Annotated in this window: 470 protein-coding genes, 3 tRNA genes, 1 other RNA gene, 9 pseudogenes, 1 riboswitch and 8 other annotated features (2 of these 492 only partly in view); of the genes and pseudogenes, 82 read left to right on the top strand and 401 right to left on the bottom strand. The window is 37.7% G+C overall.

Translation table 11 applies throughout. The features are described 5' to 3' along the window. Positions 1-299 carry the 3' portion of a YqhG family protein gene (locus NSQ14_RS11260; protein ID WP_034770996.1) on the top strand. Its footprint begins 505 nt before the window's first position, so the window shows 299 of its 804 coding nt (coding positions 506-804); the start codon falls outside the window, past its left edge; the stop codon is at positions 297-299. Positions 300-837: 538 nt separating this feature from the next. On the opposite strand, the gene NSQ14_RS11265 is transcribed toward NSQ14_RS11260, so the two are convergent. The 3 genes from NSQ14_RS11265 to NSQ14_RS11275 all read right to left on the bottom strand — a co-directional run bounded on the left by NSQ14_RS11265 (position 838) and on the right by NSQ14_RS11275 (position 2,161). Continuing rightward, positions 838-1,008: a DUF2759 domain-containing protein gene (locus NSQ14_RS11265; protein ID WP_034770998.1), complete on the bottom strand. Its 171-nt coding sequence runs from the start codon at positions 1,006-1,008 to the stop codon at positions 838-840. 70 nt (positions 1,009-1,078) lie between these two features. Next, positions 1,079-1,321 carry a DUF2626 domain-containing protein gene (locus NSQ14_RS11270; RefSeq protein WP_034771001.1) on the bottom strand — a complete coding sequence of 81 codons (243 nt, stop codon included), beginning with the start codon at positions 1,319-1,321 and terminating at the stop codon, positions 1,079-1,081. A gap of 138 nt (positions 1,322-1,459) precedes the next feature. Further along, on the bottom strand, positions 1,460-2,161 hold the full coding sequence (locus tag NSQ14_RS11275; RefSeq protein ID WP_034771004.1) for a helix-turn-helix transcriptional regulator: 702 nt from the start codon (positions 2,159-2,161) through the stop codon (positions 1,460-1,462). A 210-nt stretch (positions 2,162-2,371) separates the two neighbouring features. Here NSQ14_RS11275 and comGA point away from each other — a divergent pair, with 210 nt between their 5' ends. The 8 genes from comGA (at position 2,372) to NSQ14_RS11315 (ending at position 6,738) form a co-directional block, all read left to right on the top strand. Next, on the top strand, positions 2,372-3,457 hold the full coding sequence (gene comGA, locus NSQ14_RS11280) for a competence type IV pilus ATPase ComGA (RefSeq protein ID WP_034771006.1): 1,086 nt from the start codon (positions 2,372-2,374) through the stop codon (positions 3,455-3,457). Further along, on the top strand, positions 3,432-4,463 hold the full coding sequence (comGB, locus tag NSQ14_RS11285) for a competence type IV pilus assembly protein ComGB (protein ID WP_034771008.1): 1,032 nt from the start codon (positions 3,432-3,434) through the stop codon (positions 4,461-4,463). Before comGA ends, comGB begins: the two co-directional genes overlap by 26 nt. A 26-nt stretch (positions 4,464-4,489) precedes the next feature. Beyond that, positions 4,490-4,789: a competence type IV pilus major pilin ComGC gene (gene comGC / locus NSQ14_RS11290; protein WP_041903955.1), complete on the top strand. Its 300-nt coding sequence runs from the start codon at positions 4,490-4,492 to the stop codon at positions 4,787-4,789. Beyond that, positions 4,764-5,267 (top strand): competence type IV pilus minor pilin ComGD, encoded by a 504-nt coding sequence (comGD, locus tag NSQ14_RS11295; protein ID WP_346216340.1) that lies wholly within the window; start codon positions 4,764-4,766, stop codon positions 5,265-5,267. Before comGC ends, comGD begins: the two co-directional genes overlap by 26 nt. Then, positions 5,242-5,598 carry a hypothetical protein gene (locus tag NSQ14_RS11300; RefSeq protein ID WP_269919086.1) on the top strand — a complete coding sequence of 119 codons (357 nt, stop codon included), beginning with the start codon at positions 5,242-5,244 and terminating at the stop codon, positions 5,596-5,598. The genes comGD and NSQ14_RS11300 overlap by 26 nt, the downstream gene beginning before the upstream one ends. Next, positions 5,570-6,034: a competence type IV pilus minor pilin ComGF gene (comGF, locus tag NSQ14_RS11305; RefSeq protein ID WP_269919087.1), complete on the top strand. Its 465-nt coding sequence runs from the start codon at positions 5,570-5,572 to the stop codon at positions 6,032-6,034. The genes NSQ14_RS11300 and comGF overlap by 29 nt, the downstream gene beginning before the upstream one ends. Continuing rightward, positions 5,982-6,455, top strand: a complete 474-nt coding sequence (gene comGG / locus NSQ14_RS11310) for a competence type IV pilus minor pilin ComGG (RefSeq protein ID WP_269919088.1) — start codon at positions 5,982-5,984, stop codon at positions 6,453-6,455. Before comGF ends, comGG begins: the two co-directional genes overlap by 53 nt. 97 nt (positions 6,456-6,552) lie before the next feature. After that, positions 6,553-6,738 (top strand): YqzE family protein, encoded by a 186-nt coding sequence (locus NSQ14_RS11315; RefSeq protein WP_034771024.1) that lies wholly within the window; start codon positions 6,553-6,555, stop codon positions 6,736-6,738. A gap of 30 nt (positions 6,739-6,768) precedes the next feature. Here NSQ14_RS11315 and NSQ14_RS11320 read toward each other — a convergent pair whose 3' ends face one another. From NSQ14_RS11320 to NSQ14_RS11340, 5 genes are all read right to left on the bottom strand, one after another. Continuing rightward, on the bottom strand, positions 6,769-7,893 hold the full coding sequence (locus NSQ14_RS11320) for a hypothetical protein (protein WP_346216341.1): 1,125 nt from the start codon (positions 7,891-7,893) through the stop codon (positions 6,769-6,771). Between the two features lie 166 nt (positions 7,894-8,059). After that, positions 8,060-9,247 carry a M14 family metallopeptidase gene (locus NSQ14_RS11325; protein ID WP_346216342.1) on the bottom strand — a complete coding sequence of 396 codons (1,188 nt, stop codon included), beginning with the start codon at positions 9,245-9,247 and terminating at the stop codon, positions 8,060-8,062. A gap of 159 nt (positions 9,248-9,406) precedes the next feature. Next, positions 9,407-10,366, bottom strand: coding sequence for an ROK family glucokinase (locus NSQ14_RS11330; protein WP_346216343.1), 960 nt, complete (start codon positions 10,364-10,366; stop codon positions 9,407-9,409). 5 nt (positions 10,367-10,371) lie between these two features. After that, on the bottom strand, positions 10,372-10,581 hold the full coding sequence (locus NSQ14_RS11335; protein ID WP_034771045.1) for a YqgQ family protein: 210 nt from the start codon (positions 10,579-10,581) through the stop codon (positions 10,372-10,374). 110 nt (positions 10,582-10,691) lie between these two features. After that, positions 10,692-12,155, bottom strand: coding sequence for a spore germination protein (locus tag NSQ14_RS11340; protein WP_346216344.1), 1,464 nt, complete (start codon positions 12,153-12,155; stop codon positions 10,692-10,694). Between the two features lie 394 nt (positions 12,156-12,549). Here NSQ14_RS11340 and NSQ14_RS11345 point away from each other — a divergent pair, with 394 nt between their 5' ends. Further along, positions 12,550-13,425: a hypothetical protein gene (locus NSQ14_RS11345; RefSeq protein WP_251246311.1), complete on the top strand. Its 876-nt coding sequence runs from the start codon at positions 12,550-12,552 to the stop codon at positions 13,423-13,425. Here the strand turns inward: NSQ14_RS11345 and NSQ14_RS11350 are convergent. The 5 genes from NSQ14_RS11350 to NSQ14_RS11370 form a co-directional block, all read right to left on the bottom strand. Next, a complete protein-coding gene (locus tag NSQ14_RS11350; protein ID WP_176458881.1) occupies positions 13,422-14,594 on the bottom strand; it encodes a rhomboid family intramembrane serine protease in 1,173 nt (390 codons plus the stop codon). The genes NSQ14_RS11345 and NSQ14_RS11350 overlap by 4 nt on opposite strands. Before the next feature lie 221 nt (positions 14,595-14,815). After that, on the bottom strand, positions 14,816-15,010 hold the full coding sequence (locus tag NSQ14_RS11355) for a hypothetical protein (protein WP_346216345.1): 195 nt from the start codon (positions 15,008-15,010) through the stop codon (positions 14,816-14,818). Positions 15,011-15,084: 74 nt separating this feature from the next. After that, positions 15,085-15,654 (bottom strand): 5-formyltetrahydrofolate cyclo-ligase, encoded by a 570-nt coding sequence (locus tag NSQ14_RS11360; protein WP_346216346.1) that lies wholly within the window; start codon positions 15,652-15,654, stop codon positions 15,085-15,087. Positions 15,655-15,828: 174 nt separating this feature from the next. Next, positions 15,829-15,978 (bottom strand): 50S ribosomal protein L33, encoded by a 150-nt coding sequence (gene rpmG, locus NSQ14_RS11365; RefSeq protein ID WP_034771055.1) that lies wholly within the window; start codon positions 15,976-15,978, stop codon positions 15,829-15,831. 54 nt (positions 15,979-16,032) lie between these two features. Continuing rightward, positions 16,033-16,623: a hypothetical protein gene (locus NSQ14_RS11370; protein WP_244811704.1), complete on the bottom strand. Its 591-nt coding sequence runs from the start codon at positions 16,621-16,623 to the stop codon at positions 16,033-16,035. A gap of 276 nt (positions 16,624-16,899) precedes the next feature. Between NSQ14_RS11370 and NSQ14_RS11375 the strand changes: the two genes are divergently transcribed. Both NSQ14_RS11375 and NSQ14_RS11380 read left to right on the top strand, forming a co-directional pair. Further along, positions 16,900-17,256 carry a hypothetical protein gene (locus tag NSQ14_RS11375; RefSeq protein ID WP_041846273.1) on the top strand — a complete coding sequence of 119 codons (357 nt, stop codon included), beginning with the start codon at positions 16,900-16,902 and terminating at the stop codon, positions 17,254-17,256. Continuing rightward, positions 17,253-17,720, top strand: a complete 468-nt coding sequence (locus NSQ14_RS11380; RefSeq protein ID WP_041847531.1) for an endolytic transglycosylase MltG — start codon at positions 17,253-17,255, stop codon at positions 17,718-17,720. The genes NSQ14_RS11375 and NSQ14_RS11380 overlap by 4 nt, the downstream gene beginning before the upstream one ends. A gap of 49 nt (positions 17,721-17,769) precedes the next feature. On the opposite strand, the gene NSQ14_RS11385 is transcribed toward NSQ14_RS11380, so the two are convergent. The 4 genes from NSQ14_RS11385 to NSQ14_RS11400 all read right to left on the bottom strand — a co-directional run bounded on the left by NSQ14_RS11385 (position 17,770) and on the right by NSQ14_RS11400 (position 22,232). Then, positions 17,770-19,824: a peptidoglycan D,D-transpeptidase FtsI family protein gene (locus tag NSQ14_RS11385; protein WP_051989109.1), complete on the bottom strand. Its 2,055-nt coding sequence runs from the start codon at positions 19,822-19,824 to the stop codon at positions 17,770-17,772. Between the two features lie 192 nt (positions 19,825-20,016). After that, positions 20,017-21,246, bottom strand: coding sequence for an MFS transporter (locus NSQ14_RS11390; protein WP_034771065.1), 1,230 nt, complete (start codon positions 21,244-21,246; stop codon positions 20,017-20,019). Positions 21,247-21,339: 93 nt separating this feature from the next. Next, on the bottom strand, positions 21,340-21,945 hold the full coding sequence (gene sodA, locus NSQ14_RS11395) for a superoxide dismutase SodA (protein WP_034771067.1): 606 nt from the start codon (positions 21,943-21,945) through the stop codon (positions 21,340-21,342). Positions 21,946-22,100: 155 nt separating this feature from the next. Continuing rightward, positions 22,101-22,232 carry a DUF456 family protein gene (locus NSQ14_RS11400; protein WP_152641301.1) on the bottom strand — a complete coding sequence of 44 codons (132 nt, stop codon included), beginning with the start codon at positions 22,230-22,232 and terminating at the stop codon, positions 22,101-22,103. 218 nt (positions 22,233-22,450) lie between these two features. Here NSQ14_RS11400 and NSQ14_RS11405 point away from each other — a divergent pair, with 218 nt between their 5' ends. From NSQ14_RS11405 to ispG, 3 genes are all read left to right on the top strand, one after another. Further along, a complete protein-coding gene (locus NSQ14_RS11405) occupies positions 22,451-23,227 on the top strand; it encodes a DUF1189 domain-containing protein (protein ID WP_346216347.1) in 777 nt (258 codons plus the stop codon). Between the two features lie 212 nt (positions 23,228-23,439). Then, on the top strand, positions 23,440-23,760 hold the full coding sequence (locus NSQ14_RS11410) for a hypothetical protein (protein ID WP_034771072.1): 321 nt from the start codon (positions 23,440-23,442) through the stop codon (positions 23,758-23,760). Between the two features lie 277 nt (positions 23,761-24,037). Continuing rightward, a complete protein-coding gene (ispG, locus tag NSQ14_RS11415) occupies positions 24,038-25,129 on the top strand; it encodes a flavodoxin-dependent (E)-4-hydroxy-3-methylbut-2-enyl-diphosphate synthase (RefSeq protein WP_176458883.1) in 1,092 nt (363 codons plus the stop codon). 165 nt (positions 25,130-25,294) lie between these two features. Here ispG and NSQ14_RS11420 read toward each other — a convergent pair whose 3' ends face one another. From NSQ14_RS11420 to NSQ14_RS11435, 4 genes are all read right to left on the bottom strand, one after another. Then, the gene (locus NSQ14_RS11420) at positions 25,295-25,654 is read right to left on the bottom strand and encodes a hypothetical protein (protein WP_034771077.1); all 360 of its coding nucleotides are present in this window, start codon (positions 25,652-25,654) and stop codon (positions 25,295-25,297) included. A 315-nt stretch (positions 25,655-25,969) separates the two neighbouring features. Then, complete coding sequence (locus NSQ14_RS11425) at positions 25,970-26,383, bottom strand: Fur family transcriptional regulator (protein WP_034771079.1); 414 nt, start codon at positions 26,381-26,383, stop codon at positions 25,970-25,972. Between the two features lie 16 nt (positions 26,384-26,399). After that, positions 26,400-27,239, bottom strand: a complete 840-nt coding sequence (locus tag NSQ14_RS11430; protein WP_034771081.1) for a metal ABC transporter permease — start codon at positions 27,237-27,239, stop codon at positions 26,400-26,402. Between the two features lie 18 nt (positions 27,240-27,257). Beyond that, the gene (locus NSQ14_RS11435; protein WP_095141297.1) at positions 27,258-28,025 is read right to left on the bottom strand and encodes a metal ABC transporter ATP-binding protein; all 768 of its coding nucleotides are present in this window, start codon (positions 28,023-28,025) and stop codon (positions 27,258-27,260) included. Positions 28,026-28,196: 171 nt separating this feature from the next. Here NSQ14_RS11435 and NSQ14_RS11440 point away from each other — a divergent pair, with 171 nt between their 5' ends. Further along, on the top strand, positions 28,197-28,451 hold the full coding sequence (locus NSQ14_RS11440) for a DUF2624 domain-containing protein (protein ID WP_034771084.1): 255 nt from the start codon (positions 28,197-28,199) through the stop codon (positions 28,449-28,451). Between the two features lie 131 nt (positions 28,452-28,582). Here the strand turns inward: NSQ14_RS11440 and NSQ14_RS11445 are convergent, their stop codons facing one another. After that, positions 28,583-29,479, bottom strand: coding sequence for a deoxyribonuclease IV (locus tag NSQ14_RS11445; RefSeq protein WP_034771086.1), 897 nt, complete (start codon positions 29,477-29,479; stop codon positions 28,583-28,585). 134 nt (positions 29,480-29,613) lie between these two features. Further along, positions 29,614-30,933 carry a DEAD/DEAH box helicase gene (locus tag NSQ14_RS11450; protein WP_346216348.1) on the bottom strand — a complete coding sequence of 440 codons (1,320 nt, stop codon included), beginning with the start codon at positions 30,931-30,933 and terminating at the stop codon, positions 29,614-29,616. A 164-nt stretch (positions 30,934-31,097) separates the two neighbouring features. Here NSQ14_RS11450 and vrrA point away from each other — a divergent pair, with 164 nt between their 5' ends. Then, on the top strand, positions 31,098-31,823 hold the full coding sequence (gene vrrA / locus NSQ14_RS11455) for a VrrA/YqfQ family protein (RefSeq protein WP_051989103.1): 726 nt from the start codon (positions 31,098-31,100) through the stop codon (positions 31,821-31,823). Positions 31,824-32,125: 302 nt separating this feature from the next. Further along, positions 32,126-33,070 (top strand): 4-hydroxy-3-methylbut-2-enyl diphosphate reductase, encoded by a 945-nt coding sequence (locus NSQ14_RS11460; protein WP_034771091.1) that lies wholly within the window; start codon positions 32,126-32,128, stop codon positions 33,068-33,070. Between the two features lie 195 nt (positions 33,071-33,265). Here NSQ14_RS11460 and NSQ14_RS11465 read toward each other — a convergent pair whose 3' ends face one another. From NSQ14_RS11465 to rpsU, 24 genes are all read right to left on the bottom strand, one after another. Further along, entirely contained in the window at positions 33,266-34,384 is a 1,119-nt protein-coding gene (locus tag NSQ14_RS11465) for a Nif3-like dinuclear metal center hexameric protein (protein WP_034771094.1), read from the bottom strand. Further along, the gene (locus tag NSQ14_RS11470; protein ID WP_034771096.1) at positions 34,362-35,093 is read right to left on the bottom strand and encodes a tRNA (adenine(22)-N(1))-methyltransferase; all 732 of its coding nucleotides are present in this window, start codon (positions 35,091-35,093) and stop codon (positions 34,362-34,364) included. Before NSQ14_RS11470 ends, NSQ14_RS11465 begins: the two co-directional genes overlap by 23 nt. Positions 35,094-35,266: 173 nt before the next feature. Beyond that, positions 35,267-35,623: a cytochrome c550 gene (gene cccA, locus NSQ14_RS11475; RefSeq protein WP_034771099.1), complete on the bottom strand. Its 357-nt coding sequence runs from the start codon at positions 35,621-35,623 to the stop codon at positions 35,267-35,269. 611 nt (positions 35,624-36,234) lie between these two features. Continuing rightward, positions 36,235-37,359 carry an RNA polymerase sigma factor RpoD gene (gene rpoD, locus NSQ14_RS11480; protein ID WP_034771108.1) on the bottom strand — a complete coding sequence of 375 codons (1,125 nt, stop codon included), beginning with the start codon at positions 37,357-37,359 and terminating at the stop codon, positions 36,235-36,237. A gap of 21 nt (positions 37,360-37,380) precedes the next feature. Beyond that, positions 37,381-39,180 carry a DNA primase gene (gene dnaG / locus NSQ14_RS11485; RefSeq protein WP_034771111.1) on the bottom strand — a complete coding sequence of 600 codons (1,800 nt, stop codon included), beginning with the start codon at positions 39,178-39,180 and terminating at the stop codon, positions 37,381-37,383. 600 nt (positions 39,181-39,780) lie between these two features. Further along, a complete protein-coding gene (locus NSQ14_RS11490) occupies positions 39,781-40,596 on the bottom strand; it encodes a pyruvate, water dikinase regulatory protein (RefSeq protein WP_034771113.1) in 816 nt (271 codons plus the stop codon). A 19-nt stretch (positions 40,597-40,615) separates the two neighbouring features. Further along, the gene (locus tag NSQ14_RS11495) at positions 40,616-41,251 is read right to left on the bottom strand and encodes a helix-turn-helix transcriptional regulator (protein WP_034771115.1); all 636 of its coding nucleotides are present in this window, start codon (positions 41,249-41,251) and stop codon (positions 40,616-40,618) included. A 114-nt stretch (positions 41,252-41,365) separates the two neighbouring features. Further along, a complete protein-coding gene (gene glyS / locus NSQ14_RS11500; protein WP_034771117.1) occupies positions 41,366-43,429 on the bottom strand; it encodes a glycine--tRNA ligase subunit beta in 2,064 nt (687 codons plus the stop codon). After that, positions 43,422-44,312, bottom strand: coding sequence for a glycine--tRNA ligase subunit alpha (glyQ, locus tag NSQ14_RS11505; RefSeq protein WP_034771120.1), 891 nt, complete (start codon positions 44,310-44,312; stop codon positions 43,422-43,424). Before glyQ ends, glyS begins: the two co-directional genes overlap by 8 nt. Positions 44,313-44,442: 130 nt before the next feature. After that, positions 44,443-44,616 (bottom strand) — a binding site (T-box leader). Between the two features lie 96 nt (positions 44,617-44,712). Then, positions 44,713-45,456 (bottom strand): DNA repair protein RecO, encoded by a 744-nt coding sequence (gene recO / locus NSQ14_RS11510; protein WP_034771123.1) that lies wholly within the window; start codon positions 45,454-45,456, stop codon positions 44,713-44,715. 33 nt (positions 45,457-45,489) lie between these two features. Further along, the gene (locus tag NSQ14_RS11515; protein WP_072012691.1) at positions 45,490-45,630 is read right to left on the bottom strand and encodes a YqzL family protein; all 141 of its coding nucleotides are present in this window, start codon (positions 45,628-45,630) and stop codon (positions 45,490-45,492) included. Positions 45,631-45,759: 129 nt separating this feature from the next. Beyond that, the gene (gene era / locus NSQ14_RS11520; RefSeq protein ID WP_034771125.1) at positions 45,760-46,671 is read right to left on the bottom strand and encodes a GTPase Era; all 912 of its coding nucleotides are present in this window, start codon (positions 46,669-46,671) and stop codon (positions 45,760-45,762) included. Then, complete coding sequence (locus NSQ14_RS11525; RefSeq protein ID WP_034771128.1) at positions 46,664-47,062, bottom strand: cytidine deaminase; 399 nt, start codon at positions 47,060-47,062, stop codon at positions 46,664-46,666. Before NSQ14_RS11525 ends, era begins: the two co-directional genes overlap by 8 nt. A gap of 227 nt (positions 47,063-47,289) precedes the next feature. Then, positions 47,290-47,652: a diacylglycerol kinase family protein gene (locus NSQ14_RS11530; RefSeq protein WP_034771130.1), complete on the bottom strand. Its 363-nt coding sequence runs from the start codon at positions 47,650-47,652 to the stop codon at positions 47,290-47,292. Between the two features lie 13 nt (positions 47,653-47,665). Continuing rightward, entirely contained in the window at positions 47,666-48,136 is a 471-nt protein-coding gene (gene ybeY / locus NSQ14_RS11535) for an rRNA maturation RNase YbeY (RefSeq protein WP_034771132.1), read from the bottom strand. 5 nt (positions 48,137-48,141) lie between these two features. Beyond that, entirely contained in the window at positions 48,142-50,223 is a 2,082-nt protein-coding gene (locus NSQ14_RS11540; protein ID WP_235819453.1) for an HD family phosphohydrolase, read from the bottom strand. A gap of 417 nt (positions 50,224-50,640) precedes the next feature. Next, positions 50,641-51,594, bottom strand: coding sequence for a PhoH family protein (locus NSQ14_RS11545; protein ID WP_082026150.1), 954 nt, complete (start codon positions 51,592-51,594; stop codon positions 50,641-50,643). Between the two features lie 14 nt (positions 51,595-51,608). Further along, positions 51,609-52,814 carry a sporulation protein YqfD gene (gene yqfD / locus NSQ14_RS11550; RefSeq protein ID WP_095141287.1) on the bottom strand — a complete coding sequence of 402 codons (1,206 nt, stop codon included), beginning with the start codon at positions 52,812-52,814 and terminating at the stop codon, positions 51,609-51,611. A 226-nt stretch (positions 52,815-53,040) separates the two neighbouring features. Further along, positions 53,041-53,325, bottom strand: coding sequence for a sporulation protein YqfC (gene yqfC / locus NSQ14_RS11555; protein WP_034771140.1), 285 nt, complete (start codon positions 53,323-53,325; stop codon positions 53,041-53,043). Between the two features lie 93 nt (positions 53,326-53,418). Then, positions 53,419-53,919 carry a hypothetical protein gene (locus NSQ14_RS11560; RefSeq protein WP_034771142.1) on the bottom strand — a complete coding sequence of 167 codons (501 nt, stop codon included), beginning with the start codon at positions 53,917-53,919 and terminating at the stop codon, positions 53,419-53,421. Positions 53,920-53,942: 23 nt separating this feature from the next. Beyond that, positions 53,943-54,932 (bottom strand): flotillin-like protein FloA, encoded by a 990-nt coding sequence (gene floA, locus NSQ14_RS11565; RefSeq protein WP_051989104.1) that lies wholly within the window; start codon positions 54,930-54,932, stop codon positions 53,943-53,945. 31 nt (positions 54,933-54,963) lie between these two features. Beyond that, positions 54,964-56,280, bottom strand: coding sequence for an NfeD family protein (locus NSQ14_RS11570; RefSeq protein WP_034771145.1), 1,317 nt, complete (start codon positions 56,278-56,280; stop codon positions 54,964-54,966). 159 nt (positions 56,281-56,439) lie between these two features. Beyond that, on the bottom strand, positions 56,440-56,886 hold the full coding sequence (locus tag NSQ14_RS11575) for a GatB/YqeY domain-containing protein (protein ID WP_034771149.1): 447 nt from the start codon (positions 56,884-56,886) through the stop codon (positions 56,440-56,442). Positions 56,887-56,898: 12 nt separating this feature from the next. Next, complete coding sequence (rpsU, locus tag NSQ14_RS11580) at positions 56,899-57,072, bottom strand: 30S ribosomal protein S21 (RefSeq protein ID WP_033828375.1); 174 nt, start codon at positions 57,070-57,072, stop codon at positions 56,899-56,901. A 163-nt stretch (positions 57,073-57,235) separates the two neighbouring features. Between rpsU and NSQ14_RS11585 the strand changes: the two genes are divergently transcribed. After that, positions 57,236-58,162, top strand: coding sequence for a Na/Pi symporter (locus tag NSQ14_RS11585; protein ID WP_034771151.1), 927 nt, complete (start codon positions 57,236-57,238; stop codon positions 58,160-58,162). A gap of 122 nt (positions 58,163-58,284) precedes the next feature. Here NSQ14_RS11585 and deoC read toward each other — a convergent pair whose 3' ends face one another. From deoC to gpr, 12 genes are all read right to left on the bottom strand, one after another. After that, positions 58,285-58,935: a deoxyribose-phosphate aldolase gene (gene deoC, locus NSQ14_RS11590; protein WP_034771153.1), complete on the bottom strand. Its 651-nt coding sequence runs from the start codon at positions 58,933-58,935 to the stop codon at positions 58,285-58,287. A 36-nt stretch (positions 58,936-58,971) separates the two neighbouring features. Then, on the bottom strand, positions 58,972-60,330 hold the full coding sequence (mtaB, locus tag NSQ14_RS11595) for a tRNA (N(6)-L-threonylcarbamoyladenosine(37)-C(2))-methylthiotransferase MtaB (RefSeq protein WP_034771155.1): 1,359 nt from the start codon (positions 60,328-60,330) through the stop codon (positions 58,972-58,974). 5 nt (positions 60,331-60,335) lie between these two features. After that, a complete protein-coding gene (locus NSQ14_RS11600) occupies positions 60,336-61,088 on the bottom strand; it encodes a 16S rRNA (uracil(1498)-N(3))-methyltransferase (RefSeq protein WP_108898310.1) in 753 nt (250 codons plus the stop codon). Between the two features lie 26 nt (positions 61,089-61,114). Further along, positions 61,115-62,050 carry a 50S ribosomal protein L11 methyltransferase gene (gene prmA, locus NSQ14_RS11605; RefSeq protein ID WP_227090839.1) on the bottom strand — a complete coding sequence of 312 codons (936 nt, stop codon included), beginning with the start codon at positions 62,048-62,050 and terminating at the stop codon, positions 61,115-61,117. A gap of 114 nt (positions 62,051-62,164) precedes the next feature. Further along, positions 62,165-63,301 (bottom strand): molecular chaperone DnaJ, encoded by a 1,137-nt coding sequence (gene dnaJ / locus NSQ14_RS11610; RefSeq protein WP_346216349.1) that lies wholly within the window; start codon positions 63,299-63,301, stop codon positions 62,165-62,167. 229 nt (positions 63,302-63,530) lie between these two features. After that, positions 63,531-65,363: a molecular chaperone DnaK gene (gene dnaK, locus NSQ14_RS11615; protein WP_041846239.1), complete on the bottom strand. Its 1,833-nt coding sequence runs from the start codon at positions 65,361-65,363 to the stop codon at positions 63,531-63,533. Between the two features lie 30 nt (positions 65,364-65,393). Continuing rightward, entirely contained in the window at positions 65,394-66,032 is a 639-nt protein-coding gene (grpE, locus tag NSQ14_RS11620; protein ID WP_423191747.1) for a nucleotide exchange factor GrpE, read from the bottom strand. Positions 66,033-66,182: 150 nt separating this feature from the next. Continuing rightward, positions 66,183-67,208, bottom strand: a complete 1,026-nt coding sequence (gene hrcA / locus NSQ14_RS11625) for a heat-inducible transcriptional repressor HrcA (protein WP_034771169.1) — start codon at positions 67,206-67,208, stop codon at positions 66,183-66,185. Positions 67,209-67,335: 127 nt separating this feature from the next. Further along, positions 67,336-68,472, bottom strand: a complete 1,137-nt coding sequence (hemW, locus tag NSQ14_RS11630; protein WP_227090831.1) for a radical SAM family heme chaperone HemW — start codon at positions 68,470-68,472, stop codon at positions 67,336-67,338. Positions 68,473-68,545: 73 nt separating this feature from the next. Next, a complete protein-coding gene (gene lepA, locus NSQ14_RS11635; RefSeq protein ID WP_034771171.1) occupies positions 68,546-70,369 on the bottom strand; it encodes a translation elongation factor 4 in 1,824 nt (607 codons plus the stop codon). A gap of 229 nt (positions 70,370-70,598) precedes the next feature. Next, a complete protein-coding gene (locus NSQ14_RS11640; RefSeq protein WP_034771174.1) occupies positions 70,599-70,919 on the bottom strand; it encodes a DUF3679 domain-containing protein in 321 nt (106 codons plus the stop codon). 157 nt (positions 70,920-71,076) lie between these two features. Then, positions 71,077-72,180: a GPR endopeptidase gene (gene gpr, locus NSQ14_RS11645; RefSeq protein WP_034771176.1), complete on the bottom strand. Its 1,104-nt coding sequence runs from the start codon at positions 72,178-72,180 to the stop codon at positions 71,077-71,079. A gap of 326 nt (positions 72,181-72,506) precedes the next feature. On the opposite strand from gpr, the gene rpsT reads away from it, so the two are divergent. After that, a complete protein-coding gene (gene rpsT, locus NSQ14_RS11650; protein WP_034771180.1) occupies positions 72,507-72,773 on the top strand; it encodes a 30S ribosomal protein S20 in 267 nt (88 codons plus the stop codon). Between the two features lie 91 nt (positions 72,774-72,864). Here the strand turns inward: rpsT and holA are convergent, their stop codons facing one another. Continuing rightward, positions 72,865-73,878: a DNA polymerase III subunit delta gene (holA, locus tag NSQ14_RS11655; RefSeq protein ID WP_341288199.1), complete on the bottom strand. Its 1,014-nt coding sequence runs from the start codon at positions 73,876-73,878 to the stop codon at positions 72,865-72,867. Between the two features lie 193 nt (positions 73,879-74,071). On the opposite strand from holA, the gene NSQ14_RS11660 reads away from it, so the two are divergent. Beyond that, positions 74,072-74,206: a YqzM family protein gene (locus NSQ14_RS11660; RefSeq protein ID WP_034771185.1), complete on the top strand. Its 135-nt coding sequence runs from the start codon at positions 74,072-74,074 to the stop codon at positions 74,204-74,206. A gap of 162 nt (positions 74,207-74,368) precedes the next feature. Here the strand turns inward: NSQ14_RS11660 and NSQ14_RS11665 are convergent, their stop codons facing one another. The 3 genes from NSQ14_RS11665 to NSQ14_RS11675 form a co-directional block, all read right to left on the bottom strand. Further along, the gene (locus NSQ14_RS11665; RefSeq protein WP_341288200.1) at positions 74,369-76,687 is read right to left on the bottom strand and encodes a DNA internalization-related competence protein ComEC/Rec2; all 2,319 of its coding nucleotides are present in this window, start codon (positions 76,685-76,687) and stop codon (positions 74,369-74,371) included. A gap of 160 nt (positions 76,688-76,847) precedes the next feature. Continuing rightward, a complete protein-coding gene (locus NSQ14_RS11670) occupies positions 76,848-77,300 on the bottom strand; it encodes a ComE operon protein 2 (RefSeq protein ID WP_034771187.1) in 453 nt (150 codons plus the stop codon). A 202-nt stretch (positions 77,301-77,502) separates the two neighbouring features. Then, entirely contained in the window at positions 77,503-78,174 is a 672-nt protein-coding gene (locus NSQ14_RS11675; protein ID WP_346216350.1) for a helix-hairpin-helix domain-containing protein, read from the bottom strand. A 59-nt stretch (positions 78,175-78,233) separates the two neighbouring features. On the opposite strand from NSQ14_RS11675, the gene comER reads away from it, so the two are divergent. Then, a complete protein-coding gene (gene comER, locus NSQ14_RS11680) occupies positions 78,234-79,067 on the top strand; it encodes a late competence protein ComER (protein WP_328186453.1) in 834 nt (277 codons plus the stop codon). Positions 79,068-79,211: 144 nt separating this feature from the next. Here the strand turns inward: comER and NSQ14_RS11685 are convergent, their stop codons facing one another. The 7 genes from NSQ14_RS11685 to NSQ14_RS11715 are packed head-to-tail and all read right to left on the bottom strand — an operon-like array spanning position 79,212 to position 83,409. Then, positions 79,212-79,958, bottom strand: coding sequence for a class I SAM-dependent DNA methyltransferase (locus NSQ14_RS11685; RefSeq protein WP_346216351.1), 747 nt, complete (start codon positions 79,956-79,958; stop codon positions 79,212-79,214). Then, entirely contained in the window at positions 79,955-80,311 is a 357-nt protein-coding gene (gene rsfS, locus NSQ14_RS11690; RefSeq protein WP_034771205.1) for a ribosome silencing factor, read from the bottom strand. Before rsfS ends, NSQ14_RS11685 begins: the two co-directional genes overlap by 4 nt. After that, complete coding sequence (gene yqeK, locus NSQ14_RS11695; protein ID WP_034771207.1) at positions 80,298-80,885, bottom strand: bis(5'-nucleosyl)-tetraphosphatase (symmetrical) YqeK; 588 nt, start codon at positions 80,883-80,885, stop codon at positions 80,298-80,300. The genes rsfS and yqeK overlap by 14 nt, the downstream gene beginning before the upstream one ends. Further along, positions 80,872-81,447 (bottom strand): nicotinate-nucleotide adenylyltransferase, encoded by a 576-nt coding sequence (locus tag NSQ14_RS11700; protein ID WP_034771209.1) that lies wholly within the window; start codon positions 81,445-81,447, stop codon positions 80,872-80,874. The genes yqeK and NSQ14_RS11700 overlap by 14 nt, the downstream gene beginning before the upstream one ends. A 12-nt stretch (positions 81,448-81,459) precedes the next feature. Next, positions 81,460-81,753 carry a ribosome assembly RNA-binding protein YhbY gene (gene yhbY / locus NSQ14_RS11705; protein WP_034771222.1) on the bottom strand — a complete coding sequence of 98 codons (294 nt, stop codon included), beginning with the start codon at positions 81,751-81,753 and terminating at the stop codon, positions 81,460-81,462. Positions 81,754-81,785: 32 nt separating this feature from the next. Beyond that, positions 81,786-82,889 carry a ribosome biogenesis GTPase YqeH gene (gene yqeH / locus NSQ14_RS11710; protein WP_216407477.1) on the bottom strand — a complete coding sequence of 368 codons (1,104 nt, stop codon included), beginning with the start codon at positions 82,887-82,889 and terminating at the stop codon, positions 81,786-81,788. Beyond that, positions 82,879-83,409: a YqeG family HAD IIIA-type phosphatase gene (locus NSQ14_RS11715; protein ID WP_343157188.1), complete on the bottom strand. Its 531-nt coding sequence runs from the start codon at positions 83,407-83,409 to the stop codon at positions 82,879-82,881. Before NSQ14_RS11715 ends, yqeH begins: the two co-directional genes overlap by 11 nt. Before the next feature lie 586 nt (positions 83,410-83,995). Here NSQ14_RS11715 and NSQ14_RS11720 point away from each other — a divergent pair. Beyond that, entirely contained in the window at positions 83,996-84,160 is a 165-nt protein-coding gene (locus tag NSQ14_RS11720; RefSeq protein WP_034771264.1) for a sporulation histidine kinase inhibitor Sda, read from the top strand. A 77-nt stretch (positions 84,161-84,237) separates the two neighbouring features. Here NSQ14_RS11720 and NSQ14_RS11725 read toward each other — a convergent pair whose 3' ends face one another. Next, complete coding sequence (locus NSQ14_RS11725; protein WP_346216352.1) at positions 84,238-85,023, bottom strand: phosphatidylserine decarboxylase; 786 nt, start codon at positions 85,021-85,023, stop codon at positions 84,238-84,240. Positions 85,024-85,189: 166 nt separating this feature from the next. On the opposite strand from NSQ14_RS11725, the gene pssA reads away from it, so the two are divergent. Further along, positions 85,190-85,669: a CDP-diacylglycerol--serine O-phosphatidyltransferase gene (gene pssA, locus NSQ14_RS11730; protein WP_043988670.1), complete on the top strand. Its 480-nt coding sequence runs from the start codon at positions 85,190-85,192 to the stop codon at positions 85,667-85,669. Between the two features lie 281 nt (positions 85,670-85,950). On the opposite strand, the pseudogene NSQ14_RS11735 reads toward pssA, so the two are convergent. The 51 genes and pseudogenes from NSQ14_RS11735 to NSQ14_RS11985 all read right to left on the bottom strand — a co-directional run. Beyond that, positions 85,951-86,337 (bottom strand): annotated as a pseudogene (locus NSQ14_RS11735) (sigma-70 family RNA polymerase sigma factor); the annotation flags it as partial. A gap of 15 nt (positions 86,338-86,352) precedes the next feature. Then, positions 86,353-87,861, bottom strand: coding sequence for a recombinase family protein (locus NSQ14_RS11740; RefSeq protein WP_346216353.1), 1,509 nt, complete (start codon positions 87,859-87,861; stop codon positions 86,353-86,355). A 331-nt stretch (positions 87,862-88,192) separates the two neighbouring features. Then, positions 88,193-89,005, bottom strand: coding sequence for a M23 family metallopeptidase (locus NSQ14_RS11745; protein WP_343127998.1), 813 nt, complete (start codon positions 89,003-89,005; stop codon positions 88,193-88,195). A gap of 145 nt (positions 89,006-89,150) precedes the next feature. Beyond that, positions 89,151-90,401, bottom strand: coding sequence for a GH25 family lysozyme (locus tag NSQ14_RS11750; RefSeq protein WP_346216354.1), 1,251 nt, complete (start codon positions 90,399-90,401; stop codon positions 89,151-89,153). Beyond that, positions 90,385-90,801 carry a phage holin family protein gene (locus NSQ14_RS11755; RefSeq protein ID WP_346216355.1) on the bottom strand — a complete coding sequence of 139 codons (417 nt, stop codon included), beginning with the start codon at positions 90,799-90,801 and terminating at the stop codon, positions 90,385-90,387. Before NSQ14_RS11755 ends, NSQ14_RS11750 begins: the two co-directional genes overlap by 17 nt. 90 nt (positions 90,802-90,891) lie before the next feature. Beyond that, positions 90,892-92,343, bottom strand: coding sequence for a glycerophosphodiester phosphodiesterase (locus NSQ14_RS11760; protein ID WP_346216356.1), 1,452 nt, complete (start codon positions 92,341-92,343; stop codon positions 90,892-90,894). A 69-nt stretch (positions 92,344-92,412) separates the two neighbouring features. Next, a complete protein-coding gene (locus NSQ14_RS11765; protein ID WP_346216357.1) occupies positions 92,413-93,924 on the bottom strand; it encodes a phage tail spike protein in 1,512 nt (503 codons plus the stop codon). Then, positions 93,924-94,628: a phage tail domain-containing protein gene (locus tag NSQ14_RS11770; protein WP_346216358.1), complete on the bottom strand. Its 705-nt coding sequence runs from the start codon at positions 94,626-94,628 to the stop codon at positions 93,924-93,926. The genes NSQ14_RS11765 and NSQ14_RS11770 overlap by 1 nt, the downstream gene beginning before the upstream one ends. Continuing rightward, complete coding sequence (locus NSQ14_RS11775) at positions 94,628-96,856, bottom strand: phage tail protein (protein ID WP_346216359.1); 2,229 nt, start codon at positions 96,854-96,856, stop codon at positions 94,628-94,630. Before NSQ14_RS11775 ends, NSQ14_RS11770 begins: the two co-directional genes overlap by 1 nt. A gap of 144 nt (positions 96,857-97,000) precedes the next feature. Continuing rightward, positions 97,001-97,249, bottom strand: coding sequence for a hypothetical protein (locus NSQ14_RS11780; RefSeq protein ID WP_346216360.1), 249 nt, complete (start codon positions 97,247-97,249; stop codon positions 97,001-97,003). 116 nt (positions 97,250-97,365) lie between these two features. After that, positions 97,366-97,728 carry a tail assembly chaperone gene (locus tag NSQ14_RS11785; RefSeq protein WP_346216361.1) on the bottom strand — a complete coding sequence of 121 codons (363 nt, stop codon included), beginning with the start codon at positions 97,726-97,728 and terminating at the stop codon, positions 97,366-97,368. Between the two features lie 48 nt (positions 97,729-97,776). Beyond that, the gene (locus NSQ14_RS11790; RefSeq protein WP_346216362.1) at positions 97,777-98,319 is read right to left on the bottom strand and encodes a phage major tail protein, TP901-1 family; all 543 of its coding nucleotides are present in this window, start codon (positions 98,317-98,319) and stop codon (positions 97,777-97,779) included. 6 nt (positions 98,320-98,325) lie between these two features. Beyond that, positions 98,326-98,706 carry a hypothetical protein gene (locus NSQ14_RS11795; protein ID WP_342021237.1) on the bottom strand — a complete coding sequence of 127 codons (381 nt, stop codon included), beginning with the start codon at positions 98,704-98,706 and terminating at the stop codon, positions 98,326-98,328. Between the two features lie 9 nt (positions 98,707-98,715). Continuing rightward, entirely contained in the window at positions 98,716-99,057 is a 342-nt protein-coding gene (locus NSQ14_RS11800) for an HK97-gp10 family putative phage morphogenesis protein (protein ID WP_346216363.1), read from the bottom strand. Next, the gene (locus NSQ14_RS11805; RefSeq protein WP_346216365.1) at positions 99,044-99,355 is read right to left on the bottom strand and encodes a hypothetical protein; all 312 of its coding nucleotides are present in this window, start codon (positions 99,353-99,355) and stop codon (positions 99,044-99,046) included. The genes NSQ14_RS11800 and NSQ14_RS11805 overlap by 14 nt, the downstream gene beginning before the upstream one ends. Next, on the bottom strand, positions 99,355-99,678 hold the full coding sequence (locus NSQ14_RS11810) for a phage head-tail connector protein (RefSeq protein ID WP_346216366.1): 324 nt from the start codon (positions 99,676-99,678) through the stop codon (positions 99,355-99,357). The genes NSQ14_RS11805 and NSQ14_RS11810 overlap by 1 nt, the downstream gene beginning before the upstream one ends. 38 nt (positions 99,679-99,716) lie before the next feature. Then, the gene (locus NSQ14_RS11815; protein WP_346216367.1) at positions 99,717-100,715 is read right to left on the bottom strand and encodes a major capsid protein; all 999 of its coding nucleotides are present in this window, start codon (positions 100,713-100,715) and stop codon (positions 99,717-99,719) included. Between the two features lie 18 nt (positions 100,716-100,733). Further along, the gene (locus NSQ14_RS11820) at positions 100,734-101,375 is read right to left on the bottom strand and encodes a DUF4355 domain-containing protein (RefSeq protein WP_346216368.1); all 642 of its coding nucleotides are present in this window, start codon (positions 101,373-101,375) and stop codon (positions 100,734-100,736) included. A 242-nt stretch (positions 101,376-101,617) separates the two neighbouring features. Then, positions 101,618-101,824, bottom strand: a complete 207-nt coding sequence (locus NSQ14_RS11825; RefSeq protein ID WP_346206811.1) for a DUF7681 family protein — start codon at positions 101,822-101,824, stop codon at positions 101,618-101,620. 71 nt (positions 101,825-101,895) lie between these two features. Next, positions 101,896-102,093 carry a hypothetical protein gene (locus NSQ14_RS11830; RefSeq protein WP_346216369.1) on the bottom strand — a complete coding sequence of 66 codons (198 nt, stop codon included), beginning with the start codon at positions 102,091-102,093 and terminating at the stop codon, positions 101,896-101,898. Position 102,094: 1 nt separating this feature from the next. Continuing rightward, complete coding sequence (locus tag NSQ14_RS11835; protein WP_346216370.1) at positions 102,095-103,045, bottom strand: minor capsid protein; 951 nt, start codon at positions 103,043-103,045, stop codon at positions 102,095-102,097. Beyond that, complete coding sequence (locus NSQ14_RS11840; RefSeq protein WP_346216371.1) at positions 103,035-104,453, bottom strand: phage portal protein; 1,419 nt, start codon at positions 104,451-104,453, stop codon at positions 103,035-103,037. Before NSQ14_RS11840 ends, NSQ14_RS11835 begins: the two co-directional genes overlap by 11 nt. 11 nt (positions 104,454-104,464) lie before the next feature. Beyond that, the gene (locus NSQ14_RS11845) at positions 104,465-105,757 is read right to left on the bottom strand and encodes a PBSX family phage terminase large subunit (RefSeq protein WP_346216372.1); all 1,293 of its coding nucleotides are present in this window, start codon (positions 105,755-105,757) and stop codon (positions 104,465-104,467) included. Continuing rightward, positions 105,747-106,175: a terminase small subunit gene (locus tag NSQ14_RS11850; protein ID WP_346216373.1), complete on the bottom strand. Its 429-nt coding sequence runs from the start codon at positions 106,173-106,175 to the stop codon at positions 105,747-105,749. Before NSQ14_RS11850 ends, NSQ14_RS11845 begins: the two co-directional genes overlap by 11 nt. Positions 106,176-106,245: 70 nt before the next feature. Next, entirely contained in the window at positions 106,246-106,707 is a 462-nt protein-coding gene (locus tag NSQ14_RS11855; RefSeq protein ID WP_346216374.1) for a hypothetical protein, read from the bottom strand. Positions 106,708-106,771: 64 nt separating this feature from the next. Further along, positions 106,772-107,284, bottom strand: a complete 513-nt coding sequence (locus NSQ14_RS11860; RefSeq protein WP_346216375.1) for a sigma-70 family RNA polymerase sigma factor — start codon at positions 107,282-107,284, stop codon at positions 106,772-106,774. A 238-nt stretch (positions 107,285-107,522) separates the two neighbouring features. Further along, positions 107,523-107,705: a DUF3954 domain-containing protein gene (locus NSQ14_RS11865; protein WP_428831577.1), complete on the bottom strand. Its 183-nt coding sequence runs from the start codon at positions 107,703-107,705 to the stop codon at positions 107,523-107,525. Positions 107,706-107,779: 74 nt separating this feature from the next. Beyond that, positions 107,780-107,941, bottom strand: a complete 162-nt coding sequence (locus NSQ14_RS11870; RefSeq protein ID WP_346216376.1) for a hypothetical protein — start codon at positions 107,939-107,941, stop codon at positions 107,780-107,782. Beyond that, positions 107,938-108,204, bottom strand: coding sequence for a hypothetical protein (locus NSQ14_RS11875; RefSeq protein ID WP_346216377.1), 267 nt, complete (start codon positions 108,202-108,204; stop codon positions 107,938-107,940). Before NSQ14_RS11875 ends, NSQ14_RS11870 begins: the two co-directional genes overlap by 4 nt. Position 108,205: 1 nt before the next feature. Beyond that, the gene (locus tag NSQ14_RS11880) at positions 108,206-108,616 is read right to left on the bottom strand and encodes a DUF1064 domain-containing protein (protein WP_340499663.1); all 411 of its coding nucleotides are present in this window, start codon (positions 108,614-108,616) and stop codon (positions 108,206-108,208) included. A gap of 171 nt (positions 108,617-108,787) precedes the next feature. Then, complete coding sequence (locus tag NSQ14_RS11885) at positions 108,788-109,405, bottom strand: HNH endonuclease signature motif containing protein (protein WP_346216378.1); 618 nt, start codon at positions 109,403-109,405, stop codon at positions 108,788-108,790. 10 nt (positions 109,406-109,415) lie between these two features. Further along, positions 109,416-110,009, bottom strand: a complete 594-nt coding sequence (locus NSQ14_RS11890) for a dUTP diphosphatase (RefSeq protein ID WP_346216379.1) — start codon at positions 110,007-110,009, stop codon at positions 109,416-109,418. Further along, on the bottom strand, positions 110,006-110,338 hold the full coding sequence (locus NSQ14_RS11895; protein WP_346216380.1) for a hypothetical protein: 333 nt from the start codon (positions 110,336-110,338) through the stop codon (positions 110,006-110,008). The genes NSQ14_RS11890 and NSQ14_RS11895 overlap by 4 nt, the downstream gene beginning before the upstream one ends. After that, a complete protein-coding gene (locus tag NSQ14_RS11900; protein WP_346216381.1) occupies positions 110,331-110,507 on the bottom strand; it encodes a hypothetical protein in 177 nt (58 codons plus the stop codon). Before NSQ14_RS11900 ends, NSQ14_RS11895 begins: the two co-directional genes overlap by 8 nt. Beyond that, a complete protein-coding gene (locus NSQ14_RS11905) occupies positions 110,504-110,743 on the bottom strand; it encodes a hypothetical protein (protein ID WP_346216382.1) in 240 nt (79 codons plus the stop codon). The genes NSQ14_RS11900 and NSQ14_RS11905 overlap by 4 nt, the downstream gene beginning before the upstream one ends. Positions 110,744-110,749: 6 nt before the next feature. Next, on the bottom strand, positions 110,750-110,941 hold the full coding sequence (locus NSQ14_RS11910; protein ID WP_346216383.1) for a hypothetical protein: 192 nt from the start codon (positions 110,939-110,941) through the stop codon (positions 110,750-110,752). Further along, complete coding sequence (locus NSQ14_RS11915; RefSeq protein WP_346216384.1) at positions 110,938-111,174, bottom strand: hypothetical protein; 237 nt, start codon at positions 111,172-111,174, stop codon at positions 110,938-110,940. Before NSQ14_RS11915 ends, NSQ14_RS11910 begins: the two co-directional genes overlap by 4 nt. Next, positions 111,167-111,343: a hypothetical protein gene (locus tag NSQ14_RS11920; protein ID WP_346216385.1), complete on the bottom strand. Its 177-nt coding sequence runs from the start codon at positions 111,341-111,343 to the stop codon at positions 111,167-111,169. The genes NSQ14_RS11915 and NSQ14_RS11920 overlap by 8 nt, the downstream gene beginning before the upstream one ends. Next, entirely contained in the window at positions 111,340-111,717 is a 378-nt protein-coding gene (locus tag NSQ14_RS11925) for a YopX family protein (RefSeq protein WP_346216386.1), read from the bottom strand. Before NSQ14_RS11925 ends, NSQ14_RS11920 begins: the two co-directional genes overlap by 4 nt. Then, on the bottom strand, positions 111,710-111,892 hold the full coding sequence (locus NSQ14_RS11930; protein ID WP_341286877.1) for a hypothetical protein: 183 nt from the start codon (positions 111,890-111,892) through the stop codon (positions 111,710-111,712). The genes NSQ14_RS11925 and NSQ14_RS11930 overlap by 8 nt, the downstream gene beginning before the upstream one ends. Further along, entirely contained in the window at positions 111,876-112,109 is a 234-nt protein-coding gene (locus NSQ14_RS11935) for a hypothetical protein (protein WP_052522627.1), read from the bottom strand. Before NSQ14_RS11935 ends, NSQ14_RS11930 begins: the two co-directional genes overlap by 17 nt. Position 112,110: 1 nt before the next feature. Then, positions 112,111-112,899: an ATP-binding protein gene (locus NSQ14_RS11940; protein WP_235370371.1), complete on the bottom strand. Its 789-nt coding sequence runs from the start codon at positions 112,897-112,899 to the stop codon at positions 112,111-112,113. After that, positions 112,865-113,812: a hypothetical protein gene (locus tag NSQ14_RS11945; protein ID WP_041848444.1), complete on the bottom strand. Its 948-nt coding sequence runs from the start codon at positions 113,810-113,812 to the stop codon at positions 112,865-112,867. The genes NSQ14_RS11940 and NSQ14_RS11945 overlap by 35 nt, the downstream gene beginning before the upstream one ends. A gap of 15 nt (positions 113,813-113,827) precedes the next feature. After that, on the bottom strand, positions 113,828-114,529 hold the full coding sequence (locus tag NSQ14_RS11950; RefSeq protein ID WP_341286875.1) for an MBL fold metallo-hydrolase: 702 nt from the start codon (positions 114,527-114,529) through the stop codon (positions 113,828-113,830). Continuing rightward, positions 114,529-115,671, bottom strand: coding sequence for a hypothetical protein (locus NSQ14_RS11955; protein WP_346216387.1), 1,143 nt, complete (start codon positions 115,669-115,671; stop codon positions 114,529-114,531). The genes NSQ14_RS11950 and NSQ14_RS11955 overlap by 1 nt, the downstream gene beginning before the upstream one ends. A gap of 1 nt (position 115,672) precedes the next feature. Then, on the bottom strand, positions 115,673-117,658 hold the full coding sequence (locus NSQ14_RS11960) for an AAA family ATPase (RefSeq protein WP_346216388.1): 1,986 nt from the start codon (positions 117,656-117,658) through the stop codon (positions 115,673-115,675). A gap of 92 nt (positions 117,659-117,750) precedes the next feature. After that, positions 117,751-117,888 carry a hypothetical protein gene (locus tag NSQ14_RS11965; RefSeq protein WP_161792956.1) on the bottom strand — a complete coding sequence of 46 codons (138 nt, stop codon included), beginning with the start codon at positions 117,886-117,888 and terminating at the stop codon, positions 117,751-117,753. A 266-nt stretch (positions 117,889-118,154) separates the two neighbouring features. Further along, positions 118,155-118,255 (bottom strand) — tRNA-Leu (locus tag NSQ14_RS11970). 280 nt (positions 118,256-118,535) lie between these two features. Beyond that, entirely contained in the window at positions 118,536-118,811 is a 276-nt protein-coding gene (locus NSQ14_RS11975) for a hypothetical protein (RefSeq protein ID WP_346216390.1), read from the bottom strand. Then, a complete protein-coding gene (locus NSQ14_RS11980) occupies positions 118,811-119,335 on the bottom strand; it encodes an XRE family transcriptional regulator (protein ID WP_346216391.1) in 525 nt (174 codons plus the stop codon). The genes NSQ14_RS11975 and NSQ14_RS11980 overlap by 1 nt, the downstream gene beginning before the upstream one ends. A 72-nt stretch (positions 119,336-119,407) precedes the next feature. Then, positions 119,408-119,551, bottom strand: coding sequence for a hypothetical protein (locus NSQ14_RS11985; protein ID WP_346216392.1), 144 nt, complete (start codon positions 119,549-119,551; stop codon positions 119,408-119,410). A 69-nt stretch (positions 119,552-119,620) separates the two neighbouring features. On the opposite strand from NSQ14_RS11985, the gene NSQ14_RS11990 reads away from it, so the two are divergent. Next, positions 119,621-119,827, top strand: coding sequence for a hypothetical protein (locus tag NSQ14_RS11990; protein WP_343127988.1), 207 nt, complete (start codon positions 119,621-119,623; stop codon positions 119,825-119,827). A 43-nt stretch (positions 119,828-119,870) separates the two neighbouring features. Here the strand turns inward: NSQ14_RS11990 and NSQ14_RS11995 are convergent, their stop codons facing one another. Together NSQ14_RS11995 and NSQ14_RS12000 are read right to left on the bottom strand one after the other, a co-directional pair. Beyond that, positions 119,871-120,146, bottom strand: coding sequence for a hypothetical protein (locus tag NSQ14_RS11995; protein WP_343127989.1), 276 nt, complete (start codon positions 120,144-120,146; stop codon positions 119,871-119,873). Beyond that, positions 120,147-120,389 carry a helix-turn-helix transcriptional regulator gene (locus NSQ14_RS12000; RefSeq protein ID WP_343127990.1) on the bottom strand — a complete coding sequence of 81 codons (243 nt, stop codon included), beginning with the start codon at positions 120,387-120,389 and terminating at the stop codon, positions 120,147-120,149. A gap of 161 nt (positions 120,390-120,550) precedes the next feature. Between NSQ14_RS12000 and NSQ14_RS12005 the strand changes: the two genes are divergently transcribed. The 6 genes from NSQ14_RS12005 to NSQ14_RS12030 all read left to right on the top strand — a co-directional run bounded on the left by NSQ14_RS12005 (position 120,551) and on the right by NSQ14_RS12030 (position 123,734). Next, positions 120,551-120,982, top strand: coding sequence for a helix-turn-helix transcriptional regulator (locus NSQ14_RS12005; protein ID WP_343127991.1), 432 nt, complete (start codon positions 120,551-120,553; stop codon positions 120,980-120,982). After that, positions 120,975-121,268 (top strand): hypothetical protein, encoded by a 294-nt coding sequence (locus NSQ14_RS12010; RefSeq protein WP_343127992.1) that lies wholly within the window; start codon positions 120,975-120,977, stop codon positions 121,266-121,268. Before NSQ14_RS12005 ends, NSQ14_RS12010 begins: the two co-directional genes overlap by 8 nt. Positions 121,269-121,289: 21 nt before the next feature. Next, complete coding sequence (locus NSQ14_RS12015) at positions 121,290-121,712, top strand: ImmA/IrrE family metallo-endopeptidase (RefSeq protein WP_346216393.1); 423 nt, start codon at positions 121,290-121,292, stop codon at positions 121,710-121,712. A gap of 63 nt (positions 121,713-121,775) precedes the next feature. After that, positions 121,776-122,291, top strand: a complete 516-nt coding sequence (locus NSQ14_RS12020; RefSeq protein ID WP_343127995.1) for an ATP-binding protein — start codon at positions 121,776-121,778, stop codon at positions 122,289-122,291. 17 nt (positions 122,292-122,308) lie between these two features. After that, entirely contained in the window at positions 122,309-123,355 is a 1,047-nt protein-coding gene (locus tag NSQ14_RS12025; protein WP_343127996.1) for an N-acetyltransferase, read from the top strand. Further along, entirely contained in the window at positions 123,333-123,734 is a 402-nt protein-coding gene (locus NSQ14_RS12030; RefSeq protein WP_343127997.1) for an ASCH domain-containing protein, read from the top strand. Before NSQ14_RS12025 ends, NSQ14_RS12030 begins: the two co-directional genes overlap by 23 nt. Before the next feature lie 108 nt (positions 123,735-123,842). Here the strand turns inward: NSQ14_RS12030 and NSQ14_RS12035 are convergent. The 25 genes and pseudogenes from NSQ14_RS12035 to NSQ14_RS12155 form a co-directional block, all read right to left on the bottom strand. After that, positions 123,843-124,196 (bottom strand): annotated as a pseudogene (locus NSQ14_RS12035) (sigma-70 family RNA polymerase sigma factor); the annotation flags it as partial. A gap of 258 nt (positions 124,197-124,454) precedes the next feature. Continuing rightward, positions 124,455-124,691, bottom strand: coding sequence for a YrhC family protein (locus tag NSQ14_RS12040; RefSeq protein ID WP_034771233.1), 237 nt, complete (start codon positions 124,689-124,691; stop codon positions 124,455-124,457). Between the two features lie 318 nt (positions 124,692-125,009). Continuing rightward, a pseudogene (locus NSQ14_RS12045) lies at positions 125,010-125,381 on the bottom strand (ABC transporter permease); the annotation flags it as partial. Beyond that, positions 125,288-125,476 (bottom strand): hypothetical protein, encoded by a 189-nt coding sequence (locus tag NSQ14_RS12050; RefSeq protein WP_346217137.1) that lies wholly within the window; start codon positions 125,474-125,476, stop codon positions 125,288-125,290. The pseudogene NSQ14_RS12045 and the gene NSQ14_RS12050, both read right to left, overlap by 94 nt. Positions 125,477-125,505: 29 nt before the next feature. Continuing rightward, complete coding sequence (locus tag NSQ14_RS12055) at positions 125,506-126,180, bottom strand: response regulator transcription factor (RefSeq protein WP_346216394.1); 675 nt, start codon at positions 126,178-126,180, stop codon at positions 125,506-125,508. A 167-nt stretch (positions 126,181-126,347) separates the two neighbouring features. Continuing rightward, entirely contained in the window at positions 126,348-127,040 is a 693-nt protein-coding gene (gene mtnN / locus NSQ14_RS12060) for a 5'-methylthioadenosine/S-adenosylhomocysteine nucleosidase (RefSeq protein ID WP_034771237.1), read from the bottom strand. Between the two features lie 14 nt (positions 127,041-127,054). Then, positions 127,055-127,744, bottom strand: a complete 690-nt coding sequence (locus NSQ14_RS12065) for a YrrS family protein (protein ID WP_041846226.1) — start codon at positions 127,742-127,744, stop codon at positions 127,055-127,057. A gap of 311 nt (positions 127,745-128,055) precedes the next feature. Next, complete coding sequence (locus tag NSQ14_RS12070; protein ID WP_095141281.1) at positions 128,056-129,813, bottom strand: peptidoglycan D,D-transpeptidase FtsI family protein; 1,758 nt, start codon at positions 129,811-129,813, stop codon at positions 128,056-128,058. Between the two features lie 255 nt (positions 129,814-130,068). Next, positions 130,069-130,545 carry a transcription elongation factor GreA gene (gene greA, locus NSQ14_RS12075; protein WP_041846225.1) on the bottom strand — a complete coding sequence of 159 codons (477 nt, stop codon included), beginning with the start codon at positions 130,543-130,545 and terminating at the stop codon, positions 130,069-130,071. Between the two features lie 99 nt (positions 130,546-130,644). Next, positions 130,645-131,280 carry a uridine kinase gene (udk, locus tag NSQ14_RS12080; protein ID WP_041847519.1) on the bottom strand — a complete coding sequence of 212 codons (636 nt, stop codon included), beginning with the start codon at positions 131,278-131,280 and terminating at the stop codon, positions 130,645-130,647. Then, positions 131,270-132,550: a peptidase U32 family protein gene (locus tag NSQ14_RS12085; protein ID WP_041846224.1), complete on the bottom strand. Its 1,281-nt coding sequence runs from the start codon at positions 132,548-132,550 to the stop codon at positions 131,270-131,272. Before NSQ14_RS12085 ends, udk begins: the two co-directional genes overlap by 11 nt. Before the next feature lie 12 nt (positions 132,551-132,562). Further along, positions 132,563-133,489, bottom strand: a complete 927-nt coding sequence (locus NSQ14_RS12090) for a peptidase U32 family protein (protein ID WP_346216395.1) — start codon at positions 133,487-133,489, stop codon at positions 132,563-132,565. 62 nt (positions 133,490-133,551) lie between these two features. After that, positions 133,552-134,196: an O-methyltransferase gene (locus tag NSQ14_RS12095; protein WP_034771245.1), complete on the bottom strand. Its 645-nt coding sequence runs from the start codon at positions 134,194-134,196 to the stop codon at positions 133,552-133,554. A gap of 212 nt (positions 134,197-134,408) precedes the next feature. Continuing rightward, complete coding sequence (mltG, locus tag NSQ14_RS12100; protein ID WP_052514572.1) at positions 134,409-135,551, bottom strand: endolytic transglycosylase MltG; 1,143 nt, start codon at positions 135,549-135,551, stop codon at positions 134,409-134,411. A 188-nt stretch (positions 135,552-135,739) separates the two neighbouring features. Further along, positions 135,740-136,018 (bottom strand): DUF1292 domain-containing protein, encoded by a 279-nt coding sequence (locus NSQ14_RS12105; RefSeq protein WP_034771277.1) that lies wholly within the window; start codon positions 136,016-136,018, stop codon positions 135,740-135,742. Positions 136,019-136,065: 47 nt separating this feature from the next. Continuing rightward, positions 136,066-136,488 (bottom strand): Holliday junction resolvase RuvX, encoded by a 423-nt coding sequence (gene ruvX / locus NSQ14_RS12110; protein WP_034771278.1) that lies wholly within the window; start codon positions 136,486-136,488, stop codon positions 136,066-136,068. Further along, on the bottom strand, positions 136,488-136,757 hold the full coding sequence (locus NSQ14_RS12115) for an IreB family regulatory phosphoprotein (RefSeq protein ID WP_034771279.1): 270 nt from the start codon (positions 136,755-136,757) through the stop codon (positions 136,488-136,490). Before NSQ14_RS12115 ends, ruvX begins: the two co-directional genes overlap by 1 nt. Positions 136,758-136,980: 223 nt before the next feature. Then, the gene (gene alaS / locus NSQ14_RS12120; RefSeq protein ID WP_216407749.1) at positions 136,981-139,611 is read right to left on the bottom strand and encodes an alanine--tRNA ligase; all 2,631 of its coding nucleotides are present in this window, start codon (positions 139,609-139,611) and stop codon (positions 136,981-136,983) included. A 62-nt stretch (positions 139,612-139,673) separates the two neighbouring features. Beyond that, positions 139,674-139,888: a binding site (T-box leader), on the bottom strand. A gap of 96 nt (positions 139,889-139,984) precedes the next feature. Further along, entirely contained in the window at positions 139,985-141,052 is a 1,068-nt protein-coding gene (locus NSQ14_RS12125; protein WP_034771282.1) for an AI-2E family transporter, read from the bottom strand. Between the two features lie 45 nt (positions 141,053-141,097). Then, a complete protein-coding gene (locus tag NSQ14_RS12130) occupies positions 141,098-141,292 on the bottom strand; it encodes a hypothetical protein (protein ID WP_034771285.1) in 195 nt (64 codons plus the stop codon). 102 nt (positions 141,293-141,394) lie between these two features. Further along, the gene (recD2, locus tag NSQ14_RS12135) at positions 141,395-143,791 is read right to left on the bottom strand and encodes an SF1B family DNA helicase RecD2 (protein WP_034771286.1); all 2,397 of its coding nucleotides are present in this window, start codon (positions 143,789-143,791) and stop codon (positions 141,395-141,397) included. Between the two features lie 283 nt (positions 143,792-144,074). Beyond that, positions 144,075-145,199, bottom strand: a complete 1,125-nt coding sequence (gene mnmA, locus NSQ14_RS12140) for a tRNA 2-thiouridine(34) synthase MnmA (RefSeq protein ID WP_269147496.1) — start codon at positions 145,197-145,199, stop codon at positions 144,075-144,077. Between the two features lie 11 nt (positions 145,200-145,210). Next, positions 145,211-146,356, bottom strand: coding sequence for a cysteine desulfurase family protein (locus tag NSQ14_RS12145; protein ID WP_341288202.1), 1,146 nt, complete (start codon positions 146,354-146,356; stop codon positions 145,211-145,213). Positions 146,357-146,422: 66 nt separating this feature from the next. Next, complete coding sequence (cymR, locus tag NSQ14_RS12150) at positions 146,423-146,845, bottom strand: cysteine metabolism transcriptional regulator CymR (RefSeq protein WP_034771297.1); 423 nt, start codon at positions 146,843-146,845, stop codon at positions 146,423-146,425. Between the two features lie 138 nt (positions 146,846-146,983). Beyond that, on the bottom strand, positions 146,984-147,634 hold the full coding sequence (locus NSQ14_RS12155) for a YczE/YyaS/YitT family protein (RefSeq protein ID WP_108898335.1): 651 nt from the start codon (positions 147,632-147,634) through the stop codon (positions 146,984-146,986). Between the two features lie 222 nt (positions 147,635-147,856). Between NSQ14_RS12155 and NSQ14_RS12160 the strand changes: the two genes are divergently transcribed. Both NSQ14_RS12160 and NSQ14_RS12165 read left to right on the top strand, forming a co-directional pair. Then, the gene (locus NSQ14_RS12160; protein ID WP_346216396.1) at positions 147,857-149,131 is read left to right on the top strand and encodes a replication-associated recombination protein A; all 1,275 of its coding nucleotides are present in this window, start codon (positions 147,857-147,859) and stop codon (positions 149,129-149,131) included. A gap of 408 nt (positions 149,132-149,539) precedes the next feature. Next, complete coding sequence (locus NSQ14_RS12165) at positions 149,540-149,737, top strand: DUF4083 domain-containing protein (RefSeq protein WP_346216397.1); 198 nt, start codon at positions 149,540-149,542, stop codon at positions 149,735-149,737. A 124-nt stretch (positions 149,738-149,861) separates the two neighbouring features. Here NSQ14_RS12165 and NSQ14_RS12170 read toward each other — a convergent pair whose 3' ends face one another. From NSQ14_RS12170 to NSQ14_RS12220, 11 genes are all read right to left on the bottom strand, one after another. Then, on the bottom strand, positions 149,862-150,635 hold the full coding sequence (locus NSQ14_RS12170) for a tRNA threonylcarbamoyladenosine dehydratase (RefSeq protein WP_034771310.1): 774 nt from the start codon (positions 150,633-150,635) through the stop codon (positions 149,862-149,864). 215 nt (positions 150,636-150,850) lie between these two features. Continuing rightward, positions 150,851-151,035: non-coding RNA, 6S RNA (gene ssrS, locus NSQ14_RS12175), on the bottom strand. Between the two features lie 273 nt (positions 151,036-151,308). Beyond that, positions 151,309-153,084: an aspartate--tRNA ligase gene (gene aspS, locus NSQ14_RS12180; RefSeq protein WP_034771400.1), complete on the bottom strand. Its 1,776-nt coding sequence runs from the start codon at positions 153,082-153,084 to the stop codon at positions 151,309-151,311. Positions 153,085-153,104: 20 nt separating this feature from the next. Then, positions 153,105-154,376, bottom strand: a complete 1,272-nt coding sequence (hisS, locus tag NSQ14_RS12185; RefSeq protein ID WP_041903918.1) for a histidine--tRNA ligase — start codon at positions 154,374-154,376, stop codon at positions 153,105-153,107. 176 nt (positions 154,377-154,552) lie between these two features. Next, positions 154,553-154,802 (bottom strand) — a binding site (T-box leader). A 61-nt stretch (positions 154,803-154,863) separates the two neighbouring features. Further along, positions 154,864-155,040 carry a hypothetical protein gene (locus tag NSQ14_RS12190; protein WP_034771312.1) on the bottom strand — a complete coding sequence of 59 codons (177 nt, stop codon included), beginning with the start codon at positions 155,038-155,040 and terminating at the stop codon, positions 154,864-154,866. A 298-nt stretch (positions 155,041-155,338) separates the two neighbouring features. Further along, entirely contained in the window at positions 155,339-155,791 is a 453-nt protein-coding gene (dtd, locus tag NSQ14_RS12195; RefSeq protein WP_034771313.1) for a D-aminoacyl-tRNA deacylase, read from the bottom strand. 13 nt (positions 155,792-155,804) lie between these two features. Beyond that, positions 155,805-157,997: a RelA/SpoT family protein gene (locus tag NSQ14_RS12200; protein WP_034771314.1), complete on the bottom strand. Its 2,193-nt coding sequence runs from the start codon at positions 157,995-157,997 to the stop codon at positions 155,805-155,807. A gap of 484 nt (positions 157,998-158,481) precedes the next feature. Further along, positions 158,482-158,994: an adenine phosphoribosyltransferase gene (locus NSQ14_RS12205; protein WP_041846212.1), complete on the bottom strand. Its 513-nt coding sequence runs from the start codon at positions 158,992-158,994 to the stop codon at positions 158,482-158,484. Next, a complete protein-coding gene (gene recJ / locus NSQ14_RS12210) occupies positions 158,985-161,345 on the bottom strand; it encodes a single-stranded-DNA-specific exonuclease RecJ (RefSeq protein WP_346216398.1) in 2,361 nt (786 codons plus the stop codon). The genes NSQ14_RS12205 and recJ overlap by 10 nt, the downstream gene beginning before the upstream one ends. Before the next feature lie 108 nt (positions 161,346-161,453). Then, the gene (gene secDF / locus NSQ14_RS12215) at positions 161,454-163,715 is read right to left on the bottom strand and encodes a protein translocase subunit SecDF (protein ID WP_346216399.1); all 2,262 of its coding nucleotides are present in this window, start codon (positions 163,713-163,715) and stop codon (positions 161,454-161,456) included. Positions 163,716-163,841: 126 nt separating this feature from the next. Continuing rightward, positions 163,842-164,141, bottom strand: coding sequence for a post-transcriptional regulator (locus NSQ14_RS12220; RefSeq protein WP_041846209.1), 300 nt, complete (start codon positions 164,139-164,141; stop codon positions 163,842-163,844). Between the two features lie 132 nt (positions 164,142-164,273). Between NSQ14_RS12220 and spoVB the strand changes: the two genes are divergently transcribed. After that, a complete protein-coding gene (gene spoVB / locus NSQ14_RS12225; protein WP_328186479.1) occupies positions 164,274-165,824 on the top strand; it encodes a stage V sporulation protein B in 1,551 nt (516 codons plus the stop codon). Between the two features lie 76 nt (positions 165,825-165,900). Here the strand turns inward: spoVB and NSQ14_RS12230 are convergent, their stop codons facing one another. Continuing rightward, positions 165,901-166,539, bottom strand: coding sequence for a DUF421 domain-containing protein (locus tag NSQ14_RS12230; RefSeq protein WP_251246282.1), 639 nt, complete (start codon positions 166,537-166,539; stop codon positions 165,901-165,903). 164 nt (positions 166,540-166,703) lie between these two features. Between NSQ14_RS12230 and NSQ14_RS12235 the strand changes: the two genes are divergently transcribed. Beyond that, entirely contained in the window at positions 166,704-167,093 is a 390-nt protein-coding gene (locus NSQ14_RS12235) for a TIGR04086 family membrane protein (protein WP_346216400.1), read from the top strand. A 94-nt stretch (positions 167,094-167,187) separates the two neighbouring features. Here the strand turns inward: NSQ14_RS12235 and yajC are convergent, their stop codons facing one another. From yajC to NSQ14_RS12305, 14 genes and pseudogenes are all read right to left on the bottom strand, one after another. Continuing rightward, on the bottom strand, positions 167,188-167,436 hold the full coding sequence (gene yajC, locus NSQ14_RS12240) for a preprotein translocase subunit YajC (RefSeq protein ID WP_346217122.1): 249 nt from the start codon (positions 167,434-167,436) through the stop codon (positions 167,188-167,190). Between the two features lie 45 nt (positions 167,437-167,481). Continuing rightward, positions 167,482-168,621: a tRNA guanosine(34) transglycosylase Tgt gene (gene tgt, locus NSQ14_RS12245; RefSeq protein WP_346216401.1), complete on the bottom strand. Its 1,140-nt coding sequence runs from the start codon at positions 168,619-168,621 to the stop codon at positions 167,482-167,484. Positions 168,622-168,640: 19 nt separating this feature from the next. Next, on the bottom strand, positions 168,641-169,669 hold the full coding sequence (queA, locus tag NSQ14_RS12250) for a tRNA preQ1(34) S-adenosylmethionine ribosyltransferase-isomerase QueA (RefSeq protein WP_034771337.1): 1,029 nt from the start codon (positions 169,667-169,669) through the stop codon (positions 168,641-168,643). Positions 169,670-169,685: 16 nt separating this feature from the next. Beyond that, positions 169,686-169,892 carry a DUF2905 domain-containing protein gene (locus tag NSQ14_RS12255; RefSeq protein WP_034771339.1) on the bottom strand — a complete coding sequence of 69 codons (207 nt, stop codon included), beginning with the start codon at positions 169,890-169,892 and terminating at the stop codon, positions 169,686-169,688. Beyond that, entirely contained in the window at positions 169,889-170,890 is a 1,002-nt protein-coding gene (gene ruvB, locus NSQ14_RS12260) for a Holliday junction branch migration DNA helicase RuvB (RefSeq protein ID WP_034771341.1), read from the bottom strand. The genes NSQ14_RS12255 and ruvB overlap by 4 nt, the downstream gene beginning before the upstream one ends. 153 nt (positions 170,891-171,043) lie before the next feature. Next, the gene (gene ruvA, locus NSQ14_RS12265) at positions 171,044-171,646 is read right to left on the bottom strand and encodes a Holliday junction branch migration protein RuvA (protein WP_034771343.1); all 603 of its coding nucleotides are present in this window, start codon (positions 171,644-171,646) and stop codon (positions 171,044-171,046) included. Positions 171,647-171,770: 124 nt separating this feature from the next. Next, positions 171,771-174,377 carry a bifunctional acetaldehyde-CoA/alcohol dehydrogenase gene (gene adhE / locus NSQ14_RS12270; protein ID WP_328186484.1) on the bottom strand — a complete coding sequence of 869 codons (2,607 nt, stop codon included), beginning with the start codon at positions 174,375-174,377 and terminating at the stop codon, positions 171,771-171,773. Between the two features lie 902 nt (positions 174,378-175,279). Beyond that, positions 175,280-176,209 (bottom strand): HPr(Ser) kinase/phosphatase, encoded by a 930-nt coding sequence (hprK, locus tag NSQ14_RS12275; protein WP_328186486.1) that lies wholly within the window; start codon positions 176,207-176,209, stop codon positions 175,280-175,282. A gap of 204 nt (positions 176,210-176,413) precedes the next feature. Then, positions 176,414-176,731, bottom strand: a pseudogene (locus NSQ14_RS12280) (alcohol dehydrogenase); the annotation flags it as partial. A gap of 46 nt (positions 176,732-176,777) precedes the next feature. Then, complete coding sequence (locus tag NSQ14_RS12285) at positions 176,778-177,524, bottom strand: SDR family NAD(P)-dependent oxidoreductase (RefSeq protein ID WP_034771363.1); 747 nt, start codon at positions 177,522-177,524, stop codon at positions 176,778-176,780. Between the two features lie 177 nt (positions 177,525-177,701). Further along, positions 177,702-178,853: an iron-containing alcohol dehydrogenase gene (locus tag NSQ14_RS12290; RefSeq protein WP_346216402.1), complete on the bottom strand. Its 1,152-nt coding sequence runs from the start codon at positions 178,851-178,853 to the stop codon at positions 177,702-177,704. A 324-nt stretch (positions 178,854-179,177) separates the two neighbouring features. Continuing rightward, positions 179,178-179,690: a BofC C-terminal domain-containing protein gene (locus NSQ14_RS12295; protein ID WP_051989113.1), complete on the bottom strand. Its 513-nt coding sequence runs from the start codon at positions 179,688-179,690 to the stop codon at positions 179,178-179,180. A 161-nt stretch (positions 179,691-179,851) separates the two neighbouring features. Next, positions 179,852-180,592 carry an NAD(+) synthase gene (nadE, locus tag NSQ14_RS12300; RefSeq protein ID WP_251249907.1) on the bottom strand — a complete coding sequence of 247 codons (741 nt, stop codon included), beginning with the start codon at positions 180,590-180,592 and terminating at the stop codon, positions 179,852-179,854. Positions 180,593-181,186: 594 nt separating this feature from the next. Further along, on the bottom strand, positions 181,187-182,977 hold the full coding sequence (locus NSQ14_RS12305; RefSeq protein WP_346216403.1) for a S9 family peptidase: 1,791 nt from the start codon (positions 182,975-182,977) through the stop codon (positions 181,187-181,189). Positions 182,978-183,314: 337 nt separating this feature from the next. Here NSQ14_RS12305 and NSQ14_RS12310 point away from each other — a divergent pair, with 337 nt between their 5' ends. The 3 genes from NSQ14_RS12310 to NSQ14_RS12320 are packed head-to-tail and all read left to right on the top strand — an operon-like array spanning position 183,315 to position 183,816. Next, positions 183,315-183,506 carry a hypothetical protein gene (locus NSQ14_RS12310; RefSeq protein ID WP_346216404.1) on the top strand — a complete coding sequence of 64 codons (192 nt, stop codon included), beginning with the start codon at positions 183,315-183,317 and terminating at the stop codon, positions 183,504-183,506. After that, the gene (locus NSQ14_RS12315; RefSeq protein ID WP_346216405.1) at positions 183,503-183,685 is read left to right on the top strand and encodes a hypothetical protein; all 183 of its coding nucleotides are present in this window, start codon (positions 183,503-183,505) and stop codon (positions 183,683-183,685) included. The genes NSQ14_RS12310 and NSQ14_RS12315 overlap by 4 nt, the downstream gene beginning before the upstream one ends. Continuing rightward, on the top strand, positions 183,679-183,816 hold the full coding sequence (locus NSQ14_RS12320) for a hypothetical protein (protein WP_346216406.1): 138 nt from the start codon (positions 183,679-183,681) through the stop codon (positions 183,814-183,816). The genes NSQ14_RS12315 and NSQ14_RS12320 overlap by 7 nt, the downstream gene beginning before the upstream one ends. Positions 183,817-184,171: 355 nt before the next feature. Here the strand turns inward: NSQ14_RS12320 and safA are convergent, their stop codons facing one another. Continuing rightward, a complete protein-coding gene (gene safA, locus NSQ14_RS12325; protein WP_346216407.1) occupies positions 184,172-185,851 on the bottom strand; it encodes a SafA/ExsA family spore coat assembly protein in 1,680 nt (559 codons plus the stop codon). Positions 185,852-186,197: 346 nt separating this feature from the next. On the opposite strand from safA, the gene NSQ14_RS12330 reads away from it, so the two are divergent. Then, positions 186,198-186,728 (top strand): hypothetical protein, encoded by a 531-nt coding sequence (locus tag NSQ14_RS12330; RefSeq protein ID WP_346216408.1) that lies wholly within the window; start codon positions 186,198-186,200, stop codon positions 186,726-186,728. 211 nt (positions 186,729-186,939) lie between these two features. On the opposite strand, the gene obgE is transcribed toward NSQ14_RS12330, so the two are convergent. The 28 genes from obgE to NSQ14_RS12470 form a co-directional block, all read right to left on the bottom strand. After that, positions 186,940-188,229: a GTPase ObgE gene (gene obgE, locus NSQ14_RS12335; RefSeq protein ID WP_346216409.1), complete on the bottom strand. Its 1,290-nt coding sequence runs from the start codon at positions 188,227-188,229 to the stop codon at positions 186,940-186,942. 39 nt (positions 188,230-188,268) lie between these two features. Further along, positions 188,269-188,802 (bottom strand): Spo0B C-terminal domain-containing protein, encoded by a 534-nt coding sequence (locus tag NSQ14_RS12340; RefSeq protein ID WP_346216410.1) that lies wholly within the window; start codon positions 188,800-188,802, stop codon positions 188,269-188,271. 408 nt (positions 188,803-189,210) lie between these two features. Next, the gene (rpmA, locus tag NSQ14_RS12345; RefSeq protein ID WP_034771380.1) at positions 189,211-189,501 is read right to left on the bottom strand and encodes a 50S ribosomal protein L27; all 291 of its coding nucleotides are present in this window, start codon (positions 189,499-189,501) and stop codon (positions 189,211-189,213) included. A gap of 15 nt (positions 189,502-189,516) precedes the next feature. Next, positions 189,517-189,846: a ribosomal-processing cysteine protease Prp gene (locus NSQ14_RS12350; RefSeq protein WP_041844868.1), complete on the bottom strand. Its 330-nt coding sequence runs from the start codon at positions 189,844-189,846 to the stop codon at positions 189,517-189,519. 12 nt (positions 189,847-189,858) lie between these two features. Further along, a complete protein-coding gene (gene rplU / locus NSQ14_RS12355; RefSeq protein ID WP_034771382.1) occupies positions 189,859-190,167 on the bottom strand; it encodes a 50S ribosomal protein L21 in 309 nt (102 codons plus the stop codon). Positions 190,168-190,180: 13 nt separating this feature from the next. Then, positions 190,181-190,262: a sequence feature (ribosomal protein L21 leader region), on the bottom strand. Between the two features lie 198 nt (positions 190,263-190,460). Then, positions 190,461-191,885 carry a ribonuclease E/G gene (locus NSQ14_RS12360; protein ID WP_346216411.1) on the bottom strand — a complete coding sequence of 475 codons (1,425 nt, stop codon included), beginning with the start codon at positions 191,883-191,885 and terminating at the stop codon, positions 190,461-190,463. A 39-nt stretch (positions 191,886-191,924) separates the two neighbouring features. Beyond that, positions 191,925-192,785: a M50 family metallopeptidase gene (locus tag NSQ14_RS12365; RefSeq protein WP_346216412.1), complete on the bottom strand. Its 861-nt coding sequence runs from the start codon at positions 192,783-192,785 to the stop codon at positions 191,925-191,927. Further along, complete coding sequence (locus NSQ14_RS12370; RefSeq protein WP_346216413.1) at positions 192,778-193,557, bottom strand: M23 family metallopeptidase; 780 nt, start codon at positions 193,555-193,557, stop codon at positions 192,778-192,780. Before NSQ14_RS12370 ends, NSQ14_RS12365 begins: the two co-directional genes overlap by 8 nt. Before the next feature lie 513 nt (positions 193,558-194,070). Then, positions 194,071-194,874, bottom strand: coding sequence for a septum site-determining protein MinD (gene minD / locus NSQ14_RS12375; RefSeq protein WP_034771393.1), 804 nt, complete (start codon positions 194,872-194,874; stop codon positions 194,071-194,073). Further along, the gene (gene minC, locus NSQ14_RS12380) at positions 194,874-195,554 is read right to left on the bottom strand and encodes a septum site-determining protein MinC (RefSeq protein ID WP_251241238.1); all 681 of its coding nucleotides are present in this window, start codon (positions 195,552-195,554) and stop codon (positions 194,874-194,876) included. The genes minD and minC overlap by 1 nt, the downstream gene beginning before the upstream one ends. Positions 195,555-195,803: 249 nt before the next feature. After that, positions 195,804-196,343, bottom strand: a complete 540-nt coding sequence (mreD, locus tag NSQ14_RS12385) for a rod shape-determining protein MreD (RefSeq protein WP_034771424.1) — start codon at positions 196,341-196,343, stop codon at positions 195,804-195,806. A gap of 3 nt (positions 196,344-196,346) precedes the next feature. Beyond that, complete coding sequence (gene mreC / locus NSQ14_RS12390; protein WP_041844865.1) at positions 196,347-197,204, bottom strand: rod shape-determining protein MreC; 858 nt, start codon at positions 197,202-197,204, stop codon at positions 196,347-196,349. Positions 197,205-197,600: 396 nt separating this feature from the next. After that, entirely contained in the window at positions 197,601-198,617 is a 1,017-nt protein-coding gene (locus NSQ14_RS12395) for a rod shape-determining protein (RefSeq protein WP_034771430.1), read from the bottom strand. A 211-nt stretch (positions 198,618-198,828) separates the two neighbouring features. Continuing rightward, the gene (radC, locus tag NSQ14_RS12400; RefSeq protein WP_095141478.1) at positions 198,829-199,515 is read right to left on the bottom strand and encodes a RadC family protein; all 687 of its coding nucleotides are present in this window, start codon (positions 199,513-199,515) and stop codon (positions 198,829-198,831) included. 252 nt (positions 199,516-199,767) lie between these two features. Then, positions 199,768-200,334, bottom strand: coding sequence for a Maf family protein (locus tag NSQ14_RS12405; RefSeq protein ID WP_346216414.1), 567 nt, complete (start codon positions 200,332-200,334; stop codon positions 199,768-199,770). A gap of 542 nt (positions 200,335-200,876) precedes the next feature. Further along, positions 200,877-201,785, bottom strand: a complete 909-nt coding sequence (locus NSQ14_RS12410) for a hypothetical protein (RefSeq protein ID WP_328186506.1) — start codon at positions 201,783-201,785, stop codon at positions 200,877-200,879. A 293-nt stretch (positions 201,786-202,078) separates the two neighbouring features. Next, a complete protein-coding gene (locus NSQ14_RS12415) occupies positions 202,079-202,807 on the bottom strand; it encodes an amino acid ABC transporter ATP-binding protein (RefSeq protein WP_041844861.1) in 729 nt (242 codons plus the stop codon). After that, the gene (locus tag NSQ14_RS12420) at positions 202,794-204,242 is read right to left on the bottom strand and encodes an amino acid ABC transporter substrate-binding protein/permease (protein WP_052514475.1); all 1,449 of its coding nucleotides are present in this window, start codon (positions 204,240-204,242) and stop codon (positions 202,794-202,796) included. The genes NSQ14_RS12415 and NSQ14_RS12420 overlap by 14 nt, the downstream gene beginning before the upstream one ends. A gap of 451 nt (positions 204,243-204,693) precedes the next feature. Further along, a complete protein-coding gene (locus NSQ14_RS12425) occupies positions 204,694-205,449 on the bottom strand; it encodes a prepilin peptidase (RefSeq protein ID WP_346216415.1) in 756 nt (251 codons plus the stop codon). A 29-nt stretch (positions 205,450-205,478) separates the two neighbouring features. Beyond that, entirely contained in the window at positions 205,479-206,282 is an 804-nt protein-coding gene (locus tag NSQ14_RS12430; RefSeq protein ID WP_346216416.1) for a hypothetical protein, read from the bottom strand. Further along, positions 206,275-206,868 (bottom strand): PilN domain-containing protein, encoded by a 594-nt coding sequence (locus tag NSQ14_RS12435; RefSeq protein WP_346216417.1) that lies wholly within the window; start codon positions 206,866-206,868, stop codon positions 206,275-206,277. The genes NSQ14_RS12430 and NSQ14_RS12435 overlap by 8 nt, the downstream gene beginning before the upstream one ends. Further along, positions 206,865-207,866: a type IV pilus biogenesis protein PilM gene (pilM, locus tag NSQ14_RS12440; RefSeq protein WP_346216418.1), complete on the bottom strand. Its 1,002-nt coding sequence runs from the start codon at positions 207,864-207,866 to the stop codon at positions 206,865-206,867. The genes NSQ14_RS12435 and pilM overlap by 4 nt, the downstream gene beginning before the upstream one ends. Positions 207,867-207,922: 56 nt before the next feature. Continuing rightward, positions 207,923-208,387 carry a type II secretion system protein gene (locus NSQ14_RS12445; RefSeq protein WP_346216419.1) on the bottom strand — a complete coding sequence of 155 codons (465 nt, stop codon included), beginning with the start codon at positions 208,385-208,387 and terminating at the stop codon, positions 207,923-207,925. 133 nt (positions 208,388-208,520) lie between these two features. Beyond that, a complete protein-coding gene (locus tag NSQ14_RS12450) occupies positions 208,521-209,726 on the bottom strand; it encodes a type II secretion system F family protein (RefSeq protein WP_346216420.1) in 1,206 nt (401 codons plus the stop codon). Further along, positions 209,713-210,765: a type IV pilus twitching motility protein PilT gene (locus NSQ14_RS12455; RefSeq protein ID WP_269919793.1), complete on the bottom strand. Its 1,053-nt coding sequence runs from the start codon at positions 210,763-210,765 to the stop codon at positions 209,713-209,715. Before NSQ14_RS12455 ends, NSQ14_RS12450 begins: the two co-directional genes overlap by 14 nt. Before the next feature lie 11 nt (positions 210,766-210,776). Beyond that, positions 210,777-212,432, bottom strand: coding sequence for a GspE/PulE family protein (locus tag NSQ14_RS12460; RefSeq protein WP_346216421.1), 1,656 nt, complete (start codon positions 212,430-212,432; stop codon positions 210,777-210,779). A 136-nt stretch (positions 212,433-212,568) separates the two neighbouring features. Continuing rightward, the gene (locus NSQ14_RS12465; RefSeq protein WP_346216422.1) at positions 212,569-213,105 is read right to left on the bottom strand and encodes a G5 domain-containing protein; all 537 of its coding nucleotides are present in this window, start codon (positions 213,103-213,105) and stop codon (positions 212,569-212,571) included. After that, on the bottom strand, positions 213,072-213,929 hold the full coding sequence (locus NSQ14_RS12470; protein ID WP_346216423.1) for a hypothetical protein: 858 nt from the start codon (positions 213,927-213,929) through the stop codon (positions 213,072-213,074). Before NSQ14_RS12470 ends, NSQ14_RS12465 begins: the two co-directional genes overlap by 34 nt. Positions 213,930-214,419: 490 nt before the next feature. Here NSQ14_RS12470 and NSQ14_RS12475 point away from each other — a divergent pair, with 490 nt between their 5' ends. Genes NSQ14_RS12475 through NSQ14_RS12485 form a run of 3 tightly spaced genes read left to right on the top strand, consistent with a single transcriptional unit; the run spans position 214,420 to position 217,208 of the window. Further along, complete coding sequence (locus NSQ14_RS12475; RefSeq protein ID WP_346207437.1) at positions 214,420-214,860, top strand: prepilin-type N-terminal cleavage/methylation domain-containing protein; 441 nt, start codon at positions 214,420-214,422, stop codon at positions 214,858-214,860. Beyond that, entirely contained in the window at positions 214,850-215,374 is a 525-nt protein-coding gene (locus tag NSQ14_RS12480; RefSeq protein ID WP_216407259.1) for a PulJ/GspJ family protein, read from the top strand. Before NSQ14_RS12475 ends, NSQ14_RS12480 begins: the two co-directional genes overlap by 11 nt. Then, positions 215,358-217,208 carry a hypothetical protein gene (locus NSQ14_RS12485; protein WP_346207438.1) on the top strand — a complete coding sequence of 617 codons (1,851 nt, stop codon included), beginning with the start codon at positions 215,358-215,360 and terminating at the stop codon, positions 217,206-217,208. Before NSQ14_RS12480 ends, NSQ14_RS12485 begins: the two co-directional genes overlap by 17 nt. A 461-nt stretch (positions 217,209-217,669) precedes the next feature. On the opposite strand, the gene NSQ14_RS12490 is transcribed toward NSQ14_RS12485, so the two are convergent. The 3 genes from NSQ14_RS12490 to NSQ14_RS12500 form a co-directional block, all read right to left on the bottom strand. Next, entirely contained in the window at positions 217,670-218,653 is a 984-nt protein-coding gene (locus NSQ14_RS12490; protein ID WP_346216424.1) for a diguanylate cyclase, read from the bottom strand. 24 nt (positions 218,654-218,677) lie between these two features. Further along, the gene (locus NSQ14_RS12495; protein ID WP_346216425.1) at positions 218,678-219,388 is read right to left on the bottom strand and encodes a hypothetical protein; all 711 of its coding nucleotides are present in this window, start codon (positions 219,386-219,388) and stop codon (positions 218,678-218,680) included. A 342-nt stretch (positions 219,389-219,730) separates the two neighbouring features. Beyond that, positions 219,731-221,005 (bottom strand): folylpolyglutamate synthase/dihydrofolate synthase family protein, encoded by a 1,275-nt coding sequence (locus NSQ14_RS12500; protein WP_346216426.1) that lies wholly within the window; start codon positions 221,003-221,005, stop codon positions 219,731-219,733. A 352-nt stretch (positions 221,006-221,357) separates the two neighbouring features. On the opposite strand from NSQ14_RS12500, the gene NSQ14_RS12505 reads away from it, so the two are divergent. From NSQ14_RS12505 to NSQ14_RS12530, 6 genes are all read left to right on the top strand, one after another. After that, the gene (locus NSQ14_RS12505; protein ID WP_346216427.1) at positions 221,358-222,005 is read left to right on the top strand and encodes a pre-toxin TG domain-containing protein; all 648 of its coding nucleotides are present in this window, start codon (positions 221,358-221,360) and stop codon (positions 222,003-222,005) included. 18 nt (positions 222,006-222,023) lie between these two features. Then, the gene (locus NSQ14_RS12510; RefSeq protein ID WP_346216428.1) at positions 222,024-222,290 is read left to right on the top strand and encodes a ribonuclease domain-containing protein; all 267 of its coding nucleotides are present in this window, start codon (positions 222,024-222,026) and stop codon (positions 222,288-222,290) included. A 14-nt stretch (positions 222,291-222,304) separates the two neighbouring features. Next, complete coding sequence (locus NSQ14_RS12515) at positions 222,305-222,610, top strand: barstar family protein (protein ID WP_034771484.1); 306 nt, start codon at positions 222,305-222,307, stop codon at positions 222,608-222,610. Positions 222,611-222,815: 205 nt separating this feature from the next. Beyond that, on the top strand, positions 222,816-223,088 hold the full coding sequence (locus tag NSQ14_RS12520) for a pre-toxin TG domain-containing protein (RefSeq protein WP_346206423.1): 273 nt from the start codon (positions 222,816-222,818) through the stop codon (positions 223,086-223,088). Between the two features lie 14 nt (positions 223,089-223,102). Beyond that, the gene (locus tag NSQ14_RS12525; protein ID WP_244811750.1) at positions 223,103-223,267 is read left to right on the top strand and encodes a hypothetical protein; all 165 of its coding nucleotides are present in this window, start codon (positions 223,103-223,105) and stop codon (positions 223,265-223,267) included. Positions 223,268-223,332: 65 nt separating this feature from the next. Continuing rightward, on the top strand, positions 223,333-223,581 hold the full coding sequence (locus NSQ14_RS12530) for an Imm6 family immunity protein (RefSeq protein ID WP_034771487.1): 249 nt from the start codon (positions 223,333-223,335) through the stop codon (positions 223,579-223,581). A 198-nt stretch (positions 223,582-223,779) separates the two neighbouring features. Here the strand turns inward: NSQ14_RS12530 and NSQ14_RS12535 are convergent, their stop codons facing one another. Next, on the bottom strand, positions 223,780-226,428 hold the full coding sequence (locus tag NSQ14_RS12535; protein ID WP_346216429.1) for a valine--tRNA ligase: 2,649 nt from the start codon (positions 226,426-226,428) through the stop codon (positions 223,780-223,782). A gap of 62 nt (positions 226,429-226,490) precedes the next feature. Further along, positions 226,491-226,716 (bottom strand) — a binding site (T-box leader). A 389-nt stretch (positions 226,717-227,105) separates the two neighbouring features. Between NSQ14_RS12535 and NSQ14_RS12540 the strand changes: the two genes are divergently transcribed. Beyond that, the gene (locus NSQ14_RS12540; protein WP_034771497.1) at positions 227,106-227,297 is read left to right on the top strand and encodes a hypothetical protein; all 192 of its coding nucleotides are present in this window, start codon (positions 227,106-227,108) and stop codon (positions 227,295-227,297) included. A 369-nt stretch (positions 227,298-227,666) separates the two neighbouring features. On the opposite strand, the gene NSQ14_RS12545 is transcribed toward NSQ14_RS12540, so the two are convergent. The 10 genes from NSQ14_RS12545 to hemA all read right to left on the bottom strand — a co-directional run bounded on the left by NSQ14_RS12545 (position 227,667) and on the right by hemA (position 240,355). After that, complete coding sequence (locus tag NSQ14_RS12545) at positions 227,667-229,139, bottom strand: methyl-accepting chemotaxis protein (protein ID WP_269919802.1); 1,473 nt, start codon at positions 229,137-229,139, stop codon at positions 227,667-227,669. 486 nt (positions 229,140-229,625) lie between these two features. Next, positions 229,626-230,270 carry an NAD(P)-binding protein gene (locus NSQ14_RS12550; protein WP_034771501.1) on the bottom strand — a complete coding sequence of 215 codons (645 nt, stop codon included), beginning with the start codon at positions 230,268-230,270 and terminating at the stop codon, positions 229,626-229,628. Positions 230,271-230,473: 203 nt separating this feature from the next. Continuing rightward, entirely contained in the window at positions 230,474-231,457 is a 984-nt protein-coding gene (gene ysxE / locus NSQ14_RS12555) for a spore coat protein YsxE (RefSeq protein WP_346199893.1), read from the bottom strand. 133 nt (positions 231,458-231,590) lie between these two features. Beyond that, the gene (locus tag NSQ14_RS12560) at positions 231,591-233,240 is read right to left on the bottom strand and encodes a LysM peptidoglycan-binding domain-containing protein (protein ID WP_346216430.1); all 1,650 of its coding nucleotides are present in this window, start codon (positions 233,238-233,240) and stop codon (positions 231,591-231,593) included. 410 nt (positions 233,241-233,650) lie between these two features. After that, positions 233,651-234,946 carry a glutamate-1-semialdehyde 2,1-aminomutase gene (gene hemL / locus NSQ14_RS12565; protein WP_041848283.1) on the bottom strand — a complete coding sequence of 432 codons (1,296 nt, stop codon included), beginning with the start codon at positions 234,944-234,946 and terminating at the stop codon, positions 233,651-233,653. A gap of 54 nt (positions 234,947-235,000) precedes the next feature. Further along, positions 235,001-235,990, bottom strand: a complete 990-nt coding sequence (gene hemB, locus NSQ14_RS12570) for a porphobilinogen synthase (RefSeq protein WP_346216431.1) — start codon at positions 235,988-235,990, stop codon at positions 235,001-235,003. 207 nt (positions 235,991-236,197) lie between these two features. Further along, the gene (locus tag NSQ14_RS12575) at positions 236,198-236,977 is read right to left on the bottom strand and encodes a uroporphyrinogen-III synthase (protein ID WP_034771566.1); all 780 of its coding nucleotides are present in this window, start codon (positions 236,975-236,977) and stop codon (positions 236,198-236,200) included. A 152-nt stretch (positions 236,978-237,129) separates the two neighbouring features. Then, positions 237,130-238,059 carry a hydroxymethylbilane synthase gene (gene hemC / locus NSQ14_RS12580; protein ID WP_034771506.1) on the bottom strand — a complete coding sequence of 310 codons (930 nt, stop codon included), beginning with the start codon at positions 238,057-238,059 and terminating at the stop codon, positions 237,130-237,132. Positions 238,060-238,147: 88 nt separating this feature from the next. Continuing rightward, positions 238,148-238,981: a cytochrome c biogenesis protein CcsA gene (gene ccsA / locus NSQ14_RS12585; protein WP_346216432.1), complete on the bottom strand. Its 834-nt coding sequence runs from the start codon at positions 238,979-238,981 to the stop codon at positions 238,148-238,150. 24 nt (positions 238,982-239,005) lie between these two features. Beyond that, positions 239,006-240,355, bottom strand: a complete 1,350-nt coding sequence (gene hemA, locus NSQ14_RS12590) for a glutamyl-tRNA reductase (RefSeq protein ID WP_269919807.1) — start codon at positions 240,353-240,355, stop codon at positions 239,006-239,008. Between the two features lie 442 nt (positions 240,356-240,797). Between hemA and NSQ14_RS12595 the strand changes: the two genes are divergently transcribed. After that, a complete protein-coding gene (locus NSQ14_RS12595) occupies positions 240,798-241,280 on the top strand; it encodes a LiaI-LiaF-like domain-containing protein (RefSeq protein WP_034771513.1) in 483 nt (160 codons plus the stop codon). Positions 241,281-241,464: 184 nt separating this feature from the next. Here the strand turns inward: NSQ14_RS12595 and yihA are convergent, their stop codons facing one another. The 56 genes from yihA to NSQ14_RS12875 all read right to left on the bottom strand — a co-directional run bounded on the left by yihA (position 241,465) and on the right by NSQ14_RS12875 (position 284,495). Further along, positions 241,465-242,049, bottom strand: a complete 585-nt coding sequence (gene yihA, locus NSQ14_RS12600; RefSeq protein WP_041848279.1) for a ribosome biogenesis GTP-binding protein YihA/YsxC — start codon at positions 242,047-242,049, stop codon at positions 241,465-241,467. Next, positions 242,039-244,369 carry an endopeptidase La gene (gene lon, locus NSQ14_RS12605; RefSeq protein WP_041848278.1) on the bottom strand — a complete coding sequence of 777 codons (2,331 nt, stop codon included), beginning with the start codon at positions 244,367-244,369 and terminating at the stop codon, positions 242,039-242,041. Before lon ends, yihA begins: the two co-directional genes overlap by 11 nt. A 451-nt stretch (positions 244,370-244,820) precedes the next feature. Continuing rightward, positions 244,821-246,500, bottom strand: a complete 1,680-nt coding sequence (gene lonB, locus NSQ14_RS12610) for an ATP-dependent protease LonB (protein WP_041903872.1) — start codon at positions 246,498-246,500, stop codon at positions 244,821-244,823. 190 nt (positions 246,501-246,690) lie between these two features. Next, on the bottom strand, positions 246,691-247,956 hold the full coding sequence (gene clpX / locus NSQ14_RS12615; protein WP_041903870.1) for an ATP-dependent protease ATP-binding subunit ClpX: 1,266 nt from the start codon (positions 247,954-247,956) through the stop codon (positions 246,691-246,693). A 528-nt stretch (positions 247,957-248,484) separates the two neighbouring features. Further along, entirely contained in the window at positions 248,485-249,774 is a 1,290-nt protein-coding gene (gene tig, locus NSQ14_RS12620; RefSeq protein WP_041844830.1) for a trigger factor, read from the bottom strand. 240 nt (positions 249,775-250,014) lie between these two features. Further along, positions 250,015-251,010: a tetratricopeptide repeat protein gene (locus NSQ14_RS12625; RefSeq protein WP_095141506.1), complete on the bottom strand. Its 996-nt coding sequence runs from the start codon at positions 251,008-251,010 to the stop codon at positions 250,015-250,017. Between the two features lie 809 nt (positions 251,011-251,819). Continuing rightward, positions 251,820-252,785 (bottom strand): Abi family protein, encoded by a 966-nt coding sequence (locus NSQ14_RS12630; RefSeq protein WP_346216433.1) that lies wholly within the window; start codon positions 252,783-252,785, stop codon positions 251,820-251,822. A gap of 122 nt (positions 252,786-252,907) precedes the next feature. Further along, entirely contained in the window at positions 252,908-254,176 is a 1,269-nt protein-coding gene (locus NSQ14_RS12635; RefSeq protein ID WP_346216434.1) for a GH25 family lysozyme, read from the bottom strand. Beyond that, positions 254,124-254,351: a hypothetical protein gene (locus NSQ14_RS12640; protein ID WP_340499622.1), complete on the bottom strand. Its 228-nt coding sequence runs from the start codon at positions 254,349-254,351 to the stop codon at positions 254,124-254,126. Before NSQ14_RS12640 ends, NSQ14_RS12635 begins: the two co-directional genes overlap by 53 nt. Position 254,352: 1 nt before the next feature. Continuing rightward, entirely contained in the window at positions 254,353-254,547 is a 195-nt protein-coding gene (locus NSQ14_RS12645) for a hemolysin XhlA family protein (protein WP_346216435.1), read from the bottom strand. Between the two features lie 152 nt (positions 254,548-254,699). Beyond that, positions 254,700-255,404, bottom strand: coding sequence for a hypothetical protein (locus tag NSQ14_RS12650; RefSeq protein WP_346216436.1), 705 nt, complete (start codon positions 255,402-255,404; stop codon positions 254,700-254,702). Between the two features lie 230 nt (positions 255,405-255,634). After that, complete coding sequence (locus NSQ14_RS12655) at positions 255,635-256,000, bottom strand: DUF2513 domain-containing protein (protein WP_346216437.1); 366 nt, start codon at positions 255,998-256,000, stop codon at positions 255,635-255,637. A 93-nt stretch (positions 256,001-256,093) separates the two neighbouring features. Continuing rightward, a complete protein-coding gene (locus NSQ14_RS12660) occupies positions 256,094-256,201 on the bottom strand; it encodes a CD1375 family protein (protein ID WP_343127948.1) in 108 nt (35 codons plus the stop codon). A 1-nt stretch (position 256,202) separates the two neighbouring features. Continuing rightward, the gene (locus NSQ14_RS12665; RefSeq protein WP_346216438.1) at positions 256,203-256,355 is read right to left on the bottom strand and encodes a hypothetical protein; all 153 of its coding nucleotides are present in this window, start codon (positions 256,353-256,355) and stop codon (positions 256,203-256,205) included. Between the two features lie 2 nt (positions 256,356-256,357). Next, positions 256,358-256,630, bottom strand: coding sequence for a hypothetical protein (locus NSQ14_RS12670; RefSeq protein WP_346216439.1), 273 nt, complete (start codon positions 256,628-256,630; stop codon positions 256,358-256,360). Positions 256,631-256,643: 13 nt separating this feature from the next. Beyond that, positions 256,644-257,078 carry a hypothetical protein gene (locus tag NSQ14_RS12675; protein WP_346216440.1) on the bottom strand — a complete coding sequence of 145 codons (435 nt, stop codon included), beginning with the start codon at positions 257,076-257,078 and terminating at the stop codon, positions 256,644-256,646. A 15-nt stretch (positions 257,079-257,093) separates the two neighbouring features. Then, positions 257,094-257,432: a hypothetical protein gene (locus NSQ14_RS12680; RefSeq protein WP_346216441.1), complete on the bottom strand. Its 339-nt coding sequence runs from the start codon at positions 257,430-257,432 to the stop codon at positions 257,094-257,096. Positions 257,433-257,497: 65 nt separating this feature from the next. Further along, positions 257,498-259,012, bottom strand: coding sequence for a phage tail spike protein (locus tag NSQ14_RS12685; RefSeq protein WP_346216442.1), 1,515 nt, complete (start codon positions 259,010-259,012; stop codon positions 257,498-257,500). Then, positions 259,012-259,731 carry a phage tail protein gene (locus NSQ14_RS12690; RefSeq protein WP_346216443.1) on the bottom strand — a complete coding sequence of 240 codons (720 nt, stop codon included), beginning with the start codon at positions 259,729-259,731 and terminating at the stop codon, positions 259,012-259,014. The genes NSQ14_RS12685 and NSQ14_RS12690 overlap by 1 nt, the downstream gene beginning before the upstream one ends. Before the next feature lies 1 nt (position 259,732). Further along, positions 259,733-262,477, bottom strand: a complete 2,745-nt coding sequence (locus NSQ14_RS12695) for a phage tail protein (protein ID WP_346216444.1) — start codon at positions 262,475-262,477, stop codon at positions 259,733-259,735. Continuing rightward, positions 262,478-262,822, bottom strand: a complete 345-nt coding sequence (locus NSQ14_RS12700) for a phenylalanine racemase (protein ID WP_346216445.1) — start codon at positions 262,820-262,822, stop codon at positions 262,478-262,480. It abuts the gene before it with no gap. An 86-nt stretch (positions 262,823-262,908) separates the two neighbouring features. Then, positions 262,909-263,211 carry a hypothetical protein gene (locus NSQ14_RS12705; RefSeq protein WP_041848268.1) on the bottom strand — a complete coding sequence of 101 codons (303 nt, stop codon included), beginning with the start codon at positions 263,209-263,211 and terminating at the stop codon, positions 262,909-262,911. Positions 263,212-263,230: 19 nt separating this feature from the next. Next, a complete protein-coding gene (locus NSQ14_RS12710; RefSeq protein ID WP_346216446.1) occupies positions 263,231-263,740 on the bottom strand; it encodes a phage major tail protein, TP901-1 family in 510 nt (169 codons plus the stop codon). A gap of 12 nt (positions 263,741-263,752) precedes the next feature. Continuing rightward, complete coding sequence (gene gp17, locus NSQ14_RS12715; RefSeq protein ID WP_346216447.1) at positions 263,753-264,160, bottom strand: tail completion protein gp17; 408 nt, start codon at positions 264,158-264,160, stop codon at positions 263,753-263,755. Between the two features lie 4 nt (positions 264,161-264,164). Next, positions 264,165-264,524 (bottom strand): hypothetical protein, encoded by a 360-nt coding sequence (locus NSQ14_RS12720; protein WP_346216448.1) that lies wholly within the window; start codon positions 264,522-264,524, stop codon positions 264,165-264,167. Further along, positions 264,521-264,841 carry a hypothetical protein gene (locus NSQ14_RS12725; protein ID WP_041848264.1) on the bottom strand — a complete coding sequence of 107 codons (321 nt, stop codon included), beginning with the start codon at positions 264,839-264,841 and terminating at the stop codon, positions 264,521-264,523. Before NSQ14_RS12725 ends, NSQ14_RS12720 begins: the two co-directional genes overlap by 4 nt. Then, positions 264,838-265,164, bottom strand: a complete 327-nt coding sequence (locus NSQ14_RS12730) for a phage head-tail connector protein (protein WP_041848263.1) — start codon at positions 265,162-265,164, stop codon at positions 264,838-264,840. Before NSQ14_RS12730 ends, NSQ14_RS12725 begins: the two co-directional genes overlap by 4 nt. A 2-nt stretch (positions 265,165-265,166) precedes the next feature. Beyond that, positions 265,167-265,502 carry a hypothetical protein gene (locus tag NSQ14_RS12735; RefSeq protein ID WP_041848262.1) on the bottom strand — a complete coding sequence of 112 codons (336 nt, stop codon included), beginning with the start codon at positions 265,500-265,502 and terminating at the stop codon, positions 265,167-265,169. Between the two features lie 17 nt (positions 265,503-265,519). Further along, positions 265,520-266,395 carry a phage protein gene (locus tag NSQ14_RS12740; RefSeq protein WP_041848261.1) on the bottom strand — a complete coding sequence of 292 codons (876 nt, stop codon included), beginning with the start codon at positions 266,393-266,395 and terminating at the stop codon, positions 265,520-265,522. Between the two features lie 12 nt (positions 266,396-266,407). Further along, on the bottom strand, positions 266,408-267,085 hold the full coding sequence (locus NSQ14_RS12745; RefSeq protein ID WP_052522606.1) for a DUF4355 domain-containing protein: 678 nt from the start codon (positions 267,083-267,085) through the stop codon (positions 266,408-266,410). Positions 267,086-267,278: 193 nt separating this feature from the next. Then, positions 267,279-267,497, bottom strand: coding sequence for a DUF7681 family protein (locus NSQ14_RS12750; RefSeq protein ID WP_346216449.1), 219 nt, complete (start codon positions 267,495-267,497; stop codon positions 267,279-267,281). Between the two features lie 68 nt (positions 267,498-267,565). Next, the gene (locus NSQ14_RS12755; RefSeq protein ID WP_346216450.1) at positions 267,566-267,781 is read right to left on the bottom strand and encodes a hypothetical protein; all 216 of its coding nucleotides are present in this window, start codon (positions 267,779-267,781) and stop codon (positions 267,566-267,568) included. A gap of 131 nt (positions 267,782-267,912) precedes the next feature. Next, a complete protein-coding gene (locus tag NSQ14_RS12760; protein ID WP_346216451.1) occupies positions 267,913-268,806 on the bottom strand; it encodes a minor capsid protein in 894 nt (297 codons plus the stop codon). Beyond that, entirely contained in the window at positions 268,806-269,045 is a 240-nt protein-coding gene (locus NSQ14_RS12765) for a hypothetical protein (RefSeq protein WP_041848257.1), read from the bottom strand. Before NSQ14_RS12765 ends, NSQ14_RS12760 begins: the two co-directional genes overlap by 1 nt. A gap of 22 nt (positions 269,046-269,067) precedes the next feature. Beyond that, positions 269,068-269,364 carry a hypothetical protein gene (locus tag NSQ14_RS12770; RefSeq protein ID WP_041848256.1) on the bottom strand — a complete coding sequence of 99 codons (297 nt, stop codon included), beginning with the start codon at positions 269,362-269,364 and terminating at the stop codon, positions 269,068-269,070. Further along, a complete protein-coding gene (locus NSQ14_RS12775; protein ID WP_346216452.1) occupies positions 269,348-270,682 on the bottom strand; it encodes a phage portal protein in 1,335 nt (444 codons plus the stop codon). The genes NSQ14_RS12770 and NSQ14_RS12775 overlap by 17 nt, the downstream gene beginning before the upstream one ends. Continuing rightward, positions 270,683-272,089: a phage terminase large subunit gene (gene terL / locus NSQ14_RS12780; protein ID WP_346216453.1), complete on the bottom strand. Its 1,407-nt coding sequence runs from the start codon at positions 272,087-272,089 to the stop codon at positions 270,683-270,685. Next, positions 272,082-272,534 carry a transposase gene (locus NSQ14_RS12785; RefSeq protein ID WP_041848253.1) on the bottom strand — a complete coding sequence of 151 codons (453 nt, stop codon included), beginning with the start codon at positions 272,532-272,534 and terminating at the stop codon, positions 272,082-272,084. Before NSQ14_RS12785 ends, terL begins: the two co-directional genes overlap by 8 nt. Positions 272,535-272,603: 69 nt before the next feature. Next, the gene (locus NSQ14_RS12790; RefSeq protein ID WP_041848252.1) at positions 272,604-272,972 is read right to left on the bottom strand and encodes a PH domain-containing protein; all 369 of its coding nucleotides are present in this window, start codon (positions 272,970-272,972) and stop codon (positions 272,604-272,606) included. 293 nt (positions 272,973-273,265) lie between these two features. Beyond that, positions 273,266-273,697 carry a transcriptional regulator gene (locus tag NSQ14_RS12795; protein WP_346216454.1) on the bottom strand — a complete coding sequence of 144 codons (432 nt, stop codon included), beginning with the start codon at positions 273,695-273,697 and terminating at the stop codon, positions 273,266-273,268. Continuing rightward, on the bottom strand, positions 273,694-273,855 hold the full coding sequence (locus NSQ14_RS12800; protein ID WP_346216455.1) for a DUF7167 family protein: 162 nt from the start codon (positions 273,853-273,855) through the stop codon (positions 273,694-273,696). The genes NSQ14_RS12795 and NSQ14_RS12800 overlap by 4 nt, the downstream gene beginning before the upstream one ends. Further along, positions 273,842-274,075, bottom strand: a complete 234-nt coding sequence (locus NSQ14_RS12805; RefSeq protein ID WP_346216456.1) for a hypothetical protein — start codon at positions 274,073-274,075, stop codon at positions 273,842-273,844. The genes NSQ14_RS12800 and NSQ14_RS12805 overlap by 14 nt, the downstream gene beginning before the upstream one ends. 5 nt (positions 274,076-274,080) lie before the next feature. After that, positions 274,081-274,299: a hypothetical protein gene (locus NSQ14_RS12810; protein ID WP_342019980.1), complete on the bottom strand. Its 219-nt coding sequence runs from the start codon at positions 274,297-274,299 to the stop codon at positions 274,081-274,083. After that, a complete protein-coding gene (locus NSQ14_RS12815) occupies positions 274,299-274,694 on the bottom strand; it encodes a RusA family crossover junction endodeoxyribonuclease (RefSeq protein ID WP_342019979.1) in 396 nt (131 codons plus the stop codon). The genes NSQ14_RS12810 and NSQ14_RS12815 overlap by 1 nt, the downstream gene beginning before the upstream one ends. 521 nt (positions 274,695-275,215) lie before the next feature. Continuing rightward, on the bottom strand, positions 275,216-277,465 hold the full coding sequence (locus NSQ14_RS12820; RefSeq protein ID WP_346216457.1) for an AAA family ATPase: 2,250 nt from the start codon (positions 277,463-277,465) through the stop codon (positions 275,216-275,218). A 53-nt stretch (positions 277,466-277,518) separates the two neighbouring features. Beyond that, positions 277,519-277,701: a hypothetical protein gene (locus NSQ14_RS12825; RefSeq protein WP_346216458.1), complete on the bottom strand. Its 183-nt coding sequence runs from the start codon at positions 277,699-277,701 to the stop codon at positions 277,519-277,521. Positions 277,702-277,740: 39 nt separating this feature from the next. Next, the gene (locus NSQ14_RS12830) at positions 277,741-279,321 is read right to left on the bottom strand and encodes a DEAD/DEAH box helicase (protein ID WP_346216459.1); all 1,581 of its coding nucleotides are present in this window, start codon (positions 279,319-279,321) and stop codon (positions 277,741-277,743) included. A 9-nt stretch (positions 279,322-279,330) separates the two neighbouring features. Continuing rightward, a complete protein-coding gene (locus tag NSQ14_RS12835; RefSeq protein ID WP_346216460.1) occupies positions 279,331-279,846 on the bottom strand; it encodes a hypothetical protein in 516 nt (171 codons plus the stop codon). 22 nt (positions 279,847-279,868) lie between these two features. Continuing rightward, complete coding sequence (locus tag NSQ14_RS12840) at positions 279,869-280,948, bottom strand: ATP-binding protein (RefSeq protein WP_346216461.1); 1,080 nt, start codon at positions 280,946-280,948, stop codon at positions 279,869-279,871. Next, the gene (locus tag NSQ14_RS12845; protein WP_346216462.1) at positions 280,948-282,249 is read right to left on the bottom strand and encodes an AAA family ATPase; all 1,302 of its coding nucleotides are present in this window, start codon (positions 282,247-282,249) and stop codon (positions 280,948-280,950) included. Before NSQ14_RS12845 ends, NSQ14_RS12840 begins: the two co-directional genes overlap by 1 nt. Before the next feature lie 14 nt (positions 282,250-282,263). Next, positions 282,264-283,016 (bottom strand): hypothetical protein, encoded by a 753-nt coding sequence (locus NSQ14_RS12850; RefSeq protein ID WP_346216463.1) that lies wholly within the window; start codon positions 283,014-283,016, stop codon positions 282,264-282,266. Positions 283,017-283,022: 6 nt separating this feature from the next. Next, a complete protein-coding gene (locus tag NSQ14_RS12855; protein ID WP_346216464.1) occupies positions 283,023-283,442 on the bottom strand; it encodes a replication terminator protein in 420 nt (139 codons plus the stop codon). An 84-nt stretch (positions 283,443-283,526) separates the two neighbouring features. Beyond that, positions 283,527-283,673, bottom strand: coding sequence for a hypothetical protein (locus NSQ14_RS12860; protein WP_346216465.1), 147 nt, complete (start codon positions 283,671-283,673; stop codon positions 283,527-283,529). Positions 283,674-283,714: 41 nt separating this feature from the next. Then, on the bottom strand, positions 283,715-283,891 hold the full coding sequence (locus NSQ14_RS12865; RefSeq protein WP_346216466.1) for a hypothetical protein: 177 nt from the start codon (positions 283,889-283,891) through the stop codon (positions 283,715-283,717). A 6-nt stretch (positions 283,892-283,897) separates the two neighbouring features. After that, a complete protein-coding gene (locus NSQ14_RS12870) occupies positions 283,898-284,218 on the bottom strand; it encodes a DUF771 domain-containing protein (RefSeq protein WP_346216467.1) in 321 nt (106 codons plus the stop codon). 37 nt (positions 284,219-284,255) lie between these two features. Further along, entirely contained in the window at positions 284,256-284,495 is a 240-nt protein-coding gene (locus NSQ14_RS12875; RefSeq protein WP_342019964.1) for a helix-turn-helix transcriptional regulator, read from the bottom strand. A 198-nt stretch (positions 284,496-284,693) separates the two neighbouring features. Between NSQ14_RS12875 and NSQ14_RS12880 the strand changes: the two genes are divergently transcribed. From NSQ14_RS12880 to NSQ14_RS12890, 3 genes are all read left to right on the top strand, one after another. Beyond that, the gene (locus NSQ14_RS12880; protein WP_346216468.1) at positions 284,694-285,032 is read left to right on the top strand and encodes a helix-turn-helix transcriptional regulator; all 339 of its coding nucleotides are present in this window, start codon (positions 284,694-284,696) and stop codon (positions 285,030-285,032) included. A 6-nt stretch (positions 285,033-285,038) separates the two neighbouring features. After that, positions 285,039-285,503: an ImmA/IrrE family metallo-endopeptidase gene (locus tag NSQ14_RS12885; protein ID WP_346216469.1), complete on the top strand. Its 465-nt coding sequence runs from the start codon at positions 285,039-285,041 to the stop codon at positions 285,501-285,503. 96 nt (positions 285,504-285,599) lie between these two features. Further along, a complete protein-coding gene (locus NSQ14_RS12890; RefSeq protein WP_346216470.1) occupies positions 285,600-286,697 on the top strand; it encodes a tyrosine-type recombinase/integrase in 1,098 nt (365 codons plus the stop codon). Positions 286,698-286,897: 200 nt separating this feature from the next. On the opposite strand, the gene NSQ14_RS12895 is transcribed toward NSQ14_RS12890, so the two are convergent. From NSQ14_RS12895 to NSQ14_RS12955, 13 genes are all read right to left on the bottom strand, one after another. Next, a tRNA-Arg gene (locus NSQ14_RS12895) sits at positions 286,898-286,971 on the bottom strand. 295 nt (positions 286,972-287,266) lie between these two features. After that, positions 287,267-287,340 (bottom strand) — tRNA-Arg (locus NSQ14_RS12900). A 442-nt stretch (positions 287,341-287,782) separates the two neighbouring features. Further along, positions 287,783-288,283 carry a metallophosphoesterase family protein gene (locus tag NSQ14_RS12905; RefSeq protein ID WP_034771533.1) on the bottom strand — a complete coding sequence of 167 codons (501 nt, stop codon included), beginning with the start codon at positions 288,281-288,283 and terminating at the stop codon, positions 287,783-287,785. Then, on the bottom strand, positions 288,280-288,894 hold the full coding sequence (locus tag NSQ14_RS12910) for an XTP/dITP diphosphatase (protein WP_034771536.1): 615 nt from the start codon (positions 288,892-288,894) through the stop codon (positions 288,280-288,282). Before NSQ14_RS12910 ends, NSQ14_RS12905 begins: the two co-directional genes overlap by 4 nt. Before the next feature lie 303 nt (positions 288,895-289,197). After that, the gene (locus tag NSQ14_RS12915; RefSeq protein ID WP_041844827.1) at positions 289,198-290,232 is read right to left on the bottom strand and encodes a GerMN domain-containing protein; all 1,035 of its coding nucleotides are present in this window, start codon (positions 290,230-290,232) and stop codon (positions 289,198-289,200) included. A gap of 398 nt (positions 290,233-290,630) precedes the next feature. Beyond that, positions 290,631-291,266: an Rpn family recombination-promoting nuclease/putative transposase gene (locus tag NSQ14_RS12920; RefSeq protein WP_346217123.1), complete on the bottom strand. Its 636-nt coding sequence runs from the start codon at positions 291,264-291,266 to the stop codon at positions 290,631-290,633. A 56-nt stretch (positions 291,267-291,322) separates the two neighbouring features. Then, positions 291,323-292,129, bottom strand: a complete 807-nt coding sequence (gene racE / locus NSQ14_RS12925; protein ID WP_041903867.1) for a glutamate racemase — start codon at positions 292,127-292,129, stop codon at positions 291,323-291,325. Between the two features lie 7 nt (positions 292,130-292,136). Continuing rightward, complete coding sequence (locus NSQ14_RS12930; RefSeq protein WP_034771578.1) at positions 292,137-292,577, bottom strand: MarR family winged helix-turn-helix transcriptional regulator; 441 nt, start codon at positions 292,575-292,577, stop codon at positions 292,137-292,139. A 553-nt stretch (positions 292,578-293,130) separates the two neighbouring features. Next, positions 293,131-293,355, bottom strand: a complete 225-nt coding sequence (locus NSQ14_RS12935) for a helix-turn-helix domain-containing protein (protein ID WP_033828593.1) — start codon at positions 293,353-293,355, stop codon at positions 293,131-293,133. 151 nt (positions 293,356-293,506) lie between these two features. Then, positions 293,507-293,977 carry a thioesterase family protein gene (locus NSQ14_RS12940; protein WP_346216471.1) on the bottom strand — a complete coding sequence of 157 codons (471 nt, stop codon included), beginning with the start codon at positions 293,975-293,977 and terminating at the stop codon, positions 293,507-293,509. Positions 293,978-294,240: 263 nt separating this feature from the next. Further along, on the bottom strand, positions 294,241-295,008 hold the full coding sequence (sdhB, locus tag NSQ14_RS12945) for a succinate dehydrogenase iron-sulfur subunit (protein WP_034771584.1): 768 nt from the start codon (positions 295,006-295,008) through the stop codon (positions 294,241-294,243). A gap of 21 nt (positions 295,009-295,029) precedes the next feature. Beyond that, positions 295,030-296,781, bottom strand: coding sequence for a succinate dehydrogenase flavoprotein subunit (gene sdhA, locus NSQ14_RS12950; protein ID WP_342014196.1), 1,752 nt, complete (start codon positions 296,779-296,781; stop codon positions 295,030-295,032). Between the two features lie 101 nt (positions 296,782-296,882). After that, the gene (locus NSQ14_RS12955; RefSeq protein WP_041844822.1) at positions 296,883-297,494 is read right to left on the bottom strand and encodes a succinate dehydrogenase cytochrome b558 subunit; all 612 of its coding nucleotides are present in this window, start codon (positions 297,492-297,494) and stop codon (positions 296,883-296,885) included. A 301-nt stretch (positions 297,495-297,795) separates the two neighbouring features. Between NSQ14_RS12955 and NSQ14_RS12960 the strand changes: the two genes are divergently transcribed. Continuing rightward, a complete protein-coding gene (locus NSQ14_RS12960; RefSeq protein ID WP_251241262.1) occupies positions 297,796-298,233 on the top strand; it encodes a YslB family protein in 438 nt (145 codons plus the stop codon). 238 nt (positions 298,234-298,471) lie between these two features. On the opposite strand, the gene uvrC is transcribed toward NSQ14_RS12960, so the two are convergent. The 14 genes and pseudogenes from uvrC to pheS all read right to left on the bottom strand — a co-directional run. Then, entirely contained in the window at positions 298,472-300,271 is a 1,800-nt protein-coding gene (gene uvrC / locus NSQ14_RS12965) for an excinuclease ABC subunit UvrC (RefSeq protein WP_034771593.1), read from the bottom strand. A gap of 253 nt (positions 300,272-300,524) precedes the next feature. After that, the gene (trxA, locus tag NSQ14_RS12970; RefSeq protein ID WP_034771595.1) at positions 300,525-300,839 is read right to left on the bottom strand and encodes a thioredoxin; all 315 of its coding nucleotides are present in this window, start codon (positions 300,837-300,839) and stop codon (positions 300,525-300,527) included. Positions 300,840-301,171: 332 nt separating this feature from the next. Beyond that, on the bottom strand, positions 301,172-302,149 hold the full coding sequence (locus NSQ14_RS12975) for an electron transfer flavoprotein subunit alpha/FixB family protein (protein WP_041844820.1): 978 nt from the start codon (positions 302,147-302,149) through the stop codon (positions 301,172-301,174). Between the two features lie 85 nt (positions 302,150-302,234). Then, the gene (locus NSQ14_RS12980; protein WP_216407313.1) at positions 302,235-303,008 is read right to left on the bottom strand and encodes an electron transfer flavoprotein subunit beta/FixA family protein; all 774 of its coding nucleotides are present in this window, start codon (positions 303,006-303,008) and stop codon (positions 302,235-302,237) included. A gap of 147 nt (positions 303,009-303,155) precedes the next feature. Beyond that, positions 303,156-303,929 carry an enoyl-CoA hydratase gene (locus NSQ14_RS12985; RefSeq protein WP_095141513.1) on the bottom strand — a complete coding sequence of 258 codons (774 nt, stop codon included), beginning with the start codon at positions 303,927-303,929 and terminating at the stop codon, positions 303,156-303,158. A gap of 165 nt (positions 303,930-304,094) precedes the next feature. Further along, positions 304,095-304,682 (bottom strand): TetR/AcrR family transcriptional regulator, encoded by a 588-nt coding sequence (locus NSQ14_RS12990; RefSeq protein ID WP_034771603.1) that lies wholly within the window; start codon positions 304,680-304,682, stop codon positions 304,095-304,097. A gap of 139 nt (positions 304,683-304,821) precedes the next feature. Further along, the gene (locus tag NSQ14_RS12995; protein ID WP_346216472.1) at positions 304,822-306,522 is read right to left on the bottom strand and encodes a long-chain-fatty-acid--CoA ligase; all 1,701 of its coding nucleotides are present in this window, start codon (positions 306,520-306,522) and stop codon (positions 304,822-304,824) included. A 448-nt stretch (positions 306,523-306,970) separates the two neighbouring features. Then, entirely contained in the window at positions 306,971-307,378 is a 408-nt protein-coding gene (locus NSQ14_RS13000) for a DUF350 domain-containing protein (protein WP_034771629.1), read from the bottom strand. Between the two features lie 70 nt (positions 307,379-307,448). After that, complete coding sequence (locus NSQ14_RS13005) at positions 307,449-309,797, bottom strand: endonuclease MutS2 (RefSeq protein WP_095141514.1); 2,349 nt, start codon at positions 309,795-309,797, stop codon at positions 307,449-307,451. Positions 309,798-309,977: 180 nt separating this feature from the next. Beyond that, a complete protein-coding gene (polX, locus tag NSQ14_RS13010; protein WP_346216473.1) occupies positions 309,978-311,711 on the bottom strand; it encodes a DNA polymerase/3'-5' exonuclease PolX in 1,734 nt (577 codons plus the stop codon). Between the two features lie 422 nt (positions 311,712-312,133). Continuing rightward, complete coding sequence (locus NSQ14_RS13015) at positions 312,134-312,661, bottom strand: CvpA family protein (protein ID WP_034771611.1); 528 nt, start codon at positions 312,659-312,661, stop codon at positions 312,134-312,136. Between the two features lie 96 nt (positions 312,662-312,757). Next, the gene (gene zapA, locus NSQ14_RS13020) at positions 312,758-313,024 is read right to left on the bottom strand and encodes a cell division protein ZapA (protein WP_034771612.1); all 267 of its coding nucleotides are present in this window, start codon (positions 313,022-313,024) and stop codon (positions 312,758-312,760) included. Positions 313,025-313,267: 243 nt separating this feature from the next. Then, positions 313,268-315,682 (bottom strand): phenylalanine--tRNA ligase subunit beta, encoded by a 2,415-nt coding sequence (gene pheT, locus NSQ14_RS13025; RefSeq protein WP_034771614.1) that lies wholly within the window; start codon positions 315,680-315,682, stop codon positions 313,268-313,270. A gap of 123 nt (positions 315,683-315,805) precedes the next feature. Further along, positions 315,806-316,828 (bottom strand): annotated as a pseudogene (gene pheS / locus NSQ14_RS13030) (phenylalanine--tRNA ligase subunit alpha); the annotation flags it as partial. 742 nt (positions 316,829-317,570) lie between these two features. Between pheS and NSQ14_RS13035 the strand changes: the two are divergent. Next, positions 317,571-319,313, top strand: a complete 1,743-nt coding sequence (locus tag NSQ14_RS13035; RefSeq protein ID WP_095141517.1) for a methyl-accepting chemotaxis protein — start codon at positions 317,571-317,573, stop codon at positions 319,311-319,313. Between the two features lie 1,221 nt (positions 319,314-320,534). Here NSQ14_RS13035 and NSQ14_RS13040 read toward each other — a convergent pair. Beyond that, the gene (locus NSQ14_RS13040; protein WP_041847958.1) at positions 320,535-321,287 is read right to left on the bottom strand and encodes a TrmH family RNA methyltransferase; all 753 of its coding nucleotides are present in this window, start codon (positions 321,285-321,287) and stop codon (positions 320,535-320,537) included. A 655-nt stretch (positions 321,288-321,942) separates the two neighbouring features. Between NSQ14_RS13040 and sspI the strand changes: the two genes are divergently transcribed. Continuing rightward, a complete protein-coding gene (gene sspI / locus NSQ14_RS13045) occupies positions 321,943-322,152 on the top strand; it encodes a small acid-soluble spore protein SspI (RefSeq protein ID WP_041846480.1) in 210 nt (69 codons plus the stop codon). After that, positions 322,152-322,991: an MBL fold metallo-hydrolase gene (locus tag NSQ14_RS13050; protein WP_346216474.1), complete on the top strand. Its 840-nt coding sequence runs from the start codon at positions 322,152-322,154 to the stop codon at positions 322,989-322,991. Before sspI ends, NSQ14_RS13050 begins: the two co-directional genes overlap by 1 nt. Before the next feature lie 65 nt (positions 322,992-323,056). On the opposite strand, the gene NSQ14_RS13055 is transcribed toward NSQ14_RS13050, so the two are convergent. Together NSQ14_RS13055 and dut are read right to left on the bottom strand one after the other, a co-directional pair. After that, complete coding sequence (locus NSQ14_RS13055) at positions 323,057-324,145, bottom strand: M42 family metallopeptidase (protein ID WP_346216475.1); 1,089 nt, start codon at positions 324,143-324,145, stop codon at positions 323,057-323,059. 103 nt (positions 324,146-324,248) lie between these two features. Further along, complete coding sequence (dut, locus tag NSQ14_RS13060; RefSeq protein WP_041903847.1) at positions 324,249-324,683, bottom strand: dUTP diphosphatase; 435 nt, start codon at positions 324,681-324,683, stop codon at positions 324,249-324,251. Between the two features lie 152 nt (positions 324,684-324,835). On the opposite strand from dut, the gene NSQ14_RS13065 reads away from it, so the two are divergent. Continuing rightward, positions 324,836-325,243, top strand: a complete 408-nt coding sequence (locus NSQ14_RS13065; protein ID WP_041903845.1) for a hypothetical protein — start codon at positions 324,836-324,838, stop codon at positions 325,241-325,243. A 219-nt stretch (positions 325,244-325,462) separates the two neighbouring features. Here the strand turns inward: NSQ14_RS13065 and NSQ14_RS13070 are convergent, their stop codons facing one another. The 23 genes from NSQ14_RS13070 to citZ form a co-directional block, all read right to left on the bottom strand. Then, complete coding sequence (locus tag NSQ14_RS13070) at positions 325,463-326,035, bottom strand: TVP38/TMEM64 family protein (protein ID WP_034771624.1); 573 nt, start codon at positions 326,033-326,035, stop codon at positions 325,463-325,465. Between the two features lie 257 nt (positions 326,036-326,292). After that, positions 326,293-326,652: a 50S ribosomal protein L20 gene (rplT, locus tag NSQ14_RS13075; RefSeq protein WP_041847955.1), complete on the bottom strand. Its 360-nt coding sequence runs from the start codon at positions 326,650-326,652 to the stop codon at positions 326,293-326,295. A 97-nt stretch (positions 326,653-326,749) separates the two neighbouring features. Further along, on the bottom strand, positions 326,750-326,938 hold the full coding sequence (gene rpmI / locus NSQ14_RS13080; protein WP_034771626.1) for a 50S ribosomal protein L35: 189 nt from the start codon (positions 326,936-326,938) through the stop codon (positions 326,750-326,752). A 17-nt stretch (positions 326,939-326,955) separates the two neighbouring features. Then, the gene (infC, locus tag NSQ14_RS13085) at positions 326,956-327,459 is read right to left on the bottom strand and encodes a translation initiation factor IF-3 (protein ID WP_034771627.1); all 504 of its coding nucleotides are present in this window, start codon (positions 327,457-327,459) and stop codon (positions 326,956-326,958) included. 82 nt (positions 327,460-327,541) lie between these two features. Beyond that, positions 327,542-327,675: a sequence feature (ribosomal protein L20 leader region), on the bottom strand. Between the two features lie 256 nt (positions 327,676-327,931). Beyond that, complete coding sequence (gene thrS / locus NSQ14_RS13090) at positions 327,932-329,866, bottom strand: threonine--tRNA ligase (protein ID WP_227090622.1); 1,935 nt, start codon at positions 329,864-329,866, stop codon at positions 327,932-327,934. Positions 329,867-330,039: 173 nt separating this feature from the next. Then, positions 330,040-330,270: a binding site (T-box leader), on the bottom strand. 271 nt (positions 330,271-330,541) lie between these two features. Continuing rightward, positions 330,542-331,378, bottom strand: a complete 837-nt coding sequence (ytxC, locus tag NSQ14_RS13095; protein WP_041847953.1) for a sporulation protein YtxC — start codon at positions 331,376-331,378, stop codon at positions 330,542-330,544. 175 nt (positions 331,379-331,553) lie between these two features. Continuing rightward, on the bottom strand, positions 331,554-332,486 hold the full coding sequence (gene dnaI, locus NSQ14_RS13100) for a primosomal protein DnaI (protein ID WP_034771633.1): 933 nt from the start codon (positions 332,484-332,486) through the stop codon (positions 331,554-331,556). Positions 332,487-332,571: 85 nt separating this feature from the next. Then, entirely contained in the window at positions 332,572-333,936 is a 1,365-nt protein-coding gene (locus tag NSQ14_RS13105; RefSeq protein ID WP_034771634.1) for a replication initiation and membrane attachment family protein, read from the bottom strand. 83 nt (positions 333,937-334,019) lie between these two features. After that, positions 334,020-334,484 carry a transcriptional regulator NrdR gene (gene nrdR / locus NSQ14_RS13110; protein WP_034771635.1) on the bottom strand — a complete coding sequence of 155 codons (465 nt, stop codon included), beginning with the start codon at positions 334,482-334,484 and terminating at the stop codon, positions 334,020-334,022. Between the two features lie 155 nt (positions 334,485-334,639). Then, positions 334,640-335,029: a hypothetical protein gene (locus tag NSQ14_RS13115; RefSeq protein ID WP_041846473.1), complete on the bottom strand. Its 390-nt coding sequence runs from the start codon at positions 335,027-335,029 to the stop codon at positions 334,640-334,642. A 152-nt stretch (positions 335,030-335,181) separates the two neighbouring features. After that, positions 335,182-335,562: an adenosylmethionine decarboxylase gene (speD, locus tag NSQ14_RS13120; RefSeq protein WP_034771636.1), complete on the bottom strand. Its 381-nt coding sequence runs from the start codon at positions 335,560-335,562 to the stop codon at positions 335,182-335,184. Positions 335,563-336,100: 538 nt separating this feature from the next. Then, the gene (locus tag NSQ14_RS13125; RefSeq protein ID WP_041846472.1) at positions 336,101-337,129 is read right to left on the bottom strand and encodes a glyceraldehyde-3-phosphate dehydrogenase; all 1,029 of its coding nucleotides are present in this window, start codon (positions 337,127-337,129) and stop codon (positions 336,101-336,103) included. A gap of 844 nt (positions 337,130-337,973) precedes the next feature. Beyond that, entirely contained in the window at positions 337,974-338,573 is a 600-nt protein-coding gene (coaE, locus tag NSQ14_RS13130) for a dephospho-CoA kinase (RefSeq protein WP_041846470.1), read from the bottom strand. Positions 338,574-338,787: 214 nt separating this feature from the next. Then, positions 338,788-339,429: a sporulation membrane protein YtaF gene (gene ytaF, locus NSQ14_RS13135; RefSeq protein WP_041846469.1), complete on the bottom strand. Its 642-nt coding sequence runs from the start codon at positions 339,427-339,429 to the stop codon at positions 338,788-338,790. A 115-nt stretch (positions 339,430-339,544) separates the two neighbouring features. Beyond that, positions 339,545-340,378, bottom strand: a complete 834-nt coding sequence (gene mutM, locus NSQ14_RS13140) for a DNA-formamidopyrimidine glycosylase (RefSeq protein WP_041846486.1) — start codon at positions 340,376-340,378, stop codon at positions 339,545-339,547. A 189-nt stretch (positions 340,379-340,567) separates the two neighbouring features. Continuing rightward, positions 340,568-343,198, bottom strand: coding sequence for a DNA polymerase I (gene polA, locus NSQ14_RS13145; protein ID WP_041846468.1), 2,631 nt, complete (start codon positions 343,196-343,198; stop codon positions 340,568-340,570). 192 nt (positions 343,199-343,390) lie between these two features. Then, a complete protein-coding gene (gene hflC / locus NSQ14_RS13150; RefSeq protein WP_034771642.1) occupies positions 343,391-344,323 on the bottom strand; it encodes a protease modulator HflC in 933 nt (310 codons plus the stop codon). Next, on the bottom strand, positions 344,316-345,311 hold the full coding sequence (gene hflK, locus NSQ14_RS13155) for an FtsH protease activity modulator HflK (RefSeq protein WP_041846467.1): 996 nt from the start codon (positions 345,309-345,311) through the stop codon (positions 344,316-344,318). The genes hflC and hflK overlap by 8 nt, the downstream gene beginning before the upstream one ends. 330 nt (positions 345,312-345,641) lie before the next feature. Beyond that, positions 345,642-347,414, bottom strand: a complete 1,773-nt coding sequence (gene pnpS / locus NSQ14_RS13160) for a two-component system histidine kinase PnpS (protein ID WP_041846466.1) — start codon at positions 347,412-347,414, stop codon at positions 345,642-345,644. Then, entirely contained in the window at positions 347,411-348,121 is a 711-nt protein-coding gene (locus NSQ14_RS13165; RefSeq protein ID WP_034771647.1) for a response regulator transcription factor, read from the bottom strand. The genes pnpS and NSQ14_RS13165 overlap by 4 nt, the downstream gene beginning before the upstream one ends. 250 nt (positions 348,122-348,371) lie before the next feature. Beyond that, entirely contained in the window at positions 348,372-349,304 is a 933-nt protein-coding gene (gene mdh / locus NSQ14_RS13170) for a malate dehydrogenase (protein WP_041846465.1), read from the bottom strand. A 267-nt stretch (positions 349,305-349,571) separates the two neighbouring features. Then, positions 349,572-350,846 (bottom strand): NADP-dependent isocitrate dehydrogenase, encoded by a 1,275-nt coding sequence (gene icd, locus NSQ14_RS13175; RefSeq protein ID WP_041846464.1) that lies wholly within the window; start codon positions 350,844-350,846, stop codon positions 349,572-349,574. Between the two features lie 251 nt (positions 350,847-351,097). Further along, entirely contained in the window at positions 351,098-352,213 is a 1,116-nt protein-coding gene (citZ, locus tag NSQ14_RS13180) for a citrate synthase (protein WP_041903835.1), read from the bottom strand. 730 nt (positions 352,214-352,943) lie between these two features. Between citZ and ytvI the strand changes: the two genes are divergently transcribed. Beyond that, positions 352,944-354,056 (top strand): sporulation integral membrane protein YtvI, encoded by a 1,113-nt coding sequence (gene ytvI / locus NSQ14_RS13185; protein ID WP_041903833.1) that lies wholly within the window; start codon positions 352,944-352,946, stop codon positions 354,054-354,056. A 149-nt stretch (positions 354,057-354,205) separates the two neighbouring features. Here the strand turns inward: ytvI and NSQ14_RS13190 are convergent, their stop codons facing one another. The 8 genes from NSQ14_RS13190 to dnaE all read right to left on the bottom strand — a co-directional run bounded on the left by NSQ14_RS13190 (position 354,206) and on the right by dnaE (position 365,357). Continuing rightward, on the bottom strand, positions 354,206-354,589 hold the full coding sequence (locus NSQ14_RS13190; RefSeq protein WP_041903832.1) for an FxsA family protein: 384 nt from the start codon (positions 354,587-354,589) through the stop codon (positions 354,206-354,208). 190 nt (positions 354,590-354,779) lie between these two features. Further along, positions 354,780-356,540: a pyruvate kinase gene (gene pyk / locus NSQ14_RS13195; RefSeq protein WP_041846462.1), complete on the bottom strand. Its 1,761-nt coding sequence runs from the start codon at positions 356,538-356,540 to the stop codon at positions 354,780-354,782. A gap of 19 nt (positions 356,541-356,559) precedes the next feature. Next, a complete protein-coding gene (gene pfkA / locus NSQ14_RS13200; RefSeq protein ID WP_041846461.1) occupies positions 356,560-357,519 on the bottom strand; it encodes a 6-phosphofructokinase in 960 nt (319 codons plus the stop codon). Positions 357,520-357,868: 349 nt separating this feature from the next. Next, positions 357,869-358,825, bottom strand: a complete 957-nt coding sequence (gene accA / locus NSQ14_RS13205) for an acetyl-CoA carboxylase carboxyl transferase subunit alpha (protein WP_034771657.1) — start codon at positions 358,823-358,825, stop codon at positions 357,869-357,871. Next, on the bottom strand, positions 358,822-359,685 hold the full coding sequence (gene accD, locus NSQ14_RS13210) for an acetyl-CoA carboxylase, carboxyltransferase subunit beta (RefSeq protein ID WP_034771658.1): 864 nt from the start codon (positions 359,683-359,685) through the stop codon (positions 358,822-358,824). Before accD ends, accA begins: the two co-directional genes overlap by 4 nt. Before the next feature lie 58 nt (positions 359,686-359,743). Further along, on the bottom strand, positions 359,744-360,358 hold the full coding sequence (locus NSQ14_RS13215) for a FadR/GntR family transcriptional regulator (RefSeq protein ID WP_034771660.1): 615 nt from the start codon (positions 360,356-360,358) through the stop codon (positions 359,744-359,746). A 70-nt stretch (positions 360,359-360,428) separates the two neighbouring features. Beyond that, positions 360,429-361,658 (bottom strand): NAD(P)-dependent malic enzyme, encoded by a 1,230-nt coding sequence (locus tag NSQ14_RS13220; RefSeq protein ID WP_034771661.1) that lies wholly within the window; start codon positions 361,656-361,658, stop codon positions 360,429-360,431. Between the two features lie 357 nt (positions 361,659-362,015). Continuing rightward, the gene (gene dnaE / locus NSQ14_RS13225; protein ID WP_034771663.1) at positions 362,016-365,357 is read right to left on the bottom strand and encodes a DNA polymerase III subunit alpha; all 3,342 of its coding nucleotides are present in this window, start codon (positions 365,355-365,357) and stop codon (positions 362,016-362,018) included. 179 nt (positions 365,358-365,536) lie between these two features. Between dnaE and NSQ14_RS13230 the strand changes: the two genes are divergently transcribed. After that, positions 365,537-365,869 carry a YtrH family sporulation protein gene (locus NSQ14_RS13230; protein ID WP_034771665.1) on the top strand — a complete coding sequence of 111 codons (333 nt, stop codon included), beginning with the start codon at positions 365,537-365,539 and terminating at the stop codon, positions 365,867-365,869. Beyond that, complete coding sequence (ytrI, locus tag NSQ14_RS13235; protein ID WP_034771667.1) at positions 365,866-366,369, top strand: sporulation membrane protein YtrI; 504 nt, start codon at positions 365,866-365,868, stop codon at positions 366,367-366,369. The genes NSQ14_RS13230 and ytrI overlap by 4 nt, the downstream gene beginning before the upstream one ends. A gap of 107 nt (positions 366,370-366,476) precedes the next feature. Here ytrI and NSQ14_RS13240 read toward each other — a convergent pair whose 3' ends face one another. After that, on the bottom strand, positions 366,477-367,430 hold the full coding sequence (locus tag NSQ14_RS13240; RefSeq protein ID WP_227090604.1) for a DHH family phosphoesterase: 954 nt from the start codon (positions 367,428-367,430) through the stop codon (positions 366,477-366,479). A gap of 124 nt (positions 367,431-367,554) precedes the next feature. Between NSQ14_RS13240 and NSQ14_RS13245 the strand changes: the two genes are divergently transcribed. Continuing rightward, positions 367,555-367,863, top strand: coding sequence for a YtpI family protein (locus NSQ14_RS13245; RefSeq protein WP_041846458.1), 309 nt, complete (start codon positions 367,555-367,557; stop codon positions 367,861-367,863). A 30-nt stretch (positions 367,864-367,893) separates the two neighbouring features. On the opposite strand, the gene NSQ14_RS13250 is transcribed toward NSQ14_RS13245, so the two are convergent. The 4 genes and pseudogenes from NSQ14_RS13250 to NSQ14_RS13265 form a co-directional block, all read right to left on the bottom strand. Beyond that, complete coding sequence (locus NSQ14_RS13250) at positions 367,894-369,210, bottom strand: DRTGG domain-containing protein (protein ID WP_034771670.1); 1,317 nt, start codon at positions 369,208-369,210, stop codon at positions 367,894-367,896. A gap of 157 nt (positions 369,211-369,367) precedes the next feature. Next, positions 369,368-369,613, bottom strand: a complete 246-nt coding sequence (locus tag NSQ14_RS13255) for a hypothetical protein (RefSeq protein ID WP_041847931.1) — start codon at positions 369,611-369,613, stop codon at positions 369,368-369,370. Between the two features lie 530 nt (positions 369,614-370,143). After that, positions 370,144-370,587: pseudogene (locus tag NSQ14_RS13260) on the bottom strand (Rpn family recombination-promoting nuclease/putative transposase); the annotation flags it as partial. Between the two features lie 405 nt (positions 370,588-370,992). Next, on the bottom strand, positions 370,993-371,673 hold the full coding sequence (locus NSQ14_RS13265) for a metal-dependent hydrolase (protein WP_041846455.1): 681 nt from the start codon (positions 371,671-371,673) through the stop codon (positions 370,993-370,995). A 233-nt stretch (positions 371,674-371,906) separates the two neighbouring features. Between NSQ14_RS13265 and NSQ14_RS13270 the strand changes: the two genes are divergently transcribed. Together NSQ14_RS13270 and NSQ14_RS13275 are read left to right on the top strand one after the other, a co-directional pair. Further along, on the top strand, positions 371,907-373,004 hold the full coding sequence (locus NSQ14_RS13270; protein ID WP_041846454.1) for a M24 family metallopeptidase: 1,098 nt from the start codon (positions 371,907-371,909) through the stop codon (positions 373,002-373,004). A 188-nt stretch (positions 373,005-373,192) separates the two neighbouring features. Continuing rightward, positions 373,193-373,636, top strand: a complete 444-nt coding sequence (locus NSQ14_RS13275) for a universal stress protein (RefSeq protein WP_034771675.1) — start codon at positions 373,193-373,195, stop codon at positions 373,634-373,636. 382 nt (positions 373,637-374,018) lie between these two features. On the opposite strand, the gene NSQ14_RS13280 is transcribed toward NSQ14_RS13275, so the two are convergent. From NSQ14_RS13280 to refZ, 21 genes are all read right to left on the bottom strand, one after another. Then, a complete protein-coding gene (locus NSQ14_RS13280) occupies positions 374,019-374,858 on the bottom strand; it encodes an EcsC family protein (RefSeq protein ID WP_041846453.1) in 840 nt (279 codons plus the stop codon). Between the two features lie 191 nt (positions 374,859-375,049). Continuing rightward, positions 375,050-376,381 (bottom strand): 6-phospho-beta-glucosidase, encoded by a 1,332-nt coding sequence (locus NSQ14_RS13285; protein ID WP_034771678.1) that lies wholly within the window; start codon positions 376,379-376,381, stop codon positions 375,050-375,052. Positions 376,382-376,519: 138 nt separating this feature from the next. Next, positions 376,520-376,837, bottom strand: coding sequence for a PTS lactose/cellobiose transporter subunit IIA (locus NSQ14_RS13290; protein ID WP_280637985.1), 318 nt, complete (start codon positions 376,835-376,837; stop codon positions 376,520-376,522). A 159-nt stretch (positions 376,838-376,996) separates the two neighbouring features. Then, entirely contained in the window at positions 376,997-377,314 is a 318-nt protein-coding gene (locus NSQ14_RS13295) for a PTS sugar transporter subunit IIB (protein WP_041903817.1), read from the bottom strand. A gap of 107 nt (positions 377,315-377,421) precedes the next feature. Continuing rightward, positions 377,422-378,513 (bottom strand): DUF871 domain-containing protein, encoded by a 1,092-nt coding sequence (locus tag NSQ14_RS13300; RefSeq protein ID WP_041903815.1) that lies wholly within the window; start codon positions 378,511-378,513, stop codon positions 377,422-377,424. Between the two features lie 93 nt (positions 378,514-378,606). Continuing rightward, positions 378,607-379,044: a DUF3284 domain-containing protein gene (locus NSQ14_RS13305; protein ID WP_041903813.1), complete on the bottom strand. Its 438-nt coding sequence runs from the start codon at positions 379,042-379,044 to the stop codon at positions 378,607-378,609. 194 nt (positions 379,045-379,238) lie between these two features. Continuing rightward, on the bottom strand, positions 379,239-379,463 hold the full coding sequence (locus tag NSQ14_RS13310; RefSeq protein ID WP_041903812.1) for a hypothetical protein: 225 nt from the start codon (positions 379,461-379,463) through the stop codon (positions 379,239-379,241). A 74-nt stretch (positions 379,464-379,537) separates the two neighbouring features. Continuing rightward, positions 379,538-380,953, bottom strand: coding sequence for a PTS sugar transporter subunit IIC (locus NSQ14_RS13315; protein ID WP_041903811.1), 1,416 nt, complete (start codon positions 380,951-380,953; stop codon positions 379,538-379,540). 342 nt (positions 380,954-381,295) lie between these two features. Then, positions 381,296-382,459, bottom strand: coding sequence for an ROK family transcriptional regulator (locus NSQ14_RS13320; protein WP_041847926.1), 1,164 nt, complete (start codon positions 382,457-382,459; stop codon positions 381,296-381,298). Between the two features lie 309 nt (positions 382,460-382,768). Then, entirely contained in the window at positions 382,769-383,977 is a 1,209-nt protein-coding gene (locus tag NSQ14_RS13325) for an acetate kinase (RefSeq protein ID WP_041846451.1), read from the bottom strand. A 332-nt stretch (positions 383,978-384,309) separates the two neighbouring features. Next, on the bottom strand, positions 384,310-385,299 hold the full coding sequence (locus NSQ14_RS13330) for a class I SAM-dependent methyltransferase (protein ID WP_041846483.1): 990 nt from the start codon (positions 385,297-385,299) through the stop codon (positions 384,310-384,312). Positions 385,300-385,691: 392 nt separating this feature from the next. Next, positions 385,692-386,192: a thiol peroxidase gene (gene tpx, locus NSQ14_RS13335; protein WP_034771682.1), complete on the bottom strand. Its 501-nt coding sequence runs from the start codon at positions 386,190-386,192 to the stop codon at positions 385,692-385,694. A gap of 369 nt (positions 386,193-386,561) precedes the next feature. Next, positions 386,562-387,005 (bottom strand): GerW family sporulation protein, encoded by a 444-nt coding sequence (gene ytfJ / locus NSQ14_RS13340; RefSeq protein ID WP_034771683.1) that lies wholly within the window; start codon positions 387,003-387,005, stop codon positions 386,562-386,564. Positions 387,006-387,020: 15 nt separating this feature from the next. After that, on the bottom strand, positions 387,021-387,704 hold the full coding sequence (locus NSQ14_RS13345; RefSeq protein WP_346216476.1) for a DUF2953 domain-containing protein: 684 nt from the start codon (positions 387,702-387,704) through the stop codon (positions 387,021-387,023). Between the two features lie 233 nt (positions 387,705-387,937). Beyond that, a complete protein-coding gene (locus tag NSQ14_RS13350) occupies positions 387,938-388,435 on the bottom strand; it encodes an RDD family protein (protein WP_034771727.1) in 498 nt (165 codons plus the stop codon). A 137-nt stretch (positions 388,436-388,572) separates the two neighbouring features. Then, positions 388,573-389,583: a signal peptide peptidase SppA gene (sppA, locus tag NSQ14_RS13355; RefSeq protein ID WP_034771686.1), complete on the bottom strand. Its 1,011-nt coding sequence runs from the start codon at positions 389,581-389,583 to the stop codon at positions 388,573-388,575. A gap of 294 nt (positions 389,584-389,877) precedes the next feature. Then, positions 389,878-390,081, bottom strand: a complete 204-nt coding sequence (locus NSQ14_RS13360; protein ID WP_034771687.1) for an alpha/beta-type small acid-soluble spore protein — start codon at positions 390,079-390,081, stop codon at positions 389,878-389,880. A gap of 178 nt (positions 390,082-390,259) precedes the next feature. After that, positions 390,260-391,468 (bottom strand): tRNA uracil 4-sulfurtransferase ThiI, encoded by a 1,209-nt coding sequence (gene thiI / locus NSQ14_RS13365; protein WP_269919734.1) that lies wholly within the window; start codon positions 391,466-391,468, stop codon positions 390,260-390,262. 1 nt (position 391,469) lies between these two features. After that, complete coding sequence (locus NSQ14_RS13370; protein ID WP_269919735.1) at positions 391,470-392,615, bottom strand: cysteine desulfurase family protein; 1,146 nt, start codon at positions 392,613-392,615, stop codon at positions 391,470-391,472. Between the two features lie 258 nt (positions 392,616-392,873). Next, the gene (gene ezrA, locus NSQ14_RS13375) at positions 392,874-394,580 is read right to left on the bottom strand and encodes a septation ring formation regulator EzrA (protein ID WP_346216477.1); all 1,707 of its coding nucleotides are present in this window, start codon (positions 394,578-394,580) and stop codon (positions 392,874-392,876) included. Positions 394,581-394,780: 200 nt separating this feature from the next. Continuing rightward, entirely contained in the window at positions 394,781-395,419 is a 639-nt protein-coding gene (gene refZ / locus NSQ14_RS13380; protein WP_034771691.1) for a forespore capture DNA-binding protein RefZ, read from the bottom strand. Between the two features lie 158 nt (positions 395,420-395,577). Between refZ and NSQ14_RS13385 the strand changes: the two genes are divergently transcribed. Then, positions 395,578-396,063 (top strand): GAF domain-containing protein, encoded by a 486-nt coding sequence (locus NSQ14_RS13385; protein WP_034771692.1) that lies wholly within the window; start codon positions 395,578-395,580, stop codon positions 396,061-396,063. A 340-nt stretch (positions 396,064-396,403) separates the two neighbouring features. On the opposite strand, the gene NSQ14_RS13390 is transcribed toward NSQ14_RS13385, so the two are convergent. Together NSQ14_RS13390 and NSQ14_RS13395 are read right to left on the bottom strand one after the other, a co-directional pair. Beyond that, on the bottom strand, positions 396,404-398,272 hold the full coding sequence (locus tag NSQ14_RS13390) for a sensor domain-containing diguanylate cyclase (protein ID WP_041846446.1): 1,869 nt from the start codon (positions 398,270-398,272) through the stop codon (positions 396,404-396,406). 49 nt (positions 398,273-398,321) lie between these two features. Then, positions 398,322-398,906 (bottom strand): hypothetical protein, encoded by a 585-nt coding sequence (locus tag NSQ14_RS13395; protein WP_251245920.1) that lies wholly within the window; start codon positions 398,904-398,906, stop codon positions 398,322-398,324. Between the two features lie 592 nt (positions 398,907-399,498). On the opposite strand from NSQ14_RS13395, the gene rpsD reads away from it, so the two are divergent. Further along, complete coding sequence (rpsD, locus tag NSQ14_RS13400; protein ID WP_034771697.1) at positions 399,499-400,101, top strand: 30S ribosomal protein S4; 603 nt, start codon at positions 399,499-399,501, stop codon at positions 400,099-400,101. A gap of 75 nt (positions 400,102-400,176) precedes the next feature. Here the strand turns inward: rpsD and NSQ14_RS13405 are convergent, their stop codons facing one another. The 5 genes from NSQ14_RS13405 to ribD form a co-directional block, all read right to left on the bottom strand. Further along, entirely contained in the window at positions 400,177-401,256 is a 1,080-nt protein-coding gene (locus NSQ14_RS13405) for a hypothetical protein (RefSeq protein WP_041902851.1), read from the bottom strand. Positions 401,257-401,963: 707 nt separating this feature from the next. Next, the gene (ribH, locus tag NSQ14_RS13410; RefSeq protein ID WP_034771701.1) at positions 401,964-402,431 is read right to left on the bottom strand and encodes a 6,7-dimethyl-8-ribityllumazine synthase; all 468 of its coding nucleotides are present in this window, start codon (positions 402,429-402,431) and stop codon (positions 401,964-401,966) included. Positions 402,432-402,448: 17 nt separating this feature from the next. Next, on the bottom strand, positions 402,449-403,642 hold the full coding sequence (locus NSQ14_RS13415) for a bifunctional 3,4-dihydroxy-2-butanone-4-phosphate synthase/GTP cyclohydrolase II (protein ID WP_041844668.1): 1,194 nt from the start codon (positions 403,640-403,642) through the stop codon (positions 402,449-402,451). A gap of 49 nt (positions 403,643-403,691) precedes the next feature. Then, positions 403,692-404,342 carry a riboflavin synthase gene (gene ribE / locus NSQ14_RS13420; RefSeq protein ID WP_041844669.1) on the bottom strand — a complete coding sequence of 217 codons (651 nt, stop codon included), beginning with the start codon at positions 404,340-404,342 and terminating at the stop codon, positions 403,692-403,694. Next, positions 404,323-405,441 (bottom strand): bifunctional diaminohydroxyphosphoribosylaminopyrimidine deaminase/5-amino-6-(5-phosphoribosylamino)uracil reductase RibD, encoded by a 1,119-nt coding sequence (gene ribD / locus NSQ14_RS13425; RefSeq protein WP_041902855.1) that lies wholly within the window; start codon positions 405,439-405,441, stop codon positions 404,323-404,325. Before ribD ends, ribE begins: the two co-directional genes overlap by 20 nt. Positions 405,442-405,568: 127 nt before the next feature. Further along, a riboswitch (FMN riboswitch) is annotated at positions 405,569-405,717 on the bottom strand. A gap of 577 nt (positions 405,718-406,294) precedes the next feature. On the opposite strand from ribD, the gene NSQ14_RS13430 reads away from it, so the two are divergent. From NSQ14_RS13430 to NSQ14_RS13440, 3 genes are all read left to right on the top strand, one after another. Next, complete coding sequence (locus NSQ14_RS13430) at positions 406,295-406,492, top strand: helix-turn-helix transcriptional regulator (RefSeq protein WP_034771709.1); 198 nt, start codon at positions 406,295-406,297, stop codon at positions 406,490-406,492. Then, positions 406,492-406,947, top strand: a complete 456-nt coding sequence (locus NSQ14_RS13435) for a hypothetical protein (RefSeq protein WP_034771711.1) — start codon at positions 406,492-406,494, stop codon at positions 406,945-406,947. Before NSQ14_RS13430 ends, NSQ14_RS13435 begins: the two co-directional genes overlap by 1 nt. Positions 406,948-407,461: 514 nt before the next feature. Next, a complete protein-coding gene (locus tag NSQ14_RS13440; RefSeq protein WP_034771730.1) occupies positions 407,462-407,785 on the top strand; it encodes a DUF3221 domain-containing protein in 324 nt (107 codons plus the stop codon). Between the two features lie 238 nt (positions 407,786-408,023). Here NSQ14_RS13440 and yiaA read toward each other — a convergent pair. Further along, a pseudogene (yiaA, locus tag NSQ14_RS13445) lies at positions 408,024-408,487 on the bottom strand (inner membrane protein YiaA). 510 nt (positions 408,488-408,997) lie between these two features. Between yiaA and NSQ14_RS13450 the strand changes: the two are divergent. Next, positions 408,998-410,359: an IS4 family transposase gene (locus NSQ14_RS13450; RefSeq protein ID WP_251246122.1), complete on the top strand. Its 1,362-nt coding sequence runs from the start codon at positions 408,998-409,000 to the stop codon at positions 410,357-410,359. A gap of 136 nt (positions 410,360-410,495) precedes the next feature. Here the strand turns inward: NSQ14_RS13450 and NSQ14_RS13455 are convergent, their stop codons facing one another. The 7 genes and pseudogenes from NSQ14_RS13455 to NSQ14_RS13480 form a co-directional block, all read right to left on the bottom strand. Next, positions 410,496-412,649 carry a YhgE/Pip domain-containing protein gene (locus NSQ14_RS13455; protein ID WP_343191329.1) on the bottom strand — a complete coding sequence of 718 codons (2,154 nt, stop codon included), beginning with the start codon at positions 412,647-412,649 and terminating at the stop codon, positions 410,496-410,498. A gap of 679 nt (positions 412,650-413,328) precedes the next feature. Continuing rightward, positions 413,329-414,240, bottom strand: a complete 912-nt coding sequence (locus NSQ14_RS13460; RefSeq protein ID WP_034771732.1) for a PTS system mannose/fructose/sorbose family transporter subunit IID — start codon at positions 414,238-414,240, stop codon at positions 413,329-413,331. Positions 414,241-414,259: 19 nt separating this feature from the next. Continuing rightward, positions 414,260-415,066, bottom strand: a complete 807-nt coding sequence (locus tag NSQ14_RS13465) for a PTS mannose/fructose/sorbose transporter subunit IIC (RefSeq protein WP_034771733.1) — start codon at positions 415,064-415,066, stop codon at positions 414,260-414,262. A 35-nt stretch (positions 415,067-415,101) separates the two neighbouring features. After that, positions 415,102-416,073 (bottom strand): mannose/fructose/sorbose PTS transporter subunit IIA, encoded by a 972-nt coding sequence (locus tag NSQ14_RS13470; RefSeq protein WP_095142550.1) that lies wholly within the window; start codon positions 416,071-416,073, stop codon positions 415,102-415,104. A gap of 501 nt (positions 416,074-416,574) precedes the next feature. After that, positions 416,575-416,946, bottom strand: a complete 372-nt coding sequence (locus tag NSQ14_RS13475) for a DUF956 family protein (protein ID WP_041845600.1) — start codon at positions 416,944-416,946, stop codon at positions 416,575-416,577. A 164-nt stretch (positions 416,947-417,110) separates the two neighbouring features. Continuing rightward, positions 417,111-417,206, bottom strand: a pseudogene (locus NSQ14_RS18915) (hypothetical protein); the annotation flags it as partial. An 829-nt stretch (positions 417,207-418,035) separates the two neighbouring features. After that, positions 418,036-418,845, bottom strand: coding sequence for a GNAT family N-acetyltransferase (locus NSQ14_RS13480; RefSeq protein WP_346199931.1), 810 nt, complete (start codon positions 418,843-418,845; stop codon positions 418,036-418,038). A gap of 487 nt (positions 418,846-419,332) precedes the next feature. On the opposite strand from NSQ14_RS13480, the gene NSQ14_RS13485 reads away from it, so the two are divergent. Then, positions 419,333-420,748 carry a LysM peptidoglycan-binding domain-containing protein gene (locus NSQ14_RS13485; protein WP_346216478.1) on the top strand — a complete coding sequence of 472 codons (1,416 nt, stop codon included), beginning with the start codon at positions 419,333-419,335 and terminating at the stop codon, positions 420,746-420,748. A gap of 244 nt (positions 420,749-420,992) precedes the next feature. Here NSQ14_RS13485 and NSQ14_RS13490 read toward each other — a convergent pair whose 3' ends face one another. From NSQ14_RS13490 to NSQ14_RS13505, 4 genes are all read right to left on the bottom strand, one after another. Next, positions 420,993-421,655, bottom strand: a complete 663-nt coding sequence (locus NSQ14_RS13490; RefSeq protein WP_343191331.1) for an HAD family phosphatase — start codon at positions 421,653-421,655, stop codon at positions 420,993-420,995. A 61-nt stretch (positions 421,656-421,716) separates the two neighbouring features. Continuing rightward, positions 421,717-422,631: a 6-phosphofructokinase gene (gene pfkA / locus NSQ14_RS13495; protein ID WP_269920307.1), complete on the bottom strand. Its 915-nt coding sequence runs from the start codon at positions 422,629-422,631 to the stop codon at positions 421,717-421,719. After that, a complete protein-coding gene (locus tag NSQ14_RS13500; RefSeq protein WP_346216479.1) occupies positions 422,600-425,146 on the bottom strand; it encodes a sigma-54-dependent transcriptional regulator in 2,547 nt (848 codons plus the stop codon). Before NSQ14_RS13500 ends, pfkA (NSQ14_RS13495) begins: the two co-directional genes overlap by 32 nt. Before the next feature lie 513 nt (positions 425,147-425,659). After that, a complete protein-coding gene (locus NSQ14_RS13505) occupies positions 425,660-425,941 on the bottom strand; it encodes a lipase (protein ID WP_346216480.1) in 282 nt (93 codons plus the stop codon). A 238-nt stretch (positions 425,942-426,179) separates the two neighbouring features. Here NSQ14_RS13505 and NSQ14_RS13510 point away from each other — a divergent pair, with 238 nt between their 5' ends. The 4 genes from NSQ14_RS13510 (at position 426,180) to NSQ14_RS13525 (ending at position 429,024) form a co-directional block, all read left to right on the top strand. Then, complete coding sequence (locus NSQ14_RS13510; protein ID WP_034771741.1) at positions 426,180-426,296, top strand: hypothetical protein; 117 nt, start codon at positions 426,180-426,182, stop codon at positions 426,294-426,296. A 625-nt stretch (positions 426,297-426,921) separates the two neighbouring features. Continuing rightward, complete coding sequence (gdhA, locus tag NSQ14_RS13515) at positions 426,922-428,301, top strand: NADP-specific glutamate dehydrogenase (RefSeq protein WP_428831579.1); 1,380 nt, start codon at positions 426,922-426,924, stop codon at positions 428,299-428,301. A gap of 67 nt (positions 428,302-428,368) precedes the next feature. Beyond that, positions 428,369-428,725 carry a hypothetical protein gene (locus tag NSQ14_RS13520; protein WP_041845596.1) on the top strand — a complete coding sequence of 119 codons (357 nt, stop codon included), beginning with the start codon at positions 428,369-428,371 and terminating at the stop codon, positions 428,723-428,725. An 8-nt stretch (positions 428,726-428,733) separates the two neighbouring features. Continuing rightward, positions 428,734-429,024 (top strand): putative collagen-binding domain-containing protein, encoded by a 291-nt coding sequence (locus NSQ14_RS13525; RefSeq protein WP_072012698.1) that lies wholly within the window; start codon positions 428,734-428,736, stop codon positions 429,022-429,024. A 325-nt stretch (positions 429,025-429,349) separates the two neighbouring features. On the opposite strand, the gene NSQ14_RS13530 is transcribed toward NSQ14_RS13525, so the two are convergent. Next, positions 429,350-429,649 carry a hypothetical protein gene (locus tag NSQ14_RS13530; protein WP_034771747.1) on the bottom strand — a complete coding sequence of 100 codons (300 nt, stop codon included), beginning with the start codon at positions 429,647-429,649 and terminating at the stop codon, positions 429,350-429,352. 1,216 nt (positions 429,650-430,865) lie between these two features. Between NSQ14_RS13530 and NSQ14_RS13535 the strand changes: the two genes are divergently transcribed. Further along, complete coding sequence (locus NSQ14_RS13535) at positions 430,866-431,318, top strand: hypothetical protein (protein WP_041902891.1); 453 nt, start codon at positions 430,866-430,868, stop codon at positions 431,316-431,318. A gap of 96 nt (positions 431,319-431,414) precedes the next feature. Here NSQ14_RS13535 and fucO read toward each other — a convergent pair whose 3' ends face one another. The 4 genes from fucO to rhaB all read right to left on the bottom strand — a co-directional run bounded on the left by fucO (position 431,415) and on the right by rhaB (position 436,413). Beyond that, positions 431,415-432,566: a lactaldehyde reductase gene (gene fucO, locus NSQ14_RS13540; RefSeq protein ID WP_343191332.1), complete on the bottom strand. Its 1,152-nt coding sequence runs from the start codon at positions 432,564-432,566 to the stop codon at positions 431,415-431,417. Between the two features lie 245 nt (positions 432,567-432,811). Then, a complete protein-coding gene (gene rhaD / locus NSQ14_RS13545) occupies positions 432,812-433,636 on the bottom strand; it encodes a rhamnulose-1-phosphate aldolase (RefSeq protein ID WP_328189260.1) in 825 nt (274 codons plus the stop codon). A 34-nt stretch (positions 433,637-433,670) separates the two neighbouring features. Then, positions 433,671-434,936, bottom strand: coding sequence for an L-rhamnose isomerase (gene rhaA / locus NSQ14_RS13550; protein ID WP_095142242.1), 1,266 nt, complete (start codon positions 434,934-434,936; stop codon positions 433,671-433,673). A gap of 16 nt (positions 434,937-434,952) precedes the next feature. Beyond that, complete coding sequence (rhaB, locus tag NSQ14_RS13555) at positions 434,953-436,413, bottom strand: rhamnulokinase (RefSeq protein WP_326973590.1); 1,461 nt, start codon at positions 436,411-436,413, stop codon at positions 434,953-434,955. A 226-nt stretch (positions 436,414-436,639) separates the two neighbouring features. Between rhaB and NSQ14_RS13560 the strand changes: the two genes are divergently transcribed. Continuing rightward, entirely contained in the window at positions 436,640-437,500 is an 861-nt protein-coding gene (locus tag NSQ14_RS13560) for an AraC family transcriptional regulator (protein WP_034771769.1), read from the top strand. Between the two features lie 234 nt (positions 437,501-437,734). On the opposite strand, the gene NSQ14_RS13565 is transcribed toward NSQ14_RS13560, so the two are convergent. The 9 genes from NSQ14_RS13565 to tyrS all read right to left on the bottom strand — a co-directional run bounded on the left by NSQ14_RS13565 (position 437,735) and on the right by tyrS (position 444,192). After that, positions 437,735-438,001 carry a hypothetical protein gene (locus tag NSQ14_RS13565; protein ID WP_346216481.1) on the bottom strand — a complete coding sequence of 89 codons (267 nt, stop codon included), beginning with the start codon at positions 437,999-438,001 and terminating at the stop codon, positions 437,735-437,737. Continuing rightward, on the bottom strand, positions 437,943-438,209 hold the full coding sequence (locus tag NSQ14_RS13570) for a hypothetical protein (RefSeq protein WP_346216482.1): 267 nt from the start codon (positions 438,207-438,209) through the stop codon (positions 437,943-437,945). Before NSQ14_RS13570 ends, NSQ14_RS13565 begins: the two co-directional genes overlap by 59 nt. Further along, a complete protein-coding gene (locus NSQ14_RS13575; RefSeq protein WP_346216483.1) occupies positions 438,203-438,364 on the bottom strand; it encodes a hypothetical protein in 162 nt (53 codons plus the stop codon). The genes NSQ14_RS13570 and NSQ14_RS13575 overlap by 7 nt, the downstream gene beginning before the upstream one ends. After that, positions 438,361-439,164: an energy-coupling factor ABC transporter ATP-binding protein gene (locus NSQ14_RS13580; RefSeq protein ID WP_342020469.1), complete on the bottom strand. Its 804-nt coding sequence runs from the start codon at positions 439,162-439,164 to the stop codon at positions 438,361-438,363. Before NSQ14_RS13580 ends, NSQ14_RS13575 begins: the two co-directional genes overlap by 4 nt. Beyond that, positions 439,157-440,005, bottom strand: coding sequence for an energy-coupling factor ABC transporter ATP-binding protein (locus NSQ14_RS13585; RefSeq protein ID WP_216406266.1), 849 nt, complete (start codon positions 440,003-440,005; stop codon positions 439,157-439,159). The genes NSQ14_RS13580 and NSQ14_RS13585 overlap by 8 nt, the downstream gene beginning before the upstream one ends. Next, positions 440,002-440,769 (bottom strand): energy-coupling factor transporter transmembrane component T family protein, encoded by a 768-nt coding sequence (locus tag NSQ14_RS13590; protein ID WP_326973559.1) that lies wholly within the window; start codon positions 440,767-440,769, stop codon positions 440,002-440,004. Before NSQ14_RS13590 ends, NSQ14_RS13585 begins: the two co-directional genes overlap by 4 nt. A gap of 202 nt (positions 440,770-440,971) precedes the next feature. Next, complete coding sequence (locus tag NSQ14_RS13595; RefSeq protein WP_346216484.1) at positions 440,972-441,574, bottom strand: ECF transporter S component; 603 nt, start codon at positions 441,572-441,574, stop codon at positions 440,972-440,974. Between the two features lie 153 nt (positions 441,575-441,727). Then, positions 441,728-442,483 (bottom strand): nucleoside phosphorylase, encoded by a 756-nt coding sequence (locus NSQ14_RS13600; RefSeq protein WP_346216485.1) that lies wholly within the window; start codon positions 442,481-442,483, stop codon positions 441,728-441,730. Between the two features lie 446 nt (positions 442,484-442,929). Next, entirely contained in the window at positions 442,930-444,192 is a 1,263-nt protein-coding gene (gene tyrS / locus NSQ14_RS13605; RefSeq protein WP_346216486.1) for a tyrosine--tRNA ligase, read from the bottom strand. Between the two features lie 117 nt (positions 444,193-444,309). Then, positions 444,310-444,529, bottom strand: a binding site (T-box leader). Between the two features lie 149 nt (positions 444,530-444,678). On the opposite strand from tyrS, the gene NSQ14_RS13610 reads away from it, so the two are divergent. Beyond that, entirely contained in the window at positions 444,679-447,495 is a 2,817-nt protein-coding gene (locus tag NSQ14_RS13610) for a transglycosylase domain-containing protein (RefSeq protein WP_328188235.1), read from the top strand. 70 nt (positions 447,496-447,565) lie between these two features. Here the strand turns inward: NSQ14_RS13610 and acsA are convergent, their stop codons facing one another. Then, positions 447,566-449,281 carry an acetate--CoA ligase gene (gene acsA / locus NSQ14_RS13615; protein WP_034771795.1) on the bottom strand — a complete coding sequence of 572 codons (1,716 nt, stop codon included), beginning with the start codon at positions 449,279-449,281 and terminating at the stop codon, positions 447,566-447,568. 197 nt (positions 449,282-449,478) lie between these two features. On the opposite strand from acsA, the gene NSQ14_RS13620 reads away from it, so the two are divergent. The 3 genes from NSQ14_RS13620 (at position 449,479) to NSQ14_RS13630 (ending at position 452,097) form a co-directional block, all read left to right on the top strand. Next, on the top strand, positions 449,479-450,111 hold the full coding sequence (locus NSQ14_RS13620) for a GNAT family N-acetyltransferase (RefSeq protein ID WP_041845588.1): 633 nt from the start codon (positions 449,479-449,481) through the stop codon (positions 450,109-450,111). Positions 450,112-450,290: 179 nt separating this feature from the next. Beyond that, the gene (locus NSQ14_RS13625) at positions 450,291-450,944 is read left to right on the top strand and encodes an acetoin utilization AcuB family protein (RefSeq protein WP_269919362.1); all 654 of its coding nucleotides are present in this window, start codon (positions 450,291-450,293) and stop codon (positions 450,942-450,944) included. Beyond that, positions 450,934-452,097, top strand: coding sequence for an acetoin utilization protein AcuC (locus NSQ14_RS13630; protein WP_095142313.1), 1,164 nt, complete (start codon positions 450,934-450,936; stop codon positions 452,095-452,097). Before NSQ14_RS13625 ends, NSQ14_RS13630 begins: the two co-directional genes overlap by 11 nt. A 245-nt stretch (positions 452,098-452,342) precedes the next feature. On the opposite strand, the gene motS is transcribed toward NSQ14_RS13630, so the two are convergent. From motS to ccpA, 3 genes are all read right to left on the bottom strand, one after another. Beyond that, positions 452,343-453,101 (bottom strand): flagellar motor protein MotS, encoded by a 759-nt coding sequence (motS, locus tag NSQ14_RS13635; RefSeq protein ID WP_041902904.1) that lies wholly within the window; start codon positions 453,099-453,101, stop codon positions 452,343-452,345. A gap of 2 nt (positions 453,102-453,103) precedes the next feature. Beyond that, positions 453,104-453,907: a flagellar motor protein MotP gene (gene motP, locus NSQ14_RS13640; RefSeq protein WP_095142312.1), complete on the bottom strand. Its 804-nt coding sequence runs from the start codon at positions 453,905-453,907 to the stop codon at positions 453,104-453,106. Positions 453,908-454,078: 171 nt separating this feature from the next. Continuing rightward, positions 454,079-455,080 carry a catabolite control protein A gene (ccpA, locus tag NSQ14_RS13645; protein ID WP_041847670.1) on the bottom strand — a complete coding sequence of 334 codons (1,002 nt, stop codon included), beginning with the start codon at positions 455,078-455,080 and terminating at the stop codon, positions 454,079-454,081. 418 nt (positions 455,081-455,498) lie between these two features. Between ccpA and NSQ14_RS13650 the strand changes: the two genes are divergently transcribed. Next, entirely contained in the window at positions 455,499-457,637 is a 2,139-nt protein-coding gene (locus NSQ14_RS13650; protein ID WP_034771808.1) for a cell division protein FtsA, read from the top strand. Positions 457,638-458,088: 451 nt separating this feature from the next. Here the strand turns inward: NSQ14_RS13650 and NSQ14_RS13655 are convergent, their stop codons facing one another. From NSQ14_RS13655 to NSQ14_RS13665, 3 genes and pseudogenes are all read right to left on the bottom strand, one after another. Next, on the bottom strand, positions 458,089-459,615 hold the full coding sequence (locus NSQ14_RS13655) for an FAD-dependent oxidoreductase (RefSeq protein ID WP_326973565.1): 1,527 nt from the start codon (positions 459,613-459,615) through the stop codon (positions 458,089-458,091). A 74-nt stretch (positions 459,616-459,689) separates the two neighbouring features. Further along, a pseudogene (locus NSQ14_RS13660) lies at positions 459,690-460,178 on the bottom strand (branched-chain amino acid ABC transporter permease); the annotation flags it as partial. Then, positions 460,169-461,373 carry the 3' portion of an acyl-CoA dehydrogenase gene (locus tag NSQ14_RS13665; protein WP_326973567.1) on the bottom strand. 10 nt of this gene lie beyond the right edge of the window, so the window shows 1,205 of its 1,215 coding nt (coding positions 11-1,215); its start codon lies off the right edge, out of view; its stop codon occupies positions 460,169-460,171. The gene NSQ14_RS13665 and the pseudogene NSQ14_RS13660, both read right to left, overlap by 10 nt.

The following is a 461,373-nucleotide window of genomic DNA, read 5'->3' on the forward strand; positions in this document are numbered from 1 at the left end:
TTCCGGACTTTGCTTTTACCTTCACCCCAATGTTTAAACCGGAAAGCGGAATAAGGCGAATCAGACAATATATTGAAAAGGACATAATGAAAGATGATCATTCTTGGGCAACCAGTGCGAGGAAACGCTGGCAAGCAGATGAATCGTTATTAGATTCCTTTTACGTTGACATAGAGGAAAAGCCGGAAAGGTATTATATTGAAAAAGAAGCATTAAAAAATCAGTATGAACCGAAAATTGAAATTTCCATCATCAATGGCGGATTATTTTATTTAACTAAGTCATGCTTGCTGGCTTAATTAGAAAAGAACAAGGAACTCGTTTAAAGAAGCTTGCTAGTTGCGAGCCCCTTGAAACTAAACAATAAACTTCCATTAGCAGGAAGTTTCTTCATCATGTATGAAGAAAACTCGGGCGTCCGAGCCTTTAGACAACTAAAGAGCCGTAGTTCAGCGAAAAAAATTTTCGCTTGCGAGGTAATGCTACCGAAGTCTCTCTAGTGCACTTATGCGTTAGAAAAGGGGTTGTCCAAAAAGTCAAAAATTAAGCCAATGTGTATAAGTTATTGAAGTGAAGGTGGCGGCGACTCCTGCGGGAACAGCACGAGCCGAAGACCCTGCAGGAGCGAGAAAACGAGCGACGAAGCGGCTGAGGCCGTGCCCGCGGAAAGCGTCCGTCACCGAAACGAAAAACCGAACCCTATTCTTTTACACTAAAATTTTAGAAGTTGTACTTTTAGGACAGCCCCTTCCTCCTTTAGCTAAAAAGAGAAAGGCTTCATGAAATGGGGGCTAAAAAAGCAATCCCACATTCATGAAGCCTTTTCATAAATGTCTTTTAAGCCTCAGGAAACCCGTCAAATATGAGGGTCATCAATGTAAAAAAGCCAAAAACAAGAACAGTTGCCACAGAAAAAAACAATCCTAAATAATTTTTGCTTTTAAACGAGGAAAAAACAGCAAAAATAGCAAGTAATGTAACCAAACCTGTAATAATTACTGTACCCATATAAATCCTCCTGTTTGGAAATATTTAATTGATCAGCCGATTGGTATGCATAAAAAGATTACCTGAGCTGTTAATGGCCTGTACCTGGAACAAAATGGAAGGTGGTATAATATGTAAAACCGACAAAAAATATGGTTAAATACGCACCAAATATATACATATACATCCTTTCAGATAATCGCAAATACCCCAATAACAGGAAAAAACCGGTTTGTGCTAAAAATAATAATGCCAAAACATTCATGCCCCCGACATAAAACATGACCGTGAAAATGCCGGTCCAAAATGATAATACCCGATACATACGATCCATCCAGATCCCTCCCCTTGTGTTTCAATTTATTTTATCATGGAATGACATGAAAAATAAAACTTCTATCGAGATATTGATAGAAGTTTCAATTTATTTCTATTATAATAATAGTGATTACGGTTGTAAACACTTTCAGCATTAATTTGGAATATTTATCCGATATGCACAAGCATCGCAACCTTCGAACATATTTTGTGTAGCCACAAGTTCGAAGTCATCAAATAAAGATTCAAGAAGTCCCTTGATAAACGCAATATGCATATTACATGTCGTTGATTTATGCTCTTTTGCTATTTCACGGAATGGGCAATTAAACACTTGTAAATGAAGTTTTTTCTGGCCCTCTTGAATATATAAATCCGGATAAAAACCTAACATCGTACATGTGGATTTAAATATTTCCACCTTTTGGTCAAACGTTAACTGATCACTGGTCAATCCATATTTCGTAATTTGGTTTTCCATTAATTCGTAACCAAAACGTCTGCCGGTTTCATAAAGGGCCGGTTCAGCAATTTCTCCAAGTTGGACCATTGATTCAATGGCAATTTTTGCAAGTAAGTGATAATCTCGGAAAGGAAAATTCAGTTCAATCACATCATCGGATAATTGGTAAATCCGGCTTGGTCTGCCGCCTTTTCCTGTTTTTCTATTTTCCGATTTCAGCATGTTTACATCTTCTAATTTGGACAAGTGTAATCTTGCTACGTTCGGATGGATACTAAATTTGTCAGCAATTTCTTGAACGGTTACATTTTTATGATTTTTCGTGATGTACTCATAAATGGAATACCTTGTGGGGTCCGATAAAACATTTGTAATTTTCAATGTTTGTTGCAAAGTTATCACCTCTTAGGGCTTTTTTATCATTATAATATAGAAAACGTAGCAATATTAGTCTATAGGGAGGATTGTCGGAAAATGTTCAAAATTTCACATATAAATATTAATAAATATGTAAAACAAAAAAATTTTTTATAAAAAAAGAAGGAATTTTGTCTTTTATGTCGAATTACATTTACTGAAAAAGAAAGGAAGGTGATTTAAACTTTGCCGAACTCGATTGAAACACGGGCAAGGGAAATTTTGGAGCACGCCCTTTCTTTACATGCAACAGATATTCATATCATCCCCAAATCAAAACATGCTTCCGTTCTATTTCGATTGTCTCATAAACTCATCCCCATAATGACAATCGAACTTGAGGAAACGGAAAGATTAATTTCATATATGAAGTTTCAGGCAGCAATGGATATCGGCGAAAAAAGAAAACCCCAGAACGGTTCTTTTCAAATAGATATCGGGGGGCTATCTGTCGGACTTCGATTATCCACTTTGCCTTCCATATTCGCTGAAAGTTTGGTCATCCGTATATTACCACAAGAATCATACATCCCATTTCAACAATTATCCTTATTCCCAAAATCACTGAGACTACTGTTAGCCATGTTAAAGTTTTCCCACGGTTTAATCATATTTACAGGACCAACCGGATCGGGCAAAACAACAACTTTATATTCTCTTCTCCAACATTCGACAAAATCTCTTGGCAGGAATGTCATCACCTTGGAAGATCCTGTTGAAAAAAATAGTGAAGATTTACTTCAAGTTCAAGTAAATGAAAAAGCCGGCATTACGTATAATACCGGTTTAAAAGCGATTTTAAGACATGATCCCGATATTATTATGGTCGGCGAAATTCGTGATAGTGAGACAGCGCATATTGCCATTCGAGCAGCATTAACCGGTCATTTAGTATTGACAACGATGCATACGAAAGATTCAAAAGGTGCATTGTACCGGTTAATCGAATTTGGTGTTAATTGGCATGAAATTGAACAAACTTTGGTAGCAGTGACGGCCCAAAGATTAGTCGAATTAATTTGTCCTTACTGTTTAGAAGAAGAATGTCCTGTCTATTGCAACCAGAATAAAAATAAGCGTACTGCCGTTTATGAAATTTTGTACGGTCGTGCATTAAAGGAAGCACTGTTGGAAATGAAGGGTGAAGCATTTTCGGCGCGCTATCCGACTTTGGGCCAATTGATTGCAAAAGGTATTGCTCTCGGATTTATCAAGAAAAGTGAGTATGAAAGATGGGTGCATGATATTGAGACAAAGTCGCTGGAAAATTGAAGAACAAATTTTGCTTTTAAAAAGACTTGGCATGTTATTGGACGAAGGATATTCCATTAGCGATGCGATCGGCTTTATTCAAATACAGTTAAAAAAGGATAAACAAGATGAACTGTTGGAAAGCATAGAAAAACTGAAAAATGGTGAAAAGTTTTTTAAAGTTTTGGAGCAATTACAATTCCATTCCACTGCTGTTAGTTTCGTGTTTTATGGAGAACAAAACGGGAATCTGTCAAAGTCATTACAAACAGCGGGTTTGATCCTTTCAGAGCGGGAAAGGCGGAAAAAGAAAATTCAAACTTTATTGACTTACCCTATTTTCCTGCTCATTTTAACAGGAGGGATGTTTTTTGTAATCAGTTGGCAGCTGTTGCCGCAATTTATCCAATTATATCACTCTTTTCAAGCAGAGCCGAATGTTTTGTTAAAGTCTTTGTTTTGGATTCGTGAACATCCGTTAATGATAGGTACCGTTTTATTATTGTTGTTCTCTATCATGATAATTGCCCAATATAGTTATCGTATGCGGAAAACAAGCTTTGAAATTCAGACTGCATTTGGAAAGTTCCCGATCTTAGGGAATTTGGTTCAGCTGTGGAACACCTATTATATCGCTTATCATACAAGTCAATTATTGCAATCGGGTTTGTCCTTGTTTCAATCTTTACATTTTATCAAGGACGACCCGAAAAAGCCTTATTTAAAAGAAGCGATTGAAAAAATTAATGATGGATTACTCAACGGAGATAGTTTTTCAGCGGCGGTGCAAAAGATCCCGTTTTGGAAGAAAGAGTTGGTTACAGTAATCCAACATGGTCAATTAATCAGCAAGCTGGAAGTGGAGTTGGAAGCCTACAGTCAATATTGTTTAGAGGCCTTTTTTGAAAAGTTGGAGAAAATCATTAAAATCATTCAGCCGCTTATCTTTGGGTTTATCGCTATTTGGATTATCTTGATGTATTTTTCAATCATGTTACCGTCATTCCAACTAATCAATTATATTTAAAAATTTTGGATGAAGGAGAGATTTTCATGTTGAAAAAAGAATCTGCATTTACGTTAATCGAGATGATGATCGTACTGTTCGTCATCACTATTTTACTGCTTATAACCATTCCAAACGTGACAAAACACCAGACAAGTATCAGCAATAAAGGCTGTGAAGGATTAGAAAATATGGTTCAGGCAGAAATCCAAGCCTATCAAATTGATCATAATAAATTACCTGCTTCTATTGATGACTTGAAAAACGGATATTTGAAAGAAGACCCGGTATGTCCGGATGGAAGGAAGATTGTTATCTCTAATGGTGATGCAGTTATCAAAAAGTGAAGGGAAGATCAATCGGATAAAGACATCGTTGCTAAACAGGCAATCGAATCAGGCAGGCTTTACACTTATTGAAGTATTATTAATCTTTTTCATCATTGTCATTATGCTAATGAGTCTGCCCCCCTTATTTCACAGTGTTCAAAATACCATTAATGAAAAATATTTTTTGCAGCAGTACGAAGAGGATTTGTTTTACGCACAAAGTCTGGCGTTGAGCAGGAGAAGGGCTGTCTACTATCAATATGATAGCAATAAAAAGATTTATAAAATTACTGACCACCGGGGAAATGTTTATCTGCAAAGACAAGTACCGGATGATGTTGTCATTTCCCACGGGCATCTGGCAAATTTTCGTTTTGTCGGGGACGGAAATATTAACCGGTTTGGTAATGTTTGGGTTCAAGTGAACGGGAAGAAATATCAAATCTTTATCAGTATCGGGAGTGGCCGTTTTGAAATTTTTGAAGAAAGTTCTTGATAAACAAAATGAGGGATCAATCTATCTTGAGATCTTACTTGCCTTTTTCGTTTGGCTTGTAATCTTATCAACGGTTATTCCCTCCTTTTTACACTTAACTTTAGCGAGGAAGGAAATCCTTATTGAACATATGGGCAATCAAATTTTATCGAGACAGGTTCAAAAAGTGATTTATGACCAACCGATTGAAGCATCAATCCAACAGGAGGGGTACCCGGCCGATTACACAGTTGTTCAAGAAAACATGGAGGGGATGAAAGAAATTTGTGTTTATTATAAAAGCGTGGAAAACGAGGAGAAACATGTATGCCGAACAATCAATAAACAATGAAAAAGGTTATACTTTGGTAGAAATGTTGCTTAGTTTGGCCATATTTTCTTTAATTATTGTCTATTTGACGAATATGGTCCCGTTGTTACGTTATCATACTTATTCAAGTGAGATAGCGGATCAAATGCAATGGGAAATGTTTATGAATCAAGCCAAACGGGAAATTCGGCAAAGTGATGAAATCTTTTTGACCGCAAGCTACAATAGAATTTTATTTTGGAAAGATGGAACCAATACGCTATATGAACGGTATGGAAATCGAATTAGGAGGCGAGTCGACGGGATGGGGCACCAATTAATCTTATTTCGTATCAGGAGATTTGACTATGATCAAATACCACATGGGATTAAATTCATCGTTACACACGAAAACGGTAAAATTTATGAAGAAGAAATTTATTTGCCACGGGAAATTCCGATCACTAATAATAAATAAAAATGGTTTCATCCTCCCTTTTACCTTGTTTTTGTTTTTTCTTTTTTCTACGATATTGCTTCACTCGACGACAAAATATGTTGTTGAAAAACAAGTTTTTGATAATTTTCATATCACTTATGAGTTGGAAACATTATTGTTAATGGCCTATCAAGATGTCGAAAAGGCATATGAGAGCGAGAATTTTTCCAATTCCGGCAAATTGGAATACGATGTTGGCTATGTTTTGTATCGGGTAAAAGAAGAAAAGGAAAACGGGCTATTGGTTTCCTTCGAATGTTACACGGATGATGAAGGAGAATTGTTTATGGATTTGATGTTAGATAAAAAAACGGAGGAAGTTGCCCCGGAACCAGAACCGGCTGAGCAAGACCAAGACACGGAATTTCCTGAAAATGGGAACCTTATTGACCCTAAGTGAAGCGATAACGCCAATGGATTTTTTGCATTCCTGTTTATAGACTTCATTATTTGGATAACCTAATAGTAAAAGAGAAATGGACAAGGATGCGGGTGGAATGAAATCAGATGACTATATTCGTTTTTTGACCAAAACAGTTGTTACCCATTTCGAAACACCGAAAGAGGAAAGAAATAAACGGAAACTAGAAAAAAAGATGCAAAAGGAGCCGTTCGTCTATAAATGGTTCGGAATCTTCCCTTATATGGTGAAAATCGGATTCAAAAAGATTAAAAAACGGTAAAGAAAACTCGGGCATGGGTCCGAGTTTTCTTTATTCAAATTCAATAACGGAAGCCATTTTTTTCTCATTTATAAAAATAATATGTTCATATAAGTTTCCTGTTAAACAGCTTTTTCCTTTTGGTGAACATAGCAGTGGTGCACTTTCAACAGACTTAAGAATGACTTCTTCTTTGCCACTCTTAATATTCCGTTTGACCAGCCGAAATCCGTCATTATAAAGATCCGCCTCCCCGCTTTTCTTCGGTTCAATAATAAAAAAATTCTTACCGGCCAAATCATAGGTTGGGATAACCCACCCGGAAAAATCGGTTAAATGCGGGATTTCAAAAGAATACAGTGGTTGAAGCTCATGATCATAAAAATGAAATATCGCTTTCGATGGATCTTTATCACTCGGGGCAATGGCTAATAGGAAATTTTTCCACCCATCAATATAGTAAAATTTTTCTTCGTTTTTTACATGTTTTTCATTGCCATTTTCATAAATGGTTAGGGGCGCGGTAATCATCGGTTCATCATTGCCCCAATCCAAATATAGAAATCTTGATTGCTTAAGCCAGACCGCAAACGGTTGGGAAAGGTTCATCTCTTGAAGGGAACGCTTTTCTATGTCGATTAAATAGGAACGAAATGACCAATCTTCATAAAAAGCACTGACAAGTATTTTCGTTTCATCATACCCATTCCACTCATAATGAACTTCTTTTGACTCAATTTCTTCTTGAAACACGATTTGTTGACCGGGAAGCCGGATGACAGTCAGAAGTGCTTTATAGGCCGTTGAAGCTGAATGAATCAGAAGATATTCTCTAGACGGGCTCAATTGTGCAGAAACAATCGGTTCATCACTAACATAGACTTCTTTTTTAACTCCGGATAGTAAGTCATATGCTGAAACGATTGACCGGCTATTTTTCCTCTCGACAAATAACAGCGTTTCGTCTGTCTCCCAATCAATGATAAATTGAAAATCCGCTTCCTGCACTTTTAATGGGACAATTGATTGTGAATTTAGTCCCTTGCCATTTACTGTTTGATTTGCCGCCGATTTTTCTGAATCAAGTTTGGACGGTGATGGTTTATTTAATTCTTCTGTTTCACAGCCGGAAAGTAACAGGACAAAAAAGATAAGAACAGATAGCCATTTCCCCATCAGATTTCACCTTCTCAATAAATAATGCGCACGTTTTTCAGGATATTGCCCCCACTATTGAAGTTTCCCTTTATAAGACGTATGAAAAAGCGAAATGTTTCATTTTTATTAAAATTTTTTTAAAAAAAGATGACAAAAAAAGGGAATGCGGCAACAGCACTATTGTTCAACTGTTTAATGTCACTAAAAATACATTCAACATTTCTTCGTATATTTGCGGAAACTGTGAAACCGACAGAGGATTAACACCTAACCCAAGTTCGAACGTAAAACCCGGCTTTTGATAAGCATGGACAAACCAATCTCGAAAACCTGCATGGCTGTCAATATAACGAACGGATTTATAACCGCTTACTTTTTCATATTCTCTTGCCAATCGCGCTGATTCGACAGGTTCTACACCTTCATATCCCCAGTAAAATTCCCTGCCCTGGGTATGGAAAGCTAAAACACGTGAAAATTGTTTTTTTTCAACAAGCCGAGCCATAGCCACCGCTTCCGGTTCGGAAAGTGGAATTTCACCCGGATAGTCCCTTGGCGCCGGACTTTTCGGTTCTTTACGTTCTTTTTCTATTTCCCAATTGGCCGGAAATTGATTATTCAAATCAACCCCCCGAATATTCGCCTTCCACCCGGAAAAATCAGGGGAACCGGAATTTAATGCAAGAATTTCTTCTTTTTTTTCAGCCGGCGGACCTTGAAGAACAAGATTCACGCCATCCGGATTTACCATCGGGACAATTGACAACGTATTTTTATGATAAAGCGGCAGTGCATGTATACCATTAAGCATGTTTTCATTTGTTAATGCAAGGAAAAATGTATTCACCAATTTCATTAACACAGGGGTCGTAATCCATTCATTAGCATGGAAAGAAGCGTTTACATGAATATTTCGTTTTCCTCTTCCTATTTCCAACTCATATATGGGATTTCCAAGTACACTTTCACCGATGGTATTTACCTTGAGAAACGGATATAGACAAAGCAATGTTTCAATATCACGTTGTAAATGGGTGAAATCATAGGTTTGAATATCATTGATGACAGGTTCGGTCACTCTTTTTGGCAATTTTACCGATTGTCCTAAAGCAAGATGATCGGGATGGACACCGGGATTTAATAATAAGAGCGCCTCGACAGGCATTTTACTCATTTTTGCCAATCGAAAAAACGTGTCACCCGGTTGGATTACATATGTCTCTTCCATAAATCCCGGTATTTCTACTTCCATCCCAACATCTAAAAAATTGGATGCAATATGCCGGTTGGAATCTTCAATTAATTGAATTGGAATATGAAACAACCGGCTATATAACCAAAATGAATCACCATGCCGCACACGTACTCTCATTCATATCCCCCTTTGTTCCAACACTTTATTGTCATCTTCATTGTATGAAATGTTTATCCCAGTGTGTCAAACAAGAGAGGAATAGCATAAACAATGTTAACTGTTTTGTGGTTATTCTTTTAACGTTGACACCATCAATTTCTGGAATAGCATAAACAGTTAACTGTTTTGCTTGACCAAATAACCGGCTCCAATAATCCCGGCATCATTACCTAATTCAGCAAGCAAAATCTTTGTATCGGTACCGGTTGGTGGAAAAGCAAATTTCCGGTAATAGGTATTAACCGGTTCCAATAACTTGTTTCCGGCCTTTGAAACACCGCCACCGATAATAATTGCCTCGGGATTCAAAATCGCACTTAACGTACTCAAGGCATAACCTAAATAATAACCGACACGATCGACTATCTCCCCGGCAATCTCATCTTCATGAACAGCATCAAAAATATCTTTGGAAGTTAGTTTCCCTTTTTCTTTTAAGACAGAAGTTAAAATCGTTTCTTTTTCCAAGCTTTCAATTCTTTGCATAGCTAAATTGACAACACCGGTAGCTGAGGCAACGGTTTCTAAACAGCCGGTTTTTCCACAATTACATTGAAAACCATGTTCAAGTTGTACTGTCATATGGCCAATTTCTCCCCCGCCACCGGTCGTGCCGCCAACAATATGACCGTCAATAATGACACCGCCACCGACACCGGTACCAAGAGTAATAGCGACAATATCCTTTAATCCTTTACCTGCTCCCAGCCAGAGCTCGCCCAATGCAGCACAATTCGCATCATTTTCGACATATGCCGGTAACGAGAAGGTCTTTTCCAGTTCAGCCTTTAAAGGATAATTTTCCCAACCAATATTAACTGCCCGGGTTATTCGCCCGTCCTTCAATACCGGTCCGGGAGCACCCATTCCGATACCAAAAAATTGGTCCGGTTTGATGTTTAACTCATTGATTTTCTTATTAAAAGAATAATAGATTTCTTCAACAATGAACTTACCATTTTCCGCTTTGTTTGTCGGTATTTCCCATTTTTCCAATATTTTTCCATCTGTTTTCAAGATTGCAACCTTTGATGAAGTTCCGCCTAAATCAATGCTGAAAATAAATTCCTTTTCCAATACAATCACCTTTTCTTTTTCTTATCTATTTCTTTTTGTATTTCTTGTCGTAACAATAATAATGCCATTTGGTAATCTTTTATATCAATTAATTGCGAGCGAAACAATTCTGTCACTTCCGATTCCATCAATTGTAAATCAGCTAACCGATCGCCGACATATATAATTGTACCAAACTGTTTCAATAATTGTTGAATATCATAAATTGTTTTCAACTCTTCTACCACCTTTTAATCAAAACAAGTTCTCCCCTCTCATTATAAACAAAAAATGATCATAAAAAAACTGCTTCTTCAGCAGCTTTTTTAACAATTGGTTACGGAAATTACCGATCCGGGTCTTTCGGATCCAAAAACTTTGGGCGTGTCCTCTTCAACGGGATTGGCGCCCGAATGATGATGTCCATCATCCCCTTGAAGTCAAAAGGAATAAATGGCCACAAATAAGGGACATTATAGGATTTCATGGTAACCAACAAAAGCACCCATAAAAAGGTCCCAATAACAAAACCAATTTCATGGAGGATGGCAGTCAAGGTTAATAAAATAAGACGGAAAATTCGGTTGGCCAGACTCATTTCATAGCTAGGTGTTGCAAACATCCCAATCGCAGCAATAGATAAATAAAGAATCACTTCATTGGAAAACAGACCAACTTCAACGGCAACTTGGCCGATCATTAGTGCGGCGACTAAACCGAGTGCAGTTGCCAATGAATTCGGGGTATGGATCGCGGCCATCCTTAACATATCGATCCCAACTTCGATTAATAAAAATTGAAGATATAACGGAATTTGACCGTCTTCATTCGGACCGATAAAAGAAAGTCGTTCCGGTAACAGTTCCGGTTGAACGGCCAATAAGTACCAAAGCGGTAATAAAAATATCGATGCCCAGACAGCCAAAAACCGGACAAGTCGTAAGTAAGCACCGACCACCGGCTTATTTCGGTATTCCTCCGCATGTTGCAGATGGTGCCAAAAGGTTGTCGGTGCAATGATGACGCTGGGAGAACCGTCGACAATAATGCAGACATGTCCTTCATATAAATGAGCGGCAGCGGTATCCGGCCTTTCGGTATAACGGACGGTTGGATACGGATTCCAATGATTACCGGATATAAATTCTTCTACTGTTTTTTCGGCCATTGGAATCCCATCTGTATCAATTTTTTCAAGAGACTTTTTAATATCTATTACAAGGTCTTCATCTGCTATATCTTCCAAATAGCAAACAACAACATCGGTTTTCGAGCGGCGACCGACTTGCATATATTCCATCCGCAGTGTCCGGTCACGAATCCGCCTTCTCGTTAAAGCTGTATTAAATACTAATGTTTCAACATAACCGTCTCTGGAACCGCGGACAACACGTTCAATATCCGGTTCTTCCGGGCTCCTTGCCGGATATGTTCTTGCATCGATTAAAATTGCCTTATCGATACCATCCACAATTAATGCAGTAGGTCCGGCCAACACCATGTCAGCAACTTTTTGCAAATCATCGGTTGTATCAATTTCAACATAGGGTATATAGCTTCGAAGTAATTTTTCTAATGGATGGTCAGAAATTTCTTCCGCCTTTAGTCCGCTAAGCAGCTTCATTATTTGCACAAAAACTTCATCTTTAATAAAACCATCAATGAAAAAGACTGCCATATCCCGCTCAGCATAAAGTAAGTCAAGTTGAATGACATCAAAGCTCTTTCCAATTCCTAAAATCTGCCTTAAATTGTTTATATTCTCATGGATGTTTTTCGAAACAGTGATTTTTTCATTATTCGTTTCCATGGTTTTTTACACCTGCCTAATTTTGGCTAACAGGATGGAGATATCCTAATCGGTACACATGTAAAAATTTCTAAAGATTATTCCGAAATACCAGTTTTATGACACCCTATTTTTCACCTAAATGTCCAAGAGGTGTTTTATCAAAAATATTTCGTTCTTTCGACATTATATCCTACCTTAATGTTTGGACAATCGTTTTTTTTCGCCTAATTACCATAATAGACAAAGATATATCCCTTCATACTTCTTTGTTCATCATTTTTACGGTAATAAACTTATTCAAACTCCCGCATCTTGAAATAAATACCAGATCATACATAGATGGACAAGAACATACACTGGTAAAGGAACGAATGATCAATTAATCCATTTAATGAATGGCGGGGAGTAATAGATGAAAACGACAAAAACTTTTCTAATCATATGTTCAGCTCTGATTACCATAACCGCATCTCTGTATTTTTTTCACTTTAAAAATAATCAAACGGTTGAGAGCATCACTTATTTTCCTCTGGATACAGAAGCACAATTCCTTGATGCAAAAACAAAAATAATGAATATCAAAACCGATCAAAATCGTTATCAGTTTTCTGTAAAGTCCTATTCTCGATTGGATCGTCCAACTTATTTACGGCAGGATGTAACTTTCATTTTTGCGGGCGGAATTCTTATCGGTAAACTGGGGAAATGGGAGGAGAGTACAGACAGTTTGGAATTAAGTGGAATTTTTACCGAAAAAGATAATCAAATTGTTAGAGCCATTAGTTTTCACCATGCCGAATTGCATGCAAAAGAAACCATTACAAGCAGTCAAAGCATGTCCGATGATTTTCTCTATATCATCCCAAATGCCCTCCCATCCCTTGTTTCTTTCCAAACGCCGAGTAATGAAGAAGAAACAGGATGGAAGGAAGTCCTGGATAAAGAAGAAAATCAAATCATTTCAACAAATTTAAAAGAAGCAGTAAGACAGCTTGATATTGATTTGGCTGAGTTTCATATAATTCCCTTACCTTTATTAGCCAATTATCAAAAACAGCCGCTCCCTTCCTTTTCCAGACAAAAATCAGATGAAATTATCGGTCAACTTTGGGAAGGGCTATATAAGAACTATTATTTGGGAATAAGAAAACAAAACGGTCAACTCATTTCACCAATCGGCAGTACCGTTCCTATTGTTTTACTATCAAAAGCAAAACAAAACCTTTACGTCATTTTTCAAACAGCAGACAACGAATTTATCTCACTAAAACAACAAATCAATAACTAGATGTTTGGAAACTGATATCCATAGTAAAGGGCAATGGCTGTAATGACAACGGTTAGCAATAAATAATACATTCTATAGCGTTTTTTCGTATCCGGAAGTCCGAGAATACCTGCTGCCAGAAACCCGCCAATCATTCCACCCATATGCCCGGAAATATCGATAGAAGGGACGGCAAAACCGATAACAACATTCACACCAATCAAGGCGAGAATATTGGGCCCGATCGTCCGGAAAAAAGTGTGTTTATGCTCGATTCCGAAATAAAGAAGAGCTCCAAATAAGCCGAAAATGGCCCCACTGGCACCGGCAGATAAATGTGAACTAAAAATAAAACTCGCCAGCGTTCCGAAAAAGCCGGAAAAAAGATAAATTATTAAAAATCGGAGCCGACCAAAAATGCTTTCAACAGCCGTTCCCAAATAATAAAGACTGAGTCCGTTCATAAACAAATGGAGAAATCCAATATGTAAAAACATCGGTGTAAAGAATCGCCACCATTCACCATCTAAAATGGCCGGATTATATTTTGCGCCGAAATAAAGTAATACGTACGGGTTGGTACTCCCGCCGTTCATTTCTAATAAAATAAACACGAAAGTAATAGCAACTAATAGAAAATAAGTAAAAAACGGTTTGGTCCGGTTAAACAACTGTTTTTCACGTTTTTCGGCAGCTATGGTTTCTTGAGCAATCAGACTTTTTAGAGCACCCACTTCATAATCAGAATAATCTTCTTTTATTTGACCGAACGGATTTTGCCCGATAATTTTTGTCACGAATTGAACTGAGTCTTGCAAATGACTTTCATCAAATAAAATGGAATACATTTTCGTTTTTACATTTTCGATTTGAACGGGACGATTGACGTACGGTTCATATGAATCCACCGGTGGGAGACTGGTGAAATAAATATTCAACACTTGAAATTTATTGCGAAAATACATTTTACGAATCTTATCCGCTTGCAAAATCGTTTGCTTCATATCGGAACGCAGCCAATTGCTCCAGTCAATATCTTTCCGTTTCACCCGAATCAACGGAAATTGTTTATGAACGATGTTTTCCAACCAAACTTCCTGTTGATCCTCAGCCAAATGCATAATTCGATATCCATCTACAATCATGGAATGAATAAATTTCCAGTATAAATAATCGGTATGGTAACTCAAACGATTCCCTGCTTTCCTATTCCAATTTCTTACTACCATTGTAATGGAGTAAACGAAAAAATTGCAACAAAGAAAAGCGCAGGTGACTATTCATCTTTGTTCAAACGGGACTTAATCCGTCGCGCTCAGAAATTGACAACAAAAATACGAAGGGCGCCCGCTCAATGACCTGGCATTGGCAACAAAAAAAGACAGACCAATCAAAGCCTGTCCAAAATTCTTTATTGAGCAGATGTTGTCCGAAAAAATGAACGGATAAATAAGTTTCGAATACTCGGGATCCGCATGGAAGTAGCCACCGCCCATTTTCTAATCCGTTCGTTGGCTAAAACCCAATTCATGATGTGGTAACGATATTGAAAAGCCTTGACAATCGCATAGCCTACAAACATTAACTTCAACAAACGTGATAACATTGATTTCAACCTCCTAAAAATAGTTTTTGGCAAATTTCGTTTTTTATCCAAAAATTATCTTGGAGGCCGCCGACTCATTTTTCAAACCCATACATATTATCATCGGTCAGGATTTTTTTCAGCTGATAATCATATTCCTCAAACGGTAACCAATCGACCAGTTGTTCCTGGAACGATAAAACGATGGACTCCCCGGTAAAATTCGGTAAAAAACGATCATAATACCCGCCGCCATAACCCAAGCGAAAGCCGTTTTTTGTAAAAGTTAAACCCGGGACAAATAATAAATCTATTTTAGCAGGATCCGTTTTTTCTGCTTTTTTGGGCAATGGTTCATATAATCCAAAATAACCCTTCTCTACTTCAGAAAAGTTGTGAATTGTATAAAATTCCAAAGCCCTGCTCGAAGGAATACATTTTGGCACCGCCACTAATTTTTCTTCGGACCAAGCTCTCTCAATGATTGGGTGTGTATTGACTTCAGGAAACCTGGAAATTGTAATGCCAATCATTTTTGCCTTATTCCATTCTTCTGTTTTAAACAATTTTTCCGCGATCAAACTTGACTTTTCATGATAATCTTCTTTTGTAAGCAATAACAGTTTGGCCTTCATTTTTTCCCTGAATTCTTTTTTCGATATCATCAGACCCCTCCTATTGTGCGAAAGAAAACTAAAGCGATTGCCGTCGAGTTTGGCAACCTTGCTGGAATTTAAACTGTACCGTATAAAAACCCATGCGATTGACGCCGAATTTACCTTCCTTCTGGTATTTAAACTTTTGCGAATGAAGAAAAACAGCAGGAGAAATCCTGCTGTTTACTTTGTTTCACGATGTACTGTAGTTTTTTTATCACGAGGACAATATTTCTTTAATTCTAAACGATCGGGATTATTACGTTTATTTTTTGTGGTTATATAATTACGTTCACCGCACTCAGTACATGCCAATGTAATGTTTACGCGCATATTATTCCCTCCAGTCCATTCACAAATTACGACCTTACTATAATATCATTTAATTCATGAAAAAGCTAGTCTCGATTTTAGCTGTTCATCCCGACTTAACAATTCTTTTTCAGAAAAGGTTTTTGAGGCAAGCGTCCATGTATAGGCTATGGTCGTCTCATAAGGAACAAGCAGTTGTTCGAGGGTGTATAAGCCAACAACATTCCCGGTTCCAATCGGATTAAATGGAATCACTCCGTCGCAAATTTTTTCAATGTATTGATTCTTTTTTAAAACACCATATTGACTCATCGAGGTACCGTTAATCATACCCGAGGCCAAAAACAATCCATCTTCATTCGTTAAAAATAAAACATCCTTTTTCGGTGAGACAAAAACGTAATTGTTTTTCAGCTCGTTTAAATTGCTTTCGACAAATACTTTTATCGGTACTCTTTGATCTGTTAAATTGCTAATAGAAAGCTTTGCCAAAAGAATATCATCTTTCGTATGCAAATAGCGGCAATTAATATGAAAGCTGCCGTCCATTAACCAATTTTCTCCCGCCGTTATTTTCTTCATTTTTCCATTCCAATAAAGATAATGATTAAATTTCAACTGATATTTCATTTTCATTAAATAATCTTCCGTATGCAAAATATTCATCGTTCCCACTCCCATTCTATATGTTATCTTCCTCTATTTTCACCAATTACTTTTTCAAAATTATTATTATATTCATCGTAACACCAAATCATTATTCGAACAATAAACGCAATTTGTCATATTTTGTTATTTTACCTATGTTTTTTTCGCCATATTTTTTGTAAAATTGACAGGCTTTGATATGATATATGTAAAAATAGGAAAAATTTCTCAGTTATTATTTATCTATGTTGTTCCTTGTCAAATTATGATAAACTTTACGGTGGGAGTGATGATATGGATATTTTAATATTCGTACTAATGGCTATCGCGATTATTTTGATCGTTGTTTCATTTTTTCTTCCCGATCGTACGAAAGAATTGAGCAATGAGGTTGAGCAATTGTCAATCCAGATGTACCAGGAAAATTTTCAAATCAAAAAACGATTGAAAGTTTTAGAAGAAGAATTATTAATTCCTGGTGACATGGATAAAAACCCTTCTCAAGCCAAAAACCCGAATCCAATCATTGTCGGACAAGTTCGTCTTTTACATGAGCAAGGATTGACTGTGGAACAAATTGCGAAACAGTCTGCACTAAGTGAGGATGAAGTGAAGCAAATTTTAGAAACGATTAAGGTGGTCAAGCAATGAATAGACTGAACGTTCGCTTTTTTAGTATTGGAATGTTGGTTGCTTCGATCATTATTTTCCTGTACGGGTTCTTTTTTGAAAATGATACGGCTAAATCGGAACCAACAGCCGAAAAAGAAGGATATACTCTAGTCGAAAAGGACAGATTGGATTTATTTAAAGAGAAAATTGCCGGTCTTGAAGCGGAAAATGCAGAGTTGAAAAAAACGATCGAGGAAAGCAAAAATGCACCAACGAATACAGCAGAACAAGAAAAAGAACAAGTATTTATGTTCGAAATTAGAGAGGGCATGAGTTTGGAAGATATTGCCAGAGGTCTTGCGGGAATTCATATTATTACCGATCAAAATGATTTTATTAACTTCATGGTCCAAAACGGATATGAAAAAAGAGTTCAACCGGGACAATATGAATTTAAGCAAGGAATATCAAACCAAGAAATTGCTGATATGATTACAAAATGATAAAAAGGAACTGTCCTTGGAGTGAATTCTCCTGACAGTTCCTTAATTTTTATGGATTTGTCTCAGTTGTTCCTTGCTCTGTCGTTTCACCTGTTGCTTGATTCTGAGCGGGTTGTTTCGCCCGGTCAGCCTTTATACTGAAATATTTTTCCAACACTTCTTGAGCAATTACTAGGTTCACACTACCAACAGGTGATTTACCTCCAGTATAAAGATTCGGTAAAACAACGGAAATTGCCACTTCCGGGTTATCATACGGCGCATAGCCGACAAAGGTTAGATTTTCAGTTTGGACGGTACTCCCCGTTTTTTCATCTTTAAACCAACTTTGTGCCGTACCGGTTTTTCCGGCTACAACTGTTGGAACATTTTTAAAATAATTCCTAGCTGTACCGCGAGAACCATTGACTACCCGCCAAAAGCCTTCTTGCACCCGTTTAATCCAAGCATCTTGCATATCTACCCGATTGAGGACAACTGGATTCACTTCTTCAATAATTGGGCCAAGTTCATTACTATCTTCATTCGGTTCCCGGATTTCTTTAACCAGTTGCGGTTTCATCCGATAACCGTCATTGGCAATCGTCGACACATATTGAGCCAATTGTAACGGTGTATACGTATCATACTGTCCAAAGCCAAAATATAATAATTGACCCGGATATTCAGGTGCACGTTGAATCCCGACAACTTCATTATCGAAACCGATTCCGGTCTTCGTACCGAGGCCGAACTGGGCAAAATAACTGCGCATCACATTAATTTTATCTAAATCGATATTTAATGTTCCCATATATTTATAGGTTCCGCCGGCTACTTTAAGTGCAACTTTCGCCATATAAATATTCGATGACCGTTCCAGTGCGGTCAAATCATTAATTAAACCCATTCGAGAAACAGATGAAATCGAAGTACCATTTTTAAAGACCATTTTTTCATCGGTTTCCATATTGCCAGGTTTGATAACCCCTGCCTGATACCCCATCAGGACGGTTGCACCTTTGATAACCGAACCAGGTTCAAACGAATACGTAAATGTACCATTGGCATAATCCTCAAATTCTCTCGTCTTTCGATTGTATTGTTTTCCAGCTAGCGATAATATTTCCCCCGTTTTCGGATTCATGACAACAACAAATGCTTTATTAAAATAATTCGTACGCGGATATTGGACAATTTTTGCCATATGCTCTTGAAGGATCCTTTCCACTTCCGCTTGTAATTCCATATCAACGGTCAAAACAACGTCTTTACCGCTTTTCCCGTCAGATACCGATTCGGTATTTATGATTTTTCCGGATTTATCCGTTTCGGTTTTAACAACCGCTTTTGATCCTTGCAAAATATCTTCCAAAGATTGTTCGATGTAACTGTAGCCGACACGATCATTTAAACTGTACCCTTTCGACTGATAAAAATCGACTTTGTCTTCAGGCAATCCTTGTTTTACACTGCCAAGCATTCCTCTAAATACATCGCCAAACTGATATGCCCGTTCCCAGTCCGTCGTTACATCCACGCCCGGCAGATTCGCTAAGTTTTCACTAACCGCTGCATATTCTTCATCGGTGACATTTATATTTTTTACAATCGTTGGGGTCAAAGCGGTAGCCGAATAAATTTTTCGATAAATCGCTGCTACATTCATATCGACCGATTGTAATTGTTCTTCGGTAATTCGCTCCAATTTTAATTGATACAGCTCTTTGTCCTTTAAGTTTTTCTCTTCAGAACGGGTTACAAGTTTCTTTCCATTTTTATTTTCAAGAAGCCAAATATCTTTTTTATCCCGTTCCGTTACTTTTTTCATATCATCCTCTGGCATCTGAATAAATTTGGCCAGCTTTTTCGCAATTTCATACAATTCATCCGGTTGCGGATTTTTAGGCGGCGTGTACGTAATTGCTTTTTGCGGAACATTGTAAACAACTTTTTTATAAGTTGAATCATATAATTCGCCGCGGGGAACTGAATGATTTACAGATATTTCTTCTGTTTTTCGAACTTCATTTTTATATTCCTCACCTTCAACAATTTGGACAACCCCTAATCTTAAAATTAAGATAGAAAACATGACGAAAACAGTAAAAAACAATATATTCATCCGTAAAGGTATATGATTTTTTTTCTTATTGTTTTTTTGATTATTTTTCACAAGTACACCAACCTCTTTCCCTTCATCCACATATAAAGAAGAAAATATCCATACTTTCTATTTTATTTGATTTTGCTTCATATTTCTAGGAAAAGGTTAAGGAAAAGAAAGGGAAAGATGATGAAAGGAAAAAGGGACCTCCTAAGAAAAGATCCCTTTTAATTGAATATGACGAACAAAGAAATAAATAAACAAATAGCCTGAACCAAGGACAATCAATAATAAAGGTAGGATGGTTTTAACCGGAAAATACAGAATCGAAAATAAAAAGATGATAATTGAGCACGCTCGGCCGGCATTGAGAAACAGCTCTTTTACAACAATATATTCAATTCTCATTTCTCTCGCTTGCCACCCCTGCCCGATTACATCATAGGAGGTGGATATAAACGGGACAAGAACGACGGGATAGGCAAAGGCGATTAATGCAGAATAGACAAGGAAAATGGGATAAGAGACATGGAAAATGATGAGGAACACTGAAGTAAATAACAATATCCCGCCAAGTAAAATCGCCCTTTTCCTGTATTGTTTTTTAATAAAGCGACTGGCTAAATAATAAGTAATAAAAGATACAATGGAATTAACGAAAGCATAGGTACCTAATGCCATTTCACTGCCGGTGGCTATGTAAACATATATATTGATAACAAACGCAAAGATCCCTTCTCTAATCCCTTGAAAAAATGTTGCATTTGTCACCATTTTCCAATTTGGATTCCTTTTTCGCTCTTTAATAATGGCAGAGAAAAAATAATTTCCTGTTGCAGGTCTTTTTTTCATAAAAAAACTTAAAATCGTTGCCAAAGCGAATAAGCCAAGGGATGCGGAAAAAATAATTGTATACCCGTAAAATTGTTTGAATTGGGAAATAATAAAGCCGGCAACTAATGGACCGATCATCCCGCCAAGCGAATTTAATACACCTAAAAATCCGTTAAAAAAATCCCTCGTATCCGGTTCGGTAATTTCAAATGTTAATACGTTATAAGCGAGCCAGTAAAATCCGTATCCGATACCAAGTAATGTCCCGAGTAATAGTAAATAACGACTTGCCTCCGAACAAGTCAATAATACTGAAATAAAAAAAATGGCCAAAAAGATCACACCGAGACGAAGAACAATAATGCGATCGACTTTTTTCGCCATTCGTCCGGCAAATATGAAAGTAACCGGTTGGATAATGGCAACGGTCAAATTGTATAATCCTATTTGAAAGAAATCACCCGTTTGTTTCCATAAATAGACATTAACAAACGTATTAGATAAAGCGATACTTAAGGAATAAAGACCGCCAATCAGTAAAAGCAACAGCAAATCTTTTGTGATATGTACATCACCCAGCCATTTTTTTTGACTTTTTTGCTTCATTACATACTCCCCTTTAATTGTATTCTTTGTAGAAGATGGGGAGATATACAAAAAACCAGTAGATACGACTCTACTGGTTTTTTCCATTTAACATTATTTTGCTGCTTGATAACGTTTTGCCACTTCATCCCAGTTAACCACGTTCCAGAAAGCTGCGATATAATCGGGACGACGGTTTTGATATTTTAAGTAATAAGCATGTTCCCAAACATCTAAACCAAGAATCGGTGTCTTTCCTTCGCTTAATGGCGTGTCTTGGTTCGGTGTGCTGGTGATTTCCAACTCACCATTGTTTACGACAAGCCAAGCCCAGCCTGAACCGAAACGACCTGTTGCAGCTTTAGTAAATTCATCTTTAAACGCAGAGAAACTTCCAAATTTAGCGTTGATGGCATCCAGAAGTGCACCTGAAGGCTCGCCGCCACCATTTGGTGAAAGAAGTTGCCAGAATAAAGAGTGGTTATAATGTCCGCCACCGTTATTACGGACAGCAGTGCGAATGTTTTCCGGAACAGCATCTAAGTTAGAAACTAATTCTTCAACCGTCTTATTTTCAAATTCTGTTCCTGCCACTGCATTATTTAAATTTGTAACATACGTATTATGATGTTTCGTATGGTGAATATTCATTGTTTCTTTGTCAATATGCGGTTCTAATGCATCATACGCATAAGGTAATTGTGGTAATTCAAATGCCATGTTTTATTCCTCCTTTGATATAGAAAAATTATGTAATTAAGCTATCATTTGGGAATGAGAGCTTGTATGTTTAGATTAGCAAAACTCGATTCCAGTTTCAAATAAAATGCCTAAAAATTTTTAGAAATGGCTATTGACATTCGGTATTTTTTCTTTTATAGGACAAGAATCAAGAAATATCCAACCATAATAACCATGATCATCAATTTAACAATCGTACTTCCAACAAAACCGATAACGGAACCAAAACCAATTTTTAATGCTTCACGGAAAGACGCTCGATTCACATACCTTCTTTAAAAACAAGATTCCCTATACTAATCATGAAAAGGCATCTGAATAAAAGTGCAAAAAATTTACTGCAGACTTTTTATTGCGCTAATATTTCATTTTAGTTACAAAATGATTACACAATGGGTTGTTATAAACAAAATTATTCATCTCGGCCCATTTATGGGATAATATAGTAATAATGACTACAGAGAACAGGAGGAAGAGAAAACAGATGAATATATTTAAGCAATTTATTAAGAGTATATATTCCCCAAAGGATATCTCGACTTTTCGCAATCAAGGGATGGGCAAAACCTTTGTTTATATATTTTTTCTTTCCGTTTTGTCTGTTTTACCTTTATTTATCAATTTTGTTCAAAACTTTAATAATATTTATGATGATGCTGTTAGGATAATAAATGAAGAGGTACCGGATTTCTCAATTCAAGACGGAAAATTGCATACCGACATAAATGAACCTGTTATTATCGAAGAATCCGGTAATTTCACTTTTATTATCGACAGCACAGGTCAAACAACGGTCGATGATGTGGAATCAAACTATGATGATACTTTAGCCTTTTTAGAATATGATGTTGTCATAAATTTAAATAATCAAACACAAACGATGTCCTATCAGCAACTTGGTTTGGAGGAAATGGGTAGAACGGAAATGCAACAATTTCTCGATTTTGTTGGTTCAGTTAAATCCGTCATTTATGCTTTTTCATTCATTCTTTTTTATCTCATTCAAGTTGCCGGTCAAATAATTTCGATTACAATCCTTGCCTTAATCGGATTAATTCTCAAAAATGCCTTAAAACTCAATATCAACTACGGGCATTTATGGAAATTAAGTACTTATGCGATCACGTTGCCGACGGTCTTTTTCATGATTATGCATTTCTTCCATGCCATTGTCCCGTTTGCTTCTTTGATTAATTGGACGGTTATGATTATCATGCTTCACCTCACAATGAAGGAAATTCCAAAAACGGATATTGATTAAAGTGAAACCTCCATCTTTTTTCTTGGCCGAAAAAGGATGGAGTTTTTTATACCCAATTTCCGTATGTCACCATGTTCGGCAAAATATAATCTATGTCACGCACCCCCTTTCTATTAATTTTTTACTAGTTTTGCAAAAATATAGGAATAATGAAGAAATATAAGCATACAAATATACTAAAATCCGGTAAAGAATTGGTAGAAGGTGGGAACATGAAAAGAGTATTCGGTATTGTCGCCATCATCATTGTTGTCTATGCTATATATTTTGATATCACAGCCGGCACATTACCTGGAGCTGAAAAAAAAGAATCTGTGCAAGAAACTGCTTTGTCTCTTCAATATGTCGAATTGGAGGTAAAACCGGGTGACACCTTGCTGTCATTGATCGAGAGCCAGGGCGGTTACCCTGATGATATTTCGATTGAAGAGATGATTAAGGATTTTTCAGCCTTAAATGAAGGGATTAAACCAGATGATATGCAATTTGGAGAAACATATAAAATACCTGTATATAATCAAAAAAAATATTAATCCATTGCTATTTGCATGCAGCAAGCCCCTCTCCCATCTTCTTTTTCATTAAGTTAAAACTTGGTGGGATTCCTTGACTCCGTATGAGTGGGATGAACAGTATGAGGATAATTTTTTGCAGGCAGAATGAGTAATTTTATCCCTTTTATTAGTAAGTGAACGGTAGGGAGAGAACGATTTTCCTTGCCACTTAAAATCAATTATTGTTAAAATGAAGAGGAGCAATTTCGTCCAGCATTTTGGAATTCATGATAAGGGAGAGAGTATCGTGGGTGAAATTACACATCGTACAAAAACACGTCCTGTCAAAGTCGGGAATTTAACGATTGGCGGGAATAATCTTGTATATATTCAAAGTATGACAACAACGAAAACGCATGATGTTGAAGCAACAGTTGCACAGATCCATAGATTAGAAGAAGCCGGCTGTCAAATTGTTCGTGTCGCTGTTCCCGATGAACGGGCTGCTAATGCGATTTCGGAAATAAAAAAACGAATCCATATTCCACTTGTAGCCGATATTCATTTCAACTACAAGCTTGCCCTAAAAGCAATTGAAGGCGGTGTTGATAAAGTTCGGATTAATCCGGGGAATATCGGAAAAAAAGAAAAAGTCGAAGCAGTTGTAAAAGCGGCAAAAGAACGAGGAATTCCAATCCGTATTGGTGTTAATGCCGGATCTCTTGAAAAACCAATTCTCGAAAAATACGGTTATCCGACGGCTGACGGAATGGTGGAAAGTGCACTTCATCACATAAAAATTTTAGAAGACTTGGATTTTCACGATATTATTGTATCCATGAAAGCATCTGATGTTAACTTGGCCATCGAAGCATATGAAAAAGCAGCAAGAGCATTTGATTACCCGCTTCATTTAGGTATTACTGAATCCGGAACATTATTTGCCGGAACTGTCAAAAGTGCTGCCGGGTTAGGTGCGATTTTAAGCAGAGGAATTGGCAATACGTTACGGATATCGTTAAGTGCAGATCCGGTTGAAGAAGTTAAAGTGGCAAGAGAGTTATTAAAAGCATTCGGACTCATTTCCAATGCGGCAACGCTCGTTTCCTGCCCGACATGCGGTCGAATTGAAATCGATTTGATCAGCATTGCCAATGAGGTAGAAGAATACATTCAAAAAATTAAAGCCCCGATTAAAGTATCTGTTCTCGGTTGTGCAGTTAACGGTCCCGGAGAGGCAAGAGAAGCTGATATCGGTATTGCCGGAGCTCGTGGAGAAGGTCTCTTATTCAGGAAAGGACAAATCGTTCGAAAAGTACCGGAAGAAACCATGGTGGAAGAATTGAAAAAAGAAATTGATAAACTGGCCGAAGAGTATTATCAAAAGGAAAAACAATTAGTAAAATAATGATTGCTACTGAAACCTAAGAGTGTTGAGATCATACATTCTTGGGTTTTTCTTTTATCAAGATAAGATAACGCTTCAAATGAGCACTCCCAAAAAACAAGTGGAGAGAACAAAAAATGTTTCTCCACTTGCATTGATTCATCTATTTTCATACTCCCGATATCATCAAAAAAACGGGGCTATAAATAAACCGATAACCGCTGAAATTGCTCCAATTCCAATTGACCAATTACCCAGTCCCTCAGCTCCTCGGCCTCGTGCCAGAAATCCCAAAATAATAGCCGCTCCACCGAAAAGAACAGGTGAAACGAAAAGGGACAAGATGGCAAGAGCCAAGGCAATATAGCCCAAACCTTTACCATTTTCTGTACTTTCTGTTTCATGATTGCGTTCCTGTACTCGAATCGGTTCTGCTATCTCTGCTGCGTTTTCCTCTTGATAATCATATCCGGTTAAATAATCCCGATAACCGTTGTTCACATCATGCCCGTTTTTTTCTCTGTTCCCTACACGATTTTGACCCATATCGCTAACCTCGCTTTCTTGGGAGCATTTTTATTATTTGATGTCACAACGGTTTTTACCCAAACGAATAATTTACTTTCTCCCCTTATTTTTCCACTCATGCATTTTGTCCTTTCGACGATTATTTCTCTGTGCAAAAATTTTTCACAAAATCGATTTCAAGTATAGAGCTAAGCTTAAGAACGAATCTATCGTTTATTTACTTGTTTTATTTTTTAAAAAAGTCTTTTTCACCCGTTTTTTGAAACTCACTAACGCAAAAAAAAGCTAATCCTGAAATGTCAAAAAAAACATGTCCAAGACTAGCTTTCCCGATTAATGGGTACACTCATTACAATAACCGTATACTTCAAATTTATGCCCGGAGATTACATAATCTTTCAATTCTTCTTTCACTTCGTCCATCGGGCAACCTTCAATTTCTTTTGTTTTACCACAACTTATACAAATAAAATGGTGGTGATGCCCAATCTTTGCGCAAGAAAACCGGAAATGTTTCTCACCCGATAAATCAGTTGTTTCAAGAATACCCAGTTCTGAAAATAATGATAAGTTTCGATAAATAGTATCAAAACTCAAATTTGGATAATGTACCTTCATCCCTTCCAACACATCTTTGGCGGTCATATATTTATCATGGTTCGCTAAAAATTCCAGCATATCCACCCGTTTTCCTGTATATTTATATCCTTTATCCTTTAAAATTTGAATAGCCTCAGTTACGTTCATTTCTTCCACTTCCTGTTTAAGATTTTTGGTAGCGAAATTTCTTGTAAAGAACGGTTCCCAAAAGCAAAGTAGCAGCAATGATCACGATTGTACCACCGGGAGCAATTTCAAGATAAAAACCGCTTACCAACCCACCAATCACCGATATTTCACCGAAAATAACGGAAAGAATAATGGCTTGTTTAAAACTTTTGGCAACACGGATACTTGCGGCAACCGGCAATGTCATCAATGAAGATACAAGTAAAACACCGACAATCCGCATCGAAACAGCAATAACCAAAGCCACTGTGATTACAAATAGTAAATGAATACCATTGCCAGGTATACCTATTGCTTTTGCATATTCCTCATCAAAGGATAGCAAAAACAACTCTTTGTAAAGTAAAAAAATCGTAATGAAAACCAAAACAGCTATTAAAATAATGACATATAAGTCAGCCCTTGAAACGGCACTTACACTTCCAAATAAATACCCGAATAAATCCGTATTAAAACCATCTGCCAATGAAATAAAAATGACACCTAATCCAATACCAAATGACATCATGATGGGTATCGCCAATTCTTCGTAATGTTTATAAACCGTGCGCAGTTTTTCAATAAGTAAGGCACCGATAACTGAAAAAGCCATACCGCCATACAATGGATTTAATAATGCGAACGGAGCGAAATATTTTCCCAACAAAAGGCTCGCTGCAATTCCCGATAATGAAACATGACTCAACGCATCGGTAATCAATGCCATCTTCCTAACGACAATAAAAACCCCGAGAAATGGAGCAATAACCCCGATTATGATGCCGGTAAGAAAGGCATTTTGTAAAAATTCATATTGAAATAAATTATCGATCATAAATTTTCCCCCAAAAAATCAAATATGCTCATGTTTTAGTACATCTACATCATGACCGTAAAAAAAACTTAGTGCTTCCTTATCCAATGCTGCGAACTCATGTGAACGACCATGAAAATAAAGTGTTTTATTTAAGCAAGCAACATGGCTTACTTTGTCTGAGATGATTCCAACATCATGAGATACGATAATTAGCGTCATATTCCTTGTATGATTTAGCCTCTGTAATAATTGATAAAATTGTGCAACTCGTTTTGCATCCACACCGACTGTGGGCTCATCGAGAATAAGTAACTCAGGATTTGAAACAATCGCTCTGGCAATAAACACCCGTTGTTGTTGCCCGCCGGATAATTCTCCGATATTTCGGTCAATAAACGACTCCATCTCAACAGCCTTCAACGCTTCCATTACATGTTCCCTTGTATTTTTCGGGAAGAAATGAAACAGTCCGGTTTTTTTCGTTAATCCACTTCTTACCACTTCATAAACAGTTGCCGGAAAGCCACTGTTAAATGAATTGGCCTTTTGCGACACAAAGCCGATTTTTTCCCACTGATCAAAAGACTCCAACGGTTTTCCGTAAAGATAAATATCTCCTTGTTGTTTTTTTAACAGGCCCAAAATTAGTTTTAGCAGTGTCGATTTACCCGAACCGTTTGGACCGACGATCGCTAAAAAGTCGCCCCGCTCAACTTGCAGATTTATGTTTTCTAATACAGTGAAATGATCATAATGATAAGTTACGTTTTTTATTTCAATAATTGGTGCTTCAGTCACCTTCAACCACCTTCTATAAATAAACTTTATTCTTATTAAGAATGATTACGATTTAGACTTATTAAGTATACATAAACGACCGGAAAATGTAAAGTTTTTCTTCATTTGTGTTGTTATTGAAAAAATCTATGGAACTTTTTCGATTAAGCTTCATACATTATGTTGGGAGGAGATGGAATGAAGTTTCTCGAGAATATTATTAATATGAAAATTAATGGGATTACCGGGAAAGAATTAGTGAAATACGGAAAACAATTTAATATTGATGTAAGTTTAGATCAAGCTGAACTAATCGCCAAATATTTACGGGGCAAAAACATCGATATTTTCAATGATAATGACCGTACAAAAGTCATTAAAGAAATCGCAAAAGTTTGCGGGCCACAAACAGCCAAAAAGGTAAATCAACTTTTCATTATGCTGACTAAGTAATGATCTTTTATCCCACATGAATGAGCGAGCAGTAAATTATCTGTACCGAAAGCGAATCGACAGGTACTTGTTTTTATAAAACAGGTGTTCCAAGGGTTTACACTTAGTTAACCCTTAGAACACCCGTTTTTTTAAGCTTCATTAATAATCCGCTCAAGCAAATTTTCACTGAATGTTTGATTCCGGAACATTTCAATTTCATATTTGTAAGGTGGTTTTTTATTGTTTTTATCTGTTCCGACATAAGGTGTTTCTAATATTTTCGGAATATCTTCTAATTGTGGATGATGAACGATATAATTTAGTGCTTTAAATCCAATATAGCCAAATCCAATATTTTCATGTCGGTCTTTTCTTGCTCCCATCGGATTCTTACTGTCATTAATATGTAGAACTTTTATCCGATCAATACCGATAATTTTATCGAATTCATTCAATACACCGTCGAAATCCTCTTTTACATTATAGCCGGCATCACTTGTATGGCAAGTATCGAAACAAACGGATAACCGATCATTATTGGTTACTCCGTCAATAATTTTTGCCAATTCATCAAACGTTTTGCCAACTTCTGAACCTTTCCCTGCCATCGTTTCTAAAGCAATTTGAACAGGTGAATCATGGGTAAGGACTTCATTTAATCCTTCAATAATTTTGGCAATGCCTGCATCCTCTCCGGCTCCAACATGGGCTCCCGGATGAAGAACGATTTGTTTTGCACCAATCGCTTCTGTCCGCTCTATTTCTGATTGAAGAAAATCCACGCCTAACCGAAATGTTTGTGGTTTTGTGGTATTTCCGATATTAATAATATACGGGGCATGAACGACAATCTCATCAATGCCGTTTTCCTCCATATGCGCTCGACCTTGTTCAATATTCAATTCTTCAATTTTTTTTCGTCTTGTATTTTGCGGGGCGCCGGTATAGATCATGAAGGTTGTGGAACCATAGGATACCGCTTCCCGACTGGCAGCCAACAACATATCATTCCCGCTCATCGATACATGAGAACCGATTTTTAACATTTCTCCTCTTCCTTTCTTATTCCCAGGATAATTATATTTTTTTATAAGTTAAGAAATTTAAGATTGATAATCCGCGTACTAAGGTAGCGATTCGAAAATAAAAAAGTTTTCATTAAACTGCCGTCACAAGTTGACTAATGACGCGGTCGCCCAAGTTTCTTTAATTGTCTTTTTTTCTCTTTTTCGAGTAACTCTTTCTGTTTCTTCTTGTAACCCGGTTTTACTTTTTTCGGTTTTTTTATCGCCCGTTTTACTTGGATATCTACTTCCTGCGGTTTTCTTTTCCGATTTTTTCGCTGATTCCGGTCGTCATTTTCTTTCAACTCTCCCGCCACTATATCCATATAAGTAAAGGTAATACCCATGTTTTCCAATTTACTAATTTTTTCGTTATCCTGCTCATCAAAAAGGATATATGAAACACCCGAGTACGCTCCCCGACCGGTCCGTCCCGAACGATGAATATAAAAATTCAAGTCCTTAGGTAACTCGTAATGAAAAACGTGGCTGACCCCTTCAATATCAATCCCCCGTGATGCCAAATCTGTCGCAACAATATACTGATACTCCAAATTACGGATTTGCGACATCATCTTTTTCCGTTCCCTTGGGGTGAGATTTCCATGAATTAAACCGACTTTCACACCGTTTTCGGCCAATAGATTAGCAAGTTCATCAGCTCTGGCTTTCGTATTTACAAAAATAATCGCTAAATACGGATGAATGATCTCCATCAAATTTTTTAGGAAATGGAATTTGTCACGGTGTCGCAAAGGAAGCAAAATATGTTCAATATTTTTCGCAGTTCTCTGTTTCAGTTCAACATGAACAAACTCAGGATTTTCCATATATTTTTTCAGAAAAGGTTTTAAGTTTTCCGGAATCGTTGCCGAAAAGACAAACATTTGTAACTGTTCAGGCATCGCTCCTGCAATCCGGTCCACATCTTCTAAAAAGCCGAGATCCAACATTAAATCAGCTTCATCGACAACCATCATAGTTGCGGTATGAACGAATAATGCCTGTTCTTTCACCAAGTCATAAATTCGCCCAGGTGTACCGATAACGATATGCGGTTGTACTTTCAATTTTTCAATTACCCGGGCTTTATCTGTCCCGCCAACAAATAATTTTGCTGTAATTTCTTCGTCTTTCGGGCAATATTTTGTTAATTTCAAGACCTCGTGATATATTTGGTGAGCCAATTCCCGGGTTGGTGCAGTAATCACGGCTTGGACCGATTGAACTGACGGATTCAGTTTTGTCAGTATCGGCAAGAGAAATGCATGTGTTTTCCCGGTTCCGGTTTGGGATTGGCCAACCAAGGACAGACCTTTTAACGCTTTAGGAATCACCCGTTCTTGAATATCGGTTGGATCGTAAAAACCCATGTTTTCCAGTCCTTCATATAAAAACGGTTTTAATGAAAACCTTGTAAAATTCGTTTTTTCCATATAAAAACTCCTTAATCTGACATACTTAATTATTATCCATCTTAGTATTATACAAAAAAAAGGTAAATAACTCTACTTATGAATTTTTTTCTACACTAACGAAGCACTTTGCCTTTGCATATTGTAATAGGAGAGTAAATTGAGTGTATGAGGAGGATTCATCTATGCCACCGCGATTTCAGCAAGTACCGCCACCAAATCCTTATCGCTTTTTCACTCCTTCTCCGAGGCCAAGAGGGATGTACGGGGGTATGCCAAGAAATATTGGTAGGCCGCGACCCTTTCAGATGCAACAAGCTAGATTTGAGCAACCGAAACGAGTCGGTTTCCTTTCACGACTTTTCAAGGGAAAAAGTGGGATCGAGTCAATACCACAGCAACCTGTTAATCCATTTCTGTTTGGCAGAGGAGTAGGTTATCAAGAGCAGACCGGGATACGAAGCTTCCTAAACCCGGAATCGATATCTAATTTTTTAGGACAGACGCAACAGGTGTTACGTACAGGGCAACAAATCGGTTCAATGGTTCAACAATACGGACCATTAGTCAAAAATTTACCTGCTCTTTGGAAATTATATCGCAGCCTGCAAAACAGCAGTGACCAAGATAATGATAATGAGGAGAACACGGAAACTGACTTGGAAGATGAGATAGTTGAAAGGAATAAGGACGATTTGGAGCCTGAAGAAAACGAAAATAACGATGACGGTATTGAAGAAGAAAAAAAGATATTATTGAAAGAAGCATCGAAACAATCATTAGGAGAAAATGAAAAGATCGATAGTGAAAAAAAGATCGTCGAATCGGAACAAGCGGCAAAAAAGGCTAAGCGTAACAAAAAGAAACAACCTTTACAATTCAAAAGTTCTGTACCTAAGCTATATATTTAATTTTTCAGGCAGATGATGGTGGATGAACAATTCATGTGTTGATAACTGATAATCACATTCACATCACTGCTTTTCTCCATATTTTTAAAGAAAACTCGGCGACTGCCGAGCCTTTAGGCGATGGCAAAGCCGTAGTTGCACTTATACTTAATTCTTAAAATTTCCCACTACGTCGAATTCACTTCTTTGCTGGAAATTTATACTTTCTTAACGTATAAAAAAGAACAATACTTTGAGTTATCAACACCAGTTCGTTATAATATACCTATAGTTTTTTAGTTTACGAGGAGGAACGATAAAATATGGAAGTCATTAAAGTATCCCCCCGCGGTTATTGTTACGGTGTTGTTGATGCCATGGTTATCGCTCGCAATGCCGCTTTAGATAAAAATTTACCAAGACCGATTTATATTCTTGGTATGCTTGTCCATAACGAAAATGTGACTGAAGCATTTAAAGAAGAAGGGATTATCACATTAGACGGGAAAAATCGAAAAGAAATATTGGAAAAAGTTGATCAAGGGACCGTGATTTTCACTGCTCATGGGGTGTCACCTGAAATTCGCCAACTTGCCAAAGAAAAAGGACTGGTCACCATCGATGCGACTTGCCCGGATGTTACAAAAACCCATGTTATCATTGAAGAAAAAACGAAACAGGGGTATGAGGTCATTTATATCGGTAAGAAGGGTCATCCTGAGCCGGAGGGGGCGATCGGGGTCGCACCGGGTCTGGTCCATTTAGTTTCAAACACCGGTGATATCGATCAACTGGATATAAAAAATGATAAAATTATCATTACAAATCAAACGACGATGAGCAGTTGGGATGTTAAGGATTTAATGGAATATTGTCTTAAAAAGTTTCCACAGGCGGAAATACATAATGAAATCTGCCAAGCTACCCAAGTTAGACAAGAAGCTGTCGCTAAACAAGCGGGTGATGCTGACGTATTAATTGTTGTCGGTGACCCGAAGAGCAATAATTCAAACCGGTTAGCCCAAGTTTCGGAAGAGATTGCCGGTACGAAATCTTATCGGGTAGCGGATGTTACGGAAATTGAAATTGATTGGATCAGGAACGCAAAAAGGGTTGCTGTTACTTCCGGTGCGTCTACTCCAACACCGATTACAAAAGAAGTTATTCACTTTTTGGAACAATTTGATCCGGAAGATGAAACTACTTGGATTCGGGAAAGAAAAGTTCCGCTATCGAAAATTTTGCCAAAAGTAAAAGCTGTAAAATAGTAATGAAGGACTTCCTATCACAGTGAAGTCCTTTTTTGATGTTTTACCGATTATACTTTCTAAAGCTTTCATTCCGCTCATGTATCCGTATAGTTTATTCCTGTCTTCTTGATCCTGATTATATTTTCTAAAGGGCAGGACCGATAATTCGTCTATTTAAAAACAACAAGTGGTTCCTTTTTAATGTTTGCCAGGTTACAAAAATAGAAATGGATCCGTATGGACAAGCGATGGAATGAAGTTTACTTGGAATTTTTTCTCCCGGCAAAGTTCCATCATTTTTTTTGCAACCCCTCGTTTCATAACCTTTTCCACATTATGACCGGGATCAATAATATGTAAACCGTCCAATTTTGCGTCGATCGCAGTATGATAATACATATCACCGGTAATAAACACATCCGCCCCTTTACGGATGGCCGTTTTATAATATTTGCCGCCATCTCCACCAAGTATAGCAACCCTTTTAATTGTGTCGGACAGATTTCCGACCACCCTGACGCCCGTTACATCCAGTGCCTCTTTTACAAAAGCAGCGAATTCTTCTAAAGTTACTTCTTTTGACAAATAACCGATTCTTCCTAAGCCGTACACCTGCCCTTTCATATCAAGCGGATAGATATCGTAAGCCGGTTCTTCGTATGGATGAACTTGAAGCATAGCCTTTAGTACTTTTCTTTCAAGGTTTTGCGGAAAAATAGTTTCGATTCTCTCTTCAGCAACAGCTTCTAATTCTCCAATTGAACCAATATACGGATTGGTGTTTTCTCCCGGTAAAAAGCGACCGGTACCTTGACTTGAAAATGTACAGTGACTGTAGTTTCCGATAAATCCTGCCCCGGCATTGCCAAGTGCTTCCCGAATGTTGTCTGCCGCCTCTTGAGGGGCATAGACAACTAATTTTTTTAAAGGCATTTCATATGTAGGTACAAGTACTTCCGTTTCCAGCAAACCCAGTTTGTCTGCCAACAGGTCATTAACCCCGCCAAAGGTGACATCTAAATTGGTATGGGCAGCATAGACGGCAATATCGTGTTTCAATAATTTTGAAATAATTCTTCCATACGACTCTTCTGTCCGGATTGTTTTTAAAGGATGATAAATTAACGGGTGATGACTGATGATCAGCTGGGCGTCTTTATCAATCGCTTCATCAACAACATCTTCCACAACATCGAGCGCAACTAAAACATTTTTTACCGGCTGATTAAGCGAGCCTACCAATAAGCCTATTTTATCTCCTTCCATAGCGAGTTCTTTTGGAGCAAATTGTTCAAATAACTGGATGACTTCATGCCCGTTCGGTATTTTCATCCGGAAAAACCTCCTTATACCACTGGATATATTTTTTCAACTCTGATTTCTTCCTGATAATTGCTACAGTTTCTTTTGCTTTATCAAGTTCTTCCAAGACTCGCAACCATTCATTATACTCCCGTTTCCATTTTTTATAAAAAACGTGATTTTTCTCTTTTATAAGAAACGGACCAAAAAAAACTTGCTTTTCTTTATCCTCATCATTGCAATAAGGAGCTTCACTGTCTCCTTGCTCAGCAACTAAAATTTCATAAATATGACCATCTTCTTCTAAAATTTTTTCCTTAACTAATTTCCAGTTATGATTGAGCAACCACAATCGAATCTGATCGGCTGCCAAATTCGGTTGCAAAATTAGCCGGCTAACTTGATGTAGTTTTTCCTTCCCGTTATCCAAAATGGAAGAAATCAATGCTCCGCCCATTCCGGCAATGGTTATGCAATCTACCGAATCTGTTTCCTTTAAAACCGCCAGACCATCACCTTTCCGGACATCAATGAATTGTTCAAATTGATATGCTTTTACACTTGATTTTGCCGCTAACAATGGACCATCCGCTACTTCTCCGGCAATCGCCTTTTTCACAATTTTGTTTTTCACACAATAGATTGGCAAGTAAGCATGATCAGAACCAATATCAGCCAGAATGCTGTCCTTTGGTATGTAAGTGGTTATTTCCTTAAGTCTTTCAGCTAATTTTATCATAAAACAAAACTCACCAAACTTTCCATTCTTTCCACTATCTATTAAATTACAGGAAAACAAAAAGTTTTTCAATCAAAGAAAAGGACTCCCCACTGTCACTTTCCTAAATGAATCAAGTGAATGTTCCACTGTTCATCAGTTAAGTGACTTTATTTGGAAGCCCTTTTCTTATACTATTCAAGTGACATAAGCCAATCGGCCATGGCATCGAGACTTTCGGCTGGAACTAACCCTTTCGGCATTGCCCCCCGACCATTTTGCAAAACTTCTTTAATTTCATCTTTTGATAAACGCTCGTCAACACCCTTCAGCTCAGGACCCATTGCACCTTCGTAATTTTGGCCATGGCAAGTGAAACATGATTTTTGATAAATTTCTTCCGGTGTTGCGGCTTGGGCGACATTCCCCTTTTCAGAATCTTTTCCCTCTGCTTCTTTACTGTCATTCACCCCAATAATTGAAAGTGCTACCATAAGCCCGATACCTAAAACCATGATTAATAGATAAGGAAATATTGCATTGCGTTTCATCCTTTTCTCCCCTTTGCCCAAATACTCATGATAACATTTGCAAACTATTCTTATTTTACTTGAAAAAGCTGTAAAGGGGAAGTGGTTAATACGAAAGAGCTGTAGTTTTCACAATTTGGACAAAATTTAACTGTTTTCACTACTTGACAAAATGAAAGGAAACTCTATCACCTTTAAATCATCATGGACAAAAAAATTTACAATAGCCATTTGCAAATTCATTTCATTTTTTATAAAATAGATGTCAAATAGTGTGAAAGCGAATACGAAATGAAAATTCATTCGTTTGGCGAGATTTGTGGCGATTCATGCTGTGTCGCTCATCTGTAGATCATGGCTTTTTCGGTGTATGACGCTTATGTGCCAAAAAACTTTTAAGAACGCTTAACTTATTATCTGGTCTTATATTTACTTATAAAAATTTAAGAACGTTTTACCTTATTATCTGGCCTATATTAACGTACAAAAACATTAAGGACACTTAAGCACAACTATCTTGCCTGTATTTTCTTGCAACAATTTTTTAAGGACATTTTACCTTATTATCCGGTCTCCATTTACGTACAACAAAATTGGTTTGCCTTTCTTAGACAAACCAATCAAAGGTAATTTTATTCCAGGAAATCTTTTAATCGTTTACTACGGCTTGGATGTCGCAATTTCCGTAAAGCTTTCGCCTCAATTTGGCGAATCCGTTCACGGGTGACACCAAAGACTTTGCCGACTTCTTCTAAAGTACGTGTACGTCCATCGTCAAGACCAAAACGGAGACGTAATACATTTTCTTCACGATCTGTTAATGTATCTAAGACGTCTTCCAATTGTTCTTTTAACATTTCGTAGGCTGCATGGTCAGAAGGAGATGTCGCCTCCTGATCTTCAATAAAGTCGCCTAAATGGGAATCGTCTTCTTCACCGATTGGAGTTTCTAAAGATACAGGTTCTTGAGCAATCTTTAAGATTTCCCTTACTTTTTCAGGCGTTAAATCCATTTCTTCAGCTATTTCTTCCGGTGTTGGTTCCCGGCCTAAATCTTGCAATAATTGCCGTTGGACACGAATTAATTTATTTATTGTTTCAACCATATGAACCGGAATACGAATGGTTCGCGCTTGGTCTGCAATGGCTCTGGTAATCGCTTGACGTATCCACCACGTTGCATACGTGCTAAATTTAAATCCTTTTGTATAATCAAATTTTTCAACAGCCTTGATTAAGCCCATATTCCCTTCTTGGATTAAGTCAAGGAAAAGCATTCCACGGCCTACATAACGTTTGGCAATACTTACAACAAGTCGTAAATTTGCCTCAGCGAGCCTTCTTTTTGCCTCCTCATCTCCTTGGGCAATCCTTTCAGCTAGTTCGATTTCTTCTTCAGGGGTTAATAGATCAACACGACCGATTTCCTTCAAGTACATTCGAACAGGATCATTAATTTTGACACCGGGAGGAACACTCAAATCATTTAAATCAAATTCCTCTTCATTTTCCAGATCCTCTTCATCCGGTTGTTCGATATCTTCTTCATGATCTTCTATTAATTGAATGCCCTGTTCAGACAATTGATCGTAAAACTCATCCATATGTTCTGCATCTAACTCAAATTGAGCTAAATTTTGAGCGATTGTATCGTAAGAGAGACTACCTCTTTTTTTACCTAACTCAATTAATTGGTCTTTCACTTGATCGATTGTGAGTTCAGAATCTTCATTGGAACGTGCTGACTTCTCAGTCATATGTTCCCCTCCTTCCAACAATTAAAGCGATTTTCTTAATTGAATGATTTCATTAGCAATTTCTGCAGCTCTTTTTACATCATGTTGACGTTCTGCCTCGATGCTTTCTCTTTCTTTCTCTTTTATTTTTAACCATTTATGTTGATTAACTACATGCTTGATATAATCTTGAAATTCTCTATCGGTTACTTCTTCAGCTATAGAGATCATCCCAATCTCTGCAACAAGTTTCTTTAAATGTTGATCATTAAGGAAATTTAAAAATTGAGTTAAATCAGGCTCATTCCCTTCCTCATAAAATCCATATAAATATGTGACAATCGCTTGATGATCATCCAAATTAAACGGGATGTCTTGCAAGGCTTTTTGCACACGCTGTGTAAATGTGACACTTTTTAACATATGAGCAATTAATATTCGTTCCGCATTTTCGAAAGCTTTTCGCGCAGGCTTTTGAGACATGATGGAAACGGGGACTCGATTTTGTTGTTCTTGTTTTTTCAACCCTTTTTTATGCATATAGTATAGCTGTCTTTCTTGCTGTTTCAAAGCATCTAACGATAGAGAAAATTCATCTGCTAATTGACGTAAATAAACATCCCTTTCTATGGCATTATCCATCGTTGCTATATCTCCTAATACTTGTTCGATATAAGCAAGGCGATCTCCTTCATTCTTGAGATTTTTTCCTGTTTGGTAATACTTCATTTTAAATGCCATAAAGGTTAAACTTGTCCCAATTACTTTATTAATAAATGCGTCGGAACCATGTGTAAGAATATACTCATCAGGATCTTTTGCCTCCGGTATCATTGCTACTTGAACGGTACAACCTGCCTTCTGGAGTAGTTCACCTGCTTTCAACGTTGCACTTTGACCTGCCGAATCAGAATCAAAACATAAAATGACACGTTCGGCATTTCGTTTAATCATATGAACATGTTCTTCCGTCAAAGCGGTTCCCATCGCCCCGATTCCATTATCAACTCCGGCTCCATATGCAGCAATACAATCAGCAAAGCCTTCAAAAATGACCAATGATTGTTTTTTTCGTATGGATGATCGGGCTTGATAGAAATTGTATAATGTCTTTCCCTTGTGAAAAATAGGCGTTTCCGGGCTGTTTAAATATTTCGGCTCCCCTTTATGCATTACACGACCGGAAAATGCAACTGTATTTCCTTTCATATCAAAGATGGGGAAAATAATTCTTCCCCGAAATCGGTCAAAATATTGATGGTTGGACTCACTTTTAATAATAAGTCCGGCCTTTTCAAGAAGTTCTTCTGAAAATCCCCGTGATTTTAAAAATTTCAAGCTTGTATCCCATTCATTTAAACAATAGCCAATTTGAAAATGATCAATCATCTCGCGGGTAAAGTTCCGTCTAGTCAAATATTCCAACGCTTCCTGACCCTTGTTAGTATTTACCAATAAATGGTGATAAAATTGTCTTAATAACTCATGGGCTTCGATCATTTTATCATAGGTATTGGTGCCCGGCGTTTTACTTTGGGATACATTTATATGTAAAGGAATATTTGCCATCCCGGCTAATTTGATTGCTGCTTCTTGAAAAGAGAGGCCTTCTATATCCATCAAGAAAGAAAAAACATTTCCTCCCGCACCGCAACCGAAACAATGATATATTTGCTTATCAGGTGATACGGAAAAAGAAGGAGATTTTTCATTGTGAAACGGACAAAGCCCGAAGTAATTGCGGCCCTGTTTTTTTAAATGAACAAAATTACTGATGACTTCCACTATATCAACAGATTGGCTAATTTGTTTCACTATTTCATTTGGAATACGTTCTGCCATGAGAACATCTCCACCCATTATAAGTATTCGATTCATTTTTTATTAATCCTGCAAAAATCGACAAAAATCTTATTTCGATTTTTACGTTTACAACATTAAAATTTAATATGAGCATTCAAATTCCCATTTTTTTATAAAAAATTATGCTCAAAGTACCATATTTTGATTTTCTATATTTAAGCATGTTTCGCGTAAAATTCCCTCTAAATCCTTGTCGGGAGCTAACCAGTATATAGCCTATATTTAGAAATTCTACATTCCTCCACAAATTCCTTCTTAAAAAGACAAATTTCATAGGAATGACATAATTTCCTTTTTATGTTTGAAAAATTCGTGTCGAAAAATTTTTAAACGATTTTCTTGACTTTCATCACTACTAAGTTTATTCTTAAAACCCAAAGTCTAAACCTCTATTCGCGAATTTTCCGTACAATTTTTTATTATAGTATAAATAAATATTTTTTTCCATTCCATTATTTGTGATTTTGACCAAAGACTGGTTTTTATTCAAAATTTACGAAAACAGCTTAAGCAAAAAAATAGAGGTGTCCCACTTTTGTCACTGATGGATATATCAATGAGTGGGGACTACCCCGTTCCTTACTTATTACCTATATTTTTTTTATAATAATTGACAATCAAATTCGCCGTTTCTTCAACCGCTTTATTCGTTACATCAACCAGATAACAGCCGATTCGATCGGTAATCTTTTCAAAATAAGCTAATTCTTCCTTAATTCTTTCCATTCTCGCATAATTCGCCCTTTCATCTAACCCTAAAGCAATAAGTCTTTCTTTTCGTATATAGTTTAATTGGTCGGGACTAATTTTTAAACCGATGCATTTTCTCTTGTCAATTTCGAAGAGCTCTTCCGGTGGTTCTACCTCGGGAACAATTGGAACATTAGCCACTTTGAATCGCTTTAAGGCAAGAAATTGGGACAGTGGTGTTTTCGATGTTCTGGAAACGCCGATCAATACAATATCTGCTTTTAAGATTCCGTTTGGGTCTTTTCCATCATCGTACTTTACCGCAAATTCGATTGCTTCGATCTTTTTAAAGTAATCTTCATCTAATTTTCTGACAAGGCCAGGTTCGTATTTTGGCGTGACTCCTGACATTTTTTCAAATTTATCAATTAAAGGTCCTAAAACATCAAAGGCAAAAATATTTTCACTTTTCGCATGTTGTGATAAATATTTGCGCATTTCCGGTTTCACCAATGTAAAAACAATAATACCTTGATTTAATTTGGCAAGCGATATTACCTCATCAATGGTGGTAAAGTCCTCAACATAAGGAATTCTTTGCAAATCCACGCCCGCCCCGTTGAATTGGCTGATCGCTGCTTTCGTTACGAGTTCAACCGTCTCTCCTACTGAATCCGATACTACATATATCGGAGGTCTCGTCATTTGAGTATCATCTCCTTAATTAATCCTCATTAAAAAGGGAGACAAATGCTTTTGTGATATTGGATTTTGTAATTCTTCCAACTACTTCATAACCATTGTCCCGCTCTCTTACAATTGGTATCGCATCAATTTGTTTTTCAATTAATTTTTCTGCAACATGGATAAGTAAATCATCACCCTTACACATCGTAATATTCGGCATGCGCGTCATAATTATATGGACAGGAACCGTGTTTAAATCTTGTTTGCCGATGCTTGCTCGTAAACAGTCTTTTCTTGATAAGGCACCAACTAACAAATTATCATTATCAACAACAAATAGCGTGCCTACGTCTTCTAGAAACATCGTTACGATTGCGTCATAGACGGTCACATTTTCATTAACTACAACCGGGATCGATTTGAAATCATTTACCTTTATTTTTTTTATGCTTTCTGACAGTAATTGTGTACTGCTTTTGCCGGTATAAAAATAGCCGACACGCGGCCTTGCATCCAAAAATCCGGCCATGGTCAGGATGGCTAAATCCGGACGCAAGGTTGCACGTGTTAAGTTTAATTTATCTGCAATATGTTCACCTGTTATCGGACCATTTTCTTTAACGATTTCAATAATTTTTTCTTGCCGTTTACTTAGTTCTATTTTACTCACCACCCGACTAAGCCAAAAATAACATATGATTCTCTAGTTAATTATATACTATTTTCCAAAACAGACAAATTAGACATATCTATTTTAAGAAAGTTTACCAATTATATGTTGTAATTATTATTTTACAATAATCATTGAAAATTGGGCGAATCCACCAATTAGATTTGAAAGACTTTTTAATAAGGACAAGCGATTGTTGCGAATTTGTTCTGCATCGACCATAACCATTGTTTGATCAAAAAACTGATTGATTGGATTTTTTAAACGAACCAGCAGTTGATAATATTGTTCCGGATCTGTTTCATACAATTGGCTTTTCATTTGTTGATAGGCTTCATACAATTGACTTTCCGTCTCATTTTCAAACAGTCCCGGGTCAATTTCGATCGCTTCCTCAAATTTTTTTGTAATATTAATTACCCGACTGAGCGCTTCAACATTTTCTTTAAAACCGGCTTCCTCTTTTTTGTGATCAAGGATGGCGGCTTTTTCAATAAGTGATTTTACATCTCGAATCGGTGCTTCAAGAACCGCATCAACAATATCATAACGAATTCCTTTCTCTGCCAACAAATGTTTAAACCGTAGTTGGAAGAAAGAAAACATATCCGCAAAAACTTCTTGTTCATTCCGTTTTGAAAATTTGACTGTTTGTTTAATACTTTCTTTTAATAAAGCAGTGAAGTCAATGTTCCAACCTTTATTAGCCAAAATTTGGACAACACCCGTCGCTTGTCTTCTTAAACTATACGGATCTTGAGAACCGCTTGGAATTAACCCGATGGAAAAGATGGAAGCAATCGTATCCAATTTATCGGCAATACTGACGACAGCACCCGCTTCTGTTTCAGGAAGTTCGCCGTCTGCATTTTTTGGCATATAGTGTTCATTAATCGCTTTGGCAACTAATGGATTTTCACCATGAATCACAGCGTATTTTTCTCCCATAATCCCCTGAAGTTCCGGGAATTCGTCCACCATTTGCGTCACAAGGTCAAATTTACAAATTTCCGCTGCACGCAATGTATGTTCTTGCATCTCCTTACTTACAGGTAGTTGTTGCAAGATATATTGTGATAAAGATTTGATCCGCTGTAATTTTTCTTTGTATGTTCCGATTTGATCATGATAAACGACCTTTTCCAATTTATTAATCGCATCATTAATGGATAATTTTTGATCTTCTTCATAAAAGAAAACAGCATCTTGAAGCCTGGCACGAATCACCTTTTCATTCCCTCTTCGTACATTGTCAAGATGATTGGCGTCTCCATTTCTAACTGTAATAAAATAATTTAATAAACGGCCGCTTTCATCTTTTACCGGGAAGTACCGCTGATGCTCTTTCATCGTAGTAATTAATACTTCTTCCGGTAGTTGCAAATATTCCTTTTCAAAAGAACCAAATAACACAGTAGGATATTCAACAAGGTTGCTAACTTCATCTAATAAATCGGGATCGATTGGGACATGCCAATTCTTTTCATTTTCTAATTGATGAATTTGTTCTAGAATCATCGCTTTCCTTTCTTCGTAATCGACCATCACATGTTGGGCGAGCAATGCTGTTTTATATTCTTTCGGTTCACGGATAACGATTTCCTGACCGAGGAAACGATGTCCATATGTTTTGTTGCTTGCTTTCACATTCGTAATTTCGATTGGGAGTATTTGACTGCCGTATAAAGCAATAATCCAGCGAATCGGTCGAATATAGCGAAGATCAAAATCTGCCCATCTCATGTTTTTTGGAAATGATAAACCGGTAATCACTTCTTTTAAGTTTATCAATACATCCATGGTATTGCGACCTTGAATATGTTTAGCAACATGGACATATTCAGTACCGTCGATTTCTTTAAAATAAATATCATCCACGGTTTTCCCTTGCCCTCTAGTAAAACCTGCAGCAGCCTTTGTCCAATTGCCGTTTTCATCAAGAGCGATTTTTTTCGCAGGTCCTTTCACTTCTTCATGTAAGTCATCTTGCTTTTCATTGACTTCTTCCACGAGAACAGCAAGTCTTCTTGGTGTTGAATAAACATGGATCTTTCCAAAACCGATATGTTGTTCCGTTAGTAGTTCTCGCACCCGATCCGCAAGTTGATTGGCGGCATCTAATACAAACCGGGCAGGTATCTCTTCAAGACCGATTTCCAGTAATAAATCCGATTTATTCATGTTCATTCCCCTTTCCGTTTTTCAAAATTGGGAACCCTAGTTTTTCACGTTCTTCATAAAATGTTTGTGCCACTTTTCTGGCTAAATTTCGGCAACGAGCAATATAACCGGTCCGTTCTGTTACGGAAATGGCCCCTTTTGCATCAAGTAAATTAAATGTATGTGAACATTTTAAAACATAGTCGTATGCCGGATGGACAAGTCCCTCATCCATTTGACGAATCGCTTCTTTTTCATAGATATTGAACAAATGGAAAAGCATATCGACATCGGATGTTTCAAATGCATATTTAGAATGCTCATATTCCGGCTGCCCAAAAATATCACGTACGGTAAAACCTTCCGTCCATTCGAGATCAAAAACATTTTCTTTGTCTTGAATATAGGAAGCCAGTCGTTCAATACCATAAGTAATTTCCACGGAGACCGGTTTACATTCCAAACCGCCCACTTGTTGGAAATACGTAAATTGCGTAATTTCCATCCCGTCAAGCCAAACTTCCCAACCGAGTCCCGCACAACCCAATGATGGATTTTCCCAGTTATCTTCTACAAAGCGGATATCATGTTCCAATGGATCAATCCCTAAAGCACGTAGAGAGTCTAAGTAAATTTCCTGGATATGTTCCGGGGATGGTTTCATAATGACTTGGAACTGATGGTGTTGATATAAACGATTTGGGTTTTCCCCATATCTGCCGTCTGCCGGTCTTCTTGACGGTTCAACATAAGCCACTCGCCAAGGTTCAGGTCCGATTGCCCGTAAAAACGTATAGGGACTCATCGTTCCGGCTCCCTTTTCCACATCATACGCATTCATTAAAATACATCCTTGATCCGCCCAATGCTTTTGCAAGGTTAAAATCATATTTTGGATATTCATGTGTACACCTCTTTTTAATAATGATGATTCTTTTTATTGTTGTTGCAAAAAATGACATCTTTTGACCTATTCCTGCTAAACTTGGCTTTTATGCGAACAAAAAAACTCTCATCCCTATGCCAATGAACAGCATAGGGACGAGAGTTTTTCCCGCGGTTCCACCCTATTTGCCGGATTTTTGCCGACCACCTTTATTACAAATTGCTCAGGAACGCCCTTCCTTAATGCTCTATACCTAGCTTGCACCATCCTAGGTTCGCTCTTATAGAGGTAATTAAGTACTCCTTTCCTTCACAGCAATAAAAAAGTATATTTTTAACGTATCATATCGAAAAAAATGATTCATGTCAATATCCACCGATTGAGCAGCTAATTTGTTTTCACTGTTGACCAATGAAAGTTATTGAAGTTTATCCAACTGTTGTAAAAACTTTTTCGTTTTTAAATATACACCGGAATATTCTTCATAATAAGCGGATATACATGTCTCAAGTTCCTTTTTTGTAGATTCTTTTACATTAATCGTTCCTAACCGATTAAGATCAAAATGAAAAAACAGTCGTAATAAGCGGATGGTCGCTTGGTTAACCTTTAAATGATGCGGATCATGATGCAGGCAATGTTCACATAAAATACCGGCCTCTTTAATTGAAAAAACAAATGGACCGTCCTGATTTCCACAAATGGCGCAACAGTCAAAATTTGGACGCAACCCTAAAACGGGCAGCATTTTTATCTCGAAAATATTTTTGATAATTTGAGGTTCATATCCCTCGTCTATATATTTCAAGGTTTGATATAACAATTCAAATAAAAAAGGGTTGTTCTTACGCTCGTCGGTACTTTTATCTAATAATTCAACTATGTATGAAGCATAAGCCGTGGAGATCAAATCATTCGTGATTGAGCGAAATATCTCAATGATTTCACCTTGTTGGATTGTTCCTAAACCTTGACCGGTGAAACAAAGAAAATACCCATAAGTAAAAGGCTGTGACACAGAGGCAAGCCGGCTGTTTGGTTTTTTCGCTCCTCTGGCCACAGCGCCAAATTTTCCGATTTCACGGGAATAAATGGTCAATATTTTATTCGTTTCTCCATAATCGATCGAGCGCAGAACAATACCTTCAACTTTTTGAAGCATTGAAGGTCACCATCCGATTTTAACGTAAAGGTTTCAGGTCACAGAAATATCAACATCAGCTAGTTCTAGATCATTTTCTGGTGCTTCTTCCATTTCTTTTGATAATTCCTTGTAAAGGAGATATGTGTCAATATTTCCTGTTTGGGTAAAAACCTTCCAAGTAAAATGTAACATGGAAATCCCCACCTTTCAAATTTTTAAACTAGCTAAGACCTTAACCTAATCGTTATGTTTTCCTTACTTTAAAAAAATCATAAGTTACAGATTTTGTCATTTTCTTAATCATTGGCGACAACAAAATCATTAATATTCATCTTCACGATAACCGAATTCTTTCAAGAGAGACGCTTTATTCCGCCAGTCTTTTTGAACTTTCACCCATAATTCCAAAAACACTTTTGACCCGAGCAAATTTTCAATATCGGTTCTCGCCCTCTTTCCGATTTCCTTGAGCATACTCCCTTGTTTCCCGATAATGATCCCTTTTTGGGAATCTCTTTCAACAATTATGGCTGCCATAATATGGACGGTTCCGTTTTCTCTCGTTTCAATTTTTTCAATGATTACCGCTACCGAATGTGGAATCTCTTCCCTAGTTAATTGGAGTACTTTTTCCCTGATTAGCTCGGCAATAATAAATCTTTCGGGATGATCGGTTACTTGATCACTCGGATAATATTGTGGACCTTCAGGCAAATATTTTTGGATCGTATGAAGTAGATGATCCACATTATTTCCTTCGAGGGCAGAGATCGGTACGATTTCAGAAAATGGAAATTTGTCTTTATACCGGTCAATGATGGTGATTAAATCATCCGGATGAACTAAATCAATTTTATTAATAACTAAAAATACTTTCGTTTGAATCCCTTGTAATTTCTCCAAAATAAATTCTTCACCGCGACCAAATCCTTCCGAAGCATTAACCATAAATAAAATAAGATCTACTTCATTCAATGTGTTTGTCGCCACTTTTATCATAAATTGCCCCAAACGATGCTTCGGTTTGTGGATGCCAGGTGTATCGATAAAGATCATTTGCGCCTCTTCGGTTGTGAGAACTCCTTGGATTTTATTTCTTGTCGTTTGTGCCTTGTCGCTCATTATAGCAATCTTTTGACCGATTACTTTGTTTAAAAATGTTGATTTTCCTACGTTGGGGCGACCAATGATGGTGATAAAACCTGATTTGTATGTCTTTTCACCGTTACTCATGTAAATCCCCCGCGTTAAATGCGCCCGGTAATAACTCTTTGACGGTTGTTTCCAGCAAGTCGCCCTTTAGATTGGTTAAAACAACTTTCATATCGGGCGGACAAAATTCTGAAATCACTTGACGGCAAGCACCACAAGGAGAGCAGGGCCGATCCGTGTCGGCAACAACAGCCAACAATTTAAAGTTTTTTTCACCTTCTGAAATCGCTTTAAAAAATGCAGTTCTTTCGGCACAATTCGCCATACTGTAGGCTGCATTTTCAATATTACAGCCTCGGTATACTTTACCATTTTCCGTCAGCAACGCCGCTCCAACGGCAAATTTGGAATAAGGGACGTATGCTTGTTTTCTTGCTTCTTTTGCTTCTTCAATTAATTGTTCAATATCCATCACTGTCGAATCCTTTCTTACTGACTTAAATTTATTTTACTATAAAAATATCCATTTGTTAATAGTCAATTTGTAGAATAGACTAACTCTTTTATATTTTCGAATTATAGGCATTAATACTAAGCGTTTAAAAAGATTTTACGAAAAAATCCGGCCTTTCGTGTTTGTTGGTTAGAAAAATCTGTAGTTAGCCTCATTTAAGGCTATACCTTAGAAGGAAATTTCAATTAATCAATGAAAAAGATATAAAGCTTGGAACCAAACAGCAAAATTCCAATAATCACACTTGTTACAGCGGAAATGAGACAGGCAGCCGCAGCAATATCTTTTGCCTCTTTCGCCAGCGGATGATATTTCGGACTCACCAAATCGACGGTCCGTTCAATAGCGGTATTGATTAATTCAGCAATAATCACAACGGCTATAGTTAGGATAAGAATCATCCACTCAGAAATGGTTAGCTGAAAGACAAAGCCAAAAACGATCACAAGGAAAGCTGCAATCATATGTACTTTTAAATTTCTTTCACGTTTAAAAGCGGTCATTAATCCTTCAAATGCATAGCGAAAAGATAAAAAGAATCTCCTCATGGTAGAACCTTCCCTACCTGGTTAATCCAAACTCTTGGAGAATTTCTTCTTGTCTCGAAAACATTTGCTGCTCTTCTTCTTTTGTTCCGTGATCATAGCCCAACAAGTGTAAAAACCCGTGAACAGCAAGGAAACCCAATTCTCTCATAAACGAATGACCATATTCCTCTGCTTGCTGTTTTGCTCTTGGTATGGAAATGATGATATCACCTAACACACGCGGCATATCTTGTCCGATAATTTCCATTTCACCTTCTGTATTTTCCTCCAAAGCAAAGGAAATCACATCAGTCGGACGATCGATTCCTCGATATTCCCGGTTAATTTCATGAATCTTTTCATTATCGACAAAAGTTAAAGATAACTCGCTGTCTCCGGTTACTTCTTCCCGTTTCGCCGCTAATTGTAATAACTGTAATATTTGTTGCACTTGTTCCGGTGCTAATTCTCCTGTTTCGTCTATATAGTCAATTTCTAATGTCATTTTTTTCACCTTTCATTTTTTATTTCCGGATATTCGATCCGATTATGGAAGATGCCATGTAGAGTTTCTAACAATGTTTTTTCAATAATCGTCAGTTCTTTAAACGTTAGGTCGCAATCACTCAATTGCCCGTCATTTAACTTATCTTTAATAATATTTTTTACCAGCTGTTCAATTTTTTCCATCGTCGGATTCGCCATCGAACGGACTGCCGCTTCAACACTATCGGCGATGCTTATCACAGCAATTTCTTTCGTTTGCGGTTTCGGGCCCGGATAGCGAAAATCATTTTCACTTACATCTTTCCCCATTTCTTTCGCTTTATGGTAAAAAAATTTCAAAAAACTTGTTCCGTGATGCTGTACTGCCACATCAACGATTTCTTTAGGCATTCGATGGGCTTTTAGTATTTCAGCCCCTTCAGTTGTGTGGGTAATGATGATATCCCGACTTTGTTCCGGTGTCAATCGATCATGCGGGTTGCTCATATTCATTTGATTTTCGATAAAAAAGCTTGGTCTTTTCGTTTTCCCGATATCATGGTAGTAGCTTGCCACTCTTGCTAATAACCCATTGGCTCCAATGGCTTCACATGCACCTTCCGCTAAATTTGCGACCATTACACTATGATGATAGGTACCGGGGGCAACCGTTAAGATTTTTTTCAATAAAGGGTGATTTGGATTCGATAGTTCGATTAATTTCATCGTTGATAAAATGCCAAACCCTGCTTCAAAAAATGGTAATAGTCCGATCGTTAATACAGACGAAAGGACGCCGGAGAAAATTGCCATCACTACATAAAACAAATAATGAATGCCGGAAAACTTTGAATTTGGAATAAAGAGCATGGCAACAATAACAACAATATTCACGAGCGCTACAAACAGACCTGCTTGAAAAATTTTTGTGCGATGATTTTGATTTGTTAAAAAGAATAGCCCACTTAATCCGCTAAATAAAATGTACAGGCTAATGATTAAATGAAAAGGACCGGATGTTTGGCTATTAAAAATAATCGCACCACTTGCGGCTAAAATTACCGTACCGATAAAACCGAGACGATCATTAAGCAGTATTTTTATGAGCATTGAACACATGGCTGCCGGAAAAATGATGGCCAAATCAACATTATCAACCGGAATCAAACTGATCCCTTTCATGATTATGAATGAAATAATCAATATGGTACCGAAAATTAGTAATTCCTTTTGCTGATTTTGATCTTGCCGCTTATATCCCCGAAAATAGGAGAATATACTTGCTAAAAGAATAAGAACAAATAAAAGTAAGCCGATAAAAGGCAGATGCGAATTATTATTATCCAATAGACCGAGCAATTGAAGTTGCCGGTAAATTTCTTGATCAATTAATTGGCCTTCTTCCACAATAATTTGTCCCTGCAAAATCCGTACAGGTTCAACATTTTCACTCGCCTGTTTTTTTAATTCTTCCGTGGCTTTCGGATCATAAAATTCATTTTGGATAATCGCATATCGGCCGAGCTCAATCGTTGCATTTTTTAAATCTTGCGGCAATGAAATATAGCGAATTTGATCTTCCACTTTTTTCTTTGCGTTTTCCACTTCATTTGCGGAAATTCGTTCGGTCATAACTTTATTGACTGCTGTTACCGCTGCGTCTTTTGCTATTGATAAATCGGTTTTTGTATGGTTTACAAGAGCTTTAAGCGTTGTTTCCGAAAGATCATTGTTTACAGTATTGGTAAGTTTTTCCTTTAGCCATTCCAATCGCTCATTTTCTGACGGTACACTTACCGGACTGTCAGGAGTTTCGGTCGCCGCTGATTTTTTTACCAGTTCATTTTGCAAGTCAATAGCTGAATCAAAGATGGAACTAATCAAATCAACACGGTTTTGCGCATATTCTTGTTTCATCACATATTGTGGTTTAACTTGACTAACCACTTCATTCCGTTTTTTTTCAGTTTGTTCTTTATCCTCAATTGTAATCGGAGAACGTATTGTTTCCTTTGCAATCGAAAATTGTTCCACATCCAATTTAGCCGGTTTGACATTACTGTACATGGAGAAAAACATGACCAAGCCGATAGTAAGAAAGACCATCCAGTAGGTCAGCTTTTTATTCAATTTAACTAGTCTTTTAATGAAAAACTTTTTATTTGTTTTCACACTCGTCAGGCCCCCAAAAAAGGTACGTTCGTATATTATTGTACAGAATTTTTCTGCTAAATTGTAGTAATAATAGATTATACGTTAAATATAGATTTCCAGCAAGGTTGCCCGTACGATCAGTTGGAATTTTTTTGTTACAGATAAAGTGGCCGATTTTGGTTAAATCCCGATGAAAGCAATTTTTAATCAACTATTAAAGCAAAAAAGCAATGGGTTGTGAAACCTATCGCAAGCCAAGAGAAAATCTAATTATTAATAAAATGCAAAAGAGGCTGTCCGCTTAACCCGACAACCGTAACGAACCACCCCATAACCTTCAACGATTGCCGGGTATTTTTTGGTACAGCCTTAATTTGTATCAAAATGCTCGTACGCATGAATAATCTTCGCAACTAATGGATGGCGTACAACATCACTTTCTTCCAAATAAACGAAAGCAATATCCGGGATGTTCTTTAAAATCTTTTCCACCGACGAAAGACCAGAATGTATCCCACGTGGTAAGTCAATTTGTGTTAAGTCCCCGGTAATGACCATTTTTGAACCAAAACCGAGTCTTGTTAAAAACATCTTCATTTGCGCCTGCGTTGTATTTTGTGCTTCATCAAGAATAACAAAAGCATCGTCTAGTGTACGGCCACGCATATAAGCAAGCGGAGCAATTTCAATCGATCCGCGTTCGATTAATCTTTGGGTATGTTCTTGTCCAAGGACATCATGAAGTGCATCATATAATGGTCTTAAATAAGGATCAACTTTTTCTTTTAAGTCCCCAGGCAAAAACCCTAAACTTTCTCCCGCTTCCACAGCTGGGCGGGTTAAAATGATTCGTTTCACCAGATTATTTTTTAGCGCATGAACGGCCAATACAACTGCCAAGTAAGTTTTTCCTGTACCGGCCGGGCCAATTCCGAAAACAAGATCATGATTTTTTATTGAATGAACATATTGACGCTGACCCAATGTCTTTACACGAATCGGTTTTCCTTTTGCATTCCTCGTAATTTCTTCTTTATATAATTCATTAAAATATTCGATTGTCCCTTGTTTTTCCATTTGTAAGGCTAATGAAACATCACGAGGGCTAATCGTAATTCCTTTTTGAACATTTTGGTGAAGGGCGTTTAAAATATGTTTCGCCGATTGGATATTCGCTTCTTCACCAGTAATCCGGATCACTTCACCTCTTGTCGTGATCGAAACACCCAACTCATTTTCAATCAATTTTAAATGGCTATCTGCTGTTCCGAATAAAACAATCGGATTTTCTAAATCATCTAAAGGATATTCTAGTGTATTCAAAAATGACAACACCCCTAATTTTGAATAATTGGCTCTTCTTGCGGAATAATCGGTTCTTCTTTTGCAATATTTTCAATCACATCGTAAGTTACCAATAATTTTAATTTACCATTCTCTACCTTTTCATGCAAAACTTTTTCTTCCACAATTTTAGCATCTTTCGGGATCGATTCAATGACATTCTTCTTTGCAATGGATAAAGCCAATTGTTTTGCTTCTTCCTCATTATATGCTTTTTCATGAATTTCGACTTCCCGAATGGTAGTTTTCTCAATAGATATAGGCAACGTCCATTTTAAAAACTTTATCGCCGTCTCGTCTTGCTCTTGTTGTTTATTTTGATATTGCACTTTTTTAAATCCCCAAATCGGTATCGATAAATGACCGATTTTAATTGCCGTCCGTCTCACTTCATTACCAGTCATTAATTCAAATTGATTGTGTAATTGAACCTCCACTTCGGTATCATACCATGTTTTACCGAAAATTTCTCCCTTAGCAGATACATATTGAGGTTCATCCTCTTTGCCGATAATCCCAGAGACTAAAAGCTGACCCGGTTTGACAAAATCATGAACAGAAATGACAGGCTGTCCTTTTTCAACGAAATAATCTACAATGACAGCCTCTTTTTTCGCAACGAGATGCTGAGGACCTTTTTTCTCCTGTGGTTCCGGCTGCTCTTTTTCAACCACTTGAAAATGATAGGTTGTCCCTTTTAACTCCACACCAATCCAAGTAATATCTTCATTCATATTGGAAAGCTTTCGCTGAATGGTTTCCGGGTCATCAATAAAAAATTGAAATCCACCTTTTCTTACTCCTAGTTGTTTCAATTGATTGGTGATTTTATACTCTACTTCCGGACTTGCACCTTTTATTTCAATGTTCCAAATCATATTGGATAATAGTAGCACAATAAAGAGGGCAATGACGGCACCGAGCAGAAAACCTGCATTTTTCTTTAATCTTTTCAAGTAGAAAGGAAACCCTGCTTTTTTAATAAATCTAACTTTTACTTGATGATAATGAACGGCTTGTCTAAGGAAGGGAACGTCTTTTATAAACATTTGGAATGTGACCACATTAGGCTCGACACGTTTTACATTCCAAATTTGTACCTTATCCCTGGTTAGTTGGTTGATAAAACGCTCCATTCCTTTCCCTTCAATTTTTACGGTTAAATGACCTGATAACTTGTGAAACCATAAATTTTTCATAACCACACCCCATCTGCCAACCTTCTTTTTGCCAATCAAGTGAAGATTCTTTCTACACTTGAACGGCTCTCTTCGCCGAATAATTCTTATATGTACATCTCTCTCGTGCAAGTGGTGATTCGAGCCATCCAGCGGTTTTGCCCCGCCGAATGGTTGTTGTTCTGATATAAAGAGCCCCAGTTAGACTTGAAAAAACGGGCAAACAGTAAACTCTTCCGAATAGTATTTACTCTGGTATAAAGAGCACCTGTTCAATTTTCCCTTCCAACAATATTTCTTCAGGTAAAATCGTTTTAATGACAAATGCTTTTCCTTTAATCAATAATTGCCCTTGACTTAATAAAATACGGATTTCTTTATCTGAAAAGGAGAGTAGTCCCTTATGATTTTCAATATAAATATGAATTTGTCCCACCATGGTTATCCGGGGAAAATCCATCATAACATCTTCCGGGAGATCCAGCTGATTTGTAATCCATCTGCGCATTTTCTGTCTCCATTTTTTCGCCAAAAAAGAAACCCCCTTTCATTCATAATTATGAATGGAAAGAGGGTTCTAGCACTATTTTTCTTATTTCATTTTATTTCAAAGTAAGGAAGCACATTATATCTTATTATTTGGGCGAAACGGCTTTTTGGCACGAGGGGGTCCTAATATTTCTGACCATATAATACCCTCAACGACTTTATGAGCAGATCGGTTTGGCAATGGTTGAGAAGCCATTGCTTGCTTCCTTGATAATTCTGTTTTTAAGTTTGTATATTCCTGTTGAAGCTGCTTTGTTGTTTGAGCGGTTTGGACTACCTCTGTTTTCTTTTCCTCAATCACCGGCCTTATTTTTTTCGCTTGCTGAGTGACGGTCGGCAGATGTTTTTGAACTTCTTGTCTTAATTTCTCTTCCATTTCCCGTTTTAATACGTCAAAAGGTTTTTCTTTTTTCTCTGTCGTTTTCTCAGCTTGCCGTATATCTTTCTTCCCGGGCGGAAGGGGGTTTATCGGTTTAGTTGATGTATCTTTATTATTTTCTTTCCTTCCAAGTAAAGAAAGAATCCCGCCTATAATTATGATTACAAGAGGTATATTATTCAATATAAATTCGATCATGAGGGAATTCCCCCTTCATCTTTCTACTTTTTATCTTGATCATTATTCACATCAGTTGCTTTACTAATTGATTGTCTCATGTCGGTATCAGCCATGATATTTTTATAATTCATATAATCCATAACACCGAGATTTCCCGATTTTAGTGCGTCTGCCAAAGCAAGCGGAACTTGGGATTCTGCTTCCACCACTTTTGCTCTCATTTCTTGAACACGAGCCACCATTTCTTGTTCAGTAGCAACAGCCATGGCCCTGCGTTCTTCTGCTTTTGCCTGAGCAATTTTCTTATCGGCCTCAGCTTGGTCCGTTTGCAACATCGCACCGATATTTTTACCGATATCAACGTCGGCAATATCAATCGATAGAATTTCAAAGGCAGTTCCGGCATCTAAACCTTTTTTCAAAACAGTTTGTGAAATTAAATCAGGGTTTTCAAGTACGGCTTTATGGTCTCTTGATCCCCCAATTGTACTGACGATCCCTTCACCAACACGGGCAATAATCGTTTCTTCACCGGCACCACCGACGAGACGATCAATATTAGCCCGAACGGTAATTCTTGCCTTTGCTTTCACTTCAATGCCATCCAAGGCAACCCCGGAAATAAACGGTGTTTCAATCACTTTCGGGTTAACGCTCATTTGTACGGCTTCCAATACATCCCGTCCTGCCAAGTCGATCGCTGCACAACGTTCAAAGGTCAAATCAATATTTGCTCTTTGGGCGGCAATCAGTGCATTGACAACACGGTCTACATTTCCTCCGGCCAAATAATGACTTTCCAATTGGTTAATCCCGACAGGCAAACCGGCTTTATGGGCTTTAATTAACGGATTAACGATTCGGCCCGGAATAACTCTTCTCAGGCGCATCCCAACTAATGTAAAAATACTTACCCTTACCCCTGCAGCTAAAGCGGAAATCCAGAGTGCCACCGGAATAAAGGATAATAATAAAACGAGAAAAATAATAATTATCGCTGCAAAAATTAATGGAACAAAATTAAAGGGCATGAATGATCCTCCTTTTTATATGTTAAATAATTTAATCAACCAGTTCACGAACAACGATACGAACGCCTTCTACCTCCACAACCTCAACACGAGCACCGCTATTGATAAAGCCGCCTTCTGTCACCGCATCAATGCGCTCATTATCAATAATGATGGTCCCCGATGGGCGCAGCGGGGTGAGGGCTATACCTGTTTTTCCTAACAAATCTGTTCTTGACGCATTTGAGACATAACCTTTTTCTGTACTTGTTGAATCACTCAACACAATCTTATTGAACACTTTGATTTTTTTCCCAAAAAACTTCATTAGAATCACCATCGCCGTTATTGCAACTGCTATTGCAATGAATAAACTTATGCTCATAAAAACAATACTTTTCCCGGCTAAAATGATGGAAAATAAAATACTTCCCAGACCGAGAAATCCGACAATACCCCCGGGAACAAATAATTCAACAACAATTAATATTATACCTAAAATAAATAAAATTAGCGATTCATATCCGGCGAGTCCAGCAATATAATGTCCGTAGAAAAATAAGAGCAGTGAAGTCAGACCGGCAATTCCCGGAAGACCAAAACCCGGTGAATAAAGTTCAATGACTAACCCGAGACTGGCAATGGTCAATAAAATCGGGACTATAAACGGATTTGTTACAAATTCAGCAATCCGCTCCGACCAGGATTTATTTACCTGTTTGATTTCTGCATTTTCGTACCCTAATGTATTCAACAGCTCATTTTTATTTGCAACAATTCCTTCTGCATAACCGACTTCAACACTTTGGGCGGCAGTCAAAGTCAATAATTTTCCTTTTGGAGCGCCGTATTCCGGAAGATCAATGGAATCATCCGCCATCGCCATCGCATAAATGGGATCTCTACCGTTTTGTTCGGCAGCCGATTTCATTGCCGCCAGCCAATAACTTTGTGCTTTTTGATCTGCGGCATTTCCGTTTTGTGTGATGACTGCAGCAGCACCGATCGTTGCATTGGGGACCATATAAATTTCATCCATATTCAATGCAATATATGCACCGGCCGATAAAGCATCATGGTTGATAAAGGCGATTGTTTTCACATCCGTATCGCCTAAAATTTTTGCAATATCTGAAGCTGCGTCAACCGCTCCACCCGGTGTATGGATTTCAAAAATGATCGCATTAGCTTGATTTTCTTCGGCAGTGGAAATGGCACGCCCGATAAACTCGGATAGACCTTTCGTTACTTCACTATCAATCTTAGCATAATAAACAAGATCATTATTCGCATCTGTTTCATGGAAGGTCATTAACAGAAACGGGAGTAAAATCAGAAGAAAACTTAACCGTAAAATCTTCTTATGCAAAGCAATGCCTCCCTTCTTTTCAAAGGTTAACTTATAATACGGATGGGAGCGAAAATGGTTTCATTTTTTATAAATAATTATAGAAGCGGTTTTTAAATGAAAAAGGCTGTCCATGGATAAGACAAAATGGACAACCTTTTTTATCTATGAAAGCTGTATCTATTTTGATAACTCGCTTACAACAATTTTGTTCACGAGCGAACCATCAGCTTTTCCTTTTACTTTCGGCATAACAACTGCCATGACTTTCCCCATATCGGATTTAGAAGAAGCATCCACTTCCCGGATAGCCTCTTTGACGATTTCTTTTATTTCATCTTCAGTTAATTGTTCAGGCATATATTCTTTGACATAAGTAAGTTCTGTATTGATTTTTTCAGCTAAGTCCGTCCGACCTGCTTTTTCAAATTCATGGAGGGAATCTTTTCGTTGTTTGACTTCACGTGAAAGAACGGTAATCTCTTCCTCTTCGGATAATTCTTTGCCAAGCTTAATCGCTTCATTTTGCAAAGCCGCTTTAATCATCCGAATGACTGAGAGTTTTTCCTTTTCCTTGTTCTTCATCGCGTGTTTCATATCTTCATTTAAACGTTCGAGAAGACTCATTTTTACACCCTCTTACCATTTCCGTTTTCTAGCAGCTTCAGACTTTTTCTTCCGTCTTACGCTTGGCTTCTCGTAAAATTCGCGTTTTCTAACTTCTTGCAGCGTACCCGTTTTTGATACTTGACGTTTGAAACGACGCAATGCATCATCAAGGGATTCATTTTTACGAACGACTGTTTTTGACATATCTTTCCCTCCCTCCGAACAAAACACCTTACATCAAACACATGGGAAATTCCATGTACCTACAAAATTATAATAAAAAAATCAAGTTTGGTCAACTAATCAACGTCAAATTTTGATGACATGTTTTCTCCCGCCTGACAATAAAATGGAATGGGGTGAGGACATGCTATCAATTTTCCAGTTTATTTTATATATATTGCTATTTATCGGCGGTATGACGGTCATGCGTACCGGTTTAATGAATATTTCCGGAAAAATAATGAAGGAGTGGCTGCTGAGGTTCACTTCAACTCCTTTTAAAGGTTTGCTATTTGGAATATTAATTACCGTGCTGTTACAAAGCAGTTCGGCCGTTATGATCTTAACTGTTGGATTTATTTCCGCCGGTCTGTTATCATTTCCGCAGTCAATCGGTATTATTCTTGGGACGAATATCGGGACGACTGCAACGGTTGAATTTTTAGCCTATGGGACCGATGAAATGATTATCCCCTTGTTAATCTTAGGCAGTATTTTTATATTAATTCCGATGACGAAAGCGCGGAATATCGGTTTGTTTTTTTATGGGTTAGGCGCCATTTTTTTGGCCATGTTCGGTTTTGAACATTTAGCAGCCCCTTTGGCAGACAGTGACGCCATCCGGCCTTTGATCGCAAATGTTAACAACAGTGTACTCGTTTCCGCAATTGTCGGATGTATTTTAACAGCGATTATTCAATCGAGTACAGCGATGACCGGTATTGCCATGGGTTTTATGAATGCAAACATCGTAAATCTGCCCGCTGCGATTGCCTTAATGCTCGGTTCGAATATTGGAACATGCCTTGATGCATATATCGCCAGTATTGGTGGAGGACGGGAAGCGAAATTATCCGTCTATGCCCATATTTGGTTAAACGTGGTCGGTGTTCTGTTGTTTCTTCCATTTACGGAAACGTTTGCCAAGTATATGGAGCATCTAAGCCTCATTCCGGAAAAACAGTTAGCCCACGCCAGTGTTGTTTTTAATATTGTTGTTTCACTCCTTGTCCTGCCGTTTGCAAAACCATTCGCTGCGTTTATTGAAAATTTGCACGGTAATAAAAGATAATGTAATTCAGTGGTATAGCTCCGGTTTCGTCGACAGTTTCGCGCAAATAAGCGAAAGACAGACGTACTATCTAAAAAAAGAACCCAAACTACTCAAAGAAAGAGTAATTTGGGTGCTTACGGTTATTTCCATTCTTTTACAATAGCAACACCGGAACTTGCGCCAATCCGACTGGCTCCGGCTTCAATCATCGCTTTGGCATCGGCGGCAGTTCTGACACCGCCGGAAGCTTTCACACCAATCTCAGGTCCAACCGTTTCACGCATTAATTGAATATCACCGGCAGTCGCACCGCCAGTTGAAAAACCGGTTGATGTTTTTACATAATCAGCACCCGCTTCGACCGCTAATCGGCAAGCGGTTTTTTTCTCATCATCGGTTAACAAACTGGTTTCAATAATGACTTTTACTAACGCTTGACCTTTTGCTGCATTGACAACCGCTTCAATATCGTTTTTTACGGCGGCAAGATCACCGCTTTTTAACGCACCGATATTAATGACCATATCGACTTCTTTGGCACCATTATGGATTGCATTGACTGTTTCAAAAGCCTTCGTTTCTGATGTTGTCGCACCTAACGGGAAGCCAATTACTGTACAAACTTTCACATCAGAGCCTTCCAAAATGTTAGCGGCAAATGAAACCCAAGTTGGATTCACACATACTGAGAAAAAGCCATATTCTTTCGCTTCATTACATAATGTTTCAATTTGACTTTTGGTCGCATCCGCTTTAAGTAAAGTGTGATCAATATATTTTGCAATTTCCATGGTTGTTCGCTCCTTTAGGAAAAATTTGCTATCCGGTTAAATAATTAGTTTTTCACTTGCAACATATGTTTCGTTGTCGATAACCCGGGCAAATTGACCTTCACAGTATGGATAACCGGCTTTGGTAATTTTCACGCGGACAATTTTCCCAAGCATATCTTCCGTTGCAGGGAAAACTACTTTCAAATAGTTATCAGAATGACCTTCGTATAAACCGCTATTTGGGTCTTCCTTGTAAGGTTCTTCCGGGATTACATCCAATACCTCCCCTTCAAAACGAGAGGCATATTCTTTCGCTAACTGATCCGATAAGGCAATCAAGCGATGGACCCGTTCTTCTTTCACTGCTTCATCAATTTGGTTTTCCATACGGGCGGCAGGGGTTCCGGTCCGTTTTGAGTACGGGAATACATGGAGTTCTGCATATTTATGTTTTTTAATAAAATTATACGTTTCCATGAACTCTTCTTCTGTTTCACCCGGAAAACCGACAATGACATCGGAAGTTACCGCCAAATCCGGTACAGCCTTTTTCAATTTCAATAATCTTTCTTCGTATTCGGCCATGGTGTATTTTCTTCTCATTCGTTTCAACACGGTGTCAGAACCGGATTGGAGCGGAATATGCATATGGCGCACAATAACTTTTGACTTTTCAATCACATCAATCACTTCATCTGTCAGTTGGCTGGCTTCAATGGAAGAAATGCGCAAACGTTTTAAACGGGGCACTTGCTCTTCTAAGTCTTTTAAGAGCATCGCTAAATTATAATCCTTTAAGTCTTGACCGTAACCACCAGTATGTATTCCGGTTAACACGATTTCATTATATCCCGCATCAACAAGAGTTTGAGCCTGCCGGATGACTTCTTTCGGATCGCGGGAACGCATTAATCCTCTTGCCCAAGGAATGATGCAGAACGTACAAAAGTTATTGCAGCCTTCTTGAATCTTCAAGGTAGCACGATGACGGTCGGTAAAATATGGAACGCTCATTTCTTCATAGACACGGTTTTTCATAATATTACGAACGGCATTGATCGGTTTCCGCACCTTACGATATTGCTCAATGTAATCCAGCATTTTTAACCGGTCTTGCGTACCGATGACAATGTCAACACCGGGAATTTCCATAATTTCTGCAGGTGAGGTCTGTGCATAGCAACCGGTAACACAAATAACGGCATCCGGATTTTGCCGAATTGCACGACGGATTACCTGCCTGCTTTTCTTATCACCGGTATTGGTAACTGTACAAGTATTAATGACATACACATCCGAGTTTTGTTCAAACTCCACACGTTCATACCCATTTTGTTTAAACAGCTGCCAAATCGCCTCTGTTTCGTAATGGTTTACTTTACATCCAAGTGTATAAAAAGCGACGGTAGACAAACAGATCACCTCAATAATTCAAAATAAAATGATATCGCAGCCAGTGCATACAAAGGTGCAGTTTCAGCCCTAAGAATCCTTGGACCAAGGCCGCATACGATAAAGTCATTCGCCTTTAATGCATCGATCTCAGCTTTTGAGAATCCTCCCTCCGGACCAAAAACAAAAAGGAGAGCCTCACCCGCTTGCAACTCTTTTAATGTTTGGGGGAGTTGTTCACGGTGATGATTTCGCCCCTCCTCCTCATAGGCGACTATCTTTTTTTCATATGATTGACTAATTAATAATAATTCTTGAAAGGAAACAGGTTCTAAACATTTCGGAATCATGGTTCGTTCCGATTGTTCAGCAGCTTCTTTGGCAATTTTTTGCCAACGTTCCAATCGTCGCTTCCTTTTCTTTTCTTCCAATTTTACAATGGAACGTTCGGAAGTAAATGGAAGAAACGCAGCGGCTCCCAATTCAGTTCCCTTCTGAACTACTATATCGAATTTGTCCCCTTTTAGCAACCCGCCGGCAACTGTAACCTTGATCGGCAGCTCACGAACTTCATCGCGAACCGAAACCACTTTTGCTTCAAGAACATCCGGTAAAATGTTGGCTATTTCACATATGGCGGTCTGCCCATTAGGGAACACTACGTCGATTTTACTCCCAACTGTCATCCGCATAACCCGAACAATATGGTGGAAATCATCCCCACGAATCTCGATTTTTCCATTTTCATATTCATCGTTTTCCAGAAAATAACGTTGCACTGTCTGTTCACACTTTCTAAAGCAGATTATTTTTTGGCAATAAAAGTGATCCAATCTTCCATAACTAACGTTTCCTCAATTGTAAAACCGACTTGTAAAAGGGCGTCTTCTACTTCTTTCCGTTTTTGGTTGATAATGCCGGATGTAATGAAATAGCCGCCATCCTTTAATAAAGCATGTGCATCATTTGTAAACCGGAGAATAATTTCAGCTAACAAATTTCCGACAATAATATTGGCCTTTTGATTAATCCCGTCCAATAAATTATTTTGTTTAACCGTTACTTTCGCGTCAACTTTATTCAATTTTACATTCAATTTGGCGCTCTGAACAGCGATTTCATCTAAATCAAGCGCCAATACTTCATCCGCCTGTAGAAGGGCTGCTGCAATACTTAAAACACCGGAGCCTGTGCCGACATCAATGACGAAATCACCGGGTTTTACCGTCCGTTCCAGCGCCTGAATACTCATGACGGTTGTCGGATGTGTCCCAGTTCCAAAGGCCATGCCCGGATCAAGTTCAATAATGAGTTCATCGGTCTTAACAGGCTCATATTCTTCCCAAGTTGGAACAATCGTAAATTTACTTGAAATTTTGACCGGATGGTAATATTTTTTCCAAGCTGTGGCCCATTCTTCCTCATGGACTTCACTGATTGTCACTTTATTTTTTCCAATATCAATATTAAATAAAATCAAGTTGTTTATAGCCTGTTTAATTTCTTCAACCGTTTCCCCAAGAAAGCTGTTAACCGGTAAATATGCCTTCATAATAACACCTTCATCAGGGTAATCATGAGGATCCAATTCGTAAATTTCACCAAACTGATCTTCCCGCTCTTTATACAGTTCGAATGAATCCTCAATGACGATTCCGCTCGCACCAGCCTCATATAAAATATTCGAAATTGGCTCAACCGCTTCATTTGTCGTATGGATGCTTATTTCAGACCATTTCATTTGAAACAACCCCTCTTAATCATGTGACTTTTCCTGTCCGATTGTTGTTTTAGTCCAGTCACGATTTTTATCAATTTGCAGCTAAAAGTAATCATTCATCTGAATAGAGTCTAATTATTCGCCTTTAAATGCCCGCTTCACTTTTTCAAAAAAAGTATCTGTTTGTTCATCAGGAGTCTTTCCGCTAATTTCAGCAAATTCACGAAGGAGTTGTTTTTGTTTCTCTGTTAATTTTGTGGGCGTAACAATTCGAACAATTACATGCTGGTCACCCGGTGTTGTGCTGCGGACACTTTTCACACCTTTACCACGGAGACGGAATTTTGTATTTGTTTGTGTACCTGCAGGAATTTTTAATTTGACCTTGCCATAAAGTGTTGGAACCTCAATTTCATCCCCTAAAGCAGCTTGGACAAACGAAATTGGCATTTCACAATAAATATCATCGCTGTCCCTTTCAAAAAACTCATGTTCTTTTACTTGAAAGATGATAAACAAATCACCATTTGGTCCCCCGTTAATTCCGGGCTCACCCTTACCGGCAACACGTAATTGTTGACCATTATCAATACCGGCTGGAATTTTTATATGAATTTTTTTCCGCTTTTTCACTTTCCCGGTACCGTGACATGTCGGGCATTTATGTTTGATTACCTGACCCGTTCCTCCGCAGTGATGACATACCCTTCGATTGACGATACGGCCAAAAGGTGTATTTTGTTCTGTACTAATTTGCCCACTGCCATGACAGTACGGACATTCTTCCGGATGAGTACCCGGTTTTGCGCCGGAACCGTGACAAGTCGAACATTCTTCTTCCCTTGGAATTTCAATATCTGTTTCCTTACCAAAAACTGCTTCTTCAAATGTAAGCGTCATCGTATATTGAAGATCGGCCCCTTGCCTTGGTGCATTCGGATTACGACGTCTCGTACTTCCGCCACCGAAAAATGTATTCAAAATATCTTCAAAACCGCCGAACCCGGCATCACTGAAGCCGCCAAATCCACCAAATCCGTCAAAGTCCTGATTAGCCCCGGCATGTCCAAACTGGTCATATTGGGCTCTTTTCGTATCATCACTTAAAACCTCGTAAGCTTCACTAATCTCCTTGAATTTTTCATCTGCCCCGGGCTCTTTATTAATATCAGGATGGTATTGCTTCGATAATTTCCGGTAAGCACGTTTAATTTCATCTTTTGATGCATCTTTACTTACACCGAGGATCTCATAATAATCCCGTTTAGCCATTCTTTCCACTCCCCGAACATTTTCACATACAAATTATTCTAACACCGCTGGAAGATAATTAGCAACTAATAAAAGATTTTAATGAACCTTCCAGCAGAAGTGCCTTCATCCCCGTTCTTGCCGGGTATCAAATCCCCACTAATAAGGGCAATACTGCAAAAAGTCAAAGCCAAGTGAACTTGACTTTGACTTTTTAAGAAGTTTACCACTACCCTGTTAAAATACTACATTATTTATCATCATTAACTTCTTCAAAATCAGCATCGACAACATTATCATCTTTGCCCGATGAATGATTTTCTTTATTTGTTTCGGCACCTTGTGTACCGGCTCCGGCTTGTTGATATAATTTCATTGAAATGTCTTGGATAATTTGTTGTAACGCATCTTTTTTCGCACGAATGTCATCTAAATTATTGCTTTCAATTGCTTTTTTCAATTCGTCTTTTGCCTCTTGTGCTTTTTTCACATCACCGGCATCCACTTTTCCTTCTACTTCTTTTAGTGTTTTTTCAGTCGTGAAGACGAGTTGGTCAGCTTCATTGCGAAGTTCTGCCTCTTCTTTCCGTTTCTTGTCTGCTTCCGCATTTCGTTCCGCTTCTTTAACCATCCGTTCAATTTCTTCATCAGAAAGCCCTGAATTCGATTGAATGGTAATCTTTTGTTGTTTTCCAGTACCTAAATCTTTTGCACTGACATTGACGATTCCATTCTTATCGATATCGAATGTAACTTCAATTTGTGGCACGCCACGTGGTGCAGGTGGAATATCAGTCAATTGGAAACGACCTAATGTCTTGTTATCGGCTGCCATTGGCCGTTCACCTTGCAACACATGAATATCTACTGCCGTTTGATTGTCGGCAGCGGTTGAGAAAATTTGCGATTTTGATGTAGGAATCGTCGTATTCCGTTCGATTAATTTTGTAAACACGCCACCCATCGTTTCAATACCTAGCGAAAGTGGTGTAACGTCAAGTAATACGATATCTTTTACGTCACCGGAAATAACACCGCCTTGGATAGCTGCTCCCATAGCAACCACTTCATCCGGGTTGACACCTTTATGCGGTTCTTTTCCTGTTTCCTTCCGAACTGCTTCTTGTACAGCAGGAATTCTTGTCGATCCACCGACTAAAATAACTTTATCAATATCGTTTGCTGATAAGCCGGCATCTTCCAAAGCTCTGCGAACCGGGCCCATTGTTCTTTCAACTAAATGCGCAGTCAATTCATCAAATTTTGCCCGGGTCAAAGTTACATCAAGATGGAGCGGACCACTTGGACCGGCTGTAATAAATGGTAATGAAATTTGTGTACTTGATACACCGGATAAATCCTTTTTCGCTTTTTCTGCGGCATCTTTTAATCTTTGTAATGCCATTTTATCTTGAGACAAATCAATTCCGTTTTCTTTTTTAAATTCTTCAACTAGGTAATCGATAATGGCTTGGTCAAAGTCATCTCCACCAAGATGGTTATCTCCGGCAGTTGAAATAACTTCAAATACCCCGTCACCAAGTTCAAGAATGGAAACGTCGAATGTACCGCCGCCTAAGTCGAATACAAGAATTTTTTCTTCATGATCAGTTTTATCCAAACCATAAGCAAGTGCGGCCGCAGTCGGTTCGTTGATAATCCGTTCGACTTCCAATCCAGCAATCTTACCGGCGTCTTTTGTTGCCTGTCTTTGTGCATCATTAAAATAGGCAGGCACTGTAATGACAGCTTTTGTAACCGGTTCTCCCAAATAACTTTCCGCATATGATTTTAAATGCTGTAAAATGATGGCGGAAATCTCTTGAGGTGTATAATCTTTTCCTTCAATATTTACTTTATGATTTGTTCCCATATGCCGTTTAATCGAAATGACTGTGTTTGGGTTCGTAATTGCCTGACGTTTGGCAATTTCCCCCACTTGCCGTTCCCCATTTTTAAAAGCAACGACCGATGGAGTTGTTCTTCCACCTTCAGGGTTTGGAATGACAACAGGTTCCCCGCCTTCCAAAACAGCAACACAAGAGTTTGTTGTACCTAAGTCTATACCAATAATTTTACTCATAGTTTCATCCTCCATTCACTTGAATATGTACTACTGATTCACTTTTACCATCGCCGGACGAATCACCCGGTCTTTCAATCGATATCCTTTTTGAAATTCTTCAAGAACAATATTCGATTTGACTTGTTCATCTGAACCTTGCATAACGGCATGATGTTCATGCGGATCAAATTCTTTCCCAATGGTTTCAATTGGTTCGATTCCCTCTTTTTTAAATGCCTCAAGCATTCCTTTATAAACCATTTCCATCCCTTGCAACAGTGCCTTTGCATCTTCACTTGTTACATTTGTTTGAAGGGCACGTTCAAAGTTATCAACAACACCTAATAATTCCGTTGCAAGTGGCTGGGAACGATATTTTTCGATGGCCTCGATTTCATTTCGTGTTCGCTTTCGATAATTATCAAAATCAGCTTGAACACGGATCAGTCGATTATCTTTTTCATCCAATTCTTTCTCTAACTGTTCAATCTTTGCTTTTAATTCGGCGGTTTCATCTGTCACTTCATCCTGGTGGTTTTCATCTGTTTGTTGTTCAGCTGATGTGTCCGTCTTATCTCCCTCAGCAAAGATTGGTTCGACTTGTTCATTTTGAAACTTTTTTTCTTCTTGCTGTTCATTCGAATTTGTTTTCACTTCTTTTTCTTCATCCACACTTCTTTCCTCCATCTTAACCTGTTTTTTATCCTCCGCCACTACATCCACCTCCTGGTAAACTTGATTCTTAAAAATATATAAACAGTTATATCCGCACGTACCGGAAATGGAAACGTGCGGAGAGGAATTGATTCCATTTTCTTTTAGCCAAAATTTGAGCCATCAGAGATCATATAGCTTTGTTAGTGTAACGGTCATATTTTTGCTCAGTAGATTTAACAGACTAATCACTTTGGAATAGTGCATCCGCTTAGGGCCTAATATGGCAATCGTCCCAACCTGTTCTTCACCAATACTATATGTGGCCGTAATTAAACTGCAATCATCCATCACCGGAATTTTATTTTCCGAACCAATTTTTACATGGATACCAAAAGGCGTTTGTTTTAAAATTTGATAAAAATCATTTTCCTCTTCCATTAAACTCATAATTCCTTGGATTTTCTCGATGTCTTGAAACTCCGGCTGCTTCAACATATTGGTTTTACCGCCGTAGTACAGTTTTTCATTCGATGGAACGGATAATACATCCAATAAAGATCTGAGCATTGCTTCATAATTATGGACATTTTCTTTAATTAAAGTGACAACTTCATTTATTAACTTTGATTGCAATTCAAGAATTGGCATTCCTACAAGTCGTTCATTCAATATATTTACGGTTTTTTCAAGGTCAGAAGAATTAACCGATTTGGGCAAAGAAAACAGTTTGTGTTCTAAATGCCCTTTATTTGTAACAATAACGGCAATGGCAGTCTCAGCGTTAAGCGGGATAATTTGAAATCTGTTTAATTTATTATCCTCTACGGTTGGACCTAAGACGATCGCTGTATACTCCGTTAATTCCGATAAAACTTTCGCGGCATTTTGGATAACTTTTTCCATTTCATAAATTTCCGTAAAAAGGTCATTAATCCTTTTAATCTCTTTATGACTTACCTTTTCAGGGGAAAGCAAATGATCGACATAAAAGCGATATCCTTTTTCGGAAGGGACCCGCCCGGAAGATGTATGGGTTTTTTCAATAAAACCTAATTCTTCCAAGTCTGCCATTTCATTACGAATGGTTGCCGAACTGAAAGAAATGCCTTTCTTTTTCGCTAAACTCCTTGACCCAACCGGATGTGCAGAACGAATAAAGTCATCAATTATGATTTGCAATATTAACAATTGACGCTCTGTTAACATTACGATCACTCCTTTTAGCACTCATCTAATGGGAGTGCTAAATCTATATATAAATTAACAAATTATCGTAAATATGTCAATTCATGAGCAGAGATTCACCGATTAGGTAAACTTTATTTTACTTGGATTAGTCTTTAATAAATTGTTGGAAGACTATATTCCCCAACATCCTTCCCCGATTTGTTAATTGGATCTCATCCTCATTGATCTGAAGCAACCCGTCTTGGATTAATTTTTCAATTTCCTCTCGATAATATTCCAGTACATCGATACTAAACTTTTGATAAAACTTTTTTTGTGAAACTCCGGCCGTTTTTCTTAACCCCAAAAACATTTCTTCTTCCATTTGCTCTTTAACTGTCAATGAAATTTCTTCCCGGATTGGCAACCGTCCCTTTTCGATTGCTTTCAAGTAGTGATTAATAGGACCTATATTCGATCGCCTTTTCCCATTGATATAACTGTGGGCACCGGCTCCAAATCCGTAATAATGATCATTGTCCCAATAAACAAGATTATGTTTACTTTTAAAGCCTTTTTTTGCGTAATTGCTTATTTCGTATTGATGGTATCCATGGCTCTCCATCTGTTCCATGATCATTTGATACATCGTTGCTTCCTCATCCTCGGAAGGAAGCGGCAATTTTCCCCTATTCATCAAATTATAAAAAATTGTTTTCGGTTCAACAATCAGGGAATAGGCAGAGCAATGCTCAATATCAAGCTTAAAAAATTCATTGAGAGCAAATTCTACGTCTTGAATCGTTTGATTTGGCAATGCATACATTAAATCAATGCTAATATTGGTAAAGCCCTGTTGTTTTACTGATTCGATTGTTTTGTAGATATCTTCTACTTTATGGTTTCTGCCAATTGCCTTCAACAAGTTATTATTGAATGATTGAACACCTATACTTAAACGATTAACCCCGTAATTTTTTAAGATTTTCAGCTTTTCCACGGTCAAGTCTCCCGGGTTGGCCTCAATCGTAAATTCAATCTCTTTTTCAACATCAATGAAACAATGGATAGTTTGCATTAAATATTCCAATTGTTTTTCATTTAGCGCTGTCGGTGTCCCACCACCAATAAACACAGTTTCCACATTTTCCGGAGGCAAATTTGCAAATGTTTTTTCCATTTCGGTTTTTAGTGCTTTTAAATAATCATCGACCGGCTGGCCCTTTAAAAAAACTTTATTAAAATCACAGTAATGGCAAATCTGCGTACAAAACGGAATGTGTATATATACTGCTTTCGGCAAAAAAATCACCATCTTTCTTAAGTACAAAGAGGTTAGTATGGATGTTCCACCTAACCTCTCCGGTTCCGTCAAACTACTTATCGTCAATTTTCAAAACAGCCATAAATGCTTCTTGCGGGATTTCTACCGATCCGACTTGTTTCATTCGTTTTTTCCCTTCTTTTTGTTTCTCAAGGAGTTTCCTTTTCCGGGAAATGTCCCCACCGTAACATTTGGCTAAAACATTTTTTCTCATCGCTTTAATGGTCGAGCGGGCAATAATTTTTGTACCGATTGCTGCCTGGACCGGCACTTCAAATTGTTGACGCGGGATTAATTCTTTTAATTTCTCAACAATGACTCTGCCCCGGTCGTATGCAGAATCCCGGTGAACGATGAAACTAAGCGCATCAACCCGTTCGCCGTTCAATAAAATATCCATTTTCACTAATTTCGAAGGTTTATATCCGATTAATTCATAATCAAAAGATGCATAACCTTTTGTGCTGGATTTTAATTGATCAAAGAAATCATAGACAATTTCGGATAATGGAATTTCATAAGTGATCGTCACACGTGTTTCGTCTAAATATTGCATATCAATGAATATTCCGCGTTTATTTTGGCACAGTTCCATAATCGCACCGACATAATCATTTGGGGCCATAATTGATGCCTTTACATACGGTTCTTCAATTCGTTCAATTTTTTGCGGGTCCGGCATATTGGACGGATTATCTACTTGAATGGACGCACCGTCGGTTAACTGGACATGATAGATAACACTTGGCGCTGTCGTAATCAGATCAATTTTGAATTCCCGTTCAATTCGCTCTTGAATAATTTCCATATGTAAAAGACCGAGGAAACCGCAACGGAATCCGAATCCAAGTGCTTGGGACGTTTCCGGTTCAAATTGCAGGGCGGCATCATTCAATTGTAATTTTTCCAACGCATCACGAAGATCATTATATTTTGCTGTATCAATCGGATACATACCACAGAACACCATCGGATTCATTTTTCGATAACCCGGCAACGGTTCTTTGGCCGGATTTACTGCACTTGTAATCGTATCCCCGACGCGTGTATCACCAACATGTTTAATCGAGGCGGTCAAATAACCGACATCGCCGACAGTTAATTCATCTCGTTTGACCGGTTTCGGCGAGTTGACCCCAAGCTCAGTCACTTCAAATTCTTTTCCAGTCGACATCATTTTGATTTTATCGCCGACCTTAACCGAACCTTCGACAATTCGAATCAGGGCAATAACACCGCGGTACGGGTCATAGACGGAATCGAAAATCAGTGCTTGCAGCGGGGCATCCGGATCGCCAATTGGTGCAGGGATTTTTTCGACAACTTGTTCTAGTATTTCTTCAATCCCGATTCCTGCTTTAGCCGAAGCTAACACTGCTTCACTGGCATCCAGTCCGATAACATTTTCTATTTCTTGACGGACTCGCTCCGGTTCTGCACTTGGCAAATCTATTTTATTAATGACCGGAAGAATTTCCAGATCGTTATCTATCGCTAAATACACATTCGCCAATGTTTGAGCCTCGATTCCCTGTGCCGCATCGACAACAAGGACGGCTCCCTCACAAGCGGCTAAACTTCTCGATACTTCATATGTAAAATCAACATGTCCCGGTGTATCAATCAGGTGAAAAATATATTCTTCCCCATCTTTCGCTTTATAAGTTAGTTCTACAGCGTTTAATTTAATTGTAATCCCACGTTCCCGTTCCAAATCCATTGAATCTAGTAACTGGTCTTTCATTTCTCGCTCGGCAACCGTATTTGTTTTTTCTAAAATTCGATCAGCTAATGTCGATTTGCCGTGATCAATATGGGCAATAATCGAAAAATTACGGATGCGTTCCTGTCGTTTTAACTTTTCTTCTCGATTCATTTTCGTTCACTCCTGTAAACTGGACAAAGTCACTAGCTTTGATTATATCAATACATTTTTCCATATTCAATGGAAACCAATTGATGATTTTAAAGAAAAGTGCCAATATCAACCGGAGCTAGACAATAAAACGAATCCATAGTTTTTCACTACCTTTTTATTCTTTTTTCGGTTCATGGATAAGAAAAAACTGTTCAAAGAGCCGGGTTGCCTCTCTGAACAGTTTTTATTATGAAAACAATGAAGATATCATTTTTTGCAGAAAATCGGTAAATGTTTTTGCCATGTCTGTAAATAGATTATAGGTGTTTAACTCTTCCAACGCCTTTTTCTTTTCTTCCAGGTCATGACTTGTCACTTTCTCACCAAGGATGGTTGCTTCGTACTCTCCATAATCTTCTGCCTCTTGAACGGATATGACGGAGGAAAATGTGCCATCATCAAAGCCTTTCATCTCCTTTAGGCCGTGATTTGCCTCTTGAAAGCCGATAATGACTCCAATAAATAATATACTTATGAGAAGCATTGTTTTTAAAAGAAAACGAAACATATCCATCACCTCGTTTTATCCTGTTTTAACCGAAACTTCCCACTAGACGATAATTCAAAGTCCGGTAACAAAGCTTGTGAAAATAGTACTTGCAAAAAACACTGTTACTATAAAATATGCGATGTTAGTAGAAAACATTACGAGATTCCACCTAGTTTTAATGTGTTGAAAAATTCGCCCTGGTTTCATCCAAACTTGGATGTAATGCTTGATTGAGTCCGCCGGCAATCAAGTTTGCCATCCGTTCTATGAAAACATCAACTTCTTTCGGTGTAACCATCAAATTATGACCTGTCGGCGATAAAACCTCACGAATCAGTGACCGTTTTTCTTCCTCTTCCAATGTACCGATGATCCCTAGAAACGTTTTCCGTTCCTCTTCACCGGGTAAATCTTCATCCGTATATACTTTCCTCTCACCAAAAGTAAGTCCCGCCGGCGCTAAAGAACGGGATGGACGGTTACCTTCTTTCATTTCCCGGCCAAAATGTTTGAGCAGGAAATCAATCGTGTCGCTCGTAATGGAAACGGCATCGACAACAGTTGGAATTCCGATGGCTATAACCGGGATCCCGAATGTTTCCTTACTTAATTCTTTCCGTTTGTTACCGACGCCGGACCCCGGATGAATACCGGTATCTGAAATTTGTATCGTCGTATTCACTCTTTCAATGGAGCGGGAAGCAAGCGCATCAATGACAATGATAAAATCAGGCTTTATTTTTTGAACAACACCAAAAATAATATCGCTTGTTTCAATCCCCGTAATTCCCATTACACCCGGTGCAATGGCACTTACCGACCGGTATCCTTCCTGGACGGTTTCCGGTTGAAATTCAAACAAATGTCTTGTAACGACAATATTCTCACATACAATTGGGCCTAATGCATCAGGGGTTACATTCCAATTTCCGAGACCGACGATTAAACAAGTTGCATCACTGCCAATCTGTTGATTTGCTAAAAAGTTTTTAAACTCCTTGACAAAAATATTTTTCGTCATCTGTTCATATTCACTATTGGCTTGTCTAATCGCCTGACTTTCAATCGTTAAATAATGCCCTGCTTTTTTTCCAATCGATTTACTTCCTTCATCGGTAATGGTAACTTCGGAAATTTTCACATCTTGTTCGGTTCTTTCTTTAATAATCACGCCCTTAAGATCTGAATCCAGTTGTTGCCCTTGTTGCTCGACAACCATCTCCTTTGCTTCAATAGCCAAATCCGTGCGTACTGAAAAATTCTCTATCTCTTGTTTCATTTCTTTATCTCCTTTCAATATCTTTCAAAAAAACTATTATTAAGGAAAAATTCAATTTGTGTAGGTTCTTTATCCTTACAGATTATTTGTGTAAAAAGGCAATCGTTAGCTTTTTTTCTCAATGAAGCAATACAAAAGCATAGGAAAAATTTATAGATAAATACTCTTCTTTCTATCATTTCCAAATAATTGGATTTCATTCGATATCAGCTTTCCTTTTTTCAGTATTGCATTCACAGTCATCATTTGGTAAAATAGCAGTTGTTCTTTATGATGTTCTATTAAAAAGTTATTTAACCGTCTAGCTTTATTGGGAGGTGAAAAAATTGGCAAACATTAAATCTGCTATTAAACGAATTAAAACGAATAAGAAAAGTACTGCGATTAATACATCACAAAAATCTGCCATGCGTACAGCAATTAAAAAAGTTGAAGTTGCTGTAACAAGCAATGATGCTGCAGCTGCCAAAGAAGCATTAACTAGTGCAATTCGTAAAATTGACAAAGCTGCTTCCAAGGGCTTAATTCATAAAAACGCAGCAAATCGTCATAAATCACGTTTAACGAAAAAAGTGAACTCATTAAACGCATAATGGATTTTTGAAAATTTGGTAACTCACACCAAATTTTCTTTTTCTATATAAGCTTTGAGCCAGGCATTTTAACAGCCTGGCTCACTTATTATTACGTCAAGTATTTAAAGAAAAAGATTTCTAATAATGATTCTTTATTTCCAAAACCTGTTTTCATTTGGTAGTCGATGTCTGCCAACTCATCAATCATGGCTAAAAATTTTTCTTCATCAAATCTGTTTGCTTGGGATATTGCCAATTTCACCCGATAAGGATGCGATCTTAAAATCCGTGCAACCTTTTGTTCTCCATACCCTTGTTTTATTAATGATTTCACCTGAGCAATAAAACGAATTTGGCTTGCAATGACAGCCAGTATTTTAATCGGTTCCTCATTTTGCTTTAACAAATCATGATAAATTTCTAATGTTTGGTCCAATTGTTGATGAACAAATTTATCAACAAGAACAAAAATATTATTTTCTAATGATTTTGGGACGAGTAACTGAATCATCTCTTCATCGATTATTTTCCCGTCACTGTATAAAAAGATTTTTTCCAATTCGTGATTTAATATCGTCAAATTTTGGCCGGTAAACTGATAGAGTAATTCTACGGCATTTGGGGTTATTTCAAATCCATATTCCGTAATACGCTGCCGAATCCAATCTTTTGTATCTTTTTCCGAAAATTTGGCTTCAAGGACAACGGCATTTTTTAACAAATATTTAGTTATTTTCTTCCGTTCATCCAGTTTTTTATAAGGAGCAATTAAAATGAGTATCGTAGACGGAACCGGATTCATTATATATTCTTCAAACACCTTCACATTGTGGTCGACTTTTTCTTTTCCCTTTTCAGCCGTTAAAAAATAAGGATTGTGCATAATGACAACTTTCCGTTCGCCAAGGAAAGGAATCGTTTGACAGTCTTCTACAGCCGATTCGACGGTCGTTTCTTCTAAATCATAGATCGATAGATTAAATTCACGTTCCTCTTCCGTCAATGCCGCATCAATCATATATTTCTTTGTTTCATTTATTAAAAAATCCTCACTCCCATATAATAAATACAACGGGGAAAATTTTCCTTTCTTGATATCTTTCCATATGTTTAAAAACACCATAATCTCTCCGTTCTTCTGACATGTTTCTTTTATCGTAAATAAAATTCCTTCTTTTCACAAGGGTTAAGTAAAGATTATTAAGGGCAAAACCGAAAAAATATGGAAATGAGTTTTGGTTCCTTCACAATTAATGAAAGATGTAGATTTTTAGAAAAATTCCATGTATACTAGAATTGATTGAGGAGGGGTGTATGTGAACGAATTTGAACAAGATGTCCAATCAAAAAGAAATGATTTTATCGATTCTGCTGTTGGGTTCATTGTTTCATTTGGATTTTTTGCAACAATCTTCATCCTTGCCGGAGTTATTAAAGCAATCGGTTCTTAAAAAACAGGGGTATCAAAAAGGTGACAACTTTTGATACCCCTTACAATTTTTATCTGGATGAAAAGTGAATTTGTTATGCCACCTCCATAATCAGATGCATGCGGCAAGCGTCTCTCTCCAGCTATTTCCCTCCTTGACTTGTCGTAAAAAGCTTAAATAAAATTATGGATCTTGTAACACAGTTGAAAAATTCCCTCTGTTTAAAAAATATTTGTAAGTAACAGCCCCATGAATATCTGTCCTGTAAATCATTACCTTATGCGCATTTAATCGTTCAAGGACTTCTTGATGAGGGTGTCCATACCTGTTATCTCTACCGGCGGAAATAACGCCAAATTCAGGCTTTATTTTTGAAAGAAACAGTTCTGTTGTCGATGTTTTACTCCCGTGGTGTCCAACCTTCAAAACATCCACTTCCAATTGAGGAAATTGTTCAATTACTTCCCTTTCCCCTATCTCTTCTAGGTCTCCGGTGAATAACCAGGATTGTCCTCCCAGCTTGCTGTATATGCAAATCGAAGCATCATTGCTTGAAACAGCTGCTTTTTCAGGAGCGATGATAAAAAACTTATGACCCGCTTCCTCCCACTGCATGCCGGCGGAAACTTTCGTAATCGGAATTCCTCTTTTCTTTGCTTCATTAATAATGTTCAGTTCGATTTCCTTCTTTTCTCGTGTATCACCTACAAGAACTTGACCAATACGAAAATTTTCAAGAATTGCTAAGGCCGAACCGGTATGATCACTGTCTCCGTGGGTCAAAATAAGTTTATCGATTTTGGAAATACCTCTGCTTTTTAAAAACGGAGCGACAATATCTTCCCCCGGATCAAAATTTGTCCTTCGCTCTTGCCAATCCTCCAATGGAAATGTTACCTTTCCCCCGGTATCAATTAAATAATTCCCTTGATTAAAAGGTAACCGGATAAGGATGCTGTCTCCTTGCCCAACATCAATAAATGTCACCTCGCCCACCGGTGAAAATTTCACCATGAAAATTTGGAGACAAACAGGGACAACAAACAAGGTAATCAGCAGCTTTTTCTTTTTCAAACCATCCCTTTCAAAGAGGGCAAAGCCAATAAAATAAAAAATGAAAAAAGCCAGAAACAGGATAAGAGGCGGTCTACCTAAAACAATATGAAATATATCAAACTGGTAAACCCATTCTGCAAACCGGTTCACATTTGAAAAAATCAGTGTTAACAAGTTGACACCGAGTTGTCCTATTGCCGGGAAAAGGGATAGCAGAAAATAAGTCAATAGACATAAAGGGAGAATGATGACCGAAAATAACGGTACGTAGATAATATTTAGAAAAATACTGAGAAAGGAAAATTCATAAAAATAATTTAGTAAAACGGGTAAGGCGACTAATTGTGAAAGCAGTGCAATCCAAAAACCGTTTTCCAAAGAGCTTTTCGTTCTCTCAAAAAGCGATTTTGATAATAATAGACCAAAGGTGACCAAATAGGAAAGTTGAAACCCTACATGATAAAGAATAAACGGATTTATGAAAACAAACATAATAAAAGATATAGCGAGCGCATCCACCGGGTGAATGACAGTTTTCCACCTGGAAAGAAATAAGACAAGCCATGCCATAACCACCGCACGAATCACAGATGGTGCTGCACCGGAAATAACGGCATAGATTGGAAGAAAGCATAACATCCCCGTTCTTACTGATTCTCTCGAGATTCCGAGACGCAATAATATAAAATAAACACAACCGCTAATAATTGTTACATGCAATCCGGAAATGGCTAAAAGATGGGATAAACCGAGTTGCCGATATGCTTCAGCTGTCGTTTCTTCCATTTGATCATCATTTCCAAACAACAATGCATTAATGAATGGAGCAATCCGCTCCGGAAAATAATGGTTAATTAAAGCCATACTTTGCTCTCGGTATTTTAATAAGTTTGTATAAAATGTCTCTTTACCCTTTTGACAAGTTCGAATCGTATCAACGGATATCAAGTATTTAATATTTTGCGTTCGCAAGTATTGACGATAATTGAATGCATTTGGATTGGTCGGTTCCGGCGGTGTTTTCAGTGTTCCATTAACGGTACAAACGGTATTCGGCTGAAGAATCGAGGACCATTTTGTCTTTTCTTCTTCAGTCCGAACATAGTAGGTGAGAGCCAATTTCTCTCCAGTAACCGTCTTAACCGTAGCACTTAATTTATCCCCATCAAATTTCGGATATCCGGTAAACGATATGTCCGTCTCGATTTTCTTATCTGTCGGGTCCTGATTTTGTGACTCGAAATGGAAAAAGAAAAAAAGAAGACATATTCCATAGCTTGTTAATAAAATAAGTAAAAATCGCTGTTCAAGACGATGTTGCAGAAGATAAAGATACGATACCATTACGGTAAGCCCCAAGGAAAAGTGATGGTAACTTAAAAATGCGAAAACGATTATCAAACCGAAATATATGAATGTTCCGCTTCTTATGGCAACCCCTCCCATTCTATTTATACGTTAACCATGTATAAATTTCCGGCAAAGATGCGAATTCGAGAATTAAGTATACGCACAAAAAAGCCACAACAGCAAACATCATCTTTTCCTGGTTTCTGAAAAATGCCGGTGAAGCAATCAGCCAAACCAATTGCTTCCCTCTTTTTCCTTATATCTTCATAGCAAAAACACTTTTATCAAAATTCACTTTTTCCACTTTTACGCCGGCCTGCTCCAACAATTCCAATGCATATGGATGGTTTTTATAATCTTCTGCATAATAGATTACTTTAATTCCGGCTTGGATGATCGCTTTGGTACACTGCAGGCATGGAAAATGAGTCACATAGATTTCCGCTCCTTCAGTCGGAACGCCAAATTTTGCACATTGAAGAATCGCATTCATTTCGGCATGGATGGTTCGAACACAATGATTATCAATCACATAACAACCTTTATCAATACAATGATCCCCGCCGGCAATCGATCCGTTATAACCGCCGGCAATGATCCGTTTATCTCGAACAATCGTTGCGCCGACAGCCAATCTTGTACATGTACTTCTGGTGGAAATGAGAAAACACTGTGCCATAAAAAACTGATCCCATTCAATTCGTTGCACGGTTCATCCTTCTTTCTGTCCATAATTGGTTTCTTGCTATCAATAGTGTAGACTGATTATTTTGTGCCAGTCAATCATAAATGATATATCAATCAGTGGGGCTTTATCCCACTGATTGATTGTTGCACAAATCGGGGCATTTTGATCCCCATTCATTGGAATCCTTTAAGATTGGTAGGATAATTAAAAATACCTCACTTGTTCATTGTACAGTAATTTGGTCTTTCAATTTTTCAAACGTTTTTTCACCAATGCCGGAAATATTCATTAAATCTTCCACTTTTTGAAATGGTCCGTTTGTTTCCCGATATTCAATGATTGCCTCTGCTTTACTAGGCCCAATTCCCGGCAACGAATCAAGAGCACTGGCATCTGCCTGATTAATATTCACTTTCCCGTCTCCTCCACTGCTTTGTGAACCCGAATTCACCGGGATATTTTCAGCTGCCAAGACTTCTTCACCAATTTTCGGAATATAAATAACCATTTCATCCATAACCTTTTGAGATAAATTCACCTTTACAATATCGGCATCATCCAATAACCCGCCAGCCTTTTCGATAATATCAATAACCCTTTCGTTACCGGTAACCGTGTATACTCCGGGATTCATCACAGCACCTTTGATATCGACTTTCATCGGTTGCGATTTCGACAATGCAGCACTATCATTTGAATTTGGATGTTCTTGCTCCTTTTGGGAATGATTTTCCGCAACTATGTCTTCACTAATCACTTCTTGCCGATTCATTAAATCCACATCATCATTTTGATTATAGAAATAAAAGATCGCAGCCCCGACACAAACAAGACCAATGATCAACCATTGCTTTTTTTCCTGTACCCATTGAATGAACATTTGCCCTTTTGTCATAAAACATCAATTCCTTTCATACAGTTAGATGAGATATTTTTTCGAAAAGGAGGGATTATGTGCATATTGGAATCATCGGAACCGGAAATATGGGAACGATTCTTACCGAAGCCCTCATTAACGGAAAAGCCGTATGTGAAAAAAATATTTCAATTACTAACCGTACGATTGAGAAGGCTAACCGGCTGAAACAAATGTATCCCAACCTTCATATCGAAACAGATATAGAGCAATTAGTTGAAAAAAGTGATTTAATTTTTCTTTGTACCAAACCACTCGATATCCATCCGGTTCTTACAAAAATAAAAGATCGATTAACAAGGGATCAATGTCTTGTTTCCATCACCAGCCCGATATCGGTTGAACAATTGGAAACAGTTGTCCCTTGCTCTTGTGTACGGGCAATACCAAGTATTACCAATCGTGCCTTATCAGGTGTTTGTTTATTGACTTTTGGTGAAAAATGTACCGATGTTTGGAAGAATGTGATGATCGGTTTACTCTCCCATATAGGAAAACCGGTTATCATTGATCAACAAATAACAAGGGTTGCTTCCGATATCGTCAGTTGCGGTCCGGCTTTTTTTAGTTATTTATTGCAAAAATTTATCGATGCAGCAGTAAGTGAAACAAATATTGACAAGGAACTCGCTACAAAATTAGCCGCGGATATGTTTATTGGAATGGGGATGTTAATTGAAAAAAAATATTACACCTTTCCAGAACTACAGAAAAAAGTTACAGTAAGGGGTGGTATCACCGGAGAAGGAATCAATGTCTTGGAAGAAAGTGCAGTGGAAGATATCTTCAGGAAAATTTTCAGGGCAACGCATAACAAATTTGACAGGGAAATCAATATCATTAAAAATCAGTTTGAATTTCATAACGTATAATTACGTATTCGACAAATTCTCCAAAAATCCTTCTGCTCAAAAAAATTTTTTAAAAAACTTGTGCGACGCTGGTTAGCGGGGCATAACACAACAAGGTTATCAACAGACTTATGATTCGTCCATTGATAACCTTGTGATTGACGATTACGGTTTTTTTACCGTAAAAAAGATTCTTTCCGTTGTCTCGGAAACAGGTTCATTCGTAAAATCTCCGGTTATTGACAAAATTTGAAAACCGGCTGCTTTTAACCAGTTTTCATACTGACTTTTAGGATACGTGCGTTGCTTATGTAATTCATCATATCGATCATATTTTCCGCTCTGTTCATCAAAAACAAAAAACGTCAATTCATGTTCAACCGATAACGGGTACTCACCGGCATAGCTGTTCCAAATATAAGAAATATCGTCCCCGTTATACGCAAATGTAGCCCCGGCATAAACATTCTCCATTTTATAAGGAGAATGAACATCAAATAACAGTAATCCCCCGTGATTCAAACATTGGAAAACAGATGTAAATGTATTTGCGACATCCTGTTCTGTTTGTAAATAGTTCAACGAGTCACAAAAAATAATAACGATATCAAAAGAGGAAAACTCGGTAAGCTCGGTCATATTTTGGCGAAAAAACGGAATACGAAAACCTTTATCCACTGCTTTCTGATATGCGATGGATAACATTTCTTCGGATAAATCAACCCCGACAACGTCAAAGCCTCTTTCAAAAAGCCGGATTGACATTTCCCCCGTTCCACAGGCGAGATCTAATACTTTTTTTGCCTCAGAAAAATGGTTATTTACTTGCGTTGTGAGAAATTCCATCCACTGATCATACGGTGCCTCATCCATCAGTTGATCATAAAGCAGGGAAAAATGTTTATAGTTCATTGTGAAAGTTCACTCATTACATCTTCTTGCGGGGCATCTCCCCATAAACGTTCAAGGCTGTAATAGTTTCTTTCGTCCCGATGAAAAACATGAACGACCACATCCCCTAGATCGACCAAGACCCATCTTGCTTGTTCAAATCCTTCCAAACGTTTGACAGGGAAGCCTTTTTCATCAACTTGATCTTTAATTTCTTTAACAATGGCTTGGACTTGCTTGTCAGAATTAGCGTGACAAATAACAAAGTAATCAGCAATCAAGGAAATTCCTTTCATATTCAATACAACAATATTTTCCGCTTTTTTATCATCAGCTGCTTTGACTGCCGTCAATAATAACTCACGATTTGTCATACGATGGATTAATGCCTCCTTTTAGTAAAAAACTGTTATACGTATCTAAAGTGTCTTTATAAATAGCAAAACCTTTCTTAGCTAAAAAAATAATGGTATTTTGCAAAGAACGAAAAACGGCACCATCCAAATCGGTTTTGGCCAATTCCCTTACTTCCTCTACACCGGGAAAACTTCTGCCTGGCTCAATATAATCGGCCAAAAAAATGACCTTCTCAAGTGTTGTCATCCCCGGTCTCCCGGTCGTATGATAACGAATCGCATTCAAAATATCTTCGTCATCAATTCCAATCTCATTTTTTATCAAAACAGCGCCAACCGGACCGTGCCAAATTTCCGTGTTAAATGCTAATAACTCCTTGGGCATACCTTCTTTAATGATAATTTGTTTCATTTCTTCCGCCGGTCGATATTTTGCATAATCATGGAAAATTGCGGCAAGTTCGGCTTGTTTCTCATCACAATGATATGTTTTTGCCAATTGAATTGCTGTTTCCATAACACCTAAAGTATGAATAAATCGTTTTTCCGGTAAATGTTCTTTAATAATCGCTATTGCTTCATTTCGTTCCATATAATTTATGCTCCTCAATATAGGAAATCACATGTTCCGGTAATAAATATTTCACCGATTGGCCATTGGCAATTTTTTCCCTAATCATTGACGAAGAAATATAGATTGACGGAATATCGATAAATTGAATCGGATAAGTCGTTTCTCCTTTGGACATCGGTCGCTCGACGCCAATAAATTGAACAAGTTCCATCAATTCTTCTATTTTATACCATTTCGGTAAATAATCAATCATATCGCCGCCGATAATGAAAAAAAATTCATGATCCGGCTCTAATTGTTTTAATAAAACCATCGTATTGTAAGTATATGATTTTTCTTTCCGTTTTAACTCAATTGTTTCAATTTTAAACCGGTCATGTTCTTTAATCGAAAGTTCCAACATTCGTAACCGGTCTTGAATCGTTGTGTTTGAAAGCTTTTCTTTATGGGGCGGAAGATAATTCGGCATAAATCGAATCTCATCCAGTTTATATAAGTTCAGGATTTGATCGGCAATAATCAAATGACCGATATGTGGAGGATCAAAGGTTCCGCCAAGAATTCCTATCTTTTTCTTCATGCCATCATCCTCTTATTGCGGTAAAATCAACTGTTTATTTTCCCTTGATTCTTTATAAAGAACAATTGTGTTGCCGATTATTTGTACAAGTTCTGCATCTGCCCCGCGTGATAATTTTTCAGCCACCGTCTCTTTATCTTCCTCACAATTTTGCAATACGCTTATCTTGAGTAACTCCCGTGCTTCCAGAGCATCTGCTATTTGTCTAATCATATTGTCATTCACGCCACCTTTACCGACTTGGAAAATCGGTACGAGATGATGAGCTTTTGACCGTAAAAATCGTTTCTGCTTTCCAGTTAACATATAAATCCTACTCCTTATGAACGTCATATAAATTAAATTAACGAATCACGTACATATACTTCGACACCTTTTGGAACATAGGCGGCGACAACAACTCCACCGTCCGGAACCATTACCCAACCGAGGCCGGAAAACACAATATCCGTCTTTCCTTTTTTAACGGAAAACTCCCGACGAACGAATTCCGGAAAATTTGTTAAATCTTCTTTTCGCGGCGGACTTAATAATTCCCCTTTATGATTTTCATATAACTCATCAGCTTTCTCTAATTTTGTCCGATGAATTTGTAACTCATTCGATAAATAACATACAAAAGAAGACCGTTCGCCTTTTATAAAATCAAATCGTGCCAGCCCGCCGAAAAATAGTGTTTGTTTCTCATTTAATTGATACACTTTTGGTTTAATTTCCTTTTTCGGGGTAATCAGCTTTAAATCTTTCTTATGAACAAAATGTGCCATTTGATGATGATTAATGATTCCCGGTGTATCAAAAATCGATTTGCCGTCATCAAGTGGGATTTCAATCATATCCAAAGTTGTGCCGGGAAAATAAGATGTTGTAATTATGTTTTCTTCTCCGGTCCCTTCACGGATGATTCGATTGATAAAGGTCGATTTGCCGACATTGGTACAACCGATCACATACACATCATTTCCGTTCCGATATTGCTCGATTAATTCCATGACTTCTTTTATATATAATCCTTTTTCCGCACTGACCAAGGCCACGTCAATTGGTTTTAATCCTAAGCTTTTCGCTTGTTGTTGCAGCCAATTTTTCAGCCGGTTATGATTGACCGATTTTGGCAGCAAATCTACTTTATTGCCGACCAGAAGTACATCATTTCCGCCTGTAAAGCGGTGAATCCCCGGGAGCCAGCTGCCGTTAAAATCAAAAATATCGACAATCATAACAATTAGTCCGGTCGTATTTCCGATACCATTTAATATTTTCAAAAAATCATCATCGGTCAATGCGACATCTTGTACTTCATTATAGTGCTTTAATCGAAAGCAGCGGCGGCATATGACCTGTTCCTTTTCCATGGATGAAGCAGGTACGTACCCGGGTTGCGACGGGTCTTCTGATTGAATAGCCGCCCCGCATCCGATACAAATCAGCCTATTCTCCACCTTTTGTGCCCTCCCATTGCAGTAAGCCTTTTTTATTAAACCAATTTAATATTCTTCTTTCAATCATTCGATTAAGTTTTGTTGCCAGTCCATCTGTTTCTGTAACAGGAACAACAAGGATTGTAAAGAAACCGGACAAATTTCCGCCAAAAATATCTGTCAATAATTGATCGCCAATCATGACCGTTTGTTCTTTCGGCAACTTCATGATTGCAAGTGCCTTCCGGAAAGCTTTACCCAGTGGTTTTCGTGCCTTATATATATAAGGGATGCCTAAAGGTGTAGCAAATTTATGTACCCGTTTTTCATTATTATTGGAAAGGATAACAATTTGTATCCCATTGTCGCGCATTTCTTTGAACCAAGCCGTAAGTTCCGGCGTTGCCAACGGACGATCCCACTCAACTAACGTATTATCCAGGTCGGTAATAATCCCGTGAATATTCCTTTCTTTTAAAAATTGGGGAGTGATTTCAAAAATTGATTGAACATACTCATTTGGTAAAAACCGTTTTAACATTGTCGACACCTCATATGACTCCGTTTATCTCTATCCAGTTACTGTCAAGTGATACTTCCAGCAGTGGGGGTTTTCTTCAGCCCACTGCCGGTTAGTTGAACCAATCGGGCACTTACGGACACTTTATCTTCCTCCCTTGTATCTTTGACTTCCCTTAAGCCTCTGGAGGAAGATTTAGTGACCGTTAGTGTGGGACAAAAGGATTAAACATATTACTAATCATATTTTCTTTACGGTTTTTTTGCAAGTTAAGATATATTTTTTATTGGAAAAACCGCTATCCCTCTATTCGACAAGTTTCATTATTATTTGACAATTTAAAAAAATATTTCGACATATTTCTACTTTTGTCAACAGCTGTGGATAAGTTTATACACATTTTTCAGCTTGTCAATTCTTATATTTTAAAGTTTTATTAACAAGTTAATCACAGCTTATCCACTTTGAATGTGGATAACTGGAACGCTTGTTCTCTAATAAAATTTTTGATAAAGTTGTATTAACTTTTATGAAAGTCCAATCTTTTAGTATATGATGATTTCCCCGATTATATGAATTTTGGAGGTGAACGGTGAATACCGAAAAAATGGAAAATTTATCTGATCAACTTTTAATCGAATCATATTATAAAGCACTGGAACTTCAACTTTCACCCGAGTTCATCCACCTCATTGAGAAAGAAATGGAGCGTCGATCACTTTTGAATAAAATAAAGAAAACTCAGACGTCCAAGTCTTTAGGCAGCTCGTAAATTCAAAGTGAAATCCATCCTATGTAAATTTCCTGATCATATTGTTCCTCACTGCTTGTGTATAATAGTGAGGAACCTTATTTTTTAACTAAATGTCCAATTACCTCTCCCATTTTTACCGGATGTGGAACCGATATCCTCTCATCAATTAGAAATGTATCCTTTTCAAATAAAAGGACGACAGTGGAGCCGAATGAAAAATATGCAATCTCTTCTCCTTTCTTTAGATTCATACTGCCATTCGTATATTCAATGGAATTTACAAACATCGCTCCGACTTTCACAAGGGCCATTTTTCCGGTTTTGTGATTAATCTCTGAAATGGAGCGGTAATTTTTTGCCAAAGGGTTTTTTCCATATTCAAGCCCCAAACGGTTAACAGGATACGAACGATCCCCTAACTCCCAGCGACTGATTACTTTTCCATTAACCGGACTATGTATGCGATGGTAATGTTTTGGACTTAAATATAAAACAATAAAATATCCGTCTCGGTATTGTACTGCTTTTTCACCGTTGCCGAGCATTTCCTTCAAGGAATACATCTTCCCCTTAACTTTAATATCCGTTGACGGCTCAATTGAACCTGCCGACTCAATAGTAGCATCAACCGGACTTATGACCGTATTTATATTTGAATCAATCAATCTTGTCCCTCTTTTTAATTTACGAATAAAAAGCTCATGTAATGTCGTATATTCATTGTAAGGATATTCGAACTCACTCATATCAATTTTATAAATCTTGACAAAGAAAGGGATGATGATTTTACTAATTTTAGACCTGGTAAATTGTCGGATCAAGTTGGATAACCAGGCCCGATTGGTCAATTCAATACATTTTTGATAAATAATTTTTCGCATGGAATACCTCCCAAACGATTCGCTTTCCTAAACATCTTTCATAAAATATAATAATATAGAAAAGAATCTCTACCAATATAATTTTTAGAGAGGATGGATTTACTTGTTTTTTAAATTTCAAATCATTGATGTCACTCTGAAGAAGATTAAATCACAATTGGCCAATATGATGACTCTAAGTAATTTATTTTTAGGCGGTTTCTCGATTATTTTTACAATACAAGGTGAACTTAATTATAGTTTATTCTTGATTTTTTCGGCTGCCCTACTGGACCGATTTGACGGAATGGTTGCTCGTAAGCTAAAAATAGAATCTGAGCTTGGTAAACAATTAGACTCCATGAGTGATATTATATCATTTGGCGTTGCACCCGCACTTTTATTATATCAAGGAATTATTCATTATTTTTCCAGCGCGGGAATTTTTATCACCGTCTTTTTCATCGGTTGCGGGGCATTTCGACTTGCCAGATTTAATATTACCGAAAATAACTGTTATTTTAGTGGGTTGCCAATTACGGCTGCCGGATGTATTCTGACATTCAGCTATCTTGGCATCCAATTTATCCCGGCCATAATTTATTTATATTTAATGATCATTCTTTCTTTTTTAATGATAAGTACGTTAAAGGTAAAAAAAATATGATTCCGAAACTTTTTGATTTGATCGTTTAACCGAATCACAATGTGTTGTTCGTCAAAAAAATTTTGGCTGCGGAGTATCGCTTCGTAGCTTTTCTTAAGTACTTAAATTTGAAACTTAAAATTTCCCGCTACATAGAATTTACATCTTTGCTGGAAATTTATAAAAACGTACAAAAAGGACCGTTCATCGAATGTTTTCTTCCGCATCCTTTTTCCGGAAGAAATTCAATCGATGGCAGCCCTTATTTTTTCATTCCTGTTTTAATTTCAGGCGGCAACAGCTTAGGATTGCCTTTTTTCCTTTTCTGCCCGGTAAAACTCATGAAACATTTTCATTAAAGCACGTTTTTCAATTCGGGAAACATAACTGCGCGAAATCCCCAAGTCTTTTGCTAACTCTCTTTGCGTTTTTTCCTTTTCCATACCAAGCCCAAATCGGCCGATAATCACTTCTTTTTCGCGCTCATCAAGAATGCTGATATATTCCTTTACCTTTTCTAATTCCATATTCAACTGAATGGTATCAATAACATCTTCGGAATCGGATTTCAATACATCAATTAAACTAATTTCATTCCCTTCTTTATCCCGGCCGATTGGATCATGTAAAGAGACGTCCTTTTTTGTCTTTTTTAACGCCCTTAAGTGCATGAGTATTTCGATACTAATGTCAATAACTATGCATTAGAATGTCTTGATCTCCAAACTATCCTTGTAAACAATAATTTCACGTACAATCATTCGTATCAATTCTTGTTTTTCCTCAAATGTTAATTCTTCTTGCCCTTTACTTAGGTAATAGTTAACTGCTTGTTGGTAAACTTGATGACTTAACATTTCATTATTAGATTTCTCTTTTACTATCTCCAATTCCTTCAATCTTTTTCGTAAATTTTCTTCTTTCTCTTTCAATTCTTTTAATTCTTCTCGAATTTCATTTTCCGATATGTCAAAATCACTTGAAATTAAACGTAATAGTTTTTTCCTACCTGCCTGTATTTTTCCTATTTCATTTTGTATTCTTTCCATTTCTTCATCTTCAAATGATGTAGACTTCATCAGTTCTGTTTCACTTGCCGCAGCAATTTCAGCAGGGCTATTTAGCCAATTTTTTATACTGTCCCAAACATTGTTTTCGATTTCTTCTGCTTTTATTCTCATACCACAACCTTTATTTTTTGCGCCTGCCGTATTTTTCTTATCGGTGTACATTCTTTCATATTTCCCCCAGTTTTTTGCATACACTCCAGGCATGGTATTTCCACATTCGCCACATCTTAATAAACCGCTTAATAAATATTGTTTTTTACCTTTTTTTGCCCATCTTCTCCGCGACTCTTTTAAAAGTTTTTGGGCGTAATAAAATGTTGTTTCATCTATTATTTGTGGGCAAGAAATTTCAATCCATTCTTCCCTCGGTCTTTCCTTCATTGGGATTTTTTCACCGGTTGGGAGCTGTTTATTTTTTGCTTTTAGGTTTCCTTCTGTATCCCATCTATTGTGGTAAAAACGACCAATATATGCTTCGTTCATTAATATTTGCCTAACCACTTGACGATGCCAAACACTAGCATTACGTTTTGTAGGTATTTTCCGGTCAGTCAAATAAAAGGCAATTCCATTTATCCCTTGTACTCTACCGTTCGGTCTAGTAAATAAGTCGAATATTAATCTAACAACTTGTGCCTCATTTTCATTGATTTCAAGTTGAGAAGTATCCTTATTATATACGTAGCCATAAATTTTTGGATCTTTAATAATTTTACCTTCTTTTGCCTTCCTTTTCCGACCGTTCGACATCCGCTCAGTGATTTTTGCCTTTTCAAATTCTGCAATGGCTCCACGCATTTGATAAAAAAGCATACCTTCAGGAGTTTTCATGTATTCGCCATTAACAAAAACTAATTCTGCGTTTTTCTCAATTTCTTCCGTAATAATTAATTGGTTCATTAATTTTCTGGAAAGGCGGTCGGGATCATAACATATAACTTTATCAATGATTCCATTTTTTACATCTTCACGAAGTTTATTTAATGCCGGCCGATCTAGAAATTCTCCAGAAACTCCATCATCAATATATTCCAATATTTCATCCGTCTCCGCTTTGCTTCGGCACTTGTCTATTTGGTCCCTGATACTGTAACCGTGCTTCGCTTGTTCCTCTGTCGATACCCTGACATAGATTCCTATCATTGAGGTATTCCCTCCTGTACTTTTCATATAGGTAATCATAACAAGCTTTTCTAATTTTGTCAGTAGAATCTCCGCTGATAATTTTTATATGCACCTATGTATCACCTCAACAGATATATATGAGGTAACCGATTGTCCATATTTATTAAATTTTTAAGGGGATTTAAGAAGCTGATTGGAGAGCGTGAGGATATTTTTCAAATGGGGATTTTTAAAATAGAGGGGATTTTTCCCCTCTTTTTTATTTCACGATTTTTGCTCCTAAAGGATTCAACTAGTTTTTTATAAATTTTCACTTTTACAATGTGTTTGCAAGCTTTTCCAAATAAAATTAGGGAGCCCAGATAATTAAATTTTCTTCAGGTATCCAACAGTTCCCCCCTATATCTACCCAACCATCTTTTCTAGCATATACAAAGTAAGGGGTGGGTGCATAGATTCTACCCTTAAATGTACCATTTGGAGAATCATAGTAATTTACTCCATATCCTTCTGGGTACTTGGATTTAGTAAGATACCTTGTAAAATCCATATTTTCGAGTTTTATCCAAGAACTTTGACCAATATCAATCCACCCGTCACTTTCTTCATATACGATATAAGGTATTTTTCTTGTTATTCTCCCTTTGAATGTACCATTTGGAGAATCATAGTAATTTACTCCATACCCTTCTGGGAATTTTGATATCGCAGTACCAATCCCAGGGGGATTTTGATGTTCTAGTTCTTTGCCTAAATAATTTAAAGGATTAACCGCATTTGATTTTGATGAATTCCATGTACCTACATGTAATTCAAAATGCAAGTGCTGCCCAGTTGCATCTCCCGTACTTCCCATATATCCAAGAATTTGTCCTTGTGATATTGTTTGTCCTGCAGAAACAGTTCTTGAACCAGACCTCATGTGAGCATAAACTGTTTCATAAACCTGACCATTAATATTATGTTGGATAAATACTACCTCTCCATACGAGGATGAATTATATGACCTTGAGACGGTTCCACTTGCTGATGCCTTTATTGGTACTGTTCCGCTTTTGGCAATGTCAATTCCATAATGGAAGCTCCCACCACCTCGAGAACCAAAACCTGATGTTACGGTTCCATCTGCAGGCCAAATAAAATTTACAGCTGCACTAGACACGATGGGCTTAAAAGATAAAATTGACAAAACTAAAAAACTTGTAATCAATAACACATAAATCTTTTTAAACTTCACAAATATCCCCCCCTTAAAAGTGATAATAATAACTTCGATAAAAAAGGGGGAAATCCCTTCATATTCCACATTATTTTACCCGGATAGTTTTGCCGACATAAATAGTATATTTACTATTAAGTCCATTCCAATACTTAATTTGCGCAATTGTTGATCCATATTTTTTAGCAAGCTCTGATACAGTGTCACCGGCAACAACTTTATGATATGTTTTACCTGTAGACGTAGTGGCCGCTGCACCTGATATTTTCAGCACTTGTCCTACCTTGATAAAATTTGCATTTTTAATATTATTTAAAGCTACTAACCTACCAACACTAGTGTTATATTTAGCCGCAATGCCGCTAAGCGTATCACCACGTTTGACTGTGTATGTCGTGGTTGTGGATGTACTTTGTGTTGGTTGTACACCGTCTTTTAACTTAGAGAGTAAAGCTAAGTTTTGCGCTGCGGATCCGGTGTAATTAGAGATACCGTATTGTGCTGCCAGAGCTTTTCTTGCATTAAATGACGCATCTTTTCCAACTGATTTCAAGTAATCCACCAGTGACAAGGATCCGATATGCTTTACTTCCCCTGTTGGCGTTGCGCTTTCCACGCCGTTAGTGGATGTATACTTGCCCGCGAAATCGTCATTGACATCAAAATAGCCGTAACTCTCAAATCCTCTAAATTTATACGTGCTTGACCATTGCCAAGCACCTTTGCCATTGGACCATTGCGGCTCCTGATAAATGGATGAGTAACGAGCCAACCAAGGTTTATCGATTGTTAGATTACTAGGATTTAGATGTGTGTTATAAAAGTAACTTCCGCTATATATGTCTACTTTCGTATAACCTAACTCCTGCATTTGTTTTATAAATGCATTGGCATATTCGGTGAGTTTTGCCTTATTTGTCACACCTGATGTTACTTCTAAGTCTAGCACTACATATCCATCAGTATCCTTGTTAAAGCCAACTTTTTGCAATGTCTTGTCAAACCATTTTGCTTCAGATTGTGCATCAGCAACGCTTGTTAATCGGCCGAAATGGTATGCAGATGTAACAAGCCCGGCTTGTTTTGCGTTTGCGATATTTACGCTTGCGGCGGGGTCCAAGTAACTAGTACCCTCGGAAACTTTGACAACTACACCTTGGACTCCTCCGAGTTTGATAGTTTGATAAAAAGACAACGGCAGTCCCTGTTCAGCGTTCCAGTGGCTCACGTCAATAAAATCAATGTCCGGTTGCTTTGCTGCAAAACTCGGACCGGCAAAAGAAAACGCCAGTACCGTTGAAAGTACTAGCGTTGATAAAACTTTATTTATTTTTTTCATTATTTGAACCATCCTCTCCTTTATTATTTAGTATTTCGATAGCCTTTTTTAATACATCAGGTATAGGCAAACTCGTCTTTCCAACTGTTTCAAGAATAGATAATAATTCGTTGGCAATATAAAAGAAGATTACAGAATCACGAATCAGACTGTCATCTCCTAAAATTAGGTCTACTTGGTGGGCAACTGCGACTAACACCAATATTGCTACTTTTTTAACAATACCTTTGAACCCAATCTTACTATTTAATTGTCCGTTTACCGCCGCGACTATTACCGCAAATACATAATCTAATACAATGAAAAATACAAGTGTTTGAATCAAAGCTGACCAACCCCCAAACAAAAAGGAGGCTAGTCCGCCCCCGACTCCTAAAACAATTTTTATTGTGTTATCCATTTCATTACCTCCTAAATAAAAAGTGTCCATACAGTGTGGACACTTTTGTTGCCGCAGCTTATGTTTTTGTTACCGCGCAATTTCTTCCAATTAATATTTAAATACTAACATCGATATCCAAATAAGATCTGTTAAACTTGTTAGTGGATTAATAATACTTCCATTTTTATATACGGTTAAATATAGCCCCATAAAACTTTCGGTGGCTGTAGCAAACGTGTATCCCAAATCTTTTGTACTTCTATTTACTGACAAAAATGCAGATGTCCCAATCTCACCGGGGAATCCTGTAAAAGGATATTCAAACTTAACATAAACTGCATTTCTCCATTCGTCCCAAGACATAGTAACGTATTCAGAAGAATATTGTTGACTTACCGCTAATGAATTTGATGTATCCGATTTTGTTAGTGTAATTCTTTTAAATTTGTTTATAAACCGACCAGCTCCATTATTAGTAGTAATATAATCAACGCCATATTTAATCGCATTTTCAATTATTGTTATGTCATCTAACGTCCACATGCCAATTTCTAAACCATTACCATGCACAAGTTGTACAACTTCTTTTGATACAGTGGATGTATTAATTCCACAATTTCCAATGGCTTTTGCTATCTGAATTTCTGTATCCGTTACCGCATTACATAAATACATCATTTTGATCTTCTTTGATAAATCTCGAACAGATTGTAAGTAGGCTTGACTTCCACTAATTACAATACATTTATCTTCAAAACCATAATTTCGAATAATGTTCACGAAATTTTGCCAATTCAATGCTGCTTTAATTTCAATAATTGGAACAACATCAATTTGTGTCATGACTTCCAAATATTCTTCAAGAGTAGGAACAACTTGATTTGCTCTTGTTAATATTGCTTGTAAGTCAATCTTGTGTTGCCGAATTTGAGAAAATGTTAAGTTTGCCACACTTCCTGTTCCTGTTGTTGTTCGATCAATTGTGTCATCGTGCATACAGACAAACCTACCATCTGATGTTTGCCGAATGTCGGTTTCACATCCCCAGAATGCCCCCCGATTTGTACCCGTCATTTCAAATGCTATTAAAGAATTTTCAGGAGATATCCCAGAATACCCTCTATGACCGATAAATCTGACTTTCCTAAAATTAAGTGGGATTCGTGTTTCAATATCAGAAACTTTCGTATTAAATTGTGCCTCTAAAAAATCTAAATCCTTTTGGCTTGCTTTCTCTGCCAACTGCGTGGTAACGTTAGCATGCTCAGCGTCCAGCCTCCGTCCTATCGTATCGTAACTTTCTCCAGTATTTGCATTCGTCCGTGCCGCAACAATCTCGGCGCTTGATGGATCGGCAAGCGTCATGTTCGCAATTTCGTCGTCAAATTGTTTTTCGAGTACAGTCTGCCGTATCTCGGTATCTTCACTCTTTATTCGTGCGTCCTCTGCGGTTTCTCCGGCTGCTTCAATTCCACTTGCCAACGCTTCACGTACTTCTCTTCCATATACTTTTGTCCTTACATCATTTGCCAGTTGTTCAATGTTTTCCGGTATTGCCATCTTTTATGACCTCCTTCAAAAGTTGCTCGGTCAACTCTTTGATTTTCTTGGCTAGTTCACTAATCTTCATTAGTTGCTTCCTCCTTCGAGTACTTCAACTCTGCGTACTAAATCATCTAATTTAGTTTTTAATGTGTCCAGATTAACGCTTTTGGTCGCGGTAATCAGGTTTAATTTTGCTTTATCGCTTTTAGGCATAAGGCCATCTTTTGTTGGTGTTGCTAGTCCATATGTTGGTATTTGCCCTATTGCATTGTTTAAATTTTGGATGGCTGTTTGCAAATCAGCCACGGCTTGTTCCAACGCTGGAATATCATTTTCAGCTATTGTTTGTTGGACTTCTTTAACTGCGTTATCAACGGCTGTTATTTCGGTTTTTAAAACCGCTATAGTCTGTGATTGGTTGCTTACTGTCTGTTGCAACTGTTCAACAGTTTTAGCCTTTTTATTTGCTTCAACTTGATATTGAGTTAAGGTCTTATATTTTTCTCCGACTGTCAAACTCATTTGTGTAGGATTTATGATATCAATATTTTTTTCAATAACCTGTAAACGTTCACCTTCTATACCAAATACAGGGTTTTCAATTGGGTACCAATTCCCGACTTCGTAGCTATCAAACGATTCATCAAGTAGATTTAAATCAACTGGTGTTAATGTATAATTAACTTTTGCAGCTTTTTGATTAGCAAAAAATTCTTGCCCACGTTTAAGTAAAGTATTTGGATCCGTTACATCATCGTAAATAATAGTTCCCTCGATAATCCCAAATTCTTTTATCATTTCCTCATCATCTAAAAAGTCTTTCCCATTGTTTACGGAAGCTATTGTTAATCGTGGTTGGCTTGCTTCTGTGTTATTTTCATCCCCTGACTCTATTGTTTCGCCAAGTACAATTAAACGTGTGATGACATCAAGTGGATCTATTTCACGTTTCATGTCTTTTAAATTGGTTCGTAAGCGTATGGGGGTATTTGACACCTCACCATAACTTTCAAGGTAATCAATATAATTACCATCAGTCTCTTCTCGAACAATTAAATAACCGCCCAAACGGTCCAATAATTTATTTTTTATCGTGTCATAGGTATCTTCATACCCTAAATATCGATAAAGGCTATCATTGGAGTCTGTGACGGTTACATTACCTAGTTTAAATTGTTTGTGTGATTCTACTTGTCGATTATGATTGTCTATAATCACTTGTAAAAAGTCGCGGACTGTAATGTTATGATACTCTCCCCATCTTTGGTGACTATCATGCAAATAGGCTTTGATACTCTCGCATTCATAAGATATTGAAAACATACCAGCACTAGACATTTGCTGTGTCGGTTTAAGTACTCGACCATTAAAGATAACTTTGTTTCTTTTAACATCCCTTACCTTAATCAAAGTCTTTAATGGTTTTATTTTACCCCAACTTGGATTTTTTAGATTGATGGAAAAGGACATATTCGATATGCCCTGTAGTACATTTTTAATTGATCCACTGGAAAGCTTAATATCGTTTGGATAGGGTGAGTGGATTACTGTCCCAACTTTATCACCTATCCCGTCATAAATCGTTACCTCGTACATTAGATCAACTCCTTGTAAAAGGTAAACTTAATCGTTCCATTCCCTGTTATGGCCATAGGATTTTCACCTATCATCAATCGAAATGACTCACTCCTGGATTCTCCTTGTGGAACATTATAAGTAATTTTATCTTTTTGGATTGTCATGGCTGTGCTTACCGTTATCGTTGGTACAACACTACACGAGCCCGCGTTCAATAAATTGATATTTAAAGTACCGTTTACTTGGTATTCAACGGGTTGTGATACATCCAACTCGAAATTAAAGTCATCCCATATGTCGTGACCTTCTTCTAAAATGCTTATTTTGAATGGATATGCCTCAAATTCAACATTTACAGTTAAACCTCCACTTGTATCTTCAACATCTACACCAGTGCATTTTGCTAGGTAATAATAACCTGGTGCATGATCATCATAAAGTGGGGCAAAGCCGTCTTTCATTAACCAATTTTCTAGCTTTGTTTGAATCAATTTTCTTTGCTGATAATTCATGTCTATAATTTCAAACTGATAACTGATAATTCGGTTTTCATAAATCCGTTCACCTAATATCATTGAAAAGTCATAAACTCCATGCATAAAAGGAACGGATTCAGTAATCGTTTTTTCATCCGGTGTTGGGGCAGAGCGAGATACAAGCCACATACCGAATTCTTTGGTGTGTATATTTCCTCTTTTAAAGCCTTCTGTGATTGTTCCCATTATCTACCCCACCTTTCGGCTAAAACAGTTTTGTTACCGCCTAAACGGTCATAATGATTATATGTTGCACCTACTAATTCACCTGTATCAAGGACAATAACTTGCCCTCTATTTGCAATGCGTTCTAGTAAACTTTCAATACGCGCATTATTCTGATTTACCTCATGGCTCACAGTACTTCGAATACCCGAATTTGCTTTTGCGACTTGTCCAGCAATATCCACCTGTGGCATTTCACTGTATAATGCGTCTGTTAAATTAGCCATAGAACGGACAGCAACATTTTTACCCTTATCAATTGCTTGTGCAATTGATTGAGCAATTTGGATATCCATAATGTCGCGTAATGCCCCTTCTTTTGCAGGAGAAAACGGTAAGAAATCACGTATTTTCTGAGTTACACCGCTGATTGCATCGGTAACTTTTCCTACCGCATTTTTAATTCCGTCAGCTATTGATGTGACAATGTTTTTTCCAGCATTGAAGAAATCTTTTATTTTATCCGTTACCGCTGTGTATGCTTTGTCCATTCCTTCTTTGACTGCATCTTTAACGTTGTTGAAAGCGTCGCTAACAATACCTTTTAGCGAATTGAAAATATCCGAAATAGTATCTTTAATATTATTTACAATGTCAGAAATGGTGTTTTTAATTCCGTCCCAGATGTTTGATATGGTACTTTTGATTACATCTAAAGCACCACTAATAACAGTTTTTATACCTTCCCAAGCTGCGCTGATTACATCTTTTATAACATCTAAAATGGTTGAAATTATTGATTTTATAGCATCAAAAGCACCGCTAATTATCGATTTGACGATATTCAACACACCGTCAACAATACTTTTCACCGCATCCCACATTGACGACCAATTTCCAGTAAAGAAGGCTGCGAAGAATTGAATAATTCCTGTTATTAGATCAACCGCACCTTGAATAATGCCGGTGATGAAATCCCACGCTATCATTACAATGTCTTGTACAGCTGTCCAGACGGTTTGCATAATGGACCAAATAAGGTCAAGAGCGATAGATATAATCTCTTGAATATAGGTCCAAATCGCTTGTGCAACTTCCATTATCATTTCATTGTTTTCTTGCCACCAAGACACCAATTGTCCCCATATTTCCTGTATAAAAGTGACCACTGTTTCAACGATTGGCATAACAAAGTCAAGAAAAGCCTGGAAAACTTCTGTAACCTTTTGTCTAAATGATTCCGATGTATTCCATAGGTGGACAAACATAACCGCTAATCCCGCTAAAACAGCTATCACGAGCGCTACAGGATTTGCTAACAATGTAGCATTTAATAATGCTATTCCTGCTCGTAATCCCATGACGGCACTTTTAACACTATTCACTGTACCGACAACGATATTAAACGTTAGAAAAGCCGTCACTACACTTGCGATTAATGGTAGCCACGGTTTAATTGCATTATATACCTCTCTAATTAGATTGATGGCAACAGGAATCATCGAATTGACAAATCCAAATGCCGTTTTCACACCTTCTTTAAAACGATCTAGCACACCGGATATACCTCCAAAACTACTTAACGCTTCATCGATGGAACCAATCATGTCAGCTACACCTTTAACAACAGCTGTCTTTACGTTTTGCCAGGATGTACGGATTCCGGTACTCGATTCTCTCGCTAAATCGGCAAAACCACCTGTTGTGTTAGATAATTCGATGATTTTGTCGTTAAACTGTTCAAATGTAATTTCGCCACTTTTAAGCGCTTCATATAAGTCATTTTGCGCAGATTTACCTGTATATCCGAATGCTTCGGCAACTTTGTTTAACGCGATTGGCATTGTTTCTTGCAACGTTCGCCACGATTGCAAATCAACCGTTCCAGTTGCCAACATTTGAACATATTGTTCTAAACCACGACTAGCATCTGCAGTACTTGCTCCACTGGCAAGAAAAGCGTTGTTCAATGCTATTGTTGTTTCAACCGCACCATCTAAGTCACCTGTCATGGTTGCCAAACGTTGTGCCGTTCCTGTCACTTCGTCTAAAGCCGTCGGTAATCCATCAATACCATCAGATAGCCTTTTTATCGCTTTTTCTGACTCTTCGGCACTAAACCCCATCATTTCCATAACGCTAGGAAAGGTGTTTAGTGTATCAAAACGTGATACCGCACCATCGATTGAGTTTCTTATCCCATTAAATGCACCAATGACAACCGCACTCCCTGCGATTGCTTTAAGCATAGTGCCAATACTGATAGTTGCGTTCTTAACTGATTTATCTACTCCTTCTACGCTTTTTGTAGCATTTTGGAAGGCTTTAGAAAACTGACTTGCGCCAGAGGCTTTTAAAATAGCTTCGACACTATATGTTTCTGCTATGGGAACCTACCCCCTTTCCTTATTCACCATTGCAGCTAGTTTCGCCATTTTGCGCTGGTGAGGGGTTATAATACTTCGTTTTGGCTTTTCGACTTCTTTTAGTCGTTTTTCGTAGTCAAAGAAATCTTTAAAAGACTTATAAACTGGAACATGTTTATTCCCTTGTTCTTTTGTTGCGGTTACTGCATGATTCAACCATGCTTGCAAGTGCATATCATATTCCTTGTCCACTCTTGCAAGTCGATAAGCTTTCATCCGCATTTGATACTCATAAAGGGTTAAAATCTCTATATCTTTTAAGCTGGTAAAACCTAAATATCGAAAACAATTTAAAATGATTTCCTCATATTGGTCTTTGGAACTTATTTTTTTTAGGCTTTTACTGCTCCTAGTTTTTTGAACCGTTCGATTGTTGCTTTCGTCACCTTTGACTTTCCCAATTCTTCAAGAACATCTTCGAATAGTTGTTCTAGTCCATCATTTTCCTCTGCGTATTCCTCAACAGCTTCCTCAACTTGTTTCATTTTTGGAGGACTGGATTCATGAGATACTGCCGCTTTGATAACCTCAGCTAATGCGGTTGGGTTGAACTGTTGAAGATTCATGAAAGCCATGTTTACACCCATACCGAATTCCAATCCCTCATAATTGACTGTGTATACCTTGTCTAATTCACGAATGAATTTAAGACCGAATTTTAACTCGTACTCTTTACCTGCAATTGTGAATTTCATTTAAATCATCCTTCCTATTGTTTTTTAAAAAATAAATAAGAGAAGGAATTACTCCTCCTCTTCTATACCTCCAGTGGCAGATTGTCCACCTGTACCTACTGCAATCGTATCTCTAAATGCATATTGAACAGCTTGTTCCTGTTCTTCTGTAAGTGTCGCAAAACCAAATTGTGGCTCTAGTTCCACAATAAATTTACCCGAAACAGTTGATTCATCCTCTGCCCCCGCTGAGTCTTCCCATGAATCTAAATACCCTTGACAATAAACTGCAGGATACTTACCATCCGTGTCTTTTAATTCCTCATCAACAGTAACTTCCCATAATTCCAATTTTTCACCTTTTAGAACAGCATTTCGCAACATATCACGAACTGGATCATCTTTCGCTTGAATTGCTTCGATACTAACCTCAGATTCTAGTTCACCGACTTTAATAATCGTCCCATCTTTTGTAACGATACGGTCTAGAGAACGTGAATAAGAGAATGTGTGTTCTGTTTGGAAAGCGAGTTTAGCAGCTTCAGTATTTTGGTCAGCTAATCTGCGGAATAATAACACTTTGTTTTTACCTTGCATCATTTCCATGTGCATAACCTCCTAATTAAATCTGAATTCAACTTCAATAATTCCATGCAGTAATGGTTCACCTGTGGAATTATCAATCATCGTTTGTGCGTTTATATTTCTAACCGCTAGATAATAGTTTCCCGCCTTCTTTAACTTGCGGAATTCACGTTTTAAAGTGTTCATCATATCTGTTAATTCGCGCCTTTTCTTGTAGGTATGGTAAATATGGATTGTTTGGTTAACCAATCCGTAAATAACACTTTTTGTTGGTATGTCTTGGTCAAACTGTTCACCAACAAATACGAATGGATATGCAACATCTTTAGCGGGTAAGTATGGATAAGTGGAATATCCTAAATTCAAAGACGTTGCAAAAACAGCGTCGTATATGGATTGCTGTGGTGACTTCACTCAATCACCTCATTTCATAATGCGTTTCATGTCTTGGTTGAATTTCCGCTTTTGTTTGTGGAATGCTTTTCCAACAAATCGGCGTGGATAGATCCATCTAGTGCCAAACTCGACATAACCACTGTACTCAGCGCGACTGACAACTTTTGCAGTAAATCCGTTATCCTCAATATGCAAGTTAATGTTTCGTTTTAAGTTACCAGTATCGACTGGCGCGTTTCTTTGTGCGCCTCTTTGAAGTTCCGAACCGTTCATCTTAACAATGTTTTTAACGTCATTAAGATTAGCGTTTCGTTTTAACTTACCCACTAATTGATCCACGCCTTTAACCGACAAACTAGCTCTTGCCATTCGAAACACCCTCCAAATAAAAAACGCCTTTCCGGTAATCGGATTGGCGCATGATGTTGTATTTTTGGTTGTCGATAAGGACATAATCAAACGGATCTGTATACGGTCTTTGCAATCTAGCCACGGTCACCAACTTGTCTATTTTCCCAAATAGCTCGTTTGTGCGATTTATTCCTAGAGTAGATACATTACAAGGTTTTGTCGTTAATATCGGCTCTCCTTCGACATATTCGCCTTTTACGGGGTCATAATACGATTCGGTCTCTTTAACAAAGGTGATACGATCATTAAAGCGCATTAGATGAACAACACCTTTCCACGACCAGTAACCCCATTATCTGCTTTGTATGCATTTATTACGGATTCATAGGGAACAAATTCGTCTTTTAAGTCATAAAAGGTTACACTATGACCTTCAACTTCTTCTGATTTCATGCCTTCTGTACCTAATCGATTAAATCTGCGAACGGTAATTTCTTCAACAATGTAATTTAGTTCGATTGGAATATCTTTACCTAGTAACGCTTTTAAGTGGCTTGAAACATTCTCCATGATGATTGTAATTACTTCGTCCTGGAGATTATCTTCAATGCCCAAAATCGTTTTAATTCGCTCTAACATGTTATTCACCACTTTCCTTTAATAAAAAGTGAAGGAGATTATGCTCCTCCACTTGTAGTTTGAGGAATGGTGTTGAAACGGAATTTTACGATACGGACTGCTTTTGGCTCATACACACGAGTCCAGCGTGCACCAACAGCAATTTCAGCATTTGTAGGGAATTCATCAGTAACCCCACCTTCATTCCATTTAATGCCACGTGGATGCAAGATGAAGATACGACGATTAATCAATACTTCTTCGCCCGAATAAGATTGTTTGTTACGGTCAACTTCTGTTGGAATAATTCGTGGGTGCGATCCGTTTCCAAGCGCAATAGCACCTTGACCAAAAATGTACATTTCTGCTACGCCTGTATTAGTGTCATATGGCATAGCGTCATCGACAATCACACGTTTACCCATAAAATACGGAATTGGTTGACCTTGTTGTGATTGTGGCACATATTCAATTAAGTCTTGTTTACGTAACTCTGTTTCTACTGCCGAGTGCATCATAACACCCGTTAATAATTCTTTAGCATCACCCATTTTTTGGATGGCATCAAGGAATGTATTAGCGTTGAGTGTTCCTTTGTCACCTTCTTCAGAAGTAACATCATGTACTTTACTAACCATTGAAGAACTTTTAAATACTCCATCAAGTGTTGCTAATAAAATTCGTTGCATGTCACGAGACCAGTATGAAGCTACTCGTTGACCAATCGCTCGCATTGGATCATCGCCAGATAACAATGCGGATAATCCGTTAGCACCCCAAGCATTAACACGAGCATGTTTTCGAGCAATATCTTGTCCAGTTGTGATTTTATTAATGGACATATTCCCTTCGTCTTTCATAACCTGAGATTCATCATTACCTAAATCATTCCAAAACGGCATATTAATAAGGGTATTTGGACCACTTGCTAATTCATCAAACTCACTGTTATTTTCGATAATTCCACTTTGAACTAAAGCAGATTTTTCCATTGTTTGTTGAATTGTATAAGGTGTAAAAATTTCCGGTTGTATAACATCAATTAAACGTGTAGTCATTTATAATCCTCTCCTTTTTTATAGTCCGTATTTTGCTGGATTTACTCCAGCTTGAATCATTAATTGTTTTGCTTGTTCTGGATTATCACGAATGAGTTTACCTTGTTCAGTTAAGTTAAAATGTTCTTTGCTAAATGGATTTTTGTTTGAAGTTTGTCCTCCACCAGCAGGTGGTGTATCTTGACGTAATTTTTCCTTTACTGCTTCATTAACTGCCTTATCAAACGCTTGTTTAAAGTTATTGATGTTTTCCAGTGTTTTTTCAGCGTTATCAGCAAGCAAGAAATCAGCGAATTTAGCAGGCAATTCTTTTTCTTGCAGTACTTCAATTGTTTCAGAGCGCAATTCCTTACGAGCGAGTTCCTGTTCCTTTTTAATAAGTTCTTGCTCTTTCTTGGAAAGTTCTTCTTGTTTGCGCTCTTTCTCAGATAACTGAGATAAGCGTTGTTGCTCTTTAATTGCTTCATCAATTCGTTGTTGCAATTCGCTTTCCCATTCTTGCTGTTTCTTTTTAAGGACCTTATCAAGTCTGCGGTCAGCTTCGGAATCGATTTTCCGTTGTAATTCTTCTGGTGTAAGTTCTAACTTCTCAACTTCTGTATTTTCAATCTCATTATTTTGAATTTCAGTAGTTTCAACATTTTGAATTTGTTCACTCATGTTAATTCCTCCTTATCCCTCACACGCTTTTATCCCTAAATGTTTCAATGTATTAAAATAAGCCCCAAAAACGCCAGAATTAGCCCTTTCACGGCTTACCTAATACATTTAGTCCATTTAGTTCCAAAAACCCGTGAACGATTGTATTTTGGCATAATAAAAACGATTGTTCTTTTACGCCTGCAATCGTGAAAAAGGCATAATAAATAGCCCTGTTTAATGTCTATTGGCTAAAGACAAGGTTATTTATTTCTAGCTATTGCGGCATTCGCCCACATTACAGCTTCTTCAAGTTTAGTCATTGCTAGTGACTTTTCCCTACTATCTGGGCAGTGATTTTCTATACGGTATGCAAATTCCTTCGCGTAATCTCTAATCACTTGATATTTAAGGGTTTTATCTTTGTTTGGTTCGTGATAAGTAAAATTGTTTTCAATTCTATCTTTCATCATTTCTACCACCTTCACCGTTTACAAAGGCTACCGCGCCTGGTAGCTAGGAGATATTGGATCACCTCCTGTTATTTCCTAAACTCTCCATCACTTGTAGTTATTACGTTTTGTTCTGTTTCTGGGTAAATAACACTAATATTCAATCCATATGATCCGTCATCGTATCGTGTAATGGTTATATCGACTGAATCAACAACCGTTTTTTTAGCTGCTTTCAAATACTCAATGGCCACAGTTAATAAATCATCATTTGTAATATCTTTCATTCTACAACCCCCTCGCTTTCAAATCTGCATCCCACGCTTCACGGTCTACATAAGCAGCAATACTACATCTGCAATTTGGATGAAGAACGGGAGCGTTTAAACCTACTTCCATTTTGTCTAAATCAAACACTTTCCCATCTAATTTGGCGCATTCCTCACATGCTGTTGGCTCTGCGATGTATTCGTATTTCTCAATATCAGCCTTTTTAAAACTGTCCTCTGCAACTTGAATTTGAACACGCCCTAATTCAGTCCTTAAAAGTCGCTCAGCATTATAAACACTCGTATCAAAAACCTTTCTTAAATCCCTTGCAAGCTCCCGCGGATTCTTGCCTTGAAGGATTCCACGGTTTAATAGCTTGTCCAACTCTTGCCTTAATGCATCTTGGTTAGCCCAAATCCTATCTGACCATGTGGCAGTTAAAAAGGATGCATTCACAATGGATTGAAGGTGTTTTTCATTATAATTGATGGTTTGCCCTAAAATACCCGATTGTCGTTCGTATTCTGCCTTTGCTTGCTTAGTGAGTTCTTCATACAAGAAGCGATCTTCATCATTCAGCAAGGCATATAATTCTAATTCCACGTTTAATTTCAGCAATTCTAAGCGATTGACCTTCATTGTTAAATTGTAAATAGCCATTTCGCTATTCGCTTTATCCGTAAAAGCCATCCATCGAAGAAAAGGTATTTTAGAGTGTGCTCGCTTAACATACCTTGCTGCTTTCTTGGCGTATTTCTCAATATCTAGCTTTCTAGCACGTTTTCTCACTTCATTAATAGAAATACCCTCTTTGTCAGCATAACGACCATAGAAGGCTTCTATTTGCTGTTGTATTTCCTCCAAAGCTTCCATGTATTTTTGTCGAAGTCGCTTTGCTAATTGGGCATCATTTTTGATGGATTTCTTGATATGTTCAAGTTCACGGTCACGCCAATAATTATTCGTCATCGTCAGTCACTTCTTCATCTTGATTCTGAAACTGTTCAAAATCATAGGTTGGTTGGTTTAATTTATTTTCCGCCTCAATCTTTTCAAGTTCTTCTTTCGGATTTTCAACAAGAGAAAGTACACTTAAAGTTGTTTCCTCAGATAATTTACCACCTAATTTAATGAACATCTCTATTTCTTCTTTCAGCGACTTCGGTAAGTTTGGTGTAAATACAATTTGAATATCATTAACATCAAACCCACCTTCGCTTGCTCTTGTCATAACGTTATTTATCAATCGGTAACGATCTCTTAACGCCTTCTTGAATAAGCGTTCTTTTATAGACCTAACTTGTTCCAGACCAAATAACTTATATTTCATTGATTCCCCAGATTGAGTGCCGGAAAAGTGCTCATCATTCATATTAGGTGTATTCGTGAATTTATGAATATCCTCAGCAAGTCTATCCTTATATGCCTCTGTTCCCGATACGTCATATTGTTTGTAAATGTACTTCGCGTCTGCTTGACTTGCTTTACCTTCAACACCAGGCTCGGTTTGTAAGAGAATTAAACGCGCTTCTTTCATCTTCTCGGCTGTTTCTACATCTAAATCAACATTGCCTTGAATGACTAAGTAAGCATCATTTAAATCGGTCATATAGTTGGCCGTATCTGATTGAGCAGCATCATATAAATCTATTAAGTTTAGAACATCTTCAAAATCTCCTTGTCGGAACTTATTGTTCATGTATTCGATGATTGGAACACCATTAAAGAAATGCTCTTCTTCTTTTTCCAATGTCAATTTATAGGAATGTTGGTCTTTTGTAATGTAATGATAAATTTTTGATTCTGTGTATAAATATACATTCAGCATATCGTCGTTAAACTTGTTATTGAAATAACGAACACCTGCAATTGAATTCATTTCTACCGTGTCATCGTAAATGACGAATGTTTCTTTTACATCTAATACAGTAAATCGTGTTTCGTCATTTTTACTTCGGTATAACAACTCATAAGCTCGTCCATAAATCGATTGATTCAGCACCAAATCGGAATTGTGTTCATCAGCATCGTTAATTCTGTTGATTTCTCTCAATTGTTCATTAATTCTTTCATCTGGATAATTTGTTTTTAGAGGGACACCGACCATATACCCCTGAATAAATTGAGAAACATATTTTGCAAAGTTATGGGTTGCTCGGTGATCTGCAAGATGTTCCTCTTTCCGCCTGTTTGCTTGTAAAATCGTTTCGTTATTGCCTTTGTAATAGTTTTCTAGGGTTTGCAATCTTGGCCTTTGATATTGCATATGGTGTTGAACCATATCTGATAAGTCCTCTAAATTTGCAATTAAATCATCAGCACTAGAATATCTATAGTGAATATTTGCTTCATTGGAAAAACGTTGTTTGTTAGACATTTCATCCCTCCTTACAATCCAAGCGTTTGTAATGCTTTGTATTTGTCTTTCTTGTCTTTTCCTTTACCTAAGTGGTAACGCTCCATTGAATAACGTAAAGCGTCCATAATGTGGTTATTATCGTCAATCGGCTCGTTCAGCCATTTACCTTCTTTATCTTGTTTGAAGGTGTATGTGTTGAATTCTTCAATCGTATGCTCACATGATGGATGAATGTATATCTTGAATCCTTGCAGGAAGTTAATACCGTGCATTATACTTCCTTGTCCTTTGACAGAAGGATGTAACCTTCTCACGCCTTTGGTTTGCAATTCCTTGATCAATCTCGGCTCGGCACTATCGCCAGTGATTGAAGCTTTTAACAACTGTTTTTCGGCTAACATGTTGTAAATATCCTGTGTCGTCATGGCTTTTTCGTAATGCTCGTCATAAATCCAAATCTCCTTATTTTCTAAATCAACAACTGAACTTACTAGAGTCGTAGGATCGTTTGTGAAACCATAGTCCATTCCATGTGTAGTTTCTTGAATCTCTTTGATTTTCTCTAATGGGTCAAAGTCTTTAACTTGGAAGTTTTCAAATACAAGACCTTCTGAAACTCCCCACTCACCATCACAAACAATTCTTGCCCGTCTTGGATTGGTACGGTATAAATCTAAATACCTAGCTCGGTCAACTTCATCCAACCACTCGTTAATACGAAACGTTGTTGTAATAGCAAATACATCTTTACGTCTTGTCTTTGCATCAAAAAATTCACGCTTCAACCAGTGTCTTTCCGACCACGGGTTAAACGTGAGTGTGATTTGTTTGAAGAACTCTGGATCATCATGCGAACCACGAATTGATTCGACCACCGTATCAAACGCGGCCATATCTTCTAATTGATACGCTTCTTCTGTCCATACCCAACAAAGAATACCAACATCAACGGAAATCGATGTAATTTTAAGTGGATCATCAAGACCTCTAAATAATATTTTTTGTCCTGTTGGCATGTATGTGATTTCCGGCAAGGATTCATTGAATTTAAACAAGTGGCTAACTTTCAGCCTATTAGCCGCCCACTTCAAGTCCGTGTATGTTGATTGTTTATTGGTGTTCGAATAACGCCTAATGACAAGTAAGTTTGCCCAAGGATACTTCATAATGCGGTAAATGAAGTTTAACGCTGTTGTTTTGGATTTTTTACTACCACGGGAACCTTTTACCACCCGATAAAACTGTTTATTGTGCCAAAATCGGTTGTAGCCTTTCCCGATTGCTTCTGATATTGAAACTTTCGGCATTTGCTTAGTTGTCATCTTCCGGCACGTCCTCTAGGAATACAGGTGTAATGTTTTCGACTTGTTGTTTTTCAGTCCACATGGCGTAACGTTTACCAATTAGCTCAAGGGCTTTTAGTCGGTCTTTTGCACTCATGCCTTTTTGTTCAATAGCAGTCATTCCTTCGTTAAAAACAACAACATCCTCAGTCACTTCATTCCTTGCTATGGCTGTTAGGAGTTGCATGACTTCCTCAGCTTTCATGATGCGCTTTTCATCCATTTCTTTGAGTCGCTCGTCAATGTATGATTTAATGGCAGGTTTTAGCAGGTTTTCTTGGCCGATTACCCTTGCTGTTTTTGGGCTATATCCCGCCCTTTTAGCTGATTCTGTAGCGTTTCCAGTTTCGATATAGTAATCAGCAAAACGCTTCTGTTTTTCGGTTAACTTCGCCACTACATAACACCACCTCATTACGCTAGTTGCTTATTCAAAATAAATAGCACTACAACAAGTGTAGCGCCAATTAAATTCTAATTATAATTTTTTTGCTTTTATATTTTCTTCCGCTGGCATCTTGAAAATATGCGTAAGTTTTAAACTTAGTTATATTATAATGTCTAATACCATTTAATATTTGTTCATAATTCAATCTGTGTTCATAATATTCTCCAGGTTTAAGCAACCGATCTACATTATGACTACCATCAGGGAAAGCTGCTCTATTTTTCCTACCCATACTAATCGTGCATTCTTTTAAGTGTATTGGCACTAACCCCTGATTAACAATACCTACAGTTAAAAATTCTGGGGAATCATCAACTCCGTATAGGTAGACTAAATAACTAAAACTTGTTGAAACCTTTGCTTTTGGCTTAGTGTCTCTTCTAGACAAATATAAAGCTACAATTACAGCGCTTATTGTCCCAATAGCTGTTAACCAATCTGTGATACTTCCTAGATCGTAAATAATAGTACTTAAATACAAAACGCTACCTCCTTCTATCATTTTAATTCGACAAAAGGAGGTAAAAACCTTTAAAATATTTAATTTATACGATACCCCTTTCACCCTCTATGTTGGTTCGTATGACATTCGTACGACAAGAAATCTTATTTTTAGCTCTTTCTACATATTTTTGAACAGTGCTTTTACTTAATTTTAATTCATCTGCGATTTCTTGCAGGCTCCATCCTTCAGCCATATGAAGTAGGTAACATTGTCTTTCCCTATGTGACAAGCATAACAGTATATTAACAATTAATTTCCTCTGTTCCTCGGTCAATTCTTTTCGCTTTGGTTCTAAATCCCATGATGGGAATAAATCCATATCCAGCAATACACGTCTTTGATATGCTGAACGTTTTTCAATCCCACGTAAATTTCCAGGTCTTTTGCCGATTATCATCCAATCAATAGCATACGTCATGTCGTTGATCATGCTATTAATCTGTGTTTTATCTAATCGATCTAATTCAGAATTGCCTAGCTTGTTTTTCATTCTACGTAATTCTTTTCGCCCTTCTTCATACTCATTGATTAATTTATCTACCCAATTACTCATTTTTGCCGCCTCCTTGCCGTTTTTTATCCGCAACCCAACCAAATATAACTGGACACCTCAAAAACGGGCACAGACCGTCTTTGCTTGCCCAAATACATTTTCTGCAAAACTTATATCTATAAAACTCGGATACTTTCTTTTTCTTCCGCATATTCTCATCCCTTTCAAATATAAAAAGGACACCAAACGACGCGTAAAGCGTTCATTCAGTGCCCTGGGTGTTTCCCATAAGCTAGTATTAAAATTTAATGTCAGTTTCTAATTTCGCATTACAAGGTTTATGGCCTTGCCAACTAATTATTTGTTTTCCGTGACCTGTTTCAGGTTTTAAAATTTTATGGAGCTTTCCATCTTTCACAATATAAACTGCATTTTCCATAAGGCTAACCTCTGCTACCATATTTTCTGTATCTATTTTCAACCGGACCACTCCCATGCTAAAATAAATATATCGAGTACATTCGCCGGGAGTGATCCTGGCTTTTTTTATATTTTTCACCTTCTTATTTTCGGTATTTCCGGTCCGCCAAATCTTTTGCAATCCCGCCCAAACCTGCTACTACACTTTCTATACAACGGACAAAACCAAGCACATGTCATTAGCCGGTCTTCCTCTTTCATCCACGGTTTCCGGTCATCAAATATGGATACATTCATACGTTATACCCCTTTTGCACGAGTTCATTAATTTCCTCGTTTAGACGCTTGATTTCTTCCCTTGCTTTGTACAGCTGATTTTCAAGAAAAGCGTTATACGATATCGCTTGGTCTTTAGCCTTAAGTGCATGTTCTAGTTGTTCTCTTAATACCTCATATCGCTTTGTTATTGGCTCATTCTTGCCAATTAAGCTTGTCTTGGTATTATTTATCTTGGAATCTACTAAAACATCATATGAGCCATTTTTGATGACTGACGACATATTATTTCACCTTCTTCGCTTGTTTTCTCCTTTTCTTTAATTCTTCTAGTTCAATCCATCCCCCATATTTCTTGACGTATGTAATTAAGGTGAGTTTATGGGGATATCTCTTTTCAAACAGTTTTTTCTTAATTTTGAAGGCCTCTGTCTCCATCCCTTTCACGTCCACAACCTCGATTGTTCCATCTAAGTGATGTATTTCAAAGTCGGCAATGTACTCTATTTTTCTATAAGTTCTAGCGTTTTTCTTGAACGCTTCTTGGAGTAAATACCTTGGCTGGAGTCGGAAAAACAGTATTTCTTTATGCTCCTGCAGCCATTTCAACCGTTGGTAATACCTAGCTTCAATCTGTGAATCGAATGTATATCCGTCTAGTTCTACTTTCTTGGAGTTATATTTTGTTGCTGTCACGTAACCCATTCCTTTCACAAAACATCAAGCACGAAAAACCGTATTTATCTCGTTTGATGTCTCCCGCAAGATTCCAGCCACGCTCTTTGTGGGAATTTATGTTATTTGTAAAATTTGTTTCTGACATAGCATTAACGATTTTGTAGATTTTTCCGTTTTTTATCCATGCCATTAGTAACCACTCTCTTGTCTTTCAAATTCTTTTGTTAGCTTACCTCGTTTGAATCTGGTCGGTTTCCATATCCGACCTGCAATTATGTTTCTAACCGTACTTGGGGTTAGGTTGTATTTTTTTGCTAGTTCATTCGAATGTATTCCTTGTTCCCCTAGCCTTTTTATTCTTTGGGCATCCGATTCTGTTATTTTTTGCGTTCCCGGAAGAACAACCCGCCTTCCTTTTCGATCCATATCTCTAATATTGTCTTTTGGTGTCCCTAAAAATAGGTGTCTAGGGTTTACACATTTTCTGTTATCACATTTATGGCAAACCACCATTCCTTTTGGTATTTCTCCGAAGTGCAGTCTATAAGAATACCTATGCGCATAAACGTTTTTTTGCTTTTCTTTAAGCTGGCCATAACCATTTGGCATCAAATAACCCTTCCATTCCCAGCAATCGGAATCTGAATTTTTATCTACTCTTTCCCAAAATGCCTTTTCCACATTGTAAGGTTTTCTTCTCCTTACTCGATTGCTATGCCCTTTGATAAATTTTGGCTTATATCTTTTATGGTGTTTTTTATAAGGTATCTCTTGCCCACAGCCGCATTGACATATGAACCTTTCCAAATATATCACCTCAATAGCCATTGTTTTGCTGTTCGTGATTTATGCGATTTTTCTGTAGATAACTTTGCTCAATTTGTTCCCAGGTGAAACCAAGCATTTCACCTAAACCGATAAGTAAATCAAAAGCTCGTTGGTAGTTATACATTTGGTTGTAGTAAAACAGACTTGATAATTCACCAAATAATGCATGAAATTGACTTATTATTGAACTACCAATTTTGAATGAGTGTCCCCATTCTTTTTTTGTTTCCATTTCCAACCCGATACTCAGTATGAAATGCAGGCAATCGACGTATTCTTCAAGAAGTGGGTTATATTCTTTGTAAACATCTCCCTCACATCTACAATCAGGGCATACACCAGTACCATCATCACCTGAACCATTACACCATTTGCACTTTGTCTGTTTATAATCTTTTATTCTCGGCTCTTGGTCCTTACTCCAATACTTAAACCCTCGCCATTCATTAGCCAATTCTCCAAGTTCCACCTGTAAGGCAAGGATTTTCTTTGCTAACCTGTCCTCGCCATCTTGTACAGGATGTTCTTCATAAATGTGTTCATCTAATTGCTTTTGCAATTCAAATAGTTTTTGTAAGTTCATTCTTTATCCTCCAATGCTTTGAATGCTACATCAGTAACCTTGTCTAATTCCCTTTCCGCATCCAATCCTTCTGAGTTCCAATCAGCATTTGATATTTCTTCCAATGCCCGTTTGTAGCGTTGATTTTGTTCTCTTAACTCTTGGTTCGTCATGTAATAAGATTGAGCAGTATCTTTCCATTCGTCTCTTTCTTCTTCCAATTCCTCAACACGTTCAGCTTGTTTGATAAGCCAATCAATATCTGAATCTGCTATACGATTAGCTATTGAGTTTTCTATTGCCCATCGGTATATTTCTTTGATTTCTTCCATCCGTTCTTTATCAGTCATGTCGCACCTCCAAAACAAATTTATCCTTTTCCACATTTTCGCCGTTCTCGATAAGTGGAAAATACAAACTTCCCGGCTCATTTACGTATTCAAAAAGTTGTACCGTTTTAGTATCGGGAAGTAATAACGCCCTAATCGGTTTTCCTTTGTATGTTCCTTTTACTATCATTCTTTCCCCTCCAACGCTAGCAACTGCTGAACTTGGTCCAAATAAGTACCTGTTTCGGTCTCTGTTCGACTCCATATGTTTAGCACTCTATAAGCCGCATTCAGCTCTCTGTATGCTTCAACTGTTTCTCTATTGCTATCCATTAAATCAAGTAATTCGTTTGCGACTTCATAATCAGTCAGTTTTTCATCCCAAAAGATTTTGTTAACTTCAAACAATAATTTATTTGCATTCATTTGAATTCACCTTCCAATGTTTTTTTTGTGCAATTGTTTTGGATTGATAATCACCGTTCTTCCTTCTGTATCAACGCCTTCAAAATATCCAACTTGTTCAATCTGTTCATTCCACATAACTTTGAATTCGTCTTTCGGTACGTCAAAGATATGTTCACTTGATGCGCCGTTGAACGTGACAGATACTAATGTTTTCAATTCTTCTCCCTCCATTCCTTCAACGTTTCAACAAATATTTGGAACGTTTCTTCTTGACGAGTCGGATCGCTTTTCATCATGCCTTCAAACATGGCTTTGATGGTTTCCTTTTTGCGTCCTTTTCGTTCTTGGTGTTCTTGCACATCTTTTTCAAACTGTTCCGGGCATAACCCGTACTTACTTGACGGGTCAGCCCAATTTCTCTTATTTTTGCCATAGATGTATCTACTCAATTGGATCCTCCAAAACAAATTTATCTTTTTCTACATTTTCTCCGTTCTCGATTAGTGGAAAGTACAAACTTCCCGGCTCATTTACGTATTCAAAAAGTTGTACCGTTTTAGTATCGGGAAGTAATAACGCCCTAATCGGTTTTCCTTTGTATGTTCCTTTTACTGTCATTCTTTCCACTCCAACAATTCTGGATTTTCGTAAATGTTGCCGATAACTTCGACACTTTGAATGTCACTATCATCCAAAGGAATTGGTAGCAATGCATCTTCAATGTCCGTCAATTTGAAAGCACCGCCACTAAACTTTACAACGTCGATAGTTCCAAAAGGCTTCCCGCTGTAAGTAACCGTTTCGCAAATATCGCCCTCATAAATCTCCTTGCCGTTCTTGTCTTTTAAACCTGTGTATTGCATTATTACTACTGAGCCATTTGGCATCGGAAATTGCTTACCTTTTAGAAACCATTTGTTTTGTGCAAATCCATAAACTTCATACATTTTTTCATCTGCCTTATGCCATACTCGAAACTTTATCTCACGCATTAAAATCACGTCCCATTCTTTTTAATGTCGCTAACAAGCTTTTAAGTTCGTAATAATCAAGGTCATATAGATTAATCGCACCGTCACCATCAACACCTAAAGCAACCAATTCACTGATGATATGACGTTTTTTCAGTTCGTTTATTGCGTTCACAGATCTATACAGCATTCCCATATGGTTCCCTCCTTGATAATTCAAATTGGTTATTTTCGTTTCGAACTACAATCGCCTTATCGTAATGATTGTAAAAATCATTTGTGTCATTAAAACGTACTAACGCTGATAATTCGTCATCAATCGTGTAACAGACTGTCTTTGATTGAATTTTGCCTTCCTTCTCCCAAAGTATCTGAGAGAAAGGCTTTTTTTTGAATCCAATTATTTCAACCATGTTAAGCACCACCCTTCACAAATTGCCTTTTCCGAAAATCCGTGCCATTCATTTTGATCAAGTCGGTGTTTATCAACATTCTCGAGAATATTCGTCCCATGTCTTTTGTTATTTCGAATTCTGAAGATGATAGATTGGTCGTATAAATATTGTGTTTTCCGGCACGCAGGTCGATAATCTCAAAAAGTTTTTGCATAACCCAACCTGATGTTTCTCCTTCAGCGCCAATATCGTCAAAGACTACTAGGTCTACCGTAGCTAAAGAGTTAATGATTTTCTCTTCACCGTGTTCACTGTTCTTGTTGTATGTATTTCGAATCTTGGTGAGTAGTTTAGGTGTCGAAATGAATATCGTTGTATATCCTTTCGCTGTTAAAGCTTTGGCAATTGAAACCGATAAGTGACTTTTGCCGGTACCAAATGAACCTTGAAACAATAGATTCTTAGGGTTCTTTATATCAAACTCACATACGTATTTTTTAGCCTTTTCAAAGGATTGACTAAATTCACCGGGAATAAAATTGTCAAATGTCGCTTCTCTCAATGACGGGTTGATTAAGCTGTTCTCCTCAAATATTTTCATCAGTCGTGCTTTCTTTGCTTCTTGTTGTTGTGTTTTAATAATGCCAAGAACCTCACAGTCACAACCTTTTTTCGTTTCAAACCACTGTCCTTTTTGGGGACCGAATAACATTTTCATCTTGATGACTTGTACCTTATTTCCGCACCCGTTACAAACATATTCCTCAATAATTTCAGAATCCGTAGTCGTATTTATAATTTTCTTCACCGACTGCACGATCTATGACACCACCTTTGTTTTTCAGTTTTATCAAGCCACGCCTTGCTTCATGTTCGTCTGTGTTCCGTAGTATCCCAAGTGTGTAATTTTCCCTTTTGTCGTCATGTTTTTCTACGTGAGTCCATAATGCGTAATGTATTTGATTTACAGAGTATTTACTGATTTTTTCTATAAACTTGGCCAAAATTTTTGCTGATATTGTGCATGTTTGTCTCGTTAGTCGAATACAATCAAAGTAAGAAATTAAAACTTTACGTGATGTTCCAGACGGTAGAGCGTTGATTTGCAACGCAAAATCAACAAAGATTTCAATGTCTTGTTTAGATGACAAATTATTGTTTTTAACTTCTGCTTCGTCGATGATCGACGTTATGTTTTTAATGTTTATGTTGTTATTGCTGTTTATGTTGTTAACTAATATAAGTAGAAACTCGGTAATTTTCGGATTGCTTGCGTGTTTCTTGTGGTTTGCTTGTGGATTTCCAATTTCTTCCATGTTGTCACCCCTTGATAAATCAGGATTTGCCGATTCTTTCCCTTGTGGGTTGCTTGTGTGTTTCTTGTGGATTCCTTGTGGGTTCTTTTCCCCGTTTTTCTTGTAATTTTCAAGTTTTTGAAACCAATCATAATCCACAATTTCCACCAAAATACCTTGTTTTTGGTACATAGTTTCAGTCTTGATATAGCCCGCTTGTTTTAGACGATTCAAGGAACTGTAAATCATATCCCTTGTCCATCCTGTTTCTTTTGACATCTCTGAAAGATTAAGTTTCATTTTGCCGACATTATCGGTATAATCAGCCTCTTCAATCAGATACGAATAAATCATCCGATCCCTTAAATGTTTGAATTGCAATCGGGGCTGGATCACGAACCCCGACGGCTGTATTTGATTTTCCATAACCCCGATCACTCCTCACGGTACAAAAACAAGTTTGCCGGTTAACTCTTGTATTTCGCGTTTAAATTGTTCTTCATTGCTATTGTTATCCGATAAGTGTAAAAGCCAAATTTCCTGTACTTTCGATAAGTCATTCGCTTTTAAAAACTCCTTGACGTTTTCTAAGCTAAAATGCGACCGTTCAAGACGTTTTTTCATCACTTTTGGAACCCGACCATTTACAATGTTTTGAACAAGAATCTCCCTCGAGTAATTGCATTCGACCATTATATGTGTAATGCTTGGGAATTTGTATTTGACATAGTACGTGTCTGTAATAAACAAAAGCTTTTCGCCAGACTGATTCTGCAAAAGAAATCCAAATGGCTCTGAAACGTCGTGCTGAACGTCAAATGGTAATATGGTCCAAGTGCCTAAAGTGAATTGTTTTTTCACCGCGACCTTTTTAATTCGGTGATGATTTATTCCTATCGCTGTAGCAGTCCCAGGTGACATGTAGCAATTTATCCCTGCTTTTAATACGTCATTTAAGCCGCCACAATGGTCTTTATGCTCGTGGGTGACCAAACACCCTACTAAGTTAGAAGTCTTGAAATTGAGCCGTTTTTGAACGTCTCTGAACCTGATTCCGCATTCGAGGAGGATTGGGGAATAGCCATCCGTTACATAGTAGCAATTCCCCTTGCTTCCTGTTGCCAATGTCTTAATCTCAATCATTAGAATCCCGGTCCTTCTGTTCCGGTTGCTTCAAATGTCATTTGCTCTGGTTCAGACGCTTTATCAGAAGTTAGTTCTTCTTGTTCTTCATTAACAGGACCATAATCAATAACTTCCGCTTTTGGTTGTTCAATGGTCGGAACCTCTTCAAAATCAAGGACTTCACTGTTCGCATTTTCATTGATTTCTTTCCGTACTCGTTTGTAATCATCGTCTGTAGCTTCATCATAAGTCATGCTTACAAATGCATTGCCGAAATCCTTTGTGTATTTTTTCGTGACGTTATTTCGCATTTTTCGAATAATCATAGATTCACGGCTTTGCTTTTCTCTCCAAGCTGGGCTGATATAATCAGCTAATGATTCCTCGTCTAGTGCTTTTTCAAGTCCAAGACTTTCGATTTTGTCGATTATCTCTTTTTTCTTTGCGTTAATTTTCTTCTTTTGTTCAGGTGTAGCATTATAACGGTCTTTTGCAATACCGAATGTTTCATTCGTCAAATTATTGTTTACGTGTGCAATTAGGTTTTTTATAACATCCTCGCGTTCGGAAATAAGGTATTCAATATTTCCATTCGATTTTTCGATAGGGTAAACAACCCGAACAACTTTACCTTTTCCAGTCGGGCGCCACTTTGGAGGTGTTACTTCGATACCGTTATACATTGGATATTCAAATTCATCATTTTCCCGAACTAACCAATAGTTGTGTACTGTTTTAACATCTCGTCCGAAATTTGCTAAAATCGCATCGTTGCCATCGCCTTCGATACCCATTTCTATTTGTTTTACCCATTTGTCTATTGGTTTTCCACCGCTTGGATTCGGTACGGCCAACTTCACATTTCGCAATTGGAAATAAACTTCACGTGGACTAGCAGATGCATTCAGCTTTAATGCTGCAACTTTCAACAAAATATCTGTGATATTGTTACGATCTAAATCCGGACTATTCCAACTAATTCCTTTTGTATCCAAAACATTGTTTATAGCGGCAATCGCGTTCATTACACATGTTTTTTGATAATCGTCCATGCGAATGCCATTTCCAGTTAATTGTTGCTCGATCATAGGGTAGAAGGTGTCGGACACCTTAGCTAATCCTGTTTTAAAAGTTTCGTGTGTTGCTATTTCATTTGACATATTAGATTGCCTCCTTCATTTCTGTTGGTACTGTTTCTACACGCAATTGCTTGTCTTTCTCACTTACAACTAAGCTAATTACTTGTGTATCGATATCTAATAGTTTGGTAACTGCTTCGGCATTATCGACAAAGATTGGTGCTTTAAATCCGTAATGCTCGGATAACGTTGCAATAATATCAAGCCCTACATTGATTTTTGCGGCGTTGTTTAACCCGGAATCATACGGGACACCGTCAAATGTCGTTACGCAAACTTCTTGTAAACCCCCGTTGATTTGTTGATCAAACAATTTAAAGCGAGCATATTTGAACTTGCTATTAATCTTCTCTTCCAAGAGATTCACTTTTGCCCGAATGAATTCTTCAGTTAGGAACAGTTCGTGTTCCAACTTCTCGAATTCTGCGGTCAACTCCCTCTCTTGCATTTCTAACTCTTGAATACGTTGTTCAGTTTGTTTCAGGATGGAAAACTTACCCAAGTCAGCATTTAGCTGATCACGTTGTTGTTTCAGTTCTAAAATTTCCATTTGAACTGATTGAATGGATTCATTAGCTGATAACTGCAATTCACCGATTTCTTTTTGTAACTGTTGTTTTTCTTGAAGTTTAGCCACATACAGAGGATTCTCTGTAATGTCAATGATCGTGCTTTTAACTGCTTGTAATTGAGTTTCAAACTTGCTTATAGCCTCTTGTTTCTTGGCGACTTCTGCTTTCAATTTGTCAATTTCTTTAAGTAGCTTTTCGTTATCATTTAAGAGTTTCTGTTTTTGGACAGCGCCATTTTTGCCCTTATTTGTGATTTCCTCTAGTTTTTTCGACTTTTCTAAGTTAAATTGCGCAAGTGCTTTTTCTCTTGCGGCAATAACTTGATCTTCTGGTAAGTCTTGTCCACACGTCGGGCAAGCGCATAGTTCATCATGCGTAAACTCTTGGCTGTTAATTTGTGACCAATCGGTTCTCCACGCTTCTAATTGTGCTTCAATCTGTTGAATATTCTTTTCGTTATAACTAATTTGCATTTGGATGTTTTTAGCCTTGGAATCAAGCAAACTTATATTTGATTCTTCCTCTTGTATCCGCGCTTTTAGCTTGTATAATTCGTCTTTAGAGCCTGCTTCATGTTGTTGTTTGATTTGCAAAAGTTCAATTTCAATTTCTTGGATTTGCTTTTGCTTTTGAGTGATAGCAGCACCATTCCGAATGTTGCTGATCAGGTCTTGTTTTTCGTCGATTTCAGCATTAATTTGACTGATTTGTGCTTCTAATGCTGATTTATCAAGATTGCTTAAATCAGGCAGATTATGATTGATTTCATCAATCCGTACCGGTATTTTTTCAAGTTGATCATTAATTTCTTTTCGACGGGCGGCAATCACTTTTCGATGGTTTTCAATTGTCCGTCCATTTAGGACGTCAAGTAACTGTTCTAATTCTTTGTTACTTGCAATAACTTCTTCGTCTGTAATGTCTCCACAAACTTCCAATAAAACTTTCCGGCGGTCTTGCCACTTTAATTGCTCGTTGAAATAACTTGGACTTGTAAGGAGTTTGAATACATCCTCACTGATTAAAGACGAAATCAGTTGATCATATTCCTTTTTCTTTGCTGGCACGCCATCAATAAAGTAATCCGTCGTATGACCTGTAAACTCAGAAACCGTTGCACCTCGTTTTTTTGTCCACTTTTCAGAAAAAACCTTTTTCAAAGTTAATGTTTTCCCGTCAACTAGAAATACAGCTTCCACTTCATGGTCTAGGTTATGAATTACCTTTCCTGACTTGTCCAAAGTTTTGATGGAAAAATCTTTGCGGTTATTCGAATCCTTATCAAACAGTAACCATACAAAGCTATCGAACAAAGTTGTTTTACCTGTTGCATTATCACCGAACACCCGGACATTATTTCCGTTGGCTTTTAACGAGAAACTTTTTATTCCCTTAAAATTTTTTAGGTTTAATTCTAGTAATCGAATCTCTTTCACTTTGTTACCCTCCTTGTTTTTAAACCAAAATTAGGTTAAAATGACGGTAGATGAATATTTTTAAATTCCCTACTCCTGTAGCTGCAGGAGTTTTATTTTTGTTCCAGTAAATCTACTTCATGACTGAATTCAATTTTGTCTGTACTGCATAGAGGACACCATGATGGTTCTTCGTTTTCTCGAACTGCAAATTCATGGTCATCACAGCAAACATAAACGTCTAGTTTCACTAGTAATCCTCCTTAATGATTTGTTCTCCACAACCACATTCCTTGCAATACCAGCCGTCTTCTCACTCTACTTTCCCGTATTCGCCACACTCGGGGCAAACAGTAACATTTAACATTGATAAACCTCCCTTCATATGTACTAATGAGGTAGGCAAGGATTTGCACCTTGCATGACAGCGATCGTCCAGCCCAAGCCTATTTCCACTGCCTATACGCTGGCCTCATTAAGGGCGTGCTTTAGCGTTTACCTATTCCGCCACTACCCCTGGTGAGGGAAGTGGGATTCGAACCCACAATGGAGATATTCGCCTAGGATTTATTACCTCCACCCATCTAGTGGGCGCCTTTACCGTTTGGCTATTCCCTCATAGCTAGAATCGTCATTTTGATTGACATTTAAGCCAATCAACACGGTCACAAGGATTTTTGAAGTTGGAGGCATCGGATACCTCATGACCGTGTTGACGGGCTCAAACCCGCCATGGTACAATTTATTTGTTCAGAATTTGTTTACCTGCGATAGTTGTTTGCCGACGACTATCGCTTTTTCATCTTTTCCTCTTTGGCTTCTGCTCGCATGATTTTGTAGGACACTATCATTCCTAAACTCACAACCCCTAATAGATAAATGTCAGCAAAGTCCATATTCATGCCCCCAGTTCTTTCATGATTTTTAAAGCCTGTTCACACTCTAGTCTAAAAATCCGATCTACCGATTTGATTTTTTTCGCCTGCTTATAAACTTTTATACTCATAGCGTCTATAGTTGTGACGAACAATAAACTAATCCAATGTTCGTTTTTATGGTTGATTTCAAGTTTCCATTTCAAGCAAAAATCTTCTGCGGTTTTAATTTCGTTTTTCACAATGTCTGCTGCTTCCTGACCGTACTTATCTTTAAACTCTTCGTAGTTAAAGTCCATCAAATCCACCCCTTCGATTTCCAATATGGCACCCTATTACGCTTGCATTTTCTTAAACTAAAACCATATTCTTTTGCTAAAACTGCGAGAAGATTATTGATAAACATATCTGCGTCAAGTAATTCACTTATGACTTGTTCAATCCGTACTTTCTCCTCTTTTGTTGTTTCATTTGGAGGTTTAGCCAAACTAACTTCATCTAAAATTTGTATTACTTCTTTTACTTGCTGAATCGTCATTTCCTCGAATGATAACCTGTGTGGATCAATCGCCTTACCATTGGCAACCGGTGCCGTATAACCCTCACTAAATTCGTAAAGTAGTTGCATGATAAACTCTGGACTGTCATATGTAGTCATCGCTGACTTGGCAATATCCTTTTGTAATTTTCGGTGACCGTGTTTGATATTGCTGACTAGTTGAGGTGAAACGTTCAAATCCATTGCGATTTGAACTCCCTCAAGTCCTTCCTCCTTTTGCAGCGTTTCGATTGCTGACGCTGCGTAAACAGATTCTTTTATCAAACTTCTCTCCCCTTTCAATTGCATAGAAGCATAGGTTTTTATATGCTCTCTACGGATATAAAATTAAGATAGTTAAGAATTAATAACTTTACTCGGTTGATAGCTGCCGTTTTCAATGTTGCGCTTTGCTATCTTTATTAAATGTATTTGGGCGTCACGTTTAACTTTTTCAATCAAAGGGCCTTCAATGAAAATGATTTTTCGATCTTGTTTCATTTAGATTGCCTCCTTTAAAGGTATTTCCTCGCTTCCTGTCGAAATATGACTGGGAGGGAGGTGAGAAACATGGCATACCGAAAAGAAATAGCTCTTGAAATTTGTGAACTGATTAAGAACGCTCCTAAAGGCCATTCGGAATATGTTTTAGAACATTTTGATCAGCAAGATGTAGCTGATACTGTTAATCGTCTTCGTTTTGAGTACCCAGACGAAGTGCTTGAAGAGACTAGGATTTATATGACAAACACAGCACCTATATCAATTAATAAGTAGTTACCTATCTTCCTCTTGAACCGCCATTCAGGAGGAAGTAAACTTAATAATCGATTTTATCCAATCCTAGCGATTCAGCTACTTCTTTAGTTATTAATCGATTATGGTATTGCACAAATACCTGTGGTTTCTCGTATGGGTCTAAAACGAAATCGATTTTACCAATGCCTTTTCCCTTGTTTTCGTCACCAGCACCAGCTCCAAATTTCAGTCCATTAATGATTATGAGTTGTGTTGCACATTTTTCGTCACCAACCATTTTTAGTTGGAAGTCACGAAGTTTTTCTGGTGGAATTTGTTTTGTAACAATGTTTCCCAACTAGATCACCTCCTTATGCTGTTGATTTTTATTACACTCTACGTGGAATTCAAGCTCAAAAAAAATTGATGCTGATACACCTAGTATCTCTGCGATTCGCTCTAATTCTGTTGTAGTTATTGGTCTTTTACCTAGTTCTTTCATGTTGTACCCAGAGACACTCATGTTTAATTGTTTTGCTATATATGTTTGCGAAATACCTTTTGATTTTCTATACATTCTGATTTTCTCGTTGAGTTTCATTAATTCACCACCTTTAATCCACATTTCGTGTAATCTTATGTCTTTATTATAAATCCACTTTTAGTGAAAGTCAACTACAAATTTAACTTTTTGTGGATTTTGTTTAACATAGCGTGAATAATTGCTATTATTAAAGTAATAATAATGTGAGGAAGATACATATGAGTCTCGGACAAAGATTAAAAGCCGAAAGAGAAAGAAGAAATTGGTCTCAGAAGTTTGTTGCTGAAAAAGTTGGAATTACGAATACTGTTCTTTCTAATTACGAAAGAAATTATAGGGATCCAGATACAGAAACATTAAGAAAACTTGCTGATTTATATGAAGTGTCAGTTGACTATCTACTCGGTAGAGATAGTAAAAATGACCTCCTTGAGCTGACAGAAAAAGACGAACGGGACATAGCAAAACGTCTAGAACAAATTCGTAATGATTTGGAGCATACAGATGGTCTAGCTTTTGATGGTGAACCAATGTCAGAGGAGGCAAAAGAATCTTTCATGGAGGCCATGGAATTTATTGTTCGTCAAACAAAAATTATTAATAAAAAATATATTCCTAAAAAATATCGAAAGGGGAAAAATGATGAGTGAAAAATTACTGCAACAAATACTAGAGGAATTAAAAGGTATGAAATCACAATTCGCTGATTTTAAACAGGAACAGGAAAGAACAAACCAACGTCTCAGCCATATTGAAAATGATATTCCACAAATCAAGCAAGCAGTATTGGAGACACTGAAAAAGGTAAACCGGTTAGAAGAAACACAAGAATTATTAATCAAAGGACAAGAACGTCAAGATAAAATATTGGAATCACTTGCCCTTCGCTCTTTAGAACAAGAAACAGAACTTCGTGAAATAAAACGAATCAAGTAAACATGTATATGGGTTGATGGTATGTCTTTTATTTACGACAAGGTAAATCAGTTAATAAAAAATCATAAAACGAATAATCCGTTTGAAATCGCTGAACAACTCAATATTCATGTTCATGAATTACCTATGTGCGAAGAAATAAATGGATTTTACAAATATGAAAAAAGAAACCGTTTTATTATTATTAACGAATTTTTAGATTCTCAGCGGAAGCGTTTTGTTTGTGCCCATGAACTTGGCCATGCGGTATTGCACACAAAATCGAATACACCCTTTTTAAGGGCTAACACATTTTATTCCATAGACAAAATTGAACGTGAAGCAAATGAATTCGCTGTTAATCTATTGCTCTATGATAAAAACTTAAAAGATTACCAAACTAAGTTTGATGTTTTAAGAGAAAACGGAATTCCGTATGAGATGGAACGTTTTATCGAAAGTTAGGTTGTAATGGATATCAAAGTAAATTTTATATTATAACAAAATAAATTCCAGGGTGGTATTATTATGATCTTTGTAGGTGGAATACACGGCGTTGGAAAAACATATTTTTGCTCTGAATTGTCAAGGAAACTAAATATACCTCATTATTCATCAAGTCATCTAATTGCTGAACAAAAGAAACAAAAGTTTAGCTCAGTAAAATTGGAAAGCCAAATTAATAAAAACCAAGATTATCTATTTAATGCTCTAAAACAATTAGATAATATAAATTTCTTTATTCTAGACGGACACTTTTGCCTTTTAAATAGCAAAGGTAATATTACCAAAATATCAAAAGGTACATTTATTAAGTTATCACCTAAACGAATCATTGTTTTAATAGATAAACCAGAGAATATTTCAAAAAAATTATTCGAAAGAGACAATAAAATTTATGATCCAAATTTGTTAAAGGATTTTCAAAATGAGGAACTAAATCACGCAAAAAATATTGCGAATATTCTCGAAATAGATTTTGATGTTATTGAAATGTATGGGGATATTGAAAATCAATTAAAGAGGATAGGTATATTAAATTAAAATAAGGAGGAGTAGTAATGAGTAACTACTTACAAAGAAGAAAATTTAATGAAATTAATTTACTTGACCCTTTTTTTAATTCATTAAAGGAAGACTATCCAGACTTTGAACATTGGTTTAAGAGGAAAGAAAATGAAGAAGCATACATACTTTTAAATAATAACTTATTAGAAGGTTTCTTATATTTAAAATATGAAAACGGTCCAATCCAAGATGTAAAACCCACTATTAACTGCAATAAAGCACTAAAAATTGGAACGTTGAAAATTAACCCACACGGAACTAGATTAGGGGAAAGGTTTATAAAAAAAGCACTCGATTATGCTATTATCGGTAATGTTGATGTTTGTTATGTTACTATTTTCGAAAAGCATGCAGCCTTATTGTCCCTATTGGAAAAATATGGGTTTGTCAGATATGGACATAAAGAAAATGTAAACGGTAACGAATTGGTACTTATTAAAGATTTAAAAAGGATTAAAAATGATGTTCTATTAGACTATCCATTAATAAACCCGAACAAAAAACAAAAATTTATTTTATCTATATATCCCAAATATCATTCAGTTATGTTTCCTGATTCTATCCTCAGAAATGAGAATGTAAATATATTGGAAGATGTTACATACACAAATAGCATCCATAAAACCTATGTGACTAGAATGCCAGTAAACCAAGCAAATAAAGGAGATATTTTTATAATTTATCGAACAAAAACACCCGGACAAAGTGCTGAATATACTTCTGTTGTCACATCAGTTTGTGTTGTAGAAGAGGTAAAAGGACAAAATGAATTTTATAATTTCGATGCTTTCTATAACTATGCAACAACTTACAGTATTTTTGACAAAGAAGAACTAAGAGTGTGGTATAATAAGGGAGATTGCTACGCTGTTAAAATGACATACAATGCTGCATTAAGTAAAAGGTTAATTAGAAAGAGATTAATTCAAGAAATCGGATTAGAACGAAATAGCTATTGGGGATTTTTCCGGTTAACAGATGAACAGTTTTATCGTATTTTAAAAGAAGGTGGAGTAAGTGAAAGTATTATTATCAATTAAACCCGAATATGTTCAAAAAATTATTAAAGGAACAAAAAAATATGAATATCGAAAGCGTATTTTTAAGAAGAATGTTGATTCAGTAGTTATATACTCAACAATGCCTGAGGGGAAAATTATTGGTGAATTTACAATAGATGAAATTATTATGAATTCTCCAAAGGAAATCTGGAATCAAACATATTTATTTTCTGGAATTTCCAAAGACTTGTTCCTAGAATATTTTTCTGGACATGATGAGGGTTTCGCTATCAAGATTAAAGAATTCATTAAATATAAAGAGCCCATAAATCCTAAGCAACTAGATAAGAATTTTGTTGCTCCTCAATCCTATAGATACATAGATGATGAAACTTCTTTGTCATTACAAGAAAGTTAAGTTAATTTTTCTTTATACGTTTGCCCAATTCAAGGGCACTTTTTTTTTAGTTATTTTATATCACATTTGTAACGTTAACATTTTTATAAAAAGTTCTTTTCTCTAAACTATTGACATTAGATTCTCGTTTTCAATGCATCTGGCTGCATATGTAGCTAATTTCGTTCCTTTTCCTTCTGAGAAGCTTTCAATCGCTTTGATTAGACCGATTGTACCGATCGAGATGAGATCCTCTTGATCCTCGCCGGTATTCTCAAATTTTTTTACTATATGAGCGACAAGCCTTAAATTATGTTCGATCAAAATATTTCTTGCTTCCATATCCCCCTCTGCCATCAATTTTAAATATTTCCGTTCTTGGGCAGGTGATAAAGGTTGCGGAAAGGCATTATTTTTCACATATGAGACAAAAAACACAAGTTCTTTAAACAGGACGGCCAGTGCAGAAAAAATTCCTGACATGTATCCACCTCCAATGAAATTTCCATTGCCTATAAGTTATACCTATGTTGGAAATCCCAAAAAAGTGTATGTCCCGCTAAATTACTTGATATTCCGATTTTTTAAATTGCAGTCTTTGCAAAAACCAAACCACCCAATGAAACTTCCTTCAGTGGGGTTTTCTTCATCCCCCACCTATCTTTTTTGTAAACTCAAAAATCTTAAGGTGGGATAAAAGGAAAGGATTCCCCACGTTAAGCAAAAGCGGGGAGGAAAAGGTTAATCATCATCTGTATCATTTAATTTCTTTTTACATGCTAACGCCATACCGAAGAAGAGTAATGCAGAAATAAGACTTATTGTCATTGCGGCAATGACGATATATTGATTTGTGTTTGACAGTTGTCCGCCTTTTAAAAATAAGCCGATATATAAAAATGTACTGATGGCCGTCAACACAACAGAATAATTTTTATAATCTTGCAACTTACTTGTCAGTTGTTCCACCTTGTTCATTTTCTCACCTTCTAATCTATTTTATGTTAATAGATTAACATGAAAAATAGAAATTGTATTGTTGAAAATATAGGAAAACTTGGGGGAAAATCTATTGAACTTTGCGTCAAAATATTAACATCAGAGGAACAGACTTTGATTAATAAAGAGGTTTATGTAAATTTTATATTTAATAAACTTTCGTTAACTTAATGTTGATTTTCTAATTGAATAGTTGCAGGGATGTTTTGAGTCAAGTATGTTACTCACCGCCTTTTCTGATGTCTTTGCAAAAAAAGCACACAGGATAACCTTAATATCCTATGTGCCCAGTATTATTTAAATAACAGCCTGAATCTGCTTTGTATAGAAAAAGCGGACAATGAAAAAGTAGATTATTTGAATAATCAAGAATACACCTAATACCATTACGGATTCCTTAAATATATTAAACTCAAATAGATTGGATAATGCCGTTAACGCAACCGCTCCATGAATAAGGGCAACGATGATGGGAGCGAAAAAGAGAATAGCTGTTTGTCTGGTTAAGACCTTCTTTAGCTCCTTCACTGTTAGACCCATTTTGGCAATCGATGAGAATTTTTGCTTATCTTCATCTAGATCCATATACAAGCGGAAGTAAAGGAAACTTCCGGCTGAGACAAAAAAGACAACACCGATAAATAATCCAACGAATAAAATCGGTCCGTAAAATAGCCATCTAAAAAATAAATCGCCAATATGACAAAAAATTGAATGATTTGTACGAAAATTAATAGAGCATGTTCTCTTAAAAATAGTTTCATTGTCCTTCACCCTTGATTCGGGAAATATTTCAGCGATATCCTACTCCTCTAACTGTTTCAACGGCGCCTTTCATACCGACAGCTTCAAATTTTTTACGGACTCGGGTAATGTTCACATTCAAAGTATTTTCATCAACATACATTTGGTCATCCCATAATTTTTCAAGTAAATCTTCGCGTCCGGCTACACGAGGATATCTCTCAATTAAACTTTCAATAAGATCAGCTTCCCATTTAGAAAGGGGTACTGCTTTATCTTTAACCGTTAATTTCAGCCTCTCCGGATAAAGCTTTATCCCTTCTAGTTCCAACACACGTTCCTCAACCTGAACAGCGTATTCTCCATATGCTCGACGAAGCTGACTACGAATTTTTGCGATGACAATTTCCGGGTGAAACGGTTTTGTAATAAAATCGTCGCCTCCATTTTCTAACGCCATTACCTGATCCATTTCCCCAACCCGTGCCGAGATGAAAATAACAGGACAAATTGATTGTTTGCGTATTTGGCGACACCAGTAATAGCCATCATAGCTGGGTAAATTAATATCCAGTAAAAAAAGATCCGGTTTATACTTTTGAAAATGCTCCATCACATGATCAAAATCGTCCACGATAGATGACGCAAAGCCGTATTTTTGTATGTATGCTTGCAGATGCTCAGCAATTTTAGGGTCATCCTCAATAATCAAAATCCTTTGCATGAAGCCCACTCCTTTCGCTGTGAACGATCCCATATATTTTACATTATATCTATACACCTTTTTCATCGTGTTGGTAGCGGCATGATTTTGGCTGCTATGTTGGTTTCTATATTCAAAAAAAAGCTGACATCACCGCTACAAGTTTGATGACGTCAGCCCCTTATCGTTTACAATTTTCGAATGATCTCGATAACAAGATTAGCAGAGTTCAGTGCGGCAGTTTGTAAAAATTGTTCAAATGATAAATCCGATTCCTTCCCGGCAATATCAGATAATGCCCGAATGATGACAAACGGGAGTCCGTACTGGTATGCGACTTGAGCAATCGCTGCCGCTTCCATTTCCACCGCTTGCAGTCCCGGAAATTTTTCAGCAACCATTTGAACACGGTCCGGATCGCTCATAAATGAATCCCCGGAAGCAATCCGTCCTTTTTTTACTTGAATTCCTTCAAGACTTCTGGCCGCTTCTTCTGCGACCTGAATTAGTCGTTCATCCGCTTGGTAGGCGGCGGGCATTTGGGGAACTTGGCCATAAGCATAGCCAAAAACCGTTGCATCAACATCATGATGACAAACATCATCGGAAATAACAAGATCCCCTACATTTAATTCCGGATTTAATCCTCCAGCGGACCCGGTGTTAATAATCAAATCAGGATGATAACGTTCAATTAAAATCGTTGTCGACATAGCAGCGTTCACTTTACCGATTCCTGATTTTAACAAAACAACATCTTTGCCTCCGTATGTTCCGGAACTAAACTCACTGTTTGCAATTATTTCCGTCTTTTTATTTTCCAGTTGATTTCTTAATATGATAACTTCTTCTTCCATTGCTCCGATGACAGCTATTTTCACCTAAGACACTCCTATTACTTTTTAAATTCTTTTAGTTGTTCCAGCTTGGTCGGTTTCCAGCCTTCTCCATCAACCCAGTCGAGATAAACTCGATAAATCAGCCCTGTATCCTTCGTGGAAATGGTGCCGACAGCATTTTTATTAGGTTCGCCACCATTTCCGATCCACAATACCGTCATATTACCAACATCCACATTCGTTGCATAGCTAATTGCCTTTAACATTTCTTGCCAATCTGTTGATCCTTGATTATATTGAGTAATATGCTCTCCGGTTTGACTAGTTCCGACCGGCTTCCAATTTGGGTTAATCTTTGCTTCGATAACATTCGGATCATTGCTATTAACCTTAATGACATCTTCTTCATCCGGCGAAGTTTCGTTTTCCTCCTCTGAAGATTTTTCTTCGGATTCTTTTGCTTCTTTGTTTTCTTTTTCTTTGTTTTCTTTTGCTTTCTTTTCTTCACTCTTTTCTTTACTATCTTTCTGTTTGTTAGCTGTCTTATCTTTTATAGTTGTTTCGGTCGATTGATTTGTATCTCCTGCAGTCTCTTTGGCATTATTAGGTGAAGCGATAATCGACCAACCGACACTGATAATTAATATGAAAACTATTGCAATAGAAATATTTAAAATCAGGTTTTGTTTCTGTTGCTTCGTTTTCTTTCTGCGGCCTTGTCTTGATTGTGGATTATTATTTGCCATCGATATTCCCCCAATCTGATGAAAAATAGATCCGATTCCATTATGTAGCTATGTTAACATAATTGTACAGTAAAAATTTTGTAACATTCCTATTACGTTAAAGTTATTGATCGAAAACTATCGATGATCATACGTTTTTAAAGTGAAATTGGTGCTGTCCTAAAAGTATAGTTTCGGTGGCGGACGCTTCCCGCGGGCACCTTCACTTCAATCAACCTATTTTTACTGTCTGGACAGCTCCTTAGTTGAATTATGCGGGCAGTTCATCCACCACCTATCTTCTTTTTACTCGAAAATTTTGAGGAAAGGGTCTACTGCCCGTTAAGCTGGGACAAATAAGTTACCATATCTTGAAAGATCGGTGTTACGGAACCATCTGTTGATAAAGCATCCAAATAAACAACCGCCAAAGCATATTTGGGTTGATCAAAGGGAAAATAGCCGACAAACCATTTGTTTACATATTCCTGACCATTTTCATTATACCGATATGTTTGAGCTGTCCCTGACTTACCGGCTACTTCATATGGCAAATTTTTTAAATATCTTCCGGTTCCTTCTTCATCGACAACAACTTCACGTAATAATTGCTGGAGTTTACTTATAGTATACGGCGCCAAGGTATCACCCTTCAATTTTTTTTCGGGAAACTGATACAGGGTAGTTCCGTTTTTATAACGGATTGAAGAAACGGCGCGTACCATTTTCTTTTCTCCTCCCCTGGCAATCGTAGCCATCATATTGGCAGCTTGCAACGGAGTAATTCGAACATTTTGTTGACCAATCCCGGTTTGAGCAACCAGTTTACTGTCTTTCCGTTCCGCATCAGATAAAAATATTTGTCCTTTTTCTTCATCTGTCAATTGTTTAAAATCGTCAAAATGATAAACATCACCTTGCCAGCCGACTTCTTCAGTCAGGCCCAATTTTTTTGCATATGTTTCAATCATATTCTTGTCAATCTCATTTAATTCCTTTGCTAAAGTTGCAAAAGTGTTATTACAACTGACAGCAAAACTTTTTGTAAAATCAATCATTCCGTGCTGAAATTGTTGATCGATCTCACCATGAATTGTTCGACTGCAATCAAATGTCCGGTTTTGCGGTACTAATTGAGCGTCAATGGCAGCTGCAGCAATAACTGTTTTAAATACCGAACCGGGGATTTGCGCTGTCAGCATATAATTTTTCGCTCCATCATTTTCATAGGGATTTGATTCGTTCATTTCCGGACGAGATACGGAAGCAATAATGGAATTCGTATCGATATCAAGAAGGATCAAGCCACCCTTTTTCAATTTATGTCGTTCGGCTATTTCTTCTGCCTTTTTTTGAATTTCGCCGTCAATGGTTGTTTGAACATTAACCGGATAAAACGGGTTTGAAGGGTCCGTATATTTGACATCAATACCGAAGAGAGGCCCCCCGTGACCATCCACATGATAAATCAGTTTCGTGTTTTCCTCCTGTAATAAAAACTCATCAAAACTTTTTTGCAGACCGGAAATTCCGATATTTGTATTTTTAGGTATGTTTTTCTCCGGATAACGAAGACTGATTTGCTTTTCATTTTGTCCTACGAGGCCGATCAGTTGTGCAGCCGGTGGTATTTTTCGATCATACTGTTTTTTCACTGCAAATACGCCCGGAATTTTCAGCTGATTAATTGCCTTCATCTGGGTTTCGGTTAAAACGATTGGTTCAGGTTTACCAAAGACGATTGGTTCTTCTGCCGCTTCAAGGGCTTGTAAAATCTCATTTTCCCGAACACCAATGATACTTGCCACTTTTTCTACATCCCACTCCATTTTTTTTAAAAACGGAAACAGAATTAATGATGGAACAGCTTCATAAGTTAAAGGGACCATGTTACGATCGTAAAATTTTCCGCGTCCGTTATCAATCACCATTTCCTGTGAACGTTGTTTTACACTTTCCTCGATTAAATTTATATTACGATCTGTAAAACTTTTTGTTTCAAACAACTGAATTTGTGACAGTCTGCCGAGAAGGACCGATAAACAAATGAGAAAAATCGTTCCTATTATGATAAACCGCTTGTGAATCACTGAAAATCACCCCTTACCATTGTTGACGTAAGAGGCATAATTTAACCGGGGTTTCATCATAAGAAAAGGATGGGACTGCTTTCGTAGCTACCGATTTAAAGCTAATAAACTTGTTGAAAAGCCGTTCACCGATATTTTGAGTCTAACGTATAAAAAGAGCCGTTACCATCTGTTTATCTCCATGAAATCCGAATGTATCACGGAGAAACATGGAGAGTATAAAGATGGGACGGCTCTGGCAAGTCTAGACAACAATTATTTCACAGCAACAATTTTGACGTACATTTCTCCACCGGGAGTTTGTACGGTTACTTCATCACCGATTTTTTTGCCGATAAGGCTTTTTGCAATCGGTGAGTCATTGGAAATTCTCCCTTCAAACGGATCGGCTTCCGCACTTCCGACAATCGTATATGTTTCTTCTTCTCCATCAGGCAACTCAATAAAAGTAACTGATTTTCCAAGTGTCACTGTATCGCTGTTAGCCTCATCACCCTCGATAATGACAGCATTACGAATCATCGTTTCAAGCAAGGCAATCCGTCCTTCAACAAACGCTTGCTCATCTTTCGCAGAATCATATTCGGAGTTTTCAGATAGATCTCCAAAATCTCTTGCAATTTTAATTCTTTCGACCACTTCTTTCCGCTTAACCGTTTTTAAATATTCAAGTTCTTGCTCGATTTTCTCCTTTCCTTCTTTCGTCATTGGGTATTGTTTTTCTTGTGCCATTTGTGTCACTCCTTATCTTTTTATCGACCTATTTTCTAATATATATATTCCAATTACTGGAGAGAAAAACGTTTATCAAATAATTTAACACCTATTGTTTCATAAAAAAGATTTTTGTTCAAGAATTGTTTGAATTTTAGTCACCATTAAATCGATCGCTACCTTATTTTGTCCGCCCTCCGGAATAATAATATCCGCATATCTTTTTGTCGGTTCAACAAATTGGTTATGCATGGGCCTGACCATTGATAAGTATTGATTAATGACTGAATCGACCGTTCGCCCTCGTTCTTTTGTATCACGCAACAGCCTCCGGATAATTCGGATATCCGGATCTGTATCAACAAATAATTTAATATCCATTAATTGCCGCAATCGTTCATCTTCCAAAACAAGAATTCCCTCAATAATAATGACTCTTTTCGGTTCAACATGGATGGTTTCTTGGGAACGGGTATGAATTGTATAATCGTAAACCGGTTTTTCAATTGATTTATATTGTAATAATTGCGATATATGTTCAATTAAATAATCCGTATCAAACGCAAGCGGATGGTCATAATTCGTGTGTAAACGTTCTTGAAACGGTTTATCGCTCTGATCTTTATAATACGCATCTTGCTCAATTAATGCGATTGAATCTTCACCAAACCGTTTGACAATGGCCCTTGTTACACTTGTCTTTCCCGATCCAGAACCACCTGCGATTCCTATTACGATAGGTTTAGACTGCATGTACGTTCTCCTTCCGCATTAGGTTGTAACGATGTACAGGCTGATCAACTTGAAAACGAACGATTTGTAGAGGATGCCTTGCCGCATCAAGCATATTTCCTTCTTCATCATATAAATTTTTCACAGTCATCGTGAAGTTATCAATATTTGGTCCGAAAAATTCCACTTGATCACCAATCTTGAAAAAGTTCCGTTGCTGTACGGTGACCATTTTTGTTTCTTCGTCATAGTCTAACACCATTCCGGCAAAATCATGTGACGGTTTTTGTCTTGATTCATTAAATAATTGTTGTTGATAACCGGGTAATCCTTTATAAAACCCGTAATCCGTATCACGATTTGCGCATTTCGCTAATTCTTGCAACCATTCGTCTTTAAATTCAAAGTGATCCGGGTCAGCACAATAGGCATCAATTACTTTCCGATAGACACTTACGACTGTTGCCACATAGTGAATAGATTTCATCCGCCCCTCAATTTTAAAGCTGTCTATGCCCATTTCAATTAACTGCGGAACATATTTCAGTAAATTCAAATCCTTTGAACTCATGGCGAATGGGAAATCATTATCGGAAAATAGCGGAATTGCTTGTCCAGCTTCTTGCCGGTATAAATCGTAATTCCAGCGGCAACTTTGACAACAACCGCCACGATTGGAATCCCGGGCTGTCATATGATTGCTTAATACACAGCGTCCGGAGTAAGCAATGCAAAGGGCACCATGAACAAAAATTTCAACCTCAATATCCACTTTTTCCTTAATTTCCTTAATTTCTGCAGCAGTTGTCTCCCGCGCCAGCACAACCCGTTCTAAACCTTCTTCTTTCCAATATTGGGCTGCTCTCCAATTGGATAAAGATTGTTGCGTGCTTAAATGACGTTCCAATCCGGGGGCGACCTTTTTAGCTGTTTCAATAATCAAAGGATCTGCAACAATAATACCACTAACACCGGCGTCTTCCAATCCGCGCAAGTAATTTTCCAGGCCGGGGATATTTTCGTTATGGGCAATAATATTCGTTGTAACATACACTTTGGCATTATATTTTTTTGCAAATGATACGCCTTCTTTTATTTCCTCTAAGGTAAAATTATCTGCGTTTGAGCGAAGACTATATTCTTGACCGCCAATAAATACAGCATCCGCACCGTACATAACAGCGATCTTCAATTTCTCCAAATTACCAGCCGGAGCAAGTAGTTCCGGTTTCTTTACGATAACTCTTTTGCCATTACGTATTTCTGAAATTTTATCGACGAGTTGAACCATATTTCCCCTCCTTTAATAAACTGTTTCTTTAAAGAAAAAGCCTGTATCGAGACCGCGATTTTGCGGCTGCATGGCAATAATTTTTTCCAACAGTTGATCTTTTTCTTCTTCATATTGATAGGAGTCATGAACACAAAGATCAATCGCTTTCCGATACAATTTCGTTACCTCAATGATATATTGCGGTGATTGAAAGATACCGTCTATTTTAAAGGAATCAATGCCGCCATCGACTAACTCTTGCATTTCATCAATAATGCAAATATCGTTGGCACTCATAATATGTGTCCCGTTTTCATCCTCAAAAACCGGATACTTATTGTCTCTTTCCGGATCATATAAAAACAGATAACCTTGTCCGGATTGTCGAACTTCCATCTGTTTCCCTTGAAATTGGAAATAATTGTCGATTAAAGGACGTTTGGATTGGAACATACAACTCATTCCATGTACGAGAATCTCTATTTCCACTTCGGCATTTTCTTTTATTTCCAAAATTTCATCCATGCTCAATTCCCGGGCTAAAACCGCACGTTTTGCGCCTTTTCGTCCCCAATAATTACATGTATACCAATTCGTTCCTAACGTTTCAGTACTCCAATGAAGCCTTATGTTTGGTGCAGATTGTTTCGCAGCCATCAGTACAGCCGGATCGCCGAAAATCACCGCATCTACAGCGATTTCTTGCAAAAATTGAAGATAGGAATCGAGCTCTTCCACTTTTTCATTATGAAAAATCGCATTCATTGCGACATATACTTTTCGCTTATGATTATGAGCAATTTCAACCGCATTTTTTATATCCGCCTTGTTAAATTCACCGGCCAGTCGCAAACCGTAACGCATTTCACCAATGACAAAAGCGTCTGCACCGGCTTCAATCAATGGAAGAATATCATTTATGTTGGTCGGTGTGACTAAAAGTTCGGGTACAGGCAACTCTTCCACCTCCGTAGTCAGGTTATTTTTAGGAGAACAAAAAATGTACTGAAAAATTTAGCTCATGATGCACTTTTCTTAACACTAATGGCTATTCCATCGCCAACAGGTAAGATAACCGTCTGATAATCCGGGTGATGGATGAGCCAATTATTGTAACGGTCGATTTTTTCCCCCAGTTTATGTAAGCGTTTATTTTCTCCTTCATTCCCAATAACATACCCTTTAAACAGGACGTTATCAGTGATGACAAGAGAACGATCAGTTAAAAGCGGCGTATACGTTTCAAAAAATTTTTGATACTGGCCTTTTGCCGCGTCGATAAACAGGCAATCAAAAGGAGCAACCGCACTCACCTTATGAAAAACTTCAAAAGCGTCTCCTTTGATAAGGGTAATTTGTTCCTCTTTATTTTCAAGAGCGATATTGGCTTTTGCCATTTCATAACGGTCATCGTCGCGTTCAATCGTAACGATTTTCGCTCCGGTGGCATCAGCCATCCGTAATGCAGAATAGCCGATTGCGGTACCAATCTCCAAAATTTTCTTCGGCCGAAACATGTTAAGAAGTACGAGAACTGTTTCCATACTATACAGATCCATGATTGGGACCGCATGCCTCCGCGCGTATTGTTCCATCTCTTTAAAGAAAGGCTTTCGTTCCGGTATTTGTTTATATAAATAACTCAACAGTTTTCCATCAATCATCGATGTTTCTCCTTAAGAATTGCCGTTATCGATTCATACATGAAAAAAAGTCATTATAAAGGGAAAACGCTCGCCGGATAGACCCTTTATGAATGACACTTTGGCTTAATTAAAGTTTTTTAGCAACAAAGATAAACAAAAACAGACTTTATAAATATACGGCTTACATTGTACCATAAACATATAGAAAAAGCGAGAAAATCTTAAAACAATTATTTATTCGATTGATTCGACTGAATATATTGAGCATATTTTTCATTATGTTCTTCTAATGTCTTTGAAAACAGTACTTCACCTTTAGGCGTTGCTAAAAAGTAATAGTAATCCGAGCTAGCCGGATATAAAGCAGCTTCGATTGACATTTCACCGCTACCGGCAATCGGTCCCGGCGGATAGCCGCTATTTAAATAGGTGTTGTAAGGATCCACTACTTCATAATAATCCTTAAAGGTAAGCCGATCACGATGTTCCCCGATTGCATAAATGACAGTCGGATCTGTTTGCAGAGGCATACCGGTTTCCATACGATTATAGAACACGCTGGCAATTGTTTTTCTATCTGCCTCATTTGTTGCTTCTTCCTCTACCAGGGATGCCAATGTTAATAATTGATGGACAGTGATTCCTTTACTTTCAAGATCAATTCGATACTTTTCAACGACATCATTTGTTTTTTTAATCATCGCCAGAAGGATCTCTTCAAGCGGCGGCTTCTTCTCCTCAAAGCTATATGTAGCCGGAAACAAATAACCTTCCAGTGGGAATTTAATGTTTTCATTTAAAACATCTTCCGTTATAAGCTCAGGATAAGTTTCCATCGCTTTTTTGATAAACTCCGGACTATTTACTGTATTTACGATTTCTTCCGTACTGTAATCAGTCTTTTTGGCGATAATCCCAGCGATTTCTGTCAATCTTAACCCTTCCGGAACAGGAATGGATAAGGCGGCCTTTTTATATACACTGCCGGTTTTTAAACTTGTAATAATTTCATTCATCGTCATTGACGGTGAAAGTAAGTATGTGCCGGCTTGAAAATCGGTTTCATTCTTAAATTTTACATAATATTTGAAAACCAGTGCATCCTTAATAACCCGGTTTTTCTCTAAAATTGACGCAATGGCTGATGTTCCGGAACCCATTGGAATTTCCACTTGAACTTCTTGTTTACTGTCGGGATCAACCGGCTTTAATGCAGAGTGAATATACAGATAGCCACCGGTTAAAATACCGGCTAATAATAAAAAGATGATTGCCGTTGTAATAAAAACTATTTTTCTCACTGTTTTTGCTTCTTTATATTTCTCTTTGTTAACGATCTCCATGATTTTTTCCTTGTCCTTATTGTTATCCATCCAAACCCTCCTTGTGAGAGTGCAAATAATGTAGAATATACTCGAAAATTTTTTCTCATCTTGAATTATTATACTATAACTTTTAATTTTGTCAGCAAAATTCATTTTAAAAAAGAATGTCCCAAAAACAGGAACCACCATCTAAATTAAATGATCCGCTGTTTTGGGACATGTAAAAGCTTTATATTTTACTCTTCATCTTCACCTAAAAAAGTTTCAAGCATTTCCTCAATTAAATCCCATTCCGCTTCGGATTCGATAGGTAATAAATCTCCTTGTTCTTTTCCGGGAAGAAAGCTTGAGGCATGAATTTCAATTTCTCCCTCATCGTCTTCTTCTGCTCCTATCGGGTAGTATAAAACATACGCCTTACCAAATTCTTCAGATTCGAAAGTAAACAATATTTCACATAGTTCTTCATTACCATCTTCATCAATAATCATAATATGGTTTTCACCGTGTTCCATTATTTTCCTCCTTACCCCTTCGTTTAAAGGGCTTTCATGTATAAATTTCAATGGCTTCCTAAACTATCTAAATAACTTTGTAAAATGAGACTGGCCGCCATTTTATCAATTACCTTTTTACGTTTTTTCCTGCTTACATCGGCTGTCAACAAAATTCGTTCTGCAGCCATGGTCGTTAATCGTTCATCCCATAACTCCACGGGTAAACTAAACCTGTTTTTTAACAGTTTGGCAAATTGCAAACTAATTTCACCACGTGGGCCGATTGTTCCATTCATATTTTTGGGTAAGCCGACAATTATCTTTTCTATTCCGTATTCTCGAATGATTTCTTCAAGTTCCGGTATTCCGGATTTTTGCTCGTCTTCCTGAATTTGGATGGTTTTCAGTCCTTGGGCAGTCCAGCCCAGTTCATCGCTAACCGCCACCCCAATCGTTTTTGAGCCAACATCCAGTCCTAAAATTCGCATTATTTTTCCTCACGATGCTCTTGAATATAAAACTTTACCAATTCTTCAATAATCTCATCCCGCTCCAGCTTTCGAATAATATTCCTTGCATCTTTATGACGGGGAATATAAGCAGGATCACCTGATAATAAATAGCCAACGATTTGATTAATAGGATTATATCCCTTTTCCTCCAATGCTAGAAAAACTTCCTGAAGAACTTTTTGTACTTCTTGATTGATTGGTTCTTCCGGAAAATGAAATTGCATCGTCCGATCAAGTGAACTCATGGTCATGCACCTCCGATCAAACTCAGGTTGCGGTTATTTGTCTTTATTTTACACTACTTGTCTAATTAATGAAATCTTTTTTGCAGAAGGAAAGTATAATTTTCAACTTATACTTTCCCATCTCTTCATTGCACCGGGAGCTTCATCGAAATACGCAACAACCGAAATCGTGCATGTTCTTCGATTTACGATGCGTTCCGATTTTTTCTAAACGTACCGATCATCAAGTATTCTTTATCCATTCTTCTACATATTGAAGTGCTTCAGATAAACGATTTGGATCTTTTCCACCGGCTTGGGCCATGTCCGGACGACCACCGCCGCCACCGCCACAAATACCGGCAACTTCTTTGATTAATTTACCGGCGTGATAAGTTCCGGTTAGGTCTTTCGTTACCCCCGCAATCAGTTGTACCTTTCCATCCAATACTGCACCAAGAACAATGACACCGGACTTGATTTTTTGCTTTAACTCATCCAACATAGTTCGCAATTGATTGGATTCATTAATTTCGACGCGACTGACCAGCAACTGAATGCCATTTACTTCTTTTACTTTATTTATTAAGCTTTTTGCTTCTATATTGCCTAATTTGGCAGTTAATGATTCAATTTCTTTATGGGCTTCTCGTAATTCTTTTTGCAAGGCCGCAATTTTTTCCGGAACATCTTTCACGTTCGCCTTTAATTTATGTGCGGCATCATTTAATATTTGAATTTGATCTGACATATATTGGTAAGCTTTTTCACCCGTTACTGCTTCAATCCGTCTGGTCCCGGCTCCAATTCCGGTTTCGGTAACAAGTTTAAATAGACCGATGGCGGAAGTGTTCGGAACATGGCATCCGCCGCAAAGCTCGATGGAGTATTCACCCATTTTGACCACACGGACGATTTCGCCGTACTTTTCACCAAACAATGCCATCGCACCCATTGCTTTAGCTTCGGCGAGCGGTTTTTCCATAATTTCTACCGGTAAGCTTTCCCAAATTTTTTCATTGACAATTTTTTCAATTTTGCTCAACTCTTCTTCGGTTACTTGTCCGAAATGAGAAAAGTCAAAACGGAGCCGATCCGGTTCAACAAGCGAGCCCGCCTGATTGACATGCTCACCAAGGACATCCTTCAAAGCTCGATGTAAAAGATGGGTTGCTGAATGGTTTTTCGTAATTTGCAAACGATTTTTGCTGTCAATTTTGGCAAAGACCGTTTGGCCGGTTTCTGCTAGCCCCTGCTTGACAACAGCCCGGTGAAGGTTTTGCCGGTTTGGCGCTTTTTGGACATCAAGGACTTCTATTACGAGACCTTCAGCCGTAATCGTACCACGGTCCGCAATTTGCCCGCCGCTTTCCGCATAAAAAGGCGTTTGGTCCAAGATAAGCTGAATTTCTTCCCCTTGATTGGCCGAAGAAATGAGTTTTCCATCTTTAAATATACCGATAATTTTTGCATTCGTTTCAAGTGTATCATATCCAACAAATGTGCTGGAAACAGTGAATTCTCCCAAGTCACCGCCTTGAACTTGCATCGAACCTGTTTCTTGCCGTGCTTTTCGGGCCCGTTCCCTTTGTAATTCCATTTCTTTTTCAAAACCGTGATGATCGATTGCAAGCCCGGCATCTTGTGCGTATTCTTCCGTTAGCTCAACCGGAAATCCATACGTGTCATAAAGGCGGAAAACATCGACCCCAGCTATTGTTTTCTTACCGGTACTTTTTGCTTTTTCAATGATATCGGTTAAAATTGCGATTCCTTCATTTAATGTTTCATGGAATCGTTCTTCTTCATTTTTGATCACTTTTCCAATGAATTCCGCCTTGTTTTTCACTTCCGGATAATAGTCTTCCATAATTTTCCCGACAACCGGAACTAATTCGAACATAAACGGGCGTTCGATTTGAATTTGTTTTGCATAACGAACGGCACGTCTCAAAAGTCTCCTTAACACATAGCCTCGACCTTCATTAGACGGCAATGCCCCATCACCAACAGCAAAAGTAACGGTACGAATATGATCAGCAATCACTTTAAAAGCCACATCAAATTCTTCATTTTCACCATATTTCACACCGGATATTTCTTCCGTCTTTTTGATAATAGGAATGAACAGATCTGTTTCAAAGTTTGTCTTTGTATTTTGAATAACAGAGGCCATTCGTTCCAGCCCCATCCCGGTATCAATGTTTTTCTTCGGCAGTGGCGTATATGAACCGTCGGGATTATGATTAAATTGAGAAAAGACTAAGTTCCAAACTTCTAAATACCGGTCATTTTCTCCACCCGGATATAATTCCGGATCATTATCATCATTGCCAAATTCCGGTCCGCGGTCATAGAAAATTTCCGAATTTGGGCCACTTGGTCCTTCACCGATATCCCAGAAATTGCCTTCTAACCGAATAATTCTCTCTTCCGGTATCCCGACTTTTTCATGCCAAATTTTGTACGCTTCCTCATCTTCGGGATGTATTGTTACGGATAATTTTTCCGGCTCAAAGCCAATCCATTTCGGGCTTGTTAAAAATTCCCATGCCCAAATAATGGCTTCTTCTTTAAAATAATCACCGATTGAGAAATTACCGAGCATTTCAAAAAAAGTATGGTGGCGTGCTGTTTTCCCGACGTTTTCAATATCATTGGTCCGAATCGATTTTTGGGCATTCGTAATCCGCGGGTTATCCGGCTTTACCCGGCCGTCAAAATATTTTTTTAATGTGGCAACACCGCTGTTAATCCAAAGTAATGACGGATCATCATGCGGGATGAGCGATGCACTCGGTTCAATCTTATGTCCTTTTTCCTGAAAAAACTCAAGATACATACGACGAATTTCAGCACTTGTCAATTTTTTCAAGCGAATTCCTCCCTAATTTATTTATTTCCATTTTGTTCCAATAAAAAAACTCCTCCCCTAAAATTAGGGACGAAGAGTCTGTTCCGTGGTACCACCCTAGTTATGAAAGTCTTAATCACTCTCATCACTTTAGCCTTCTTAACGCGAAGTAACGGCAGGGATTAGCTGCACTCGGGAGTAGCCTTCTGTAACAACTGTCTGGAAATTTCTTTCAGCCACGGAAATTTCTCTCTTTTTTAGACTCATTGATACATACTCGCTCCGTCAATGTGTTGATATTTTTAAATCTCCAGTCATATTTTTTATTCTAGTATTTGACCGTCTCCTTGTCAATTATCGAAAATGATTGTATCCGGAAATTAAGCGAAAAAAATTAACCATAATCCCGCCTTTTAAACTGATCCAAAGCTTGCAAAATAGTAGTTTTAATGACCGCAATTAACGGAACCGCCATGATAAGTCCCAGTACCCCGCCGATTTCACCACCAATTAAGATGGAAAATATAATTAATAAAGGATGCATCTGTAAAGATTTCCCGACTATGTAAGGTGATAAAATATTTCCCTCAAGAAACTGAAGGAAAAAGACAAACAAAACAACAAAAATAATCATTTTTACGGATGTTTGAGATGCAATAATTGCGGCTGGAACGACACCGATAATCGGACCAAAATACGGAATCACATTCGTAATCCCAATGATCGAGCCAAGTAAAAGCGGGTAATCTATTTTGATCAGCCAGAAAAAGATCATCGATATAATGCCAACTAAGGCACAGACAGTCAGTTGCCCGCGGATATAATTTCCAAGCGATTGCTCGACGTTGAAAAGAAAATCTCTCGTTTGTTCCCGCCATTTTTTAGGCACAAAGGACCAAAATGTTTTTTTTAAGTAATCAATATCTTTTAAAATATAAAATGCAATAAATGGAACCAGGATTAACAGAAAAAAATTGTCCACTAACCATATAAAAAACTTTAAAATTCGTTCAATCAGCCGCTTAAGTCCTTCCTCAATCGCTTGATAACCGACATCAATTTGTTCGTGAATTCCGAGCGGCCAAGTTTTTGTTTTTCTTTCAATAAAATCTCCCCACATTTCATACTGGTGTATGAAACCGGGGATGTTTTCGGAAAGATCCTTTAATTGTTTAATAAAGACAGGTATTCCTTTATAGATGGCAAAACCGACTCCCCCAAAAAATAAAATATAGATTAATAAGACGGAAAGCCATCTCTGTAACCCGTTTTGATGGAGTTTCTCCACAAGCGGATATAATAAGTAAGCGATAAATCCGGCAATCAGAAAAGGTAACAGTACCTTCAAAAAAATCTGAATAACCGGTTTCCACATCGGTGAAAGTCTGATAAACACATAAAGAACAACAAATAGTAATAATAAAAATCCTAATCGGTAATACCACTTCACTTTAATATCCATCGACAACACTCCCCCCTCGTTATAGTTTGAGAGGATGGAGCGATATTATGCATGATAGCGACGTTCTTCTTCCGGGAATAAATCATCCAGGGAGGAAAGGGATCCGTCTTCTTCCACCTGATGTGTGTGAATCATCCCATTTGAAACCGATAGCTCAATAAAACAGTTCCAGCAATAATATTGATTGATCCCGATCTTCCCAATATCTTTACTGTGACAATTTGGGCAAATTAGTTCCACTTTTCCACCTCAAATCAAATTTATAAATATTATTTGATACCATTCTGCCCAAATTGTTGGGAAAATAATCATTTTTACAAAACTTTCTCTCTGGATATCAGGTCAACTTAAATATTCCGCTCTATCTTCAATCATGAAATCATACGGGCTAATATTCTCCATGCCAACCATCGGATCCGTATTCATTAATCGTTCTTCATAAGACATATCTTCTTTCACTACCCCGATATCCGGAGTGTGATTTCCGTTTATTTCTTGCAATAATCGTTTCTTTAACGTCGTGTTCCTCATATTATCATCCGTACGATAAACGGCGGTTCGAAAGGCATCCTCTTCCCCGCATAAAATTAATTTTTCTTTACTCCGCGTGATGGCCGTATAAATAAGATTTCTCCGTAACATCCGGTGATAGCCTCTGACAATCGGTAGAATGACAATCGGAAATTCGCTCCCTTGCGATTTGTGAATACTGCAGCAATAGGCAAGGGTAATTTGATGTAAATCCTGTCTCGGGTAAGTAACCTCATTACCGTCAAACGAAACGACCAGTTGATCAACTTTTTCCTCTGTCTCTTTTGCATAAAAGATAGCTACAATTTCACCGATATCACCGTTAAAAATATTTTTATCCGGTTGATTGATTAATTGCAAAACTTTATCGCCAACCCGGTAAGTATGGTCGCCAAAGTTTAATTCCCTTCGCTTTTCCTTGTTCGTTCCATTCAATATTTCTTGGAGAAGTATATTCAGCTCATCAATTCCGGCCGGCCCCCGATACATCGGTGCCAAAACTTGAATATCTTTAGGTGTATAACCTTTATTGATTGCATGTCCGACGACCTGCTTTACGACATCAGCAACTTGTGTCGTACGGCAAGAAATGAATGAACGATCCTTTTGTTGGTTTCTTAAATCTTCCGGTATCGTCCCGTTTTTTATGGCATGAGCAAGCTGAATAATGGATGAGCCGCTTTCTTGTCGATAAATATCCGTCAAACGAACGGTCGGAATTCGTTCTGAGGCTAATAAATCTTTCAAAACTTGCCCCGGGCCAACGGAAGGTAATTGATCTTCATCACCGACCAAAATTACTTGCACATGCGCAGGCAAAGCTTTAAATAAATGATGGGCAAGCCAAATGTCAACCATCGACATCTCATCAATGATAACAATCTTCCCTTCAATCGGATTATCTTCGTTATAATCAAAGGTTTCTGTTCCATTCCATCCGAGTAATCGATGAATCGTTACTGCCGGTAAACCGGTTGATTCCGCCATCCGTTTTGCGGCCCGACCGGTTGGAGCAGCCAACACAAACGGAAACACTTCATCCTTTTTATAGTCTTTTGGATCCAAACTGCAACCGTGCAATTCTCCATACAGTTCAACGATTCCTTTAATTACCGTCGTTTTTCCCGTTCCCGGTCCGCCGGTTAAAATTAACATTGGACTGGAGAGTGCGGTTTGAATTGCTTCCCTTTGTGATGGAGCATATTGAATACCAAGCCGTTCCTCTAAACTACCTAATGCAAGTAGAAATTCTGATTCCGGAAAGCCGTCTTCAAATTCTTTTTGAGCCAAGATTCTTTTTATATTCGTTACCAAACCTTTTTCCGAATAAAAAATGGAAGGTAGAAATACACGTTCCTCATCGATGACGATCTTTCCTTCTTCCTCCAGTTTCAAAAGTTCATGCTCAATTTCTTCCGGAAAAATTTCCACCGGCTGGTTAGATTCCAGCAACTTTTTAACAGTCGGAATGAAAGTTTTCTTTTCCAAATAACAATGACCTTCTTGAATACAATCTGTTTCTAATGTGTATAAACAACCGGCCTTAACCCGATCCGGATGATTTCCTTTCATGCCGAGTTTAAAGCCTAATTCATCTGCCCGACCAAAGCCAATTCCTTCAATATCTTCCACAAGTTTATACGGGTTATTTTCGACGATTTCCAGTGTATGCTCTTTATATGTTTGATAGATTCGCATAGACAGCTGCGGACCGAACCCGTATTGATTCAACCCGACCATAATATTTTCTAACCCTTGATACTCTATTAATTTTTCATGTAACAATTTTGCTTTATCAGCAGCCAATTTCGGTACCGTGTCCAATAAAGACGGCTGTTTCATGATGCGTTCGATAGCATTTTCACCCAGAACGTCCACAATATTTTCAGCCGTTTTCTTTCCAATTCCTTTAAAAAGTTCACTTGATAAATATTGAACAACACCTTGTTTTGTCTTTGGCAGATCTTTTCGAAAATGGTCAACTTGAAATTGTGGACCATATTTTGGATGATCCGTAAACTTTCCGTAAAAAATATAAGTTTCCTCTTCATACAGACGGGGGAAATAGCCGGTGACAACCGCATCTTTGTTCACACCAGCCTCATTTGATTCATCGACACGAATCCGAAGAACGGTATATAAATTTTGTTCATTGTGAAAAATGGTGACGATCGGTCTGCCCTTAATATAACGTTCTTCTTGTTGCATTTCCGATTTCCCCCTCCAAAGATATGTTGAAAAATGGTACTATAAGCATTTTTATAAGAAACGAGCATAGAGCCTATCGACGTTTTGTCAAAGATTTTTTTCAAGATCGGGTCTTGTCGACAAATTAAGGATTTCCTTCGTTTCTCCCCAAGATGATGACGAAAAAGGTTTCATTGACAAATTATATAAAACAAACAAAAGGGACTATCCAAAAATAATTATATAGAATTTATTATAAAAAGGACAGAGGACCAGCATAACATTTCAGCTGATCCTCCGATTTTTACCCCACATACTTTAATCGTTCATTGTCTTTGAATATTTGATCGATGGTACCTCCACCAAGGCATTCTTCACCGTTATAGAAGACAACGGCTTGCCCCGGTGTGACCGCACGTATCGGTTCATCAAATTCAACTCTTGCTGTGTTATTCCCTAAAAGTGTAACCGTAACACCATGATCCGGTTGGCGGTAGCGGAACTTGGCCGTACATGAAAATTGAGCAGGTTTTTCTTTGTCAGAGACCCAACTTACATTGGTCGCAATGATTGCATCCGAATATAACGCATCATTATCATAGCCTTGACCAACCAACAGGACATTTCGTTCCAAGTCTTTACCAACAACAAACCACGGATCACCGGAACCGCCGATACCGAGCCCGTGTCTCTGACCGATCGTATAATACATGAGGCCTTCATGAAAACCTTTTATTTCACCGGTCAAAGTTTCCATTCTGCCCGGTTGAGCCGGTAAGTATTTACTTAAAAATTCTTTGAAGTTCCGTTCACCGATAAAACAAATCCCGGTACTGTCTTTTTTCGTTGCTGTCGCAAGTCCGGCTTCTTTAGCAATTTCCCGAACCCGTTTTTTATCCATGTGACCGATTGGAAACATCACTTTGGAAATTTGTTCTTGTGATAGTTGATTCAAGAAATACGTTTGATCCTTGTTGACATCTTTGCCGCGCAACATTTTGTATTCACCGTCAATAATTTTCACTTGGGCATAGTGACCGGTTGCCAAGTAATCAGCACCTAATTTCAACGCATGTTCAAGAAATGCCTTAAATTTAATTTCCTTATTACACATGACATCCGGATTCGGTGTCCGACCGGCTTTATATTCATCCAGGAAATAGGTAAACACTTTATCCCAATATTCCTTTTCAAAATTGACAGCATAATAAGGAATACCGATTTGATTACAAACACGAATCACATCTTCATAATCTTCCGTTGCCGTACAAACACCAAATTCATCGGTATCATCCCAGTTTTTCATAAACACACCAATCACATCGTAGCCTTGTTGTTTCAAAAGATAAGCGGCTACCGACGAATCGACACCGCCGCTCATCCCGACAACGACGCGTGTATCTTCGGGTTTTTTCAAGTTATTCACCACCAAATCACTTTCTATTTTCCGGTTAGCCGTTTAACAACCTTCACTGTTTTTTCGGCAATCGTAATTGTTTGCCCTAATGTTATTCCATAACCGAAGCTGAATCGGATTGAATTGGTTAATTCATCTGCCTGATGCCCATACATTGCACTTAACACATGACTTGGTTCCAATGATCCGGCTGTACACGCCGATCCGCTCGATGCTGCAATACCTTCCAAGTCAAGATTGACAAGCATTTGTTCAACATTTGTACCCGGAAAGCTGATGTTAACAATATGAGGCAGGCGATTTTCTTCTGCCCCGTTTATTTTAAAATCAATGCCTGATGTTTGTAATGTTTCAAGAAAGCTTGTCCGTAATTGTTCATAAAAGGCGGTTTTTTCCCCTAGTTCCGCCTGACTGATGTCGACCGCTTTTTTAAAACCGGCAATCGCAGGCACATTTTCAGTTCCCGCCCGGCGTTTCCGTTCTTGCTCACCACCATACAGGGCAGGAATGAATCTGACACCCGTTTTCGCATATAGAAATCCGATCCCTTTTGGACCGTTTAATTTATGTGCGGAAACTGACAATAAATCGATGCGCATTTCACGTACATCAATTGGCAAAAGTCCATACGCTTGAACGGCATCGGTATGGAAGTAAGCAGGGTGACCGGCTAATAAGTCGCCAATCGCTTTGATCGGTTGAACCGTCCCGACTTCATTATTGGCAAACATAATGGAAACGAGAATGGTATCATCACGCAATGCCGCTTTTACATCTTGAACAGAAACAAAGCCTTGACTGTCAACAGGAAGATAAGTAACCTCAAAACCCTGCTTTTCCAATGCCTCACAGGTATGGAGGACGGCATGATGTTCTATTTGACTGGTGATGATATGCTTTCCCCTTCCCCGGTTTGCAAAGGCGACACCCATTAATGCCAAATTATCCGCCTCGGTACCGCCGCTCGTGAAAACAATTTCTTGAAAATCAGCATGAATCGAGTCGGCAATGGATCCTCTTGCTTCATCAATAATCTTCCTGGCTTCTCGTCCAAACGAATGAATACTTGAAGGATTTCCAAATGTATTTTTCATTGTTTCGGTCATTACTTCAATCACGTCAGGATGGAGCGGTGAAGTAGCAGCATGATCGACATAATATCTTTCCATCTTTACACCCGCTTTTAAAATAACTTTAAATAATTTTCAACCTCTTTAATATACATGCGACTAACCTTAAATGTAAAACATATAGCCTTCCTTACTAGATTCATCTTTGGAATGTTTTGCCAAGTCATCTAATGTTGTATTATCTAATACATTTTTAATCGCATCGCTAATACGGATCCATAATTCTCTTTTAGCCGGTTCTTCATCTTCAATACCTTCGACAAGCTGAATAGGACCTTCTAAAACACGGATAACATCTCCGGCGGTAATCTCTGTTGGTTCATTAGCTAAAGTATACCCTCCATATGCTCCTCGGATACTCTTTACTAATCTCGCATTCCTTAACGGAGAGACGATTTGCTCCAAATAATGTTCCGACAGATTGTTCGCTTTCGCAATTGTTTTTAAAGCCACCGGACCCTCGCCATATTTTTTCGCTAACTCAATCATAATTGTCAAACCGTAACGGCCTTTTGTTGAAATCTTCATTCAATTACTCACTCCTATATAAATGGTAAAATCCAAACAGCCGATTTTTTTAAAAAATCAACGTAAATATAGTGTCATAATAAATATAACACTATTGCTTGTGTTGAATTTTCCGTAAAACTTTTTTGATGCTAATTATTAAATAACCATTGTCTTCTTTTTCTCATTTTTTAAGCGAATCATTTCCATTATTTTCTTCGTCTTTTTATAAAAATAAGGTATGGTTACACCGGAAACATGTCCGATGAGTAAACTGATAATAATTGTACCAATATGGACAGGTCCGCCGAGAATCCAGCCGATGATTACTACCGATACTTCCATGACGAGGCGGACGTTTTGAATTTTCCATCCTTTTTTTAAATGCAAAGCCATCATCAAACTATCCCGTGGTCCTGTACCGAAACTCGCCGATATATAAATTCCCATTCCGATCGCATAGATGAGAATTCCGACAAACAAAATAAATAATTTCATACTGATCCAATTTGAATGAATAGGAAGCAATAAAAATAAATCGATAAAAATACCGACTAACAACATGTTTATATAAGCCCCGGGTTGCGGTAATTTTTTCATGATAATACTGGAAATAGACAAGATGATGAGACCAACGATGATATTCCAAGTGCCAATTGTTAAACCCATTTGTTTATACAAACCGATATGCAAGACATCCCATGATGCCACCCCAATGTTGGCTTTGATCGTTAAGGCTATTCCAAAAGCCATAATGATAATACCGATAAAAAATATAAAAAATTGGACAAATCGTTCTTCCTTTGTCATTTCCCGTCCCCTTTTTAATTCATGACCATTTTGAAATTATAACATATTTTTCTTTTATTAACTACATTGGCGGCACGTGTGATAAAATCGCTCATTAAATGAAAGGACAAAAATTTTTGCCCGAAATAATTTTCTATTGCGGCATGAGTAGCTTCTTATATCTTTCCCCGAAAAAATCTTTATGTTAGATTAGTTGTATAACCAGATATGAGGGGAAGACATATGAACACACAACCATTAGCTTATCGCATGCGTCCCAGAGTTTTAGAAGAAGTGGCCGGACAAAAACATCTTGTCGGGGAAGGAAAAATTATTTATCGGATGGTGAAGGCAAGGCAATTGTCTTCGATGATTCTGTTTGGTCCGCCCGGTGTCGGAAAAACATCCATTGCCAGTGCGATTGCCGGAAGTACGGATTACGCTTTTCGGATGTTGAACGCCGTTACGAATAATAAAAAAGATATGGAAATTGTCGTTGAAGAGGCAAAAATGAGCGGCAAAGTGATTCTTTTATTAGATGAGGTCCATCGTTTAGATAAAGCAAAACAAGACTTTTTACTCCCCTATTTGGAAAACGGGATGATTGTTTTAATTGGGGCAACAACTGGAAATCCATATCATGTCATTAATCCGGCAATTCGCAGTCGCTGTCAAATTTTCGAATTAAAACCGTTACAACCGGAAGATATAAAGGAAGTTTTGCAACGGGCATTGGCAGACAGTGAACGGGGATTAGGGAAATTTCAGGTTGAAGTAACCGATGACGCTCTTGTGTTTTTAGCAAATGCCACAAACGGGGATCTCAGAAGCGCCCTAAACGGTCTGGAATTGGCTGTACTCTCAACCGAACCGAGTGATGACGGCATTATTCACATTAATGTGGAGATTGCCGGGGAGTGTATCCAGAAAAAAGGCTTTTCCCACGATCGTGATGGCGATGCCCATTATGACGTTTTATCCGGATTTCAAAAATCGATTCGTGGCAGTGATGTCAATGCAGCCCTCCACTATTTAGGTAGATTGATTGTTGCTGGTGATCTCCCAAGCATCGTCCGCCGTCTCCTAGTTATTGCTTATGAAGATGTTGGTCTGGCTAACCCGCAGGCAGCAGCAAGAACGGTTGCCGCCGTTACAACCGCTGAAAAAATCGGTTTTCCGGAAGCGCGAATCCCTCTGGCAAATGCTGTCATTGACCTATGTTTATCGCCAAAATCGAATTCAGCCATTATGGCCATTGATGCCGCAATTGCTGATATTGAGATTGGCCGGAGCGGGGAAGTTCCAGACCATTTGAAAGATGCTCATTATCTTGGAGCAAAAAAACTAGGCCGAGGAATCGACTATAAATATCCACATGATTATGAATCCGGCTGGGTAAAACAACAATATTTACCTGATTTAATTGCGGGGAAAAAATATTATCAGCCGAAAAAGACCGGGAAATATGAGTCAGCCCTTGCACAAGTATACGAGAAAATTAACGATTTGATGAAGTGAACAGTTTGGTCTAGATTGTGAGTGGTTTCTAAAATGGATGAAGGCTTTTTTGACGACGAGACTTGTTTTCGTCACCATTTTGTGGCGTGAAACTCCTTTTTTTGGCGACGAGACCCCTTTCTCGTCACCTTTTTGTGGCGTGAAACTCCATTTTTTGACGACGAGACCCTTTCTCGTCACCACTTTGAGCCGAAATACTCCATTTTTTGACGACGAGACCCGTTCTCGTCACCATTTTGAAGCAGAAAACGCTCTTTTTCGACGACGAGACTCGTTCTCGTCACCACTTTGAGCCGAAAAACTCCATATTTTGGCGACGAGACCTATTTTTGTGACAAAGAACACTCTTATTAAGATTTCAGAAAATACATTCGTATGTTAAAATTAGTAAATGGGAGGTGATATACTATGGGCGTGGTTAATTTTGCTTCAACAATTTTTGCGTTTATTTATTTTGGTCTTATCGTCTTACTTATCGTTTCCTTCACTCTTTTTATCCGAAAAATTCTTATCAATTCTTCCAAGGAAAATCAACATTTAGAAGAAATTGAAAAGAGTTTGAAAAAAATTACAGAATTACTTGAAAAGGATAAAAATGCCGATTAGCAATTGCACAATTGTACCATTTCGGCAGATGATTGACATACTAGCATTAGTAGTTATCCCACTTGTTTTTGTCATAGAAAAATCAGTAAAGAATTCTCTCTCTACTGATTTTTCTATGAGCCTTTTAAACTAGCATCTCATCTTTCACACGGTTGATTTTAACACCTTCTAAAATTTTTCTTACTACATAACTTGCCATAATCAAGCCGACCACCGATGGGACAAATGCATTGGATGAAGGAGGCATTTGTCCTTTGCGGGTCGGTGCTTCATCATTCCCAACATATTGGCGAACATCTTCACGAATGACAATCGGGCTTTCATCAGAAAAAACAACCGGAATACCTTTTTTAATCCCCGCTTTTTTCAAATGGCCGCGAATAGCCCGGGCAATCGGGTCGGTATGAGTTTGCGAAATATCGGCAATTTGGAAGCGGGTCGGATCCATTTTATTTGCCGCCCCCATACTGGAGATAATCGGAATATTTCGTTTCAAGCATTCTTTCATAATATGAACTTTGTAAATGATCGTGTCAGATGCATCGACAACAAAATCAATACCGTAATGAAAAATTTCCTCATATGTTTCTTCCGTGTAAAACATTTTTAGTGCAATTACTTCACAATCCGGATTGATATCGGCAATCCGTTCCTTCATCAATTCTACTTTCGATCGACCGATAGTTGACAGCAAGGCAATGATTTGACGATTCACATTCGTAATATCAACATCATCTTTATCAATTAAAATTAACCGGCCAACACCGCTTCTCGCTAATGCTTCAGCTGCAAAAGATCCGACACCGCCAATCCCGAGAACAAGGGCGGTTGTATTTTTCAGCTTTTCTAAACCTTCTTTTCCAATGGCTAATTCATTCCTTGAAAACTGATGTAACATTGATCCACATCCTCTGTAAATAGAATCATTGAAGTAATTTTACATTTTCCCATCTTTTACTACAGGCGCTTAAAAACAATTTTTCAATATAAAATTTCCCTCTATAAGTGGAGGAATCCCTTTAAATCGGCAAAAGAAATACCCTTTGAAAATCAAAAGGTAGTGGGTCCAAAATTTATTTCATTTCTAATTTCGCATTTTTAACAAACAAAAAGAGATGTCCCAATCGTGCCGTCGTTTGGATGCCTGTTTTGAACCCGCTCTCAGCAGGTGGGTGTCCTGTTCTAAGCTTTACAAGTCCACTGTTACGAGGCATTTGCGCCACTTAGAAACTTCAGACTCCCTAAGGCAAAAATGTTCGGTCAAAACGTTAGCAAACTTACGGTCACATCAGGACTCTCTTCGTTGTTTTTATAATAACATAAATTCAGTGAAACTTCAATCCGTCGTATGATGTGTAAGTTGTACCAATCTTCCGGTTTAGCCTCTTATACTACCTAATCTTTTAAGAGGGTCCGTGTAGGATACAGTGAAACTTCAACCAGTGGAAATCCATATCCCACTCAATGTTGATTACGAAATCAGACCTTGGCTAACCCCACTCCCACCTGTATTCCTCATTGACTGCCTGCCATTAAAAATTTCAAACAAGCGGAACAGGAAATACCTTCCTTTACTCTTTCTCTTTGTTAATGACCGAAAGTTGAAGCTCATCCAATTGCGCCTGACTGACTCCACTCGGTGCGTTTGTCAACGGATCACTTGCACTGGCTGTTTTCGGAAATGCAATGGTATCACGCAAGTTTGTTCTTTCAGCAAGAATCATAACAAAGCGGTCTAAACCAAGGGCAATCCCTCCATGTGGCGGTGTCCCATATTCAAAAGCATCCATTAAAAATCCAAATTGACTTCGGGCCTGCTCTTCGGAAAAGCCAAGAGCGCGAAACATTTTTTCTTGAATATCCCGTTCAAAAATACGGAGTGAACCGCCGCCCAACTCATACCCGTTTAATACAATATCATAGGCTTGTGCGCGAACCTTTCCGGGGTCAGTATCCAAAAGCTCGATATCTTCCCTGAACGGCATCGTAAACGGATGGTGGGCAGCATAATAGCGACCATCTTCATCGTCATATTCCAATAACGGCCAGTCCGTTACCCAAAGGAAATTAAATTTTTTCTCATCAATCAGTTGCAAATCTTTTCCCAATTTCAAGCGAAGGGCACCAAGGCTGTCAGCTACAACTGATTGTTTATCGGCTACAAACAATAATAAGTCACCGGTTTCTGCTTCCAAAATTGATGTTAATTGACTTCGGGTCGCTTCATCAAAAAATTTCGCGATTGGACCGTTGAAACCTTGATCGGTAACCTTGACCCACGCCAGTCCTTTTGCACCGTAACGTTTCACAAATTCCGTTAATCCATCAATATCTTTACGTGAATACTTGTCAGCCGCTTTTTTTACATTGATTCCTTTCACTTGTCCGCCGGAAGCAACCGTATCGGCAAAAACTTTGAAACCGGAATCTTTAACAGCTTCAGAAAGATCAACAAGTTCAAGGCCAAAACGAGTATCCGGTTTATCCGACCCGAATCGGTCCATTGCCTCCTGATAGGTAAGGCGCGGAAACGGTATCGTAATATCAATACCTTTTACATCTTTCATTACCTTTTTCATCATCCGTTCAACAATGTCAATAATATCTTCCTGACTTAAGAAACTTGTCTCAATATCAATTTGGGTAAATTCCGGCTGACGATCTGCACGTAAATCTTCATCACGAAAACAACGGGCCACTTGGTAATAACGGTCAAAGCCACCAACCATCAGCAACTGTTTAAAAAGTTGCGGGCTCTGCGGCAACGCATAAAATTCTCCCGGATGGACGCGGCTGGGAACAAGATAGTCCCGCGCTCCCTCAGGCGTACTTTTTGTCAATATCGGGGTTTCCACTTCTATAAAGGCTTCACTGTCTAAAAAGTCACGAATCGCTCTTACCGTTTTATGCCGTAATTTTAATGTCTCATACATCACCGGACGACGTAAATCTAAGTAGCGATATTTCAACCGCATTTCCTCCGTGATTTCGGCATTGTTATCAATCATAAACGGCGGTGTTTTCGATTCATTTAAAACAGAAACTTTTTCACAATGAATTTCAATTTTTCCTGTTTTTAACTTTGGATTTTCTGTACCTTTTTCCCGTAAAACAACTTTTCCTTGTACATCCAGAACATATTCACTGCGAACTCCATCAGCAATGGCCAAAGCTTCTTTTGAAACATCCGGATTGAAAACGACCTGAACGATGCCGGTTCGATCCCTTAAATCAATAAAAATAAGTCCGCCGAGGTCTCTCCTTTTTTGGACCCATCCTTTTAACACAACGGTTTCCCCTTCATTTTTTTCGGAAATTTCTCCACAATAATAGGTTCTACCAAACATTGACATTTTTCCATCCTCCATCAAACAGCAAATTGTTTAATCTCTTCAATAAATGTTGCTAATTTAATTTCTTTTTGTTCACCGGTCTCCATATTTTTCAATTGGACAATACCGCCATCCAGTTCATCCTCACCAATAATTACCACGAACTTTGCATGTAGCCTGTCTGCCGATTTTAATTGAGCTTTCATCTTCCGACCCGTATAGTCGCGGTCAGCTGAAAAACCGTTATTCCGCAGTTCACTTAGTAATTTTACTGAGTAATCTTTTGCCCGTTCACCTAAAGCAACAACATAAAAATCAAGACCGTTATGTATATCCGGTTGAACTTGCTCTGCTTCCAATGCAGCAATCAGCCTCTCTATACTTAATGCAAAGCCAATTCCCGGTGTTTCCGGTCCGCCGAATTCCTCAACAAGCCCATTATAGCGACCGCCGCCACATAATGTTGTAATGGCACCAAAACCCGGTGCAGAACTCATAATCTCAAACGTTGTCGCATTATAATAGTCAAGACCGCGAACCAATGTCGAATCAATTGTATATTCGATACCTAAATCGGTTAAATATTGACAAACTTTATCAAAATAAACTTTTGATTCGTCGTTCAAATATTCTAAAATTGACGGCGCGGTTTTCATCAGTTCATGTTCCCGGTCAACCTTGCAATCCAAAATTCGCAACGGATTTTTTTCTAACCGGTTTTGACAATCTTCACAAAACTCGCCGATTCGAGGCCGAAAATGGTTGATTAGCGCTTCCCGGTGTTTTGCCCGGCTTTCTTTATCGCCTAAACTATTGATGACTAAATGAACATTTTTTAATCCGGCCTCTCTGTAAATATTCATGGCAAGACTGATTACTTCGGCATCAATGGCCGGATCTTGACTTCCCAATGCTTCAACACCAAATTGAACAAATTGACGGTATCTCCCGGATTGTGGACGTTCATAACGAAACATCGGACCAATATAGAAAAGCTTTACCGGTTGATTCGGGTCACCATACATTTTATTTTCGACAAAGGATCGGACAACCGCTGCTGTTCCTTCAGGTCTGAGTGTCAAGTCACGACCGCTACGATCTTGGAAGGAATACATTTCTTTTTGAACGATATCGGTCGTATCACCGACTCCTCGTGCAAAAATTTCCGTATGTTCAAAAATAGGTGTTCTTATTTCTTCAAAATGATATTTATTTGTAACCTCGCGCATTTTTTCTTCCAACCATTGCCAAATTTTTGCCTGACCGGGAAGAATATCCTGGGTTCCTCTTGGAATTTGAACTTTCAAATGTAAAGCCTCCTTTAATGTATTACGATTTAGTTTTTAATAAGAAAAGCGCTGGGCGACCGGAGTTAGACAATAAAACTAATCCAAAGCTTTTCGCCTGCATTTTTATAATTTCTTATCTTTTAAAAAGGAAAATAAATAGGGAAAAATAAAAAAGCCCCCGTTCCTTGTCATTAACAAGGGACGAGAGCTTGATCTCGCGGTGCCACCCTAATTGAAGAATAATACCTATTATTCTTCCACTTAAACAGTTAACGCCTGCCTACGTATTGCCCTTACTAAACCGCCCATGAAACCGGCAACGATCGTTCAGGAATCACTTCAGGAGTGTCTTTCATTTCGTCATTATGGAGGAATGCTTTCAGCCGCGACATTCCCTCTCTTTCCATTTGGGGCGAAACTACTTTTCTCCGTCATCAGTTTATTATATTAAAAATATTGTTATTGATACTTTATCATACGGGAAGCTTAATTAAAAGTCAAGTATCTATGAGCGAAAAAGATGTTTTTTCAGCTTTCTTACTTCTCCTATTGAAAGTCCGTACTCAGACGCCAGTTCAAACAAAGATGCATTTTCTTGTTTTTCAATAAAGTCATGGAAGTCTACGCCAAAAACTTGTTTCCCTGTCAGGTTTACCTGATCATTTTTATCACTTGCACGCATCATTTTCCTCCTAAAAAAGTTTTGTCGATAATAGTATGTCCTATTCTAACGTTGCTTTTTCATAAAAAAAGACAAACTCCGGTTAAGTTTGTCCAACGATGCGAGTGATGTAATGATCGTCCGGTCAATAATTAATTTGTACTTTTGATTAGGCAGCTCTGGCTTGTCTACCAATGATGTAATGATTTGCCTGCCAATAATCAATATAGTACTTTTGACGAGAACAGGTGGCTCCTATCATTAGTTTACCTGTTAATTATCAAGGTTACTTTTAATTAGAACTGCTGTGGTTTATCTATCAGTGATTCAGTGACTGACTGTCAATAATCAATGTAACCGGTCCGTCATTCGTAAAGGTTACATCCATCATTTCACCAAATTTACCTGTCTCAACGACAAAGCCTTTTTCCCGTAATCGCGTATTAAAATATTCATATAATCGATTGGCTTGATCCGGTTTGGCCGCTTCCATAAAATTAGGTCTTCTCCCTTTCCGGATATCCCCGTATAACGTAAATTGTGAGATGGAAAGAATCTCTCCTTCAACGTCTGACAGGGAAAGGTTCATTTTCCCGTTCTCATCTTCAAAAACGCGAAGACCGGAAATTTTTTCAGCAAGGTATTCTGCGTCTTTTTCAGTATCTGAATGGGTCACACCGATGAGTAAAACAAATCCTTTTGCAATTTTCCCTACGATTTCTCCATTCACCGTTACACTTGCATTTTTTGCCCGCTGTAATACAGCTCGCATTTCGTACCCCCCTTTAATTCATTACTCGGCGGACCGTATAAATATCATGGATTTGTTTAATTCGATCAACAACTTTTTTTAGATGGGCAACATTTTGAATCGATATTGATAAATGGATTGTAACGATTTTGTTCCGATCGGTTTTTCCTGTTACCTGGGTAATATTTGTTTTTGTCTCAGCAATTGCTTGTAATACTTCATTCAATAACCCTCTCCGATCATAACCGTTAATTTCCAAATCAACATTGTATTCTTTATTTGTCGAGGCATATCCTTCCCACTCAACCGGGATAAGCCGATCTTTTACATCATCGCCCTTTACATTCGGACAATCCGTTCTGTGAACCGAAACACCGCGTCCCTTCGTTATATAGCCGACAATTTCATCACCCGGAATCGGACTGCAACATTTAGACAAGCGAATCAGTAAATTATCGATGCCTTTGACACGGACTCCTGCATCCCGGCGTTTCGGATGATTAACAGGTTTTAACTCGGAAATATCTTTAAAGAGGAGTGTTTCATCCATATCTTTCTTTTTCCGTAATTTTTCGGTTAAGCGGTTGGCTATCTGAGCCGCTGTAATGCCATTGTAACCGACTGCCGCAAACATATCTTCTTCATTGGCAAAATTAAACTTATCCGCTACTCGTTTCAGGTTCTCGCTTGTCATAACTTCTTTTATATCAAATTCCATATTTCGAATTTCTTTTTCAACAAGTTCTCTGCCTTTATTGACATTTTCTTCCTTAAGTTGGCGTTTAAAGAATTGTTTAATTTTGTTTTTTGCCTGTGATGTTTGGGCGAGTTTAATCCAGTCTCGGCTTGGTCCATATGAATGTTTTGACGTAAGGATTTCGATAATATCACCGGTTTTTAGGCGGTAATCAAGAGGTACCATTTTATTATTTACTTTAGCCCCAATCGTCTTATTACCTATTTCTGAATGAATTCGATAAGCAAAATCAATTGGTACAGACCCGGCCGGCAATTCAATGACATCACCTTTAGGGGTAAAAACATACACCATGTCAGAAAACAGGTCAACTTTTAATGAAGCCATAAATTCTTCGGCATTTGAAGATTCATTTTGAAATTCAAGAATTTCTCTAAACCAGGTTAGTTTCTTTTCAAATTGATCGGGTGTGTTAAACTTTTTCCCTTCTTTATAGGCCCAATGTGCAGCAATCCCGTATTCTGCAATTTGATGCATTTCAAACGTACGGATTTGTACTTCCAATGGATCCCCTTTTGGACCGATAACCGTTGTATGCAAGGATTGATATAAATTTTGTTTCGGCATTGCAATATAATCTTTAAATCTTCCCGGCATCGGTTTCCAGCATGTATGAATAATTCCAAGAACGGCATAACAGTCCTTAATACTGTTTACAATAATTCGGACAGCCAGCAGATCATAAATTTCATTAAATTGTTTGTTTTGGAGGACCATTTTCCGGTAGATGCTGTAGATATGTTTGGGACGACCGGTAATTTCAGCTTTAATCGAAACTTCATCTACCCGCTTTTGAACTTCATTGATCACTTCTTGAATATACTCTTCCCGCTCAGCACGTTTTCTTTTCATTAAATTGACAATGCGATAATATTGTTGAGGATTTAAATAGCGAAGAGCCGTATCTTCCAATTCCCATTTTATTTTTGATATTCCAAGGCGGTGAGCAAGCGGTGCAAAAATTTCTAATGTTTCATTGGCGATTCGGCGTTGTTTTTCTTCCGGCAGATGTTTCAATGTCCGCATATTATGCAATCGGTCGGAAAACTTAATGATGATAACACGCATATCCTTTGCCATTGCCACAAACATTTTCCGATGATTTTCCGCTTGTTGTTCCTGATGGGATTTATACTTGATTTTCCCTAATTTCGTTACACCATCAACGAGCATAGCAATTTCTTGACCAAATTCTTCTTCAATTTGCGCCAATGTTATATCCGTATCTTCAACAACATCGTGAAGAAACCCCGCCGCAAGTGTTGCCGGATCCATTTTTAAATCAGCCAAAATCCCGACAACCTGAATCGGATGGATGATATAGGGCTCACCGGATTTTCGAATTTGATTATGGTGTGCCTGTTCTGCAAATTCGTATGCATGGCGAACCAATTCCGTATGTTCTTCATTTAAATAACTACTTACTTTTTCCATACACTCTTCAATTGTCATTGTTTGATCGGAACTCATGATAATCACCTTTATAGAAATGCATCAATATTTGTATCAAAATAGTCATAATTATCTGTCCCAATAAAGTGGAACTTCAACCAGTGACAGGAAAATCGCTAACCCACGCTGGATTGTAAAAGGAACTCAAAGCAAATGTGCCAAACGGCCTTGTTGCAACGTTTGTCTAATCAACATGTACAACCCAAACCAATCGGACTAAAGGAGCACATCCCCTCTACCACTTAACTTTTGTGTCGAAACAAATCTGGGGGTCCTTGACTGATGAAATGGGGAATTATTCAGCTAAATGAAAACTTGCACATTCTTATTGATTGTTATTATTATTGATAATTATGGCGAAAAAGTAAAGCATTTTTATTTTTGTGTAGTTTAATATATATATTTCCAAGAAAGAATGCAAATTCGATGCACCGGGAAATTTTAGAATTTCTTATTTTGTTAAAAAATAGCTTGGCGAAAAAGCCAAGCCCAAAAAACGAAACTAGTATTGAATCAAAGTTTTTAAATCGATGCCTGATAATTTTTCCCGACCGTTTAAATACGTTAATTCAATAAGAAATGCCGCACCAACTACGATTCCGCCTAATTGTTCAACTAATTTTTTGGTTGCTTCAATCGTCCCGCCGGTTGCCAATAAATCATCAATAATCAACACCCGTTGTCCGGGTTTTACCGCATCTTTATGAATAGTCAGGACATCCTTACCATATTCCAAGCCATATTCTACTTTAATTGTTTCCCGAGGAAGTTTCCCTTCTTTACGTACCGGCGCAAACCCAACGCCTAAAGCATAAGCAACCGGGCAACCAATGATGAATCCGCGAGCTTCCGGACCGACGACAATGTCAATTTGTTTTTTTTTCGCATACTCAACAATTTGTTCAGTTGCATACTTAAACGCAGCTCCATCGGCCATTAACGGCGTAATATCTTTAAAACTAATTCCTTTACTTGGCCAATCTTCAACTATCGCAATATATTTTTCTAAATCCATGCCTTTGCCTCCTTCATATTTGCAGTACCGATAAATCTATCGAGACTATTTTTTAATTGTTTATAGGATGAAAAGAGCAACTCTTTTTCCAATTGAATAATTTCCTGTCTTAATTGGTAAGTTTTCGATTCTGATAAATCTCGTTTTGACGGATTTTTTATAACTGAAAGAATACCATTATCCATTGTAACAAAATTCAGTTCAAAAAACACCGTTAGCATAAATTTTATGGTATGAAGTGACCATCCTTTATATTTCGCCAATTCGGCTCCATAACGCCGGAAATCAAACACACCTTTTTTACACAAGAATGCATACATCCATTTAAAATGTTCTCTTGTCGGCATCGTATTTAAGAGTTCGATATCGTCTTGATAAAAATGGGCATAAATTCTTGCAACCTGCTTTCCTGCCAATAATGACTCTAATTGTTTTTTTGATTGGGGTAAATCAATTAGAACAATGTTCATTCCGTCGATATCACAATTTTTCGCTGAGGCTTCAGAATGGATGATTTCAAGACCGGCAGCGAATTCGGATAAATTCATTTGGTTGACGGTGGATTCGCGAAAAACAATCAGTTTACTGCTTTTTTCCGGTACTTGATGAATCCACTGGTCGATTCTTCGGTTACCGCGATAATCAAACAATTGCCATTCATCAATACAAATATCTTTTAATATGAACTGCGGTTTACTGACATGATTCCATTCATTAATCGCTAACTCTCCAATGACCGAAGCTTTCGATAATGGTGATATTTCATCGGCAAGATCCCCCATATGAAAACCGATACAATCAAGTTGAGCCGAATGGTTTTCAATGATTGCTTTCAGATGATTTTTCTCTGCACCGACTTTTTTGATTTGTGGCAATTGAATATCATTTATTAAAAGCAATGGTTTTGGATTTTCTGTTCCAAACGGGGCAAACTGAAGCAATTCTTTAACAGATTGCAAATGGATATCCTCCAATGGAATCATCCCATCGACTTCAGTAACCGGGATAAAATCCTCTTCATCTAATTGTTCACTTGCCAACCGGTTCAACCGTTCCCTTAATTCCGGAACATCTGAGATTTTCATAGTCAGCCCGGCAGCCATCGGGTGTCCTCCAAAATGCGGCAAAAGTTCTTTACATTGGAACAAATTTTGATACATATTAAATTTTGGAATACTTCTTGCCGAACCCTTAGCCAATCCGGTTGCTTGATCAAAAGAAAAAACAATAACCGGCCGATAAAATTTTTCCACTAATCTGGAAGCAACAATGCCAATGACCCCTGCATGCCAGCCTTCCTTACCGACCACAATGACCTGATCGTCTATGTAATTTGATGATTGAGAAATTTCCTCAATCGCTTCAACAGTTATTTTATCGACGATTTCTTGTCTTTCTTTATTGATTTCATTAATTTCACGGGCCAATTGTTCAGCCTCATCTTTATCATTTGCCAAAAATAAATCAACGACCATACCGGCATGGTATAATCTTCCGGGAGCGTTTATCCGCGGGGCTAGTCCAAAACTAATTGATTCCTCATTTAATTCTTGCTGATTGATCCCGGCAATCCACATTAACGCCTTTAAACCAAAATGATCCGACGATTGTAAGAGAGGTAATGCTTTTTTTACAATCAAGCGATTTTCATCTTTGAGAGGTACTAAATCAGCTATAGTTCCGATTGCTGCAAACGGAAGCAATTCTTCCGGAACTTTCCCTAAAAGAGCCATCACCAATTTAAACGCGACACCGACACCGGCTAAATCTTTAAACGGGTAATTGGAATCAGCCCTCTTCGGATGAATAATCGCCAAACAATCCGGGAGTTCCGGTCCGGGTTCGTGATGATCGGTGATGATTAAATCAATACCAATTTCTTTTGCCACTTTTGCTTCATGAATCCCGGCAATTCCGTTATCAACCGTGATAATTAAATGATAACCGGCTTCTTTCAGTGTTCGAAATGCTTTTTCATTTGGGCCGTATCCTTCCGTGAAGCGATTTGGTATATAAAAATCGGCATCCGCACCGAGTTCACGTAATGTTTTCAATAATACATAAGTACTTGTTACTCCATCGGCATCATAGTCGCCATACACGACCATTCGCTCACCATTTCGAATTGCCCGAAAAATTCGTTCAACACATATATCCATATCATTAAGCAAAAAAGGATGGTGAAACTCTTCATTCGGATTTAAAAATTTCTTTACACTTTCAGCCGTATCTAAACCTCGATTGACTAATAAATTTGCTACTAGAGGTGTCAACTGCAGTTCATTCATTAATTGTTCCGCTTTTTGACGATTTCCTTCTCGAACCGCCCAACGCGTCTTTGCTTGCAACATATTTCCTTTCACCTCTCAACTCATCTATTATACTAGAGGAATAGAAGTGAATCAATGAGAGGATTAGAAAAAAAACGCCCCTAAGGTAGGAGCGAGTCGGATTCATCATTACACAACCGGTTGATCAGAGTATTTTTTCTTTTCTTTATACGTAATCAATACACCTTTTTTCTTCAATTCTTTGCCTTTCCATACGAGCCATAATTGAGCGGCAATAAAGACCGAGGAATAAACCCCGACAATTAAGCCGACCAGCATGGCAAGGGAGAAGTTCCAAATTGCTTGACTACCCATTAATAATAAGAAAATGATCGGCAATAATGTCGAAAGTGAAGTATTAATGGAACGTGTCAACACTTGACGCAAGCTTTTATTAACAATATCTTCCAATTCTTGATAAGTACGGATTCTCTTCTTTTTCTTCATATGATCGCGAATCCTGTCAAATGTAACAATCGTATCATTAATGGAAAACCCGATAATGGTTAAAACGGCCGCTACGAAATTGAGATCAACTTCAAGTCTCGAAATACTAAAGACTGCTACCATAAAGAACGAGTCATGGATTAATGCTAAGATCGCCGCTGTCCCCATTTTCCATTCAAAGCGGAATGCAGTATAAATGATGATTCCGGTTAATGAAATCAGTACAGCATAAATGGCATTTTTTACCAATTCCCGGCCAACTGTCGGAGTAACGACACTAACATTCGGATCGGCACCATATTTCTCACGGAAGTAATCTTTTAATTCATTGATTTCATTTTGAGATAAACTGCCTTTATAACGAGCGACGGCACTGTTGTTATTATCACCGGATAAAACAATATCATCCGTTTCAATATCAAATTTTGCTAATTCACTTTTCACTGTTTCTGTCGTTAAAGGTTTATCCGAGGACACTTCAATCCGGGTACCACTGGTAAAGTCAATGGACAAGTTTAACCGGAAGATAAGCAACATAACGATACCTAGTGCAATTAAAACTCCGGATAACGTAAAAAATACATTTTTTCGTCTCACAAAATCAATTTTATCAAAGCGGGTAGGAAGATCGACTGTTTCGACACCCTGTTTGATATCATGAACATCTTGTTTTTTTACACCAAACCAGCCTAATTTATGGTTAAACCAGTTGCTGTGAACGAGCAGACCCAATAAGAGTCGAGATAAATATACAGCTGTGATGAAACTGATTAATAAGCTGATAATGAGCATTGTCGCGAAGCCTTTGACAGAACTTTGTCCATAAATGTATAGAACAACGGCTGCAATGAGCGTTGTAATTTGGGCGTCAAAGATCGTGACAAATGATGTTTTATTTGATTCTTTAAAAGCAGCTTGAAGGGAGCGCCCTACTTTAATCTCCTCTTTAAGTCGCTCGTATGCGATAATATTCGCATCGACCGCCATCCCAATACCTAATACAAGTGCTGCAATACCCGGTAAGGTCAGAACCGCATTGAGTCCATCATAAACAGCTAAAAGCAGCCAAATATAAACCGATAAGGCAATACAAGCAACCAGACCCGGCAAGCGGTAATAGACAATTAAGAACAGGTAGATGGCAGCTATTCCAATAATTCCGGCTAATACGGTAGATTGTAAAGCATCATAACCAAATTGAGCTCCGACCGACGTAGAATAAATTTCTTTCAACTTAACAGGTAAAGCACCGGCGTTTAATAGTTCAGCCAATGTTTTTGCCTCTTCTACAGTGAAATTCCCTGTAATTTCCACATCGCGACTATTGATAACCTTTGAAACCATCGGTGCAGAAATATATTTTGGATTTTCCTTTCCGGCCTCTTTTGCATAGGAGTCTTTATCCTCATCAAAATCAAGCCAAATAACCATAACGGAAGGGGACTTTTCCATAGCTTTTTCTGTTGCCTTGGCAAATCTTGAGGCATCTTTCAATTTTAAGGTAACATTTGGCTTGCCGTTTTGATCATAGGATTGTTTTGCGCCCCCTTGGACAAGATCCGTACCATCAAGCAATTTATTATCTTCGGAGTCACGGAAAGATAACTCTGCCGTTGTTGATAACATTTCCCTTGCTTGTTTTTGATCCTTTATCCCTGCCAGTTGAACCCGAATGCGATTTCCTTCTTCTACATCGATTCTCGGCTCACTGACACCTAAAGCATTAATCCGTTTACTCAGTGCTTCTGCTGTACTGGTCAGTGTAGCTTGAGTAATCTTATCCCCATCATTTACAGGTTTAACCTGGTAAAGTACTTCAAATCCGCCTTGCAAGTCAAGTCCAAGCTTGATTCGATCAAGAATGGGATTTGTCGTCGTACCAAGCAAGCTGGCAAATAAAATAACGAGAAGAAAAAAAGCAATAATTCTGCTACGTTTAATCATCTGTTTAAAAATCCTCCCTTAAAGAGAACACCCATATTAGCTATGAAAAACATTTTTATATGAGGTTTCAATATCATTTATTACCATGTACATTATGTTACATCCGTTACAAGCTGTCAATTTTTCCTACTTTTTCAATAATTCTTCTAGTTCACCCGCTCCCGCATTCGAGAACCAATCCGGTCCCTTTAAATGTTCAACGGTTTGAAAGGAAATAAAATCGCTGACCTTCACATTCAAAATATCGCGGACTATTTCATAAATATGTACATCTTCCCGCGGCTTTCTCCATTTTTTTGTAAGTAAAAAATTCCATAAGTCATCTTCAGATACTTGATCATAGTCAAATACTTTAAATTCATCCAGCTTTGAACTCAAGACAACGGCAACATCTTCTCGATATTTTTCATAGAGATGAACAGCCAAAGTAATCCCCACCTTCTTCCAAATATAACGGTTTGATAAGCAATGATTAAAATTATTAGCAAGGTTGTCCACAAAATTGCATATATATCATTGTATAAAAAAAAATCCCATTTGAGAAGGCAGGGAACAAAAATGTCTAAATTTCTAAAAGGAACAATCATCCTCTTAGTTGCCGGTCTTATCACAAGAATGCTCGGATTCCTTAATCGGATTTTAATAGCAAGATTGATTGGTGAAGAGGGTGTAGGTTTATATATGATGGCTTATCCTACATTTTCTTTAGTTGTTACATTGACACAAGTTGGCTTACCGGTCGCCATTTCCAAACGGGTAGCTGAAGCGGATGCAAAGGGAGATTCCGCAAAGGTAAAGAAAATACTAGTTGTTTCGTTAATGACAACATTGACCTTATCGTTAATTTTTACACCGGTACTCTTTTTTGGCGCACCTATTTTAGCGAAAACTGTTTTTACGGATGCAAGAATTATTTATCCTATCCTTGCCATTAGTCCGGTAATCCCGATTATAGCAGTTAGCTCGGTAATTGCCGGATATTTTCAAGGGAAGCAAAATATGAAACCCTCCGCTTATTCGCTATTGATTGAACAAACGGTGCGAATCATTTTTATTATGATCTTAACGAGAATTTTCTTACCTTATGGAATCGAGTATGCAGCATCAGCGGTTATGATCGCTACGGTAATTGGAGAGTTAATTTCTTTACTTTACTTATTAACGATGTTTAAAATTCGAAAAGCGTTTCCATTACGAAAGAACTTTTTTAAAAGCTTGAGTAAGACAAAAACGATTTTTAAAGAATTAATGAGTATCGGTATACCAACGACCGGCAGCAGAATGATTGGTTCTGTTTCCTGGTTTTTAGAACCGATTGTTGTTACCCAAGCGTTAGCCATTGCCGGTGTAAGTGCCATGATGGCGACAAAGCAATACGGTGCTTTGACCGGATTTGCCATGCCGTTATTATTGCTGCCTTCTTTTGTAACGGTTGCCTTAAGCACTTCCCTTGTCCCTGCCATTAGTGAAGCCCATTCATTAAAACAATACGCAACGGTGGAAAAGCGGATCCAACAAGCATTGAAATTTTGTGTGTTAACAGGTGCTTTGCCGGTCATTATTTTGCTTGTTCTTGCCGGTCCGTTAATGGAAATGTTATATAATTCTTTAAGCGGTGCATTTTTTATTAAACTAATTGCACCGTTCATCTTATTGCAATATTTACAATCCCCGTTACAATCAGCACTTCAAGCATTAGATTTGGCCCGGGCCGCCATGATTAACAGTTTAATTGGTGCAGTAGTGAAGTTAGCGGTTATTTTCACTCTTGCTTCCAATCCAAGCTTTGGTATTAATGGGGTTGCCATTGCCATTGTTGTTGGCTTTGTACTGGTAACATTACTTCATTATGCAACCATTTTAAAGGTGATCCCACTTACTTTTTATGCCGGTTACTATGCAAAAATTTTGATTACAACCGTACTTACGGGTTTTGCGGGAAAGTATCTATATCCCATTTTTGCAGTTCAGCTGCCCTTACTATTTGCAATTTTTGCAACTGTTATCGTGATGTGCGGAATTTATTTCCTTTTCTTGTTATTTTTAAAAGTGATTAATAAAGGAGACATTCAAAAAGCGGTATCTTTAATCAGTCCAAACAGAAAATAACACTTTTTTTGATGGCAATTGTTTAGATAGAGTTAAAAAAATATAAGGTCCTTTCACTAAAGGGACCTTTATATTATTAGTTATTTTTATCAATATAAAGCTTGCCGTTTTCGTAACTGCAAAAAGATATTTCTTTCAGATTTTTAATCCCTCTTTTATTTAATTCATCGTATAACCATTCCTTATTCAAATTTAACTCTAATAATTTTTCTTCTTGCAGTTCCCCATCGATAATCAGTCCAACCGTGTAGCCGGTTTTATTTTTTTCCTTTTTTATGACAGATAATTTCCCGGTTGGTTCCAAAATTGCAAATTCAACATCGGAAATATAACGAATATTATTTTCTCTCAGTTGCATGAGGAGATCGTCGAAATTGTATCTTTGTTTTTTCATTTGTTTCTCGAGTATTTTCCCGTCTTTTATTATAATTGAAGGTTCACCATCGACTAGCTTTCTGAAATTTCGGCTTCTTAATGAAAGATGAGAAAAAATAATTTGAATGAGAACTAAAATTCCCATTGGTAACATTGGTTTGAAAAAAGATTCATTGTATCTTTCAATGGCAATGACGGCAATATCAGCAATCATAATAAACACAACTAAATCGATAATACCAAGCTCACCAATTTCCCTTTTCCCCATCAAACGAAAAATGAGGACAATTAACAAATAAACAACAACTACTCGTAAAGATATAATTCCATATATGACCATATCATATCCCCCGTTTCTCTTCAAATTAGTTTTCCTTTGTTTTCATTCCTTATTCACTCAATAAATGTGTTTAAAATTTATGAAAAAAGATTCTAATTTTGCCGAGCATTGAATATGCTTGTACCAATATCAGTTTTAATGCCATTACTATGGGGGGACTATATGTGGATACAAGAAGATTAAGCAGTTCTGTATTTGTCGGTTTAGGTGTTGTTTATGTGGTTGCCGCACTATTTAGCTTGATATTCTCATTAATTCTCAAGTTTTCATCGGTTCAAGAGGGACAACTTAGTTTAACAATTACAATTATATCGTTTATTTCCTTATTCATTGGGGGTTTTGTTGCAGGCGGCCGTGGAAAGGAAAAAGGATGGCTACTGGGAGGATTAACCGGAATATTATATACAGTGATTAATTTCTTGTTTCATTTTTTTGGATATGATTCTGTTTTTAATATGGAACAAACGATCTATTATATTTGCTTTACGCTAACTGCTGTTATGGGAGGTATTCTCGGGGTAAATATGATGGGAAACCGTTCACGGCAAGCTTGATTTTGAGGATTAAATAAAATTCAGTTCTTTTTATCTTTGAAAAAACCCAGCTCTTTTTATAGGGCTGGGTATTCATCATCACGGAAAACATTTCCTACGATTTATTCGCTTTTTCTAACACATCACGAATAGCACTACGCTCGTATGTAAGACGGCTGCCATCTCCACATTTAATAACAACTGTACTTTCATCAATGGAGTCGATAAAGCCATGGAGACCGCCAATAGTTACTACTTTATCCCCTTTTTCCAGACTTGATTGCATTTGCTGTACTGCTTTTTGACGCTTTTGCTGAGGTCTGATTAACAGGAAATAAAAAATAACTAACATCAAAACTAACATGAGAATACTGTATGTTCCTTGATTCAATTTGTTTCCTCCTCTCTATTAGAAATTTTTTGCATTAGGTTTATTAAACCCATATTGTTCAAAAAATTGTTCACGAAAGTCCAAAAGACGATCTTCAAGAATCGCTTGACGGACTTGCTCCATTAATTTTAACAGAAAATAGAGGTTATGATAAGTACAAAGTCGAAATCCTAATATTTCATTTGTATGAATTAAGTGTCGGATATAGGCACGACTGTAATTACGACAAGTATAACAATCACAATGCTCATCAAGCGGACCGAAATCACGGGCATATTTGGCATTTTTCACAACAAGTCGGCCGGTTGATGTCATAACGGTACCGTTACGAGCAATCCGGGTCGGCAGCACACAGTCAAACATATCAATCCCGCGAATGGCACCATCAATTAAGGAATCCGGCGAACCGACACCCATTAAATAGCGCGGTTTATCAGCCGGCAAAAGCGGTGTCGTAAATTCTAGCATCCGGTTCATTGTCTCTTTTGGTTCCCCGACCGACAGCCCACCAACTGCATAGCCCGGGAAATCAAGAGATACGAGATCTTCGGCACTTTGCTTTCTTAAGTCTTCATACTCGCCGCCTTGAACGATCCCGAAAAGTCCTTGATCTTTCGGGCGTTTATGTGCTTTCAAACAGCGTTCAGCCCATCGTGATGTCCGCTCCACCGATTTTTTCATGTAATCATATTCTGCCGGATAAGGTGGGCATTCGTCAAAAGCCATCATAATATCGGAACCGAGCGCATTTTGAACTTCCATTGATATTTCCGGAGATAAAAACAGCTTGTCCCCGTTCAAATGATTACGAAAATGGACACCTTCTTCTTCAATTTTTCGAAATTCACTCAAACTAAAAACTTGAAAACCGCCGGAATCAGTTAAAATAGCCTGATCCCAGTTCATGAATTGATGAAGTCCGCCCGCTTCTTTCACAATATCATGCCCCGGTCGTAACCATAAATGATACGTATTACTTAAAATAACCCCGGCACCGATTTCCTTTAATTCTTCAGGTGACATTGTTTTTACCGTCGCCAATGTTCCAACCGGCATAAACATTGGTGTTTCATATGAACCATGTGGTGTATGCAAAATTCCAAGCCTTGCACCCGTTTGTTTATCGGTTTTTATTAATTCATAACGTATCGCAGACAAATCATGCTGCTCCTTTCTTTTAATGAATAAACATCGCATCGCCAAAGCTGAAAAAACGATAACGTTCCTTTACCGCAGTTTCGTAGGCATGCAAGATATGTTCTCTGCCGGCCAACGCACTGACAAGCATAATGAGCGTTGATTTTGGTAAATGGAAATTGGTAATTAAACAATCAATTGCCTTAAACTGAAACCCTGGATAAATAAAAATATCCGTCCAACCACTTTCGGCAACAAATGAACCATTATGGCGTGCAGCAATGGTTTCCAGAGTTCTTGTTGACGTTGTACCAACAGAAATAATCCGTCTGCCGTTTTTCTTCACTTCATTCAACAAGTTCGCTGTTTCCTCAGTCATATGATAAAATTCCGCATGCATTTCATGTTCTTCTATAGACTCAACATTGACCGGACGAAATGTCCCGAGACCGACATGTAGCGTAATAAACGCAATATGGACCCCTTTGTTTTTAATGTCCGCTAACAATTTTTCAGTAAAGTGAAGTCCCGCGGTTGGTGCTGCCGCAGAACCGATTTCCCGGGCATAGACGGTTTGATAGCGATCGGCATCATCCAGCCGTTTTTTAATATATGGAGGCAACGGCATTTCCCCTAATTCATCAAGAATCTCGTAAAAAATACCGTCATACTGAAATTCGAATATTCTGCCCCCATATTCTAATGTATCTATACATTTGGCATGTAATTTACCCCCGCCAAAACTGATGACTGTTCCCGGTTTAATCCGTTTGGCCGGCTTTACAAGCGTCTCCCATTTGTCCCCTTCAATTTGTTTCAGAAGCAATACTTCTACATGGGCATTTGTGTCTTCTTTCATTCCAAAAAGTCGTGCCGGCATCACTTTTGTATCATTTAATACGAGACAATCTCCCGGGTTCAAATAATGAATAATGTCGGAAAAAATTTTATGTTCAATTTCACCCGTTTGTTTATTCAATACCATTAAACGGCTTGCGGCCCGATCTTGTAAAGGTGTTTGGGCAATTAATTCATCCGGTAAATAATAATCAAAGTCTTCTAATTTCATTGTTTCCCACCAACTTCTATCTAAATCTGTTTATAATAAAAAAGATAAGCGAAAGGACGATACTTAATAATATCGAGGTCATAATTGGAAAATAAAAGGTTGTGTTACCTTTTTGAATGATAATATCACCGGGCAGCCTACCAATTTTAATAAACTGCATCAAGAAACCAACAAGAAAGATAATGCCTCCGATGGTCATCAACATTTTTGCCAGTCCTGTCATTTTTTCGGAACCTCCATGTGAAAATGTTCATATACAGCTCCAGTTACGACTCTTCCTCTCGGTGTCCTTTGTAAGAAGCCGATTTGTAATAAATAAGGCTCATAGACATCCTCGATCGTTTCAGCTTCTTCGCCGATTGTTGCCGCAATTGTATCCAATCCGACCGGTCCGCCGTTAAATTTTTCTATGATTCCTCGCAATAATTTATGGTCAATATGATCCAAACCCAATCGGTCAACTTGCAACAGGTCAAGTGCTTCATTGGCCAGTGCTCGTGTAATCGTACCGTCACCTTTCACTTGGGCAAAATCACGAACCCTGCGGAGTAACCGGTTTGCTATTCGAGGTGTCCCCCGGGAACGTAATGCAATTTCGTTCGCTGCCCCTTCATCAATTTCAGCATCCAATATTGAGGCGGTTCGAAAGACGATTTCGATTAACTGGTCAGGTTTATAATACTCTAATCTGCTTAAAACTCCAAATCGATCCCTTAGCGGTGCAGACAATGCCCCGGCCCGGGTTGTTGCTCCGACTAAAGTGAAGGGAGGCAAATCGATTCGAATCGAGCGAGCACCGGCACCTTTCCCAATCACAATATCCAAGCAAAAATCTTCCATTGCCGGATAAAGGACTTCTTCTATTGCACGATTAAGACGGTGAATTTCATCAATAAATAATACATCGCCGGGTTCAATGGCGGTTAATACGGCAGCAAGATCACCGGGCCGTTCAATGGCGGGACCTGATGTTGTCCGTAAGTTTCCCCCCATTTCATTGGCAATGATTGCTGCCAATGTTGTTTTCCCTAATCCCGGGGGACCATATAACAGGACATGGTCTAAAGTTTCCATTCTCATTTTCGCTGCTTCGATAAAAATTTTTAAGTTATTTTTCACCTGATCTTGTCCGATATATTGGTCAAACGAATGGGGGCGCAAATTTTGTTCCAAAGATAGATCCTCAAAATCGGCTTGATCGGATATAATTCGTTCTGTCATGACAATCCCCCTCTATATGGTGATGAAAAACTACTTCCTACTTGGGACTTAGTTCATTCCCCACCTATCTTTTATGTAAACTCGAAAAACTTGAGGTGAAGGTCCTACTACCCGTTAAGGTGGTAACGAGACTTTTCGTATACGGGTCCGTTTTTATAAATGAGACAGTTTCTTTAAAGCTAATTTTATATATTGATCCGTAGATAATTTTTCCGTATTTAACATTCCGGCGACCTTCCTGATTTCCTTGTTCGAATAGCCGAGCGCTTCAAGAGCCAACAATGCCTCCTTGAGTTCATGATTTTCCTCATCCATAACCTCGCTACCTCCTCCAGTATGATCGGGAAGGTCATCTAAAAATTCCTGCAGTTTCCCTTTCAGATCTAATATTATTTGTCTTGCCGTCTTTTTACCGACACCGGGAAAAGTAGTTAAGAACTTCTCGTTTTCTTGCTCGATAGCATGGGCAATCTGCTTCGGCTCTCCTGCTGCAAGGATGGCAAGTGCCCCTTTAGGTCCAATACCGGAAACATTAATCAATTTTGTAAAGAACTGTTTTTCCTCTAATGTTCGAAAACCGTATAAAATATGTGCATCGTCCCGTACATGAAAATATGTATATATTTTCTGTTTTGTTTGATCTTGACGAAAAATATACGGATTCGGTGTAAATATTTGATAACCGATTCCATGATTTTCAACAACAATGTATTGCGGACTAATATATTCTACGGTTCCAACAATATATGCGTACACTTAATCCTCTCCCCGTTCTAACTGTCATACATTTTACCACAATTATAACAGTAAAGAGAAGAGGGACAGCCTCTTTCGGAAATGAATCCAAAAGAGATGTCCCTCTTACAAAATGAAAATTTAATTAAATCCCTTTATAGGCTTTGCGGATGATTTCTTCAATTTCTGTAATTAGCGGTAATTTCGGATTAGCATTTGTACATTGATCTTCAAATGCTTTGTCGGCAAGTTCCGTAATTTGTGCCTCTAATTCTTCTTCTTTTACCCCGTTTTCTTTCATACTCATCGGGATATTGATTCCTTTTGCTAATTTAATAATTTCATTGACTAAACTTTCGACCCCTTCTTCAGTGGTACGAGCTGGTAATCCAAGAGCCTTTGCAATTTCCGCATAACGCTCATCGGCAATGAAATGTTCATATTTCGGGAATGTGGCAAATTTCGTTGGTTTTTGTGCATTGTAACGAATGACATGCGGCAGGAGAATCGCATTCATCCGGCCGTGTGGAATCCCGAACGCTCCGCCAAGTTTATGGGCAATACTATGATTTAAACCGAGGAATGCGTTTGAGAAGGCCATCCCTGCAATTGTCGATGCGTTATGCATTTTTTCCCTTGCCAGTTCATCGTTCCCGTTATGATAAGCTTTTGGTAAATATTCAAAAACGAGTTGAATAGCTTTAATGGCTAAGCCATCTGTATAATCATTGGCCATATTTGATACATAGGCTTCAATCGCATGGGTCAAAACATCCATACCTGTGTCAGCCGTAATTGATTTTGGCATCGTCATCACAAAACTCGGGTCAATAATAGCCACATCCGGTGTTAATTCATAGTCTGCCAACGGATATTTTATATCGAGATCTTCATCCGTGATAACCGAAAATGAAGTAACTTCAGAACCGGTACCGGAAGTTGTCGGGATACAAACGAGTTTAGATTTCTTACCTAATTCAGGGAATTTGTAAACGCGTTTCCGGATATCCATGAATTTTTGTTTTGCGCCATTGAATTCAATTTCCGGATGTTCATAGAATAGCCACATCCCTTTCGCTGCATCGAGAACAGATCCTCCACCAACCGCGATAATAACATCCGGATGGAAATTAGCCATCGCTTCGACACCTTTCATCACCACTTCAACGGAAGGTTCGGTTTTTACATCCGAGAAAATTTCACTGTGGACATAATCCGGTCTTTTTCTTAAATAATACAATACTTTATCGACGTAACCGAGCCGGACCATATCTTTATCAGCCACGATAAATGCTCTTGAAATATCCGGCATTTTCGATAAATATTGAGTTGAATTTTTTTCAAAGTAAATTTTTGGTGGAATTTTAAACCATTGCATGTTAACACGCCTTTTTGCCATGATTTTTTTATTAACTAGGTGAAATGTACCAACGTTGGTTGATACGGAGTTCCCGCCATATGTTCCGCAACCTAATGTTAAAGATGGAATATAGGCATTATAAATATCACCAATTGCACCTTGGGATGATGGCTGGTTCACAATCACACGACCGGCTTTCATCTTTCTGCCGTATTCACGAATAACCTCTTCATTTTGAGAATGAATGACCGCTGAATGACCCATACCGTTGTAATGCAACATTTCTAAGGCCCGTTGAATGCCCTCTTTTGAATTTTCAACCTTAAAGCAAGCAAGTACCGGACTTAATTTTTCACCGGATAGCGGTTCTTCCGGTCCTACTTTCACCGTTTCGGCAAGAAGGATTTTTGTGTTTTCCGGTACGCTGACTCCGGCTGCTTCGGCGATTTTATTAGCAGATTGTCCCACGACGGCCGGATTGACGCCACCGGTTTCTCGCATCACATATTTTTCAACTTTTTTCTTTTCTTCTTCCGATAAAAAATAACAATTGTTGGCAATCAATTCTTGTTTAACGGCATCATAAATTTCTTCATCGATAATCACTGCTTGTTCAGATGCACAAATCATCCCGTTGTCGAACGTTTTTGATAAAATTAAATCGTTCACAGCCCGTTTGATCTTCGCTGATTTTTCAATATAACAAGGTACGTTACCCGGTCCAACGCCTAATGCCGGTTTTCCGGAACTGTAAGCGGCTTTTACCATTCCCGATCCACCTGTGGCAAGAATTAGGGAAATACCGGGGTGTTTCATTAAGTAATCAGTTTTTTCCATAGACGGTGCTTCAATCCATTGAATACAGTTTTCCGGTGCACCGGCACGAATCGCTGCTTCCAACAATACTTTTGCTGCTTCTTTACTTGATTGTTGCGCCGATGGATGGAATGCGAAAATAATCGGGTTTCTTGTTTTAATGGCAATTAGCGATTTAAACATCGTTGTTGATGTCGGATTTGTAACCGGAGTGACACCGGCAACAACACCGACTGGTTCAGCAATTTCTACAATGCCTTCATTGTCATCTTCCCGAATCACACCTACTGTTTTATCGTATTTGATGCCGTGGTAAATATATTCCGTTGCAAACAAGTTTTTGATGATTTTATCTTCATAAACACCGCGTTTCGTTTCTTCAATAGCTAATTTGGCCAGTCGCATATGCTCATTTAATCCTGCCAAAGCCATTTCCTTGACAATATTATCAATGGTTTCTTGATCGTAATCCATAAATGCTTCCAGCGCTTTCTGACCTTTAGCAACTAACTCATCCACTTCATTTCCGGTTGGATTCACCGTTTTTTCTTCTTTTGCCAATGTTTTTGTACTCATGTTAAAGGCCTCCTATCATTTTTTATTTTTGTGCGGGATAAAGTGAAACTTCCATCAGTGGGGTTAACATCCCCCCACTGATGGTTAGTTGAACCAATCGGGCACTTACGGGCACTTATCTTCCTCCTTTACATCTTTGATTTTCCTTAAGCCACTGAGGAAGATTTAGTGTCCGTTTGTGCGGGATAAAGGGTGCACCTATAGGACTTGTTATGTCCCACACAGACATTTTTTGTCCCTATTTTACAAAAAATTACTTGTTAAAAAATCTTTTCCTACTTTTTTAGTTGAATTAATCTTCATCATTTCTTTGATGAAGACCGATAACAAGTTTAGTGACATCCTTGTTATCTAAGTTCATTATATAAACAAAAAGGATAATAATCAATATCAATGTGAAGCTTTTCACAAATTATTCGCAAGGACTTTTCGTAAAATTGATTGTAATCGTTCACATCTGGTTGGAAGCGCTATTACGAAGCGACTCCGTTCACAAATCCTCAATAATTAATATGATTCAGTAAAAATTCAGACATATATTCAGGGGGGTTTTTAAAGATTTTTCATTATTTGAAAAGTGAAGTGCTTTGTTGACTATTTTCAAGATACCAACTATGATGGCTGTGAACTTTCGCTAAACCTTAAAAACGTCGGCAAAAAGGGAATTTCCCCCAAATCGGTGACGAGATTAGGAATCGTCGACAAAAATGAGGCTCTCACAAAATCGGTGACGAGGTTGGGAATCGTCGACAAAAATAAGATCTCCGCACTCAAATTTGCCGACGAGAGCCATTCCTCGCCTCAAAACGGTAATGACAATGGGTTTTGCCAATTTATTGGTTTTCCAAGGTGCAAAACTCAAGTGAAATTTATTAGCACATAATTTTCTTTACATTTATTACCTATTCGTTTTCTTGATCCTTCAATTCGTTCTGTATCCGTTCAAAAAACTCCTCTGCGGCATTATATCCTTGCTGAAATAAATACCAATTCGTGCAAGCAGCCTCCACTAAACCAGCCACATCCCGACCAGGTTGCAATTGGATTTCAATATGGGGAATTTTCACCCCTAAATAGTCTGTATACGTCAGTTCTGGTTCCAGTTGATTATTTAATTCATTGTCTTCCCAACGGCATAATTCAATATCGAGAGCAATTCTTGTTTCTTCCTGAAATGCTTTTCTTCCATAAATTTTGGCTATATTTAAAAGACCAATACTACGGAGGGCCAAAAATTCTTTGTTTGTCCGATTATGGGTTCCGAGAAGCGTTTTGGAACTTATTTTTTTCAACACAACAATATCATCAGCAACTAAACGATGACCTCGGCCAATAAGAGTATGAGCTGTTTCACTTTTTCCGATTCCGGATTTTCCCCGTAATAAAATTCCTACGCCATAAACATTTAAACACACACCATGAATGGCAATCTCAGGTGCTAATTTATTTTTTAAATAATTGTTCAGTTTATCAATAAACTCTGAGCTTTTCTCATTTGTTCTTAATAACGGGATTCTTTCCTCTTTACAGTATTGTTTTAAATACGTTAATCCTTCTTGACCGGCTGTGACAATAAAGCAAGGTGGATGGTATTTGACAACATTTCCAATATGGTATCGCCGCTTTTCATCACTTAATTTATGTAAATAAGTAATCTCCTTTTTGCCAAGTATTTGAATTTGTTCCATTGGAAAATATTCAAAATAGCCAATAAACTCCAGTCCGGGACGATGGGTTCTTGGCTGTGATATTTTTCGGTTTAAATAATCTTCCCCTTCTAAAACTTCCAAAGAAAATTCTTGGACCAATTTTTCAATCGAAATGGTTTTCACTCATTCAGCATTCCTTCCATAATACATTTCAAACTCATCTTGTAAAAATACTACAATAGAAATGACTTTTTGCCTAGTAATAACACTCCGTCGTGAAAATATTTTATCTACCGAATTCATTCTGAAATCCAATTTAAAAAAACACCAGAACATGACCTGTCAGAATCATATCCTGATGTTTCATTACAGTCTTTTCACTTTTATTTACTCATTAGAGATAATCACCTTCATTGCTTCATTTTCAGCAGCTTGCTTAAATACATCATACGCTTCTAGAAATTGGTCAAATGTAAAGCGATGGGTAATTAATTGTTCCGGTTGCAATTTTTTGGAAGTAACTGTTTTTAAAAGCATTGGTGTTGTAGATGTATTCACAAGTCCGGTTGTTAACGTTATATTGGAAATCCATAGTTTTTCTAAATGGAATTCAACCGGTTTTCCATGTACTCCTGCGTTGGCGATATAGCCACCAGGTTTGACAATTTCCTGACAAATATCAAAAGTTGCCGGAATACCAACTGCCATAATGAATTTTTCTTTACAGATTATCTTCTCCCTTATCCCCAGTTTACAATGCTGCAGTGACTCCACCATCGACGACAATTTCCTGACCGGTAATAAATGAAGAGTCATCTGAAGCTAAGAATAAGCAAGTAGCAGCAACTTCTTCAGGATTACCGATTCTTCGTAACGGATAGTCTTTTCCTAGTTCATCAATTGATGTTTGTGCCGTTTCAGCCCCGTACGAAGCCATAGCTGTTTTGATATAGGAAGGATGAACTGAATTTACACGTACATTAAATGGACCATATTCGGTTGCCACATCTTTTGTCATGATCCGTACTGCACCTTTACTGGCTCCATACAATGCATGTCCCGGTGCACCACCTAATCCGGCGATAGAAGAAAGATTGATTACTGAGCCTGTTTTATTTTTAGCCATATGAGGTAAAACATGTTTCATTCCGAGGAAGACACCGGTTACATTAATCGACATTAGCCAATTCCATTTTTCCAATGTGATTTCTGCAAGCGGACTAATATAGTAAACACCGGCATTATTGACTAAAATATCGATTTTGCCAAACTTGTCGATCGTTGTGTTGACTACATGAATCCAGTCTTCTTCTTTTGCTACATCATGTTTAATAAAAATGGCTTCGCTGTCAATTTCAGAAGCGACTTTTTGACCTTCAGCTTCCTTAATATCCGTTAAAACAACTTTCGCACCTTCTTTTACAAAAAGTTCTGCAGTTGCTTTTCCGATGCCGGCACTTGCTCCTGTGACAATGGCTACTTTATCTTTTAATTTCATAACAATCCCTCCACTGCTTTAATGGTAATTGCTTACAATCAATACAATTTAACCTCTATTAACGAGCTTTAGGACTTCCACCAAAAAATTGAAGAATCAAGTAGTAATATTATAGCCCGCAAGCGCTCGATTCGAATCGACTAAACGCTCGGGCGCACGAGTTTTCACACTTTAATATCACATTGCTTGACGGATAATTTCCATAACTTCTTCAAGTTTTGCCTTACGCGGGTTTGTTGCTGCACAAGCATCTGCCATCGCATGTTCAGCCAAAACCGGAATATCTTCTTCTTTTGCACCTAATTCTTTAAATCCATTCGGAATATTCATATCTCTTGCCAGTCGTTCAATTGTGGCAATTGCTTTTTCTGCAGCTTCATATGTGCTTAAGTCTTTTACATTTTCACCCAGTGCAATAGCGATATTACGGAAACGATCCGGACGAGCTACAAGATTGAATCTGGATACATGCGGTAAAAGTATGGCATTACATACACCATGAGGCAAATCATAGAATCCGCCGAATTGGTGTGCAATGGCGTGAACATACCCTAAAGAAGCATTGTTGAAAGCCATACCAGCTAAATATTGAGCATAAATCATTTGTTCACGTGCTTCCAAATCTTGACCATTTGCAAATGCACGCGGCAAAAATTCAGGAATAATTTCAATTGCTTTTAATGCACAAGCATCCGTAATTGGTGTTGCAGCCGTTGATACATATGCTTCTACTGCATGTGTTAACGCATCCAAACCTGTTGCAGCCGTTAAAGATGGAGGCATACCAATCATTAACATCGGGTCATTAACAGAGAATTTCGGAGTTACATGTTTATCAACAATCGCCATTTTTACTTTTCTGCTTGTATCTGTAATAATTGTGAATTTCGTCATTTCACTTGCAGTACCGGCAGTTGTATTAATGGCAGCCAGTGGTACCATTGGTTTTGCTGAACGATCAACACCTTCATAATCATGAATCGTGCCACCATTTGCCGCAACTAAACCAATCCCTTTTGCACAATCATGGGGACTACCGCCGCCTAAAGAAATGATTGAATCACAATTTTCTTCTGTGAATATTTTCAAGCCGGCCTCAACATTTTTATCGGTTGGATTTGGTTTTACTTCTGAATATATGACAACTTCCAGACCGGCTTCCCGAACAATTCCGGCAACTTGGTCGGCATATCCTAAACTTTTGATTCCTTCATCTGTTACAATAAGAGTCTTCTTACACCCGAGACCCTTTAATCTTGATCCTACTTCCTGCACTTTATTTACGCCAAAAAGGTTTACAGTGGGCATATAAAATTCACTTGTTGCCATTTGCAATTCCTCCTTTAAAATATGGTGATGTTTTGTGGGATTTTTTGTCCATATAGGACTTTTTTTGTCCCAATCAAAGATAAGGAATATAATCATGCTGCTTAATCTATCTATCCATACCCCCGCTTTTTAGAGACGAAGAAAAGGATGAAACAAGGAGATAGATCAAAAATGTAACCGCTTTATTTTTTGGTTTTGCTTACTTGTTTCAATTTAAATTATATCGAATTCCATGAAGAAAACAATCTTTTGTGATATATTTCACAAATAGTTCACAAAAACTATTTAGCTGCCTGCACTTTTTTTAAAAAATGTCCTTTCCCCTCATTCTTCAACCGTTACACTATAAGGTTTAAAGGCCTCCAAAACATGAAGAAAATCTTCTTTTGTCCGTACTGGTATCCCTTTAACAAGTTCCTTTTGTGTTTTTGTTTCCAGTTTTCCCATATCGATTTGAAAGAATGAGTGAATGACATTGTTCACATCGGGTTTTCCATTAAAAATCGATAAAGTTCCATCGTCAGTTACACCGAAAAAACCGTTCGATTTCAATAATGGAGAAATATCGTCAACATACTTTTTAAATACGATTCGATTTCCATCCACATGTACCAATACCCAATCCGCGTATTTTTCTTGGATCTCAGATGCGGACAAATTTTCAATGATAATCTCTTCACTTTTGTCGCCATCAAGATAATGACGTTCTAATACAACTACCATTGTATCTTGATTAATTGCACCGTCTTCTGCATCGACCTGTTTTAAAAATGACGAATTGGCCATAAAAATTCCGGTTAAAATTATACCTACAAAGAAAATACGATAGATACCCAACATCCTCACTCCGATTCAAATAAAATCTTTGGATACTATTATTATTTTGACCATAGACAAAAAATAATAACCCGGAAGTTGAAAAATATTATGATTAATAAAGAAAACTCGGGCAACCAAGCTTTTTAGCGAAGGCAGGACCGAGTTTTCCTGATCAATTATCAAAATTTTGGTGGTTTTGCTGCTAAATTTCTTTTATGTTCAGAAATTCGATGCATTCTTTCAATTACTTGTTTATCCTTATCAGGGACAGCTTCCCCTTTTAAATATTTATCGATCATTTCGTAGGTTGTTCCCATTTCATTTTCATCTGTTTGACCTTCCCAAAGTCCGGCGCTCGGGGCTTTTTCGATAATCTCTTTTGGCACACCGAGAACTTTGGCCATTTCACGAACTTCTCCCTTTGTAAAGTTGACAAGTGGAACAAGGTCAACGCCACCATCGCCATATTTTGTAAAATAACCGGTATACCATTCCGCAGCATTATCTGTGCCTGTAACGAGGTAACCAAAATTGTTGGCGACCGCATATAAAGTAGTCATACGCAAACGAGCTCTCATATTTGCGTCGCCTAAACGGGCTTTTTCTTTATCCCACTCGCCCTTATCTTTTAATTCTTTTTCAATTGCAGTGAATAAGACATTATGCGTTTCGGTTAAATCGATTTTTACATAATTTATACCGGAGCTTTCTACAACTTTCATTGCATCTTCCACGTCTTTTGGATTGCTTTTACATGGCATAATAACACCTAATGAATTATTCGGAAATGCACGTTTGATTAAATGGGCAACGACGGCTGAATCGATGCCACCGCTAATTCCTACAACCAAACCGTTCAAATTTGCATTTTTTACTTGTTCTTGCAGCCATTGGACCAGTTTTTCAATCTTTTCTTCCAATTTTGGTCATCCTTTCCATTAAATTATTTCTATTTTATCATAGAAACATTTTTATGTTAAGTTTTCTAACATAATTGATTACAAACATTTTTTTGCTCCTAATGGTTCGCTTCATATGTCCGTATTTCTAAAAAGGTAATGCAAAAAGTACAATATTTTGCGCATATATAGATGCAAGCGAATATTATCTAAATATACACAAAATTTTTTAAGCATTAATTATTTTATCAGCGAGAGGCGATAAAAGAGGCACATCATATGACCGCAAAATTTTTTTGATCATTAATCATTTCATTTGTGGAGCAATTTTTAAAAAATACAAACGTGCATGTTCATTCAATTCAAGGATTTGTTAGTATTAGCATGTAACAAATGTCGTTTGATATGCAAAATTACAAGGATTCATTTGGCATCGAGAACTTGGCTCGGGGACGTTTTTCACTCCTGAATTTGGTCTCGAGAAATGATCTCAGGGAAATTTTCGGTCCTTCACCGCAAAATTTGGTCTCGGGAATCGATCTCGGGGGAATTCTCGGTCCTTCACCGCTATAAAAAAAACGCCTGAGCAAAATGCCAGGCGCGGTCTATAGAAGATTAATTTGTAAATCGATCAAAGAACTCCAGTATTTTTGTATATACCTTCACTTCATTTTCCTTTTTCGAAAAGCCATGACCTTCATCAGGAAGAACAATGTATTCGACGTCACGACCTTTTTCGCGCAATGCTTCAACTACCTGATCTGATTCCGCCTTGACAACCCGCGGATCATTGGCGCCTTGAATGACAAGCATTGGTTTGGTCATGCCGTCTAAATAGGTAATCGGCGAGTCGGCAATCAATCTTTCTTTATCCTTAACCGGATCGCCCACCCATTGTTCCATAAACGGCTTCCAGAAATCCGGAACCGATTCAATAAAGGAGAAGAGATTAGACGGTCCGAACAATTCGACAACAGCTTTAAAGTATTCTGCATGACGACCATGCAAAAGGAGAGACATATAACCACCGTAACTGCCGCCAAATAATAAAATTTTGTCCCGTTCTGCATAGCCGTTTTTTATTAACCATTCCAAACCTTTAATATTATCGAGGCGAGGTCCGTGTCCCCAGTCTCCTTCAACCATCTTCATAAATTTTAGACCGTAATTAGAGGAACCGCGAAAATTTGGTGCAAAAATTGAATAACCACGGTTCAACAGGAATTGGAACATCGAACGGAACCATTTTCTTTCCAACGATTGTGGACCGCCATGTGGCCATAAAATAACATGACCGTTATTATTTTCATTTTTGGCACGGAAAAATAATGCTTCAATTTCCAAACCATCGAAGGAAGGATATTTTATTACCTCAGGTTCAACAAGATCCTCTTCTGCCACACCGGGTACCCGGAATTTCGTTAATTCTTTCCAAGTTTTCCCTTGATCAGTGGATATAAATATATTAGTAGGCAGTGTAGAAGATCGACCTTGCACATAAACTTTGCCGCTATCCATGACCACAATTTTTTCAACCACACTAGTTGGAATTGTGACTTGTTTCAGCTCACCATTTGTCAAGTCGTACACATAAAGTCGGTCTTCTACCCCGTATGAACCAAGTAAATAGAGAAGATGATCCTTCTTAGAAAACTTCACTGACGAGAAATCTTCATTTTCAATTTGTAAAACCTTTGAAAATTCTTTTGTTGTTAAATCAAATTTTGCTAAATAGGAAAGGTCCGCATTATAATCTGTTAAAAAATAAACTTCAGTTTCGGATGTGTAGACTAAATCGGAGACAGTATGTTGATCCGGTGTTTTCGGCGTTAGTGAAAAATCCATACCATCTATATGAACAAAAGCCAGTACATATGTATTTCCATATTGCCTATAGTAAACATAACTTTTTTCTTCAGGACTGACTGCTTCTAAAAAGGTCGGAGCCTCTTTTCCTTCAAGAAGAAGTTCTTCCTCACCTGTCACTATGTTATATAGGTACGTATTTAAGTAGGTTGCGTTATTTCTGGTAGTAACATAGTAAAGTCGGGTACCGTCTTTTGTTAAATGAGAGAAAAAGTGTCGGTTGCCATCACTGACCCTAAGCGGAACAAGTTCGCCGCCATTTGGAGCCAATGCATAAAGCTGTGTATTTTCATCGCCATCATTATCAAACCCGGCAATAATAAATTCACCAGTTTTTGCATAATGAAGATCTTGAACGTTTTGATTTTTGAAAGTGAGTGGATAAGGAAACTGGTTTGGCAGATCCATTGCCCATAAATTGAAGTGACCATTTAAATTTGTACTGATCACGAGCTGTTTTTCATCAGGGCTGACAATGAAATTTTGTACCGTTAATGTCCTGAAAAATTTCTCCACGTCCGGTTTTGGAAATTGAATCATTGGAAAACACTTCCTTTTTTAAATATATAAGTATAATAGCACAATTTCGGTTATACTTGCTAAAAATATTCTTGAAATTTTGCTTGAACAATTTTGGGATAATATGTGATTTGTTATTTGAATTTCGTATCCCAAAGACGGGCGGATGTTTCGTAGCTAAAAAGAGGGTTTTCCGCCACAAATGGTGATGAGAATTGGTTTCGTCGTCAAAATAGGGCGTTTTCGACTTCAAAACGGTGACGAGATTCGGTCTCGTCGTCAAAATAAGGCGTTCCTCGACTCAAAACAGTGACGAGAATGGATCTCGTCGTCAAAAAAGGGCGTTTCTCGACTCAAAATGGTGACGAGAATTGGTTTCGTCGCCAAAATAGGGAGTTTTTCGGCTCCAAATGGTGACGAGATTTACTCTCGTCGCCAAAAAAGGGCGTTTTCGACTTCAAAACGGCGACGAGAATTGGTTTCGTCGCCAAAAGTTGGTGTTTTTCGACTCAAAACAGTGACGAGAATGGATCTCGTCGCCAAAAAATGAAGCTTTCCGTCCAAAAACGACGACGAGAACGGGCCTCGTCGCCAAAAAATGAAGCTTTCTGTCCAAAAACGACGACGAAAATTGGCCTCGTCGCCAAAAAGAAGCGTTTCTCACCTCAAAATGGTGACGAGATTTGGTTTCGTCGCCAAAATAGGGAGTTTTTCGACTCAAAATGGTGACGAGATTTGGTCTCGTCGCCAAAAAGAAGCGTTTCTCACCTCAAAATGGTGACGAGATTTACTCTCGTCGCCAAAATAGGGCGTTTCTCACTTCAAAACGACGACGAGAATTGGTTTCGTCGCCAAAATAGGGAGTTTTTCGGCTCCAAATGGTGACGAGATTTACTCTCGTCGCCAAAAAAGGGCGTTTTCGACTTCAAAACGGCGACGAGAATTGGTTTCGTCGCCAAAAGTTGGTGTTTTTCGACTCAAAACAGTGACGAGAATGGATCTCGTCGCCAAAAAATGAAGCTTTCCGTCCAAAAACGACGACGAAAATTGGTCTCGTCGTCAAAATAAGGCGTTTTTCACCTCAAAATGGTGACGAAATTGGTGTTCGCCGATTGATTGGTTTTCTAAGGTGCAAAACTTAAGCTTATTATTGGAAAGTTTTATAATTGTAAAAAATCAGTGAGGGTTTGGGTCTCACTGATTTTTGCATTAATTTTATTCATCGTCTTCATCGAATTCGTCTCTTTGATTGGTTCCCATTTCATCATAGGACATTTGACCTGTCATATCACCAGTTGCGGGAAATCCCATTCCCATCGGCATGGTTTGATACATGTTTGCCATATCCATTCCGGGCATATTACCAAACCCTTGACCAAACGGATGTCCCGACTGCATTGGTTCTGTGTATCCGATTGGTGCTTGATAAGGCATTGCTCCTGCCATTGGTCCGGTTTGAGGTAAGGCAAAAGGTGGTGCACCACAGCCGCAATCACCCTGTCCCGGCATATCAAACATCGGTTGCATCATTGGATATGGTTGTTGACCCATAGGATACGTTGGTTGCATCATTGGACTTGTTTGTTGTGTCATTGGGAAAGCTGGGTGCATCATCGGGGTGAAAGAAGGTTGCAGCATTGGATTTGTCGTTAATGGCATTGAATACGGAGCTTGGTCAGGAACACTCATTGGATTTTGCATATGCTCAGTCATAGGAGTTTGATAAAGTGTTGAACCATCTTGATTATCATCCAAGTCCATTCCATCATCATCCCAATTTATTTGTCCGGTTCCCATTGGCATTCCGGTTGATTGTTGGTAAGTTCCCATACCCGGTGACATCATCGGTTGGAATCCACTTTGATCCATTGAGTCCATCATCATTTGCTGGTCCATCCCTTGTGCCATCGGTTGCATCGTGGATGGGTCAAAACTTCCCATCATTTGCTGACAACTAGGCTGCATCGGCATCATCATTTGTGAATCCGCACCTTGCATCACGTTCGGGTCGAAACCGCTCATCCCATGGGGAGGCATCATCATTTGAGGATCGCTTCCTTGCATCATACCCGGGTCGAAACCACCCATCCCCATCTGCGGATCGCTTCCTTGCATCATACCCGGGGCAAAACCACCCATTCCCATCTGCGGGTCGGCTCCTTGCATCATTGGTCCGGTAAAACCTTGCATCATAGGTTGATAGGCAAATGGGAAACCATGATGAATAGGTTGATGGCATGGCGAATAAATAACCGGAGTTAACGGCATACACGGCAATCCCGAACCAGGTAAAACAGGTGTCATCGGTATACACGGCGAACATGGATACATTGGTTGCATCATCATTGGCGGTTGAGCCATTTTTGGATGAATCATTTCCGGAGCTTCTTTAATCGGTTCTTCCATTTCCGGTGGTTCCGGCATTTCTTTGATCGGTCCTTCTTTTTCAAAAACAGGAATCTCAACTTGCTGGACCGGTTGTTGCTGTTCGATGTTCATTTTTGCCATGTTGACCATATAATAATTATTAATATCTATTTCCGGAATAATCGGTTGTGGCGGTTTCGGCATATAAATCGGCTTTGGAACTTCTTTAATAATTTCTTTTGGTTGTTCAAACATTTTCACCGGTTCGTCAACAGGAATTGTTGGTGGTTTTATTTGGGCAAAAGGGTGTTCAGTAATTGGAGCTTCTTTATTAATTGGCACCTCTTTAACCGGCATTTCTTTTTTTACCATTCCACTATTGGTGGGAACCTTAATTTTCATTCCGGGCATTATTTGGTCCGGATTCGATAAATGGGTGTTCATACTTTTTAGCTGATTGAAGTCGACGCCATATTTTTGGGCAATCTTCCACAGTGTATCTCCTTTTTGGACAATGTGAATCCTCACTCATTTCCCCTCCTAATCTAAACTCGCTATATATTGTATGAAACAATGGGCAAATTGCCATTCATTCTCGTATAAACTTATGAATATACCGAAATATTTATGTCGCAAGGGCGGATATTTAAAGATTGTTTGAAAAAATAAGGCGGTTCTTGATTCTACGTTACAAGACCTCTTGAATACCTTTATCATCAAACAAGTCTATAAAACAGAAAAAATATAACCCAATTCAATAAAAATTTATTGTTATTCAATAAATAGGCATCTATAATATAATTAAGAAAAAATTTTTCAGAGGCGGGAAATGAGATTGACCCCCCCATTATAAGGTTATCAGGAGGAATATAATATGAGTTTTACTTTTCTATTTATATTAGGATTCATAGGGATACTGCTTGTTCAACTTTTAAAAAGACCAATATTAGCAATGGTTAATGATAAGAATAAAATTACCAGGACTCTTAGCCATTGGGCTTGGTATCAAAATCCATGGCTTGCCGGCCTGTTTATATTTGCCGTCAATGCGGTTTTCTTTTCCATAACCGTTTTCATACTTTTTCTCTTGATGTATTTCTTGATTCCCTATTTACATTTTTTTGTGATGGTTTCCGCTGTCTTAATAAGTTTATATGCATGGATTTTATTTAACAAAGCATGGAGCGGAACAAAACGAGATCAGTTGATTATGGGAGCTGTTGGCAGTAGTTTTTATATTCTTTTAACCATCGTATTTGTTTATTGGTTCATCACGCTGAAACCTGATTATCCCGGACAAGATCTGTTTATGGCTGCACTAGGTTTAATGATGGCCATTTTGGTGACTACCGTTGCAGCAATTACCTGTTTTCTGTTTACCGGGTTTTCATCAAAAGCTAAGTAAGTATTGCCCGGACAACGAAGACGTGTTGCTGTTGATTTGTGCAGATTTTCATCAAAAGCTAACTCGGACAGCGAGGACGTGTTGTCGTTAATTTGTGGAGGTTTTCACAAAAACTAAGTAACTTTTGCCCGAAAATGTCCCATTGATTTTACCAAAATAAAAAACTGCCTTCAATCTGGATTAATTGCCCAAAATGAAGACAGTTTTTCAGCTATTCAATAAACTCAAACTCAAAATCAAGCAAACGGACGATATCGCCATCCTTTGCCCCGCGCTCCCGAAGTGCATCATCTACACCCATGCCGCGCAATTGTCTGGAAAAACGCCGAACCGATTCATCATGGGTGAAATCAGTCATCTTGAACAACTTTTCAATTTTTTCTCCACTTAAAACAAATACCCCATCCGGATCCCTGGTAATGATAAAATCTTGTTCAGCTTTTTCATGTTTATAAACAACACGGTTTATCGTTTCATCTTCTTCTACATGGTGGAGCGGGAATTCAGGTGTGTTCTCCAACGTATCGGCAATCGCAAAAAGCAATTCACGAATCCCGCTTTGGGTAACTGCCGAAATTGGGAAAATCGGAATATCTTCCTGTAATTGTTCCTTAAATTTTTCCAGATTTTCTTCCGCACCGGGCATATCCATTTTATTGGCCGCAATCATCATAGGACGTTCGGTTAAACGCAAATTATATTCCTTTAATTCCTTATTAATCGTTAAAAAATCTTGGTATGGATCGCGCCCTTCCACAGCACCCATATCAATGACGTGGACAATGACCCTTGTCCGTTCAATATGGCGTAAAAATTGAAGTCCTAGCCCTGCACCCTGATGCGCCCCTTCAATCAATCCCGGCAAATCAGCCATAACAAAACTTCTTCCATCTTCTGTTTCAACGACACCTAAATTCGGCACAATCGTCGTAAAATGGTATTCGGCAATTTTTGGTCTTGCCGAAGATACAATCGATAAAAGCGTTGACTTTCCGACACTGGGAAATCCAACGAGACCAACATCTGCTAATACTTTTAATTCCAAAACAATATACCGTTCTTGCCCCGGTTCTCCATTTTCCGCAATTTCCGGAGCGGGGTTTCTTGACGTAGCAAATCGGATATTCCCTCTGCCGCCGCGACCGCCTTTTGCAATGACTGCCCGCTCGCCATGACGAACAAGGTCAGCAATTACCTCACCCGTATCATCATCTTTTACAACAGTACCCGGGGGAACTTTTACAACCAAATCTTCAGCATTTTTTCCGTGCTGACTTTTTGAGCGACCATTTTCTCCTTTTGTCGCTTTGAAATGACGTTGATAACGAAAATCCATTAATGTGCGCAGTCCTTCATCAACAATAAAGATAACATTTCCGCCTTTCCCGCCATCTCCACCGGCCGGACCACCTTTTGGGACATATTTTTCGCGACGGAAAGCAACCATTCCGTTTCCACCGTCGCCACCTTTAACATAAATTTTTACTTGATCGACAAACATTGAATATCTCCTTCCATGAAAAACATATGCTTAACGACGTTATTCACCATGAATTTTTATTTCAAAAGATAAAGCTTCTGGATTGATATTTACGCTGTTTATTGAAAAGCTCGGTGTTTGTTTATGTAAAAATTGCTTTATTGCTTCTGACTCTTTTATTATTCCATAGAATTCAATAAAGAAACACAGTACATCTTCTTCCAAATTCATTTCTATGTATAAATCATTTTGCACATTTGGATCGGCATAGTCGTCAATGATCTGAAACAAGTTAGAGAACCATTGAAAAATTTTTTCATCATTAAAATTGGTTAATTTCCGAGGACTTGATACTTCATAATGTAAAACAAATGAATGCTGTTCCCAATTAAAAGTGAGTAGTAAAGAAACAAATTTAGATAATGTCAAATTGGATAATTTTGATTCCTGCTCGGCTGCATGGATAATTTCATTCATAATTTCATCAACTTTTTCAAGATTTCCCAGGGCAATATAACCTTTTATTAATTGTAGTCTGTTCAACCAATCATGTCGTGCATGCCGTAAAACCTCTATCACATTCCATTCCCGCATACTTCCCCTCAACCTTTCTTCACTCTGTTTCTATGTATGTTTGGTCCTGTTAAGCTTGTCCTCGTTGGATGCTTTCGCGGATGTACTTTTCTTTGTTTCTATGCAAGGTATGCCGCTTAACCCTCGTCTTCGCTAGATGCTCTTGCATTTGTACTTATCTTTTTCCCTAGTTACAATCTCCAAAAATTTCCGCCTAGTTTTTGCTAAAAATTCCCTCTATATGTAAGTCTAATGGTCACTAGCTTTATTAGAAAATATGTTTTGGTGCTAACCATAAGTATAACATAAACAAATTTTTCCGGTGAATATGCTAAAGGAAGGACAAAATACAAAAGGCCAGACACGCGAAACAAACAGTCTTGGCAGAATGTTTGCAGCTGTCTGACCTTTCTAGAAGTCCGCTACCACTTACGCTTCTTTTGCTACCGGGTATACACTGACTTTTTTCTTGTCGCGTCCCATACGTTCGAAACGGACAACACCATCAACTTTTGCAAATAATGTATCATCGCCGCCGCGACCTACATTTTCACCCGGATAGATTTTTGTTCCGCGTTGACGATAAAGGATAGAACCGCCCGTTACAAATTGACCGTCCGCACGTTTTGCACCAAGACGTTTCGCAATGGAGTCACGACCGTTCTTTGTCGAACCTACCCCTTTTTTAGACGCAAAAAATTGAAGATCCATTCTTAGCATTTGTTCCACCTCCTACTATTTGAAAGAAATTTTTATATAATCACTGTAACTATCCTTAATTGATTGTAAAGCGACAACCATTCCTTGAAGGAGAAGCTGTACTTTATCATCGGTTTCTTTCGGTAATTCCGGCACTTGCCAATGGAGATAGCCTCCTTTACCGCCTTGTTCGACATCCGGAACAACACCTGCCAAGGATTCCACTGCATTTAGTGTACCGATTGTCACCGCAGAAACCCCTGCACAAACAACATCTGATCCGTATTTATCAAAATTCGCATGACCTTCAACAGTAAAGGCTGCAATTTTGTGATCGGACGTTAGATTGATGGTGACTTTTATCATTTGTCAGTCGCCCTAGCCTTGAATTTTTTCAATCGTAACTTTTGTATAAGGTTGACGATGACCTTGTTTTTTACGATAGTTTTTCTTCGCTTTATATTTGAAAACAATAATTTTCTTTTGACGACCGTGTTTTTCTACTTTACCAGTAACCGTAGCACCTTCGACAAAAGGAGCACCAACTTTAACATTTTCGCCACCGATGAACAATACTTTATCAAAAGTTACTGTTTCACCGTCAGCTGCGTTTAATTTTTCAACATAAATCGATTGACCTTCTTCAACTTTAAGTTGTTTACCGCCAGTTTCAATAATCGCGTACATAATTGCACCTCCTCTATAGACTCAGACTCGCCGCCATTCGGTGTTTTGCACAATTTGCAAAATCTTAAACCGAATACGAGCGGTTGTAGCACGGGTGCTACAAACCATAACATATGAATACTATCATAATAAAACAAACATGTCAATCCATTAAAAATCGTTTTGGTACATATATCACCGGACAAATCTTTTAATATAATCGTGTGGCTTGTGAAATTCCACTAGTTCAGATTTGATAAGATAGCAATAATAAAACAAACATGTCAATCCATAAAAAATCGTTACGGTGCGCATCACCGGACAAATCTTTTAATATAATAGTGCGGCTTGTGAAATTGCACTTGTTCAAATTTGATAAGAAAATGCAAGGTTTTCTCTAAATTTTCGAGATGGTGTTTATATTCCCCACTAAAGTAGTCAATGATGTCTTCTGTTGCTTCTATAACAACTTCCGAAAAATCTTTGTTTTTAAACGCCCATAATTCCCGCTCTAAGCGAAAGGCGATTGTAGCAGCTGATTCAACAAAACCGGTACCATGACAAGCTGCGCACGGTACCGTCATTTGGTTCAAAAGACTCGGTTTCGTTCTTTTCCTCGACATTTCCAAAATACCTAAAGCCGTAAAACCGTAAATAATTGTTCGCTCATAATCCCGGACAAATTCTTCTTTTAAAAGCTGAATGATTGCCTTCCTATCTTTTTCATCCCGCATATTAATAAAATCAATGAGGATATTCCCACCGATATTACGGAGGCGGACCTGCCTAGCAATTTCCTTAGCGGCCAATCGGTTCGTTGTCATGATGGTATCCCTTTTCAACTTATAACTCGGTGATTTAGCGGTATTTACATCGATTACCGTAAAAGCTTCATTTTCCTCAATGACAATATTTGCACCATTATCAAGCCATACTACCCTTTTATGCAATGTGTCCAGTTGATCATCCAACATAAAATGGGAAAAAATATTCTCTTTCCCTTTATAATTCGTTAGTTGACAGCGATTTTCCCAATCCGTTTTCAGTTGCCGGAACAGGTTTGAATCATCACAGATTATCTCTGTAAATTCTTCCTTGTCATAAATCTTTTTTATTTCCTCAAAAAACAAGTTCTTCTCCACTATTGGCGCAGGAGCTTTCAAATGACCGGCAAGTTTTTCAAGTTGTTGAAACTCCGCTCTTAATTGATTGAGACGGGTGACAAATTCTTCCTTCGTTAATTTTTCAGCGCGGGTACGGAACAAAATGCCTTCCGCTTCTTTCTTTGTCTCCACAGCCCACATTTTAAGTTGGTTTCTTACGTCATTCGGTAATTTTTTCGATGCGGCAACATAATACCCATATGGCATATAAACGATCATCTCATCACTAAGTTCGATATTTCTCGTCAAACGGTAATATTTTGTATCGGTTTCATCTTTAATAACTTGGACAATCATTTTATCACTTTGGTTTACTCTAGGCAGGGACCTGATAGAGTCATCTTTTTCCATATTTGCCGGACTTTGTGACAGTTGTAAATAACCCTTTTTTCCTTTTCCAATATTGATAAAAGCGGCATCCATACTAGGCATGATTTTTTCAACAATGCCAATATATATATTCCTGAGCAATGATTGTTGTTCCGGTTGCTCAATATACAGTCTTTGGATTTGCTTATCCTCAATTAGTGCCATTCTTTTTTCTGATTCTCTTGCATTGATTAGTAATCGTTTCATTTTCACAATCCTTCTTATATCATTGAACTCTTCTCCATTTTAATAAAGTAAATCCTCCAATTTCAACTGGACAGGAGATTTTTCAAAATAATATTGTAAAATTTTTTTCTCCGGAATGATGGCAACCTGTTTTCCTGCATCGATAACAATAATTTGATGACCGGTTCCCCGCTGGAATTTTCCGATGGCGCTTGAAAGTAAGTCGTCTTTTTTTGCATAGATCTTTTTTATACGACCCACTTCATCGGGCGGTCGATGATATCGTTCAATTAAAAACCGCATCCACGTATACGGACGGTCTTTCCATTCGTTATGTAAAGATAGAAATAAGAAGATGGCAATTACCCAACCGTTTAAATGGAAAGGAAAAACGATAAGAATAACGGAACAATATATGAACAAGAACAAAAGTGACAGAATAATCGAACGTTTCAAGGCAATATGGAACGGATAATATTTGGTAAAAAGCAAATAGACGATTTTCCCTCCATCCAAAGGCATAATTGGCAAACAATTAAATATCAAAATCATAAAGTTATAGTTGATAAAATCAGTATATATTCTGTCTCCGATTATTTGACATTCATGAAAAAGAAAGGCGGAAATCATCATCCAAACGTGCTGAGCCGGTCCACAGACTGTGACAATGAACTCCTCTTTAATCGGTCGATTTCCATGTTCATCTGTTTCTAAAACTCCACCAAATGGTAAAAGGATAATGTTCTTAATTCTCCATGAAAAAAAAGAAGCGGCCGCAGCATGGCCTAATTCATGAATCAGAACAATAACAATTAACAGCAACAGTTCTTGAAAGCGTGCAGTTATTACGGCAATTGCAACAATAAGCCAAAGCAATGGATGTATATGGATTTGGGTCAGGAGTCGGAGCCATTTATTCAAACTTAATCACCTGAACAGGGTCAATAAATTTTTCATCTTGTTTAATGGCAAAATAAAACTCGCCTGTTGTTTCGTTTTCTTTTGATGAGACGATACCTATTTGATCGCCTGCTTGAACTTTATCATAGGCTTTTACTTTGATTTCCCCCAACTGTCCATACCAAGTTTCCGATTGATCCGGATGTTGAATAATGATTGTTTTTCCAAATTCTTTATCAACACCGGCAAATTTCACAACACCGCTTTGAATTGCCTCGACTGCTTCTCCTTTTACCGTTTGAATTGTAACGCCTTGATTATCCGCTTGAAAGTCTTCTAGAATTACCCCGTTAGCCGGAAGTGCATATTTAGCCGGCGCTTCTTTTTTATTTGGTGCCTTCTCCGGGAAAAGTGCTAACGGTTTACCAAATGTATCTTCATACCAGTCCGCAACCATGGCAAATTGGAATTCTTTTTCCATTATTTGCGTCACTGTTGAACGGACCGGTTCCAGCTGTTGTGATTGATTTTTGAACGCAATGGCCACAATAAGGACCAAGCAAGCTGAAGCCAATATTTTAAATAAGAATATTTCTCGATTAAATAACGGATGTTCAGTGTTTTTCATTCCTTCATTCATGGAAAACCAAGTAAAGTCATGTTGTTCTTGGTACTCTGGAAATACTGGAGTCTTCACATTTCTTTCACTTTCTATCGTTTTAGGCGGATAGGATCGTTTATATTTCTTGCGTTTTTCAATCCGCTTCAAGACTTCTTTCCTTCGATCTTTCAAACTACTCCCCCCTTCCGAAAAAACTCGGATTGTCCACTCAGTAAAATGTATGACTTGTCCGCAGTTTATATGACATGTCTAATTTGGAACTTGTTTTTTCAATCTTCCGGTGTTGCTGCTGTTGAATTTTTTGGGGGCCTATTGTTGAATTCGGGTAGGGTACTGGTGATTTCTCGTAATTTACTGGTGAATTCACGGGGCAAGCTGTTGAATTACTCAATTTTACTGGTGAATTCATATCCAAGTACTGGTGAATTTTCCTTTTTCACTGTTGAATTCGGGTAGGGTACTGGTGATTTCTCGAAATCTACTGGTGAATTCGCAGAGCCTTACTGTTGAATTCAGGGATTCTTCTGTTGCTAGTTGGATCCGGGTACGCTCATGAACCGTTGGCGCTAGACTGCTAAACAATGAAAAAACTATCGGTGCGACCGCGCATCATCAAAATAAAAAAAGAATGCCAATGTTTATCAGCATCCTCTTAAAAATATCAAAATATGTAAAAATTTATGCCTATGCCCGGGCACCAAAAAATTTTTTCAACCGTGAAAACATGCCTTTTCCGTTATCTTCAAGCTGTTGCAATGGTACCGATTCGCCTAAGATTCGTCTTGCAATATTCCTGTAAGCGATACTTGCTTTACTGTCCGGATTCATAACGATTGGTTCGCCAACATTTGATGCTTTAATGACCTCTTCATCATCGGCCACAATACCAATTAGTTCTATAGCCAAAATATTTGTTACTTCATCGACATCAAGCATTTCCCCGCGTTTAACCATATTGGTACGGATTCGATTGATAACCAATCTTGGCGGTTCAATCGGTTCTTTTTCCAGTAAGCCGATAATTCGGTCAGCATCACGTACCGATGATACTTCCGGCGTAGTCACAACAATAGCCCGATCAGCACCGGCTATGGCATTTTGGAAACCTTGTTCAATACCAGCGGGACAGTCGATAATGACATAATCAAATTCATTTTTTAAATCATTGACTACCTTTTTCATCTGTTCCGGATTAATCGCAGTTTTATCGCTGCTTTGAGAGGCAGGAAGTAAGTACAATTTATCTTCAAAACGTTTATCTTTGACAAGTGCTTGGTGTAATTTACAGCGACCTGTAGCTACATCGACGATATCATAGATAATCCGGTTTTCCAAGCCCATGACAACATCCAGATTACGTAAACCGATATCGGTATCAACTAAACAAACCTTTTTCCCTTGTAGAGCCAGAGCAGTACCTATATTAGCAGAAGAAGTGGTTTTCCCTACTCCACCTTTTCCAGAAGTAATTACGATTGCCTCACCCATTAAGACAAGCCTCCTTCCACAAAACGATTTATGTTTGGTCGAATCTTATTTAAAACTGATAATCTATCAATAACTAATTGCTTTTCTTGATTCAGATAGGCACATTCTGATTCGTCGTTTATCTTATTCCGATCCAGTGACTGCCCAAAGTAATCCGCAATTCGCAATTGGGTCGGCGTCATTGTAGCAGCACAAATTACAGCTTCCTCATTACCGTTCATACCCGCATGAGCCATTCCCTTTAACCTTCCTAAAATGAAGATATTGCCGCTTGCCATCACTTTGCCACCCGGATTTACATCACCGATCAACAATAGGTCTCCTGTAATTTCCAAAATTTGCCCCGAGCGAACAATTTTGGTTACGACTGTAAAACCTTTTTCGGTTTTTATTCGATTCAGTTCTTCTTTTAATATAACATTTGATTCGATAGATGCAATGATTAAATTTTTTTCCGGTCTGATTAATTCTCTTAATTGCTGTTCCTGTTCCTTGGTAAGTAATCGATTACCGGTATGAATACGAACAGAAACTTCATGAGAATCGTCCATGAGCTGTGAATGTGGAAACAATTTCTCTTCAACTTCTTTTAAAAGGTCAAAAAAGGAACAAGTATCATCAAGACGTAACAATAGCCCGTCTTTTGTACCTTTTATCGTGACATTTTGCGTCTTCATCATGCATGATTTCACCTCAATAAAGTAAAGTTCGACAAAAGCCAGGCAATTTCCTTTATTTTTCCTGTAAAAATCCGAAAAACAAATTTTATGAAAAATAAACTCTTTGTACAGGACGATTAACAATCAAATTTTTTCCGAAAATTACACATGAACAATCCGTAAACGCAAAATACTGTAGAGCTTTACCCGTTTCTGGAAGCGAGCGTACACGATTTGCAAAAATATATGTGAAACTCATCTTCAGAACCGTTATGATTGAAACATTCCCTCTTCTTCACTTCTGATTTTTCTTAATCGGGTAAAATACTTTTTCAGTGAATAGGAAAATAATATATAAAATGCCAGGTTTGCGCCTAAGGTCGGGAATAAGCGATGAAAAACAAAAAACTTTAGTGGCATATTGGCTATTTGTAAAATCGAAAAGACCCCATAAATCCCGAATTCGACAAGTGTGATCGCCAACAAGCTAACAAAAGCTACAATGAAAAGATTCGCATGCCAATTTTTCATTAATTTTGATACAAGATAAATCGTAACCGGGTACCAAAATAAATATATTCCCAAAATATCAATAAACACGATATCCATGACCAAACCCGTAATCAAGGCATAAATGAGACCTAACTTTTTATCATAATATATGGTTATAAAAATTAATAATAGAAAGAGAAAACGCGGGACAACAATCCAATATTGTGAAAACAGCCGGGTTGGAATAAAATTAACAAACTGACTTTCCACGCAAAAGAAAATAATCACAAGAACCGGAATCCACCATTGCTTTCTCATGACTCATTCCCCCGATTCTTCCGAAGCTGTCATTTCTCTCTCAACGACAATGACGTTTTCAAGGTTATAAAAATTCGCGGCTGGTTTCACATAAGCTGTTTGTGTCAATCCGTATTGATCAGGTTCTACCTTTTCAATTTTTCCAATGTATAATCCCTTAGGAAAAACATTTGCTAAACCGGATGTAATCACATCCATGCCCTTTTCGACTTTTTCTTCTGCCGGGATTTGTTTAATAATCAACTGCTGCTTTTCAACATCAAATCCCTCAATTAAACCGTAAATATCATGTTCGCCTTGAATAGCGACGTGGGTTCGGTTTGTCCGATCTACGGTAGAAAGTAATTGAACAGTAGAAGTTATCTTTCCGACACTTTTAATTTTTCCGATCATTCCATTAGCAGTTATAACAGCCATATCTTTTTTTATTCCTTGTACTTCACCTTTGTCGATTGTTAACGTTTCTTGCCAACGATCTTGATCACGGGCAATAACCGAAGCATGATGGATAGTAAAAGAGGCCAAATCTTTTTCCTTATCAATCAAGGCTTTAAGCTCCGCGTTTTCTTTTTCTAACCGATCCGCTTTCACTTTAATTTGGGCGTACTCATCCAATCTTTCTTTTAAAATTTTATTTTCTTCATAGGTTTGCAGCAAATCTCGAATATTTTCGACGAGGTTTGAAACAAGATGAGCAGGCTTTGCAAAAACCATCTGGGCAAAGCCTGCTGTATCTTTGACAAATTGTTCCGGCCACGATAATTGATCCCGTTCTCTTAATGAAAAACCAATCAATGCCACAAGGATAATAATCCCTGAAAGTAAAATGATAAGACGCTTATTCTTAAAAAATTGTGGCATGATTTACACCTCTTTAACTAATGGCTGATTCTTATATGTTGTTACTTGCACTTTACCGCATGAAGTCGCGAAAGCAATTGACTTTAACGACTGCTGATTCTTATATGTTATTGCAATGAACGACAACATTGAACAAATTATGTAGAAGGTAACGAGACCACTGATAAGTTTACCTTACACAATATTGAGTAGGATAAACACACTAAACCAACGAGAAATTCCTTGACAGCCTATCCCGATATCTACTCTCCCATATCTAAGGCCAGGTGGCTAAGCAAACAAGAAAGAAACTCGTGTTCAGCTAATTTTTGTCTTTTTCAGTGACCTCGAATTTGTTGAAAATCCAATTTTTTAAAAACTGAAGTATAAACATTGTTTTACAAAGGATTCTTACATTTACCCTCTTACTTTATTTTTAAATAAATCAATATGTTCCAGAGCTTTACCGGTTCCGATAGCTACACAATCGAGCGGATTTTCGGCAATTAAAACAGGCATATTTGTTTCGTTGGCAATGACTCGGTCCAAGTTTCTGAGTAATGCTCCACCACCTGTAAGGACAATGCCACGATCCATAATATCTGCTGCCAATTCAGGCGGAGTTTTTTCCAACGTATTTTTGACCGCTTCAACAATCGCAAATACCGTATCTTTTAGGGCTTCGGCAATTTCTTCAGGCGTTACTTCAATGGTTTTTGGCAAACCGGTTAATAAATCACGCCCGCGAATTTCCATATTACCAATTCCCTCAGGCATACCGGCCGATCCAACTTCCATCTTAATCGTTTCAGCAGTCCGATCCCCAATCATCAAATTATAATTTTTCCGAATATAGGTAATAATGGAATCGTCCATTTCATCACCGGCAATACGAATCGATTGACTCGTAACAATACCACCTAAAGAAATAATTGCAACCTCTGTTGTTCCGCCACCAATATCAACCACCATACTGCCGGTTGGTTCCCAAACAGGGAGATCAGCACCAATGGCAGCTGCAAACGGTTCTTCAATCGTATATGCGTCCCGTGCCCCGGCTTGACGAGTTGCATCGATGACAGCACGTTCTTCAACCGCAGTAATTCCGGACGGTACACATACCATGACATACGGTTTTCTGCCAAATCCACCTTTATTTTTCAAAGCTTGATTAATAAAATATTTCATCATTTTTGCTGTTGTTTCATAATCTGCAATAACCCCGTCTTTCATCGGACGGAGGGCAACAACATTTCCAGGTGTACGACCGATCATATTTTTCGCATCATTTCCGACCGCAACAATTTGCTTTGTATCCGTCTGATATGCTACAACGGACGGTTCTCTCAATACGACACCTTTTCCACGGATGTAGACAAGTGTATTCGCTGTTCCTAAGTCAATTCCTAAATCTTTTGAACCAATTCCAAACATGGTTGTATCTCCCTTTCTCATACATTCTCTTGTTCATCATGTTGTATATAAACAGCACGTTTTTATCGTTTGTCAAATATTGTCATTTTATTGACCAATTTTCGTTTCTTAACTTTTTCGCTAAATAAGGGTTCGTTCGTTTTTTTAAAAACAAAAAAATCATACGTATTATTATATCTCATTGTGCAAAAAAATAATAGTAGTAATTGGCTTATAAATATCCTTTTTCTTTTAAACTGACATATCGTTTGTCACCGATAATAATATGATCGAGTACATCCACCCCTAAAATTCTACCACATTCGACAAGTCGCCTGGTAACCTCAATATCTTCCCGGCTTGGTTCGGGATTTCCGGATGGATGATTATGAAGGCAAATCATCGAGGCGGCTGAACGTCGGAATGCTTCTTTAAACAGTTCACGCGGGTGGACAATGGAAGCATTTAAACTTCCTATAAAAATGGTTTGTTTGTGAATCACTTCATTCTTGGTGTTAAGGAATAAACATACGAAATGCTCCTGAGTTAAGAAGCGCATTTCTTCCATGACATAGTTTGCGCCGTCTTCAGGAGAACGGATGACGTAACGTTCTTCATTTTTCATATTGGCAATTCGTTTTCCAAGTTCGATTGCGGCCAATAATTGGATGGCTTTTGCTTCACCGACTCCCTTTATTTTCGTCAATTCTTCCAGTGAGGCATTCATCAGCATTCGTAATCCTTGAAATTCTTTTATAAGCCGTTGTGCCAATTGGAGAACCGATTCATTTTTTGTTCCCGTTCGTAAAATAATTGCCAAAAGTTCTTGATTTGAAAGACTACTCGGTCCGTGATGGATAAATCTTTCGCGCGGCCGCTCTTCTTTCGGAAAATCTTTAATTAATAATTGTTGCGTAATAACTATCTCCTCCTATTCATTTTTTGGGGAAAAGTCACCGAAAGTTTTCCTAAAAATGGATTAGCGTCTTACACAAAAATCTTACGGGCATGTTAAAGAGGGGCATCGTTATTTTATCGCTGAACGGCTGAATTTTCATATGACTTTATGCCAGTTTGGGCGCCTCACTAACGGCTGATTTCTATATGACTTTATGCCAGTCCGTGTTCCCTCACAAACTGCTTATTTTCACAAGATGATCTAGGCTTGTCCTTAGATCGGATAACCCATCTTTTTCAATGCCCGATACAGTTTTGCCACCGGTAGACCAACAACAGAATAGAAATCACCATGAATCGATTTCACCAAGATCGCCCCATATCCTTGGATCCCGTAACTCCCCGCTTTATCTAAAGGCTCTCCTGTACGAATGTATCGTTCGATTTCCACTTCCGCCAATTCCCAAAATGAAACCTCTGTCTTTTCATAAAAAATTTCTTTTTCGTTCCCATGTAAAATGCATGTACCTGTAAAAACAGCATGTGTATTGCCAGATAACATCATTAACATCTGCTTAGCATCATCGCGATCGGCTGGTTTTCCTAAAATCCGGTCATTATAAACAACGATTGTATCTGCCCCGATAACAAATGCATCATGATTTTCCTTTGCAACTGTTTGCGCCTTTCGTTCAGCCAATGTCATAACAATTTCTTCAGGAGGCATATTACAATCGACCGATTCATCTGCATTGCTTGTTATAATCTCAAAGGATGCTCGTAAAGATTGGAGGATTTTCTGCCTACGCGGTGATGACGAAGCTAAAATGAGGCGTGCCATATTTTCACCTTCCTGTTTAAGATCTGTACGAGGGGGAGATACAAAATAATACTATCAAACGATACTTTTATACTCAACGACATAAAAATTAATTTTCACTTACAAAAAATCCATTTTCGACATCCTTTTCTGACATAAAACATCATTTTGAAACGAAAAAGACATCAAAAATGTGCTTTTGTTATATTTTATCTATAGGTTTGCACAAAGTCCACCTTTCCCTACTATGTGTAAGATGAATCGTCTCTTTATGTATACCCCTTCCCTACTGTGTGGGGGATGAATCGGGGTTTGGATCGATGTCTCTTTAACTACCACTGTCCCTCCTCAAAAATCGACATTTGGGTAGATAATCGACTTTAATCCCCTTCCCCACTATGTGCGGAATGGGTCGATTATTTGACGGTTGCCAAATAATTCCAATAAAAATAGCGGCTTCACACTCCGACTAAAAAGAGGCGACCTGGATCCGCCTCTACGAATTGGCCGTTGAAAATAATAGCAATCCACCACTCCGAACGAAAGCTAAGTGGTGGAATGTTTTAAAATAAGTAATAGCTTGAAACAAAAGTCAATAAATATTGCTGTAGTTTTTGCCAATTCTCGATGTTTCGATCTTTCAAATATCCATTCAATGCCTCATACGCATGAATTAAATTTTTCTGTAATTCTTGGACCGGCTTTTTTTGTAACTTTTTGAAGTTTTTCATCTTGTCAATTTCACTTGTCAATTCATCCATATTGATGTTTTGACCATCTTGTAAATATGCTTTTGTTCCCTCTACTACTAGTTTTTCATATATTGGATAAGCTGATTCTAAAAATGTTTTTTCATCGCCCGTTAAATGCTGGATCACTTTTTCATTCATTTCTAATTTCGTTGGCCATGTTTCAGTGAAAGTATTTTTATAAAATTCGGTTTCCCTCATTTGTTTGCCTGTCTCGAGTGTTTCTGTTACAGCAATGAAAACACGTATATTGTCCCCGGTATTTATGGAAGCAACCGGTTGATTTTCCTTTTTATAATCTTGAATGATTTTATCCACCGATTCTTGACTCTTGTATGCCCCTTGTTGCAAAATATACAAACTCACTGCGGGTAAAATTACCTGCTCATTACCGGCTGTTGTTGTACCATTGTTCGCTGGAACCGTTTGAGAGCCTTGCCCGTTTCCATTTGCGTCTTTTGTCATAAATTGTAATAAGATAATTCCAATTAAGATTCCTATTACAATGGCGGAGGTGGAAGAAATAATGATAGCCGGATGGTTCCTTCCTTTTGGGAGTGCAGGCCTTTTTTTCTTTTTATTTTTTAACAGCGGAATCGCTCGTTCTTCCGTTGCCGCAACTTCCCTTTTCGTTTTCCAATCATGAATGATCAATTCCTCTTTAAATTCTTTATCTTCACCATTTATTTTTATTTTAATTTGATTTTTATTTTCCTCATCCACTATATGTACCTCCCAGCTTGCTAGATTTGTAGAATACTTCATTAGCTGCACAATTTAGAAGAGTTCCCTCCTATCCTATCATATGATTTTTAAAAAATAACAAGACTTTTGTCGTTTCATATGGAAAGGTGTTCGTGGAATTTCGACAATTTTGGTGATGCTGTTGAATTGGGGGGACTGGTGAATTCCGACAAAAGGACAACAGTTGAAGAAAAGTAATTCCAAAAAAGCTACTGCATTAACGATGGAATTGCTAAAAAGGAACTAGTAATTAACCAGTTCCTTCCTTTTTCTTACAACACTTTATTCAAAAAGTCTTTTGTCCGTTCGTTTTGTGGGTTTCCGAAGATTTCTTCCGGGGTTCCTTGTTCGATAATGTATCCTCCGTCCATAAAAATGACCCGGTCGGCTACTTCTCTTGCAAATCCCATCTCATGCGTGACAATGACCATCGTCATACCTTCTTCGGCCAATTGTTTCATAACGGCCAGCACTTCACCGACCATTTCCGGGTCGAGTGCACTTGTCGGCTCATCGAACAGCATGATATCAGGTTTCATGGCTAGGGCACGTGCGATGGCTACCCTTTGCTTTTGCCCGCCTGATAATTGATCCGGTTTTACCTCTGCTTTATCCTTTAATCCAACCCGCTCCAAAAGTTTCAACGCCGCTTCCTTTGCCTCTTCCTTCGTTGCTTTTTTCAATTCAACAGGTGCTAACGTAATATTTTCCAATACCGTTAAATGGGGAAACAAATTAAAATGTTGGAACACCATCCCGATATTTTCTCTAACTTTATTAATATCTATATTTTTATCTGTTAAGTTAACACCATGGACAATAACTTCCCCTTCTGTCACTTCTTCCAATAAATTTAAACAGCGAAGAAATGTACTTTTTCCGGATCCGGATGGTCCAATGATACAAATAACTTCACCTTCATGGACATCTAAACTAATCGACTTTAACACTTCTAAGTCGCCAAAGTTTTTCTTCAAATTCTTTACACTAATTTTCTCCATGTTTAATCCTCCTTTCCAAATGATTCGATACTTTCGTTAAGATCATTATAATAATAAAGTAAATAATACCGACGATTAACCACATTTGGAAAGATTCCAAATTTCTTGCAATAATAATTTTCCCGCTTTGTGTCAATTCATTAATTCCGATAATGGAAAGAATCGAAGTATCCTTTAATGTGATGACGAATTGGTTAATAAAGGATGGAATCATGATCCGAATCGCTTGTGGCAAAACAACTTTCGACATGGCTTTTCGATATGGAAGTCCTAAACTGCGGGAAGCTTCCATTTGTCCTTTATCGACCGACTGAATACCACCGCGAACAATTTCAGCAATATACGCACCGGCATTTAAACTTAACGTAATAATCCCGGCAACAACTGCGGTAATTCGAATGTCTAGCGCTGCAGGAACTCCAAAATAAATAAAGAATGCTTGAACAAGTAATGGTGTGCCGCGGAAAATATCTACATAGATCGTTGCAATAGCACGCAAAAGTTTCTTATTTGACACTTGGAATAAACCGAAAATAACTCCAAGGATGGTGGCTGCAACTAATGAAACAACTGTTAAGATGATTGTCATTTTTAGACCGGACATTAAACTTGGAAAACTTTCCTTTAATAATCCGAAGAAACCTGAATCAGCCTCTTCATCACCCGTTTCTAAATACTTGTCCAATATTTTTTGATATTCACCGGATGCTTTTAAGTTGGATAATCCGTCATTAAACATTTGCAGCAGTTCGGCATTTTCCCCTTTTGCCACAGCAAATCCATATGAACTACCAGACTCTTTATCTGTTACGATTTTTAACCCGTTCCCTTGTTTAACCCCATAAGCCAAAACCGGATAATCATCAAAACAGGCGATGGAATTTCCTGTTTTTACATCTTCATACATATTGGCAGAATCATCAAATGTAACGACTTTAAATCCGTATTTATCTTGGATACTTTGGGCAAAAGCAGCTCCCTCGGTACCGGTTTTTACGGCAACTCGCTCACCTTTTAAATCTTCATAAGATGAAACCTTGTTATTGTCCTCATCAACGGCCATAATGACGCCGGAATCAAAATACGGATCCGAGAAATCGAATTTCAGTTTACGCTCATCTGTAATACTCATCCCGGCAATAACCGCATCCACTTGTTTTGCTTCTAAAGCTTGGACTGCTGCATTAAAACCAAGTGGCCTCACTTGATATTTAAATCCTTGATCTTCGGCAATAGCCTTTAGTAAGTCCATATCAATTCCGACAAAATCACCATTCTCATCTTGGAATTCAAATGGAGCAAAGGTGACATCGGTCGCAATGATATAAGTTTTTTCCTCTGCTTTTGCGTTAGAAAATGGTAAAACCAGCGAAATAATGGTAAATAAGGTAAAAATTGAAATAAGCAGTTTGGAAACAATTTTTCTTTTATTCATTCACTTTTACTCCTTTTAGTTATATTAAATAATATTTTATCAGAATTAGAAAATGATAGTTAATATTTTAACATAACTATTTATTTTATTTTAAAATAAATTGTGGAATATTTTTATAGGGAAATGCATATATTGGTCGGAAATTTAGGAAGTGTACCACCGGAAAATGAGCATTTAGTTAAAAAATTCTTATCTTGATACAATCATTCAATTTGATAATATTATATTAAAAAAAGAAGCCAAGATCAGTCAACTATAAATCAATGGAAGTTTGGAATCATCGAATGAATGGGGGTGGAAAAATAAGGAACTCATTCCAATATGTACCGAATTCCTCTTTATTTTGAAAACATTCAAAAATGGAACCCCCTTACCTCATGTACCGAATTCTTTAAATTTAAAAAACAAAAATGGAACCCGTTCCCCCAAGCCCGGATTCCCATCTACCATACTAGAAAAACATACCCAAATACCATTGAATCAATGAATCTGTATAAAAATAGGCGATGATTGCACCGAAGCTGATGAACGGACCAAAAGGTATCGGGATTCGTTTTTGGTATCCTTTTACCAAAATAAAGCATAATCCAAATATGGCTCCGACTAATGAGGCAAGGAAAAGTGTCATCAGCGTGGCTTTTGTTCCGAGAACGAGACCTAAGACAAAAAATAACTTAATATCTCCGCCGCCCATTCCACCACGACTAACGACTGCCAATAAATAAAGAATCCCAAAACCGAGTACGGCCGCTAATCCAGCATCCCACCATGGTGAAAGCGGATAAATCATCCGTAAAATGAGAAATACAATCAAGAAAAACAACAGAACTTTATCAGAAATAATCATATAGGCAATATCAGAAACTGTGATAATGACGAGCAGTGAACACAGTAAAACGGCAATTACTGTTTCAAACGTCCAGCCAAATTGATGAAAGGAGAAAGCAAATAATATGCCGGTAACAAGCTCCATAACCGGATAAATGGGAGAGATTCGAGCTTTACAAACCCGGCACCTTCCCCGTAAAAAAATATACGAAAGCACGGGTATATTTTCATACCAAGACAGTTCATGATGACATTTTGTACAATGAGAATTTGGGTAAACGATCGACTCTTTTTTCGGAATACGAAGTCCGACCACATTGAAAAACGAACCAAAAACTAAGCCAAATATAAAGAAAAACAAAGTGATGATTTCATTCATGGCAAATTCCTCTTCAAAGATCATTTCGATTATTTAACACCATTATAATAAAAAGTAGTGATTTGCACATCTGCCGTGACAGCTTGATTACCATCTTTTTCATATAAAAGCTCTCGTTCAGCCGGTTTTGTAAAAGTCAGCGTATCGACACGAGTAATCCGTTCCAGTTTTTCCAATTCCTGTAAAAATAGTTGAAAATGCTCAAAATCAGGTGACGCTACGGATAGATTTATCGTAATTAATTTTACATTTGTTGGTAAATTAGTTACAGTTTCATTCGTCGCTTGTTCATTCTCATCATTCGTATCGGATCCATTATCCTCACTGTTTTTATCCTCTGTCACTTGTTCATCCGATTGATTTTTATCTGTTTCATTCGTTCCCGGATCGTCTGTACTATCTGTTAATTCATCATTATTATTTGTGTCATCCGCAGTCGCTTCGTCCGTACCATCTGTTGTTTCATTATTGTTATATGTACCATCCGCTTCCGTAAGTCCGCCATCATAATTATTAAAGTTAATCGAGGCAATTTGACTGCCGCTTACCATTTCTATCTCTTGCAATGACAAGATCAGTTCATCTAATTGACGGGATAACGGCATCTTTTTTTCCAGTTTTGCTGTATTTTCCGGCTGATCACTTTCATTTTGGTTTAACCGATTTTCCAAGGCCTCTACTTCTGTTTCCAGTTGCTTCACATTTTGTTCAGCAGCATTTGCGTCATCTTTTAACGGCATAATCAAATAAAAATATAGTAACCCTAAAAGTAGAAATAAAATAATACCAATAAAAAGGATGATTTTCCGTTTTTCTTGAAAAAAATCACTCATCAGCTTCACCCCCGGCCGGCAAAAGGGACGCCAGATTAATAACAATGCTCATGCTTACGTCATATCTCGGCATTTCTTTAAAATTTACCGCTTCCGTATTATCTTCTGACTCTTCCAAAGAAAAAGCAGAAATACTGTCCACTTTCACATCGGTAAAAAATTTTGTTCCATTTAACTTTGACACGTAACTGGCTACCATATCCAATGATTCAAATTGTGTTTGGATTGTCACATTATTGCCATCGTAGGAATAGTTACTAAGGTAGCTTTTGTCGTTTGGCAATAAATGAATTAACTCTTTAATGACGTTTGAAGTCGGAACAGTGTATTTTTCAACATAGGCTACAGCTTCCGGGTAGCCCACTTCATTTGTTGCATCTTCCGTTTGCTTTTCTAGTCCCGCCTTTTGAGCTGTCAACATTTCCTCTCTTGATTGGAAAACAGCAATATCCCCTTTTATTTGGAAATATTGGATAACCATAAAGATAAGGAGGAAAACCCATATTATTAAAATGGCAAGCACGATGAACATAGATCGTTGACTCACCCGGTCTTTTTCCGGTAATAAATTAATTTCTGGAATCACTTCACTTCCCCCTTTAATGCAAGTCCCAGCGCAGGGATAAATACCCTATTCACTTTATCTGTTTTTGCTGGTGAAAGATATGCCTCCAGAATTTCTACCGGAATCGGGACACTGGCAGCAATTTTTTTCACAATAATATCAAGTCGCGGAAAGTCACCAAGTAAGATTATTTTTGAAACGGATTTTTCCCCTTTATGTAACGAGTAACGATAAAAATTCATCATTCTTTCTAGCTCAATCATTTGGTCATCTAACAAACCGTAAAAGACTTCTTCGTCTCCATTAAAAATCCACTTTAATGAACTATCTTTCTGAACATCACAACGCCAATCTTTTAACGATATTTCCAAGTCTAAAAATCTTAAAAACTCCGGACGATTCTCTGAAAAAATACTAATCATAATCGAATTCAAATTAAGTTCAAAAAAGAGAATCGCAGTCTCTTCGTCAAAATGATTTTGCATGGAACGATAATAGCGGTAAACCCCGATGGAACGGATATCGGCGACGACCGGTTTCAAGCCGGCATCTTCAAATATCGCTGTATATTTGTTTAATTCCTCTTCCGGTACGGCAAAAAGCAAACCTTCCCTCTGACTGTTGGAAGGATCTGCCTGTGGTAAAGGATACACGTCAAAGATTGGATTATCAAACGGCAAATACAAGGTCCGTCCGAGTTCCATATAAAAATGACCTTTGACATCTTCATCATTCAATTGAGCCGAAAATTCCACCTTTTTCATGATCATAAGAGAATCCGGGACATAAAAACGGACACTGCGATGCTTGATCCCCCAATCTTGGACGACATCCTTTAAAAATGCGTAAAACTCCATTTCATCAAGAACCCGCCCATGCTCAAGCAGTCCATCTGGAATGGCTTTTTCCTTCAAGTTTTTCACTTTTGTCAAACCACCGCCCGGATAATCTACCATCCGAATAGCATAATCATCGATGACGAAATTGATAGATTTTTTGGTTGAAAATATACTGAGCATGGGTGGACCTCCTTGTAAAAAATATAATAATTTAAAATATAAGTGACTCTAAAATATTACCTATTTGTCCCTTCCAATGCATTATTTAATTGGGTCGCAGTAATAGTTGTTACTTTTTCAGTATCAGCATCTGTAAGACCATATTTTTTTTGCTTTTTCATATTTTTTAGATCATCGTAGGTTATACTCCAACTTTTATCCTCAACGATGTAAACTACTTTATCACCAATTGCTAATGTCGCACCTTCAACATAAGGTTCTAAAACATCTTTATTAAAAGTAATCTCAGTTTTAGAATTATTTATAGCCTTTGTACCTTCACCGTTCGCATAAGCAACTTTTGCAGCTGATAAAACTGTTTGTGCATCAGCTAATATTGCTTTGTCCCTAGAATCGTTAATTACATTCCCAATCATCGGTATTGCAATCGCGGCAATAATACCCAAGATAACCAAGACAGCTAATAATTCGACCAACGTCATCCCTTTTTGATTTTTTAATAACTTCATACGTTTTTGCATTTTATTTCCCTCCTATTTTTTCATTTTTACTTTTATTCAGTGCAAACTCTCTCCCACCTCATTTAGTCCGGCGACCACCTCCCTAGAGTTTCTTCTTTTATTGAGTAATTTACAAACTAATAAACTTTTAAATTTACACTTGCTGATAAATTGTAAACATTGGGACCATGATGGATAGAATAATCGTTCCTACGACGACAGCTAAAAGGATAATCATGACCGGTTCGATTAATGATTTCAATGTATCGACCGAGCGATCGACTTCTGCTTCATAGAAATCGGCAATTTTCTCCAACATAAAGTCGAGTGAGCCGGTTTCTTCACCGATGGCCACCATTTGCGTAACCAATGGAGGAATCACCCAGCTTTTTTCCAACGGTTCGGAAAGCTTATTCCCTTTTTCCAAACTGTCCCGTGCCTCTAACACAATTTTTCCAATGACCGGGTTATTCACGACTTTTTCAACAATCGTCAACGCTTGCAAGATTGGGACGGAACTGGAAAATAACGATGCGAGCGTTCGTGACATTCGGGCAATAGCTGATTTTTGCAATAGTTTCCCAAAAATTGGTGCTTTTAACATGGCAACATGGACTCCATAATGAAAAGCCTTATTTTGTCTCATCATAAAAGCAAATAGAAACCCAATTGCCAGAACGATTAAAATCACAAGCCACCATAATTTTTGAACGACGTTACTGACACCGAGCATAAATTTTGTAATTGCAGGCAGCTCTGCGTCAAATTGGGAAAACATAGCCGTGAAATTCGGAATAATCGTAACCATTAAAAAGATAACTACAGCAATAATGACAATAATTAATGTAATCGGATAAGCCATGGTCGACTGGACTTTTTTCTTTAAGTCATATTGTTTTTCCAAATAAGTAGCCAGTCGATCCAAGGATTCATCTAAGTTACCGGTTGCTTCCCCGGCACGCACCATATTAACAAAAATTTGCGGAAAGACTTTTGGATATTTTCCCGCTGCATCCGAAAACGGAATCCCGGAACGAATATCTTCCTCAATGGCCATCAACACTTTTTTCAATGCTTTGCTTTCGGTTTGCTTCGCTAAAATATTGGTTGAATCCACGATGGAAACGCCAGTCCGAATCAATGTAGCAAATTGGCGACAATAGATGACGAAATCCTGCTGTTTCACTTGTTGTCCAATGGTGATTTCCTTATTTAATACACCTTTTGCTTCCGTTAATTCCCGTGGGCTGATTCCTTGTTCCCGCAATTTATTAATTGCCTGTGTTTTGTTAATTGCGTCAACCGTTCCCCGCTTCAATTTCCCTTCTTTTGACCGGCCGACATATTTATAAATAGCCATTTGTATCACCTGTATTTAAATATGGGGCGGCAATTTCATAACTGATTGTTCCGTTCTTTACTAAACTTTGAATCGACATCTCAAGCGTATGCATTCCTTGGGCTCGGCTCGTTTGTAAAACATTTTGGATTTGATGAATTTTTTCATTACGAATTAAGTTGGCAACCGATGGTGTATTTATTAAAATTTCCGTTGCAGCCACCCGACCGCCACCTTCGCGAACCGGAAACAAACGCTGGGAAATAATCCCTTGTAACACATTGGATACTTGGAGTCGAATTTGCCGCTGTTGATGAGGCGGAAATACATCAATAATCCGGTCAATCGTTTGGGCGGCACTGGACGTATGTAATGTTGCGAGTACTAAATGCCCGGTTTCTGCAGCAGTTATGGCCGTCGATATCGTCTCCAAATCCCGCATTTCCCCGACAAGAATAATATCGGGGTCTTGCCGCAGTGACGCCCGAAGCCCATTGGCAAAACTTTTCGTATCTGTGCCTACTTCCCGCTGATTAATAATTGATTTGATATGTTGATGCACATATTCAATCGGGTCTTCCAATGTAATAATGTGTTTGGCAAAATTATGATTAATATAGTTAATCATTGCTGCAAGTGTTGTCGATTTCCCGGAACCGGTCGGACCGGTAACTAATATTAAACCTTGTGGCTTGTCCATTAAGCTTTCCAATATTTTTGGCAAGTTTAAATCGGCAATTGTCGGAATCGTTGCCGGAATCGCCCTAATTGCGATACTAATACTATTTCTTTGATGATATGCGTTAAGCCTAAACCGGGACTTTCCTTCCAATTCATAGTTAAAGTCGACTTCACCCTGTTCAATAAAATGGTCCCAGAGCGACTCCGGAATAAGGTCTCTCGCCATATTTTCGGTATCAACCCGCGATAACGGGTAACCGCCTGCCGGACGTAATTCTCCGTCTATGCGCAAAATCGGCGGGGAATTCACAATGATATGAAGGTCTGATGCCTGTTCTTCGTACGCTTTTTCCAATAATGCTCTTATGTTTGTTGTCATTGTCATCCCCCCTATTCCAATACAGCTACCCGTAAAATTTCTTCCGTCGTTGTTACTCCTTCTTTTACTTTCTTCAACCCGTCATCAATTAAAAATTCCATTCCTTTTTTCCGGACATAGTCACGAATTTCCGTGGTCGATGCTGTTTTTAAAATCAAGCGTCGAATTGTTTCATCAATCGGCAATACTTCATGAATCGCCATCCGCCCGCGATAACCGGTCATATTGCAGCTTGGACAACCGCGCCCCCGCCGAACCGTTTCGATGGTTAACCCGCGACCGGTAAAAATTTGTTGTTCCCGCTCCGTCGCAGGAACGGTTTGTCCGCAATCCCGACAAACACGACGAACAAGACGCTGTGCGACGACCCCCAGTATGGAAGAAGAAATTAAAAACGGTTCAATGCCCATATCGACCAGGCGAGAAAGAGCTTCAATTGAACTATTTGTATGAAGCGTGCTTAATACTAAGTGCCCGGTCAATGATGCACGGGTAGCGACTTCTGCCGTTTCGGTATCTCGAATTTCTCCAATCATCACAATATCCGGGTCTTGTCGTAAAATCGACCGCAAACCATTTGCAAAAGTAAGACCAATATTTTCATTGACTTGAACTTGGTTGACACCTTCCATCTGGTATTCAACCGGATCCTCTACCGTAATAATGTTCACATCTTCGGAATTTAACTCGTTCAATGTTGCATATAAAGTTGATGATTTTCCCGAACCGGTCGGACCGGTAATTAAAATGATTCCATTCGGTCGTTTCAGCATATCCGTGAATTTTTCCAAATTTGTTTCTGAAAATCCGATTTTATCAATCCGATTCAAGGTATTGGATAAGTCGAGTAACCGCATTACGATCTTTTCCCCGTAAATGGTGGGCAAACTCGAAACACGAATATCGACCGGTCTAAAATTGATTGTTGTTTTAATTCGACCATCTTGAGGCAAGCGAGTTTCCGTAATATTTAAATTCGCCATAATTTTAATCCGGGCAACAATGACGTTTTGCATATGTTTTGGCAAAGATCGCTCTGTTCGTAAAATCCCGTCAACCCGATAACGGACGCGCAATTCAGTTTCCTGCGGGTCAAAATGGATATCGCTTGCTCGTTGCACGAGAGCATTGTCAATGATTTGGTTGACGAGACGAACAACCGGTGAATCATCATCGGCCACTCTTGTTTCATCCAATGTTTCACTTGTTGCAATTTCTCCCATGACTTCTTCCATTGATTCCTGCAGGTCGTAATATTTTGTTATGGTCCGAAATAATTCATCTTTTGTCGCAATCGCCGGTTCAATATGATAACCGGTCGCCATCCGCAGTTCTTCAATGGCAAAATAGTCCATCGGGTCTGCCATCGCCACTAATAATTTATTTTTGTCACGACGAATGGGCATCGCATAATGTCTTTTGGCCAGTTCTTTCGGGACCAGTTGAATTACATCCGGATCAATCGGATATTGAAAAATATTGATATGAGGAATCCCAAGTTGGAACTCTAAAACTTCAATCAATTGCTGTTCGGTAATATATCCTTCCCGAAGTAAGGCATCCCCTAATTTTTCGTCTACCGATTTTCTTCTAAGGGTACTGTTTAATTGCTCCTCTGAAATCAATCCGGATTCGACAAGTAGATCACCTAATCTTTTTCTTGCCAACGGGTCCACCTCCTGTTTTTGAAACGATTATTTTTTATTCTGGGAGAAAAAGCACATCAAGGTCACAACCCTTTCATGCAAGGAATCCGAGCTACGTAGATTTGGGACAAACTCAGTGCCGGCTAAAATTTTCCATCTATTTTACAACATTCGGTTGCTCATAGATTGAATCATCTGTTGTTGCCGCAGAATTAGCGTCATTGCTATCAGTAGCATTCATTGTATTTCCCGGGCCGGTTGTTGTGTTCGGTGTTTGGTCAGTCGGGACTGTCCCGTCTTCAGTAGGCGTACTTGCTTCACCCGTCCCCGCGTTCTCGCCGGTTTCCGTACCATCACCGGTTTCCTCAACAGCAGGTGCGAGAAGCAAAATTTCCGGTGTTGGTAAATAAAAATCTTTGCTGATCAACTCTTTATCAATCTTTTCTCCGGTTGAAGAAACAGTAATTCGATATACTTCGACCCGTTTCCCTTTCTGTCCCGGTTGCAGCACCTGCCTGTGACCCGGTTGCAAATTTTTGTTATATCGGTTGATTGTTCGATAATTAACATCAAGACTATTTTCAATACTGTAGCGATATGTATTCTCCGGCTTTTTGGACCGTAAACCCATTTTCAACACATTTCCCGTTTGTTCTGCTGTCACGCGAATCTCATTCGGCCCCGGGTTATACACAATGAAATCCTTTTTTTCGTTTTTGCTACCTTTGCCTCAATCCCCGGCTCTGAATAGCTTGGAATGATTCCTTGTGAATGTCGTTCAACAAATTCTACATTTGTTTGTAAAAGAAGGGCATATAGCATAGATACGACAAAATTTCCTTCCGCTTCACTATAGTAACTTACCTTGTCGGCAATCGATTCAAGATAAGAAAAAGATGAATTAGCAGGAATGGAAATCCTGTTTAATTCCTCAAGCAGTTCATCCATAAACAGATAATCACTCGGTATTTCCCAAGAAGTTTCCGCAATTGCTACTTCCGCATCGTTCTGATTGGAAGAAACTGCCGTTATTTTATGCTGGCCAAGATAAGAAATCGTGTTTTCTATTAATTGAACGGTTTTTTTAACATCGATCGAGTTTCCAAATTTATCAAGCAGTTCATCAGTAACATCAACACTCACAGTAAGTGGCAATTGTTGCGGTTCAGACTTCGTAAAAAAGGCGTACCATGGCTTATCAATTTGATTTGTCATTTCCTTTACAGAGGCTTTTACATCAAATTTGATATTCTTATATGGGATGACTACGGAATCATTCGCCGCCTGTACGATAAAATCTCCTTCATTTTTCCAACGTTCAATTGCTGACAATAATAAGGAAACCGCCTCATCTTCCGTTTTTTCTCCCACATCAATTCCGCCGATGGATGATCCTTTCGGGAATGTGGTGGCTGCATAAGCAAAATGATTTGAACCGACTTCATAAAAACCAAATGAAAAAATAAAAATACCAATAAGCAAAACGTAAAGTCCCTTTTTCCTTTTCACCCTACCCATCACGAAACCACCTTACCCTGAATATTTAAAATTTATATGCCAAATGTCATGTATAACAGTTTATTCATACACAAAGTTCTTTTTACCTATATCAGACAAATGTCATGTTATATGGTTGATTCAGATAGAAATTTAGTTTTTCTATTCGTTATATTCGCAAAAAAGACCAGTTTGCCCTGAATTTTTGAAATTTATGAGTATATTGTCATATTTTAGTAGTCTAATTTTCCTAATTTAGGTATTATATAAATAGTACAATTATTGTCTAATATTATTTTAACCTAATAATTAATATAAATAAATTGGTAAATTTGGCAAAAACTTGAACATATAATTTGAATTTAACTTAATTTTAATGTTTTCGATAACAAACCGCAACACTTTTTGGGAAAATAGAACTATAACAGATACTAATACAATTTTACTATAAAAGAATGGAGTAAAAATTGATACAAATTACAAACAAAATTATTTCGGGGAGGTTGTCCCTGTGGGGAAACGTTTTTCCAATAAACAAGGATTTACTTTAGTGGAAGTCATCGTGTCAATTACGATTCTATCAATCATTATTTTAACTTTCTCAAGTATTTTCTTATTTACAAATAATACAGCGAATCGAAACAACGAAAAACTTGTTGCGGTTCATTTGGCAAAAGCAACGTTGGAAAGTGTAAAAGGAAATCCATCTTATTATTTTGTGTTAACCGAAACCGGCATTACCCCTGCAGAAGGATTTCAAATTGAGGATGACGGCTCAATAAAAATACCTCAAATCATTAATGATAAGGACTATGAAGTTAGAATTAAACCAAGCCGAGACAACGATCAAAAAGATTTAAGCCTTGTTCATGTATTAGTCGAGACAAAACTACTCGATTCAAATACACCGATTATGTCGAAAGTGGAAGGATATGTTAATTATGCAGAATAAATTCATCCACTCAAATAAAGGGTTAACATTAGTCGAACTTTTAGCGACGCTTACGATTTTGTCATTTATAGGAATCGTTATATATTCTGTATTATTTAATGGGATTCGCTCCTACGAAAGAACAATGGAAGAAACAAAATTGAGAGATGAAGCTGATTATATTATGGCTAATTTTATAGATGAGTTTTTTACTTTAAAGGTGAGTGACATTGATATAAAACAACTCCCCAATGAAACGAATAATTTATCCTATATTACAATCAAAAAAGGGACCGAGGAAAAACAATTAGGATTTAAAGATGGCAAAGTCGTTTTAATAAATAAAGAGTTAGAACCACTAGATTCGAATGTAGAGTTATCTAATGAATCGAAAATAATAGCAACAAGTGAGTCTGAGTATATGGTTGCACTTGTTCTACAGACAAAAGACACAAAACGTAAACTGGAGTTGACAAGTATATTTAACATTCTTGATGATCGAAAGGAGGTTAACCAAAATGCGATTAACAAATAATGAAAAAGGCTACTCCCTTCTATTAACGATGTTTGTCTTCATCCTTTTTACAGTACTCGCCATGGCGCTATTAACAGCAACTTTGACAGGATCGAAGCGAAATCAAACAAGTGAACACAATATCCAAGCACAAGAATTGGCAATGATGGGCATTGACCATTTGACGAATCAAATTAATAAGGACTTGAAGAAAGGACTTGGCGAAAACGGGCTTACGCAGGATCAATTTAAGTCAATATTAGAAACTACTCTCAATGATTACAAATCCGGTATTACAAGAAGTACAGGAGAAACGGGTTCTTATGAGGCAAAAATAACTAATATTGATTCAGTTAAGGATAATTCACTAAAAAAGCGCACAACTATCGTCAGTACCGGAATAGCTGACGGAAAGAAAAAATCAATAACAACAAAAGTCGTATTTGGAGCACAGTCGACACTTGACACTTTGAAATATACTGTTGGTGCATATAAATCAGATGAACTTTCTAAGAAATGTAATACAAATAGCAAATATTGTGTTAAAGGGGAAGGAAACTTGTTCTTACATGGAGGTGTATCGATTAAAGGCGATTTCAAAGTTGATGGAAATATAATTACTACTGACAGGGGCTATGCATATATAAGAGGTCAACAGTGGATTCCATCAGTATTGCCAACTGCTTCCCCTGTTGAGGGACAAAAAGCATCTCATATTGTTTTGAAAGGTAATGTATATACTTTTGATCATAATCCTGATTACGACAAACATATTGAAACGACCAATTTTAATCAAGGAACTACTGTTAAAGAAAAGGTTTGTACCGGATTCTGGATTTTTCAAAAATGTAAATATGTTGAAAAAACAACTGACAGTAAATACGTAAATACAACCGGCGACCTTTCAAAAGCTTTTTTCGGGACAATACCGGTCATTACACAGAGAGAACCAGTTCGGGATGATATTCAGATTGAAAACCAAAAAAATGTTTTTTATTTCCCAGAGGGCCCTAGTGTCACATATGCTCAAACTTCAGATTCGGGTAATGTTAAAACTTTTTACAATGAATTGAATTTTAAAAATACTTATGTCTACCCACAATATAAAGTCATAGGATATACTTCAACAAATGAAGATTTTGAGTTTACAGGTAACAATTACTTTGGAAATTTTGCAACAAAAAGAGATCTATATATTCGCGGCTCAAAATCAAACTATAAAGAAACGAAATTTGAAAATGGTGCGTATATAGGAGGAAATTTAATCATTGGAAATACTAATATAACAGAAAAGAATGATCCGAGTGATTTTGATAAAATAAAATTAGATGGTCCCATATTTGTTGAAGGAAACGTGACAATTCACGGTGTAAATGGCCAATTTAATACGATTATGTATGTAAAGAAAGATGTAACTATTGAGTATTCAGTAATTAATGGGTTAAACAACACAGGCTCTTTAATTATTTTTGCGGGGGGAGATATTAAAATAGTGAATAACAGTGTCTACCAAGACAATCCCAGTAATATAAAGGGTTTCTTTTATTCTGAAGGAGCACTAGAGATGTTCGGAGTCGGGTCGAATATTAAAATTGAAGGCGGTGTTTCTGCTCGACGAATTGTTTTAAATGCCATTCGAGGTAAAGCAAGTAAAACTTCATTTAGTGGTTCAAAAAAAGTAGATGACGACTATTATGAAGGACAGGCTAGTCAACTGAATCTGCCACCAGAAAAATCTCGCCTTCAAATCATTTATGATCCAAACATTATGAACACATATGCCGATTTAAAATCAAGGGAACCTATGGTGATAAGCGTCGATCCACCTCAAATAACAGAAAGAAAATTAGAATAAGGATATTTTACTTTATTAATAATAAAATCCACTATGCTTTCATAACATTAGTGGATTTCATTTATTCATTCCCGGTTTATGAAATAAAAATATTAGGTAAGTCGTCTTGCTAATCTTTATGAATACTTCATATGTAAGCAGGAGCGTTCCGGTAGTTAAGAGCGACGCAAATTTTGATAAGTTTTTTTACATGGTCACAAATTTTATACCTCTACCTTCTACTACAGCTCTACAGCTCCTGTTTTTTTTTCGAAGCTGCAATGGATTTTTTCTAAAAAGATTATGCAACAGATACAACTTAATCCATATGTACCAATAGCTCACTTTAATTGCAAAACTTTTCATAAAAGCTTGCCAGTCTCATCTTTTTATAAATAGCTACAATATCCGTTTTACTTAAATCTTTTGTCTCACTATTTACACGTTCCCATTTTTTAAAATAGGAATAATTTTGTTTCACCTCACCCCACATACTCCGCCACTTTATTCCTCCCTACTCTTTTTGCTCCAAGATAGAGGGCTCGGTCGGCATAACGAATTAAGCTGATGGCGTTATCGGTATCCGCCGGGGCTGAAGCGACGCCAATACTTACTGTAATTTTTGTCGATATTGTTTTTCGTTCATCTGCTAAATTATCGTGCATATAAAAAGAAAAGTTTTCAATCGTTTGACGAATCGATTCACCCATTTGAATGGCTTCTTCTTTTTTAACATCCGGTAAAATTATAATAAACTCTTCACCGCCATAGCGAGTGAGCGTCCCTCGATTTCCAACAATTTCCCTGAGAAGATCACTCATTTGAATAAGGATTTCATTCCCGCTTTGGTGTCCATACTGATCATTGATTGATTTGAAATAATCAATATCGAGCATCAATAAAGAAATACATTTAATTTTGCCGGTATGCAAAAGGTTGAATCCATCTCGTAATTTCCTTCTGCACACTCTGGCATTATATAGTTTGGTTAACGGATCTCGCTCACTTTCCTTTTTCGTTTGTTCATAATGTCGTGCATTTTCCAGTGCCACTGCCAAATATGAACAAAGAATATCGAGAATCATTAAGTGGTATTTTTGATATTCTACCTTAATTTGCGTTCCAAGGAAGAGTACTCCTGAAACAGCATTGTTTTTTATGATTGGGACAACAAGCACACTCTCCATCTCATCGGGAATTCCCTCGGTGTTGATGTTTTTCCACTGTTGTTTATCCCGATAAAATGCGAACTGTCCGGTCGCCCATACTTGTCCGATGATACCCACGCCTTTTTTTATTAGAGAAAATTTTCGCGTTATAAATTTTCCGTTTTCATAACATCGAACTGCTTGTAAACGGTCATCATTCATATCGTCGAAAATGTACAAATAATCAGCAGGAAACATATTTAATAGATGGTCGATAAATGTGTTCAATACTTCTTCAAACTTTAGCCGTTCGGTCAAACGATGACCAGTTTCAACGGCCTTTTATAAATATTGATTAATTTCCTTACTCGTATTATATTTTAACAAAATTAGTTGTGTACTAATGATCGGGGCACCTACCAGCAGAAAACTTGACACACCGACTAAATCATATAAAAAGAACAAAGTAATACCTACCGGAAAGGCGATTAGATGTATAAGCCCTTCCCAAAGAAATGCTTTTGTTATTAATGGTTTCCTTGTTTTATACAAAAAAGAAAATGCACCGGTGAAAAGGATTTGATTGATTATGAAATAAGAAGCCATATATAGCCCTGCCAGCACGACAAAATTTATCGTTAAATTTCCTGCTTGAACATGCTCTCCACCGAAAATGTAATAGATAGCACCGCTTACCAAAGATACGATCATAAACATGATAGAATTCAGAGGAAAGTTATACCGCTTTTCTTTTGGTAAACGTAATCTTAACAAGACGATAAAGGTAATAATTTGAGCCAATATTACTTCAGCAAATAATCCGTACTTTAGAAAAACAAACAAAGTTAACCATTGTGTAACTGAAAAAGGAATTTGATTTACGACGATCGGTATCAAAGCTACGATGCAGGAAAGACCAGTCGTGACTAAAAAATCAAAATGATGATAGAAGTGCGTAGGGGGTGAAATTTTATATGCGGTCCATAATCCTATCGGGAAAACGGCAAACCAAGCAACCCATATAAAAATTTGAGTTCTTCTATCTACAACCATTCTATCTCCCCCTCCTTTTGGCATGGGCATTTTTACCTATTATTATAATATAAAAATATTTTATTTAAAGCAAAATTTATGAACATTTTAGCAAACAAGTGACTGCTTGTCGTTGCGATACTATTGAAAATTCCAAAAGGTTAATCGTCAAACACGATATCTGGTTTTAGGCGGTTCACTTTTGCTGTACAGTGGCCTTGCCGTTGCACTGGATTATTCGCTCGTGAAATCTTCTTCGTTATGATCGGACCAACGACCAATAGAAGAGGGGCAACGATACCCCTCAATCATTTTTAATGTAAAAAAAGAACTGTGTCTGGCTCCGAATACTTATCGCTTTTCTTATAATACCTTCTTTACTTCTTTGATGAAATAAAGAGAACCGCATATGACAAGAAGTTCATCAGCTTGCAATTGTTTTTCTTTTATAAATTTTGGCCAATCCAATACAATTTCTTTTTGAGAAGCATTTGAGAGATCATATAAGTTCTCCGCCTTTGTTGCTCGATGATGGTCAAATTCAGTAAAGTACAAATGATAGTTTTGTTCATCTAGTACGTGAATCATTTTTTTCAAAGGTTTGTCTCTCAGTGCAGAAAATAACACATGAATTTTTTTATCCGAAAAATGACGCTGTAAAGTTGCAACTAATGATTCGATTCCTTCCCGATTGTGAGCACCATCAAGAATCACTTGTCCACGTATTTCAAATCTTCCCGGCCAAAATGCCGTTTGTAATCCGGTTTGAAGATGTTCGTTTTCGATATACAATGCATAAAATTGTTTTAAATATTCTGCTGCCATTACAGCCAATGTCGCATTTTCAATTTGGTGCTTCCCTAACATCGAAATGGAAAGTTCAGTATATGTTTGGTAAGGCGTTTTTACCGAAAATTGCTCACCGGTTTTCGTTGTGCCAAGATCTTTATAAGTAAATTCGCGTCCCAGTTGATATACGGTGGTCCGTTTCGCTTTTACCGTATCTTCAAAAATATGAAAGAGCTCTGGATCAGTCACTGCGGTGATGACCGGGGCACCGTTTTTTATAATTCCTGCTTTTTCTTTGGCAATTTCAGTCAGTGTATTGCCAAGGATATTCATATGATCATAGCCAATATTGGTGATGATAGAAAGAAACGGATGAATAATATTTGTGGCATCTTTTCGCCCGCCTAGTCCGACTTCAATGATTGTTATATCAACTTTATGTAATTTACCAAAATAATAGATTGCAATAGCGGTAAGCAGTTCAAATTCTGACGGATAGCCAAGCTCTGTTTGGGCTAATTCATCAGCTAGCGGTTTAATGGAGTTTGCTGCTTTTATCAAATCAGCTTCCGGGATAGGTTGGCCATTAATACTAATCCGCTCCAAAAAAGATTCAATATAAGGGGATGTATATGTCCCTACTTCATAACCCGCCGTTTGTAAAATGGAACGAAGGAATGAAACGGTTGACCCCTTTCCGTTTGTTCCGCCTATATGTATCGCCCGTACAGTTCGCTCCGGATGATCCAGTTTTTCCATTAACCACTGCATCCGCTCCAGTCCTGGTTTTATTCCTTGATTCAGTTGACGATTAATCCAATTGATAACTTCTTCACTTGTTTGAAACATTGATTTCCACTCCCCTGTTGTAACAATTTTATTTATGCATTCCCGCTGTAAGGAATAAGATGTACATGGATTGAAGGATTTGCATGATGTTTCCAATTCCTATTCCAGTCAAAACAACCGTGTCAATCTTTCCTTCCTCTGTTATTTTGTCTATTTTCCTTCCAGACTAATTTTACTAGTTTTTGGATTGAACGGTCCTTCGATTGGCTTTTTGCCATTTATAGAAACTTCTTTTTTTATTATACCAGATTGTATAAAATTCCAGCAGAAATGCGAATTCGGCATTGTGATAAATTTTAAGATTAAGTATATGTACATAGGAAGAACTTCGAGATTATAGGCTACGTAGTTGGTGAACTACGGCCTTTTACTGGAACTCGTCGGATGGAACGACGCAAAACGGATAGTCAGTGAATATGATCCGGTTACCGGTGAGAAGCTTTCTTTTGGCGACCGTCTACTTGCGGGAGGTTTTCTGGCTCTCTCGTTACTTCCCCCGGCAAAAGCAGTAGGGGTTGGCGGGAAAACGTTGATAAAAGGTGCCGATGCAGGAATCCCAGCCCTTGCTAAAACTCCGGGAGTGCTCAAGAAAATTCGAAATGTCTTAGATCCAAAGAAATTCCAGCAAGCCTTTCGCTCCGTGTATGATCAGGTAGTAAACGCGCCAATTGCCCTAACCAAGGTCTGGTTTGATACAATAAAGAAGAAGATTGGAGAAATTCGACTTCCGCAAATAACACAAGAAGTTTATGCAGGAATCGGTGCAGCTGAAAGAACCGTTAAGGATGCGTTTAGTGATGCAAAGGACCTAATCCAACGAATCAAAAATACCAAACTAGATGAGTTGGATGTTGGTGAGGCAGGTGGGGCTACTAAGAGTACGGGTAAATTCGGGGCAGACAATATTGCATTGCATGCTAAATACAAGGAAGTTCTTAAAGCTACTGAATCAGCAAATCCACTAATTGATAGTTTAAAACAAACTGGAAAATTACCTTAAAATTATGTTAATAAGGACGTGGCTGCATTAAACGGCTGGAAACCAGGAAAACCACTTAATAACTATGTATCTGGTGGGCAACTTGGTGGGGATGTATTCAAAAACACAACAAATGTAGTACCTAATGCCCCAGGAAGAGTGTGGTATGAAGCAGATATAGGCTTAAATAACACTATAGCAAGAAGTAAACAGCCCGGTTCAAGACTACTTTATTCTAATGATGGGCAAATGTATATTACAACTGATCATTATAAAACAGTTCATTTTATTGGAACTTATAAATAAAGGAGGAGATTTTATTGAAGTCAAAGGAGAATGGAGCAAAACATGATAAGCTTATATTGGATGTGAGTACGGTTCAAAATTCAACTGAACTTCATTGTTTGTTACAAAAGAATCTTGGATTACCCGATTTTTATGGAATGAACTGGGATGCTTTTTGGGATGCAATTACTGGACTAATTGAATTACCTGAAACTTTAATTTTTGAAGGATGGAATAACGTAGAAGAGAAACTACCAAAAGATTCCCATATCTTGATTAATCTCTTAGATGATTTTAACGAACAATATCCACATTGGAAATGCAAAGTCGTCTATAAATAAAATTCTAAAAACCTTGATTGGCTTTTGCCTTTCAAGGTTTTTATATAATGTAATATGGATTTACGGTTAATCCCATATTTAATATTACATATTCATGGTAAGTAGATATATCAGATAGGTTTCAGCGAATTTCCAAGATAAAATTGATACGACCCAAAGATTAATTAGTCTCACGGCTGCCGAAATGGAAAAAGATGAACAAAAGATGGGTAACAAAGTAAGCGAGTTTTTACTGGAACTCATCGGATGGAACGACGCACAACGGGTATTCAGTGAATATGATCCGGTTACCGGTGAGAAGCTTTCTTTTGACGACCGTGTACTTGCGGGAGGTTTTCTAGCTCTTTCGTTACTTCCCCCGGCAAAGAGTACGGGTAATAAAATTAAGATTAATATTGGTAAAACTGATATAGATGTACTAAGGAAAAATGGAATGTTCCAGAAACTGACACAGTTGCAGTTGGTAAGACTGATGTAAAAGGATTGGAAAATTTGACTTTTGAAGGAGGATCACCAAAAGTACGTAAAGAAGCTGGATTGCCTGATTTAGATGAAGTAATGCCTGACAGGAATATTAAAGCTCCAGGAAATAACCCATTGTTCACTAGGCATGCAGAAGAAGTAGTTCTGAATGAATTTGATTCAGCGGTTATTTAGGCAGGTATAAAACCAGAAGATGTATCAGGAACATTAAAACTACATCAATCGAATCCTTCAGGTGTATGCTAAATAGTGAAGAAAATATAGGGGATATCCTTTATGAATTATTAGATAATGAGGAAAATGGTATAACAATAATTCAAGAGATGTCAGATAATGAAACAGATGTCGAAGCTTGGAACTGTATTATTGACGCAGTTGCTTATACTAGTAGACTAGTAATATTTTTTTGGATAATGGCGAACTTATTTGGAAGAGTAATTAGACATTTATCTCTGGGTTATTCTGCCACAGGAAGATTTTATTTGTGAGGGTAGAGTGTGATTAGATTCTATAAGTTCAGTCTATATTGATATCAGTTACCTCGGTTTAAATCATCTTATACAGCTTATCATCACAAATTCAATTACTACCTAATAGTAAAGCCTGAAACGAAAAAAACTATCACATATGGGTATGTCACATGTGAAAAATGATGTGATCCCATAAGTGATAGCTTTTTCTATTACCTATTTCATCCGTTTTAACTCTTCCAGTCGTTCTTGGACGGTTGCTCGTTTTTCTAAGTAGTCTTTTTCTTTCGCACGTTCTTCTTCAACCACTTGCGCAGGTGCTTTAGCAACAAATTTTTCGTTGGCAAGTTTTTTCTGTACCCGCTCCACTTCTTTATTTAGTTTCTCAAGTTCTTTTTCAAGGCGGGTAATTTCTTCTTCGATATTGATGAGTCCTTGAAGCGGCAAGTAGATTTCCGCTCCGGATACTACGGCAGTCATTGCTTTTTCAGGGGCTAGTGCACCTACACCAATTGTCAACATTTCCGGATTACAGAAACGTTCAAGATAGGCTTTATTTGTTTCTAAAGTGTCCAAGATTTTTTCATCATGGGCATTAATGATCATGGCGATTTTTTTGCTCATTGGCGTATTCACTTCGGCCCGAATATTACGGACAGAACGGATGATTTCAACGAGTAATTTCATTTGTTCGCTTGCTTCTTGGTTCGACAATTCCGGTCGTACCTTTGGCCATTCCGCAACCGTAATCGACTCCCCTTCATGTGGGAGATTTTGCCAAATTTCCTCGGTAATAAACGGCATGAATGGATGAAGTAACCGCATCGTTTGGTCTAAAACATAGGCTAAAACGGAGCGAGTTGTCTTCTTTGCTGTTTCATCCTCACCGTACAATGGAAGTTTTGCCATTTCAATATACCAATCACAAAAATCATCCCAAATGAAGTTGTATAAAGCCCGGCCAACTTCACCGAATTCATATTTTTCAGCCAGATTGGTAACTGTTTCAATCGTTTCGTTGAGTCGGGTTAAAATCCACTCATCCGCTACAGATTTTTTTCCGTTTAAATCAATGTCTTCATATGGGAGTCCACCCATATTCATCAAAGCGAACCGGGATGCATTCCAAATTTTATTGGCAAAATTCCAAACGGATTCAACCTTTTCCGTACTGTAACGTAAATCTTGTCCCGGTGATGATCCGGTGGCCAGAAAATAACGTAAGGAGTCGGCACCATATTGATCGATAACATCCATCGGGTCAACACCGTTCCCAAGCGATTTACTCATTTTCCGACCTTCTGCATCGCGAACTAAACCGTGAATTAAAACATCTTTGAACGGGCGCTTACCGGTAAATTCAAGCCCTTGGAAAATCATCCGGGATACCCAGAAGAAAATAATATCATAACCGGTGACAAGCGCATCGGTCGGGTAATAGCGTTTCAAATCAGCTGTTTCCTTATCCGGCCAGCCCATTGTTGAAAATGGCCATAATGCCGAGCTGAACCAAGTGTCAAGGACATCCGGGTCTTGCTCCCAGTTTTCAGCGTCTTGCGGGGCTTCATGACCAACATATACTTCCCCGGTTTCCTTATGATACCAAGCAGGAATCCGATGACCCCACCAAAGTTGTCGCGAAATACACCAGTCACGAATATTTTCCATCCAATGAAGATAGGTTTTTTCAAATCGTTCCGGAACAAAATGCACTTTTCCTTCCGTTTTTTGCAGCTTAATTGCAGCTTCAGCCAGTGGTTTCATTTTGACAAACCATTGGGTCGAAAGATATGGTTCAACAACGGCCCCGCTCCGTTCCGAGTGACCGACGGAGTGAACCATTTCCTCGATTTTGATAAGGACACCTTGTTCTTGTAAGTCTTTAACAATTTGTTTGCGGCATTCAAAACGATCCATGCCTTTATATTTTCCGGCTTTTTCATTCATTGTACCGTCTTCATTCATAACAAGAATCCGTTCCAAGTTATGGCGATTTCCTACTTCAAAGTCATTCGGATCATGGGCCGGGGTTATTTTTACCGCACCGGAGCCGAATTCCATATCGACATACTCGTCGGCAATAATTGGGATTTCGCGACCGACGATTGGAAGCACGATTGTTTTGCCAATTAAATGTTTATAGCGCTCGTCTTCCGGGTGAACCGCAACGGCCGTATCGCCAAGCATCGTTTCCGGACGCGTTGTTGCAATTTCAATATAGCCGGAACCGTCTTTTAACGGATACCGCAAATGATAGAAAGCGCCTTGTATATCTTTGTAAATAACTTCAATATCGGAAAGGGCCGTTTTCGTAACCGGATCCCAGTTGATAATATATTCTCCGCGGTAGATGAGACCTTTTTTATAAAGAGAAACAAAAACTTCACGAACCGCTTTGGAAAGACCTTCATCCAGTGTAAATCGCTCCCGGCTATAATCGAGACCAAGCCCTAATTTTGCCCACTGGTGACGAATTGTTTGCGCATATTCCTCTTTCCATTTCCATGTTTCTTCCAAAAACTTTTCCCGGCCAAGATCATAGCGGGATTTCCCTTCCGCACGCAGTTTTTGTTCAACTTTTGCCTGTGTAGCGATTCCGGCATGATCCATTCCCGGCAGCCACAATACATCGTAGCCTTGCATTCGTTTCATCCGGGTAATAATATCTTGTAATGTTGTATCCCAGGCATGCCCAAGGTGAAGTTTTCCGGTCACATTCGGCGGCGGAATCACGATGGAATATGGTTGTTTGGTTTCATCATCTTTTGCTTCAAAAAATTTGTTCTTTACCCACCATTCATAGCGACCTTTTTCTATTGAATTTGGATCGTATTTTGTGGGCATCGAGAATGTTTGTTCACTCATTTAAATGCCTCCATTTTAATGTAATTTTTTTGCAAATCCTGACAATTAAAAAACCCCACTCGTTAAAGGACGAATGGAGTTGATTCGCGGTACCACCTTTATTCACAAATGCATAAGAAGCATGCATTTGGCACTCAACTAAGTAACGGATTTCCCGGCTTTTGCTACTCTTCGGGTTCACAAAAGCTGCTCCCGGGCGACCTTCCAACAGTTTCACTTAAGAACTCGCACCACCGTTCTCTCTCTGAAAAGCCTAACTATTGTACTCTTCCCGTTCAACGCATTTCGTTTATTTATACTTATTCTATAAAAATAACGGACATTTCGTCAATCATTATCGGCCATTTGAGGAAAAATTATACGAAATGATTTTTATACAATTCTTTTTCCACAGGTTTCAGGAAAAATTATACGAAATGATTTTGAAACCCATAGTCCGGTATTCGACATGTAAGTCCAAAGTGCTTATGTTAGTTGGAATGCAGTGGACAGCACCCGAGGCAGATTTTTCACAAAGTACATTCTTTCCACTTTTTAAAATTCGCTCAAAAAAATATGAACAACTTCCCGTTATATTCACATAGAATGAATTAAAGAAAGACTTTTTGCAGGCGTTTCATGTCCGGTTGCGGTCTTGTTTCCTTTTGGGTAGACAACCGTTATAAAGGAGGGGTTTCATGCGTAGAAAATACAATCCATATTTACTGCCATCATGGGCTCGAACAATCAGGGAAGTTGGAAAGCAATTGATTATCCCGTTTACGATTTTCCAAGGAATCCGAACGTTAATCATCCCAACTACTTTTGATGTCGTCTTATTATTAATTTTTTTGTTAATTGTCGCTCTTTTCCAGATGGATCTGATATAAGTGTGTTTTTTGTTAATTGTTTGGCAATCAATCAATTTGGTTTTTCAGAATCCTATATTAAGTTGTTGCCCTCTACCAAATAATATTTGCATGTTCAAAAGGGGGATAAGTGAAAGGAGAATCCGAGAAGAAATTTGCCAACCATCCCCCGAACTTTTTGAACATCATAATTTTTACTGACTAATGGAAAAGAGGCGTTAGTGAACCGACTCTCTTTGCTTAGGAAAAAAGCAGTTAGTGAATTCAGGCACCCTTTCCGATTCGATTTTCTTTGGAAATAGGCCGTAAAAACTCGGCGGCCTTCCAAATTCAATTTTTCACGTCTTTAGAAGAAATTCCAATTATCCTCGATTTGCCCTTCCAATTTTTTTATTCAGCTAGTAGCTCTTTTGCACTGATTGTTGTTCTATTCATTGAATTTGCGATGTCTTTATTGTCATTCGTCAATGTTTCAATTGAAGCACTCATTTCTTCCAGATTGGCACTCGCTTCTTCAAGAATTCCCGCAAACTGGGATGTATACGTTTCTATACTTTTACTTTTTTCCACTACTTCATTTGTCATTTCTTTTGAGTGCAGTAAATCAGTGTTTAATTTTTGAAATACTTCTTTCAACTGTTGAAAGTAAGCGACAATATCCTCCGACGAATCTGCCAAGTGGGTAATCTTTTGTTCACTGGCTTGCATTTTTTTCAAAGTCGTTTCGTTGCTCGTATTCACGTTTTGCAGATTTTTGGTAATATTATTGACCGTATCTTTTGTCGACTCTGCCAGTTTGCGAATTTCTTCGGCAACAACCGAGAATCCTTTGCCGGCCTCACCTGCTCGTGCCGCTTCAATGGAGGCATTTAAAGCCAATAAATTTGTCTGCTCGGAAATTTCTTTAATTTTATTTGAATATGTATTGGTTTCTTGAATGTTCTTTGTTAAATCCAGTAATGTTTGGTTTAAGTCGTTCATAAATGCTCGAATCTCCATTACATCTTGTTTAAACATGAAAACTCTTTTTTCACCGAGAGACGTGATTTCGTCTGTTTTATCCGCCTCTGTTGAAAGTTCTTCCATTATATTTTCCAGCTTTAGCATGACCTCGAGATTTTCCATTGTATGACTTGAAATCATTGCAATTTGGTCGGTTTGCTGTTGACTGCCAATTGTTAACTCTTGTAAACTGTTAGTAAATTCATTTTGAGCCAATTGATTGCTCTGAATCCGTTCATTTGCATTGGCCATTTCTTTTAAAATATTATTCATATTGGCTTGAATGCGTTCTTTTTGTTGCTTTTGTTCCTCACCATGTTTTTCTGACTGCCGCAACAATTCCCGAATCACGGATTGCTGTCTGGCGTTCATGTGGATTAGTACATAAAGTAAAAGTCCTGATAAAAGATAGAGTATGAGAATAGTAACAAAGTTTTCTTTAATTACGGCTGTTTCTTTTGTACCGACAAAAAAGATTGTTAACATGATCGACAATCCTATGGAATAACCAAGGATAAACGAATTTTTACCGGAACTAATCGTCGAAAAAATGGCTAAAAAGAATGTGATGAGAATAATATTAATTCCGCCGCCGGTAACCGCAATACCTATAAATGTAAAGATGCCAATCAAAACAACACTTATATAAGGAAATAGAGAGTGTTTCTTAACTATTTTTTCACAAATAATGTATAAAACAGCCAAAGAGATCAATTGAGTAGAATATATAGTAATTACCGGTCCTTGTTTTAAAGCTATTGACTTCAAAACAGCCAAAACTAATGAAACTGAAAAAGTAATAAACATGATCAAATTTATTTTTTTACTATCTTCCAACAACATTTGCTGTATCTTGTCCATTACATTTCACCTTCTTTTTTGTATAGTCATTATTTGTTCGATTAATAGAAAAGGCACAACTTTATTGAAAACGTTTGCTTATAATAGAAAAGTAACAAGGCTTCTACTCTTTCAAATATTATTATTTTCCCTCTATTATACATGAATACCTATTCAGTGCAATAGAAAATTGATAATGGAGCGGCTTCTTTTTTGTGAAATGAGTCGGTACGTATTCAGTGCGCGACAGCAAATTTATAATAGAGCGCCTTTATTGTGAAATGAATCACGATACTCAGTGTAAAACAGCAAATTCATGATGGAGTTGCCTGTTTTTTTTGTAAAATAATTCACCAAGTATTAAATGTGCACGCAAATTCATGATTGAATAGATTTTTTGTGAAATGAGTCACTAATTTAGAGTGGTATTTGCATTTTTTAGAAAATATATGTTTATCTGGTCATTTGTATTATTTTTTATAGTAAAGAGTTTTTAGGTCAAGGTTCCTAATTAAGATCACCTTGACCCTTTTCATTATTTTGGAGATTTTTTAACCAACTTAAAAATTGTTGTTGATTTGTTTTACTGTGAAAATCATCATCCAATAGTTGTTTTAACAGTTTTTGGTGCTCTTCTTTTGGCAATGGAGAGTTTTTCAAAAGTTCCCGACATTCATATAGAAAATCAACATATTCTCCGTAATTTTCCGGGAAAGTGGCTTCCAATTGCTGTTTTATTTGCTTTGTCAGCTTGGGACTGGCACCGTTTGTTGCAACACTTATTGTTAACCGTCCTCTATTCATGATCGTGGGAAAATGAATATTCCCATTGGAGGCGTTTGTAGCATCATTGATTAAAGTATTTTTTGGTGCATATTGAAGAACCAATTCGTTCACTTGGGGATTATTTGTTGCAATAATTACGAGAAAAGCGTTGGAAATATCATTAGGTTCAAAATACTTTTTCAACCAATTTACCTTGCCCTGTTCCCAATAATTGCGGATTTCCTGGGTAATTTTTGGACTAGTCACAGTAATTTTCCCACCGCTTTCCAGCAATAGACGAATTCTTCTTTCGGCTACATGGCCCCCACCAATTATGACAATATTTTTGTTATTTAAATCGAACATTAGAGGTATGAATCTTGTCATTGTACAACTTTCCTTTTCAGTTTCAGTTTCGTTATAACATGTCGATTTTAGTGATTGTCTTGATTATATACTATTATATCAATTTTTCTGAATACCTAGGAGGACTTAGACAAAAATTTAGCGGAACTCCACTTAGTTCAACAAACCACCTCCGATTTCAACAGTGACGCCTACCAATTCAATAGTACCACCAACTCGGCATATTAGGATTCTGTTTTCATTTCCAGCTTCATGATGATATTTTCGATGTTTTTCAGTTTCCAATAAGCTTGCTGAATCTTTTTTGTATACTTCAATTCATGGTTTGGGGCGAATCTCGTTTGATAGCGGTTCAATAACCGAACCATAAATCCCGGGTGGGCAAGATAACTTTTCATAAGCAAAAGTTCCGTTTCCTTTAATGGATAGTGTTTCATATAGATATTCAGCCATTCCATACAATCTTCACCGTTCATCGGGTATGTACTTAATGTGTTGGATAAAAACGGCAATAAGTCCTGATATGAGGAACCGATACGGCTTTCGTCAAAATTAATAAAATACCCGTACCCTTTATCATCAAATACAAAATGATCCAAGCTAACTTTACCGTGAAGAAGGACCGTGCGAATTTTCTTTGATTCAAGCATAGTATCTTTCCAAATTTTTAGAGTTCGAAGTGCATATTCATAGGCTTTTTGAAATTCATGATAATATTGGACAAATTCCCATTCAAAAGGAGACATATACCATTTTTGCTCACACTGTTCAATCCAACTGTCAAGATATTGCATTTCTTTATTCCATTGTCCACTAGTTCGCTCAAAATGGTCCTCGATATTTGTCTGGTCCATTTCCATTTCTTGTGATGTCAAAAGATGAAGTCTGGCAAGTTCCCGAAACATTTTTCTTGCATGATTGGTTTCAACCGGTCTTGACTCGCTACCTAACCAAGGCATTAAGTAATACAGCTTTTGATCTCTTAAAATCATATATTGCCCGTTTTTTGCCGGATAAAGAGGAACGAAACGATAAAACCCTTTATGGTATAAAAAAGGGTAGATGGAAAATAAATTTTTTCCCTTAGTTACTTCGGTTTCTTTTAATGCAAACACATTGTTTCTACTAAATACTTTATATACTTTTCCAATCTTTTCCAAATGTCTCGGTTGAATTTGATATTCTTTTAAAATTTCGTAGACTCTCATTTTTTCACCTCAATGCATATAAAAAACGGGTTTCGTACCCGTTTTCTTTGTTACGTCACTTTTACATAAAGTGATTGGGATATGGTATTTTTCATTGTTATAGTTCGGCTGGTTCCTCGGTTAGTTCAATTCGTTATAACGAATGTATTTTATGTGTATTGGTGGGGATGTAAAGTATTTGTCCTTCATAGACATCCTGATTTGATTCCAGGTGATTTGTTCGCAACAGTTGGGAAACCGAGACGTCATATTTTTCGGCAATCAAACTTAATGTATCTCTCGCTTGAACAATATAAATTTTCATCCGAACTGCTCGATTTTCATCTTTTCTTCCAAAAAATTCAGTGAGTGAGATGGATTTTTCATCCTGATTTGTTTCTTGCGGCTGATAATTTATGTTTTTCTCGGTTCGATGGGCTTCGTGATCCTCTTCTGCCTGAACTTCCTCAATCGTAATATCAGCAAAATCTTGTTGTTCAGCCGATTCCTGAACACTTGTCTCCACTGCTACAGTCTCTATTTGTTGATTAAGATCTGCTCTTGTTTTCGGCTCCTCTACCGGTTCATTGTCCCTTTTTGACAGTTCGCCACTGACTTCGATCTCATTTTCCAATTTTGCCTCTGTATTCACAGCTTTCGTTTCATTTCTTTCCACTGCTACTTGGTTTTCATTATCCAAGTCATTTAAAACTGGATCAGTATTACGGTCGTTATCCTTTGGGGACGAATTAGTTAGAAGCGGACCGACTTCAGGAACATGCTCTGAATCCTTTAACCATGGACTAATTTCAGGTTTCTTTTCTAATTTTTCAGGTTCTGCTTTCTGGCGTCCGGCTTCCGGCACCACTTTTATGCGATTGACTTCTAAATTGTTTCCAGACTCCTCTTCTATGCGACCGGCTTCAGGTACGTTCCCCAACTCCTCTTCTATGCGACCGGCTTCAGGTATATTTTCCGTCTCTTCTATAATGTGACTAGCTTCCGGCTCGTTTTCCAATCCCCCCGATTCTACTAAAAGATGATCAGGCTCAAACTGTTTTTCATTTGTATTTGTCGATAAAGTTGCTTGGTCAGCCTCTACTCGTTTCTTTTCAATTTTTTCCAGTTTATCCATAGTGGAAGTAAATTGAATCTGGATTTGGATATTTTCTTCAGGCTCTTCATCTCGGTCCTCTACTTTTTTAGCCTCTACTGAGAATGTGCTGTCGTCATCAATTTTATCGATGAAAAAATCGTTTGAAACCGGAAATAATCGGTCTTTATCAGCTAATGGATCTTCAGATAATGCCGGGATGCCTTCTTCACTACTTGACAAAATATCTTTTCGTTCGTATGCGGATGCATCTGCGGCAATTCCTGTAATTGCGACATTCGTTGACAATTTTAAGCAGTCTTTTTCAGGAATTGAGTAATCAAAAAATTCAATAAGGACATCTAAGTCTTCTATACTGCTTACTTTCTCTCTCGGTACGGTAATATCAACGGGAAAATCAAAATGAAATTCTGATATTCCTTCTTCTCTTGCGTCGAGTACGGTAACATATTTTTGCCCTGAAAAATAAATACGATCTTCTTCATCATTTATTTCAGCTTCTGATTTTTTATATTCTCCGTACATTTTTAATGATCCACGGATGGAAATAAAGTGATTCAAATCTTGGATGGTAACATTTGGCTCTAATGCTAAATTGTATAATTCTCCAATCTCTTCTCCCTTTCGAAACCACACTGTTTCATCCAAAGAAAATTTAATGGCTGCCGGTTGATTATTATCAGTCAACATACTTCCCCCCTTACGAATCTAACTGTGGATTTTCAGAAACTCACTGGTGAAGATGAAATTTGTTTATTAGGATAAACAAAAATAATCGTGTTTTGAGATAACGTGAATAAGGAGCTATTATTCTACTCATATCATTACAAGTTATGAAAAAAGTGGATGAAATATGCTTAAAAAAGTTACTTTTGTGGAAGAACAACTGGAAAAGCTTTTAAGAATACGTCAAGCATTTTGGAATCAAGCAATGTGGAAAAATAGAAAGGGACTTCACTTGTAGAAGAAGCCGAAATATTATTTTATGTTTCCATAAAAGAATAGGTCCAAAATCAATAGGTGATTCAAAGTTGGAAAATGACGTACAGACTGATCCCGAGCCTCCCCGCTAACAAGATCACTGTACGTCATTCCAAGTTTTAATTCATTTCTTTTATTTTTCGAAAAGCATTTTCTGCAGCTTGAATGGTTTTTTCTATATCCTCATCCGAATGAACGGTAGAAATAAACAATCCTTCAAATTGGGATGGCGGTAAAAACACACCTTGCAATGCCATTTCCCGATAATACGTTGCAAAATAATCGAGATTGGATGTTTTTGCTGTATCATAGTTAATCACTTGTTCATTGGTAAAAAAGACCCCGATCATCGAGCCGGCCCGATTGACAGTCAGTGGAATCCCGTATGTTTCTGCTGCTTGACGATAACCGGCTTCCAACATATCCCCTTTTCGTTTAAATTCATCATAGTGTTCGGGTTTTAACTGTTTCAATGTTTCATAACCGGCCGTCATTGCCAAAGGGTTGCCGGATAACGTGCCTGCTTGATAGACCGGACCACTTGGAGCAACTTTTTCCATGATTTCTGCTTTCCCGCCGTAAGCACCAACCGGAAGCCCGCCACCGATTACCTTCCCTAAACAAGTTAAATCAGGTTGAATGTTAAAATAACCTTGGGCACAATGATAATCGGCCCGGAAGCCTGTCATGACCTCGTCAAAAATAAGCAGGGCGCCGTATTGCTCGGTCATTTCACGTAATCCTTCCAAAAAACCAGGTAACGGAGGAACAACACCCATATTTCCGGCAATTGGTTCAACAATGATTGCTGCAATATCCTCGCCAAATTTTTCAAAGGCCGTTTTAACCCCGTCCAAATCATTATATGGAACAGTTATTGTGTTTTTTGCAATGCCTTCAGGAACGCCCGGGCTATCGGGAAGTCCAAGTGTTGCTACACCTGAGCCGGCTTTAATTAATAAGGAATCACCATGCCCGTGATAACAGCCTTCAAATTTTAAAATCTTACTTCTCCCCGTATATCCTCGTGCCAACCGTAATGCGGACATCGTTGCTTCTGTACCGGAATTTACCATACGAATAATTTCAATGGATGGTACCCGCTCCTTAACCAGTTCTGCCAATTTATTTTCGATTAATGTCGGAGCACCGAAGCTTGTCCCGGACTCGACTACTTTTTTCAATGCTTCAACAACTTGACGATTCGCATGGCCTAAAATTAATGGTCCCCATGAAAGAACATAATCAATATATTCATTCCCGTCGATATCGTAAATTTTCGAGCCTTTTCCGCTTTCCATAAAAATCGGATTCATATCAACAGCTTTAAAGGCACGCACCGGGCTGTTAACTCCCCCCGGCATTAACTGTACTGCCTCTTGAAATGCTTTTATCGATTTTTCGAATGAACGCATACTATCCCTCTTTTCTCTATATGTTTATGAAGAGCATACATCATTTAAGTGCTATTATTTTTCTTCATTCAGCCATTTGGCAATGTCCTTCGCAAAATAGGTGATAATTAAATCCGCACCTGCCCTTTTGAATGCGGTGTGCATTTCCATGACAATTTTCTTTTCGTCAATCCAACCGTTCAAGGCAGCTGCTTTAACCATTGAATACTCCCCGCTGACATTGTAAGCAACTATCGGAACATTAAACTCATTGCGGACATCACGGATAATATCCAAATATGGCATGCCCGGCTTGACGATTAAGAAATCAGCCCCTTCCGAAAGATCCGAATGGGCTTCTCTTAAAGCTTCCCGACGATTGGCAGGGTCCATTTGATATGTTTTCCGATCGCCAAATTGTGGGGCACTTTCTGCAGCATCACGGAACGGACCGTAAAAAGCGGATGCATATTTAACTGCATAGGACATGATTGGTACATGTTTAAAACCTGCTTCATCCAACCCTTTACGAATTGCAACGGCAAAACCATCCATCATATTCGAAGGCGCAATAATATCAGCACCTGCCCTTGCTTGGCTGATTGCCGTTTTCACATGAATTTCCAGTGACTCATCATTGGCAACATCACCGTTCATGATTACACCGCAATGACCGTGATCGGTATATTCACATAAACATGTATCTGCAACAACAAGCATTTTCGGAGCATGTTGTTTAATGGTTTTAATAGCTTTCTGAACAATGCCGTGATCATGGAATGCACCGGAACCTATTTCATCTTTTTCATTCGGGACACCAAATAAAAGAACGGCCTTTATGCCTAAGCTTAATAGTTCATCCACTTCACTAGGCAAATAATCTAAAGAAATTTGCTCAATTCCCGGCATTGAAATAATGGGATTTCTTATCTTTTCTCCTTCAACGATAAATAGCGGATAAATTAAATCATCCGTATGAACATGATTTTCCCGAACTAAATCTCTCATAAAAGCCGATTGTCTTAGTCTCCGATGTCTCTTAAATTGTAAGTCTTCTATGTTCATTTCACTGCCTCCAATTTTATATTTGATAACTTGTTTGACACTCAAAAAGTTTTACGGGAAAATTCATTGCAACTTTGGTTTGTGTGATCCAAATTTAACGCAAAAGCAAGCTCTTCGGGTGTTCATTGCTCGTTTGGCATCTAAAAATTTTTATAGGAAAAGTTCAATTCGACCTTATTTTTTACATTATACCGTTGTATTTATTTCTTAACATTTCTTTCCAAAAAACACCTTCATCTCTTCAAGCAATTGATCGACGGTATATATGTCGGGACAAATATGAACAGGAATCCCGTAATCTTCTAACGCTTTTTTGGTAACCGGTCCAATCGAAGCGACCCATTTTCCGTCGAGAAGATGGCGTTCATTTTTCTCCATTAATATACTCATAAAATGTTTAACGGTTGAAGGACTGGTAAATATTAGTACGTCGACTTTATTTTTCAATGTTACAATCAATTTTTCTTTATTTTCTCCTGGTAAAAATGTTTCGTAAATAATGATTTCCTCGACAATGGCACCGACATTTCGAAGCACTGTACCGACAATATCCCTGGCCAGATTTCCTTTTATCACGCAAATGCGTTCATTCTTTTCAATAAAATCCTTCATCTCGTCAGCCAATGCTTCACCGGTAAATTTTTTCGGAATGAAAGACGGTGATATACCATAATTTACTAAACTGCTTTGTGTTTTCGTACCGACAGCCGCCACCTTTACATGTTCCGGAAAAGATAACCCCATCTCTTCCAACTGTGCCATAAAAAAACGAACACCATTTTGACTCGTAAAAATAAGCCAGTCAAAACTTGTTAATTCGTTCATCAGTTTTCGTTCCCGTTCAGATAAGCTTGTTTTTTTGAATGAGATTAACGGGACAAGCAATGGAATGCCACCAAGAGAACGAATTCCTTCGATTAACGATACAGCTTGTGAAGAATCACGCATAATTAAATATTTTTTGTTTGCCAATCGGTCAAGCGTCAATTTCATCCATCTCCAAAAAAATGATGAGTTGTTCTTCGTGTCTGATTGAAACTGTTGAACCAGGTTTTGCACTATTTTGAACGGCTGTTTCATTTAGTTGTGACAGTATTTCGTGAATATGGGCGCTTCTGTAATCACCCAACACATATGCTTTATTCCAATTCCTTCAGTATTTCACTGATAAGTTTTCCAGCACCACGCTCCATTAACCGTTCTCCTGCCTTTTCGCCCACTGCCACCGCATCTTTACCGACAACAGTTTCCTTAAAAATTGTTTTACCATTACCGGAAGCGACAAATGCATTTAAAACAACATCATCCTCAGCGTTTATCACTGCATACCCTCCTACAGGAACTTGACAACTACCGCCTATTTTATTCAAGAAAGCTCGTTCAGCCTGCACGGCACGATTCGTTTTTGGACAATTTAATTTTGCCAACCATTGTAAAATTTCTTCGTCATCTTTCCGGCATTCAATGGCCAGTGCTCCTTGACCAACCGCCGGAATACAATCACTTGGTTCTAAGTATTCGGATACAACCTCTGCCTTCCAACCCATTCGTGATAATCCCGCTGCCGCTAAAATAATTGCATCGTATTCTTCCGTTTCGAGCTTTTTCAATCGTGTATCAATATTTCCGCGAATCCATTTAATTTCGAGGTCCGGCCGGATGTTTAAAATTTGTGCTTTCCGCCTCAGACTGCTTGTTCCGACGATGGCACCGGCCGGTAAATCACGTAATGAACGATTTTCTTTTGAGATAAGCACATCCCGGGGATCTTCCCGCTCCGGAATGGTCCCGATGACAAGTCCGTCCGGCAACACGGCAGGCATATCTTTCATACTGTGAACCGCAATATCAATTTCTTTTTTTAACATTGCCTGCTCAATCTCTTTAACAAAAAGTCCCTTCCCGCCGACTTTTGACAAGGTAACATTTAGAATTTCATCACCCTTTGTGACAATTTCTTTCAGTTCAAAAGTAAATGGGGCACCAATCTTTTTCAACTGATCTATGACCCAATTGGTTTGTGTCATTGCTAATTTACTGCGTCTTGAACCGACAATAATTTTACGCATAAAAGCCTCCTGATATATAAAGAAATGGATCATTCAAAACTTAGTATGTAATATGTTAACGATGTACGAAATTACAAGGCAAAACAATCTAACTTAACCAAAAATGAAAATCAGATAATCTGCCCAACAAGAAAAAATTTATCCATACGATTAAAAACGAGGCAATATTCCACAGTGCCAAATTTTTCCCGAACATTTCCTTTCTTGTTTTTAAATAAATAAAGCAAGCATACATGATAATAACAAAAAATGATCCGATAATTTTCCAATCAAAAAAACCGATTTCCGGCATTTTTAGATAAAGCCTTTGCAATCCTAGTATAACACCAATGGAAAAAACAGGCATGCCCAGCAAATTTAATGTATAGGCGACTTGCTCTAATTTTACTAAATCATTGGCACGAATTAATTGTCTTCCCCATTTTTTCCGTTTCAATAAATGATATTGCACAATATATAATAACGAAAATAGAAATGATAATGAAAATAGGGCATACGCAACAAGCGATGCCGTAATATGAACAAGTAAAAGTTCCGAAGCCAACTTTTCCGCCAATGCCGGAGAACCCCAGTGGGATGGTGCAAATGTATAAATAACGATCGTCATAAATCCGAGTACACTGGTAAAAAATATGATAAATTCAATTTTAACAAAAATATTTAAAATAATTGAACAAGTGATTAACACCCAACTATAAAAATACAAACCGTCCGCTAGCGTAAAAATAGGGAACCGGCCTGTCTCGTACATATTAAAAATAAATAAAACCGTTTGCAAGAACCAGACACAACAAAGCAATAGAAAGCCAATTCTTTTCATTTTACGGTTTGTTTGCAGGAAGTCATAGAAGTACATCAATACTGAAGCCGCATAAAGAATGACCATCCCTTCATGCAATTTCATCAACATGTTTTCTCCCATAAGGGTAACCTCACTTACATCTCATCAACCGTTCACATAGCTCTCAAGCGATCTTGTTTTTCTTTCATCGATGCGCTTATGTTGAGATTCTTCCATTTGTTTTTCTTTGTGTGCTTCTAATTGAAAAATTTGCTCAAAATAATGCAAAGCCTGTTCACCTTCAGGACCGGCAGCCAATTCTTTAATTTGTAAAATCGGATCTTTTAACATTTGATTAATAATGCTTTTCATATGTTTACCGATAATTTTCCGTTCCCGTTCAGTTAAGTCAGGCAATTTCCGTTCCAAACTCGTCATCACATCGGCTTGAATAGTTAATGCTTTTTCCCGTAAAGATGAAATGAGCGGAACAACCCCCAATGTATTTACCCAATCTTGAAATATCGCGATCTCATCTGTGATAAATGACTGGATTTTGGTAGCAGCACGCTGTCTTTCTTGTAAATTTGCTTCAACGACTCCTTCCAAATCATCAATATCGTAAAGAAAAACGGATTCGAATTGATCAATTTCCGGATCAATATCTCTCGGCACAGCAATATCAATAAATAACATCGGTCGCCCTTTCCGCATTTTTTCAACGGTCGCCATCATTTCTGCATGAATGACATAATGATTCGATCCCGTAGAACTAATAACAATATCAGCCTCGGTCAAACATGACGGAAGTGATTCAAGCGAATAGGCCTTCCCACCGATTTCCTTGGCGAGATCCATTGCTTTTTCCACCGTGCGATTGACAACGGAGATTTTTCCGGCACCACTTCCCAATAAATTTTGAATGGTAATTTTCCCCATCTTTCCGGCACCGATAATTAAAATATGTTTATTATGCAATTGACCAAAAATTTTCTTTGCCAATTCAACAGCGGCATAACTGACAGAAACGGCATTTGAAGAAATATCCGTCTCGGTATGGGCTTTTTTCGCCACGGTAATCGCTTGTTTAAAAAGTTGGTTAAAGACGGTGCCAACCGAATTTGCTTCTTGTGCTTTGAAAAAACTTGACCGCACTTGTCCTAAAATTTGTGTTTCACCGATCACCATCGAGTCGAGACCACAGGATACGTTGAACAAATGCTCAACCGCTTTTTGATTTTCGTAAATGTAAAGATGGGATTCAAATTGTTCCCTTTCTATATGAAACCATTCAGCAAGAAACTCTTTAATATAATACCGCCCCGTATGGAGTTGATCGACGACTGCATATATTTCGGTCCGGTTACAAGTCGATACGATAACATTTTCTAAAATACTCTTTCTTTTCTTTAATGTAAGCATAGCAGCAATCAGCTCTGCTTCTTGAAAAGAAAGTCGTTCCCGTATTTCTACCGGTGCAGTTTTATAATTTAGACCGACTGTAATAATATACATAAGTAAATACCCTCCAAATGATCCATCCTCTATGAAAAGTGCAGTCTTAACGTATAAAAAGTCATCTATCCGCCAAATTTTATGTTACGATAAAAGAAACACCTAATTCCATTCTATTATATTATAGATTGTATTAAATTAAAATGAATATAAACTGGTTCTTGGTTGAAAACGGCGATTTTCATAAAAAAGACAAAATTTCTTTTGTTAACACCGTGGAAGACTGTTTTTCTAAAAATTGTCTCAAAAGCGTCCACCCAAGTTTTGCATCATTATGCTTATTTTCAAGTAAAATTGCGTTTCTTATACCATTGAAACAGTTTTATGGTTAAAATGCAAAAAGCTGATTTTTTTACTTTTTGCTAAATAGAATTACTACTTTATTTTAATTTTTTTGCTCTCTTTGTCGGCTTGATTTTTTTATAGAAAGTGAGGAAGTTTGATGAAAAAGCAAATGTTTCCCGGGATCGTTTTAATCGGGTTCGGATTATATTTCTTCTTACAAAAATTCACAATACCTGTTCCTGCGGCCGTTTTCAGTTGGCCGACCATTCTTTTGATTGTAGGTGTCGCATTACTTATCCAAGCTTATCGAGGAGGAGATTTCCAACTCATTGTGCCGGGAGTCTTACTCGTTGGCTTAGGGATTCATTTCCATCTTGCGCAACAATGGAATATTCAGTTTGATCTCATTGGTGTCATCATCTTATTTCTTGCATTGGGATTTTTTCTGGCTGCGAAAAAAACAAAAAGCAGTGCAATTTATAGTTGGATTTTTGTTAGTGTTGCACTCATTCAACTGTTTAACTCAAATTTATTTTCCTTTCTCCGACTTACACCGGAACAAATTGGCAGTTTCCAATCACTATGGCCAATCATTTTAATTATCATCGGAAGCTATTTATTCTTTTTTAAGAAAAAATAAGGGTTGGTTTGATTTACTTACATAAAATCCGTGTGCAAGCATACCCGTTTTTTCCGGAAAATTTTTTGGCATCGAGAATGCTCTCCTATCATAACTTTCTTGCACAAATGTTTACAAAAACATTTAAAAGAAAAAGGACTAACCTTACAGAAAATTCTCGGTTAGTCCTACTGTTTACTAAATCTTACTTTATCCATTTTCCGATTACCTGCCATACTTCTTCTTTACCGACACCGGTTTCGGATGAAAAAATGATTACCGGATCTTCTTTTTCAATCGCTAATTTCTCCTTCACAACTTTCGCATGTTTCTCCCATTTGCCACGGGGAATTTTATCCGCTTTGGTCGCAATCACAATGACAGGTATCAAATAATGTTTCAAAAATTGATACATCAAGACATCATCGTTTGTTGGCGGGTGGCGGAGATCAACAATCAATATGACAGATTTCAATTCATGCCGCCCGGTTAAGTACGATTCAATCATATTTCCCCATTTGGCCCGCTCTGTTTTTGACACTTTCGCATATCCGTAACCTGGAACATCCACAAAGTAAAACGCCTCATTAATCAAATAAAAATTTAGCGTTTGCGTTTTACCCGGTTTCGATGATGTTCTTGCCAAATTTTTCCGATTTAACATTTTATTAATAAAAGATGATTTTCCGACATTGGAACGGCCTGCCAAAGCAATTTCCGGCAGGCTGTTTTCCGGATATTGTGCCTTTGATACAGCACTGATGACAATTTCGGCGCTTTTAATTTTCACTTTTTTCACCTACTATTGCATTTTTAAGTACTTCATCGACATGGGTAACAGGAATAAAGGTTAATTCTTCCCGCACACTTTCCGGAATGTCATCCAAATCCCGCTCATTGTCTTTCGGCAAAATAATGGTTGTCAGCCCGGCACGGTGAGCACTTAAAGTTTTTTCTTTTAATCCGCCGATTGCAAGTACCCGTCCCCGTAATGTGACTTCACCGGTCATGCCAACCTCACGACGAACAGGCTTTCCGGTAAGAGCTGAAACAAGTGCCGTTGTAATAGTGACACCGGCTGAAGGACCGTCTTTCGGAACAGCGCCTTCCGGGACATGGATATGGATATCATATTTTTCATGAAACATCGGATCAATGCCAAATTTTTCAGCTGAAGATCTCACATAGCTAAAGGCAGCCTGTGCAGATTCTTTCATAACATCACCGAGTTTACCCGTCAGTACAAGCTTTCCTTTACCGGGTGCAAGGGACACTTCAATTTGCAATGTATCGCCGCCAAATGCGGTATAAGCAAGTCCGGTTGCAACACCGACTTGATCTTCCTTCTCCGCCTGACCATAATGAAAAATCTTTTTCCCGAGAAATTCTTCAATATTTTTATTCGTAACAATGACCCGTTTCTTTTCTCCGGATGTAATAATTTTTGCCGTTTTTCTGCAAATTTTAGCTATTTGTCTTTCCAATCCGCGGACACCGGCTTCCCGGGTAAAATACCGAACGATGGAAAGAATGGCATCATCGCGAATTTGCAGCTGTTGCTTTTGTAATCCATGTTCTTTTAATTGTTTTTTTATGAGATAATTTTTAGCAATATGTAATTTTTCAATTTCTGTATAACCCGCAATAGAAATAATTTCCATCCGATCTCTCAGCGGTCCGGGAATCGTGCTTAAATCGTTGGCTGTCGCAATGAACATTACTTTTGATAAGTCGTACGTTTCTTCAATATAATGATCGCTGAAATTTTTATTTTGTTCCGGATCCAAAACTTCGAGCATAGCCGATGACGGATCACCGCGAAAATCGTTCGACATTTTATCAATTTCATCTAATAAAAACACCGGATTAATCGTCCCTGCTTTTCTCATTCCTTGAATAATTCGTCCCGGCATTGCACCGACATATGTTCTCCTGTGTCCACGGATTTCTGATTCATCACGGACACCGCCTAATGAAACTCTCACAAATTTTCGGTTTAACGAACGGGCAACTGAACGGGCAAGACTGGTTTTTCCGACCCCCGGAGGACCAACCAGACAAAGAATCGGACCTTTTAAGGAGTTCGTCAATTGTTGCACGGCTAAATATTCCAAAACGCGTTCCTTTACTTTTTCCAAACCGTAATGGTCTTCATTTAAAATTCTTTCCGCCCGTTTAATATTTATATCATCTTTCGTTTCTGTCGTCCATGGCAGTGCAATTAACCAATCAAGATAATTTCGAATGACAGCACTTTCCGCCGATGTTCCGGGTAATTTTTCATAGCGGTCTAATTCTTTCATGGCTGCTTCAAAAACATGATTAGGCATTCCTGCTTTTCCAATTTTTTCTTTTAATTTTTCGATTTCACTCGATTTTCCTTCTTTTTCACCTAATTCTTTTTGAATAGCTTTCATCTGTTCCCGCAAATAATATTCTTTTTGCGTTCTTTCCATCGATTGCTTTACGCGTTGCCCGATTTTCCTCTCGAGTTGGATAACTTCCTTTTCATTATTCAAAAAAGTAATGATGGCGTTCATACGATCTTTCACATTTACTTTTTCCAAGAGGTCTTGCTTGTCTTTCAATTTCAGTGGCAAATACGATGCCACAATATCAGCTAATCGACCCGGTTCTTCAATATCTTGAACAGAAGCAAATGTTTCAGCCGATACTTTTTTAGACATTTTTATGTATTGCTCAAACAAATCCAGAATCATACGCATTAGTGCTTCTTCTTCAAAGTCTTTTACTTCTTCATTTTCGTATGTTTGAATACGTACTTCAAAATATTCATCGGTCCGGAGAAACTTTTCAATTTTTCCCCGTTTCAAACCTTCTACCAACACACGGAATGTTCCGTTTGGAAGTTTGAGCATTTGTTTTACCTGTGTCAATGTGCCCATTTCAAAAAAATCATCCTCTGTTGGGTCTTCAATGGATGTATCTTTTTGTGTTGTCAAAAAAATGAAATGATCATTCATCATTGCTTTTTCAAGCGCTTGTACCGACTTTTCTCGTCCGACATCTAAATGAAGCACCATTGTCGGGAATACAAGCAATCCTCGAAGCGGCAGGAGGGGAACGATAGTTCGTTGTTGTTCATTCATATGGATACCTCCAATTCTCCACCTTTAGTCTCGTAATAGATGGTTATTCTCTTGTGTAGAAACGTTTTATGTTGATAAAACGGACTTACAGATTTGTTAACAAAAAAGGGATGCAACTTTTTTATCAAGCATTGTACTGAACTTCGTTAATTATATGAGATTTTTTCAATCGGGTGGTTCGGATTGTATTCGGCATTGACGATTACCTATTTAAAAATTTTAACGTATTTACCGGCAACTGTCTAATTTGAATAAATGATGAAACTTCAACCGGTTTGGGAAGCAATATTTATTAAAAGTTTACAAAAACTGGAATTTTTCTGTTTCGGGTTGTCAATTTGCTTTTAAAAAGGCAAAAAAAGGCGGTTTGTTCATTGACAAACCAGAATTTCAGGTTTTATCTATGCCGCCCAATATCCATTATGATTTGCGAGCTTATCCTGTGATTTTTCTATACACTTTCTTTTCTTTGCTCTTGATAGGAAAAAGCCGTTTCCGGCAGATTGCTCTCTTCTTTATTATGTATTTTGATTAAGGCTAATTCAAATACTTGTTTTATGCTGGCGACCGGTATAACTTCAACTCCTTCGATTTCATGAAAAATGGATTCCATATTGTCTTCCGGTATAATCACTTTTTTTACACCTGCTTTTTGTGCCGCCTTTATTTTTGTATACACACCGCCGACCGGTTTTACTCTACCGTGAATACTGATTTCTCCGGTTAGGGCAACTTCATTATGAATCGGAAATTTATAAATGGCCGAATATATTCCGGTAGCAATCGCGATTCCCGCTGATGGACCGTCAACAGGTACGCCGCCCGGAAAATTAACATGAATATGATATTCATCTGCAGGTACACCAAATGATCGTAAAATGGTAATGACATTTTCAATGGAACCTTTTGCCATACTCTTTCTTCTAATTGATTTTCCTTGCGTTCCAATACTTTCTTCCTCAACAATTCCGGTAATCGTGATTGCTCCTTTTTCCAGAGCAGGTATGGCAGCAACTTCGATTTCCAATACCGAGCCGCTGTTCGGTCCATAAACAGCCAAACCGTTAACAAGTCCCACTTCCGGTTGTTTATAGATTTTTTGTTCTAATCGTGGAGAAAGTTGACTTGAATGAATGATCCACTCGATATCTTCATCTTTTATTATTTTTCGATTTTCCGTAATCGCAAGTCCTGCAGCAATTTGTACCATATTCACCGCTTCTCGCCCGTTTTTCGCATATTGTGATAATTTTTCTAATGCATATTCACTCATCGTTAAATGAACCTTTTCCATCGCTCGTTTCGCCACTTGCTTGATTTCTTCTTGGTCAAGTTCCCGGAAAAACACTTCCATGCATCTCGAACGAATCGCCGGAGGAATTTCTTCAGGTGTTCTTGTCGTCGCACCAATTAAGCGAAAATCAGCAGGAAGTCCATTTTTAAAAATATCATGAATAAAATTGGGGATTTGCGCATTTTCTTCACTATAATAAGCACTTTCTAAAAATACTTTTCGGTCTTCCAAAACTTTCAACAGTTTGTTCATTTGAATCGGGTGCAATTCACCAATTTCATCGATAAAGAGAACACCACCATGTGCATTCGTTACTGCCCCTTGTTTTGGCTGTGGGATTCCTGCTTGTCCCATCGCACCGGCCCCTTGGTAGATCGGGTCATGGACGGAACCGATTAAAGGATCAGCAATTCCTCTTTCATCAAATCTTGCCGTTGTCGCATCCAATTCAATAAATTTTGCGTCTTTTTTAAAGGGCGACATCCCCAGCTTTTTCGCCTCTTCAAGAACAAGTCTTGCTGCAGCTGTTTTTCCGACGCCGGGTGGTCCGTAAATAATGACATGTTGGGGGTTGGGGCCACAAAGACCGGCTTTTAATGCTTTGATCCCGTCTTTCTGTCCAATAATATCTTCAAAACTTGCCGGACGAACCTTTTCTGCGAGCGGTTCAGTCAATTTAATTGAACGTAATTTTTGTAATTGTTCCATTTCTTTTTTTGATTCTTTGTCTATTGATACTTTTTGGCTCCGTTGATTTCGCAACAAGTTCCAAAAATACACCCCGATGATAACCCCGAAGATAAGCTGGATGATTAACACGATTCCAGGTAAGTTCATTGTATTCCCTCCATTGGCATATTCTGTGTTCTTTAGTATCTCCTATAGAACGAGGGAATAAACAAGAAATTGCCAATTGAAGAATGTTTACAAAACAAAACAAAAAAGCTTAAGTACACATACAAAAAGAGTTACCATGTAACAAAAACTTTGCTGTTACATGGTAACCCGATCGATTCATGTTTGTATGTTATGCCGAAGTTTTTTCTTCTTCTTCAATAACCGTTCCATCTTTCAATAGTAGTTGAGGACGTTTGTTTTTCGTAATCGTCTCCTCCGTGATAATACATTTTGCGATATCTTCCCGTGATGGTAATTCGAACATCACATCCAACATAATTCCTTCAATAATGGAACGTAAACCACGTGCACCGGTTTTTCTTTCAATTGCCTTTTTCGCAATTTGTTCCAATGCTTTCTTTTCAAATTCGAGTTCCACATTATCCAGTTCCAATAATTTTTGATATTGTTTAACGAGCGCATTTTTCGGCTTTGTTAATATTTCGATTAATGCAGCTTCATCTAATTTTTTAAGCGTTGCGATAACCGGGAGACGTCCGATGAATTCCGGAATTAAGCCAAATTGTAATAAGTCTTCCGGCAATACATGGGTTAATAAATTCATTTCATCAATTTCTTCTTTTTTCGGATCCGTTCCGAAGCCGATAACTTTTTTACCTAGACGGCGTTTAATAATTTGTTCAATTCCGTCAAATGCACCGCCGCAAATGAATAAAATATTCGTCGTATCAATTTGAATAAACTCTTGATGCGGGTGTTTTCTTCCTCCTTGTGGCGGAACACTGGCAACCGTACCTTCTAAAATTTTTAACAGTGCTTGTTGGACACCTTCACCCGAAACGTCACGGGTAATCGACGGGTTTTCTGATTTACGGGCAATTTTGTCGATTTCGTCAATATAAATAATCCCTTTCTCAGCCCGCTCGACATCATAGTCGGCAGCTTGGATTAATTTTAACAAAATATTTTCAACATCCTCACCAACATATCCGGCTTCTGTTAAAGATGTCGCATCCGCAATGGCGAACGGTACATTTAAAATTCGCGCCAAAGTTTGGGCAAGTAAAGTTTTTCCGCTTCCGGTCGGCCCAATCAAACAAATATTACTTTTTGACAACTCAACATCATCAACCCGGTTTTTAGTATTGATTCTTTTGTAATGGTTATAAACCGCAACGGCCAATGTTTTTTTCGCCTGATCTTGACCGATGACATATTCATCCAAAATTGTTCGAATTTCCGTCGGTTTTGGAACATCCTTAAATTCTACTTCTTCATCATTGCCTAATTCCTCTTCCACAATTTCTGTACATAATTCAATACACTCATCGCATATATAAACGCCCGGACCGGCAACCAATTTACGGACTTGATCCTGAGATTTTCCGCAGAAGGAACATTTCAATTGTCCTTTTTCATCATTAAATTTAAACAATTTTTTCACCCCTTAATTTGATAAACCATCTATATGAGTAAAGCCCTGCGAATGTATTTTTACAGTGCCACGAATAGCAGCTCATTATTATTATGACTTTGTTTATTTCTTTTGTTAATCTTTTAGCCGTTAACGCCAAGTCTTTGTTTTTCTCTATGTATATGTAAATGGATTGTAACATATTGTTCTGATGAAAAGAAAATAAAATGATTCAATCGATTATGTATAGTCTATGCAAAACATTTTTATAAAAAGACGGTAAAAACTAGAACCTAACACACATTTTTGGGATACAGCGAATTCCCATCAGTGTTGTCATTGTTTTTAAAGGCAGGCATCCCCTATAACCACGCATCCTTTTCATTCGAAGTTGAGGCGGGAGACAAACCTTGCCGTTAAGAGTAGGATAAAACAAGGCACGAAAAGAAATCGCGCCTTGTTTTATCTAAGTTGATTAAAAATGTGCAACTAAACACCGTTAATTCGTTCACTTTAGTTTATTTAAACACAATGGATCTGTTTTCCTAATTATTCTTCTACCGTCTTACTGTTGTCAACCAATAATTGAACAGCTTTGTTAAATTTCAATTCTTCTTTAATGCCGGCAGTTGAACCAAGAATTTGCTGGATTTGTTCCACCGGCATGTTGTACATTTCTGCCATATTTTGAAGTTCTTTTTCCACTTCTTCTTCTGTTACATCAATATTTTCCGCTTTAACAATCGCCTCTAGCGTTAAGTTAACACGAACCCGTTTTTCAGCATCTTCACGCATTGTTTCTTTCAAGCTGTCGATATCTTGACCTGAAAATTGCGAGTACAGTTCAAGATTTAGACCTTGTTGTTGCAGACGTTGATCAAATTCTTTTACCATCCGTTCAACTTCATTATCGATCATGACTTCAGGAATATCAATTTCTGCGTTCTCAGCAGCTTTTTCAATTACCGCATTTTCAACTTCATGTTTTGCAGTATGTTCTTTTTCATCTTTTAGACGATTTTCAATTTTTTCTTTTAATGCGTCTAATGTTTCCACTTCATCATCGACATCAACAGCAAAGTCATCGTCCAGTTCAGGTAATACTAATTGTTTTACTTCATGAACTTTTACTTTGAATACAGCCGGCTTGCCCGCTAATTCTTCTGCATGATATTCTTCCGGGAAAGTGACTTGAACTTCTTTTTCATCTCCGGCTTTTACTCCGACTAATTGTTCTTCAAAGCCCGGAATAAAGGAATCAGAACCGATTTCAAGAGAATGATTTTCTGCTTTACCGCCTTCAAAAGCTTCTCCGTCAACAAACCCTTCAAAATCGATAACAACTGTATCACCTTGCTCAGCCGGTTCATCTTCTTTAACAACTAATTCGGCATGGCGTTTTTGCAGTTCTTTAAGTTCTGCTTCAACATCTTCATCAGTTACTTCCGTATTTACTTTTGGAACTTCAAGGCCTTTATATTCGCCTAATTTTACTTCCGGTTTTACTGTAACATCGGCAGTGAAAATTAATGATTGACCTTTACCAATTTGTTCGATATCGATTTCCGGCTGATCAACCGGTTCAATGCCGGTTTCGTCAATGGCATTTGAATATGCATCCGGTAAAACAATATCTAGTGCATCTTGATAAAGAGATTCGACACCAAATCTTTGTTCAAAGATTTGACGCGGTACCCGACCTTTACGAAATCCAGGTACATTCAATTGTTTTTGAACTTTTTTAAATGCTTGATCGAGTGCTTTGTTAAATGTTTCTGCGTCTACTTCAACCGTTAATTTACCTTGGTTGCCTTCTAATTTTTCCCATTTTGCAGACATTCCTTTTCCCTCCAACTACTATTTATCAAAAATTTACTATTGTTCTTATATGTAGACCTTGTTCATCCGCTTTCAATGATCGTCCAAAAAGCAAATGTAATTATGTATCAAGCTCTAAAGACTTTACAAGGCGTATAAAGAGAAGAACATCATTCTAACCATATCATTATATCATAGGAATCATTTGTTTCAAGATAAAAGGGTGAAAAATAGGCGAAATTCACCTCTTGGAACAAATTGTCATTGTGTTGTGATCCAAAATTGTTGTTCCACCTCGGTAATAAAGTCTATCGCTTTTGCCAATTCCTCTTTGTTCATTTCCATTTCCGATAAATTGGAAATATTATCTGTATGCTGGTCAAAATAGTCTTCAACAACAAAGAGGATAGCATTCACCCATATATCCAAACTCGAAAAGTTCATCTCCAATGGGTAGATCATGAAAAAAAAGCGTTCGGTTAAAGTAACGGCATACGTTAATAAGCTAGGATTTTCATGAACGAGTAGAACTTCCAATTTCTCTTTGACTTTCCGGGGAAAAGGCGCATCTTGAACATCGGCATAGGTTTGGATATTCAATTGTACGGTTTGATTAAATTTCTTTACAACAACTTTTTCTTCGTAATGATTTTCTCTTAAAACATTCAATAAAATTGTTTTTAAAAAAGGATTTCCTGTTTCACTTTCCAGATATTCTTTTATTTCCGGTAAATGTCGGGCAATTCCGTTTTTATCGAGATTTTCCAAATTTTGTATCGTTGTTTTTAAGTCATCTTCAAAAAGATTTATATGTACATCCGATGTCGGTAGCTCATCAATCCCATTTGCTAAATTTCTGCTTAGTTCCAGCAATTCCTTATATTGATCAATTTTTTCTAACGGTACTTGATCCTCATCCAATAACATTGTTAACATTGTAGTTATTTTTTTATACTCATGAAGTTGAAAAAGAACTGTCATATATATTTCCACTGTTTCAAAGTAATCACCAACTCCTGTGTGAACCATTTCTTCCAACAACATTTTCGCCTTGGTAAAATTTCCTTGTTCCAGGTAAGCACCAATTAATGTATATAAAATATCCGGATTTTCCGGTTCCAGTTGCTCGGCCTTCTCAAGATAAGGAATAGCTTCCTTAATTCTCCCTTCAATCAATAAATTACTCCCCTTATCCAATAAGCGTAACGGTAAATTGGGGAAAGGAATTACTTTATCGTTTGAAAAATCGTCATTCATAACATCAAATCCCACGCTTTTTTCTTTTTTAGTTATTGTAACACCGGAATAGACTTTTGCAAAATGATGGACTGGGGCTAATGCAAATAGTGCTCGAATTTTTTCAAAAGTGAACGAGCGAACGTTCTTTTCGTAATCAATGAAAATTAATAAATTGATTCGCCAACTCTACCCAATCATTCTTTTATAAGCGTGTTAAAAATTTCGGGCTGTTCAATTTGCAAACAAACTTTATCAAAAAGTCTGTCGAACACCTCAGGAGCCCTTGCAAACAGTTCTATAAATAAAATTCTAAACGTAACTAATACGAAAATTTTTCCAACTGCACCAATTTGGATCTATGTTGGAAACTTTTACGTTCTTAACGTATAAAAAAAGGATACCCACAGTGTTCTATTCTGTGCTAGTATCCCTACTTATTTAAAACCCTATTATTTCAAGACTTGAAATGTAAATCAAAACGTCCCAGACGGACCTATATAATAGTAGGAAAACGGCATAAAATAAAGGGTTATAACTAAGTTTGTGTAAAATTTGTGTAAAAAAATTTAAATGTGTAGCGGATTATTTATACAGAGATAAAGCCAGTTCTGACTTTGAAAATATAAAGAACTGCTTAGGAACGAATAAAGCCTAGGTATAAAAAAAACCTAGGCTTTATTCATCTAATCAACGTTATAAAACATCTGTTCAGTTTTAATGTAAAAAAATTACCCTCTGTTGAGGGCGTTTATGTATTCCTAAACTGAAAGACAGGGCATGCCCCGTCCGTGCAAACCGCGCGAAGCGATTTTTTCCTTAACCTTATTTTAAATGTTTTTTGTAAATGAGTCAATAATTTTATCAAAAAAGTTATAAACTGATACAAAATTAGAGTGTTTTTTATATAACTCTTTATTTCTTTTGGCCCTAACCATAAACTTGTTTAATTCATCATATCTGTGTTTTTTCATTCCTGTGCTACTAACATATGTGTGGTAAACATAAAACAATGCACATAAATCATGTATTTTTGTGTTTTTCAATTTTTTTCTAATTGCTTTTTTAGATAAATTGTCAACCGAGGACAGAAAATCGTACAAAAATCGATTTGTATTATTATTGAATTCTATTTGGTTTTTTAATGTAATTTCATTAATTATAGGACTGTTGTGTGCAGTTAAATTTCTAATATTCTTTACATATCTTAAGTTTTTTTCTAAAGGAGCGTAACAACTTGGTTTATTTTTATAACCATAAAAAAATTCGATAAAAGCTACTAGATCACCAAATGTCATTAATTCACAAAACACCCAAATTGGCGGGATTCTTTTTTTATATTTCCTATAAAGGCCGTGATTCGGATGTCTTTCATTAGAGATTGGACGATAATAATCATCAATTACTTTTTTGCTTTTTTTATTTTTATCATCCAAAAATTTCTGGACTACCTTTATTCCATCTTCCATTTGGTCCAATGTAATATCTTTGACAATTTTAGTTTTTAGTGTATGCTCAATATCTAAACACATATGAATTAAAACATACCTTAATCTCATATCAATTGTTGCTAAATCATTTAACATAAAGAAATCAAGATTTATGTATTTACCATCTTTATTTTTAGGAAAGTTTTTTCTAAAAGATCTTATTTTGTAATAAAAGTTTGAGTTCATTAATTTTTCTTTGGCTGTTTCCTTCGAGATTTCTTTAAATTGCACTCCTTTTTCCTCAAGCTGCTCTATAATTTCATCAAATGACAATTTTTTATCTTTTTGCTCCTCAATTAACTGCATCGGACTAATCGGCCTACCTTTTTAAAGATACTAGTCTAAAAGTCTTGGATAATTACATTCTAGCATATTCATTTTGAGTTATCCACTAAATCAGCCCCTAACCAATCGGCTAGGGGATTTTATTATCTAACTCTTAACTTTTGCCCTGGATAAATCAAATCAGATTTTAGCCCATTTAATGATTTCAATTTAGCGACGGTCGTACTGTTATCCCGGGCAATTTCCCATAGTGTGTCTCCACGAACTACGGTGTGATATGTGGCACTTACGGATCCACTCACCTTTAACACTTGACCAACATATATACGGTTAACATTTTTAATATTGTTTAAGCTTGCTAGATTGCTAACCGTAGTACCATATTTAGCCGCAATGCCGCTAAGCGTATCACCACGTTTGACTGTGTATGTCGTGGTTGTGGATGTACTTTGTGTTGGCTGTACACCGTTTTTGAGTTTGCTCAACAATGCCAAGTTTTGGGCAGCGGATCCGGTGTAATTAGAGATACCGTATTGTGCTGCCAAAGCTTTTCTTGCATTAAATGACGCATCTTTTCCAACTGATTTCAAGTAATCCACCAGTGACAAGGATCCGATATGCTTTACTTCCCCTGTTGGCGTTGCGCTTTCCACGCCCACAGTTGACGTATATTTCCCGGCGAAATCGTCATTGACGTCGAAACGTCCGAACTGTTCTAAACCCGGAAAAACGTACGTGGACGACCATTGCCATGCACCTTTACCATTGGACCATTGCGGCTCCTGGTAGCTTGCGCTGTAACGGGCCAGCCAAGGTTTATTGATAATTAAAATGGTTGGTATAAGGCTAGAATTATAGAAGTGTGATCCGGAATAAATATCTACCCTTGGATAACCTAACTCCTGCATTTGCTTGACAAAAGCATTAGCGTATTGCGTTAATTTTGCTCTATCAGTGACTCCGCTAGTAGCCTCTAAGTCTAGCACTACATATCCATCAGTATCCTTATTAAAGCCAACTTTTTGCAACGATTTATCGAACCACCTTGCCTCTGACTGTGCATCGGAAATGCTTGTTAATCGCCCAAAATGATATGCAGATGTAACAAGACCGGCTTGTTTTGCGTTAGCAACGTTTACGCTTGCGGCAGGGTCTAGGTAACTTGTAGACTCGGAAACTTTTACGACTACACCTTGGACTCCGCTCGCTTTAATCGTTTGATAAAAAGACAATGGTAATCCTTGTTCAGCGTTCCAGTGCGACACGTCGATAAAGTCCACATCCGGTTGCTTTGCTGCAAAACTCGGACCGACAAAAGAAAACGCCAGTATCGTTGAGAGTACTAGCGTTCCCAGATATTTATTCATTTTTTTCATTATTTGATCCATCCTTCCCTTTATTAGCTTTGTCAACACTGGATTCCGCAAGAATATATACGGCTACAGAACCAAAAGCAGTAATGATTGCTGTAACTTGTGAAATACTACCTTCGCTAACATTAAAAGCGACCAACAACGAGCCAACAAAACCGGCAACAAGTGCCCAAAATTTTCGGCTTGATAGTTTTGATTTCCAGTCAATTTTCAACTTACACACCTCCTTTCAATACTAGCGCCAAAACAGCGCCTATAATGGCTCCAATAACAAGTCTCAATAACCAAGTAGTGTTGTTCTTAATACTTTGCATATCCTCCTTCATATCTTTAAGCCCCGCCTCAGCGACAGCTAATCTAGTTTTTACATCTGTCATATCATATTCTAGTTTTGTTACTCTTTCTTCCATGTTCTGCCTCCTATTTTGAGCAAAATAAAAACGCCACGATTGGCGTTGGTTTTAAACATATATAATTTGGATCACCACCTAAAATAAAAAACACCACGAAGGGGCATTTTTCAAGAGAAAATGCATTTCTGACTAAAGAAAATCCTTTATTGTTATTTCTGATGTTCCTTTTGAAATTTTTTTTCAGATTTAAAATCTATCAGGATTACTATAAATAACACTAAAAATAACACAGAAAATAAATAAAAAATAAATTGTAACGATGAATGTATGTTTAAAAAAACGATGAATGATATTACACTTAAAATAAAAAATAAAAAAAGAGAAACCTTAACTATTCTGCCTTGGTAAAAATTACTGAGCCAAACTTTTTCTCGACGAACCTTTTTATAGCGCTTCGACTTAGGATTATCGATAAATTCTTCAATATTTTCTTTAGACTTTACTAATAAAAGATTTTTAGCGCTGCTTTTAATAACAAGTAAATCTGGTTCATTATCTTCATTTACAATGTAATAGTCAAATTTGAATTTAAAAATATTAATTGCAAAAAAGAATAACTTTTCTAGCAAAAAATATAAGCTCGCAAAAATAATGAAAAGCATCGATAAAAATCGTACTAATGGAACATCTGCCACTTTACTCGAATCCAACGAAAGTGGCAATACTATTAAATAAAAGTATGCTACAAAAGATACTCCAACGAGTATATATTTTGCTAAACCAATCTGGAACTTCTTAAAATTGCTCATCAGTTTCCTTTCTAAATCCGTTGAGTTCCAATTATCCACAAGTACTTTTATAAATGCACCTATAGGAACCAGGTAAGATATTATATTATTTTCTATAAACTCCAATAAAATCCCCTCCTATACCTTTATTATCGGTATAAAGAAGAGACAGTTAATATAAAAAATACACCTGCATTAAATGTTCCTGAATACATTAAGCCACTTCTTCATCTGCATCCAAAACAGCATAGCATAAACCATTTCTTGTAAATTGCTTAATATGTCTTTAAAAACAAAAAAGAGCACCCTCAATGGATACCCAGTAATTTAAAAAAAGCACCCCGGAGGATGCTGAATTAAATTATTCCCAATTTTTCTTTTGCTTTTAGAACTGCAAAATCTTTTAACACACTAAACGAAACCTGTCCTAATTCTAAACCTTTAGATTTAATTGATTCCTTAGTTTTATTCCAAATGGTGTCATTTTTAATAGAATCTAAAAAATCATGTCCTTCCCATGTAAGTTGACTATATATCCATAATGGAACATCGCTTGCATATTTAATATTATTTTTTGTTAGGCCCGCTTGTTCCATTAAATTCAAATGATATACTACCAAATTTCTATCTAATTCCTTTGGTATATGAATTTCTGAATGTGTGTCTTCTTGCTCCTCAATTATAAATAACAGTCTTCTTACTAAATCCATATCTCTTTTCATGAATTTTCACCCCCTCTCGTCTACTCAATTCGACAAAAAAGGAGGGAATCCTTTTCCATTATCCGCAAAATATGAACATATTTTAAACTTTAATCATCCATCAGAATCTAGCATTTTTTGCACATCTGCTTGCCATCTTAAAGGCACATCATCAATTTTACGGTAACCCATTTTTATCAAATCATAATAAATCTTGACCAACTTAATCACCTCCTAACACGGCTTCGGCTAATTCAGCCAAGGCTAATTTTATTTCAATGTTTTCTTGTTCGAGCAGTTCCACCCTTGTCAGTGGTTTTGGAGCACTTTGTTCAGCTTCGATTTCTTCTTTGGTTTTCCATTGAATATTTGCCATGCTTAAACCTCCATCCATTTCGGGAACTTTTCTTCGCCTGTAGCTTCAGGACCGATAAAATTCAAAAGTACAATTTTTAATTTTCCATCAATTCGTTCAGCTGATAGAATAGGATTTATTTCTAGTAATGTATCTATGTTTTCTGCTTTCCCATCTGGTAGATATGAAAAATCAAATGTATCAGTAACCCCTTTATAAGTTGCGGTAATAACATCTCCGTTAAACTGATACTCAATATTTTCATCTGATCTTTGCGGTTTATATAATATTTTCAATGTGATTCACTCCTTATTTCCAGTTACCTATGGACATCAAACTTACGAATGCATTTGCGTAAGATTTAACTGGGCTAAACACAGCAAAACTAGCTGATGTCGTACTAACAGCATCAGCTCCAAGACCTGCCCAAGAATAGCCCGCTGCAGATTCAACATTTGAAAAAAATTTAGGTGGTATCTTGAATGATGCTGGAAACGTCCAAATGTCGGAACCAGAATAGTAAACATTGCCGTGCGGAGTGTCAATTAAATTTGTTGTGTATTTCGTATGCCAACAAATTTGTGTACCGTCAGCAAAACGGACATAATACCCATTCGAATTACTACCCGATTCTGAAATAATTTTCCCTGCTAAATCTAATACATTAGTAATTTTTGTAACCGGATATAAATTATCCCAAGTATCTCCATTCTTCTTTTTCATTTGAATATTTCTGTTAGCCATAGTTAGTCACCACCATTATATTTCTTCAAACCAATAATCAGCATCTGTAGGTTCAGAAGATGAAAGAATAATTGTTTTATCGAGACGTTCTTTAAGAGTAGAGTATACTACCCCGTTAGCAGATACTCGAGCCTGTGCCGCTTCCACCGACGAATCTCCCTCGACAACCAGCTGATTAACCTGTGATTGGATGCTATTAACTTGCTCCACGGCATCATCTGATTTTGTATTCGCTTGGTCTGCAATATTCCCAGCTGCTTCTATCCCTTTAGCAAGCGATTCCCTGACTTCTCGTCCATATATTTTAGTCCTTATATCATTTGCCAGTTTCTTTATTGATTCCGGTATTGCCATCTTTTATGACCTCCTTCAAAAGTTGCTCGGTCAACTCTTTGATTTTCTGTACTAAATCGCTTATTTTAGCCATTATTTGCACCTTCCAACGCTTCAACTCTGCGTACTAAATCATCTAATTTCGTTTTTAATGTATCCAAATTAACGCTTTTTGTCACTGTGATCATATTAAGCTTAGCTTTATCCGCTTTAGACATGAGCCCGTCTTTTGATGTTGTAGCTAATTCATAAGTAGGTAGATTATTAATAGCCGTCTGTAAGTTTGCTATTGCAGTTTGCAAATCAGCCACAGCTTGTTCCAGCGCTGGAATATCATTTTCAGCTATTGTTTGTTGGACTTCTTTCACTGCGTTATCAACGGCTGTTAATTCGGTTTTTAAAGCTGCTATAGTCTGTGATTGGTTGCTTACTGTCTGTTGCAACTGTTCAACAGTTTTAGCCTTTTTATTTGCTTCAACTTGATATTGAGTTAAGGTCTTATATTTTTCTCCGACTGTCAAACTCATTTGTGTAGGATTTATGATATCAATATTTTTTTCAATAACCTGTAAACGTTCACCTTCTATACCAAATACAGGGTTTTCAATTGGGTACCAATTCCCGACTTCGTAGCTATCAAATGATTCATCAAGTAGATTTAAATCAACTGGTGTTAATGTATAATTAACTTTTGCAGCTTTTTGATTAGCAAAAAATTCTTGCCCACGTTTAAGTAAAGTATTTGGATCCGTTACATCATCGTAAATAATAGTTCCCTCGATAATCCCAAATTCTTTTATCATTTCCTCATCATCTAAAAAGTCTTTCCCATTGTTTACGGAAGCTATTGTTAATCGTGGTTGGCTTGCTTCTGTGTTATTTTCATCCCCTGACTCTATTGTTTCACCAAGTACAATTAAACGTGTGATGACATCAAGTGGATCTATTTCACGTTTCATGTCTTTTAAATTGGTTCGTAAGCGTATGGGGGTATTTGACACCTCACCATAACTTTCAAGGTAATCAATATAATTACCATCAGTCTCTTCTCGAACAATTAAATAACCGCCCAAACGGTCCAATAATTTATCTTTTATCGTGTCATAGGTATCTTCATACCCTAAATATCGATAAAGGCTATCATTGGAGTCTGTGACGGTTACATTACCTAGTTTAAATTGTTTGTGTGATTCTACTTGTCGATTATGATTGTCTATAATCACTTGTAAAAAGTCGCGGACTGTAATGTTATGATACTCTCCCCATCTTTGGTGACTATCATGCAAATAGGCTTTGATACTCTCGCATTCATAAGATATTGAAAACATACCAGCACTAGACATTTGCTGTGTCGGTTTAAGTACTCGACCATTAAAGATAACTTTGTTTCTTTTAACATCCCTTACCTTAATTAAAGTCTTTAATGGTTTTATTTTCCCCCAACTTGGATTTTTTAGATTGATGGAAAAGGACATATTCGATATGCCCTGTAGTACATTTTTAATTGATCCACTGGAAAGCTTAATATCGTTTGGATAGGGTGAGTGGATTACTGTCCCAACTTTATCACCTATCCCATCATAAATCGTTACCTCGTACATTAGATCAACTCCTTGTAAAAGGTAAACTTAATCGTTCCATTCCCTGTTATGGTCATAGGATTTTCACCAATCATCAACCGGAATGATTCGCTTTTTGATTCACCTTGTGGAACATTATAAGTAATTTTATCTTTTTGGATTGTCATGGCTGCGCTTACCGTTATTGTTGGTACAACACTACACGAGCCCGCGTTCAATAAATTGATATTTAAAGTACCGTTTACTTGGTATTCAACGGGTTGTGATACATCCAACTCGAAATTAAAGTCATCCCATATGTCATGTCCTTCTGGCAGTTCTGATTTTTTGAATGGGTAGGCGTCAAAAGATACATTAATAATCAGGCGTCCGGCTTTATGATCGTCCTCTATATCTACACCTGTGCACTTAGCCAGCCAGTAATAACCTATATCAAAATCATCATATAAAGGACTATAACCTGGTTTCATTAACCAATTTTTAAGAGCTATTTCATCTACTTTTCGACGTTCATAATTTCTATCATAAACCTCAAAGGTATAAGAGAGAGGTCTGTTTTCATAAATTCTCTCTCCTAAAAGCATAGAAAAATCATAAACGCCATGCATAAATGGGACATCTTCTGTTATAGTTTTTTCTTCTGGTGTGGGAGCAGTCCTTTCTTTTAAACTCATCCCATAATCTTTTGTATGAATCCCAACAAATTTGAAACCTTCTACAATTTCAAAAGGATAACTCAATCTACTCCCACCTTCCTGCTAAAACTGTACGATTACCGCCGTAACGGTCATATTCATTATAAGTACCCCCTACAACAGCGCCGGTATCCAATACAACAACCTGATTTTTACTTAATAGTTGCCTTAACAAATCAACGATTTGTCTATTATCATTTTGCCCAATTGCAATATAATCACCTGATCCGCGACTATTTTCTTTGGCAGCCTCCCTTGCATACTTCATACTTACATCATGTGGAATCACCTGTGCGCCATTAGGTAGATTAACTAACTCACCTCGTCCACCTTCATTCATGATGGCGAAACCGCCTTGCCAATCGTCTGTACCACGTGCAAGGTAAGGGATTTTCCCTATACTTACACCCGGTATTTTGTTAATTAATCCTACAGCCGCATTAATTCCGCCAATTACGTTGTTAACAAACCCTTTAACTTGATTTACAAGTTTTTGGACAGCCCCGGAAATCCCTGAAAACACGCCGGAAACAAAACCGGTCAAACCAGACCACGATCCACGGATGGCATTAAATACTCCTGAAACAGTACTAGAAACACGGTTCATAATTCCAGAAACAATACTAAAGACGGAGTTAAACACGCTTGAAACAACGGAACTAATGCCGCTAATAACAGAACTAATTCCATTGATTGCCGAACCAATGAATGTAACAATGTTTCTAAAAACACCACTAACGACACTAAATACCGTGTTAAATATTCCTGTAACAATATTTATTATTGGTCGAATAACGGCAACAACATTGGCAATTACACCCGCTACAAAAGCAATGATTGGAGCAATAACCGCCATTATGGCATTGATGATTCCACCGATAAAAGCAACGATTGGTGTAATGATAGATATGACGCTTGCTATTACTTCGACAACAACTGTAATAATACTCATGATGATTGGCAATAACGCTTGGACTATCTGCATTACAGCGCTAATAACAGCAATAACAGCCGGTGCAACAGTTTGTACGATATTCATCACTGTCGCGATAATATTAACAATAACTGGCAGTAATGTGCTTATTAACATTGTAACCAATGGCATTAATTGAGCAGCTACTTGGGCGATTACCGTAACGATTTGTGTAATGATTGGCACCAACTGATTAATCAGTGAGATTAAGACTGGCAAGACCATTTGTACAATATTCATAAATGCCATACCGACCTGTACAACGACTGGGATAAGCGTTTGTAAAGCGCTCATAAAGACCGGAATAATCGTTGCAGCAATTTCTCCTAAAGCTGTTCCAATTGTCGATACAACCGGAATAAGCATGGCAGAAACCTGTTGAAATGCACTAACAATTTGTGGTCCAAAGCTTTGGAATAAAACGATAATACCTTTAATAATCGGATTTAGCCCCATAAATATGGAAGCTAACTGAATACCAAACCCACTTCCTACACCGCCAGCTGAGTTAAAACCACTCATAATACTGGAAAAGAATGCGGTAAATACAGGTAAGATTGCTTGAACAATCCCTTTCACCGTTTCTACCACGTTTGAAATCTTTTCCCCTATCGAGCTAAATACAGACATCACATTACTTCTAAATGCTTCATTCGTAGCCATTTGATAGCCAAATACTGCTGCTAATCCTGTGAATGCTGCAATCGCTAAGCCTATAGGACTTATTAAAAAACCTAATACCGACATGACCCCGCTAAATCCTGTAGTTAATGCCCCTACGATTTTTAACGCCGGTCCAATTCCAACAGCAATAGCAGCACCTATTCCAGCTCCCTTAACGATGAGACTTTGAACAGATGGGGAGAGATCGTCGAACCAAGTTTTTAGCTCACTTGCTTTTGTTATAACTTTATTAAAAGCTTCACCAAACTTCACACCTAAATCAGCCGCTTTTTCCTCAACCACTCCCAAACGTTCGTTAAAATCTGCGAGCATGGGTTTTATAGCGGAGAAGAATCCCCCTCCTTTTCCTCCAGCGTCAAGGAAGTTAGCACCTATCCTTCCTACAGAAGCCCATATGTTGGCAATCGCCGCAGTAAATGAAGACTCCCCCATTATCTTTGCCGCACCACCGATATTTTTCTCGATAGCGGCTAAGAACATTTCAGAAGATATTTTCCCCTCGGATGCCATCTTTTTGACATCAGCTGCTGCTACACCAGCTTCATCAGCCAACCATTCATAGACGGGAATACCTCTATCAGCTAATTGGTTAAGGTTATCCGTGTAGGCTACTTGTGAAGTTTGGACTTGGTTAATAATCGAACCCATCTCTGCCATAGATACACCAGCAATCGCTGCAGCGTCTGCCGTAAGAGAAAGATAACGAGTTAATTCTTTACCTGGCATAATACCAGCCGCAACAGCACTTGCGGCAGTTGTAGCAGCCTCATCCATACCAAAAGCAGTACCCTTTACGGATTCAAGTGCTGAATTCATGATCTGTTCAACGCTTTTCGCGTCATGACCTAATCCTTTTAATTTTGCTTGTGCGTTGTCAATGCCTGTTAATCGACTAAACCCCTTAACTAAGGTTACTCCCACCAATGCACTTGTTGCGGCTAATGCAGGTTTTGTAATTTTACTTGTTAATTGGTCACCAAAACTACTAATTTTTTTCCCTGCCTCGCTCACTTTTTTACTTATCTCTTTGGTTCTCTCAGACAAATCATTTAGTGTTTTCGTAGCATTTTGAAATGCTTTTGTAAAACCACTCGAATCTCCGGTTATCTTCGCACTTAGCGTATAATCCGCCATTTATTTTCCTCCCTTCTGTGGAGGTTTCTTTCCGTTTCTTTCATAGATTAAGTTTATCCAAGATTTGCCGTTTGTCTTTTCCATTTCCATGACGATTTTAATAGCGTTCTTGTTGTACTCCTTGTCGGCTTTGTGTTGTTTTTTCGGAAAAAGTTCAATAAATTTTTTTCCTTTTTTCCGCAGTGCGTTATTGACCGCATTCAACACAGCATTACGCAGCCAAGTTTTTTCGTTAATAAATTTCTGTTCATGTCGTTTTCGGATGAACATTTTTTCAGTTTCAGTTAACGATTCATATTCTTTTTTGGACATACCGATTTCAACAACAAAAAAAGCTAGCTCCATTTCGTTCTGAAATGGTTCGGCTAGCTTTGCTATCCTCAAATCGCGCGGAGTGGGGTCATAATTCGGTAGCTCGCTTTCTACGAGTTCTACCGAAACATAAAACCCAAGTCTTCCTGCAGCTTTTCAACCACTGCCAAATTCACTGTTAAAAGACCGTTATTCTCTATTACTTTTTCAAACATTTCGAGTGCTTTCTTTTGTTTTACGGGCTCGTTTGTCTTTTCCTCAACTAAGCCAAATGAAAAAAGCTGTTCCAAAAGATTTAAAGATAAAACACCGTTATTCCTGGATATTTCTCCGATTACACTCGTTTTCGTTACAGCTTCAACGGTTTTCAACTTTTTCATATTAAACTTCAAGGCGTACACAACCCCATCTACTTCAAACATTCAGCATTCTCCTTTCTACTTAAGCACCTGCTGGAGCTTCAGATTCTCCTGGCATTAAACTGCCTTCTTGATTAGATAAATCGACAAGTGGGCCGTTTCCTTCCAAACTAATAGAGTACGTCATTGCGTCATCGAAAGGTGCTTCTAGTGAGTAGTCACTAACAATAGCAAGGCCGCCAAACATAGCCTCTTTCGTTTTTTGATTAATGACTTTTAAACACACGAATTCATCATCTTCAAACGCTTTTCCGAGTGTTTTGTGTGATTCGTCATCTGCAACATACAGTCCGTCATTATCAATGGACCATTCCTTCATGCCTCCAATTTTGGCCTTCCATCCACCTTTAGTATCCTTGGAAGTAACTTCAATCGAATCTTTCGAACGGTTAATGGTTAATCCCTGCTGCCCTGCAACGGCAAGCAGCTTATCTCCTGTTGAATTAAAAATAGCAAGTAAGATATCCTTACCAGCGACAGCCTTTGTTGCGCTCCCTGAAAAATCACAGTATAAATTATCTTCAAAAGCCATTGATATCACTCCTTATATTTTTACTTTATAGCCACTAAAAACAACAAAATCATAGCCAATTACAGCGTGTTTTGTTCCGTCTGCTTCATCTAGTATTTGAGATACACCATTTGGGACTTGTAAAGTTACCTCATAATCACCCGGTAACTCAATATCCTCCGATAAAGCTTCTTCTAATTTGTGTATGGCATTAAATATATTTACAGAACTACCACCTTCTGTAAAAACATGGATAACAGCCTGATAGCGGTCTTTCATCATCGTTTTGCTTTTTTCTGGGGTAGAGCCAATCATCTCCACGTGATAAAAAGGCATAGGAGCATCAGTAGGTACGTTGTCATAACACCGTAACCCAGTATTCGCTTCTACTTTTTCGATAATCGAAACTAATATATCCGTAAATAATAATTTTTTGTACATCTAATCACTCCCTTAGTCTATCTATTAAATCTTGCTTATAAATGGGCCTTTGGGCATCTACGTTCTTTTTTAGGAAGTATTGACCCGGAACATACCCAATCGTTCTACCTCCTCGAACTAATCGATGTCCGTACTCAACATGAGCCGCATAATGTGCTGTATATCCCATCTCATCACCGCGATATCGAGCCGATTTTCTTAATTGTCCACCGCCTTTATAATCGCCAACCGGAGTGCCGCCTTCTTTTTGGGATCTCGTATAAATATCACGAATATTTTTTTCCGCAACTGCTTGGAAATCTGTAGCACTTTTTTTAAGTAGTTTTTTTTCTAACTTTTCGGTTCCAATGAATTCAATTCTCACGGTTTTTCACTTCCATAGCGATTGACAACAACAATTCTCCATCTTGTTGTATCATCCCCTGTAATAGCCGTTATCGTGTGATACATGCCTTCAAACTGCACTTTGTCAGCTTGTTGGAGCTGCTCTTTTGTTGCTCTCGTTAGAATTTTTCTGTTGTTGATGGTGACATTCCGAACATCTAACGCAATTTCTTCATTCGTCCACGACGAGAAACGACCTTCCGACTGTCCAATTTGCACCAATTCATAAATTGGATTGCCTAAAACGTCTGTTCCATTTTCTCGTTTGGCAAACAAAAAGAGAGGTTTGAAAATCATAAGAATCTCAACACCCCTCTATTTACATTCTCCTGTTTTTCTTTTATTTCTAAATATCTTTGAAAATCAGACTCATATTCTTTTAACAGATCATCAACAAAAGAAACACTAAAAGTATCGGCATTTTCGCTTTTGATTCCTTGATGATATTTGCGGTTATGCATGGCGCATACAACTTCAACAGCAATGGATTCCAACTCGACTGGAAACTCTGCTAAGCCTAACCGTAATTTAATCCGGTCGGTTGCTGTTTGAACAAATTCGTTCAATAGATCCACATTTATGTCAGGTATTCTAATTTTTACACGTGTATCAATCGCCATGATTAATCACCGGCTTTCAATGCTTTTTCTGCCTCGACTGCTTCATCTTTACCTTGGACCTTCTCACCGTTTGACAGTAGATACCATCCGCCACCCGTGTGCTTAGGAAATTCGATTACATTTTCTTGTTCTCTGTCACCCTGCCCTATTTGTTCTTGGCCATCAGGCTCACCTACTTTCTTGATGAATACCTGTCTTTTATTGTTATTTACAGTCGATAATTGTTGAATACGCTCTTCTGTAGGTTCATACCCTTCACGGGGATAAGGTTCTCCTGCCTCGTATAAATGTTTATTATCATCTAGATCTTGAAAAGATTTAATAACCTTATAAGACATACTATAACACCCTTTCTTTATACTTCGGGAGCTGGTTCTTGGATTGCAACTTTCACAACACCATCAAGTCGTTCTGCAAATAACTTCACACCTGACAAAGCGATTGTTTCAGCTGTTAAGTTTTGTTTTTGAATATCGTGAGTAACACCGATTAAACCAAGTTCTTCTGTAGTGAAGTCAAAAGCTTTTCCAAGTTCTCCACCACTAATCGTTACATAAGCTAAAACAATGTTTTCTGGTGCTGTAGCGTAAACAGTCCCTTTTGGCACAGAAGAATTAATGATTACTGTATCAACTCCAGCAAAGTTTTGGACGTATTGTAAACCAAATGCAGTTTGAACAGTTAAGTTTCCATCTGCTAAATGGTCTGCAATATCTAATGGATTAACGAATACAACTGTTTGTGCTGCATCATCTTCAAATAATACTTGTACTTGCCCCCACGCTTTAGCAAATGCACCTTGTAAGTTAGTTGCTGTTGCGGAACCTGTTCCAGTTGCCAAGAAATCAAAGAAATCTTTACGAACACCTTTTTGAATTTCTTTTAATAGCAATTCATCAGATTCAATAATCGCTTGATCATAACCATGTTTTTGAATTGACTCTACAGAAGCAGCTTTACGATATTTTTTGAATGTTACTTCAATGGTATCTGCTGGCTCTGTTTTCACTTTGGAAAGTGGAATAATTTCTCCTTCACCAACTTGATCATTAGCAGCCATAGTTACTGAAGATTTATAAGTTTTAATAGTCATGCCACTTGTTAAAGGCATTTTTCGAGTAGCACCTAACGCTTCAATCAATTTTGAAAGGTTAGATCCAAAACGTTCGACAAAATCAATAGATTGAGCTTTCGCAAAATCACCAGTTACTTGTAAATTAGTTTCTGCCATATTTCATTCCTCCTAGTTAAATAAATGTTGGTTTTCCTGAATTAATTTCAAACGCTTCATAGTATCCTTTTCTGCCATTATCTGTTCTTTTGTTAATACCTTGTTATTCATTGTTACTTTCGGCGGTTTCCCGGCTAACGCTTCTTTCACTTTTTCAGCAACGGCTTCATCAAATGCTTTTTTAAACGTGTTAATGTTTTCAAGCGTTTTTTCAGCACTTTCAGCAAGAACAAAATCAGCAAATTCACCCGGCAAACCTTTTTTAGTCAAATCCGCAATTGCTTCTGTCTTTAGCTCTTTCCGTTCCAGTTCTTGGAGTCGTTTATTTAACTCCTCTTCACGTTTTTTGAGTTCCTCCTCTTTACGCTCCTTTTCGGAAAGTTTAGCAAGACGTTCAGCCTCTTTCTTTTCTTCTTCAAGTTTTGCTTTGAACTCTTCTTCCCATTTTGCACGGGCGGTTTTCAATGCTTTATCCAGTTTTTTATCCGTTTCACTTTCAATCCGTTTTAGCAATTCCTCCTCCGTCAATTCGATTTTCTTAGTCGGTTCAGGAGTTGGTTCGGGATTTGGTGGATTTCCCGGGTCTCCCGGTTCACCTGGTTCAGCAAAGAATTGTAAATCTAATTTCAAAGGAAACTTTTTTGCTTTCTCTAAATCTTTTAATTTATTGGCTTTATCGAAAATATTCATAGTAATCATGTTCCTCCTATCCCACACACGTATTACACATTATTGTTATTTCATCTTCTCAAGCCCCAAACACGCCAAATTCAGCCCATTTACGACTGACATGATGAAATACTATAGCCATGTTAAAATACCCGTGTACGATTGATTTTTAGTATTAAAAATAAGCCTTTTAACGTCGTGCTTAGGACAAAGATTATTCATTTCTAGCGATTGAAGCATTCGCCCACATCATAGCTTCTTCAATTTTGGTAATGGCCAAAGACTTTTCACGGCTGTTAGGGCAATTACCATCGATTAGGTAAGCTAATTCTTTAGCTTTTTCTCGGATTTTAGTGTATTTCTCAGGCTGTCCTTCTTTTGGACTGTGATAAGTAAAGTTGTTTTCGAATCGATCGTTTACATATGGTCGCAAAACTTTCACCCCTATACAATTTACAAACGGCTACCGCACCTGGTAGCTAGGAGATATGGATCACCTCCTCAGGAATTTGCCTCGTAGAATATATCTTGTTTCGCCATTTCAATAAGCCCTAACTTTTCTAAAAAAGAAATATCCCCACATGTTCCTGTTATTATCTCACCATTAGTCTGCAAAATTTGAACAGTGAACCCTTTTATTTTTCCTTCTCGATAGAGGCCGTTAACATGTTCAACCATCCAAGCAACATCATTAGAAACTAGGTTTTTAACGTCCATTTAATCACCTCTTTCTGTGCATAAAAAAGCACCTAACTATTTGGATTAGTTAAGTGCTTTTATTTCCGTTTGAAGTTGTCTATTGCTTTTTTTTCATATCTTCAAATTTCTTCTGTTTTTCAGGGTCAACTTTAATTCTCAATCGGTACAACAGTAGTTCTGCAAAACGGATGAAATGGTGGATAATTCACACCAACTTTGGCATCCTTAAAATTAAACTGCTGACCGTTCAAATGTTTGCATATCGGGCTCGTTCTGTGGTCTAAAACAGCAGTAATTTCATAACGTTCAATTCCCGCATCCATAAATGCCTGCTTATTGGCTTGGTTCATAACAAAAGCACTTTCCGTCACAACTAAACGATAAGCGTCATTTGCACCAACACCTAAACGGTTTTGAATGATTTTGGACATTTGCTTGTAATCATCACCACGAATAATGGCGTCTCGAATTTCGTTGTTTAAAGTATTAATCAGCTTTTCTTTGTTTGTCCATATCCGACTTGAAAAATTACCGCCATCGATCCATTTCTGATTAAGCGTTTGTTGAAGAAAAATATCATTCACGCTAAAAAAAGAAGGTGCATTGTCTAGTCCTTTCATCGTAGACAAGTACCCTCTTTCATAGGCTTTCATCAATAGTTTTTCAAAACCTTCTTGCTCAAATGCCCCTAATTCCACCATTTTCATGCGGATGGATAGTTGCAATCCTTCAAGTCTGTTTAACTTATAAATCGATTCACGAACAGGCATTAAGTTTGCATACTGTGGATACTTCTTAGCAAAAGTTTCCATGTCTTTGTAAAGCAAATCTCGTTCAGACTGTGACAGGCTCAACACCAATTGTCGATATTGAATTACGTTATCTGTACCATATTTCTGATAGTAACTGGCAATATCTTTTTTAATACTTTCTTCCAGTCTTAAATACTCTTTTCTCAGTTTCTTATCAAGAGCATTATTCTTTTTGTCCTGAGCGTTGTAGAGCTGCTCCATTCGTTGTTCCCAATAGGATAAGGTAGCCATCAACAATTACTCCTAGCAAAAATAGTTCTAGGCTTTCTGTTTATCACTTGCGACCTTGAAACGATTTTTAAAGGGATATGATGTTTTGTTTTAACCGGTTGGTATTTTTGTTTTTCTTTTTCGACATCGTCATAAACTCCAAGAATTTTTTCGGCAAGCTCTTTAATTGACTTGCCAAATTCCCCCATTGCTTCTGATATTCTCGTAATCATTTCATGAAGTAGTTTTTCGTCATACATCGTCAACACCACCATCCATGTTCTATGACTCAATCTCTTTAACATATGTTTTCTCAAAAATATCCGGTTTGCAGGGGTAAAACTCTTCATTGACACCTTTAATGATGTAATCACCGAAACAAACTTTCATGTCGCCTTCAAGCGTTTTGATGATAAATCCTCCTTCTTGTTCAATTTGTTGCACCGTAGCACTCATTCCAATCAGACTTGATTCCATTCCTATGTTGTATACAAATTCAATCGCATTTACTATAGAATCGCGGTTATTCTCTAATTTTACAGCTTCAACTACAACCGGTTTTTTACGATACTTCGCCATCTTCTTTTCCTCCTGTTACAAAATCGCCATTCTCATTGGTCGGATAACTACCTGGATTTTCTTTTTGAATCCGTTCTAGCTCTTGTTTCGGATTATCCACGAAAGATAGAACGGAAAGCTGCGTTTCTTTTGATACAATTCCAGCTAGTTTACCGGCAGTATCAGCTTCATCAGAAATGTTTCTAGGGATGTTTCGGATAAACGTATAATTCAGATTTCGCCATTCATCTTTCTTTGACGGTTCCATATTTGTTGGCAAATTGAATACCATCTTAAACCGTCTATTCATCCCACTAGCAAACTTTCTTTCTTTCATAGCAGCGAGGTTTTTCATCGGCTGTAGTTTAAATTCGAGTGCAACCCCGGAAGCATTGCCGAACGACTCGTCATTAATATTGGCAACCATGCTAGTTTGATAAATAAGCCGTTCGATTCGGTCGAGTAAATGTTCTTGGTTAGCATCGCCGTTTGGCTTTTCCATAAATTCAACAATCAACTTAGAAACATCATCAGCCCCAAACAAATTAATTATTCGATTATCACGGATATTCTGGATGGTCGTTTCGTCTATTTCAGCGCCTAAAATTTTCATATAAGCGTCTGCAAAATAGTCAACGTCATTTGCTTTTTCTGATATTGCTTTGTCATAAGCGTTAATTAGTGCTTCAACATTTTCAAAGATTGATTGACGCTCTTCATTTTCGATATATTCAATAACCGGGACATCGCCATAATAGTGCGGCTTGTTATCAGACAGAATTAATCCATCTTTTCCTTCTGTTATGGTTATTTCCTCTGTAGCCGTAAATAGTTGCCCTTTTATCCCATCATCTGTGACTTGGTAACGAACAGCAAATAACGGTTTTTCCGCGATTGTGTCATCGTAAACAATAAACATTTCCATTGGGTCACTATAAGTGCAGCAAGTTTCGGATTCCTCATTTTGATATAAAAACTCAAATGCATGTCCATAAATACTTGTCATTTTACTAAGTTCAGCAATATTATCATCCATATCATTCCGATTTAAAAACTCATCCACTCGGTCGTTTACACTTGGGTCATCATGAGATACTTTTATTGGAATTCCAATAAAATAACCATTAAACGTATCTGTAATATATTTGGCAAAGTTTACGACTAGGCGATTGTCAGGTTTGTAATCGGGTTTATCTTGCTGTGATAAAATTGGATGGTTGCCAATGTACATATTTTTTAATCTAAGGTATCTTGGTATTTTTGCTTGATGCTGCTCGATAAAATTCTGTACAACCTCGGCAGTAATTTCTTTTTCTCTTGGAAAGATAAAAACTGACATCTACAACCCTCCCCTAAATGTTTTTACTTGAATGGTTTTCCCCATTTTTTCCGCAATTCCTGTCAGTGCATCCGGTGCGTCGTCATGGGCATTTTTACCTTCTTTCTGGTAAGTCGTTAATGCCTGATAAAGTTCTGGCCACTTGTTACGCCAACCTTCAGGGAAATACACATGATCCATTACCCATGTTGCATTGGATAGGATTCTAGCAACCTTGTTTTTACTTTGATGGAACCAATTAACTTTCGTTTTGTTAGATTGATATTTTTCTTTTAGAATCCTTTCCACACTTCTTGCACACCCTCGACCACCATTATTCGATTCAATCCAAGCTAAATTGACGTTGTTTTCATAAAGTTTCTTGGCAAGAAGAGGTTCGGTCACTTCCATTGGATCCTTCGTGTAGATCACGTCAAAAATATACGCTTCGTTATCAAATGTTTCCCCGTAAATGTAAGATGCCAAGTAATCAGAGCCCGTATCAGCTGTATCCGTGTACGAACTGATTCGTCTGAAACTTGGCATATCTTTAATCTTGTATTCTTTGAAATGGGCATATAATTTACCCTTAAGGTCAATCGGTTCCTGTTGATAATTGGCGCTGGCTATTTCTGGGCTCATGGCACTTGTTTTTTGTTCATATTCCTTTTTGCTCAAAATATCATCACACAACATAGAACCGTCTTCCTGTACAGCTTTCATGTTAATGTGCCTAACTTTATACCCTATCTCTGGAAGCTCTCTCAATGCCCTACCTGCCAAATCATTAGAATGCCATCTGGTCATAATGATGATGATTTTCCCACCTGATTCTAAACGGGAAAGCATGGTATTTGTGAACCAGTTCCAATGCTTTTCAAGTACAGCCGCATTGAATGCCTCTTCTGCGCTTTTTATCAGGTCATCTATGATTAATAGGCTTGCTCCAAACCCTGTAGCCGTCCCCGTAGGGCTTGTGGCTAAATAATTATTATACTGTCCTTCCAAGCTCCATAAATTCATAGCCCCATCGCCTTGTTTGATTCTCGTATTAGGGAAAATGTCACTATAAACTATTTTGTTTTCATGGGCTTTTATCTCCTGAATAGAGTTCCGAACCTGTTTTGAGAAAACAGTGGAAAGTGTTTCGTTATAAGAGCCGGTCATAATCTTTTCAGCCGGATTGATACCAAATATCCATTGAGCTAAATGACCGGCAGTAAACGACTTTCCATGTCGGGGTGGAACGTTAACGACCAAAACACTATCATCGCTGAAATAAAACTCCTGCATGCTGTCACATAGATCAATCAGAAACTTTCTCTCTGGTTTATAAAAATCCGGCGCTAAAGCATTACAAAAATAAAAGAACTCACGTCTAGCGAGTTCTAATTTGGCTTGTTGTTTGATATATTCATTCTTATTCATCTAGATCAGCCAACTTCTTTAATTCATCCACTGAAAGCTCTTGAAATGGATTATTAGAATGATTGACGTTCGCATCCAACTCTTTTCGGTCGCGCCATTTATCCGGGCGTCTGTTTTTTAACCAGAATATCTGAGCCGTTGTATCTGGTTGTACTTCTTTCGTTACTCGTTTCGTTTCTTTCCCATTTTCATACGTAATTTCATCGTATTTATACCCCAATGCACGTTTTAACAAGGCATTCTCAACTTGACGATCTACAACCTCTTTGCCTTTTTTTAAGGCGTTAGTAATGTTGGAATATTTCTTTTTCCAATCGTATAAAGTTTCACGCCTAATCCCAATGTTTTGGGCTATTTGCTCATCTGTAAGCCCGTCTCTTGCCCATCCTTCAATTTTTAACAATCCTTCAGGTGTAAGCCATTCTTGATATTTGCCTTTAGCCATCTACATACACCTCACTCCTTTTTGCTAACTGCATAAAGCAAATTAAAAAGGACCCTATTTCAGGTCCCCCTATAGATCTACTCGATATGTAACTCCAACTGCTTCTCTTGCTTCTTTGGCTGCGTTTCTAATTGTTTCCCGTACGTCATACGGACTTTTAATACGTTTTAAAATGTGTTTTGTATTATCGGCCGTCATAATCTCAATGTCGCCGATATCCATTACCTTGTCCTTTAACTTTTGGATGACTGTAATGTCTTTTACTTTGTATAATTCGATATCACTTTTTGATTCGGCAATAACACCTTGCTTAGTTATTTTTAGTCGTTCGTTTGTCAATTCATACTTTTCTCTAGGTATTTTTATTAACCCACTATCGTTCCCTTTAATCCCAAACAAATAGGTCTCAAATTCCAAAATTGTCTTTTCTTCTGCCATATTTCAGTCCTCCCGTTTTGCTTTATAAAGATAAACTTCGACAAACAAAATAAAAATCCTTCCAAATACCTAAAAAATTCAGGAGGAAAACACGATAAAAAGAGTCACCTAAGTTATCCACAACCTAGGCGACTTGCAACTGGCCAAGTCCTTCATAAAAGGAACAAATAAAAGACTAATTAGACTCGTCAACAGCTTATTTTTTGCGGGTTTTAATGGTTTCTACCATTTCGCCCACATTACCATATTAGCACTTTTTTAGACGTCAAAAGTCGCATTTTAGTCGCAACTTTTTATCTCCATCCAAGAAGTTCAATTGTCGCTTGAATGATGCTATCTCTCCAACGCATAGCCGTTGCTCGATTTACATGCAATTCCCCGGCTATTCCCTCCCACGTCAGCCTTTTATTGCGGTTCCAGTATTTCAACCTTACCAACTTTTTATAGTCGTCCGGCAACGCATTGTAAACTTGTTCGATTGCCTCAACAATCTCTGTTAAGTACTCCAGCTTTTTGTTTGTTGCTAGTCTAGTCGCAATTCGTTCTGTTGGCTTTCCGGGAATATTGGACTTTCCGCCGCCCCTGTTCTCGTCAGTTTCATCCCGGAAAGGTGACATGATTTCTTCTCGTAGTCTGGCAATCTCTTTTAACGTGTGATAGTAGTTATACCATTCTGCTTCTGCATGTTTAAACGTAACTTTTCTTGGTTTTGCTGCAACGTTCATTCTTCCACCTCTTTCCAACCACCGTCAATTTGTTCGTACATCCAATCTGTATATGCTTGTTGAATTTCTTCGTCTGTTGTGTCATCTTCAAATTCGATTACATCTTCCCTACTACAGCCGACTAACCCCAATGAGATTGTGAATTTAATTTTTCGCACTTTTATCATCTCCATTCGTGCACCAATCTTTTGATACTGGATATAAGTAAAACAGTTGCCCATCCACTTCATATTCAGTTATAATCCCGAATTTTTCTTTGTTAAATACGACTTCTTTACCATCCAGATTGTCGACATGTGATGATAATAGTTTTTTAATATCTAAAGGCGCATGCTTCTTAAACATATGCTTGTCAAAGGTCATTTTGTTCTCGACCATATTTTTCACATCTCCTTTTCCGCATAAATATCATCTAGCCAATCGTATAACATGGCCATTTGCCTGATTACCAATGGATGATTGTTGTACTTTTTCCCCATTTCACCAGTTGAATACGTAACCCAGTTCCAAAAGTCCATACTATCTAAACCATATTTCATGGCCATCTGATTTGCAGTATTTATCCAATCCACGACTTCGTTATAAAACTTTTGGTAGTCCATCAAATCGCCTCGATTTTAATATAAATACCTGGGACGTTTGCCCAAAACTTTTCTGTAATCTCTGAAACTACTAAAGCGTCATCTTTCCAGTAACCACAATCGGTCATACAGTCTTTTAATAGTTTTTGTAAATTATCTGTATCTGGCTTGGTATATTTATACTCGCCGTCAGTATGTTTCCCAGTTATCGGATAGCACCACTTGGTTATCAACCGAACTGGACCGGTGTATTTATTTTCCGGAACATGTTGACCAAGGTAAGCCATTAACTTAGATCGTGCCGCCTTCAGTTCATCCGGCTCATAAAACACTGGTTTTCCATTTTTTATCGTAACTTGTTTCTGTTGATGTGTTGTAGTCGGAGGCAACATCAGCATAAAGAATTCAGTCGTCATTTAGTCACCTCCGGTCGTACTCCATTACCTTGTACATTGGTACCTCGATATTTAATAGCGCATTCTGCATGCTGCAATCGCCAGTAACCTTTTTTTCTTTCAAAATGACCTTCTCCTTTTCCAACGTATCCTCCACACCTGTAGCAATAACCTGGATACTTATTTCTCATTAAAGATCACCCACCTTTTAAATCGTAATTATTACGTTTTGTTAATTTAAACTTTTGGCCTTGTAGTCTAGTGTGTGGTTGTAGGTCGTCGTGCTTGCTCACGCACGACTACACCCACACGACTACACACGCACGTGTGAAGAAAAAAATATATATTTATATAGTGTTTTTTTCTACCTGCGAAAATAACGAAAATTAATGTTTATTTCACACTTATATTTCATAGTGTGAAAATAACGTTATTTCATGTTTTTTTCTCGGTTAAGATATACAAGTGCGAAAGTGAAAATTATGTTTTTTTCACACTTGTAATGTGTTAGTATGAAACGAAAATAACGTGTTTTTTCTCGGTTACTTTCTGCTTACATAACTTTCCTTATCATCCGGATTTCTTTTAGTTTCAAATCCACCGTGTTCTTTTATGCGATTCCAAATAGTTCTTTTTGAAGTCCCCATGTATTCGGCTAAGTCGCCCACAGTAACAGGATTATTTTCTCCATCTAGAGCCTCGAACGCTGTTTCTAATGCTTCTATACGTTCTTGTTTCTTCTGTTCAGGATCCTTACGTTTATTCATGGCATTCTTCCACGGTGGTAGGTTCCCTTCTGGTTCGATATCCTTTAAAATGCCTGTATCATCCACTTTGTGGATAGGATACTGGAACCACATGTTCACCGGTTCAAACTTTGGATACTCCCGTAGAGTTCCTTCTACCCGCCATGCTGACCTTATGCGAATACTTTTTACAGCTTTAGCAATTTCTGATTCTACTTGTGCCAGCTGTTCTTGCGAAAGTACACGTTTTGCATGTTCAACCATTTGGAAAACACTTTGTTCATCATCTGGACCAATGTGTTCATCATAGTAGTCAAAGTTTACTTGTTTAATGGCATTTGCATATATTTCAGCTACTACTTTACCTTCTTGTTGCTTGATTAGGGCATCGGTAAGCTCCAACTCAACCAGGTCAATCAGGGCATCGGGATCCCGGGCAAATACGCCTGAACCACTCGCCCTATCCATTGATTTCTTATTGCCCTGTGTCCCTTTAGAATGATGGTGACAATAGATAACACTAGAACCTAATTCTGTAGCGATTTTGTCAAACTGATTTGTAAAGTGAGCCATTTGGTCAGCGCTATTCTCATCACCTGTTAATACTTTATAAATCGGGTCAATAATAACCGCGATATAATTCTTTTTCTGTGCTCTCCTAATCAATTTAGGGGCTAGCTTGTCCATAGGTACCGTTTTTCCTCTTAAGTTCCATATATCGATATTCCCTATGTTTTTCGGCTGAATGCCTAACGCTTGGTAAACATCTTTAAAACGATGTAAAGCACTTGGACGATCTAACTCTAAATTGACATATAATACTTTCCCTTGGGCACATTGCCAACCAAGCCATTTGGCACCTTCTGCTATAGCAATTGTTAACTCAATCAATGCAAATGACTTCCCTGCCTTAGAAGGTCCAGCCATAAGCATTTTATGGCCTTGTCTAAGCACCCCTTCAATTAATGCCGGTGCTAAATCTGGTAAATCATTATAAAAATCTGATAGACTCTCCATATCAGGCAAATCATCATTTAAATCCTCAATCCACTCGTGCCATTCATCCCAATCAGCTTTTCCGATGTTCGTATCGATGATAAATTGCTTTTTACCGTTGCGGATTACTCCCGGCAACCGACTTAATCGTGATGGATTTCTGTTTTGATTATCGATATTCAACCCATTTTTCTTACATACGTTATACAAATAATCAACACGTTTGCGGTATTCCTCATAATTTGGTGCATCGACTCGTACAATGGCGTGAATACTTCTCTTTCCACTATGAACCATAATGGCGATTGGCAACTCCAATTCGCGTAGGATGGCATTTTGTTTTTCTATATCCATGTTGTCAGACTCGACTAATGCATATCGGTAATCTGTTACATTTTCATTTTTTACTCCTTTACCGTCCAACGGGTTAAAGCGAATCCATGCCCCAGCTTCCTCATTATAATCACCAAGAACAGATCCGATATCACCATTACAATTGTTCAATGCTTCAATTAATTGTCCAGCTGTCCTGTCATATGCACCCGCCGTAGGCTTATAAATGATTTCCCCTGTTTTTTCATCGATAATTTTATAAGTTTCCGTAACATAACCGACATTATCAGTAGACTGAAAAAGCGTTTCTAAATATCGCGTAATTTCTCGAACTGGATTCCAATGGATGGGTTCATGAATTTCTTTTCCCTCAATCCAGTTTTCATCAATAATTTTATAGTCTTCATCCTTGCTGATTTCGTCATCCCAGTCTAGTTCCCTGGATTCTTCATTGGTTCTGTGCGGAGCCCATCCATTTTCTTTGGCCATCTGCGTAATAGTCGCACCGGTAATACCAGTTCCTTCGAATGTTGTCCACTTCTTGAAACATTCTCCGGGATGGTAACGCGCACCATCCCGTTTGCTCCATTCGTCCCAATCGGCCGCTGTATAGCCTTCATGCTTCAGGGCCATTCCTACATCGATCCATTCTTTGTAACTTAAGTAAGTAGGATCTATATAATCTAGTAAAGGAAGCAGATCTAGTTTAGTTTCCAAATACCTCACCAACTTTCTTGGCTTTCATCTCATAATGGTCAACGTATTTAGTATCAATCAATTTTTACTAATTGTGATTCTCCAAAAAATAAAACATCTTCTTTATAGCCATCAACATGAACTGCATACTTCATGCTAGGCTCACGAAATTCATTGATGTTGTAAATAGTCCCTTTAGCAACTGCTACTCCGTTTTTTCCTATTATTTCTATTCTATCCCCTACTTTAAGTTCCATTTCATTTTCCTCCGATTCTTAATTCGCATTTTGTTTCTATTACTCAGCTTTATACTCTTTTGGATTGATACCTGCAGGTATTCGCCAACCATTTGCCGCAATTCGATCAATCAATTTTTTGGCCGTTTCAAATTTCCATGTGCCCACATGTTGGAAACCACGTTGTTCTAAGAAACGTATTTGCTTCGGCGTGGTTAGTCCTTCTTGACGCCGTTTATTTAATCGTTCTAATAGTTTAGTAGCTTTCCCTGCATTGTCGATTTCGTCCGGAAAAATACCCAATTTCTCAAGCGTTTTAATTTGTTTTTCACTTGGCGGGCCCATCTCCCATCCAAATGTTGGTACATAGCTTGATAAGTCCTCGGCTTGGATACTCATTTCAAATTGCAATGGATCCACAAGTTTACGCTTGCGCTTTTTCATTTCAGCTAGTTGCTTAGCAAGCGCTTCTTCTCGTTGAGCCACTACATCCTCAGTAGCCTGTTTTTCTACTATCTCTAAATCGAGTGGAATACCTGCCTCTTCAATTTTTTTCGTCATTGCTGCAACAACTTCATCATTACTAGCTATTAAATGCGCCGGATGGCAAAGCTCATGACGTTCTGTGTGCCACAAGAAATCCAGTAACAATAATTCAGTTTTTCCAGGAAAAAGTCGGGTACCGCGCCCAACCATCTGACTGTATAAACTTCTTACTTTTGTCGGCCTGAGAACTACAACACAATCAACACTTGGACAATCCCAACCTTCCGTAAGTAACATAGAATTGCAAAGGACGTTATATTTTCCTTTATCAAATTCTTCAAGTATTTCAGCTCGGTCTTGTGACTCTCCGTTTACTTCTGCCGCTTTAAAACCCTTATTATTTAAAATTTCCGTGAATTTTTGTGACGTTTTAACCAACGGAAGAAATACGACAATCTTTCTATCTCTTGCATTTTTCCACATTTCATCAGCAATCGATTCTAAATAAGGGTCCAACGCTGTCCCTAAATCACTTGTTTTAAAGTCACCAGCTTGTTGGCCAACTGTTGACAAATCTAATTGCAAGGGAATAGTTAAAGCCTTAATCGGACTTAAATATCCTTCTTTAATCGCTCTAGGTAACGTATATTCATAAGCTAGACTCTCGAAGTATGTACCTAAGTTGCGCATATCTCCCCTGTCTGGTGTAGCTGTAACACCTAGTACATTCGCCTGATCAAAATATGTCAGGACTCGTTGATACCCATCTGAAATACAGTGATGCGCTTCATCAATGACAATTGTGTCAAAAAAGTCTTTAGGAAAGTTTTTCAAACGTTTTTCACGCTGTAACGTTTGAACACTGCCGACTACGACACGGTACCAACTACCAATTGATGTTTGTTCAGCTTTTTCAGTGGCACATTTCAGTCCTGTGGATTTTTCTAACTTGTCAGCAGCTTGTTCTAACAATTCGCCCCGGTGAGCGAGGACGAGAACACGCTCGCCCTTTTTCACCCGGTCCTCAATTACTTTTGAAAAGACGATTGTTTTACCGCACCCAGTAGGTAATACTAACAAAGTTTTTTTAATGCCCTTTTCCCATTCGTTTTGTATGGCTTCACGGGCTTCCTGTTGATAGTCTCTAAGTTCCATAATTACCTCCTAAAACTGCCCTGGTGTAAATCCATTGTTATTAGTTGGAAAAGGCGCTTGGTAATTAGATGATTGTTGGAAATTATTAGTTTGTGCATTAGGAAAAGCCTCTTCAAATGGATAAAATTTTCGGACTTGGTTAATTGCTCTTTCTTCACCTTTTGACATATATTTGTTTACTATTAATTTGCATTTACCTTTAGCACCAATTACTGTATTCCAGTTCATTTTTAACTTTTCGCCTTTTTTCTTTTGGCCGATTCCAGTAAAAAAGTTAGATAATAATCCCTCTGTTTTTGTGTGAAGGAACAAGTTATGAAATACAATTACATCACCGTATTCGGGGCTGTGGATAGTCAGCTCGAGTTTTGCTTGGTTACAAGGTGGCATTTTTTCACTACCAGCAAAACGGGCACGTTCCATCTTTGTAACAGTGAAATAATAATCACCTTCAGGAAGTAGGACAAAATCAGCCCCATCCTTTTCTATCTCGTCATCCCACATTAATTCTCTTTCTTCACTCATTATTAATTCCTCCTAAGTTGTTTTAAAATGGTAGATCTTTTCTAAACTCTAGAATCATGTTATATACTTGCGGCCACGCACCAACTAATACACCTTCGACAAATCCGGGATCATAGTTTGTGATAGGTGTCCCCATTGGGTAATACCCTCTTTTGCTAACAACTATCTGAATTTCTTCCTCTGATACATTATTTTGAATCATTAAGTCCCGCAATGACTTCGGTATCATTGGATTTAGTTCTACTGTCTTTGCTGGCTCCGTTGTCAAATCCGGTTGAGGTTGAGATGTCTGAACCAATGGTTCGGTTATAGATTGTTGTTCCGGTTGCTGAATCTGTTGTTCAGGCTTTTGTACCGGCACATTCTCTATTTGAGTTATTTCGTTAAAAATATGGGCAATATGTGAATAATCCATCGGTATTTCTTCCGGCAAATTATGACGGTTTTTGGCGTCCCAGGCAGGATGATGTTGTGTGTATATAACACGGGCACCACCTTGTGCTTTATGTTTTTTACCGTCTTTGTCAGTAGCTACGGAGTAAATCTTGTAATTAGCAAACAGAACCATATCTGCCCATTCTTTTACCAACGCTGAAGTACGGGCTGAGGTTTTTTTACCTAACTTCAATTCATAGCGATCATAAGCACCCATTTCGTCCGGTTGTTCAAATTTCCGAATTTGAGCATGGGCAGTTAAAACAACATTGATACCCATATCAACAACATCTTGCAAAACATTAAGGAAACGACCAAGTTCTTCCTCTAATTTGATATAGCCGGCTCCGTAACCAAAATCTTCAATACTTCTTTTTTGATTTGTTTGGCAAATATGTTCAATACACATGCGTTCTGCCCAGTCGATTGTGTCTATAACTAACGTCTTACATGGTCTGTTTTGTTTTACCCAATCTATTTGTTGCAACAAGAATGACCAACTTGACGGCTTGTCCAATCTTGCTAAGTCCATATTTGCTGTACTTCCCTCTGTGTCGATAAAAACAGGTTCGGGAAATTGAGAAGCCAATGTAGACTTCCCAATTCCTTCGGGACCATAAATCACAACTTTTTGTGCTTTGGCTACCTTTCCACGAGTTATATTCATTAAAATTCACCTGCTTTCCATGTTGGTGCGGTTGGTACCGAGGGTTGCTCAACTACCGATTGCTGTCCTACAGCATAACCATCCTCAATAATGATAGAGCACTCATCACCTGTAGAAACCCTAGTCGCAATAGCTTGTAATCCTTCCTGTTCTAACCATTGTCCAAACTCTTTTAACGTGTCTAAGTCCATCTGTTCCAATTTGTCTAATAGGATAAAACCACAATCTGGTTTCAATTTACGAACAATAGCCGTCGATACTTTTAACTGATCAGAGCCACTCATGTTATCCCATTTTTGGCCTTTGTAAATTAACTCACCATCTTCTACTGATAAGCCTTCTAAAGGCAAATCTGCATTGGTTAATAGGTCCGTTTTCTGCTTACGAATCTTTTCAATCTGATTGGTTAGATTGTCGTATTGATTTCGGTATTCATTTGCCTCTTCTTCGGCTTTCTCTTTATCAAGATTCGCCCGGACTTTTCTATTAATCTCGTCAATCTGTTGGATATTAGCTTCTAACTCTTCTGTAGATTCATCTACCAGGTCTAGCGCATCTTTTTGTGCAGTAGCTAAATCTTGACCGAGTTTAGCATAAACTGCTTCTGCTTCAGCTAATTGTCGTCTTAATCGTTCAACTTCTTGTCCTTGTAAGGTATGTTGCTGTTGGATTTGCGCTAGGTTTTGTCTTTTCCGTTGATTTTCTCCGTTCCTAGCTAATATCTCTTGTTGTTGTTTAATCAACTCAGACGGAGAAATAAGTTCCTTCGGAGCATCTGGATAATACGGTTGTTCTTTGGCAAATTTCGCTTTTTGGTCTGCAATCTGACCTATTGCATGACGATTGTTGTAAAGCTCCATTTCCTTTCTCTCGAGTTCTGCCAACTTGTCCCCGACACCGATAATCTGTAGTAAGATATTTGCTTTTTCTTTACTTGTCGAATTCATGAATTTCGGAAGATTAATAGCCAACTCTTCTACAAAACTATCTAAAAGCTGTTGCCCTGCCTTTTGGCCGTTCGGGTCAATAACTTTTAAATCGCTGTTTTTACCTTTACGCTCAACTACCAAACCATTAGATAAAACAATGTGTAAGTAAGGCGGTACAACACTACCTTCACGATTTGCTTGGCTAGGCTTGTATTTGTTACCGCCCAGCCCCCAAGCTATTGCATCTAATACACTTGTTTTACCTTGATTATTCTTTCCGCCAACGATGGTTAGGCCGGATGAAGTAGGCTCAATTTTTACAGCTTTTACACGTTTTACATTTTCTATTTCCAGCTTGTTAATTTTTATCATGATCACGTCCCTCCTTAAGCGATAATAGTAATTCTCCCTTTTTCAATTTCTGATTCTAATTCAGTAGCTAAGTATTCACGAACGTTGGCTATAGCTTGATTTCTCCATGCTCCCCCATCGGCTTCAAAAATTGCACCAACCGGACCATCTTTCATTCGAAAAATAAAATTACTTGTAGGTTGTTCTACTTCAAGAAATGTTCGATAAGGCGCTAAATTTACAGGGTTAGGAACTAGTACATCAGCAGCCGAAGCAACACCAGTTTTAATGGTTACGGCTTGAGCAATTCCGTTATCACCTGTCTCACGAACGTTTTCTTCCTTAACATTTCCAACCACTTTCAACAACAAGTCTCTGTCTTTTGTTTGAACAAATTTTGATTGGAAAGCAATGATAAGCTCTTCTGTGCTTAGGAAATATCCGTAATTAAATGTCGGAGTAATTGCTTCAGCAATAATTAATGTTTCACGACCTCCTAGACTATCTAACAACCCTTTTAAAAGCACTGTTTTTTCATCAAGTACTTGTAAGAAGAATTGTGAGTTTGTTCTTTCAAGGTTTGCTTTCACATATTCAACTAAACCTGTTAGCGTATTGATACGTAATGGTTCTGTTGCGCGAGTAATTAGTGGTTTAACTTCCTTTGGGTCTCCCTCACTATCAATAATGAATGTGCGGTTATTTCCTTCAGCATCGGTAATATCTACGACTCTTTCATCCGGTTTAATTGACAGATCCATTAAATATTTGAGTGCTTCTTTTATCATGAATTGTTACCCCCTATTTTCCTGTAGATTAATAATTTTTCGGTTTTGCTCGCGTTCAATGACATCAATTGGTATCCCAACATCTGATTTAATACCATCATCATCAAAATAAGTTTGTCCGGGTATATTTGATTTAAGTTCCCGAGCTTCAATCTTTCCATTAGATAAATCTTTCCCAGTTAATACTGTCATGGATACACCCTTAACATTTGCAAGATTATGAGACATATCGCAATTTACTTTTATCGTTTGGCGGTTTTCATCCGGGACAAATTCAAGTTTAATTGTGATTGTCCGTTTAGCTTCGGCTTTTGTGTTCGGGTCATGTATGTTTTCAAAAACTTTTTTTAATTGATAATCTAATTTTTCCTGGATTGCTCCATTGGCCAATTGTGATAGTTGCAAGTCAATTGCTTTATTGGACATTTCATAAAAACTCCTTTCGTGTTATAATCTATTTAGAAATTGATTTTCTTTGGCCACTTTACCGAGTGGTCTTTTTTTTATACATCATTGTTCGTCACTCCCTTTAAAGTGCTCAATCATGTACCCAACCGTTACAATATCCCTTAAATTTGTCGAATACTCCACGTTTTCAAGCTTTGTACTTAAATCACCATCCGAAACATATTCTGCTAAATTTGCACTTAATGACATGTTTTTCCCTCCTCTTGATTTACAACATCCCAAACATTGACTCAATCATCTTCACGTCTCCTTTCAATTTCTTCTATTTTTTCTCCGACAAGTTTTATAAACACATCACTGTTCAAATCACCGTTTTGTAGCATTTTATGCCATATTTTCACGGCTTCAGCTAATTCATGCGCTCTGCGTAATTCTTCAATTTCTTCCTTGGTATAAACCAAAATCATTTTGTTTCACCCCTTGAAAATTTCTTTAAAATGCTTTTCCAAAAATGCCGCCATTTTCGTAGCTTGATAGCTCCATGTTTGGCCTTGGTTTTTTGGATAATAGACAAAACCACCGTTTTCAACATCTAAAATTTTCCGGAATTTAGATGGATATAGAATGTTATCCTTAATCCATCTATCACTTTTATTGATCCTTTTTTGTAAATCTTTCATTGTCCAATAAACACCGGTTAATTCTTGCCGCTTTAATTCCTCAAGTTCGATTTTTGAAACTAGTACCATGTCTTTAGGAATCTGTATAACCACCTCTGCTTTTAACTGTTGCAAACTTTTTCACCTCCTTTCATTGTTTCATGACATTTCTTCAAACTACTTTCTTTTCCCATTTTTGGAACGATTGAGTTAAAAAAAAATCATCTGCTGATATACCCAGTACTTCGCAAATCTTTTTCACCTCATCAATGGTAAATGTACTTCCTGCACGGTTAATCTTTTGAGATAAGCTAACTTCACTCATTCCTATTTGTCTCGCTAGGTCTCTTTGCTTTATTCCGTTTTCGGCGAGATACCCTTTTAACTTATAAAATGGTTTTTTATTATCCAATTTAATCACCTCCATTTCCCATTTTTGGAACGCCTTGTAATTATTATAATACACCATAAAAAATAAAAGTCAAACGAAAAATTTCATTTTCGGGAAATTTATTAAAACCTGTTGAATTTTTGGAACGGATATATTAAAATGTATTTAAATAATTTAAGGACGTTTAAGTTTTAAAAAAGTTTGAGGGGGATTCTTATGATGTCTTTTTCGGAGAAGATAACACAATTGAGAACCAGTAAAAAACTATCTTTGGAACAATTAGCTCAAGAATTCGCAAGAAAATATGATGCGAAAACTAGTAAAAGTTCTATTTATAGGTGGGAGAAAGGCGAGTCAAAACCTAACATAGATGACGCTAATATGTACGCTGATTATTTTAACGTTTCCCTAGACTGGCTAATTGGTAATAAAAGCAATGAAGATGACGTAACAACTATAGCTGCTCATCATGATGGGGATGAGTGGACAGATGAAGAATTGGAAGAAATTGAAAAATTTATGGAATTTGTTAAAGCCAAAAGGAAACAACAGGAGTAGAGAAATATGGGCTATGAAGATTTATTATTTGAGTCTGAATTACTCGGGGTGTCAGTCTATGAGAAAAAATTAAGCAAAAAAATAAAGGGGTTATACTCAAACAATGTTGTCTGTATTAATAAAAAAATAGAGTCATCAATCGAAAAGGCCTGTGTACTTGCCGAAGAATTAGGTCATTATCATACATCTAGCGGAAACATTTTAGATCAATCAAAAATTGAGAACCGGAAACAAGAAAAACGTGCTAGGAATTGGGCGTATAAAAAATTGGTACCGCTTGAAAAGTTAATTTCCGCAAGCAAAGAAGGAATACAGACTAAATACGAACTTGCGGAATATCTTGCTGTTACGGAAGAATTTTTAGAAGATGCGATTAAACGTTATAAGGAAGAATATGGATTATTTACAGAAATTGAGGGTAAAATACTTTACTTTGAACCATTAGGTGTACTCGAACTAAAAAATTTTTAACTTTAAAACGAACATACTTTCCATTTAGGGAGGTGATAGCGTTGTAAATACGTGAATTTTATTATCTAACACTAAAAATAAAAAGGGGAAATGGTTATGGCAAGTTTCCAAAAGAGAGGCAAAACATGGCAGTATACGGTAAGCAACAAAGGCAAGTTAATTAGAAAAGGTGGGTTTAAGACAAAGAGGGAGGCACAAATTGCCGCTTCTGAAGTTGAAGCGGAATTGCGAAAAGGTGTCATTCCAAATTTAAAGCCAGTGCCATTTACCGAATACATGGAAAAATGGATAAAGACCTTTAAAACAGATATTGCCCAAAACACATTAGAGCGTTATAAAACAAGCCTAAAAACGGTACAGGAGTATTTTGGTGATAAAGCTATTCAGGAAATAAAAAAAGCTGATTACCAAGAGTTTTTAAACATATATGGCAAAACACACGCTAAAGCCTCTACACGTAAATTAAACACTCATATAAGGGCGTGTGTAAAAGAGGCGATTGATGAGGGAATAATCCGGATTGATTTTACTCGAGGCGCGGTTTTAACCGGAGAGCCGGAAAAAAGACCGGAAGAAAAACATTTGAATTTTGAAGATAGTCAAAAACTGTTAAACGCATTGCATGAACGATTAGACAAAAGTATAGTTTATTATTTACTTTTATTAGGTTTGACAAGTGGTATGCGTTTTGGCGAAATGGTCGGATTAACAAGAAAAGATTTTGATTTTAAAACCAACATGATTAGTGTGACAAAACAATGGGGATATACAAAAAAAATGGGGGAAGGGTTTGTACCAACTAAAACAATTCAATCCATCCGGAAAGTAAAAATGGATGAGAAAACAATGGCAGTGTTTAAAGATTTATTTGATAAAACACCCGAAAATATAACACAATTAGTATTTTACAGTCCAACATCTAAGTACAAAGTAATTAGTAATGGTGCGGCAAATAAAGCATTGGAATTGATATTAAAAGAGTTAAAAATTGAACCAATATCGGTACACGGCTTGCGACATACACATGCCAGTGTTTTGTTATATCAAAAGGCAAGTTATAATTATGTTGCGGAAAGACTAGGGCATGACGTTGAAACACTCATGAAAACATACGCTCATATCATGAAAGAAATGCGTCAGCAGGATGAGGAATTAAGTGTAAATACGTTTAAGCGTATGTATAAAGCTGTGTAAAATTTTTTACACAAAACCAATGGATAGAGTTGTGTAAAAGATTTTACACAAGATTCTTGTGCAAAAAATGTGTAAAATGATTTGATTTTTATATCAAACTTATTCAAACAGGAAAAAATAAAAAAATCGCAAAAACGTTGATAAATCAACATTCCTGCGAAAATTAATTTTACCGTTTCTAACGGATTTTAACCTAAAAACGTCCCAGACGAGATTCGAACTCATGACCTACAGCTTAGGAGGCTGTCGCTCTATCCAGCTGAGCTACTGGGACATAATTTTAATTTAAGACATTAAATATTTTATCATATTCTATTATTTCCATCAATGATTTCAGGAAATATTTACGGTAAGTAAGTTAAAAAAACTTTCTGCAACGTTGTCATAAAACGAATTACGGCGAAGAGGAATTCGATAATGTGGGCAAATTACCGGCATGGAAGGCTGTTGCTTTTTGAAAATATTGTTGTGAAAAAATAGGGATACTTCCACAGTATTTATATCTGTGTTAGCATCCCTTTTCTGTTCAAAATCCTTTCAAGTCAAGGCTTTGATCTTCCTTTTTAGTACGTCCCAGGAGAGATTCGAACTCCCGACCGACGGCTTAGAAGGCCGTTGCTCTATCCAGCTGAGCTACTGGGACATAATATAAATAATCGTATAATTTTTTCTTCGTCTATTTGGTAACTCCGTCGTCCCAATCTCAGTAAGCTTACTCAAGAAGCGGTTCGATTGGTACGCTGATGTTTATTCAAAGAAGCTTATTCGGGCGTGCTCTATCCAGCTGAGCTACTGGGACATCATATAACTATTCGTATAATTTTTTCTTCGTCTATTTGGTAACTCCGTCGTCCCAATCTCAGTAAGCTTACTCAAGAAGCGGCTCGATTGGTACGCTGATGCTTATTCAAAGAAGCTTATTCGGGCGTGCTCTATCCAGCTGAGCTACTGGGACACAATTATTTATCAAAGACAAGATTTATTATATGCCCTATTGTGATTAATGTCAATAATATTGTTCAATTTTTTGGAAGAAGAAGAGAAGAGAAATTAATTCTGTATTGTTTCCTTCTTCTTCCAAAATATTAGATGTCATATGACTCTTGAAAAAGTTCCCCATGTCCATATTCGTATACATGAACAGTTTTTGTTTTCCCATTTATTTCCAAGATGACATACGTTCTTTCTTTCCGCATACGTGGTAAGGCAATGCTGCCCGGGTTAATAAATAAAATTCTTTCAATATTTTCAACCCCGAGAACATGGGAATGACCGAAACAAACAATGGTTGCATTTTGTTCGATAGCCCGGTAATGTAAATTCATTAAACTTGTTTTGACATGATCTCGATGCCCATGCGTAATAAATATCCTTTCATTTCCGGCTGCAATCAAATCCCGTTCAGGAAAATCGTTGCCAAAATCACAATTTCCCCTAACCACATGATAGCCTTGAATTGCAGAATGATCTTTGTCCAATTCAGAGTCACCACAATGAATATAATAGTCCATATCCGGATGAGTTTTTTTTAATTGGATAAGTTCTTCCGTTAATCCGTGACTGTCACTGCAAATCAAAACCTTCATGAAAGAAAATCCCCTCTTTCCATAGCTTCTTGGACATGTTCAGATAATTTTCGAATTGCATTTCCCCGGTGGCTGATTCGATTTTTTTCCTCAGATGTTATTTCTGCCATTGTTTTTTTCAAATGAGGGAGATAAAAGATCGGATCATAACCAAAGCCGTTATTTCCGCGTTTTTCGGTTAGTATTAATCCGTTACAAGTGCCTTCTACAATGATGGGATCCTTTCCCGGTACAACTAAAGCCAGGGTGCAATGAAAGTGAGCCGTGCGTTTTTCTTCCGGAACGTCTTTCATTTCAAACAAGACTTTTTGAATATTGGCCTCATCATCCTTATCAGTTCCTGCATATCGAGCGGAATAAACACCAGGGCGCCCATCTAAAGCATCAATGACAAGCCCGGAATCATCAGCTATTACTATTTTTTGGAAAATATTGGAAATCCCAACAGCTTTTAATAACGCATTTTCCTCAAAAGTTTTGCCTGTTTCTTCAATATCAGGTGCATCCGGGTAGTCAAGGAGTGTCTTTACCCGGAAGCCGAGCGGTTCAAATAGTTCCTCAAACTCTTTTGCTTTCCCCTTATTTTTTGTTGCAATAATTAATTCTTCCATACTTTACCTCTTATTCATTATTTTAATTAATACCCAAAAAATTTCTTGATGATTTTCCACAAAGGTAAGTGTGTATCATATATAGTATGACACAAAATATTGTACTTTGCGCAGTAGTTTTTTGAAAAAATATTTTTTGTTACTTAGCTTATTTTTCATTATTCAAAGTGTAGAGAACAAGATGTCTGGAGTTTGAAACTAAAACTTGTCCGATATGTTTGACCAATACTTTATCCTCCCCGCATTGAAAAAAAAGAGGCGGTTTGTCCCCCCTCTTTCTATCTTTATTATAGCAAATTTTTATTAAAAACTGCCAGTATTGACATGTTCCGGACGGGTAACCGGTTCTGTTAAAGGTTTGCCATCCTGGTTTACAATATCTGTCTTTCCGTTTACTTGGATAGCCACCCCTTCAACCCCCTCTTGTTCCGTCAACGAAAGTACTAAAGGTTCCAAAACTTGCTTTGAAACAAGTTTTTGATCGTAACTGCCATATATATTTTCGTTAAAATTCAGTTTAACTATGCCATTCTCCATTTTCGGTTCTTCAACTAATTCGACATCCGGCATAAATAACGAATACAGGTCTGATGTCATATTCGGACCTTTAATTAATTCCTTAACAACTGCAGTTACCGGGTTATCATTTTTATTACTCACACGCTTTGTTACCGGCACATAGTATCTTTCTTCATTGCTCTGAGCTAGGTAGTATACAGTAACAGGATACGTATTGGTGATATCGACTGCAGTTGAAGAATCAATATTAATTCCATCTTTTCTTGTTAACATATCTTTAATAGGAGTTCCGTTTACCGGCATTTCCTTTAAATTTTTCCCGTTCATTTTTAATTTAACTTGTTTGATGGAATCAAACTGGGTCAAAGTCCAAGTGATCGATTGTAAGACTTTCATTTCATCTTCTGGGGCGTACTCGGCAAATTCTTTTGAAAAATCAGCAGTAGCTACGCCATCCTTGACATCAACGGATACCTCAGTTCCTTCCGGTAAAACTGCTCGAAAATCATTTGGTAAATATTCAGTTACTGGGCCACCTTTGACAAGATATTCCAATGCTTGCTTAGCTACTGATTTTGTATTTGGTAAGCCCAATGTTTTCGGAACAACATACCCATTCTTGTCTATCAAATAGAGCTCTGTTTTCACCTCATATGCTTTTTCTCCATCAGCATTCTTTTCACCCGTCACATCCAACTCATCTTCATATGAGACTTTTTGTGGTGGATCAATATTTTCTTTTTCTCCCCCTAATTGTGAACAAGCTGAAAGTAAAAAAGCAATCACTGCTATCCAAATCAATTTTTTTATTAATTTCATACTATCCCCCCATAACAGTTTGTACTACATGTATACGGGGTTTTTACAAAAATAGACCGAGCCCTGAGAAAAAAATCGGACAAATTCTAAAACACAGGCCCTTATACTAGCCAATAAAAATTTCTTAATCATTTTTTTGCCGGATAAAAACGCCTCGTGAATGTCGACTCAATTCACGAGGCAGTCATTAAATTAGTCGTTTTTTAAAGAAAACTCGGCGATTGCCGAGCTTTTGGCGAGAGCAGAGCCGTAGTTGCACTTATGCGTTAGGAAAGTAGAAATTGGAAAATTTATACTTTCCTATTAGCTAAGAAAGGGGATTCCTACGAACAAAGTGCTTTAGTCTTTTAGCAGGTTATCCCAGTAAGTCCCTGAAGTTACTTAAGAAGTCTAGCTATTCATTGTTCAAAAAATTTTTTAACATCATCTATACTTTGGTATTTGATTATATTTTGGAGGATGGTTTCCAGTGTCGCAAGATCCGCCTCCTTAATGTCTTCCTTTAGATCTTCCGGCAATGCACCAAATTTTTCTGTTAACAATTGTAGGGCGGTTTTTGCTAAAGCTTGGGATGCTCCTTCTTGTCTTCCTTTTTCCAAACCTTCCTGCATGCCTTCCTCTCTCAAAATATCCGCCAATGTCATGGCTACTTCACTCCGTTCTGGAAATGTCGTCTCAATTTGCCGCACGATTTGTTCCATGTCCTTCTTTGTTAAGTCTCGAACAGCATTGAATACATATCGCAACGTTATCTCAAAAAATTCAATTCCTTTTTGTTTATCCTCTATCTCGAGCAATGCGTGACTGGCCTCATAAAAAGACCGTAGAAATTCTTCAGTACTTTTTGTAGCTACATCACGGAGTAGTTTCAACATAATTCGTAGTTGGGCATTTCCCTTTATTTCCTCATCCGAATAATCAGAGAGGTCATACAATAGGTAGTGAAAGTTTGGCAAGTATTCTTTCACATTTTGTGGCATTTCCTCAAAGCCATTTAAAAACCCGACTAAATGAAGCAGTATTTTAATGAAAATTTTTTCTTACTACCGTATTTTTTCATAACATAGATAAGCTATGCTTTTCAGAGATATTAATAGCTTGATAACTTAACTGTATCAACAGTTATATTCGTTAATCCAAGCCATTGTTCAGCGATTGTTTTAAACATTGATTTTGAACCTGTTGTAAAAAATACATGATTTGGTTGCTCCTCAGGTGTATTAAGCATACCAATATGATCCAGAATTACACTTGCTTCTCTTGCTGTTTCTTCACCGGAACTAATAATTTTAATACTACCTTGAAAATAAGATTCAATAACCGGCTGTAACAGCGGATAATGGGTACATCCTAGAATTAATGTATCAATATTTTTATCCTTTAAAGGACGAATAGATTCAGCCACAATTTTTTCTGCAAAAGCACCGGTCCATTCGCCGCTTTCTACAAGTGGGACGAGTTTGGGACAAGCCAGCCCGTGAACAGTAACATGTTTTCTGATTTTTTTCAACGCCTGTTCGTAAGCTTTACTTTTAATTGTCATTTCTGTTCCGATAACACCGATACGATTTTTTTGGGAAACTTTAATTGCTGCTCTCGCGCCTGGATTTATCACACCTAATACCGGTATTGAAAGGCTGTCTCGAATTTCCTCCAATGCCACGGCAGTTGCTGTATTACAGGCTATAATTAACATTTTTATATGATATGTTTCTAAATAGCGGGTCATTTCCCACGTAAATTGACTAATTTCACTACTTGACCTAGGTCCATATGGACAACGCGCAGTATCACCTAAATAAATAATCGATTCATTTGGCAACTGGCGCATCATTTCCTTTACTACAGTCAAACCGCCTACTCCCGAGTCTATGATGCCTATTGGATTTGCTGACAAATTAGCTTCAACCTTTCATATTTTTATGTAATTTCTTTAGATTCTCTTGTAAAAGAATAATTTCTTCATCATTAAAGTCCTGTAAAACTTCATTTAAATACAATTGTCGCTTTTTAATGACTTCCTCAATTATTCGAACCCCTTCAGATAGCAAATGAATACGAACAACACGGCGATCTTTCTCACCTCTTATCCTTTTCACAAGATTGTTCCTTTCCATTCGATCAATTAAATCTGTAGTTGTGCTGAACGCTAAATACATTTTAGTCGAAAGTTCACCAATTGTCATATCGCCTTCTTCAAAGAGCCATTGTAAAGCGATAAATTGAGGGGGTGTTATTGAATAATTACTTAAAATTTCCCGGCCTTTTTGCTTTATTATACCGGAAATATAGCGCAAGTCTTTTTCAATAGATGCTACAACCTTTTCTTCAATTGTTCTTTCCACATGGTTCCCCCCATTGACACCTAAAATTTATTAAGCTTCTCGACGTTAAACAATCCTTGTTAACATTCACAGGATGTGCAAAAGATAAACTTTTATGAAAAATATTAGGACTCGCTGCTTACAGGTGTTTCCTTAAACTATTTATATCCCATCCCGTACGGACAATATGAACCTACCTCAAGATTTTCAAGTTTACAAAGAGATAGGTTCAACTAATCATCAGTAGGGATGTGGAAAACCCCTACAGTTTCACTTGACTTTTTTAAAATACATCTAAAAGAACTATAGTTTATTTTCTAACTTTTACTGAAAAAATTCAACCATTTTTCAAGATAGAACCTCTTTTTAACAGTCTTTCCTTATGTATGGGAATGATTGATGTATTTTGCAAACGTAAGCTATTCCTTATGCAATGTAAATGTAATTAAAGTACACCAAAAGCCTTTAAGCGGAGGTTTTCTTTTTGAGTTGAAATTTTGGGGAAATGCTTCCAGTTGATATTAAGCGTAGAAAAAAATTTAAACCGGCCACCATTATGGATAGCCGGTATTGTTTAGAGCTTTAACTCCCCCATCCGGAGAAGTTCGACGACAGCTTGCGAACGCCCCTTTACTCCAAGCTTTTGCATGGCATTTGAAATATGGTTTCGAACTGTCTTTTCACTAATAAATAATTCTTGGGCAATTTCCTTTGTTGTTTTGTCTTGGACCAACAGCTCGAAAACTTCCCTTTCTCGTTTTGTCAATAACGGCTTATGAGTGAAATCATTTTCCTTCAAATACATGAACCCTCCTTGCCTTCGCCAGCTAGAAAACGCGGGGATGGGTATGAATCGTCACCATATCATATGTGCAGGCAAGGATTGGAGTGACACCTTTCTCATGAACAATTAAGAAATAGGCGGTCAAATTTGTTACTTAAAGGTCAAGTCATATTCTAGCAACGCTTTTCATTTGTCTTTCTATGGTATTCATTTCGTGTTCGGTCCATTTTTCACCTTTCCCGGTTAATTTATTTAATTTAACCAAGGTTCCTCTTCCCGTGAAACAGATTGAATCATTTAATTTTTTTCCCATATAATGCAGATCAACGGAACTTTGTCCGATTTTATGAATTTTAATATACACCTTAATTTCTTCATCAAAAAATACTTGTTGGATATAATCACACTGTAAATCTGCCACGACCGGGATAACATGACTGTCGATTTGGTTCCATTCTTCCATGAAACCAAGCGATTTTAGTAATTCGATTCGAACCTGTTCAAAATAAATAAACGGGACGGTATTGTTTAAATGGCCGAACATATCGGTCTCACTAAAGCGAACTTTAATAGGTATATAAAATTCAAAATCTCTTTGCCAAGTTTGAAAGTCCTCAATATAATTTATTTTTTTCATACGGTAAACCTCCACAAGTCCAAAATGAATGAACAATCATTCGTTTTCTGTTTTTAAAAAAAGGTTGACTTGTTTATAGTCAACCAACCATATTTATTCCAATAATGGGCACGATCAAATCATGGTTTATTTATGTGATAAACCTACGTAGATCTTCGCATACTTGAAGTACCGCACTCACTTTCATCCCACCCTTAAAAGAGTGGTCTTTCTCGTTTGGAAAATAAAATCTGTAATTCTATTTAAATATGAACAGCAAATTTTCAATATGAATAATCACTGCCAAAGAAATTCCGGAACATCTGCACAGTCGCTTCTCTATTCAATGCAGCAATAGATGTTGTCAACGGAATTCCTTTCGGGCAGGCTTGAACACAGTTTTGCGAGTTACCGCAGCTGGCAAGGCCACCATCACCCATAATTGCAGCAAGACGTTCCGCTTTATTCATTGCACCGGTTGGATGCGCATTAAATAAGCGAACTTGTGATAATGGGGCAGGCCCCATAAAGTTTGATTTGTCATTTACATTTGGACATGCTTCCAAACAAACTCCACATGTCATACATTTCGACAGTTCATATGCCCATTGACGTTTCGTTTCAGGCATTCTCGGTCCCGGTCCCAAATCATATGTACCGTCGATTGGAATCCAGGCTTTCACTTTTTTCAACGCATCAAACATCCGGCTTCTGTCAACCATTAAGTCACGGATGACCGGGAATGTACGCATCGGTTCAAGACGAATGGGCTCTTCCAACTGATCAACCATTGCCGAACAAGATTGTCTTGGTTTCCCGTTGATCACCATTGAACAAGCTCCGCAAACTTCTTCCAAGCAATTCATTTCCCATGTGACCGGTGTTGTTTTTTTTCCATCTTTTGTAACAGGATTCCGTTGAATTTCCATCAATGCGGCGATTACATTCATATTCGGGCGATATGGAATTTCAAATGTCTCCTCATAAGGGGCAGAATCCGGTGTATCTTGTCTTTGGATTATAAAAGTCACTGTTTTTTGTTGTTCAGCCATTGAAAAATTCCTCCCCTTTAATTAATGTTTTCTCGTATAATCACGTTTACGCGGCGGAATTAACGAAACATCGACATCTTCATAAAAGAATTCAGGTGCTTGATTCGGCCCGACAAATTTTGCCATGGTTGTTTTTAACCATTCTTCATCATTCCGTTCAGGGAAATCCGGTTTATAATGGGCACCGCGAGATTCATTACGATTATAAGCACCGAGTGTAATCACACGTGCAAGTTGTAACATATTATATAATTGTCTCGTAAATGATGCCCCTTGGTTACTCCATTTTGACGTATCATTAATATTGATATTTTTATAGCGCTCCAGCAATTCTTGAATTTTTTCATCTGTTTTTAATAGACGATCATTATAGCGGACAACTGTTACATTATCGGTCATCCACTCGCCAAGTTCTCTATGAAGTACATAAGCATTTTCCGTTCCATCTAAATTCATGATATCAGCCCATTTTTGCTCTTCTTGTTTCTGATAGCGTTCATAAAGACTGGAAGGAATAGAGTCAGAACTTTTTTCAAGACCTTCAATATATTTAACTGCATTTGGTCCGGCTACCATTCCACCATAAATAGCAGATAATAATGAGTTCGCACCTAAACGGTTAGCACCGTGTTGTGAATAATCACACTCACCTGCCGCAAATAAACCTTTAATATTTGTCATTTGATCATAATCAACCCATACACCACCCATGGAATAATGGACAGCCGGGAAGATTTTCATCGGAACTTTATGTGGATCATCACCGGTGAATTTTTCGTAAATCTCAATTATACCGCCCAGTTTTACATCCAGCTCATGTGGATCTTTATGGGACAAATCAAGATAAACCATGTTTTCTCCGTTAATTCCTAGTTTCATGTCAACGCAAACGTGGAAAATTTCACGAGTTGCTATGTCACGAGGTACTAGGTTTCCATATAATGGATATTTTTCTTCCAAGAAATACCAAGGTTTTCCATCCTTATAGGTCCAAATTCTTCCACCTTCACCGCGTGCAGATTCACTCATCAATCGAAGTTTATCATCCCCCGGAATGGCGGTCGGGTGAATTTGAATGAATTCTCCGTTTGCATAATAGACACCTTGTTGGTAAAGAATAGCATGGGCAGATCCTGTATTAATAATTGAGTTCGTTGACTTCCCAAAAATCATACCAAGTCCGCCAGTCGCCATAATAACTGCATCAGCCGCAAACGTTTTGATTTCCATTGTTCGTAAATCTTGGGCAACAACCCCGCGGCAAACTTGGTCGTCATCCAAAACGACTCCTAAAAATTCCCAATACTCATGTTTCGTTACGAGTCCGGCTACTTCATGGCGACGAACTTGTTCATCTAATGCATATAAAAGCTGTTGACCGGTAGTTGCCCCGGCAAATGCAGTACGATGGTAAAGTGTTCCGCCAAATCGTCTAAAGTCAAGAAGTCCTTCAGATGTACGATTAAACATTACACCCATTCGGTCAAATAAGTGAATAATTCCTGGTGCCGCCTCACACATTGCTTTAACAGGCGGTTGATTTGCTAAAAAGTCGCCGCCGTAAACCGTATCATCAAAATGTTGCCAAGGTGAGTCCCCTTCACCCTTTGTATTAACCGCACCATTAATCCCGCCTTGTGCACATACAGAGTGAGAACGTTTAACCGGAACAAGTGAAAACAATTCAACAGGAACTCCTGCTTCAGCTATTTTAACAGTTGCCATCAGACCGGCTAAACCGCCGCCGACAACAATGATTTTTCCTTTACTCATTTTGTGGCTCACTCCTTCAATTCATGGTAAAAATTTATCGTAAAAAAGATTAAGATAAAATAGCCCAAATCAATAATGTATTTTGAAAATGGTTCTTGATATTATACGAATGCAAGTATAGCTCGAATACCTACATAAGATAATGCCAGGAAGATTGCCATGGTTACATATGTATTAATTTGTTGTGACCGTGGCGAAACCGTAATCCCCCAACTCACACAGAATGACCACAATCCGTTTGCTAAATGGAAAGTAGCCGAAACTATCCCTATAATATAGAAAATTAGCATTAGCGGATTATCAACTATATTTGCCATCATGTCGAAATTAACTTCAGTTCCAAAAAATGCTTTTGCCAACCGTGTCTCCCACACATGCCATGCAATAAAGATAATTAAGAAAATGCCTGTGAATCTTTGCAACACAAACATCCAGTTCCGGAATTTTCCGAATCTGCCTACATTAGGTTTTGCCGTAAATGCAATATAAACCCCGTAAATTGCATGAAATACAATAGGAATATAAATGAAAGCAAATTCAAGAAATAGTAAGAATGGAAGATTTTCCATGAACCCGGCAGCTTTGTTGAATGCCTCCGGTCCCTTCGTAGCATTGTAGTTAAGCATTAAATGCATGATTAAAAACAGGCCAACCGGTATAACCCCTAACAATGAGTGTAATCTCCGGTGGAAAAACTCTCGGTTACCAGCCATCTTTACATGTACCCCCCTTAAGATTATCCTTCACTATGAATTTAGAAAACTATGGCAAATATATGACATGTTCATTGTAAACTTTTTTTTAGGGAGCGTCAAGAAAACGGATACAGATAAATAATATTTCTAAAGTGTTTTTATTAATGTTTAAATCTTCGGAATAGTGATTTATAAATATTTTCCATTTCTACCACTTATTTCAATTAATATATTAAAATAATTTTTATCCAACAAAAAAAGTTAAATAAATCATTGCGATTTTGTATATAATAGATTTAAAGAAAAGGGGGATTCTTGATTGAGCAAAAAAAGTACAAAAGAAATAAATATTAGTGAATTATCCGTACCTGCTTTCGGATATGAGTTGATTCGCGAAGAATTGTTGGAAGAATTATTAGGGAATGAGGCACCAAATATTTTGTATTGGGCCGGAAAACGTTTAGCTAGAAAATATCCTCTTTTTTCCATAAATGAAATTATTGAATTCTTTATCAATGCAGGTTGGGGAACATTAACAGTAACCGATGAAAAGAAAGATGAAATGGAATTCACGTTATCAAGTGAATTAATCAGAAATCGGCTATTGACGAAAACAAACCCAACCTTCCAATTAGAAGCAGGGTTTTTAGCTGAACAAATTCAACAAATGAAAAAAGTTTATGCGGAAAGCTATGAGCATTCAAAAAAACGGGATGGGACGATCGTTTTTACCGTTAAATGGGATCCGATGCTTTAGCATTTTTAGGGGCTGTTAAAATATTTGCCCTTAATGGACTCGTTCATTCATGTTATTAGGATTTAACAATAAAAACTACTTTATCGGACACGAAAGCCCTTTAAATTTTTTCAACCCTTTTGTCCCATAGGACTCGATTTGGACAAGCCTATGGGACAGTTCTGCTGATTTTTCCGCTTGACTTGTCCCATAAACCTGTTACTAATCTCGCCTCTTAAATTTTATTTGTTATAAGCCTTTATTCCTTAGCGTCCTCTTCCTCATTCTTTAATGTTTCCATAATTGTTTCAGCTACATGTACCGGGATTCCAATGGCCCGAAAATCTTCTAAAGCAGCTTCTTTCATTTTCCTAACAGAACCGAAATGTTTAATTAGTTGCCTTTTCCGTTTCTCCCCAACACCTGGAATGTCGTCTAAAATGGAGTGAAACAATGTTTTTCCCCGAAGTTGTCGATGAAACGTGATTGCAAAGCGGTGAACTTCATCTTGAATTCGTTGCAGTAAATAAAATTCCTGACTATTCCGAGTAAGAGGAACCACTTCTAAAGGATCCCCAAATAAAAGATTGGATGTTTGATGCTTGTCATCTTTTACAAGACCGGCTACAGGTATTTCCAAATTCAATTCATTTTGTAGTATGTCTTTTGCAGCCTCAATTTGACCCTTTCCGCCATCAATTAAAATCAGGTCCGGAAGTGGTAAATTTTCTTTCAACACACGTGAATATCGCCTGCGAACAACTTCCCGCATCGATTCATAATCATCCGGACCTTCTACGGTTTTTATTTTATATTTCCGGTATTGTTTTTTATCCGGTTTTCCATTTATAAAAACTACCATGGCCGATACGGGATTTGTCCCTTGAATATTTGAGTTGTCAAAGGCTTCAATTCGGTATGGAGGATAAATTCCCATTTCTTGTCCTAATTTTTCAATGGCCTTAATCGTTCTTTCTTCATCTCGTTCAATAAGATAAAATTTTTCTTTCAAAGCAGCTGTCGCATTTTTTGTTGCTAACTGAACAAGCTCTTTTTTCTGACCACGTGCCGGCTGAATGATTTTTACGCCCAATAATTCTTTTGCCAACTCACCGTCAACTTCTTTTGACAGTAAAATTTCTTTCGGCTTAAAGTGGTTTGGTTTTTCATAAAATTGGCCAAGAAAAGTAAGCATTTCTTCCTCCGGGTCATCGTAAAACGGAAACATGGACACATCCCGTTCAATTAATTTTCCTTGACGAATGAAGAACACTTGGACACACATCCACCCTTTATCCACCGCATACCCGAATACATCACGGTCAACAAAATCCTGCATGGTCATTTTTTGTTTTTCCATTGTTGTTTCTATGGCACTAATTTTGTCGCGATACTCTTTGGCTCGTTCAAAATCAAGAGCCTCCGAAGCTTCCATCATTTTTTCCGTTAATTGTTTCTTTACTTCCGTGTAGCCTCCGTTTAAAAATTTGGTGATTTCATCGGTCATTTCTTTGTATGTTTCTTCACTTATATTATTTACACAAGGAGCCAGACATTGGCCGATGTGATAGTAAAGGCATACGCGGTTCGGTAAGGTTGAGCATTTCCGCAAAGGATACAACCGATCCAACAATTTTTTTGTTTCCTTGGCCGCAAAGACATTCGGATATGGTCCAAAGTATTTCCCTTTATCTTTTTTCACCTTCCGAGTGATTATTAAGCGAGGGTGGCGTTCTGCTGTCAGTTTAATGAACGGGTAACTTTTATCGTCCTTCAGCATGACGTTATATTTTGGATTATGTTTTTTTATTAGATTCATTTCCAAAATCAATGCTTCAATATTGGATGAAGTGATAATATATTCGAAGTCCTCAATTTCGTTTACCAGTGCCTGTGTTTTGCCGTCGTGCGAACCGGTAAAGTATGAGCGAACACGATTTTTCAATATTTTTGCCTTACCGACATAGATGATTGTACCCTGCCTGTCTTTCATTAAGTAGCAGCCGGGCTGGTTGGGTAACAAAGCTAGTTTTTCTTGAATAATCTTCTTTGATTCCATATTTTTCACTCCATAATGAGTGGGTTTATTTTTGAAAAGTCGACCGAAAAAATAAAGAGATTTTCGGAAGTCGTATAATTGTTAAAAAGGCCATTGATTTTTCAACTGCGTAGCCTATACTCTAAGTGCTGTGAAGCATTCTTTGTGCACTTATGTGATAGAAATTTAAAATTGAAAAAATATCCTTTTCTCGTAGCTAAAAAAACAGCCCAAATTAGGACTGCCTTCATTTAATATTCTTGGCTAATAAAAATTACAGATGATTGTTGATTACTTCCTCCAATGCTTCTTTCGGACGGTAGCCGATCACTTTATCAACAATTTCTCCATCTTTGAAGAAAATTAATGTTGGAATACTCATAACCCCGTATTTAGCAGCAGTTTCTTGATTTTCATCAACATCAAGTTTAACGATTTTCACTTGATCGCCCATTTCTGAGTCAATTTCTTCAAGAACCGGTGCTATCATTTTACAAGGTCCACACCAAGTTGCCCAGAAATCTGCGACAACCAGACCTTTGCTTGTTTCTTCAGCAAAGTTTTGATCCGTTGCTTTTACAATTGCCATAGGTTAAACCCCTCCTATACGATTTATCGCTATCGACAGTAGTATATCACTGTAAGTAATGTTTTGTGAAACATTTGGCTCATAAACCATTTTACCCTAAACGTGAAAAAATAACCAACACTATGACTCTAATTACAGGATTGTGGTATTTTAAACGTGCAGTAACACCCCCACCTCAAGATTCTGAGTTTAGAATGAAGATAAGTTGCCCGCATGCGTCCGATTGGTTCAACTAACTATCTTTTTTGGGCATGAAGAACCCCCACTGCTATTCAAAATGAAAGTCCGGTTCTCGCACCATTATCGGTTGAGTGCCGGACTTTACATATATTTTATGCATTGACTTTTAATTTCTTAAATTCTTCTGTTAAAAGCGGTACCACTTCGAACAGGTCACCGACGATTCCGTAATCTGCCACTTTGAAGATATTGGCTTCCGGATCTTTATTAATCGCAACAATAACTTTTGAATTAGACATACCGGCTAAATGTTGGATAGCACCGGAAATGCCGCAAGCAATGTAAAGGTCAGGGGTAACAACTTTCCCTGTTTGACCGATTTGCAATGAATAGTCACAGAAACCGGCATCACATGCACCCCGGGATGCTCCGACAGCACCGCCTAATACATCCGCAAGTTCTTGCAACGGTTTAAACCCGTCTGCACTCTTTACGCCGCGCCCACCGGCAACAACGACTTTTGCTTCTGATAAATCGACACCTTCACTTGCTTTTCTGACTACTTCTTTAATGATCGTACGTAAATCTTTTATTTCTACTTCAAGAGTACTTACGTCACCGCTCCGGGATTCGTCTTTATCAAGGGGCGCAATATTATTTGGTCTTACTGTTGCAAAAATAATCCCATCTGTTACGATTTTCTTTTCAAATGCTTTCCCTGAGTAAATTGGACGAGTAAAAACAACATTATCTCCGGCAACTTCGACATCGATTACATCAGATATTAAACCGGCATCCAGCTTACTGGCAACCTTTGGTGATAAGTCTTTCCCAAGTGAGGTATGACCAAAAATAATTGCTTCCGGATCTTCCTCGTTCACAACTGCAATAAATGCTTGTGAAAAACCGTCTGAACTGTAATTGCTTAACTTATCATTTTCTACAACAACAACCCGATCAGCACCATAGTGAATTAGCCCTTCTGCTAAATTCCGAACAGATTCACCAAGCAGTACACCTACTACTTCGCCGCCTTCAGAAACGGTTTTCGCAGCGGCAATTGCTTCATAAGAAACATTTCTTAAGTTTCCGTCTTTCACTTCAGCTAAAACTAACACTTTTCTTCCCATTATTTACCCTCCTTGTTGAAATAACCATGAACAGGTTGAATTTTCCTGATATCATCGCTCCGAAAATCAAATAAATTCCCTATCATTAAACGACTTTGGCTTCTTTATGAAGCAAGGATACTAATTCTTGTACTTGATCCTTTAATTCGCCTTCCAAAATTTTCCCAGCTTCCCGCTTTGGTGGCAGATAAACTTCAATTGTTTTCGTTTTTGATTCGACATCCTCTTCATCAATATCTAAATCATCCAGTTCCAGTTCTTCCAACGGTTTCTTTTTCGCTTTCATAATCCCCGGTAAGGACGGATATCTTGGTTCATTCAATCCTTGTTGTGCTGTAACTAATAATGGAAGTGTGGCTTCAATCTTTTCTTCGTCTCCTTCAACATCACGGACAACGCTTACATGATTGCCGTCAATTTTTAAATCCGTTATCGTTGTGATATATGGAATACCTAACAAATCAGCAACCCGTGGTCCAACTTGACCGGTTCCGTTATCAATGGCAACATTTCCGGCAATAACTAAATCCGGTTCCTTATCTTTTAAATACTCAGCAATTATTTTTGCTGTTGTATATTGGTCGCGAACTTCCAGGTCATCTTCCACATTAATTAAAACTGCTTTATCTGCCCCCATAGCCAATGCAGTACGTAATTGTTTTTCGGCATCTTCACCGCCAACTGTTACAACCGTTACTTCACCGCCATGCTCATCGCGGACTTGAATGGCCTCTTCTACGGCATATTCGTCATATGGATTGATGATGAATTCTGCACCATCTTCATTGATTGAGCCATTCGCAATCGTTATTTTTTCTTCCGTATCAAAAGTTCTTTTCAATAATACAAAAATATTCATTCATTGCTCCCTCCTAAGATTGTTTAATAGATTTTGATGTTAATAAAATGATTAGCACCTAATAAGGTGTTATTGAAAGAGTTGTGCCAAATAGAATATCAGCTATATTAACCTTTTTGGAAAATGGGTTAAGCGGTAACGATAAAATTATTTACCTACAAAATTCGGTTTTCTCTTCTCAATAAAAGCTTGAATTCCTTCTTTTGCATCTTCTGTTCGGAATACTTCGCTGAACCATTTTGCTTCTTGCTCAATTCCTTCAGCAAATTGTTCTGTTTTTGTATATTTTAATAGATTAATAACGGCTTTAACTGAAGCAGGACTTTTGCTGGCAAACTTTTCCGCCAGTTTCATTGTTTCTTCAAATAGTTTTTCTTCCGGAAATGCCCGTAATGCCAAACCATACTGACAGGCTTCTGTGCCGCTAATCGGTTCACTTGTAATCATCATTTCTAATGCTATTTGTTCACCTACATATTTCGGTAAGCGCTGTGTTCCGGCAAATCCGGGAATAATACCGAGTGACAACTCAGGAAGTCCCAGTTTCGCATTTTCACTTACAAGACGGATATGGCAGCCCATTGCCAATTCAAGACCTCCGCCTAAGGCAGCACCGTGAATGGAGGCAATAATCGGTTTTGGATATTGCTCAATTTTATCCATTAATTGTTGACCGTTTCTTGCCAATTCATAGGCCTTTTCTTGTGACCCAATTGTTGTAAATTCCCGTATATCTGCACCCGCACAGAAGAATTTCCCTTCTCCTCGAATGACGATCACCCGCACATCATCATTTGTAGAAAACTCTGTCAACATCTCATCCAATTCCAGCAAAAGTTCTTGAGAAAGTGCGTTTGCCGGTGGACGATTTATCGTAATAACTGCTATTTTTCCTTCTATTTGTGCGTGTAAAAAAGCCATTTCCATCCCCCTTAAAGTGAAACTAAATTTTCTTATTCTATTTATTTAAATGTTCGTACCCGAGACTAATTACTCCTCACCGTTAAGAAATGTTTCACACTTAAAAATTTTTGTTTAAGCTTTACGGCAAGTGACCGGGTACGAAGCATAAAATAAATATTCCCCTTAGTTTTTGTTACCGCAGCCGTTTATCAGCAACTGATGGACTTTCGGTGCCAGACCGACCAAATCATATTTATGGTCATTCATGATCCATGTCGTTACCGTTTCATCAATTGTACCGAAAATCATTTGTCTGGCAAGTCGGATATCTAAATCTTTATCAAACTCACCTTTTTCTATCCCTTCTACTAATATCTTATCGACAAGTTTTAAATAGCCTTTTAATATGCTATTAATTTGCAGGCGTAAATCTTTGTTTGTCTGGCGTAATTCAAGCTGAGTAACAATAGCAAGATGATAATCTTCAGATAATCTGCGGAAATGATTTTCAATTAAAAGTAACAGTTTCTCTGAAGCCGTGTTTTTACTTCTCGTTACTTCCTCTAAATCCGTAATGAAATGACCCATTTTTTCCCGAAATAAGGAAATTAATATATCTTCCTTATTCTTAAAATAGAGATAAATGGTTCCATCAGCAACTCCTGCTTGTTTTGCAATTTTTGAAACTTGTGATTGGTGATAACCGTTTTCGGCAATCGTAATAACTGCGGCATCAATAATTTGCATGTACTTTGGTTTTTGATTTTTCAAATTCGTTCACCTTCAAATTTTACTTTTGTCATTCTTTGTTGTAGAGAAAGAGATATGAATGAATAATCATTCATATCTCAATAATAAAAGTTAATTTATCATTTGTCAATTGTATACCATGATTTAATATTATATTTCGTTATGCTTTCTTCTCATTAAGTTCATTTAACTTTCTTTTTTCTTCTTCCACTAACTGGCGACGTAAAATCTTCCCGACTGTTGTTTTAGGCAGTTCATCCCGAAATTCATACTTTCTTGGAACTTTATAAGCGGCCAAATTTTTCCGGGCGAATTTGTTTAATTCGTCTTCGGTGACAGTTGTACCTTCTTTTAATACAATATATGCTTTGACCGTTTCACCTCGATAAGGATCAGGTACACCGGCAACGACAACTTCTTTAACAGCAGGATGTTCATATAATACTTCCTCAATTTCTCTCGGATAAATATTATAGCCACTCGCAATGATCATATCCTTTTTGCGATCAACAATATAAAAATATCCTTCTTCATCCATATAACCCATGTCTCCGGTATGTAGCCATCCGTCTTTTAAAACCTCTTGTGTTTCTTCCGGCCGATTCCAATAGCCTTTCATCACTTGAGGTCCTTTGACAACCAGTTCGCCAATTTCTCCTACAGGCAGCGGTTCTCCTGTTTCCACAGACCGAATTTCCGCCAATGTATCCGGCCATGGTAATCCGATACTGCCCTTTACACGTTCGCCATCCCATAATAAATTTGCATGAGTAACCGGTGATGATTCAGTAAGTCCATATCCCTCTACTAATTTTCCCCCGGTTAATCTTTCAAATTGCTCCTGAACTTCGACAGGTAACGGAGCCGAGCCGCTTATACAACTATCGATTGAAGATAAATCATATTTCGATAATTCAGGATGGTTCAACATTCCGATATACATTGTTGGTGCTCCCGGGAACATCGTCGGGCGCTGGCTTTGAATCGTTTTTAATAATACTTCCGGATCCGGCTTCGGAATTAACACCATTTTTGAAGCCTGTAAAATAGATAAAATCATGACAGTCGTCATCCCGTATACATGGAAAAACGGCAATGCACCGAGAACAATTTCTTCTCCTTCCCTGCATTTATACAACCATGCTTGACACATTTTTGTATTTGCGATCAAGTTTTTATGGGTTAACATAACCCCTTTTGGAAATCCTGTTGTTCCGCCGGTATATTGCAAAATTGCCAAGTCTTCTTCAAAATTAATGTTCATAATCGGTTCTTGAAGTGCCGGATGCTTCATTATTTCCGTAATTAAATGATCATTCCCCTTATGTTCAACCTTCACAGAAAAACCGTATTGTTTCTTTTGAATAAACGGATATACAAGATTTTTCGGAAATGGTAAGTAGTCTTTAATAACCGTTATAATAACATGCTCCAGTTCTGTTTCTCCTTGAATCTTCTTAATACGTGGAAATAGGATATCCAATGCGACGATTGCCTTGGCACCCGAGTCTTTCATTTGAAAGGCCAGTTCTCTTTCAGTGTACATTGGATTTGTTTGAACAACAATCCCACCTGCCATCATAACCCCATAAAAACTAATGACGGATTGTGGAGTGTTTGGCAGCATAATCGCCACCCGATCCCCCTTTTGAATACCAATTTTCTGCAAGTATCCGGCAAATTTTAACGCTGAATCATATAACTCCTGGTAAGATAATTCCTTACCATTGAAATGAATCGCTATTTTGTTCGGATACTTTTCTGCTGTGTTTTTCAATAATTGCTGCAAAGAAGTCTCCTCATAGGTAAGTGTGTGCGGAATTTGTGGCGGATAATGTTTCAACCACGGTTTATTCTCCATATTCTCCCCCCTGTGTTTAAAAACAAAATGTAAATGATATTATTGCTCCCTATTAATAATAATATCTAATTTTAAAAACGTTTACAAGTTCAAATTTTTCTAAAATAAAAAATCTATTGTGAGCTACTGAACATTATCATATACTTTCAAAAGTACAGAAAAAGCTGCTTTGGAAAAAACTATACACTTAGTCTCCAAAGCAGCTTTCATTGTTTCTCTTAAAATATGATATTTTGCAAGGACAGAATAATCTCCACTGATTGTCAGGTAATCGGGCACAAGCGGCGAATCCCTCCACCTATCTTCCGCGACGACTCCAATCTTGAAGTAGGACTTAACTCTCCGTTAAGAGTAGAACAAAAAATATAGAATACCAAAAAGCAGAAAAATTCCACAACAAACGAGCAAGATTTTTCCAAGATTCTCCAAAGCCATTTCTCCCCTTACCTTAGATGATTCCGGCACCGATTACATAAGATAAACCGACAGATATGACCATGGAAATAAATCCAACGGCTCTGTTATCATTTGCAATTTGTTCATCGACATTAAATGTTGGTGTTAAAAATTCAAAAATGTAATAGGCAGTCAGGAGGAGAAGAAAGCCGAAACACCCCCAACCAACCATTACAAATAATGTGTCATTATGCGTAATGGAGAAACGGAAAATATTTAGGATACCGAAAATTTTTCCTCCTGTGGCCATTGCAACCGCCATATTGCCATTCTTAATTTCTTCCCAGTTATTATACTTAGTGACCAGCTCAAAAATGGCTAAAAAGACAAACGTACATAAAATAGCAACACTGAAATTTGCTGAATGGATAACCATACTGCTCTCCCAAAAATCTTTCATCATAATATCCCTCATTTATATATGTTTGTTGTTACAATGTACCCCTAGGAAAGACGCCCATTCTTGCCAGTTATTTAAACTCAACGATCGTAACCCCTGTTCCTCCTTCGTTAGCACTGCCAAAATGAAATGATTTTACTTGCCGGTGTTTTTTCAAATAGTTGTGTACGCCTGTTCTTAGCGCGCCGGTTCCTTTGCCGTGGATTATCGAAACACGTGGGTAACCGGCGAGAAGTGCATCATCAATGTATTTTTCAACCTTTACCAAGGCGTCCTCGTAACGTTCTCCCCGCAAATCTAATTCAAGGCCAACATGATACTCTTTTCCTTTAATGGTTGTAATCGGTCTCGGTTCTGCCTTTGGTTGGCTAGCTACCCGTTCCATGTCGCTTTCATCGACTTTCATTTTTAAAATACCAACTTGGACTAGCCATTCGTGATCTCCGACTTTTTCAATTATATACCCTTTTTGGTCAAAACTAATGACTTTTACTTCATCACCGGGATGAAAAGAATGAACGGGTTTCTTTGTTGTGACGAATTTCTGTTTTGAAGCAGGAATCGCCTCCTCAAGCCGTTTTTTTGCATCAATCAGTTCATGTTCTTTAATTTCAACCGATTTTTGCAATTGCATTTGCCTTAATTGTTTAATAATCTCATCCGCTTCATGTTCTGCTTGTTTTATAATGGTTTTCGCTTCCCGCCTTGCCTTCTCATATAATTCATCTTTCTTCTCATTAAACTCTGTCATCGCTTGTTGCAAATCATGATGAAGTTTTTCAGCTAACTTTAAATGTTCTCGGGCTGCTTCTTCCTCAGTCTCGGCAAGGCGTGTCTTTTCTTCAAGGGAAGCAATCATCTTATCAACTTTATTTGTTTCTGAATGAATCTGAGCTTTTGCGCGCTCAATTATTCGTTCAGATAATCCCAATCGTTTTGATATTTCAAAAGCATTACTTCTTCCCGGTACCCCGATTAAAAGGCGATATGTCGGACTCAAAGTTTCTACGTCAAATTCGACACTGGCATTTGTTACTCCTTCCCGGTTATAACTATAGGCTTTCAACTCAGGATAATGGGTCGTTGCAATTACCCGGGCCCCCCGGTTATGCACTTCATCCAAAATCGCCATTGCAAGCGCGGCACCTTCCTGCGGGTCTGTCCCGGCTCCTAATTCATCGAACAAAACCAGACTTTCCGTATCGACTTCTTTTAATATTTCTACAATATTGACCATGTGGGATGAAAATGTACTTAAACTTTGTTCGATCGATTGTTCATCCCCAATATCAGCAAATATCGAGCCAAACACAGCCACTTCGGAACCGTCTTGAGCAGGAATTTGTAAACCGGCTTGAGCCATTAATGTAAGAAGGCCGACCGTCTTTAATGTGACTGTCTTCCCGCCTGTATTTGGACCGGTAATGACAATCGTGGTAAAATCGGTGCCTAATTCAATATCATTGGCGACGACTTCATTTTTTGGAATGAACGGATGACGAGCTTTAAATAAACGGACGACTCCTCGGTTATTCATCATCGGCTTTGTCGCTTTCATATCTGCCCCATATTTTGCTTTGGCAAACATAAAATCGAGTTCACGTATTTGACCGACAAGTATTTTTAGTTCTTCACCGTACACTGCTGTTTCTTTTGACAATTCCATAAGGATCCGTTCAATTTCAATCTGCTCTTTCATTCTTGCTTGATGCAGTTCATTATTTAATTGTATTACCGATTGCGGTTCAATAAATAATGTTTGTCCGGAAGCGGATTGATCGTGCACCATTCCGCCAAAATGTGTGCGATATTCCTGCTTGACGGGAATAACAAATCGATCATTGCGGATGGTGATGATTGCATCGGACAACATTTTTTGAGCGCTGGATGAGCGAATAATCCCTTCTAACTTTTCCCGAACTCTCCCTTCAAAACTGCGAATTTGTGTTCGAAGGGAACGTAATTTTTCACTGGCACTATCGATCACTTCACCATTTTCATTAATTGCCGCATTAATTCTACGTTCCAAATCGGCAGGAGGATTCATATTTTCATAATATTGTTTTAAAATTGGTAAATCTTCTTCATCTGTAACATCCTCAAGGAAATTTTTCAACTGTCGACTTGCTCGAATCGTGCTTGCAATTTGAACAAATTCATCAACATGAAGCATTCCGCCAATTTCTGCCCGTTTGATTGCCGGTAAAATATTAAATATACCGCCTAAAGGAACATGCCCCTTTACACGAATAACGGTTGCTGCTTCATCGGTCTCTTCCTGTCTTTTGATTACTTCTTGATAATCAGTAGAGGGAGTTAGTTGCTCAACCATTTCTTTTCCTAAGCTTGAGGATGCATAACCCATTAATTGGTTCCGAATTTTATGAAATTCCAGTGTTTCAATCGCTTTGTTGTTCACGGAGAAATTCTCCTTTCGTTCTAGTGTAATGAGAGGTCTCTAGTTCCGCTTTTTCAGCTAATAGGAAAGTATAAATTTTTCAATTTCTACTTTCCTAACGCATAAGTGCACTGAAAGACTTCGGTAGCATTACCTCGCAAGCGAAAATGTTTTTTCGCTGAACTACGGCTCTGCTCTCGCCTAAAGGCTCGGCAATCGCCGAGTTTTCTTTAAAAATGATAATAAATCCCCTGCTGTTTTTGTATTAACAATCATATCCTTCTTTATCCAAGCACTTCTTGCATATTGAACACCGATTTCCATATTAGCTAATGTATCACGGTGATGGCTATCCGTATTTATGATTAGACTTACACCTGTTTGTTGTGCTTTTATCAGATGATCTTTTCGTAAATCCAAACGTCTTGGACTGGCGTTTAATTCTAAAATCGTATTTGTTGCTTTTGCCAACTCAATCAGTCTGTCAATGTTAACCGGATAGCCTTCCCGGATCCCTATTTTTCTTCCGGTCGGATGGGCAATAATATCGATATGCGGGCTTTTGCATGCTGCCGTGAGTCTTTTCATGATTAACTCTTCACTTTGTCCAAATGCAGAATGAATAGAGGCGATAACAAGATCGGCTTCAGCCAGCAATTCATCCTCGTAATCAAATGTCGCATCCGGCAAAATATCCATCTCTATTCCGGCTAAAATCATGATATCAGAATATTTTTCATTCAACTGACGGATGATATCCATTTGTTTTCGTAATTGATCCGGTGATAAACCGTTGGCTACCTTTAAAGATTGGGAATGATCTGTAATGGCCATATATTCATATCCCCGTTTTCGGCATGCGTCAATCATTTCTTCAATCGAATGAGCGCCATCGCTCCATGTCGTATGCATGTGGAGATCACCGCGAATATCTGCCAGTTTGACCAATTCATCCAACAAATCAATCTGGTCGATTTCCGTCCCGTCATCCCGCAATTCCGGACTGATAATCGGTAAGTTAAAATGGTGATAAAAGTCAGTCTCTGTTTCAAAAGTTAATACTTTTCCGGTTTCTATTTGTTCCACACCGTATTCACTTATCTTTTCACCGCGTTCTTTGGCAATTTGCCGCATACGAATATTATGTTCTTTTGAACCGGTAAAATGATGCAAGGTCGTTGCAAATTCATCCGGCTTTACTAAACGGAAATCCGCCGATATATCAAAATCAAAAGAAAATACACAAGAGATTTTTGTATCTCCTTGATTGGTCACTTCTTTAATATTTGCCATATTTAAAAGTTGCTCTTTCATTCGTTCCGGTTCAGTCGTTGCAATAATAAAATCCAAATCTTTGACTGTTTCCTTTACTCTTCTCACGCTGCCGGCACGAGAGTAGTTTTTCACCGCATCCATTTCCGACAGCTGCTCTTCAATCCAAACGACAATCGGTAAGACAGAGGCAAGCGGGAAACGTCGCGGCAATCCTTCCATTTGTTCAATACTTTTTAAAATTTTTTCTTCTGTTTTAACGCCGAAGCCTTTTAATGCACGCACTTTTCCCTCTCTACACACCCGTTTTAAGTCATCTATATTTTCCACAGCGAGTAGATTATATAATTTTGCGATCGTCTTCCCCCCGAGTCCGGGAATTTGCAAAAGCGGGATTAAGCCTTTTGGGACTTCCGCCTGCAGTTGTTTTAACATGTCCGACTGACCGGTTTCAAGAAATTCTTTAATAACAGCGGCTGTCCCTTTTCCGATGCCGGGAAGAGCGGTAAACTGATCAATTTCAGACAACGTTCGTTCATCTTGTTCCAGCGTTGTCGCAGCCCGACGAAATGCCTGGATTTTAAACGGGTTTTCTCCTTTTAATTCCATGTAAATCGCAATCGTTTCCAGAAGACGAATGACTTCCCTTTTGTTATCAATCATTATAATCACCTTTAAAAAATTCAGTTTACTGAACCGTTAAAAAACTAGTTCCATCTTTTGATCGATTTCGCATGAAAAGTTTATTTACTCCTTTTACTTTATCATTTCTTTATATAAAGTGAAACTTCCATCAGCGGGGTTTTCTTCCCGCTGATGGTTAGTTGAACCAATCGGGCACTTACGGGCACTTATCTTCCTCCTTTCCATCTCTGATTTAACTTAAGTTACAAGAGGAAGATTTAGTAACCGTTTGTGCGGGATAAAGTGAAACTAACCATCAGTGCTAACACTGATGGTTAGTTGAACCAATCGGACCTTTACGGGCAGTTGATTCCCCACCTATCTCCTTTGTAAACTCGAAAATCCTGAGCTAGGGACTTACTGCCCGTTTGTGCGGGGTAAATGAGGACCTTACAATTCTTTCAAAACCACATCCGATAAAGTTGTTGCGATAGGATTGGCGTGTGTTCAATAACAGCTTTAGCCACCCACGATTGATCGATCCATGTTTGCACTTTTCCAATTGGAATAAGAGCCATCATATATAAAATCAAAAATGAGATTAAATAAATTTCCAGAAAACCTAAAATCCCGCCGGCCCAAACATTCAGTTGCCTGATAATTGGAAATCTAGCAACAAAATCCAACATCGAACCGATAATTTGTAACACGATTTTAACGGCAAAAAAGATGATAAAAAAGGCGATCCCCCGATAAAAAGCCTGTTCGGCATTCACCGCTCCCAGTATTAATTGCAATGTGTCATTATCACTTATAGTCGGATAAGGAATCCACAGAGTTAAACGCACAGCAAGGTCTTTGTAGTACATCACTGCAATAAAAAAGGCGATAAAAAAGCTGGTTAAATGAATGGCTTGTAAAATGAAACCTCTTTTTAAACCAATAATAAATCCCATAAAAAAAAGGAAAAGTAAAATCATACTGAACATACTTGTCAACCCTTTAGCCTTAGTTTTTCCTAGCAATCTATATCAATATCAATTCATTGTTTCAATAAAAAATCGGTTGGAAACAGAAATGACTTGTTACCTCTCATTTCCGTTATTTCGGAGTTCCCTTTCCAACACCTCAAGTTTTTCTTTGATTAGTAAATATTCATTCACTGCATTAACCGCTGTTAAAACGGCCAATTTACTAGTATCTAATGCAGCATTTTTATTTTTAATTTCTTTCATCTTTTCATCCACCAGTTCGGCAACCTTACGAATATGTTCCGGTGACTCGGTTCCAACAATCATATAATTTTGTCCATATATTTCAACGGGAATGCGATTCTTTTGTTTGTCTGACAAGTTCATACCTCCAATCGTCAGCATCCTTTTTTATCATAGCATGAAATAAAAAGAATTGGGAAGGGAAATTCATTTTTCATTACTGTTTTAGAAGTTGATTTCCAAACGAGAGATGTTAAGCACAAACGATTATAAATGATTTAGTTGACTCGCCTTTCGGATATATAAACGAAAACTGTCCCATCAGAAAGGGTGACCGGGTTTCTTTTGGTCGCCTTTTGATCGGACAGCTACGGTTTTTATCTATTTTCTTAACTCTGCACCTGCTTTTTCATGAAGTGCCGCCAATACTTTCTCATGCACTTTGGTTACTTCATCGTCGGTTAAGGTTCTTTCAGGGTCAAGATACGTAAGGGTGAAAGCAACGGATTTTTTCCCGGCTTCAACTTTATCGCCTTGGTAAACGTCGAATACTTTTACTTCTTTTAATAATTTTCCACCTGCTTCAGTAATGATTTGTTCCAGTTCACCGGCTGATTTTTCTTTGTCGACAATTAATGCAATATCCCTGGAGATACTTGGAAATCTTGGGATTGCTTCATAGGCCAATGGTGCTGTTTCCGTATTTAACAATTGTTCTAAATCAAGTTCAAAGGCAAAAACATTTTTCACATCGTATTGTTTTTCCATATTTGGATGAATTTTCCCGACAAAACCGATTGTCTCATCATTCAACAATATTGTTGCGGTTTGACCGGGATGCATCCCGTCGATATTGGCTTTTTCATAACGAATCCGTGAATGAACTTGTAGTTTTTCAAATAAGGCTTCCAAAATTCCTTTGACCACATAGAAATCGACCACCCGTTTTTCGCCTTGCCAAGGATGGTTGACATAAAGCCCGGTCATGACACCGGCAAGATGTTCACGTTCTTTCGGTTGGATGTTTTCCCCTTGTGAAATAAACACAGCACCTGTTTCAAACAAGGCAACATGGTCATTTTTTCTTGCTTTGTTATAGGCGACCGCATCCAATAAATGTGGCAATAAGCTAAGTCTTAATATCGCATGTTCTTCACTCATCGGCATTGCTAATTTAATTGGCGCCGATTTTTCCAATGTGAAATGTGCAAACTTCTCTTCACTTGTTAATGAGTAAGTGACCGCTTGATTAAGACCTGCTCCCTCTAATATTTCCCGAACAATCCTTCGTTTCTTTTGATAAGGAGTTAAGCCACCTGCCGTTTGTGCGCCGTCGGGAAGTGTTTTCGGAATATTATCGTATCCGTATAGTCGGGCAATTTCTTCGTATAGGTCCTCTTTAATCGTGATGTCCCATCTGCGCGAAGGAATGTCAACAACGAATGCATCGCCATCTTGTTTATACGGGAATTGCAATCTTGCCAAAATGTTTGCAACGGTTTCTACAGATAAATTGGTACCTAAAAATTGATTTACTTTTGCCCGTTCGATTGTGACCGTGACCGGTTCAATATTTAATGTTTCATGGACAACCATACCATCCAGCACTTCTCCACCGGCAATTTCAGCAATTAAGGCACAAGCCCGTTCCGAAGCTTCTCGGACGCGCAATGGATCAATGCCTTTTTCATAGCGACTGCTTGCTTCACTACGAAGTCCATGGTCTTTCGAAGCTTTCCGGATGACATGGCTATCAAAGTACGCTGATTCCAGTAATATAGTAGATGTATCATTAGTAACTTCTGAATTAGCGCCGCCCATGACACCGGCTAAAGCAACCGGTTCTTGCCCATTCGTAATGACAAGATGTTCGGAGGTTAATGTGCGTTCAGCATCGTCCAAGGTAATGATTTTTTCTCCTACCTTTGCTCGGCGTACAAGGATTTCTTTTGAGCCAAGACGGTTATAATCAAAGGCGTGAAGCGGTTGACCATATTCTAATAAAATAAAGTTTGTGACATCGACCACATTATTATGGGGACGAATTCCGGCAGCCATCAGTTTTGTTTGCAGCCATAAAGGTGACGGACCAATTTTTACATTTTTGATTACTTTTGCCGTATATAACGGAGCATCTTCCGGCGTATCTACTTTAACCGAAATGTAGTCGCTCGCCTTTTCGCCGCTTGGTGCGAGTGTGATTTTCGGCAGTTTTACTTTTTTTCCTAAAATCGCTGCTGTTTCATAAGCGACACCAATCATACTCATACAATCGGCCCGGTTCGGTGTAAGACTGAGTTCAAGCACCGAATCATCCATATTTAGCAGGGCAAGGGCATCGCTACCAACTTTTGCATCTTCCGGTAACACATAAATCCCATCCGCATATTCTTTTGGTACGACTTTCCCTTCAATTCCAAGCTCTTGTAAGGAGCAAATCATTCCGTTCGAGATTTCTCCGCGGATTTTTCCTTTTTTGATTTTTACATTGCCACCTATTCTTGCACCCGGTTTTGCGACAATCACCTTTTGTCCGGCTGCGACATTCGGGGCACCGCATATAATTTGAACCGGCTCCCCTTCTCCAATATCCACTTGGCAAAGATGAAGATGGTCGGAATTTGGGTGATCGATACAAGTCAGTACATGACCGACAACAATATTTTTCATTGTTGCTCCTTTTTGTTCAATTCCTTCCACTTCAATTCCCGTTCTCGTAATTTTCTCCGCAAGTTCTTCCGGAGTCACGTCACTAACATCGACATATGACCCGAGCCATTTATATGAAACAAGCATCAATTATTCCTCCTACACACTGTTATAGATTTTTTAAGATTTTTATTCGCTGCCAAGGATGCCGCTTTGTTCAAAAACTGCATTGGTACTTGACTCTGTTGAAACTGGAATATCGGCTGCGAAAAATTGTTTTAAAAATCGGACATCATTGATATAGAAATTTCGGATATCATCCACACCGTATTTCAACATGGCAATCCGCTCCGGTCCCATCCCGAACGCAAAGCCGGTATATTTTTCCGGATCAAAACCGCTCATACGTAAAACATTCGGATGCACCATGCCAGCACCGAGTATTTCTATCCAACCGGTTCCTTTACATACGGAGCAACCTTCCCCACTGCAAATTTTACACGTAATGTCCATTTCAACAGACGGTTCTGTGAATGGGAAGAAACTTGGACGGAGACGAATTTCCCGTTCTTCACCAAAGATTTTTTTCGCGAAAATCTCTAATGTACCGACCAGATCACTCATGCGGATGTTTTCATCAACGACCAATCCTTCAATTTGCATGAATTGATGGGAGTGAGTCGCATCGTCATTATCGCGGCGGTATACTTTTCCAGGGCAAATAATTTTAATCGGTCCTTTGCCTTTAAATTTTTCCATTGTCCGTGCTTGAACCGGTGATGTTTGTGTCCGTAATAAAATTTCCTCCGTGATATAGAAAGAATCTTGCATATCACGAGCTGGATGGTCTTTTGGTAAATTTAGCGCTTCAAAATTGTAGTAGTCGGTTTCCACTTCCGGACCTTCCGCAATCGAATAGCCCAACCCGATAAATAAATCCTCAATTTCTTGAATAACCTTCGTTAACGGATGGTGACTGCCATGGTTGACTGGTCGTCCCGGCAATGTCACATCGATGGATTCTTCAGCCAATTTTTTCTGAATGGCTTCTTCTTCCAATTCTGCTTTTCTTGCTTCCAGCTGAGTAGATATTTCTTCCCGTACTTCATTGGCAAGTGCTCCAATGACCGGACGTTCTTCTGCAGAAAGGCTTCCCATCCCACGCAACACTTCGGTAATCGGGCCTTTTTTTCCTAAATAAGCAACCCGGACATCGTTTAGTTGTTTTAAGTCCGTTGCTTGTGAAATTTTTTTCAATGCTTCTTGTCTTAGCTCTTGTAAACGTTCTTTCACGATTGAAACCTCCTATTTTTACACAAAATAAAAAAACCCCCATCCGTAAAGGGACGAGGATTATGGTCGCGGTACCACCCTTATTGACGCAATCACCAATATTTACGGTCCAATTGCGTCCAACTTCATTCACATAACGGTCTTCCCGCTCGATCTTTACACTTCTCAGGTATGTATAAATGTAGAAGTGGTCCCGATGAGAGTTCATGAGGTGAAGGTTCATTTGGATTTTGCTAAAAATGCTTCCAGTCGCGGCATTTTCTCCCTTGAGCAAAATGACCCAAACGAATGAGCCTCAATCATTACTTTTCTGTTGATTGATTTATTTTATTATTATAGCGATACTTTGACGGAATAGCAATGGGCATGAACGAAAAATGTCCATTTTGGTAATTTGATGAATGTATATGGGGAAAGCCACGACTCAATGAAATTTCGATATTTGACGACCTAAAGTAAGAATAAGCCGAGTTGGAGTCGAAAACTGTCTGTGCACGGCATTGATGAGTAAAAATAATTCGGAATAATCCTTCTCAAACCGGTTTTAAAAATGGTAATATTGACTCATGAATAACCAAGATTTGGTAAGGGGGTTATTGTTTTGAAAAGAAATCTGAAACAAATATAGTATATTAGTAGTAAGTAAAAATTCCTATCATTTTTATTTAGGTGAAAACGATTCGTCATTGAAAAACAGAAGTTATAAACGATAACAAAGGGTAGCGATATAGGGGGGAAACAAATGAGTATTTTTTTGAAGAAAACAAAAACATGGACTGATTACATACATTTTTCTCAGGCAACTGATATTTCCCAGGTGGGTGATCGTGCTAGAGAGCGATTAGTGTTTTTGGGTATCAACCTGGATACGGTCAATCATGTAAGGGAAGCGGCTCAGATTCTATTACCATATAAGGATGAGATTGTTAATCGATTTTATGACAATCTTCTTGCCGTTGATCATTTAAAGAAAATGATCAATGAATATTCCACAGTTGAACAACTGCGACAAACATTGGGGAAGTATTTGGAGCAGTTTCTTCGTGCGGAAATCGATCAGGAATATATTATGACAAGAATTATGGTTAGCAAGGCCCACAGCCGCATACATTTGACGGCAGATCATTTTATCTCGGCTTACCATTTTTTAATCCAATTCATGACATCAATTTTGATGGAAAAGTTGCACCAAAAACCCGATCAAATGATTCAAATGGTTCTTGCCATACAAAAGTTAGCCGCTTTTGACCAGCAACTTATTGTTGAAGTGTATATGGAAGAAACGGTGAAGACCTTTTTGTTTGGTGTGTCTGATATGCTTAACCAAACAACGCAATTGGACACTACGAAACAATTAATTTTTTCGATGGACAGGCAGAAGGAGGAAAGTTATAGTGTTTCGGCAGCAACGGAAGAGATGAGTTCATCCATTCAAGAAGTTGCCGACAATGCTGTAAAAGTAGCTGAAGGAACCGAACAAGCAGTACAATCAGCAGATCAAAGCAAAGTAGTAATTGATGGTGCGTTGGACGATATTAGCCAAGTTGGTCAAGTTTACCATCAAGTCATTGAACAAGTAAATCGGCTTGGCCATGAAATTAAACAAACGCAAGCTGTTGTCAAAATTATCCGGGAAATTGCCGATCAAACAAATTTACTTGCTTTAAATGCAGGTATCGAAGCTGCTCGTGCCGGTGAACAAGGAAGAGGTTTTGCTGTGGTTGCCTCAGAGGTACGAAAATTAGCTGAACATACAAAGGAACAAATTACTCAGATTACATCGAATATGGACTCATTACGTAAAGTTTCCACCGATGTTATTCAGCAGATTAAGCATACAGGTGATCTTGTTGAGAAAACGGTCACAGGTGCACAGCACACAAGGGAAGTAATCACACAAATTATTTCCAAGATGAAAGAAATAAGCCAGTCTACTTCTCATATTGCCGCAATGACCGAAGAACAAGCTGCTGTAGTTACAGAAATTGCTGATCGAAATACTGTTATATATGATCACAGTTCCCAAACTCAGGAAGTTGCAAAGGATACAGCAAAGACCATTTATGATTTAAGCATGAAAATGGATGAGCACCGCCTTTCTTTCTTTGGAATTAATGTAAAGCTCAGTTCGATTGATATGATTCGGGTGGCGAAAACAGATCATCTTCTTTGGAAATGGAAAGTTTATAACATGTTGTTAGGCATTCAAACCATTGATCCGGAACAAGTTTCATCCCATGAGGCATGCAGGCTCGGCAAATGGTATTACGGGGATTTGCCACCGTTTGTAAAAGCGCATTCTGCATATAAAAAATTGGAAGAACCTCATAAAGATGTGCATCGTTTTGCAAAAATTGCCGCAGAAGAATATGCAAAAGGAAATATACACGGTACAGAGCAAGCTTTACAACAACTTGAACAAGCTTCAAATAAGGTGATTCATTTTCTGTCTGAACTGGAATCTGTTCTTTCAAGAGAAAAATAAAATTTTTGGATCCAAAGTCTGATTAATCCCGAGAGCTGTTCCCACGGTCGATTTTCGGTCTTCACCGCTGAATTTGTACTTAAAAGAAGTGTCCCATAGAATTGGACGAAACCCGTTTTATGGGACAAAACTGTCTAAAATTGGAGCAAAAGTGTCTCTATGGGACAAAACTATCAAAAATCGGAATAGAAATGTCTCATAGCACGGCTGTATGGGACAAAATTAGTTGGAAAATAAGCCAAAATGTCCCATAGGCTCGCTTGATTTGTGTTCTATGGGACAAAGCCATCAAAAAATGGAACAGAACTGTCTCATAGCCCGGCTGTATGGGACAAAATTAGTTGGAAAATAAGCCAAAATGTCCCATAGGCTCGCTTGATTTGTGTTCTATGGGACAAAACTATCAAAAATCGGAATAGAAATGTCTTATAGCCCGGCTCTATGGGACAAAATTAGTTGGAAAATAAACCAAACTGTCCCATAGGATTGCTTGATTTGTGTTCTATGGGACAAAACTATCAAAAATCGGAATAGAAATGTCTCATAGACCGGTTCTATGGGACAAAATTAGTTGGAAGATAAGCCAAAATGTCCCATAGGCTCGCTTGATTTGTGTTCTATGGGACAAAACTATCAAAAATCGGAATAGAAATGTCTCATAGCCCGGCTATATGGGACAAAATTAGTTGGAAAATAAACCAAACTGTCCCATAGGATTGCTTGATTTGCGTTCTATGAGACAAAACTATCAAAAATCGGAATAGAAATGTCTCATAGCCCGGTTCTATGGGACAAAATTAGTTGGAAAATAAACCAAACTGTCCCATAGGATTGCTTGATTTGCGTTCTATGAGACAAAACCATTAAAAAATGGAACAGAACTGTCTCATAGCCCGGCTGTATGAGACAAAATTAGTTGGAAAATAGACTAAACTGTCCCATAGGATTGCTTGATTTGCGTTCTATGAGACAAAACCATTAAAAAATGGAACAGAACTGTCTCATAGCCCGGCTGTATGAGACAAAATTAGTTGGAAAATAGACTAAACTGTCCCATAGGATTGAACAAATCCCGTTTTATGTTCTCGAAAACCGGTCTCGGGAACTTTTTCAGTCATTCACCGTAGATTTTATTCTTGACAGCCGTTATCATGTTAAATTGACATGAAAAAACTTACTTCCACTGAAGCTTCCAAACCTTGGACTTCTGACATATAAGAATTACGGTCTTCTTAAATAATAAAGGAGGATTCCGGTTGCAACTGATACATTTAATGATTCACTTTTTCCGTAAATCGGGATGTATAAATTTTTCACTGTTTTCCTTAACAGCTCTTCATTCACGCCTTGCCCTTCATTCCCGACAATTAATGCAAACTTATCAACCGGTGTCACTTCATACATTGATACAGCATTTTTCAGTGCGGTACCATAGATCGGGATGTTATTTTGCTCCAGTTTTTCAATCCATTGATGCAGGTTGCCTCGAATGATGGGTAAATGGAAATGACTTCCTTGAGCTGCACGTAACACTTTTGCATTATAAATATCTACACTACCCTCTCCAACAATGACGGCATCAAGACCGGCACTATCTGCAGTCCGAATCATTGTCCCGATATTACCCGGGTCTTGTACAGCATCAATTAATAACCATGTTTTTCCTTCTACTCTCCTTGATTCCGGTTGTTTGCAGACAGCAAAAATGCCCTGTGACGTTTCTGTATCCGAAATCACTTTTGCTATTTCGTTGACGATTACGAATAAATCGATACCTCCAAATTTTGTTTTTGGCAATTTTGCATAATGTTGTTCGGTGACAATCAGCTCGACAATTTGTTCAGCTGAATGGGCCTCTTCAACCAAATGTTCCCCTTCAATAATAAACAAACCGGATTTATCCCGCTCTTTTCTCGTCAGCAGTTTCTTCCACTGTTTTACTTTTTCATTTTTTTTGGATTGAATAAATTTCATATGTTTCTCCTTCAGATTCTTGTTCTAACGATATTTTTCATTATATCGAATTCCTTATACATAATACACCACAAAAAGTAAAACAATAACGTTGATAAGAAAAGCGCAGAGCGCCCGCTTAGCGACGTACAAACTGGAGCGCCCCGCAATGAGAACAGATTTGCTTCCCCGAATAGGCATCGCACGAAGAAAATGCGAATGCATTTTCGAGGACTTTGAATAATCTTCCTTGAATAAGCATCGCACGAAGAAAAAGCGAGTAGCTTTTTCTAAGGAAAAGGAAACACGGCGAGTGACGAGCCGATGTTGACTTATCGTAGTGAAGCTGCTACTTGAGCGAACTTCATGAGTAATCTTCCTTGATGTACTTCATGAAGCTTTGCGACGAGCTGAACATCCGCTTCCTCGAATAGGCTATGGCGCAGGAGCACATTAAAGGGGAGCTAGTTTCTCAGTCGCTGGCGCTCGGAGCTAGACAATAAAACTAATTCCAAGTTATTTACTTGTATTTTTATACTTTCTTATCTTTTAAAGAAAACTCGGGTGTCCGAGCCTTTAGCGAAAGCAAAGCCGCAAGAGCACTTATGCATTAGGAAAGTAGAAATTGAAAAATTTATACTTTTCTTATTAGCAAATTAAAGAGGAGGCTGAAATCATGAACTTCAATTTACGAAATGCGGTTAAAGAAAATATTGCAGGTAATTCACAAGATCAATTGCGAGAAACGATTGTTGATGCTATTCAAGTCGGTGAAGAAAAAATGCTTCCGGGACTTGGTGTCTTATTTGAAGTAATTTGGCAAAATGCAGATCCAAATGAGCAAAAAATGATGCTGGAAAATCTAGAAGAAGGATTAAATAAATAATGGAACACCGGCAAGAAAATCAAACGATGGATGGAAAGTTTATACCGATGACATCGTTAACAAATGGCCTTGTCCAACAAGTGGCGGAGGGAGTTTTTTCCTACACCATTCAAATCGTCAATATTGCGATGGTTCGGACAAGCAACGATTTTGTCTTAATAGACACAGGAATGCCTGAATCAGAAAAAAAGATTTTTGAAATTGTTGAAGAAATATTTGGCGAAAATGCAAAACCGGAAGCCATCATTTTAACTCACGGACATTTTGACCATGTTGGCTCAATAGAAAAATTACTTACTCAATGGGATGTTCCTGTATACGCACATCCATTGGAAATTCCATATTTAACCGGGCAAAAAAATTATCCGGACCCGGACGGAACGGTTGAGGGTGGCCTTGTTGCAAAAATATCGCCAATGTTCCCGAATGAAGGAGTACACTTAGGCAATCACGTGAAGCCTCTCCCGGATAACGGAGAATTACCGCATTTGTCCGAATGGAAATGGATTCATACACCGGGACATTCAGACGGGCATATTTCTTTATTCCGTGAAAAAGATCGAACCTTAATTGCCGGTGATGCTTTCATTACCGTAAAGCAAGATTCACTTGCAAAAGTACTTGTCCAGGAACGGGAAGTGAACGGACCACCCCGTTATTTAACAACTGATTGGCAACTAGCCAAAAAATCGGTGGAAAAATTAGCTGCCTTACACCCTCGAGTAGCTGTAACAGGTCACGGATTGCCAATGGAAGGCGAGGAGCTTGAACAAGGATTAACAAAGCTTGTCAATGAATTTGATACCATTGCCGTTCCGGATTATGGCAAATTCGTTTAAATCGTTTTTTTTATTATAAGAGTAAAAAAGAACCGGGCAACTTCACCGGTTCTTTTCGTCTTCACTTATTCAAACTTAATTTTATTTACAGTCTTTCGATCCAATCGCTTTACAAGTTCCGTTAATAATTTTACCGTATTTTCATAATCATCCCTGTGAATGATGCTGGCATTGGAATGAAGGTAACGTGTCGATATGGTAATCGCCATCGATGGTACACCGGATTTTACCAGATGAATAGAACCGGCATCTGTTCCCCCACCCGGAATGGATTCAAACTGATAAGGAATGTTCAGTTCATCCGCTACACTTGTCACAAACTCACGTAAACCTTTATGGGAAACCAATGTAGCATCATAAATGATTATTTGCGGTCCGTCTCCCAATTTGCTGAGCGATTCTTTTTCCGTTATGCCCGGTGTGTCCCCTGCTGTTCCGACATCTAATGCAAAACCGATATCCGGTTCAATTTGATAAGCTGCAGTTTTTGCCCCACGGCGGCCGACTTCTTCCTGAACCGCTCCAACACCGTAAACGATATTTGGATGTTTTTCCTTTTGTAAGTTTTTCAATACATCGATAACTACCGCACAGCCAATTCGATTATCCCAAGCTTTGGCAAGCAGGAATTTTTCATTTTTCATTACGGTGAATTCGAAATAAGGGACGATCATATCTCCCGGTCGTACCCCCCATGAAGTTGCTTCTTCTTTGGAGGTTGCTCCGATATCTATAAACATATCTTTCACATCGAACGGTTTCTTTCGTACTTCTAAAGGTAAAATATGTGGTGGTTTTGATCCAATGACGCCGGTAATCGATTCACCTTTTGAAGTAACAACGGTGACACGTTGAGCCAGCATGACTTGACTCCACCAACCGCCAACTGTTTGAAACCGGATGAATCCCTTATCATCAATACTTGTGACCATAAATCCTACTTCATCCAAATGACCGCTAAGCATGATTTTTGGACCGGTGCCTTCACCAATTTTTTTAGCAATTAAGCTTCCTAACCCATCATAGGTTATTTCATCAGCAAAAGGTGATATGTATTTTTTCATGACCTCACGTACTTCCCGTTCATTTCCGGGAATTCCTTTTGCATCGGTTAACTCTTTCAACATCAATAATGTTTCATCTAATTTTATCAAATCGATCCCTCCTAAATTGAAAAACATGATACTCGTTCAAATTTTAGCTAACAATTATGCTCAATTCCTTTTAGCAAATTCCCGGTTGCAAAATGGCGGACGATTACCAGCCTGTCGACCCGAATCCGCCCTCTCCTCTTACGGAATCAGAAATTTCCTCCACTTCAATGACATTCATCCTGGTTACCGGTGCGATGACCATTTGGGCAATGCGCATATGTTTTTCTACCTTAAATTCTTTCTTCCCATGGTTGATTAACATTACTTTCACTTCCCCCCTATATCCTTCATCAATGGTACCGGGGCTATTTAGTAAGGTTATCCCGTGTTTTAGTGCCAGTCCGCTTCTTGGACGAACTTGTGCTTCAGTTCCGGGTGGCAATTCAAGACTTATTCCGGTAGAAATTAATTCAAACTCACCCGGTTTAATTATTTTCTCCTCTACTGAAAATAAATCTAATCCGGCATCACCCGGATTGGCATACTGAGGTAATTTGGCATCTTCTTTTATTAATTTTACTTTTAATTGGTCATTCATCTTAGATTCTCCTTGTCAAAAAAAAGTACTAAAAAAATTATATCAAAAGAAACAAAAACTGAAACCTTTTTCCTTCCATTTCGTAGCATTAGTAATATGAACGGAAGGATAATTGTTTTGCGTATAGAAACATCTATCAAGGAGGCATTTATATGGGACTATTAATTCGTATTATCTTTCTGATGATCATTCTTCTCCTTATATATAGCGGGATCCGTTATTTGTTACATCCAAAGCGGAAACTCGAACTTGCCCATGAGCAAAAACGGTTTTATTTTCTGGATGACCCAAATAATGTTCGCAAAAATTTCACTTTAACTTATAAAGGGGTTCTATTTGAAGGTGAAAAATATTTAGGAACGACAACGGATTCATTCGATATTATTTCGATATTTGTTTTTCCAAAAGATGTGGGAGCATTAAAAGGGTTAACAAAAAATGATTTTAAAACAATCGAACAACATATTTTACAACATTATAAAAATGCTAAAATTGATTGGAAAAGTCCCATTAAAGAATTCCTTAATTCTGATGACAACTTACCGAATCAAACAATGTGATTTTTATAATAAATTGAACTCTCCAGCAGCAGGTTTTTCTTTATCCCGCTGATGGTTAGTTGAACCAATCTTACCGTATAGGAAAAGTGCCAAGAAAACACTTCTTGGCACTTTTTCACACTGTGGCGCAAATCTGCCGTGAATACAAGATTTGGGCGTGAAAGAATGGGATAAAATAAGAGGAACAACAACTGCCTTTACAGAAGGTTTACAAAAAACTCAGGAAGTTGCTTTAAAGAAGTCTTTCCACTTGATGACAACAAATTTTTCCCGCAAGACCACAATCAATACAGATAGTGCAATGAGAAAGATGACGGCCATTGTCGGGGTAAAGGAATTAAAAAATTGGCCAAACACTGTATAAAAGATGACCACGGGTATATTGGTATACAATGAACCTACTGCATAATCTTGGAAATTTTTGTTCCGCTCCAAAAGACAATAACTAAGCAGTTGATAATGCATAAAAGGAATCAGTTTTAAAAGAGCAATTTGACCGTGGGTGAGATTTGTATATGGTCCGAACCATTTCAATTTGATTTGATGCAGACGGTTATGAACACTTGGGAACAATTTTAAAAGAAAATAAATGAGAAAACTGGATATGGTTAAGCCAATTAATGAGTAAAGACTGCCAAACACGGAACCGAATAGTAGACCACCTGCTAAGCATACTATAACAGCCGGAATAAACAGGAATTGTCTGACAATATGAAAGAGAATAAATGCCACGGGTGCGAAAAATCCGCTAAACTCCAAGAATGATAACACATAATTTGTTTTTTCACCCATCTTTTGCCCTCCCATTGTTCTAAGTTGCAACACTTGATATTCTTAATCATCAAAGGGAAGCTTCTCTATTTAAGCCTATACAAAAACCGGTAAAGATATGATGATTTTTTATGTAAGAAGCTTTACTGCGAGGAATCTCGTTTCCGGTCATTGAGTGAGTTAGTATTTTATAAAAAGCACCTTTATTAAGGGAGCACCAATTTTTCACTCCAAAAAGAAAACGGGACCTTTTCTTATGAATAAGTCCCGTCCATCTTTTACTTGTTTAATTGTGCTTTTGCAGTATCAACCAGTTGGGTAAATGCTTGTGGGTCTGCAATAGCCAGGTCAGCAAGCATTTTGCGGTTTACTTCAATACCGGCAAGTTTTAACCCATGCATTAAACGGCTGTAAGAAAGACCGTTTTGGCGTGCTGCCGCATTAATACGAGTGATCCATAATTTACGGAATTCACTTTTCCGTTTACGGCGGTCACGATATGCATACATTAACGATTTCATAACTTGTTGATTTGCAACTTTATATAAACGATGTTTCGAACCGTAGTACCCTTTTGCTAATTTCAGTACTTTTTTACGACGTCTGCGCGTAACAGTACCACCTTTTACACGTGCCATAGTTTAAAAACCTCCTAGTAATTCTTACCTATTTAAAATAACTCTGTTCTTCGTGTTGATTTTCACTTACTAAATAAGCTGCAACACAGCCTGATCATTAGATCATTTGTTTGATGCGTTTATAGTCACCGGAAGATACAAGTGTACCTTTACGAAGTTTCCGTTTTTGTTTTTGTGTTTTATTTGCAAACATATGGCTTCTGTAAGCATGGGAACGTTTCAATTTACCGGTTCCTGTTTTCTTGAAGCGTTTTGAAGAGCCACTGTGCGTTTTCATTTTAGGCATAACAATTTCCTCCTTGATTACTTTTCAATTTTTGGTGCAAGTACCAAGAACATGCTGCGTCCTTCCATTTTTGGCTTTGATTCGATAACAGCAATATCTGAACATTCTGCTGCCAGACGATCCAGTACTTTTTGACCAATTTCTTTATGGGTGATTGCCCGACCTTTAAAGCGTAAAGATGCTTTCACCTTATCGCCTTTTTCTAAAAATTTCCGGGCATTTCGTAATTTTGTATTGAAGTCATGTTCATCAATAGTCGGGCTGAAACGGACTTCTTTTATACTGATCACTTTTTGATTTTTTCGAGCTTCTTTTTCTTTCTTTTGTTGCTCAAAACGAAATTTCCCGTAATCCATGATTCTCGCTACCGGCGGCTTCGCGTTTGGAGCAACTAAAACAAGATCCAGATTTCTACGGGCTGCAATTTCCAAGGCTTCAACTTTTGATTTGATACCTAATTGTTCCCCATTCGCATCAATTAAACGAACTTCACGAGCACGAATGCCCTCGTTGACCATCATATCTTTGCTAATATTAAGACACCTCCAAAGGATTTTGTGAATACTTGGGTTTGGTTGGAAAAGAGCGATTCCCCACTATTTCAAATATAAAAAAGTGCGGGTACATACACCCGCACATTAGATTTCCGTGTTCATTCACATCATCGTTTGCCAGTCAAAACCTGTTAACAGCTTAAGCGTCCTCCAGGTGAGAAGCGGGTGCCTCTTCTTTTTCACAAACCGTATTCAATTTCACTTTTTTAAATATAGCATAGATATCCTTCATTGTCAATGCTCGCTTTTATTAAGCAAACACAACAAAAAGTAGTATAACAAAAAAGAAAGAGAAAAACAACATTGTTTAGAAAAAAGTAGGGAATAAGAGCGAAATGTGGGAAATTGTTAAATAATTCACCAGACAAAATATGCGTTCGTTTGATAAAAACACCAACTCTCAAGGAGCTGGTGTCCAACAGTGTCCAACAATATGCGTCTATTTCCTTGCCTCTTGCTTAATTTGCGCTAAGAACGTATCAAATGCCATTGTTTCCGATTTTTGTTCTCCGTATTTTCGGACGTTGACGGCTTTTTCTTCCATTTCTTTATCCCCGACAACAAGCATGTATGGGATTTTTTGAACTTGTGCTTCACGAATTTTATAACCCATTTTTTCATTGCGGGCATCCAATTCAACACGTATACCGGCCTTTTTCAACTCTTCTTGAACGGTTTTTGCATAGTCAAAATGGATTTCAGGGGATACCGGAATCACTTGGACTTGAACCGGTGCCAGCCATGTTGGAAATGCCCCTTTGTATTCTTCAAGTAAATAAGCGACAAACCGTTCCATCGTTGAAACAACACCACGATGGATAACGACCGGACGATGCGGTTTCCCGTCTTCTCCGACATAAGTTAAATCAAAGCGTTCCGGTAATAAAAAGTCTAATTGGATGGTTGACAAAGTTTCTTCTTTCCCAATCGCCGTTTTCACTTGGACATCAAGTTTCGGACCATAGAATGCTGCTTCACCTTCTGCCTCGAAATAATCAAGACCTAGATCATCCATTGCTGATTTCAACATGCTCTGTGCTTTTTCCCACATTTCATCATCATCAAAATACTTTTTCGTATCTTCCGGATCACGGTAGGATAAACGGAAAGAGAAGTCGGTAATATTGAAGTCTTTATATACTTCCATAATCAACGTAACAACCCGTTTGAACTCGTCCTTAATTTGGTCCGGACGAACGAAAATATGGGCATCATTTAATGTCATACCGCGAACCCGTTGCAGTCCGGATAATGCCCCGCTCATTTCAAAACGATGCATCGTCCCAAGTTCGGCAATCCGAATTGGTAGTTCTCGATAGGAATGCTTGCTGTTTTTATAAATCATCATATGGTGCGGGCAGTTCATCGGCCGGAGTACTAATTCTTCACCGTCACCCATATCCATAGGCGGGTACATATCATCATGATAATGATCCCAGTGACCACTTGTTTTATATAAATCGACATTGGCAAGAACCGGTGTATACACATGGTCGTAGCCAAGACTGATTTCTTTATCAACAATATACCGTTCAATTGTACGGCGAACCGTTGCCCCTTTAGGCAACCATAATGGCAGCCCTTGGCCAACGAGTTGATTGATGGCAAAAATACCTAATTCTTTTCCAAGTTTCCGGTGATCGCGTTCTTTTGCTTCTTCCAACATTTTCAAGTGGGCATCCAATTCCGCTTTGGTAAAAAAGGCAGTTCCGTAAATCCGTTGCAACATTTTATTGTCGCTGTCCCCACGCCAATAGGCACCGGCAATGCTAAGCAACTTGAATTCCTTAATTTTTCCTGTCGACGGAACATGAACACCACGGCAAAGATCGAAAAATTCACCTTGTTCATAGATAGTTACTGTTTCATTTTCAGGAATGGCCTCAATGAGTTCCAACTTATATTCATCGCCAATTTCTTTATACATTTGAATCGCTTCTTCCCGGCTGACAACTTTCCGGACAATTTCAAGATTTTCATTGACGATTTTTTTCATTTCTTTTTCAATTTTAGGAAGGTCTTCCGGGGTGATGGATTCCTCTAAATCAATATCATAGTAAAAGCCGTTTTCAATGACCGGGCCAACACCAAGCTTGACGTTCTTATATAACCGTTTAATTGCTTGAGCCATCAAGTGTGCCGTACTATGGCGCAAAATTTCCAGACTTTCCGGATCCTTATCAGTTAAAATTTGGATTTCGCCGCTTTCCTCAATCGGTGTACGCAAATCGATTAATGATCCGTTTAATTTTCCCGCATAGGCTTTTTTCTTCAATCCCGGACTAATCGATGCAGCAATTTCCTCCATTGTTACACCTTTTGAAAACTCCTTCACTGCTCCATCCGGAAATGTAATTTGAATCCTTTCTGACATGATTACTGCCTCCTCAAGTATTTGAAATTTTACCTGGTTTAGATGAGGAACGACTTGGGACTCCTTTGTCGATCACTCACTTCTAAAGAAAGGTGTATTTCCAACTATGTCGAATGAGTATCCCAGCTGGAAATTATACTTTTTTAATGAAAAATAAAAAACCCGCCCCTAAAAGTAGGGACGAGTTTTAAATACCCGTGGTTCCACCCTGATTCTCGCAAAGTTTAAAAAACCATTGCGACTCAAGAAGCCGATAACGGTCGGTTCCGTCAACCATTACTTGAAAATCTTTCACAGTTGAAGTTTAAAGGGGGTAAGTCCATTATTCGTGTTAGGAAGTTTCCACCGTCCTTCCCTCTCTATAAACCGTAACAACAGACCCTTGTCCTTTGCATCACTTTTTTCTATCCATTTAATTATTGTTTAAAAAGAAACTGAGATGTGCTCCCAACGTCAATTTTTTCTCAGTAAAATTGCTTTATAACAAGTCGACTCAGTCAACGTTTTGAGAAAAATAACTCTTAACTAGTATGTAGGTATTATAAGTTTTTTAAACTAAAAATGCAAGTAGTCATTTTTCTTTATAGTCCCCCAAATGGCGTCAGTCTACCCCAGAGTGAATGGAAATGATTTTTTTCGTGGTAAAGTATATATCCGCTTAATAAATGCACGTGATCATTTTTCTCTTTGGTCATAAGAAAAATCCTGCAAAGATAAAATAATTAATTTTTCTTCAAAAATGTTTTTTAGCGTTTGAATAATCCCGTTTTCCGGCTGTTCCGTATATAAATAGATGATTTCAGGAGCAATTGAAATTAGCGGAGCAATGGTGACTGAATCAACATAAACGGGATGATCTGACAATAATTTTCGATCTATTCGTTTATCTAAATCCGAACGTTTGATTTTGTTTTTATGTTCATCATAAAATTGAAATCCGTCCTCATTCACCAAATAGATACATTTCATTTGTGCTGACCGCTCAGCCAAAAAATTACGCAAATAGAAAATAAAGGACTGATAATCCTGTTCCATTTTGTACTCGTCAATGGCAATTTCGAGATAAGATGAAAGTTTTTCAATATAAAAGCGAAGTCGGAAAGTTATCAAGGCATCGATGGACAGGATGTGGCTTGAACGAATCACTTCCAGTAAAGCTTGATCAAGCTGTTCCTCTAAAGAAGCATGATCGATCTCGAATGGCAGATCTTTTCTTTTTCCTTCCATGATCGAGTAGACCATTTCAATAATTTGAATTTGTTCATCCGTATCGGTATAGAAAAAATCATTTTCAAGTATTTCCTGACACCACTCCATCCGTTTTTTTTCCATAATAAATTTTTTTAAGTGTTTATATATGTCAGTTAAAAAATCTCCTTTCTTCATACCCGGAAAAATGAAATCCAGTTGTAAGGATTTCCTTTCAATTTGGATATGTTCCGATTTGTTTTTTAAAAATGATTGATAAAAAAAATTTAAATCCTCTTTATTATTAAATTGAATTGAAAACATCTCCGTCCCCCCTGTGAGGCATTCCTGTTTCATATATATGGGGAGCTTGGTTACTTTAGAACTGAACCTCGCTACATGAATTAGCGAGGTTCCTGTTGTACCTTTACGTATAAGTTTTTTTAGATGTTTCGAGTATCCTTATTAATTATTTTTTGTAAGGTGTTAAAGGTCTCGTCTACTTTCTTTTATTCGGTCCATCAATGGGAACCGGCTCGGCCAAAAATTTGATCCGTTCAATGATCCTTGCAGCTTTAAGTTTTTCCTCTTCCCCGCGTTGTGAGTAGGTTAAATGATGTTCTAACTCATTTAAATTAAAGTTTGAAGTAAAAAAAGTCGGCAACCTTTCCAACATACGGAATTGTAATATCGGTCCGAGAACTTCATCCCTTACCCAGCTCGAAACTGCTTCAGCTCCGATATCGTCGAACATAAGAACCGGCGCTTTTTTCAGCATGTCTATTTTTTCATTTAATGTATGGTCACTAATTGCCTGCTTCATCTCTCGAATTAGTTCAGGAACATAAACAATAATAGATGAAATTCCTATTCCGGCTAATTCGTGCGCTACAGCTCCGAGTAAATAGGTTTTCCCCGTTCCAAAAGGCCCATAAAAATAAAAGCCTCTTTGGAAATGTTCACTTCCATAATTAGAGATAAATTGTTCCACCTTATCAACTGCTTGCATACGATTGTCCGTATCGAGAATGACATTTCCTAAAGATGCTTGCAGGATATCTTTTGGCATGTAGAGGCATTGAATTCTGTTTTCCATTTTCTTTTTTTCATCGGCTAACCGTTTTAAGCGGCATGGCACATAGTGGACATCGATCCCATTATTTACTAGCACAAGTTCCGGTTCATAGCCGGGAATGATATTTTTACATTGTTCCAAAGAAGGACATTCCTTACACCCTCTACTTTGCGAGACAAATTCATATAATTTACCAAGACTGCGGTCAATCATTGGTCCCGAAATTTCATCTTGATGTTCCAAAAGAAAAGCACGTACATCAGGATGGGACATGATTTCCTGCCGTATCATCGTAAATCTTTTTTGAAAATCATCCCGATTACTTATCCGATTTAATGTTTCTCTAATATTTTCCATAGCGGGAGCACACCTCCTCATTTTATCTGGAGTACATATCGGTAAAATCGTTTATCATCATGTCAATTCTCTAATTTTACCATTTCTATTTTCTATATTTTTTCAATCGTTCTTCTAAACTTTTTTTCAATTCGATATCAACCTTTTCATTCTGTTTTTCCTGACCGTCATTTCGGTTTTCAAGCCAGTCCGGTACTTTTTCCGTACGAACTGCTTTTCTTTTCGATGTTGGTTTGTTCTTTTTGTTTTGTTGCCATTCGATATACTTACGATGCTCATCTTTTGCCAGTGCCATTGCTTCTTTAACGGTTTTAATTTTTTTCCGTGCCCAGTGCGATGCAATTTTTTCAACAAAAGCTTTCGATAATTTCATGTCGGTTCTAAGCATGCAATATTGAATTAGGACATTGACAACGCCGGAGTTTAATTTTTGATTAATCATGATTTCCTCAATTAACCTTAAATCACTTTCCGCCGGTTCAGAGCCATCCGATAAATCCGTTAAGACTTGTCGCGGACTCACTGTTTCTAAATAACGAACAAGGCGATCCTCCTTTGTTTTCGGTACATCTGTATCCGACTCGTAGATTGGACTTTGGGTACGATCAATTAATTTTGGCAGAGAGTTATAATGCTCAATTTTATACCAATCTCTTGCCCTTTTCCGCAAAGTTTCCATATCTACCTCATTATCGACATTTAAACTGCCCATGACTATATTTTTCATTTGAATGGCGTCAATCCCATATAAAAACGCTAATTTTAAAATTACTTCTTTAACCTTTTTCGTAATGGCGGTTTTTGGGACAACTGCTTCATCAAGTCCTGCCATGAACAAGTCAAAGTCAAAAAAGTCGGGGGCTACTGTCACCGGCTTGGCCTCCATTTTTCCGGGGAGAGCCTTTGCATCATCTTCTGCATTCAATGCTTCATAAGGGAAAGAATGGGTTGAGCCAAATACTTGTTGGAATGGTTGGGTAATCTTTTCAAAACCATCTGTATTTATTGCTTCATCGGCAAAATCATGTTTTAGACGCTGATAGTAATCATGACCAATTTTTTGATAAAGGTAGATGTTCAATAAACCGTCCGTGAAAAATTGGCGTGGTGATAAGGGAGGCTTTAAAATATACAGGAAGGAACGGGAATCGTTATTTTTTTTTACAAACGACTCCAACAGGCCAATTGCCTCCAATTTTTTTCTTGCATTATAAATTTCGGCCAAGTTTAAATCAAGTAAATTCATAATATAATAGTGTGAAGCTGGTTCAGATTGTAGGCGACTCTTCCCAATTTGGTTCAATAATGTCATGTATAAACTGACACATATCGGGCCGATAAGCGGTTGATATAATAAGGTTAGCACCTTTGAATCATCCACATTTAACGGACCCTCAATCCAAACAATATATTGATCTCCCGGTATCAGTTCCTTCCAATGTGGTTCCATGAAAACAACCTCGACCTTTCTTTTATTTTTTTGTATTTATCCCACTCTAAACGGAGAGTCTAACGACCATCTCAACATTCGAGTCATTCTTTATGCTCTTTTTTTAAAAGGTCTTTCAATTCTTCAATAAATACGTTAATATCTTTAAATTGGCGATAGACAGATGCAAATCGAACATAAGCGACTTCATCTATTTTTGCCAATTTATCCATAACCATCTCACCAATCACTTCACTTTTTACTTCTGAAACGCCGAGATTCCGTAATTCCCTTTCCACTTCAGCAGTGATAATTTCAAGCTGATTTAAACTGACCGGACGTTTTTCACATGCCCGAAGTAATCCGCGCAAAATTTTATCCCGGCTGAATTCTTCTCTTGTACCTTCCTTTTTGATAACGATTAATGGATATTCTTCAACCCTTTCAAAGGTTGTGAAGCGGTAGCCGCATTCTTCACATTCACGACGTCTGCGGATAGCCCTGCCTTCATCGACAGGTCTTGAATCAATAACCCTTGTCCCATTATATTTACACGTTGGACATTTCACCTCTTATTCCTCCTTATTCTTTCTTCCTTATTTTGGGATTTTTTTCATGTCTTATGGTTAATAACTTCCATAGCACAGTTCTTATGTTCGAAAAAATTCAGGATGTCCGTTCCGTTAATTTTTAGCTATAGATTTATTGGTGAAATAATTTTTATCTATTTCATATCCGATTTTGGCAACTGCTTGTCCAATTCTTGATAAAAGCGTAAGACAAGTTTCTTCAATGTCGGGTAAAGACCAAATATCGAAAAAATTTCAGAAGATACCATGAAATCAACGGCGGTTTGAAATGGTCGAACTTGAATAACTGTGACAATAATAAACGCTTTTGGCCTACTTGTCATTGAAACAGAAATTTCCCCGCGGTCCTTAGAAACGGCGGTGATTTTCATTGCCGGATCTTTTTTAAACATATCTTCAACCGTTGTTAATACCTTATCAAACGAACTTTTATAATAATGGCTTTTTAAATCTTTGTCAAAATGATCATCAGACGTTTCGCAATTTTTTTGGAATCGTTGAAAAATTGATGGCTTTCTACTCATTCTCTCAAACATCCTTTTCATTCATTTTTCAAAAATTTTTTATGTTGTCCTTATCAAACGTAAATCTATATAGTTTTATCTTACTACATTTTGTATCTATAAAAAAAGATGATGTTTATACTCAACATCATCTTTTGAAATATTTTTTTCAATTAGACATTTTGTACACTTGGACTTTTCACTTCGATAGGACCCATTCCTCTGGGAAACTCTATCGTCTCTCTTGATGTTGCATTCAATTTTTCCGCTATATAATCCGCGGCAATGGTTGGATCCAAATTACCGCACGTATAAACATCAATACTTGCATAACCGTGCTCAGGAAAACTGTGGATGGTTAAATGGGATTCTGAAATGATGACAACCCCACTGACTCCTTGAGGTGCGAATTTATGGAAGGCAACCTCCCGAACTTCAGCACCGGACTTCAACGCAGCATCAACAAATAATCTTTCAATAAAATCCATATCATTCAGTTTGTTATAGTCACAACCCCATAATTCTGAAATAACATGACGACCCAATGTATTCATACGTACGTTCCCCCTTTAATGATTTTTTCCTGTACATACAGGTAAATGAGTGTACACGACAAAAATTGCATAACTACCACGGGGGAAGTTAGTCCAGAGAGGCCCTAACCCTTTAAGTAGTTATTTTTCCACGCCTATCAGTATACAAGGTTTTCCTATATTAATCAATCAATAAATGCTCTAGGTATCTTAAAAAAACCCTCATATATGAAGCATCCATAACATTATATACATAAGGAATTTGTAAATGTGATTATATTTTGAAACCATGTACAAAGACGATCAAAAAATAATCGTTCTTGGTAAATTTACTAAAGAAAACTCGGCGAGAGCAGAGCCGTAGTTGCACTTATGCGTTAGGAAAGTAGAAATTGAAAAATTTATACTTTCCTATTAGCCAAAAGGAAAAACCCAAGAATACAATCTTGGGTCTCCTTCATATTTTTCAATTAAAACAATTTTACACCGCTTGTATGTTATGTGAAAAAAATACGATTCCTCGTAGTCAAACTATATTATCCACGATTAGGTGTTCCATTTAGAAACTTGGTTCCATCTCTCTTGCCATTTGGTTCGAGACCATTTTTGCTAAATCGACAACGCGACATGAATAACCCCATTCATTGTCATACCATGCCAATACTTTCACCTTATTTCCTTCTAAAACCATTGTCGAGAGTCCATCTACAATGGAAGAGTGGGAATCTGTATTAAAGTCAACAGATACTAATGGTTCATAAGTTATATCAAGAATACCCCGCAAATCGTTTTTACTTGCATAGACAAATGCATCGTTCACCTCTTCAGCTGTCACTTCTTTTTTCAAATCAACTACTAAGTCAACAAGTGAAACATTCGGTGTCGGTACACGTAAAGCTATGCCATGTAATTTTCCATTTAAATGCGGTAATACTTTGCCAATTGCCTTCGCTGCTCCGGTCGTTGTTGGAATAATAGATTGACCGCATGCACGTGCCCGGCGTAAATCTTTGTGCGGATTATCAATATTTTTTTGATCATTCGTATAGGCATGTACCGTTGTCATAAATCCGTTTTCAACACCAAATTGCTCATCTAAAACTTTAATAACAGGCGCCAAGCAATTTGTTGTACAGGATGCATTTGAAATTATTTCATGCTTGTCAATATTTAAAACGGTGTCATTTACACCAACAACAATTGTCACATCCTCATTTTTCCCCGGTGCTGTTAATATTACTTTTTTCGCACCTGCTTTCAGGTGAAGTCCGGCTTTTTCACGAGAATTAAATTTTCCTGTTGCTTCAATGACAATATCAATATTTAAATCTTTCCAAGGTAATTGTTCAGGATCTCTTTTGTTGACTAAAAGTACCTCTTTACCGTTAACTACTAGGCTGTTTTCCCCAAATTCCACTTCCCCGTGAAATCTCCCGTGAACTGTATCGTATTTTAATAAGTGTGCAAGCGTTTCTGGAGGATAACTTGCATTAACAGCGACAATATCGAAATCGTTCATCAATATTGCCCTGCGAAATACCATGCGTCCGATTCTTCCAAAACCATTTATTGCTACTTTTTTAACCATGATGGTCCCCCTTGTTATTTATGATACATAATTCAGATAATCATCGTAATTAGTATAACATATTTTATGAAAAGTTCACATATTAGTTGCCATTTTTCGAAAAAAGTTTGGAGATCGGGGAATACGGGCTCTCCATGTCATCGTATGTGGCGAAAAAGGGGGAAATGGATCCGAGAACGGCTCTTGAGACCAATTTCAGCAGTGAATGAAATGAAATAGTCGCAAGGAAAGACTCTGGGTGCCAAATCCAGCGATGAAAAATGAAAAATGTGCACAAGACGGACCTCTAGAACATAAGAAAAGCGCAGAGCGCCCGCTTAGCGACGTACAAACTGGAGCGCCCCGCAATGAGAACAGATTTGCTTCCTCGAATCGACATCGCACGAAGAAAAAGCGATTAGCTTTTTCGAGGAAAAGGAAACACGGCGAGGGACGAGCCGATGTTGACTTATCGTAGTGAAGCTACTCCTAGAGTGAACTTCATGAGTAATCTTCCTTGATATACTTCATGAAGCTTTGCGACGAGCTGAACATCCGCTTCCTCGAATAGGCTATGGCGCAGGAGCACATTAAAGGGGAGTTAGTTTCTCAGTCGCTGGCGCTCGGAGCTAGACAATAAAACTAATCCCGAGTTATTTACCTGTATTTTTATACTTTCTTATAGTATAAAGAAAACTCGGCGATTGCCGAGCCTTTAGGCGAAAGCAGAGCCGCAAGAGCACTTATGCGTTAGGAAAGTAGAAATTGAAAAATTTATACTTTCCTATTAGCCAAAAAAAGCTTTCTCGGTAAGTACTGCCTCTAAACCATCAGGAAGCCTTGATTCCTACCAAGAAAGCTCGCTTTATAATATTTTCCAATCTTTTAAGATGGATAGTAATTGAGTTTTTGTTTGTTCAATTGTTCCACGGTTATCAATAACAGCATCCGCCCGTTCCCTTTTTTGTTCAATGGAAAGCTGTGATGTGATTCTTGCCAGCGCTTCTTCTTTTGTCAAATGGTTCCTGTTCATCAAACGTTCCAGTTGTGTCGTTTGATCAACATAAACAACTAGTACTTTATCAACCATATACGTCAAATTGCTCTCATATAACAAAGGAATGTCAAGAAAAACAACCTTTTCGCCACGACGAAATGCTAATTCCTTTTCTTCATTCATTTTTTTTCGAACTGCCGGATGGACGATAGAGTTTAATAACAGTCGTTTCTCTTCATTTTGAAACACAAGATCCCCTAATTTCTTGCGGTCGATTTCTCCGTTTGCAAGCAGGATCTCTTCACCAAAATGCTCGACTATTTTTTGATAAGCTTCCTCCCCCGGTTCGACGACAACCCTGGCTACGATATCAGCATCGACAACGGTATAGCCCAATTCCTTAATCATTTTCGAAACCGTACTTTTTCCTGTTGCGATGCTTCCGGTAATCCCGATAACCAATGACAACTTCATCCCCTCTTTATTTCCCATTCTAAAAGCTCACATACTGATATTTTACCATTTTTATCAAGGGGAACCAACTAGGATCAAATTTGAATTTTTCATATATCAAATAAATTAAGTTTAAACATGCTTTACGGAAACGCTACTTTGGACATATCACCAATTTAGATACGTTTCAACATACTTTCCGACAATTCACTTTGGACAAATCGTCAATTTAGATTTTCCATATGCCAATTAAGATAAGTAATAAACCGGGAATAAACGAAAAATGCTTAAATAATTGATTGGAACCGAGTGTTGCACCAAATTTAATGCCGGTTGTAGCAAAGATGGCACTCATCAGCCCAACACAAGCGGCAAGTAAAATTGGTGAAAAACCTAACATTGATGCACCAAAACCGGCACCTAAAGCATCGAGAGATAGAGCTGTACCTAACAAGACAGCTTCATATCCGTTAATCGAACCGGACTTATCTAAATCAGCGGTCATCGGCTTTTTCAAAATTTGAATAACAACACCGATTGATTTCAGTTCAAACTTAACCAAAATTTTTTCATGAACGTTTTCAATTGAATCCGTTTTGTCATCCGCTGTACGGAAAAATTGCAATAATGCCCAAGCACCTAAAAGGATAAAGATGCTTCCTCCAATGGTTTCCGTCAAATGCGGGGTAAGGATTTTTCCAAAGTGACTACCGATAATCGATGCGAAATAGAGGGAAAAAGCGGAACAACAAGCAATGATGAAAATGGCATGAAGCGGAATTTTCACTTTTCTCATGCCATAGGTAAATCCGACATTGAAGCTATCAATACTTACAGCCAATGCGAGTAATAAGAGTGGGAATAGATCCAAATGGAACAGCTCCTTTCAACGATTGCTATCCTATCGTATGAAAGGAGCTTGTCCAATGTTCGTGGTTCTTAGGCGAATAACCTGATGATTGGAAGTTCATCAATAGGAAATGGGTTTATATTTTTACTTTTTGGCAGTTTGGGCAAAAATGAGTACCACGCCCGCCGACTTTTATTTTTTCAATAGGGGTGCCACAGTTTTTGCACGGTTTCCCTTTCTGAGCATAGGCATTTAACTCCAATTGGAACATACCTATCTGCCCTTGGGAATTCACATAGGAACGGATGGTACTTCCCCCTTTTTCGACTGCATCTGCTAGAGTGGCAATGATGGCCTCTCTCAATCTTTTAACTTCAGATTTTGATAATGAATTGGCAAGCCGTTCGGGATGTATTTTGGCCCGGTACAAAGCTTCGTCCACATAAATATTGCCGAGTCCTGTAACAATTGTTTGATCAAGGAGAACCGGTTTAATCATTCTCGCCGTTTTTGCTAGTGATTTTGCAAAGTAGGCTGTTGTAAACTCTTTGGCAAACGGTTCCGGTCCCAGTTGACTGAGCGGTAAATGGTTCATTTCTTCACCGATTGGAAAAATATGCATCGTTCCAAACTTTCGAACATCCCGATATCGCAATTCGGTCCCATCGGTAAATGAAAAAATGACATGAGTGTGTTTATCAAAAGGTTCTTCTTTCGGGTAGAGTCCGTATTTTCCTTCCATCCGTAAATGAGAGACAAGTGCAACATCATTCATGTAAAATATGAGAAACTTTCCCCTTCTTCCCATTGTTTGTATCGTTTGCCCTTTTAATAAAACGATAAATTCTTCAACATCTGGCGGGTTTTTTATTATCTTTGGCCAAAATACTTTTACATCCTTGATTGTTTTCCCGAGGACGATTGCCTCAAGTGTTCGTTTGATTGTTTCAACTTCTGGTAATTCCGGCATAAGTTTTCCTTTCCTTTCATTGTTTAAAGCGAAATGCGCAAAATCACAAGTAAACGGTCTTGCAAAAATGCGCAAAATCAAAATTCCGCAGAGTAATACGAAGGCTTGGGAGGGAAATTAGACATGCCTTAAGGAAAACCAGCCCATTTTTTACTATGGCCGGCTTTTTTCTAGTATAAGGCATTCGTTTTACTTCGCATCAAACCATGTCGGACCGTAAGCATAATCAACTTTCAATGGCACTTTAAGTTCAAGCGCATGCTCCATAACGTCCGGAACAATTTCCTTTAATTTTTCCACTTCATCTTCCGGCGCTTCAAAGATAAGTTCATCATGAACTTGTAAAAGGAGGCGTGCTTGTAATTTTTCCGTCTTTAATCTCTCGGCCATATCGATCATTGCTTTTTTAATGATATCAGCGGCACTCCCTTGAATCGGTGTATTCATGGCTGTCCGCTCGGCAAAACTGCGCACATTGAAATTCCGGCTCGTGATTTCAGGAATATAACGTCTCCGGTGTAATAATGTGGTGACATATCCATTTTGTTTTGCTTCTTGGACGATATCTTCCATATACTGTTTAACTTGCGGATAACTTTTAAAATAGCGTTCAATAAATTGACCGGCTTCTTTCCTTGTAATCCCTAAGTTTTGCGACAAACCATAATCACTGATGCCGTAAACGATACCGAAATTGACTGCTTTTGCCTGTCTTCGCATATTACTTGTCACTTCATCATGAGCAACATGAAAGACATCCATTGCCGTTTTTGTATGAATATCAAGGCCTTGTTTAAAGGCATCGATCAATCGTTCATCTCCCGAAATATGAGCAAGTACCCGTAACTCAATTTGCGAGTAATCCGCCGAAAACATCACCCAACCTTTTTCCGATGGGACAAATGCTTGCCTGATTTTTCGTCCTTCTTCTAAACGAATCGGGATATTTTGTAAATTCGGATCGGTGGAGCTGAGCCGCCCGGTTTGGGTTAACGCTTGATTAAAACGAGTATGGACTTTTCCGTCTTCCGGATTAACGACTTTCAATAAGCCTTCAATATACGTTGATTGTAATTTACCAAGTTGGCGATATGTTAAAATTTGATCAACAATCTCATGTTCCGTTTGCAATTTTTCCAATACATCCGCTGACGTTGAATAGCCGGTTTTTGTCTTTTTAATGACCGGTAAACCTAGTTTATCAAATAAAATGACACCGAGTTGTTTCGGGGAATTGATATTGAATGGTTCACCGGCCAATTGGTGAATTTTTCCTTCAATCTCATTTAACCGTTTTTTAATTTCTTCTCCCATTTCTTTCAAACGGTTTACATCAACTGCTACTCCGGTGCTTTCCATTTCCGCTAAAATTCTCGACAGCGGCATTTCTAGTTCGATAAATAGCTCGTATTGTTCATTTTTCTTCAGTTCATCAATCAAGCGATCTTTTAAATGGTAAATGGCCAAGGCTTTTCGAACGATGGTTTCAGCCCGTTCTTTATCCGTTAATGATGTCCGTTTTGCCCCTTTCCCATAAACTGTATCATCTGCTAATACTTGGTTGTAATGATGGGCTTTTGCGACATCACTAAAATCTTGGATTGTCTCGGACGGATTTAATAAGTAAGAGGCGATTAGTAAATCAAAGTCAAATCCGTTTACGTCCATACCAAGTTTTTGTAATGAAACAATCGTTCGTTTCGCATCATATACGGCAAGTTTCGTTTTTTCATCTTCAAGCCATGCTTTAAAAACCGAAGAAGATTTTACGACATCAACCGGAAGATAGTAATTTCCTGTATCATTGACCAGCCCCAGCCCGATGATTGGAGCATAATGGTAATTATCTTCAATGATTTCTACATATAGCGCACTATTTTGTTGTAATATTTCCTCGGTAATTTCTTTTACAAATTCGAATTCGACTTCTTCCAATTTCTGATCTTCAATCTGAACAGACGAATCCATTTTTTCAAGAAAAGATTGGAAGCCGAGTTCTTTATATAGTGAAACAAGCTTTTCTGTGTTTGCACCTTGATAATTAATGTCAGCTAATCCGATATCAATCGGCGCATCACGAAAAATCGTCGCTAATTGCTTACTCATTAATGCCTGATCTTTGTAAGTCGATAAGTTTTCTTGCAATTTTTTCCCGCTTACTTGGTCAACCGACTCTAATAAATTTTCAACCGAATGATATTGTTTTAACAGTTTGATAGCCGTTTTTTCCCCAATACCTGGAACGCCGGGAATATTGTCGCTTGCATCCCCCATCAAACCTTTCATATCAATAATTTGTTCCGGACTTAAGCCATACTTTTCTTTTATATGGTCAGGTGTATATTTTTCAATATCGGTAACACCTTTACGGGTAACTAAGACCGTTGTTTTTTCAGAAGCCAGCTGGGTTAAGTCTTTATCACCGGAAACGATTCGTACTTCAAAATTGTTTTCTTCAGCTTGTTTCGATAATGTTCCGATAATATCATCGGCTTCATAATTTTCCAGTTCGTATTGAGCAATTCCGTGTGCTTTTAATAATTCACGAAGATATGGAAATTGTTCGGATAATTCAGGGGGTGTTTTTTGCCGACCACCTTTATAATCACTAAAAGTTTCATGTCGAAAAGTCGTTTTTCCTGCATCAAAAGCGACTAATATATGTGTTGGTTTTTCTTCCTTTAAAATTTTTTCCAGCATCATGGCAAATCCGTAAACAGCATTTGTATGTATACCTTTATCATTATTCAATAGCGGCAAGGCGAAGAACGCACGGTATGCGACACTATTTCCGTCAATTAAAACTACTTTCTTATTCAAAATATAACCCCCGTTTCTTTTGACACTCGCTAATATTGTAGATTGCATCCGGCTTCTTATCATATGTTTCAAAAGCCAAATATAGATGAACCGAGTATACGGAATAAAAGAAATAGCCGTTTTCCTTACCTTATTCTAGCATGGAATGAAGGGAAAGGAAAACGACCGCATGATCAATTTACGAAAGTCTACTTATTCGACATATCCTTGTAGTAATCTCGCATATGGAGAGTTGGACGGTAAAATAATGACAGTTTGGTCATTAATTGTCTTTTTATACGACTCCAAAGTTCTAAACAAACGGTAGAATTCCGGGTCTTTCGAAAAAGCTTCATTATAAATTTGTGCAGCTTCCCCTTCCCCTTCTGACCGGATTACCTCGGCATCTGCTTTCGCTTTGGAAATCATTTCTTGGTATTCTCGATCGGTTTCAGCCATAATTTTATTTTTTTCCGCATCCCCTTGAGATAAATAGTCCTGAGCCGTAGATTCCCGCTCACTGATCATTCGGGTATAAACGGATTGTTCGTTTTCAGCAGGCAAATCGGTGCGCTTAATACGGACATCGGATACGACTATCCCATATTGGTCCTTCTTCAAAAGTTCATTTACTTGCTCAGTTACCCGGTCATTCAGGCTTCCGCGAGATGAATTTTCATCATTTATAATTTCATCGTAGTTTAACTGACCAAGTTCAGAACGGACAACGGAATAGACAAACTCCTCCATTCTTGCTTCGGCACTTTCCATCGTTCGTGCATTTATAATTAAGCTTTCAGGATCTTCAATTTTCCAAATCGCATAGTTATCGATAATCATCCTTTTCTTATCTTTCGTATTAATTTCCGACTGCTCGACGTCCAATGTCATTTGATATTTCGGCAATGTTGTGACGGTCTGGATAAACGGTACTTTTATATGAATGCCCGGATCACTGATGACTCGTTTAATTTCTCCAAACTGACGAACGATTTTATACTCCCCTTCTTTTACAATAAAAATATTGGTAAATATCAAGAATAGCAGGAGTAAAGTGATTAAAATAACGATACCGGTTTTAATCCATTTTCGAAATGGAATATCTGTTCTTTTTTTCTCCATATCAATTACTTTACCTTTACTCATTATTTTTTTCACTTCCTTCCTGTTTTGTTCCTGAACTTTGACTCTCGTTCGCGTTATTCTCTTTTCTTTCTAGCGGAGCAATCGGTAAATATTTCAATGTTTCACCATCATCATTCATAATATAAATTTGTGCATTAGGAAGCACTTGTTCTATCGTTTCAATTGTTAACCGTTCACGGGTCACATCCGGACTACTTTTATATTGTTCATACAAACGGTTGAAAACGGATACACTCCCTCTTGCTGCTTCAACACGTGCGGCTTTGTCTCCCTGTGCTCTTGACATAATCGCAGCGACTTCTCCCTCAGCCTCATTCATTTTTTGGTTACGATATTTTTGTGCCTCATTAATTTTTGTGTTCATCGTTTCTCTTGCGTCAGTTACATTGGTAAATGCCGCTCGGACTTCATCATTTGGCAATTCTACATCTTGTAATTTTACAGCCAAAATCGTAATGCCTATATCATATTTCGTGACCAAATCTGATAAAATTTCTCGGACATTCCCTTCAATATCCGCCCTGCCTGATGTTAATGCATCATCAATTTTCGAACTCCCGATAATACTACGTAACGATGCACTTGTCGCATCATACAAGATTTCTTGTGGTGCTTCCGAATTGTACAAATATTTAACCGGGTCTGTGATTTTCCATTGAACAACAAGATCTGCCAAAACGATATTTTCATCACCGGTAATCATTTTTGTATCATTTTGATTCTCTGAAACTACCTTCCCGCCTTTTTCCTTATAGCCAAATTGTAGACTATATGTTTCCTTGGACAGCTTATCTACCGTTTGAATCGGCCAAGGGAATTTAAACTTTAAACCAGGCTCCGTTACTGTATCCTCTGCCTTGCCGAATGTTAAAATAACCGCTTGCTCTGATTCATCAACCGTATACCAAGATGTGAATCCGACTAGTACGAGTAATAAAATCCCGATAACAATCCCCGCAACTGTATAAATCTGTTTCAGATTTACCATATAATCTCCCTCTCTAGATACTGTTTCAAATATATACGGATCAATTAACAGATAGGTTTCAGTAAATTTTCTGGTCCGGCGATTTCGCAGCCAGAAAATAAAAAAAGACTGTCCTATACATGGCTTTTGTCTGCTCTGTTCCCGTTGTTCCGTTTACGAGAAGACAGACATTATACCATAGGACAGCCCTCTATCCATCCAGTTCTTGGACGTTGGGGTTTTCATAACCAATATATACTGCCAATTTAAATTCTATGTGGAGGTTTTGTTAATTGTTTGTAAATTAAACTGTTTTTCCTGATCGTTTATAACTATTACGACTAGGTCATGTCATCTTATGACTTTTGGCATGATTTTCCATAACTTCACAATAAATCTTGACCCTTTACCAACTTCACTTTCAACATGAATCTCGCCATGATGTGCTTCCACAGAATGTTTGACAATGGCCAGGCCTAAACCGGTACCACCGGAGTTCCTGCTGCGTGCCCTATCAACCCGGTAAAATCGTTCAAAAATACGCGGAATTTCCTCCTTTTCAATGCCAATTCCCGTATCGGCAATGGAAATAACAACAAATTCATCATCATCTTGAATGTGAACTTCAACTTTACCCGAGGGCAACGTATATGCAATGGCATTTGACAGTAGATTGATGAAAATTTGTTGCAAACGTAATGAATCCCCTTCAACTGTTAAAGGTCGTTCTTCAAATATTTGAATATCAATTTGTTTATCTTCAGCACGTTTTCTCAAAGAATCAACAATATCATGAATCATTTTGTTCATTTCAACTTGATTAATATTTAATTTTAAATCTTCTTGTTCAATTTTCGATAATTCGAGCAGGTCATATACTAAAGATTGAAGTCGATTGCTTTCTTTCAATATAATATTTAAAAAAGACTCCAATGCCTTTTCATCATGAAGCGCCCCGTCTAATAATGTTTCGGTAAATCCTTTAATTGACGTAACCGGTGTTTTTAATTCATGAGAAACGTTTGCGACAAAATCTTTTCTAACTTTCTCTAATTTTTTGATCTCAGTAATATCATGAAAAACAAGGACAATCCCTTTCCATTCATTATTTGAACTAATAATTGGTGCGCCGTACACTTCAAGATTTTTCATCTGGATATGAATTGGAATCGTAATTTGTCTACGGATTTTTTGCTCTGTCATGAAAATATGTTCAATAATTTGTTTTACATCTTCATGTTCGAAAACTTCCAAATAAGTCTTTCCGATTATTTCGGTTTCTTCAACCCGAAACATTTCTTTGTACATTTGATTGGTTAAAATAATACAACCTTTGTCATCAATTAATATAAGTGGTATTCCCATATTTTCAATGACGGCACGCAACCGGTCATTTTGCATTTCCTGTTCCTTGGTAATCCTTTGCAAGTTTCTGGCTAAAATATTTAGTGAAGAGTTTAACTTGCTGAACTCATTATATGTATATTCATATGTCCGGGCTTGATAATTTCCTTTAGCCAACTCAATAGCTGTTTTGGTGGCCGATTCAACCGGTTTTATAAAATTTCTCGTAATTTTTGATCCGATAAATAAAATGACGATAAATGCCAAGCCAAGAATAACAAACAGCAATAGCCATAATTGTTTATGAGCAACCGTTAGTTCATCCAGCTCTGATGTGATAACTAATATACCGTCCACCTTGCCATTGATTTCAATGACATCCCACCAATAAAAAATATCCAATCCACTGCCAATATATTTCCTTCCGTTTTTATTTGTCTGGATACCTTTGACAATATCGGAAAGTACATCATGATGGTCTTTATATTTTTCGGCAGTTTCACCAATATCATAAATCACTTTACCATCTGTTGATAAAATGGTTATATTGGCATTGATCATTTCTTTTGCTTTCTTAATTTGATCGGTTTGAAGGGTAGAAGTCCCTCCTTGGTCTTCTATTTGCTGTATAATCAAATTCCCCTCTTTTTGAAATTCATCGAAGAAAGAGTTGATATAATAGGTTTTAAATAATTGACCTAGCAAAAGTCCTAAACCGATAAATACAGAAATAACTAATACAATTAGCGCAAGAAATAATCGATAGCGCAATTTTTTCATACTTTTGGCTCCTCAAATTTATAGCCAAGTCCACGAATGGTTTTAATATACTGCGGTTTTTTCGAGTTTGCCTCAATTTTATCCCGTAAATGACTAATGTGAACATCAACAATTCTTGTATCACCGGCAAAATCATAATTCCAAACTGCATTTAATAACTGATCACGGGTCAATACACGTCCTTTATTCTTTGTTAAATATAAGAGCAGTTCAAATTCTTTCGGAGTGAACTCCAGCAATTCCCCGCTTAAAAATACTTCATATCGGTCCGGAAATATTTCAAGGTTGCCGATATTAATTTTTATGCTATCCCCTTCCTTTTCTGACTGTTCAGGAAAATTATTTGTTCTCCGTAAAATTGCTTTAATCCGGGCAACAACTTCTCTTGGACTGAACGGTTTTGTCATATAATCATCGGCACCTAATTCCAAACCAAGAACTTTATCGATTTCATCATCCTTTGCTGTCAACATAAGAATAGGGGTATGTATATGTTCTCGCCGCAACTCTTTACATACTTCCATACCATCCATTTTTGGCAACATTAAATCAAGTACAATTAAGTTCGGGGATTCGGTCTTAGCTCTTTGAAATCCCTCTTCACCATCATATGCCGTCAACACATCAAATCCTGCTTGGCGTAAATTATATTCCAATAACGTAACAATGGATTCTTCATCATCGACAATTAGTATTTTTTTATCCATCCACTAAACTCCTCCATCAATTATTGAAGCCCCAACTTCCACTACTGGTATTTATTACACTTATTTATTTATCGGTTGATTTAAATATACCTGTACTAGTTGTGTCTTTCAAGATTTTTACCCTTTTATAGAATATTCATGTTCTCCCGGCTGTCAATTAAAATAACAAAAGCCCTCCTAAACGGAAAGGCCTGTTGTTACTGCTTTTTATCCAACCTTAACGGGGCAGTAAAACCCCCATTGATGGACTTCATACTAAAACACCAAGTACATTTTTAACTGATTCTGCTGACTTGTTTAATGCAATTTTTTCTTCTTCTGTTAGTTCAAGCTCAATGACTTTTTCAATTCCATTGCCACCGAGGATCGTCGGAACACCTAAGTAGATTCCATTGAAACCATATTCACCTTCTAAATAGGCAATAGCGGGAAGAATACGACGTTGGTCTTTTATAATAGCTTCCACCATTTGCGTAAGGGAGGCTGCAGGAGCGTAGTATGCACTGCCATTTCCTAACAAGTTAACAATTTCTCCGCCACCGGTTCTTGTTCTGGCAACAATTTCATCAAGACGTTCTTTTGGAAGCAGTTTTTCTAAAGGAATTCCACCAGCATAGGAGTAACGTACTAGTGGTACCATATCATCACCGTGCCCGCCTAAAACAAAACCTGTTACATCTTTAACAGAAATATTTAATTCTTGGGCGATAAATGTCCGAAAGCGAGCGGTATCCAATACACCGGACTGACCAATCACCCGACTTTTAGGAAGTCCGGACTCTTTATAAACCGTGTAGGTCATCGCATCCACCGGGTTTGTCAAAACAATGATGATACAATTAGGAGAATATTTAACAACCTCATGGGTAACAGCTTTCATAATCTTTTGATTTGTTTGCACAAGGTCATCGCGGCTCATTCCCGGTTTACGGGCAATCCCCGCTGTAATAACAACAATGTCTGAATCCTTCGTATCTTCATAATTGGACGTACCGATAATATTGGCATCAAATCCTTGTACAGGACTCGCTTCCAACATGTCTAAAGCTTTTCCTCTTGTCGGATTTTGCAATTGCGGAATATCGACAAGAACGACATCCCCCAGTTCCTTTTGAGCGATAAATAAGGCAGTGGTTGCACCGGTGAATCCAGCCCCAATGACAGAAATTTTACGTCTTGACATTTTAAATATCCCCCTTAGTTTGAATGAAATTTAGTTTAGAACTAAAGATTTCAAAATCTTTCTCCCAAACAAATTTAAAAAACTTATCGTGATAAAACTCCCCATCGACCAAGTCATAAAAAAATCGTTCTTAATAAAAAATACTTTTGTTCAGAGGATAGAAGGAGCTCCTTCCTCTTTGTTCGCCATGCTTATTTATAACAAAACGGTTTTGCAGAAGAAAAGAAGTCCCCACTCCTATAAACTTCTGCAAAAGTTGTTAACAGTTTATTCACCCATATTTTCAATTAATTTTGTCCCAAACTCAGAACATTTCACTTCAGTAGCCCCGTCCATCAGTCTGGCAAAGTCATATGTAACAACCTTTGAGGCAATCGTTTTTTCCATAGATTGAATAATCAAATTAGCTGCTTCTTTCCAGCCTAAATGTTCCAGCATTAACACACCGGACAAGATGACGGAAGAAGGATTAACTTTATCCAATCCGGCGTATTTCGGCGCAGTTCCGTGAGTAGCTTCAAAAATCGCATGACCGGTTTCATAGTTGATATTTGCCCCCGGTGCAATACCAATTCCACCCACCTGAGCAGCCAATGCATCAGAAATATAGTCACCGTTTAGGTTCATTGTAGCAACAACATCAAATTCACGCGGGCGAGTTAAAATTTGTTGTAGGAAAATATCGGCAATGACATCTTTGACAATAATTTTCCCTTGCGCTTCTGCATCCGCTTGAGCTTTGTTTGCAGCCTCTATACCGTTAGTTTCTTTAATGCGGTCGTATTCAGCCCAAGTAAATACTTGATCACCGAATTCTCTTTCCGCCAATTCATAACCCCAGTTTTTAAACGCACCTTCTGTAAATTTCATAATATTACCTTTGTGAACAAGAGTAACGGATTTGCGGCCTTCTCTTATGGCATAGTTAATCGCAGCACGTACTAAACGCTCTGTACCTTCTTTTGAAACAGGTTTTATACCAATTCCGGATGTTTCCGGGAAGCGAATTTTCTTTACACCCATTTCATTTTGTAAAAATTCAATTACTTTTTTCACTTCCGGTGTACCTTCTTTATATTCAATACCGGCATAAATGTCTTCGGTATTTTCGCGGAAAATAACCATATCTGTATCTTGTGGACGTTTTACCGGTGAAGGAACACCTTCAAACCAACGAACCGGACGTAAACAGACAAATAGGTCCAACTCTTGACGAAGGGCAACGTTTAAAGAGCGAATCCCTCCACCAATCGGAGTAGTCAACGGACCTTTAATGGCAATTATATTTTCACGAATGACATCCAATGTTTCTTCCGGTAACCATTCACCGGTTTTATTAAAAGCTTTTTCACCGGCATAAACTTCTTTCCACACAATTTTTCTTTGACCGCCATAAGCTTTTTCCACCGCTGCATCAAGAACACGTGATGAAGCAGCCCAGATATCCGGACCGGTCCCGTCTCCTTCAATGAATGGAATGATTGGATTGTTCGGTACATTTAGTACCCCATTCTGAACCGTAATTTTTTCTCCTTTTGTCATGTTAGTTCCCTCCAATTTCATGGTGAAAGGCTAGGAAAGTAAACATCTCCTAACCTTTTTATCTTTTTATTTATAAAGTAAAGCTGCAATCAATGGAAAAAATAATATCCCCACTAATTGTCAGCTGAACAAAACGACTTTATCTGGCTAACCTTTTCCGACCATTCTTCCATTTGGGCTGGCAGGGTTTCTTGGCTTACCGTTAGAGTAGGAGATTCATTCTCCATTATCAAAAAATGGATAAATGATTATTAACGTTTTTCCAAAGGTATATACACTTGTTTCGAAGGTCCGATATATTCTGCACGCGGACGAATTAACCGGTTGTTTTCATATTGTTCGAGAATATGAGCAAGCCATCCGGAAGTACGACTAGTTGCAAAAACTAAAGTAAACAAGTCGTGGTCGATTCCTAAGCTGTCATATACAGAAGCAGAATAAAAATCAACATTAGCCGGCAAATTCTTTTCACTAGTAACAATTTGTTCAATTTTTACAGATATATCGTACCATTTTGATTTTCCGGTTAGTTGTGTTAATTTCTCTGACATTTCTCTTAAATGTTTTGCACGTGGGTCGCCATTCCGATATACGCGATGACCAAATCCCATGATTTTTTCCTTATTGGCAAGTTTCTCTCGAATATACGGTTCAACATTTTCTATAGAACCAATTTCCGTCAACATTTTCATTACTTGTTCATTTGCACCGCCATGTAAAGGACCTTTTAATGCACCAATTGCTGCTGTAATACCTGAATAAATATCCGACAAAGTGGCCACACAAACGCGGGCAGTAAATGTTGAAGCATTCAATTCATGATCCGCATGAAGAACAAGTGCTTTGTCAAATGCTTCAACCGCTATTTTGTCCGGTTCTTTACCGGATAGCATATATAAGAAATTCGCAGCTAAACCGAGATCTTTACGAGGTGCGATCGGTTCCAATCCTTTTCGAATTCTCGAAAATGCTGTAACGATTGTAGGGATTTTTGCTTGGATGCGGATTGCTTTTCGATAGTTGGCATCACTTGTTTGAACATCTGCCTCCTCATCAAATAACCCAAGATAAGAAACAGCAGTTCGAAGTGCAGCCATTGGATGGACTTTATCACTTGGATATGCTTTCAAGTGGTCAATGACTTGACTTGGAACTTCCGCATTATTGGCTAGTTGAATTCTTAAATCTTCCAGCTCCACGGCATTTGGCAGGCGCCGATGCCATAGTAAAAAAACTACTTCTTCAAATGTGGCATTTTCAGCTAAATCATCAATATCATAACCAACATATGTCAATGTATCATCAATAATTGAACTAATTGATGAAGTTGCGGCAACTACCCCTTCTAACCCTTTTGTTGCAGTCATCAAAATTTCCCCCTTAATTTGAATTTTAAAAATTATCGTTTTAATATTATACTAGCAAATAATTATATTTAAAACAATCCTATCCCTTTCATTCGTTAACACCTAAAAACCTAGTAAAAATAATTAGAGATTAAATTCACCCTTTCTATGTATACATCAAAATTATAATGAGAATAATTGTTACAGGATATACCTTTATTTTATTATAAGATGACCAGATTTGAAAAAGAAAATGCTTACAAAAAAATATTTTTTAAGAAATCAATCCAATTTTCTTATGGTTTTCAGTTTTTCAATCCAATTATAACCGATAAAAATTAATTTGTGAATGGGGTATGAACAAAATGTGAATGTTTTTTTATTTTTTCACAAAAACATTTACGAACTAGTTTTTTCTTAAACTGGAAATTGATTATATTTACCGTTTTATTCATATTTTTTCTATTTTTTGTATCGAATGTGAATAAAGTTCAAAGGGAAAAATTAAATTTCACATATTTACAATTTTATTTTTTCGTTAATATAAGGTTTGAAGATTTGGTGCATGTAAATTCGATGGGAAAATGCTAAAATATGTGATGTAAGAATGTCTTTTTGCATCTTTTCAAAAATTGTCTTTTATAATGAAGATATTTATTCATATAGAGGAAAAAACGGAATATTTTAGTACAAGGGTTCTTCCAAAAACGCATGCTATACAAAAATTTTAATAGAGCAGGAGGCATTATTATTGAATTCCGTTTATGTTCAACGCACTATCCGTTTCTTATTGATTCTGGCTGCCATCATCGCATTTATTCTTGCAATTTACTTCCTATCTTCATTGACCTATCCTTTCATCATTGCTTGGGGCATTGCCTTTATGATGAATCCGTTGGTCAATTTTTTGCAAGTAAAAGGAAGAATACCAAGGGCTATCAGTGTTTTAATTGTTCTTATATTAATTTTCGGTGCGTTAGCCGGTTTATTAACATTATTGATCACACAATTGATTTCGGGAACTGAATATTTGTCCAACACGCTTCCGAATCATATAAATAATATCGTTAAGTATATAGAGAATTGGATTACCGGTACAGTCACCCCCTTTTTTAATAATTTAACAAGTATGTTCAATAATTTAAATGAGGGACAGCAGGAAACAATTATTCAAAACATCAATGATATCGGGGCTAACATTGCTTCTACGCTCGGAAATTTTTTACAATCGATGCTAAAAAAAATTCCTGCATTTATTTCATGGTTTCCAAACGCAGCAACAGTTCTCATTTTTACATTGCTGGCCACCTTCTTTATCAGTAAAGATTGGTACAAGCTAAAAAGAATGGCAGGGAAATTTATTCCGATTCGGTTTCGGCGAGGTAGTATGAAGGTTTATATCGACCTAAGAAAAGCACTATTTGGTTTTATTCGTGCCCAAGTAACATTAATTTCAATCACTGCCATCACAGTTTTAATCGGTCTGCTTATTTTACGTGTTAATTACGCTATTGCCATTGCTTTTATTACCGGAATCATTGATTTGCTACCGTATCTTGGCACCGGTTTAGTATTTGTCCCATGGATTATTTATGAATTTATCGTCAATAATTATTCGTTGGGAATTGGTTTATTAGTTCTTTACATTGTTGTTCTCGTGCAACGGCAAATCATAGAACCAAAAATTGTCTCTACCAATATTGGTATTAGTCCTTTAGCTTCTTTGGTTTCCATTTTTATTGGCTTGCAATTATTTGGATTTGTCGGTTTGATTATCGGACCAATTGTTGCAGTTCTATTGAATACCTTGTATAAGGCCAATGCCTTTCACCGGTTGTGGGATTTTGTTATCGGGCAGAAGTAGTGTAATCATTGCATCAAGATTACAATAGATGTCGCATAAAACTTTATGTATACGAGAAGTAAATATGCGAAGGAAAATAAATGACAAAAAAAGGGAGGGCGTATTCACCTACTAATGATTAGGTAAATACGGAAACCTCCCTAGTTTATTTAATCAATATAAATTGTCCGTTTATCAATCCATCGTTGAAACCACTTAATAAGGAGCGGTTTAATGAGTTTTCTTGTAGGAGGGAGAAGCAAAATTAATCCAAGACAATCAGTAATAAATCCAGGAGAAATTAACAAGCTGCCACCTAAGAAGATACAGATACCTTCTAATAAAACATCACCGGGAGGATAGCCGGCACGAACCGCATCTTGAGCCTTTCGCATGACTTCCAAGCCCTGCCTTTTTGTCAGAAAGGCACCAAGGATTCCTGTGAAAATAATGATCAGTACCGTATTCCACACGCCAATCGTTTTTCCCGATAATAAAAACACACCTATTTCAAGCGCAGGCAGAATAATAAAAACCAGTATGAAAAATCGCATTTCCCCACCGCCTATCTTCGGTTCCCTTCGTTTGATTGAATTTAACCTAAATGTTTACAAAAACATCAAATCTTTATCTATTCCGGAAAACTTCTACCAACTAAAGAAGTGGGCTTTCTCATGCGGAAAATCTGTAAAATTGATGATAAATTTGAAGCAATTGGCAGTGCCCAATTGCTCCAATGTATATCTATAGTACACTATTATGGCCTTCATAAACAAGCCCGGTGTTTGCATCTACCGTTACTACCTGGCCGTCTTTCAAAATCGACAATGCATCTTTTACACCAACGATGACCGGAATCCCCAGATTTAAGCCAACAACAGCTGCATGACTGGTCAAACCGCCTTCTTCCGTAATCAATGCTTGACATTTTTCAAGTGCAGGCATCATGTCGCGATCCGTTGAAAATGTAACAAGTACTGAATGTTCACTTACTTTTTCCAGTACTTCTTTACTGTTTTTAGCAATGACAACTTTTCCAAATGCATTTTTTCTGCCAATCCCTTGACCTTTTGCCAGCACACTGCCGACCACATGAATTTTCATCATGTTTGTTGTACCTGCTTCACCAACCGGAACTCCTGCCGTAATTACTACATTGTCTCCGTGTTTCACGATACCGCTTTTCAGACTTTCACTTACGGATTTTTCAAGCATTTCATCAATTGATTCTGATCTTTTGCCTAATTGTGGATAAACGCCCCAAACTAATAAAAGTTGTTTCATGACTTTTTCATGACTTGTGACAGCAACAATTGGTGCAGCCGGGCGATATTTTGATACCATTCTTGCCGTATGACCGCTTTCTGTTGGAGTAATAACAGCATCAATATCCAGGTTAATGACAGCATGGGCAACGGATTGACAAATAGCATCCGTAATATTATGTTCAATTTCTTTTGAGCGTAAGGCTAATATTCCTTTATGATTTAATGCACTTTCAGCTCGAACGGCTATATTATGCATCGTTTGTACTGCTTCAACCGGATATTTTCCTGCAGCCGTTTCACCGGAAAGCATAATTGCATCTGTTCCGTCAAAAATCGCATTGGCTACATCACTTGCCTCAGCTCTTGTCGGACGAGGATTTCTTTGCATAGAATCCAACATTTGCGTAGCAGTAATAACCGGTTTGGCCAGTTTATTACATTTTTTTATAAGCAATTTTTGTACCAATGGGACTTCTTCAGCCGGAATTTCTACCCCAAGGTCACCGCGCGCAACCATTAAGCCGTCGCTTACTTCTAAAATTTCGTCAATTTTATCGACGCCTTCTTGGTTTTCGATTTTTGGAATAATATGGATATGAGGCGCATTTTGTTGCTCGAGTAGTTCGCGAATTTCTAAAACATCACTGGGACGTCGAACAAAGGAAGCTGCAATAAAATCAATTCCTTGCTCAATCCCAAAAACAATATCACTTGCATCTTTATCAGTAATACCCGGCAAATTAACAGATACGCCCGGTACATTCACACCTTTTTTATTTTTTAAAACCCCTCCATTTAAAACTTTGGTCACTATTTCTTTTTTATCTTTATGAACATCAATGACTTCAAGTCCAATGAGTCCATCATCCAATAAAATTTTTCCTCCGACTTGAACATCATCAATCAAACCCTCGTATGTAACGGAGAATTTTTCTTGTGTACCGAGAACTTCTTCCATTGAAATTGTTACTGTATTTCCTTCAATCAGTTCGATGGCATCATTTTCCATATTATGAGTACGAATTTCAGGACCTTTCGTATCAAGCAAAAGGGCAACATGTTTCCCGGTAATTTTTTCAGCTTCACGAATATTTTTAATTCTGGCTGCATGTTCTTCGTAGTCACCATGAGAAAAGTTTAATCGTGCTACATTCATGCCTGCTTCAATTAACTGTACTAATTTTTCAACACTTTCACTGGCCGGACCTATTGTACAAACTATTTTTGTTCTTCTCATTTCAATTATCCTCCTGATCTTAAATCGATAATTCTTTTGCCAATCGAATAATTTCATTATCGATCTTATGTGGTTGATTAATAATTTCAGAAATGGCATGATCCACAATAGTATTTTTTACAATTCCTACCGCTCTGCCACCTTTTCCTTCGAGCAGCAATTCTACAGCACGTGCACCTAAGCGGCTTGCCAAAAAACGATCCGTTGCAGATGGAGAACCACCGCGTTGTATATGCCCCAGGACGGATACACGGACATCAGCATCAATTCTCTCTTTTAATTGTTCAGCTAATTTAACACCGCTCATTACACCTTCTGCAACGACAATAATGCTGTGCCGTTTTCCTCTTTGTTTACCGCGATTTAGACGGTCAACGATGTTATCAATTGTTTCTTTTTCTTCCGGAATCAGAATCGTTTCGGCTCCACCGGCAAGACCGGACCAAAGAGCAATATCACCTGCACCTCTTCCCATCACTTCAATGACGAATGTCCGATCATGTGAAGAAGCGGTATCGCGGATTTTATCGATCGCATCAATAACGGTATTTATCGCCGTATCAAAACCAATGGTAAATTCTGTACCGCTAATATCATTATCAATTGTTCCCGGCACACCGACGCAAGGAAAACCGAGGTTTGTTAAAGCGTTCGCACCACGGTAAGAACCGTCGCCACCAATAACAACCAATCCTTCTATTCCATGTTTATGTAATTGTTCTAAACCTTGTTTTTGTACCTCAGGATTGACAAACTCCGGCAAGCGGGCTGAGCGAAGAATCGTACCGCCGCGATGAATAATATCACCGACGGAACCTAACTCCAGTTTTTCGATATTCCCATTTACTAGTCCATGAAAACCATGATAAATCCCGTAAACTTCCAGATCATGATAAATTCCTTTACGAACGACTGCACGGATTGCAGCATTCATACCTGGAGAATCGCCACCACTTGTTAAAACAGCAATTTTTTTCATGACAAACACCTCACCTACATAATTATATTGATATTTCTATATTTCTTTGTTCATTATTAAACAAATTTCATATTTACCTTACCACGATACTTTCTTAAACTCAATAAGATATGGAACCCAAATTTAAAAAACAAAACCATTTTTCAAAAGTAATCGCTTTCTTTGGTGATAAAACGTTATCTATTTTACAAATCTGTTAACATTGTAAAGAAAAGTAAGATTCTGCTTCGTCACTTCTTTTATGAAACTAGACAATAAAACTAATCTAAGTTGTTCACTTGTTTTTATATACTTTCTTATTCTGTAAAAAAGAACGTGCATTATACACGTTCCTCAGCTAGTTCTTAAACTATTCTACGGTGTACTGACCGATCTTAGCAAATTTTTGATAACGGTCTTGAACAAGTTCATTTTTCGATAACTTGGACAACTCATCCAAAGATTTTTTCAAAACAGTGTCAATTAAATTTGCCTGTTCCTTAATATTATTATGAGCTCCCCCCTTGACTTCGGGGATGATCTCATCGATGACTTCTAATTGCTTTAAGTCTTGGGCTGTAATTTTCATTGATTCTGCCGCTTTTTTCGCAAGGGTTGCATCCTTCCAAAGAATCGAAGCTGCACCTTCAGGGGAAATGACTGAATACGTCGAGTTCTCCAACATATGTATATGATTTCCAACACCTAATGCCAGTGCCCCGCCGCTACCACCTTCACCGATAACGATACAAACAATCGGAACAGTTAGCCCTGCCATTTCAAAAAGATTTCTGGCAATGGCCTCACTTTGTCCCCTTTCTTCCGCTGCTTTTCCGGGGTAGGCTCCCTTAGTATCAATAAAGCAAATAATCGGGCGGTTAAATTTTTGAGCTTGGAACATTAGGCGCAATGCTTTTCGATACCCTTCTGGATGCGGCATACCGAAATTACGGCGAATATTTTCCTTCGTATCTTTGCCACGCTGATGTCCAATAACTGTTACCGGCCTTCCTTTGTATTTGGCAATCCCTGCAACAATAGCTTCATCGTCGCCAAAGGTACGATCGCCATGACATTCAAAGAAATCTTCAAATAAATAATTTATATAATCTAGTGTCGTCGGGCGATTCGGATGTCTTGCAATTTGTACTCGATCCCATGGCTCTAAATTTTTATAAATTTCTTCTTCCAAATTGTGAAGTCGTAATTCCAATTTTTCAATTTCATCGGTTAAGTCGACATCGGCATTTTGTGTAATTAATTTTAGCTCGTCCAATTTTTTACGTAAATTAATGAGCGGCTTTTCAAATTCCAGTTCTACCGTCATTCTGTAACACCTCCAATATGATGCAGTTCGAGAATAAGCGATATTTTTTTGCGCATCTCTTTCCGATGGATGACTGCATCTAATTGTCCGTGTTTTAACTGGAATTCTGCGGTTTGAAAATCTTCGGGAAGTTCTTCATGAATGGTTTGTTCGATGACCCGCTTTCCGGCAAAACCGATTAATGCTCCAGGTTCAGCAAGGTTAAAATCTCCTAAAGAAGCGAAACTAGCTGAAACGCCGCCGGTTGTCGGATGAGTCATAACAGTAATGATTAGTCCTCCATGATCGCTGAATCGTTTTAAAGCGGCACTTGTTTTAGCCATTTGCATGAGGCTTAAGACTCCTTCTTGCATTCTGGCACCGCCGGAAGCTGTAAAAATGATGAACGGTAAATGTAATTCATCTGCTTTTTCAATGGCACGCGTTATTTTTTCACCGACAACGGACCCCATGCTCCCCATTCGGAAAAATGAATCCATAACGGCAATGACGACCGGTTTTTCCTCAATCTTTCCTGTTCCGGTTACAACTGCTTCATTCATTTTCATTTTCCTGCGATCTTTTTCTACTTTTTCTACATATTCAGGGAAGCCAAGTGGATTAACGGTAACCAATTCTTTATCCATCTCAGCAAAGGAATTTTCATCAAGAATACTTGATAACCGTTCTTTTGCATTCATTGGGAAATGGTAATCACAATGTAAACAGATTTTCATATTTTGCTCGATTTCACGTGTAAACATAATTTTTTTACAGTTCGGGCATTTCGTCATAATACCGACTGGAACATCATCGGTTGCAGACGGTACAGGAATAGTTGCATATGTTTTCTTGTTTTTAGAAAAAATATCTCTTAGCAAGGTATTTCCCCCTTGTCTCTTTCACTAAGCTTGACTGAAATTACAGACCAAGCAATGTTTATTGTATCGGTTTTGCTTGATCAAAATATAGCATGTAGATAGATAAAGCTTGATCCCAATTTCCGCTATTAATTGCTGTCAGCAGTTCAATATAATATTTCTTTTCGATTGGATTGGTAAATTGGAGTAAACGGATAAATTCCGATAAAATATACCATATTTTTAATAATAACTGATTATCCGTTAAAATTAAAATTCTTTCAAAAAATTTTTCACGATCAAAATATTTTTCATTCCATTGAGAAATATCAATATAAGTCCTGTTAAATACGAGTTTATAAATACCGGATGTTTCAATAATTCTTTTTACTTCTAAAATATCATGATCTGCATTCTCTCTTTGAAAAACAAAACTACTTAATAATTCTACCAGTTGATGTTTTCGAAAATCAACGATAAATGTTCCTTCGCCTCTTCTTGTTTCAATTAAACCAAGTAATTCCATGGCTCTTAAAGCCTCACGAACACTTGATCTACCAACATGTAAAAGATCTGTCAACTCTCTTTCAGATGGGAGTCTATCACCAGGCTGCAAATTTCTTTCTTGAATAATTTTTCTTATTTTTTCGAATGTTTCTAAGTATACTTTTTGTTGGTATTGCCTTTGGCCCACTTTTTTCACTCACCATTTTATATAGTTATCCCTTTTTGTTTTTATTCATCATTGCAAAAAATATTAATCTCTATTTAATTGATGCGATTTCTTTCGTTTTCTTGTGAACATTAGATGGGTCAACTTTTCTGCGTGCCACCCCAGTCTCCATTGCCGCTTTTGCTACAGCTCGGGCAACATATGGAGCCACTCTCGGGTCAAACGGATTTGGAATGACATAATCAGGTGACAATTGTTCATCACTAATTAGGCTGGCAATCGCTTCAACAGCTGCTTGCTTCATTTCTTCATTAATAATTGTTGCTCGAACATCTAAGGCACCACGGAAAATCCCCGGAAATGCCAGTACGTTATTGACTTGATTCGGATAATCAGAACGACCTGTTCCGATTACTGCAGCACCTGCTTCTTTCGCGTCCTCCGGCATAATTTCGGGAATCGGGTTGGCCATCGCAAAAATAATCGGATCCGGATTCATGGAGCGAACCATTTCCTTCGATAGGATTCCACCTGCAGACACCCCAATAAATACATCAGTTCCTTGAATGACTTCTTTTAGCGATCCTTTCTTTCCTTCACGATTTGTAATTTTTGCTACTTCTTCCTTAAGCTGATTCATCCCAAATGGTCGGCCTTCATAAATCGCCCCCTTTGTATCACACATGATTATATCACGGACTCCGTAGTGATAAAGTAATTTAATAATGGCAATTCCAGCTGCACCGGCCCCATTTATAACGACCTTAATTTCATGGATCTTCCTTCCTGTCAGCTTTAATGCATTCATTAAACCCGCTATGGTAACAATAGCTGTTCCATGTTGATCATCATGAAAGACAGGGATATTGGTTTCTCTTTTTAATCGTTCTTCAATTTCAAAGCAATTTGGAGATGCGATATCTTCCAGATTAACTCCGCCAAAGGTTGGTTCCAATAATTTGACCGTCTCAACAATCTTGTCAACATCCGTTGTCCCAAGGCAAAGTGGAAATGCATCAACCCCGGCAAAACTTTTAAACAGGACCGCTTTCCCTTCCATTACCGGCAGTGCTGCTTCCGGTCCGATATTGCCTAATCCCAGCACGGCAGTTCCATCTGTAACAACAGCTACAGTATTGCCTTTCATTGTATAATCGTATACCAGTTCAGGATGTTCGTAAATTTCTTTACATGGTTCTGCAACACCCGGTGAATATGCCAAACTTAAATCCTTCGGCGATTGCAATTGAACTTTAGATACCGTTTCAAGTTTCCCCATGTTCATTTGATGTAATTGTAGTGCTTCTTCCCTTAAACTCACCTTCTCCACCCCTCAAAACATTACGAATATTTATTAAATAGTGGTCTGACCACATATTATTACTAATATAAACATAAATAATCAGATTGTAAAGATATCATTAAAAATATTTTTCTCGTAATGTTTCAAACTTTCGGTCAAGGCCCATAAGAAAAACACCAAAAAATTCCAACTACATCGATCGGCATCCTTCCGTCAAAATTCATCATTTCTAAACGAACTTGGAAATATTTTTGACAAGTTTTATCCTTGACAACCAATCCATATCGAAGTGACGGTCCTTCCTTGTGAGCTAGCTCGTATTGTTTATCTCCACCAGAAAAACAACAAAAGCAGAGCATCGACTTTTCGCTTTCTTTACTTTATGGCAACATTATGTTCTCCCAATAATTTTTTTAATTCTGAGATAGCTGCACTGTCCGGATTAATCCAATGTTCTTTTGCCAACTGGACGGTCTGATGGTTTTTTTCATAATAAAGAATGATTGGCATACTCCCTTTATATTTTTTAATCATATTCTTCAATTTCCCTAATAATTCATTCGTTTGATGATTTGCATCAATTTTAATATACACCTTTCTACTTTCTGGTTCTTTTCGCAGTTTTTCAACGGATTGGATGAAATTAACGATAAATTGCTTTTGACCATGTCGAAAATCAAGCGTACCGGTCATAAAAACAATTTCTCCTTTTTTTACTAAGGCTGAAGATGTCCGATAAACATTTGGGAAGACAACTGCTGACATGTCTTGCGATTCATCACTAATTTGTAAAAAAGCCATTGCTTCACCATTTTTTGTTCTTGTTTTCCGTACTTCTTGAATATAAGCGCCGACATGATATTTTGATCCGGCAATTTTCAGTTCATCCAGTAACAGAGCACCTTGACTTTGAAGCAGCTTGCGATACATGCTGACCGGATGTCTTGAAATAAATAAACCTAAAACCTGCTTTTCAAATTGTAATTTTTTATCAATAGGAATCGGTTCAACTTCAACATATTTCGGCTTAATATCCAGTTCTTCTGAAAATAATGAGTCAATTTGATGATCGTCGGGTTTCATTAATTGAGCATGTTCAATCGCCACATCCAAAGTTGCCAACAGGACTGCCCGGTCATGCCCAAATTCGTCAAAACTTCCGGCATGAATCAAGTTTTCCAACACTTTTCGGTTAACGACTTTAAGTGAAACACGTAAACAGAAATCAAATAAATCGGTAAACGGCCGTTCCCCCCTAGCTTGGATAATCTCTTTTAATGCTTGAAAACCGACTCCTTTAATCGCAGCCAAGCTAAAACGAACTCCATCACGCTCAACTTGAAATTGATAATAGCTGTGATTAATGGATGGTGGATAAATAGTAAATCCGAGATGTTTCAGTTCTTTAATGTACTCAGCGGTTTTATTTTCATTTCCTACGACCGAAGTTAATAAACTTGCCATGAAATACAATGGATAATGGGCTTTTAAATATGCGAGTTGATAACTAATCATGCTGTAGGCAACGGCATGACTGCGATTAAAACCATAATCGGCAAAGCGGACAATCAAATCATATATTTCATTTGCCGTTGTTTCCGAATAGCCATTATTTTTGGCACCGGCTACAAAATGTTGCCTTTGTTGATCCAAAACTTCCCGCTTCTTTTTTGAAACCGCCCTTCTAAGTAAATCTGCTTCCCCTAATGTGAAACCTGCCATTTTGGAAGCAATTTGCATAATTTGCTCCTGATATACGATGACTCCATATGTTTTCTTTAAAATATTTTCCAAGTCAGGATGTGGATAACGGACCGGTTCCTTTCCATGTTTTCGATTAATATAGACAGGAATATTTGTCATCGGTCCCGGACGATACAACGCATTGACAGCAACAATATCCTCAAATTCCGTCGGTTTCAGGCGTATTAACACATCTCGCATTCCTTCCGATTCCAATTGAAAAATCCCTGTTGTCTGACCTTTTTGTAACAGTTTAAAAGTTTTTTCATCATCAAAAGGAATATGTTTTAAATCAATTTTTTTCTGTTGTTTCTTGTGGATGGACCGAATGATTGATTCGATAAGTGATAAATTTCGTAATCCAAGGAAATCCATCTTTAATAAACCGATTTCTTCCAAGGTTCCCATCGGGTATTGGGTCAGCAAAACATCATTTGATCCTGTTTGTAAAGGAATCCATTCAACCAGTGGTCTGTCCCCGATAACAACCCCGGCTGCATGTGTTGAAGTATGGCGCGGTAATCCTTCAATTTTTGCGGCAATTTGGAAAATCTGCTGAAAGTTTTCGTTTTTCATTAAATCTTGTAAAGCTTGGGACTCTTTCGTCGCTTCCTTTAAAGTGATTCCTAATTTGTTCGGTATGCTTTTCGATAATTGATCCAATTCCTTATTTGTTCTTCCAAAAACGCGGGCAACATCCCTTACAGCTGCTTTAGCCGCAAATGTACCAAAAGTAATAATTTGAGCCACATGGGTAGATCCATATTTTTTCGCCACATACTGAATAACTTCATCGCGCCTGTGATCAGGAAAGTCGATATCAATATCCGGCATAGACACCCGCTCAGGATTCAAAAACCTTTCAAACAACAGATCAAATTTAATCGGGTCAACATCCGTTATTTCAAGAACATAAGCAACAAGACTTCCGGCTGCCGATCCCCTGCCCGGTCCGACAATAATACCATTTTTTCTGGCAAATTGAACATAATCCCAAACGATTAAAAAATAATCACTAAACTTCATCTTCTTAATAATGTCAAGTTCATATTTCAGTCGTTCTTTATAAATCGGAGTTGGTGAATCGATTCTAATAGATAAATTTTTTTCACACAGTTCACTTAAAAACACATCGCTTGTTTTTTCATCGAGCGGGTATTTAGGCAATAATTGTTGATGAAAGGGAATTTCAACTTGACACTGTTCCGCAATTTTCAAAGTGTTTTCGATTGCTTCCGGGTATTGTTGAAATAAGCTGTTCAGCTCTTCATTTGTACGCAAGTAACCTTCTTTATCCAAAGCATCTTCAGTCAACTCGGAAATATTTATATTCTCTTTGATCGCCTGCAAACATTTCCATGAAAAATAATCTTCTTTATCCAGAAAACAAACTTTATCGACAGCTGCGACGGGTATATTCATCTCCTCACTCATACTATAAATCGCTTTTCTTAACGTTTCATGATCCCGGGATGGTAATGACTGAATTGATAAATAGAAGGATTCTTTCTCAAATAATTGTTGATAGAAGCTGACTTTTTCCTTTGCACGTCCTTCTTGCCCTTGCAGAATATACGTTTCAATTTCTCCTTCAATACCGGGAGAAATGGCGATCAAACCTGAACAATAATGTTTAAGCCATTTGATTGGGATACCTTTTGGAGATTTTGTCTGAATAGCACTCGAAATTTTCATTATGTTTTGGTACCCTTGTAAATTTTTTGCATAAAAAAGCAGCGGATAGGCGGTCGTTTCGTATTCCTCTTCAATTAAAATATCAGCTTCTAGTCCAATGATCGGTTGTATACCATAGGTCCGGCATGCTTTATAAAAAGGGATGACACCGTAAAGAACATTTTGATCCGTAATTGCCAGTGCATGGAATCCTCTTTGTTTTGCTGCCATAACCATTTTTTCAGGTTGGATTGTACTTGATAAAAGTGAATAGGCACTGTACATATGTAAAGGTACCATAGGCAACACATCTTCCTTCCGTTCATCCTATTTCTTCTCATTATAGCACATATGTTCTTATTTTAACACTGAAAGCAAGCAAAGAATTGTAAAATATTCATATTTACTCCATTGTACCAATAAATTATTAATAGGGGCAGTCCGATTTCGGCTGTTTATGTTAACAGGGGGTTGTTTAAATGACAGAAGCATTTGTACCAACGTTTATCCATAGTTATTTTATCGCACTTGGAGTTATTCTCGGCGGCTCCTTGATTGGCGGTTTATCAGCCTTTTTAATCGGTGAACCGCCACTTACAGAAATCTACCGACTATCCAATAGTTTACGGATATGGGCAATTGTTGCCGCTATCGGTGGAACGTTCGATGCCGTATATAATTTTGAACGTGGATTGATGCACGGACAGACCGGCGATCTTGTCAAACAAATTTTTCTCATTTTATCCGCTTTAGGTGGTGCACAAACCGGAGCACTGATTATTAATTGGCTTACCCAGGGGCATTTGTCATGAGAATCCCTCCCTATTTTTATTCAAGAAGCTTCCAACGATTTTTTTCCGGCGTCGTAATCGGTGCGATCATCAGTTGGTTAATTTTTCTGTACATGTTTGGGCGTATGCAGGAAGAGCAGGTAAAAGTAATCCGTCAGCAAGAGGAATTAATTGCCGATTTAGAAAAAGAAAAAAATATTTGGCAGGAAGATTTCAAAAAACTGAACGAGAAAAATAAAGAGTTGCTTACGGTTCAAGATATATCGATTAAAATCACCAATGGTTCTAAATATAAAATTGATGCATTAAGTATTTTCGAAGTGCAAGAGAAGGTAAAAGAAGATATCAGTAATGTACTGGCGAAAGATTTACATGTTGTTTATACAAGTAAAGATTTATTGGAAAAAGTCATTGAAAATAAGCCGGTTGTCATCAATGACCGCCGTTATCAACTGACTGTACGAAAAATGGTGATTTATACCACCTTGAATATCGAATTAGAACTAACATTGGCACAATAGCAAAAATCAGATGGGCTTGTGGTTAACTAGCCCATCATGGCATCTAAATGTTGCTGTTTTCTTCTTAAGTTCCAAGTGCAGGAAACATCCTTATCCCGGATTAGCGACTAGCTTTGATTTTCCAAATAATCTTGAACAACTTTTTTCAGTTCTTCCATAACCCGGTCTACTTCATCCCAAGAGTAAATTGTTGCACCGGCTGCACGTGGATGGCCACCACCAGAGAATTTTTTCGCTACTTCATTGATCGTGGGGCCATTAGAACGGAGACGAACCCGAATCTGATTCGTTTCTTCAACAAAGAACGCCCATGCCTTTATTCCTTGAATATTTCCTAACACGCTAACCGTTTGTGAAGCTTCTTGCGGTCGTAAGTTATATTTGGTCAACAGCCTTTGATCAATAATAACTTTGGCAACACCGTCAAACTCAAATTCAAAGTTTTGTAAAATATAGCCTTGAAATTTAGCGAGATTTTGTGTTGTTTCATACATTTTTTCAAATAAATCGGTTCGCGAAAATGGATATTTTATTAGTTCACTTACATATTGAAATGTTTTTTCTGTGGCACTCGGATACAAAAACCGTCCTGTATCACCCACGATACCGGCAAATAGAAGTCTTGCCCCTTCCGTTGATAATTTCAATCCATCCCCTTTTCCATATAAAAAAAACTCGTAAATTAATTCACTGGTTGAACTGGCATTTGTATCGACCCAAACAATATCACCATATTTATCCTCATTCGGATGATGATCGATTTTAATGAGAAATGCCCCCGTATGATAACGTCCATCAGATATTCGCTCCCGATTGGCCGTATCACAAACGATGACAAGCGCATTCCGGTAACTCTCATCAGGTATTTGATCCATGGTATTTAAATATTTCAATGTTTTCTCATCTTCACCAACGACATACACATGCTTCTCAGGAAATGAAGTTTGAATGATTTCTGCCAAGCCGCCTTGAGATCCATAAGCATCAGGGTCGGGCCGGATATGTCTATGAATAATAATCGTATCAAACTCTTTTATTTTTTGTAAAATTTGTTCTTTCATATTTAATAGCTCCTTCTCACTTTTTCCATCAAAATTCACTGTAAACGATATCGTCCTTTTTTATGGCATTTTTTTAAATTAGCAGGTAAAATAATATCAAAACAGAAAAGGGAGAGACGGATATATGCCTGTATTTGTTGTGATCATCGTTTTTTCAGTTATCTTTTATTTATATTACAAAGTAAAATCTTTTCAGGCAAAAACTCCGATAGAGAAAAAATGGTGGAATGCCAAATCTTCTATTGCACTCGGCTTGTTTGTCGCTGTCTTTGGATTCAATCGTTTATTCATCACCCAAACCACTGTATCCATTATCATCGGCATACTTTTTATCATCGTTGGAACCATCTCTATCTGGACAAACTTTAAAGCGTATAAATATTATTCACCCTATGTTGAAACAAAAAAAGAGAATATGGAAAAAGGTATGTAAAAAACCAATTGATAGTACAATGTATAAAAATTAACGATCTAAAAATTGAACCATAATCAAAGCTTTTGCAGCAATCATTCCCTTTGAAACTACTTCCACATCTACCTTACCGAACTTTCTCCCAATTTCAAGAATATTCGGCCGGATCGTTATATCATAGTCGATTTGAACCGGCTTTAAATAATATACAGACATGCTTTCAACGACAATCTCACCTTTTTTCTGTGCGCGAAATAATCGATGAACCGATTCGATAATGGTAGAAGTAAGGACACCATAAGAAATTGTACCATGTTGATTTGTCATTTGAGGTGTCACATCAAATTCATAACTAACATCGACACCATCTGTCGTTTCTTTTTTATGTAGGTGGTTAAAAATTAAGTTTTCTATTGTTTCACCCACATGTGGCTGCCTTTGAATAGTTTGGAGTGATTTCAACACATCTTGACGACTGATAATTCCTAAAAGCCGATTTTGGTCATCAACCACCGGCAAAAGTTCGATGCCTTCCCAAATCATAATATGGGAAGCAGATGCTACACTTGTTTTTAATGTGACGGTAATTGGTTGTTTTGTCATTACTTTTTCAAGCGGTCGCGCGCGATCTTCACTGATTACGTCTTTTGAGGTGACCATGCCCTCTACTTTCAGATCGTCGGTAACTACCGGAAACCGGGTATGTCTGTATTTCTCGTTCAATTCATACCACTTTTGAATCGGTTCATTGACTTTTAAATAATACGTTTGTTCGATAGGAATCAAAATATCCTCAACAAGCAATATTTCTTTTTTAATGAGTTGATCGAAAATAGCACGGTTGATTAATGTCGCCACTGTAAACGTATCATAACTAGTAGAAATAATCGGCAGTTCCAGTTCATCAGCCAATTTTTTAACATCATCACCGGTATCAAATCCCCCGGTTATTAGGACGGCTGCCCCTCTTTGCAATGCAGACTTTTGCGCTTTCATCCGATTCCCGACAATGAGCAGGTTTCCCGCTTCTGTATAGCGCATCATTGCTTCAACTTCCATTGCACCGATGACAAATTTATTCAAGGTTTTGTGTAAGCCGCTTTTACCACCTAAAACTTGTCCATCAACAATATTGACAATTTCCGCAAACGTAAGTCGTTCAATATTTTCCTTTCGTTTTTGCTCTATGCGGATCGTACCTACCCGCTCAATGGTACTGACAAACCCTTTATTTTCCGCATCTTTTATCGCTCGGTATGCTGTTCCTTCACTCACCCCTAATTCTTTTGCGATCTGTCTGACAGAGATTTTATCACCAATTGGTAAATTCTGTATGTATTGTAATATTTGTTCATGTTTCGTTGTCATTGTTTCACCTTCAGTCAACATATTTTCATGGATCGTCTCATATGTGCATTATACCAGTTTTTTCAATATCTTTTAAATGATTTCCACGAAAATTAGAAGTTGCCTGTTTCATGATCAACGTAAAAAAGTTCGCTGGTTATTTTGGCAGGGATAAATATTAACCACGCTGATAATACTTGACTTTTCCCCTAGATTTCTGATCGATTTTATGAGGAACTTGCTTGCTTTTTTTCGGTGCAAATAAAACGGCTGCCAGATTACCGGCGAATGCCATAATGAGAAGACTTAGCCATGTCCAAGAAAAATAAACAGATAAAGAATTTCCGTGCAATTGTAGCTCAGGGAGTGCATAGTACAGAAGGAAACAACAAATCAATAAAGATAAAATACAACGATTTTTCATTCTTTTCTCCTGCCTTCTATAAGTCTTTTGTTTTCAATATATGCAAATCTCATAAATAAATGAACCGGAAATAGTTTATAAAGTGAAACTTCTATCCGTGGGGGCTTTATCCCCACGGATGGTTAGTTGAACTAATCGGGCACTTACGGACACTTATCTTCCTCCTTTTACATCTTTGATTTCCCTTAAGCTACAGGAGGAAGATTTAGTGACCGTTTGTGCGAGATAAAGTGAAACTTCCATCCGTGGGGGCTTCATCTCCACTGATGGTTAGTTGAACCAATCGGACACTACGGACACTTATCTTCCTCCTTTACATCTTTGATTTCTCTTAAGCCACAGGAGGAAGATTTGTGCAGGATATAATGAAATTTTTCCAATTAATGGTCGCTGATTGTTTTTGTAAAAATGTGTGAGTATCCTTTTTCTGTAACTAGCCCACTATCTTCTGTTACTATCCTGTTAAAAAAGACGAGTAGACAGATAGACATTACTACCCGCTTACTCGTCCAGAATTCCCTTTATAATTATCAATTCATCTCATCCTTCAATTCCAAAACCTCAGATTCCGTTAACTCTGTCATCTTAACGATAATGTTAATATCTGCACCTTCCATTAACATCTTTTTTGCAATTTCCCGTTTGCCTTTTTTTATGCCCTCTTCTATGCCTTCCTCTTTTCCTTCTCTTCTTCCTTCCTCTTTTCCTTCTCTCATTGCTTCCCCACGAATGGAGTTTATGTCCTTTAATGCTTTTTCACGGGCTTCCGCCAACATCCGCGCTTCCCTGTCCATACTTACTGTGCGCAACATATCTACCGCATTTTCTATTATTGGGTCTTGATTTGCCATCTCTTCCCACCTCGCATCATCTTCATTTGTTAAAAAGCGTATCCATTTTGCCATCCGGTCATTCGGATGAATCAGATTTTCCTTGTCTTGCCTGACAAACTTCGGCATTTCAATAATACGTAACTTAACTCGTTCCTTTCATGTTTATTATACAAAATTTTGGCTTCGATGAATATAACGGAATTTTCGGTCACTTTGAAAAAAATTAGGATGCTTAGTACAGTAAAAAAACGATGAAGGAAGGAAAATCTTTGGGGAATTTTATGTTTATCTTATTCGACAAAAAGACAAAAAATCCTTCAATTTTTTCAAAAAAACTATATAAAAATTTAAGGAAAAATCCCTACTTATAAATCGATAAGTAGGGATTAAGCGTTTATCGCGTTTATAAAGACATGTTTGTATAAAATTGTTGCTTTTTGATTAAAAGTAGTCTTTATAAAAGGTGGATGGTTCGTTAACGGGCTTTTGTCTGCTTCCGGCCGTAAGAATGTAACCGTAGCAGCAAACGAAAACAACTTTTATAAATTAAAGTTCAATTGTTTCTCCCGGTTGTAGCACTTTTCCATTGCCGTCTTCAAGCAAATTAATAAATCGACCGGGATCTTGTTTTATCACCGGAAAGGTATTGTAATGAATCGGGACAACGGTTTTTGCATGAAGCAATTTGGCTGCATAGGCCGCATCTTCCGGACCCATTGTAAAGTTATCTCCAATCGGTAAAAAGGCCAAATCGATCGGATGTCTTTCTCCAATTAATTTCATATCGAAAAATAGAGATGTGTCCCCTGCATGATATATCGTTTTTCCTTCAATGGTTATAAGAAGACCGGCCGGCATACCTGTATAAATAATCGTTTGTTCCCCCGTTTCTACACCGGTACTATGGAAGGCTTGAGTAAATTTCACTTTTCCAAATTCAAATTCATAAGAACCTCCGATATTCATTTCATGGGTTTTTACACCTTGCCAGCTTAAATAATTTGCCAATTCTACCATTGCTATAACAAGAGCATCTTTCTTTTTTGCCAGTTGAACAGTGTCACCTACATGATCCCCGTGTCCATGGGTTAATAAAATAAAATCCGGACTCTCATTTTCAACTTTTAGATCCGTATTCCCATTTCCGGTGATGAAGGGATCGATAAGAATTTCCTTTCCATCTGTTACTATTTTTACAACTGAATGACCGTGATAGGATACTTTCATTTATAAATACTCCTTTCCAATTATTGAGGGTTATTAAATTACTTCTATATCAGACGGTTGAAATCCTGCTATTTTTCCTTATATTTACTTTTTACTGCATAAGTGCTAACTTAAACTTGTAGTGATTTTGCTAATGATACCAATACATATTCAAATGATTCGGATAATAATAAAATGAACAAAATATTGGTAGTCACACAAACAATTTTTATTTTAATACGAGGTGAAAAGAAATGAAAAAAAGAATTGAACGATTTGCCAAGTGGCTCGAACAAGAAACGATCGATGCGGCCATTTTGACTTCCACGGAAAACGTCTTTTATTTTAGTGAATTTTATAGTGACCCTCATGAACGTCTGTTAGCCATCGTCCTTTTTCCCCATGCTGAACCATTCCTTGTTTGTCCGCAAATGGAGGAAGAAACCGCAAAAGCAGCCGGTTTTGAACAAATGATTATCGGTTACAAAGATACAGATGATCCTTGGGAAAAAGTTTTTGCTGAAATGAAGAAACGAGCTTCAGGTTCAGTTGCTAAGATTGCCATTGAAAAAAGCCATATGAATGTAGAAAGATATGAAATTTTACGAAAAGCTTTTCCATCTGTACGGTTTATCCAAGCGGAGGAAAAGTTAAACGAGCTTCGAGCCGTTAAAGATCCGGTAGAGCTTGAAAAATTGAGGAAAGCATGTGAGCTTGCCGATTTCGCAATTGACGTCGGTATACACGCAATTAAAGATGGTGCTAGTGAATTAGCCATTGTAGCGGAGATCGAATATGAATTAAAGAAAAAAGGTGTCGAACAAATGTCTTTCGCAACCACTGTCCTTTCCGGTCCAAAGGCGGCCTCTCCGCACGGTAGTCCCGATTTGACAAAAGTACAAAAAGGGCAACTTGTTCTATTCGACCTTGGTGTCATTTATGAAGGTTATTGCTCAGATATTACTAGGACAGTCGCTTTTGGTGAGATTGATGATGAAGCGGTTCGCATATATGAAACGGTCCGAAAAGCTCAGGAAGCTGCTGTTTTAGCCACAAAGCCGGGGAAGACGTGTGCAAATCTTGACTTAACTGCTAGAAAAATTATTCAAGATGCCGGTTATGGTGAATACTTTACCCATCGTTTAGGGCACGGTCTCGGTATTAGCATCCACGAATTTCCGTCAGTTACCGAAACAAATCCGCTTGTCCTTGCTGAAGGGATGGTTTTTACAATTGAACCCGGAATTTATATTCCAAATCGGGTTGGTGTTCGGATTGAAGATAGTGTTGCCGTTACTGCAACAGGTGTGGAAGTCTTGACAAAATATCCGAAAGAGCTGCAGTTCGTGTAAACAGAGCAAATAGAAATTTTTTAAAATGGGGAAGTGTAGGCTTCCCCATTTCTCTTTATTGGCATATATTATCGTATATTACCTTATCCCAAAACCAAGGAATCGTTTTCTTTTTTCATATAATTGTAAAATTTTTGCTTTCAAATTCTCTCATTAATAGTATAATAATAGGTAAAGGAGGGGGTTTTATGTCAAATTATAAAAAAATTATTGTTGCAATTGATGGTTCAAAAGAGGCAGAGTATGCGTTTAAAGAAGCGATAAAAATTGCCAAAAAAAACGATAGTACCTTGCTTCTCGTCCATGTCATCGATTTACGCACCTTTGCGACAATTAATGCATACGATCAATCGATTGTAGAGCGAGCTGATTCATATGCGCAAGAATTATTGGAAACCTATAAAGAAGAGGCGATCAATGCCGGAATTGAAAATGTTAGTATTATTATCGAATACGGTTCGCCTAAAGTGAAAATTTCTAAAGATATTGCGCAAAAATATGAAGCGGATTTAATTTTGTGTGGTGCGACAGGACTAAATGCAGTCGAACGTTTTCTAATCGGAAGCGTTTCTGAATATATCGTCCGTCATGCAAAATGTGATGTCCTCGTTGTGAGAACAAATAAACAATAGTTAAAGATCGAATAGCCGCTTAAAAAGATTTTATTATTATTAAGGGTTTCCAAATTTAAAGATTGGAAAGCTATTAAGCAAATGGGACTTATTATTGGCTGAAAAACATTCGCTTTTTTTCGATTTATGCGTCTTGTGCATTTATGGGCTGAAAAAATACTAGCAAAAAAGGGTTCTGACCAACTGTTTGGGTAAGTGGTCGGAACCCTTTAATGATCTGATTTCCCGAGATTTCCGAAACCATCCAATATCTAGTAGTTCAGATTGGTCAAAATCTATCTGGTAACACTCAAAAAGGATTTATGAAAAATATTTCACTGGATAAGGTCTTGGCTAATCCGATACAACTTAATGAAAGATTTTGAAAAAAATAATTGGTTTGTTAATGATTATCTAGTTTCTCTTGCAATAATCGATATTGATAAAACCTTTTTGCAAATGACACCACTTTTTTTGTAATCGCATAGTTGATACCGGCACTGAATACAATACTGAACAGCGAATTACTCGTTTCTTTCTTTTTATTAAAAAGGTAGATAAACCATCCCTTCAATATTTGCGACAATGGTCGTGTCAGCCAGGAAGCGTCTGTAATTTTTTCATTTCCTTCATATAAAAACGGAATACTTGCATTAGTCACCTCTTCCATTAATTCCTGCCAGAACATTTTTTGAAATCTCTTTGGTAATGTTGCACAATAAAAAACTTTTAAAGCAATCATCATTTCAAACGGATATCTCATATCGTAACCATAAGTCGAGCCAATTAACTGTACGGCACGTAAATTAATGGTTAACATTAACGGCAAATCTGCCCCTAGTAATAAGGTATGGCCGGATCCGGACATCCCTCCTTGAAAAAGCGAAAGCAGTTGATGATTGGAAATTTGTTGATTGGCAAAATGATTCAACTGTTCAATTGGTAATAATTTTAAATCGGCGACGGTTTGAATTTGATTGTTATGTATTTGGGCTTGTGTCAATATAAGTTCTATTTTTTCATTTACATTTTGCGACTGTTGGATCGCATTTTGCACATAAAACAACCATTGATCTAAATTATTGAAAAATCTTTCTCTGAGCTCATCAGGTATCAATTCTATCGACTCTTCCAACCAATAATCATACATCCGCTCAAAATCATTGGTTTTTTCCACAAAAAACGTTTCTTCCCAATTCTGCAATTCACGATACAATTTCAACTCATAATCAGATAACCCCATGCGATTGCCACCTCCAAATGAAAGGTTTTTGCCTATTATATCATAAGCCCAATGGCAAATACTATTAATGGAAAAAGGCTATCCTGATGGATAACCGATAAATTTTTTGGATATAATGATTAACATCCCGAAAGGCTATTCAAATTCCAATATTTTGTGTCATACCAAATCTGGTTTAATATATTTTTGTGCTATTTCGTAATAAAATTCCCAAAGAACTGCGGCAAATACTTTTTATGAGCTTCCAACATATCATCCACAATTTGTTTTGCTAACGTGTCTGATGCAACGAGTGGGTTAATCGTTAAAGCTAATACTGCTAAATTCCGGTCACCGGTGACAGCTGCTTCTGCTGCTACTCGTTCAAAGGATTTTATTTGTTGAACAAGTCCCCGAACAGGAACAGGCAAGTCTCCTACAGCAATCGGTTTCGGTCCGTCTTTGGTAATAACACAACTGATTTCAACCGCTGATTCATCCGGTATACTGGCAATGGCCCCGTTGTTTCTTGTATTCACAGGCTGAATATCTCTTTTATCATTGTAGATACTGGAGATTAAGCGTACAGCCGCATCGGAATAATAGGCACCACCCCGCTTTTCCAATTGCGGTGGTTTGATATCTAAATTCGGGTCTTTATATAACTCAAATAATTCCTTCTCAAGTTTTTGGACAACTTCTGCACGTGTCCCTTCCGCCTCTGCCTCTTGTTTCACCTTCTCAAACATTTCCCTCGATTTATAATAATAGTTATGGTAAGGACAAGGAATCACATTGATTGCCTTTAAAAATTCCGGTTCCCAGCCAAAACCGTGGATATTTTTAACAAAGCTGTTATCATCAAGCGCTGTAACCATTTTAATCACTTGATCTTTCACACTCACCCCGTCTAAATATACATCCAAGCCATAGACCATATGGTTCAGTCCGGCAAAGTCGATTCTGATTCGAGAGTGATCGACTTCCAATAATTCGGCAACGGCCATTTCCATACCGATCGGTACATTACATAATCCGACAACCTTATCAATATTGGCATATCTGAGTACAGCCTCAGTGACCATTCCGGCCGGATTTGTAAAATTAATCAGCCAAGCATCCGGACAAAGTTCCTCCATATCTTTACAAATATCCAAAATAACCGGGATTGTCCGTAAACCTTTAAACAATCCGCCGGGTCCATTTGTCTCTTGTCCTAACACACCGTATTTTAGCGGTATTCGTTCATCTTTAGCCCGAGCATCCAACAACCCGACACGAAATTGCGTTGTTACAAAATCTGCATCTTTTAATGCCGCTGCCCGATCCAGTGTCAAATGAATATCGATGGGCAATCCGGCTTTCGCAATCATCCGTTTGGCCAGATTACCAACAATATTTAATTTTTCCTGTCCTTCTTCAATATCGACCAGCCAAATTTCGGAAACAGGTAATTCATCATAACGTTTAATGAACCCCTCGATTAATTCGGGTGTATAACTGGAGCCGCCGCCAATTGTTGCAATTTTAAGACCCTTATTCAAAATAACCTCTCCTCATATAACATGATCATTGCAAAGGGCTGTCCAAAAAGAACTATTTTTCTTTTCGGTACATTCGTGATTTTCTGTTGTTCTGATGTTCTTTTGGCCTAACCCTAGAGTTGTTGACTCTTGAATATACTATTTCCCAAATCTTTTGTACATCTCAATCATTTCCTTAACTAATAAGGTGATGGTTTCTGTACTCATTAATTGGTCTTCCGCATGCATAAATAGTAAAGAGAATTCAACCTTATCTCCGGCTGCTTCTTTTTGGATAAATGAAGCATGAACTTTATGACCTTCTACAAAGTACGTATTTGCCTCCTTCAATTTTGCTTCCGCTAAAGCAAAATCACCTTCTTTAGCTGCGAATAGCGCTTCCATTGCCAGACTTCTCGCCGTACCGGTATTACTAATCATTTGAAACCCAATCATTTCTAAACTTTCTTCACTCAAATTTTTTCGCCACTCCTTCAATTAATATCGTTTGATCACCTATAGCAAAATTCATTAATGGCCTGACACCAAATAAACCGCTTTGATGTATATGATCATGACCCCTTTTATTTTTAAAGCGAATACATGCCTAAGATCCTTAAAAATTTTTCTGTATAATTATTTATTATCAATTAACTTAAGTGCTTCTTCTAACACTTTTTCCCCGTTCATCATTCCGTAATGCTGCATATTGATTGATTCAACCGGAATATTTTTTCCTTGTAGTTTCTTTTCAAATTGAGCCTTCATAAACCGAACTTGTGGTCCAAGTAATAAGACATCAATGTTCTTCTTTTCTAAAGTGCTATCGACTTCGGATGCGGATATAGCAAAAATATCAGCCTCGATATTTTTTGCCTCTGCTGCTTTTTGCATTTTTGTGACTAACAAACTCGTACTCATTCCTGCTGAACAAACTAACATAATTGTTTTCATATCAATTTCCTCCTTGATAGAGATATTTATTTTCCTTCTTCATCATTATACTACGAAAACGCTTAATTTTTTTGACTGTCAGTAAAAAAGAAAGACTTCAAACCCAGTTAAACCCGAAACGACAATTGAAAGGTTGACCAAGGCTTCAGGTAATCTAATAAAAAGATAGCGTCTTCCTCAAGATGCCCAACAACATTTCGGTTTCCTTCATTTTCCATTTCCTTTAATGCAATCTGAGCCTCTCCTTTATATTGACCAAAATGATCGTTACAAATGAGGATATCCCCTTTTTTAATGGGTTCCGTATGATGGGGCGGAATACTCTCCTGTTTATATTTAATACGTGTCGAGGTAGAACGAATCATATATTCCGAGCGATCCCCTCTATAAAGATGAACTTCATCAAAAATTATTTTCTTTTCTACTTCTGAAATACCTTCAGATAATTTTATTTCAAAACAAGGATGCAGGTTTAAATAAGCTTCTGACATTGCCTTTAATTCATTTTCCGTTGCATAAGCATTTCCAATAATTAAATCATCAATGGTTTCCATCAACCGATAATGAGTAACTTGAGTTTGAATAGGCAATTGACGGTGTTGTTCCAATGTACATAAACCAGCTTGTACCGGCCACGGACCGAATTCACCCTGTTGTGAGGTAACAAAAGCAGCAGTATGGATATTGTATTTATTAAAAAGGGCTGTCGTTTCTTCAAAGTGTGACTGTGAAATACCTGAATACCGTTGCGGATAAAAGTTATGTGAAGCGTATAAATTCTCTTTTTTCGGATGGTAACTTAAAATATTTTCAATGTATTTCGTACCGCTGCTCATGTTCACTTCGATTTTCAGATCATAAGGATTCTTAGTCATTTGCGCTTCTTCCAAACCTGTAAAACCAAGATCCAAGCGAATCCCATAAGCTCCGATCTGTTTAAAAAAACCGAGGTTATCATAACTAATATTCAGTTGTTTAAATAATCCGGGGTTAATATCTAAAATGGTTTCCATTCCTATCGAATTACCATACTCAATAATCTTTTTGAATTTATTAATTATCTCGTCTGCATCCCCTTCAATTTCCAATAGGCTTGTAAAAATTCTCTTGAATCCATATTTCCTAGCCAGATCGAGATATTCCTTGTCATGTTCAAAAGTACTTTTTGCAGGGTAAATTGATATACCAATATTTCCCATTTTTATCCTCCTATTAAATTCGTTACTTTTAAATTAATCGGGATCAATATTCTATAAAAGCTCCATTGAACTTTATTTCTTTAAACATTTTTTTCACTCCCTTCCACCGACTTCCTTTCCATAACTAGCTTCTATTTGGTTCAACATCTCATGAAACCTTCTTTTTTTCAACCGGGACCAAATCATCCCGACAAAGGCATCATTGAGTTTTTGAAGATAGCCGTAAGAGTCCATTCTTTCACTATAGGACAATTCGCAAGTTTCTTCAGTTAATGCCCGAAGCTGATAAGATACAACAAAATCATTTTTATCGGTGGTTGTTCGATACTGATAGGACTTATTTTTAATCGCTTCTTCAATCTGGATTGTCGCTTTATTATTTTTTGCAAACGTCTTATTATATTTGAACCCGGTCAGTTGATTTTCTGTCAACTCTTTCCCGGTATGGGAATGAATATCTGTCAAAACAGATTTAATGATCGTTTCATAAAGAAATTCAACCGGAACATTCATTATCCTGACTATTTCCATTTGATTCACCTAGTTTTTTTCTTATTTTGCTTCTTTTCCCTAAAAATTAGAAAAGTTCCAATGATAATAAGAAAGAGTGCAGTAGTCATACTTAGAATATCGTACTTTCCTTTTCGTGCATTTCCACTAATAATCAATAAGAGACAGCCGATACTGAGGAGAAATAGACCGCTTTTAACCATTTCAACCATCCTTTACTTTACAGGGGAAACACGGAAGTAAAGAACCGAACCCCACGGTTGATTTTTAATAGCTGATTTGGCTAGACTCGATGCTTTTTCCAAATCACCTGCGTTTGTCTCAAAATATAGATTAATCCCCTTTTTTTCTTTGTAGGAAAACTGAATTCCATCTTTATTAAGATTATTCAATAACTCAATAATTTTATCTTGATATGCAGCACTGCTAATTTCAATCATCTTATAACTCCTTTTCTTATGATTAAAAAGGGTGAGCAACCTCACAATGGAAGATGCCCCCCAAGTTTTTATCATTATTTTTCAGCTTCTTCACCTAAACTTGGATCCATTTTATTTGCAGCCATAACAAATGGAACCCAAATGAGGAATGAAACAACCATCGCTACTAATGTGACAATCGGTGCACGCCAATCTCCCCCTGTAGCCAAGAATGACATTAAGAACGGTGGTGTTACCCAAACTACTTGTTGAGAGACTGGGTTGACAAGCCCCCAAATTGTTGCAAAATAACCGATTGAAACAGACACAACCGGAGCAAGCAAGAATGGAATAAACATAATCGGGTTCAATACAATCGGTAACCCAAACATAATTGGTTCATTAATATTGAAAATTCCAGGTCCGACAGACAATTTACCAACTGTTAAGTAATCTTTTCGTTTTGAAAAGAGAAGAATTGCCAAAATTAACACAAGTGTCCCACCGGAACCGCCAAACCATGCATAGGCATCAAAAGAACCACGGACCCAATTGTACCCTTCTGAAATAACCAAATCAGCCCCGCCTTTTTGGAACAGGTTCACATTTTGCAATTGAGCTACACCGAAAACGCTTTCCAAAATTGGAGCAAGCACGTTCGGTCCATGAATTCCGAAGAACCAAAACAATTGCACAAACAAAGCGGTTAAGACTACGGCGCCAAATCCTTGAGACAATCCGAGGAGCGGCTCTGCAATTGTTTTTTGCATCCATTGTAAGAAGGTCATATCCGGAACCATTAAAGAGAAGAGCCAATAGAAAATAGCAACTACATATAAAGCGGCCGTTGCCGGAATAATTGATGCAAAAGCTTTAGAAATAGCAGGTGGAACAGAGTCCGGTAATTTGATCGTAATATCTTTTAACATTAATTTTACATATATCATAGTTGCAATAAAACCGATAATCATTGCAGTAAAAAAGAAATTTGCATCTAAGTTATTGAGCGGGAGCCAGCCCCAACCGGTTGCGGTGATTTCTTTCGGTGTTGCTGCCCAACCGGCTTTATTAATAGCTTCTATAGTAGCTGGATCCAAATTTAATCCTTTAAGTTTAATCCCACCGGTGAAAGAGAACGTAATGCCGGCAATTGAAGCTGCCGTTGATACAATCCCACCCGATAGCTCGTTTACCCCATAAGCTTTAGCAATATTGTAACCCCATGAGAATACGAAAATCAATCCGGCGATCGCAAGTGTACCATTCCAAACATATCCGTTAATCGTAATAATTTGTTTAATGACCGGAATAGTCGTTCCATCATATCCATCAATAAATTGTGGTGGAAGATCTCGCAAAATCGCATTAAGCATAACAGCCACCGAACCGGCCATCGTTGCGGGCAGTGTTCCTATAAATGCATCCCTTAAAGCAATGAGATGCTTTTGCCCACCGATTTTACTTGCAAGAGGAAGGAAAAACTTTTCCAGCCATGCAACTAAAGCATTCATGAAAGTACCTCCTTTAAAAAATTTTACGTGTGAGTATAATTTTTAAAACTTGTTCAAAACAGACCGAAGTTACAAAAGGTTGTACTCGTCTTTCCTCAAACGCATCCCCCCTTTCAAGATTTGTAAAATTCACAACAACCAGAAACTCGGAAACGCCTTCAAAATATTAAATGAAACATTCATTTATATAGAGACATGAAAGAATATCTATAAAACTTATATTTTAGTTATCTAAAAATTTAGCTCCAAAGCCTATGTGTCACACAATATACGGTGCATGAATACAGGCAGGGAATGATCCGGAAAATCTTTTTCTTTAGCTCATCGTATTTTCATAGCGAATCAATAGAATAAATCATTAAGCCACAAAGCTGCTGCTCCCAGTACGGTAATGTCATCACCCAGTTTACTTACTTCAATGATTGTTTCCTCTCTGAGTTTATCGATAAGGACTCGCTCATGAATTGTTTTTTTAATGATCGGAAATATAATTTCTTTACTCTTCATCACCCCTCCACTTAAAATGATTTTATCGGGATTAACTGTATGGATGAAATTGACAATCCCAATTCCAATCAAACGACCGGTTTCTTCTAATATATGAATGTATTGTTTTTCACCTTGTTTTGCTAAACGGTAGACTTCCTCTGCTGTCAAGTTTTCCGGTGCGGTCGGTATCATTCTTTTTGCTCTGCGGACAATCGCATCGCCGGTAACGAACGTTTCAAAACAACCGATATTACCGCAACTGCATCGTTCACCCTCCAGCGAAATCGTCGTATGTCCAATTTCCCCCGTAACACCTTGTGCACCATGAATTAACTTATTGTCTACAATCAATCCGGACCCGACACCACGACCAATATTGATGACCGTAAAACGTTTGACAGCGTTTTCATTACCAAACCAAAACTCACCTAAAGCCATGGCCCGTGAATTATTTTCCACTTTAACCGGTAAACCAAATTTATTTTCCAGCGTTTGTTTAATAGGTACATTAATTAAACCGGAATTGACGGAAGAAAGAGAGGTACCGGTTTTGATGTCAATTACTCCGTGCATGGCTACTCCAATGCCTAAAACTTTCCCCGTATCGTGCTGATTTTTCGTTAGTAATTGTTCAACAACTGTAAGCAAGCATTCCAAAAATTTTTCTTTTGTTATATTGGGCCAAATTTCCGCTTCGGCACGGCTATGGATTTGACCTACTAAATCACAGACAATGCCTTTTATAATTTTCGACCCTGCATCGATACCGATTACATAATAGCCATCTTCTTTTAATTGTAGAAGTGTTGGTTTCCTGCCCCCTGTTGATCGACCAATATGACTTTCTTTTACTAAATTTTCATCAATCAATTCTTTGACAATACTGCTTACGGTAGGCGGTGTAATTCCTGTCTCTTTTGCAATATCTGCTCGGGAAATAGAACCAGACAAGCGAATTTTATTTAAAATTGTTGTTTTATTAACTGATTTCATCCATTCAAAAGTTCCTCGTTGCATCTCTCTCGCCTTTCTGGAAATGAATAATTATTTTGGAAGAGATTACTTAATTAAATTAATTAAGTAAGTACAATTAAATTATATATTTTCTTAACCTATTTGTACACACTTTTTTAAAAAAAATTCCAGCAATGGGGAAATTTTGTATATGGTAGCGCATATGAAACAACAGAAAGGCTTTACAGTTAGCAACACAGATGCTTTCGAAAAATTGATTATTCGGTTAGCCAACATATTCTGTTAAGCAATGATTTTTTTATATTAAAATGACCTTCTACCCTGTAAAAGTCGAGTAGAAGGTCAATTACTTTATTTGCTCAAATTATTTAATTTCTTTGCCAATCGTATAACGTCACGCGCAATCATGACTTCTTCGTTAGTTGGGATGACTAAAACTTTTACTGGTGAAAATGGATAGCTGATAAATCTTTCTCCTCCACCTTCTCGATTCAAATCTTTATCCCAATATACTCCCATAAATTCAAGACCACGTAAGACACGTTCACGTACAGCCGCACTATTTTCACCAATACCTGCAGTGAAGATTATGGCATCCACACCGTTCATTCGTGCAACGTAGGAACCAATATATTTATGAATATGGTTGGCAAAAATAGTTAAGGCAAGTTCCGCACGTTCATTACCTACATTTGCAGCCTCTTCAATATCACGTAAGTCGCTGGAAAAGCCGGTTATGCCTAACAAACCGCTTTTCTTGTTTAACACATTAATAACTTCTTCTGCAGATTGACCGGTTTTTTTCATAATAAATGGAATAAGTGCCGGGTCAATACTTCCAGAACGTGTACCCATTGTAATTCCTTCAAGTGGTGTAAATCCCATGGATGTATCGATGGATTTACCGCCATGTACAGCTGCAATACTTGCTCCATTTCCTAAATGACAGGAAATCAGGCGTAATTCTTTAATCGGCTTCCCTAACATTTCTGCAGCTTTCAAGGTTACATACTTATGACTTGTACCATGGAAGCCGTATTTACGAATACCATATTTTTCATAGTATTCATACGGAAGACTATATAAATATGAGCTTTTTGGCATTGTTTGGTGGAATGCTGTGTCAAATACAGCTACTGCCGGAACATTCGGCAAAATGTGACGGAATGCCTTAATTCCGGTTACGTTTGCCGGATTATGCAATGGCGCCAAGTCTGATAAATCTTCAATTTGTTTTAAAACTTCATCCGTAATCAGGACAGAATCATCAAAGACTTCGCCACCGTGAACAACTCTATGACCAACTCCATCAATTTCATCAAAGGAATTAATGATACCTGTCGAAATTAATTGATCTAAAAGAATTTGTACGGCTACATCATGATCCGGAATATCTTGTACTAATTTTACTTTTTCCCCGTTTACCGAAATAGTAAAAACTCCATCATTCAAACCGATTCGTTCAACAAGTCCTTTGGTAATTACTTCTTCCTCAGGCATTTCAATTAATTGAAATTTAAGAGATGAACTCCCGGCATTAATTGCTAAAATTTTTGACATGCTTTTCGCTCCTCATTATAAAATCATTATATCATTATTATGTGCGTTTCTTGAAGAAAGATTTAAGTGTGAATGAATATACAAATGATACCATCCTTCATTTAACCACGATAAAAATAATTATTCAATCATTTTGGGCATTTTTTACCTAGATATTCACAAAGTAATTTAATTGTGATATTTTTAACAAAAACTAGTATTGAATGAATTCTGAATCGCTAAGAAAAATCTATAATTACTGTAAAAAAAACGCTTGGAACCTCCAAGCGTTTTTTTAACCAAATGAGCGATTATCTAACTCATGGCACCATGTGCTTTCTTGTAACACGCATTTAACGAGCTTTATTTTCTCGAAACCAAATATCGATTTTCGCCATAATTGTTTCCATTTGCAATTTATTACTTAGGGAAGGCAGATTAACCAGCAAAACCTCTTTCGGGGGTTTTACTCCTTCCTTTTGTTTTTGTAAAACTAAAATACTTTTTGCGGCCTGTTTGTTTTTGAACATTGATTCCGGCAACTGCAACAAAGCTTGAATATGCATATGCTTTTTCATATATGTATGGAGTTTCATTGCCTCCGGACTTTCAAATAACCCATTTGGAATAACAAAAAATAAATAACCGCCGTCAACCGTATGCAGACAGCTTTTTTCAATAAAAAGATGATGGGCATAGGAGTGACCGGAATCAGCCTTTAATTCATATTCTGCAGCCCTTATATCATTCGGATAATACCCAACCGGTAAATCACAAACAACGACGTCCACCGGGTCAATAAACAACGGTTCAAGGCTATCCTGACAATCCAGTTGCAACGGATGTTCTTGTAAATTTGCACTGACATAAGCAAGTCTGATTAATACATCATCGACATCCACACCATAAGCATCGATTGTATGGTTAGGCAAATAATTCATAATGGTTGTTACAAGATTTCCGGTACCGATCGCCGGATCAAGCAGTGTAAATGTTTTTTTCGCACCAATGAATTTGTTAATTAAATAGCTGAGGAAAATTCCGATTGAATCCGGAGTCATTTGGTGGTTAGGTTGGACATTTTCCCGCATCCCTTTTAAACAAGCTAATTGGAACGCTTTTCGAATATCTTCGGCCGAATAGTTCATTTTTACTAAATCACGATAATACTTCTCTAGCCGCTTCTTCGTCATTTCACTAATGTTCTCTTGCCTTATATCATCTTGAAATATATTCTCACCCGTCTCCGCCAACGCCTCAAGATAGGTACATTCCAACTCGTTGACAAGCAGCCGGGTGGTTTCATTGAATGTTTGAAATAATACTTCTACCGGTGTTTGTATCAAATTTGAAGCCTCCTTACTTCCATTTACATATTCCAATTTATTTTAATAAATTTGGTATAAAATAACAAAGGAATTTTTGCATAAAGAAAACTCGCTGATGGGCGAGTATTAGGATGAGTATGACCACTGTTCATCGAAAAACACTACTCGATATAAGTAGATAAAATGGCCACTAATTCTCTTTAAAAAGCCTTTAATCAATGAAATATTCGATTCACCTCATTTAATAAAAGCGGGAAACTTTCTCTTTAAAAAAAGCCTTTAATAAATGAAACCCCGATTAAGATCGGGATTACTCGTTTTTATATGGTATATGCTTAACACTGGTGGTCATGTACCGGATTTTTTCTATAGTTCACTTGGATCGTACAGTAAACAAGAAACAACTCCTATTTGGCTTGTTTCGCTGCTTCAATTGCTGCTGTATAATTTGGATGGTTCGTAACTTCATTAACAATTTCTTTATATGTAATCTTTCCTGTTGAATCAACAACAAAAATGGAGCGAGCTAATAATCTTAACTCTTTCATAACAACCCCGAACGCTTCACCAAAGGAAAGATCGCGATGGTCGGACAGTACTTGTACATTTTCAATACCTGCTGCAGCACACCAACGTGCTTGTGCAAACGGTAAATCACAGCTGATTGTCAAAATTTTAACCCCCGGAAGACTGGCCGCTTCTTCATTAAAACGACGAGTCTGTGCATCACATACACCTGTATCAATCGACGGAACTACACTAATTAATCGCACATGTCCTTCACTATCGTTTAAAGTCACTTCAGATAAATCATTGGCCAATACGGTAAAATTTGGAGCCGTGTCCCCCACCTTTACTTCATTTCCTACTAAAGTGACCGGGCTACCTTTAAATGTAACTGATGTCATTTTTTCCAACCTCCAATTTTAAAAAATCCTTCAATATTTATCATAAACAAATTCAATTCTTCTTTCAAATTATTACCATCGTAGTAACAGTAATTTGGAATATAACCAACAGTTTGAGCAGATTTTAGGAGGTTCCCTTCCAAATTCACACCTGCTTTTAGGGTATCTGTTAATCCTTCATGAAAAAGAGGGTGCCCAGTCAATCGGAGCAACCTCTGCTTATTTTTACCGCAATTTTCGCTAAAAAACTTTAGTTGAAAGCTTTATAACCAGAAGTCAGATTTATGCAAATGGCGATTTGCCATTGCCCGATTCTGATCGTCTCTTTGTTTCAAAAAAGAGCAACAAATTTTAAATATTGAAATCCGCTTATTGTGATGAATTTCCGGAATTATTCGATTGCTGGTCACTTTTTTGGTTTCCATCTTGTTTTGTTTGATTTTTTGACAACATTTGTTGAACTTTTTCAACCGCACTAGGAGCAAGATCTAAGATTTTTTCAACAAGATGAGTACTTTCATCAATATGTAACATTTTTACTCCCTGACTGTTAACAATTAAAAATGCTATTGGGGTTATTGACACACCGCCACCACTACCGCCGCCAAATGGAAGCTCATTTTCTTTGCTTGACCCGTCAACGGAAAACTGTGAGCCGCCAGCTGCAAATCCAAAACCAACTTTTGAAACAGTTAAAATTACACTGCCATCCGGAGTTTCAACCGGGTCACCTATGATTGTATTTACATCAATCATATCTTTTAAATTTTCCATCGCCGTTGTCATTAGACCCTTAATTGGATGATCAGACATTTTAATCCCTCCTGATTATATTGATTGATCCTCTCTTTTTGATTCAGTTTGCATAGTCTTATAATCGGCATACGCTTCTGAAACCTGCCGCCAATATTTTAATAATTTCATTCCTGCTAAAATAGCATGCCCTATCCTTATCTGAATCATACATCTTAAATATGTTTGAGAAGCAATATGATTAAATACGGGAGTGATTTGCATGTCCGGGTACACTTTTAACGTAAAATAGTGGCTGATTACACCGATTACATTACCTTTTAATGCCCACCCCGCCCCGCAAGCGATGGCAGACGAAGCGGCATCCCCTGTACCGATAGCTGATTTCCATTCAAACTGAATAATTTGTAACTTTTTTAAAAACGATTTCAAAATTTTGTACAGTTCTTGTAAATGGGGAAGAAGTTGTTTAATCGGCGCCAGTGATGATAATCCGTCTTCATTATCGGTCTCTTGAACCATTCCATTCATTTCTTTATCCTCATGATCCGCTTGCAGTTTTTGCCGGTTTATTTTTTCAGAAGGAATTTTGATTCTGTATCGGAAAAGACCAAACAATGCTTTAATCTGAATCGTTGCCCACTGTTCTTTAGGCTCAAATTTATATGTGCAATCAATTTTTAGTTTGGTAAAAATGAGAATCATAAGTAAGAACATAAGTATGACAATCATGATTCCAATAATTTTTAGTATAATCACATTCCACACAACCCTTCAGCCTATTAGTATCGTCAGACTGAACGGAAAATAAACACTTGTATGGAAATAATTTGAATTGCAGAACAAATCGATGGATCTTGGTGGGGATGGAGTAAGCTGGGGGACATTTTATGGTCTTTCGCTTAATGGGTCTTGAAATGTCACATTTCATCTTCGCCTGACTAATTACCGTATAAAAAGGCCAAGGGAACCCCTGGCCAGCGCCAAACTTATTAAGAAACAGCTGCATTTTTTCTTGTTATATTTTTTCTTACGTAATTTTCATGGATCACGGTTGTATCTGCAAAATAATCATGCAATCCTTGTTTTTTCGGTAAAAAAGCTACTAATGCATATAGAATAAAAATACTTGCTGATATGTACCTGCCGATCCACTCCCGAAATAGGACCGTTTGCCATGACAATCGTTTTTCCTTTAAAGGGATAACTTTTATTCCAAAAATCATTTTCCCTAATGTTTGACCAAAATATTTTGTCAGCAAAACAAAGTATAAATAAAATACGACGGCCGATAAAATATTTGGTAAAGAAAAGATTCCATCAGCAGATTCCTGATCCAGAAAACCAAGAATGGGGCTTACGATTAATTGTCTCAATCCTGCAATAACAATAAGATCGACCAAATACGCCCAAAACCTCATCCAAAATCCGGCATAGGCATACAAATCAGCCGATTCTTCATTATCATTAACTAATTTGGTGCTGTTCATTTTGATACCATCCGAATCATCCACAAAATCTTGATTATTCGTATCAAGTAGTTCCTCGTTCGTGCTCTCTTCATTGGTTCCGGTAACTATTTCATTTTCTTCTAACCGATCATCGCCATTATTCATGAAGTTACCCCCTATTCCGAATAAAGATACATTAATCGCGGTGAATTTCGATGGGACAATAACTGGATAAGGGAAGCCGTCTCAGCATCTTTTCCAAACCACTTGCCAACATTCATACCGAGGAATGAACCTAATCCCCAGTAATCATCGACATAGCGAACCACTTGTGCATCATTTAGCTTTTGTTCCTTTTTCATTGCAGCAATGGTGTCATCTAAATAACCAAATTCATCAATCAAATTAATTTCCTTGGCTTGTCGTCCATCATAAATCCGTCCATCTGCAATTTGTCTCACCTGTTCTTCAGGCATACCGCGCCCGTTAGCAATTACCTTAACAAAATCACCGTAAGCATTATCTATCATTTTTTGTAAAATCGCCCGCTCTTCATCGGTCATTTCTCTAGTAGAACTCATTATATCTTTATATGGACCGCTTTTTATTGTCACTGAATCAATACCTAGTTTATTTGCAAGTTCGGTCACGTTATAACTTTCCATAATAACACCAATTGAACCTGTCATCGTGTCTTTACTGGCAAATATTTTTGTGGCAGGTGCGGATATGTAATAACCCCCGGAAGCGGCCATTGAACCCATTGAAACATACACCGGTTTCTTTCGTTTTTGTGTTATTTCAACTAATTTATCATAGATTTCTGCACTTTCAACAACCCCACCACCCGGGGAATTAACACGTAAGACAATGCCTCGAACTGTGCTGTCTTCTTCAATCGCATCCAGTTTTTCCATAAATGAATGATGATTATAAGTTTCAGTGCTCACCAACGAACCTGCTTCACCCGTATCTTGAATAACTCCTTCTACGTTCAAAACAACTATTTTTTTCATCGGGTTTCCTTCTTCAATTACTTCTTCGGTGTATTCCGTTTCAGGAAAAATTAATTTTGATAATGCTTGTTCTCGTTCACTGGAAACAACGGATTGAACAATGGATACACCCGTTGAAATGATTAAAATGACGGCCGCAATCCCCAATGCAGCCCAGCGTTTACCGTTCACTATAAAACCTCCTAATACAAATTGAATCTTCCCTTTTCATAAAAACTTCCCGAACTATCATTATACACGAATTTTTTTTATAATTGTAGAAAATATTTACAGTGTTAAGGTAAAATTTTATAGAAATGCGCAGGCAACTGTTTATCCTAGTACAAACCGGACTCGAGCAGTTGACCTATAATTCTGTTTGGAAAACATTCATCTGCATATTTATATGTACTCATTATTCTATTAACAATAAAAGGACGGAGATTTTATACTCCGCCCTTAAGCCATATATATCATGTTTAGTTATTAAGAAAATCGACCACTCATTTGTTGTTGTGCCATTGAAACAAGGCGTTTTGTGATTTCTCCTCCAACGGAACCATTAGCACGAGAAGTTGTTTCAGCACCTAAGTTTACACCAAACTCTTGAGCAATTTCGTATTTCATTTGTTCTAAAGCTTGTTCTACTCCAGGTACAAGAAGTTGGTTACTGTTATTGTTGTTTGCCATTGTGTTTCACCTCCTTGTGCTATTATAGTGTGTCGAAACAGGAGGATTCATTCATAGCATAAAAAGGTAAATGTTAGCAGCCAATCATAATTTTGCCAAACTTACACATGTGGGATGGTTCATGTCACTTGAAAATTGACAGCAACCAATAATTTGCCAAGCCTCACCCGGTTAAACGTTAAAACAAATCAGCAAAAACATTTTGTTGATTTTCTTCTTGGCTAGACAATTTGATCGTTTCTATATGATTCACAGCCTTTTGAAGCAATGGCTCGAAATCAAAATGGGTTTCATATTGATTGGCTTTATCCCGTTTTGGTTTTGTTTTTGGTTGTGCCGGGGTAAAAATCGTACAACAATCTTCATACGGTCGATTGGATATTTCCAATGTATCAATATCTTCTGCAATTTTAATAATATCTGTTTTATCCATTGAAATTAACGGGCGAATAATTGGTGTATTGGTTACTTCATTAATCGTAAACATACTATCTAAGGTCTGACTGGCTACCTGCCCTAAACTTTCCCCTGTTACAATCGCCAACCCTTCTTGTCTTTCCCGAATTTCATCAGTAATCCGGAGCATCATTCTTCTCATAATCGTCATCGCATAATTTTCATGTACTTTTTCGTATATTAATTGCTGAATTTCGGTAAAAGGTACAATGTGCAAGTTAAACTGCCCGTTGACTCTGGCTAATTTTTTACCTAAATCAATCACTTTTTGTTTCGACCGTTCACTTGTAAATGGTGGACTATAAAAATGAACACCTTCCAGTAACAGTCCACGCCTCATTGCCATGTAGCCGGCAACCGGACTGTCGATGCCACCCGATAACATAAGCATGGCTTTTCCACTTGAACCGACCGGAAGACCACCTGCACCTTTAATCACTTCACAAGTTAAATATACCGCATCTTTCCGCACTTCAACCTTCAATTCCAAATCCGGATGATGCACATCGACTGTCAAGCCCTCTATGTTTTGTAAAAGATGGCCCCCTAACAAATTATTCATTTCGTCGGAGTGGTATGGGAATTCCTTATCTGCTCTTCTGGCTTGAACTTTAAAAGTTTTCCCTTGCGCATGAAGTTTTTGAAATAATTTCAATGAACTTTCTTTGATCAATTCCATATCTTTGTTTACACGGACAACAGGACTGAACGATTGAATGCCAAAAACATTTTTTAACCTTGTACTTACTTCATCAAGTTTTTCACCGTTCAAAATAATATACATCCGGTCGCGATTTGCTTTTATTTTAATCCTAGGAAAATCGCGGAGGACATATTGGACATTTTCTCTCAATTTATCTACAAAAAGACCACGGTTTCTCCCTTTCGTAGATATTTCACCGTAGCGTACTAATATTTGATCATATATCATGTTATCCCCTCATTACCGGTTTTAAATTCTTAATACTTTGTTTGATTATAGCTACTGCTTGTTTTGCCTCTTCCATTGTATTGTCAAATGATAGACTTATCCGGATTGATGTTGTCGCCCGTTCTTCCCCTAAACCCATGGCAAGAATCGTTCGACTTGGTTCATTCGTTCTGGATGAACAGGCACTTGTTGTGGAAACATATAACCCATGTTGTTCTAATTCGTGTACGAGTACTTCCGCTTTAAATCCTTGAACAGAAAAATTAATAATATGGGGAGCCGTATTTTGTTTAGGGGTATTCATTTTCACCCCTTCAATTAATTGCAATTTGTTTATTAAAAAGTCCCGAACATCCATCATTGTATCAATTTTTGCTTCATAATCCAACATGCCGAGTCGCAAAGCTTTTGCCATTGCAACGATACCCGCGAGATTTTCTGTGCCGCTTCGGAAACCTCTTTCTTGTCCCCCACCGGCAAGCAATGGTGCAAGTTTTAAGCCTTTTCGGATATAAATTGCCCCGGTTCCTTTTAACCCATGAAATTTATGGCTGGAAATGGATGCAAAATCAACATTGCTTTCATGGAAGTCGAGAGGTACTTTCGTTACGCCTTGAACATGGTCGACGTGAAATAATGTTTTCGGATGGTTTTTCAACAATTCTCCAATTTTTTCGATCGGTTGAACGGAGCCAATTTCATTATTAACATGCATAATGGAGACGAGAATTGTATCTTTACGAAGAGCCTTTTTTACATCTTCTACTCGAACTCGCCCTGTTTCATCCACAGGTAAATAGGTGACATCAAAGCCGCTATTTTCCAATTGAATACAAGTATTTAATACAGAGGGATGCTCAATCATCGTCGTAATCATATGATGACCCCTGTTACGGTATTTCTCTGCAACGCCTTTGATTATAAAATTATTTCCTTCTGTACCCCCGGAAGTGAAAATAATTTCCTGTTCATCGGTCTTAAGCAATGTTGCGATTTGATTTCGTGCCTGACTTAACAAATTCTCTGCTTGTAGACCTAGATGGTGAACAGAAGACGGATTACCAAAATAATTTTCTGCTACTTTATAAAATGTATCTAAAACCTCTTTTTTCGGTTTCGTTGTCGCACTATTATCAAAGTAAATCATGAATGATCTACCCTCCTTATATTTTGTCTTTTATCCGAACTTAAAATACAGAAAGCCAAATAAAATGCACTTCAAGCAGTGGGGGTTTCTATATCCCCACTGATTTTTTGGTCATTTCGTAAAATTTCGGCCTTTTCCAGTTTTTAACGTATAAAAAAAGGAAATCACATGGACGTGACTCCTTTCATTTATCAATACACGAAAACACAATAGAATAACTTTTTTTCATTCGATGGTAGAAAAAATATTGAAGATTATTCAATGCACATCTTGCTCATATTCTTCGTTGATTAACTCTTCAATTTTCTTTAATGCACCGGGTTCAGCCTCTTCAACTGCGGCAGCTGCTTCTTCAAACGCACTACTATAATCATAACGCCGAAATGCTTCTTCTGCAACAGTTAATCGCTTATGAACAGCCGGATATTTTCTCCGGTATCTGTTTCCGTATTGAATAATTTTCTCAATAAAATAGACGTTTTCAACCATTTCCACTACTTGGTTATGAATGTCATTAACAATCGACTCCGCTTTTTGTAAAGAAGTCTGGACAAACTGCATTCTTAATGGTTTTTCATCTAAACTATTGAAGCAATCTTGGATGACCTCCTGTGCGTCTAATAATTTTGTTTCTATGTCTTGTGGAACCCCGGGAAGATTACTCCGTTCCAACAATCTTGCAGTATCTTGAAACAATTTCCTCAAATTTTTAATTTTTTCCCTGGCTTCCATTTCGTCTTTACGAAGAGCTTGCAATATTTCTAACAGGGATTGTTGTTTATCCTCTACCTCTTTCATGTTTGCAAAAATTTCTTCAACCTTGTCTCTTAATACGGAATAGGCGGCCGATGATAGATTTTCATTTGTTAACATGAGTTCAGCCATTTTTTTCATTGTTGCTGTTTTTTCTTCAAGTTCACTTAAGATTTCCAGTTCGGCTTCAGACATGTGATAGGTCTCTTTTACTTGTTCAACTTCATTTTTAAGGGATTCGTTTTTAGCGGTAATATTCGCCAAAGACTCGGTAATTTGTGATTGATTCGATAAAACATATTTTTTCGCCGTAACTTCTCCCTCTAATAAATCGTATATCACTTCAATTTGCCCTTTTATTTCTTTTAAACCATCTTCAATCCCGTCAATTTCAGCCGTTTCAATCGAACGAGTATACGATTGGAGCGTATCTTCCAGTTTTTTAATGACTGCAGAAAGCCCAAGATGTTCAAGATGATATCCCTCTTCCACCATCTCATTTATTCCGTTTTTTATTTCCTTCAATTGCTCCGGTATTACATGGAGACATTCATTCAATAAAAGTGGTATGGATTCCATTTTTACATTTAGCGATTCAAGTTCTTTCTTCAACTCCATGATTATTTCCCGTGCAGTTAAGTAATTTCCTTTTTCCGTTTCCAAACCAAATTGATCCATTTTTTCGGTAGCGGATACGATTTGCTGTTCTAAATTTTTACTTGCTTTTCCATACGCATATTGATGAGCAAGTAATTCCTTTTTCAATTTCTTGTATAGTTCTTGTAAACCGATTATATCTTCTCGATTTTTTTCTTCACTGCCTATGATATCATGTAAATTTGCTACCATTTCATCAATTTTCATTTCCGCTTCTTTTAAGGAAGTTTCAATTTTTGTATAAACTTGTTTGGCTTTGGAAAAACGGTATTTTTCAACCAGGTCTTCTGCCTCGTATAACATCTCTTCAACATTTGGTAATTCTTCTGTTACAATTTCATCCCAGGCAGTCCGCCAGCGTTCAAAATATTCTTCCGTTTCCCCTGCCATTTTTAACTTCTTAATTTTGCTGACCTCGTCTAGTACCGGTCGGTTCATTAATTCAATTTTCCATGCTTCTAATCGATCAATATAAGTAAAGTTCTTTCTTTTTACAAAATAACCGATTATATATAAGACAATAAGTATCAAAATGATTCCAATTATGTATATCATCGTATGCCCCCTGTCAAACCCATACTATCTATGTCAATGAATGGAAAAATCTTATTATTGCTTATATGATACCATGAGAATGACAATTTTTGACGTTATTTTTCAATTTTTTTTGCGTTTTTTTGAAAAAACTACCCAGTTAAGGGAAAGGACAAACACCTTCATGAGGACGTCAAATCTGAGGCAATCCGCTTCTTGCTTCAAACATTCCCCGTTAATGAAACATTTTCCGTTTCAACCAGGGTATTATCAATCCAGTGGATAATATGGTCTTTATATTTTTCTAAATAATATTGTTCTTGATAATAAATATTCCAAACTTCCGACGTATAAATAGAATTTAAAAACGGCATCGTCATGATTCCCTTTAATTGGGTGATGATTACTCCAACGTGAACTTTTTTCAATTCCTGACTTTTCATCCCTTTTTCGAGAATGGATTGCAGTAAATATCTTTCTTTACGAAAATAGGTCGTCATTGTTTCCCTGACAATTTGTGAGTCGATGGAAACTTCGCGCCAAACGAAACGAGATAATTCAAAATTTTGATATTGATAATTCATCAATTGATTAATTACATATTTTAAACAAGCCAGTACAGGCTGTCGCTCAAATTTTAATAGGGAGTCTTCGATAATATTGATATACGGTTCAAAAAAGGAGATAAAGGCATATTTCAATAATCCGTGCTTTCCTTGGAAATAATAAGAGATGGTGGACACATTCATATTGGCGGCTGTAGCAATTTCACGTATCGATGTACCACTATATCCTTTAATATTAAATTCAGATAGGGCAGCTTTAAAAATTTTTTCTTTCGTCTTTAATGTATTGTTCAAAATGTACACATCCCTTCTTTTATTGTAAAGTAATTAAATGCCATATATATTAAAAATTATTCGAGCCATGACCTCTTTCTTCCTTTAAAAATTTATCGACAAGTTCTTTCTTTCTTTGCTAAAATGATTAATAAATTGAAGAAATAAGGTGATTTTCCATGTTTGCTGTCGAAAAATATAAGGGACCAAAGGAAGAACAATTTAATCTTGTTGTTAAACAATTAACAGCTTTAATTGAAGATGAAGATAATATGATTGCCAACTTAAGTAATGCTTCTGCGTTATTAAATCAATTTTTAGAACGGATTAACTGGGTTGGATTTTACTTATGGGATGAAGAAAAAAATGAACTCGTACTCGGACCGTTTCAAGGGTTGCCGGCATGTGTGCGAATTCCGTTTGGTAAAGGAGTGTGCGGGACGGCTGCGGAAAAGAGGGAAACTTTGGTTGTTCCGGATGTAAACCAATTTCCCGGACATATTGCCTGTGATGCAAATAGTCAATCAGAAATCGTGATCCCAATGATAAAAAACGATCAACTAATCGGGGTCTTGGATATTGATAGTCCGGAAGTAAATCGTTTTGATGAAATAGACAAGAAGAAACTGGAAGAATTTGTCGCCGCATTAGTTAATCATTTATAAGAGTAAAAGAAGCGTGAGAGCCTATTTGCGATGTGCAGACTGGCCGGCTATGTTGCAACTCATGGCTAACCACGTCCTGTAGCCGAGCGCCCCGATGAGAACAGATTTGCTTTCTAAACGTATAAACCGAAAAACGACCTCTCATATGTTGAGGCCGTTTTTTAATGACGAATTAGAAGCTTTGGATTATGATCTTTTGCTTTCAAAAGGAAGTATCGACGAATGACAAGTGCCTGTTATCCGCTTGGTTTGGGAGGGCACGATGTTGGTTACATAAGTTTTGCCATAAGGACGTGGGAGATTTACTGTGTTCCTTCACCACTAACTCACAGAAGTTACACTATTTTACACTGGCAATCGCCCGGTTTTTTCCTCGGTTTTTCGCCAAATAAAGGGCCTCATCCGCTTTTTTAAACAACGAAAAAGGACTTTCTTTGTTTTTTTCGTTCCAATGAGAAATACCACATGAAATTGTAACCGGGGGATCAATCGAATTGGATGTCTCCAAAACCAATTGTTCTCCTAAAGAAAGGCCTTCTTCCAAAGAACAATTTGGCAAATAAATAGCCAGTTCTTCTCCGCCCCAACGTGCACCGACCTCATTCATCTTTAGATTTTTTTTGATAATCTTAGCAATCTGGATCAAAATTTGATCACCGACTTGGTGGCCGAACGTATCATTGATAATTTTAAAATTATCAATATCAATTAACAAAAATGTACCTTGTTTATCTTTTTCTATCGATTTTTGCATTTGTTCATCCAGGTAATTTCGTGTATATAATTTTGTTAAATAATCCGTGATAACAAGCTGCTCCAACCTTTCACGTAATATCGTGTTTGTAAAAGCTAATGAAACATGCTGTGTAATCGATTGAAGCAATTTAAAGGTATTAAAAGAAAACTTGTAAGGAATACGATGTAAAACAATGATGAAACCGATTTTATGTTGTTCCCGTTTTAACGATTCAGCCATAATTGAACGAAAGGGACTAACCAGATCGTTATCATCAGGTTCAAAATTCCCGATAAATAGAGACTCCTCCCTTGTGTCCAAAAAGTCTTTAACAAATTGAAGGAATGGGAAACAGTCCTTATCATTGAAAAAGGGTGTGCTTCCGGTTAATACATTAAATTGATTTTCCTCAAATAAGATAATTCCTACCTCTTCCGCATAAAAAGCAGACTGTAACTCTTCGGAAATATTATGGACAAGTTCTGTCAGGCGTAAATTGGCATTTAATTTTTTTGTCACTTTCGTAATCAATTGTAAATCATTGACCAGTTGTCTGGACTGTTGATACAAATGGGCATTTTCCATCGCCGTACTTGCTGTCCCAATAAGTATGGAAATAAATTCAATGTCCTGACCGGATATAAGGATCGTCTTTTGGGCCTCGATCTTTAAAACCCCGTATATTCCTTGTTTCCCTTTTAATGGAAAATATAAATAACGTTTTGACAGTTTTAATTCATGTTCAATTTTATAATTACCGGTTATAAAAGTTTCCATGATCGCTGCATTACTCTTGGTATAATCAAGCGGTTGAATTCGGGAATCATCGTTATCTATATTATTATAGTTTGATAAGAAAATTTGGTATTGAAAATAAGGATAGAACTCCTCCAATGAATCCAGCACTTTCCTCAATACCGCATCGATATCAATGGTCGAATGCAGTTGACTTGTTACATTTTGCAATAATTTATAACGTTTCTTTTCATGTTTTAAAATGCACAATTGCATGACCTTTTCAAAATATTGATAGACAGTTTTTGATAATGTTTCCCAAAAAGAATCTGAGAAATGATGATTTTTATCTGGAAGTTTAAACAGTAGGATGCCAACTAAATCATCATGTTGACCAAAGACAAAGAGGGATTTATCGAATGGAACTTGGTCATACCTTTCCATAGGGAAATTTACTATAAATGCTCCTTCCCTTAAATATTTGGTATACATATCTTTTTGCCATGTATCAAAGAACGACAAAGAAGGCGTTTTAAAAGAAAGAAGGAACTGTTCGTTTTCACTTAAAACATTTTTATAGATTAAAAAATGAACATGACTCAATTGAAGTTCACACTTTAAAGCATTAAAAAAAATTGAAAAATAATTAAAATCATCCTGTTCTTTTTCCAAAATCTTAAAGTCTGAAAATATTTTACTTCTAAGTTTTAAAATAACCCTTTCTTCTAATTTATCCATAGGCCTCACCTAAAATATATCATTTTTATATGAAACAAAAAAACAGCCATTATTTTAGAACTAGTACTTTTATATCATTTTTCAACAAGACAAACAAGAGATTACCATCAGATAGTGAATAAATACCGGTAATATTTTCATAATCCGCAATTTCAAATTGAAAAGATTCATTTTTTAATTGAATTTTAACTTTGCCATCAGATTCAAGCCGGTAGGGAAGTGTTTTATTTGAGTGATCATCACGATAAAATTTATCCCGCTTTTCCTTGATCAATTTGGCATTATAAAATGTCCATTTTTTCTGTACCAAAGTCCATACGCCATTTTTATTCCGGTCGGCCAGCAGACGAATTGGTTCATTATCGATTTCGACTTCTTTTATAGCTTTAAACCGATTTTTATCCATTCGGTCAATTTCATATAGTATCAATAAGTGCTTTCCATTCAATCGGCGATATACTGCCACTATAGGTGAATCCTCAAGTTTTTCAGATCGATGGATGACAACAGCCTTCATCTCATATTCTGTATTTTCTGTTTCTTTTTGTTGTAAAAAAAATCCGATTCCCACAAGGATGATGGAAAGGAATATAATTGTTATTCTAGTTGCCCTTTGCCTGTTTGTTTCATTCATAACATTCACTCAAAACTATCTTTTTTATTGTCTATTATATCATGTTATTGAGAAATTATGGTCATTTGCTATCGTAATCTTTCATATTTTCATTGGGAATTGTTGGTAAATAACGAAAACAGGTAATTGCGAAGCCGCTGTAGAAGTGCTGAATAATTATAAGATTATTTGTTAAACACCATATTTAGATCTATTTTTGTGGTTTAACCTTCTATATATTGTGTAAATGAACTTACTTATTCAAATTGATTTTCAGTGGCCCCGTAATTGCCTGGGACAAAGAAAATCCTCATTGGTTGAGATTCACTTTATTTTCTTGACTTCTTTTGTTGTATCCCATATAATATTCGTTGTGTAAAATATGGCAGCCTATGTGTACATGTTTATGCGTACATTTTGTTGGTCATATAAAGAGGCAGGATTCCGCGGCTTTAAATAATCCTGCAGAGTTAGCAATTTTGATGACTTTATATGAGCTGTATCGTGTAACCCTCTGCTGCTAGGGCGATGGTACATGAAAACAAAATGGCGGTAAATGATGTATACATCTGTTTTTATTTTACAAAATAAAAACATTAAAGGAGGAGCTTTCATGGCTCGTTATACAGGTCCAAGCTGGAAAATTTCCCGTCGTCTTGGTATTTCTTTAAGTGGAACCGGTAAAGAATTAGAAAAACGTCCATATGCCCCGGGGCAACATGGTCCAAACCAACGAAAAAAATTAACTGAATATGGTCTGCAATTACAAGAAAAACAAAAATTACGTTTTATGTACGGCTTGAATGAACGTCAATTCCATAACACATTCATTAAAGCAGGTAAAATGAAAGGTGTTCATGGTGAAAACTTCATGATTTTACTTGAATCACGCCTTGACAACCTTGTTTATCGCTTAGGATTGGCTCGTACTCGCCGCCAAGCACGCCAATTGGTTAACCATGGTCACATCCTTGTTGACGGTCGTCGAGTTGACATCCCATCTTACATTGTAAAACCGGGTCAAACTATCGGCGTTCGTGAAAAATCACGGAATTTACAAATTATCAAAGAAGCTATTGATGTGAACAATTTCGTTCCTGACTTCTTAACTTTCGATGCAGACAAATTAGAAGGTACTTACAGCCGCTTACCGGAACGCTCTGAACTTCCAGCAGAAATAAACGAATCGTTCATCGTTGAGTTCTATTCACGTTAATAATTTTTTTAATACAAAAAAGCCCACAAAGTCTCGGTATACGAGTTCGATGTGGGTTTTTCTAATAATCCTGTATTAATTTTGCTCTTTCAAACTCCTGATCTCGTCGGCTGATAACCCTGTAAGCGAAATAATCAGGTTTATGTCTAAACCGCTATTAATCATTTTTATTGCTATTTTTCTCTTTTCTATTAATTGGCCTTCCATAATTCCTTTGTTCAGTCCCTCTTTGATCCCTTCTTCTCGCCCTTTTTCTCTACCTTCCTTTATTCCTTCTTTGATTCCCTCCTTGATTCCTTCTTTGATTCCTTCTTTGATTCCTTCTTCTCTTGCTTCTTTTTTCCATCTTTCAAATAACTCACCAAATGTAATGACTTCTTTTGTTTTTTCAGCTTGAGCCATATCGACACCCTCCTCCTTAAATATTCTGAAAATTTCTTTCATAAATTTTTCATGTAAATCGTCAGGCAAGTATAAAATAGCATCAACAAATATTAAAAGTTTCATACCAATATCCGACTCGACAAATGAGTATCTTTCTTTTATTATTTGTGCCAAATTTACTTTATATGTGTAGCGTTGCTCAGCATTAAATCTCGTACTTGCCTGATATTTCCCTGCCAAAAGTGCTAAAGCAAATGGATTGTCTGAAGTAAATAGTTCCGTTTCTGTGAAGTTGTTAAGATGATGGACACGAAATTGAAATTGTACACTAGTCCCTAAAAAGTGATGATCAAACGTGGTTGGATGTTGCGCTGATGGATCAGTAACCAGTACAATGGAATATATATTTTTTCTGCCTTTATCGAACAGTTTGTAGTACATCTTGAACATTCGTTCGGAAATGTCTCGTCCATCCCCTTGAACCTCGATATGAATGGTTGCTTTTTTCATTGCATATTTCCTTTTTAATTTTACATCAAAAATCTTGTCCGCAATATGCTTTCCTATCCTTTGCTTTGAATGAATTGGAAATAATTCCTGCTCCATCGGTTGTAGCTTTGCCGCAAAGTCAATTTGTTCAAAAAGTTCCGGCTCCAATAAAAGTAAAAAAGAATCTAACATACCGGCAATGATTTCTTTCCAATGGCGATCAAAGTCAATCTTATTTGCATCATACATCTCCTGTCCCTCAAAAATAAGACTGTTTAACAAATTCATACCTCCCTCTAATTCTACCATTATAGCAAAAGCAAAAATAATTTTCCATTATTTTCAATATTTTTACGACCAAACAGATAGTAATTTTTGGTGAATTTATATTTATCATTCGTTTTATTTAAAGAAGGCCAAGGAAGTCACGAAAAATTATTATTGATTCATTGATGTTTTAATAATTACTACAATATAAATTTCAGGTGGTGTATAAGTGACAAATCCTTCATTTAGTATTTGACTCCCATATTCCTGTTACAGATTATCGTTTTTTTTTAATCTTTAGCGACGTCTACATATAAATTCCAACAGAAGAGTCTATTTCCTTCTCAACGCTCTTCGTTCAGCGTATTCCAGGCATAGTGGACAAACTTTTATTGGTCTTCCACTATCATCCAAATAATTTATCATATTGCTCCTATTTTTCTTGCAAAAGTAACATGTTTTCCTGCTAAAAAGTCCCTTAATTATTTTCATATTGCAACCCCCTCTTCTCGATAAATTTCGACAAAAAGAGTTAAATTCCTCCAATCCCACAGGAAAAATATTACGGATGATAATTTTATGCATAGATTTTCCGTAAACTACCAAAGTTTGATGAATACCATAAAAGTACTTAATTTTGTCACGAACACAAAAGTCCTCAATTGTATAACTTTTGTGTTCGTATTTTTCCAAACTGTAATTAGAATCTTATTAGTGTGAGATTAGTTGAAGCTTTTGCAAAGATTACCCATTTCTATTGCTCCAACAGCTGCTTCGTAACCTTTATTTCCTGCTTTTGTACCCGCACGTTCGATAGCTTGTTCGACTGACTCTGTTGTTAAAACACCAAACATAATAGGGATTCCACTTTGCAACCCTATATTTGCTACACCTTTCGCTACTTCACTGCTTACATATTCAAAATGCGGTGTAGCTCCTCTTATGACTGTTCCTAGTGTAATAATTGCGTCAAAGCCACCTTGGTCTGCTAATTTTTTTGCTGCAAGGGGGATTTCAAAAGCTCCTGGTACCCACACGACTGTCACATCATCCTCAGTGACACCATGTCTCTTAAGGGCATCTTCTGCTCCATCCAGTAATTTACTCGTAATAAACTCATTAAATCGCGAAACGACAATTCCAATTTTCAGACCTGTACCAACTAAGTTTCCTTCGAGTACTTTTTTCATAATTATATTCCGCTCCTTCAAAAAGTTAATAAATGTCCAAGTTTTTCCCTTTTTGTTTTTAGATATTGTTCATTTTCTCTTTTTGGTGGCATTTGCAGAGGAATGCGTTCGACAACCTCTAAGCCATACCCAGCAAGACCTGTTATTTTTCGAGGATTGTTCGTTAATAAACGCATCTTTTTCACTCCAAGATTTCGTAATATTTGAGCACCAATCCCATAATCACGTAAATCATCTTTGAAACCCAATTTATGGTTCGCTTCAACTGTGTCGTAACCTTCTTCTTGAAGTTTATACGCTTTTAATTTATTGATGAGACCAATCCCTCTTCCTTCTTGTCTCATATACAGAAGGATGCCCTTCCCTTCCTTATGTATTTGAGAAAGAGCAGCATGAAGCTGAGGTCCACAATCACAACGATTAGAGCCAAACACATCCCCCGTTAAGCATTCTGAATGGACTCTTATAAGAATAGGCTCTTCTGCACGAATTTCTCCTTTCACAAGTGCAACATGCTCCTTGCCATCACTTTTACTCGTAAATCCGATAGCTCTAAAGTCGCCAAATTCAGTAGGAAGATTGATTTCCACTTCCCTTTTTATTAATGTGTCATGTTTGAGTCGATACTTAATCAAGTCTTTGATTGTAATTATTTTTAAATCAAACTTACTCGCAACCGCTTTTAAGTCGTCCACTCGCGCCATTGTTCCATCATCATTCATGACCTCGCAAATCACACCTACTTCTTTTGATTTTGCTAATCTAGCTAAATCGATGGCAGCTTCTGTATGACCAGCGCGCTGTAACACTCCACCTTTCTTCGCCACAAGTGGAAAAATATGTCCGGGTCGTCTGAAATCACTTGGAAGAGCGCCTTCATTAAGTAATTTTTGAACGGTTAGAGCCCTCTCATGTGCACTAATGCCTGTTGTAGTTTCAATATGATCAATGCTAATGGTAAAGGCCGTTTCATGATTATCTGTGTTGACCTCGACCATTGGTTTTAATTCAAGTTTTTCAGCTATTGCCTCAGAAATGGGTGCACAAATGAGTCCTCTTCCCTCTTTGGCCATAAAGTTAATCATTTCCGGCGTCGCAAACTCACCCAACCCCACAAAATCTCCTTCGTTTTCACGATCCTCATCATCACAAACAATAATCACCTTTCCTGCCTTTAAATCTTTTAATCCATCCTCGATTTTATGGAACATCACTCGATTACTCCTTCCCAATTGTTTCAAATAGAAGATTTCCACCTATTTACATAAATCCGTTTTCTTTTAGAAAATCAATTGAAATCTTATCTTTATAATTGTGTGGGTCTTTCCTTTCCATAAAGGAATATACATACTTGCCGATCAAATCGAATTCGATGTTCACCTTATCCCCAACCTTTTTCGTACCCAGGACACTTTCCTTTGCGGTATGAGGGATAATGGACACGGTCAATTGATTATTGGATGTCCCAAATATAGTTAAGGAAGTGCCATCAAGTGCAATAGAGCCTTTATAAAGAGGTAGATGGCTGTATTCATAAGGAAACTGAATGTCAAAATATACAGCATTTTCTTTTCGTTCTCTTTTGACAATTTGTCCAACTGTGTCAACATGGCCCATAACAAAGTGACCTCCAAAACGTCCATTGGAACTCATGGCCCTTTCTAGATTAACTAGTGAACCTTGTTGCAGGTTAGATAAAGAAGTGCTGTGAAAGGTTTCAGGCATAACATCCAGGAAAAATGAATCATGGGTAAGCTCCGTTACGGTTAAACAAACACCATTAACTGAGATACTATCTCCAAGCTTTAGATCTTCTAAGACCTTCTTTGCCTGAATATTCAGGACAAGTGTGTTTCCTCGGGACTTTACCCTTTGAATGGTCCCTAATTCTTCAATGATTCCGGTAAACATTTCCAGTCTCCTCCTGATTAAGAGGTTTGGCTGTAATTTTGATATCTGGACCGAGCTGTTTAATCTCTGTAAAGTGGAGGTGTTTTCCTAACTTCACAAGCTCCGAACCAACCCCACCGACAAAAGGAAAAGCATCTCTTCCGCCAATAATTTTTGGAGCAACATATGTAATGATTTGTTGAAAAGCGTTTTCCTTGATGAAAGAAGCATGAATTTCTGATCCGCCTTCTACAAGAACGGACATCATCTTCTGCTCTCCTAACGTCTTCAGTACTTGCTGCAGTGATAGAATAGGTCTATCTTGGGAAATAATAGTTACACCAAACCTCTCAAGTTCTTTCTTCTTTTCTAAATCAATCTGATTTCCTGTAAAAATGATGGTTCTCGCAGAGCGATCTTGCACGACATTTGCCGACGTTGGAATTTTTAATTTCGTGTCTAATACAATTCGAATGGGATTTATTCCACCTCGGGGTCTTCTGGTGGTTAAAAGAGGGTTATCTTGTAAGATGGTGTTAATTCCTACTAATATTCCATCATGTTCATGACGAAGATGATGTCCATCTTGTCGTGACTCAGGAGAAGTAATCCATTTACTATCTCCAGATTTTGCTGCTATTTTTCCGTCTAATGAAATGCCTGCTTTAATTGTTACGAATGGAGTGTTTGTTTGGATAAAATGAAAAAACTTTTCATTGAGCTGTTTCGCTTCTTCTTTGCATAACCCGACCTCTACCTCAATGCCTGCCCTGGTTAACTTTTCAACACCTTTGCCTGCAACAAGGGGATTTGGATCTAGAGTTGCTACAAAGATCTTTCGAATACCAGTTTTTATAATAAGGTCAGTACATGGAGGTGTTTTTCCTTGGTGGCTACACGGCTCAAGTGTAACATACATAATGGCTCCCTCAGCAGAGATCCCAGCTTCATTGATTGCATGAACTTCTGCATGAGGAGTCCCAGCTTTCAAATGTACACCCGTCCCCACCAACTGGCCATCCTTCACTAACACTGCACCAACACTCGGATTTGGACTGGTTTGACCTAAAGTAGCGCATGCTAGCGAAAGAGCAAGGTTCATATATTCATAATCATTCATTTTAAAAAAATGCTCCCCCTTTCATAATAATCTCTCCAAACAAACAAATCTCCCTTACCTATTTTGGCAAGGGAGAAAAAAAGCATTAACAAATAAACGTCAAAAAGCAGCATTTTTGAACAATTTGTTTTTCCTTCTCCCATCCAGACTTTTACTGTCGGCTTTGGAATTTCACCAAATCCACCGTTTTCATATGATCTATGAATCCGGGTCACGGGCTAAGAGGCATGCCTCATCACCGTCGGTTGGGAATTACACCCGACCCCGAAGGAAATCCTATTGAATTGAAGAAATAATAACATAACCAAACCAATTATTCAAGGGTTACACTTTATTGAAAATATGGAGTCCCTGCAGGTAACAATTCCCTTGACGAAAAGTTAAGAAACAACGGCCTTTAAACGAATAGACCTTAACCGAAAATATATGATATTTTTTTGTAGAACTACGCATCACCGGAATCGTGCCAGTTTAAGGAAGAATGGGGTCCAATTTTTAAAATCGTCAGCACTCATCTAAGTGAATGAAATAAACGACAAAGTGTTATTGTATTGCCCCTAGTAAGATATGTTATATGTTACTTTTTTTCTTATTTTTTGTTCATCTTTTTTCATTCCGGCTACTATGAGCCTAATTAAACTGTTTTTTTTTTGGCTTATCAGATGGAAATATTTTGATCGATATAGATATTCTGACTTTCGTATGTAGAACTTGGAAATACCCCCCTTTTACATTTTCTCAGATAGATTTACTATCTGAATCCATGTTTGAAAATAATTTGACTTCTTTCTGTATCCAATGTAATATATAGTTTGCATATGCAAACTATATTTAACATTGAGTAGGGTGGGAAATGAAGAATAATGTGAAAATAGCAAGGATTAAAGCCTCTATAACCCAAGAACAATTAGCAAAAAAAATTGGTGTAACTAGACAAACTATTGGTCTTATTGAAAAGGGCGAATATAATCCTAGTCTAAAATTGTGTATTGCAATAGCCAAGGAACTCAATAAAACTTTAGATGAATTATTTTGGGAGGTCGATACTTAATGAAATCTTGGATATCCTTCTTATTACCAAATGATGAATATAAGGAAAAAAAGATGTTATATTTTTTCTCGGAGGGCGCAATAATTCTTTTCTTATCCCTTATTGTTATGATTATCTGCAACAAGTATTTTAATCTAGACGTAGAAACTGTCTTATTGGCAGCCATTGCCATCTTTCTCTTTTATGTGTCAGGAAGATATATAGTATCAGGTATTGAATATGCAGACATCACAACGGAGAGTGCTTACAGAAAAGAGTTAAGAGTTATATTCATTAGAACGATTGGGTTTGTGGTTATTTTTATGATATGCTATTTGATTTTCACTAACTCCCCCAAGAATCTCGACGAATGGTTTGAAATTTTGAGTTTATTAATAGGTGTTAGTGTAATATGGTTTTTATCTAGTTATATCTCTTTAAAGCGTTCCTATAAGAAAAACAAGGAACTATTATAAATCCCAATATACTAACGTATTGGACTAATAAAAGATGAACAGGTAAAGGAAAAATTGTTAAATAATCTTGAGTTTTGCATCCGAAAGAAGCGTTGACGTTTCATAAATAAAGAAAACTCGGCGATTGCCGAGCCTTTAGGCGAAAGCAAAGCCGTAGTCAGCGAAAATACATTTTCGCTTGCGAGGTAATGCTACCGAAGCTTTTCTAGTTCACCGAAAAAATATAAAATTTTTTCGGCTGCGATGTATTCCAGTGAAGCTTTCCTTATGCACTTATACTTAATTCTTAAAATTTCCAACTACGTCGAATTCGCTTCTTTGCTGGAAATTTATACTTTCTTAACGTACAAAAAAGGGGGTTGCTCGCTTAAAATTTCCGACGAGAATAAGTCTGTGGTCAAAAATTGAATTTTTGCCTTAAAATGGTGACAAGAACGGGTTTCGTCAATTTTATTGATTTTCTAAGGTATGAAACGTAAGTAATAAAAATTCCGAGATGGAGGGGGGATGTATTTTGATCAGGAAAATTTGGATTTTATTTTCAAGCTTTTTAATCATTCTGCTCATTGCATGTAATAATACTGACAATAAACCAATAACGAGTGACGTTACATCCACATTTACAGGAACTATTACTGAAATATATGATCAAACTGCTCTTGTTCATATTGACGAAGGGGAAATCACTAAATCCGGAAGCAGAGTACATGTGGATCTTTCAAAGAATAGTGAAACCACTTTTCATGTCGGGGATAAAGTTAAAGTCGGGTATGACGGAGAAGTGCGTGAATCTGACCCACTTCAAATCAATGTGGTGTTTATTGAAAAAGTTGAATGATTATTCTTTAGAAAAAGACCCTATGTGCATAATCAACGCAGTCACAACAAAAGAAAAAACGGGAAACTCATAAACCAAAGTTTCCCTTTTTGCAAAAATTGCAGAACCTAAAATTTAGTGTGAGCTCGCAATCGCTTGAATCAAATCACACCACATTCGTCTAGGTTAATATTGTAAGGCCTTTTCGTTGCTTTAGTTCCAAATTTTTCCAGATTTAGGGCTAAGGTCAACGATGAAATTATTCTCTTTCTCTTGCTTTCTGTGTATCTCGAACATTCTTCTGAACCGTTATCGCAGCAAATAAACTTAATATAAATGCCATTCCGTAAAAACCCTTTTCACTTAAAGTAATACTTCCTGCATTATATAAACCAATTGCCATTAAAGAAATAGCTACAATCATTGCAAACCAGCTAATCCCGCAATAAATACTGGTAACCGGTATTCCTTCATCCTTATCTCTTACAGCTTTTTGCAAAGATACAGCCGCATATAGTCCAAACACTAAAACGGCAAAATAATACCCTTTCTCATTCAATTGCATCGTTGCATTATACAATCCTATCAAATATGATATAATGCCCAACAACAATGCCGCCCAAGATGCCCTTTAAATGCGGCAGTAGGTTCCCCTTCTCTCCTTTCATATTTATGGTTAGGCTTTTTTTCAGTCTCCAAGTTATTTTCTTGATTTTCAAACATTTCACTTCCTCCCTTTCACAAAATATATGTATCAATCATGAAAAAAGAGCACTCATTATTCCGAAAGACACATTGAGTGTTCTTAATAAAAATAACTAAAATTAAAATATAATTATATTTTACAAAATTGATAAATATTAATACATTTGATATTATATTTTAAATCAATTAATTCTTCAAGTATTATTAGGCCTGTCCATTTTTGAAAATATTTTTTCGTTTCAAAATTTGCAACCTCCGTACATGCCCCATCCAAGGACCAATAGTAAAAACAGAGAAAAAGAAACAATAAAACTTGGTACGTTTGACCTACATAATATTTTGCATAATTTTTTACTTATAAACTCAACTTTCGCACCTAAAAAATAAGCATTAATCATTGGTTTTATTGAAACCAGAGTTTATCAAATATATTCGTTGACAAATTTAAATAATCATGAAAAAACACCTCGTTCTTTGGTATAGTGTAATTGATGAAAAACACTACCATACAGAAGAGGTGTCCCCTATATGATAAACCAAAATAGCCAATTTAATCAACTACCAAAAGAACTTGACTCTGTTTTTTCTGAGCTTGAAATAAATAAGCATCTACGCCAAGCAGGAATTAAAAAATCGTTTGGCTTTAGCTGTTCTTACTTATTTCAACTTATTTTTTGTTTGATTTTTCAACATAGAAATTGGTTTTCCCTACTGGATTCAAAGAAAGCAGATCAATTTCCAGCTAAGGACGCTGTTTATCGTTTTTTAAACCAAGCAACGTTCAACTGGCGCCGCTTTTTATTACTATTGAGCACTTTTACCATTCGAAAAGTGGCAAGTCTTACGAATCGAACACGACCAAAAGTGTTCATTATTGATGATTCTTCCTATGATCGAAATCGCAGTAAAAAGGTCGAATTGCTCGCTCGTTGTTTTGATCATGCTTCACTTAAAATGCGCTTTTATAAAGGTTTTCGTATGCTTACTTTGGGTTGGTCAGATGGCCATACATTTATGCCAATTGACTTTTCTTTAGTCAGTTCGAGAAAGTCACAAATCAATGGTATTTCTGATCACATTGATAAACGCACATGTGGCTATAAACGTAGACAAAATGCACTTCAAACAGAGCCTGAACAGATTCCTGATATGATTAAGCGTGCATTAACGAGTGGAATCGAAGCCAGCTATGTTCTTATGGATTCTTGGTTTACCTTGCCACCACTTGTTAAAGCGATTGTCGATCAAGGATTAGATGTCATAGGGATGGTTAAAGAAACAAAACAACGCTATAACGTAAACGATAAAATGGTTTCACTAAAGCAACTTTATCGCTTAGCTGTACCTGTTCCATCCGGGAAAGGAGTTCTTCGTTCAATTCATACAACAATGGCTAACGGGACACCCGTTAAAGTGGTATTCATTCAAAATAGAAATAAGAAAAGTGAGTGGCTTGCCATCCTTAGTACCGATTGCACGCTCTCCGAACAAGAAATTGTGCGAATCTACGGAATGCGCTGGGATATCGAGGTTTTCTTTAAGACAACCAAATCCCTTTTAAAACTTGAAAAAGAGTTCCAAAGTCGTTCATATGATGCGCTTATTGCCCATACAACGATTGTATTTACACGTTTTATTGTACTCTCTTGGCAGAATCGTTGTCATACGGATGAACGAACAATTGGTGGTCTGTTTTATGAACTATGTGATGAAGTAAATGAACTTGATTGGGCTGTCGCATTGCAGCAGTTAATCGAGCTTCTTCAAGATGTAATAAAACAGACCAACAAGAAAATCAAAAAATTAATTCAAAGTCAACTAGAACAGTGGATATCCAACCTTCCTAGCTATATCAAGGCTTATTTGCCAATTTCAGTCTGCGAAAGTTGAGTTATAAATTATTTCTCCGCTTATAATTTATTGTTGATTAGCACCCAAAAATTCGATTTTCCAAATTTCGTACATGGTTTTTATTTGTTTGTCTGGACGAAACTTTTTGAGGCTAATCAGCTTTTCATTCTCCACCTTAATGAAAGATACCGGACTCTTTTGCCTTTCTTCTTAAACTTTTTGTCTTTTCGTTAATAAGATTTTTTAGATAACCACCAAAAATGAAGGCAAACAATCCAAAAATTAGAAGATAAAGAAGATCAATTCCAACTCTTCTCCATAGAATACCACCCGTTGCCTCACGCATAATATCAATTGCATATGTGAAGGGCAAGAACGGGTTTATTTTTTGGAAAAACTCAGGTAATAACACGACTGGATAGGTTCCTCCCGATCCTGCAATTTGAAGTACTAACATAATAATTGCTAAGGCTTTCCCGACATCGCCAAAAACGGAAACTAAAGTATACACAATCGTTATAAAAATAACACTACAAAAAATCCCAAATAAAACAAACCAAAAAGGTTCAACAAGTTTCACATGTAGTATAAATATATCTCCTAATGTCACAATTATTGACTGAAGAAATCCAATACTTAAAAACGTTAATAAACGACCGATATATATATCTTTTGTTTTAAATCCTTCTGTATGATGAATATCTGTGGATATAAGCGAGATTAATAATAACCCACCGACCCAAATTGCAAGTACTGTATAAAATGGAGTCATTCCCGTTCCATAATTTGGAATAGAAAAGACACTATTTTCTTTTAATTTAACAGGTTCAGCAAAAAAATTTTTTTCTGATTCCGGGTCATGTTGAAGGAGATCAATAATTTCATTAATATCTGTTTCACCTTTTATTTTTCGTAATTTATCAGCTAGATGTATCACTTTATCGTTAATAAACGGAAATTGATTTGTAACATAGGCGAGCATTTCTCGCCCTTCCGACAGGTTTTTATCCGTTCGATTAAGTACACCCTGTACTTCCGGTAATGTTGATTGGATCTCAGTTAATATATTTCGTGCTTCCGCTAATGTTGATTTCACGTCCCCTACCGTCTTTGTTATGAATGGTTCCAGTACATCTCGATAATCTTTAGCAAACGCTTCTACATGACCTTTTATTGACTCTGCATTTCCTTTCATTGCTTTAAAAAATTTATCTATTTCGTTCTGATTGTCTCGAATCAATGTATCTAATTGCTCTGCTTGATTTTTAAGTACTTGGTAATCCCCTCTTACATTATCCAAAGACGACAATGCCTCATTTAACTCTGGCGCTTCCGTTTGGTTCAGGTCTTTTAGGTTATTTAATGTGGTTTCAATCGTTTCAATTGCTTGGCCAATGGATTCATTTTTCTCTATGATCGTTTGACTCAACGATTGCTTCTTATCTGTCGGTATTGTTGATAAATCAATATTTTGTATTAATTCATTCGTTTTATCATGCAGTTTCATGATTTTAGCGATATTTTGCTCGATTATAGGTTTCATTTCATCTAATCTTGCTTCGGCTTGGTCAATAAATTGTGAAGTATCATCTATAGTTCGTAGACTTTTATTTGTTGCTTCCTTTACTTGCGGCAAAATGGTTTTGGCTTTTGTTATCAATTGACTGGCTCGGTTTGCATCATTTGTTGTATTATTTAAAAGTTGGTAAATCTCCGGTAAATTACTTTCAATTGTAAAGAGATAACTTTCAAATTTTTTAATATCAGGTAAGTTTTTTTGCAATTCAATTCCTAATTCGTTAAAAATATCGAAAATGGTCTTATTTACAAGAGAAATAAAATTACTACTTATTTGTTGAACAATCACACTGGCACCTTTCTCTGTAATTTTTGGAGCAATCGCATTTATTTTCTCATTCACATAGTAATCTATTTCTGCTTTTTGCGGTTTTTTGCTTATTACTGTTGCCAACCGTTTTGAAAAATTTTCCGGTATAACAATGACAGCATAATAATCACCATACTTCAGTTTTTCCATTGCTTTTTCGCGATTAACAAAGCGCCAACCCATTTTTTTATTGTCTTTTAATGTCTGGACTAGCTCATCGCCTACTTCAATTTTTTTCCCGCGAACTTCTGCCCCTTTATCTTCATTGACAACACCAATTGGAATTTGACCGGTTTGTCCATACGGATCCCAGGATGCTTTAATATTGAACCAAGCATAAAGAGAAGGTAATATGATTAGCCCGGCGATAATGATTGCAGCAACCCAATTTGTACAAATACTTTTTATATCTTGAGTAAAAATCTTCCACCCATTTCTCATCATTAATAACCTCTCAGAAACGATATTTTATGTCAATTTACTAATAAATGCTTCCACTATCTTCCAAACATTTTTGGAAAGGCAGCTTTGATTAGTTTATCCTGTTGTTTCTGAATCATTAAAAGAAATAGGTACCATCTTTTGTCAAATTTTTTATTGAATTTTCCGGAACCCCCCTGAGGGAAATTGCCAAAAGCAAGGTAAAATGCGACGCCACTGAAAAACAATTCGAATAAGTTCACTTACACAGTATAAATTAGTATAAACCACAAAAACACGTCTAAATATGCTGTTTAGCAAGTAATTTTATAATTATTTACCGCTTTTTCAGTGACCTCGTAAAATGCCAATTAAGTGTTTTGAAAGGCGTCGTCACATCCCTGCTCCACCTTGCCTATCAGATCTGCAATTCACTTTTACGTCTTGCACCATACTAAAATAGTTAAAACCTAAAATTACATATAATTGTTTTGGAATAGGACAAAAAATTGACCGTTGGGATGATGTACTTATTAATTTTGGTATTTGATCGTGCAAGTTTAACTTAATTTGTTACAGAAGTTTTTATCGGTAGGGAATGATACGAGGCGCTTAGGCATAGAAAAAGCACCTCCTTATAATGATAGTCCTATCATATAAGGAGATGCTTTATGCTTTGTTTGAATTCGTCTTATAACTATTACATTAAGTGGATTAAGTGGAAGACGATACCAACCACGAACAATCCTAGAATCATAACAATTGGAGAAACTTTCTTCTTAAGTAACCACATGCAAAGAAGTGTTAACAGCAAACCGGCTAAACCAGGAATTAAGCTATCTAAGTTGTTTTGTAAAGTTGTTACTTTCACATCACTCAATGAAAGACCTGCAGCTTGCTGTTCCAAAGCAGTTCTAATTCCTTCCGCTCCAGAAGGTAATTTATCCCAATCAATATAAGCGCCTTTGTCAAGTTTTACTTCAGATACTACTGGCGTGAATTGTACAGATACCCATCGGTTAACTAATGAACCAAGGATGAACATACCGAGGATCGATGCACCTTTTGTAATATCTTGCAGCAATCCGCCAGATAAGTCGTCAGTAATTCTTGAACCGGCTTTATAACCAAATTCTTGCGTATACCACATAAACAGCATACGAATAACGTTCCAAAGAACAAAGTAAAGAATTGGTCCAAGTATGTTTCCGGTCATTGCAAGAGAAGCTGCTAATGCACCAAGGATTGGTTTTACCGTGAACCAGAAAACCGGATCTCCAATACCTGCTAAAGGTCCCATCATCCCGACTTTAACCCCTTGAATGGCTACATCATCAACAGGGGCGCCATTTGCACGTTCTTCTTCAAGTGCTAAAGTAACACCTATTATAGGTGAAGCTACGTACGGGTGAGTGTTAAAGAACTCCAAATGACGTTGTAGTGCAGCTGCACGATCTTCTTTTGTTTTATATAATTTTTTGATGGCTGGAATCATTGTAAATGCCCAACCACCGTTTTGCATACGTTCATAGTTCCAAGAACCTTGAATGAAAGTTGAACGCCACCAAATAGAAATACGATCTTTTTTAGATAATTTTATTTGTTCTGCCATTTCTATGTCCGCCTCCTTCTTAGTAATTATCAATAATGTCGCCTAATGGATCACCAAAATTACCGTTTCCTCCATTACCTGAACCGCCTTGTTTAGAAAGAGCAATATAGATAAGTGCAAGAGCCACACCGATAGCACCAAGACCGATAAGTGTAATATCTGAAACAGTCGCTAATACGAAACCAATGGCAAAGAACGGCCAGACTTCTTTTGTTGCCATCATGTTAATAACCATTGCATAACCAACGGCTACAACCATTCCCCCGCCGATTGCTAAACCATCTGTCAACCAATTTGGCATAGATTCGAGCAAGTTTCTAACCGGACCTGCACCAATAGCCACAATTAATATAGCTGGAATTGCAATCCGCAATCCTTGCATACAGATAGCAATGATATGCCAAAATTCAACCTTTCTGAAGTTCCCCTCTTTAGCTGCAGCATCCATAAAGTGGACAAATGCTGTTGCAATCGTACGTACGATGATTGTCAACAATAAACCTGCAACTGCAAGCGGAACAGCAATCGCAATTGCAGAAGATACACCTTCTCGACCTTGTCCACCTAAAACTAAAATAATTGCGGATGCGACTGAGGCTAATGCAGCATCCGGTGCTACGGCAGCTCCGATGTTTGCCCAGCCTAAAGCGATCATTTGAAGGGTACCGCCTAAGATAAGACATGGTACTAAGTTTCCTGTTACTAAGCCGATTAGCGTACAGGCAATGATTGGTTGGTGGAAGTGGAATTCATCCAAAATTCCTTCCATACCGGCTAAAAACGCTACGATAAAGACTAATATTATTTGAATAATATTCAGATCCATATTATTAATCCTCCCTTTTCTTCTAATAATCAGGATTATTTTTTCTTGTTTAACTCCTCTTGAGCCTTCTTGAGAATTGCATCCATGTCGCCTTTTGTATCGTTCGGAACTTTACGTACATCGAATTTCAAACCAAGTTCTTTTAACTTATTGAAAGTATCAATATCATCTTGGCTAAAGGCTAACACCTTATTCGGTTGAACTTTACCAGGTGAGTGTGCCATCGAACCAACATTAATTGTCTTTAATGGAACGCCACCTTCAACCGCTCTAAGCACATCTTGCGGGTTTTCAAAAAGAAGCATTGCGCGCTGGCCGCCGAAATGTTGATCATCTTTTGCAAGTTCGATCATTTTCTTGACAGGAACAACGTGTGCCTTGACTCCCGGTGGAGCAGCCTGTTTGATTAATTTCTTACGAAGATCATCCTTTGCTACCGCATCAGATACAATGATGATACGAGTAGGTTGTGTTGTTCTTGTCCAAGTAGTTGCTACTTGTCCGTGAAGTAAACGAGTGTCAATTCGTGCCAACACGTATTCAAATTTACCAGGGGCACCTGCATTTGATGGTCGACGAGCAGATGCAGCAGATGGTGTTGCCGGTTCTAATTCTTCAGGTCTTACTTTAACCCCTTCTTTAGCTGTGTCCAAAATATGTGCAGCAATTTCACGTGCTGAGTTCATGGATAAGCGTGATGCAAAAACTTCAATCAACATTGGCAAGTTCATACCAGCAACAATTGCCCATTTGTCTTTGTGTTCTTCAAACAAGCTATTTGCCTGGTTGAAAGGAGTTCCACCCCAAAGATCGACTAAAAATAATATTTCGTCTTGGTTGTCGAAAGAGGCGATTGCTTCTTTCATTTTTGCTTTTACATCATCAGGTCCTTCGCTTGGCATCAATGTAACTGCTTTTACATTTTCTTGTTTTCCAAAGATCATCTCTCCGGATTGCAAGATACCATTGGCGAAATCACCGTGACTAGCAATGATAATTCCTACCATCTTCTTACCTCCTCTATGATTATTGGTACAGTAAAAGGACATGGTAAAATCTACCAAAGTACTTTTTTAGCTGTATCTTTTCAGCTCATCTAAAGCGATTACAGTTTCAACTAAAAACAAAAAAGCATGAGTAAAAAGCCGATTAAAATGAAGTTATGTTTATAGAATGCCCATAATTTTCATTTCAATCAAAACTATTCACTCATGCCTGATCGAATCAGTAACACGTAAAATATAATAGCTAAAGTATTCAATTGTTTTTTGCAAACACTGTAAATAAAGGAACGATAAACAGCTTTTGCAACAAATAGATTCTTTTTAAATGTTCAAAGTATCACTTTAATGAGCTTCCATAGGAATTATAGCACACCAAATATTCTTCTTTCAAGAGGAAAAATATTTTCTGTGTTTTCCTCCCTATCGAATTTTCATCTTTGCTAGAAGTATATCCTATCACGTTTAAAACAAAGTTCTTCTAACCTGTCTTGCCATGTAAAATAATTACTTTTTAAATTTACTCTTTAGGCCGCGTTTAACAACATCAAAGAAACTTAATGATTGGACCATTTGTTTCGGGTCAACGTATTCACGAATTGCCCGCAATACTTTTTTTGGTTCTTTTGAGGAAAAGGAAAACGTTCCATTTCGCTTCGTTTGGATCGCGTAACGCGGGATCCATTTCCCTTTGAACATGACGGAAGCGATCACGTAATCAACTTCTTCCCATGGAATTTGAATAAACTTACGGGCATCACGATCATTGTAGAATTCAAATCCCTTGTCTCCGATCATGATCTTGCCATACTCCGGAAGTCCCAAATGCGAGGTTGCATCAATAACTAAATCGACTTTTGTATTGATTGATTGGACCATTTAATCTGCTCCATTTCTTTCTCTTAATAAAAATATTATACTGTGTCTTCTTACTTTAAGCAAAAAATATTTTGGGACGATAACAAGAAATTGAAGCAAGGAGAAAAGTTAACTTAATCATTTACTTCCCCTTTTTGATACACAATGTATCATTTTGGTCACTCTTATCGCATTGATTCAACTGGATCAAGTCTTGATGCCTTATTCGCAGGCAAAATACCAAATATAACACCAATTATCATAGAGAAGAGCATTCCACCGATGATTATCGGCCAATGCCCTTATATTGTATTGTATCCAAATCTGCCCTTATACTAAACAGGAACACAATGCCATTTTATGCGATATAAAACCCATACTTTCCTTAATTTCATATATAAGTTCTGAACAATTACGTCTTTCTCTTAGTGGGATGATAAGAAAAGCGCAGAGCGCCCGCTTAGCGACGTACAAACTGGAGCGCCCCGCAATGAGAACAGATTTGCTTCCCCGAATAGGCATCGCACGAAGAAAATGCGAATGCATTTTCGAGGACTTTGAATAATCTTCCTTGAATAAGCATCGCACGAAGAAAAAGCGAGTAGCTTTTTCTAAGGAAAAGGAAACACGGCGAGGGACGAGCCGATGTTGACTTATCGTAGTGAAGCTACTCCTAGAGTGAACTTCATGAGTAATCTTCCTTGATATACTTCATGAAGCTTTGCGACGAGCTGAACATCCGCTTCCTCGAATAGGCTATGGCGCAGGAGCACATTAAAGGGGAGTTAGTTTCTCAGTCGCTGGCGCTCGGAGCTAGACAATAAAACTAATCCCGAGTTATTTACCTGTATTTTTATACTTTCTTATACTATAAAGAAAGAAAAAACCACAAAATCGATTCAACTTGTGGTTTTGTTTTAACTAAGATTTAAAATTTCAAACCGAACCTTTTCTGTTCGATTAAGTAAAAAAATAGGGGGCTGACCGTAAAAGTTATTAAATACTAACTTTTTGTGGTCAGCCCTAATCCTCTTATAAGCAAGCGTCTTTAATTCTTCTTTTTAGTATGATGTACCTTATTAATTCGCATCAATCCGGGAAAATAACGGGTTATTTATTTTTTATGGTGGTCTTGTATTTTCGATACATTGTCCATTTGCCGATATCCTGAAATCCGAGACGTTTGTAAATTCTGCCCGCCGCAGGGTTATCATAAAACAAGCAAAGGATTCGACCTTCAGCAAGTACATCGCCGATTAATTTTTGCATGATTGCTGTTGCCAGTCCGTTATTGCGGAAATTTTTATGAGTACAAACACCGACAATCATCGCAGAGGCAGAATTTTCCGCTGCAGTTGAGGCACAGGCAATGATCTCGTTATTATCCTCAATAAAATAAGTTCGTCCGGTCCCGTTTTCGATATCTTGGACAATCATTTTTCTCCCCTCTTTGCTTAAAGAAAACTCATCAATTTGCATCCGCAGATTTAAAATTCGATCAACATCATCGATTGTAGCAATCTTTATATTATATTCAGTATGATTAATGGGAGTGAGTTCCCGGCACTCCGCAAAAAAGGTGGCCTTCTTCGGACCCAATTCAATCCCTTTCACATGTTCAAATTGCTCAACAATAGAAGCTTTCCCGGACATGATCGGTGTTGCTGAGTAGTTACAAATAAGATCGGCAAACCCTTGAACGTCAAATTCACCTTTTGCATAGGGGATGAATGATTCGAAATATCGTAAAAGAACAGCGTTAAGTTTGCCATCTTCATGAAATTCTCCCCATAATTCTTGGAAATCCGTCTCATATCCAAATGCCTCGATATCCCCAATAATAAATAAATTGATGGACGGTTCTTCACTTAAAAAATCCATAACTGTTTTATGGTCTTGGACTGTCAGTTTTCTAATCATTCAGCTTCACCTGTCTTATTAATGATTGTCTTTCAGATTAAGAGTTGATTTTTATTATAATATAGAATTTGTGGAAAATCCATAACTAGTCTTCTAATATACTTTTAAAAACACAAAAATAGAGTTTTTTTCATTTGAAACAATAACCGCCTTATAATTTACGGGGAGCGGGCATATAGAAGCTAAACGAGGTGGACGAGCCTACGAACAAATTTCTTCGCCTTGTAATTCATCGGGAGCGGGAACATAAAAGTCTGTCTGATGAAGTGAAATCCACTTTGATTTATAACTTTTACTTAAAATAATGGGGATAAAATTTGTATAAGATACATCAATGTTTTATTTATAGAACAGTATTATACAATTGTTTGGAAATTTTCCCGAAATACCGGTGGCCAAGACAACATTCATTCTGCCCATTTTCTTGTCGCAAAACATCAAAATGAAGAATATGGTAATAAGAAAGTTCTTTTGTGAGGTGACAGTAATGAAGATACATGTTGTTCGAAGCGGAGATAATCTTTGGCGCATAGCACAAATGTACGGGACAACAGTTAATCAAATCGTTGCAGCAAATGGGCTCTCGAACCCGAATCAGTTGGTCATTGGTGAAGCATTAGTTATTCCTCCGCCATATCAACAATATGTCATACAGTCCGGTGATACGCTATGGTCAATTGCTAACCGTTTCGGGGTCGCATTACAGAATCTTGTTGAGACAAACCGATTAACAGACCCATCAAACATCTATGTCGGGCAAGTGTTAACGATACCGGTCACCTATCATACGGTTCAACCGGGTGAAACATTGTATTCCATTGCCAGTCGTTACGGGACAACAGTTGCGGCAATTGTCCAAGCGAATAATATCCAAAATGCAGCACTCATTTTTAGCGGACAAAGATTAAGAATTCCTGAGATGCCAAAACCTACGATTGAAGTCAATGCTTATGTAACAACGATGAATGAAGCAGGAGCCAATCTTGTTGCACCTTTAACACCAAGTTTTACTTATATTAGTCCTTTTAGTCACGGGGTAATGGAGAATGGTCAAATTTCCACATTAAATGATGAACCGATTATTCGTGTAGCTCGAAATAACAATGTTGCTCCACTTCTTGTCCTTACTAATTTTGTCGGCAGAAGGTTTAGCTCCGACCGGGCAGCGCTCATTTTAAGAAATCCCGATCTCCAAAATACTTTAATCACAAATATTTTACAAACGTTGAGAAATAAGGGTTATACTGGCTTAAACATTGATTTTGAATATGTGTATCCTGAAGATCGGGAAAATTATAATAATTTCCTTCGTCGGGTAGTTGCTCGTTTACACCCGGAAGGATTCACGGTCTCAACAGCGCTGGCACCGAAAATTAGTGCTGACCAATCGGGATTGTTATATGAAGCACATGATTACGCTGCCCATGGTGAACTGGTCGATTTTGTTATACCTATGACGTATGAATGGGGTTGGGCCGGTGGGAGACCTTGGGCTATTGCGCCGATAAATCAAGTTAGAAGAGTACTCGATTATGCCATAACAGCCATTCCTCGCAACAAAATTCTTATGGGTGTCCCGCTCTATGGCCGTGACTGGAAAATCCCGTGGGTTCAAGGAACTTATGCAAGAACAGTCGGTCCAAGAGAAGCCGTCAATCTTGCAGCAAAATATGGCGTTCCGATTCAATATCATGAAACCTATCAATCTCCGTTCTTCCGCTACACAGACGAATCGGGTCAACAACATGAAGTCTGGTTTGAAGATGCCAGAAGTATGCAAGCAAAATATGACACTGTAAAGGAATACAATCTTCGCGGGATAAGTTATTGGGTACTTGGTCCGGAATTTCCGGAGAACTGGCCCCTATTACATGCAAACTTTCATATAAGGAAGAGGATTTAAGGGGTAGCCACTCTTTAAGCCAAGTGAATCCCATAAAATTACATGTAAATTTTCATAATTAGGAAAGAGGTTGTAAAACGGTATCTCTTGAGCCAAGTAAACCATGCAAACTCATATAAGAATGAGGATTTAAGGGCTCTCACGGTTAATTAAGGAAAAATGAGAACTGTTTTTGAAGCGGTAACAGTTCTCATTTTCATGTGTGTTTACATTTTATAATCCATTCTTTTGTATTATTGTCTTTCTATAATTTTTCGGTCCTTATCAATTCCGCTACTTCAGCTAAATCTGAACAGATACGATATGCTCCTTGTTTCATTTCATCATTCGGCTCGACTAAATCTGGGACAATGATGCAACGAATATTTGCCCTTATTGCTGCACGGAAACCATGAAATGAATCCTCCAGAACAAGTGCTTTTTCTGGATCTACTCCACCACGTTTACACGCTTCAAGAAAAATATCCGGGTGAGGTTTTCCTTTTTTAACTTCTCTTCCGCTTAAATAAAAATCGAATCTATCCTCCAATCCGGTAATAGCTAAATAATTTTCAATGACTTCTCTATTACTTGACGAAGCTATACACTTTTTAAATCCTTTTTCTTCCAATACTTCTAATAATTCCAAAGCACCCTTTTTAATGGTAATTCCCTCTTCAGCTACTGTTTTATTGAATTCCTCTTGAAAATGATCTAAAACATTTTTCTTAAAAAACTCTTCCCCGTATAGATTATGAAGAATTTGATTTGATGTAGGTTTACTAACACCAATTAATTTTTTATACGTTTCTATAGAAAATTTAAACCCTGCTTTTTCGGCAGTCTTTTTCATAGCTAAAAATGAGGGGCGCTCAGTATCAAATAGTAATCCATCCATATCAAAAATGGCAAAGTTTATCTTTTGCATAATAACTCCTACTTTATAAATTATTTTTTTACTTCACCTTATTCCATCAAACTAATTATTATTAAATTGACAATTCCCTCGATAACTCAATCATTTTTTTATCTATTCTATGAGTACTGCTTAAAATATCAGAAAAAGCGTGATCATCAATTTCATTATTCATAATTCCTACAGCTCTGTCTTGTTTCCCTTCTATCAATAACTCTACTGCCCTTGCACCTAATCTGCTGGCTAAAACTCGATCAGATGCAGTAGGAGATCCACCTCTTTGGATATGACCTAAAACAGAAGCTCGCACATCAAGATTCACCCTTTTTTCTAATTCCTTAGCAAAAGTTAATCCGCTTCCGACACCCTCCGCAATTATTATAATAATATGCCTCTTTCCTCTTTCTTTTCCCTTATTTAAACGGTCTACAATTTCATCCATGTTATAATTTTCTTCAGGGATAAGAATTGACTCCGCTCCACCGGCTAATCCGGTCCATAATGCCAAATCTCCCGCATTTCTTCCCATTACTTCGATAACAAAAGTTCTCTCATGAGAAGAAGCTGTATCCCGGATATTGTCAATTGCTTGAATCACGGTATTTAAAGCCGTATCAAAACCAATTGTAAAGTCTGTCCCTTCTATGTCATTATCAATTGTTCCCGGTACACCAATACAAGGAAAACCTAATTGACTCAAAGCATTTGCACCACGATAGGAACCGTCGCCACCGATAACAATTAATCCTTCTAATCCAAAATTATTTAACTTTTCAAGTCCTTTTAGCTGAACATCTTTTTGAGCAAATTCAGGGAGTCGTGCCGATCGAAGCATTGTCCCACCCCGGTGTAAAATATCACCCACTGAACCCAGTTCTAGTTTTTCGAATGTTCCGTTTACTACACCTTGGTATCCATTATAAACTCCGTATACTTCTAAGCCGGAATAAATCCCCTTACGAACAACCGCCCGAATAGCAGCATTCATCCCATCGGATTTCCAGACGGTTAACAAATTCTTCAACTTGAGACAAGATTTTTTCCGAATCCAATATAGTGATAGAGTCAATGACCCGTTCCAACGAACAATTCCAGATAATATTTTTATTGATTTCTGCAAAGTGCTCTTCCGAAACAATCGGCACAAATATTTTTCGCATCTTCTCTTCCCCGGTTCCGGTAATAATATCCTCGAGGGATAAATAAGGAACTTGTTTAATACCCGGGTCTGCCGTTCCGACGATGGCTAGAACATCATAAACTTGAAAAATCGTTTCCGATGTTCCTAATTCTTTCAATCTATTAAAATCATGAGCAAGCACCTTAATGCCCAAATCTTCCGGGATACTGTCATGTAATAATTTCTGAATTTGGATTGCAGTTCCCATCCCAGTTTGACAGGATGTAATGATTACTTTTTCCTTTTCCTTCCTCGGATAAATGATTTTATAGTCCATTTTATTTGCTTTTTCCAGCTTTTCAATCATCTCTTCCAAAAAAAGCTCTTTATCCAACATACTCCCCAAGTATAAAGCCATTTGCGTGGAAACATTATTAATTATAGCAACAGGACCATTTATATGCTTTTTAAACAGTTCATCAATATCCGTTAGTGATCCCATATCAACTAGGATAACGAGTCCTCTTGAAACATCATTGTTGTCAACATAATTCAAAACCTTTGCCGCAATATCCTCAACCGATATATCAATTGGCATATCAAAGGATTCAAAGAAATTTTTACCTAATAAACGATTCGCTACATTGGCGATACTACTTGCCGTCGCATAGCCATGAGCCAAAATGATCGCCTTAATTTGTCCCATACCCTCATCAATCTTTAAGCCCCGAAAATAGACAGCTAACATAATTTCATCTATTGGATCCAGTTTGACATCCAATTTACTTTCTAAAATACTTTTAAATTGGTCAACCAGTTTTTGCTCCGGTTTATAAAATTGCCCGATATATTGGGCTAGTTTTTCAATTAACGATTCCTGCCTTTTTGTCCACCGTAACGCTATATTGCCTTTATAATAGAGAAAATGAGCAATGGCATAAATACTATTCCCATTAAATTTGACACTATAGTTTTTTTCTAAGTAGTCAATCGTTTCTTGTACATTGGCAGTCATTAACTCCAACATAACGTTTGCCTGTTTTCTTGTATGAAATATTAAGCTATCTAAAATGACATTGACTTCATTGATAAAATTTTGTTGAAAATATTCCCGGGAAAATTTTTTTGTTACCATTTCCTGGTACAAATTTAAAATTTTTTCATAAGATGTTTTTATCTGTTGTAAATGAGATACACTCACCTCATATAATTGTTCTAAAGTGGAATTTTCATCGATTACAATATCACTAGCATTTTTTAATTTCGTCTCGGTAAAACGGACAGTGTTCTCTAAAATGTTTTCCGGCAGGTCTTGAAGGGTTATTCGCACTTCATTTTCATCTCTATTTTTTACAAAGGATGAAGCAACAATATATTTTATTGTATTTTTTAAGTCGCCCATATTACCTGTATAATTATGCAGTGTCAAGGTATCGAGTGCGCGATTGGTAATTCGGATGGGTGTGTGGAGTTTTTTCGCTTCATTAATTAAAAATAGATAAATAAATTGTTTTTTCTCTTTTCCCCCCCGTTCATCAAGGCTTGGCATTGTTACCCGAATTGGAATCCGTCGTAAAAAGGTTTGTAAAAAGTTTTCTTCTAATTTTTCGGTCGTCGCAAAGATAAAACGGATATTTACTTTGTGGTTTTCTTCACTTTCACCCATACGACGGTAAACTCCTTGGTCCATTAGTGTAAATAACTTTTCTTGGCCTTCAGGATTTAGGCGGTGAACTTCATCAAGAAAAAGAATGCCCCCATCCGCTGCTGCAATCATCCCGTCCTTTGTTGTATTTGCTCCGGTAAATGCACCTTTGACATAGCCAAATAAATTACTTGATAACAGTTCCGGGTTGTTTGCATATTGGGCACAGTTGAAACTGATAAATGGTGCCTTTTCCGGTAATATTCCTTTTTCTCTACTATATTTATAGATGAGTTCAGCGGTAAAACTTTTCCCGACACCGGTAGGACCGCATAAGATGATTGGGAGTCCACCCGGATAAAAAATCGATGCTTTAATTTGACTGACCGCCTTTTTCAAACTTCCATCCGAACCGATTAATTGATCAAAAATATCCTTTGATTCTTGTTTAGAAGGTTGAAGATCTTGCAACTCTTGAAAACTGTTAAATAACGTCGTTGGGATTGAATAATATTTTTGTTCAAAAATTGGCCGATTCAAAAAATAAACCGGTCTTGTATTTATCTTGATAATTAAGTTTTCATCAAACAGTTGATTTAAATAATGACTGACCGTATTTCGCTTAACCTGGAAAATATTAGAAATGACATTTGCCGTTAATTTTTCTGAAGGATTCTCAAATGTAAACTGAGCCGTTTCCTTTTCTAAATGCGCCATTAAGTCTTCTTTTAATCCCATCTTTCCACCTCCAAATCATTTTTTCACATATTTAACTTTCTACTCACAGCCGGGGAATTTTTTATTTAAGGGAGATTTTTTGCAACTCGTGCAAAAGTGCTTGAATTCGTTTTGCTGTCCAGCTCCGTGCGACGTGCACTTTTCTTAACCTGTAATATGAGAAAATGGATTACCTGCTTGTATAATTAATCGTTTGAGTTACCGCTTTCATTAATACTTTACTCTTTAACAATAGGAAGGTATAAGTTATTTTAATATAGAGCATTATTTAAATCTATAAGTGAATAAGATCCTCGTATGTATTTTACTATAATATATTGCTACATAAAATCAAGCAACATATAGAAACTTTTTTCCTGTTTTAGTATTAAATGTAAGTTCATCATTACCTTTTTTATCATAGCACATACTTGAATTATAAATAGAATCACTAAAATCCCTTACGAACTAACAGAAACCCAAGAATGTTACTATTATCAACATTCTTGGGTGTTTGTTTCCAATTCCAATATATTATTTAGGTAACGAATGTAATCGGTTTGCTACATCATGATAATATCTGTAAATGGAAAAATAACCGGGTGTATTGGATCCAATAAAATTAATAAAATCCATATGATCCCAGCCTTCCATTACAGGGAATGAATTCCAAACACCTTGTTTTATCTTACCGTCATATGGGCTATTTGGATGACCAAACGGATATTTTGCAGATACAACATTTACAATTCCATCATTTGGTAACCAGCTGCGATCAATGACAGGTGCCGGGCTTTGTCTGGTATAAGAGCCCATTTGTAACTAATCAGTGTAAACAATGGATGCATTGTTCCGATTAGACAATAGTTTTCAGTAACATATACAGTATTCATAATAAATATTTTCGAAATCGTATTCAATACAAAATTTAGAATTAATTAAATATTTCTAAAATATTAATAAATATAAATAAACCTTTTCCCCCTTACAATTTTGTTTTGGATGAATGATATTTGTTATATTTGCCAAAATAAACATAAAGGTGGTGAGGATCATGGCAAAAAAAGGAATTCAAAACTCAAGTATTGAGCAAATTCGTAACGATCATGAAGAGGAAACAGCTTTTTTAGCTGATAATCCGAAGAAAAATAAAAAACAAAACAAGAAGTAATCTTTTGATTCATAAGTATTAAAAAAGGGCTATTCCAAAAGTAAGGCTTAACTCATAAATCAAACCGGTTTCTTTTGGATAGCCCTTTATGTAATTTAGGATTATTTTCAAGAAAAAAGAGATGTTGAAACGGCTTTACCTAATATTTATGAAATTTCTCTACGGCTTCATCGCCATCAAAGCTTGGACTACCTCATAATCTACCTTTTGAAAGATGCCTTTCATACTTGTCTAATTGCATATTCATCTTCAACGACTATAATTTTCATCGGTGCTACCTCCTGAAAACCTAATGCAATTCCGTACTCTTTCTTTTCCTTCTATACATTATCACACAAATAAGTCAGTAAAAAGTCAAAGTCATTTTAATTTGATTTATGCTATGTGCTGTTTACCAATCATCATGTAAAAGTCTGCTTATGAATTAGCTAACGAGAAATAAATTAAACAAAAAATGACAATCAATCTAAGTTACATATTAATTTTATCTATTTTTTATATTGATTAGATTAATCTCTAGTTATAAAATTTTTCTATACACAAAATTTTCAGATAGACAAATTGTATGAAAAAACGCTCATGAAATAATGAATTCACATAATATATAACGAGGAGATTGATTCACTTGAGTACAACATCAATAATCAATGACGAATTAAAAGTGGCGACTGAATATGTCAACAATGTTTTTGAAACAGTTAAAAAACGAAATGCCTATGAATTTGAATTTCAACAAGCCGTAAAAGAAATATTTGATTCCCTTATTCCTCTTTTTGCTAAAGAACCGCTTTATATACAACATAATATTTTGGAACGAATTGTTGAACCTGAAAAAATGATTACTTTCCGGGTTCCTTGGGTAGATGATCAAGGAAATGTACAAATGAATCGCGGATTTCGTGTTCAATTCAACAGTGCACTCGGTCCCTATAAAGGCGGGTTACGTTTCCATCCTTCTGTAAATGGGAGCATTATTAAGTTTTTAGGTTTCGAACAAATATTTAAAAATGCTTTAACCGGACAACCAATTGGCGGTGGAAAAGGCGGTTCGGATTTTGATCCTAAAGGAAAATCCGATGCTGAAATTATGCGTTTTTGCCAAAGCTTTATGTCTGAATTATATCGCTATATCGGACCAGATGTGGATGTTCCTGCCGGTGATATCGGTGTGGGGGCGAGAGAAATCGGCTTCTTATTTGGACAATATAAAAAATTACGTGGTGCTTTTGAAGCAGGTGTCCTAACCGGCAAGAGCCTTGGATTTGGCGGAAGCATCGTCCGTAAAGAGGCAACAGGTTATGGTCTTGTCTATTTTACTCAAGAAATGTTAAGAGAAAAGGGACTCGATTTTAACGGTTCAACTGTTGTCGTTTCCGGTTCAGGTAATGTGTCCATTTATGCCATTGAAAAAGCACAGCAATTCGGTGCAAAAGTTGTTGCCTGCAGTGATTCCAACGGCTATGTGTATGATCCGGATGGAATTAATCTTGACACGGTAAAACGTTTGAAAGAGGTAGAATGCAAACGGATTAAAGAATATGTTGATTTCCATCCGAATGCTGAATACTATGATGGATGTACTGGAATCTGGTCGATTCCTTGTGATATTGCCCTTCCTTGTGCGACCCAAAATGAAATTGATGAAGAATCAGCAAAAACGCTTGTCGCCAATGGTGTGAAAGCTGTTGCAGAAGGTGCCAATATGCCATCCACAATTGAAGCAATCAATGTTTATTTAAATAATGGTATCTTGTATGGACCGGCAAAAGCTGCCAATGCCGGTGGGGTTGCCGTCTCCGCCTTAGAGATGTCTCAAAACAGCATGCGCTTGTCTTGGACTTTTGATGAAGTTGATCAAAAACTGCAACAAATCATGCACAATATATATCAAGCAAGCATGGAAGCTAGTGTTGAATACGGTCATCCCGGTAACTTAATGGTCGGTGCCAACATCGCCGGCTTCAAAAAAGTTGCTGAAGCGATGATTTCGCAAGGGGTGATTTAATTTCCTCCCTAATTTCAGGGACTGGTTCCTTTAATTTTCAAAGGGACCGGTCTTTTTTTAAAAAGGGTTGGCAACCACCCGGGAATATGAAGGTCGGATTTTATCCCTATTTGTTGTGGTTGAACGGACGAAGAGTAATCGGACGAAGAGCAATCGTACTCAAGTGCGACTTAACTTCAATCCATTCATTGCCATCGATTCACCATGGTTCTCTAAAGACATTCCGACCGTATTCGTTTCCCTGGCAAATCCATATCATTTAATCGATGTCCCGTACGTATCTACATTCATCAATGGATACTCGGACAACACATATACAGTCGATGCGATCGTGGAAAAAATGATGGGAAATTCAGCATTTAAAGGAATTAACCCAGTTGACCCATATTGTGGCAATCGTTGGGATGTTCATTTGTATGATTAAACTTCTTTTTGCTATCAAGAGATTTAAGTCAATGTGTTCCTTGTCAAGATCTTTTAACAGAACAAAATTCAAGAGTTGAAACGAGTATAGATGAACATAAACAAGCATGTGTTGAGAAAAACGGAAAATTTGCCTGTAATTATTTTCCAACTGGTGGAGAAAAAACACTCAAATCAAACTGGACAATTGGCAAAGATTTACAAATATGGTGGTTTAATCCTAGAGACGGAAAATGCTATTTACAAAATAATTCCATTACCTATAATTCCAATGAGGATTTCTGTACTATCAAAAATTGACTTACTAAAAATTAAAACTCCGACCTCTGGGGATGAACAAGATTGAATATGCATGATTGAACACACCGACAATAGTACAACAATTCTGGAAAAGGCACAGATTTATGGTGAAACACCTGTACCTCCTGGGATTAAAAAAGTTTTTGCATGGTAACAAAATCATTTTTAGGTTATAGATAACTCTCAATTCTTTAAGCTCCGGTTAATTTCGGGGCTTAAAGCATTTTTATCCAAGATGCATGAAAATAATTAAAGCTTCTAAAGGCATTTGTGAAATTGACTTTACACTTTATTAGCAAAAAAAATAAAGCCTTCATTGGCTTTTTTATTGTTGGCTTATCCGCTCCATCTCAACTTCAAGCTTATAAACTCTTTTATTTAATACTTCTGTTTTGTTATCAACATATTCTTCTAAATTTTTCGAATACTGACTAAGACTTGTAGAAATATCTTTAATTATCTGTTGCTTAACTTGTCTGATTTCAACCAGCAATTCCTGTTTAACATTCTCTAAACCCTGTTTAACATTCTCTAAACCCTGTTTAACATTCTCTAAATCTTTTTTAACAGGCTCGATTTCTTCTTTTATTACGGTTCGTAAAGCTTGCAATAACTCTACATCCATAAACCCTTCTCCCCTCCTTTTTTCCTATTATATCACCTATTTTACAAAAGTAGGCATAGAATTTTCAAATCTTATCAATCTCGCCCTAGTTACGTTGAGACAGTTAAACCATGAGAAAACCAATGTTGAAAGTGAATGCATTCAAATACTCAATGTTTACCATCGTTACACTGCTCATCATGAATAAATTAGCTTAATAATGTCTTCCATGCTAATAATTCCAATATACTGGCAAAGTGGGAAATTAATTGCTGCTGCGATGGTCGGTATTTTATTGTTGCCAGCAGGAATTATCAACGGGATGTCTCAGCGGTTTCCTGTAAATTACACGATAGATTTGGGACAAAATAGCTTGTTCAAATGTTCAAATTGGATTTGTTTTAATATTATTGCTGCGATAATACTTTTGAAATTAATAGTTCCTCTTCTGTTTTGTTTGTTTTAGGAGGAAATATTTTACTTATGATTGTACACCGTCTCCTGCTCAAGCAAATGGTTTAAATGACTTGCCGAGGGAATTATCTCCTGACGGTAATGCAATTTTGAACACTGCTCAACAAGTCAGCGTGGCATTTGCAACTGCTCTAACTACAACATTTATATCTGCAGGAGTGTCAGCTTATTTGATCCATAGAAGTCGTACAGCAGCTGTAACAAATGGTGTGCGATGCGGATTTGCGTTTACGGTCGTATAAACAATTCTTGGTCTAATTCTCTCATTTTTTGTCAAACCAGCAGGTGCTTTAGACTAAAAAAAAGAACAAAAAGAACTTCAACCGAAACAACAAACTGATTTTTAAAATATTTTTATTAAAAAACCTCCAAAGAACATGTGCTTGGAGGTTCTTCATATTTGTTAGTGTTTCACCAATTGATTCATCAGCGCAATCCTTTCTAAATACCGTCCGATTACTTTTACAATCCGTCTTTGAGTGGTTCGATCGACGGTAATTAAGCAGGATTGTTATTGTAATTTACTAGCAAAGAATGTAACTGGTAGCTGTTCATTTCAAGTCACATCAATTATAGTTGGTTCTTTTCAGTTATTATATTATATATTTATGATAAGTTAAGAAAATGTAAAATGGTAGTCTTAAAATCACATTAATCACTCTTTACTAATTTTCCGTTATAAACGCATGATATAAGTTAGTTTATTCCCAAAAATAGCAAACCTACTTATTCAAAGTGTAGGTTTGCCAATATTTCATACAAAATGTTTTTTAAACTTGAAATTATTTATGATTATTCCAAGGATGATATAAATGAATATAGACACTATTTAAAAGTTGAACGACAATATATTGAAATTATTAAACGGTTTTGGGGGATAAGTCCAGTTTATATCCTGAACAATATGAATACAGAACTTTTAGAGTTTTTAAAGGATTATACAGATGAAAAAGAAGGTTCCTTATTAAAGTCAATCAATGATCAAACAAAAGAACATAATGGTAGTTTATTACTATATGAAAAATTTTCTGTGATACAACTTCTGGCTAAGCTAAGTTTACGGGAAAAGTTAGAGTCATGTTTTGTCTTTCCTAATATGAAGATGATTTTATGGATTAATGGGCTAATTTGTAAGGTTTTTTTAGGTGATAATCATTATAAAGAATTAGTAAAATTAATATCCACAACGCATGGTCTTTATTTGCGGAAAGTATAATTAAAAATTTGCCAATCGACATTTCAACTTGAATGAACGGTTCCAAAAATTTTTAAAAGTGGATGGACTTCAATTGAAATCCATCCACTTATTTTTTTATAACAAAGACTTATACAACATTTCAATTTCCTCAATACTCGTATCACGCGGATTCCCACCTGTACATACATCTGCAAAGGCGTCTTTGGCAATGGCAGGAATGCCTTCTTCTTTGACACCGAGTTCAGCGATTGTTTGTGGAATGCCAACATCTTTGCCTAATTGGGCGACTGCTTGAACTGCAGCAACTCTCGCTTCTTCCAGGCTCATTGCATCGACATTTTCTACACCAAGAGCTTTTGCGATATCCCGATATTTTTCACCGGTGTAATCTGCATTGTATTTCAAAATCGTTGGTAAAAGTGTCGCACAGGCAACACCATGTGGCGCATTGTAACGAGCACTTAATGGGTGGGCCATACCATGAACAAGTCCAAGACCAACATTAGAGAAACCCATACCGGCAACATATTGTGCCAATGCCATATCTTCTCTTGCCTTTACATCACCGGCAACCGATGCACGCAGCGAACGGCCAATGATTTCAATCGCTTTAAGATGAAACATGTCTGTAAGTTCCCAAGCTCCTTTTGTGATGTATCCTTCAATTGCATGAGTTAATGCATCCATTCCGGTTGCGGCAGCAAGTCCCTTTGGCATCGACATCATCATGTCACTGTCAACGAATGTGACAACCGGAATATCATGGGCGTCCACACATACGAACTTGCGATGGTTATTTTCATCGGTAATCACATAATTGATTGTTACTTCCGCAGCTGTTCCGGAAGTTGTCGGGATAGCAAAAATTGGTGCACTTGGATTTCTTGTTCCCGGATCTCCTTCAAGACTTAACACATCCGCATGTTCAGGGTTTGTTACGATAATTCCGATTGCTCTTGCCGTATCGATTGGTGAACCGCCACCGATAGCAATGATGTAATCTGCTTCTGCTTGTTTATAAGCTTCAACCCCTGCTTTGACAACGGCAACAGTTGGGTTTGGTACCGTTTGGTCAAAAACTTCATAGGCTAAGCCGCTCGCATTTAATAAATCGGTAATTTTACTGACAACATGAAATTTGACTAAATCAGCGTCTGTGACAATCAATGCTTTTTTGAATCCCCTTTTTGCTGCTTCTGCCGGAATATGTTCAATTGCACCTTTTCCATGATAGGATGTTTCGTTTAAGATGATTCTGGTTGCCATTTGCGTTTCCTCCTTGTGATTATTTTCACATATATGTTGATAGGTAAATCCTGAAGAAAGAATCCCCGTATAAGGAACCGGGATTGGGATTTCCCTGTACATAAATCATTTCGGTTTATCATACGAATAGAGCTATTTCTGACAACTCCCACCACTAAAGAAGCGGGCTTTCTCGTTCGGAAAATTTTTAGAGGAACAACCCGAAACTCGTTTGTACGGACGGGCGTTCAGAATTTTTCATCAAATTAAAGCTCTAAAAAACCTTCCCTCGGTGTAACGCCAAAAGCATCAGCCAAGTCTTTTAATTGCTGATCGGTGATGGCTTGTTTCGCACCACCTTGAGCTTGCACATAGGTGTATACTTTTGCCGCTTTTTCTGCCGTTTCAATGAGGCCAAACACCTCATCCATATTACGACCGGCACCGTAAATACCATGAAACGGCCAAATCACCAGATGAAATTCATGCATTTTGGCTGCGGTTGCTTCACCAATTTCGTTTGTGCCAGGAACGAGCCAAGGAATAATTCCCACCCCTTCAGGAAAGACAACAAGACATTCGGTACACATTTGCCATAATGTCCGAGTTAATGCTTTTTCTTCTAATGGATGGGTAAATGTCATTGCCAACAGGTGAGTCGCATGAGTATGCATAACGATTCGATTTTCCGGATCGACTTTCATCCGGGCAATATGGCTCATAAAGTGAGAAGGCAATTCACTTGTCGGTCTTCCACCATCTTCTAGGCCCCATAATAATTCAAGATGTTTTCCATCTGCTGCAACACGGATAACACCAAGGTTTACAGCCGGATCATCAATGACATTTTTAAAATATTTACCGGATCCCGTAACGATAAAATATTTACCGGCCAATTCTTTTCCATCAAATTGCATCGGGATTGTCCGAACCACTTTTTCAATATCTAAATATGCCGCCACTTCTTCTTCCGTTAAAAGATAGCTAATGTTTCCGCCATTTCTTTCATCCCAACCAAGGCGATACATATTTGCTGTTACTTTCATCATTTCTTGTGTAAATGATGCGTCAATTATATTCAATTTTGTCATCGTATATACTCCTTCCATTCTTGCTGCCAAAAAATTATGCTCTATTTAAAAGAATTTCTTTTTCATATTGTTGAACTTCTTTAAACCAATCGAATCCGACAGGTACATTATTTTTTACACAGAAGTAATTCCAAACATCACCAAACGGGAAGTCTTTTAATTCTTCTGTATACGCTAACCGGGTTGTAAAGTCACCTTCTAATTCTTTTTGTTTTAAAAATGCTGTAGGTTCAAGCAATGCTCTTAACAATGCTTTTTGTGTGTTTCTTGTCCCGATGACCCATGCTGCAATTCGGTTGATGGTAGCATCAAAGAAATCCAGTCCGATATTGGTTCTTTCCAGTAAATTATTGCGGACAATTTCCCTGGCAATAGCTTGTAATTCATCATCCATAATAACAACATGGTCACTGTCCCAACGTACCGGACGGCTGACATGAAGCAAAATTCCTTTACTGAATAAAGAAAGTGCACTTAATTTATTGGAAATCACTTCAGTTGGATGAAAATGTCCGGCATCTAAGCAGACAAGTTTATTTCTGGAAATCCCGTAGCCCATGTAAAATTCATGGGAACCGACCGTATAAGCTTCAGCCCCAATACCGAATAATTTACTTTCAACCGCTTCTTGGGTAAAGTCTTCATTTAATTGTTCGGCAAAAATTTCATCCAATGCTTCCATTAACCGTTGTCTTGGTGCCAAAGTATCAACGGGATTGTCTTTAAAACCATCCGGAATCCAAAAATTATTAATGCTTGTTTGACCGATTTCTTTCCCGAAGTATTCGGCAATTTTCCGAGTACGTTTCCCATGTTCAACCCAAAAATCACGAACTTCCTTGTCCGGAGACGCAAGGGTAAATCCGTCTTTAAACATAGGATGGGAGAAGAATGTCGGGTTAAAATCAAGTCCTAAACCTTGTTCTTTTGCCCAATCAACCCAAGCTGTAAAATGCTTTGGTTCGATTTCATTTAAATCTACTTTCTCGTCTGTATCAAGGTAAATCGCATGAAGGTTTAATTTATGTTTGCCCGGAATTAAAGAATACGCTTTTTCTAAATCTTGCCGTAATTGCTCCGGTGTCCGTGCTGCTCCCGGGTAATTGCCGGTTGCCATAATTCCACCGGTCAGTTCGCCGTTCGGGTTTAAAAAGCCTTTTACGTCATCACCTTGCCAGCAATGGACGGAAATTTTCATATCCTGTAATTTTTTTAATGCTTCTTCCGTATCTACACCGATTTCTGCATATCGTTCTTTTGCAACTTCATAATTGCGGACAATTTGGTCTTGATTTGCCATTATTTGCAACCCTCTTTCAATGTTTTTTAATAGAATGTAAAAATTGTTTGTAGTCGGCAATGACTTCTTGCCAGTTTCCGTCTTGCGGTTTATATGTGGTCATTTCAAATGATTGCCTTGTCATTGCTCTTACTTCTTTTATATTTGAAATTTCGTTTTTTGAAATCATTTGAACGAGTAGATTCCCTATTGCGGTCGCTTCCGACGGACCGGCATAGACATGAATATTTGCCAGATTTGCTGTCAGTTGATTTAAAAAATGAACATTGCTGCCGCCACCGACAATATGCAAGTCCTGCACTGACCGATCTGTAATACGCCTAAGTTTTTCCAACTCAATTGCATAACAAAGTGCTAAATTACTATAAATACAGTTCGTCAATTCGCCAATTGTCTCCGGTACTTTTTGCCCGGTTTCCATGCAATAATTTTGAATTTCTTTTACCATATTTTCCGGGTTGTTAAAACGTTGATCATTGACATCGATAAATTGTTGAAAAGGTTCGCATTTTTCTGCTTGCTCGGCCATTTCGGCAAAACTGTATGTGTAGTCAAAATTTCTGGCAATTTCTTGGACAATCCACAGTCCCATAATATTTTTCAAAAAACGGTATGTGCCATATGCGCCCCATTCATTCGTATAATTTTCTTCGTAGGCTTCCTCACTTGTAATTGGAACCGTTAATTCCATGCCAAGCAGTGACCAAGTTCCGCTGCTCAGGAAAGCCCAGTTATCACCGAACCCCGGAGTTCCAAGTACGGCTGATGCGGTATCATGGGAAGCAACAGCAATCACTTCGCACTTTGGAAGGTCATATTTTTCATACCATTCTTCCTTTATCCCACCCAGCGAAGTTCCTGACTCTACAAGGGGAGCAAATTTGTCCTCAGTTACATGTACATGGTTGAGTAAATCTGTATCAAACAATTTTTCACGTAAATTCAGCATTTGTGTTGTCGAAGAATTGGTTACTTCACTGACGGCTTTTCCGGTAAGAACGTATCCAATATAGTCGGGAATGAGTAAAATTTTGTCTGCCAGTTTAAGTAACTCTTTATCTTCTGTATATAGTTGGTAAAGTGTATTGAATTCAAGAAACTGAATTCCGGTTTTTTCATAAATATACTGTTTCGGATAGGTTGATGTTAATTTATCAATAGCACCGATTGTCCTTGTATCACGATAACTTATCGGATCAGCAAGTTTTTTTCCGGATTTATCGATCAGTACATAATCAACTGCCCATGTGTCAATTCCTAAAACGCATTCATTGATACCCGCTTTTTTCACTTTTTCTAATCCGATAAAAATTTCGTTAATCAATTTGTCGATATCCCAGCGGTCATGTCCGTCTGTTTTTGAAAAACCATTTTTGAAGCGATGGATTTCTTGAATTTCGATTTTACCATCTCGAACATTTCCTAAAATCAATCGGCCGCTTGAAGCCCCAATATCAACCGCAAGATAATTTCGCATCACCTGTTCATTCACTCCTTTCGACAACTTTAATTGTACTTTCTTTCCAAGGATCATAGTTTTGATTAATATCTTGTTTTTTGAATTGTTTTCTTCCTACACAAATATCGTAAACGTTATCAAAAGAAAAATCATGATACATTATTGGTATTTTATTGTACTATCTTGGTAAGTTAGAAATGTTGTGGCATAATGAGGAAAAAGGAAAATTGGAGTAGTGATTATTATGGAGAAATATTGGGAAAAAGCAGATCATTCATGGACGGATGATTCCATTCGAATCTTTAATACTCCTTCTACACGGGCAAAACAACTATTTTACTATATTCAGGAGATCGGCCATTTTAAGGCAATGAAACCTTATTTTACGGAGAGACAAAACTTGAAGTCATATTTATTGAAGTTTACTTTTGGCGGGAAAGGGCGGCTCCGCTATCAAGGGCAGGTGTATACGATTGAAAAAGATGATATTTTTTTTATTGATTGTATGAATTATCAGCATTACGCGACTGTCAGTGATGAACCATGGGAGATGGACTGGATTCATTTTTACGGTCCGAATGTTGAGGCCTTTTATGAAGAATATATAAAAAACGGCAGTAATGTTTTTAAGGCCAAAAACGATCGGATCCATAAGATCATCAAAGAGATCATGGACTTGCAACAAACGCGTAATGCCAAGACAGAATTTCAAATTTCGTTGTTAATCCATGAAATGCTAAATGAAATCTTGATGCAAAAATATGATCTTGGTTTTGAGGAAAAAAATATCCCTGACTATATTTTACAAATAAAAAATTATTTGGAAGACAATTTTAAGAAGAAAATTGGTTTACAAGATCTAGAGCATATGTGTAGCTTAAATAAATTTCAATTAAGCAAGGAATTTACTCATTTTATTGGGATTCCACCGATTGAATATTTAATTAATTTTCGAATTAACATAGCAAAAAGCCTGCTTCGTTATACCAATAAAAGCGTAAAGGAAATAGCTTATGAGGTCGGCATTGAAGACACCCCTTATTTCAACCGGCTGTTCAAGCGGAAAACGGAAATGACACCGTTGGAATATCGGAAGAACGGGTAACTGATGAATAAAGATGAGAGACCGGCTCGGCCAGTTTGACGCGAGAAACACCTTAATTTGGCGACGAGACTCTTCTCGTCACCACTTTGAGTCGAAAATTGCTCGTTTTTGACGACGAGACCCTTTCTCGTCGTCGTTTTGAACCGGAAAGCCTACCTTTTTGGCGACGAGACCTATTCTCGTCACCATTTTAAGGCGGAAATTGCTCGTTTTTGACGACGAAACCCTTTCTCGTCACCTTTTTGGGGCGGAAAATACTCGTTTTTGGCGACGAGACCTTTTCTCGTCACCATTTTGGGGCGGAAAATACTCGTTTTTGGCGACGAGACCTTTTCTCGTCACCACTTTGAGCCGAAAATTGCTCCATTTTGGCGACGAGGCCCCTTCTCGCCGTCGTTTTGAACCGGAAAACCTACCTTTTTGGCGACGAGACCTTTTCTCGTCACCATTTTGAGCCGAAAATTGCTCGTTTTTGGCGACGAGGCCCTTTCTCGTCACCATTTTGGGGCGGAAAATACTCGTTTTTGGCGACGAAACCTTTTCTCGTCACCATTTTGGGGCGGAAAACCCACTTTTTTGGCGACGAGGCCCCTTCTCGCCGTCGTTTTGAACCGGAAAACCTACCTTTTTGGCGACGATACTCATTCTCGTCACCTTTTTGGGGCGGAAAATGTTCGTTTTTGACGACGAAACCCTTTCTCGTCACCATTTTGGGGCTGAAAACTCACTTTTTTGGCGACGAGACCTTTTCTCGTCGTGTTTTGAGGCGGAAAACCTACCTTTTTGGCGACGAGACCACTTCTCGTCGTCGTTTTGAACCGGAAAACCCACTTTTTTGACGACGAGATCCGTTCTCGTTGTCATTGCTTTTTTCGGTTAAAATTGATCAATTCATCCACAGTTAAAAATGTTTGCTTCAAACCTAGTTGTTTTCCAAGTTGTGTGGCATGGGGAAGTTCCAAATAAACGTCACGAATCAATTGTTCATGAGAAAAAACCTCTCGAGTTGGTCCATCCAAAACGATTTTCCCTTGGTTCATAACAATCGTACGTTCAAAAGTTTCTGCAACAAAATCCATATCATGAATAATCGATAAAACTAGGACACCTTCTGCACGCAGATCCTTCATGATTTTTTTCAAACGTTCTTTACCGAGATAATCTTGTCCCATTGTCGGTTCATCGAATATAATAATTGGCGGTTTCATGGCCAGAATAGAAGCGATTGAAACAAGTTTCCGATCAGATAAGCTTAAGTCATATGGATTTTTATCGGCTTCATGAACGATTCCCATTTTTTCCAGTGCCAGCAAACCGTTTTGTCTGGCCTCCTCCGTTGACTGACCAATATTTTTTGGACCAAACATTACTTCTTCAATTACCGTATGTTTAAAAATTTGATCGTTCGGATTTTGAAATACGAGGCCAATTTGACTTGCGAGTTGCGCTACCGTATATTCTTGCGTATTCATTCCATTCACGTAAATATTTCCGACTACCGGTTTCAACAAGCCTTTAAGCAATTTGACAAAGGTCGTTTTTCCTGCTCCGTTTTGCCCGATGATCGCTGTTGATTCTTGACGAAAATGAACATCAATGTTAGACAAAACCGGTTGACCTTCAGTATATGAAAAAGAGATATTTTCAACATTTATTTCATTCATTATTCTCACCGCCCAAAAGTGAAGAAACTTCTGTCAATGTAACCGGGTAAGTATTGTTATTCTTGTTTTTCATCCCCATTGCTTTACAGTAAGTTGTAAAAATCGGCGGGACTACACCATAGTCATGTAAATCATCCCGAGAAAAAACTTTTTGTGGAGTGTCAAAGTCGATCTGCTTACCTTCATATAGCAAGAGAATTCGATCCGTAAAACAGGCTAACTTTTCCATCTTATGTTCCGCAATGACAATGGTAATACCTTCCTGACTCAATTGTTGGATCACTCGAAATACTTCTTCGGACGCTTGAGGATCGAGTTGCGATGTTGGTTCGTCCAAAACTAAAATCTCGGGACGCATGGCAATCACACTTGCAATCGCAACCCGTTGCATTTGTCCGCCAGATAAGTCAAATGGATTTTTGTCCTTTATGTTTTCAATCCCCATCATTTTTAAACTCCAATCGACCCGCTCAATCATTTCTTCACGGGACACCCCTATATTTTCCAATCCAAATGCGATTTCGTCATAAACGGTATATTTAGAGGCCGTCATTTGGGTAAACGGATTATCGAAAACAAGTCCGGCTTTTTGAGAAAGATCAGTGATTGTACTTGTCTTTACCTCAATGCCGTCAATCAAAACCTTGCCTCCATACGCACCGTTAAAAAAGTGAGGAATTAATCCGGTCAATGCCAAACATAAAGAAGATTTCCCGGCAGAATTTTGGCCGACAATCCCGATGACTTCACCTTCTTCCACCTCAAACGAAACATCATTTAAGGCCAACTGATCTGTGTCAGGATATTTATATTTCAAATTTTCAACAATTATTTTTTTCATAGGAAAATCCTCCACAGGATAGCAAAAATGAAAATGAGTATAAGAACAGCTTGTATCACTTTTGCATATTTGTATGTATGGACTTCATGTAAAAAAGTTTTCTTTTGCTTAGCATTGAATCCGCGAACTTCCAAAGCAATAGAGCGCTCTCGTGTTGAGATTAATGAATTCATGATAACAGGTCCGATTAAAGGTAAAAAAGCTTTGATACGAACCAATAAACTTCCTTCTGTTTCTAATCCGCGTGAACGTTGGGCATCTTTAATCGTTGCAATGGTTGCACTCATTTGAGGTATTAACTGAAGCACAGAACCGATTACGTATCCGATTCGCGGTGACATTCCTTTTTGGATGAAAGATTGAATCAGATCGTCCGGTTTTGTTGTCAAAATCAAAACACCGAATGCACAGAGTAAATTAATCACCCGCAGCATTAACAACAAACCATAGGAAAGACCTTCTTTATAAAAAATGATTGGTCCGAAATGAAAAAGCGGCGTTACATTATCCGGTCGGAAAATACCTTGGATGATAACTAATGAAACGATTAAAAATAAGCTGAGACCAATTAAAGGAATAATCTTTCGGAACACTTTTCCGACGACAAGTAGAATTATACTAATAACCAATACAATCAAAGCTACTGTATGGGACGGTAAAATATAAGGTAATAAGGCTGCAACTATTGCATAAATCACCTTTGTAATCGGATCAATCTCATGGATCGGGGAATCCTGCTTGACGTAAAGGGTCATTGATTTCATTTTTCATTCACCAACTTCTTGATATTTCTATAGTATTAAACGGTTGAAAAACGATGGATAATTTTTTCTGTCTAGCTTCGGGCGCGAATGAGAAAAGCATGGCTTACCTCAGTTTGTAAGGTACAACTTGTACTTTTTAAAATCCCCGAATATGGAAAGGGAAAAAGCAGTATCTTCCACCTTTTCCCAAAAACAAATACAGTTACAATTCTTCAAAGCGTTGATTGTTTTGATATAATCTTTTTACATTCTTCGGTAATCCTTTAAAAATAAAGAAACATAACAGTACGCTAATTAATTTATCCGGCAAATCGACCACAATACTATCAAGGAAGGATGCCAACCATATTGGTCCGTTTTGGGATAGAATATAGGCATAGAGCGCATCTCCCCATACATTTCCTGTTTGACCTTCCCAAAAGATCATATTTAATGGTGTTGAAACTGTTGCCGCTATTGCACCGACAACCAGTCCTAACAAAAGCGCTTTGGCAAAATTATTTACCCATCCTTTATAAGCTAAAGCACCGACGACAATGCCGATCACACCGCTCGTGATAGCGTATACGGTTGATACCGGGTCAAGTGTAATTCCATAAATAATATTATTGATAATGCCTGATAACACACCGACAATCGGTCCAGCCAACATACTTGATAAAATCGTTCCTAATGAATCGAGCCATAAAGGGAGTTTTAACCCGGCCGCAATTGTCTTCCCAATGTAGTTGATTCCAATTGCAATTGGAATTAATACAAGTGCCGCCGTAGATAAGCGAAATGACCACATGCTTTTCGTTTTCATTTTCAAAACACTCCTTCCTTTTTCAAGTGCCCTTTGTCCAGTTTTTGATAAAATGGACCTTTTGAATTTTTTTAGAAAATTATAAAAATACCATACTTCTAATTCAAACGCATCACCTCCATAAGCTTGATAGCATGAATTTTTTTCCAGGCGTCAATCTCTTTCATTCTTCACCTTATCTAATAAAGCAAATGTTTCTAAAGCAAGAAGAATCTCATTTTTTTCTCCTTGTTCGGCATTCCTTTCTCCGTCAACATAGTCGTTAATTCCTTCATGTAAGTCTCCTGATGCAGAAACAACCACATTTAGGATGGAGGCAGCTTGCAGATTCCTAAGGACAGAAATCACCAGTAAAGGAGCCGTTTCCATATCTGAAGCCAAAACATTTCTTTTTGACCAAAATTTGTCAATATTCCCCTCATTATCAGTATAAAAGCTGTCATGACTTCTTACAATACCAAAATGATGTGAAATTTGAAGACGTTCGGCTGCAATTTTTATAAAAAACAATAGTTCCGGATTGCTTACGGCCGGGTAACCTTTTTCGATATAGGCTAATGAGGCTCCGTCATTACGGACCGCTCCGGATGCAATGACCAAGTCACCTATTTTCAAGTGCGGTTGTAATGCCCCGCAACTGCCGATTCGAATAAGTGCAGTAACGCCAATATTATTCAATTCCTCTACCGCAATTCCGAGTGACGGGCCGCCGATACCGGTAGATACCACCAGAATTTTAACACCCTTATAAAAGCCAATGGCACTGCGATACTCCCGATTAAATGCTAATTCTTTCGGCGAATCAAGAAACTCCATTACTCTTTCAACACGCTTTGGATCTCCCGGCAAAACTGCATACGTAACATTTAAGTCATTTCCAAGTCGAATATGTGGTTGTAATAATCCCATAACATTTTTTACCTCCTTTTTTTATTCTTTGACTTCCATTGGGTGCTGCCAATTATTCGAAAAAATTAAGTAAAGATCGTCCAAAGAAGATTTCGAATCATGCTCTTTTGGACAATATCCCTAGAAATCAAAACAGAAATGTCTATTAAAACAATTCTATTGGACAATTTTTGTTGAAGCATAAGCTAAATTGTCCATTAGAAGGGTTTCGATCGTGCTCTTTTGGACAAAATCGCCAGAAAGTCGTGCAGAACTGTCTATTAAAATGATTCTATTGGACAATTTTTGTTGAAGCATAAGCTAAATTGTCCATTAGAAGGGGCCCAATCGCACTCTTTTGGACAAAACCATCAAAAAACCGAACCGAAATACTGGGAATTACACATTACTAACATATATGAAAAGGTCCATGGAATAAACAATCCATGGGCCTGACGCTTAATTACTTACCTTTCCGAAATAATCAAGTAATATTTCTTCTTCCCTCTACGAATAATCGTAAATTTGCCTTCAATTTTGTCCGAGTCACCCAATACATACTGCACATCAGTTACTCGGTCACCATTAATGTAGATCGCACCGTTTTGAAAATCTTCCCGGGCTTGCCGCTTCGATGGGGAAATTTTTGCCGCCACGAGTAAATCAACCAAGTTGGCTTCTGCCTCCGTATTTGTAAATGAAGGAACATCTTTAAAACCTTGTTCGATTTCAGCACCGTTTAATTCTTTAATATTTCCGCTGAACAACGCTTCGGAAATGCGAATTGCTTGTTTCAATGCCGCTTCCCCATGGACTAGTTTTGTTACATCTTCCGCTAACGCTTTTTGGGCAAGACGTTTTTCCGGTTGTTCCGCTGTTGCTTTTGCCAATTCCTCAATTTCTTCATGGGAGAGGAAAGTAAAGTATTTTAAGTAATTCACAACATCACGGTCATCGGTATTAATCCAGAATTGATAAAATTCATATGGTGTTGTTTTTTCCGGATCAAGCCAGACTGCATTTCCCTCTGTTTTCCCAAATTTTGTTCCGTCCGCTTTCGTTACAAGTGGAACCGTCAATCCAAATGCTTTTGCCTCTTCATGTGTTTTCCGAATCAATTCAAGCCCGGCTGTAATATTGCCCCATTGGTCGCTCCCACCGATTTGCAGACGACAGTTTTCTGTTTCATATAATTTTAAGAAATCAAGGGACTGCAAAATCATGTAACTAAATTCAGTAAAAGAAATCCCGGTTTCCAGACGGGATTGAACCGTATCTTTTGCCAACATGTAGTTTAATCCAAAATTTTTCCCAACATCCCGTAAAAAAGTAATGACATCCATCTTCCCTGTCCAATCATAGTTATTCGCCATGGTGGCCGGGTTCTCTTTGCTGTCAAAATCAAGAAAACGGGATAATTGTCCTTTTATGCTTTCCACCCAATTTTCCACGGTTTCTTTTGCATTTAGTGTCCGTTCTGCTTTTTTACCGCTCGGGTCACCGATTAATCCGGTTGCTCCGCCGACGAGCGCAATTGGTTGATGTCCAGCCAATTGAAAACGACGAAGTATTAAAATCGGCAACAAATGCCCAATATGCAAACTGTCTGCTGTTGGGTCAAATCCACAGTACAATTTAACACTTTCTTCGGCTAATAATTTTTTTAAACCTTCTTCATCTGTAATCTGATTGATTAACCCTCGGTATTGTAAATCCTCTAATAAGTCCATCACTCAATCTCCTTTTCCAAAATAATAAGCAAAATGAAAACTCTCATTTCACATCACAATTTTTTCCCTATTGTCCTTTTAAAAAATTGGGCAAAATAAAAATCCCTCCGAATCAATCGAAGGGACGAATCTATCGCGGTACCACCCAACTTGAGGAAAATTTCCTCCACTCATTTTGCTAACGGACAACCGTTCACTGCTACGAGCCACATAAACCTTGTTCACAGTGAATGCTCAGGGATGTAATTCGTTTTCCTATTTGTACCGGTTTCCACCACCCACCGGTTCTCTCGAAACAGGGATAGCAAAACTACTAAATTCCCATCATTGCTTAATTATTCATTTTGTTACCATATTTTTAGCATATTCATCAAAAGATGTCAAACTTTGTTGTTGCCATTTAATCAAAATGTGAAAAATTCGTTAAAAAGAAAGGTAAGCGGAAAATTGGTATGCTATAATGGATTTGATTCCAGGAGGGGTGCTATGAAGGAATATTTCAATACATTGATCAAACAACTAAAACCGATTAAAGAAAAGTTATTCAATCCAAAAACAGCAAAAATTTTTCGAATTACCTATTCTGTTGTATGGAATCTGATTTTAATTGGTATTATATGTTTTATTCTCGCTGTTTCATTAGGATTGGGGGTTGGTGCCGGATATTTCGCTTCCCTTGTCAAAGATGAATATCCTCGGTCTTATGAAGAATTAAAAAAAGATATCTATAATTATGAAGAACCGTCTGAATTATATTTTGCCAATGATGTCTTTCTCGGGCATCTTCGGTCGGATATTGTCCGGGAAGAAGTGAAGATCGATGACGTATCTGATTTTGTCAAAAAAGCTGTCATTGCAACGGAAGATCAAAATTTTAAGACCCATAACGGTGTTGTTCCTAAAGCTGTGCTACGGGCATTGTATCAAGAAGTCACCAATTCAGCCGTTCAAACCGGCGGCAGTACATTAACACAGCAACTGGTGAAAAACCAAATATTAACGAATGAAGTTTCGTTTGAAAGAAAAGCGAAGGAAATCTTGCTTGCTTTAAGAGTTGAGAAGTTTTTCAATAAGGATGAAATTTTGGAAGCATATTTAAACGTATCATCATTTGGGCGAAATTCTTCCGGACAAAATATTGCCGGAATACAGGCGGCAGCGAAAGGAATCTTTGGTGTCCCGGCAAAGGACTTAAATCTGGCGCAAGCAGCTTTTATCGCCGGTCTCCCACAAAGTCCATACGGCTACACTCCTTTTACAAATAAAGGAGAACTCAAAAGCGCAGAAGGACTGGAGCCGGGCTTAAAACGCCAAAAAGTTGTGCTAAGTCGCATGCTCGAAATGGGGTACATCACGAAAGAACAATATGATGAAGCGGCTACCTATGACATTGTGAAAGATTTTATCCCTCCACAAGATTCAATTATCGAGCAATATCCATATTTGATTATGGAAAGTGAAAGAAGAGCTATTGAAGTGTTAATGGGAAATTATTATAAAAAAGACGGTTACAAAAAAGAAGATATCGATAATAGTAAAGTTTTATATAACCGTTATTATACACTTGCCGAAAGGGATCTTCGTCAAAACGGATATAAAATCTATACAACCATTAATAAAGATATTTATGACAAATGGCAGGAAATAACGAATCAATATAAAGAGACCGTCCCATACCAAACGGTACAAAAAAAGGATCCTGAAACAAATGAAACCATTCAAGTGAAGGAGCCGCTTGAAGTAGGCGCCATGCTAATCGAAAATAAAACCGGAAAAATTATCAGCTTTGTCGGCGGCCTTGATTATCAACGGGAAAATCTAAATCACGCAACACAAGCATTTCGTCCGAACGGATCAACCATGAAACCATTGGTCGTATACGGTCCTGCTATCAATATGGGGCTTGCCGCTCCGGGAACGGTTTTAGCGGATGTTGATCTCGGTCTGAGAGGTGATTCCGGAAAACCATGGCCGACCAACTTTTCACCGCGATATTATGGGCTAACTTCGGCAAGAACAGCATTAACCCATTCCTATAACGTGTCTGCTGTTTATTTAATGCAAAAAATCATCTCGCATGATCCGGTCCAATACTTGGAAAAACTAGGAATTAGTCGGATAACCAAAGCAGATCATACCAATTTAGCCATTGCCCTCGGCGGTATTACAAATGGCGTAACCGTGGAAGAAAATACGAATGCCTATACCGCATTTGCCAATGACGGGAAATTTATTGATGCATACATGATTGAAAAAATTGTTGATAATGACGGGAATGTCGTTTATGAACATAAAAGTGAACCGGTTGAAGTATTTTCCCCACAGGCCGCATATTTAACAATTGATATGATGCGGGATGTCGTTCGAAGTGGTACAGCCAGAGCATTGCCGAGGCAACTTAAATTTTCTGCTGATCTTGCCGGGAAAACGGGGACGACCAATGACACGGAAGATGTTTGGTTTGTCGGGCTAAATCCTAATTTCACTGCTGGTATTTGGTTCGGATTTGATCAACCGAAGACGATACCGGAAGCGTTCCGAAATAAACATTTATCACTTTGGGCAAAATTGATGAACGCTGCCTATGATGTGGCTCCGGACGTAATTGGTGTTAAAGACCGCTTTAATATGCCTGGCGGAATCGTTAAAAGAGCTTATTGCGGTGTATCCGGTCTGCTTCCATCCAATGCGTGTTCGAAAGCAGGTCTGACATTATCGGATTATTTTATCGCTGATTATGTACCAACAAAAGTTGATGATAGTTTAATTGACGGGAGATTTGTTACCATTGGTGGTCAAAAATATGTAGCACTTGATTCAACACCGAGCGAATTTACCCAGTCCGGACTGATGTTAAATCCGGATTTTGTCAAACAAGTAGCTCCAAATCTTAAAAATGTCAATCAGCTGATTCCGAGTACCGGAAATTGGTCCAACATTTTCGTTTCGACAGCAAGAATGAATGAAAACGGGAAAATCCCTGATCCATTAGGGGTATCATTATCTAATACAACGATAAGTTGGAACAGACATCCCGAAAATGATATTGTCGGTTATCGAATTTATCGAGTGACAAATGGCGGACGCGGCGAAAAAATCGCAAGTATTATTGCCGGCTCATCGCTTGCCTATCATTTGCCGGGCAACGGTCAATACGCTGTAGTAGCTGTTGATATTGCCGGTAATGAGTCTCCATTATCAAATGTGGTGACAGTTGAAAATACCAGTCCAACACCGACACAGGATTCTGCGGATGACAATTATATTGATGAAACTGCACAGGGCGGTTCCCCAGTGCAGTAAAAACGGAAAAACCCCAAGAACTTAGCATTCTCGGGGTTTTTTCATTTCCAAATTTTGATTACCTCAATAATTAATCTTCCATTGTCGAGAGATCACCTGTTGGCAAGTTCAATTCCCAAGCTTTCAGTACTCTTCTCATAATTTTTCCGCTTCGGGTTTTCGGCAATTTATCAACAAACTCAATTTGTCTCGGTGCAGCATGAGCAGCAAGACCGGTTTTGACAAATTGACGGATATCTTCTTTTAATTCATCCGATTGTGTGTATCCTTCTCTCAATGAAATAAACGCTTTAATAATTTCACCGCGAACAGGGTCCGGAATACCGATGACACCGGCTTCCCGTACAGCAGGATGCTCAACCAGTTTACTTTCAACTTCAAACGGTCCGACCCGCTCACCCGAGGTATTAATCACATCGTCAACCCGGCCTTGGAACCAGAAATAACCGTCTTCGTCCATATAAGCTGAATCTCCGGAAACATACCAGCCATTCGGGAAGAAGTAAGACTCATATTTTTCAGGATTATTCCAAATTTTCCGCATCATGGACGGCCAACCTATTTTAATGGCCAAGTTCCCCATCTGATTCGGTGGTAATTCATTGCCTTGATCATCAACAATGGCAGCAACCACTCCCGGTACTGGTTTCCCCATCGAGCCCGGACGAATATCCATGCAAGGGTAGTTACATATTAAATGGGCCCCCGTTTCTGTCATCCACCATGTATCATGAATGCGATGTCCGAATACTTTTGACCCCCAACGAATAACTTCCGGATTAAGCGGCTCTCCAACACTTAAAATATGACGTAAAGAAGTTAAATCAAACTTATTTACGACCTCATCGCCGGCACCCATTAACATCCTGAAAGAGGTTGGCGCACTATACCAGACAGTTACGCCGAAATCTTCAATCGTCTTATACCAGGCTTCCGGACTAAACCTTCCCCCAACAACTACATTCGTTGCCCCGTTTAGCCAAGGACCAAATATACCGTAAGAAGTTCCCGTTACCCAGCCGGGATCAGCAGTGCACCAATAAATATCGTCCTCTTTCAAATCAAGTACCCAATAGGCAGTCATATATTGTTGAATCATGGCATTATGGACATGCAAAACCCCTTTTGGTTTTCCTGTTGAACCGGATGTATAATGAAGTATGTAACCATCTTCACGGTCTACCCATTCAATTTCCAAATTTTTACTAGCCTCAGCCAATTTTTTATTAAAATCAACATATTTACCGTTTTCCTCAACATTTTCACCAACGATAAAAATGGTTTCCAAGTCCGGCAATTCATCTACCGGTACACGTGGTAATAATTCCGGTGTTGTCACTAAATATTTTGCACCACTGTCCAGCAGGCGGTCTCTTACTGCTCCTTCCATGAATGCCTCGAATAACGGCCCAACGATTGCACCTAATTTGATAGCTCCGAGGAAGGCAAAATAAAGTTCCGGCGAGCGCGGCATGAAGACAAATACACGATCCCCTTTTGTAACACCGTAATCTTTAAATACATTTCCGGCTTTATTCGAAAAATCCTTCATTTCTTTAAACGTATATTTTTCTAATCGACTCGCATCCCGGTAAATAAGCGCCACTTTGTTTTTGCGAAAACTCTCTGCATGACGGTCAATCGTCTCAAAAGCAATATTTACTTTCCCGGTCGAATGCCAAGAAAAATATTGTTCAGCTTCCTCCCATTTAAAGGTTTGGTACGCTTCCTCATAATTTTTTAAATTATGTTCCCCTTTTACTGCTGATAACGTTTCCAATTTCATTAATATTCCCCCTTGCTCAAATATGCAACAAAATATCCCATATAATATATTTATTTCATAATTTTGTTAAAAATGCAAGTTTCTATTAAGCTAGTTTTCAAATATTATAATAATAGGGATAGTAAAGTGAGAAAATTCGCTCGCTTTTTGAAACCACTTTCAAGTATAATAGAATTAAATTCGTATGAGGTGATATTTTGGAACATAAAAAAACCTACTATAAAAAAGAGTGGGAAACGAAAAAAGGGACTTTAATTATTGAAGGCCCTGTACCATCAGAAACGCTTTCCAAATACCATTTTCATGAAGGTTTAGTAGCGTTTCGACCGGCTAACGAACAAAAAAAAGCGCTTGTTTCAATCGCCGCCCTCCCGGAAGGCAGAATTATTATTGCGAGAGATGGAGATACGGTAATTGGTTATGCCACCTTCCTTTATCCTGATCCATTGGAAAGATGGTCAGAGGAAAAAATGGATAATTTACTAGAATTAGGTGCGATTGAGGTTGCTGCACCATATCGAGGGATGGCTGTAGGAAAACAATTATTAATTGTTGCCATGATGGATGATTCGATGGAAGATTATATCATTATTACCACTGAGTACTATTGGCATTGGGATTTGAAGGGGACAGGTCTGAATGTGTGGGAATATCGGAAAATCATGGAAAAGATGATGAATGCCGGCGGTCTTGTTTGGTTTGCCACCGATGATCCGGAAATTTGTTCCCATCCGGCCAACTGCTTGATGGTGAGAATCGGAAAACGGGTCGACCAAGCCTCGATTGAAAAATTTGATCGTCTTCGTTTCAGGAATCGGTTTATGTACTAAAGCGAAGGCTGAAGTCAGATGAAGGCGAAAAATTTTTACATGGATTGTACGAGAAACAAGGAAAGAGAGGAAAAACGGGAAATCGAGGATCGGTTAAAGGGAAGGAATGTATGCTTTGATTATAATCAAGACAAATATTTTACATCCTAGTGGAACGTTACGTATAAGGGGGTATTCTTTTGCTTGTTGAAGAAGTGATGAAAACAAATGTATTTACATTAAAAGAAAACGATTCGATTCAATCCGCCATCTATTTGATCGAAAATAATCAAATACGGCATATTCCAATTGTTGATGAACAAAATCGATGCATTGGGATCGTTTCCGACAGAGATATTCGTTCAGCAGTTCCGTCAATCTTTTCCAAAGGGAATGATTCGGGAATTTTCGATAAACCGATTCATCTCATTATGACGAAAGATGTCATCACCGTACATCCGCTTGATTTTCTTGAGGAAGTAGCTGCATACTTTTATAAATATCAAATTGGTTGCCTGCCTGTTGTTCAAAACGGGAAATTAATCGGCATTATAACAGAAACCGATGTGCTTTTTACCTTTGTAAAGTTAACCGGAGCCGATCAACCTGGCTCATTCGTTGAAATCCGTATGTCCAATAAACCGGGCAATTTATCAAAAGTATTAGAGATTTTTAACAGCTTTCGCGTAAATATTGAAAGTGTCCACCTTTACCCGGATAAAAAGGAACAGGATAAAAAAATTATTGTTTTCCGGCTGAATACAATTAATCCACTTCCAATCATTGAAAAGTTAAAAGCAGAAAAATATGAGGTTTTATGGCCAAATTTTCCGGGGATGACCTATGAAAAATAATGCTACTTTTGTGTATTCGCCGGAGTTATTGTCCTATAAATTTAATCAACATCATCCGTTCAATCAAAAAAGACTGGAGTTAACGGTTGATTTGTTGAAATCAATACAAGCGCTTTCAGATGAACAAATCGTACCGCCCCGAAAAGCGAGTGATGATGAATTACAATTAATTCATGATGAAGATTTTATCGAAGCGGTAAAAAGAGCCGGAAGACAAGAATTACCGATGGACAGGGCAAACAATTTCGGTTTAGGTACGGAGGATACACCGATTTTTCCAAATATGCATGAAGCAAGCAGTCTCATTGTCGGTGGTACGATTACGGCGGTCGATTCTGTTATGGAAGGGAAAAGTGATCATGCCTTGCATCTCGGCGGTGGATTGCATCACGGATTTCGCGGGCGAGCTTCCGGTTTTTGTATATACAATGACTGTTCAATTGCCATTGCTTATTTACGGCAAAAATATAATGTAAGAGTTCTTTATATTGATACAGATGCACATCATGGGGATGGGGTTCAGTGGGCATTTTATGATGACCCTGACGTCTGTACATTATCCATTCATGAAACAGGGCGATATCTTTTCCCTAGTACGGGGCAAGTACATGAACGCGGGACCGGTCAAGGTTATGGATTTACATTCAATATCCCCTTGGATGCTTTTACTGAAGATGAATCTTGGCTGCATGCTTATAAGACATCCGTTGAAAAGGTTGTAGAATATTTTCAACCGGATATTATTGTGTCGCAAAACGGAGCTGATGCGCATTACTATGATCCATTAACGCATTTGTCAGCTTCCATCAAAATTTACCAAGAAATCCCGAAGTTAGCCCATGAAATCGCTCACAAATACTGTGATGGGAAATGGATCGCTGTTGGCGGGGGAGGCTATGATATTTGGCGAGTTGTTCCCAGAGCTTGGTCGTTTATTTGGTTAGAGATGACAAATCAACGGGATAAAGCAACTGGGAAATTGCCGGAAGATTGGTTGGAAAAATGGACCGCTCAATCACCTGTTCCTTTACCGACAGAATGGATGGACCCGGTGGATATGGTTCCGGTCATTCCAAGAAAAAAAGAGATTGAAGAAAAAAATGCACAAGTGGTTGCGATGGCTTTAAAAATTATTCAAAACAGTAAACTGTAGGATAAAGTGAAACTTCCATCAGTGGGCTGTTTCCCCACTGATGGTTAGTTGAACCAATCGGGCTCTTACGGACACTTATCTTCCTCCTTAACATCCTTGATTTCCCTTCTCTGGCATCGGAGGAAGATTTAGTGGCCGGTTTGTGCGGGGAAAAAGGCCCGATAATGATGAGTTTTTCAAAAAAATGGTATGCTCATCACCATTCGGGCCTTTGATATTGCTGATCTAGTTCAACATTTCTAGTTTTAGTTTCCGTCTTCTTTATCATCATAGGCAGGATCCATAATAACAATCTCGACGCGGCGGTTTTTTTCCCAGTTTTCAGGACCGTCATTCGGAGCCACCGGCCTTGTGTCACTATATCCGGTTGCAATAAATCTTTCCGGCGCCATATGATGGATATCAATAAAATAGCGAATAACACTGCTGGCTCTGGCTGATGACAATTCCCAATTGGACGGATACTTTGCATTATGAATTGGTCGATTATCTGTATGTCCTTCCACTTTTACCACGTTAGGAATTTTTATTAACAGCGACGACACACGCTCCAAAAAAGGAACAGCGTTATCCAGGATTTCTGCCGCCCCTGATTCAAAGATGATTTGTTCAGGAAGGACGAGGACAATCCCTCGTTCCGTTCTCGTTGCAACAACAACATCCTTTAATCCGGTTTCTTGAATGTAGCCGTTTATTTCCGCTAACAATTGATCAAGACGGTCCCCTTTTTTTGGCAGTTCCTGTTTTTTATCCTTTCCGCCATCTTCTTCCTCTCCCTCAATCGTTTGATCCGAAGAAGGTTCAAGGGGAATGGCAGAAGGATAAAAATCAAATATTTGTCGTTCTTTTAATGACTTTGACAACGCTTCAAACTTTTGAATATCCACTTGGGACATGGCAAATAGCAAAATGAAGAAAACAAGGATTAAAGTAACTAAATCAGAATAGGTTACCAACCATAAGGGAGCACCTTTTCCGGAGGGTTTTGACTTTTTACGCCTCATTCTTATCCCTCCTCACCGGGATATTCTTCTGAGGTGAGTTTCAAGTCCGATTGGGAAATAAATGCCGATAATTTTTCGGTAAGCAATTTCGGATTTTGACCTGACTGGACACCAATAATCCCTTCTACAATGACTTGCTTAACAAATACTTCTTGCTCTGTTTTATCGGCTAATTTTGCCGCGAGAGGCAAGAAAAATAAATTTGCTAACAGGGAACCGTATAAAGTTGTTATAATCGCAACAGCCATACTCGGTCCGATACTATCCGGGTCGTTTAAATCGTTCAGCATAAGAATGAGTCCGATCAATGTCCCGATCATCCCCCAAGAAGGTGCATACTCACCGGCTTTTTCCAGAATGCTTCTTCCTTTTCGATGCCGTTCTTCCATGGCGGAAATTTCAGCAGTCATGATATCGATAATGATATCCGGATCAATTCCGTCGATAGCCAGAAGTATTCCTTTTTTAATAAAAGGATCATCCACTTTTTCAATTTCTACTTCCAAAGAAAGTAATCCATCTCTCCTGGCACGGTCTGATAAATGAGCAAATAAATCAATTAATTTGCCGAGTTGGAAATCTTGATGAGAGAAGGCTTGTCTAATTATGACAAACATTAATTTTAATTCTTTCAACGGAAAACTGATACATAATGCCGCTGTTAATCCGCCAAAAACGATAATGATAGAAGGTATATCAATAAACTTTAGAAAACCATTGACACCTTTTGAGGATATTACACCAAACGCAAACACCAAAATCCCCAAAATCATGCCAAAAGGCGTTAAAATATCAAAACGTTTCATATCCATCTCCCGCTATAAAAGGAATTTTTTTCTGTATGTAATACCGTACCAGGAAAGCTCTTTTGGATAAGCTTATCTTTTTGAAAGAAGACAACCTTTTCGTGAAGTCTCATTGAAAAGCTTATCAGGACCGCCTTCCTTTTCTTTCTTCCTTTTATATCGGTACAATTCTTATTTTGTTGAGTTGCGAACTTCAATTCGATGCGGAAGAACGACTACATGATCGGTTACTTCTTCTTTATTCATATATTTCGTTAATAACCGCATGGAAACAGCACCAATATCATATAAAGGTTGAACAATAGTTGTTAATTGCGGGCGAACCATTACAGCCAACCGAGTATTATTGGCAGAAATAATTTCAATATCTTCCGGAATTTTATAACCTCTATCTTGTAGGCCGTGAACGACACCAATGGCCATTTCATCGGTACCAACACAAATGGCTGTTGGTTTTTCGTCCAGTTCCAATAATTTTTCTGCGGCTTCGATACCCGAATCATACGTATAATCGCCGTCAAATACATAATTTTCATCGTATTCAATTCCTGCTTCAGTCAATGCCCGTTTAAAACCGGCCATCTTTTTCACACCATTAATCGGTTCTTGTAACGGACCAAACACATAACCGATTTTTTTATGCCCTTTGTTAATAAAATAGGTCGTTGCATCATATGCCGCCTGTTCATAATCGATATTTACAGACGGGAGTTTCCCTGTTTCTTCAATAGAGCCGGCTAAAACAATCGGTACCGATGATTTTTCAAATTCTTCCACATGTTCCTTGGTTACATTGCCACTCATGAAAATAATCCCGTCCACTTGTTTTGCGAGCATCGTATTAAGTAAATGAAATTCTTTTTCTTTATTTTGGTCTGAATTACTTAAAATAATATTATAGTTGTACATCATGGCAATATCTTCAATCCCACGAGCCATTTCCGAAAAGTTTGTACTCGAAATATCGGGGATTATCACACCGACCGTTGTTGTTCGCTTACTTGCAAGACCTCTTGCCACAGCATTAGGGCGATACCCTAAACGATCAATAACTTCCATAACTTTTTTTCTTGTGGCGGGTTTCACGTTCGGATTGCCATTAACTACCCGTGATACCGTAGCCATAGACACATTTGCTTCCCTTGCCACATCATAAATTGTAATATTATTCACTTTCGACAACTCCTTTTTCCTAAATGAATTTATCCATTGTTTCGTATCATCTTTTTTATGCCGATTTCAAAAAGGCTAAGTATCCCTTTTACTTATTTTACCCTATTTAGTTTTAGAATTCTTAACTTTTCGGGTTCATAAATAATTTATTTTGGTCTGGCATTTATATCATTAAAAATCCCTTCTGTTAAAATAGACAAAAGGGATAATGTCCATTATAGCACATATTTAGCTTAAACGTATATTTTTTTAGTAAAAAAGGAATTTTTAACGAAAAATAGATATTTTTTAGTGAATGATAAGTCACTTTATATTATCCTAAAATTATGGTAAATTGCAAGTAGCAGGAACAGTTGGTGTGTAAGGCTATTTGGTAAAAGACTTTATAATATCCCTTCCTAGGTTAAGAGGTGTTTTGATGAGGGAAAATAATCAAATTTTTGCTTTAGATATCGGAACAAGATCTATAGTCGGGATCATATTAGAAAAAGCAGAACAAGCTTTTGTTGTAAAAAAAGTGGTCATGAAAGAACACAAACAAAGGGCAATGCTCGACGGTCAAATTCACGATGTTACGGCTGTTGCCCATATAATTGGTGAAGTAAAAAAAGAATTAGAAGAAGAATTCGGTCCGCTAACGAAAGCTTGTGTCGCTGCAGCAGGTCGATCGCTGAAAACGGAAGAAGCGTCGGCAACCGTTTCCATTAAAGGACGAAAGTTGGAAAAAGACGATGTTATCCACCTTGAGCTGATGGCGATCCAAAAAGCGGAACAGCAAATAAAAAATAAATTTGACGATGTGAATGCCGAGTATTTTTGTGTTGGCTATTCTGTTTTATATTATTATTTAGATGGTCAGAAGATCGGGAGTTTAATCGACCAAATTGGAAATGAGGCATCTGTTGATATTATTGCGACGTTTTTGCCGAGAATTGTCATCGATTCCTTAGCTACGGCATTGAAACGATGCAATCTCGATATTGAGGCGCTGACACTTGAGCCCATTGCAGCCATCCACGTTCTCATTCCGCCTTCGATGCGCCGGTTAAATGTTGCCCTTGTTGATATCGGAGCAGGTACATCTGATATTGCCATTACAGATCAAAGTACCATTGTCAATTATGGGATGGTTCCGGTTGCCGGAGATGAAATTACCGAAGCAATCAGTGATCAATTTTTATTAGATTTCCCGATGGCCGAAGAAGTGAAAATTCAATTAACCGATCAAGCTACGGTCACCATCAAAGATATTTTAGGTTTCGAACAAACGATGGAACGAGCGGAAATCATACAATCTATTTCCCCCGCCATTGATCATTTAGCGACAAAAATAACGGAAGAAATTTTCCGGCTCAACGGTCTCAAGTCACCAAAGGCAGTCATGTTAATTGGAGGCGGAAGTTTAACACCCGGTCTTGATGAAAGAGTTGCTGAAAAATTAAATTTACCGAAAAACCGAGTGGCCATTCGCGGCATTGATGCCATCCAAAATTTACCACTAGAAGGCGTCGAAGTTACCGGTCCGGAAATGATTACACCGATTGGCATTGCTGTTTATGCTAAGCAAAACCCGCTTCAATTTAAAACGGTTTATGTTAACGAAATCCCTGTTCGCATGTTCGAAGTAAAAAAATTAACGGTAGGCGATTGTCTTATCCAAGCCGGTGTAAAATTAAGTCAATTGTACGGAAAACCGGGTCTCGCCAAAATCATCACTGTAAATGGCAAGGCAATGACCATCAGCGGTTCATTCGGTTCACCGCCACTATTATTAAAAAACGGGCAGGCTTGTTCTCTTGACGACTATGTTAATGATGGCGATATCATATCGGCGGAGAAAGGCAATGACGGAAAAAGTGTCGAACTAGCTTTAAAAGATTTATTGAATGATTTCAGAAAAAACATTACCTTTAATGGGGATCACTATGAAATTTTACCAACTGCAAAGGTGAACGGTCAGACCGTTACAGAAGATTATATCATTAAAGATCGGGATATAATTGAATGGCGTGAGTTAAACACAGTCCAAAATTTATTAAGTCAATTACATTTAGTACCCGAACCATTTATTTTGAAAATTAATGACCAAGAGACGACAATTCCTCAAAAATCGGATAAAGTGTTGAAAAATGGAAAAGAGGTCCCGTTGAATACCCCGTTTGCTGACAAGGACGTAATTGAGTTTATTCAAGCTGCTCCCCCGACTGTGGAAGAACTTGCATTTCTACTAAATTGGCAATTGGAGACATCTTTACCGATTACATTTAACGGGAAAGATGTCCTGTTAAAGAAAAAAATAACCGTCATTAAACGGGACGGGATAGAACTGGAAAAAACGAGCCGCATTTATAACAAAGATTCGTTGATTGTCGAGCATATTACTTATAAACCATTTATTTTTCAAGACGTATTTCGTTTTGCCGATTTCGAACTGCCGTCGAACCCAAATGGTGACTACCTTATTTTAAAAAACGGCGAACAAGCGACTTTTATCGAGGAACTGGAACCGGGAGATCAATTGGAAATTAAATGGTTGGCAAAACATAGTAATGAATAAAGTGAAACTTCCATCAGTGGGGTTCTTCCCACTGATGGTTAGTTGAACCAATCGGGCACTTACGGGCACTTATCTTCCTCCTTTACATCTTTGATTCCACTTAAGACTTAGGAGGAAGATTTAGTGACCGTTTGTGCGGGATAAAGTGAAACTTCCATCAGTGGGGTTCTTCCCACTGATGGTTAGTTGAACCAATCGGGCACTTACGGGCACTTATCTTCCTCCTTTACATCTTTGATTCCACTTAAGACTTAGGAGGAAGATTTAGTGACCGTTTGTGCGGGATAAAGTGAAACTTCCATCAGGGGGGTTCTTCCCACTGATGGTTAGTTGAACCAATCGGACCTTTGCGGGTAGTTGATCGCCCCACCCACCATTTTTGTCAACTCGAAAGTCTTTTCGATGAGGTCTACTGGCCGTTTAGGTGGGGTACTTATTTCCACTGATGCCTTTATAAATCCCCTTCTTGAACTTGTTTTAACGGTCGTTCTGCCGGTCCTTCCACAACATCTCCATTGATGGCAAAGCGGGATCCGTGGCAAGGGCAGTCCCAAGTTTTTTCACCGCTGTTCCACTTGACTTCGCAACCCATATGTGTACAGGTGGAATCGACCAAAAACAGCTTTCCATTCTTATCTTTATAGGCACCGCAGCGTTTCCCGTCAACTTGAACGATGGCACCTTCCTCATTTTTTAAATCATCCACTTTTTTCGTCGGCTTTTTCAACTTCCCCTTTACTAAATGTTTAGCAACATCGACATTTGTTTGAATGACTCGTTTTACAGAAGGATCGGTGACAAATCTTGACGGCACGTACAAGGTCTCATACGGATTTTCCTTATCTAAAATCAAGTCGCGAAAAAGGAGTGCTGCGACATGGCTATGAGTCATTCCCCATTTACGAAATCCGGTCGCCACTAATATGTTCCGATTCGAATCCGTCAGATAACCGATGAACGGGACTTTATCGAGGGTCGAGTAATCCTGAGCACTCCAGCGATAGACAAATTCCTTCACTTTAAACGTGTTTTCCGCGTAGGTTTGTAAGTTTTGATAATGTTTATCTGTTGATTCTCCTTGTCCGGTTTTATGATGATCACCGCTGATAATGATGAGTTTCTCATTTTGGTATGGTGTGTAGCGGATTGATCTCGTCGGTTTTTCGGCATTGATATACATACCGCCCGGAAAGTCATCTTCTACTAATGCTCCGACAACATAGGACCGTTCCGCATACATTCGGGCAAAATAAAAACCTTCATCATGGAATGGAAAATGCGAGCAACTTAACACATATTTACAAGTGACCGTATGACCATCTTTTAACAATACTTTTGGAGCTTCACCCATCTCTACTTTCGAAGCAACGGTTTGCTCGTAAATGAGACAACCGGCTTGTTTTAACTCTTCCACAAGTACACGCAAATATTTTAACGGATGAAATTGGGCTTGTTCCGGCATGATTAAGGCTTGCTTTACCTTGAACGGCAACGTGGTTTCTTCAACTAATTTACCGGGAATTCCTAATTTTTCATAGGCATTCATTTCTTTTTCCAATTGACTGGCCGTTTCGTCATTTTCGGTAAAAACATAGGCATCCTCTATCTTTAAATCACATTCAATATGATGCTTTTCAATTAAACTTTTGGCAAACTCCATCGCTTCTTTATTCGCCTGATAATAAAGCTTGGCCTTTTCTTCACCAAAATGGCTGATTAGTTCATCATAAAACAAACCGTGTTGCACAGTTAGTTTTGCTGTCGTGTTTCCGGTTGTCCCGGTCATTAACCGGTCCGCTTCGACAAGAGCGACTTTTAAACCTTCTTGGGTTAATAAATACGCCGAAGTAACTCCGGTAATACCGCCACCGATAATTGCTACATCGACTTCTATATCTTCGTTTATGGAAGGGAACGCAGGAAACTGCACACTATCCTGCCAATAAGAGGTCGGATTTTGCGGAAGTTGTTTGCTCATTTAAGTATTCTCTCCTTTGAAAGGTATCTTCCATTATTTTTCCCATTCAAAGGAGAGGATATTCATCAGCATGCTCAACTTTGCTCCCCCCTTGAAAAAATTCCTTGAGGTTTTACGGTCAAAATAATAACAAGTAAGATAAACGCTATTAAATCTTTATAATCATTTGATATATACGTTGCACCGATACTCTCGGTAAATCCGAGAATATACCCGCCGAGAATCGCCCCGGGAACACTTCCCATCCCGCCAATAATGATAATGACGAATGCTTTTAAAATAACGAGGTGACCCATTGAAGGAAAAACAAGGTTAATCGGTGCTGTCAATGATGAGCCAATAGCAGCAAGAGCGCCGGCAATGAAAAATGTCAACATAGTTACCCGATTGGTATTAATGCCCACTAGTGATGCCCCCTCGCGATTTTGAGCCATTGCAATAATACTTGCACCGATAAATGTTTTTCTTAAAAAGATGGTTAATAAGACCATCACCGTTACCGCTGTGATAACAATGATTAGCCGTTGGAAAGTTACTGTGAGGCCAAATACATTTATGACATTAAACTGTATTTTTTCAACTCTTCTCTGGCAATGGTACGGCGATGGACTTCATCCGGTCCGTCAGCAAGTCTGAGTGTCCGGATATTGGCATACATTGCAGCAAGTGGTGTATCCTGGCTGACACCGGCTGCTCCAAAAGCTTGAATGGCTCGGTCGATCACTTTTAATGCCATATTTGGGGCAACTACTTTAATCATGGCAATTTCTGCTTTAGCTGCTTTATTGCCAACCGTATCCATCATGTATGCTGCTTTTAAAGTCAACAATCTTGCTTGCTCAATTTCCATTCTTGCGTTGGCAATCCATTCTTGTATCACGCCTTGGTCCGCCAATTTTTTTCCAAATGTTTCCCGTTCCTTGACACGTTTGACCATGAGTTCCAACGCTCTTTCCGCGGCACCGATCGTCCGCATACAATGATGAATTCTCCCCGGTCCAAGCCGTCCTTGAGCAATTTCGAATCCTCTTCCTTCACCTAATAATATATTCGTTGCGGGAACGCGAACGTTTTTAAATTCAATTTCCGCATGACCATGTGGGGCGTGGTCATAGCCAAAAACAGTTAACACTCGCTTGACGGTAACTCCGGGTGTATCCAGCGGGACGAGAATCATCGACTGCTGTTTATGTTTCGGCGCAGTTGGGTCACTTTTCCCCATAACGATGGCGATTTTGCACCTTGGGTCACCTGCACCGGATGACCACCATTTCGTTCCGTTAATAACATAATGGTCCCCATTGCGAACAATACTTGCTTGGATATTTGTCGCATCGGATGAAGCAACATCCGGTTCGGTCATGGAAAAACAAGAACGGATTTCCCCGTTTAAAAGTGGTTTTAGCCATTGTTCCTGCTGTGCTTCTGTTCCGTATCGGACAAGCACTTCCATATTACCGGTATCCGGTGCCGAGCAATTGAATACTTCCGGTGCAATTGGCGACCTTCCCATAATTTCACAGAGCGGGGCATATTCAAGATTTGATAATCCGGCTCCATACTTACTATCCGGTAAAAATAAATTCCATAATTCTCGTTCTTTCGCTTTTTGCTTCAATTCCTCCATTATCGGTGGAACAGTCGCAAAACGGTCATATTCATTTAATTGCTCTTCATAAACTTTTTCATTTGGATAAATAAATTCATCCATAAATTCTGCTAATCTTTTCTGAAATTCTTGTACTCTCTCGGAATACA

It is taken from the genome of Caldifermentibacillus hisashii, assembly GCF_039654145.1.
Taxonomy (GTDB): Bacteria; Bacillota; Bacilli; order Bacillales; family Caldibacillaceae; genus Caldifermentibacillus; species Caldifermentibacillus hisashii.

What these genes read in the sequence shown, in the direction of transcription:
- NSQ14_RS13035 (WP_095141517.1), top strand. Translation starts at nt 317,571, where the DNA reads ATGAGTATTTTTTTGAAGAAAACAAAAACATGGACTGATTACATACAT.
- NSQ14_RS11675 (WP_346216350.1), bottom strand. Translation starts at nt 78,174, where the DNA reads ATGACAAAAGGGCAAATGTTCATTCAATGGGTACAGGAAAAAAAGCAA.
- NSQ14_RS11450 (WP_346216348.1), bottom strand. Translation starts at nt 30,933, where the DNA reads ATGGAAAAAACGAATTTTACAAGGTTTTCATTAAAACCGTTTTTATAT.
- era (WP_034771125.1), bottom strand. Translation starts at nt 46,671, where the DNA reads ATGAGTAACGGTGAAAAGACATACAAATCAGGTTTTATCACCATCATT.
- ccsA (WP_346216432.1), bottom strand. Translation starts at nt 238,981, where the DNA reads ATGGGAGAAAACATGTTGATGAAATTGCATGAAGGGATGGTCATTCTT.
- NSQ14_RS12765 (WP_041848257.1), bottom strand. Translation starts at nt 269,045, where the DNA reads ATGTATGACGAAAAACTACTTCATGAAATGATTACGAGAATATCAGAA.
- NSQ14_RS11870 (WP_346216376.1), bottom strand. Translation starts at nt 107,941, where the DNA reads ATGAATGTATCCATATTTGATGACCGGAAACCGTGGATGAAAGAGGAA.
- NSQ14_RS12290 (WP_346216402.1), bottom strand. Translation starts at nt 178,853, where the DNA reads ATGGCAACAAGTGAATTTTATATGCCCACTGTAAACCTTTTTGGCGTA.
- NSQ14_RS11920 (WP_346216385.1), bottom strand. Translation starts at nt 111,343, where the DNA reads ATGACAGTAAAAGGAACATACAAAGGAAAACCGATTAGGGCGTTATTA.
- rpmA (WP_034771380.1), bottom strand. Translation starts at nt 189,501, where the DNA reads ATGCTAAGAATGGATCTTCAATTTTTTGCGTCTAAAAAAGGGGTAGGT.
- NSQ14_RS12705 (WP_041848268.1), bottom strand. Translation starts at nt 263,211, where the DNA reads ATGTTTGAAGTAGATGGGGTTGTGTACGCCTTGAAGTTTAATATGAAA.
- NSQ14_RS12735 (WP_041848262.1), bottom strand. Translation starts at nt 265,502, where the DNA reads ATGTCTTATAAGGTTATTAAATCTTTTCAAGATCTAGATGATAATAAA.
- NSQ14_RS13585 (WP_216406266.1), bottom strand. Translation starts at nt 440,005, where the DNA reads ATGAAAAAAATAATTGTTGAAAATTTGAAATATAAATATCCTGACACA.
- NSQ14_RS13580 (WP_342020469.1), bottom strand. Translation starts at nt 439,164, where the DNA reads ATGAATGAAATAAATGTTGAAAATATCTCTTTTTCATATACTGAAGGT.
- pfkA (WP_041846461.1), bottom strand. Translation starts at nt 357,519, where the DNA reads ATGAAAAAAATTGCTGTTTTAACAAGTGGTGGCGATTCTCCAGGTATG.
- NSQ14_RS12625 (WP_095141506.1), bottom strand. Translation starts at nt 251,010, where the DNA reads ATGAATGACGATTTTTCAAACGATAAAGTAATTCCTTTCCCCAATTTA.
- NSQ14_RS13480 (WP_346199931.1), bottom strand. Translation starts at nt 418,845, where the DNA reads ATGATTAGAAAACTGACAGTCCAAGACCATAAAACAGTTATGGATTTT.
- floA (WP_051989104.1), bottom strand. Translation starts at nt 54,932, where the DNA reads ATGCCCTTTAATTTTGTTCCATTAATTTTTGCAGCGATAATTATTATT.
- NSQ14_RS12190 (WP_034771312.1), bottom strand. Translation starts at nt 155,040, where the DNA reads ATGCGTGCAAGTGATAAAAATGATCAGGTAAACCTGACAGGGAAACAA.
- NSQ14_RS11725 (WP_346216352.1), bottom strand. Translation starts at nt 85,023, where the DNA reads ATGCGAAAAATTATTTATCAAAAATGTATTGAATTGACCAATCGGGCC.
- infC (WP_034771627.1), bottom strand. Translation starts at nt 327,459, where the DNA reads ATGATGGTCAACGAGGGCATTCGTGCTCGTGAAGTTCGTTTAATTGAT.
- NSQ14_RS11925 (WP_346216386.1), bottom strand. Translation starts at nt 111,717, where the DNA reads ATGCGTGAGATAAAGTTTCGAGTATGGCATAAGGCAGATGAAAAAATG.
- NSQ14_RS12710 (WP_346216446.1), bottom strand. Translation starts at nt 263,740, where the DNA reads ATGGCTTTTGAAGATAATTTATACTGTGATTTTTCAGGGAGCGCAACA.
- NSQ14_RS12685 (WP_346216442.1), bottom strand. Translation starts at nt 259,012, where the DNA reads ATGTACGAGGTAACGATTTATGATGGGATAGGTGATAAAGTTGGGACA.
- motP (WP_095142312.1), bottom strand. Translation starts at nt 453,907, where the DNA reads ATGAAACGTTTTGATATTTTAACGCCTTTTGGCATGATTTTGGGGATT.
- NSQ14_RS11320 (WP_346216341.1), bottom strand. Translation starts at nt 7,893, where the DNA reads ATGGGGAAATGGCTATCTGTTCTTATCTTTTTTGTCCTGTTACTTTCC.
- NSQ14_RS12065 (WP_041846226.1), bottom strand. Translation starts at nt 127,744, where the DNA reads ATGGCAAATAATAATCCACAATCAAGACAAGGCCGCAGAAAGAAAACG.
- NSQ14_RS11890 (WP_346216379.1), bottom strand. Translation starts at nt 110,009, where the DNA reads ATGAACTTACAAAAACTATTTGAATTGCAAAAGCAATTAGATGAACAC.
- rpmG (WP_034771055.1), bottom strand. Translation starts at nt 15,978, where the DNA reads ATGCGCGTAAACATTACATTGGCATGTACTGAGTGCGGTGAACGTAAT.
- yqeK (WP_034771207.1), bottom strand. Translation starts at nt 80,885, where the DNA reads ATGGAACGAAATGAAGCAATAGCGATTATTAAAGAACATTTACCGGAA.
- dnaI (WP_034771633.1), bottom strand. Translation starts at nt 332,486, where the DNA reads ATGGAAAATATTAGAGAAACATTAAATCGGATAAGTAATCGGGATGAT.
- spoVB (WP_328186479.1), top strand. Translation starts at nt 164,274, where the DNA reads ATGTCTAAATTTCTAAAAGGAACAATCATCCTCTTAGTTGCCGGTCTT.
- NSQ14_RS13240 (WP_227090604.1), bottom strand. Translation starts at nt 367,430, where the DNA reads ATGAAAGAACAAATTTTACAAAAAATAAAAGAGTTTGATACGATTATT.
- NSQ14_RS12040 (WP_034771233.1), bottom strand. Translation starts at nt 124,691, where the DNA reads ATGAACAAGGTGGAACAACTGACAAGTAAGTTGCAAGATTATAAAAAT.
- NSQ14_RS13370 (WP_269919735.1), bottom strand. Translation starts at nt 392,615, where the DNA reads ATGATTTACTTTGATAATAGTGCGACAACGAAACCGAAAAAAGAGGTT.
- NSQ14_RS12010 (WP_343127992.1), top strand. Translation starts at nt 120,975, where the DNA reads ATGAGTGAAAAATTACTGCAACAAATACTAGAGGAATTAAAAGGTATG.
- gpr (WP_034771176.1), bottom strand. Translation starts at nt 72,180, where the DNA reads ATGAAACAAGAGATAGAGAATTTTTCAGTACGCACGGATTTGGCTATT.
- NSQ14_RS12310 (WP_346216404.1), top strand. Translation starts at nt 183,315, where the DNA reads ATGGTGACGAGAATTGGTTTCGTCGCCAAAATAGGGAGTTTTTCGGCT.
- NSQ14_RS12725 (WP_041848264.1), bottom strand. Translation starts at nt 264,841, where the DNA reads ATGATTTTCAAACCTCTCTTTTTGTTTGCCAAACGAGAAAATGGAACA.
- NSQ14_RS13595 (WP_346216484.1), bottom strand. Translation starts at nt 441,574, where the DNA reads ATGAAAACGAAAAGCATGTGGTCATTTCGCTTATCTACGGCGGCACTT.
- NSQ14_RS13570 (WP_346216482.1), bottom strand. Translation starts at nt 438,209, where the DNA reads ATGGTGACGAGAAAGGGTTTCGTCGTCAAAAACGAACATTTTCCGCCC.
- ytrI (WP_034771667.1), top strand. Translation starts at nt 365,866, where the DNA reads ATGAGAATCCCTCCCTATTTTTATTCAAGAAGCTTCCAACGATTTTTT.
- NSQ14_RS12530 (WP_034771487.1), top strand. Translation starts at nt 223,333, where the DNA reads ATGCTAAATAGTGAAGAAAATATAGGGGATATCCTTTATGAATTATTA.
- NSQ14_RS12005 (WP_343127991.1), top strand. Translation starts at nt 120,551, where the DNA reads ATGAGTCTCGGACAAAGATTAAAAGCCGAAAGAGAAAGAAGAAATTGG.
- NSQ14_RS12665 (WP_346216438.1), bottom strand. Translation starts at nt 256,355, where the DNA reads ATGGCAAATATTCAATGGAAAACCAAAGAAGAAATCGAAGCTGAACAA.
- NSQ14_RS12480 (WP_216407259.1), top strand. Translation starts at nt 214,850, where the DNA reads ATGCAGAATAAATTCATCCACTCAAATAAAGGGTTAACATTAGTCGAA.
- NSQ14_RS11825 (WP_346206811.1), bottom strand. Translation starts at nt 101,824, where the DNA reads ATGAAAGATAGAATTGAAAACAATTTTACTTATCACGAACCAAACAAA.
- NSQ14_RS11345 (WP_251246311.1), top strand. Translation starts at nt 12,550, where the DNA reads ATGAAAACGACAAAAACTTTTCTAATCATATGTTCAGCTCTGATTACC.
- NSQ14_RS11815 (WP_346216367.1), bottom strand. Translation starts at nt 100,715, where the DNA reads ATGACTACACGTTTAATTGATGTTATACAACCGGAAATTTTTACACCT.
- NSQ14_RS12905 (WP_034771533.1), bottom strand. Translation starts at nt 288,283, where the DNA reads ATGAAGGTTTTGATTTGCAGTGACAGTCACGGATTAACGGAAGAACTT.
- hflC (WP_034771642.1), bottom strand. Translation starts at nt 344,323, where the DNA reads ATGAGTAAAGGTAAAGTAATTGATATGGAGAAAAAAAGAACAGATATT.
- NSQ14_RS12420 (WP_052514475.1), bottom strand. Translation starts at nt 204,242, where the DNA reads ATGAATAAAAGAAAAATTGTTTCCAAACTGCTTATTTCAATTTTTACC.
- NSQ14_RS11405 (WP_346216347.1), top strand. Translation starts at nt 22,451, where the DNA reads ATGAATATATTTAAGCAATTTATTAAGAGTATATATTCCCCAAAGGAT.
- NSQ14_RS12055 (WP_346216394.1), bottom strand. Translation starts at nt 126,180, where the DNA reads ATGCAAAGGATTTTGATTATTGAGGATGACCCTAAAATTGCTGAGCAT.
- NSQ14_RS12940 (WP_346216471.1), bottom strand. Translation starts at nt 293,977, where the DNA reads ATGAAAAAAATAAATTATATTGAGGACTTTCAAACTTGGCAAAGAGAT.
- pfkA (WP_269920307.1), bottom strand. Translation starts at nt 422,631, where the DNA reads ATGAATGCTGCTATTCGGGCGGTTGTTCGTAAGGGGATTTATTCCGGC.
- NSQ14_RS12850 (WP_346216463.1), bottom strand. Translation starts at nt 283,016, where the DNA reads ATGATAAAAGAAGCACTCAAATATTTAATGGATCTGTCAATTAAACCG.
- NSQ14_RS11575 (WP_034771149.1), bottom strand. Translation starts at nt 56,886, where the DNA reads ATGAGTCTTCTCGAACGTTTAAATGAAGATATGAAACACGCGATGAAG.
- NSQ14_RS11985 (WP_346216392.1), bottom strand. Translation starts at nt 119,551, where the DNA reads ATGAAACAAGATCGAAAAATCATTTTCATTGAAGGCCCTTTGATTGAA.
- NSQ14_RS11265 (WP_034770998.1), bottom strand. Translation starts at nt 1,008, where the DNA reads ATGGGTACAGTAATTATTACAGGTTTGGTTACATTACTTGCTATTTTT.
- NSQ14_RS12200 (WP_034771314.1), bottom strand. Translation starts at nt 157,997, where the DNA reads ATGAGTTCCGATCAAACAATGACAATTGAAGAGTGTATGGAAAAAGTA.
- NSQ14_RS13070 (WP_034771624.1), bottom strand. Translation starts at nt 326,035, where the DNA reads ATGGGTGAAAAAACAAATTATGTGTTATCATTCTTGGAGTTTAGCGGA.
- accA (WP_034771657.1), bottom strand. Translation starts at nt 358,825, where the DNA reads ATGACGGTAGAACTGGAATTTGAAAAGCCGCTCATTAATTTACGTAAA.
- NSQ14_RS11685 (WP_346216351.1), bottom strand. Translation starts at nt 79,958, where the DNA reads ATGAACTATAAACATTTTTCCCTGCTTTATGATCAACTGATGGATGAG.
- NSQ14_RS11955 (WP_346216387.1), bottom strand. Translation starts at nt 115,671, where the DNA reads ATGTCAAATGAAATAGCAACACACGAAACTTTTAAAACAGGATTAGCT.
- holA (WP_341288199.1), bottom strand. Translation starts at nt 73,878, where the DNA reads ATGGTGTTTTTAAACATATGGAAAGATATCAAGAAAGGAAAATTTTCC.
- comGD (WP_346216340.1), top strand. Translation starts at nt 4,764, where the DNA reads ATGGTGATGCAGTTATCAAAAAGTGAAGGGAAGATCAATCGGATAAAG.
- NSQ14_RS12050 (WP_346217137.1), bottom strand. Translation starts at nt 125,476, where the DNA reads ATGAAACTATTTTTAAGAGAACATGCTCTATTAATTTTCGTACAAATC.
- NSQ14_RS13050 (WP_346216474.1), top strand. Translation starts at nt 322,152, where the DNA reads ATGGAACACCGGCAAGAAAATCAAACGATGGATGGAAAGTTTATACCG.
- NSQ14_RS12630 (WP_346216433.1), bottom strand. Translation starts at nt 252,785, where the DNA reads ATGCAGTTAATTGAGGAGCAAAAAGATAAAAAATTGTCATTTGATGAA.
- NSQ14_RS12205 (WP_041846212.1), bottom strand. Translation starts at nt 158,994, where the DNA reads ATGGATTTAGAAAAATATATTGCGATAGTTGAAGATTGGCCAAGTAAA.
- NSQ14_RS13475 (WP_041845600.1), bottom strand. Translation starts at nt 416,946, where the DNA reads ATGGTCCAATCAATCAATACAAAAGTCGATTTAGTTATTGATGCAACC.
- NSQ14_RS12255 (WP_034771339.1), bottom strand. Translation starts at nt 169,892, where the DNA reads ATGACAGGACTGGCAAAAATGTTGATGACCATCGGAGGCATTATCTTT.
- NSQ14_RS11895 (WP_346216380.1), bottom strand. Translation starts at nt 110,338, where the DNA reads ATGACTGATAAAGAACGGATGGAAGAAATCAAAGAAATATACCGATGG.
- NSQ14_RS12350 (WP_041844868.1), bottom strand. Translation starts at nt 189,846, where the DNA reads ATGATAAAAGTCACCATCAATCTAACGTCCGATCACAAAATTGCAGCC.
- hrcA (WP_034771169.1), bottom strand. Translation starts at nt 67,208, where the DNA reads ATGTTAACAGAGCGTCAATTGTTAATATTGCAAATCATAATTGATGAC.
- NSQ14_RS12550 (WP_034771501.1), bottom strand. Translation starts at nt 230,270, where the DNA reads ATGACAAGATTCATACCTCTAATGTTCGATTTAAATAACAAAAATATT.
- NSQ14_RS11935 (WP_052522627.1), bottom strand. Translation starts at nt 112,109, where the DNA reads ATGGTTGAAATAATTGGATTCAAAAAAAAGCCTTTCTCTCAGATACTT.
- NSQ14_RS11805 (WP_346216365.1), bottom strand. Translation starts at nt 99,355, where the DNA reads ATGCGCTTTAATGATCGTATCACCTTTGTTAAAGAGACCGAATCGTAT.
- NSQ14_RS11750 (WP_346216354.1), bottom strand. Translation starts at nt 90,401, where the DNA reads ATGAAAAAAATAAATAAAGTTTTATCAACGCTAGTACTTTCAACGGTA.
- ribD (WP_041902855.1), bottom strand. Translation starts at nt 405,441, where the DNA reads ATGAATGATTATGAATATATGAACCTTGCTCTTTCGCTAGCATGCGCT.
- uvrC (WP_034771593.1), bottom strand. Translation starts at nt 300,271, where the DNA reads ATGGAATCAAAGAAGATTATTCAAGAAAAACTAGCTTTGTTACCCAAC.
- NSQ14_RS12095 (WP_034771245.1), bottom strand. Translation starts at nt 134,196, where the DNA reads ATGATTGATGGAAAACTGTTGAGTTATTTATATAAACAAATACCGGAA.
- sodA (WP_034771067.1), bottom strand. Translation starts at nt 21,945, where the DNA reads ATGGCATTTGAATTACCACAATTACCTTATGCGTATGATGCATTAGAA.
- NSQ14_RS12560 (WP_346216430.1), bottom strand. Translation starts at nt 233,240, where the DNA reads ATGTTGACTGATAATAATCAACCGGCAGCCATTAAATTTTCTTTGGAT.
- NSQ14_RS11755 (WP_346216355.1), bottom strand. Translation starts at nt 90,801, where the DNA reads ATGGATAACACAATAAAAATTGTTTTAGGAGTCGGGGGCGGACTAGCC.
- NSQ14_RS13460 (WP_034771732.1), bottom strand. Translation starts at nt 414,240, where the DNA reads ATGGCAGAACAAATAAAATTATCTAAAAAAGATCGTATTTCTATTTGG.
- prmA (WP_227090839.1), bottom strand. Translation starts at nt 62,050, where the DNA reads ATGAAATGGTCTGAAATAAGCATCCATACGACAAATGAAGCGGTTGAG.
- NSQ14_RS11945 (WP_041848444.1), bottom strand. Translation starts at nt 113,812, where the DNA reads ATGGAAAATCAAATACAGCCGTCGGGGTTCGTGATCCAGCCCCGATTG.
- NSQ14_RS12025 (WP_343127996.1), top strand. Translation starts at nt 122,309, where the DNA reads ATGAGTAACTACTTACAAAGAAGAAAATTTAATGAAATTAATTTACTT.
- NSQ14_RS12755 (WP_346216450.1), bottom strand. Translation starts at nt 267,781, where the DNA reads ATGGACGTTAAAAACCTAGTTTCTAATGATGTTGCTTGGATGGTTGAA.
- mdh (WP_041846465.1), bottom strand. Translation starts at nt 349,304, where the DNA reads ATGTCAAGACGTAAAATTTCTGTCATTGGGGCTGGATTCACCGGTGCA.
- NSQ14_RS11975 (WP_346216390.1), bottom strand. Translation starts at nt 118,811, where the DNA reads ATGGACTTTAACTACGAAGAGTTTAAAGATAAGTACGGTCAGGAAGCA.
- NSQ14_RS12125 (WP_034771282.1), bottom strand. Translation starts at nt 141,052, where the DNA reads ATGGATATTAAAGTGAAGTGGTATTACCGATTAGGATTTTTATTATTA.
- NSQ14_RS12450 (WP_346216420.1), bottom strand. Translation starts at nt 209,726, where the DNA reads ATGGCTATTTATAAATATGTCGGCCGGTCAAAAGAAGGGAAATTGAAG.
- NSQ14_RS11530 (WP_034771130.1), bottom strand. Translation starts at nt 47,652, where the DNA reads ATGAGGAGATTCTTTTTATCTTTTCGCTATGCATTTGAAGGATTAATG.
- NSQ14_RS13350 (WP_034771727.1), bottom strand. Translation starts at nt 388,435, where the DNA reads ATGAACAGCACCAAATTAGTTAATGATAATGAAGAATCGGCTGATTTG.
- NSQ14_RS12320 (WP_346216406.1), top strand. Translation starts at nt 183,679, where the DNA reads ATGGTGACGAGATTTGGTCTCGTCGCCAAAAAGAAGCGTTTCTCACCT.
- NSQ14_RS12795 (WP_346216454.1), bottom strand. Translation starts at nt 273,697, where the DNA reads ATGAACGTTGCAGCAAAACCAAGAAAAGTTACGTTTAAACATGCAGAA.
- NSQ14_RS13455 (WP_343191329.1), bottom strand. Translation starts at nt 412,649, where the DNA reads ATGAGAAATGGGTGGAAGATTTTTACTCAAGATATAAAAAGTATTTGT.
- NSQ14_RS13315 (WP_041903811.1), bottom strand. Translation starts at nt 380,953, where the DNA reads ATGAATGCTTTAGTTGCATGGCTGGAAAAGTTTTTCCTTCCTCTTGCA.
- recD2 (WP_034771286.1), bottom strand. Translation starts at nt 143,791, where the DNA reads ATGCAACAAGAAGAACGTTATATTAAGGGCAGACCGATCGTCACCATT.
- sdhB (WP_034771584.1), bottom strand. Translation starts at nt 295,008, where the DNA reads ATGGCTGAACAACAAAAAACAGTGACTTTTATAATCCAAAGACAAGAT.
- rsfS (WP_034771205.1), bottom strand. Translation starts at nt 80,311, where the DNA reads ATGACAAATCGTGAGTTATTATTGACGGCAGTCAAAGCAGCTGATGAT.
- rplT (WP_041847955.1), bottom strand. Translation starts at nt 326,652, where the DNA reads ATGGCACGTGTAAAAGGTGGTACTGTTACGCGCAGACGTCGTAAAAAA.
- mreD (WP_034771424.1), bottom strand. Translation starts at nt 196,343, where the DNA reads ATGAGAAAGCAATGGTGGATTCCGGTTCTTGTGATTATTTTCTTTTGC.
- pilM (WP_346216418.1), bottom strand. Translation starts at nt 207,866, where the DNA reads ATGCTCAGTATATTTTCAACCAAAAAATCTATCAATTTCGTCATCGAT.
- rhaB (WP_326973590.1), bottom strand. Translation starts at nt 436,413, where the DNA reads ATGCGAAATTATCTTGCGGTTGATATTGGGGCTTCAAGCGGCCGATTG.
- NSQ14_RS11375 (WP_041846273.1), top strand. Translation starts at nt 16,900, where the DNA reads ATGGATATTTTAATATTCGTACTAATGGCTATCGCGATTATTTTGATC.
- ytxC (WP_041847953.1), bottom strand. Translation starts at nt 331,378, where the DNA reads ATGTTTTCAATTCAATTTAATAATAAAGAGGATTTAAATTTTTTTTAT.
- NSQ14_RS13000 (WP_034771629.1), bottom strand. Translation starts at nt 307,378, where the DNA reads ATGAAAGATTTTTGGGAGAGCAGTATGGTTATCCATTCAGCAAATTTC.
- dnaG (WP_034771111.1), bottom strand. Translation starts at nt 39,180, where the DNA reads ATGGCAGAACGTATTCCAAATGAAATAGTGAAACAAATTAGCCAATCT.
- NSQ14_RS12145 (WP_341288202.1), bottom strand. Translation starts at nt 146,356, where the DNA reads ATGGAAAGATATTATGTCGATCATGCTGCTACTTCACCGCTCCATCCT.
- NSQ14_RS12855 (WP_346216464.1), bottom strand. Translation starts at nt 283,442, where the DNA reads ATGTCCAATAAAGCAATTGACTTGCAACTATCACAATTGGCCAATGGA.
- NSQ14_RS12495 (WP_346216425.1), bottom strand. Translation starts at nt 219,388, where the DNA reads ATGGTTGTAGATAGAAGAACTCAAATTTTTATATGGGTTGCTTGGTTT.
- NSQ14_RS11540 (WP_235819453.1), bottom strand. Translation starts at nt 50,223, where the DNA reads ATGGTCTTTCTTACTATCGGCTTGGTCATGTTTTTCTCCATGTACAGT.
- NSQ14_RS11460 (WP_034771091.1), top strand. Translation starts at nt 32,126, where the DNA reads ATGGAAGTCATTAAAGTATCCCCCCGCGGTTATTGTTACGGTGTTGTT.
- NSQ14_RS11860 (WP_346216375.1), bottom strand. Translation starts at nt 107,284, where the DNA reads ATGAGTAATTGGGTAGATAAATTAATCAATGAGTATGAAGAAGGGCGA.
- mutM (WP_041846486.1), bottom strand. Translation starts at nt 340,378, where the DNA reads ATGCCGGAATTACCAGAAGTTGAAACAATCAAACGAACACTTGAGGCA.
- tig (WP_041844830.1), bottom strand. Translation starts at nt 249,774, where the DNA reads ATGTCTGCAAAATGGGAAAAATTAGAAGGCAACCAAGGTAAATTAACG.
- NSQ14_RS13230 (WP_034771665.1), top strand. Translation starts at nt 365,537, where the DNA reads ATGACAGAAGCATTTGTACCAACGTTTATCCATAGTTATTTTATCGCA.
- NSQ14_RS12330 (WP_346216408.1), top strand. Translation starts at nt 186,198, where the DNA reads ATGAGTTTTACTTTTCTATTTATATTAGGATTCATAGGGATACTGCTT.
- NSQ14_RS12445 (WP_346216419.1), bottom strand. Translation starts at nt 208,387, where the DNA reads ATGCAAAAACGTATGAAGTTATTAAAAAATCAAAAAGGGATGACGTTG.
- icd (WP_041846464.1), bottom strand. Translation starts at nt 350,846, where the DNA reads ATGACAAAAGGAGAAAAAATTACGGTTCAGAATGGGGTACTAAATGTA.
- rpmI (WP_034771626.1), bottom strand. Translation starts at nt 326,938, where the DNA reads ATGCCTAAAATGAAAACGCACAGTGGCTCTTCAAAACGCTTCAAGAAA.
- NSQ14_RS12785 (WP_041848253.1), bottom strand. Translation starts at nt 272,534, where the DNA reads ATGGCTAAAGGCAAATATCAAGAATGGCTTACACCTGAAGGATTGTTA.
- NSQ14_RS13385 (WP_034771692.1), top strand. Translation starts at nt 395,578, where the DNA reads ATGTTTGCTGTCGAAAAATATAAGGGACCAAAGGAAGAACAATTTAAT.
- NSQ14_RS13430 (WP_034771709.1), top strand. Translation starts at nt 406,295, where the DNA reads ATGAAGAATAATGTGAAAATAGCAAGGATTAAAGCCTCTATAACCCAA.
- aspS (WP_034771400.1), bottom strand. Translation starts at nt 153,084, where the DNA reads ATGTTTGGTAGAACCTATTATTGTGGAGAAATTTCCGAAAAAAATGAA.
- lon (WP_041848278.1), bottom strand. Translation starts at nt 244,369, where the DNA reads ATGAATGAACAACAACGAACTATCGTTCCCCTCCTGCCGCTTCGAGGA.
- NSQ14_RS12395 (WP_034771430.1), bottom strand. Translation starts at nt 198,617, where the DNA reads ATGTTTGGAATTGGTTCAAAAGATTTAGGAATTGACTTAGGAACAGCG.
- NSQ14_RS12730 (WP_041848263.1), bottom strand. Translation starts at nt 265,164, where the DNA reads ATGGCGATTGATACACGTGTAAAAATTAGAATACCTGACATAAATGTG.
- NSQ14_RS12170 (WP_034771310.1), bottom strand. Translation starts at nt 150,635, where the DNA reads ATGTTACATCAGTTTTCAAGGAATGAATTAGCCATTGGAAAAGAAGGT.
- NSQ14_RS12500 (WP_346216426.1), bottom strand. Translation starts at nt 221,005, where the DNA reads ATGTTTCAAACAAGTGAAGAAGTTATCAATTGGATTAATCGTCAACTG.
- NSQ14_RS13435 (WP_034771711.1), top strand. Translation starts at nt 406,492, where the DNA reads ATGAAATCTTGGATATCCTTCTTATTACCAAATGATGAATATAAGGAA.
- polX (WP_346216473.1), bottom strand. Translation starts at nt 311,711, where the DNA reads ATGATTGATAACAAAAGGGAAGTCATTCGTCTTCTGGAAACGATTGCG.
- dut (WP_041903847.1), bottom strand. Translation starts at nt 324,683, where the DNA reads ATGAATGACCAATTAAAAGTAAAATTAATAAAAGAAGATGCCAAATTA.
- hemC (WP_034771506.1), bottom strand. Translation starts at nt 238,059, where the DNA reads ATGCGTAAAATTATTGTCGGTTCAAGACGCAGTAAATTAGCAATGACA.
- cymR (WP_034771297.1), bottom strand. Translation starts at nt 146,845, where the DNA reads ATGAAGATTTCAACAAAAGGCCGTTACGGTTTGACAATTATGATTGAG.
- ytfJ (WP_034771683.1), bottom strand. Translation starts at nt 387,005, where the DNA reads ATGTCTGATCATCCAATTAAGGGTCTAATGACAACGGCGATGGAAAAT.
- grpE (WP_423191747.1), bottom strand. Translation starts at nt 66,032, where the DNA reads ATGGAGGAAAGAAGTGTGGATGAAGAAAAAGAAGTGAAAACAAATTCG.
- NSQ14_RS12770 (WP_041848256.1), bottom strand. Translation starts at nt 269,364, where the DNA reads ATGGCGAAGTATCGTAAAAAACCGGTTGTAGTTGAAGCTGTAAAATTA.
- NSQ14_RS13305 (WP_041903813.1), bottom strand. Translation starts at nt 379,044, where the DNA reads ATGGAAATAGTCAGGATAATGAATGTTCCGGTTGAATTTCTTTATGAA.
- NSQ14_RS11930 (WP_341286877.1), bottom strand. Translation starts at nt 111,892, where the DNA reads ATGGGAATGCTGTATAGATCTGTGAACGCAATAAACGAACTGAAAAAA.
- NSQ14_RS11440 (WP_034771084.1), top strand. Translation starts at nt 28,197, where the DNA reads ATGAAGTTTCTCGAGAATATTATTAATATGAAAATTAATGGGATTACC.
- NSQ14_RS12285 (WP_034771363.1), bottom strand. Translation starts at nt 177,524, where the DNA reads ATGAAATTAAAAGATAAAGTAGCCATTGTCACAGGAGCAAGTGCCGGC.
- NSQ14_RS11830 (WP_346216369.1), bottom strand. Translation starts at nt 102,093, where the DNA reads ATGAAAGATATTACAAATGATGATTTATTAACTGTGGCCATTGAGTAT.
- pssA (WP_043988670.1), top strand. Translation starts at nt 85,190, where the DNA reads ATGATGACTCTAAGTAATTTATTTTTAGGCGGTTTCTCGATTATTTTT.
- pyk (WP_041846462.1), bottom strand. Translation starts at nt 356,540, where the DNA reads ATGAGAAGAACAAAAATAGTTTGTACAATAGGTCCGGCCAGTGAAAGT.
- NSQ14_RS11790 (WP_346216362.1), bottom strand. Translation starts at nt 98,319, where the DNA reads ATGCACATGGAAATGATGCAAGGTAAAAACAAAGTGTTATTATTCCGC.
- deoC (WP_034771153.1), bottom strand. Translation starts at nt 58,935, where the DNA reads ATGGAAATTGCAAAATATATTGATCACACTTTACTTAAAGCGGATGCG.
- NSQ14_RS13165 (WP_034771647.1), bottom strand. Translation starts at nt 348,121, where the DNA reads ATGGATAAAAAAATACTAATTGTCGATGATGAAGAATCCATTGTTACG.
- NSQ14_RS11700 (WP_034771209.1), bottom strand. Translation starts at nt 81,447, where the DNA reads ATGAAGAAAAAGATAGGAATTCTTGGCGGAACCTTTGATCCTCCACAT.
- NSQ14_RS13575 (WP_346216483.1), bottom strand. Translation starts at nt 438,364, where the DNA reads ATGACAACGAGAACGGATCTCGTCGTCAAAAAAGTGGGTTTTCCGGTT.
- NSQ14_RS12230 (WP_251246282.1), bottom strand. Translation starts at nt 166,539, where the DNA reads ATGGTCATATATGGAATTATATCTTTACGAGTAGTTGTTGTTTATTTG.
- ribE (WP_041844669.1), bottom strand. Translation starts at nt 404,342, where the DNA reads ATGTTTACCGGAATCATTGAAGAATTAGGGACCATTCAAAGGGTAAAG.
- mreC (WP_041844865.1), bottom strand. Translation starts at nt 197,204, where the DNA reads ATGCCACAATTTTTTAAGAATAAGCGTCTTATCATTTTACTTTCAGGG.
- hemB (WP_346216431.1), bottom strand. Translation starts at nt 235,990, where the DNA reads ATGAACATAGAAGACTTACAATTTAAGAGACATCGGAGACTAAGACAA.
- NSQ14_RS11430 (WP_034771081.1), bottom strand. Translation starts at nt 27,239, where the DNA reads ATGATCGATAATTTATTTCAATATGAATTTTTACAAAATGCCTTTCTT.
- rpsU (WP_033828375.1), bottom strand. Translation starts at nt 57,072, where the DNA reads ATGTCAAAAACAGTCGTTCGTAAAAATGAATCCCTTGATGATGCATTG.
- NSQ14_RS12745 (WP_052522606.1), bottom strand. Translation starts at nt 267,085, where the DNA reads ATGAATATTTTCGATAAAGCCAATAAATTAAAAGATTTAGAGAAAGCA.
- terL (WP_346216453.1), bottom strand. Translation starts at nt 272,089, where the DNA reads ATGAATAAGAATGAATATATCAAACAACAAGCCAAATTAGAACTCGCT.
- rhaA (WP_095142242.1), bottom strand. Translation starts at nt 434,936, where the DNA reads ATGGCAAATCAAGACCAAATTGTCCGCAATTATGAAGTTGCAAAAGAA.
- NSQ14_RS13655 (WP_326973565.1), bottom strand. Translation starts at nt 459,615, where the DNA reads ATGAGCAAACAACTTCCGCAAAATCCGACCTCTTATTGGCAGGATAGT.
- NSQ14_RS11785 (WP_346216361.1), bottom strand. Translation starts at nt 97,728, where the DNA reads ATGAAATTCACAATTGCAGGTAAAGAGTACGAGTTAAAATTCGGTCTT.
- NSQ14_RS12085 (WP_041846224.1), bottom strand. Translation starts at nt 132,550, where the DNA reads ATGGTTCAACTCGTCGATAAAATTTCAGAAATACGTAATGGCAAAAGA.
- NSQ14_RS12305 (WP_346216403.1), bottom strand. Translation starts at nt 182,977, where the DNA reads ATGATTCAATTTCCAAAACCGGACGTGGAGAAATTTTTCAGGACATTA.
- NSQ14_RS12425 (WP_346216415.1), bottom strand. Translation starts at nt 205,449, where the DNA reads ATGAATGAAATCATCACTTTGTTTTTCTTTATATTTGGCTTAGTTTTT.
- NSQ14_RS13300 (WP_041903815.1), bottom strand. Translation starts at nt 378,513, where the DNA reads ATGGGAAATATTGGTATATCAATTTACCCTGCAAAAAGTACTTTTGAA.
- NSQ14_RS12975 (WP_041844820.1), bottom strand. Translation starts at nt 302,149, where the DNA reads ATGGGAAGAAAAGTGTTAGTTTTAGCTGAAGTGAAAGACGGAAACTTA.
- NSQ14_RS12520 (WP_346206423.1), top strand. Translation starts at nt 222,816, where the DNA reads ATGGGTAACAAAGTAAGCGAGTTTTTACTGGAACTCATCGGATGGAAC.
- NSQ14_RS11810 (WP_346216366.1), bottom strand. Translation starts at nt 99,678, where the DNA reads ATGTTAGAGCGAATTAAAACGATTTTGGGCATTGAAGATAATCTCCAG.
- thrS (WP_227090622.1), bottom strand. Translation starts at nt 329,866, where the DNA reads ATGTCAGAAAGGATTCAAATTACATTTCCGGATGGAGCAGTGAAGGAG.
- NSQ14_RS12835 (WP_346216460.1), bottom strand. Translation starts at nt 279,846, where the DNA reads ATGAGTGAAGAAAGAGAATTAATGTGGGATGACGAGATAGAAAAGGAT.
- NSQ14_RS11715 (WP_343157188.1), bottom strand. Translation starts at nt 83,409, where the DNA reads ATGTTAAAACGGTTTTTACCAAATGAGTATGTTCAATCAATTTTTGAA.
- NSQ14_RS11270 (WP_034771001.1), bottom strand. Translation starts at nt 1,321, where the DNA reads ATGGATCGTATGTATCGGGTATTATCATTTTGGACCGGCATTTTCACG.
- NSQ14_RS12775 (WP_346216452.1), bottom strand. Translation starts at nt 270,682, where the DNA reads ATGTCAGTTTTTATCTTTCCAAGAGAAAAAGAAATTACTGCCGAGGTT.
- NSQ14_RS13650 (WP_034771808.1), top strand. Translation starts at nt 455,499, where the DNA reads ATGAGGGAAAATAATCAAATTTTTGCTTTAGATATCGGAACAAGATCT.
- recJ (WP_346216398.1), bottom strand. Translation starts at nt 161,345, where the DNA reads ATGTTGCAAGCAAAGACGCGTTGGGCGGTTCGAGAAGGAAATCGTCAA.
- obgE (WP_346216409.1), bottom strand. Translation starts at nt 188,229, where the DNA reads ATGTTTGTCGATCAAGTAAAAATTTATGTTAAAGGTGGCGACGGTGGA.
- NSQ14_RS13530 (WP_034771747.1), bottom strand. Translation starts at nt 429,649, where the DNA reads ATGGATGTAGAGTTATTGCAAGCTTTACGAACCGTAATAAAAGAAGAA.
- NSQ14_RS11385 (WP_051989109.1), bottom strand. Translation starts at nt 19,824, where the DNA reads ATGAATATATTGTTTTTTACTGTTTTCGTCATGTTTTCTATCTTAATT.
- NSQ14_RS12360 (WP_346216411.1), bottom strand. Translation starts at nt 191,885, where the DNA reads ATGAAACGATTACTAATCAATGCAAGAGAATCAGAAAAAAGAATGGCA.
- NSQ14_RS12540 (WP_034771497.1), top strand. Translation starts at nt 227,106, where the DNA reads ATGCGTAGAAAATACAATCCATATTTACTGCCATCATGGGCTCGAACA.
- NSQ14_RS12695 (WP_346216444.1), bottom strand. Translation starts at nt 262,477, where the DNA reads ATGGCGGATTATACGCTAAGTGCGAAGATAACCGGAGATTCGAGTGGT.
- NSQ14_RS11800 (WP_346216363.1), bottom strand. Translation starts at nt 99,057, where the DNA reads ATGGCAAGAGCTAGTTTGTCGGTTAAAGGCGTGGATCAATTAGTGGGT.
- NSQ14_RS12430 (WP_346216416.1), bottom strand. Translation starts at nt 206,282, where the DNA reads ATGAGTGATTTTTTTCAAGAAAAACGGAAAATCATCCTTTTTATTGGT.
- NSQ14_RS13560 (WP_034771769.1), top strand. Translation starts at nt 436,640, where the DNA reads ATGGAGAAATATTGGGAAAAAGCAGATCATTCATGGACGGATGATTCC.
- NSQ14_RS13105 (WP_034771634.1), bottom strand. Translation starts at nt 333,936, where the DNA reads ATGGAACCACATTGGAAGGAACTGATACCGGGAGATCAATATATTGTT.
- NSQ14_RS11390 (WP_034771065.1), bottom strand. Translation starts at nt 21,246, where the DNA reads ATGAAGCAAAAAAGTCAAAAAAAATGGCTGGGTGATGTACATATCACA.
- NSQ14_RS13270 (WP_041846454.1), top strand. Translation starts at nt 371,907, where the DNA reads ATGAAAAAAAGAATTGAACGATTTGCCAAGTGGCTCGAACAAGAAACG.
- comGC (WP_041903955.1), top strand. Translation starts at nt 4,490, where the DNA reads ATGTTGAAAAAAGAATCTGCATTTACGTTAATCGAGATGATGATCGTA.
- NSQ14_RS13395 (WP_251245920.1), bottom strand. Translation starts at nt 398,906, where the DNA reads ATGAATGAAACAAACAGGCAAAGGGCAACTAGAATAACAATTATATTC.
- NSQ14_RS11315 (WP_034771024.1), top strand. Translation starts at nt 6,553, where the DNA reads ATGAAATCAGATGACTATATTCGTTTTTTGACCAAAACAGTTGTTACC.
- NSQ14_RS12645 (WP_346216435.1), bottom strand. Translation starts at nt 254,547, where the DNA reads ATGGAAGAAAGAGTAACAAAACTAGAATATGATATGACAGATGTAAAA.
- acsA (WP_034771795.1), bottom strand. Translation starts at nt 449,281, where the DNA reads ATGAAATTGGAAACGTTATCAGCAGTAAAAGGGGAACATAATTTAAAA.
- NSQ14_RS13325 (WP_041846451.1), bottom strand. Translation starts at nt 383,977, where the DNA reads ATGTCAAAAATTTTAGCAATTAATGCCGGGAGTTCATCTCTTAAATTT.
- NSQ14_RS12160 (WP_346216396.1), top strand. Translation starts at nt 147,857, where the DNA reads ATGAACACACAACCATTAGCTTATCGCATGCGTCCCAGAGTTTTAGAA.
- NSQ14_RS13565 (WP_346216481.1), bottom strand. Translation starts at nt 438,001, where the DNA reads ATGGTGACGAGAAAGGGCCTCGTCGCCAAAAACGAGCAATTTTCGGCT.
- thiI (WP_269919734.1), bottom strand. Translation starts at nt 391,468, where the DNA reads ATGATATATGATCAAATATTAGTACGCTACGGTGAAATATCTACGAAA.
- NSQ14_RS12885 (WP_346216469.1), top strand. Translation starts at nt 285,039, where the DNA reads ATGGGCTATGAAGATTTATTATTTGAGTCTGAATTACTCGGGGTGTCA.
- NSQ14_RS13390 (WP_041846446.1), bottom strand. Translation starts at nt 398,272, where the DNA reads ATGGATAAATTAGAAGAAAGGGTTATTTTAAAACTTAGAAGTAAAATA.
- NSQ14_RS12545 (WP_269919802.1), bottom strand. Translation starts at nt 229,139, where the DNA reads ATGGACAAGATACAGCAAATGTTGTTGGAAGATAGTAAAAAAATAAAT.
- NSQ14_RS11875 (WP_346216377.1), bottom strand. Translation starts at nt 108,204, where the DNA reads ATGTCGTCAGTCATCAAAAATGGCTCATATGATGTTTTAGTAGATTCC.
- pheT (WP_034771614.1), bottom strand. Translation starts at nt 315,682, where the DNA reads ATGCTTGTTTCATATAAATGGCTCGGGTCATATGTCGATGTTAGTGAC.
- NSQ14_RS13485 (WP_346216478.1), top strand. Translation starts at nt 419,333, where the DNA reads ATGAAGATACATGTTGTTCGAAGCGGAGATAATCTTTGGCGCATAGCA.
- NSQ14_RS12955 (WP_041844822.1), bottom strand. Translation starts at nt 297,494, where the DNA reads ATGGCTGGTAACCGAGAGTTTTTCCACCGGAGATTACACTCATTGTTA.
- NSQ14_RS13470 (WP_095142550.1), bottom strand. Translation starts at nt 416,073, where the DNA reads ATGGTAGGAATTATCATTGCTAGTCACGGTGATTTCGCCAATGGTATC.
- NSQ14_RS12680 (WP_346216441.1), bottom strand. Translation starts at nt 257,432, where the DNA reads ATGGCAATACCGGAATCAATAAAGAAACTGGCAAATGATATAAGGACT.
- NSQ14_RS12740 (WP_041848261.1), bottom strand. Translation starts at nt 266,395, where the DNA reads ATGGCAGAAACTAATTTACAAGTAACTGGTGATTTTGCGAAAGCTCAA.
- NSQ14_RS11465 (WP_034771094.1), bottom strand. Translation starts at nt 34,384, where the DNA reads ATGAAAATACCGAACGGGCATGAAGTCATCCAGTTATTTGAACAATTT.
- lepA (WP_034771171.1), bottom strand. Translation starts at nt 70,369, where the DNA reads ATGAATCGAGAAGAAAAGTTAAAACGACAGGAACGCATCCGTAATTTT.
- ybeY (WP_034771132.1), bottom strand. Translation starts at nt 48,136, where the DNA reads ATGACATTAGAAATTGACTATATAGACGAAACAGGAGAATTAGCACCG.
- NSQ14_RS11515 (WP_072012691.1), bottom strand. Translation starts at nt 45,630, where the DNA reads ATGTTACATTTTACTTGGAAGGTTTTTACCCAAACAGGAAATATTGAC.
- NSQ14_RS13065 (WP_041903845.1), top strand. Translation starts at nt 324,836, where the DNA reads ATGGGACTATTAATTCGTATTATCTTTCTGATGATCATTCTTCTCCTT.
- lonB (WP_041903872.1), bottom strand. Translation starts at nt 246,500, where the DNA reads ATGAACTTACCTGGAATCGTGTTAATCATCCAGCTTATCTTCGGGGTT.
- greA (WP_041846225.1), bottom strand. Translation starts at nt 130,545, where the DNA reads ATGGCACAAGAAAAACAATACCCAATGACGAAAGAAGGAAAGGAGAAA.
- rplU (WP_034771382.1), bottom strand. Translation starts at nt 190,167, where the DNA reads ATGTACGCGATTATTGAAACTGGCGGTAAACAACTTAAAGTTGAAGAA.
- NSQ14_RS13040 (WP_041847958.1), bottom strand. Translation starts at nt 321,287, where the DNA reads ATGAAATTTATTCAATCCAAAAAAAATGAAAAAGTAAAACAGTGGAAG.
- NSQ14_RS12470 (WP_346216423.1), bottom strand. Translation starts at nt 213,929, where the DNA reads ATGGGTAGGGTGAAAAGGAAAAAGGGACTTTACGTTTTGCTTATTGGT.
- NSQ14_RS11820 (WP_346216368.1), bottom strand. Translation starts at nt 101,375, where the DNA reads ATGAGTGAACAAATTCAAAATGTTGAAACTACTGAAATTCAAAATAAT.
- NSQ14_RS12115 (WP_034771279.1), bottom strand. Translation starts at nt 136,757, where the DNA reads ATGAGTTCACTTGATCGGACGATGCAATTTCATTTTCCGGAAGAACCA.
- citZ (WP_041903835.1), bottom strand. Translation starts at nt 352,213, where the DNA reads ATGACTGCAACAAAAGGGTTAGAAGGGGTAGTTGCCGCAACTTCATCA.
- ruvB (WP_034771341.1), bottom strand. Translation starts at nt 170,890, where the DNA reads ATGACAGAACGAATTATATCCGATCAAGCCGATTTTGAGGATCTATCT.
- comGF (WP_269919087.1), top strand. Translation starts at nt 5,570, where the DNA reads ATGTATGCCGAACAATCAATAAACAATGAAAAAGGTTATACTTTGGTA.
- NSQ14_RS12315 (WP_346216405.1), top strand. Translation starts at nt 183,503, where the DNA reads ATGAAGCTTTCCGTCCAAAAACGACGACGAGAACGGGCCTCGTCGCCA.
- NSQ14_RS13255 (WP_041847931.1), bottom strand. Translation starts at nt 369,613, where the DNA reads ATGAAAAATCGTTGTATTTTATCTTTATTGATTTGTTGTTTCCTTCTG.
- motS (WP_041902904.1), bottom strand. Translation starts at nt 453,101, where the DNA reads ATGAGGCGTAAAAAGTCAAAACCCTCCGGAAAAGGTGCTCCCTTATGG.
- NSQ14_RS13310 (WP_041903812.1), bottom strand. Translation starts at nt 379,463, where the DNA reads ATGATTGAAATTAGCAGTGCTGCATATCAAGATAAAATTATTGAGTTA.
- NSQ14_RS12880 (WP_346216468.1), top strand. Translation starts at nt 284,694, where the DNA reads ATGTCTTTTTCGGAGAAGATAACACAATTGAGAACCAGTAAAAAACTA.
- NSQ14_RS13465 (WP_034771733.1), bottom strand. Translation starts at nt 415,066, where the DNA reads ATGGATCTGAATATTATTCAAATAATATTAGTCTTTATCGTAGCGTTT.
- NSQ14_RS12915 (WP_041844827.1), bottom strand. Translation starts at nt 290,232, where the DNA reads ATGAAATTAATAAAAAAATTGATTTGGATAGCAGTGATTGCTTTTTTA.
- ribH (WP_034771701.1), bottom strand. Translation starts at nt 402,431, where the DNA reads ATGAAAAAAGTACTCGAAGGAAACTTAGTTGGTACAGGTCTGAAAATT.
- NSQ14_RS11470 (WP_034771096.1), bottom strand. Translation starts at nt 35,093, where the DNA reads ATGATAAAATTAGCTGAAAGACTTAAGGAAATAACCACTTACATACCA.
- NSQ14_RS11640 (WP_034771174.1), bottom strand. Translation starts at nt 70,919, where the DNA reads ATGTTTCGTTTTCTTTTAAAAACAATGCTTCTCATAAGTATATTATTT.
- dnaE (WP_034771663.1), bottom strand. Translation starts at nt 365,357, where the DNA reads ATGGTACCTTTACATATGTACAGTGCCTATTCACTTTTATCAAGTACA.
- NSQ14_RS12805 (WP_346216456.1), bottom strand. Translation starts at nt 274,075, where the DNA reads ATGGTCGAGAACAAAATGACCTTTGACAAGCATATGTTTAAGAAGCAT.
- NSQ14_RS12415 (WP_041844861.1), bottom strand. Translation starts at nt 202,807, where the DNA reads ATGGAGAAAATTAGTGTAAAGAATTTGAAGAAAAACTTTGGCGACTTA.
- tyrS (WP_346216486.1), bottom strand. Translation starts at nt 444,192, where the DNA reads ATGGACTTATTAGAGGATTTACAATACCGAGGGTTAATCAATCAGATT.
- NSQ14_RS11380 (WP_041847531.1), top strand. Translation starts at nt 17,253, where the DNA reads ATGAATAGACTGAACGTTCGCTTTTTTAGTATTGGAATGTTGGTTGCT.
- NSQ14_RS13265 (WP_041846455.1), bottom strand. Translation starts at nt 371,673, where the DNA reads ATGAAAGTATCCTATCACGGTCATTCAGTTGTAAAAATAGTAACAGAT.
- NSQ14_RS11990 (WP_343127988.1), top strand. Translation starts at nt 119,621, where the DNA reads ATGGCATACCGAAAAGAAATAGCTCTTGAAATTTGTGAACTGATTAAG.
- rpsD (WP_034771697.1), top strand. Translation starts at nt 399,499, where the DNA reads ATGGCTCGTTATACAGGTCCAAGCTGGAAAATTTCCCGTCGTCTTGGT.
- NSQ14_RS12840 (WP_346216461.1), bottom strand. Translation starts at nt 280,948, where the DNA reads ATGAATATAACTCGTGGAAAGGTAGCCAAAGCACAAAAAGTTGTGATT.
- NSQ14_RS11665 (WP_341288200.1), bottom strand. Translation starts at nt 76,687, where the DNA reads ATGGGAGGGGTTGCCATAAGAAGCGGAACATTCATATATTTCGGTTTG.
- yajC (WP_346217122.1), bottom strand. Translation starts at nt 167,436, where the DNA reads ATGTTAGTTTTGATGTTAGTTATTTTTTATTTCCTGTTAATCAGACCT.
- NSQ14_RS13535 (WP_041902891.1), top strand. Translation starts at nt 430,866, where the DNA reads ATGTTTTTTAAACTTGAAATTATTTATGATTATTCCAAGGATGATATA.
- NSQ14_RS13245 (WP_041846458.1), top strand. Translation starts at nt 367,555, where the DNA reads ATGCCTGTATTTGTTGTGATCATCGTTTTTTCAGTTATCTTTTATTTA.
- NSQ14_RS11425 (WP_034771079.1), bottom strand. Translation starts at nt 26,383, where the DNA reads ATGAACGTAACTGAGGCTATTCAAATTTTAAAGGATAAAGGATATAAA.
- udk (WP_041847519.1), bottom strand. Translation starts at nt 131,280, where the DNA reads ATGCAGTCTAAACCTATCGTAATAGGAATCGCAGGTGGTTCTGGATCG.
- NSQ14_RS13630 (WP_095142313.1), top strand. Translation starts at nt 450,934, where the DNA reads ATGAAAAATAATGCTACTTTTGTGTATTCGCCGGAGTTATTGTCCTAT.
- NSQ14_RS13610 (WP_328188235.1), top strand. Translation starts at nt 444,679, where the DNA reads ATGAAGGAATATTTCAATACATTGATCAAACAACTAAAACCGATTAAA.
- NSQ14_RS11420 (WP_034771077.1), bottom strand. Translation starts at nt 25,654, where the DNA reads ATGGGTCAAAATCGTGTAGGGAACAGAGAAAAAAACGGGCATGATGTG.
- minD (WP_034771393.1), bottom strand. Translation starts at nt 194,874, where the DNA reads ATGGGTGAGGCAATCGTAATTACTTCTGGAAAAGGTGGAGTAGGGAAA.
- NSQ14_RS12155 (WP_108898335.1), bottom strand. Translation starts at nt 147,634, where the DNA reads ATGACAAAGGAAGAACGATTTGTCCAATTTTTTATATTTTTTATCGGT.
- gp17 (WP_346216447.1), bottom strand. Translation starts at nt 264,160, where the DNA reads ATGTACAAAAAATTATTATTTACGGATATATTAGTTTCGATTATCGAA.
- NSQ14_RS12865 (WP_346216466.1), bottom strand. Translation starts at nt 283,891, where the DNA reads ATGATTTTGGTTTATACCAAGGAAGAAATTGAAGAATTACGCAGAGCG.
- recO (WP_034771123.1), bottom strand. Translation starts at nt 45,456, where the DNA reads ATGCTTCAAAAAGTTGAAGGTATTGTTCTGCGCTCGATCGATTATGGA.
- NSQ14_RS13295 (WP_041903817.1), bottom strand. Translation starts at nt 377,314, where the DNA reads ATGAAAACAATTATGTTAGTTTGTTCAGCAGGAATGAGTACGAGTTTG.
- rhaD (WP_328189260.1), bottom strand. Translation starts at nt 433,636, where the DNA reads ATGACAAAATTGAATATAATTGACGCATCATTTACACAAGAAATGATG.
- NSQ14_RS11770 (WP_346216358.1), bottom strand. Translation starts at nt 94,628, where the DNA reads ATGGGAACAATCACAGAAGGCTTTAAAAGAGGAAATATACACACCAAA.
- NSQ14_RS13280 (WP_041846453.1), bottom strand. Translation starts at nt 374,858, where the DNA reads ATGGGGTTATCTGATTATGAGTTGAAATTGTATCGTGAATTGCAGAAT.
- comGG (WP_269919088.1), top strand. Translation starts at nt 5,982, where the DNA reads ATGAAGAAGAAATTTATTTGCCACGGGAAATTCCGATCACTAATAATA.
- NSQ14_RS13250 (WP_034771670.1), bottom strand. Translation starts at nt 369,210, where the DNA reads ATGACAACGAAACATGAACAAATATTACAATACATACAGAATTTACCA.
- sspI (WP_041846480.1), top strand. Translation starts at nt 321,943, where the DNA reads ATGAACTTCAATTTACGAAATGCGGTTAAAGAAAATATTGCAGGTAAT.
- NSQ14_RS12760 (WP_346216451.1), bottom strand. Translation starts at nt 268,806, where the DNA reads ATGGCTACCTTATCCTATTGGGAACAACGAATGGAGCAGCTCTACAAC.
- NSQ14_RS12790 (WP_041848252.1), bottom strand. Translation starts at nt 272,972, where the DNA reads ATGGCAGAAGAAAAGACAATTTTGGAATTTGAGACCTATTTGTTTGGG.
- NSQ14_RS13275 (WP_034771675.1), top strand. Translation starts at nt 373,193, where the DNA reads ATGTCAAATTATAAAAAAATTATTGTTGCAATTGATGGTTCAAAAGAG.
- dnaJ (WP_346216349.1), bottom strand. Translation starts at nt 63,301, where the DNA reads ATGGCTAAACGGGATTATTATGAGATCCTCGGTGTAAGTAAAGATGCA.
- glyS (WP_034771117.1), bottom strand. Translation starts at nt 43,429, where the DNA reads ATGAATAAATCGGATTTATTACTGGAAATCGGTCTTGAAGAGATACCT.
- NSQ14_RS13510 (WP_034771741.1), top strand. Translation starts at nt 426,180, where the DNA reads ATGGCAAAAAAAGGAATTCAAAACTCAAGTATTGAGCAAATTCGTAAC.
- NSQ14_RS11760 (WP_346216356.1), bottom strand. Translation starts at nt 92,343, where the DNA reads ATGGCAATACCGGAAAACATTGAACAACTGGCAAATGATGTAAGGACA.
- speD (WP_034771636.1), bottom strand. Translation starts at nt 335,562, where the DNA reads ATGAATACATTGGGTCGTCATGTTATTTCAGAATTATGGGGTTGTGAC.
- secDF (WP_346216399.1), bottom strand. Translation starts at nt 163,715, where the DNA reads ATGATTAAACGTAGCAGAATTATTGCTTTTTTTCTTCTCGTTATTTTA.
- NSQ14_RS11490 (WP_034771113.1), bottom strand. Translation starts at nt 40,596, where the DNA reads ATGACGAGACCTCCGATATATGTAGTATCGGATTCAGTAGGAGAGACG.
- NSQ14_RS12000 (WP_343127990.1), bottom strand. Translation starts at nt 120,389, where the DNA reads ATGAAACTCAACGAGAAAATCAGAATGTATAGAAAATCAAAAGGTATT.
- NSQ14_RS12455 (WP_269919793.1), bottom strand. Translation starts at nt 210,765, where the DNA reads ATGACAACAAACATAAGAGCATTATTGGAAAAAGCGTACGAAGAACAG.
- dtd (WP_034771313.1), bottom strand. Translation starts at nt 155,791, where the DNA reads ATGCGAGCTGTATTACAGCGGGCAAAAAATGCAAGTGTAACGGTGAAT.
- hemA (WP_269919807.1), bottom strand. Translation starts at nt 240,355, where the DNA reads ATGTATATTATTACAGTCGGTCTAAATTATAAAACTGCACCGGTAGAA.
- trxA (WP_034771595.1), bottom strand. Translation starts at nt 300,839, where the DNA reads ATGGCAATTGTAAAAGCAACGGATCAAAACTTTGCTGAAGAAACAAGC.
- yqfD (WP_095141287.1), bottom strand. Translation starts at nt 52,814, where the DNA reads ATGAAAAATTTATGGTTTCACAAGTTATCAGGTCATTTAACCGTAAAA.
- NSQ14_RS11340 (WP_346216344.1), bottom strand. Translation starts at nt 12,155, where the DNA reads ATGGAAACGAATAATGAAAAAATCACTGTTTCGAAAAACATCCATGAG.
- glyQ (WP_034771120.1), bottom strand. Translation starts at nt 44,312, where the DNA reads ATGAATATCCAAAATATGATTTTAACCTTGCAAAAGCATTGGGCGGAT.
- rpoD (WP_034771108.1), bottom strand. Translation starts at nt 37,359, where the DNA reads ATGACTGAGAAGTCAGCACGTTCCAATGAAGATTCTGAACTCACAATC.
- NSQ14_RS11740 (WP_346216353.1), bottom strand. Translation starts at nt 87,861, where the DNA reads ATGATAGGAATCTATGTCAGGGTATCGACAGAGGAACAAGCGAAGCAC.
- NSQ14_RS13415 (WP_041844668.1), bottom strand. Translation starts at nt 403,642, where the DNA reads ATGTTCCATAAAATCGAGGATGGATTAAAAGATTTAAAGGCAGGAAAG.
- ezrA (WP_346216477.1), bottom strand. Translation starts at nt 394,580, where the DNA reads ATGATATACATAATTGGAATCATTTTGATACTTATTGTCTTATATATA.
- adhE (WP_328186484.1), bottom strand. Translation starts at nt 174,377, where the DNA reads ATGAGTACAAAAACATTGGCAAAAGAAGAAAAAACGGTGAATCCAACC.
- hemL (WP_041848283.1), bottom strand. Translation starts at nt 234,946, where the DNA reads ATGCGTTCATTCGAAAAATCGATAAAAGCATTTCAAGAGGCAGTACAG.
- NSQ14_RS12700 (WP_346216445.1), bottom strand. Translation starts at nt 262,822, where the DNA reads ATGGAGCTAGCTTTTTTTGTTGTTGAAATCGGTATGTCCAAAAAAGAA.
- NSQ14_RS11445 (WP_034771086.1), bottom strand. Translation starts at nt 29,479, where the DNA reads ATGTTAAAAATCGGTTCTCATGTATCGATGAGCGGGAATGATATGTTG.
- mltG (WP_052514572.1), bottom strand. Translation starts at nt 135,551, where the DNA reads ATGGATAACAATAAGGACAAGGAAAAAATCATGGAGATCGTTAACAAA.
- NSQ14_RS12015 (WP_346216393.1), top strand. Translation starts at nt 121,290, where the DNA reads ATGTCTTTTATTTACGACAAGGTAAATCAGTTAATAAAAAATCATAAA.
- NSQ14_RS12980 (WP_216407313.1), bottom strand. Translation starts at nt 303,008, where the DNA reads ATGAATATTTTTGTATTATTGAAAAGAACTTTTGATACGGAAGAAAAA.
- NSQ14_RS11950 (WP_341286875.1), bottom strand. Translation starts at nt 114,529, where the DNA reads ATGATTGAGATTAAGACATTGGCAACAGGAAGCAAGGGGAATTGCTAC.
- sdhA (WP_342014196.1), bottom strand. Translation starts at nt 296,781, where the DNA reads ATGAGTAAAGGAAAAATCATTGTTGTCGGCGGCGGTTTAGCCGGTCTG.
- NSQ14_RS12535 (WP_346216429.1), bottom strand. Translation starts at nt 226,428, where the DNA reads ATGAGTGAACAAACATTCTCGATGCCCACAAAATACGATCCAAATTCA.
- NSQ14_RS12890 (WP_346216470.1), top strand. Translation starts at nt 285,600, where the DNA reads ATGGCAAGTTTCCAAAAGAGAGGCAAAACATGGCAGTATACGGTAAGC.
- NSQ14_RS13450 (WP_251246122.1), top strand. Translation starts at nt 408,998, where the DNA reads ATGATAAACCAAAATAGCCAATTTAATCAACTACCAAAAGAACTTGAC.
- NSQ14_RS12655 (WP_346216437.1), bottom strand. Translation starts at nt 256,000, where the DNA reads ATGAAAAGAGATATGGATTTAGTAAGAAGACTGTTATTTATAATTGAG.
- dnaK (WP_041846239.1), bottom strand. Translation starts at nt 65,363, where the DNA reads ATGAGTAAAATTATTGGTATAGACTTAGGTACAACAAACTCTTGTGTT.
- NSQ14_RS11360 (WP_346216346.1), bottom strand. Translation starts at nt 15,654, where the DNA reads ATGATATCGAAAAAAGAATTCAGGGAAAAAATGAAGGCCAAACTGTTA.
- yhbY (WP_034771222.1), bottom strand. Translation starts at nt 81,753, where the DNA reads ATGTTAACTGGAAAGCAGAAACGATTTTTACGGTCAAAAGCTCATCAT.
- NSQ14_RS12485 (WP_346207438.1), top strand. Translation starts at nt 215,358, where the DNA reads ATGCGATTAACAAATAATGAAAAAGGCTACTCCCTTCTATTAACGATG.
- NSQ14_RS13360 (WP_034771687.1), bottom strand. Translation starts at nt 390,081, where the DNA reads ATGGCAAACAACAATAACAGTAACCAACTTCTTGTACCTGGAGTAGAA.
- NSQ14_RS11525 (WP_034771128.1), bottom strand. Translation starts at nt 47,062, where the DNA reads ATGGATATTGAACAATTAATTGAAGAAGCAAAAGAAGCAAGAAAACAA.
- NSQ14_RS12825 (WP_346216458.1), bottom strand. Translation starts at nt 277,701, where the DNA reads ATGGAACTTAAAGTAGGGGATAGAATAGAAATAATAGGAAAAAACGGA.
- NSQ14_RS11835 (WP_346216370.1), bottom strand. Translation starts at nt 103,045, where the DNA reads ATGACGAATAATTATTGGCGTGACCGTGAACTTGAACATATCAAGAAA.
- ysxE (WP_346199893.1), bottom strand. Translation starts at nt 231,457, where the DNA reads ATGAGAGTCTACGAAATTTTAAAAGAATATCAAATTCAACCGAGACAT.
- fucO (WP_343191332.1), bottom strand. Translation starts at nt 432,566, where the DNA reads ATGGCAACCAGAATCATCTTAAACGAAACATCCTATCATGGAAAAGGT.
- NSQ14_RS11780 (WP_346216360.1), bottom strand. Translation starts at nt 97,249, where the DNA reads ATGAAAGCTTATCGACTTGCAAGAGTGGACAAGGAATATGATATGCAC.
- NSQ14_RS11720 (WP_034771264.1), top strand. Translation starts at nt 83,996, where the DNA reads ATGGAAAATTTATCTGATCAACTTTTAATCGAATCATATTATAAAGCA.
- NSQ14_RS12860 (WP_346216465.1), bottom strand. Translation starts at nt 283,673, where the DNA reads ATGTCATTAAGTGCAAATTTAGCAGAATATGTTTCGGATGGTGATTTA.
- NSQ14_RS12340 (WP_346216410.1), bottom strand. Translation starts at nt 188,802, where the DNA reads ATGCGGGAATGGAATGTGATAGAGGTTTTACGGCATGCACGACATGAT.
- NSQ14_RS13590 (WP_326973559.1), bottom strand. Translation starts at nt 440,769, where the DNA reads ATGAAATCAATGACCCTTTACGTCAAGCAGGATTCCCCGATCCATGAG.
- NSQ14_RS12165 (WP_346216397.1), top strand. Translation starts at nt 149,540, where the DNA reads ATGGGCGTGGTTAATTTTGCTTCAACAATTTTTGCGTTTATTTATTTT.
- NSQ14_RS11585 (WP_034771151.1), top strand. Translation starts at nt 57,236, where the DNA reads ATGCTATCAATTTTCCAGTTTATTTTATATATATTGCTATTTATCGGC.
- vrrA (WP_051989103.1), top strand. Translation starts at nt 31,098, where the DNA reads ATGCCACCGCGATTTCAGCAAGTACCGCCACCAAATCCTTATCGCTTT.
- NSQ14_RS13320 (WP_041847926.1), bottom strand. Translation starts at nt 382,459, where the DNA reads ATGCAACGAGGAACTTTTGAATGGATGAAATCAGTTAATAAAACAACA.
- NSQ14_RS11355 (WP_346216345.1), bottom strand. Translation starts at nt 15,010, where the DNA reads ATGTTATCACGTTTGTTGAAGTTAATGTTTGTAGGCTATGCGATTGTC.
- NSQ14_RS11840 (WP_346216371.1), bottom strand. Translation starts at nt 104,453, where the DNA reads ATGTCTAACAAACAACGTTTTTCCAATGAAGCAAATATTCACTATAGA.
- NSQ14_RS11765 (WP_346216357.1), bottom strand. Translation starts at nt 93,924, where the DNA reads ATGTACGAGGTAACGATTTATGACGGGATAGGTGATAAAGTTGGGACA.
- NSQ14_RS12810 (WP_342019980.1), bottom strand. Translation starts at nt 274,299, where the DNA reads ATGGACTACCAAAAGTTTTATAACGAAGTCGTGGATTGGATAAATACT.
- NSQ14_RS11560 (WP_034771142.1), bottom strand. Translation starts at nt 53,919, where the DNA reads ATGATCGAATTTATATTGAATAATATACCTCTTGTAATCATAATTATA.
- NSQ14_RS11325 (WP_346216342.1), bottom strand. Translation starts at nt 9,247, where the DNA reads ATGAGAGTACGTGTGCGGCATGGTGATTCATTTTGGTTATATAGCCGG.
- cccA (WP_034771099.1), bottom strand. Translation starts at nt 35,623, where the DNA reads ATGAAACGCAATGCAATATTTCCTTATCTATTAATCATGGTTTTAGGT.
- queA (WP_034771337.1), bottom strand. Translation starts at nt 169,669, where the DNA reads ATGAAATTAGAAGACTTTGATTATTATTTACCGGATGAATTAATTGCC.
- NSQ14_RS11905 (WP_346216382.1), bottom strand. Translation starts at nt 110,743, where the DNA reads ATGAATGCAAATAAATTATTGTTTGAAGTTAACAAAATCTTTTGGGAT.
- NSQ14_RS13600 (WP_346216485.1), bottom strand. Translation starts at nt 442,483, where the DNA reads ATGGGATTATTACAACCACATATTCGACTTGGAAATGACTTAAATGTT.
- pnpS (WP_041846466.1), bottom strand. Translation starts at nt 347,414, where the DNA reads ATGAAAAAATTGCGCTATCGATTATTTCTTGCGCTAATTGTATTAGTT.
- NSQ14_RS11410 (WP_034771072.1), top strand. Translation starts at nt 23,440, where the DNA reads ATGAAAAGAGTATTCGGTATTGTCGCCATCATCATTGTTGTCTATGCT.
- NSQ14_RS13490 (WP_343191331.1), bottom strand. Translation starts at nt 421,655, where the DNA reads ATGCAAAAGATAAACTTTGCCATTTTTGATATGGATGGATTACTATTT.
- NSQ14_RS11370 (WP_244811704.1), bottom strand. Translation starts at nt 16,623, where the DNA reads ATGAATATTTTGCATACGGAAGATTATTTAATGAAAATGAAATATCAG.
- NSQ14_RS12995 (WP_346216472.1), bottom strand. Translation starts at nt 306,522, where the DNA reads ATGGAGAATAAACCGTGGTTGAAACATTATCCGCCACAAATTCCGCAC.
- NSQ14_RS12675 (WP_346216440.1), bottom strand. Translation starts at nt 257,078, where the DNA reads ATGGCTAACAGAAATATTCAAATGAAAAAGAAGAATGGAGATACTTGG.
- NSQ14_RS12830 (WP_346216459.1), bottom strand. Translation starts at nt 279,321, where the DNA reads ATGGAACTTAGAGACTATCAACAGGAAGCCCGTGAAGCCATACAAAAC.
- NSQ14_RS13015 (WP_034771611.1), bottom strand. Translation starts at nt 312,661, where the DNA reads ATGTTCAGTATGATTTTACTTTTCCTTTTTTTTATGGGATTTATTATT.
- ruvX (WP_034771278.1), bottom strand. Translation starts at nt 136,488, where the DNA reads ATGCGAATTTTAGGACTGGATGTTGGCTCAAAAACGATTGGGGTGGCG.
- NSQ14_RS12020 (WP_343127995.1), top strand. Translation starts at nt 121,776, where the DNA reads ATGATCTTTGTAGGTGGAATACACGGCGTTGGAAAAACATATTTTTGC.
- NSQ14_RS12845 (WP_346216462.1), bottom strand. Translation starts at nt 282,249, where the DNA reads ATGATAAAAATTAACAAGCTGGAAATAGAAAATGTAAAACGTGTAAAA.
- NSQ14_RS13115 (WP_041846473.1), bottom strand. Translation starts at nt 335,029, where the DNA reads ATGAGTAGAAAGCCATCAATTTTTCAACGATTCCAAAAAAATTGCGAA.
- NSQ14_RS13125 (WP_041846472.1), bottom strand. Translation starts at nt 337,129, where the DNA reads ATGGTTAAAAAAGTAGCAATAAATGGTTTTGGAAGAATCGGACGCATG.
- NSQ14_RS13190 (WP_041903832.1), bottom strand. Translation starts at nt 354,589, where the DNA reads ATGCGATTTTTCATACTGGTTTTTATTATTCTGCCTGCGCTTGAAATA.
- NSQ14_RS13500 (WP_346216479.1), bottom strand. Translation starts at nt 425,146, where the DNA reads ATGGGATTAAAAGAAGACTTAATGGCGCATTTAGAAAAGGAAACGGCT.
- NSQ14_RS13505 (WP_346216480.1), bottom strand. Translation starts at nt 425,941, where the DNA reads ATGGGCTCTTATACCAGACAAAGCCCGGCACCTGTCATTGATCGCAGC.
- tpx (WP_034771682.1), bottom strand. Translation starts at nt 386,192, where the DNA reads ATGACATCAGTTACATTTAAAGGTAGCCCGGTCACTTTAGTAGGAAAT.
- NSQ14_RS12815 (WP_342019979.1), bottom strand. Translation starts at nt 274,694, where the DNA reads ATGACGACTGAATTCTTTATGCTGATGTTGCCTCCGACTACAACACAT.
- NSQ14_RS12985 (WP_095141513.1), bottom strand. Translation starts at nt 303,929, where the DNA reads ATGGCTTTTTTACACGCACAAATAGAAGGAAAAATAGCAGTTATTACG.
- NSQ14_RS11845 (WP_346216372.1), bottom strand. Translation starts at nt 105,757, where the DNA reads ATGACAACTAAGCAAATGCCGAAAGTTTCAATATCAGAAGCAATCGGG.
- NSQ14_RS11900 (WP_346216381.1), bottom strand. Translation starts at nt 110,507, where the DNA reads ATGATAGTAAAAGGAACATACAAAGGAAAACCGATTAGGGCGTTATTA.
- NSQ14_RS12405 (WP_346216414.1), bottom strand. Translation starts at nt 200,334, where the DNA reads ATGGCACGCCTCATTTTAGCTTCGTCATCACCGCGTAGGCAGAAAATC.
- NSQ14_RS12910 (WP_034771536.1), bottom strand. Translation starts at nt 288,894, where the DNA reads ATGGAAGAATTAATTATTGCAACAAAAAATAAGGGGAAAGCAAAAGAG.
- NSQ14_RS12595 (WP_034771513.1), top strand. Translation starts at nt 240,798, where the DNA reads ATGAAAAAGCAAATGTTTCCCGGGATCGTTTTAATCGGGTTCGGATTA.
- NSQ14_RS12105 (WP_034771277.1), bottom strand. Translation starts at nt 136,018, where the DNA reads ATGGAACACGGTGAAAACCATATTATGATTATTGATGAAGATGGTAAT.
- NSQ14_RS11775 (WP_346216359.1), bottom strand. Translation starts at nt 96,856, where the DNA reads ATGCTTAAAGCAATCGCAGGGAGTGCGGTTGTCATTGGTGCATTTAAT.
- hflK (WP_041846467.1), bottom strand. Translation starts at nt 345,311, where the DNA reads ATGGTAAATCTGAAACAGATTTATACAGTTGCGGGGATTGTTATCGGG.
- minC (WP_251241238.1), bottom strand. Translation starts at nt 195,554, where the DNA reads ATGATGAAGACGCAAAATGTCACGATAAAAGGTACAAAAGACGGGCTA.